Source organism: Pseudomonas sp. NY15374, from assembly GCF_048068255.1.
GTDB classification, from domain to species: Bacteria; Pseudomonadota; Gammaproteobacteria; order Pseudomonadales; family Pseudomonadaceae; genus Aquipseudomonas; species Aquipseudomonas machongensis.
Genome location: NZ_JBLUPZ010000002.1, coordinates 287,847 through 744,428 on the forward strand (window position 1 = coordinate 287,847; position 456,582 = coordinate 744,428).

At 62.7% G+C, this 456,582-nt stretch carries 418 protein-coding genes, 13 tRNA genes, 8 pseudogenes and 1 riboswitch (2 of these 440 running past the window's edge); of the genes and pseudogenes, 172 read left to right on the plus strand and 267 right to left on the minus strand.

What is annotated here, in order from left to right; genetic code table 11:
• From ACNFHO_RS05600 to flgB, 6 genes are all read right to left on the minus strand, one after another.
• Positions 1–549 carry the 5' portion of a flagellar basal body rod protein FlgF gene (locus ACNFHO_RS05600; RefSeq protein ID WP_054891901.1) on the minus strand. The gene continues 192 nt to the left of window position 1, outside the view, so 549 of the gene's 741 nt are visible here — the first part of the coding sequence; its start codon is at positions 547–549; the stop codon falls past the left edge of the window.
• A 209-nt stretch (positions 550–758) separates the two neighbouring features.
• Entirely contained in the window at positions 759–941 is a 183-nt protein-coding gene (locus tag ACNFHO_RS05605; protein WP_125929308.1) for a hypothetical protein, read from the minus strand.
• Between the two features lie 72 nt (positions 942–1,013).
• Positions 1,014–2,372: a flagellar hook protein FlgE gene (gene flgE, locus ACNFHO_RS05610; protein WP_063545696.1), complete on the minus strand. Its 1,359-nt coding sequence runs from the start codon at positions 2,370–2,372 to the stop codon at positions 1,014–1,016.
• A gap of 30 nt (positions 2,373–2,402) precedes the next feature.
• Positions 2,403–3,089: a flagellar hook assembly protein FlgD gene (gene flgD, locus ACNFHO_RS05615; protein ID WP_063545697.1), complete on the minus strand. Its 687-nt coding sequence runs from the start codon at positions 3,087–3,089 to the stop codon at positions 2,403–2,405.
• A 16-nt stretch (positions 3,090–3,105) separates the two neighbouring features.
• A complete protein-coding gene (gene flgC / locus ACNFHO_RS05620; RefSeq protein ID WP_054891905.1) occupies positions 3,106–3,549 on the minus strand; it encodes a flagellar basal body rod protein FlgC in 444 nt (147 codons plus the stop codon).
• Positions 3,550–3,551: 2 nt separating this feature from the next.
• On the minus strand, positions 3,552–3,959 hold the full coding sequence (gene flgB, locus ACNFHO_RS05625; protein WP_054891906.1) for a flagellar basal body rod protein FlgB: 408 nt from the start codon (positions 3,957–3,959) through the stop codon (positions 3,552–3,554).
• Positions 3,960–4,300: 341 nt separating this feature from the next.
• Between flgB and ACNFHO_RS05630 the strand changes: the two genes are divergently transcribed.
• Complete coding sequence (locus ACNFHO_RS05630; RefSeq protein ID WP_416765574.1) at positions 4,301–6,910, plus strand: autotransporter outer membrane beta-barrel domain-containing protein; 2,610 nt, start codon at positions 4,301–4,303, stop codon at positions 6,908–6,910.
• A gap of 115 nt (positions 6,911–7,025) precedes the next feature.
• Here the strand turns inward: ACNFHO_RS05630 and cheR are convergent, their stop codons facing one another.
• The gene (gene cheR, locus ACNFHO_RS05635; protein WP_054891907.1) at positions 7,026–7,853 is read right to left on the minus strand and encodes a protein-glutamate O-methyltransferase CheR; all 828 of its coding nucleotides are present in this window, start codon (positions 7,851–7,853) and stop codon (positions 7,026–7,028) included.
• A gap of 49 nt (positions 7,854–7,902) precedes the next feature.
• A complete protein-coding gene (locus tag ACNFHO_RS05640) occupies positions 7,903–8,832 on the minus strand; it encodes a chemotaxis protein CheV (protein WP_054891908.1) in 930 nt (309 codons plus the stop codon).
• 67 nt (positions 8,833–8,899) lie between these two features.
• Between ACNFHO_RS05640 and flgA the strand changes: the two genes are divergently transcribed.
• From flgA to ACNFHO_RS05660, 4 genes are all read left to right on the plus strand, one after another.
• Positions 8,900–9,652 carry a flagellar basal body P-ring formation chaperone FlgA gene (flgA, locus tag ACNFHO_RS05645; RefSeq protein ID WP_063545700.1) on the plus strand — a complete coding sequence of 251 codons (753 nt, stop codon included), beginning with the start codon at positions 8,900–8,902 and terminating at the stop codon, positions 9,650–9,652.
• A 199-nt stretch (positions 9,653–9,851) separates the two neighbouring features.
• Entirely contained in the window at positions 9,852–10,166 is a 315-nt protein-coding gene (gene flgM / locus ACNFHO_RS05650; protein WP_054891910.1) for a flagellar biosynthesis anti-sigma factor FlgM, read from the plus strand.
• Between the two features lie 46 nt (positions 10,167–10,212).
• Positions 10,213–10,680, plus strand: coding sequence for a flagella synthesis protein FlgN (locus ACNFHO_RS05655; protein WP_054891911.1), 468 nt, complete (start codon positions 10,213–10,215; stop codon positions 10,678–10,680).
• Positions 10,681–10,761: 81 nt separating this feature from the next.
• Positions 10,762–11,505, plus strand: a complete 744-nt coding sequence (locus ACNFHO_RS05660; protein WP_063545701.1) for a flagellar brake protein — start codon at positions 10,762–10,764, stop codon at positions 11,503–11,505.
• Positions 11,506–11,593: 88 nt separating this feature from the next.
• Here ACNFHO_RS05660 and ACNFHO_RS05665 read toward each other — a convergent pair whose 3' ends face one another.
• The 3 genes from ACNFHO_RS05665 to bkdR all read right to left on the minus strand — a co-directional run bounded on the left by ACNFHO_RS05665 (position 11,594) and on the right by bkdR (position 15,013).
• Positions 11,594–12,934 (minus strand): MFS transporter, encoded by a 1,341-nt coding sequence (locus ACNFHO_RS05665; RefSeq protein ID WP_063545702.1) that lies wholly within the window; start codon positions 12,932–12,934, stop codon positions 11,594–11,596.
• Between the two features lie 126 nt (positions 12,935–13,060).
• Positions 13,061–14,302: a glutamine synthetase family protein gene (locus ACNFHO_RS05670; protein WP_416765878.1), complete on the minus strand. Its 1,242-nt coding sequence runs from the start codon at positions 14,300–14,302 to the stop codon at positions 13,061–13,063.
• Between the two features lie 225 nt (positions 14,303–14,527).
• Entirely contained in the window at positions 14,528–15,013 is a 486-nt protein-coding gene (gene bkdR / locus ACNFHO_RS05675) for a Bkd operon transcriptional regulator BkdR (RefSeq protein WP_054891915.1), read from the minus strand.
• Positions 15,014–15,210: 197 nt separating this feature from the next.
• Here bkdR and ACNFHO_RS05680 point away from each other — a divergent pair, with 197 nt between their 5' ends.
• From ACNFHO_RS05680 to ACNFHO_RS05700, 5 genes are all read left to right on the plus strand, one after another.
• Positions 15,211–16,443 (plus strand): 3-methyl-2-oxobutanoate dehydrogenase (2-methylpropanoyl-transferring) subunit alpha, encoded by a 1,233-nt coding sequence (locus ACNFHO_RS05680; RefSeq protein WP_063545704.1) that lies wholly within the window; start codon positions 15,211–15,213, stop codon positions 16,441–16,443.
• A 1-nt stretch (position 16,444) separates the two neighbouring features.
• On the plus strand, positions 16,445–17,503 hold the full coding sequence (locus ACNFHO_RS05685; protein WP_054891917.1) for an alpha-ketoacid dehydrogenase subunit beta: 1,059 nt from the start codon (positions 16,445–16,447) through the stop codon (positions 17,501–17,503).
• Positions 17,504–18,778: a dihydrolipoamide acetyltransferase family protein gene (locus tag ACNFHO_RS05690; protein ID WP_416765579.1), complete on the plus strand. Its 1,275-nt coding sequence runs from the start codon at positions 17,504–17,506 to the stop codon at positions 18,776–18,778.
• 2 nt (positions 18,779–18,780) lie between these two features.
• Complete coding sequence (lpdA, locus tag ACNFHO_RS05695) at positions 18,781–20,160, plus strand: dihydrolipoyl dehydrogenase (protein ID WP_063545706.1); 1,380 nt, start codon at positions 18,781–18,783, stop codon at positions 20,158–20,160.
• Positions 20,161–20,391: 231 nt separating this feature from the next.
• Entirely contained in the window at positions 20,392–20,955 is a 564-nt protein-coding gene (locus ACNFHO_RS05700) for a hypothetical protein (protein ID WP_416765581.1), read from the plus strand.
• 132 nt (positions 20,956–21,087) lie between these two features.
• Here ACNFHO_RS05700 and ACNFHO_RS05705 read toward each other — a convergent pair.
• Positions 21,088–21,159, minus strand: a tRNA-Arg gene (locus tag ACNFHO_RS05705).
• A 628-nt stretch (positions 21,160–21,787) separates the two neighbouring features.
• Here ACNFHO_RS05705 and ACNFHO_RS05710 point away from each other — a divergent pair.
• Positions 21,788–22,114, plus strand: a complete 327-nt coding sequence (locus ACNFHO_RS05710; protein WP_029613963.1) for an Arc family DNA-binding protein — start codon at positions 21,788–21,790, stop codon at positions 22,112–22,114.
• Between the two features lie 62 nt (positions 22,115–22,176).
• Here ACNFHO_RS05710 and mgtE read toward each other — a convergent pair whose 3' ends face one another.
• The 8 genes from mgtE to alaS all read right to left on the minus strand — a co-directional run bounded on the left by mgtE (position 22,177) and on the right by alaS (position 28,950).
• Complete coding sequence (mgtE, locus tag ACNFHO_RS05715) at positions 22,177–23,619, minus strand: magnesium transporter (protein WP_054891920.1); 1,443 nt, start codon at positions 23,617–23,619, stop codon at positions 22,177–22,179.
• 364 nt (positions 23,620–23,983) lie between these two features.
• Positions 23,984–24,060 (minus strand) — tRNA-Arg (locus ACNFHO_RS05720).
• A gap of 87 nt (positions 24,061–24,147) precedes the next feature.
• Positions 24,148–24,224: transfer RNA gene (locus tag ACNFHO_RS05725), tRNA-Arg, on the minus strand.
• Between the two features lie 72 nt (positions 24,225–24,296).
• A tRNA-Arg gene (locus ACNFHO_RS05730) sits at positions 24,297–24,373 on the minus strand.
• A 107-nt stretch (positions 24,374–24,480) separates the two neighbouring features.
• Positions 24,481–24,571, minus strand: a tRNA-Ser gene (locus tag ACNFHO_RS05735).
• Positions 24,572–24,643: 72 nt separating this feature from the next.
• A complete protein-coding gene (gene csrA, locus ACNFHO_RS05740; RefSeq protein ID WP_043209419.1) occupies positions 24,644–24,832 on the minus strand; it encodes a carbon storage regulator CsrA in 189 nt (62 codons plus the stop codon).
• 173 nt (positions 24,833–25,005) lie between these two features.
• On the minus strand, positions 25,006–26,241 hold the full coding sequence (locus ACNFHO_RS05745; RefSeq protein WP_054891921.1) for an aspartate kinase: 1,236 nt from the start codon (positions 26,239–26,241) through the stop codon (positions 25,006–25,008).
• Positions 26,242–26,325: 84 nt separating this feature from the next.
• Positions 26,326–28,950 (minus strand): alanine--tRNA ligase, encoded by a 2,625-nt coding sequence (alaS, locus tag ACNFHO_RS05750; RefSeq protein ID WP_414154057.1) that lies wholly within the window; start codon positions 28,948–28,950, stop codon positions 26,326–26,328.
• A 354-nt stretch (positions 28,951–29,304) separates the two neighbouring features.
• Here alaS and ACNFHO_RS05755 point away from each other — a divergent pair, with 354 nt between their 5' ends.
• Positions 29,305–30,498, plus strand: a complete 1,194-nt coding sequence (locus ACNFHO_RS05755; RefSeq protein WP_416765583.1) for a M91 family zinc metallopeptidase — start codon at positions 29,305–29,307, stop codon at positions 30,496–30,498.
• A 4-nt stretch (positions 30,499–30,502) separates the two neighbouring features.
• On the opposite strand, the gene astE is transcribed toward ACNFHO_RS05755, so the two are convergent.
• From astE to acs, 13 genes are all read right to left on the minus strand, one after another.
• Entirely contained in the window at positions 30,503–31,510 is a 1,008-nt protein-coding gene (gene astE / locus ACNFHO_RS05760) for a succinylglutamate desuccinylase (RefSeq protein WP_151925561.1), read from the minus strand.
• 11 nt (positions 31,511–31,521) lie between these two features.
• On the minus strand, positions 31,522–31,812 hold the full coding sequence (locus tag ACNFHO_RS05765) for a hypothetical protein (RefSeq protein WP_054891925.1): 291 nt from the start codon (positions 31,810–31,812) through the stop codon (positions 31,522–31,524).
• 15 nt (positions 31,813–31,827) lie between these two features.
• Positions 31,828–33,177: an N-succinylarginine dihydrolase gene (gene astB / locus ACNFHO_RS05770; RefSeq protein ID WP_151925560.1), complete on the minus strand. Its 1,350-nt coding sequence runs from the start codon at positions 33,175–33,177 to the stop codon at positions 31,828–31,830.
• A 22-nt stretch (positions 33,178–33,199) separates the two neighbouring features.
• On the minus strand, positions 33,200–34,666 hold the full coding sequence (gene astD / locus ACNFHO_RS05775; RefSeq protein ID WP_416765880.1) for a succinylglutamate-semialdehyde dehydrogenase: 1,467 nt from the start codon (positions 34,664–34,666) through the stop codon (positions 33,200–33,202).
• Positions 34,663–35,691 (minus strand): arginine N-succinyltransferase, encoded by a 1,029-nt coding sequence (gene astA / locus ACNFHO_RS05780; RefSeq protein ID WP_054891928.1) that lies wholly within the window; start codon positions 35,689–35,691, stop codon positions 34,663–34,665. The genes astD and astA overlap by 4 nt, the downstream gene beginning before the upstream one ends.
• Positions 35,692–35,753: 62 nt before the next feature.
• Entirely contained in the window at positions 35,754–36,773 is a 1,020-nt protein-coding gene (gene aruF, locus ACNFHO_RS05785) for an arginine/ornithine succinyltransferase subunit alpha (RefSeq protein ID WP_063545713.1), read from the minus strand.
• A 146-nt stretch (positions 36,774–36,919) separates the two neighbouring features.
• Positions 36,920–38,140, minus strand: a complete 1,221-nt coding sequence (locus ACNFHO_RS05790; protein ID WP_416765586.1) for an acetylornithine transaminase — start codon at positions 38,138–38,140, stop codon at positions 36,920–36,922.
• A 338-nt stretch (positions 38,141–38,478) separates the two neighbouring features.
• Positions 38,479–39,459, minus strand: coding sequence for a transcriptional regulator ArgR (gene argR, locus ACNFHO_RS05795; RefSeq protein ID WP_416765588.1), 981 nt, complete (start codon positions 39,457–39,459; stop codon positions 38,479–38,481).
• Between the two features lie 91 nt (positions 39,460–39,550).
• On the minus strand, positions 39,551–40,315 hold the full coding sequence (locus ACNFHO_RS05800; protein WP_054891932.1) for an ABC transporter ATP-binding protein: 765 nt from the start codon (positions 40,313–40,315) through the stop codon (positions 39,551–39,553).
• A 22-nt stretch (positions 40,316–40,337) separates the two neighbouring features.
• Positions 40,338–41,036: an ABC transporter permease gene (locus tag ACNFHO_RS05805; RefSeq protein WP_416765590.1), complete on the minus strand. Its 699-nt coding sequence runs from the start codon at positions 41,034–41,036 to the stop codon at positions 40,338–40,340.
• Positions 41,033–41,722, minus strand: a complete 690-nt coding sequence (locus tag ACNFHO_RS05810; RefSeq protein WP_054891934.1) for an ABC transporter permease — start codon at positions 41,720–41,722, stop codon at positions 41,033–41,035. Before ACNFHO_RS05810 ends, ACNFHO_RS05805 begins: the two co-directional genes overlap by 4 nt.
• Positions 41,723–41,814: 92 nt before the next feature.
• The gene (locus ACNFHO_RS05815; protein WP_416765592.1) at positions 41,815–42,600 is read right to left on the minus strand and encodes an ABC transporter substrate-binding protein; all 786 of its coding nucleotides are present in this window, start codon (positions 42,598–42,600) and stop codon (positions 41,815–41,817) included.
• A gap of 507 nt (positions 42,601–43,107) precedes the next feature.
• Entirely contained in the window at positions 43,108–45,069 is a 1,962-nt protein-coding gene (gene acs, locus ACNFHO_RS05820) for an acetate--CoA ligase (protein WP_416765593.1), read from the minus strand.
• 415 nt (positions 45,070–45,484) lie between these two features.
• Here acs and ACNFHO_RS05825 point away from each other — a divergent pair, with 415 nt between their 5' ends.
• Positions 45,485–45,742, plus strand: a complete 258-nt coding sequence (locus ACNFHO_RS05825; protein ID WP_054891937.1) for a DUF2790 domain-containing protein — start codon at positions 45,485–45,487, stop codon at positions 45,740–45,742.
• 117 nt (positions 45,743–45,859) lie between these two features.
• On the opposite strand, the gene ACNFHO_RS05830 is transcribed toward ACNFHO_RS05825, so the two are convergent.
• Positions 45,860–47,419, minus strand: a complete 1,560-nt coding sequence (locus ACNFHO_RS05830; RefSeq protein WP_416765595.1) for a sigma-54-dependent transcriptional regulator — start codon at positions 47,417–47,419, stop codon at positions 45,860–45,862.
• 254 nt (positions 47,420–47,673) lie between these two features.
• Here ACNFHO_RS05830 and phhA point away from each other — a divergent pair, with 254 nt between their 5' ends.
• The 4 genes from phhA (at position 47,674) to ACNFHO_RS05850 (ending at position 50,562) form a co-directional block, all read left to right on the plus strand.
• Positions 47,674–48,459 (plus strand): phenylalanine 4-monooxygenase, encoded by a 786-nt coding sequence (gene phhA, locus ACNFHO_RS05835; RefSeq protein WP_112898883.1) that lies wholly within the window; start codon positions 47,674–47,676, stop codon positions 48,457–48,459.
• A gap of 39 nt (positions 48,460–48,498) precedes the next feature.
• Positions 48,499–48,855, plus strand: coding sequence for a 4a-hydroxytetrahydrobiopterin dehydratase (locus ACNFHO_RS05840; protein WP_186666497.1), 357 nt, complete (start codon positions 48,499–48,501; stop codon positions 48,853–48,855).
• Between the two features lie 292 nt (positions 48,856–49,147).
• Positions 49,148–49,276: a hypothetical protein gene (locus ACNFHO_RS05845; RefSeq protein ID WP_256216352.1), complete on the plus strand. Its 129-nt coding sequence runs from the start codon at positions 49,148–49,150 to the stop codon at positions 49,274–49,276.
• A gap of 92 nt (positions 49,277–49,368) precedes the next feature.
• Positions 49,369–50,562, plus strand: a complete 1,194-nt coding sequence (locus tag ACNFHO_RS05850; RefSeq protein WP_416765597.1) for an MFS transporter — start codon at positions 49,369–49,371, stop codon at positions 50,560–50,562.
• 48 nt (positions 50,563–50,610) lie between these two features.
• Here ACNFHO_RS05850 and ACNFHO_RS05855 read toward each other — a convergent pair whose 3' ends face one another.
• Positions 50,611–53,631 (minus strand): FAD-binding and (Fe-S)-binding domain-containing protein, encoded by a 3,021-nt coding sequence (locus tag ACNFHO_RS05855; RefSeq protein ID WP_416765599.1) that lies wholly within the window; start codon positions 53,629–53,631, stop codon positions 50,611–50,613.
• Positions 53,632–53,804: 173 nt separating this feature from the next.
• Between ACNFHO_RS05855 and ACNFHO_RS05860 the strand changes: the two genes are divergently transcribed.
• The gene (locus tag ACNFHO_RS05860; protein WP_054891943.1) at positions 53,805–54,689 is read left to right on the plus strand and encodes a LysR substrate-binding domain-containing protein; all 885 of its coding nucleotides are present in this window, start codon (positions 53,805–53,807) and stop codon (positions 54,687–54,689) included.
• Positions 54,690–54,803: 114 nt separating this feature from the next.
• On the opposite strand, the gene ACNFHO_RS05865 is transcribed toward ACNFHO_RS05860, so the two are convergent.
• The 6 genes from ACNFHO_RS05865 to ACNFHO_RS05890 all read right to left on the minus strand — a co-directional run bounded on the left by ACNFHO_RS05865 (position 54,804) and on the right by ACNFHO_RS05890 (position 61,216).
• Positions 54,804–56,225, minus strand: coding sequence for an amino acid permease (locus tag ACNFHO_RS05865; RefSeq protein WP_054891944.1), 1,422 nt, complete (start codon positions 56,223–56,225; stop codon positions 54,804–54,806).
• Positions 56,226–56,873: 648 nt separating this feature from the next.
• Complete coding sequence (gene rluB / locus ACNFHO_RS05870) at positions 56,874–57,956, minus strand: 23S rRNA pseudouridine(2605) synthase RluB (RefSeq protein WP_416765602.1); 1,083 nt, start codon at positions 57,954–57,956, stop codon at positions 56,874–56,876.
• 149 nt (positions 57,957–58,105) lie between these two features.
• Positions 58,106–58,873: an SMC-Scp complex subunit ScpB gene (gene scpB / locus ACNFHO_RS05875; RefSeq protein ID WP_063545720.1), complete on the minus strand. Its 768-nt coding sequence runs from the start codon at positions 58,871–58,873 to the stop codon at positions 58,106–58,108.
• Between the two features lie 15 nt (positions 58,874–58,888).
• Positions 58,889–59,587, minus strand: coding sequence for a segregation and condensation protein A (locus tag ACNFHO_RS05880; protein WP_162714451.1), 699 nt, complete (start codon positions 59,585–59,587; stop codon positions 58,889–58,891).
• A gap of 125 nt (positions 59,588–59,712) precedes the next feature.
• Complete coding sequence (locus tag ACNFHO_RS05885) at positions 59,713–60,342, minus strand: L-threonylcarbamoyladenylate synthase (protein WP_081255296.1); 630 nt, start codon at positions 60,340–60,342, stop codon at positions 59,713–59,715.
• Between the two features lie 13 nt (positions 60,343–60,355).
• Complete coding sequence (locus ACNFHO_RS05890) at positions 60,356–61,216, minus strand: PHP domain-containing protein (protein WP_054891949.1); 861 nt, start codon at positions 61,214–61,216, stop codon at positions 60,356–60,358.
• A 67-nt stretch (positions 61,217–61,283) separates the two neighbouring features.
• Between ACNFHO_RS05890 and ACNFHO_RS05895 the strand changes: the two genes are divergently transcribed.
• The 4 genes from ACNFHO_RS05895 (at position 61,284) to ACNFHO_RS05910 (ending at position 63,388) form a co-directional block, all read left to right on the plus strand.
• On the plus strand, positions 61,284–61,880 hold the full coding sequence (locus ACNFHO_RS05895; protein WP_112898890.1) for a septation protein A: 597 nt from the start codon (positions 61,284–61,286) through the stop codon (positions 61,878–61,880).
• Between the two features lies 1 nt (position 61,881).
• Positions 61,882–62,181 carry a YciI family protein gene (locus ACNFHO_RS05900; protein WP_050706755.1) on the plus strand — a complete coding sequence of 100 codons (300 nt, stop codon included), beginning with the start codon at positions 61,882–61,884 and terminating at the stop codon, positions 62,179–62,181.
• Between the two features lie 132 nt (positions 62,182–62,313).
• Positions 62,314–62,703 (plus strand): hypothetical protein, encoded by a 390-nt coding sequence (locus ACNFHO_RS05905; RefSeq protein ID WP_054891951.1) that lies wholly within the window; start codon positions 62,314–62,316, stop codon positions 62,701–62,703.
• A 7-nt stretch (positions 62,704–62,710) separates the two neighbouring features.
• Positions 62,711–63,388: a response regulator transcription factor gene (locus ACNFHO_RS05910; protein ID WP_054891952.1), complete on the plus strand. Its 678-nt coding sequence runs from the start codon at positions 62,711–62,713 to the stop codon at positions 63,386–63,388.
• 35 nt (positions 63,389–63,423) lie between these two features.
• Here the strand turns inward: ACNFHO_RS05910 and ACNFHO_RS05915 are convergent, their stop codons facing one another.
• Positions 63,424–63,639: a DUF1127 domain-containing protein gene (locus ACNFHO_RS05915; protein WP_151925549.1), complete on the minus strand. Its 216-nt coding sequence runs from the start codon at positions 63,637–63,639 to the stop codon at positions 63,424–63,426.
• 96 nt (positions 63,640–63,735) lie between these two features.
• On the opposite strand from ACNFHO_RS05915, the gene ACNFHO_RS05920 reads away from it, so the two are divergent.
• A complete protein-coding gene (locus ACNFHO_RS05920) occupies positions 63,736–64,587 on the plus strand; it encodes a LysR substrate-binding domain-containing protein (RefSeq protein ID WP_416765606.1) in 852 nt (283 codons plus the stop codon).
• A 6-nt stretch (positions 64,588–64,593) separates the two neighbouring features.
• Here the strand turns inward: ACNFHO_RS05920 and ACNFHO_RS05925 are convergent, their stop codons facing one another.
• Entirely contained in the window at positions 64,594–65,343 is a 750-nt protein-coding gene (locus ACNFHO_RS05925) for a sulfite exporter TauE/SafE family protein (RefSeq protein WP_414155821.1), read from the minus strand.
• A gap of 116 nt (positions 65,344–65,459) precedes the next feature.
• Here ACNFHO_RS05925 and ACNFHO_RS05930 point away from each other — a divergent pair, with 116 nt between their 5' ends.
• The 3 genes from ACNFHO_RS05930 to ACNFHO_RS05940 all read left to right on the plus strand — a co-directional run bounded on the left by ACNFHO_RS05930 (position 65,460) and on the right by ACNFHO_RS05940 (position 67,482).
• Positions 65,460–66,413 carry a LysR family transcriptional regulator gene (locus ACNFHO_RS05930; protein WP_416765607.1) on the plus strand — a complete coding sequence of 318 codons (954 nt, stop codon included), beginning with the start codon at positions 65,460–65,462 and terminating at the stop codon, positions 66,411–66,413.
• Between the two features lie 57 nt (positions 66,414–66,470).
• Entirely contained in the window at positions 66,471–66,926 is a 456-nt protein-coding gene (locus tag ACNFHO_RS05935) for a MarR family winged helix-turn-helix transcriptional regulator (RefSeq protein WP_054891956.1), read from the plus strand.
• A 127-nt stretch (positions 66,927–67,053) separates the two neighbouring features.
• Positions 67,054–67,482, plus strand: a complete 429-nt coding sequence (locus ACNFHO_RS05940) for an organic hydroperoxide resistance protein (protein WP_063545725.1) — start codon at positions 67,054–67,056, stop codon at positions 67,480–67,482.
• A 61-nt stretch (positions 67,483–67,543) separates the two neighbouring features.
• On the opposite strand, the gene efp is transcribed toward ACNFHO_RS05940, so the two are convergent.
• Together efp and earP are read right to left on the minus strand one after the other, a co-directional pair.
• Positions 67,544–68,113 carry an elongation factor P gene (efp, locus tag ACNFHO_RS05945; protein WP_028691737.1) on the minus strand — a complete coding sequence of 190 codons (570 nt, stop codon included), beginning with the start codon at positions 68,111–68,113 and terminating at the stop codon, positions 67,544–67,546.
• 48 nt (positions 68,114–68,161) lie between these two features.
• Entirely contained in the window at positions 68,162–69,292 is a 1,131-nt protein-coding gene (gene earP, locus ACNFHO_RS05950; RefSeq protein ID WP_416765609.1) for an elongation factor P maturation arginine rhamnosyltransferase EarP, read from the minus strand.
• 143 nt (positions 69,293–69,435) lie between these two features.
• Between earP and ACNFHO_RS05955 the strand changes: the two genes are divergently transcribed.
• On the plus strand, positions 69,436–69,822 hold the full coding sequence (locus tag ACNFHO_RS05955; protein WP_054891959.1) for a hypothetical protein: 387 nt from the start codon (positions 69,436–69,438) through the stop codon (positions 69,820–69,822).
• A 2-nt stretch (positions 69,823–69,824) separates the two neighbouring features.
• Complete coding sequence (locus ACNFHO_RS05960) at positions 69,825–70,307, plus strand: GreA/GreB family elongation factor (protein ID WP_063545727.1); 483 nt, start codon at positions 69,825–69,827, stop codon at positions 70,305–70,307.
• Between the two features lie 9 nt (positions 70,308–70,316).
• Here the strand turns inward: ACNFHO_RS05960 and ACNFHO_RS05965 are convergent, their stop codons facing one another.
• Entirely contained in the window at positions 70,317–71,249 is a 933-nt protein-coding gene (locus ACNFHO_RS05965; RefSeq protein WP_416765611.1) for a LysR family transcriptional regulator, read from the minus strand.
• A 121-nt stretch (positions 71,250–71,370) separates the two neighbouring features.
• Here ACNFHO_RS05965 and ACNFHO_RS05970 point away from each other — a divergent pair, with 121 nt between their 5' ends.
• The gene (locus tag ACNFHO_RS05970; protein WP_054891962.1) at positions 71,371–72,120 is read left to right on the plus strand and encodes a 3-oxoacyl-ACP reductase family protein; all 750 of its coding nucleotides are present in this window, start codon (positions 71,371–71,373) and stop codon (positions 72,118–72,120) included.
• Between the two features lie 34 nt (positions 72,121–72,154).
• Here ACNFHO_RS05970 and ACNFHO_RS05975 read toward each other — a convergent pair whose 3' ends face one another.
• The 5 genes from ACNFHO_RS05975 to ACNFHO_RS05995 form a co-directional block, all read right to left on the minus strand.
• Positions 72,155–73,501: a TolC family outer membrane protein gene (locus tag ACNFHO_RS05975; RefSeq protein ID WP_416765613.1), complete on the minus strand. Its 1,347-nt coding sequence runs from the start codon at positions 73,499–73,501 to the stop codon at positions 72,155–72,157.
• Positions 73,502–73,511: 10 nt separating this feature from the next.
• Complete coding sequence (locus ACNFHO_RS05980) at positions 73,512–74,804, minus strand: HlyD family type I secretion periplasmic adaptor subunit (RefSeq protein WP_112898898.1); 1,293 nt, start codon at positions 74,802–74,804, stop codon at positions 73,512–73,514.
• Complete coding sequence (locus ACNFHO_RS05985; protein WP_416765616.1) at positions 74,801–76,522, minus strand: type I secretion system permease/ATPase; 1,722 nt, start codon at positions 76,520–76,522, stop codon at positions 74,801–74,803. Before ACNFHO_RS05985 ends, ACNFHO_RS05980 begins: the two co-directional genes overlap by 4 nt.
• A gap of 37 nt (positions 76,523–76,559) precedes the next feature.
• The gene (locus tag ACNFHO_RS05990; protein WP_416765618.1) at positions 76,560–76,871 is read right to left on the minus strand and encodes an AprI/Inh family metalloprotease inhibitor; all 312 of its coding nucleotides are present in this window, start codon (positions 76,869–76,871) and stop codon (positions 76,560–76,562) included.
• 136 nt (positions 76,872–77,007) lie between these two features.
• A complete protein-coding gene (locus ACNFHO_RS05995; RefSeq protein WP_063545734.1) occupies positions 77,008–78,465 on the minus strand; it encodes a serralysin family metalloprotease in 1,458 nt (485 codons plus the stop codon).
• Between the two features lie 440 nt (positions 78,466–78,905).
• On the opposite strand from ACNFHO_RS05995, the gene ACNFHO_RS06000 reads away from it, so the two are divergent.
• A complete protein-coding gene (locus ACNFHO_RS06000; protein WP_054891968.1) occupies positions 78,906–79,280 on the plus strand; it encodes a hypothetical protein in 375 nt (124 codons plus the stop codon).
• Between the two features lie 218 nt (positions 79,281–79,498).
• Positions 79,499–81,631, plus strand: coding sequence for a TonB-dependent siderophore receptor (locus ACNFHO_RS06005; protein ID WP_416765619.1), 2,133 nt, complete (start codon positions 79,499–79,501; stop codon positions 81,629–81,631).
• A 119-nt stretch (positions 81,632–81,750) separates the two neighbouring features.
• Here the strand turns inward: ACNFHO_RS06005 and ACNFHO_RS06010 are convergent.
• A tRNA-Ser gene (locus tag ACNFHO_RS06010) sits at positions 81,751–81,840 on the minus strand.
• A gap of 289 nt (positions 81,841–82,129) precedes the next feature.
• Here ACNFHO_RS06010 and ACNFHO_RS06015 point away from each other — a divergent pair.
• The 3 genes from ACNFHO_RS06015 (at position 82,130) to ACNFHO_RS06025 (ending at position 84,711) form a co-directional block, all read left to right on the plus strand.
• Positions 82,130–82,819: a crotonase/enoyl-CoA hydratase family protein gene (locus ACNFHO_RS06015; protein ID WP_054891971.1), complete on the plus strand. Its 690-nt coding sequence runs from the start codon at positions 82,130–82,132 to the stop codon at positions 82,817–82,819.
• A gap of 130 nt (positions 82,820–82,949) precedes the next feature.
• Positions 82,950–83,669 (plus strand): lysophospholipid acyltransferase family protein, encoded by a 720-nt coding sequence (locus tag ACNFHO_RS06020; protein WP_112898901.1) that lies wholly within the window; start codon positions 82,950–82,952, stop codon positions 83,667–83,669.
• Between the two features lie 70 nt (positions 83,670–83,739).
• A complete protein-coding gene (locus ACNFHO_RS06025; protein ID WP_054891973.1) occupies positions 83,740–84,711 on the plus strand; it encodes a magnesium and cobalt transport protein CorA in 972 nt (323 codons plus the stop codon).
• A gap of 74 nt (positions 84,712–84,785) precedes the next feature.
• Here ACNFHO_RS06025 and ACNFHO_RS06030 read toward each other — a convergent pair whose 3' ends face one another.
• Complete coding sequence (locus ACNFHO_RS06030; RefSeq protein ID WP_416765621.1) at positions 84,786–85,520, minus strand: amidotransferase; 735 nt, start codon at positions 85,518–85,520, stop codon at positions 84,786–84,788.
• Between the two features lie 526 nt (positions 85,521–86,046).
• Between ACNFHO_RS06030 and ACNFHO_RS06035 the strand changes: the two genes are divergently transcribed.
• Complete coding sequence (locus ACNFHO_RS06035; RefSeq protein ID WP_416765622.1) at positions 86,047–86,847, plus strand: c-type cytochrome; 801 nt, start codon at positions 86,047–86,049, stop codon at positions 86,845–86,847.
• A gap of 37 nt (positions 86,848–86,884) precedes the next feature.
• Here the strand turns inward: ACNFHO_RS06035 and ACNFHO_RS06040 are convergent, their stop codons facing one another.
• The 4 genes from ACNFHO_RS06040 to ACNFHO_RS06055 all read right to left on the minus strand — a co-directional run bounded on the left by ACNFHO_RS06040 (position 86,885) and on the right by ACNFHO_RS06055 (position 90,237).
• On the minus strand, positions 86,885–87,217 hold the full coding sequence (locus ACNFHO_RS06040; RefSeq protein ID WP_416765624.1) for a ribonuclease E inhibitor RraB: 333 nt from the start codon (positions 87,215–87,217) through the stop codon (positions 86,885–86,887).
• Between the two features lie 183 nt (positions 87,218–87,400).
• Entirely contained in the window at positions 87,401–87,637 is a 237-nt protein-coding gene (locus tag ACNFHO_RS06045; protein ID WP_416765625.1) for a hypothetical protein, read from the minus strand.
• Positions 87,638–87,814: 177 nt separating this feature from the next.
• Positions 87,815–89,893 carry an LTA synthase family protein gene (locus ACNFHO_RS06050; protein ID WP_054891978.1) on the minus strand — a complete coding sequence of 693 codons (2,079 nt, stop codon included), beginning with the start codon at positions 89,891–89,893 and terminating at the stop codon, positions 87,815–87,817.
• A 152-nt stretch (positions 89,894–90,045) separates the two neighbouring features.
• Positions 90,046–90,237: a PLDc N-terminal domain-containing protein gene (locus ACNFHO_RS06055; protein WP_054891979.1), complete on the minus strand. Its 192-nt coding sequence runs from the start codon at positions 90,235–90,237 to the stop codon at positions 90,046–90,048.
• A gap of 128 nt (positions 90,238–90,365) precedes the next feature.
• Between ACNFHO_RS06055 and ACNFHO_RS06060 the strand changes: the two genes are divergently transcribed.
• Entirely contained in the window at positions 90,366–91,304 is a 939-nt protein-coding gene (locus ACNFHO_RS06060; RefSeq protein ID WP_063545741.1) for a ZIP family metal transporter, read from the plus strand.
• A gap of 57 nt (positions 91,305–91,361) precedes the next feature.
• On the opposite strand, the gene ACNFHO_RS06065 is transcribed toward ACNFHO_RS06060, so the two are convergent.
• Complete coding sequence (locus ACNFHO_RS06065) at positions 91,362–91,892, minus strand: hypothetical protein (protein WP_414154073.1); 531 nt, start codon at positions 91,890–91,892, stop codon at positions 91,362–91,364.
• A gap of 55 nt (positions 91,893–91,947) precedes the next feature.
• Complete coding sequence (locus tag ACNFHO_RS06070; RefSeq protein WP_054891982.1) at positions 91,948–92,469, minus strand: ankyrin repeat domain-containing protein; 522 nt, start codon at positions 92,467–92,469, stop codon at positions 91,948–91,950.
• Between the two features lie 268 nt (positions 92,470–92,737).
• On the opposite strand from ACNFHO_RS06070, the gene ACNFHO_RS06075 reads away from it, so the two are divergent.
• Positions 92,738–93,010: a DUF3509 domain-containing protein gene (locus ACNFHO_RS06075; RefSeq protein ID WP_054891983.1), complete on the plus strand. Its 273-nt coding sequence runs from the start codon at positions 92,738–92,740 to the stop codon at positions 93,008–93,010.
• A gap of 75 nt (positions 93,011–93,085) precedes the next feature.
• Here ACNFHO_RS06075 and ACNFHO_RS06080 read toward each other — a convergent pair whose 3' ends face one another.
• The 3 genes from ACNFHO_RS06080 to aroC form a co-directional block, all read right to left on the minus strand.
• Entirely contained in the window at positions 93,086–93,616 is a 531-nt protein-coding gene (locus ACNFHO_RS06080) for an oxidase (protein WP_414154074.1), read from the minus strand.
• Positions 93,616–94,770 carry an MFS transporter gene (locus ACNFHO_RS06085; RefSeq protein WP_414154075.1) on the minus strand — a complete coding sequence of 385 codons (1,155 nt, stop codon included), beginning with the start codon at positions 94,768–94,770 and terminating at the stop codon, positions 93,616–93,618. The genes ACNFHO_RS06080 and ACNFHO_RS06085 overlap by 1 nt, the downstream gene beginning before the upstream one ends.
• Positions 94,771–94,843: 73 nt before the next feature.
• Positions 94,844–95,935, minus strand: coding sequence for a chorismate synthase (gene aroC, locus ACNFHO_RS06090; protein ID WP_065862115.1), 1,092 nt, complete (start codon positions 95,933–95,935; stop codon positions 94,844–94,846).
• A 122-nt stretch (positions 95,936–96,057) separates the two neighbouring features.
• On the opposite strand from aroC, the gene ACNFHO_RS06095 reads away from it, so the two are divergent.
• Both ACNFHO_RS06095 and ACNFHO_RS06100 read left to right on the plus strand, forming a co-directional pair.
• Complete coding sequence (locus ACNFHO_RS06095) at positions 96,058–97,029, plus strand: alpha/beta hydrolase (protein ID WP_232233641.1); 972 nt, start codon at positions 96,058–96,060, stop codon at positions 97,027–97,029.
• A gap of 140 nt (positions 97,030–97,169) precedes the next feature.
• On the plus strand, positions 97,170–97,952 hold the full coding sequence (locus ACNFHO_RS06100) for a hypothetical protein (RefSeq protein WP_054891987.1): 783 nt from the start codon (positions 97,170–97,172) through the stop codon (positions 97,950–97,952).
• A gap of 37 nt (positions 97,953–97,989) precedes the next feature.
• Here the strand turns inward: ACNFHO_RS06100 and prmB are convergent, their stop codons facing one another.
• Entirely contained in the window at positions 97,990–98,898 is a 909-nt protein-coding gene (gene prmB, locus ACNFHO_RS06105) for a 50S ribosomal protein L3 N(5)-glutamine methyltransferase (protein ID WP_372822299.1), read from the minus strand.
• A gap of 176 nt (positions 98,899–99,074) precedes the next feature.
• On the opposite strand from prmB, the gene ACNFHO_RS06110 reads away from it, so the two are divergent.
• The 5 genes from ACNFHO_RS06110 to ACNFHO_RS06130 all read left to right on the plus strand — a co-directional run bounded on the left by ACNFHO_RS06110 (position 99,075) and on the right by ACNFHO_RS06130 (position 101,760).
• Entirely contained in the window at positions 99,075–99,665 is a 591-nt protein-coding gene (locus tag ACNFHO_RS06110) for a cysteine hydrolase family protein (protein WP_063545746.1), read from the plus strand.
• 80 nt (positions 99,666–99,745) lie between these two features.
• On the plus strand, positions 99,746–100,066 hold the full coding sequence (locus ACNFHO_RS06115) for a hypothetical protein (protein WP_054891990.1): 321 nt from the start codon (positions 99,746–99,748) through the stop codon (positions 100,064–100,066).
• A gap of 70 nt (positions 100,067–100,136) precedes the next feature.
• On the plus strand, positions 100,137–100,697 hold the full coding sequence (locus tag ACNFHO_RS06120) for a Smr/MutS family protein (protein WP_054891991.1): 561 nt from the start codon (positions 100,137–100,139) through the stop codon (positions 100,695–100,697).
• Positions 100,698–100,766: 69 nt separating this feature from the next.
• The gene (gene folE / locus ACNFHO_RS06125; protein WP_054891992.1) at positions 100,767–101,312 is read left to right on the plus strand and encodes a GTP cyclohydrolase I FolE; all 546 of its coding nucleotides are present in this window, start codon (positions 100,767–100,769) and stop codon (positions 101,310–101,312) included.
• A 76-nt stretch (positions 101,313–101,388) separates the two neighbouring features.
• Positions 101,389–101,760, plus strand: coding sequence for a glutaredoxin family protein (locus tag ACNFHO_RS06130; protein ID WP_063545747.1), 372 nt, complete (start codon positions 101,389–101,391; stop codon positions 101,758–101,760).
• A 40-nt stretch (positions 101,761–101,800) separates the two neighbouring features.
• Here ACNFHO_RS06130 and ACNFHO_RS06135 read toward each other — a convergent pair whose 3' ends face one another.
• Positions 101,801–102,403 carry a glutathione S-transferase family protein gene (locus ACNFHO_RS06135; protein WP_054891994.1) on the minus strand — a complete coding sequence of 201 codons (603 nt, stop codon included), beginning with the start codon at positions 102,401–102,403 and terminating at the stop codon, positions 101,801–101,803.
• 142 nt (positions 102,404–102,545) lie between these two features.
• On the opposite strand from ACNFHO_RS06135, the gene ACNFHO_RS06140 reads away from it, so the two are divergent.
• Positions 102,546–103,736, plus strand: a complete 1,191-nt coding sequence (locus ACNFHO_RS06140; protein WP_063545749.1) for a benzoate/H(+) symporter BenE family transporter — start codon at positions 102,546–102,548, stop codon at positions 103,734–103,736.
• A gap of 133 nt (positions 103,737–103,869) precedes the next feature.
• Here ACNFHO_RS06140 and ACNFHO_RS06145 read toward each other — a convergent pair whose 3' ends face one another.
• The 3 genes and pseudogenes from ACNFHO_RS06145 to ACNFHO_RS06155 all read right to left on the minus strand — a co-directional run bounded on the left by ACNFHO_RS06145 (position 103,870) and on the right by ACNFHO_RS06155 (position 107,327).
• Positions 103,870–104,745 (minus strand): methyl-accepting chemotaxis protein, encoded by an 876-nt coding sequence (locus tag ACNFHO_RS06145; protein WP_371264443.1) that lies wholly within the window; start codon positions 104,743–104,745, stop codon positions 103,870–103,872.
• A pseudogene (locus ACNFHO_RS06150) lies at positions 104,734–105,813 on the minus strand (HAMP domain-containing protein); the annotation flags it as partial. The pseudogene ACNFHO_RS06150 and the gene ACNFHO_RS06145, both read right to left, overlap by 12 nt.
• Before the next feature lie 116 nt (positions 105,814–105,929).
• Positions 105,930–107,327: a PLP-dependent aminotransferase family protein gene (locus tag ACNFHO_RS06155; protein WP_416765633.1), complete on the minus strand. Its 1,398-nt coding sequence runs from the start codon at positions 107,325–107,327 to the stop codon at positions 105,930–105,932.
• A gap of 121 nt (positions 107,328–107,448) precedes the next feature.
• On the opposite strand from ACNFHO_RS06155, the gene ACNFHO_RS06160 reads away from it, so the two are divergent.
• Positions 107,449–108,624 (plus strand): MFS transporter, encoded by a 1,176-nt coding sequence (locus tag ACNFHO_RS06160; RefSeq protein WP_065862123.1) that lies wholly within the window; start codon positions 107,449–107,451, stop codon positions 108,622–108,624.
• On the opposite strand, the gene ACNFHO_RS06165 is transcribed toward ACNFHO_RS06160, so the two are convergent.
• Entirely contained in the window at positions 108,575–109,336 is a 762-nt protein-coding gene (locus tag ACNFHO_RS06165; RefSeq protein ID WP_063545753.1) for an SDR family oxidoreductase, read from the minus strand. The two genes, ACNFHO_RS06160 and ACNFHO_RS06165, sit on opposite strands and share 50 nt — an antisense overlap.
• 229 nt (positions 109,337–109,565) lie before the next feature.
• On the opposite strand from ACNFHO_RS06165, the gene ACNFHO_RS06170 reads away from it, so the two are divergent.
• Complete coding sequence (locus ACNFHO_RS06170; RefSeq protein ID WP_063545754.1) at positions 109,566–110,567, plus strand: NADP-dependent oxidoreductase; 1,002 nt, start codon at positions 109,566–109,568, stop codon at positions 110,565–110,567.
• A 75-nt stretch (positions 110,568–110,642) separates the two neighbouring features.
• Here the strand turns inward: ACNFHO_RS06170 and pyrF are convergent, their stop codons facing one another.
• On the minus strand, positions 110,643–111,344 hold the full coding sequence (gene pyrF, locus ACNFHO_RS06175) for an orotidine-5'-phosphate decarboxylase (protein ID WP_416765635.1): 702 nt from the start codon (positions 111,342–111,344) through the stop codon (positions 110,643–110,645).
• A 169-nt stretch (positions 111,345–111,513) separates the two neighbouring features.
• Here pyrF and ACNFHO_RS06180 point away from each other — a divergent pair, with 169 nt between their 5' ends.
• Positions 111,514–111,681, plus strand: a complete 168-nt coding sequence (locus ACNFHO_RS06180) for a DUF2897 family protein (protein WP_416765636.1) — start codon at positions 111,514–111,516, stop codon at positions 111,679–111,681.
• A gap of 50 nt (positions 111,682–111,731) precedes the next feature.
• Here the strand turns inward: ACNFHO_RS06180 and ACNFHO_RS06185 are convergent, their stop codons facing one another.
• The 15 genes and pseudogenes from ACNFHO_RS06185 to ACNFHO_RS06255 form a co-directional block, all read right to left on the minus strand.
• Complete coding sequence (locus tag ACNFHO_RS06185; protein ID WP_416765638.1) at positions 111,732–112,061, minus strand: ComEA family DNA-binding protein; 330 nt, start codon at positions 112,059–112,061, stop codon at positions 111,732–111,734.
• 185 nt (positions 112,062–112,246) lie between these two features.
• Positions 112,247–112,498: pseudogene (locus tag ACNFHO_RS06190) on the minus strand (glucose-1-phosphate thymidylyltransferase); the annotation flags it as partial.
• 179 nt (positions 112,499–112,677) lie between these two features.
• Positions 112,678–114,675: a polysaccharide biosynthesis protein gene (locus tag ACNFHO_RS06195; protein ID WP_416765639.1), complete on the minus strand. Its 1,998-nt coding sequence runs from the start codon at positions 114,673–114,675 to the stop codon at positions 112,678–112,680.
• Between the two features lie 51 nt (positions 114,676–114,726).
• Complete coding sequence (locus ACNFHO_RS06200; RefSeq protein WP_416765641.1) at positions 114,727–115,746, minus strand: MraY family glycosyltransferase; 1,020 nt, start codon at positions 115,744–115,746, stop codon at positions 114,727–114,729.
• Entirely contained in the window at positions 115,743–116,708 is a 966-nt protein-coding gene (locus ACNFHO_RS06205; RefSeq protein WP_416765884.1) for a UDP-glucose 4-epimerase family protein, read from the minus strand. Before ACNFHO_RS06205 ends, ACNFHO_RS06200 begins: the two co-directional genes overlap by 4 nt.
• 9 nt (positions 116,709–116,717) lie before the next feature.
• Complete coding sequence (gene wecB / locus ACNFHO_RS06210; protein ID WP_416765643.1) at positions 116,718–117,845, minus strand: non-hydrolyzing UDP-N-acetylglucosamine 2-epimerase; 1,128 nt, start codon at positions 117,843–117,845, stop codon at positions 116,718–116,720.
• Positions 117,838–118,848: a polysaccharide biosynthesis protein gene (locus ACNFHO_RS06215; protein ID WP_186719051.1), complete on the minus strand. Its 1,011-nt coding sequence runs from the start codon at positions 118,846–118,848 to the stop codon at positions 117,838–117,840. Before ACNFHO_RS06215 ends, wecB begins: the two co-directional genes overlap by 8 nt.
• Positions 118,849–118,938: 90 nt before the next feature.
• A complete protein-coding gene (locus ACNFHO_RS06220) occupies positions 118,939–119,796 on the minus strand; it encodes a dTDP-4-dehydrorhamnose reductase family protein (RefSeq protein WP_416765645.1) in 858 nt (285 codons plus the stop codon).
• A 2-nt stretch (positions 119,797–119,798) separates the two neighbouring features.
• The gene (locus tag ACNFHO_RS06225; protein ID WP_416765646.1) at positions 119,799–121,052 is read right to left on the minus strand and encodes a glycosyltransferase family 4 protein; all 1,254 of its coding nucleotides are present in this window, start codon (positions 121,050–121,052) and stop codon (positions 119,799–119,801) included.
• Positions 121,042–122,160, minus strand: a complete 1,119-nt coding sequence (locus ACNFHO_RS06230) for a glycosyltransferase family 4 protein (protein ID WP_416765885.1) — start codon at positions 122,158–122,160, stop codon at positions 121,042–121,044. The genes ACNFHO_RS06225 and ACNFHO_RS06230 overlap by 11 nt, the downstream gene beginning before the upstream one ends.
• A 5-nt stretch (positions 122,161–122,165) precedes the next feature.
• Entirely contained in the window at positions 122,166–124,136 is a 1,971-nt protein-coding gene (asnB, locus tag ACNFHO_RS06235) for an asparagine synthase (glutamine-hydrolyzing) (RefSeq protein WP_416765647.1), read from the minus strand.
• A gap of 309 nt (positions 124,137–124,445) precedes the next feature.
• Positions 124,446–125,474: an NAD-dependent epimerase/dehydratase family protein gene (locus ACNFHO_RS06240; RefSeq protein ID WP_416765887.1), complete on the minus strand. Its 1,029-nt coding sequence runs from the start codon at positions 125,472–125,474 to the stop codon at positions 124,446–124,448.
• Between the two features lie 56 nt (positions 125,475–125,530).
• A complete protein-coding gene (gene tviB / locus ACNFHO_RS06245; protein ID WP_416765649.1) occupies positions 125,531–126,808 on the minus strand; it encodes a Vi polysaccharide biosynthesis UDP-N-acetylglucosamine C-6 dehydrogenase TviB in 1,278 nt (425 codons plus the stop codon).
• 338 nt (positions 126,809–127,146) lie between these two features.
• Positions 127,147–128,331 carry a hypothetical protein gene (locus ACNFHO_RS06250; protein WP_416765650.1) on the minus strand — a complete coding sequence of 395 codons (1,185 nt, stop codon included), beginning with the start codon at positions 128,329–128,331 and terminating at the stop codon, positions 127,147–127,149.
• Positions 128,332–128,460: 129 nt separating this feature from the next.
• Positions 128,461–129,687, minus strand: coding sequence for a hypothetical protein (locus ACNFHO_RS06255; RefSeq protein WP_416765651.1), 1,227 nt, complete (start codon positions 129,685–129,687; stop codon positions 128,461–128,463).
• A 558-nt stretch (positions 129,688–130,245) separates the two neighbouring features.
• Between ACNFHO_RS06255 and ACNFHO_RS06260 the strand changes: the two genes are divergently transcribed.
• A complete protein-coding gene (locus tag ACNFHO_RS06260) occupies positions 130,246–131,040 on the plus strand; it encodes a hypothetical protein (protein WP_416765653.1) in 795 nt (264 codons plus the stop codon).
• Between the two features lie 100 nt (positions 131,041–131,140).
• On the opposite strand, the gene ACNFHO_RS06265 is transcribed toward ACNFHO_RS06260, so the two are convergent.
• From ACNFHO_RS06265 to mtnA, 12 genes and pseudogenes are all read right to left on the minus strand, one after another.
• The gene (locus ACNFHO_RS06265) at positions 131,141–132,160 is read right to left on the minus strand and encodes a Wzz/FepE/Etk N-terminal domain-containing protein (protein ID WP_416765655.1); all 1,020 of its coding nucleotides are present in this window, start codon (positions 132,158–132,160) and stop codon (positions 131,141–131,143) included.
• Positions 132,161–132,728: 568 nt separating this feature from the next.
• Complete coding sequence (locus tag ACNFHO_RS06270; protein ID WP_416765657.1) at positions 132,729–133,781, minus strand: Wzz/FepE/Etk N-terminal domain-containing protein; 1,053 nt, start codon at positions 133,779–133,781, stop codon at positions 132,729–132,731.
• A gap of 169 nt (positions 133,782–133,950) precedes the next feature.
• Positions 133,951–134,568 (minus strand): annotated as a pseudogene (locus ACNFHO_RS06275) (MBL fold metallo-hydrolase); the annotation flags it as partial.
• Positions 134,569–134,671: 103 nt separating this feature from the next.
• Positions 134,672–134,935, minus strand: a complete 264-nt coding sequence (locus ACNFHO_RS06280) for a lipopolysaccharide assembly protein LapA domain-containing protein (protein ID WP_416765658.1) — start codon at positions 134,933–134,935, stop codon at positions 134,672–134,674.
• A gap of 19 nt (positions 134,936–134,954) precedes the next feature.
• On the minus strand, positions 134,955–135,251 hold the full coding sequence (gene ihfB / locus ACNFHO_RS06285; RefSeq protein WP_186719038.1) for an integration host factor subunit beta: 297 nt from the start codon (positions 135,249–135,251) through the stop codon (positions 134,955–134,957).
• Between the two features lie 240 nt (positions 135,252–135,491).
• Entirely contained in the window at positions 135,492–137,171 is a 1,680-nt protein-coding gene (gene rpsA / locus ACNFHO_RS06290) for a 30S ribosomal protein S1 (protein WP_054893880.1), read from the minus strand.
• Between the two features lie 124 nt (positions 137,172–137,295).
• The gene (gene cmk / locus ACNFHO_RS06295) at positions 137,296–137,982 is read right to left on the minus strand and encodes a (d)CMP kinase (protein ID WP_054893879.1); all 687 of its coding nucleotides are present in this window, start codon (positions 137,980–137,982) and stop codon (positions 137,296–137,298) included.
• Complete coding sequence (locus ACNFHO_RS06300) at positions 137,979–140,216, minus strand: bifunctional prephenate dehydrogenase/3-phosphoshikimate 1-carboxyvinyltransferase (RefSeq protein ID WP_416765660.1); 2,238 nt, start codon at positions 140,214–140,216, stop codon at positions 137,979–137,981. Before ACNFHO_RS06300 ends, cmk begins: the two co-directional genes overlap by 4 nt.
• Positions 140,217–140,389: 173 nt before the next feature.
• A complete protein-coding gene (gene pheA / locus ACNFHO_RS06305) occupies positions 140,390–141,484 on the minus strand; it encodes a prephenate dehydratase (protein WP_054893877.1) in 1,095 nt (364 codons plus the stop codon).
• Positions 141,484–142,569 carry a 3-phosphoserine/phosphohydroxythreonine transaminase gene (serC, locus tag ACNFHO_RS06310; RefSeq protein WP_416765662.1) on the minus strand — a complete coding sequence of 362 codons (1,086 nt, stop codon included), beginning with the start codon at positions 142,567–142,569 and terminating at the stop codon, positions 141,484–141,486. The genes pheA and serC overlap by 1 nt, the downstream gene beginning before the upstream one ends.
• Positions 142,570–142,699: 130 nt before the next feature.
• Positions 142,700–145,471, minus strand: a complete 2,772-nt coding sequence (gene gyrA / locus ACNFHO_RS06315; protein WP_125931658.1) for a DNA gyrase subunit A — start codon at positions 145,469–145,471, stop codon at positions 142,700–142,702.
• Between the two features lie 258 nt (positions 145,472–145,729).
• Positions 145,730–146,806, minus strand: a complete 1,077-nt coding sequence (gene mtnA / locus ACNFHO_RS06320; protein WP_416765663.1) for an S-methyl-5-thioribose-1-phosphate isomerase — start codon at positions 146,804–146,806, stop codon at positions 145,730–145,732.
• A 109-nt stretch (positions 146,807–146,915) separates the two neighbouring features.
• Between mtnA and ACNFHO_RS06325 the strand changes: the two genes are divergently transcribed.
• The 4 genes from ACNFHO_RS06325 to ACNFHO_RS06340 all read left to right on the plus strand — a co-directional run bounded on the left by ACNFHO_RS06325 (position 146,916) and on the right by ACNFHO_RS06340 (position 150,467).
• The gene (locus ACNFHO_RS06325; protein WP_063545780.1) at positions 146,916–148,241 is read left to right on the plus strand and encodes a TRZ/ATZ family hydrolase; all 1,326 of its coding nucleotides are present in this window, start codon (positions 146,916–146,918) and stop codon (positions 148,239–148,241) included.
• Between the two features lie 64 nt (positions 148,242–148,305).
• Entirely contained in the window at positions 148,306–149,004 is a 699-nt protein-coding gene (ubiG, locus tag ACNFHO_RS06330; RefSeq protein ID WP_416765665.1) for a bifunctional 2-polyprenyl-6-hydroxyphenol methylase/3-demethylubiquinol 3-O-methyltransferase UbiG, read from the plus strand.
• A gap of 2 nt (positions 149,005–149,006) precedes the next feature.
• Positions 149,007–149,678: an N-acetylmuramic acid 6-phosphate phosphatase MupP gene (gene mupP / locus ACNFHO_RS06335; RefSeq protein WP_054893872.1), complete on the plus strand. Its 672-nt coding sequence runs from the start codon at positions 149,007–149,009 to the stop codon at positions 149,676–149,678.
• A gap of 48 nt (positions 149,679–149,726) precedes the next feature.
• Complete coding sequence (locus ACNFHO_RS06340) at positions 149,727–150,467, plus strand: YciK family oxidoreductase (RefSeq protein WP_054893871.1); 741 nt, start codon at positions 149,727–149,729, stop codon at positions 150,465–150,467.
• A 56-nt stretch (positions 150,468–150,523) separates the two neighbouring features.
• On the opposite strand, the gene ACNFHO_RS06345 is transcribed toward ACNFHO_RS06340, so the two are convergent.
• The 7 genes from ACNFHO_RS06345 to ACNFHO_RS06375 form a co-directional block, all read right to left on the minus strand.
• Positions 150,524–151,321 (minus strand): TenA family transcriptional regulator, encoded by a 798-nt coding sequence (locus ACNFHO_RS06345; RefSeq protein ID WP_112898931.1) that lies wholly within the window; start codon positions 151,319–151,321, stop codon positions 150,524–150,526.
• Positions 151,322–151,366: 45 nt separating this feature from the next.
• Positions 151,367–153,823: an EAL domain-containing protein gene (locus ACNFHO_RS06350; protein ID WP_416765667.1), complete on the minus strand. Its 2,457-nt coding sequence runs from the start codon at positions 153,821–153,823 to the stop codon at positions 151,367–151,369.
• A 122-nt stretch (positions 153,824–153,945) separates the two neighbouring features.
• Complete coding sequence (locus ACNFHO_RS06355) at positions 153,946–155,778, minus strand: ABC transporter ATP-binding protein (RefSeq protein ID WP_054893869.1); 1,833 nt, start codon at positions 155,776–155,778, stop codon at positions 153,946–153,948.
• Positions 155,771–156,403 (minus strand): DsbA family protein, encoded by a 633-nt coding sequence (locus ACNFHO_RS06360; protein ID WP_414154099.1) that lies wholly within the window; start codon positions 156,401–156,403, stop codon positions 155,771–155,773. The genes ACNFHO_RS06355 and ACNFHO_RS06360 overlap by 8 nt, the downstream gene beginning before the upstream one ends.
• 3 nt (positions 156,404–156,406) lie before the next feature.
• Positions 156,407–157,339, minus strand: a complete 933-nt coding sequence (locus tag ACNFHO_RS06365) for a rhodanese-related sulfurtransferase (RefSeq protein ID WP_054893867.1) — start codon at positions 157,337–157,339, stop codon at positions 156,407–156,409.
• 117 nt (positions 157,340–157,456) lie between these two features.
• Positions 157,457–157,753 carry a BolA family protein gene (locus tag ACNFHO_RS06370; protein ID WP_054893866.1) on the minus strand — a complete coding sequence of 99 codons (297 nt, stop codon included), beginning with the start codon at positions 157,751–157,753 and terminating at the stop codon, positions 157,457–157,459.
• Between the two features lie 10 nt (positions 157,754–157,763).
• Entirely contained in the window at positions 157,764–158,288 is a 525-nt protein-coding gene (locus ACNFHO_RS06375) for a DUF2059 domain-containing protein (protein WP_054893865.1), read from the minus strand.
• Positions 158,289–158,445: 157 nt separating this feature from the next.
• Here ACNFHO_RS06375 and ACNFHO_RS06380 point away from each other — a divergent pair, with 157 nt between their 5' ends.
• Positions 158,446–159,840, plus strand: coding sequence for a class II fumarate hydratase (locus ACNFHO_RS06380; protein WP_065862149.1), 1,395 nt, complete (start codon positions 158,446–158,448; stop codon positions 159,838–159,840).
• A gap of 55 nt (positions 159,841–159,895) precedes the next feature.
• Here ACNFHO_RS06380 and ACNFHO_RS06385 read toward each other — a convergent pair whose 3' ends face one another.
• Positions 159,896–160,861, minus strand: coding sequence for a DMT family transporter (locus ACNFHO_RS06385; RefSeq protein WP_416765672.1), 966 nt, complete (start codon positions 160,859–160,861; stop codon positions 159,896–159,898).
• A 137-nt stretch (positions 160,862–160,998) separates the two neighbouring features.
• On the minus strand, positions 160,999–162,492 hold the full coding sequence (gene pap / locus ACNFHO_RS06390) for a polyphosphate:AMP phosphotransferase (protein ID WP_054893862.1): 1,494 nt from the start codon (positions 162,490–162,492) through the stop codon (positions 160,999–161,001).
• A 132-nt stretch (positions 162,493–162,624) separates the two neighbouring features.
• Here pap and mnmC point away from each other — a divergent pair, with 132 nt between their 5' ends.
• The 5 genes from mnmC (at position 162,625) to ACNFHO_RS06415 (ending at position 169,875) form a co-directional block, all read left to right on the plus strand.
• The gene (gene mnmC / locus ACNFHO_RS06395; protein WP_416765675.1) at positions 162,625–164,610 is read left to right on the plus strand and encodes a bifunctional tRNA (5-methylaminomethyl-2-thiouridine)(34)-methyltransferase MnmD/FAD-dependent 5-carboxymethylaminomethyl-2-thiouridine(34) oxidoreductase MnmC; all 1,986 of its coding nucleotides are present in this window, start codon (positions 162,625–162,627) and stop codon (positions 164,608–164,610) included.
• 123 nt (positions 164,611–164,733) lie between these two features.
• Entirely contained in the window at positions 164,734–166,521 is a 1,788-nt protein-coding gene (locus ACNFHO_RS06400) for an N-acetylglutaminylglutamine amidotransferase (protein WP_054893860.1), read from the plus strand.
• 3 nt (positions 166,522–166,524) lie between these two features.
• Positions 166,525–168,267 carry an N-acetylglutaminylglutamine synthetase gene (gene ngg, locus ACNFHO_RS06405; RefSeq protein WP_054893859.1) on the plus strand — a complete coding sequence of 581 codons (1,743 nt, stop codon included), beginning with the start codon at positions 166,525–166,527 and terminating at the stop codon, positions 168,265–168,267.
• Between the two features lie 83 nt (positions 168,268–168,350).
• Complete coding sequence (locus ACNFHO_RS06410) at positions 168,351–169,535, plus strand: osmoprotectant NAGGN system M42 family peptidase (protein WP_063545789.1); 1,185 nt, start codon at positions 168,351–168,353, stop codon at positions 169,533–169,535.
• Positions 169,536–169,647: 112 nt separating this feature from the next.
• On the plus strand, positions 169,648–169,875 hold the full coding sequence (locus ACNFHO_RS06415; RefSeq protein WP_054893888.1) for a YheU family protein: 228 nt from the start codon (positions 169,648–169,650) through the stop codon (positions 169,873–169,875).
• Here the strand turns inward: ACNFHO_RS06415 and csrA (ACNFHO_RS06420) are convergent.
• Positions 169,872–170,060 (minus strand): carbon storage regulator CsrA, encoded by a 189-nt coding sequence (gene csrA / locus ACNFHO_RS06420; RefSeq protein ID WP_063545790.1) that lies wholly within the window; start codon positions 170,058–170,060, stop codon positions 169,872–169,874. The two genes, ACNFHO_RS06415 and csrA (ACNFHO_RS06420), sit on opposite strands and share 4 nt — an antisense overlap.
• A 132-nt stretch (positions 170,061–170,192) precedes the next feature.
• Positions 170,193–171,005, minus strand: coding sequence for an SDR family oxidoreductase (locus ACNFHO_RS06425; RefSeq protein WP_054893856.1), 813 nt, complete (start codon positions 171,003–171,005; stop codon positions 170,193–170,195).
• A gap of 233 nt (positions 171,006–171,238) precedes the next feature.
• Here ACNFHO_RS06425 and ACNFHO_RS06430 point away from each other — a divergent pair, with 233 nt between their 5' ends.
• Positions 171,239–171,391 (plus strand): DUF3309 family protein, encoded by a 153-nt coding sequence (locus ACNFHO_RS06430; protein ID WP_065862157.1) that lies wholly within the window; start codon positions 171,239–171,241, stop codon positions 171,389–171,391.
• Between the two features lie 102 nt (positions 171,392–171,493).
• Here the strand turns inward: ACNFHO_RS06430 and ACNFHO_RS06435 are convergent.
• The 9 genes and pseudogenes from ACNFHO_RS06435 to ACNFHO_RS06475 all read right to left on the minus strand — a co-directional run.
• A pseudogene (locus ACNFHO_RS06435) lies at positions 171,494–174,577 on the minus strand (transporter substrate-binding domain-containing protein); the annotation flags it as partial.
• A gap of 30 nt (positions 174,578–174,607) precedes the next feature.
• Positions 174,608–175,234 carry a response regulator gene (locus ACNFHO_RS06440; RefSeq protein ID WP_416765678.1) on the minus strand — a complete coding sequence of 209 codons (627 nt, stop codon included), beginning with the start codon at positions 175,232–175,234 and terminating at the stop codon, positions 174,608–174,610.
• 29 nt (positions 175,235–175,263) lie between these two features.
• Positions 175,264–176,469 carry a hypothetical protein gene (locus tag ACNFHO_RS06445; RefSeq protein WP_416765680.1) on the minus strand — a complete coding sequence of 402 codons (1,206 nt, stop codon included), beginning with the start codon at positions 176,467–176,469 and terminating at the stop codon, positions 175,264–175,266.
• The gene (locus ACNFHO_RS06450) at positions 176,466–177,197 is read right to left on the minus strand and encodes a molecular chaperone (RefSeq protein WP_054893852.1); all 732 of its coding nucleotides are present in this window, start codon (positions 177,195–177,197) and stop codon (positions 176,466–176,468) included. The genes ACNFHO_RS06445 and ACNFHO_RS06450 overlap by 4 nt, the downstream gene beginning before the upstream one ends.
• 128 nt (positions 177,198–177,325) lie before the next feature.
• Entirely contained in the window at positions 177,326–179,827 is a 2,502-nt protein-coding gene (locus ACNFHO_RS06455) for a TcfC E-set like domain-containing protein (protein ID WP_416765681.1), read from the minus strand.
• A gap of 87 nt (positions 179,828–179,914) precedes the next feature.
• The gene (locus tag ACNFHO_RS06460; protein ID WP_063545794.1) at positions 179,915–180,394 is read right to left on the minus strand and encodes a CS1 type fimbrial major subunit; all 480 of its coding nucleotides are present in this window, start codon (positions 180,392–180,394) and stop codon (positions 179,915–179,917) included.
• Between the two features lie 193 nt (positions 180,395–180,587).
• Complete coding sequence (locus ACNFHO_RS06465; RefSeq protein ID WP_063545795.1) at positions 180,588–182,252, minus strand: cation acetate symporter; 1,665 nt, start codon at positions 182,250–182,252, stop codon at positions 180,588–180,590.
• Positions 182,249–182,560 carry a DUF485 domain-containing protein gene (locus tag ACNFHO_RS06470; RefSeq protein ID WP_063545796.1) on the minus strand — a complete coding sequence of 104 codons (312 nt, stop codon included), beginning with the start codon at positions 182,558–182,560 and terminating at the stop codon, positions 182,249–182,251. The genes ACNFHO_RS06465 and ACNFHO_RS06470 overlap by 4 nt, the downstream gene beginning before the upstream one ends.
• Positions 182,561–182,891: 331 nt before the next feature.
• The gene (locus ACNFHO_RS06475; protein WP_416765684.1) at positions 182,892–183,752 is read right to left on the minus strand and encodes a glycine betaine ABC transporter substrate-binding protein; all 861 of its coding nucleotides are present in this window, start codon (positions 183,750–183,752) and stop codon (positions 182,892–182,894) included.
• 209 nt (positions 183,753–183,961) lie between these two features.
• On the opposite strand from ACNFHO_RS06475, the gene ACNFHO_RS06480 reads away from it, so the two are divergent.
• Entirely contained in the window at positions 183,962–185,518 is a 1,557-nt protein-coding gene (locus ACNFHO_RS06480) for a beta (1-6) glucans synthase (RefSeq protein WP_416765686.1), read from the plus strand.
• 57 nt (positions 185,519–185,575) lie between these two features.
• On the opposite strand, the gene ACNFHO_RS06485 is transcribed toward ACNFHO_RS06480, so the two are convergent.
• Positions 185,576–185,938, minus strand: coding sequence for a hypothetical protein (locus tag ACNFHO_RS06485; RefSeq protein WP_416765687.1), 363 nt, complete (start codon positions 185,936–185,938; stop codon positions 185,576–185,578).
• 224 nt (positions 185,939–186,162) lie between these two features.
• Between ACNFHO_RS06485 and ACNFHO_RS06490 the strand changes: the two genes are divergently transcribed.
• Together ACNFHO_RS06490 and ACNFHO_RS06495 are read left to right on the plus strand one after the other, a co-directional pair.
• Entirely contained in the window at positions 186,163–187,461 is a 1,299-nt protein-coding gene (locus tag ACNFHO_RS06490) for a hypothetical protein (RefSeq protein WP_063545800.1), read from the plus strand.
• The gene (locus tag ACNFHO_RS06495; protein ID WP_054893844.1) at positions 187,454–188,269 is read left to right on the plus strand and encodes a VacJ family lipoprotein; all 816 of its coding nucleotides are present in this window, start codon (positions 187,454–187,456) and stop codon (positions 188,267–188,269) included. The genes ACNFHO_RS06490 and ACNFHO_RS06495 overlap by 8 nt, the downstream gene beginning before the upstream one ends.
• Before the next feature lie 67 nt (positions 188,270–188,336).
• Here the strand turns inward: ACNFHO_RS06495 and ACNFHO_RS06500 are convergent, their stop codons facing one another.
• Both ACNFHO_RS06500 and ACNFHO_RS06505 read right to left on the minus strand, forming a co-directional pair.
• Positions 188,337–189,491, minus strand: a complete 1,155-nt coding sequence (locus ACNFHO_RS06500) for a patatin-like phospholipase family protein (RefSeq protein ID WP_112898942.1) — start codon at positions 189,489–189,491, stop codon at positions 188,337–188,339.
• An 89-nt stretch (positions 189,492–189,580) separates the two neighbouring features.
• Positions 189,581–190,516, minus strand: coding sequence for a lipid A biosynthesis lauroyl acyltransferase (locus ACNFHO_RS06505; RefSeq protein ID WP_063545802.1), 936 nt, complete (start codon positions 190,514–190,516; stop codon positions 189,581–189,583).
• A gap of 111 nt (positions 190,517–190,627) precedes the next feature.
• Between ACNFHO_RS06505 and minC the strand changes: the two genes are divergently transcribed.
• From minC to ACNFHO_RS06540, 7 genes are all read left to right on the plus strand, one after another.
• On the plus strand, positions 190,628–191,386 hold the full coding sequence (minC, locus tag ACNFHO_RS06510; RefSeq protein WP_063545803.1) for a septum site-determining protein MinC: 759 nt from the start codon (positions 190,628–190,630) through the stop codon (positions 191,384–191,386).
• Positions 191,387–191,481: 95 nt separating this feature from the next.
• Complete coding sequence (minD, locus tag ACNFHO_RS06515) at positions 191,482–192,294, plus strand: septum site-determining protein MinD (RefSeq protein ID WP_054893840.1); 813 nt, start codon at positions 191,482–191,484, stop codon at positions 192,292–192,294.
• A 3-nt stretch (positions 192,295–192,297) separates the two neighbouring features.
• Positions 192,298–192,552: a cell division topological specificity factor MinE gene (gene minE / locus ACNFHO_RS06520; RefSeq protein WP_003252572.1), complete on the plus strand. Its 255-nt coding sequence runs from the start codon at positions 192,298–192,300 to the stop codon at positions 192,550–192,552.
• A 145-nt stretch (positions 192,553–192,697) separates the two neighbouring features.
• Complete coding sequence (locus ACNFHO_RS06525; protein WP_112898943.1) at positions 192,698–193,333, plus strand: RluA family pseudouridine synthase; 636 nt, start codon at positions 192,698–192,700, stop codon at positions 193,331–193,333.
• 151 nt (positions 193,334–193,484) lie between these two features.
• Positions 193,485–194,774 (plus strand): M18 family aminopeptidase, encoded by a 1,290-nt coding sequence (locus tag ACNFHO_RS06530; RefSeq protein ID WP_054895571.1) that lies wholly within the window; start codon positions 193,485–193,487, stop codon positions 194,772–194,774.
• Positions 194,775–194,913: 139 nt separating this feature from the next.
• Positions 194,914–195,078 (plus strand): hypothetical protein, encoded by a 165-nt coding sequence (locus tag ACNFHO_RS06535; RefSeq protein WP_172964816.1) that lies wholly within the window; start codon positions 194,914–194,916, stop codon positions 195,076–195,078.
• 48 nt (positions 195,079–195,126) lie between these two features.
• On the plus strand, positions 195,127–197,280 hold the full coding sequence (locus ACNFHO_RS06540; protein WP_416765691.1) for a mechanosensitive ion channel family protein: 2,154 nt from the start codon (positions 195,127–195,129) through the stop codon (positions 197,278–197,280).
• A gap of 30 nt (positions 197,281–197,310) precedes the next feature.
• Here ACNFHO_RS06540 and ACNFHO_RS06545 read toward each other — a convergent pair whose 3' ends face one another.
• Positions 197,311–198,024 carry a UTRA domain-containing protein gene (locus tag ACNFHO_RS06545; protein WP_065862169.1) on the minus strand — a complete coding sequence of 238 codons (714 nt, stop codon included), beginning with the start codon at positions 198,022–198,024 and terminating at the stop codon, positions 197,311–197,313.
• 346 nt (positions 198,025–198,370) lie between these two features.
• On the opposite strand from ACNFHO_RS06545, the gene ACNFHO_RS06550 reads away from it, so the two are divergent.
• The 6 genes from ACNFHO_RS06550 (at position 198,371) to ACNFHO_RS06575 (ending at position 203,673) form a co-directional block, all read left to right on the plus strand.
• Positions 198,371–199,435 (plus strand): ABC transporter substrate-binding protein, encoded by a 1,065-nt coding sequence (locus ACNFHO_RS06550; RefSeq protein ID WP_416765693.1) that lies wholly within the window; start codon positions 198,371–198,373, stop codon positions 199,433–199,435.
• Positions 199,436–199,590: 155 nt separating this feature from the next.
• The gene (locus tag ACNFHO_RS06555; RefSeq protein WP_125931639.1) at positions 199,591–200,397 is read left to right on the plus strand and encodes an alkaline phosphatase family protein; all 807 of its coding nucleotides are present in this window, start codon (positions 199,591–199,593) and stop codon (positions 200,395–200,397) included.
• Complete coding sequence (locus ACNFHO_RS06560; RefSeq protein ID WP_416765695.1) at positions 200,394–201,233, plus strand: ABC transporter permease; 840 nt, start codon at positions 200,394–200,396, stop codon at positions 201,231–201,233. The genes ACNFHO_RS06555 and ACNFHO_RS06560 overlap by 4 nt, the downstream gene beginning before the upstream one ends.
• Entirely contained in the window at positions 201,223–202,017 is a 795-nt protein-coding gene (locus tag ACNFHO_RS06565) for an ABC transporter permease (RefSeq protein ID WP_054895577.1), read from the plus strand. Before ACNFHO_RS06560 ends, ACNFHO_RS06565 begins: the two co-directional genes overlap by 11 nt.
• A complete protein-coding gene (locus ACNFHO_RS06570; protein WP_063545808.1) occupies positions 202,017–203,006 on the plus strand; it encodes an ABC transporter ATP-binding protein in 990 nt (329 codons plus the stop codon). The genes ACNFHO_RS06565 and ACNFHO_RS06570 overlap by 1 nt, the downstream gene beginning before the upstream one ends.
• A 13-nt stretch (positions 203,007–203,019) precedes the next feature.
• A complete protein-coding gene (locus ACNFHO_RS06575; RefSeq protein ID WP_112898948.1) occupies positions 203,020–203,673 on the plus strand; it encodes an HAD family hydrolase in 654 nt (217 codons plus the stop codon).
• Between the two features lie 51 nt (positions 203,674–203,724).
• Here ACNFHO_RS06575 and ACNFHO_RS06580 read toward each other — a convergent pair whose 3' ends face one another.
• A complete protein-coding gene (locus tag ACNFHO_RS06580) occupies positions 203,725–204,687 on the minus strand; it encodes an NAD(P)H-quinone oxidoreductase (RefSeq protein WP_063545810.1) in 963 nt (320 codons plus the stop codon).
• Positions 204,688–204,828: 141 nt separating this feature from the next.
• Between ACNFHO_RS06580 and ACNFHO_RS06585 the strand changes: the two genes are divergently transcribed.
• On the plus strand, positions 204,829–206,910 hold the full coding sequence (locus tag ACNFHO_RS06585) for a carboxy terminal-processing peptidase (protein ID WP_172964815.1): 2,082 nt from the start codon (positions 204,829–204,831) through the stop codon (positions 206,908–206,910).
• Positions 206,911–207,030: 120 nt separating this feature from the next.
• Positions 207,031–208,785 (plus strand): bifunctional diguanylate cyclase/phosphodiesterase, encoded by a 1,755-nt coding sequence (locus tag ACNFHO_RS06590; protein ID WP_416765698.1) that lies wholly within the window; start codon positions 207,031–207,033, stop codon positions 208,783–208,785.
• Positions 208,786–208,787: 2 nt separating this feature from the next.
• Here the strand turns inward: ACNFHO_RS06590 and ACNFHO_RS06595 are convergent, their stop codons facing one another.
• The 4 genes from ACNFHO_RS06595 to ACNFHO_RS06610 all read right to left on the minus strand — a co-directional run bounded on the left by ACNFHO_RS06595 (position 208,788) and on the right by ACNFHO_RS06610 (position 211,077).
• Positions 208,788–209,165 carry a hypothetical protein gene (locus ACNFHO_RS06595; protein WP_054890902.1) on the minus strand — a complete coding sequence of 126 codons (378 nt, stop codon included), beginning with the start codon at positions 209,163–209,165 and terminating at the stop codon, positions 208,788–208,790.
• Positions 209,162–209,521 (minus strand): helix-turn-helix domain-containing protein, encoded by a 360-nt coding sequence (locus ACNFHO_RS06600; protein ID WP_063545812.1) that lies wholly within the window; start codon positions 209,519–209,521, stop codon positions 209,162–209,164. Before ACNFHO_RS06600 ends, ACNFHO_RS06595 begins: the two co-directional genes overlap by 4 nt.
• A gap of 89 nt (positions 209,522–209,610) precedes the next feature.
• Entirely contained in the window at positions 209,611–210,051 is a 441-nt protein-coding gene (locus ACNFHO_RS06605) for a YkvA family protein (RefSeq protein WP_063545813.1), read from the minus strand.
• 291 nt (positions 210,052–210,342) lie between these two features.
• Positions 210,343–211,077, minus strand: coding sequence for an FKBP-type peptidyl-prolyl cis-trans isomerase (locus ACNFHO_RS06610; protein ID WP_054890905.1), 735 nt, complete (start codon positions 211,075–211,077; stop codon positions 210,343–210,345).
• Between the two features lie 271 nt (positions 211,078–211,348).
• Here ACNFHO_RS06610 and ACNFHO_RS06615 point away from each other — a divergent pair, with 271 nt between their 5' ends.
• Entirely contained in the window at positions 211,349–212,704 is a 1,356-nt protein-coding gene (locus tag ACNFHO_RS06615; RefSeq protein WP_416765701.1) for a hypothetical protein, read from the plus strand.
• A 32-nt stretch (positions 212,705–212,736) separates the two neighbouring features.
• Here ACNFHO_RS06615 and pcaQ read toward each other — a convergent pair whose 3' ends face one another.
• Entirely contained in the window at positions 212,737–213,669 is a 933-nt protein-coding gene (gene pcaQ / locus ACNFHO_RS06620) for a pca operon transcription factor PcaQ (protein WP_063546857.1), read from the minus strand.
• A gap of 150 nt (positions 213,670–213,819) precedes the next feature.
• On the opposite strand from pcaQ, the gene ACNFHO_RS06625 reads away from it, so the two are divergent.
• The 5 genes from ACNFHO_RS06625 to ACNFHO_RS06645 all read left to right on the plus strand — a co-directional run bounded on the left by ACNFHO_RS06625 (position 213,820) and on the right by ACNFHO_RS06645 (position 220,281).
• Positions 213,820–214,245: a DcrB-related protein gene (locus ACNFHO_RS06625; protein ID WP_416765703.1), complete on the plus strand. Its 426-nt coding sequence runs from the start codon at positions 213,820–213,822 to the stop codon at positions 214,243–214,245.
• A 28-nt stretch (positions 214,246–214,273) separates the two neighbouring features.
• The gene (locus ACNFHO_RS06630; RefSeq protein ID WP_416765704.1) at positions 214,274–218,893 is read left to right on the plus strand and encodes an RHS repeat-associated core domain-containing protein; all 4,620 of its coding nucleotides are present in this window, start codon (positions 214,274–214,276) and stop codon (positions 218,891–218,893) included.
• 19 nt (positions 218,894–218,912) lie between these two features.
• Positions 218,913–219,350, plus strand: coding sequence for a hypothetical protein (locus tag ACNFHO_RS06635; RefSeq protein WP_416765705.1), 438 nt, complete (start codon positions 218,913–218,915; stop codon positions 219,348–219,350).
• A gap of 6 nt (positions 219,351–219,356) precedes the next feature.
• Positions 219,357–219,626 carry a hypothetical protein gene (locus ACNFHO_RS06640; protein ID WP_414154115.1) on the plus strand — a complete coding sequence of 90 codons (270 nt, stop codon included), beginning with the start codon at positions 219,357–219,359 and terminating at the stop codon, positions 219,624–219,626.
• Between the two features lie 157 nt (positions 219,627–219,783).
• Positions 219,784–220,281, plus strand: a complete 498-nt coding sequence (locus ACNFHO_RS06645; RefSeq protein WP_054890910.1) for an Imm42 family immunity protein — start codon at positions 219,784–219,786, stop codon at positions 220,279–220,281.
• A gap of 561 nt (positions 220,282–220,842) precedes the next feature.
• Here the strand turns inward: ACNFHO_RS06645 and nirD are convergent.
• The 3 genes from nirD to ACNFHO_RS06660 all read right to left on the minus strand — a co-directional run bounded on the left by nirD (position 220,843) and on the right by ACNFHO_RS06660 (position 228,106).
• On the minus strand, positions 220,843–221,205 hold the full coding sequence (gene nirD, locus ACNFHO_RS06650) for a nitrite reductase small subunit NirD (protein ID WP_416765708.1): 363 nt from the start codon (positions 221,203–221,205) through the stop codon (positions 220,843–220,845).
• Positions 221,205–223,757, minus strand: a complete 2,553-nt coding sequence (nirB, locus tag ACNFHO_RS06655; protein ID WP_416765710.1) for a nitrite reductase large subunit NirB — start codon at positions 223,755–223,757, stop codon at positions 221,205–221,207. Before nirB ends, nirD begins: the two co-directional genes overlap by 1 nt.
• 320 nt (positions 223,758–224,077) lie before the next feature.
• A complete protein-coding gene (locus tag ACNFHO_RS06660) occupies positions 224,078–228,106 on the minus strand; it encodes a molybdopterin-dependent oxidoreductase (protein WP_416765711.1) in 4,029 nt (1,342 codons plus the stop codon).
• Between the two features lie 335 nt (positions 228,107–228,441).
• Here ACNFHO_RS06660 and ACNFHO_RS06665 point away from each other — a divergent pair, with 335 nt between their 5' ends.
• The 4 genes from ACNFHO_RS06665 to ACNFHO_RS06680 all read left to right on the plus strand — a co-directional run bounded on the left by ACNFHO_RS06665 (position 228,442) and on the right by ACNFHO_RS06680 (position 232,855).
• Positions 228,442–228,645, plus strand: a complete 204-nt coding sequence (locus ACNFHO_RS06665; RefSeq protein WP_054890915.1) for a ParD-like family protein — start codon at positions 228,442–228,444, stop codon at positions 228,643–228,645.
• Entirely contained in the window at positions 228,642–229,418 is a 777-nt protein-coding gene (gene map / locus ACNFHO_RS06670; RefSeq protein ID WP_186667095.1) for a type I methionyl aminopeptidase, read from the plus strand. The genes ACNFHO_RS06665 and map (ACNFHO_RS06670) overlap by 4 nt, the downstream gene beginning before the upstream one ends.
• Before the next feature lie 69 nt (positions 229,419–229,487).
• On the plus strand, positions 229,488–230,180 hold the full coding sequence (locus tag ACNFHO_RS06675) for a DUF1266 domain-containing protein (RefSeq protein ID WP_063545825.1): 693 nt from the start codon (positions 229,488–229,490) through the stop codon (positions 230,178–230,180).
• Positions 230,177–232,855, plus strand: coding sequence for a DUF805 domain-containing protein (locus ACNFHO_RS06680; protein ID WP_416765713.1), 2,679 nt, complete (start codon positions 230,177–230,179; stop codon positions 232,853–232,855). The genes ACNFHO_RS06675 and ACNFHO_RS06680 overlap by 4 nt, the downstream gene beginning before the upstream one ends.
• On the opposite strand, the gene ACNFHO_RS06685 is transcribed toward ACNFHO_RS06680, so the two are convergent.
• Complete coding sequence (locus tag ACNFHO_RS06685; protein ID WP_063545827.1) at positions 232,856–234,562, minus strand: molecular chaperone HscC; 1,707 nt, start codon at positions 234,560–234,562, stop codon at positions 232,856–232,858.
• A 267-nt stretch (positions 234,563–234,829) separates the two neighbouring features.
• Between ACNFHO_RS06685 and ACNFHO_RS06690 the strand changes: the two genes are divergently transcribed.
• Positions 234,830–235,210 carry a hypothetical protein gene (locus ACNFHO_RS06690; protein ID WP_112898960.1) on the plus strand — a complete coding sequence of 127 codons (381 nt, stop codon included), beginning with the start codon at positions 234,830–234,832 and terminating at the stop codon, positions 235,208–235,210.
• Between the two features lie 132 nt (positions 235,211–235,342).
• On the opposite strand, the gene ACNFHO_RS06695 is transcribed toward ACNFHO_RS06690, so the two are convergent.
• A tRNA-Asp gene (locus ACNFHO_RS06695) sits at positions 235,343–235,419 on the minus strand.
• A 13-nt stretch (positions 235,420–235,432) separates the two neighbouring features.
• A tRNA-Val gene (locus ACNFHO_RS06700) sits at positions 235,433–235,508 on the minus strand.
• A 185-nt stretch (positions 235,509–235,693) separates the two neighbouring features.
• Here ACNFHO_RS06700 and rdgC point away from each other — a divergent pair.
• The 3 genes from rdgC to sugE all read left to right on the plus strand — a co-directional run bounded on the left by rdgC (position 235,694) and on the right by sugE (position 238,205).
• Entirely contained in the window at positions 235,694–236,614 is a 921-nt protein-coding gene (rdgC, locus tag ACNFHO_RS06705) for a recombination-associated protein RdgC (protein WP_112898961.1), read from the plus strand.
• 108 nt (positions 236,615–236,722) lie between these two features.
• Complete coding sequence (locus ACNFHO_RS06710) at positions 236,723–237,688, plus strand: bile acid:sodium symporter family protein (RefSeq protein WP_063545828.1); 966 nt, start codon at positions 236,723–236,725, stop codon at positions 237,686–237,688.
• Positions 237,689–237,887: 199 nt separating this feature from the next.
• Entirely contained in the window at positions 237,888–238,205 is a 318-nt protein-coding gene (sugE, locus tag ACNFHO_RS06715; RefSeq protein ID WP_063545829.1) for a quaternary ammonium compound efflux SMR transporter SugE, read from the plus strand.
• A gap of 15 nt (positions 238,206–238,220) precedes the next feature.
• On the opposite strand, the gene ACNFHO_RS06720 is transcribed toward sugE, so the two are convergent.
• Positions 238,221–240,095, minus strand: a complete 1,875-nt coding sequence (locus ACNFHO_RS06720; protein ID WP_112898963.1) for an MFS transporter — start codon at positions 240,093–240,095, stop codon at positions 238,221–238,223.
• A gap of 268 nt (positions 240,096–240,363) precedes the next feature.
• Between ACNFHO_RS06720 and ACNFHO_RS06725 the strand changes: the two are divergent.
• Both ACNFHO_RS06725 and ACNFHO_RS06730 read left to right on the plus strand, forming a co-directional pair.
• Positions 240,364–241,428: pseudogene (locus tag ACNFHO_RS06725) on the plus strand (methyl-accepting chemotaxis protein); the annotation flags it as partial.
• Positions 241,420–242,283: a methyl-accepting chemotaxis protein gene (locus ACNFHO_RS06730; RefSeq protein ID WP_371926213.1), complete on the plus strand. Its 864-nt coding sequence runs from the start codon at positions 241,420–241,422 to the stop codon at positions 242,281–242,283. The pseudogene ACNFHO_RS06725 and the gene ACNFHO_RS06730, both read left to right, overlap by 9 nt.
• A gap of 191 nt (positions 242,284–242,474) precedes the next feature.
• On the opposite strand, the gene ACNFHO_RS06735 is transcribed toward ACNFHO_RS06730, so the two are convergent.
• From ACNFHO_RS06735 to ACNFHO_RS06750, 4 genes are all read right to left on the minus strand, one after another.
• Positions 242,475–243,317: an amidohydrolase family protein gene (locus tag ACNFHO_RS06735; RefSeq protein WP_416765716.1), complete on the minus strand. Its 843-nt coding sequence runs from the start codon at positions 243,315–243,317 to the stop codon at positions 242,475–242,477.
• Between the two features lie 16 nt (positions 243,318–243,333).
• Positions 243,334–244,608: an MFS transporter gene (locus ACNFHO_RS06740; protein WP_065862196.1), complete on the minus strand. Its 1,275-nt coding sequence runs from the start codon at positions 244,606–244,608 to the stop codon at positions 243,334–243,336.
• 128 nt (positions 244,609–244,736) lie between these two features.
• Complete coding sequence (locus ACNFHO_RS06745; RefSeq protein WP_416765719.1) at positions 244,737–245,468, minus strand: GntR family transcriptional regulator; 732 nt, start codon at positions 245,466–245,468, stop codon at positions 244,737–244,739.
• 209 nt (positions 245,469–245,677) lie between these two features.
• A complete protein-coding gene (locus ACNFHO_RS06750) occupies positions 245,678–246,817 on the minus strand; it encodes a TDT family transporter (protein WP_323454590.1) in 1,140 nt (379 codons plus the stop codon).
• A gap of 163 nt (positions 246,818–246,980) precedes the next feature.
• Here ACNFHO_RS06750 and ACNFHO_RS06755 point away from each other — a divergent pair, with 163 nt between their 5' ends.
• Both ACNFHO_RS06755 and ACNFHO_RS06760 read left to right on the plus strand, forming a co-directional pair.
• On the plus strand, positions 246,981–248,165 hold the full coding sequence (locus tag ACNFHO_RS06755) for an MFS transporter (protein WP_416765891.1): 1,185 nt from the start codon (positions 246,981–246,983) through the stop codon (positions 248,163–248,165).
• A gap of 112 nt (positions 248,166–248,277) precedes the next feature.
• The gene (locus tag ACNFHO_RS06760) at positions 248,278–251,754 is read left to right on the plus strand and encodes a NahK/ErcS family hybrid sensor histidine kinase/response regulator (RefSeq protein ID WP_416765721.1); all 3,477 of its coding nucleotides are present in this window, start codon (positions 248,278–248,280) and stop codon (positions 251,752–251,754) included.
• Here the strand turns inward: ACNFHO_RS06760 and rmuC are convergent.
• Positions 251,726–253,099, minus strand: a complete 1,374-nt coding sequence (rmuC, locus tag ACNFHO_RS06765) for a DNA recombination protein RmuC (RefSeq protein WP_416765892.1) — start codon at positions 253,097–253,099, stop codon at positions 251,726–251,728. The genes ACNFHO_RS06760 and rmuC overlap by 29 nt on opposite strands.
• Before the next feature lie 168 nt (positions 253,100–253,267).
• Entirely contained in the window at positions 253,268–253,690 is a 423-nt protein-coding gene (locus ACNFHO_RS06770; protein WP_054890932.1) for a tetratricopeptide repeat protein, read from the minus strand.
• A gap of 955 nt (positions 253,691–254,645) precedes the next feature.
• Between ACNFHO_RS06770 and ACNFHO_RS06775 the strand changes: the two genes are divergently transcribed.
• The 3 genes from ACNFHO_RS06775 to ACNFHO_RS06785 all read left to right on the plus strand — a co-directional run bounded on the left by ACNFHO_RS06775 (position 254,646) and on the right by ACNFHO_RS06785 (position 257,006).
• Positions 254,646–254,870 carry a hypothetical protein gene (locus ACNFHO_RS06775; RefSeq protein WP_054890933.1) on the plus strand — a complete coding sequence of 75 codons (225 nt, stop codon included), beginning with the start codon at positions 254,646–254,648 and terminating at the stop codon, positions 254,868–254,870.
• A 246-nt stretch (positions 254,871–255,116) separates the two neighbouring features.
• Positions 255,117–255,599 (plus strand): hypothetical protein, encoded by a 483-nt coding sequence (locus ACNFHO_RS06780; protein WP_063545838.1) that lies wholly within the window; start codon positions 255,117–255,119, stop codon positions 255,597–255,599.
• Positions 255,600–255,743: 144 nt separating this feature from the next.
• The gene (locus tag ACNFHO_RS06785; RefSeq protein ID WP_065862202.1) at positions 255,744–257,006 is read left to right on the plus strand and encodes an OmpP1/FadL family transporter; all 1,263 of its coding nucleotides are present in this window, start codon (positions 255,744–255,746) and stop codon (positions 257,004–257,006) included.
• A 43-nt stretch (positions 257,007–257,049) separates the two neighbouring features.
• Here ACNFHO_RS06785 and ACNFHO_RS06790 read toward each other — a convergent pair whose 3' ends face one another.
• On the minus strand, positions 257,050–257,979 hold the full coding sequence (locus ACNFHO_RS06790) for a LysR family transcriptional regulator (RefSeq protein ID WP_054890936.1): 930 nt from the start codon (positions 257,977–257,979) through the stop codon (positions 257,050–257,052).
• A 118-nt stretch (positions 257,980–258,097) separates the two neighbouring features.
• Between ACNFHO_RS06790 and ACNFHO_RS06795 the strand changes: the two genes are divergently transcribed.
• Positions 258,098–258,355, plus strand: a complete 258-nt coding sequence (locus tag ACNFHO_RS06795) for a DUF2798 domain-containing protein (protein ID WP_063545840.1) — start codon at positions 258,098–258,100, stop codon at positions 258,353–258,355.
• Positions 258,356–258,379: 24 nt separating this feature from the next.
• Here the strand turns inward: ACNFHO_RS06795 and ACNFHO_RS06800 are convergent, their stop codons facing one another.
• From ACNFHO_RS06800 to cobO, 15 genes are all read right to left on the minus strand, one after another.
• Positions 258,380–258,931, minus strand: coding sequence for a glutathione peroxidase (locus tag ACNFHO_RS06800; RefSeq protein ID WP_063545841.1), 552 nt, complete (start codon positions 258,929–258,931; stop codon positions 258,380–258,382).
• A 41-nt stretch (positions 258,932–258,972) separates the two neighbouring features.
• Positions 258,973–259,095, minus strand: a complete 123-nt coding sequence (locus tag ACNFHO_RS06805; protein ID WP_256673900.1) for a hypothetical protein — start codon at positions 259,093–259,095, stop codon at positions 258,973–258,975.
• Positions 259,092–260,294: an MFS transporter gene (locus tag ACNFHO_RS06810; RefSeq protein WP_151926334.1), complete on the minus strand. Its 1,203-nt coding sequence runs from the start codon at positions 260,292–260,294 to the stop codon at positions 259,092–259,094. The genes ACNFHO_RS06805 and ACNFHO_RS06810 overlap by 4 nt, the downstream gene beginning before the upstream one ends.
• Positions 260,295–260,357: 63 nt before the next feature.
• Positions 260,358–260,762, minus strand: a complete 405-nt coding sequence (locus tag ACNFHO_RS06815) for a MarR family winged helix-turn-helix transcriptional regulator (RefSeq protein ID WP_063545843.1) — start codon at positions 260,760–260,762, stop codon at positions 260,358–260,360.
• A 53-nt stretch (positions 260,763–260,815) separates the two neighbouring features.
• On the minus strand, positions 260,816–261,994 hold the full coding sequence (locus tag ACNFHO_RS06820) for a glycoside hydrolase family 5 protein (protein WP_416765724.1): 1,179 nt from the start codon (positions 261,992–261,994) through the stop codon (positions 260,816–260,818).
• Positions 261,995–262,100: 106 nt separating this feature from the next.
• Positions 262,101–262,835: an adenosylcobinamide-GDP ribazoletransferase gene (locus ACNFHO_RS06825; RefSeq protein WP_416765725.1), complete on the minus strand. Its 735-nt coding sequence runs from the start codon at positions 262,833–262,835 to the stop codon at positions 262,101–262,103.
• On the minus strand, positions 262,835–263,404 hold the full coding sequence (gene cobC / locus ACNFHO_RS06830) for an alpha-ribazole phosphatase family protein (protein ID WP_416765726.1): 570 nt from the start codon (positions 263,402–263,404) through the stop codon (positions 262,835–262,837). Before cobC ends, ACNFHO_RS06825 begins: the two co-directional genes overlap by 1 nt.
• Positions 263,401–264,456: a nicotinate-nucleotide--dimethylbenzimidazole phosphoribosyltransferase gene (cobT, locus tag ACNFHO_RS06835; protein ID WP_416765728.1), complete on the minus strand. Its 1,056-nt coding sequence runs from the start codon at positions 264,454–264,456 to the stop codon at positions 263,401–263,403. The genes cobC and cobT overlap by 4 nt, the downstream gene beginning before the upstream one ends.
• Entirely contained in the window at positions 264,453–264,974 is a 522-nt protein-coding gene (gene cobU / locus ACNFHO_RS06840) for a bifunctional adenosylcobinamide kinase/adenosylcobinamide-phosphate guanylyltransferase (protein ID WP_112898975.1), read from the minus strand. The genes cobT and cobU overlap by 4 nt, the downstream gene beginning before the upstream one ends.
• Before the next feature lies 1 nt (position 264,975).
• The gene (locus ACNFHO_RS06845) at positions 264,976–266,430 is read right to left on the minus strand and encodes a cobyric acid synthase (protein ID WP_414154129.1); all 1,455 of its coding nucleotides are present in this window, start codon (positions 266,428–266,430) and stop codon (positions 264,976–264,978) included.
• Positions 266,427–267,419: a threonine-phosphate decarboxylase CobD gene (gene cobD, locus ACNFHO_RS06850; protein ID WP_416765730.1), complete on the minus strand. Its 993-nt coding sequence runs from the start codon at positions 267,417–267,419 to the stop codon at positions 266,427–266,429. Before cobD ends, ACNFHO_RS06845 begins: the two co-directional genes overlap by 4 nt.
• The gene (gene cbiB, locus ACNFHO_RS06855) at positions 267,412–268,320 is read right to left on the minus strand and encodes an adenosylcobinamide-phosphate synthase CbiB (RefSeq protein WP_416765732.1); all 909 of its coding nucleotides are present in this window, start codon (positions 268,318–268,320) and stop codon (positions 267,412–267,414) included. Before cbiB ends, cobD begins: the two co-directional genes overlap by 8 nt.
• Entirely contained in the window at positions 268,317–268,967 is a 651-nt protein-coding gene (bluB, locus tag ACNFHO_RS06860) for a 5,6-dimethylbenzimidazole synthase (protein WP_416765733.1), read from the minus strand. Before bluB ends, cbiB begins: the two co-directional genes overlap by 4 nt.
• Positions 268,964–270,262 carry a cobyrinate a,c-diamide synthase gene (locus tag ACNFHO_RS06865; protein WP_416765735.1) on the minus strand — a complete coding sequence of 433 codons (1,299 nt, stop codon included), beginning with the start codon at positions 270,260–270,262 and terminating at the stop codon, positions 268,964–268,966. Before ACNFHO_RS06865 ends, bluB begins: the two co-directional genes overlap by 4 nt.
• Complete coding sequence (gene cobO, locus ACNFHO_RS06870; protein WP_054890949.1) at positions 270,259–270,870, minus strand: cob(I)yrinic acid a,c-diamide adenosyltransferase; 612 nt, start codon at positions 270,868–270,870, stop codon at positions 270,259–270,261. Before cobO ends, ACNFHO_RS06865 begins: the two co-directional genes overlap by 4 nt.
• A gap of 144 nt (positions 270,871–271,014) precedes the next feature.
• A riboswitch (cobalamin riboswitch) is annotated at positions 271,015–271,235 on the minus strand.
• Positions 271,236–271,371: 136 nt separating this feature from the next.
• On the opposite strand from cobO, the gene ACNFHO_RS06875 reads away from it, so the two are divergent.
• Positions 271,372–271,950, plus strand: a complete 579-nt coding sequence (locus ACNFHO_RS06875) for a hypothetical protein (RefSeq protein ID WP_416765738.1) — start codon at positions 271,372–271,374, stop codon at positions 271,948–271,950.
• A gap of 35 nt (positions 271,951–271,985) precedes the next feature.
• Here the strand turns inward: ACNFHO_RS06875 and ACNFHO_RS06880 are convergent, their stop codons facing one another.
• The 3 genes from ACNFHO_RS06880 to hda form a co-directional block, all read right to left on the minus strand.
• Positions 271,986–272,522, minus strand: coding sequence for a C40 family peptidase (locus ACNFHO_RS06880; RefSeq protein WP_063545853.1), 537 nt, complete (start codon positions 272,520–272,522; stop codon positions 271,986–271,988).
• Positions 272,523–272,657: 135 nt separating this feature from the next.
• Positions 272,658–273,299: a C40 family peptidase gene (locus tag ACNFHO_RS06885; RefSeq protein WP_054890952.1), complete on the minus strand. Its 642-nt coding sequence runs from the start codon at positions 273,297–273,299 to the stop codon at positions 272,658–272,660.
• A 125-nt stretch (positions 273,300–273,424) separates the two neighbouring features.
• Entirely contained in the window at positions 273,425–274,129 is a 705-nt protein-coding gene (hda, locus tag ACNFHO_RS06890) for a DnaA regulatory inactivator Hda (protein ID WP_054890953.1), read from the minus strand.
• Positions 274,130–274,451: 322 nt separating this feature from the next.
• On the opposite strand from hda, the gene choX reads away from it, so the two are divergent.
• From choX to ACNFHO_RS06905, 3 genes are all read left to right on the plus strand, one after another.
• Positions 274,452–275,387: a choline ABC transporter substrate-binding protein gene (choX, locus tag ACNFHO_RS06895; protein WP_416765741.1), complete on the plus strand. Its 936-nt coding sequence runs from the start codon at positions 274,452–274,454 to the stop codon at positions 275,385–275,387.
• Positions 275,387–276,307: an alpha/beta hydrolase gene (locus ACNFHO_RS06900; protein WP_414154133.1), complete on the plus strand. Its 921-nt coding sequence runs from the start codon at positions 275,387–275,389 to the stop codon at positions 276,305–276,307. Before choX ends, ACNFHO_RS06900 begins: the two co-directional genes overlap by 1 nt.
• 157 nt (positions 276,308–276,464) lie before the next feature.
• The gene (locus tag ACNFHO_RS06905) at positions 276,465–277,757 is read left to right on the plus strand and encodes an MFS transporter (RefSeq protein ID WP_063545855.1); all 1,293 of its coding nucleotides are present in this window, start codon (positions 276,465–276,467) and stop codon (positions 277,755–277,757) included.
• A gap of 495 nt (positions 277,758–278,252) precedes the next feature.
• Here the strand turns inward: ACNFHO_RS06905 and ACNFHO_RS06910 are convergent.
• The 5 genes from ACNFHO_RS06910 to dapA all read right to left on the minus strand — a co-directional run bounded on the left by ACNFHO_RS06910 (position 278,253) and on the right by dapA (position 281,953).
• Positions 278,253–278,342: transfer RNA gene (locus tag ACNFHO_RS06910), tRNA-Ser, on the minus strand.
• Positions 278,343–278,433: 91 nt separating this feature from the next.
• Positions 278,434–279,144 carry a phosphoribosylaminoimidazolesuccinocarboxamide synthase gene (gene purC / locus ACNFHO_RS06915; protein WP_063545856.1) on the minus strand — a complete coding sequence of 237 codons (711 nt, stop codon included), beginning with the start codon at positions 279,142–279,144 and terminating at the stop codon, positions 278,434–278,436.
• A 29-nt stretch (positions 279,145–279,173) separates the two neighbouring features.
• Positions 279,174–279,932 (minus strand): MBL fold metallo-hydrolase, encoded by a 759-nt coding sequence (locus ACNFHO_RS06920; RefSeq protein WP_063545857.1) that lies wholly within the window; start codon positions 279,930–279,932, stop codon positions 279,174–279,176.
• Complete coding sequence (gene bamC, locus ACNFHO_RS06925) at positions 279,933–281,048, minus strand: outer membrane protein assembly factor BamC (RefSeq protein ID WP_414154135.1); 1,116 nt, start codon at positions 281,046–281,048, stop codon at positions 279,933–279,935.
• Between the two features lie 17 nt (positions 281,049–281,065).
• Positions 281,066–281,953: a 4-hydroxy-tetrahydrodipicolinate synthase gene (gene dapA / locus ACNFHO_RS06930; RefSeq protein WP_054890966.1), complete on the minus strand. Its 888-nt coding sequence runs from the start codon at positions 281,951–281,953 to the stop codon at positions 281,066–281,068.
• Between the two features lie 260 nt (positions 281,954–282,213).
• On the opposite strand from dapA, the gene ACNFHO_RS06935 reads away from it, so the two are divergent.
• Both ACNFHO_RS06935 and ACNFHO_RS06940 read left to right on the plus strand, forming a co-directional pair.
• Entirely contained in the window at positions 282,214–282,771 is a 558-nt protein-coding gene (locus ACNFHO_RS06935; RefSeq protein WP_054890967.1) for a glycine cleavage system protein R, read from the plus strand.
• A 9-nt stretch (positions 282,772–282,780) separates the two neighbouring features.
• A complete protein-coding gene (locus tag ACNFHO_RS06940) occupies positions 282,781–283,254 on the plus strand; it encodes a peroxiredoxin (RefSeq protein ID WP_416765745.1) in 474 nt (157 codons plus the stop codon).
• Positions 283,255–283,323: 69 nt separating this feature from the next.
• On the opposite strand, the gene ACNFHO_RS06945 is transcribed toward ACNFHO_RS06940, so the two are convergent.
• Positions 283,324–284,394 carry an AI-2E family transporter gene (locus tag ACNFHO_RS06945; protein ID WP_054890969.1) on the minus strand — a complete coding sequence of 357 codons (1,071 nt, stop codon included), beginning with the start codon at positions 284,392–284,394 and terminating at the stop codon, positions 283,324–283,326.
• A 23-nt stretch (positions 284,395–284,417) separates the two neighbouring features.
• Positions 284,418–284,657: a sulfurtransferase TusA family protein gene (locus ACNFHO_RS06950; RefSeq protein WP_054890970.1), complete on the minus strand. Its 240-nt coding sequence runs from the start codon at positions 284,655–284,657 to the stop codon at positions 284,418–284,420.
• A gap of 119 nt (positions 284,658–284,776) precedes the next feature.
• Here ACNFHO_RS06950 and ACNFHO_RS06955 point away from each other — a divergent pair, with 119 nt between their 5' ends.
• Positions 284,777–286,210 (plus strand): M48 family metalloprotease, encoded by a 1,434-nt coding sequence (locus tag ACNFHO_RS06955; protein WP_065862227.1) that lies wholly within the window; start codon positions 284,777–284,779, stop codon positions 286,208–286,210.
• 94 nt (positions 286,211–286,304) lie between these two features.
• Here ACNFHO_RS06955 and nadA read toward each other — a convergent pair whose 3' ends face one another.
• Complete coding sequence (nadA, locus tag ACNFHO_RS06960) at positions 286,305–287,363, minus strand: quinolinate synthase NadA (protein ID WP_054890972.1); 1,059 nt, start codon at positions 287,361–287,363, stop codon at positions 286,305–286,307.
• Between the two features lie 261 nt (positions 287,364–287,624).
• Entirely contained in the window at positions 287,625–289,133 is a 1,509-nt protein-coding gene (locus ACNFHO_RS06965) for a YdgA family protein (RefSeq protein ID WP_063545862.1), read from the minus strand.
• A gap of 593 nt (positions 289,134–289,726) precedes the next feature.
• Between ACNFHO_RS06965 and ACNFHO_RS06970 the strand changes: the two genes are divergently transcribed.
• From ACNFHO_RS06970 to ACNFHO_RS06980, 3 genes and pseudogenes are all read left to right on the plus strand, one after another.
• On the plus strand, positions 289,727–291,079 hold the full coding sequence (locus tag ACNFHO_RS06970; RefSeq protein WP_416765749.1) for an APC family permease: 1,353 nt from the start codon (positions 289,727–289,729) through the stop codon (positions 291,077–291,079).
• A 284-nt stretch (positions 291,080–291,363) separates the two neighbouring features.
• Positions 291,364–292,413 (plus strand): annotated as a pseudogene (locus ACNFHO_RS06975) (HAMP domain-containing protein); the annotation flags it as partial.
• A 345-nt stretch (positions 292,414–292,758) separates the two neighbouring features.
• Positions 292,759–293,271 (plus strand): annotated as a pseudogene (locus ACNFHO_RS06980) (methyl-accepting chemotaxis protein); the annotation flags it as partial.
• 18 nt (positions 293,272–293,289) lie between these two features.
• Here ACNFHO_RS06980 and ACNFHO_RS06985 read toward each other — a convergent pair.
• A complete protein-coding gene (locus tag ACNFHO_RS06985) occupies positions 293,290–294,114 on the minus strand; it encodes an IclR family transcriptional regulator (protein ID WP_411383095.1) in 825 nt (274 codons plus the stop codon).
• 237 nt (positions 294,115–294,351) lie between these two features.
• Between ACNFHO_RS06985 and ACNFHO_RS06990 the strand changes: the two genes are divergently transcribed.
• From ACNFHO_RS06990 to ACNFHO_RS07020, 7 genes are read left to right on the plus strand one after another with little or no spacing between them, the layout of a single operon-like run.
• The gene (locus ACNFHO_RS06990; protein ID WP_112898989.1) at positions 294,352–295,377 is read left to right on the plus strand and encodes an ABC transporter ATP-binding protein; all 1,026 of its coding nucleotides are present in this window, start codon (positions 294,352–294,354) and stop codon (positions 295,375–295,377) included.
• Entirely contained in the window at positions 295,374–296,264 is an 891-nt protein-coding gene (locus ACNFHO_RS06995; RefSeq protein WP_416765752.1) for an ABC transporter permease, read from the plus strand. Before ACNFHO_RS06990 ends, ACNFHO_RS06995 begins: the two co-directional genes overlap by 4 nt.
• Before the next feature lie 3 nt (positions 296,265–296,267).
• Positions 296,268–297,062, plus strand: coding sequence for an ABC transporter permease (locus ACNFHO_RS07000; protein ID WP_054890980.1), 795 nt, complete (start codon positions 296,268–296,270; stop codon positions 297,060–297,062).
• 1 nt (position 297,063) lies between these two features.
• Complete coding sequence (locus ACNFHO_RS07005) at positions 297,064–297,354, plus strand: (2Fe-2S)-binding protein (RefSeq protein ID WP_416765754.1); 291 nt, start codon at positions 297,064–297,066, stop codon at positions 297,352–297,354.
• Entirely contained in the window at positions 297,351–298,706 is a 1,356-nt protein-coding gene (locus ACNFHO_RS07010) for an FAD-dependent oxidoreductase (RefSeq protein ID WP_416765756.1), read from the plus strand. Before ACNFHO_RS07005 ends, ACNFHO_RS07010 begins: the two co-directional genes overlap by 4 nt.
• On the plus strand, positions 298,703–299,839 hold the full coding sequence (locus ACNFHO_RS07015; protein WP_414154140.1) for an NAD(P)/FAD-dependent oxidoreductase: 1,137 nt from the start codon (positions 298,703–298,705) through the stop codon (positions 299,837–299,839). The genes ACNFHO_RS07010 and ACNFHO_RS07015 overlap by 4 nt, the downstream gene beginning before the upstream one ends.
• A gap of 16 nt (positions 299,840–299,855) precedes the next feature.
• Complete coding sequence (locus tag ACNFHO_RS07020) at positions 299,856–300,911, plus strand: ABC transporter substrate-binding protein (protein ID WP_416765758.1); 1,056 nt, start codon at positions 299,856–299,858, stop codon at positions 300,909–300,911.
• Positions 300,912–300,915: 4 nt separating this feature from the next.
• On the opposite strand, the gene ACNFHO_RS07025 is transcribed toward ACNFHO_RS07020, so the two are convergent.
• From ACNFHO_RS07025 to ACNFHO_RS07125, 21 genes are all read right to left on the minus strand, one after another.
• A complete protein-coding gene (locus ACNFHO_RS07025) occupies positions 300,916–301,485 on the minus strand; it encodes a CatB-related O-acetyltransferase (protein ID WP_054890988.1) in 570 nt (189 codons plus the stop codon).
• A 76-nt stretch (positions 301,486–301,561) separates the two neighbouring features.
• Positions 301,562–302,440: a glycosyltransferase family 2 protein gene (locus ACNFHO_RS07030; RefSeq protein ID WP_416765759.1), complete on the minus strand. Its 879-nt coding sequence runs from the start codon at positions 302,438–302,440 to the stop codon at positions 301,562–301,564.
• A 110-nt stretch (positions 302,441–302,550) separates the two neighbouring features.
• A complete protein-coding gene (locus ACNFHO_RS07035; RefSeq protein WP_112898995.1) occupies positions 302,551–303,762 on the minus strand; it encodes an N-acetylmuramoyl-L-alanine amidase in 1,212 nt (403 codons plus the stop codon).
• 215 nt (positions 303,763–303,977) lie between these two features.
• Positions 303,978–304,053: transfer RNA gene (locus ACNFHO_RS07040), tRNA-Lys, on the minus strand.
• Positions 304,054–304,113: 60 nt separating this feature from the next.
• The gene (queC, locus tag ACNFHO_RS07045; protein WP_054890991.1) at positions 304,114–304,788 is read right to left on the minus strand and encodes a 7-cyano-7-deazaguanine synthase QueC; all 675 of its coding nucleotides are present in this window, start codon (positions 304,786–304,788) and stop codon (positions 304,114–304,116) included.
• A 16-nt stretch (positions 304,789–304,804) separates the two neighbouring features.
• Positions 304,805–305,452, minus strand: a complete 648-nt coding sequence (gene queE / locus ACNFHO_RS07050) for a 7-carboxy-7-deazaguanine synthase QueE (RefSeq protein ID WP_372822229.1) — start codon at positions 305,450–305,452, stop codon at positions 304,805–304,807.
• A 160-nt stretch (positions 305,453–305,612) separates the two neighbouring features.
• Positions 305,613–306,419, minus strand: coding sequence for a tol-pal system protein YbgF (gene ybgF, locus ACNFHO_RS07055; protein ID WP_063545875.1), 807 nt, complete (start codon positions 306,417–306,419; stop codon positions 305,613–305,615).
• 6 nt (positions 306,420–306,425) lie between these two features.
• On the minus strand, positions 306,426–306,923 hold the full coding sequence (pal, locus tag ACNFHO_RS07060; RefSeq protein WP_023381906.1) for a peptidoglycan-associated lipoprotein Pal: 498 nt from the start codon (positions 306,921–306,923) through the stop codon (positions 306,426–306,428).
• A 53-nt stretch (positions 306,924–306,976) separates the two neighbouring features.
• Positions 306,977–308,248, minus strand: coding sequence for a Tol-Pal system beta propeller repeat protein TolB (gene tolB / locus ACNFHO_RS07065; protein WP_054890993.1), 1,272 nt, complete (start codon positions 308,246–308,248; stop codon positions 306,977–306,979).
• A 26-nt stretch (positions 308,249–308,274) separates the two neighbouring features.
• Complete coding sequence (gene tolA, locus ACNFHO_RS07070; RefSeq protein ID WP_054890994.1) at positions 308,275–309,342, minus strand: cell envelope integrity protein TolA; 1,068 nt, start codon at positions 309,340–309,342, stop codon at positions 308,275–308,277.
• Positions 309,342–309,794: a protein TolR gene (tolR, locus tag ACNFHO_RS07075; protein WP_054890995.1), complete on the minus strand. Its 453-nt coding sequence runs from the start codon at positions 309,792–309,794 to the stop codon at positions 309,342–309,344. Before tolR ends, tolA begins: the two co-directional genes overlap by 1 nt.
• 14 nt (positions 309,795–309,808) lie before the next feature.
• Positions 309,809–310,504, minus strand: a complete 696-nt coding sequence (gene tolQ / locus ACNFHO_RS07080) for a protein TolQ (protein WP_054890996.1) — start codon at positions 310,502–310,504, stop codon at positions 309,809–309,811.
• A gap of 2 nt (positions 310,505–310,506) precedes the next feature.
• The gene (gene ybgC, locus ACNFHO_RS07085; RefSeq protein WP_054890997.1) at positions 310,507–310,959 is read right to left on the minus strand and encodes a tol-pal system-associated acyl-CoA thioesterase; all 453 of its coding nucleotides are present in this window, start codon (positions 310,957–310,959) and stop codon (positions 310,507–310,509) included.
• A 125-nt stretch (positions 310,960–311,084) separates the two neighbouring features.
• Complete coding sequence (gene ruvB, locus ACNFHO_RS07090) at positions 311,085–312,131, minus strand: Holliday junction branch migration DNA helicase RuvB (protein ID WP_054890998.1); 1,047 nt, start codon at positions 312,129–312,131, stop codon at positions 311,085–311,087.
• Entirely contained in the window at positions 312,128–312,745 is a 618-nt protein-coding gene (gene ruvA / locus ACNFHO_RS07095; protein ID WP_054890999.1) for a Holliday junction branch migration protein RuvA, read from the minus strand. The genes ruvB and ruvA overlap by 4 nt, the downstream gene beginning before the upstream one ends.
• 109 nt (positions 312,746–312,854) lie before the next feature.
• Entirely contained in the window at positions 312,855–313,379 is a 525-nt protein-coding gene (gene ruvC / locus ACNFHO_RS07100) for a crossover junction endodeoxyribonuclease RuvC (protein ID WP_054891000.1), read from the minus strand.
• Positions 313,380–313,443: 64 nt separating this feature from the next.
• The gene (locus ACNFHO_RS07105) at positions 313,444–314,190 is read right to left on the minus strand and encodes a YebC/PmpR family DNA-binding transcriptional regulator (protein WP_054891001.1); all 747 of its coding nucleotides are present in this window, start codon (positions 314,188–314,190) and stop codon (positions 313,444–313,446) included.
• A gap of 109 nt (positions 314,191–314,299) precedes the next feature.
• Positions 314,300–316,075: an aspartate--tRNA ligase gene (aspS, locus tag ACNFHO_RS07110; protein WP_054891002.1), complete on the minus strand. Its 1,776-nt coding sequence runs from the start codon at positions 316,073–316,075 to the stop codon at positions 314,300–314,302.
• A gap of 94 nt (positions 316,076–316,169) precedes the next feature.
• Positions 316,170–316,388 (minus strand): FmdB family zinc ribbon protein, encoded by a 219-nt coding sequence (locus tag ACNFHO_RS07115; protein ID WP_063545878.1) that lies wholly within the window; start codon positions 316,386–316,388, stop codon positions 316,170–316,172.
• 92 nt (positions 316,389–316,480) lie between these two features.
• Positions 316,481–316,798 carry a ribbon-helix-helix domain-containing protein gene (locus ACNFHO_RS07120; protein ID WP_054891004.1) on the minus strand — a complete coding sequence of 106 codons (318 nt, stop codon included), beginning with the start codon at positions 316,796–316,798 and terminating at the stop codon, positions 316,481–316,483.
• A 179-nt stretch (positions 316,799–316,977) separates the two neighbouring features.
• Positions 316,978–317,451 (minus strand): Dps family protein, encoded by a 474-nt coding sequence (locus ACNFHO_RS07125; protein ID WP_023381917.1) that lies wholly within the window; start codon positions 317,449–317,451, stop codon positions 316,978–316,980.
• 281 nt (positions 317,452–317,732) lie between these two features.
• Between ACNFHO_RS07125 and ACNFHO_RS07130 the strand changes: the two genes are divergently transcribed.
• Positions 317,733–318,326 carry a cold shock domain-containing protein gene (locus ACNFHO_RS07130; protein ID WP_151925075.1) on the plus strand — a complete coding sequence of 198 codons (594 nt, stop codon included), beginning with the start codon at positions 317,733–317,735 and terminating at the stop codon, positions 318,324–318,326.
• 18 nt (positions 318,327–318,344) lie between these two features.
• On the opposite strand, the gene ACNFHO_RS07135 is transcribed toward ACNFHO_RS07130, so the two are convergent.
• Positions 318,345–318,551, minus strand: a complete 207-nt coding sequence (locus ACNFHO_RS07135; RefSeq protein WP_416765766.1) for a SlyX family protein — start codon at positions 318,549–318,551, stop codon at positions 318,345–318,347.
• 3 nt (positions 318,552–318,554) lie between these two features.
• The gene (locus ACNFHO_RS07140; RefSeq protein ID WP_063545879.1) at positions 318,555–318,974 is read right to left on the minus strand and encodes an HIT family protein; all 420 of its coding nucleotides are present in this window, start codon (positions 318,972–318,974) and stop codon (positions 318,555–318,557) included.
• A gap of 745 nt (positions 318,975–319,719) precedes the next feature.
• Between ACNFHO_RS07140 and ACNFHO_RS07145 the strand changes: the two genes are divergently transcribed.
• The 3 genes from ACNFHO_RS07145 to ACNFHO_RS07155 all read left to right on the plus strand — a co-directional run bounded on the left by ACNFHO_RS07145 (position 319,720) and on the right by ACNFHO_RS07155 (position 323,870).
• Complete coding sequence (locus tag ACNFHO_RS07145; protein ID WP_063545880.1) at positions 319,720–321,021, plus strand: OprD family porin; 1,302 nt, start codon at positions 319,720–319,722, stop codon at positions 321,019–321,021.
• A 159-nt stretch (positions 321,022–321,180) separates the two neighbouring features.
• The gene (locus tag ACNFHO_RS07150) at positions 321,181–322,896 is read left to right on the plus strand and encodes a proline--tRNA ligase (protein ID WP_063545881.1); all 1,716 of its coding nucleotides are present in this window, start codon (positions 321,181–321,183) and stop codon (positions 322,894–322,896) included.
• A gap of 20 nt (positions 322,897–322,916) precedes the next feature.
• Entirely contained in the window at positions 322,917–323,870 is a 954-nt protein-coding gene (locus ACNFHO_RS07155) for a hypothetical protein (protein WP_112898999.1), read from the plus strand.
• Between the two features lie 30 nt (positions 323,871–323,900).
• Here the strand turns inward: ACNFHO_RS07155 and dinB are convergent, their stop codons facing one another.
• Positions 323,901–324,959, minus strand: a complete 1,059-nt coding sequence (gene dinB, locus ACNFHO_RS07160) for a DNA polymerase IV (protein WP_416765894.1) — start codon at positions 324,957–324,959, stop codon at positions 323,901–323,903.
• Positions 324,960–325,204: 245 nt separating this feature from the next.
• Between dinB and ACNFHO_RS07165 the strand changes: the two genes are divergently transcribed.
• The 4 genes from ACNFHO_RS07165 (at position 325,205) to ACNFHO_RS07180 (ending at position 329,649) form a co-directional block, all read left to right on the plus strand.
• Positions 325,205–325,281, plus strand: a tRNA-Met gene (locus ACNFHO_RS07165).
• A 118-nt stretch (positions 325,282–325,399) separates the two neighbouring features.
• Positions 325,400–325,476: transfer RNA gene (locus ACNFHO_RS07170), tRNA-Met, on the plus strand.
• 238 nt (positions 325,477–325,714) lie between these two features.
• Positions 325,715–328,357, plus strand: a complete 2,643-nt coding sequence (mprF, locus tag ACNFHO_RS07175; protein ID WP_414154147.1) for a bifunctional lysylphosphatidylglycerol flippase/synthetase MprF — start codon at positions 325,715–325,717, stop codon at positions 328,355–328,357.
• Positions 328,357–329,649 (plus strand): virulence factor family protein, encoded by a 1,293-nt coding sequence (locus ACNFHO_RS07180; RefSeq protein WP_054891013.1) that lies wholly within the window; start codon positions 328,357–328,359, stop codon positions 329,647–329,649. Before mprF ends, ACNFHO_RS07180 begins: the two co-directional genes overlap by 1 nt.
• A 37-nt stretch (positions 329,650–329,686) precedes the next feature.
• Here ACNFHO_RS07180 and ACNFHO_RS07185 read toward each other — a convergent pair whose 3' ends face one another.
• Entirely contained in the window at positions 329,687–331,585 is a 1,899-nt protein-coding gene (locus ACNFHO_RS07185; RefSeq protein WP_054891014.1) for a potassium transporter Kup, read from the minus strand.
• Positions 331,586–331,853: 268 nt separating this feature from the next.
• Here ACNFHO_RS07185 and rimO point away from each other — a divergent pair, with 268 nt between their 5' ends.
• From rimO to tsaA, 5 genes are all read left to right on the plus strand, one after another.
• Positions 331,854–333,185, plus strand: a complete 1,332-nt coding sequence (rimO, locus tag ACNFHO_RS07190) for a 30S ribosomal protein S12 methylthiotransferase RimO (protein WP_054891015.1) — start codon at positions 331,854–331,856, stop codon at positions 333,183–333,185.
• A 185-nt stretch (positions 333,186–333,370) separates the two neighbouring features.
• Complete coding sequence (locus ACNFHO_RS07195; protein ID WP_416765769.1) at positions 333,371–333,754, plus strand: GNAT family N-acetyltransferase; 384 nt, start codon at positions 333,371–333,373, stop codon at positions 333,752–333,754.
• A 111-nt stretch (positions 333,755–333,865) separates the two neighbouring features.
• The gene (locus ACNFHO_RS07200) at positions 333,866–334,576 is read left to right on the plus strand and encodes an rRNA pseudouridine synthase (RefSeq protein WP_054891017.1); all 711 of its coding nucleotides are present in this window, start codon (positions 333,866–333,868) and stop codon (positions 334,574–334,576) included.
• Positions 334,577–334,625: 49 nt separating this feature from the next.
• Positions 334,626–335,087, plus strand: coding sequence for a DUF1456 family protein (locus tag ACNFHO_RS07205; protein ID WP_054891018.1), 462 nt, complete (start codon positions 334,626–334,628; stop codon positions 335,085–335,087).
• Between the two features lie 7 nt (positions 335,088–335,094).
• Positions 335,095–335,790 carry a tRNA (N6-threonylcarbamoyladenosine(37)-N6)-methyltransferase TrmO gene (tsaA, locus tag ACNFHO_RS07210; protein WP_416765772.1) on the plus strand — a complete coding sequence of 232 codons (696 nt, stop codon included), beginning with the start codon at positions 335,095–335,097 and terminating at the stop codon, positions 335,788–335,790.
• A 66-nt stretch (positions 335,791–335,856) separates the two neighbouring features.
• On the opposite strand, the gene fpr is transcribed toward tsaA, so the two are convergent.
• The gene (fpr, locus tag ACNFHO_RS07215) at positions 335,857–336,636 is read right to left on the minus strand and encodes a ferredoxin-NADP reductase (RefSeq protein ID WP_054891020.1); all 780 of its coding nucleotides are present in this window, start codon (positions 336,634–336,636) and stop codon (positions 335,857–335,859) included.
• A gap of 121 nt (positions 336,637–336,757) precedes the next feature.
• On the opposite strand from fpr, the gene finR reads away from it, so the two are divergent.
• Positions 336,758–337,684: a LysR family transcriptional regulator FinR gene (finR, locus tag ACNFHO_RS07220; RefSeq protein ID WP_054891021.1), complete on the plus strand. Its 927-nt coding sequence runs from the start codon at positions 336,758–336,760 to the stop codon at positions 337,682–337,684.
• A 3-nt stretch (positions 337,685–337,687) separates the two neighbouring features.
• Here the strand turns inward: finR and ACNFHO_RS07225 are convergent, their stop codons facing one another.
• From ACNFHO_RS07225 to ACNFHO_RS07235, 3 genes are all read right to left on the minus strand, one after another.
• Positions 337,688–338,053, minus strand: a complete 366-nt coding sequence (locus ACNFHO_RS07225; protein WP_054891022.1) for a diacylglycerol kinase — start codon at positions 338,051–338,053, stop codon at positions 337,688–337,690.
• Between the two features lie 72 nt (positions 338,054–338,125).
• On the minus strand, positions 338,126–338,776 hold the full coding sequence (gene erdR, locus ACNFHO_RS07230) for a response regulator transcription factor ErdR (protein WP_054891023.1): 651 nt from the start codon (positions 338,774–338,776) through the stop codon (positions 338,126–338,128).
• A 256-nt stretch (positions 338,777–339,032) separates the two neighbouring features.
• A complete protein-coding gene (locus ACNFHO_RS07235; RefSeq protein ID WP_065862255.1) occupies positions 339,033–339,743 on the minus strand; it encodes a tRNA-uridine aminocarboxypropyltransferase in 711 nt (236 codons plus the stop codon).
• A 222-nt stretch (positions 339,744–339,965) separates the two neighbouring features.
• Between ACNFHO_RS07235 and ACNFHO_RS07240 the strand changes: the two genes are divergently transcribed.
• Positions 339,966–340,388 (plus strand): quorum-sensing-regulated virulence factor family protein, encoded by a 423-nt coding sequence (locus ACNFHO_RS07240; protein WP_054891025.1) that lies wholly within the window; start codon positions 339,966–339,968, stop codon positions 340,386–340,388.
• 1 nt (position 340,389) lies between these two features.
• Here ACNFHO_RS07240 and ACNFHO_RS07245 read toward each other — a convergent pair whose 3' ends face one another.
• Positions 340,390–340,593, minus strand: a complete 204-nt coding sequence (locus tag ACNFHO_RS07245) for a hypothetical protein (RefSeq protein WP_054891026.1) — start codon at positions 340,591–340,593, stop codon at positions 340,390–340,392.
• Between the two features lie 356 nt (positions 340,594–340,949).
• On the opposite strand from ACNFHO_RS07245, the gene ACNFHO_RS07250 reads away from it, so the two are divergent.
• Entirely contained in the window at positions 340,950–342,068 is a 1,119-nt protein-coding gene (locus tag ACNFHO_RS07250) for an LOG family protein (protein WP_054891027.1), read from the plus strand.
• 60 nt (positions 342,069–342,128) lie between these two features.
• Here the strand turns inward: ACNFHO_RS07250 and recX are convergent, their stop codons facing one another.
• The 24 genes and pseudogenes from recX to ACNFHO_RS07370 form a co-directional block, all read right to left on the minus strand.
• Positions 342,129–342,599, minus strand: coding sequence for a recombination regulator RecX (gene recX / locus ACNFHO_RS07255; RefSeq protein WP_414154149.1), 471 nt, complete (start codon positions 342,597–342,599; stop codon positions 342,129–342,131).
• A gap of 19 nt (positions 342,600–342,618) precedes the next feature.
• Positions 342,619–343,686, minus strand: coding sequence for a recombinase RecA (recA, locus tag ACNFHO_RS07260; RefSeq protein WP_054891029.1), 1,068 nt, complete (start codon positions 343,684–343,686; stop codon positions 342,619–342,621).
• A gap of 104 nt (positions 343,687–343,790) precedes the next feature.
• Positions 343,791–344,273: a CinA family protein gene (locus ACNFHO_RS07265; RefSeq protein ID WP_416765777.1), complete on the minus strand. Its 483-nt coding sequence runs from the start codon at positions 344,271–344,273 to the stop codon at positions 343,791–343,793.
• 59 nt (positions 344,274–344,332) lie between these two features.
• A complete protein-coding gene (locus ACNFHO_RS07270; RefSeq protein WP_416765779.1) occupies positions 344,333–344,833 on the minus strand; it encodes a lysis system i-spanin subunit Rz in 501 nt (166 codons plus the stop codon).
• Positions 344,827–345,375: a glycoside hydrolase family 19 protein gene (locus tag ACNFHO_RS07275; protein ID WP_063545893.1), complete on the minus strand. Its 549-nt coding sequence runs from the start codon at positions 345,373–345,375 to the stop codon at positions 344,827–344,829. The genes ACNFHO_RS07270 and ACNFHO_RS07275 overlap by 7 nt, the downstream gene beginning before the upstream one ends.
• Before the next feature lie 69 nt (positions 345,376–345,444).
• Entirely contained in the window at positions 345,445–345,801 is a 357-nt protein-coding gene (locus ACNFHO_RS07280) for a hypothetical protein (RefSeq protein ID WP_063545894.1), read from the minus strand.
• A 52-nt stretch (positions 345,802–345,853) separates the two neighbouring features.
• Positions 345,854–345,997 (minus strand): annotated as a pseudogene (locus tag ACNFHO_RS07285) (zinc finger domain-containing protein); the annotation flags it as partial.
• Positions 345,998–346,027: 30 nt separating this feature from the next.
• Positions 346,028–347,062: a phage late control D family protein gene (locus tag ACNFHO_RS07290; RefSeq protein ID WP_416765781.1), complete on the minus strand. Its 1,035-nt coding sequence runs from the start codon at positions 347,060–347,062 to the stop codon at positions 346,028–346,030.
• 40 nt (positions 347,063–347,102) lie between these two features.
• The gene (locus tag ACNFHO_RS07295) at positions 347,103–347,309 is read right to left on the minus strand and encodes a tail protein X (RefSeq protein WP_063545897.1); all 207 of its coding nucleotides are present in this window, start codon (positions 347,307–347,309) and stop codon (positions 347,103–347,105) included.
• Positions 347,284–348,129, minus strand: a complete 846-nt coding sequence (locus ACNFHO_RS07300) for a phage tail protein (RefSeq protein WP_416765783.1) — start codon at positions 348,127–348,129, stop codon at positions 347,284–347,286. Before ACNFHO_RS07300 ends, ACNFHO_RS07295 begins: the two co-directional genes overlap by 26 nt.
• 15 nt (positions 348,130–348,144) lie before the next feature.
• Positions 348,145–350,175, minus strand: coding sequence for a hypothetical protein (locus ACNFHO_RS07305; protein WP_416765785.1), 2,031 nt, complete (start codon positions 350,173–350,175; stop codon positions 348,145–348,147).
• 124 nt (positions 350,176–350,299) lie between these two features.
• Positions 350,300–350,602 (minus strand): phage tail assembly protein, encoded by a 303-nt coding sequence (locus ACNFHO_RS07310; RefSeq protein WP_063545900.1) that lies wholly within the window; start codon positions 350,600–350,602, stop codon positions 350,300–350,302.
• An 11-nt stretch (positions 350,603–350,613) separates the two neighbouring features.
• Entirely contained in the window at positions 350,614–351,123 is a 510-nt protein-coding gene (locus tag ACNFHO_RS07315; RefSeq protein ID WP_054891039.1) for a phage major tail tube protein, read from the minus strand.
• Between the two features lie 13 nt (positions 351,124–351,136).
• Positions 351,137–352,303, minus strand: coding sequence for a phage tail sheath family protein (locus ACNFHO_RS07320; protein ID WP_125931562.1), 1,167 nt, complete (start codon positions 352,301–352,303; stop codon positions 351,137–351,139).
• A 106-nt stretch (positions 352,304–352,409) separates the two neighbouring features.
• Entirely contained in the window at positions 352,410–353,006 is a 597-nt protein-coding gene (locus ACNFHO_RS07325) for a hypothetical protein (RefSeq protein WP_416765788.1), read from the minus strand.
• A 39-nt stretch (positions 353,007–353,045) separates the two neighbouring features.
• Complete coding sequence (locus tag ACNFHO_RS07330) at positions 353,046–354,782, minus strand: phage tail protein (RefSeq protein ID WP_416765789.1); 1,737 nt, start codon at positions 354,780–354,782, stop codon at positions 353,046–353,048.
• The gene (locus tag ACNFHO_RS07335; protein ID WP_416765791.1) at positions 354,775–355,383 is read right to left on the minus strand and encodes a phage tail protein I; all 609 of its coding nucleotides are present in this window, start codon (positions 355,381–355,383) and stop codon (positions 354,775–354,777) included. The genes ACNFHO_RS07330 and ACNFHO_RS07335 overlap by 8 nt, the downstream gene beginning before the upstream one ends.
• 1 nt (position 355,384) lies before the next feature.
• Positions 355,385–356,266 (minus strand): baseplate assembly protein, encoded by an 882-nt coding sequence (locus ACNFHO_RS07340; RefSeq protein WP_065862268.1) that lies wholly within the window; start codon positions 356,264–356,266, stop codon positions 355,385–355,387.
• Complete coding sequence (locus ACNFHO_RS07345) at positions 356,263–356,589, minus strand: GPW/gp25 family protein (protein WP_063545905.1); 327 nt, start codon at positions 356,587–356,589, stop codon at positions 356,263–356,265. Before ACNFHO_RS07345 ends, ACNFHO_RS07340 begins: the two co-directional genes overlap by 4 nt.
• An 87-nt stretch (positions 356,590–356,676) precedes the next feature.
• Positions 356,677–357,237 carry a phage baseplate assembly protein V gene (locus ACNFHO_RS07350; protein ID WP_112899014.1) on the minus strand — a complete coding sequence of 187 codons (561 nt, stop codon included), beginning with the start codon at positions 357,235–357,237 and terminating at the stop codon, positions 356,677–356,679.
• A complete protein-coding gene (locus ACNFHO_RS07355) occupies positions 357,234–357,731 on the minus strand; it encodes a hypothetical protein (protein ID WP_416765793.1) in 498 nt (165 codons plus the stop codon). Before ACNFHO_RS07355 ends, ACNFHO_RS07350 begins: the two co-directional genes overlap by 4 nt.
• An 11-nt stretch (positions 357,732–357,742) precedes the next feature.
• A complete protein-coding gene (locus ACNFHO_RS07360; RefSeq protein WP_054891048.1) occupies positions 357,743–358,066 on the minus strand; it encodes a phage holin family protein in 324 nt (107 codons plus the stop codon).
• Positions 358,067–358,605: 539 nt separating this feature from the next.
• Positions 358,606–359,340, minus strand: a complete 735-nt coding sequence (locus tag ACNFHO_RS07365) for a LexA family transcriptional regulator (protein WP_416765795.1) — start codon at positions 359,338–359,340, stop codon at positions 358,606–358,608.
• Between the two features lie 64 nt (positions 359,341–359,404).
• A complete protein-coding gene (locus tag ACNFHO_RS07370) occupies positions 359,405–359,845 on the minus strand; it encodes a hypothetical protein (RefSeq protein WP_153773116.1) in 441 nt (146 codons plus the stop codon).
• Positions 359,846–359,992: 147 nt separating this feature from the next.
• Between ACNFHO_RS07370 and mutS the strand changes: the two genes are divergently transcribed.
• Both mutS and fdxA read left to right on the plus strand, forming a co-directional pair.
• Positions 359,993–362,563: a DNA mismatch repair protein MutS gene (mutS, locus tag ACNFHO_RS07375; RefSeq protein ID WP_054891050.1), complete on the plus strand. Its 2,571-nt coding sequence runs from the start codon at positions 359,993–359,995 to the stop codon at positions 362,561–362,563.
• A gap of 136 nt (positions 362,564–362,699) precedes the next feature.
• Entirely contained in the window at positions 362,700–363,023 is a 324-nt protein-coding gene (fdxA, locus tag ACNFHO_RS07380; RefSeq protein WP_054891051.1) for a ferredoxin FdxA, read from the plus strand.
• A 502-nt stretch (positions 363,024–363,525) separates the two neighbouring features.
• Here fdxA and rpoS read toward each other — a convergent pair.
• The 8 genes from rpoS to ACNFHO_RS07420 all read right to left on the minus strand — a co-directional run bounded on the left by rpoS (position 363,526) and on the right by ACNFHO_RS07420 (position 370,685).
• Positions 363,526–364,533, minus strand: a complete 1,008-nt coding sequence (gene rpoS / locus ACNFHO_RS07385; protein WP_054891052.1) for an RNA polymerase sigma factor RpoS — start codon at positions 364,531–364,533, stop codon at positions 363,526–363,528.
• Positions 364,534–364,642: 109 nt separating this feature from the next.
• Entirely contained in the window at positions 364,643–365,503 is an 861-nt protein-coding gene (locus tag ACNFHO_RS07390) for a peptidoglycan DD-metalloendopeptidase family protein (protein ID WP_414154159.1), read from the minus strand.
• A 188-nt stretch (positions 365,504–365,691) separates the two neighbouring features.
• A complete protein-coding gene (locus ACNFHO_RS07395; RefSeq protein ID WP_162714454.1) occupies positions 365,692–366,330 on the minus strand; it encodes a protein-L-isoaspartate(D-aspartate) O-methyltransferase in 639 nt (212 codons plus the stop codon).
• Between the two features lie 41 nt (positions 366,331–366,371).
• Positions 366,372–367,121: a 5'/3'-nucleotidase SurE gene (gene surE / locus ACNFHO_RS07400; RefSeq protein WP_054891055.1), complete on the minus strand. Its 750-nt coding sequence runs from the start codon at positions 367,119–367,121 to the stop codon at positions 366,372–366,374.
• A complete protein-coding gene (gene truD, locus ACNFHO_RS07405; protein WP_416765799.1) occupies positions 367,109–368,167 on the minus strand; it encodes a tRNA pseudouridine(13) synthase TruD in 1,059 nt (352 codons plus the stop codon). The genes surE and truD overlap by 13 nt, the downstream gene beginning before the upstream one ends.
• On the minus strand, positions 368,164–368,637 hold the full coding sequence (gene ispF / locus ACNFHO_RS07410; RefSeq protein ID WP_054891057.1) for a 2-C-methyl-D-erythritol 2,4-cyclodiphosphate synthase: 474 nt from the start codon (positions 368,635–368,637) through the stop codon (positions 368,164–368,166). Before ispF ends, truD begins: the two co-directional genes overlap by 4 nt.
• Before the next feature lie 72 nt (positions 368,638–368,709).
• Positions 368,710–369,564, minus strand: coding sequence for an S-formylglutathione hydrolase (fghA, locus tag ACNFHO_RS07415; protein WP_416765801.1), 855 nt, complete (start codon positions 369,562–369,564; stop codon positions 368,710–368,712).
• 8 nt (positions 369,565–369,572) lie between these two features.
• On the minus strand, positions 369,573–370,685 hold the full coding sequence (locus ACNFHO_RS07420) for an S-(hydroxymethyl)glutathione dehydrogenase/class III alcohol dehydrogenase (protein WP_009686067.1): 1,113 nt from the start codon (positions 370,683–370,685) through the stop codon (positions 369,573–369,575).
• Between the two features lie 106 nt (positions 370,686–370,791).
• Between ACNFHO_RS07420 and ACNFHO_RS07425 the strand changes: the two genes are divergently transcribed.
• Complete coding sequence (locus tag ACNFHO_RS07425; protein WP_054891059.1) at positions 370,792–371,688, plus strand: LysR substrate-binding domain-containing protein; 897 nt, start codon at positions 370,792–370,794, stop codon at positions 371,686–371,688.
• 24 nt (positions 371,689–371,712) lie between these two features.
• Here ACNFHO_RS07425 and ispD read toward each other — a convergent pair whose 3' ends face one another.
• The 23 genes from ispD to rpsB all read right to left on the minus strand — a co-directional run bounded on the left by ispD (position 371,713) and on the right by rpsB (position 397,662).
• Positions 371,713–372,420 (minus strand): 2-C-methyl-D-erythritol 4-phosphate cytidylyltransferase, encoded by a 708-nt coding sequence (gene ispD, locus ACNFHO_RS07430; protein ID WP_054891060.1) that lies wholly within the window; start codon positions 372,418–372,420, stop codon positions 371,713–371,715.
• Positions 372,417–372,698, minus strand: a complete 282-nt coding sequence (gene ftsB / locus ACNFHO_RS07435; RefSeq protein ID WP_054891061.1) for a cell division protein FtsB — start codon at positions 372,696–372,698, stop codon at positions 372,417–372,419. The genes ispD and ftsB overlap by 4 nt, the downstream gene beginning before the upstream one ends.
• A 156-nt stretch (positions 372,699–372,854) precedes the next feature.
• Positions 372,855–374,144, minus strand: a complete 1,290-nt coding sequence (gene eno / locus ACNFHO_RS07440; protein WP_054891062.1) for a phosphopyruvate hydratase — start codon at positions 374,142–374,144, stop codon at positions 372,855–372,857.
• A gap of 153 nt (positions 374,145–374,297) precedes the next feature.
• A complete protein-coding gene (gene kdsA / locus ACNFHO_RS07445; protein WP_054891063.1) occupies positions 374,298–375,143 on the minus strand; it encodes a 3-deoxy-8-phosphooctulonate synthase in 846 nt (281 codons plus the stop codon).
• A gap of 3 nt (positions 375,144–375,146) precedes the next feature.
• The gene (locus tag ACNFHO_RS07450) at positions 375,147–376,775 is read right to left on the minus strand and encodes a CTP synthase (protein WP_054891064.1); all 1,629 of its coding nucleotides are present in this window, start codon (positions 376,773–376,775) and stop codon (positions 375,147–375,149) included.
• Positions 376,776–377,044: 269 nt separating this feature from the next.
• Complete coding sequence (tilS, locus tag ACNFHO_RS07455) at positions 377,045–378,340, minus strand: tRNA lysidine(34) synthetase TilS (RefSeq protein WP_416765806.1); 1,296 nt, start codon at positions 378,338–378,340, stop codon at positions 377,045–377,047.
• A gap of 105 nt (positions 378,341–378,445) precedes the next feature.
• On the minus strand, positions 378,446–379,393 hold the full coding sequence (accA, locus tag ACNFHO_RS07460) for an acetyl-CoA carboxylase carboxyl transferase subunit alpha (protein WP_054891066.1): 948 nt from the start codon (positions 379,391–379,393) through the stop codon (positions 378,446–378,448).
• Between the two features lie 105 nt (positions 379,394–379,498).
• Entirely contained in the window at positions 379,499–383,023 is a 3,525-nt protein-coding gene (dnaE, locus tag ACNFHO_RS07465) for a DNA polymerase III subunit alpha (RefSeq protein ID WP_065862280.1), read from the minus strand.
• Between the two features lie 90 nt (positions 383,024–383,113).
• Positions 383,114–383,737 carry a ribonuclease HII gene (gene rnhB / locus ACNFHO_RS07470; RefSeq protein WP_416765809.1) on the minus strand — a complete coding sequence of 208 codons (624 nt, stop codon included), beginning with the start codon at positions 383,735–383,737 and terminating at the stop codon, positions 383,114–383,116.
• A 1-nt stretch (position 383,738) separates the two neighbouring features.
• Positions 383,739–384,866, minus strand: coding sequence for a lipid-A-disaccharide synthase (gene lpxB / locus ACNFHO_RS07475; RefSeq protein WP_054891069.1), 1,128 nt, complete (start codon positions 384,864–384,866; stop codon positions 383,739–383,741).
• A 1-nt stretch (position 384,867) separates the two neighbouring features.
• Complete coding sequence (gene lpxA / locus ACNFHO_RS07480; protein WP_054891070.1) at positions 384,868–385,644, minus strand: acyl-ACP--UDP-N-acetylglucosamine O-acyltransferase; 777 nt, start codon at positions 385,642–385,644, stop codon at positions 384,868–384,870.
• Positions 385,641–386,081, minus strand: a complete 441-nt coding sequence (gene fabZ, locus ACNFHO_RS07485) for a 3-hydroxyacyl-ACP dehydratase FabZ (RefSeq protein WP_054891071.1) — start codon at positions 386,079–386,081, stop codon at positions 385,641–385,643. The genes lpxA and fabZ overlap by 4 nt, the downstream gene beginning before the upstream one ends.
• Positions 386,082–386,194: 113 nt before the next feature.
• The gene (lpxD, locus tag ACNFHO_RS07490; protein WP_323452797.1) at positions 386,195–387,250 is read right to left on the minus strand and encodes a UDP-3-O-(3-hydroxymyristoyl)glucosamine N-acyltransferase; all 1,056 of its coding nucleotides are present in this window, start codon (positions 387,248–387,250) and stop codon (positions 386,195–386,197) included.
• A 1-nt stretch (position 387,251) separates the two neighbouring features.
• Positions 387,252–387,755, minus strand: coding sequence for an OmpH family outer membrane protein (locus ACNFHO_RS07495; protein WP_054891073.1), 504 nt, complete (start codon positions 387,753–387,755; stop codon positions 387,252–387,254).
• A 44-nt stretch (positions 387,756–387,799) separates the two neighbouring features.
• The gene (gene bamA, locus ACNFHO_RS07500; RefSeq protein ID WP_054891074.1) at positions 387,800–390,148 is read right to left on the minus strand and encodes an outer membrane protein assembly factor BamA; all 2,349 of its coding nucleotides are present in this window, start codon (positions 390,146–390,148) and stop codon (positions 387,800–387,802) included.
• A gap of 76 nt (positions 390,149–390,224) precedes the next feature.
• Positions 390,225–391,577, minus strand: coding sequence for an RIP metalloprotease RseP (gene rseP, locus ACNFHO_RS07505; RefSeq protein ID WP_416765811.1), 1,353 nt, complete (start codon positions 391,575–391,577; stop codon positions 390,225–390,227).
• A gap of 46 nt (positions 391,578–391,623) precedes the next feature.
• The gene (gene ispC / locus ACNFHO_RS07510) at positions 391,624–392,814 is read right to left on the minus strand and encodes a 1-deoxy-D-xylulose-5-phosphate reductoisomerase (protein ID WP_416765812.1); all 1,191 of its coding nucleotides are present in this window, start codon (positions 392,812–392,814) and stop codon (positions 391,624–391,626) included.
• Positions 392,811–393,626 (minus strand): phosphatidate cytidylyltransferase, encoded by an 816-nt coding sequence (locus tag ACNFHO_RS07515; protein ID WP_054891077.1) that lies wholly within the window; start codon positions 393,624–393,626, stop codon positions 392,811–392,813. Before ACNFHO_RS07515 ends, ispC begins: the two co-directional genes overlap by 4 nt.
• Positions 393,626–394,381: a polyprenyl diphosphate synthase gene (gene uppS / locus ACNFHO_RS07520; protein WP_054891078.1), complete on the minus strand. Its 756-nt coding sequence runs from the start codon at positions 394,379–394,381 to the stop codon at positions 393,626–393,628. The genes ACNFHO_RS07515 and uppS overlap by 1 nt, the downstream gene beginning before the upstream one ends.
• Positions 394,382–394,396: 15 nt before the next feature.
• Positions 394,397–394,954, minus strand: coding sequence for a ribosome recycling factor (gene frr, locus ACNFHO_RS07525; RefSeq protein ID WP_054891079.1), 558 nt, complete (start codon positions 394,952–394,954; stop codon positions 394,397–394,399).
• On the minus strand, positions 394,951–395,694 hold the full coding sequence (gene pyrH / locus ACNFHO_RS07530; protein ID WP_023381972.1) for a UMP kinase: 744 nt from the start codon (positions 395,692–395,694) through the stop codon (positions 394,951–394,953). The genes frr and pyrH overlap by 4 nt, the downstream gene beginning before the upstream one ends.
• Before the next feature lie 180 nt (positions 395,695–395,874).
• Positions 395,875–396,738 carry a translation elongation factor Ts gene (tsf, locus tag ACNFHO_RS07535; RefSeq protein ID WP_063545921.1) on the minus strand — a complete coding sequence of 288 codons (864 nt, stop codon included), beginning with the start codon at positions 396,736–396,738 and terminating at the stop codon, positions 395,875–395,877.
• 186 nt (positions 396,739–396,924) lie between these two features.
• A complete protein-coding gene (gene rpsB, locus ACNFHO_RS07540; RefSeq protein WP_054891081.1) occupies positions 396,925–397,662 on the minus strand; it encodes a 30S ribosomal protein S2 in 738 nt (245 codons plus the stop codon).
• Positions 397,663–398,006: 344 nt separating this feature from the next.
• Between rpsB and map (ACNFHO_RS07545) the strand changes: the two genes are divergently transcribed.
• The 4 genes from map (ACNFHO_RS07545) to ACNFHO_RS07560 all read left to right on the plus strand — a co-directional run bounded on the left by map (ACNFHO_RS07545) (position 398,007) and on the right by ACNFHO_RS07560 (position 403,770).
• Positions 398,007–398,789 (plus strand): type I methionyl aminopeptidase, encoded by a 783-nt coding sequence (gene map / locus ACNFHO_RS07545; protein WP_054891082.1) that lies wholly within the window; start codon positions 398,007–398,009, stop codon positions 398,787–398,789.
• Between the two features lie 22 nt (positions 398,790–398,811).
• Positions 398,812–401,511, plus strand: a complete 2,700-nt coding sequence (locus ACNFHO_RS07550; RefSeq protein ID WP_416765815.1) for a [protein-PII] uridylyltransferase — start codon at positions 398,812–398,814, stop codon at positions 401,509–401,511.
• A 21-nt stretch (positions 401,512–401,532) separates the two neighbouring features.
• Complete coding sequence (gene dapC / locus ACNFHO_RS07555) at positions 401,533–402,729, plus strand: succinyldiaminopimelate transaminase (protein ID WP_416765817.1); 1,197 nt, start codon at positions 401,533–401,535, stop codon at positions 402,727–402,729.
• A gap of 303 nt (positions 402,730–403,032) precedes the next feature.
• Positions 403,033–403,770 carry a M12 family metallopeptidase gene (locus ACNFHO_RS07560; protein ID WP_112899026.1) on the plus strand — a complete coding sequence of 246 codons (738 nt, stop codon included), beginning with the start codon at positions 403,033–403,035 and terminating at the stop codon, positions 403,768–403,770.
• Between the two features lie 2 nt (positions 403,771–403,772).
• Here the strand turns inward: ACNFHO_RS07560 and ACNFHO_RS07565 are convergent, their stop codons facing one another.
• A complete protein-coding gene (locus ACNFHO_RS07565; protein WP_054891085.1) occupies positions 403,773–405,419 on the minus strand; it encodes a Na+/H+ antiporter in 1,647 nt (548 codons plus the stop codon).
• 281 nt (positions 405,420–405,700) lie between these two features.
• Here ACNFHO_RS07565 and ACNFHO_RS07570 point away from each other — a divergent pair, with 281 nt between their 5' ends.
• The 4 genes from ACNFHO_RS07570 (at position 405,701) to ACNFHO_RS07585 (ending at position 408,853) form a co-directional block, all read left to right on the plus strand.
• Positions 405,701–406,048, plus strand: a complete 348-nt coding sequence (locus ACNFHO_RS07570) for an ArsC family reductase (protein ID WP_054891086.1) — start codon at positions 405,701–405,703, stop codon at positions 406,046–406,048.
• Between the two features lie 36 nt (positions 406,049–406,084).
• The gene (gene dapD, locus ACNFHO_RS07575) at positions 406,085–407,119 is read left to right on the plus strand and encodes a 2,3,4,5-tetrahydropyridine-2,6-dicarboxylate N-succinyltransferase (RefSeq protein WP_054891087.1); all 1,035 of its coding nucleotides are present in this window, start codon (positions 406,085–406,087) and stop codon (positions 407,117–407,119) included.
• A 121-nt stretch (positions 407,120–407,240) separates the two neighbouring features.
• Complete coding sequence (locus tag ACNFHO_RS07580) at positions 407,241–408,446, plus strand: cysteine desulfurase (protein ID WP_416765820.1); 1,206 nt, start codon at positions 407,241–407,243, stop codon at positions 408,444–408,446.
• Positions 408,443–408,853, plus strand: a complete 411-nt coding sequence (locus ACNFHO_RS07585; protein ID WP_416765822.1) for a SufE family protein — start codon at positions 408,443–408,445, stop codon at positions 408,851–408,853. The genes ACNFHO_RS07580 and ACNFHO_RS07585 overlap by 4 nt, the downstream gene beginning before the upstream one ends.
• Positions 408,854–408,916: 63 nt before the next feature.
• Here the strand turns inward: ACNFHO_RS07585 and tcdA are convergent, their stop codons facing one another.
• A complete protein-coding gene (tcdA, locus tag ACNFHO_RS07590; protein WP_065862293.1) occupies positions 408,917–409,726 on the minus strand; it encodes a tRNA cyclic N6-threonylcarbamoyladenosine(37) synthase TcdA in 810 nt (269 codons plus the stop codon).
• Between the two features lie 217 nt (positions 409,727–409,943).
• Here tcdA and ACNFHO_RS07595 point away from each other — a divergent pair, with 217 nt between their 5' ends.
• The 4 genes from ACNFHO_RS07595 (at position 409,944) to ACNFHO_RS07610 (ending at position 415,096) form a co-directional block, all read left to right on the plus strand.
• Complete coding sequence (locus ACNFHO_RS07595) at positions 409,944–412,535, plus strand: glycosyltransferase (RefSeq protein WP_054894464.1); 2,592 nt, start codon at positions 409,944–409,946, stop codon at positions 412,533–412,535.
• Between the two features lie 200 nt (positions 412,536–412,735).
• Positions 412,736–413,887 carry a succinyl-diaminopimelate desuccinylase gene (dapE, locus tag ACNFHO_RS07600; RefSeq protein WP_063545927.1) on the plus strand — a complete coding sequence of 384 codons (1,152 nt, stop codon included), beginning with the start codon at positions 412,736–412,738 and terminating at the stop codon, positions 413,885–413,887.
• A complete protein-coding gene (locus ACNFHO_RS07605; RefSeq protein WP_416765825.1) occupies positions 413,887–414,699 on the plus strand; it encodes a putative RNA methyltransferase in 813 nt (270 codons plus the stop codon). Before dapE ends, ACNFHO_RS07605 begins: the two co-directional genes overlap by 1 nt.
• A gap of 19 nt (positions 414,700–414,718) precedes the next feature.
• Positions 414,719–415,096, plus strand: a complete 378-nt coding sequence (locus ACNFHO_RS07610; protein WP_054894467.1) for a hypothetical protein — start codon at positions 414,719–414,721, stop codon at positions 415,094–415,096.
• 64 nt (positions 415,097–415,160) lie between these two features.
• Here ACNFHO_RS07610 and ACNFHO_RS07615 read toward each other — a convergent pair whose 3' ends face one another.
• Entirely contained in the window at positions 415,161–415,370 is a 210-nt protein-coding gene (locus ACNFHO_RS07615) for a cold-shock protein (RefSeq protein WP_029614930.1), read from the minus strand.
• Between the two features lie 231 nt (positions 415,371–415,601).
• Here ACNFHO_RS07615 and plsB point away from each other — a divergent pair, with 231 nt between their 5' ends.
• The 7 genes from plsB (at position 415,602) to nadS (ending at position 423,230) form a co-directional block, all read left to right on the plus strand.
• Positions 415,602–418,088, plus strand: coding sequence for a glycerol-3-phosphate 1-O-acyltransferase PlsB (plsB, locus tag ACNFHO_RS07620; RefSeq protein WP_416765827.1), 2,487 nt, complete (start codon positions 415,602–415,604; stop codon positions 418,086–418,088).
• 194 nt (positions 418,089–418,282) lie between these two features.
• Positions 418,283–418,681, plus strand: a complete 399-nt coding sequence (locus ACNFHO_RS07625) for a YbaY family lipoprotein (RefSeq protein ID WP_054894469.1) — start codon at positions 418,283–418,285, stop codon at positions 418,679–418,681.
• 33 nt (positions 418,682–418,714) lie between these two features.
• A complete protein-coding gene (locus ACNFHO_RS07630; RefSeq protein ID WP_054894470.1) occupies positions 418,715–419,401 on the plus strand; it encodes a DUF4197 domain-containing protein in 687 nt (228 codons plus the stop codon).
• A 452-nt stretch (positions 419,402–419,853) separates the two neighbouring features.
• The gene (locus ACNFHO_RS07635; RefSeq protein WP_054894471.1) at positions 419,854–420,735 is read left to right on the plus strand and encodes an alpha/beta fold hydrolase; all 882 of its coding nucleotides are present in this window, start codon (positions 419,854–419,856) and stop codon (positions 420,733–420,735) included.
• Positions 420,736–420,846: 111 nt separating this feature from the next.
• A tRNA-Gly gene (locus ACNFHO_RS07640) sits at positions 420,847–420,920 on the plus strand.
• A gap of 203 nt (positions 420,921–421,123) precedes the next feature.
• Positions 421,124–422,824 carry a SulP family inorganic anion transporter gene (locus ACNFHO_RS07645; RefSeq protein ID WP_416765829.1) on the plus strand — a complete coding sequence of 567 codons (1,701 nt, stop codon included), beginning with the start codon at positions 421,124–421,126 and terminating at the stop codon, positions 422,822–422,824.
• A 118-nt stretch (positions 422,825–422,942) separates the two neighbouring features.
• A complete protein-coding gene (gene nadS, locus ACNFHO_RS07650) occupies positions 422,943–423,230 on the plus strand; it encodes a NadS family protein (protein WP_063545932.1) in 288 nt (95 codons plus the stop codon).
• Positions 423,231–423,496: 266 nt separating this feature from the next.
• Here nadS and ACNFHO_RS07655 read toward each other — a convergent pair whose 3' ends face one another.
• Entirely contained in the window at positions 423,497–424,567 is a 1,071-nt protein-coding gene (locus tag ACNFHO_RS07655) for a glycerophosphodiester phosphodiesterase family protein (protein WP_063545933.1), read from the minus strand.
• 128 nt (positions 424,568–424,695) lie between these two features.
• Here ACNFHO_RS07655 and ACNFHO_RS07660 point away from each other — a divergent pair, with 128 nt between their 5' ends.
• From ACNFHO_RS07660 to ACNFHO_RS07675, 4 genes are all read left to right on the plus strand, one after another.
• Positions 424,696–425,715 (plus strand): DUF4917 family protein, encoded by a 1,020-nt coding sequence (locus tag ACNFHO_RS07660; protein WP_063545934.1) that lies wholly within the window; start codon positions 424,696–424,698, stop codon positions 425,713–425,715.
• Positions 425,716–425,802: 87 nt separating this feature from the next.
• Positions 425,803–426,330 carry an RNA polymerase sigma factor gene (locus tag ACNFHO_RS07665; protein ID WP_063545935.1) on the plus strand — a complete coding sequence of 176 codons (528 nt, stop codon included), beginning with the start codon at positions 425,803–425,805 and terminating at the stop codon, positions 426,328–426,330.
• The gene (locus tag ACNFHO_RS07670) at positions 426,327–427,280 is read left to right on the plus strand and encodes a FecR family protein (RefSeq protein WP_112899035.1); all 954 of its coding nucleotides are present in this window, start codon (positions 426,327–426,329) and stop codon (positions 427,278–427,280) included. The genes ACNFHO_RS07665 and ACNFHO_RS07670 overlap by 4 nt, the downstream gene beginning before the upstream one ends.
• A gap of 115 nt (positions 427,281–427,395) precedes the next feature.
• Positions 427,396–429,948, plus strand: coding sequence for a TonB-dependent receptor (locus tag ACNFHO_RS07675; RefSeq protein WP_054894477.1), 2,553 nt, complete (start codon positions 427,396–427,398; stop codon positions 429,946–429,948).
• A 107-nt stretch (positions 429,949–430,055) separates the two neighbouring features.
• On the opposite strand, the gene ACNFHO_RS07680 is transcribed toward ACNFHO_RS07675, so the two are convergent.
• Both ACNFHO_RS07680 and ACNFHO_RS07685 read right to left on the minus strand, forming a co-directional pair.
• Positions 430,056–431,264 (minus strand): class I SAM-dependent methyltransferase, encoded by a 1,209-nt coding sequence (locus ACNFHO_RS07680; protein ID WP_416765833.1) that lies wholly within the window; start codon positions 431,262–431,264, stop codon positions 430,056–430,058.
• Between the two features lie 103 nt (positions 431,265–431,367).
• Entirely contained in the window at positions 431,368–431,985 is a 618-nt protein-coding gene (locus ACNFHO_RS07685; RefSeq protein WP_065862311.1) for a TPM domain-containing protein, read from the minus strand.
• Positions 431,986–432,186: 201 nt separating this feature from the next.
• Here ACNFHO_RS07685 and bglX point away from each other — a divergent pair, with 201 nt between their 5' ends.
• The 4 genes from bglX to ACNFHO_RS07705 all read left to right on the plus strand — a co-directional run bounded on the left by bglX (position 432,187) and on the right by ACNFHO_RS07705 (position 439,282).
• Positions 432,187–434,478: a beta-glucosidase BglX gene (gene bglX, locus ACNFHO_RS07690; RefSeq protein WP_416765835.1), complete on the plus strand. Its 2,292-nt coding sequence runs from the start codon at positions 432,187–432,189 to the stop codon at positions 434,476–434,478.
• A gap of 116 nt (positions 434,479–434,594) precedes the next feature.
• On the plus strand, positions 434,595–436,352 hold the full coding sequence (locus tag ACNFHO_RS07695) for an ATP-binding protein (RefSeq protein WP_054894481.1): 1,758 nt from the start codon (positions 434,595–434,597) through the stop codon (positions 436,350–436,352).
• Positions 436,346–437,683 carry a sigma-54-dependent transcriptional regulator gene (locus ACNFHO_RS07700; RefSeq protein WP_416765837.1) on the plus strand — a complete coding sequence of 446 codons (1,338 nt, stop codon included), beginning with the start codon at positions 436,346–436,348 and terminating at the stop codon, positions 437,681–437,683. Before ACNFHO_RS07695 ends, ACNFHO_RS07700 begins: the two co-directional genes overlap by 7 nt.
• 279 nt (positions 437,684–437,962) lie before the next feature.
• Positions 437,963–439,282, plus strand: coding sequence for an MFS transporter (locus ACNFHO_RS07705; protein WP_065862315.1), 1,320 nt, complete (start codon positions 437,963–437,965; stop codon positions 439,280–439,282).
• A gap of 117 nt (positions 439,283–439,399) precedes the next feature.
• Here the strand turns inward: ACNFHO_RS07705 and ACNFHO_RS07710 are convergent, their stop codons facing one another.
• Entirely contained in the window at positions 439,400–440,152 is a 753-nt protein-coding gene (locus tag ACNFHO_RS07710; RefSeq protein WP_054894484.1) for a hypothetical protein, read from the minus strand.
• A gap of 355 nt (positions 440,153–440,507) precedes the next feature.
• Between ACNFHO_RS07710 and ACNFHO_RS07715 the strand changes: the two genes are divergently transcribed.
• The gene (locus tag ACNFHO_RS07715; protein WP_063545943.1) at positions 440,508–440,951 is read left to right on the plus strand and encodes a hypothetical protein; all 444 of its coding nucleotides are present in this window, start codon (positions 440,508–440,510) and stop codon (positions 440,949–440,951) included.
• A gap of 118 nt (positions 440,952–441,069) precedes the next feature.
• Positions 441,070–441,675 (plus strand): flavin reductase family protein, encoded by a 606-nt coding sequence (locus ACNFHO_RS07720; protein WP_112899042.1) that lies wholly within the window; start codon positions 441,070–441,072, stop codon positions 441,673–441,675.
• On the opposite strand, the gene ACNFHO_RS07725 is transcribed toward ACNFHO_RS07720, so the two are convergent.
• Together ACNFHO_RS07725 and ACNFHO_RS07730 are read right to left on the minus strand one after the other, a co-directional pair.
• Positions 441,676–441,909 carry a hypothetical protein gene (locus ACNFHO_RS07725; RefSeq protein ID WP_416765841.1) on the minus strand — a complete coding sequence of 78 codons (234 nt, stop codon included), beginning with the start codon at positions 441,907–441,909 and terminating at the stop codon, positions 441,676–441,678. It lies immediately after the preceding gene.
• A 110-nt stretch (positions 441,910–442,019) separates the two neighbouring features.
• Complete coding sequence (locus ACNFHO_RS07730) at positions 442,020–442,313, minus strand: putative quinol monooxygenase (protein WP_054894488.1); 294 nt, start codon at positions 442,311–442,313, stop codon at positions 442,020–442,022.
• Positions 442,314–442,515: 202 nt separating this feature from the next.
• On the opposite strand from ACNFHO_RS07730, the gene ACNFHO_RS07735 reads away from it, so the two are divergent.
• Complete coding sequence (locus ACNFHO_RS07735) at positions 442,516–443,439, plus strand: AraC family transcriptional regulator (RefSeq protein WP_063545947.1); 924 nt, start codon at positions 442,516–442,518, stop codon at positions 443,437–443,439.
• A 21-nt stretch (positions 443,440–443,460) separates the two neighbouring features.
• On the opposite strand, the gene ACNFHO_RS07740 is transcribed toward ACNFHO_RS07735, so the two are convergent.
• Complete coding sequence (locus ACNFHO_RS07740) at positions 443,461–445,095, minus strand: 5-guanidino-2-oxopentanoate decarboxylase (RefSeq protein WP_416765842.1); 1,635 nt, start codon at positions 445,093–445,095, stop codon at positions 443,461–443,463.
• A gap of 112 nt (positions 445,096–445,207) precedes the next feature.
• Between ACNFHO_RS07740 and ACNFHO_RS07745 the strand changes: the two genes are divergently transcribed.
• Positions 445,208–446,083 carry a LysR substrate-binding domain-containing protein gene (locus ACNFHO_RS07745; RefSeq protein WP_416765844.1) on the plus strand — a complete coding sequence of 292 codons (876 nt, stop codon included), beginning with the start codon at positions 445,208–445,210 and terminating at the stop codon, positions 446,081–446,083.
• Positions 446,084–446,150: 67 nt separating this feature from the next.
• Here ACNFHO_RS07745 and ACNFHO_RS07750 read toward each other — a convergent pair whose 3' ends face one another.
• Both ACNFHO_RS07750 and ACNFHO_RS07755 read right to left on the minus strand, forming a co-directional pair.
• On the minus strand, positions 446,151–446,765 hold the full coding sequence (locus ACNFHO_RS07750) for an NAD(P)-dependent oxidoreductase (protein ID WP_153773149.1): 615 nt from the start codon (positions 446,763–446,765) through the stop codon (positions 446,151–446,153).
• Between the two features lie 29 nt (positions 446,766–446,794).
• Positions 446,795–447,670, minus strand: coding sequence for an MBL fold metallo-hydrolase (locus ACNFHO_RS07755; RefSeq protein ID WP_416765846.1), 876 nt, complete (start codon positions 447,668–447,670; stop codon positions 446,795–446,797).
• Positions 447,671–447,774: 104 nt separating this feature from the next.
• On the opposite strand from ACNFHO_RS07755, the gene ACNFHO_RS07760 reads away from it, so the two are divergent.
• Together ACNFHO_RS07760 and ACNFHO_RS07765 are read left to right on the plus strand one after the other, a co-directional pair.
• A complete protein-coding gene (locus ACNFHO_RS07760; RefSeq protein WP_372822142.1) occupies positions 447,775–448,683 on the plus strand; it encodes a LysR family transcriptional regulator in 909 nt (302 codons plus the stop codon).
• 126 nt (positions 448,684–448,809) lie between these two features.
• The gene (locus tag ACNFHO_RS07765; RefSeq protein ID WP_172964814.1) at positions 448,810–448,983 is read left to right on the plus strand and encodes a hypothetical protein; all 174 of its coding nucleotides are present in this window, start codon (positions 448,810–448,812) and stop codon (positions 448,981–448,983) included.
• 18 nt (positions 448,984–449,001) lie between these two features.
• Here ACNFHO_RS07765 and ACNFHO_RS07770 read toward each other — a convergent pair whose 3' ends face one another.
• Entirely contained in the window at positions 449,002–449,871 is an 870-nt protein-coding gene (locus ACNFHO_RS07770) for an isocitrate lyase/PEP mutase family protein (protein ID WP_416765849.1), read from the minus strand.
• A gap of 377 nt (positions 449,872–450,248) precedes the next feature.
• Here ACNFHO_RS07770 and ACNFHO_RS07775 point away from each other — a divergent pair, with 377 nt between their 5' ends.
• Positions 450,249–451,700, plus strand: a complete 1,452-nt coding sequence (locus tag ACNFHO_RS07775) for an MDR family MFS transporter (protein ID WP_416765850.1) — start codon at positions 450,249–450,251, stop codon at positions 451,698–451,700.
• A gap of 82 nt (positions 451,701–451,782) precedes the next feature.
• Here ACNFHO_RS07775 and ACNFHO_RS07780 read toward each other — a convergent pair whose 3' ends face one another.
• Positions 451,783–452,415 (minus strand): TetR family transcriptional regulator, encoded by a 633-nt coding sequence (locus ACNFHO_RS07780; protein WP_063545954.1) that lies wholly within the window; start codon positions 452,413–452,415, stop codon positions 451,783–451,785.
• A 254-nt stretch (positions 452,416–452,669) separates the two neighbouring features.
• Here ACNFHO_RS07780 and ACNFHO_RS07785 point away from each other — a divergent pair, with 254 nt between their 5' ends.
• On the plus strand, positions 452,670–453,824 hold the full coding sequence (locus tag ACNFHO_RS07785) for an efflux RND transporter periplasmic adaptor subunit (RefSeq protein WP_054894498.1): 1,155 nt from the start codon (positions 452,670–452,672) through the stop codon (positions 453,822–453,824).
• 3 nt (positions 453,825–453,827) lie between these two features.
• Positions 453,828–456,582 carry the 5' portion of a multidrug efflux RND transporter permease subunit TtgB gene (gene ttgB / locus ACNFHO_RS07790; protein WP_054894499.1) on the plus strand. The gene runs 398 nt beyond the window's last position, so the window shows 2,755 of its 3,153 coding nt (coding positions 1–2,755); the start codon lies at positions 453,828–453,830; its stop codon lies beyond the right edge, outside the window.

A 456,582-nucleotide genomic window follows, 5' to 3' on the forward strand; every position in this document is an offset into this window, starting at 1 on the left:
GTTGGTGTGGATCAGGCCGTCGAGGCCTTTGCTGATGCTCTTGATGTCGGGGTTGACCAGCTTGATCCGATCGACCTCGGCCATGACGCGCGGGTCTTCGCCCATGGCGCGGATGCTGATGGTGCCATCGTCACCGACCTCGACCTTCTGCTCGGGCGGAATGGCGATCGGGCCACCGTTGCCGATCACCGGCATGCCATTGCCGGCGCGCAACACGCCGAGGGCGTCAATGTTCAGGCTGCCGGTGCGCACGTAGGCTTCGCTGCCATCCGGGGCCTGCACGGCGATGAAGCCATTGCCACTGACCGCCACGTCCAGCTCGCGACCGGTCTCGATCATCGGGCCTGCGGTAAAGTCGGTGGCAGGCCGCTCGCTCATGGCGAAGGCACGCGCCGGAAAGCTGTCGCCGAACACCGGCATCGAGCGCGCCTGCTCCAGGTCACGCTGAAAACCGGTGGTGGAAACGTTCGCCAGGTTGTTGGCGTGGGCCTTCTGTGCCACCGCATTCTGGGCGGCACCGGTCATGGCCACGTAAAGCATCTTGTCCACAGTCATCCTCCGCTGCACTGGCGATCGATTGCCGCTCACCGTTGCTGTGCAGGCTGTAAAGCAAGTTCCGAACCAACTTTCTTCAAGGCAAGAAAAAGCCCGTGAATACGGGCCTTTAGCGGTTTTCGTCGAGGGTGCAACGTCGGTTATCCGGCGCTGCTTTGCCGCTGGCGGCAAGGGGGTGCCAAAGTTCAGCAATAGCAGTGTTGCTAGTCGCGACACCCGCCATTGCTGTATGGCCCGGCAAAGCGCTTCCAGCCCTCCCCCGGCGACCACTGCGAACACACCAGTCGCCCATCCACCTGACTTTCCCAACGCCACCACGGCGCGGTTCCGGCCTGAGCCTGGAGCAGACACAGCGCCGCAAGCAGCGCGACAGCCAGCTTTTTCATGATCCCTCCTGCAAAAACGACGAACCCCTTCACGGGAAAGGGGTTCGTCCAGACACGCTCAGCCAGCGACCATCAGGTCATCTGGATGATGGTCTGCATGATGGTGCTTTCGGTGGAGATGGTCTTGGCGTTGGCCTGGTAGTTGCTCTGCGCCTTGATCAGCTCGACCAGCTCCTGGGTCAGGTTGACGTTGGACGCCTCCAGGGAGTTGGACTCGACCGAACCGAGGGTGCCGGTCTTCGGCGCATCGATGCCCGGAATACCCGAGGAGAAGGTTTCCTTCCAACGAGTACCGCCAATCTGCTGCAGGCCCTGGTCGTTGGCGAAGCTGGCAATCGCAACCTGGCCGATGGCGCGGGACTGCTGGTTGCTGAAGCTTGCGAACATCACCCCGGTGGAGTCGATCGACAGGCTCGACAGGATGCCGGTGGCATAGCCGTCCTGGTTCTGCGACATGCGCGCGGTCTCGGTGTTGTACGAGGTGGTGCTGTTCATGGCCAGGCGCATGCCGTCGGCATTGCCATCCGAACCGTTGGCCGCCCAGTTGCCTGCGGCATCCTTCGCGGCCGGGATCCAGCCCTTGAGACTGAAGGTGTTGTTGGTCACGCTCCAGTTGGCCGCCGGCACCGTGGTGTTGTCGGTGGTCATGGCCTTGATGCTGCCGTCGGAGTTGAAGGTCATGGTGCCGGTCAGCGGCGTGGTGCTGCCCGGGTTGAGCGGGTTGCGACCATCGACCAGGGTGTACATGGTCCACTCGTTGGTGCCGGTCTTGCGGTAGAACTGCTCCATGGTGTGCTCGTTACCTTGGCTGTCGTACACCTTGGTCGGGAAGGACTTGGTGTAGGTCGACTGGTCGGCCGGGTCGAACGGCTTGTTCGGCACCATCACCGGCGGGGTCGCGCCGTTGGACACTTCCAGCGGGATGGTGTCGGCGGAGGAGTTCAGGTTGATGCCCTGGTCGATCAAGGTGGTGGCCTTGGGGGCCAGCGCCGAGGTATCGATCTTCAGGTTGGTGAGGATGCCCTTCTGGATCTTGCCGGTGCTGTCGGCGGCATAACCTTGCAGGTTCAAGCCATCGGAGGTGACCACGTTGTTGTCCTTGTCGGTGCGGAAGGCACCGGCACGGGTGTAGGTCAGCGAGCCGTTGTCGGAGAGAACGAAGTAGCCCTGCCCCTGGATACCCATGTCCAGCACGTTGCCGGTGTTGTTCACGTCACCCTGGGTGAACTGCTGCGACACCGCTGCCAGGCGCACACCGTTACCGACCTGGTTCTGGCCCACGCCCAGGCGGTTGGCACCGGCGTAGACGTCGGCGAACTCGGCACGGGACGACTTGAAACCTGTGGTGTTGACGTTGGCGATGTTGTTGCCGGTAACGTCGAGCTGCTTGTTGGCTGCGTAGAGACCGCTAAGGCCGATATTGAAAGACATGCTTTGCTCCTTCTGCCGAACAGGCCGGCCTTAGATTCCGATGGTTTGTACTTTGGAGATGCCGACCTTGCCGATACCTGCCAGGTTGAGCATCATCTCGCCGCCAGTGCCGCCCACGGTGACACTGGTGACGGTGGCTGGCAGCAGCGTGTACATCTCCTGAGCCTTGCCATCGACGGTGGTCGTCGCGGTAAAGGTGTAGTTGCCCGCCGCGACCTTCTCGCCCTTGTCGTTGGTGCCATCCCAGATGAAGTCGGCAGTGCCTTTCTTCTGTTCGCCCAACTGGATGGTCTTGACGACATTGCCATCCTTGTCCTTGATCGTGACCTTGCCGCTCTCGATGTTCTGCGGCACCACGACCTGACCATTGAAGCTCTTGGTCGGATCGACCAACGCCTTGTCGTTCTGCACGATCACCGAGCGACCGACCAGCGACGACGCCTGCAGCGCCTGGGACGAACCCAGCGAACCGGTAATGGCATTGACCGACTCGTTGAGGGTCTGGATACCCTCCAGGCTGCTGAACTGCGCCAGCTGGGCAACGAACTCACCGTTGTCCTGCGGGTCGAGCGGGTTCTGGTGCTGCATCTGGGTGACCAGCAACTGCAGGAAGGCATCCTTGCCGAGCGCGTTCTTGTCGGTCGGCTCGCTGGTTGGCTTCTTGGTGCCGTTGCTAACACCAGAATTGGCGAGCACATCATTGATATTGACTGCCATGCGTTGCGCTCCTCAATCACTGACCCAGGGTCAGCACCTTCTGCATCATGGTCTTGGCGGTGTTCATCAGTTCGGCGTTGGTCTGGAACGCACGGCTGGCGGAGATCATGTCAGCCATTTCCTCGACCACATTGACGTTCGGGTAGTAGACGTAGCCGTCCTTGTTCGCCGCCGGGTGATTGGGCTCGTAGCGGGCTTCCAGATTGCTCTGGTCCTCGATGATCCCCTTGACCTGCACACCCTGGCCGGCCTGGCCCTGGTCGTCGAACAGCGACTGGCCGGCACCGTTCTGGGCCTGCTCGAAGGTGGTGGCGAACACGGGGTGGCGCGCGCGGTAGGTCTGATCGATGCTCGAGGAGACGGTCTCGGCGTTGGCGATGTTCGAGGCGACGGTGTTAAGGCGCGTGTTCTGCGCGCTCATGCCGCTACCGGCGATGTTGAAGACACTGGCAAGGGACATGGTCACTCTCCACGCAGGGCCGATACCAGCCCTTTGAATTTACTGTTGAGCAAGGTGAAGCTGGCCTGGAAGTCGATCGCGTTCTGCGCATAGTTCGACTGTTCGATCTGGGCATCGACGGTGTTCTGATCGATCGACGGCTGCATCGGCGTGCGGTACTTGAGGCTGTCGTCGGCCATGGCCAGGCCTTCGGCCTCGATGTGATGGCCGTTGGTGCGGGTCAGCGAGATACGCCCGTTGCTTTGTTTGTCTGCCTCGGCGGCAAGCACCGAGGAGAAATCCATGTCACGCGACTTGTAGTTGGGCGTGTCGGCGTTGGCGATGTTGTTGGCCAGCACCTCGGCGCGCTGGGCGCGGAAGCCCAGTGCCTTTTCATGGATGCCGAGGGCCTTGTCGAAGCTGATGCTCATGTCGGGGAACCTTCGAAGGTTGACCAGCGTTGCGTTGGCCAAGCTATAGCAAGGCCTGTGCCAACAGGCGCAACCCCAGTAATACCGGGCATCGGCTGTATCAGTGAGCAGCGGCAATGCCAGAAAAGCGGCAAAGTGCTTCCGCTTGGTGGCGGGTGAGCGGCAATTGCAGAGCGGCAAAAGCGGCAATCCAAAAAATTGACGTCAACAGACCAGTGTTATTTTGCCATCACTGCGAGTAGCATTCGCGACCGCGCAGAAATGTGGCATGAGGCCACTAGTTACGGTTTCAGGCACAGCATGGATGCGCACTGTCCCCATTGCCTTCCAAGGAAGAAACCGTGTCCCCGCTGACCTATCGCAAGACCCTGCTGGCCCTGGCAATTGCCGCCTGCGCCCTGCCTGCCCACGGCCAGACCGTCCAGCTTACCGATGCCGGCTTCACCTCAAGCCACCAGAGCTACGCGAACGGGCTCGAGTTCGGCGGCAGCTTCACCAATATTTCCCGCAGTGCGATCGTGCTTGACGACGCCACCGTACAGGGCGGCTTGACCTTCAACAGCCCGGTCAACGACAACGACCGCACCACCGTGGACATGGTCAATCGCAGCGATGCCCTCACCCTGCGCAACAGCCAGGTGACCGGCGACCTGGTGAACCAGGCCTTCGTCAGGAGCACCAGCCTCGATGGCAATGCGCTGAAAATCAGCAATACCACGCTCGATGGCAACCTGATCAACCAGGGCACGCTCCAGGCCGGCACCGGCATCGGCATCATCAACCGACGAGAGGCCTACGGCATCAACCTGGCAAGCGCCACCGGTCAATCGACGCTGATCAAGGGCGACGTGGTCAATGCCCAGAATGCCAAGGTTCGCGCCTATGGCTACAACGCGATCACTCTCAACCTCGCCGGTGCCACCGTGCAGGGCAAGATCATCAACCGCGGCGCCATCGAAAGCAGCGGCCCCAATGCCATCAGCGTCAACGCCACTTCGCGCGGCGGCGCCACCGGCATGCCAACCCGCCTGGACAGCATCGAAAACCACGGCAATATCGTCGCCAGCGACACCAATAGCCAGGCCATCGCGCTCGACGGTGCAACCCTGACCACCAGCCTCGGGCGACACATCGACAACCGTGGCTCGATCTACGCCCTGAGCGGCACCGGCATTCGCATCGGCGATGTCGCGTTCGACGCCCCCGGCCAGCAACCCTGGTACCGTGACCACGGCGACCTGAACATCTTCAACAGCGGCATCATCATGGCCCAGGTGGCCATCGACGCCAGCCACAGCAATCGGCCGGTCGAACTCATCCTGCGCGAGGGCAGCCAGATCACCGGCATGCTGGACGGGCTGAGCAACATCGAGGTCGAAGGTGACAGCGAGTTCCAGGCCCACTACCTGCCCCACAGCACCCCGGACATCCGCCTCAAGCCCGATGGCTGGATCGAAGTCGGCAACCTGAGCGACGACACCCGTGCAACCTTGTCACTGACCGCGGCCCGCACCGTGATCGACGGCAACCTGTCGATCGCCGGCAACTCCGCGCTGGGCCTGGAGCTGTCCAGCGAAACCGACCCGAGCGTGGCGGTACTCAAGGTCAGCGGCACCAGCAAGTTCGAACAAGGCTCGCGCATCGCCCTGCACGCCGACGAAGAGGACTTCCAGCCGTCCGGATCGCGCTACCTGCTGGTCGAGGCCGGCCAGGTACAGCTGGTGGACATCGCCGGCCACGACATTGACCCCAACGGCATCCAGGTCACCAGCACCTCGGCACTGCTGCGCGTGCAGAGCAGCGCGGTGGAAGACAACAAGATCTACGCGCAAGTCACGACCAAGCCGGTTGACGAGATCACCGAAATCGTCAAGGAAGGCGGCGGCAACGGCAATGCCCAGGGCGCGATCGGTAACGCCATCAACAACGGCCTCCTGGCTCAACTGCCCAAAGGCGACCCACTGCTGGCCTACGCCGCCACCGCCGACCAGGCCCAGGTCGCGAGACTGGCCCGCCAGCTGACCCCGGAAGTCAACGGCGGCGCCCGCCAGGCGGCCACCGGAAGCCAGCGCATGATCGGCAACGCCATCAGCAGCCGTGCCAGCAGCCTGCGTGGCGCCTCTTCGGGCGAAGGCTTCAGCCAGGCCGGCGTGTGGATTCAATCGCTGTACAGCGACGCCACCCAGAACAACCGTGACGGCGTGGCCGGTTACAACGCCTACAGTCGCGGCATTGCCGTCGGTGCCGATGGCAAGCTCAACGACCAGCTCACCCTGGGCCTGGCGTACAGCTTCCTGGGCACCGACGTCAACGGCAGCAGTGGCAACAAGACCTCGGTAGAGAGTCATGCCTTCACCCTGTACAGCGCCTACACCCTGGGCAACTACTTCGTCGACGCCAGCCTGACCTACGGCCTGGGCGACAACGAAGGCAAGCGCGAGATCGCTGATACCCGAGCCAAGGCCGATTACGACAGCAACCAGCTGGCCGTGAACCTGGTCGGTGGTTACACCTGGCACATCAACCCGCAACTGCTGGTCGAGCCACGCGTGGCCGCGCGCTACAGCCGTGTCGATATCGATGGCTACCGCGAGAAAGGCTCGTCCGCCGCGCTCAAGGTCGAAGATGAACGCTACGAAGCGCTCGAACTCGGCGCAGGTGTACGGGTAGCGGGCAGCTATGCCATTGGCGTCGGGACCCTGGAGCCGCAGTTGAAGCTGATGGGCTACCACGACTTCGCCGCCGACCAGACCAACAGCACCTCGACCTTCCTGCTTGGCAACACGCCATTCGTGACCCGCGGCGCGAGTGCCGTGCGCAACAGCTACGAGGCGGGCATTGGAGCAGACTACAAGCTGGGTGCGGTGACCCTTGGGGTCAATTACGACTACGTGGGCAAGTCGGGCTTCAATGCCGACGTGTTCTCGGCGAAGGTGCGGTACGACTTCTGATCGCAACCTCCAACGATCCTGACCTTGCCGCCTGAAGACAAAAGCAGAGGCAAGGTCTTGTGTTCGCAGTCCCGAAAACGAAAAGGCCGGTATCTCTCGATACCGGCCTTTTCATTCACTTGGCCTGATAGATGATCCCCGGACTGCACTGAACCATCTGGTAATGATCCGGCAAGCCATTGAGCGCCTCCGAAGCCCCCAGGAACAGATACCCCCCTGGCTTGAGCGTCGCGTGGATACGCATGAGGATGTCTTTCTTCACCTGCGCGGAGAAGTAGATCAACACATTGCGGCAGAACACGATGTCGAACTTGCCCAGCGCCGCATAGCTGTCGAGCAGGTTGAAGGAGCGGAACTCCACCCGACTGCGAATCGCCGGCTTCACCGCCCAGCGCCCCGGCCCTTTCGGGTCGAAGTAGCGCTGCAGGCGCTCCTGCGACAAGCCACGGGCAATCGCCAGGCTATCGTACTCACCGGTCTTGCAGTTATTGAGCATGGCGCCGGATAGATCAGTGGCGACGATCTGCGCCCCCATCTTCAACTGGCCCAGGTTGCTGCGCTCGAACTCATCGATGGCCATCGAGATCGAATACGGCTCCTGCCCCGACGAGCAGGCCGCCGACCACATGCGCAGGCGCTGACCGGGGTTGCTGCGGATGAACTCGGGAATCACCTTGTTCTTCAGCACTTCGAACGGATAGGTGTCGCGAAACCACAGGGTCTCGTTGGTGGTCATGGCGTCGACCACCTGCTCGCGCAGGCCGCTGCGGGGCTGGGTCTGGATGCGCTGCACCAGCTCACCCAAGCTCTTGATGCCCTGTTGCTCCATCAGCTTGTTGAGACGGCTGGACACCAGATACTGCTTATTTTCGCCCAGCAGGATGCCACAGGCTTTCTCCAGGAATACCCGGAACTGTTCGAAATCCAAATTACCCGTAGACAATGCTGCCGCCTCTTTTCAATCACTTGCGCCGGGGCTCGCCCCGGCCGTTTCAATGCGTTGCCTTGATTCGATCGACTACGCGCTGGGCCAGGTCGTCCGGCTTGAACTTTGCCAGGAAGTCGTCAGCGCCAACCTTCTTGACCATCGCCTGGTTGAACACGCCCGATAGCGAAGTATGCAGGACGATGTGCAATTTTTGCATGCGCGGATCGTTACGAATCTCGGCGGTGAGGGTATAGCCGTCCATTTCCGGCATTTCAATGTCGGAGATCATCATCAGGAACTCGTCTTCCGGCCGCTTGCCCTCATCCACCAGCTTGCGCAGGTAGTCCAGCGCCTGGCGGCCGTCGTTGAGCGCCACCACCTCCACGCCCACGGTCTGCAGGCAACGGCTGACCTGCTTGCGCGCCACCGACGAATCATCGACGGTCAGCACCCGCAGCAACACGGCCTTGTCCTGCACCTCGGCATCGACCACGCCGGCGGAGACCGACTCCGAGGACGGCGCCACTTCCGCAAGCACCTTCTCGACATCGACGATCTCGACCATGCGGTTGTCTACCCGAGTGACCGCCGTCAGGTAGTGATCACGCCCGGTACCCTTGGGTGGCGGGTGGATCTCTTCCCAGTTCATGTTGACGATGCGCTCGACCGAGTGCACCAGGAAACCCTGGGTCTTGGTGTTGTACTCGGTAATGATCACGAAACTGTTACGGGTCTCTTCTTTCAGGCCCGGCAGCCCCGTCGCCATCGACAGGTCGAGGATGGGGATGGTCGCCCCACGAATGTTCGCCACACCGCGCACCACCGGATGGGACTTGGGCAACAGTGTCAGCTCCGGGCACTGCAGCACTTCCCGGACCTTGAACACGTTGATGCCGTAGAGTTGATCGCCATTGAGACGGAACAACAGCAGCTCGAGGCGATTCTGTCCAACCAGTTGCGTGCGCTGGTTGACCGAATCCATAACGCCAGCCATGCCAGACTCCTTCTATTTTTCTGCTCGCTTGCCAACAAGTCGGCACGGGCTTTGCTTTTTTGAGCGTATGTATACGAAAACGACATTTTTCCGACGACTGACGCGCCTGCTGGCCATCCCCCTGGCCATTGCATGCCTGCTCGCATCCGGCGCCCGCACGCTGGCGGATTCGTTTACCTTGCCTGAACAGCTTATCGGTGTCACCCAAGGGTTTCTTGAATTCACCGTCGAAGACTACATGACGCGCACCCAGACCGTGGGGCGTTATGACATCCAGGTCAACAATCTTGACCCACGCCTGCGCATGCCGGTGTGCAGCCAGCAACTGGACGCCTCGCTGGAAAGCCCGGCACAGCCGCTTGGGCGAGTGACGGTGCGGGTACGTTGCGACGGTACTTCGCCCTGGACAGTGTTCGTGCCGGCACAGGTCAAGCTGTTTCGCGACGTGGTGGTCATGACCCGCCCGCTCAAGCGCGAAAGCGTGATCGGTGAAGGTGACGTAGCCCTGCGCGAGCGTGACGTCAGCACCCTGGGCCAGGGCTTTCTGAGCGAACTCGACCAGGCCGTGGGCATGAAACTGCTGCGCCCGACCGTCCTTGACCAGGTCCTGACGCTGCAGCAACTGGAACAGGCGGATGTGATTCGCAAGGGCGACCACGTGGTGATCACCGCCCGCAGTGGCGGCCTGAGCGTACGCATGCCAGGCGAAGCCTTGAGCAAAGGCGGCCTGACCGAACAGATCCGCGTGCGTAATCTCAACTCCCAGCGCGTGGTCAAGGCCACGGTTGTCGGGCCGGGCCAGGTCGAAGTGGCGATGTAGAAAGAAGCCGCCGGCGGATCCTCGCCGACGAAATAATGCAGGGCCCCGGGACTGGCGGCGATGAACCGCTTTTCCTAAACTGTGTCAGAAATCGGGATACGCGGGTTTGCTGACGGACGGCAGAACATTTGTGCCTAAAGTTTGTTTCGAGTTAGCCGAAACAAAGGCAAGCGTCCTATTTACCCAGAGGTTTCTGATCATGGTCATCGACTTCAGTCGTTTGAATAACTCTCCGTCCATAACGGGCGGCGTTCGCGGCAATGCCGCATCGGGCAACACCGAAAAAACCGGTGCTGCCAGCGATGCAGGCAAGCCTGCCAGCGTCAGCGGAGAAGCGGTACACCTCAGTCAAGAGGCCCAGCAGTTGCAGAAGATCAGCGACAAGCTGCGCGATCAACCCGCAGTCGACAGCGCCCGTGTGGCCCAGTTGAAGCAGGCGATCGCAGACGGCAGCTACCAGGTCGATGCCGGCCGGGTCGCCAGCAAACTGCTTGATTTCGAAGCGCAGCGCTAACCTTACGGTGCGCTGACTTCCAGGACGCCAGAGCCAAGAGCCAGCCATGCACGACACCACACTGCTGCAACTGATCGAAGACGACATCGCGCCGACCCAGGAACTGCTCGACCTGCTCCAGAAGGAAACGGTCGCCCTGCACGGTCGGGACATGCAGGTGCTGGAGACCATCCTCGCCCGCAAGCAATCGCTGATCGTCTTGCTCGAGCAGCAGGGCATGCGGCGCAATCACCTGCTCAACGGGCTCGGCCTCAGCGCCGACCGGGCAGGTGTGCAGGCCGTCGCTGCACAATCGCCCAACGGCGAGATCATCCTGCAGCAACTCGATGTGCTGACCCAGTTGATGGACACCTGCCAGAAGGTCAACGAGACCAACGGCCGGGTCATCCAGGTGCAACAGCACGCCACGGCCAACCAGATCAGAATCCTCAACGGCGGCGACTCTCCGTCGCTGTACGACAGCCGTGGCACCACCTCCCCCATGGACAAGCCCCGGGCGATCAGCCAGGTGTGATTATTCCTATTCAAGGCACGGAACATACTGGCAAAATGCCGTTACTTGCGTGTGTCGTTTTTGCCTGGAGATTGATTACCCGTGTTCAATGAGTCCGATGCTCCTCAGCCACCAAAAGTGCTGACCACTCCTCTGGAGATTTCGGCGAACCTGCGCCAGCTGATGGACAGCCATGATCCACTGATCATCAGCTTCCATGAGCGCAGCCAGCGCTTCCAGAGTTACGTGGTACAGGTGGACCGGGACGCCAACGTTCTGGCACTGGACGAAATGATCCCGCGTGATGGTGAGAAATTCATCGAGAACGGCGAACCCTTCCGTGTCGAAGGTTTCCACGATGGCGTACGCATTGCCTGGGAGTGCAACACTCCGCTGACCATCGGCGAAGTCGATGGCCACCGCTGCTACCGCGGCCCGCTCCCCACCGAAATGACCTACCACCAGCGCCGCAATGCCTTCCGCGCAGCGCTGAAACTGTCGCAACTGGTCGACATCATCCTCGACGGCACCCACCTCAAGGGCAACGGCGCGCTGCGCGGCAAGCTGCTCGACGTGTCCGCCACCGGCTGCAAGCTGCGCTTCGACGGCAATGTCGAAGACCGCCTGCAACTCGGCCAGGTGTACGAGCGCTTCAAGGCAGCCAACCCCTTGGGCCTGACCGACGTCATGGTGGAATTGCGCCACCTGCACTTCGAAGAGCGGATCAACACCACCTTCGCCGGCGTGCGCTTCCACAACCTGAATGGGCAAAGCCAGCGCAAGATCGAGAGCTTCGTGTATCAGTTGCAGCGCGAAGCAAGGCGGTTCGACAAGGACGACTACTGATCGTCTGGCTCAAATGAAAAACGCCACCGATCGGTGGCGTTTTCGTTCTGGTCCGTGGGGCTCCGCGACAGGGCCGGCACAGCCTGCGTCAAACCGACTTGTCTGCCTCGGCCTGCGGCGCCTTGGCAGCTGTGTCCTTCTCTTCCTCGGCCTCGGTATCCTCCGCCGCCACCGGCGCCTGCATCACGTCCTGCACGGTCTGCTCGTCGACCCGCGGGTCGAGCGCAGCCGACAGAGGCGAACCTGCCGCCGGCATAGCCACGTGGCCCAGCGGTGCATCCTGCACCTGGTGCAGCCCGGTGACCGCCTTCGGCCGAATACGCCACACCAGCACCAGGGCAAAGAAGGTGAAGAAGGCATAGAGCATCTGTGCGCCCAACGCCTTCATCAGAACGCCCGCCACCAGCGGACCGATGCTCGCACCCACGCCATAGGTGACCAGCAGCATCGCCGTCAGCGATACCCGTCGCTCGCTTTCCACGTGGTCATTGGAGAACGCCACGGCCAATGGGTAGAGGCAGAATTGCAGCAACGAAACGATGAAGCCTGCCGCGAACAGCAACTCCAGCGGCACACTGGGCAACAGCGCCAGCGGCAGCGAAACCACCGCCAGGCCGATCGATACACTGCGGATCAGCACTGCCCGATCGTAACGATCCGACAGCCAGCCCAGAGGCCATTGCACGAGAAGCCCGGCAAAAATACAGCAACCCATGAACAGACCGACCTGCTCGGTGCTCAGCCCCTGGCGCGCCGCATACAGAGGGGCCAGACCATAGAAGGAACCGACGATCAGGCCCGCGCCAAGCACAGTACTCAACGACTGCGGTACCCGCTTGATGAAGAACTTCGGCTCCATCGGCGCCGGCCGCAGCGGCGCCGGGTGAATGCGCCGGGTCATCGCCACCGGCACCAGGCACAGGGCGAAGCACATGGCGACCAGCATCAGCAGCTCAGGCCCCAGTGCCGGATGCACCACCAGGATCAACTGACCCAGTACCAACCCGAGGTAGGACGCGATCATGTAGCCGCTGAATACCGCACCGCGCTGCTTGGCGTCGGCCTGTTCGTTGAGCCAGCTCTCGATGACCATGTACTGGCACATCATGCCCAGGCCCACGATCATTCGCAGGCCGATCCAGGCGGGCACGAAGTTGGTCATCCCATGTCCGAGCACCGCCGCGCCGACGATGCCGGCACAGGTGGCATACGCACGAATGTGCCCGACCCGGGCGATCAATCGGTGACCGACCTTGCCGCCCACTGCCAGGCCGAAATAGTTGGCCGCCATCAGCGCACCGACCCACAGACTGTCGACATGGTCGGCAGCCAGGCGCAACGCCAGGTAGGTACTCAACAGGCCTGAGCCGATCAGCATCATCAGGGCGGCGAAGTACAACGAGCGAAATGACTTCCAGATCTGGCGCATGCGTCCCCGCGGGCTCCTTGGGCAGGTGTGGTGCTGCTGGCAAGCATAAGGGCAATTTCCCGGACGCGGGCCCCTGGCAATGAAAAAAAGCCAGGAGCGGCGCGCCGGGCAAAGCTTCTGTCGCGATCAGGCCTGCGCGGCCAGCACCCTACGCTCCCACGGCGTGATCTCATCGAAGAAATCCGTCAATTCCAGGGTCTTGGTGGCGACGTAGCCTTCGATGAACTCCTCGCCAAACAGTTCCCGCGCCAACGTGCTGCGACGCAGGCGCTCGATCCCCGCGTGCAGCGTGCACGGCAGGCTCAGGTGCTCGGGCACCACGAACTCGCCCTGGATCGCCGGCGTGGGCTGCAGCTTGCGCTCGATACCCTGCAGCCCGGCCGCCAGACTTGCCGCGATCGCCAGGTAAGGGTTGGTGTCGGCGCCAGGCAGGCGGTTTTCCACACGTCGCGCCACCGGCGAACTGGCCGGGATGCGCAGGCCGGCAGCGCGATTATCCTCTGACCAGCAAGCATTGTTCGGCGATGCGTACGGGTGGCACAGACGCTGGTAGGAGTTGACGTTGGGCGCGAACAGGGCGGTGAAGTCGGCCATGCACGCCTGCAAGCCGCCGATGAAGTGATGGAAGGTGTCGGTTGCCCTGCCCTGTTCGTCACTGAACACGTTACGGCCGGTGCCGATCTCCACCAGGCTCTGGTGGATGTGCATCGAACTGCCAGGGGTATGCGCCAGCGGCTTGGCCATGCAGACCACGGTCAAACCGTGCTTGAGCGCAACCTCCTTGAGCAGGTGCTTGAACAGGAAGGTCTGGTCGGCCAGCAACAGCGGATCACCGTGCAACAGGTTGATCTCGAACTGACTGACGCCCATCTCGTGCATGAAGGTGTCACGTGGCAGGCCCAGTGCTGCCATGCACCGGTAGACCTCACTGAAGAACGGGCGCAGGCCATTGTTGGAGCTGACGCTGAAGGCCGAATGGCCCAGCTCGCGACGCCCGTCCCTGCCCAGCGGTGGCTGGAACGGCTGGCCCGGATCGCTGTTCGGGGCGAACACGAAGAACTCCAGTTCGGTGGCCACCACCGGCGCAAGCCCCAGCGCCGCATAACGGGCGATCACCGCCTTGAGCAGGCCACGGGTCGAAAGCCCCGAGGGCGTACCATCGAGCTCGACCGCATCGCAGATGGCCAGTGCCCGAGGGCTGTCGCTCCAAGGCAGGACATGGGTTTGCCCAGGGTCGGCGACCAGCGCCAGGTCGCCATCATCGCTGCCGTAGAACCTCGCCGGCGGGTAGCCGCCCATGATGCATTGCAGCAGCACGCCACGCGCCATCTGCAGGCGCCGACCTTCGAGGAAGCCCTCGGCGGTCATCACCTTGCCGCGCGGGACGCCATTGAGGTCGGGGGTGACGCATTCGATTTCGTCGATGCCGGTCAGGCGCTCGGTCGTCATGACGCTGGTCCTTGTTGTTGTAGGCATGCCGCGAACGGCGACAGCCACAACATAGGCCGGGGGTGTTTAAAATATCAAGCACCCTGTAGAGCGGTGGCGACGCTATCGCTGCGACTTGCCCCGCGACAGGGCCTGCACTGACTACTACTCGCGCAAGGTCATGCCATTGGCCGGCAACGGCAACGCCGTCTTGTAGCGCACCTGCTTGAGCGCAAAGCTGGAGCGGATGTTGGCCACCCCCGGCAGCCGCGTCAGGTAATCGAGAAACCGCTCCAGCGCCTGGATGCTCGGCAACAGCACACGCAGCAGGTAATCCGGATCGCCTGTCATCAGGTAGCACTCCATCACCTCGGGTCGCTCGGCGATCTCCTCCTCGAAGCGATGCAATGACTGCTCCACCTGCTTCTCCAGGCTGACATGAATGAACACGTTGACATCCAGGCCCAGCACTTCGGGCGACAGCAAGGTCACTTGCTGGCGGATGACCCCCAGTTCCTCCATCGCCTTGACCCGGTTGAAACAGGGAGTCGGCGAGAGGTTCACCGAGCGCGCAAGCTCTGCGTTGGTGATTCGGGCGTTCTCCTGGAGGCTGTTGAGAATGCCGATATCTGTGCGATCGAGTTTACGCATGAGGAAAATTCACCTGATTCTTGTGTTTATTCAGAATGTTTATCTGCGCCACGCGATAAAGGCAATGAACTTGAGAGAAAAATTCTTCGGCCCAGCCTCTAAGATGTAAATGACGCTGACCTACCAGTCACAAGCCGGTAGGCAGCGGCGGCCGCTTCAGAGCTCACAAAAACAACATTCGAGCGAGCGTAAAAAGCATGAACGAGTACGCCCCCCTGCGTTTGCATGTGCCCGAGCCCACAGGCCGGCCAGGCTGCCAGACCGATTTCTCCTACCTGCGTCTGAACGATGCCGGTCAAGTCCGTAAACCACCTATCGACGTAGAGCCCGCCGACACTGCGGACCTCTCCTACAGCCTTGTGCGTGTGCTCGACGAGCACGGCAATGCTGTCGGCCCCTGGGCCGAAGGCATCGACCCGCAGGTGCTGCGTCAGGGCATGCGCGCCATGCTCAAGACGCGCATCTTCGACAGCCGCATGGTGGTCGCCCAGCGCCAGAAGAAGATGTCCTTCTACATGCAGAGCCTGGGCGAGGAAGCCATTGGCAGCGGTCAGGCATTGGCCCTGAACCGCACCGACATGTGCTTCCCCACCTATCGCCAGCAGAGCATCCTGATGGCCCGCGACGTGTCGCTGGTGGAAATGATCTGCCAGCTGCTGTCCAACACCCGCGACCCGCTCAAGGGCCGCCAATTGCCGATCATGTACTCGGTGCGCGAGGCGGGCTTCTTCACCATCAGTGGCAACCTGGCGACCCAGTTCGTGCAGGCGGTCGGCTGGGCCATGGCGTCGGCGATCAAGGGTGACACCAAGATCGCCTCGGCCTGGATCGGTGACGGCGCCACAGCCGAATCCGACTTCCACACCGCCCTGACCTTCGCCCACGTCTACCGCGCCCCGGTGATCCTCAACGTGGTCAACAACCAGTGGGCGATCTCCACCTTCCAGGCCATCGCCGGTGGCGAGTCGACCACCTTCGCCGGCCGCGGCGTGGGCTGCGGCATCGCCTCGCTGCGGGTCGACGGCAACGACTTCATCGCCGTGTACGCCGCCTCGCGCTGGGCCGCCGAACGTGCCCGCCGTGGCCTGGGCCCGACGCTGATCGAATGGGTCACCTACCGCGCCGGCCCGCACTCCACCTCGGATGATCCATCCAAATACCGCCCTGCCGACGACTGGAGCCACTTCCCGCTGGGCGATCCGATCCTGCGCCTCAAGCAGCACCTGATCAAGGCCGGCCACTGGTCCGAAGAAGAGCACCAGGCCGTCAGTGCCGAGCTCGAAGCCGAGGTGATCAAGGCACAGAAGGACGCCGAACAGTTCGGCACCCTCGCCAATGGCCATATCCCCAGCGCCGCCTCGATGTTCGAGGACGTGTACAAGGAAATGCCCGATCACCTGCGCCGGCAACGCCAGGAACTGGGGGTTTGAAATGAACGATCACAACAACAGCATCAACCCGGAAACCGCCATGGCCACCACTACCATGACCATGATCCAGGCCCTGCGCTCAGCCATGGATGTCATGCTCGAGCGCGACGACGACGTGGTGGTCTACGGCCAGGACGTCGGCTATTTCGGCGGCGTGTTCCGCTGCACCGAAGGCCTGCAGACCAAGTACGGCAAGTCGCGGGTATTCGATGCACCGATCTCCGAGAGCGGCATCGTCGGCACCGCCGTGGGCATGGGCGCCTATGGCCTGCGCCCGGTGGTGGAAATCCAGTTCGCCGACTACTTCTACCCCGCCTCCGACCAGATCGTCTCGGAGATGGCTCGCCTGCGCTATCGTTCGGCCGGCGAATTCATCTCGCCGCTGACCCTGCGCATGCCCTGCGGCGGCGGCATCTACGGCGGCCAGACCCACAGCCAGAGCCCCGAAGCGATGTTCACCCAGGTCTGCGGCCTGCGTACGGTGATGCCATCCAACCCCTATGACGCCAAGGGCCTGCTGATCGCCTCGATCGAGTGCGACGACCCGGTGATCTTCCTCGAGCCCAAGCGCTTGTACAACGGCCCGTTCGACGGGCACCACGACCGCCCGGTAACCCCCTGGTCGAAGCACCCGCACAGTGCCGTGCCGGACGGCTACTACAAGGTGCCGCTGGACAAGGCGGCGATCACCCGCCCCGGCAACGATGTCACCGTGCTGACCTACGGCACCACGGTCTACGTGGCCCAAGTGGCCGCCGAGGAGAGCGGCGTCGACGCCGAAGTCATCGACCTGCGCAGCCTCTGGCCGCTGGACCTGGAAACCATCGTCGCCTCGGTGAAGAAGACCGGGCGTTGCGTGGTGGTCCACGAAGCCACCCGTACCTGCGGGTTTGGCGCCGAGCTGGTTTCGCTGGTCCAGGAGCATTGCTTCCATCACCTCGAAGCGCCGATCGAGCGCGTCACCGGCTGGGACACCCCCTACCCCCACGCACAGGAATGGGCCTACTTCCCTGGTCCTTCGCGGGTAGGTGCGGCATTGAAACGGGTCATGGAGGTCTGAATGGGCACGCACGTCATCAAGATGCCGGATATCGGTGAAGGCATCGCGCAGGTCGAGCTAGTGGAATGGTTCGTCAAGGTCGGCGATGTGATCGCAGAAGACCAGGTGGTGGCCGATGTCATGACCGACAAGGCCACGGTAGAAATTCCTTCGCCGGTCAGCGGCAAGGTCTTGGCCCTGGGTGGCCAGCCCGGTGAGGTCATGGCGGTCGGCAGCGAGCTGATCCGTATCGAAGTCGAAGGCAGCGGCAACCACATCGACGCACCGCAGGCCAAGCCGGCCGAGGCGCACGCCGCGCCAGCGCCAGTGCCAGCCCAGACGAAGGTCGAGCCGCAGCCCGAAAACCGTCCGCAACCAGCGACGAGCCACGCCGCCGCGCCGATCGTTCCGCGCGAGGCGCATGAGAAACCGTTGGCTTCACCTGCCGTGCGCAAGCGCGCCCTGGATGCCGGCATCGAGCTGCGTTACGTGCACGGCAGCGGCCCGGCCGGGCGCATCCTGCACGAAGACCTCGACGCCTTCATCAGCAAGCCGCAGACCGCCCTCGGCCAGGCGCCAGCTGGCTACGGCAAGCGCACCGACAGCGAGCAGGTGCCGGTGATCGGCCTGCGCCGCAAGATCGCCCAGCGCATGCAGGATGCCAAGCGCCGCGTCGCGCACTTCAGCTATGTCGAGGAAATCGACGTCACCCAGCTCGAAGCCCTGCGCCAGCAGCTCAACGCCAAGCATGGCGAAAGCCGTGGCAAGCTCACGCTGCTGCCCTTCCTGGTGCGCGCCATGGTCGTCGCCCTGCGCGATTTCCCGCAGATCAACGCCACCTACGACGACGAGGCCCAGATCATCACCCGCCACGGCGCCGTACACGTGGGTATCGCCACCCAAGGTGACAACGGCCTCATGGTGCCAGTACTGCGTCACGCCGAAGCCGGCAGCCTGTGGAGCAACGCCAGCGAGATCGCCCGCGTCGCCAATGCCGCGCGCAACAACAAGGCCAGTCGGGAAGAGCTGTCCGGCTCGACCATCACCCTGACCAGCCTCGGTGCCCTGGGCGGTATCGTCAGCACGCCGGTGGTCAACACTCCCGAAGTGGCGATCGTCGGCGTCAACCGCATGGTCGAGCGCCCCGTGGTGATCGATGGCCAGATCGTGGTGCGCAAGATGATGAACCTGTCCAGCTCGTTCGACCATCGCGTGGTCGACGGGATGGACGCCGCCCTGTTCATCCAGGCCGTGCGCGGCCTGCTGGAACAGCCCGCCTGCCTGTTCGTGGAGTGAGCATGCAACAGATCCTCGATACCACCCTGCTGATTATCGGCGGGGGACCCGGCGGCTACGTGGCCGCCATCCGCGCCGGGCAACTGGGCATTCCCACCGTGCTGGTCGAAGGGCAGGCACTGGGCGGCACTTGCCTGAACATCGGCTGCATTCCGTCCAAGGCGCTGATCCACGTGGCCGAGCAGTTCCACCAGACCAGCCGGTATGCTGACAGCTCGGCACTGGGCATCAGCGTCTCGGCACCGCAGCTGGACATTGCGCGCAGCGTCGAATGGAAGGACGGCATCGTCGACCGCCTCACCAGCGGTGTGGCGGCCTTGCTGAAGAAACATGGGGTGAAGGTGCTCCATGGCTGGGCGAAGATCCTCGACGGCAAGAACGTCGAGGTCGACGGCCAGCGCATCCAGTGCGAACACCTGTTGCTGGCGACCGGCTCGAGTAGTGTCGAGCTGCCGATGCTGCCGCTGGGCGGGCCGGTGATTTCCTCTACCGAGGCCCTGGCACCGAAAAGCCTGCCGCAGCACCTGGTGGTGGTCGGCGGCGGCTATATCGGCCTGGAGCTGGGCATCGCCTACCGCAAGCTCGGTGCTCGTGTGAGCGTGGTAGAAGCGCGTGATCGCATCCTGCCCACCTACGACGCCGAGCTGACCGCACCGGTGGCTGAGTCGCTGAAAAAACTTGGCATCGCACTGCACTTGGGACACAGCGTCGAAGGCTATGAACATGGCTGTCTGTCGGCACGCGACGGTGCAGGCCAACAGCTGCGCCTGGAAGCCGATCAGGTACTGGTCGCCGTTGGCCGTCGACCACGCACTCAGGGCTTTGGCCTGGAGAGCCTGGCGCTGAAGATGAACGGTACGGCGATCGCCATCGACGAGCGCTGCCAGACCAGCATGCGCAACGTCTGGGCGATCGGCGACGTGGCCGGCGAACCGATGCTCGCACACCGAGCGATGGCCCAGGGCGAGATGGTCGCCGAACTTATCGCCGGCAAGACCCGCCGCTTCGAGCCCACCGCGATTGCTGCGGTGTGCTTCACCGACCCGGAAGTGGTGGTGGCTGGCAAGACGCCTGAGCAGGCCAGCGCCGAAGGCCTGGACTGCATCGTTGCGCAGTTCCCCTTCGCGGCCAACGGGCGAGCCATGAGCCTTGAGTCGAAAAGCGGGTTCGTGCGCGTGGTTGCACGTCGCGACAACCATCTGATCCTCGGTTGGCAAGCCGTCGGGGTGGCGGTTTCCGAACTGTCCACAGCCTTCGCCCAATCGTTGGAAATGGGCGCGCGGCTGGAAGACGTGGCCGGCACCATCCATGCCCACCCGACCTTGGGCGAGGCCGTGCAGGAAGCGGCATTGCGAGCTTTGGGGCATGCCTTGCATATCTGATCAGCACTGAAGCGGCGTTGGCCGTTTTGACCCGCAGCGCCTTGGGGTGCTGCGGGTCTTTTTTTGCAACAGCGGCTGTTGCCGATACCGGCAATGCGCTTCCTTCGATGGGCAATCCGCTGCCCAGGTGGTACCTGTTGCTCGGCTACACCCCCCGCCACGCTTGGCTTGAGCCAAATGGCACAGGTTTTGCCCCTTGCACAACGCGATTACCATCCAAGGAGGAAACACATGATGATCAGCCTCAACGGGCTGGGCTGGCAGACTGCATTGCAGCAGCCAAGCCGGGTCAACCATGACGCTGTGCAGGCCGATTTCATGCCGCAGCGTCAGGCAATGACCACCAGCAACACAGCAGCGCAGCAGAACAATCAAGGCAGTACCTCGCAGCAGAATGCCGAAGACGCTCGTCAGGAAGCTTTCGCCAAGCTCAAGGTGGCCCTGCAGAACCCTGACATTGGCGCACGCCAGCAGGCCAGTTCGTCGAAACCTGCAGCCAGCAATGCGCTGCAGGAGTTCCGCGACTACATGTCCAAGTCGCCAGCGGAAAAGATCAAGGAGAAGATCCTGCAGGAGCTCGGCATGACCGAGGAGGACTACAACGCCTTGCCTCCCGAGAAGAAACAGAAGATCGACGAGCAGATCGCCCAACGCATGAAGGAAGACGTCGAACTCAAGACCCAGGCCAAGCTGCAACAACAGGCTGAACGCGCAGCAGCCAGCACGGCCGACATGGCCCAGGGGAGTGAGACCAGCAAGCAGCAGGAAGACAAGGAAAAGGCGCAGTCCGTCTGAGTGGCTTGACCGCGATGGCCGGTGCAACGCTGGCCATCACGGCAGGCTGCTGCGCAGGCAAAAACGCCTGCAGCCGAATCACCGGATAGCAGTGGTAAGCGAGAGGGAGGGAAAGGCGAGAAAGGAAGGATGTGTCCCCTGCTGGAATCGAACCAGCATCTAGCCCTTAGGAGGGGCTTGTTCTATCCGTTGAACTAAGGGGACATCACGGCGCGCATTCTACGCAAATTCAGTGGGTTGGAGAAGCCACCCGACGCGGCGCAGGCTGTCGGCGGCGAGCATGGTAACCAGCGCTCGACCGTTTGTCATGCCCAATGCTGGCATTTCCACGTAGTCCCTTTCCGCGATTTCTCACCGTCTCCAAGCTGCGAGGCGATTCAATTGCATATTAATGGCATCGCCAGGGAATTTTTTGCGCAGGCACGGTCAAAACGTCAACGTCGGGCGCTTCGGCCTGATGGGGAACGCTTGCGTCATGTTGCATAGCCACTATGCTCATGGATAGGGAAATCTTGCGGGTTTGATGATTTTCCCCAGGTCTTGTCGAACTTTACAAGATTTTGACAGCAAAGGCCTGACAACAGGGCGAGACGGGAAAGAGTAAAACTTTTCAAACCAGTACTCATTTCTGATAATTGGTACTGGCATAAAGCCTTTACCCGGATCACTATTTGTCACAGAATTGACGCCAAGGAAACGGCGACCATGAGGCAAGATGAGCATCCAAAATCACATCACGGTTGAACATTTTGTCGTCGCGACGGTCGAACCCACTACCGTGCGGCCAATTTGAGAACCGCTTCCCCTGAACCAGAACAACCGGTCAATTTATATGCGCCCAATGAAACAGGCTATCTACTCCAGCCGCACTGCTGACAAGTTCGTCGTCCGCCTGCCTGACGGGATGCGTGAGCGCATTGCCGAGGTAGCGCGCAACCATCACCGCAGCATGAACTCCGAGATCATCGCCCGCCTGGAGCAAAGTCTCATCCAGGAAGGTGCACTGGGCGACGAGCTGAGCATGCGCCTGGACAGCCCTGAGCTGTCCCTGCACGAACGCGAATTGCTGCAACGCTTCCGTCAACTGACCCATCGCCAGCAGAATGCGCTGGTCGCCCTCATCGCTCACGATGTGGAAATGGCTGCCGACGCTTCCTGAGGCTTCCAACGCCCACGAAAAAAGCCAGCGCAAGCTGGCTTTTTTCGTTTGAGCTGAATCCGTCAGAGCAGGAACAGTGTCGCCAGGCCAAGGAAGATGAAGAAGCCGCCGCTGTCGGTTACGGCAGTGATCATCACGCTCGAACCCATCGCCGGGTCGCGCCCCAGGCGCACCAGTGTCATGGGGATCAATACCCCCATCAACGCCGCCAGCAGCAGGTTCAGGGTCATGGCCGCAGTCATCACCACACCCAGCGACCAACTGCCATAGAGCAGGAACGCCACTACCCCGATCACCCCGCCCCAGATCAGGCCGTTGATCAGCGATACCGCCAGCTCCTTGCGCATCAGACGACGGGTGTTGCCCGGCGATACCTGGTCCAGCGCCATGGCGCGCACGATCATGGTGATGGTCTGGTTACCCGAGTTACCACCGATACCGGCGACGATAGGCATCAGCGCCGCAAGCGCTACCAGCTTTTCGATCGACCCTTCGAACAGTCCGATCACCCGCGAGGCGACGAAGGCGGTGATCAGGTTGATCGCCAGCCACGCCCAACGGTTGCGCAGCGAACGCCAGACCGAGGCGAAGATATCTTCTTCCTCGCGCAGGCCGGCCATGTTGAGCACTTCGCTTTCGCTCTCTTCACGAATCAGGTCAACCATCTCGTCGATGGTCAGACGGCCGATGAGGCGATTGCTCTTGTCGACCACCGGTGCAGAAACCAGGTCATAACGTTCGAATGCTTGCGCAGCATCGTAGGCATCTTCCTCGGGCGTGAAGCTGACAGGGTCAGTCGCCATGACCTCCGCCACCTTCTTGTCCGGGTCGTTGACCAGCAGACGCTTGATCGGCAGCACACCCTTCAGAATGCCGTCGTAATCGACCACGAACAGCTTGTCGGTGTGCCCCGGCAGCTCCTTGAGCCGACGCAGGTAACGCAGTACCACTTCCAGGCTGACGTCTTCGCGGATGGTGACCATCTCGAAGTCCATCAGCGCACCGACCTGCTCCTCGTCGTAGCTCAGGGCCGAACGCACGCGCTCACGCTGCTGGGCATCGAGGCTTTCCATCAGCTCATGGACAACGTCACGCGGCAGCTCAGGCGCCAGGTCAGCCAGTTCGTCTGCGTCCATTTCCTTGGCCGCAGCCAGCAGCTCGTGATCGTCCATGTCGGCGATCAACGTCTGACGTACGGCGTCGGAAACTTCGAGAAGGATGTCGCCGTCACGATCCGAGCGCACCAGCTGCCAGACCGTCAGACGATCTTCCAGGGGCAAGGCTTCGAGGATATAGGCGATGTCGGCGGGGTGCAGATCATCGAGCTTGCGTTGCAGCTCGACCAGGTTCTGGCGGTGGACGAGGTTTTCCACCAGGTCGTTGTGCTGACCCTCCTGACGATGAGTCAGGTCCTCAACGACGCGCTGGCGCTGCAGTAGCTCGATCACCTGGGCGAGGCGATCCTGCAGGCTCTCTTGGACTTTCTTTACTTCGACTTCGGTCATAGGCGAACTCCACTCCCAGCAGCGGAGCACGCCGGGAGAATCAATCGGTCAGATCTGGCTTGATAAAGCGGATTAAGGGGTAACTACTGGGTAAGTCCATGGTGGTATTCCACAAGCCCCGGCGGGGCTGACGGGCGCAATCATACACTGCTCAAGCTGTCTGATCGCTTAAATTTTTGGCTGGAACAATCGTTTGCGCGATAAAGCTGTGACAACGCTCGAAGCCAACAGCGCGACGGCGGACAACAGCGAAAAAGCACATCGACGTGCAGCAGGGGTTTATACGGAGTCTAGCCGCGTTGCACTGACAGATTCGTGAACGGCAGAAAAGAAAAAGCCCGCTACAGGAGCGGGCTTTTTGGTGTGGCGGACTCAGGAGGATTCGAACCTCCGACCGCTCGGTTCGTAGCCGAGTACTCTATCCAGCTGAGCTATGAGTCCGTGGTGGTAGTTTTAGACCAGATTACCACTGGTTTTTGAAGCTTCTCTTCTTGAAGATTTCTCGACAAGCAAAGCCACTTCAGAAAGTGGCGGACTCAGGAGGATTCGAACCTCCGACCGCTCGGTTCGTAGCCGAGTACTCTATCCAGCTGAGCTATGAGTCCGTCGATGGTACTTTTAGACCAGATTACCACTGGTGAAATGATGCGTCTTCCAAAGAAAACCGCCTCATTGTATGGCGGACTCAGGAGGATTCGAACCTCCGACCGCTCGGTTCGTAGCCGAGTACTCTATCCAGCTGAGCTATGAGTCCGTGTCTTGCCGCGCATTATAGTTCGCTAAACCGTTTTGCCAAGTACTTTTTCGTTTAATTTCAACGACTTAAGCATTTTGACCAGTTACAGCGCCCTACACGAAGAATGGCGGTGAAGGGGGGATTCGAACCCCCGATACCCTTATGAGGTATACTCCCTTAGCAGGGGAGCGCCTTCGGCCACTCGGCCACCTCACCGCAACACGGGGCGTATATTAACCAGACCCCTCCCCGTTTGCAAACCCTTTTTTGAAAAAAACTTCAAAAAAATTAAAGGGTTGGTTCTTCGTCCTTCTCTTTCTTGATCCGCAGGTAGATTTCCTCGCGGTGAACAGCCACTTCCTTAGGGGCACTCACACCGATTCGTACCTGGTTGCCTTTGACACCCAGGACCGTCACGGTGATTTCACCGTCACCAATGATCAGGCTCTCGGCGCACCGACGAGTCAGAATCAACATAGCTTTCTCCTCACGCAGTTCATTCAGGGACAACAGTCTGTTGGAAACAGAGGGCGGGTCGGGACGAAGGCCCAGCCCTCCTTATCGGCTGTCAGGCAGGAAAGGACAGTAACCCGCATGACAGCCAGAAACGCGAAGGGCGCGGCCAAAGCCGCGCCCCCCGGGGCAATGCGTCACTCGCTCTGTCGGGCAGGCGCATCGAGCTCGAACGCGGTGTGCAGCGCGCGTACGGCCAGCTCCAGGTACTTCTCTTCGATCACCACCGACACCTTGATCTCGGAAGTGGAGATCATCTGGATGTTGATGCTCTCCTTGGCCAGGGCCTCGAACATACGGCTGGCCACGCCCGCGTGGGAGCGCATGCCGACGCCAACGATCGACACCTTGGCGATCTTGGTATCGCCGATCACTTCACGCGCACCGATTTCACGGGCGGTGTTCTCCAGCACGCTCAGAGCCTTTTCGTACTCGTTGCGGTGCACGGTGAAGGTGAAGTCGGTGGTGTTATCGTGCGAGACGTTCTGCACGATCATGTCGACTTCGATGTTCGCGGCGCTGATCGGGCCGAGGATCTTGAAAGCAACGCCCGGGGTGTCCGGCACGCCACGAATGGTCAGCTTGGCCTCATCACGGTTGAAGGCGATACCGGAAATGATCGGCTGTTCCATGGATTCCTCTTCATCGATGGTAATGAGGGTACCCGGACCCTCCTTGAAGCTGTGCAGCACGCGCAGCGGAACGTTGTATTTGCCGGCGAACTCCACCGAACGGATCTGCAGCACCTTGGAACCGAGGCTGGCCATTTCCAGCATCTCTTCAAAGGTGATCTTCTCCAGGCGACGGGCCTGCGGTACCACACGTGGATCGGTGGTATAGACGCCATCGACATCGGTGTAGATCTGACATTCGTCGGCCCCCAGCGCTGCCGCCAGGGCAACACCGGTCGTGTCGGAACCACCACGCCCGAGGGTGGTGATGTTGCCGTGCTCGTCGACGCCCTGGAAACCTGCGACCACGACCACGGTGCCAGCCTTGAGGTCGGCGCGGATCTTCTGGTCATCGATCTGCAGGATGCGCGCCTTGTTGTGCGCGCTGTCGGTCAGGATGCGCACCTGGTTGCCGGTGTAGGACACCGCCGGCACGCCACGCTTGATCAGCGCCATGGCCAGCAGCGCAATGGTCACCTGCTCGCCGGTCGAGACGATCACATCCAGTTCACGCGGAACCAGCTGATCGGACACCTGCTTGGCCAGGTCGATCAAGCGGTTGGTTTCCCCGCTCATGGCCGACAGCACAACCACCAGGTCATCGCCTGCCTCGCGGTGTTTCTTGACCTTGTCGGCCACCTGCTCGATCCGCTCGATAGAGCCAACGGAGGTGCCGCCAAATTTCTGTACGATCAACGCCATTTCAAAGTGCCTCAGCCCACGAAGGGCACCCAGTAAACAATCCTTCCTGACGCGCCCCGCAACCAGACTGCGGGGCGCGTCATCTCAAAGCCCCTGCTCGGCGAACGGCACGGCCAGTGCCAGGGCCTGATCCAGCGCAGCGACGTCGACGCCACCACCCTGGGCCATGTCCGGACGACCACCGCCCTTTCCGCCCACCGCCGCAGCGGCCTGCTTCATCAGGTCGCCAGCCTTGAGTTGGCTGGAGAGGTCTTTGGTCACGCCGGCCACCAGCACGACCTTGCCCTCATGCTCGCTGCCCAGCAGGATCACTGCATGGCCGAGCTTGTTCTTCAGCTGATCGACGAGCGCCAGCAGCGCCTTGCCATCCTGCCCATCCAGGCGAGCGGCAAGCACCTTGGCACCCTTGACCTCAACGGCCGCACTGGAGAGATCGTCCCCTGCGGCGCTGGCGGCCTTGGCCTGCAGCTGCTCGAGCTGCTTCTCCAGCTGACGGTTGCGCTCGAGCACAGCCGACAGCTTGTCGATCAGGTTGTCGCGGTTACCCTTGACCAGTTGCGCCGCCTCCTTGACCTGCTCTTCGGCAGCGTTCAGGTAGGCCAGCGCCGCAGCACCGGTGATCGCCTCGATACGACGCACACCGGAGGCTACGCCACCTTCACTGATAATCTTGAACAGGCTGATATCGCCGGTGCGCTTGGCGTGGATGCCGCCGCACAGCTCTACCGAGAAATCACCGCCCATGCTCAGTACGCGCACGGTGTCGCCGTATTTCTCACCGAACAGCGCCATGGCGCCTTTGCGCTTGGCGGTCTCGATATCGGTCTCGATGGTTTCGACCGCGGAGTTCTTGCGCACTTCGCGGTTTACGATGTCTTCGAGTGCCTTGATCTGCGCAGGCGTCACCGCCTCGAAGTGGCTGAAGTCGAAGCGCAGGCGCTGGCTGTCGACCAGCGAGCCCTTCTGCTGGACGTGCTCGCCCAGCACTTCACGCAGAGCAGCGTGCAGCAGGTGAGTCGCTGAGTGGTTCAGCGAGGTGGCGTGCTGCACATCGGCATCCACGCGGGCCTCGACCGGGGCGCCAATCAGCAGCGCGCCGCTGGCCACCACGCCGTGGTGCAGGAAGGCGCCACCGGTCTTGGTGGTGTCGCGCACATCGAAGCGCGCACCGCCAGCCTGCAGGTAGCCACTGTCACCGACCTGGCCGCCGGATTCGGCGTAGAACGGCGTGCGATCCAGGACGACCACGCCCTCCTCGCCTTCGCCCAACTGGTCGACCGACTGGCCATCCTTGTACAGGGCGATGATCTTGCCTTGACCTTCGGTGCTGCTGTATCCGAGGAAATCGGTGGCGGTATCGACCTTGACCAGGCTGTTGTAGTCCATGCCGAAGGCGCTGGCCGAGCGGGCGCGCTCGCGCTGGGCGTCCATCTCGCGCTCGAAGCCGGCTTCGTCGATGGTCAGCTCACGCTCGCGGGCGATGTCGGCGGTCAGGTCCATGGGGAAGCCATAGGTGTCGTACAGCTTGAACACCACGTCGCCCGGCACGACCGTGCCCTGCAACTGCGCCAGGTCCTGTTCGAGGATGCGCAGGCCCTGCTCGAGAGTCTTGGCGAACTGCTCTTCTTCGGTCTTGAGCACGCGCTCGATGTGCGCCTGCTGGCTCTTGAGCTCGGGGAAGGCTTCACCCATCTCGCTGACCAGTGCGGCCACGACCTTGTGGAAGAAGCTGCCCTTGGCGCCAAGTTTGTTGCCATGGCGGCAGGCGCGACGAATGATGCGGCGCAGCACATAGCCACGGCCCTCGTTGGAAGGCAGCACGCCGTCGGCGATCAGGAAGCCGCAGGAACGGATGTGGTCGGCGACCACTTTCAGCGACGACTGCGCTTCGTTGCGGCAACCGATGGCCTGGGCTGCGGCATCGAGCAGACTCTGGAACAGGTCGATCTCGTAGTTCGAGTGCACGTGCTGCATCACCGCACTGATGCGCTCAAGGCCCATGCCGGTGTCCACCGACGGGGCGGGCAACGGGTGCAGGACACCGTCAGCAGTGCGGTTGAACTGCATGAAGACGTTGTTCCAGATCTCGATGTAGCGGTCGCCGTCTTCTTCCGGCGAGCCGGGTGGGCCACCCCAGATGTCGGCGCCGTGGTCGTAGAAGATCTCGGTGCACGGACCGCAAGGGCCGGTATCACCCATGGTCCAGAAGTTGTCGGAAGCGTACGGGGCGCCTTTGTTGTCACCGATGCGCACCATGCGCTCGGCCGGCACGCCGACTTCCTTGGTCCAGATGTCGTAGGCTTCGTCGTCGCTGGCGTAGACAGTGACCCAGAGTTTCTCCTTGGGCAGGTTCAGCCACTTGTCGGAGGTCAGGAAGGTCCAGGCGAAGGTGATCGCGTCACGCTTGAAATAGTCACCGAAGCTGAAGTTACCCAGCATCTCGAAGAAAGTGTGGTGACGCGCGGTGTAGCCGACGTTTTCCAGGTCGTTGTGCTTGCCACCGGCGCGCACGCACTTCTGGCTGCTGACAGCGCGCGTGTAGGCGCGCTTCTCGGCGCCCAGGAAGCAGTCCTTGAACTGGTTCATGCCTGCGTTGGTGAACAGCAGGGTTGGGTCGTTGTTCGGGATCAGCGAACTGGAGGCGACTCGGGTATGTCCCTGCTCTTCGAAGAAGCGAAGGAAGGCTTCACGGATTTCTGCGCTTTTCATAGGTTCTTCCACGGAAACGGCGGCCGTTTTGGCTAACGCGTCGGATCGACGAAACGACGGCAAAGGGCCGCATTATATCGGTCCTGCAATCGAGGTGCAGTGTGTTTATGCGATGGAAACCGGCAAACGGACAGTTTTTCCGCTGCAAACAGGTAAAAACGACATGAGCGGATGCTAAATCGGAGCTTTCGTCACTGACAAGCCAATTACCGCCCAGGGGAAAGGAAAAGGGAATAGGCGGCAAATTAAATCCCTGTCATCCGCCTCATACTTACGATTCAGGCGGTATAGGAGTACCACTGGAACCACCAAGCGAACGCCAGAATGCAGCCTCCCCTACGAAAGGAGACGCCCATGGCGCCCGAAGACCTCATGATCCACACCCCTTCCGGCCTTGTGCTGAGACAACAACTACCCTACAGAAGCGGCCCACTGGCGATCAGTCGCCATGACCACACGCTGCTGATCGAAGCACTGGCCCCAGACACCGAACTGTCGGTTCATCCAAGCCCCGAAGGCATCGTGCTGCGCATCGAAGCTACCCGCTACACGCTGGCCCTGGCAAAAACAGAGATGCTGCATATTCGTACTGGCGCCGGCGATGACAACGTATTCGTCGAGTCCACCCTCGACAGCCGCATCGTGATCGAGACCGGCGAGGGCAACGACAGAATCCGGATCGAGGGCCAATTGCCTCCTGGTGGCCAGCCCCTGAATGCCGGCTCGGTGATCATTGACGCCGGGGCCGGCGATGACCACGTCGTGGTAGAAGGGGTTCGGCAAGCAGAAATCGATGGCGGCAAGGGCAACGACGCCCTGCACAGCGCCGCTGGCCACAGCACGTTGTATGCCGGCGCTGGCGACGACGTCGTCAGGGTCAATGCGGGCAATGCGACCATCGAGGCCTTTGCCGGCAACAATCGCCTGTCCACAGGGCCACTGGACGATCGACGCTACGGCAACGCCAGCAGCATTCTCGTCGAGGACGGTTTCAGCGCACCACTGCTCTACGAGGCACACGATGCGGAGCTACCAGCGCAATACCTCGACACCTTCGATATCCAGGGTGATCCCGCGTACACCGACAAAGTCAGGCGCCAGTTGGTGATGCTGCGGGCCAGCCCGAGTGCCTCGGGGCTTCTGGAGCAGTTGGTGGCGCACAAGGTGAAGGTCGCCATCAAGTCGATCCCGGAACTGGACAATGCTTATGCTGGATTTGATCCCGCCCAAGGCGATCCGACAATCCGAAACGGCATGCGAGGCGATCGCATCCTGAACTGCAAAATCGGCTATAACCCGCTGGCCCACAGGCGTGACGCACCATCACTGGTGATGCTCTACCACGAGCTCTGTCACGTCTGGAACTTTGCGACCGGAAGCGTGAACGACAACTCCGAGCGCTTGGCTGTCGGGCTCGAAAACCCAGGCTCCCTGTTCGATTTCGACGACGATCCAAGCACGCCCGATACCGACACCAATCCTGCGCCGTTCAACGAAAATGCCTTGCGACACGAACTGGGCCTACCACCCAGGCTGACTTACCCTTGAACCCCTACTCCAGGCGCTGCCCGGAATCCGGCACGATCAGAATCCCTGCCCGCAAGCCATTCCTGACCTTGGGGTTGGGGAAAATGATACGTGCCCCTTCCTCTTCCACGACCCAGCGTGTTTCGGCCAGGTCCTCGGCCAGCAGATAGCCCTTGCTCAGCTCGGAAAAATTCTCGATATCCGCCGGCAAGTGCAAGTGGAAACTGTCGCTGTGCTTGATGATTTCCCGGGCGACGCTGAACAGCTTCAGGCCATCGAGCGAGGCATCGGTCTCAGGCTCGGTATGCTCGATGATCTGAACAAGCCGCTCCTCGAGCTTGTCGAGATTGACCTGCTCGTTCTGCCCGAAAGGACGGGCCTTGCCCAGCTCCAGGGTGAAGGCTTCGGCGTCGAGTTGTTCGTAGGTGAAAGCACTGAAGGTGATCGACGACTTGCTCTGCAGCAGCACCGCCTCCATGCCGGCGGCCGCCAGGCGCGCCAGTTCGCGGCGTGAATGCTTGCGGCCTTCCTTGAACGGGTACAGCGCGAACTGCTCGATCTTCGAACCACGAATGGCCGTGTGCAGGTCGTAATGCAGGCGAGTACGCTCGGGCTTGCTGAAGAACACCCGGGCAAACTGCTCGAGCTCCGCGGCGCGCAGCGCCTCGAAACCACTGGAAAGCTCGTGACGACCGTTGAACAGGCGATTGATGTCCTGCTCGATGAAGCGCTCGCCCTTGCGAATCGCCGCAGGGTTGCCGAACAGGAACAACACCCTGGCACGCGGCTTGATCTGGCCGTTGGCCACACCATGCAGCAGCCGCTCCAGCAACTCGATCGGCGCGGTCTCGTTGCCGTGGATGCCGGCCGACAACAACAGGTCGAGCCCACAATCTTCGCTCTCGGCCGGACGCACCTCCAGCGCGCCCTCCCCCAACCAGCGCAAACGCACGCCCTTGGGGGTCACTTGGGTCTTCTCGGCCGGTTCGTGATCGGTCAGGGTCAGCTCAAGCAGTTTGCCGAGGGCGAGCATAGGGCATTTCCTTAGTGGTGGTGACCGCAATCCGGACCGTGCACGTGATCGTCGTCTTCACCGACCTCGGCAGGCTCCATCTCCAGCTGCAGGCTGACCAGGTTGGTGGCCATCGGGCGCAGCAGCAGGTTGGCGTACTCGGTATCGTCTTCCTCGACATCGACACCGATCAGCAGTTGACCGCGGCCATCCTGCTGGATCCACACCTCCTTGCCTTGCCAGACCACCGCAAAGCGGGTGCAGGAGGTTTCCAGCTGGGTGCCGTCTTCATCTTCCAGGATCAGGCGCAGGGCGTCGGACATTGCAAATTCTCTCTATCAAGGTTGGCGTTGGAACGGATAGACCGAACCCAACTTCAGGATCTGGGTCAACTCATCCAGTGCCGTACGGCATTCGTCCAGCAACTGCGGGTCGGCAAGATCAGCTTCGCCCAGACGGTCGCGGTAGTGCTTGTCGACCCACTGCACCAGGGTGTCGTACAGCGGGGCGGTCATGATAACGCCTTGGTTGACCGCCGCCAGTTCCGTTTCCTTCAGGGCCACGCGCAAGCGCAGGCAGGCCGGGCCACCGCCGTTCTGCATGCTCTGCTTGAGGTCGAACACCTTGACCTCCTTCACCACACCCTGCTGGCCGGTCAGCTGACTCAGGTAACTCCACACGCGCTCGTTGTTGCGGCATTCTTCAGGTACCACCAGCAGCATGGAACCGTCGTCACGCGACAGCAACTGGCTGTTGAACAGGTAGGACCGCACCGCGTCCTCCACCGTCACTGCCGAACGCGGCACGCGGATGGCCTGGAAGTTGCCGCCCTTTGCAGCCAGTTTAGCCTGCAGCTGGCCAAGCACCGTGTCGGTCTCGAGGAAGGCGTCCTCGTGGTAGAACAGCACCTCGCCGTTACCCACCGAAATCACGTCGTTATGGAACACCCCCTGGTCGATCACCGCCGGGTTCTGTTGAGCGTAGACCACACCTTCCTCGCCAAGGCCATGCAACCGCGCCACGGCCTGGGAGGCCTCGAGGGTCTGGCGCGCCGGATACTTCTGTGGCGCCGGGTAGCGCGCGTCGAAGGCGCTGCGACCATAGACGAAGAACTCCACGCCCGACTCGCCGTACGCACGGCAGAAGCGCGTGTGATTGGCCGCACCCTCGTCGCCGAACTGGGCCACTGCCGGCAATGCCGCGTGATGGGCGAAATGCTGCTCGTCAGCGAACATCGCCGCCAGCACGCGACTGGTGGTCGGGTGTTCGATGCTGCGGTGGTATTTGCAGTTGAGGTTGGCTGCAGTGAAATGCACCCGCCCATCCGCCGTGTCGGCGCTGGGGCTGACGGTGGCGGCGTTGGCCACCCACATGCTCGAGGCCGAGCAACTGGCGACGAGCAGCGGCATGGCCTCCTTGGCGGCGCGGCGGATCACCTCGGCGTCGCTGCCGGTGAAGCCCAGGCGGCGCAGGGCAGCCACATCCGGTCGCTCCTGCGGGGCCAGCACACCTTGCTTGAAGCCCATGTCCATCAGGGCTTTCATTTTTGCCAGGCCCTGGCGTGCCGCTTCTCGCGGGTTGGAGCACTGCTGGCTGTTGCTCTGCGAGGCCACGTTGCCGTACGAGAGGCCGCCGTAGTTGTGGGTTGGCCCCACCAGGCCATCAAAATTCACTTCATAGGATTTCATCGGCTAGCTCCGAGACCTGTTGTTATAGGGTGACGCCCGGCGTCAGGGTCGCCGGCAGGGCAAGGCTGGCGGTCTCCAGCGAGGCCACGGGGTAGGCGCAGTAGTCCGCCGCATAATAGGCACTGGCCCGGTGATTGCCACTGGCCCCCACGCCACCGAACGGTGCGCTGCTGGCGGCGCCGGTGAGTTGCTTGTTCCAGTTGACGATGCCGGCGCGACTGCGCAGCCAGAAGTACTGGTAACGAGCGCGCGAGTCGGACAGCAACCCGGCTGCCAGGCCGTACTGGGTGTTGTTGGCCTCATCGATCGCCGCATCAAAGTCGCTGTAGCGAATCACCTGCAGCAGTGGGCCGAAGAACTCTTCGTCGGGCCGGTCGGCAACTGCCGAAACATCGAGGATGCCTGGCGTCAACAAGGCAGCGCCGGCCTTTGGCTGGGTCATTTCCAGCAGCGCCTGCGCGCCCTTGGCCAGCAGTTCGGACTGCGCCGCCAGCAAGGCACCGGCAGCCTGCAGTGAAATCACCGAGCCCATGAATGGCGCCGGTTGCTGGTCGAAGGCACCGACGCTGATGCTGCGACTGACCTCGACCAGGCGCGCAAGCAGCGTGTCACCCCAGGCGCCGTGCGGCACCAGAAGACGGCGGGCACAGGTGCAACGCTGCCCGGCCGAAATGAACGCCGACTGGATGATGGTGTAGACCGCAGCATCCAGATCCTTGACCTCATCGACCACCAGCGGATTGTTGCCGCCCATTTCCAGCGCCAGGATCTTGTCCGGGCGACCGGCGAACTGCTGGTGCAGCAGGTTGCCGGTGCGACTGGAACCAGTGAAGAACAGACCATCTATGCCCGGGTTGGCCGCCAGAGCGACACCGGTTTCACGGGCGCCCTGCACCAGGTTGAGCACACCGCTCGGCAACCCGGCGGCGATCCAGCACTTGACCGTCAGCTCGGCGACCTTGGGGGTCAGCTCGCTGGGCTTGAACACGACACAGTTGCCAGCCAGCAGCGCCGGCACGATATGGCCGTTAGGCAAGTGACCAGGGAAGTTATAGGGGCCGAACACCGCCACCACGCCATGCGGCTTGTGGCGCAACACGGCGGTCGCGTCGGCCAGCGGGCCGCTCTTCTCGCCGGTACGCTCGCGGTAGCTCTGCACCGAGATCGCTACCTTGTTGACCATGCTGGTGACTTCGGTGGCCGACTCCCACAAGGGCTTGCCGGTTTCCTCACCGATGCAGCGGGCCAGTTCGTCGGCGTTGGCCTTGAGCTGGTCGGCGAAGCCTTCGAGCACGGCGATGCGCGCCTCCAGGCTCAGTTGCGCCCAGGCTGGAAAGGCATTGCGCGCCGCCTGCACCGCAGCTTCGACCTGAGCAGGCGCCGCGCCCTGCCCTTGCCAGACCACGGCCTGGCTGACCGGGTCGAGCGATTGCAGGGCGTCACCCTGGCCGGCCTGCCAGTTTCCGGCGATGTAATGCGTGGTCATTATTGGGTCTCCCGGGGTGCAGTCAGCGGCACGGCGCGAACGTTATCGCCAACGCCCAGGCGCAGGCGCTTGGCGGTCTGCGGATCGACGACCAATGTCCCGGCCGCCAGACGCGCGGGCGCTGCGGTGATACGGCAGTCTTCGCGCTTGCGGTTGTGGATGATGTAAGGCGTGGCGTCGTCACCCGGCGTACCGACCGCCAGCACCAGGGTTTCACTCTCGCGCACGGCTCGGATCTTCGCGGTCTCGCATTCGATTGCCGGGCCGGCATCGAAGATGTCGACGTAGCCTTGATAGTTGAAACCTTCGCGCTTGAGCATCGCCAGCGCAGGCTCGGTGTCGGTGTGCACGCGCCCGATGACGCTGCGCGCAGCCTCCGACAGGAAACAGGTGTACAGCGGGAACTTGGGCATCAGCTCGGCGATGAACGACTTGTTGCCCACGCCGGTGAGGTAGTCGGCCTGGCTGAATTCCATCTTGAAGAAGTGGCGGCCCAGGCTTTCCCAGAACGGCGAACGACCGGCAGCGTCGGACATGCCACGCATCTCGGCGATGATCTTCTTGCCAAACAGGTCAGGGAATTCGGCGATGAACAGCATGCGCGACTTCGACAGCAGGTGCCCATTGCGCCCGCTGCGGTAGTCACTGCGCAGGAACAGCGAGCACAGCTCGGAGTTGCCGGTCAGGTCGTTGGCCAGGAACAGGGTCGGGATCTCGCGGTAGATGTTCAGTTCCTGCGAGGCGCTGACCGTCAGGCCGACCCGATAGTTGTACCAAGGCTCGCGCAGACCGACGGCGCCGGCGATGGCGCTGATGCCGACCACCAGGCCTTCGTCGTTCTCTAGCACGAACAGGTAGTCGGTGTCGCCGCGCTCGGCTTCGCCACTGAAGCTCTTCTCGGCCCAGCCGACACGGCGGGCCAATCGCTCCTCGTTGGCAGGAAGCGTGGTCAGCCCGGTGGTACCGGTGCTGCGGGCCAATTCGATCAGCGCGGGTAAATCGCTGCTGCGTACAGGACGAACGATCATGCTATCTCCTTGTGCGGCGGCCTTTGCCTGCCGCGAATCGCGCTTGCCAGCTTCGCGCAGGCTCAGGCGGCAACCAGACGGACGTTGCCACCTTCACCGACGCCCAGGGCGTCGGCAGCTTCATTGCTCAGTGCCACCGGCTTGCCCGGCACCCAGTCCAGCTCAAGCAGCACGGCGCGGTAGTCCTGCAACTGGCCGTTGCACACCAGGTACGGGCGCCCGCCCTTGACTGGCGTGTCGTCAATCCTGACCGGCACCACGCGGCTCTGGGCAATCGAGCGGATCGCCGAGGTGCGTGCATGCAAGGTCGGGCCACCGTCGAAGATGTCGATGTAGTGCTCGGTCTCGAAACCCTCGCGCATCAGGATGTCGAAGGTGATCTGAGCGCGCGGGTGCACCTGGCCCATGGCTTCCTGGGCTTCGTCGTGCAGCAACGGCACGTAGATCGGATAGTGCGGCATCAGTTCGGCGAGGAAGGTCCGGCTCTTCAGCCCGCACAGGCGCTCGGCGTCGGCGTAGTTGAGGTCGAAGAAGTTGCGCCCGATGGCGTCCCAGAACGGTGACTCGCCCTGATCGTCGCTGTAGCCGACGATCTCGGTCACCACCGAGTCGGCAAAACGCTCGGGATGCGAGGCCATGAACAGCAGGCGACCGCGCGAATTGAGCTCGGCGAAGCCGCTGTTCACCAGCTCGGGCAATACGTAGAAGCTGGTCAGCAGGCTGTTGCCGGTCAGGTCGTGGCACAGCGACAGAACGTGGATCTTGTTGTGGATCTTCAGCTCGCGCGAAGCGTGCACGAAGGTTTCGTTGCGAAAGCTGTAGAACGGCTCGGAATAGCCGGCCGAGGCGACGATGGCCGAACAGCCGGCGAGCTTGCCGGAGGTGCTGTCTTCAAGCACGAAGAAATAGCTCTCTTCTCCGTTGAAGCTCACCTCGGCAGCGAAGGAGGTTTCCGAGGCGGCGATCTTGTCGCCCAGGCGGCCCGCGTCATCGGGCAGCGAGGTGACACCAATGGGGCTGTCGGCAGCCATGCGCTGCACTTCATTCAGATCCGCCATTTGCGCGGGGCGCATCACCAGCATGGTGTCACTCCTTTGGAATACGGGCCGACCCGGTCGGCACGGAAGAACGGCGGGCACACCCTTGCTTGCACAAGCAGGCACCCGCACTGGAATTCAGGTATCGCCGGCGCAGTACGATCCGCCCCGGCGATGGGACCGCAGGGCGATCAGCCCTGGGTCAGCTTGGCCACAGCGCGCTCGAAGCGGCTCAGGCCCTCGTCGATGTCAGCGTCCTCGACCACCAGGCTCGGCGCGAAGCGCACGACGTCAGGACCGGCCTGCAGCACCATCACGCCTTCTTTCTCGGCGGCATTGAGGATGTCCTTGGCCTTGCCTTTCCAAGCCTCGCTCAGCACACAGCCGATCAGCAGGCCAACGCCACGCACCTGGGTGAACAGGCCAGTGTCCTGGCCGATCTTCTCCAGACGGGTCTTGAAACGCGCGTGCTTGGTCTTGATGCCGGCCAGCGTCTCGGGGGTGTTGACCACGTCCAGCACCGCACAGGCGACGGCGCAACCCAGCGGGTTACCGCCATAGGTGGTGCCGTGGGTGCCAACGGCCAGGTGCTTGGCCAGCTCGGTGGTGGTCAGCATGGCACCGATCGGGAAGCCACCGCCCAGGCTCTTGGCGCTGGTCAGGATATCCGGGGTCACGCCGTAGTGCTGGTAGGCGTACAGCGATCCGGTACGGCCGACGCCAGTCTGCACTTCATCGAAGATCAGCAGGGCGTTGTGCTCGTCACACAGTTTGCGCGCACCTTCCAGGTAGGCCTTGTCGGCCGGCACCACCCCACTCTCGCCCTGGATCGGCTCGATCACTACGGCGCAGGTCTTGTCGGAGATCTGTGCCTTCAGCGCTTCCAGGTCGTTGTACGGGACATGGCTGATGCCGGTGATCTTGGGTCCGAAACCGTCGGAGTACTTGGGCTGGCCACCGACGCTGACAGTGAACAGGGTGCGACCGTGGAAGCTGTTCACGGTGGCGATGATCTCGTGCTTTTCCGGGCCGAAGCGGTCATGCCCGACACGACGGGCCAGCTTGAAGGCGGCCTCGTTGGCTTCGGCGCCGGAGTTGCAGAAGAAAGCACGGTCGGCAAAGGTGGCATCCACCAGCTTGTTCGCCAGGCGCAGGGCCGGCTCGTTGGTGAAGACGTTGGACACGTGCCACAGGGTGTTGGCCTGTTCGGTCAGCGCCTTGACCAGTGCTGGGTGGCAATGACCCAGGGCGTTCACCGCAATGCCGCCGGCGAAGTCGATGAGTTCGCGGCCCGACTGGTCCCAGACGCGGGATCCCTCGCCTCGAACAGGAATGAAGGCCGCCGGGGAGTAGTTGGGAACCATGACCTGGTCGAAATCGGCACGCTGCACCGGGGCTTGCTCAACGGACATCTGAGTCTCCTGAAGAGGAACGCTGGCCTGAAAGTGGCGAGCGATGGGGGGATTGTAAGGACTGATCGGCGCCTGTCCTTGCTGCCAGGCGACAACTTGTTACAGCGCCAACCCCTGTTTTACCTGGGTTTTCGGCAATGCGACAAACACTGTCGCAATCGCGCAGTGTAACGGGCTGACGGGGTGGCGGGGAGAGGGTTGGGCAAATTGGGAGAACGGGTGTTCACAGGAGAGGGAGACGCCCGCGGCGGCCCTGTCGCGGGGCAAGCCCGCTCCCACAGCCACCCCGGCGAACTCAGAATCAGTGGGGCAGCTATGGGAGCGGACTTGCCCCACCCTCACCCACGCTCGACCGGCGCCGAACTCAACTCGAACGGGCTGCTGCTGCGCCGCTGATTGCGGTCTTCCCGCGGCGTGGCGCCGAAGAAATTGCGGTAGGCGCTGGAGAAATGCGGCCCGGATGAGAACCCGCACGACAAGCCGATCTGGATGATCGACTTGCTGGTCTGCATCAGCATCTGCCGCGCCTTGTTCAGGCGCAGCTCCAGATAGTACTGGCTGGGCACGCGATTGAGGTACTGCTTGAAGATCCGCTCCAACTGCCGGCGCGAGACACAGACATGCTGGGCGATCTCGTCGGTGGTCAGCGGCTCCTCGATGTTGGCCTCCATCAACAGCACGGCCTGGGTCAGCTTGGGGTGGCTGGAGCCCAGACGATTCTGCAACGGGATACGCTGACGCTCCCCGCCTTCACGAATGCGCTCGACCACCAGTTCCTCGGACACCGCGCCGGCCAACTCTGCCCCGTGATCACGGGCCAGCACCGCCAGCAGCAGGTCGGTCACCGCCATGCCACCACAGGCAGTCAGGCGGTCGCGATCCCAGTCGAACAGATGACTGGTGGCGATAACCTTGGGGAAACGCTCTGCAAAGTCGTCCTGCCAGCGCCAGTGCACCGCCGCCCGGTAACCGTCGAGCAGACCCAGCAAGGCCAACGGGTACACGCCCGCCGACAACCCACCAATCATGCAGCCACTGCGGGCCAGGTGCTTGAGCGCCGCCGACAGCGCCGAACCCACCGCCAGCGGCGGCTCGTCAGCGAGCACCAGAAGCTTCTGGAAGCCCTCCAGCCGACCGTTCCAGGGCTCACCCGGCAGGCGCCAGGCGCCCGCTTCGGCAGGCTCGGCCTGCAGGTACGCCAGCTCGTAGACCACATCAGGATGCACCCGCTGCGCCACCTGCAGCACTTCCTCGGCCAGGGCCAGGGTCAGCGGCTTGGTGCCGGGCCAGATAAGAAATCCGATTCGCTGGGTGGTCATAGGCTAGGTCCGAAACCTGAAGTCGAGTGAGGCACGGGTCATGCCGCGCTCGCTGCGCAGCATGCCCTATTCTGGTGCGGGAATGCAGCTTTTACTTCAGGCTGCCCGAGAGGAACTGCTTGAGACGCTCGGATTGCGGATTGACCAGCACCTCACGCGGATTACCCCGCTCCTCGACCAACCCCTTGTGCAGGAACACCAGCTGGTTGGACACCTCGCGGGCAAAGCCCATTTCATGCGTGACCACCACCATGGTGCGGCCTTCCTGGGCCAACGACTGCATGACCTTCAGCACATCGCCCACCAGCTCAGGATCGAGCGCCGAAGTCGGCTCGTCGAACAGCATCACCTCAGGCTCCATGGCCAGGGCGCGAGCGATCGCCACGCGCTGCTGCTCACCGCCGGACATGTGCCCGGGGAAAGCATCCTTGCGATGCGCCACACCTACCTTGGCCAGGTAGTGCTCGGCCTTTTCCAGCGCCTCCTTCTTGTTCATGCCCAGCACATGCACCGGCGCCTCGATGATGTTCTCGAGTGCAGTCATGTGCGCCCACAGGTTGAAATGCTGGAACACCATCGACAGGCGCGAACGCATGCGCTGCAGCTGCTTGGGGTCGGCAGCCTTGAGCGCGCCGTCCTTGCCGGCGACCAGCTTGAGCTCCTCGTTGTTGAGGAGGATCTTGCCGGCATGCGGCTGCTCAAGCAGGTTGATGCAGCGCAAGAAGGTGGATTTGCCCGAACCGCTCGAGCCGATGATGCTGATCACATCGCCTGCCTTGGCTTCGAGCGAGACGCCCTTGAGCACCTCGTGGCTGCCGTAGCGCTTGTGCAGGTCTTGGACTTGGAGTTTGTACATGCTGTCGATTCTCACAGAGCGGTCAGTGCTTGCGCGGCGCCAGGTAGCTGAGCCAGCGACGTTCGGCCATCTTGAACAGGCGCACGAGGATGAAGGTCAGGCACAGGTAGAACACGCCCGCCGTGATGTAGGCCTCGAAAGGCAGGTAGTACTGGGCATTGACCGTGCGCGCAGCACCGGTGATGTCGATCAGGGTGACGATCGACGCCAGGCTGGTGGTCTGCAGCATCATGATCACTTCGTTGCTGTACTGCGGCAGCGCCCGGCGCATGGCCGAAGGCAGCAGGATGCGGCGGTACATCTTGAAGCGCGACATGCCCATGGCCTTGGCTGCCTCGATCTCGCCATGAGGCGTGGCCCTGAGGCTGCCGGCGATGATTTCGGCGGTGTAGGCGCAGGTGTTGATGGCGAACGCCAGGCAGGCGCAGAAGGTGGCACTCGACAGCCACGGCCAGAAGATGCTCTCGCGCACCGCCTCGAACTGGGCCAGGCCGTAGTAGATCAGGAACAGTTGCACCAGCATCGGCGTGCCGCGGATCACGTAGGTGTAGAGCCACGCGATCAGGTTCACCAGCGGCTGCTTCGACACCCGCATCAACCCCAGCGGAATGGCCGCCAGCAGGCCGAAGAACAGCGACAGCGCCAGCAGCTTGAGGGTGGTCAGCAAACCACCGATGTACAGCGGCATGGCCTCCCAGATGACGTTGTAGTCGAAGATCATAGTTCAGCCGCCTTTACGCCCACCGAGTAGCGCTTCTCGAGATACTTCAACGCCAGCAGCGAAACGCTGGTCAGCACCAGGTACAGCGCCGCCACCGCCAGGAAGAAAGTGAAGGGTTCGCGGGTGGCATCCGCCGCCTGCTTGGCCTTGAACATCATGTCCTGCAGACCGACCACGGAAATCAGCGCAGTGGCCTTGGTCAGCACCAGCCAGTTGTTGGTGAAGCCGGGAATGGCCAGGCGGATCATCTGCGGCACCATGATGCGGAAGAATACCTGGCGACTGCTCATGCCATAGGCCGCGCCCGCTTCGGCCTGCCCCTTGGGAATGCCGAGGAAGGCGCCGCGGAAGGTTTCCGACAGGTAGGCACCAAAGATGAAGCCCAGCGTGCCGATACCGGCGATCATCGGGTTCAGGTCGATGTAGTCATCGTAGCCGACCAGTGGCGCGACCCGATTGATGATGTCCTGACCGCCATAGAAGATCAGCAGGATGAGCACCAGGTCCGGAATGCCACGGATCACCGTGGAGTACAGGTCGCCCAGCCAGGCCAGCCAGCGCACCGGCGACAGCCGCAAGGCCACGCCGATCAGGCCCAGAACGATGGCCAGGGCCATCGACGACAGGGCGAGCTGCAACGTCAGCCACGCCCCCTCGAGGATGACTGCCCCGTAGCCTTTCAACATGATTGGGATTCCTCAGGACTTGGGAATGAAAAAATGGTGCAAACCTCAGAGATTCTGCTGTTTGCACCATTGCACAGGTGAAACTCGACGATTTAGTTCGACTCTGGGCCGTAGATGTCGAAGTTGAAGTATTTCTTCTCGATCTCTTTGTACTTGCCGTTGGCGCGGATGGCGTCGATGGCAGCGTTGATGCGATCGGCGTTGGCCTTGTCGCCCTTGCGCACGGCAATGCCGACGCCGTCACCGAAGTACTTCACGTCGGTGAACGACGGACCGACGAAGGCGAAGCCCTTGCCGGCGTCGGTTTTCAGGAAGCCATCTTCGAGCAGAGTGGCATCGGCCACGGTGCCATCGAGGCGACCGGCGGCGACATCCAGGTAGATTTCGTTCTGGGTGCCGTAAGGCACGACGGTGGCGCCCTTAGGTGCCAGCACTTCCTTGGCGAAGCGATCGTGGATAGAGCCGCGCTGTACACCGATCTTCTTGCCCTTGAGTTCGTCGAGGCTGTCGTTGACGGTGGAGCCCTCCTTCATCACCAGACGGGCTGGAGTCAGGTAGTAGCGCTTGGTGAAGTCGACGGACTTCTTGCGATCATCGGTGATCGACATCGACGACAGGATGGCGTCGATCTTGCGCACTTTCAGCGCCGGGATCAGGCCATCGAACTCCTGCTCGACCCAGGTGCACTTGGCTTTCATCTCTTCGCACAGTGCGTTGCCGATGTCGTAGTCGAAACCGGCGATGCTGCCATCAGGCTGCTTGAAGGCGAAGGGTGGGTAGGCGGCTTCGATACCGATCTTCAACGGCTTCTCGTCGGCCTGCGAGACCAGGGAAAACACAGACAGCGCCAGGGCGCCAAGCAGTGCAAGCTTCTTCATCAGGTAACTCCATCGGTACGGGGCAATACCAGGCAGGGACACGATTGCCGGATATGCGAATGAGTACAACGCGAGCCGCGCAGGGTTCGACCAAGGTCGCAGACCACGAGCGAGTGAGTGGCATTTTAACGACAGCCCGGTAGTCGATATTTCTTCAAAGCGACAACTACGTACAGAAGCGCCTGAAGCTGCGGGCGGCGATATTGACAGCTCTTGCGAAACATGCAAGCGCAAAAGGAAAACAACCTTTAGACGAAGCAATAAGCGGGCCTATTATTGGCAAAGCCTTGTAATCCGGCAAGTGCAGGGTGCAAGGCTGCAAAAAACGGCTACAGGATCGCACCCTGAAGGCACAGAACTGTTTCCCTTGGCCCCGTTTGAGTGCAATCACGGTGACAGCAGCGGGTTACCGATGAATGTCGGGTAACAGAATGCAAAAACCCCGCCGTTTACCGGCGGGGTCTGGTTGCAAGGCGCGGGGCAAGGCAGCCTACCCCCAAAGCATCATCACGCGGTCGCCAGGTTCATGGCCTTGTGCGTGTCGATCAGGTGCTGCACCACACCCGGGTCGGCGAGCGTGGAGATATCGCCCAGCGCATCGTACTCACCCGTGGCGATCTTGCGCAGGATACGCCGCATGATCTTGCCCGAGCGAGTCTTGGGCAGGCCTGGCGCCCACTGGATGACATCCGGCGAGGCAATCGGGCCGATCTCCTTGCGCACCCAGTTCTTCAGCTCCTGGCGCAGTTGCTCACTGGACTCCTCGCCGGCATTGAGGGTGACGTAGACATAGATGCCCTGCCCCTTGATGTCGTGCGGCACACCTACCACCGCGGCCTCGGCGACCTTGGAGTGGGCGACCATCGCGCTTTCGATCTCGGCAGTCCCCATGCGGTGCCCCGAAACGTTGAGCACATCGTCCACCCGACCGGTGATCCAGTAGTAGCCATCTTCGTCGCGGCGCGCACCGTCTCCGGTGAAATACATGCCACGGAAGGTCTTGAAGTAGGTGTCGACGAAGCGGTCGTGATCGCCATACAGCGAGCGCGACTGGCCCGGCCACGAATCGAGGATCACCAGGTTGCCCTGGGCCGCACCCTCGATCAGGTTACCCAGGTTGTCCACCAGTGCCGGTACCACGCCGAAGAACGGACGGGTTGCCGAGCCCGGCTTGAGGCCGGTGGCGCCCGGCAGCGGGCTGATCAGGATGCCGCCGGTCTCGGTCTGCCACCAGGTGTCGACGATCGGGCAGCGCTCCTTGCCGACGGTCTTGTAGTACCAGTTCCAGGCCTCGGGGTTGATCGGCTCACCCACCGAACCGAGCAGGCGCAGGCTTGAGCCATCGGCACCGGCGACCGCCGCCTGACCTTCGGCCATCATCGCGCGGATGGCGGTTGGCGCGGTGTAGAGAATGTTGACCTTGTGCTTGTCGACGATTTTGGACACGCGGGTGATGTCCGGGTAGTTCGGCACACCCTCGAACAGCAGGGTGGTCGCGCCATTGGCCAGCGGGCCATAGACGATATAGCTGTGACCGGTGACCCAGCCCACGTCGGCGGTGCACCAGTAGACCTCGCCCTGACGGTAGTCGAACACGCGCTCGTGGGTGAGCGCGGCATAGACCAGATAGCCGCCCGTGGTGTGCAGCACGCCCTTGGGCTTGCCGGTGGAGCCGGAGGTATAGAGGATGAACAGCGCTTCTTCAGCGCCCATCTCTTTGGGGGCGCAATGGCTGGAGGCGACCTTCATCAGGTCTTCGTACCAGATGTCGCGATGCTGGTGCCAGGCGATGTCACCACCGGTGCGCTTGCACACGATGATCTTCTGCACACTGTTGGTTTCAGGGTTGGTCAGCGCCAGGTCGACGTTGGCCTTGAGCGGCGTGCGGCGGCCGCCACGCAGGCCTTCGTCGGCGGTGATGACGACCTTGGACTTGCAGTCGATGATGCGCCCGGCCAGCGCTTCAGGAGAGAAGCCGCCGAATACCACGGAGTGGATGGCACCGATGCGGGCACAGGCCAGCATCGCCACCACGGCTTCCGGGATCATCGGCATGTAGATGGTGACCACATCGCCACGGTGCACGTCCTGGCCACGCAGGGCGTTGGCGAACTTGCAGACCTGCTCGTGCAGCTCGCGATAGGTGATGTTGCGGTGTTCGGAAGGGTCATCGCCTTCCCAGATGATCGCCAGTTGGTCGCCGCGCTCTTCGAGGTGACGATCCAGGCAGTTGTAGGAAACGTTGAGAGTGCCGTCGGCGAACCATTTGATATCGACATGGTGGTCGTCGAACGAGGTCTGCTTGACCTTGGTGAAGGGCTTGATCCAGTCCAGGCGCTGGGCCTGCTCGCGCCAGAAACCGTCCGGGTTGATCACCGATTGCTGGTACATGGCCTTGTAGGTGGCCTCGTCGGTCAGGGTGTTTGCCGCAACCTCGGGACGAACGGGATACAGTGGAGCCGCACTCATCTGTGTTACCTCGGTGTAATAGTTGTTTTTGTATGAGACGGTTTTAACTGTACCAGAGCGACCATGACCATTCGACGTTGGTAGTAACGAACAGCATGCGCCGCGGCGAAATTTCATCAAGGCGCTCTAGCCCGCGGAGCCCCAGGCCATCACTGAAGAATTCGGTACGTTCGTACCCGTGATTGTTACCGATTCTGTCAAAAGCCCGAAAAACTTTATCAAAACCAGATCTTTTTCAATTCGAAGCACACTCCTAGAATTCATCTCGCCAGCAACGGCAAGGCGATTAACTTCTTGTAACAGCCCCCACGAAGGCACGTTAATCCCACTCTAATTCAACAGTAAAACTCTGGATGTACTCGCGGCGCCACAAGTGCCGCGTGCCCCCTCACGACCTTAGACAGGTAAATTGAAAATGAAAGCTTTACTGGTATTGGTACTTGGCAGTGTTTGCAGCGCGGCAATGGCCGACGATGTTGCAACGAACGCCGAGCAGATTCCGGTTGAACAGTACAGTTACTCGCAACACCTGGACATCGCCAAGGTGCTGTCCATGAGCGAAGTCCCGAATGTCTGCGAAGTGGTGCCGGCGCGCATGACCTACGAAGACTCCAAGGGCCAGAAGCACATTCTCGAATACCGCGTGATGGGCAACGGTTGCTCCAACGGCTAACGCCACGGCCCGCTCCCTTCGTCCGCTCTCGACATCTCCGTGGGAGCGGGCTTCTGTAGGAGCGGGCTTGCCCGCGAACACAACACCGCCAATTAAATCTTCATTACTTGAAACTCTTCAATCCACCGACTTGCCCAAGGCGTACTCACGCAACTTGTTGGCAATCGTGGTATGGGAAACACCCAGCCTCTTCCCCAGCGCCCGACTACTTGGAAACTCCGTCATCAAACTTTCCAACACCGCTTTTTCAAAGCGCCCGACGATCTGCGCAAGTTCCCCTTCCAGCGAAAATTCACCCAAGGGTTGTCGTGCACCATAATCCGGCAAACGAATATGTTCGCCCTTGACCACACCGCCCTCACATAACGACACGGCCTGGAACAATACGTTTTCCAGTTGCCGGACATTGCCCGGCCAGTGATATTGACTCAACTTGTCCATCGCCGCCGGCGCCAGGCGTGGCAATGCACAACCGATCTGCCGACTGGCCTGGTCGAGGAAGTGCTGCGCCAGCCCCTCCAGCCCATCCATGCACTCACGCAGTGGCGGAATGTGCAACGACAGCACGTTGAGCCGGTGATAGAGGTCCTGGCGGAACTCGCCCCGCGCGCACAGCTCCGACAGGTCGACCTGGGTGGCGCAGATCACCCGCACATCGAGATAGACCTCCTCGTCGCTGCCGACCCGGCGAAAGCAGCCGTCCTGCAGAAAGCGCAGCAGCTTGACCTGCAGGCGCGGGCTCATCTCCCCTACCCCATCCAGAAACAGCGTGCCGCCCGCGGTCAACTCCAGCAGCCCGAGCTTGCCCTCGGCCCGTGCGCCCTCGAACGCACCCGGGCCGTAGCCGAACAGCTCGGTCTCGGCCATTGACTCCGGCAACCCCGCGCAGTTGAGCGCCATCAGCGGTGCCTGGCCACGCGGGCTGGCCAGGTGACAGGCACGGGCCAGCAATTCCTTGCCGGTGCCGGTTTCGCCCTCGATCAGCAACGGCGCATCCAGCGGCGCCATGCGCCGCGCCTCGCGCACGACCGAGGCCATCACCCGTGAACTCTGGAAGATGCTGTCGAAACCACGCAGCTCCTGCTTGCGCACGTTGTAGATACGCTCGCCGATGCGATCGGCGCGATGCAGGGTCAGCACCGCGCCGGCCAGGGCTTCGCTGTCGTCATGTTCGGACTGTAAGGGCGCGATATCGGCGAGAAACACATCACCCTTGACCTTGATGCGCAACCCGTTGATCCGCGACTGGTTGGCCCGCACCAGTTCCGGAAGGTCGAAATCCTCGACATAGCGCGCCAGCGGCAACCCCGGCACCTCGTCGACCCGTACCCCGAGCAACTGCGCCGCGGCACGGTTGGCTGCAACGATGCTGCCTCCCATGTCGACCGACAGCACCGGAAACTCCAGCGCCCCTAGCAACGCATTGAGCTCCATGTGCCGCCGCTCGCTGGGCATCAAGCCGACGCGCTTGACCCCGAATACCCCGGCGATGGCTTCGAATTTTGGACGCAAGGCCTGGAACTGCAGGTTGATCAGGTTCGGGCAATGCAAATAGATGGCGTTGCCGTGATCGCCGCCGACCTCGCCACGCAACACGTTGATACCGTACTCCACCAACAGGTTGAGGATGTCGCGCAGGATGCCGATGCGGTTCTGGCAGTGGACTTTGATACGCATGAAAGGCCCCGAGGCAACCGACTTTATTCATCGGCGCGCAGAAAATTCGTAAAGATAAGCTGACAAAAATACCTTAACTGCCAGCCTGATACCCTTGATTTTTCGGGGCAACCCTCTATTTGTAAAATTATCGTTACAGAAACACCCCATTCCTTCCTTGTCACCCCGCAGATCGACCCGTGCAAAACCGCCTGCGTAAGGCTATTCCTAGGGCAAGTCCCACATAACAAGAAAGCCCTCACCAGGAGAGCTCCATGAAACAGACGCAATACGTGGCCCGCGAGCCCGATGCGCAGGGTTTTATCGACTACCCGCAGCAAGAGCATGCGGTGTGGAACACCCTGATCACCCGCCAGTTGAAAGTGATCGAGGGCCGCGCATGCCAGGAGTACCTGGACGGCATCGACCAGCTCAAGCTGCCCCATGACCGCATTCCGCAACTGGGCGAAGTCAACAAGGTGCTGGGCGCCACCACAGGCTGGCAGGTCGCTCGCGTGCCGGCGCTGATCCCCTTCCAGACCTTCTTCGAACTGCTGGCCAGCAAGCGCTTCCCGGTCGCCACCTTCATCCGCACCCCGGAAGAACTGGACTACCTGCAGGAACCGGACATCTTCCACGAGATCTTCGGCCACTGCCCGCTGCTGACCAACCCTTGGTTCGCCGAATTCACCCATACCTATGGCAAGCTCGGCCTGGCGGCGACCAAGGAACAACGGGTGTACCTGGCGCGCCTGTACTGGATGACCATCGAGTTCGGCCTCATGGAAACCGCCCAGGGCCGCAAGATCTATGGCGGCGGTATCCTCTCCTCGCCCAAGGAGACGGTCTACAGTCTGTCCAGCGAACCTGAACACCAAGCCTTCGATCCGATCGAAGCCATGCGTACGCCCTACCGTATCGATATCCTGCAGCCGGTGTACTTCGTCCTGCCGAACATGAAGCGCCTGTTCGATCTGGCCCACGAGGACATCATGGGCATGGTCCAGCACGCCATGCAGTTGGGCCTGCACGCCCCGAAATTCCCACCCAAGGCGGCCTGAGCCGTCTTGCCGACAACAACTCGAAAGCGGAAAACCTCCATGAATGCCTTGAACCAAGCCCACTGCGAAGCCTGCCGTGCTGACGCGCCGAAGGTCAGCGACGAAGAGCTGGCCGAACTGATTCGCGAGATCCCGGACTGGAGCGTGGAAGTGCGCGACGGCCACATGGAACTGGAGCGTGTGTTCCTGTTCAAGAACTTCAAGCACGCCCTGGCCTTCACCAACGCCGTCGGCGAAATCGCCGAAGCCGAAGGGCATCACCCCGGCCTGCTCACCGAGTGGGGCAAAGTCACCGTGACCTGGTGGAGCCACTCGATCAAAGGGCTGCACCGCAACGACTTCATCATGTGTGCACGCACCGACAAGGTCGCTGAGACGGCTGAAGGGCGTAAATAACGCCAGCTGGATCGCGTCGTTCTCTTCGCGGCGGCTCCACGCTCCAACAAGCCCGCACCTACAGGAATAGTGACCTACCTGCAGGTGCGAGCTTATCAGGGCGCTGGACCGCCGCGAATGCATTCACAGCAAAACCGAGGCGCACACCGTCCGCTATTCGCCCGCAAAACCGACAAGCGAGAGGGAAAAATCTCAAACTGTCATCCAGACTGCTGTATCCTGCCCCAGCTTTTCAAAAGCTTCCAACGCGCCAAGCGCTGCCCTTTCACTCACACTTGCGAGGAACGACGAGATGCATGAAATCCCGAATCTTCCCTTCCCAAGCCTGAACCCCGAAGAGCAAACCGTCACCGCCCACGCCGCCGAGCCGGCACCTGCTTCGCAGGACAGTGACGATCAATCCAGCGCCGATCAGGAATAACCGCGCATCCCCACCGACCGTGTGAAAACGGCTGACCTGCGGGTCATCCCCGTCATCACGTTTTCACACAGTCCAGAACCTTGAAGGCCCCCATGCCCGATTCACCGCGTCCTCTTGCGGTTACCCTGCAAGTCGTCTCCATCGTTCTCTTCACCTTCATCGGCTACCTGAACATCGGCATTCCCCTCGCCGTGCTGCCCGGCTATGTGCACAACGACCTGGGTTTCAGTGCCGTACTCGCGGGCCTGGTGATCAGCGTCCAGTACCTGGCAACCCTGCTCAGCCGCCCGACCGCCAGCCGTATCATCGACAACCTCGGCAGCAAGAAGGCGGTGATGTGGGGCCTGTTCGGCTGCGGCCTGAGCGGGGTGTTCATGCTGGCCTGCAGCTTCCTCACCCACTTGCCCTGGCTGAGCCTCACTTGCCTGCTCATCGGTCGTCTGGTGCTGGGCAGCGCGGAGAGCCTCGTGGGCTCGGGCTCGATCGGCTGGGGCATCGGCCGCGTCGGCGCCGAACATACCGCCAAGGTCATCTCCTGGAACGGCATCGCCAGTTATGGCGCGCTGGCCGTCGGCGCGCCGCTAGGGGTGCTGATGGTCAAGGGCCTGGGGCTGTGGAGCATGGGCGTGAGCGTCATCCTGCTGGGCATTCTGGGCCTGGCACTGGCCTGGCCCAAGCAGGCAGCACCAGTGGTGGCAGGCAAACGCCTGCCCTTCCTGCAGGTGCTGGGCAAGGTATTCCCGCATGGTTCGGGGCTGGCGCTGGGGTCGATCGGTTTCGGCACCATCGCGACCTTCATCACCCTCTACTACGCCAGCCGCAACTGGCCGAACGCTGCGCTGACCCTGAGCCTGTTCGGCGCCAGCTTCATCTGTGCACGCCTGCTGTTCGGCAATCTGATCAACCGCATCGGCGGCTTTCGCGTGGCCATCGCCTGCCTGTCGGTGGAAACCCTGGGGCTGCTGATGCTATGGCTGGCACCCAACGCCGAGCTGGCCCTGGTCGGCGCCGCGCTGAGCGGATTCGGCTTCTCGCTGGTCTTCCCGGCACTGGGGGTGGAAGCCGTGAACCAGGTTTCGGCAGCCAACCGCGGGGCTGCGGTCGGGGCGTATTCGCTGTTCATCGATCTGTCGCTGGGGATCACCGGGCCGCTGGTCGGTGCGGTGGCCTCAGGCTTCGGCTTCAGGTCGATCTTTCTGTTCGCCGCAGGTGCGGCGGTTTGCGGGCTGGTGCTGAGCCTGTATCTGTACCGCCAGGCACGGCTGGGGCGAGAGCTGCACGGCTGAAGGCTGCGCTGGCCTCTTCGCGGGCACCCCCGCGAAGAGGCCGTGAGATCAGTGCACCAGGTACTGCAACACCACCTCCAACGGATGGCGAAGCTGTTTCTCGGCCATGCGCTTGACCTGGCTACGGCACGAATAGCCCGTCGCTAACGCCTCGCCTTCCTTGTCCAGCTTGGTCGCCCACGACTGCTCGAAGATAGTCTTCGAAGCCTGCTGATTACGCGCCTCGTGCCCGTAGGTGCCCGACATCCCGCAGCAACCGGTGGCCTCGGTGGCAAGCTTGAGCCCCATCCGCGCAAACACCTGCTCCCACTGCCGGGTGCTGGCCGGGACGTTGGTCTTCTCCGTGCAATGCGCCATCAGGCGGAAGCTGCCGCCCTTCCCTGCAGCCTGTTCGGGCAACGCATCCATCAGCCACTCCTGCGGCAACAGCACTGCCGGACAACCCTCCAGGCCATCGACCTTCTGGTATTCCTGGCGATAGACCAGGGTCATCGCCGGATCCAGACCCACCAACTGCACACCGCAATCAGCCAGGGCCTTGAGCTGCCGGCCATTGCGAATCGCCGCCTTGGCGAAGGCGCCGAGGAAGCCCTGCACATGCAGCGGCTTGCCGTTGGCGCTGTAGGGCGCCAGGAACACCTTGTAGCCCAGCCGGTGGGCCAGTTCGATGAACGAAGCCAGCAGCGGCGTCTCGAAGTACCGCGTGAAAGCGTCCTGCACCAGCACGATGCTGCGTTCGCGCTGGGCCGGGGTCAGCTCGCGCAGCGCCGGCACACTGGCCACTCCCACGCGGCAGCGGGTCAGGGTGGACTGGAAGTTGAAGCGGCTGATCAATGGGCTGTCGACCATGCCGACCTTGTCGGCCAGCAGGCGGCTGACCCACTTCGACCCCATCACCGCGTTATACAAGCCCGGCGCATGGGCCAGGTACGGAATGGTGAACTCCAGCGAGCCGATCAGATAGTCACGCAGCGGGCGCTGGTAGCGACCGTGGTAGAGCTCGAGGAAACGTGAACGGAAGTCCGGTACGTTGACCTTGATCGGGCACTGCCCCGCGCACGACTTGCACGCCAGGCAGCCGGCCATGGCGTCGTACACCTCGTGGGAAAAGTCCTCCTGGCCCTGACGCTGGGCCCGCAGGTTGCCCAGGCGCTTGGGCAGGCCCTTGATCCACGACGCCTTGCGCTGGGCCGAGGCCAGCACATCGATATTGGCCTCGCCCTGCAGGCGCAGCCATTCACGGATCAGCGAGGCGCGCCCTTTGGGTGAATGGCGACGCTCACGGGTGGCCTTCCACGACGGGCACATGGCGTCGTTGGGGTCATAGTTGTAGCAGGCGCCGTTGCCGTTGCAGTGCACGGCGCTGCCGAAGCTCTGCCACACGCGCTCGTCGATGTTACGGTCCAGGTCGCCACGCAGGGTGACACCATCGACCGGCGTCAGGCCCTCGGCGCTGTCGGGTGGCGTGCAGATCTTGCCCGGGTTGAGCTGGTTGTAAGGGTCGAATGCGCCTTTGAGCCGCTGCAGGGCCGGGTACAGTTCACCGAAGTATTCCGGCACGTATTCCGAGCGCAGCCCCTTGCCATGCTCGCCCCAGAGCAAGCCGCCATAACGCTTGGTCAGCGCCGCCACCGCATCGGAGATCGGCTTGACCAACGCGGCCTGGGCCGGGTCTTTCATGTCCAGCGCAGGACGCACGTGCAGCACCCCGGCATCGACGTGACCGAACATGCCATAGGCCAGGCCATGGCCATCGAGCAGCGCACGGAATTCGGCGATGTAGTCGGCCAACTGCTCCGGCGGTACCGCGGTATCTTCCACGAACGGCTGCGGCCGCACCTCGCCCTCGACGTTGCCGAGCAGCCCCACCGAACGCTTGCGCATGGTGTAGACACGCGTCACTGCCTCGGCGCCCTCGGCGAGGGTGTGGCCCAACCGCTCGACGCTGGTATCGCTGCGCAGGTGTTCGACGAAGGCCTCGACGCGGGCATTGACCTCGTCCGGCTCGTCGCCGCAGAACTCGACCAGGTTGATACCCAAGGTCGGGCGCTCGGCGTCGGCAGGGAAGTATTCGGCGACGCTGTGCCAGACGATATCCTTCATCGCCAGCATCAGTACCTTGGAATCGACGGTCTCGATCGACAGCGGCTTGTGCGCCATCAGCGCATTGGCGTCGCGCAGGGCGTCCATGAAGCTGGTGTAGCGCACGTTGACCAGCACCGCGTATTTCGGGATCGGCAGCACGTTGAGCTTGGCCTCGACCACATAGCCCAGCGAGCCTTCGGCGCCGCACAGCACGCTATTGAGGTTGAACAGGCCCTGCTCGTCGCGCAGATGCGCCAGGTCGTAACCGGTCAGGCAACGGTTGAGCTTGGGGAAGGTGGTCTCGATCAGCTCGCCTTGGGTCTGCTGGATCTCACGCGCCGTGCGATAGACCTCGCCGACCCGGCCAGATGCGGCGCAGGCCTGCTCCAGCGCAGCGTCGTCGATCGGCAGGCTGTGCAGTCGCTCGCCCCCGAGCAGCACGCTGTGCAGCTCGAGCACGTGGTCACGGGTCTTGCCGTAGGTGCAACTGCCCTGGCCACTGGCATCGGTGTTGATCATGCCGCCGACCGTGGCGCGGTTGGAGGTCGACAGCTCAGGGGCGAAGAACAGCCCGTGCGGTTTGAGCGCAGCGTTGAGCTGATCCTTCACCACACCAGCCTGCACCCGTACCCAACGCTCCTGGGTGTTGATTTCAAGGATGGTGTTCATGTGCCGCGACAGGTCGACGACGATGCCGTCGGTCAGCGACTGGCCGTTGGTCCCCGTACCGCCGCCGCGCGGGGTCAGCTTGATCTGCCGAAAACGCGGCTCGGCCATCAGCGTGGCGACGCGCGCCACGTCGTCGGCATCGAGCGGGAAGACGGCCGCCTGGGGCAGGCGCTGATAGATCGAGTTGTCGGTGGCCAGCACCGTACGGGTGCCGTAGTCGGCGCTGATCTGGCCGCGGAAGCCGCTGGCACCGAGGGCTTCGAGGAATTCGGGGTAGCCGGCGGCAGGCGCACGGACGGGCAACTGGGCGATCATCGAAGGATGGCCTCTTGTATGGGCAGGTTCACGGTCTGGCATCACCGGCAGGCGACGCTCTGTTGCTCATCCGGCATGAATAACTCCGGGCCGGATGACGGATAGGCCAATGTTCCTGTACTTTCCAGCCGAGGGCAAACGGATAATCCTGCCGCTATCGATGAGTTTCATGAATGAATTACCGCCACCTGACCCCATCGATGTCCTTGCTGCTGGCCTTCGAGGCCGCTGCCCGGCATGAAAGCTATACCCGCGCGGCCGTCGAGCTGTCGCTGACCCAGAGCGCAGTCAGCCGCCAGGTCCAGGCGCTGGAGCAGCAACTGGGCCTGACCTTGTTCCGCCGCGAAGGGCGCCAGGTGCAATTGACCGATGTCGGGCGCCTGTATCAGCGCGAGTTGAGCGAAGCCCTTGGGCGTATTCGCAGTGCCACGCTGCAGGCACTCGCCTACCAGTCCGGGGTCGGTACCCTGCGCCTGGCGACACTGCCCACCTTCGGTTCGAAATGGCTGCTGCCGCGCCTGAATGCGTTCTACAGCGCGCATCCCGGGATGCTGGTGCACATTCATTCACGCATCGAGGCGATCAACTTCGACACCAGCGAGATCGATGCCGCCATCGGTGTGGCCAGCCACGACCTGCCCGGCCTGATCTGCCACCGGTTGCATGCCGAGGAACTGGTGGTGATCCTGCCGCCGCAGGCGGCGGGCGCTGCGCAGACATGGACGCCAGCGCGCATCAGCGAAGAGTTGCTGCTCAATGTCGCCAACAATCCGCATGCCTGGGGCGAATGGTTTTCCCATCATGAACTGGCGCATCGCGCCATGCGCCTGGGGCCGAGCTTCGAGCTGACATCGCACCTGATCCAGGCGGTACGCGCCGGGATCGGCATCGGCCTGGTGCCAAGGATTCTGGTGGCCGAAGAACTGGCCAAGGGCGAGCTGTTCAGCCCGGGCGAGGCGTTTGCAAGCCAGCGCAGCTACTACCTGATCTATCCGCCGCGCAACGAGGCGCTGCCCTCGCTCAGGGCGTTTCGCGGGTGGTTGTTGGAGCAGATTTAGCGGTTGCCTGGTTGGGCGCTTTCGCGGGCAAGCCCGCTCCCACAGGGCCCGATCAGACAACAAAAAACCCGGCACCAGCCCCTGGCACCGGGTTTCCCGAATCAAGCTACCGGCTTACTTGGCCACGCTACCCGCCGCAGTACCGGCCTGCGCCATGCGCTTGCTCTTGATCACATAGAACACATACATCACCACCAGCCACACCGGGATCGCATAGACCGAAATCTGGATCCCTGGAATCTGCAGCATGATGCCCAGGATCAGCACCACGAAGGCCAGGCACAGGTAGTTGCCGTACGGGTACCACAGCGCCTTGAACAGCGGTTTCTGGCCGGTACGGTCAAGGTGCTGGCGGAACTTCAGGTGCGAGTAACTGATCATCGCCCAGTTGATCACCAGCGCCGCGACCACCAGCGACATCAGCAACTCCAGGGCATGCTGCGGCATGAAGTAGTTGAGCAGCACGGCAATCAGGGTGAACGCTGCCGACGCCAGGATCGCCCGAACCGGCACGCCACGACGGTCGATCTTCGCCAGGCCCGCCGGCGCATCGCCCTGCTCGGCCATGCCGTAAAGCATGCGCGCATTGCAGTAGGTGCCGCTGTTGTACACCGACAGTGCCGCGGTCAGTACCACGAAGTTCAGCAGATGCGCCGCCACGTCACTGCCCAGCAGCGAGAACACCTGGACGAACGGGCTGCTGCCGTAGCTGCCGCCGGAAGCATCGATGCTGGCCACCAGGCTGTCCCACGGGGTCAGCGACAGCAGCACCACCAGGGCACCGATATAGAAGATCAGGATGCGGTAGATGACCTGGTTGATCGCCTTCGGAATCACGGTCTTGGGCTTGTCGGCTTCGGCCGCGGTGAAACCGAGCATTTCCAGGCCACCGAAGGAGAACATGATGATCGCCAGCGCCATCACCAACCCGCTCACGCCATTGGGGAAGAAGCCACCATGGCTCCACAGGTTGGTCACCGAGGCGTCCGGGCCGCCGCTGCCGCTGGTGAGCAGATACGCGCCCAAGGCGATCATGCCGACGATGGCGGCCACCTTGATGATCGCGAACCAGAACTCGGCCTCGCCGAACACCTTGACGTTCATCAGGTTGATCGCGTTGATCAGCAGGAAGAAGCCCGCCGCAGTGACCCACGTCGGGATCTCCGGCCACCAGTAGTGGACGTACTTGCCGACCGCGGAGAGCTCCGACATACCCACCAGGATGTACAGCACCCAGCAGTTCCAGCCCGACAGGAAGCCCGCGAAGCCGCCCCAGTACTTGTGAGCGAAATGGCTGAAGGAGCCGGCCACAGGCTCTTCGACGATCATCTCGCCGAGCTGGCGCATGATCATGAAGGCGATGAAGCCACAGATGGCGTAGCCAAGGATCATCGAGGGGCCGGCGGATTTCATCACCCCGGCCGAACCGAGGAACAGGCCGGTACCAATGGCGCCGCCCAGGGCGATCAGCTGGATATGGCGGTTTTTCAAGCCACGCTTGAGTTCGCCTGACGACTGCGAATTGTGTCCACTCATGAACGAAGTCACCTGCTTGTTTTTATCTGTGACGGAATCGGACCCGCCGCGCTCGTGGCACAGCGGAATGAGGCAAGGTGGTTACCTTGGGTTCCCGGACCCTGGCGCCGCGCCTGGCACGGAGCCTGAGGCGGATCAGCCGGGAGTCGGCGAGAATGCGTGGTACGCGAGGGGGTCACAGGTAAAACGCGGCGCATTGTATACCCCTGCGAGCGCGCAGGCATCAACGCGTTGCGTCGTTTCCTCGGGAAAAAACGCAGCGGTCCTGTGGCAAGGGCCATCAATGGCGTAGTGATCGGCGTACATGGCGCCTCCATTTGTTGTTGTGTAGGCCCGACTGCAGTGGTGGGCTGATGCACATGGCAATGCCCGTCATATCAGCGCGAGGCGGGGCTTTGGGCAATAGTAAGAATGGCCGGCGCAAGGCTCTACAGCGCGGCATGCGGCAAGATCTGTTTACAGCAAATTGCAAAGCAGGAAACCGAACGGCAATTGCGGCAAACTTCGTATAAATTTCGTTACAAGGTGGTTCAAAAACTTTCCAACGTGACGAAAAATCCTTCTTGTTCAGCGGTTTGAGGGCTCGCAGTTTTCGACCAGGCACAAAAAAGCCAGCCCGAAGGCTGGCCCTTTCACTGCAGGATGCGATCACCCACGCGGCTTGCCACGACCACGGCCAACCGGCTTGTCGCCTTCGGCACGCGCAGGACGCTTGCGCATCTCGCTAGGGCGTTCGGCAACGGTGCTGCCACGGCCACCCTTGCGCGGTGCTTCCTCACGAGCCGGACGCGCCGGACGCTCGCTGGCCGCGCGCGGCTGACGCTCGCCGGCATCCTTGGCTGGGCGCAAGTCACGTACGCGCTCGCCACGACCCATGGGGCGCGTGGACTTGCGCTGCAAGCGCTCGAGCTTGTCCTTGGCCTTGAGGTTGAGGGTCGGCAGCGCCACCGGATGCAGGCCGACTTCGGCGGCCAGGATGTCGATCTCGCCCTGGCTCATTTCACGCCAGCGACCCATCGGCAGGTCGGAGTTGAGGAACACCGGGCCGAAGCGCACACGCTTCAGGCGGCTGACCACCATGCCCTGGGACTCCCACAGGCGACGCACCTCCCGGTTGCGGCCTTCCATCACCACACAGTGGTACCAGTGGTTGAAGCCTTCACCACCCGGCGCCTTCTGGATATCGGTGAACTTGGCCGGGCCGTCCTCGAGCATCACGCCCGCTTTGAGGCGTTCGATCATCTCGTCGTCGACCTCGCCACGGACACGCACCGCGTACTCGCGGTCCATCTCGTAGGAAGGGTGCATCAAGCGGTTGGCCAATTCACCGTCGGTGGTGAACAGCAGCAAGCCAGTGGTATTGATGTCGAGACGACCGATGTTGATCCAGCGGCCCTCTTTCGGGCGCGGCAGGCGGTCGAACACGGTCGGACGGCCTTCAGGGTCGTCACGGGTGCAGATCTCGCCATCGGGCTTGTTGTACATGATGACGCGGCGGGTCGCCTCGGCGGCTTCCTCACGCTTGATCAGCTTGCCGTCGACAGCGATGGCATCGTGCAGGTCGACGCGCTGGCCGAGGGTAGCCTCGACGCCATTGACCTTGATGCGGCCTTGGCTGATCCAGGCTTCGACGTCACGGCGCGAACCGACACCGATACGTGCCAGCACTTTCTGCAGCTTTTCGCCGGACGGTGGGGTGATCTGGGTTTCTTGCAGGTCTTTGTCACTCATCTGGGCACCTCCCGGTGTACGGTGTAGTGAAAGCGGTTTGGCGGCGGATGCGCCAAGGGGCGCGTATTGTACGCGGTTCATGCAGCTGGCGCATCGGGATGAGAAAGTTTTTCTGCCCGGCGGTTAGCCCGTGAAAGGGTCAGCGCAGATCAGGACTTGTCCTCATCCTCGACCACATCCTCTTCCTCGCGTAAGTCATCGAAGTCGATCTTGAGCCCTTCTTCCATGGCATCCAGCTCCACCAGCAAGCTGCGGAAGCTGGTCTCCTCCTTCGGCTCACCCTCGTCTTCAGGCCCATCCTCGCCCAGGCTGGCATCGGCCAACGCCTGCAGGTGCGCGGGCACCGGCGCATCGTCCAGGTCGTCGAGCACAGGTTCTGGCTCCATCTCGCGCAACTCGGCCAGGGGCGGCAACTCATCGAGGCTCTTGAGATTGAAATGATCGAGAAACGCCTTGGTGGTGGCGAACATGGCCGGGCGGCCAGGCACTTCGCGGTAGCCGACGATGCGGATCCACTCGCGTTCCATCAGGGTCTTGATGATGTTGCTGTTGACTGCCACCCCACGCACATCTTCGATCTCGCCACGGGTGATCGGCTGACGGTAGGCAATCAAGGCCATGGTCTCGAGCAGCGCCCGGGAATAGCGCTGCGGGCGCTCCTCCCACAGGCGACCGACCCAGGGTGCGAAGTCCTCACGAATCTGCAGACGGTAGCCGCTGGCCACTTCCTTGAGTTCGAAGGCGCGACCATTGCACGACTTGCCGAGCACCTCCAGGGCCTTCTTGAACACGGCCGGCGCCGGTCGCTCTGCCTCCTCGAACAATTCGAAGAGACGCTCCAGGGACTGTGGCTTGCCTGAGGCCAGCAAAAAGGCCTCGATCAGCGACGCAAGGTCGCGGGGTTCGTTCAGGTTCATCGGCGCTCTTTACTGTCACTCGGCCCGGGCACGGACATGGATCGGGGTGAAAGGCTCATTCTGCACCAGTTCGATCAGCGATTCCTTCACCAGCTCGAGAATCGCCATGAAGGTGACCACCACGCCAAGCTTGCCCTCCTCGACGCTGAACAGCTCGATGAAGGGTACGAAGCCTCCGCCCTTCAGACGCTCGAGCACCTCGCTCATGCGCTCGCGGGTCGACAAGGTCTCACGGGTGATCTGGTGGCTTTCGAACAAGTCGTTGCGGCGCATGACTTCGGCCATCGACAGCAGGATTTCTTCCAGCGCGACGTCGGGCAGCAATTTGCGCACCTTGGCCTGCGGCGCCTCCAGTTGTGGCACCAGCACCTCGCGCCCGATCCGCGGCAGCTCGTCGATACCCTCGGCGGCCGCCTTGAAGCGTTCATACTCCTGCAGGCGGCGGATCAGCTCGGCGCGCGGATCGCCCTCTTCTTCCTCGATTTCACTGGAGCGCGGCAGCAGCATGCGCGACTTGATCTCGGCCAGCATGGCAGCCATCACCAGGTATTCGGCAGCCAGCTCCAGGCGCACCGACTTCATCAGCTCGACGTAGCCCATGTATTGCCGGGTGATCTCGGCCACGGGGATGTCGAGAATATCGATGTTCTGCTTGCGGATCAGGTACAGCAGCAGGTCCAGCGGGCCCTCGAAGGCTTCGAGGAAGACTTCCAGGGCGTCCGGCGGGATGTACAGGTCGACCGGCATTTCGGTCAGGGCTTCGCCATAGACCAGCGCCAGTTGCAGTTGCTGCGGTACCTCGCCTTCGACCGGCGGCGCTTCGGGGGCCTGCACCTGGTTCACGCGTTGACCAGGAAGGGTGTGGGATCGCCGCAGCCTTCGCGGATCAGCTGTGGCTCGTCACCGGACAGGTCGATGATGGTGGACGCCTTCAGATCGCCGAAGCCGCCGTCGATGACCAGATCGACGTGGTGCTCCAGGCGTTCGCGGATTTCGTAGGGATCGGTCATCGGCTCATCGTCGCCGGGCAGGATCAGGCTGACGCTCATCAACGGCTCGCCCAGTTCCGCGAGCAGCGCCAGGGTGATGCCATGGTCCGGCACGCGCAGGCCGATGGTACGGCGTTTTTCATGCAGCAACAGGCGCGGCACCTCGCGGGTCCCGTTGAGAATGAAGGTGTAAGGGCCGGGTATATGGGCCTTGAGCAGGCGGAAGGTGCCGGTATCGACCTTGGCATACAACCCCAGCTGCGACATGTCGCAGCACATCAAGGTGAAATTGTGCGTTTTATTCAGGCCGCGCAGGCGCCGGACCCGCTCGATCGCCGCCTTGTCGCCGATCTGACAACCCAGGGCGTATGCCGAGTCGGTCGGATACACCACCACCCCGCCCTTGCGGATGATCTCCACGGCCTGCTTGATCAGGCGCGCTTGCGGGTTCTCCGCATGAATCTGGAAGAATTGACTCACGTAATCGTCCTGTTCATACCGCCATAGGCTGTTCATGGCTGAATCGGCGCCACAGAGGTGGCAGGTCCTCGGGCAATGGCCGGTAGGCACCGATCTCGCCCCAGGTGCCGGGGCCGTGGAAGTCACTGCCAGCGCTTGCCAGCAGGCCGAACTCACGGGTAAGGATGGACATCGTGCCCACTTGCTCGGGCGGCATCATGCCATTGACCACTTCAAGCGCCTGCCCTCCCGCTTGAATATAGTCGGCGATCAGGCGTCTGCGCTTGCTACGCGTCAGTTCATAGTGCATGGGATGGGCCAGGCTCACCCAAGCGTTGGACTGGCGAAGGGTCGCGACAGTTTCCTCGAGTGTCGGCCAATGCAACTTGACGTCACCCAGCTTGCCGGCGCCCAGCCATTTGCGGAACGCCTCGCCGCGGTCCTTGACATGCCCCGCACGCACCAGGAATTCGGCAAAATGCGGGCGCGCCGGCGCGTTGCCGCTGTCGCCCAGCTCCTGCTGCACGGCGCGCGCGCCCTCGAGCGCATCGGGCATGCCCTTGCCCGCCAGGCGCCTGGCGATGTCTTCGGCGCGCAGCCAGCGACCACGGTGCAATTGCTCGATGGCCTCCAACAGTGGCGGCGCATCGAGGGGAAAGTTGTAACCCAGCACATGGATGGTCGCACCGCCCCAGGTGCAGGAAAGCTCCACCCCGCTGACCCATTGCATGCCCAGGTCAAGACACGCCTGGCGCGCCTCGGGGAGCCCTTCGAGGGTATCGTGATCGGTCAGCGCCAGCGTGCGCACCCCGTGCTCGTGGGCGCGGGCGACCAGTGCCGTGGGCGACAGGGCGCCGTCGGAGGCCGTGCTGTGACAGTGCAGATCAACATTCATGGAGGAGCGCTTTCGCCGGAATCGATGTTTGTTATTATGCCGTCACATCCCGCTTCTGGCTGCCATTGTGAAACAATTCATCGATTTCATCCCGCTGCTGCTGTTCTTCATCGTCTACAAGCTGGACCCGCGCCCGGTCGAATTTGCCGGACAAAGCTTCGAGTTCGGCGGCATCTACAGTGCCACGGCGATGCTCATCATCAGCTCCGTGGTGGTCTACGGCGCGCTGTTCCTGCGCCATCGCAAGCTCGAAAAGGGCCAGTTGCTGACGCTGGTGGCCTGCCTTGTGTTCGGCGGCCTCACCCTGGCCTTCCACAGCGAAACCTTCCTCAAGTGGAAAGCGCCGGTGGTCAACTGGTTGTTCGCGCTGGCCTTCGCCGGCAGCCACTTCATCGGCGATCGGGTATTGATCAAACGCATCATGGGCCATGCCCTGACACTCCCGGAAACAATCTGGACCCGCCTGAACCTGGCCTGGATCCTGTTCTTCCTGGTCTGCGGCGCAGCCAACCTGTTCGTCGCCTTCACGTTCCAGGAGTTCTGGGTCGACTTCAAGGTCTTCGGCAGCCTGGGCATGACCGTGATCTTCCTGGTGGCCCAGGGCGTGTACCTGTCGCGCCACCTGCACGACACCGACCCTTCCACCCCTAAGCCCAAGGATTGACATGCTCTACGCCATCATCGCCAGCGACGTCGAAAACTCCCTGGAAAAACGCCTGGCTGCACGCCCTGCGCACATCGAGCGCCTGCAGCAGCTCAAGGCCGAAGGCCGTGTAGTCCTGGCCGGCCCGCATCCGGCCATCGACAGCAACGATCCCGGCGCTGCCGGCTTCAGCGGTAGCCTGATCGTCGCCGAATTCGACTCCCTTGCCGCCGCACAGGCCTGGGCCGACGCCGACCCGTACATCGCAGCAGGCGTATACGAGAAGGTGGTGGTCAAACCGTTCAAGCAAGTGCTGCCCTGAGCCTGATAGGGCCTGTTCGCGGGCAAGCCTTCACGACGACTTGCACGCGAACAGGCCCAGGCAATCCCCGGATTCATCTATTGCGACCCACTGCCGACAACCTTCTGAATCGAACAAGAATCAGGAGTACCGATGCGCCAAGGTCCGATGTCCCTGCTGCTTTTCTGCCTGTTGCTGCTCTCCCCCCTCGCCCTCGCCGAACAGCCTCTGTCGCTGGAAGCCGGTGCGCGCATCACCGAGCTGCAGCAACGTCTGGAGGAAAGCGAGAAACAGCGCGCTGCACTGAGCAAACAGCTGCAAAATGCCGACAGCGCCCGGGAAAGCACCCAACTCGAACGCCTGCGCCAGGACAACCAGCGCCTGCAGGCTACGGTGGAAAAACTGCAGACCACCAGCCCCCTACGCCTGCTTACCGACCAGCAGCAATGGTTCCTGATCGGATCGGTCGTTGCACTGTTGTCGGCAGTCTGCGGTATCTTAGCCAGCGGCGGACACAGAAGACGCCGACAATGGTTGAATTGAGTGAGTCATGAGCGAGCTGTTACTGATTGATGATGACCAGGAGTTGTGCGAGCTGCTCGGTAGCTGGCTGACTCAGGAGGGCTTTGCGGTCCGCGCCTGCCACGACGGCGAGAGCGCGCGCCAGGCCCTGGCCGCCCACGCCCCGGCGGCGGTGGTGCTGGATGTGATGCTGCCCGATGGCAGCGGCCTGGAGCTGCTCAAGCAACTGCGCAGCGACCACGCCGAACTGCCGGTATTGATGCTGTCGGCCCGTGGCGAACCCCTGGACCGTATCCTGGGCCTGGAGCTGGGTGCCGACGATTACCTGGCCAAACCCTGCGACCCGCGTGAGCTGACCGCTCGCTTGCGTGCCGTGCTGCGCCGCAGTCATCCGGCGGCGCCCAGCACCCAGATCGAGATCGGCGACCTGGCCTTCAGCCCCGTGCGCGGGGTAGTCAGCATCGATCAGCGCGAGATGAGCCTGACACTCTCCGAGAGCCGCATCCTCGAAGCCCTGCTGCGCCAACCCGGCGAGCCATTGGACAAGCAGGAACTGGCGCAGATCGGCCTGGGCCGCAAACTGACGCTCTATGACCGCAGCCTGGACATGCACGTCAGCAACCTGCGCAAGAAGATCGGCCCCCACGCCGATGGCCGTCCACGCATCGTCGCCCTGCGCAGCCGCGGCTACTACTACAGCCTGTAAACGCTGCGGGGCGGCCATGCCCCGCAGCGACGCCTTCACTTGCGCAATGGATCGTCCCAGAACGGACGCTCCACCTCCTGCAGGGTATCTGCCCGACTCAACCCCAGATCGTGCAGCGCATCGTCGCTGAGGCTGGCCAATTGCCGGCGCTGGCGGTACAGCTGCTGCCAGCGCAGCAGTCGCTCAAGCGCCTGCGCAAGCAGTTGGCCCAAGGAGAAGGGAGTGTGGGTAAAACCGACATGACCTTTCATCGTGAAGCCCTCCGTGTGAGTGGCTTCAGTCTCGCGCCAGGCTTAGGATCAATCCAACGAATGTTTCTTATGTCTTGCATCTGGAGAATTGATGCAATGTCCACCTACCAGAGCCTCGACGCCGAGGTCTTGCGCACCTTCGTTGCGATCGCCGAACAAGGCGGTTTCACCCGTGCCGGGGAGGTCGTCAACCGTACCCAGTCGGCCGTGAGCATGCAGATGAAACGCCTGGAGGAAGACATCCTCCAGCGCCAGTTGTTCGAGCGCGACGGACGCCAGGTGCGCCTGACCGCCGAGGGCCAGGTGCTGCTCGGTTATGCCCGGCGCATCCTCAAGCTGCACGGCGAGGTGTTCAACACCTTGCGCATGCCACACATGGTCGGCTTAGTGCGCATCGGTACACCGGACGACTACGCCATGCGCTTTCTGCCGGCGATACTCACCAGCTTCGCCAGCAGCTATCCACTGATCCAGGTAGAGGTGCATTGCGAGCCATCGAAGCAATTGATGCTGCGCCAGGACCTTGACCTGACGATCATCACCCGCGAGCCAGGTGCCGAGGTGGGCCAACTGCTGCGCCAGGAACGCCTGGTATGGGCCGCTGCCAAGGGCTTCTGCCCCCACGAACAGCGCCCGATACCCCTGGCGATGTTCAACACCGACTGTTTCTGCCGCTCCTGGGCCTGCAACGCCCTCGAACATCAGGGGATCGATTACCGCATCGCCTACACAAGTCCGAGCCTGGCGGCGATCTTTGCCATCGTCGGCGCGGGTTTGGCGGTTACGGCCCAGTTGCAGAGCCTGATCGGCGACTCGCTGTGCATTCTCGGCGAAGACCAGGGCCTGCCGCAGTTGCCGATGGCCAATGTGATGCTGGTGCGCAATGCGCAAAGCCATTCGCCGATCACCGACTGCATGGCCGACTATGTGATCGACGGTTTCAGGTAAAGGTTGTCAGAGCTCCAGGCCCAGCATCACCGCACAGACGATCAGAAACACGCAGAACAGCGTACGCAGCACTTTCTCGGGCAGCGCATGGGCCAGCTTCACGCCCCAGCTGATGCTGAGCAATCCGCCTACCGCCAGCGGAATACCGACATGCCAGTCAACGCTGCCATGAACGCCATAGGTGAGCAGCGTCACCATGGTGCTCGGCGCCGCAAGCGCCAGCGACAGGCCCTGAGCCACCACCTGGGTGGTGCCGAACACGCTGGTCAGGATCGGCGTGGCCACTACCGCGCCACCAACGCCGAACAACCCGCCCATGCTACCGGCGAAACAGCCCAGCACACCCAGCCACGGCCAGGGATAACGCAGCTGGCTGCTCGGCGGGCTGGCTTTCATGAACATGCGTGCCACGTTCCACACCGCCAGCGCCACCAGGAATGCGACGAAGCCCAGGCGCATGGAGTGTGCATCGAGCCCTACCGCCCAGATCGAGCCCAGCCAGGCAAAGATGAAGCTGCATAGCGAAAGCGGCACGGCATGGCGCAGCTCGATGCGGTTGCGCTGATGATAGCGCCACAGCGCCAGCAGCACGTTGGGCACCACCATCACCAACGCCGTCCCCTGGGACAGCTGCTGGTCGAGACCGAACAGCACTCCCAGTGCAGGAATCGCAATCAACCCGCCGCCGATCCCGAACAGGCCGCCCATGGTGCCCAGCGCCGCGCCCAAAACGATGTACATCAACCACTCGATCATCAGTGCCTCATTCGACTGCATTCTCAATCCAGGCATGCTACCCAGTGGAGGCTGGCAGGGAAACGCACAGCAGCGCACAATGGCTTTGCGTTTTACGCACAAGCATGGGAAGGGTCATGAGTCCAGATATCCTCACCGAACAACTGAGTCTGTTTCTCGATGTACTCGAAACCGGCAGCTTCTCGGCGGCCGCGCGCCGTCACCCCTTGACGCCTTCGGCAGTCGCCCGACGCATCGACAACCTGGAAAACGCCGTGGGCAGCCGCCTGTTCGTGCGCAGCACCCATGCCGTGCGCCCGACTCCGGCAGGCAATGCCTTCGCCGAGCGCGCCCGGCGCATCATAGAGGAACTGCGCCTGGCACGGGCCGAAGCGGTATCCCTGAGCAATGCCCCGGAAGGCCTGATCCGCATGGATGCCCCTGCAGCCTTCGGCCGCCGCCACCTGGCGCCAGCGATCGCGGACTTCCTGGTGGCTTACCCCGGGCTCGATGTGCAACTGCGCCTGATCGACAGCTTCGTCGACATGCACGGCAGCCACCTGGGCGAGGTCGACCTGGTGCTGCGTGCAGGCCCTCTGGCCGACACACGTCTGGTCGCCACGCCGCTGGCCTACATGGTGCGCATCGCCTGCGCCAGCCCGGCCTACCTGGCCGCCAGAGGGGTGCCCACCTGCCCAAGCGAACTGCCGCAGCACGACGGCCTGGACTGGGATGGCCTGGCACCACCGTTCGCCTGGCGCTTCGCCGTCGACGGCCAGGTGCGCCTGTACCGCCCGGCACGCCTGCGCATGACCGCCAACAACGCCGAAACCCTGCTGTTCGGCGCCCTCGCCGGCCTCGGCATCGCCCATCTCCCCACCTGGCTGGTCAGCGAATACCTGCTGCGCGGTGAACTGCTGCCGCTGTTCTGCGAAAACGGCCTGCCCGAACCGGAAACCACCGGTATCTATGCACTACGACTCGAACATGAAACGAACTCTCGCAGCCGCTTGCTGCTCGAATTCCTCAAGAGCCGCTTCAGTCCTGTCCCTCCCTGGGACCTGGCGCTACGCAGTGGACTGCGTGGTTGATGAGCGCGCTAACGATCAGCGTGCTAGATTCTTAACTGAACTCATTCAAGGACCTGCATGAACGCCGACATCAAAGCCCCCTGCGACGAGCTGCTGCTGGACAATCAGGTGTGCTTCGCCCTGCACTCCACCTCGTTGCTGATGACCAAGGTCTACAAACCCTTGTTGCAGGCCCTGGGCCTCACCTATCCGCAATACCTGGCCATGCTCGTGCTGTGGGAGCAGGACGGCCTGACCGTAGGCGAAATCAGCCAGCGCCTGTTGACCGACCCCGGTTCGCTCACCCCGCTGCTCAAGCGCCTGGAAAGCGAAGGCCTGCTCAAGCGCACCCGCAGCCGCGAGGATGAGCGCGTGGTGCTGGTGCAACTGACCGACAAGGGCCGTGATTTGCGCGACGAGGCCAGCAAGGTGCCGCACTGCATCCTGGAAGCCTCCGGGCGCACGGTGGAACGCTTGCAGAAGCTGCAGGCCGAACTGCTCGACCTGCGCAACAGCCTGCAAAAAAGCCTCTGAGGACTATGCTGTGAAAGCCTGTCGGACGAATGGTCGAAAATTTATCTTGCGCACTAAATGATTGTGCGCTAATTTAAACCCATACCCACCCAGCGCCAAGGCGCACAGCACACAAGCGAGGCTCAAGATGCAAAAGGTCACTCCCCTGTACATCGCAGAAGCCACCTCCACTGGTGGTCGCGACGGCAAATCCCGCTCCAGCGACGGCAAGCTCGAAGTCAAGCTGAGCACCCCTAAAGAACTGGGCGGTGCTGGCGGTGAAGGCACCAACCCCGAGCAGATGTTCGCTGCCGGCTACTCGGCCTGCTTCATCGGCGCACTGAAGTTCGTCGCCGGCCAGGAGAAGAAAGCCCTGCCTGCCGACGCCTCGATCACCGCCAAGGTCGGTATCGGCCAGATCCCCGGTGGTTTCGGCCTGGACATCGACCTGCACATCAACCTGCCGGGCCTGGCCCAGGCAGATGCCGAAGCCCTGGTGGAGAAGGCGCACAAAGTCTGCCCATACTCCAACGCCACCCGCGGCAATGTCGATGTGCGCCTGCACGTGACGGTCTGAGTAAACGCCAGACACAAAAAAACCCGGCCAAGGCCGGGTTTTTTTGTGGGTCGCAAGAAGATTACTTCTTGGAACGGCCCTTGAAGCTGTTGTCGCGAGTGTCGATGTCGATCCACTCGTCGATCTGGATGAAGTCAGCTACCGAAATCTCGGTACCGTTCTTCAGCTTGGCAGGCTTCATGACCTTGCCCGAGGTATCGCCGCGAGCAGCGTTCTCGGTGTAGACAACCTGACGGCTGATGGTGGTCGGCAGCTCAACCGATACCAGGCGGCCTTCGAAGAAGACGGCTTCGCAGACATCTTCCATGCCTTCTTCGATGTACGGGAGAACGGCGTCGATGTCTTCGGCGTTCAGCTCGTACATGGTGTAGTCGGTGGTGTCCATGAAGGTGTACGAGTCACCGCTGATGAACGACAGGGTCGCTTCTTTGCGATCCAGGATCACGTCGTCCAGCTTGTCGTCCGCACCGTAGACGGTTTCGGTCTTGTAGCCGGTCAGCAGGTTCTTCAGCTTGGTCTTCATGATCGCGCTGTTACGGCCCGACTTGGTGAATTCCGCTTTCTGGACCAGCCACGGGTCGTTGTCGATCCGCAGTACGGTACCGGGTTTCAGCTCTTTACCAGTTTTCATTACGAAGTATCCGAATCTGGATGGATTTATAAAAATCGAGGCCGCATATCATATCCAATTTCGATAAAACTGTACCAGCGCTGTGGCAAGGTCCGGCCGAGTGGCCTGTTCCAGGCACCATTGCCGGGCATGCATCTGCAGTTGCGGCCAGTGTTTCAGCACCCCGCGCCAGGCCTCGCCCATGTCACGATCCATGTTCCAGGCACGCCACAACGCCACCAGTGCATCTGCGGCATCGTCCGACAGCCCCTGTCGATAGATCTTGAGAAAAGCCTCGAGCTTTTCCCAGTGAGCGTTCTCCTCTTGCACGTAGATGTGCCACAGCAGAGGGCGCCCGGCCCACTGGGCACGCACGAAGGAATCCTCGCCGCGCACGGCATTGAAGTCGCAACACCAGAGGATACGGTCATAGTCGTCCTGGCTGACGAATGGCAGCACCTGCAAGGTCAGCGCCCCGCGCTGGCGCAACTCGCCCACGGCCGGTTGTTCACCCAGCCACGCATGCAGGTCGGACAGGATTCGACCTTCGGGGACCAGCAGGTGGGTGGGCTGATCGTCTGCCGCCAGGGCTTCCAGCCAATGGCCCAACTGCGCGTTCTCGTAGGCGAACAACGACATCAGTCGCGCCTCGGGCGCAGGTTTCACGCCGAGGCCGGCAAGGAATGCCTTGCGCGCGGCAGCATCCTGCTCGAACGCAGCACGCTTGCCCAGCAGTTCGCCTTCACGCAGCAAGCCGCCGGTATTGGCGGTGAAGCCCGGGAAGAAAAACACTTTGCGCAGGCCATTGGGTTGGGGCGACGGTAGCCCATGACACCCCTCGACCCAGTCTTCGGCGCTCAGGTATTCGAGGTTCAGCCACAACGCTGGTGTCGAGCGCTCGGCCAGGGCTTCGACATAGGCCGCCGGTAGTTGGCAACCGAAGGCACCGATGACCACCTCGGCGGTTTCGCATGCGGGCCAATCGACCGGCCAATGGCATACCTCGACCCCTTGCTGATATTGCCGCGCGGCCTGTGGATCAGCCTCCGGGCACAGGCGTGCGAACGCGTGCAGGTCGTCCACCCAAAGGCGCACGGTCAACGCATGCTCATCGGCGAGCTGGCGCGCCAGGCGCCAGGTGACGCCAATATCGCCGTAGTTGTCGACGACTGTGCAGAAAATGTCCCAGGTGGCTTTCACGACCACTCCCCTCGCAGCGCAGAAAACCATGGATTGTGCGGATAAAACGGCACCGACAAAAGCGCTACCCGCACCCGGCAACAAAACAAATCGCACAGCCATGCGACAATGGCCCCTCGATCGACCCCTGCCAGGAGGCCACGATGCCCCGTCGCCGCGAACTGAAGATCACCCTGAACCCTTTGCAGTTGATTGTCTGCGTGGCCTTCGGCCTGTGGCTCGGCGCCGTCGCCATCGCTTTAAGCCTGTGGCTGGCCTGGCAGTTGTGGCCACAGCAGGTCGAGCCACTGGCCCAGGCAGTGGCTCCGGCACGCAGCGCCCCCGCCCCAGTTGCCCCGCCGCAACCGGCCGACGCGCAGCAGGCAATGTTCGAGCGCTACAAGGAGATCCTGAACACGCAGCAAGCTCAACAGGCCATCGAGGCCAACCCGCGCAACCTGAACAACCCCAAATGCCAGTTCTGGCTACAGCAGAACCGCAATGCACCGACCGACAAGAGCCAGGCCAACGTGCTGGAGTTCTGTCGCTGACCATGGACAAGCCAACCCTGCTCGCACGCATCATCGACACCCTAGAGCACGACATGGAGGTGCTGCGCCGCGCCGCCCAGACCGCCTACGAAACCGCCACCGCCGAAGAGAACATCGCCGAGAACAAGTACGACACCCTGGGGCTCGAGGCCTCCTACCTCGCCACCGGCCAGGCGCGCCGTACCGCCGAAATCCGCCAGGCGCTGCTGAGCTACCAGCAGTTGCTGCTGCGCGACTACGATCCGGCGCGCGGCATCCAGCTGAGCAACCGGGTAACGCTTGAAGATGAGCAAGGTCGCCAGCAGTTGCTGTTTCTCGGCCCCGAGGGCGCCGGACTGAAAATCGGCGAAGGTGCTGGGCTGGTGACCGTGATCACCCCGCGCTCGCCGCTGGGCAAGCAGTTGATCGGCAAGAAACTCGATGACGAAGTAAGCCTGGTGCTCGCCGGGGTGGCGCAGGTGCAGTACGTAGTCGAAGTCGACTGACGGCAGAATTCAGGCGCCTGCCATCGCATCGAACTGCTTCGCCAACCCCCGCGCCTCGAAACACGCCAGCAGATAGTCGATGAACGCGCGGGTCTTGCCCGGCAGCAGCTTGCGCTCAGCGTAGTAGACGCTGACGCTGCCATCGTCCACATACCAGTCCGGCAACACCCGGCACAGGCGTTTGCTGGCCAAGTACGGCACGGCGAACGGCATGCTCACCAAGGCAACGCCCAGCCCTTGCTCCGCCGCAGCACAGGCTGCATCCGAGTCGCTCATGGTCATCGCCTGGCGCAGGTGCAGCGGGCGCTGCTCCTGGTTGCGGCTGGTCAGCGGCCAGGAGCGCACTCGCCCGGTCTGCGGGGAACGGATCAGGATGCCGTCGTGCTGGGGTAGTTGTTCCGGCATCTGGATCGGCGCGTGCCGCTGCAGGTACTCAGGCGCCGCTACCAAGACTCGGTGTGCAGGCGCCAGCTTGCGCGCAACGACACCCGGCGGAAGGTCGAAGCCGCCGCCAATCGCCGCATCGAACCCTTGGCCGATGAGGTCGACCTGGCGGTTGTCGAAATGCCAGTCCGGGGTGATCGCCGGGTATCGGCGCAGGAACTCTCCCAGCAACGGCAGCACGTACAAACGCCCGAACACGATGCCCATGCTGACCCGCAGCACCCCGGCCGGTTGACCTTCGCTACTGGCCAGGTTGGCCACAGCGTACTGGATGCTGCGAAAACTCTCGCTCACCTCACCCAGAAAGCGTTGCCCGGCCTCGGTCAGGGTCAGTTTGCGCGTACTGCGCTGGAACAGGCGCACACCCAGGCGAGATTCCAACTGGGCGACGTTCTTGCCCACCGCCGCAGGTGTGATGGACAGACGCCGGGCGGCCTCGGCGAAGCTGCCGACCTCGGCACTGGTGATGAAGCACTCAAGGCTGCTGAAGGATTCCATAAACGATTCCCAACCAGAAGTTCACTCTGATGATAGTGATTGCGATCTTATCAGCAGGTAATCACCCGTCGATACTGACCCCATCCAAGGCACACCGCCTTGCTCGCTTCAGGAGAGCAGCATGTCCCACGTATCGAACCTCGAAGGCAAAGTCGCCCTGGTCCAGGGTGGTTCCCGCGGCATCGGCGCCGCCATCGTCCGGCGCCTGGCCCGCGAAGGCGCACAGGTCGCCTTTACCTATGTCAGCTCCGCTGCCCCCGCGCAGGCCCTGGCTGACGCCATCAACGCCGAGGGTGGTCGCGCCCTGGCCCTGCGCGCCGACAGCGCTGATGCCAGCGCGGTACAGCAAGCGGTGCACGACACCGTCAAAGCCTTCGGCCGCCTCGACATCCTGGTCAACAACGCCGGCGTATTGGCCGTGGCGCCAGTGACCGAATTCGACCTCGGCGACTTCGACCGCATGCTGGCGATCAACGTGCGCAGCGTGTTCGTGGCGAGCCAGGCCGCAGCCCGACACATGGGCCAGGGTGGCCGGATCATCAACATCGGCAGCACCAACGCCGAACGCATGCCGTTCGCAGGCGGCGCGCCCTACGCCATGAGCAAGTCGGCGTTGGTCGGCCTGACCCGCGGCATGGCCCGTGACCTCGGCCCTCAGGGCATCACCGTCAACAATGTGCAGCCTGGCCCGGTGGACACCGACATGAACCCGGCCAGCGGCGAGTTCGCCGACAGCCTGATCCCGTTGATGGCGATCGGACGCTACGGGCATGCCGATGAAATCGCCAGCTTCGTCGCCTACTTGGCAGGGCCTGAGGCTGGCTACATCACCGGCGCCAGCCTGCTGGCCGATGGCGGTTTCGCCGCCTGAGCCCTTGCGACAGGGAGCGGCCCTCTGGCCGCCCCTATCCGCCAGTCGCCACGAAGGCTTCGTCTACCCGCGCCAACTGCGCTTCGCTCAAGGTCCCTGCCTGGTAATGCAGCTTGATCCAGGCCAGCAGGTAGTCGTAGCGCGCCCGCGCCAGGTCACGCCGGGTGGTCGCCAGTTGCTGTTCGGCATTGAGCACATCCAGACTCACCCGCTCGCCGCCCTGCACGCTCTTGCGCGTCGACACCACCAGCGCCTCGGCCGCCTGCAGCGCCCGCTCATAGGCACGCAAGCGACTGGCGCCGGACTCGCAGGCGTTGTATTGCTTGCGCAGCTCGATAAGCGTGTTGCGGGTATTGCCATCCAGTTCGTACTCGGCCTGCTCCAGATGCCGGCTGGCCTGGCGCGTCGAAGCGCTGACGCCACCACCGGCAAACAGCGGCACGCTGATCTCGATACCCACGGTGTTGGTGTCGTAGCGCTGGTTGTAGGTGTTACCACTGTCCGACTCCTGGCGCCGCGAAGTGGCGAAGGCGCTGACCTTGGGCAGGTGCCCGGCGCGATTACGCTCGACTTCGTAGCGCGCCACTTCCAGCGCATGGCGCTGCGAGCCAAGTTGCGGGTTGCTGGCCAGCGCCAGCGATTGCCAGGCCTCATAGCTCGTCGGCGTAACCTGCGGGAAGGCGAAGCCACTGCGCAGCGGCGCCAGCTCATCGATGCGCACAGCCGGCTCGCCGATCAGCGCACCGAGCTCGCGCAATGCGGCATCCTCGTCGTTACGTGCCTGGATTTCCTCGGCATCAGCCAACTCGAAACGTGCCTGGGCCTCAAGGATGTCGGTGCGCGTCCCCTCGCCGGCCTGGAACAGACGCTGGTTCTGCTGGAATTGCTGGCGGTAAGCCTGCTTGCTGGCCACGCTGATAGCTATCTGGTCCCGGGCATACAGGGCCTGGGTGTAGCTGGTCATCACCCGCACCAGCAACTGTTGGCTCTGGTCGCGGAAGCTCTCGTCGGCAAACAGCGCCTGGGCCACCCCCTTGCGGTAGGCGGCATAGGCTTCATAGTCGAACAGCGGTTGCTGGAGGATGAAAGTCGAGCCATAGCTGTCATAGCGCCTGTCTTCGCTCGAACGACGCGAATCACCGAGGTAGCTGGCTTTCGAATCGTTGCGGCCCTTGTTGTAGCTGTAGGAAAGGTTGGGCAGCAGGCCTGCACGGCCGATGGCGCGATACTCCTGGCCTGCCTCGCGGGCCTTGAAGGCGGCGAGGTAGGTTGGATCGCGGCGCAAGGCCTGTTCGTAGACCTGAAACGGCCCCATGCCGGCCTGGGCCAGTGTCGGCAGCAGCACGCAGGCCGCCAGCAGACCGGTTGCAGATGATTTCATCGCAACGTCCTTATTGTTCGGTCAAGGCGCTGCCTGCACGGTCGAGCAGGGGCTTGAACAGGTAGTTGAGCAGCGAGCGCTCGCCAGTGCGCACGAACAGTTCGGCGGGCATGCCCGGACGGATCGACAAGCCCTGCAAACGCGCCAGCGCCTCTTCGCTGACGGTGCTGCGCAGCACGTAGTACGGCTGGCCGCTGCGCTCGTCGAGCAACTGGTCGGCCGATATCAGCGCCACCTCGCCGGTGACCCGTGGCGTGCTGTTCTGGTTGAAGGCCGTGAACAGGATATCGACCGGCAACTGCGGCGCGACCTTGTCCACCAGATTCACCGGCAAGCGCCCCTCCACCTCCAGCGCTGTGCCTTGCGGCACGATCTCCAGCAACGTGTCGCCTGCCCGCACCACCGCACCCTCGGTGTGGACGCCCAGGTTGACGGCGATGCCGTCGGCGGGTGCGAGGATCTCGCTGTGACGCAACTCGAAGCGTGCCGAGTTGAGCTGCTGCTCCAGCGTCGCGGCCTTGACCTGGGCCTCGGCCAGTTGGGTGCGCACCTCTTTCTGGTATTCCTCGCGGCGCTGCTGCAGGTTGAGCCGGGCCTCGACGATGCCTTGCTCCAGGCGCGCGCTGTCGCCCGCGTTCTGCGCCAGGTCACGTTGCACCTGGGACAACTGCCGCTGGTATTCGAGCACCCGATTGCGCGGGATGTAGCCCTCGCCGGCCAGCGGGCGCAGATTGTCCAACTGCTCGCGCAGGGAGTCAGCCTGGGCCTGCAGGTCGCCCCGTGCCCGGCGCATGCCGGCCAGTTGGGCCTGGGAGCCTTCGATGCTGGCCGACACCGCGCCCTGTTCACGGGCCAGGGCCTGGCGACGGCTATCGAACAGCTGGCGCTGACCTTCAACAACCAGGCCGAGTTGCGCATCGGACTCATCCATCAGCTCCGCAGGAAACTGCACCTGCCCCACGTTGTCCCGTTCACCGCGCCAACGCGCAAGGCTGGCCTGGGTCATGCGGTACTGGGCCTGCAGCGCCTCGACATCTGCTTGTACCTGGGTACGATCGAGGCGGAACAGCGGCTCACCCTGGCGCACCACCTGCCCTTCGCTGACCAGAATCCGGCTGACCACCCCGGCAGCCATCGACTGCACTGCCTTGCGCTTGCCCGACACCACCACGGTGCCCTGCACCGCCACGCCCTGATCCAGCGGCGCGAGGCTGGCCCAGGCCATGAATCCGCCAAACCCCAGCAGGGTCAGCAGCCAGCCAAGGCGCACGTAGAAGCGTGCATCGCTCGTCACGCGGCTCATGCACCACCTCCGGCTTGCAGCGGCCGCTGTGCGGTGCCCTGGCCCAGCGCCTGGAGAATATCCCGCGCAGGGCCAAACGCCTGCACGCGCCCGTCGTTCATCACCAGCAACTTGTCAGCCTGGGCCAGCGCCGCGCTGCGATGGGTCACCAACACCACCGTGCGCCCCAGAGCCTTCAACTGGACGATGGCATTGGCCAACGCCGCCTCGCCAAGGCTGTCGAGGTTGGAGTTGGGTTCGTCGAGCACGATCAGACAGGGGCTGCCATAGAGCGCGCGCGCCAGGGCAATGCGTTGCTTCTGGCCGCCAGAGAGGTCGCCACCGCCCTCGCCCAGGCGCGTGTCATACCCCTGCGGCAAGCGCAGGATCAATTCATGCACCCCCGCCAGACGCGCAGCCTCCACCACCTTATGGCCGTCGAGCTCGCCGAATCGGGCGATATTCTCGGCAATGCTGCCACGCAGCAGCTCGATACTTTGCGGCAGATAGCCGATATGCGGACCGAGCGCATCGCGGTCCCACTGGGAAAGCTCGGCGCCATCCAGGCGCACATGGCCCGCCAGCGGTTGCCAGACACCCACCAGCAACCTGGCCAGGGTCGACTTGCCGGAGCCCGAAGCCCCCAGCACCCCCAGCACCTCACCGGGCGCCAGGGCGAAACTGACATGCTGCACCGTGGCGACCCTGCGCCCCGGTGGCCCGCCGCTGACCTGCTCGATGGACAGCTGCCCGTCAGGCGCTGGCAGCGACATTGGCACTGGCGGTTCAGGATGTTCCTGCAGCAAGGTTTCCAGGCGCTTGTAGGCCAAGTGGGCACCGCTCCAGTGCTTCCACACCGCAATGAGCTGGTCGATCGGCGCCAACACCCGGCCCATGAGAATGGAGCCGGCGATCATCATGCCCGGCGTCATCTGGCCCTCGATCACCAGCAGCGCGCCCAGCCCCAGCACCAGCGACTGCAAACACAGGCGCAGGGACTTGCTGGTGGCAGTGATCACTGCCGACGTGTCGCTGGCCCGGTTCTGCAACTCGAGAAAGCGCCCGTGCAAGGCGAACCAGCGCTGGCGCAGCGCGCCGAGCATGCCCATGGCCTGGATGCTTTCGGCGTTGAGCAGTTGGCTGCCGGCCAGGCTGCTCGACTGCTGCTGCAGGCTGCTCGCTTCGGCCAGCGGGCGCTGGGTCAGGCGCTCGTTGAGCATGGCCAGCAGTACCAACAGCAAGGCTCCGGCACTGGCGAGCACACCCAGCCAGACGTTGAACAGGAAAATCACCGCCAGGTACACCGGAAACCAGGGGGCATCGAAGAAGGCGAACAACGCAGGGCCGGTGACGAACTGGCGCACCTGGGTCATGTCGTTCAAGGCCTGGCCAGCGGCGCCATCACCCTGGCGCAAGTTACGTTCGAACGCGGCGCGATAGATGTTCAGGTTGAAGCGCTGTTCCAGTCGATGGCCGACGCGAATCACAATGAAACTGCGCACCGCTTCCAGCACGCCCATATATGCGAAGAAACCCACCACCATCAGCGTCAACATCCACAGGGTGGTTTCATTCTGCGAAGTCAGTACACGGTCGTACACTTGCAGCATATAAATCGACGGCACGAGCATGAGAATATTGATCAACGCAGTAAAACAACCGACGCTGATCAACGTCGATTTGAATTCGCCAAGTGCCGCCCACAAAAGTGCGCCGGGCCTGTTGCTCGGAAGTTTCATGTTTCGCCCTTATTGCCGTTATAACTTGGCCGGGTAATTAATTGTCCACACGCTCCAGCACCACTGCACTGCCGGCGGCTGAAGTCCAGGTGTAGCGACCGGCGCCCTGTCGGCTGAAATGCACCACCGTGCTGCCGTCGCCGCCCACCAGTGCCAGGGTGTCGGGTGTCACCAGCCAACTGCCCGGACGAACCCCGAGCAAGCGCTCGGCGCAGGCCAGGTCGCCGTCAAGCGCGCCCTCGCTGGCCGACAGGCGCAGGGTGCAGGCACTGGCCTGCTGCTGCTGCGGATAAAGCGTCCAGCGCCCGGCCAGTTGCGCGGCGTTGGGGAGTAGCAGGCTGCTCGCCATACCTACCTCGGTCATAGACATCAAGGGAATCGCGCCCAGCGCGATCATTCGTTTGATTGCTCGCATCCATCAACCTCGTGTGGTCCATGTGGCAGGGAGCGACCCGCGCAGCGCTACGCGAGCCGCTCCCGGCCCGTCAGACCACGATATCCGTGGCGACGGCCTGACCTACGGTGGTCACCAGGAAGTCAGCCAGGCTATTGCCGGTGAAGTCGATGGACAGGCTGCCCAGGTTGGTCGCCTGGTCGTAGCTGAGAACGGCCTCGCCGGCATGTCCGGTGAAGGCACTGACGAACTCTAGCGGTAGCTTGCCCTGGGAAAACGCCGAGATGGCTGACAGATCAATCTTGTCCTGACCGCTGACAAAATCCATGATCCGGTCCGGTGCCTTGGCCGTCGAATCGCTGATGGCCCCATAGACGAAGGTGTCCGCACCGCTTCCCCCCCAGAGGGTGTCAGCCCCGCCACCGCCGTAGATGATGTCGTTGCCGGCACCACCCTTGAGCACGTTGGCCACCGCGTTGCCGATCAACAGGTCGTTGCCCGAACCGCCGATGGCGTTCTCCACGGTCACGCCCTTGGCGATCGAGACGTTCCCGATCATGCCACCAACATCGGAGAACGAAGCCTCGTTGAGGTTGATCTTCTGGTTCTGGGTGAACCCGGAGAAGTCCAGGGTATCGTTGCCGCCGCCATCCCACACGCTGAACACCACCTTCGACGAAGCCGAGGTGGCCGAGTAGAAATCGCGATCAGCCGTGGAGTTGAAGCCGTACACGGTGTCGCCCGAACGCGTGGCGTAGTTGGCGCCGTAGAGTTTCTGGATCGCCGCGATGTCGTCCATCAGCGGGGCCGACGCGTAGTACTGCCCGCCGCCCTTGACGAAGTTCTGCGCGGTGTTGCTTTCGCTCCAGTAGCTCATGACGCTGTAGCCGCGGGTGTCCTGTGCATACGAAGCGTCACGGTAGCTCGGGTTGCCCTCGCCGGCGTTGTAGTCACCGGGGTGGGACAGGCCGAGCACGTGGCCGATCTCGTGGGTCAGGGTCTGGCGACCGTAGTTGCCAGTGTCGGGATTGATGTTCACCTGATAACCGCTATTGATCAGGTACCACGACTCACCTTTGTGCGAACCCCATCCGTCGAACGGCAGGTAGGCGAACGCCGCGCCACCGTTGCTGGCGCTGAAGTTGCCGAAGGTCATGTGACCGTCGCCGCCCGAAGCTGCCTCGGTGAAGCTCAGCTTGGCCACGTCGGCCCAGGACTCCATGGCCAGCTTGGCCTGGGCTTTCTGCTGGTTGTTGAACTGGCTGAAGCTGCCCAGGCCACGGCTGGCGAAGTCCGCCGGCGCTTTGGTCAGGAAGGTGTAGGTGAGGCTGATGGTGCCGTCCTTGTTCAGGTCCTTCCAGGACGCCCCGTCGCGCAGCAGCTGGGTGGCGGCCTGATCGACGGTGAACGAAGGTTTGCCATTGATGTTCGCACCACCGCGATCGTACTGGTGGGCGAAGCTGTTGATCAGCCCGAAGGCCGAACTCGGCCCGTTCGGTTGCAACACCGAGGCAGCAGAAACAACAGCATTTGCTTTGACTTTCGACATGCAGACACTTCCTTGTTTGCGGAAAAGTTGATGTTCGACAGGAACGCTCAAACTTTCGGCGAGAGCATCCTGTCACTCGCCCTTGTGAGGCGCAAAAAAACTGACACATTTGGAAACTTTCTGTCCAGTGTTTTTTGACGCCAATCTTCCGAACGGAGAAATAAGCGGTGCGCCGCTGTTATTTGCGCAAACTGTTATGCATCAGATGTATTGAGGAGTACCCGTAATCCAGATAATGACTGACCGGTTTATTATTCAAGGCCGGGAAGTTTTATTATGAAAAAGCGACGTCCTGCTGATGATTCAAGACCGTTGTTCGTTAATGGCGTCTGGCCTCGCGACAACCGGTCGCACGACCCTCCGTCGCCTGCTCGTTGACTTGCCGAGGGGTGCGGCGCTCAGTAGGTGCTGGTTACAGCCCCTCCTGACAGGACGACACAATGACAAGACTCACGGTGCAATCCGGCGATTTCTTGCAAGGTGAAGGCGAGTATCGCAACGGATCGCTCACACTCAAGACCCCACGCAGCCAGGCCGGTGAGCGTATCTCTCTGGCCCGTATCAAGGACCTCCGGCTCGCCAGCCTGGAATCGAACCGCAACCTGGGCGCCACCCTCGGCTGGGGTGTAGCCGGCGCCCTGGTGGCCGGGCCGGTCGGCATGCTCGCCGGATTGTGGCTTGGCGGCAAAGAGGAGGAAGCCACCTTTCTCGCCACGTTCAAGGATGGCCGCAAGCTGCTGGCCATTACCGATGGCAAGACCTGGTCGAAGATCGACGACACCTGGCGCCAGCGTCAGCGCTCGGGCGCCAGGTAAAACCATCGGGGTCGAGTTCGTCTGCATGATCGAGGTGTTCTTTTCGCGGGCACCCCACTGAACCCAAGAGCAGTGTGATACCCGTGGGAGCGGGCTTGCCCGCGAAAAGAACACCGCACAGCCCCTGACACCCCTGCTACCATTGCGCCCCCTTTGCCAACCGCCCCACCGACTGCCGCCGGAGCATACCGGCGCATCCGCCTTCCAAGGAGCCTTGCATGACCCCGCTTCGCCCCCGCCTGCCCTTTGGCCTGCTTGGCCTGGGCCTTGCGCTGCATGCCGGTCAGGGTCTGGCCGATGAACGCGTGACCCTCGCCCCCTTGCAGGTCACCGAACGCAGCGGCGATGACGGCTATCAACCACGTGAAGCCCAGGTCGGCGGCTGGCATGCCGCACCGCTGCTCGACACCCCGGCCTCGGTCAGCGTGTTCAGTCGCCAACTGCTCGATGATCGCCAGGTACGCCTGCTCAGCGAGGTGCTGCAAAGCGATGCCTCGGTCGGCGAAAGCTACGCGCCGATCGGCTACTACGAGAACTTCAACGTGCGCGGCTTCGAACTGAATGCCGCCAGCAGCTATCGGATCAATGGCCAGACCATCGCCGGCGAGCAGAACGTGGCGCTGGAGAACAAACAACAGGTCGAATTGCTCAAGGGTTTGTCGGGCCTGCAGAGCGGCGTGTCCGAACCCGGCGGGCTGGTCAACTATGTGACCAAGCGCGCCGAGGATGTGCGCAGTGTCACCGTCTCGACCAACGAGCAGGGCGAACGCTACCTGGCCACCGACCTCGGCGGCTGGTTCGGCAGCGAGAAACAGTTCGGCCTGCGCGCCAACCTCGCCCATGAAGACATCCGTTCCTACGTCGACCATGCCGACGGCAAGCGCGACTTCGCCTCGCTGGCATTCGACTGGCAGATCAACCCCGACGCCACCCTGCAACTCGATGCCGAGTATCAGCACCGCGAACAGCGCTCGGTGCCCGGCTACCAGTTGCTGGGCGGCACCCAGGTGCCCCACGGCATCGACCCGGACGACCGCCTGGCCTACCAGCATTGGGCCAAGCCTGTGACGAACGACTCGTTGAACCTGGGCGGACGCTTCGAGTACCGCTTCAACGAAGCCTGGACCGGCACGCTCAGCGCTTCGCGCAGCAAGGTGGTGATTGACGACTACAGTGCGTTCGCCTGGGGCTCCGGCGACGACGCGTCCTTCTCCGGCAACGGCGACTACGGCATCTACGACTTCCGCAGCCCCGACGACACCCGGCGCACCGACGAACTCCAGGCCACCCTCGAAGGCCGTTTCCAAGCCTTGGGCCTGCAGCATGAACTGACTGTCGGCAGCAGCGCCCAGCGTCGGACCCTTGATCAGCGTCCGTATTACAACGAGTGGCTCGGCAGCGGAAACATCTACACCGGCGCGCCCGCTCTGGCGCCGTCCGAAAAACCGGTCGGACATAGCGAACGCCGCCTGGACAGCCGCCAGTACGGCCTGTTCGTCAGCGACCGCATCAGCTTCAACGAGCAATGGCAGACCGTACTCGGCGCGCGCGAAGTGCGCCTGGACGAAAAGACCTGGGACGAAACCGGTGCTGCTGGCCGCCATACCCGCCAGTACCAGTTGCTGCCCAACGCCGCCCTGATCTACAAACCGCAAGCGGACACCACGCTGTACGCCAGCTGGTCCAAAGGCCTGTCGGCGGGCGGCACCGCGCCTTGGTTCGCCAGCAACGCTGCCGAGATCCTCGCCCCGACCCTGTCGCGCCAATTGGAAGTGGGTATCAAGCGCGATTGGAAAGGCATGAGCCTGAGCGCAGCGCTGTTCCAGATCCGCCAGGCCTACCAGTACGCCCGACCACAGGACGGTACGGACCCAATCTATGTGCAGCAAGGCCAGCAGAAGAACACCGGCCTGGAGCTCGGCGCCAGCGGCTGGGTGACATCCAGCCTGCAGTTGCACGCCAGCGCCGCCGCGATCCGCGCCCGGGTGAAGAACAGCGGCACCGACGCCTACGAGGGCCACCAGGCGATCAACGTGCCTCGCCTGCGCGCGGCGCTGCAAGCCGAATACAACCTTCCGGTGCCGGGCCTGGCACTGCTCGGCGGTGCACGCTACAGCGCCAGCAAGTACGCGAGCCAGGCAGGCAACGTCGAGGTCGGCGGCTACACGGTATTCGATATCGGCAGCCGCTACCGCACCCGCATCGGTGACTATGACACCGTGCTGCGCCTGACGGTAGACAACATTTTCGACAAGCGCTACTGGCGCGATGTGGGGGATTACCTGGGCGACAACTATCTGTTCCAGGGCGCGCCGCGCACGGCAAGACTGTCGGCGTCGGTCAGTTTCTGAATATATCGCTTCCCCGCGGACACCGGCTTGGTCGGTGTTCGCGGGCGAGCACGCCAAGCCGGATTTCACGCAAACAAAAAACCCCTGAACCTTTCGATTCAGGGGTTTCTTGTGGAATGTGGCGGTGAAGAAGGGATTTGAACCCTTGATACGATTTCTCGTATACACACTTTCCAGGCGTGCTCCTTCGACCACTCGGACACTTCACCGGATCTCTTCAAGCCATTCAGCCTGTCGAGGCGCGCTAATTTAGTAGAAGACCTTTCCTTTGGCAAGCATTTTTTTCAGAATTTTCATGCGCTTAAGCCTCGCCCCGGAAAAGCCTGGCCAGCCAGGGCGATGCTGCCAATCTGGCCTGCGCTTTTTCCGCATTCCTGACACCGGCCCCGACGCCACACGGCGCAAGCGCCCCAGGCTGACCGGCCAGTCAGCCTTGGCGCTTTACCTGGCCTGCGCTGCTGGGTAACGTCATCGCCACGCCACCCAAAGGACTCTGTCATGAGCGAGCTGATTACCTACCACGCCGAAGACGGCATCGCCACCCTGACCCTGAACAACGGCAAGGTCAACGCGATCTCGCCGGACGTCATCACCGCCTTCAACGCAGCACTGGACCGTGCCGAGGAAGAACGTGCCGTGGTGATCATCACCGGCCAGCCAGGCATTCTTTCCGGCGGCTACGATCTCAAGGTGATGACCGCCGGCCCCAAAGAGGCGATCGACCTGGTCACCGCCGGCTCCACCCTGGCCCGCCGCCTGCTCTCGCACCCCTTCCCGGTGATCGTCGCCTGCCCCGGCAATGCCGTGGCCAAGGGCGCGTTCCTGCTGCTGTCGGCCGACTACCGTATCGGTGTCGAAGGTCCGTACAAGATCTGCCTGAACGAGGTCCAGATCGGCATGACCATGCACCATGCCGGGATCGAGCTGGCTCGCGACCGCCTGACCCGCTCGACCTTCCAGCGCTCGGTGAACAATGCCGAGGTCTTCGACCCGCACGGGGCAGTGGTGGCCGGGTTCCTCGACAAGGTGGTACCCGCCGAGCAACTCCAGGAAACGGCGCTGAGCGCGGCGCGGGAACTGAAGAAACTGAACATGCTGGCGCACAAGAACACCAAGCGCAAAGTGCGCAAGGCGCTGCTGGAGACGCTCGACAAGGCGATCGAGGCCGACAAGGGCCACATGGGCTGAAACCAGGCTTGCTGGAGCTGCCGCGTGCCGCTCCAGCAAAGCCAGGACGCGACCGGTCTCTGCTCGCCGGTTTGCCCTGACCAGTGCACGGTCGTACACTGCGCCGCGACTGTCTGGTGTGAGCCGTATCATGCTCTATATGCTTCGCATGCTCCTTCTGGCGCTGCACTTCCTGCTGGTCGGCGCCGTCGGCCTGGTCATCGGCCTGTGCCGCCCCTTCAACCCCGACAACAGCCGCCTGTTCGCCCGCCTCTACAGCGTGCCAGCAGCCTGGCTCATGCGCATCCGGGTCAAGGCTGAAGTCGGCCCCTTGTGGGACCAGCCGCCCGGCTGCGTGATCGTCGCCAATCATCAATCCAACTACGACCTGTTCATTCTCGGCCAGGTGGTTCCACGGCGTACGGTCGCCATCGGCAAGAAGAGCCTGGGCTGGATTCCGTTATTCGGCCAATTGTTCTGGCTCGGCGGCAACATACTGGTGGACCGCAAGAATGCCTACCAGGCGCGCAAGGCGATGCGACTGACCACGCGGATCCTGCGCGACGACACCTCGATCTGGATCTTCCCCGAAGGCACACGCAACCCGACTGAACACCTGCTGGCGTTCAAGAAAGGCGCGTTCCACATGGCGGTCGAGGCCGGCGTGCCGATCGTGCCGGTATGCGTCAGCCGCTACGCCAAGCGCCTGAGCCTCAACAGTTGGCGACAGCGCACGGTGATCGTCCGCTCCTTGCCACCGATCGCCACCCATGGCCTGGGGCAGCAGGACGTGCCGGCGCTGATGGAGCAATGCCGCCTGCAGATGCAGCAGTGCATCGATCGCATGGAGCGGGAGTTGCCGCAGGCCTGAGCCGCCAGCTTGCTCTACGCCGCAGCACGGCCCAAGCTGTCGGGGTGTCCAACCGAAGAAGCAGGCAACCATGGGTCGAGTCGTCGCAGCGGCGGTGTACAGCGCCGGGAGAAAGGTCACCAACATCAGCCTCGACGAAGGCAGTGAATGGGCACGCAAGCCTGGGCACTTCGTCTGGATAGGCCTGGAGGAGCCCAACGCCCAGGAGCTGGCCAACCTGCAGCGCCAGTTCGGCCTGCACGAACTGGCCATCGAGGACGCGCTGGAGAAGCACAGCCGCCCCAAGCTCGAAACCTTCGGCGACGCGCTGTTTATCGTCACCTATTCGCCGGTGCGCCATGAGGGCAAGCTGGAGTTCATCGAGACCCACATCTTTGCCGGCAACGGCTACATCATCACCTGCCGCAACGGCCATTCGAAATCCTACGCCCTGGTACGTCAGCGCTGCGAAGCGCGGCCGCTGCTGCTCGAGCATGGCGAGGACTTCGTGCTCTACGCCCTGCTCGACTTCGTCACCGAAAACTACCAGCCCGTCAGCGAGGCGATCCATGGCGAGATCGAGGAGCTGGAGCAAAGCGTGCTCAGCGGCTCGCTGCAGGAGCAGGACATCCGCCGCCTGCACAGCTTGCGTCGCGACATCCTGCGCCTGCGCCGCTACGTGGCGCCGATGGTGGAGATCGGCGAAGAGCTGCAGCGCCTGAGCTTTCCGTTCATCGACAAGAACATGCGCCCGTACTTTCGCGACGTGCAGATCCACGTCACGCGGCAGATGGAGGACCTTGTCGGCATACGCGACATCGCCAGCCAGACCATCGAGATCGGCATGCTGCTGGAGTCGTCACGCCAGAGCATCGTGCAGCGCAAGTTCGCTGCGTGGGCGGCGATACTCGCCTTCCCCACGGCCATTGCCGGGATCTACGGAATGAACTTCCAGAACATGCCGGAGCTGGGCTGGCACTACGGGTACTTTGCGGTGCTGGGCGTGATCGGGGCGGGATGTGCGGGGCTGTATGCGAGCTTCAAGCGCTCGGGATGGTTGTAACGGGCTAGCTAGCGAGTCGTTCTTTTCGCGGCGGCGCCATACAAGCCCGCGAAAAGAACGCCGCAGTGGCAGGCTCAGGCCGCGCTCTGCTTGCCCTTGCGCGGTTGCTGGACGAACCGCAGCATCCACTCGCCCACCAGATCGCCCTGGTGCTCGGCGGCCAGGCTCGCCACGGCCTTGTGATACACCTCATCCCCCAGAACGTCCTGGCGCGCATCGAGCAGCGCATGGGAATAGTCGTGGACAAACTCCGGATGCCCCTGGAAGCACAGCACCTGGTCACCCACGTGATAGGCCGCATTCGGGCAGAAATCGCTGGAGGCGATCAGGGTTGCGCCTTCAGGCAACGCGGTCACCTGGTCCTGATGGCTGATCAGCAGGGTCAGTTCGGTCACCTCAGGGTCCATCCATGGCGCGTGGGCCGCCAGGCTGTAGCGGTGGATACCCAGCCCCCAGCCGCGATCGGCGCGCTCAGCCTTGCCGCCCAGCACCAGCGCCAGCACCTGGTGACCAAAACAAACCCCCAGCAGCTTCTCGCCCCGCTCATAAAGCTTGAGCAGGTAGGCCTTGAGGGTCTGGATCCAGGGATCGGTACCGAACGAGTCGGCCTTGCTGCCGGTCACAAGGTAGGCATCGAAAGTTTCACCTTCGGGCGGATACTCGCCGTTCATCACGTTGAAGACGCGAAACTCGGCGGCGATCGGCTGACGCGAGAACAGCTGCTCGAACATCCTTCCGTAGCCCCGATACTGCGCGGTCAACTCCGGTCGCAGGACATCGGTTTCAAGGATGCAGATGCGTAACGACATAGGGATAGTCCTGAACGACATGTGATGGAATCTGATGTAGAGACTGACGCGAAAGACACGTACAAGCAAGAGGTGTGCACTGACGAACGGTCACCTGGCAGGCCCTGCCCGTACAGCATCCTCGATGTGTCTAGTCAGAGCATGCCAGCTGAATGGCCATTGGCCTCATAACGTTCGGAAATGCCTGTTAACACGCTTAGAACAAAGGGTTCTCAAACAAGGCCGGTGTTCGCCCTACTGTTGGGGTAGACATTCACGCAAGAGGCACGCAAGGCCTGCGTTTCATACGCCACAGTGATCGACCCGACGCAAGACAAGGAAGCCAAAGGCTATTCAGGAATAACAACAAGAAGGCGGTCCGCCATGTTCAGACAATCGAAAGTACGCCAAGCCGGACTCATACTCTTCGCCACCACGTTGCTGCTGATCCTGCCGAACCTGGCACGCTTGTTCGGCTGAAGGCAGCGGTGGCATTCGCACGCTGCGCAAGGGTAATCTGCCGACCTGTCCGGGTTGGAGATCGCTCATGCGCCATTGCCTGAGTTTGCTGTTGCTGTTGGTCAGCCTGCCACTGGCGGCTGCGCAATTGACACTGGAGCTGGGCAACGGTCAACGCCAATGGCAGTCCGAGCAATTGCTCGAGCACCCGCAGGCGCGTGCGATCGACATCCCCCAGGACGTGGCCTACAAGCGCCCCATGCATTACCGTGCGGTGCCGCTGGCGACCCTGCTCGAAGGGGTGAAGCCCGGCGATCACCTGCAAGCGGTGGCACTGGATGGCTTTGCCGCGGAGATGCCCGCTGCGCCGCTGCTGCAGGAAGGCCCGGCACGGGCGTGGTTGGCCGTGGAAGATCCGCGCCAGCCATGGCCAGCGCTGGCCGAGGACAAGCCCGGCGCCGGCCCGTTCTACCTGGTCTGGACCGACCCGCAGGCAAGCGGCATACGCCCCGAACAATGGCCCTACCAGATCGCCAGCATCCGTCGCCTGGCGCCGGTCGCCGAGCGCTTTCCTGCCCTGCTGCCTGCGCCCGAGCTTCCCGCGCAAGACCCGGTACGCCAGGGTTTTGCATTGTTCCAGCAGAACTGCCTGGCCTGTCATCGCCTCAATGGCGCGGGGGATGCCCAGTTCGGGCCGGACCTGAACCTGCCGCACAACCCCACCGAGTACTTCCAGCCGGGTTACCTGCGCCTGTACATTCGCGACCCGCAGAGCCTCAGGCAGTGGCCGCAGGCACGCATGCCGGGGTTCTCGAAGGATGTGTTGAGCGAGCAGGAGCTCGATGCGCTGATCGCCTACCTCGGGCACATGGCCAAGCGGCGACCTTGAGAAGAATGCGCGGGGCCGCAGCGCAGCCCCGAACGCGTCAGGCGATGAGTCTTTCCTGTTTGACGCCCCAACCCTCGACCTCGCCTCCCAGCGGTGAAATCACCGCCTCGAAGGCCTCCTCGAAAGCCCCGATCCCTCGGTAGGTGGCGTACATGACCTTGCTCAGTTCCAGGTGCCAGGCGCCGTCATCGCGCTCGTGTACCTGGGCATTGATCGACTCTCCGCGGAATTGCCCCGCGGCCCGGCGTGCCCCGACTTCGTCTGGAAAAATGGCATAGAACTCGATGGGATGGATCTGGGTGAAATCGAAACCACCCGCTTTCATCTGGCGAAGCACGCTGCTGCTGATGTCTTCGTTCTGGCTGCTCATGAAACGTCCTCCTGAAAAACCCAAGGGATAGACTTTCCGTGCACTACGCACCTGCCAGCAGCCCGCAAGGGGCCTGGCAGTTCGAGCTGATGCAAGACGCGAATGAAAACGGCGTAGACCCGCAGAAGACCGACGCCTCTGTCCAGCGTAGTGCGGATGACGGCACCTTGCCAGGTGCCCCGTTCAGGGCGCTTCGTGGATGGTGGTGATGATCACGCCGTTCTGCTCCCTGAGCCACAGCGCGGTAGGGGAAGGTTTTCGGTCCTGGAAATCGTTGAGGTCCAGTTCATCCATGAGCGGAAACAGCTTGGAGCGGATGGCCCGCGCCGCATCCTCTTCACTGGGCAGATGCTCGCTTTTGAGCAGCAGGTACTGCGTTACACCTTTCTGATCAGCAAAGATGACTTCCCACTCTTTCATTGATCGACCCTCTTGGAAGCACAACGGTGAGCGATATCCGTACTTAGCTGACCATACACAAAGGCTGATGTTCAGAGTGGCTGAGGGATGGAGATGAAGATTTCTTCAGCAAGCGTTGAGAGATGCCGCATATGAAAAAGCCCGCCATCATCGGCGGGCTTTTCATACAGGCAAGCGTTACTCAGGCTTGCCGTGAACCACGCCGGCGGTGTTGTCCAGCAGGCTCTTGGTCGCGGTCTGGATATAGGCCTCGAGCTTCTTGAGCATCTCAGGCTGATCCGGGCTCTCGATCAACTCGGCCTTGAACTCACGCCCCAGCTGGTAGCGATACATCCGTGGCGTCATGTCCTTGGACTCGATGAGGATGTGATCACCCTGCACCAGGCCAACGATCTGCTCGCTGCCCGATGGCTTGATCATGCCCACACCCTGGTCACCGGCAGGCAGGTTCAGCAGATCACGGCCCCAGCACTGGTGACGGGTGTCGCCACCCAGGCGGCCCATGATGGTCGGCACGATATCGACCTGGGTGCCGACGGTGTGGTTGACCGCACCGAACTTGTCCTGGATACCCGGTGCGATAAGCAGCAGCGGCACATTGAAACGCCCCAGATCCAGCTCGGTCACCTGCTGGTGGTTGCCAAAACCATGGTCGCCGACGATTACGAACAGGGTCTCCTTGAAGTAGGGCTCCTTGCGCGCCTTCTCGAAGAACTGGCCCAACGCCCAGTCGGAGTAACGCATCGCGGTCAGGTGCTCGTCCAGGCGGCCCTGCCCTGTGACCTTCTCCACCGGCAGGTCCTTGGGCAAGGCGTAGGGGGTGTGGTTGGAGAGTGTCTGCAGCAAGGCGTAGAACGGTTTCTTGCCGTAGTTGTGGGCCAGCTCCTGGTTGGCACGGTCGAACATGTCCTGGTCCGAAACGCCCCAGGTCGGGTCGGAGAACACCGGATTGACGAAGTCGTTGCGGCCGATGAAGGTGGTCATGCCCTGGTTGCCGAAGAACCCGGACTGGTTGTCCCAGGCGAAGTCGCCGTTGTAGACGTAGACATCGTCGTAGTCACGGGCGCTGAGCAGCGCCGGCAGGCCCGAGAGCTTGTGCCCGCCCTCGGGCGTCTGCATCAGGTACTCGAAGCCCGGCAGGTTGGGGAAGCACGCCATGGTGGCGAACATGCCCTGGTGAGTGTGGGTGCCGTTGGAGAAGAAGCGATCGAACAACAGCCCTTCCTTGGCCAGCTTGTCGAAGTACGGGGTGATGTTGTTCGGACTGCCCAGGGCGCCCACCGAGTGACCGGCGAAGCTCTCCATGAGGATCACCACCACGTTCTTGATCGGCAGGGTGTTGCCGGCCGGCGGCACGAAGTCGCGGCGGATGGCCGCCTGGTCGGCATCGACCAGCGTGTCGTTGGGGGTCAGCAGCAGATCACGCACGCTTTGTTGGGCGACTCCGGTTTCCAGTACCGGCTTCCAGATATTGGCGCGGTCTTCGCCGAAACGGCTCTTGGCAGCGTCGATCAGCGTCAAGGTGCCGTTCAGGCCCAGCTGGTTGACGAAGTTGGAGTCGGTGGTGAAGGCGTCACCCCAGCGCATGGGTGGGCCCTGGCGCAGGGTGCCACGGGCGGCGACCACTGCCACCAGCAGGATGACCATGAACACCGCCAGGCGGCCGTACCAGGGTGCGACACGGCGCTGAGCGGCGATATGGCCGCTGCCCTGGCCACCGCGAGTCAGGCGGTCGATGCCCTTGAACAGCAGGCTCAGCAGCCAGGTGCCGAACAGCCACGCCAGCAGGTAGCGAACCACCGGGAAACCGTACCAGAGCATGCTCATGACGGTCTTGGGGTCTTCCTGGATGTACTGGAAGACCAGGCCGTTCAGGCGCTGGTGAAATTCACGGTAGAAATCCAGTTCCATCAGGCCAAGGAACATCACGATGCTGGAGCTGACAGTCAACCAGAAACGGAAAAAGCCGCGCCGCGCCATGGCCCAGGGGCTGTTAAGGGCCAGCAGTAGGGGGATGCTCAGGTACACCACCACCCGCAGGTCGAAGCGCAGGCCGTTGAGGAAGCCTTCGGCCACCGTGGAGTACGGGGTGTCGCCGATCATGTCGCTGTTGTAGATCAGCAGCGCCAGGCGCACCAGGCTGAGCATCAGCATGATCAGCAAGCCGCTGAGCAAGGTGTAGGCGAGGTGCGATTTGAGGGTCGGCGAGAACGGTGCCGACGCGGCCCGTTGCTTCAAGGCATCCGTGTTAGCCATGAATGGGAAGATCCTAGGATTTCGGGGTTGGAAAAGGCGCTGGACGCAGCCTCGCAGTCCTGTGCCGGACAATCGCCGGCAAGGGCCCATACATTAAATGTGCGGCGCGGAGTTTGGTTAATGCCGTGTGAAAATTTTGTCACGATGAACGGTCAGAGGCGCACGTTGCCCCGCGGACCGGCAATTGCCCAGATGATCAGGCCCAGCACCGGCAACAGCAGGATGAGCAGAATCCACAGGATCTTGATCCCTGTCTCGCTGCCGCTTTTCAGCACGTTGATGATCGCCCAGATATCCAGGGCCAGAATGACCAGCCCGACCAGGCTGTTGAAGGTAGAACCCATGCTGCAACTCCTGCGTGAACGTTCCTGTGGCTGAGCATAGCCTGCTATCGGCGCGATAGAAGGGAATCCTTGGCCGGGCTCGCAGGTCACTGGATAGACTGCTGTCATCCATCGCTTCCGAGGTTCCCATGCCACCCGCCCACAGCCACAGCGCCGACACCCCTTCTCTCATCGATGCCTGGCGCCAGCAAGCGCTGAGTACCCCCTGGCTCAGTGCGGGCCTTGGGCTGAGCCTGCTGGCGATCGTACTCCTGCTGCTGGCCAGCCTGTGGAATGCCGTCAACGGCGATCACTCACAGAACCTGCACCTGGCGGCGCTGGGCGGGCTATCGGGCTTTGGCGCCACGGCCTTGGGCGCGGTGCTGGCCGTTGTGCTGCGCGATGTCAGTGCTCGCAGCCAGGATGTGATGCTGGGTTTTGCTGCCGGCATGATGCTCGCCGCCAGTTCGTTCTCGCTGATCCTGCCGGGTCTGGATGCGGCACGGGAAATCACCGGCAACGGCCCCGCCGCTGCGGGCGTCGTCGTGCTGGGTATGGGCCTGGGGGTGTTGCTGATGCTCGGCCTGGACCGATTCACCCCACACGAGCACGAGAGCACAGGCCCTTGTGGGCCCGACGCCGAACGAATCAGCCGGGTGTGGCTGTTCGTGCTCGCCATTACCCTGCACAACCTGCCCGAGGGCATGGCCATCGGCGTGAGTTTCACCAACGGTGACATGAGCATCGGCCTGCCGCTGACCAGCGCCATCGCAATCCAGGACATTCCCGAAGGCCTGGCCGTGGCCATGGCCCTGCGCGCCACAGGATTGTCGAATTTCAAGGCCGCGCTGGTGGCGATCGGCTCTGGCCTGATGGAGCCGCTGGGGGCAGTGATCGGCCTGGGCATCTCTACTGGCTTCGCCCTCGCCTACCCGATCAGCATGGGCCTGGCAGCGGGCGCGATGATCTTCGTGGTGTCGCACGAGGTGATTCCGGAAACTCACCGCAACGGCCACCAGACCTCGGCAACACTGGGCCTGATGGGCGGCTTTGCGGTGATGATGTTCCTCGATACCGCGCTGGGCTGATCTGCAGGAGCTCCGTGGGGGCGGCATTCGCCGCCCCTGCAACACACAATCGCCGCGTCAGACGTGCACCGCGACCTTCAAGGCCTCCAACGCCGGTTCCACCTTGATGCCCAACTCGGCGCCCAGCTCCAGCACGCGCGCCAGGTCCTGCTGACCGACCATCACCATCTGCAGCTCGTCATCGAGCAACTGGCTGAAGTCCAGCAGCACATAGCCGCCCGCTTCCTTGTTCAGTGCACCCATCTGCACCTGGATGCGATTGAGCGCGGTCAGCGGCTCGGTACGTGCCAACTGTTTGGGCTTGAGGGTGAAGGGCACGCTCTTGTCGAACGAATCGCTGATCGCCTGGAACAGGTCCTGGTAGCTGTCGGCCTGGAACACCACGGTGTCCGGCAGACTGCCGAGCACCACCCATTCGCCCAGCGGGATCGGGAAACTGTCGTCGTAGTTGATGTCGGGATTGGCCGCAAGAAAAGCGGCAGGGTCGGCGTAGGCCTGGGCGGCCTCGTCGGCGATACGCTCGATGTCCGCCTCGCGCAGGCAACCGGCGCCGATGAGGCTGATGAATTCGAGCAACTGGTTTTTCATGGGGGGCCCTGCTTGGCGAATGGCGAAAAAGGCGCCAAGGATACCCCCCGAGGTGTCAGCCGACCAGCGCCTGCAGGCGAGCGGCTGCTTCGCTGGCACCCATGGTCTGCGCCGCGACCAGCGCGGTAGCGCCACGCGCATCCTGGCGGGTCGGGTCGGCGCCCTGGGCCAGGAGATAGTCGAGGATTTCGCTGCGGTTGAACATCGCTGCCAGCATCAATGCCGTGCGGCCATCGACGGCTGCCGCGTCCACCGGCACACCGTGCTCGATGAACAGCCGGATCATCGCCAGGTCGCCCTTGAAGGCAGCACCAGCAATCGGTAATTGGCCATTGTCGTTGGCGATCAAGGGGTCCGCGCCATGGGCCAGCAGCACCTTCACCGCCTCATGATGACCGTGATAGCTCGCCAGCATCAGCAAGGTGTCGCCCTTGTGATTGCGCAGGTTAGCCGGCAAGCCACCGTCAAGCAGGCGCTCGAGCATGGCGGCATCGCCTCGGCGGGCGCGCTCGAATACTTCTTCAGCGAAGGCGGCGGATTCTTCTTCGGTCATCGCGGTGGGCTGTTGGTCGGACATCTGGAACCTCCTGGCAAGTGTGTTGGCCCAATTTTGTGTCAGGCCATCGCCGGGCAGCAAAGGTTCAGATTCTATGGGACCGAGAGGCAGGCTCTATGACCTTGCAAAATGCACTGTGCAAAATGCACGACCATGCACAATGCACGGCAATCAATTCCAAAAAACAACCTAACTTATTGTTTTTAAAGGAAATTATTTTATCTAAAAGCCTGGCACGGTCACTGCAACCATCAACTCACGTCTGCCAACCTACACGTCAGGAGTTGATATGGACCTCATCCAGGAAAAATTCGTTTCGGTCTTCCCAGCCTATCAGGTCGACACCAAGTCCCGTCCGGACGGCGGCATCCTGCTGACCCTGCGCGCCGCCGACGGCACCGTGACTCGTCGTGTGCTTTCCTATGCGCAACTGCACAGCGCCGAGCAACTGTCCTGGGCCATCAGTGCCATTCGCCGCGACCTGGCCGAGCAAGCCAGCGAACTGCCTGTTATCTCCATGCTGCAAAGCCAGCAACGTTTCGCCCTGCCGACCTATCGTTGACAGTGCCGCCCGTTTCGCGGGGCAATCCTCCTTCCACGAAGGGATTCTGTGGGAAGAGGATTGCCCCGCGATCTATTACAGCTCGCTCATCCCTGCAAACTGTCGTGCCTGCTCGTCGCCGGTCATGCGGATGCCCTGCTCGTTGCCAAACAAGCGCAAGGCCAGGCAAAACGGTGTATCACCCAGATCGATCCAGCGTCGAGTCTGCGCAGGCACTACCAGCACATCGCCTTTCTCGCACAGTAGCGCAAATACCTGCTCACCCAGACGCAGGCTGACTTGGCCTCGCCCGCTCACCATCGCGAATACCTCGACGGCGTCATGCACGTGCTCATCACGCAGGTCGACCTCGGTCGGCTGATCGCCGTCTCGGTTCAGCAGCATCAGGGTCTGGCAACCGTGCGTGGTCATCAGCATGTCGATCAGGCCACCGGCCTCTTCGCGCACCTGGGCCTCGGCGCTGCATGGGCGAATGCGCAGGCCGTGGTCGTGCCGTGCAAATTGCACGCCCTGCTCGGCCAGGGTGGCGGCAATGTCTTCATGGTGGGTCAGCACCTTGTTCGCCAGCTGCGGGCTGCTGGAATGAAAAACGCTGAGAATGCTCATCAGGGGCTGTTCCTGGTCTGTTGCGAACGAAGGGCAATGATAACGGCTGCAGCCAGCGCTGCGACGCTGGCCATACCAAAGGTGAACTGCGGGCCGAGCAGTTTCCAGCTGTAGCCCGAATAAAGCGCACCCAGCGCGCCACCGGTGCCGGACAGCGCCGCATACAGCGCCTGGCCCTGCCCCTGCTGGCGAGCGCCAAAGCTGGACTGGACGAAGGCGATGGAGGCCGCGTGGAAGCAGCCGAAGGTGGCTGCGTGCAGCAACTGGGCAAGGATCAGCACCGCCGGCATATCGGCAAGGCTGCCCAGCAGCAGCCAGCGCAACGAGGCCAGCAAGAAACTCGCCAGCAACACGCTGCGCACCGGGAAGCGCGCAAAGATCCGACTCATCAGCATGAACATCAGCACCTCGGCGACCACCCCGAGCGCCCACAGCAGGCCAATGGCGCCGCGGCTGTAGCCCAGGTGTTCCAGGTGCAAGGTGAGGAAGGTGTAGTACGGGCCGTGGCTGAGCTGCATCAGCGCCACGCAGATATAGAACGCCAACACGCCCGGAGCCGCCAGTTGCTTGAGAAAGCCCTCTGCCTCGCGCCGTTCGGCGTGCTCGACCGGTTGGGCATTGGGCACCCACAGGCTGGCGATGACGATGCCAGCCATGATGCTGACCATCGCCAGCGGGTAGATGTCCAGGCTCAACCATTCGAACAACCGCCCCAACCCGACCACGGTGAGGATGAAACCGATCGAGCCCCATAGCCGGACCTGGCTGTAGCGCGAGGTCTGTCCATGCAGATGCGCCAGAGTGATCACTTCGAACTGCGGCAGCACCGCATGCCAGAAGAACGCGTGCAGGGCCATGACCAGCGCCAGCCAGGCGTAGCTCTTGGCAAAGAAGATCAGGGAAAAGGTCGCCAGCGTACACAGGGCCCCCAGGCGCACGATCAGCAGGCGCCGACCGCTGCGGTCACCCAGCCAGCCCCACAGGTTGGGGGCGATGCAGCGCATGAGCATGGGGATCGCCACCAACTCGCCGATGCGTGCCGGGGAAAAGCCGAGGTGGTCGAAGTACAGGGCCAGGAAGGGTGCGGTAGCACCGAGCAAGGCGAAGTAGCAGAGGTAGAAGCTGGACAGACGCCAGTAAGGGATGGGCTGCATGGATCGGCCTTGTGGGGACCTGTACCGGCCTCTTCGCGGGCAATGCTCCGCGAAGAGGCCGGGCCTGGCTAGATCAGAGCTGGCCCAGCACCGGGGTGTTGACCTTCACCGCGGCATTCTGCGCACGGTGGCGCAGCAGGTGGTCCATCAGCACGATGGCCATCATCGCCTCGGCGATCGGTGTGGCACGAATGCCTACGCACGGGTCATGGCGCCCCTTGGTGATGACGTCGACCGGGTCCCCATTGACGTCGATCGAGCGGCCCGGCACGGTGATGCTCGAGGTTGGCTTGAGTGCCAGGTGGGCAACGATCGGCTGACCCGACGAAATACCCCCGAGAATGCCGCCGGCGTTATTGCTGAGGAAGCCTTCTGGCGTGAGCTCGTCGCGGTGCTCGCTGCCGCGCTGGGCGATGCTGGCGAACCCGGCACCGATCTCCACGCCCTTGACCGCGTTGATGCTCATCAGCGCGTGGGCCAGTTCGGCGTCGAGGCGGTCGAAGATCGGCTCGCCCAGGCCCGGCATCACGCCCTCGGCGACCACGGTGATCTTCGCGCCGACCGAATCCTGGTCACGGCGCAGTTGATCCATGTAGGCCTCAAGCTCAGGGACTTTGTCCGGGTCGGGGCTGAAGAAGGCATTCTGCTCGACGCTGTCCCAGGTCTTGAAGGGGATTTCGATCGGGCCCAACTGGCTCATGTAGCCGCGCACGCGAATGCCCTGGGTGGCCAGGAACTTCTTGGCGATGGCACCAGCCGCCACGCGCATGGCGGTTTCACGGGCCGAGCTGCGGCCACCACCGCGGTAATCACGGATGCCGTACTTGTGGTGGTAGGTGTAGTCGGCGTGGGCCGGGCGGAACAGGTCCTTGATCGCCGAGTAGTCCTTGGACTTCTGGTCGGTGTTGCGGATCAACAGGCCAATCGAGCAACCGGTGGTACGACCTTCGAACACCCCGGAGAGGATTTCGACTTCGTCGGCTTCCTGACGCTGGGTGGTGTGCCGACTGGTACCGGGCTTGCGACGATCCAGGTCGTGCTGCAGGTCGGCCAGCGAAATTTCCAGGCCCGGCGGGCAGCCGTCGACGATGGCGACCAGCGCGGGGCCATGGCTTTCGCCTGCGGTGGTGACGGTGAACAGCTTGCCGTAGGTATTGCCGGACATGGACGCTCCGCGAAAATCAGCCTGAACTTGAAAGAGGCCGCCAGTATACGGAAAGCCGCAGCTTTGCGAAAAAAATCGCGAGAACCTTCGTTCGCACCCCAGGTCAAATCGAACATCTCCCCATGCAGTATCCGAAGATGCGCATCGTCGCCCTGCTCCTGCTGTTGTTCACAAGCCTGGCCCAGGCCGCCGCCCCTACCGTGCTCAAGCATCCCATCGACCTCGACACCGGCCATGGCGTGCTGCACGGCAGCCTGCTCTTGCCGCTGCAGGACACACCGCCGCCGGTGGCGCTGATCATCGCCGGCTCCGGGCCCACCGACCGCGACGGCAACAACCCGGCATCCGGGCGCATCGACAACCTAAAACGCCTGGCCCAACTGCTCGCCAACGAGCACATCGCCAGCGTGCGCTACGACAAGCGCGGGGTCGCCGCCAGCCAGCCGGCGGCGCCCGACGAACGCGACCTGAGCGTCGAAGGTTATGTCGCCGATGTCGTGGCCTGGGCGCACAAGCTGCAAGCCGATCCACGCTTCGGTCCGGTGATCCTGATCGGCCACAGCGAAGGCGCTCTGATCGCCAGCCTCGCCGCCAATCAAGCCGGCGCCAGCGCGGTGATCACACTCGCCGGCAGCGGCCGCCCCATTGCCGATGTGCTGCGTGAACAACTGGCCCAGCGCCTGTCGCCGGCGCAACTGGCCCGCGGCAACAGCCTGCTCGACCGCCTGCAGGCCGGCCAGACCAGCCTGGATGTGCCCACGCCCTTGCGCGAGGTGTTTCGACCGACGGTGCAGCCCTACCTGATCTCACTGTTCCGCCAGGACCCGGCCAGGGCCTTCTCGCGTTTGCAGGTACCGGCACTAATCGTCCAGGGCCGCAACGACGTGCAGGTCGAGGTCGACGACGCCGAGCGCCTGAAAGCCGCCAAACCGGACGCCGAGCTGGTGCTGATCGATGGCATGAACCATATGCTGCGCATCAGCCCGCGAGCGATGAGCGAGCAGCGCGACAGTTACAGCAATCCTGACCTGCCCCTGGCCCACGAGCTGGGCGAGCGGATCGTCGCCTTCATCCACCGCTTGCAGTCCGCCTGACACTTTTACCCCTCAGGTCTTGCCCGGTGCTGCCGATAATGCATGGCAAGAGGCGGTGATGCCAAAGAGCCTTATCGTGCAGCAAGCGTTGCGCGCACAGGCATGGCATCACCCGGCCCGTGCACTTGAGGATTGCCCTGATGACCGATGCACCCGCCGCCGAGGCGATCGAAGAACAACCACCGGAAAGCGCGCCGCTGCCCTGGGCGGACCTGGCCGCCGAGCACTTTCAGCTGCTGCGCCTGGCGCCGCTGCCCACCGACCGCAACAGCGGCGCGCGACCGCTGCGTTTCGTGCAGTTCGGCTATGCCGAGCGCCACGACAAGGCCAACAGCCTGCTGCGCATGGAAATCCTGCTGCCAGGCCAGAAGGTACGCAAGGAGCAGAACCGCCTTGACGTGCGGGTCGACCATGAACAGCGTGTCGTGCGCATCGGTGACGACGCCGGCCTGCAACTGGAGCCACTCAACCGCGGCCTTGGCCGCTACGTGCTGGCCCAGGCCGTGCAATGGCTGCAGCGCAAATGGTCGCACTACCAGGTCGAGGGCATGGCCCTGCCCAGCAAGGATGCCCTCAACGAAGACTCGCGCCTGCGTCGCGACCACGTGCTGCGCAGCGTAGGGCTGGAGGTGGAGTATGCCGACGGCCAGATGCTCAAGGCTCGAACCGTCGAAACGGCGGTCGGCCAGCTCAAGAGCGCCTGGAGCAACGAGAAGGTGCAGCGCGTCGACATGCTCGAAGCGGCGACCATGCTGCAACAGGCAGAGCAGAAACTGCAGGAGAAGGAAGCGCAACTGCGCGAGCGCGACGAGCGTGTGGCCAAGTACCGCCGCGAGGACAGCGGCCTGCGCTTCACCATCACCTGCCTGGTCGCCTTTGCGGTGTTCCAGGCCGGCCTGCTGATCTGGATTGCCACTCGCTGACGCCCGATCGCGGGGGGCATGCCCCGCGACCGAAGCCTCATACCCGCGAAGCAAACAGCTCCTGGTGGTCTCGGCATTGCTGCGCCGTCAGCATGAACACGCCGTGGCCACCGCGCTCGAAGTCCAGCCAGGCGAAGTCCACCTCCGGGTAGAGGGCTTCGACATGGACCTGGCTGTTGCCCACCTCGACAATCAACAAGCCCTTCTCGGTCAGGTGATCAGCTGCCTCGGCAAGCATGCGTCGCACCAGGTCCAGACCGTCGTTGCCGCAGGCCAGACCCAGCTCGGGCTCGTGGTGGTACTCGGTGGGCATGTCGGCGAAATCCTCGGCGTCGACATAGGGCGGATTGGACAGGATCAGGTCGAAACGCTGGCCCGGCAGCCCGGCAAAACCATCGCCCTGCACGGTATATACACGCTGGTCGAGGCCGTGGCGCTCGATATTCTGATTGGCCACTTCGAGCGCGTCGAAGGACAGGTCGGCCAGTACCACTTCGGCCTCCTGGAACACATCGGCGGCAACGATTCCGATGCAGCCGGAGCCGGTGCACAGGTCGAGGATCCGCGCCGGCTCGCTGGCCAGCCACGGCTCGAAGCGCTTCTCGATCAGTTCGCCGATCGGGGAACGTGGTATCAGTACCCGCTCGTCGACGATGAACGACATCCCGCAGAACCACGCCTCGCCCAGCAGGTAGGCGGTCGGTACCCGCTCCTCGATACGTCGCTTGAGCAAGTGCTGCAGACGCACCCGTTCGTCATCCTCCAACTGGCAGTCCAGGTAGCTGTCGGCCACCTCCCAGGGCAAATGCACGGCACCGAGCACCAAGAGGCGGGCCTCGTCCCAGGCGTTGTCGGCGCCATGACCGAAGAACAGCTCGTGCTCATGGAAGCGGCTGACCGCCCAGCGGATGTGGTCGCGCAGGGTGCGCAGGCGGGATGTGATCACGGAGTACTCCTTTTCAGACTGTGCGAAAGTCTAACAGCCCCCCGGCTGAAATGTTCCACCGGTTCCCGTTCGGATAGCCACAGGCCAGTAACCATGCCGTCTGCGTTGTCAACCATTCACATTGGCGCCGAGGCAAGGGAGAATAGAGGGATAAAAGCCCTTCCAAGGAGCCCTTGATGTCCGTTCCAACCACGATGTTCCGCCTCACCGGCCGCGATTACCCGCCGGCCAGGCTGAGCCAAGCCAGCCTGATCGTCATCGACGCGCAAAAGGAGTACCTGAGCGGTCCACTGGCGCTGTCGGGCATGGACGAGGCCGTGGCGAACATTGCCAAGTTGCTCGAGGCTGCCCGCAAGGCCGGCCGCCCGATCATCCATGTCCGCCACCTCGGCACCGTCGGTGGCCGCTTCGACCCGCAGGGGCCGGCCGGCGAATTCATTCCGGGCCTCGAGCCGCAAGGCGACGAAATCGTCATCGAGAAGCGCATGCCCAACGCTTTCAAGAACACCAAGCTGCACGAGACGCTGCAGCAGCTCGGCCACCTGGACCTGATCGTCTGCGGTTTCATGAGCCACTCCAGCGTCAGCACCACGGTGCGCCGTGCCAAGGACTATGGTTATCGCTGCACCCTGGTGGAAGACGCCTCGGCCACCCGTGACCTGGCGTTCAAGGATACGGTCATTCCGGCCGCGCAGATCCACCAGTGCGAGATGGCCGTGATGGCCGACAACTTTGCCTGTGTCGCCCCGACCGCCAGCCTGATCTGACCGTACAACCGCCCGGCAGCCGGGCGGAACCCGACGGGCGAGCACAGGTCTGATTCCGGATACCTACAGAGGAACACGGAATGAAGCTCAAAGGCAGTTTCGATGCCAAGCGCCTGCGCCCGCGCGAGCCGGGCAACTGGGGCGCGCGCCTGGCTGCCGGCCTGTCCGCCCTGCTCGCCACCCTGGGCATCCTCCTGGCCATGGCCGGTTTCGCCGGACTGCTGGGCAACTACCAGGCCCTGGCCGAACTCAATGCCAACCGCCCCTTGTCGGCCATCCTCACGGTGATCGGGTTGCTGATGCTGTACCTGGGGGTGCGCTTCTGGCGGCGCAGCCGCATTCGCCTGCGCCGAGGGCGGGAGCTGAACCTGTCGCCGCACTTGATGAAAAAGCATGATTGAGCGTTGACCAGCGCGCTGCTGACGACGCAGGGCCGTTCGCGTAGAATACGCCGCCCACGTGGAGGCACACATGCAAGACGACGACTTTTCCCTCTTCCGCAGCGAGGTGCGTGGCGTCAAGCCCATCGCACACGACCGCGCCGAAGTCGGCAAGCCCAAGGCCGACCGCAAGCAGCTGGCCGGCCTGCGCCAGGCCGCTACCGTGCGCAGCGACCAGCCGCTGGTGGTCGATGGCATGTCGGACCAGTTCGTCATCGACGTTGGTGCCGAAGACGAACTGATGTGGCGCCGCGACGGCGTGCAGGAAAGCCAGATTCGCAAGCTCAAGCTCGGCCAGATCGCCTTCGAGGGCAGCCTCGACCTGCACGGCATGACCGTTGAACGCGCGCGCGAAACGCTCTGGGACTTCATTGCCGAAGCCACCAAGCTGGAAGTGCGCTGCGTGCGGGTCACCCATGGCAAGGCTGCGCGCATCGACGGCAAGCGCCCGATGATCAAGAGCCACGTCAACACCTGGCTGCGCCAGCACCCGCAGGTGCTCGGTTTCGTCTCTTGCCAGGCCCGTCATGGCGGCACCGGCGCCTTGTACGTGATGCTCAAGCGGACCATGCTCGACGGTCGCGACGAATGACATCACGCTTGCAGCGCCGCGTTTGCCGCCGTAACCTTCGTTTTTGCGTTTTTTCCCACAGGTAGATCCATGTCCCTGGAACAGAACTACACCGAGATCCTCAGCCAGATCGGCGAGGACGTCTCCCGTGAGGGCCTGCTCGACACGCCCAAGCGGGCCGCAAAGGCCATGAAGTACCTTTGCCGCGGTTATGAACAAACCCTGGAAGAAGTCACCAACGGTGCGCTGTTCACTTCGGACAACAGCGAGATGGTGCTGGTCCGGGACATCGAGCTCTATTCGATGTGCGAACACCACATGCTGCCGTTCATCGGCAAGGCCCATGTGGCCTACCTGCCCAAGGGCAAGGTGCTGGGGCTGTCCAAGGTGGCACGGATCGTCGACATGTACGCACGTCGCCTGCAGATCCAGGAAAACCTCAGCCGCCAGATCGCCGAGGCCGTGGAGAAGGTTACCGGCGCCGCAGGCGTTGCGGTGGTCATCGAAGCCAAGCACATGTGCATGATGATGCGCGGCGTCGAGAAACAGAACTCGAGCATGATCACTTCGGTGATGCTTGGCGAGTTCCGCGAGAACGCCGCCACCCGCAGTGAATTCCTCAGTCTGATCAAGTGATCGGACTCTGCGCGAAGCCGACCCCTCGGGGTCGGCTTTTTATTTTCCGTTGTGCACCACAGATCAGGAGTTGCCCATGATCGTCAAAGCCCTGCGAGTCGGCCTCGGCCAACTCATCGTGTTCGGCGACTGGATCAGCCGCCCGGCCAAGCGCAAGCGCGACGCCGCCGCCCAGGCCCAGGTCGAGCAGCAGGCCAAGGGGCTGGCGCTGTACCAGTTCCATGCCTGCCCGTTCTGCGTCAAGACCCGCCGCGCCCTCCACCGCCTCAACGTGCCGGTGGCACTGCGCGATGCGAAGAACGACCCGCAACACCGCCAGGCACTGCAGGAAGGCGGCGGCCGGGTAAAGGTGCCGTGCCTGCGTATCGAAGAGGACGGCAAGGTGACCTGGATGTATGAGTCCAAGGACATCATTGGCTATCTGGAAAAGCGCTTCGGGTCGGTCTGAGCCTGGCGCAGTCACAAGGACTGCGCCGCTGCCAAGCCGATCAATCCACCATCGGCACATGCCGCGGATGGCTGGCAACCCGCTCAAGCCAGGCCCTCACCGCCGGATACTCGGCCAGGTCGAAGCCACCCTGCTGCGCCACGTGGGTGTAGGCATACAACGCCACATCGGCGATCGAGTACTGCTCGCCCACCAGGTACGGCGTCATCTGCAACTGGCGCTCCATCACCTTGAGGGCCTTGTAGCCGCCCTTGTGCAACTTGCGGTACTCCTCGAGGCGCTCATCCGGCAATCCCAGGTAGAACTGGATAAAACGCGCCACGGCAATGTAAGGCTCGTGGCTGTACTGCTCGAAGAACTGCCATTGCAGCACCTGGGTGCGCAAGCGCGGCTCGGTCGGCAGGAACTCGCTGCCGTCGGCGAGGAAGTTGAGGATCGCGTTGGACTCCCACAGGCAGGTACCGTCTTCGAGCTCCAGCACCGGCACCTTGCCATTGGGGTTTCTGGCCAGGAACTCGGGGGTCTCGGTCTCGCCTTTGAGAATGTCGACCGAGTGCCACTCATAGGGGCGCCCCAGAAGATTCAGCATCAACTTGATCTTGTAGCAGTTGCCCGACTGGTAATCCCCATAAACCTTGTACATCGCCCCTCCCCTCCTGTGCAGTTGCAGGTCAGCGCCCAATAGTTGGGGACTGTACGGCTAAATGCAATGACTGCTGTATGGCAAGCTTCCGATTCGCCCGCGTTAGTCTGAAAAAACTGCTTACATGAACAAGGAATGCCCCATGACCGACGCCACTTCCACGCGTCTGCGCCCACTGGCGGACAGCGCCCCATCGGCGGTGGTCGCCGGTTTCATCGCCATGCTGACCGGCTACACCAGTTCCCTGGTGCTGATGTTCCAGGCTGGCCAGGCCGCCGGGTTGACCACCGCGCAGATTTCCTCGTGGATATGGGCCCTGTCGATCGGCATGGCGGTGTGCAGCATCGGCCTGTCGCTGCGCTATCGCACCCCGATCACCGTGGCCTGGTCGACGCCGGGCGCAGCGTTGCTGATCACCAGCCTTGGCGGTGTCAGCTATGGCGAAGCCATCGGCGCGTACATTACCTGCGCCGTGCTGGTGCTGGTCTGCGGCTTGACCGGCAGTTTCGAGCGCCTGGTGCGGCGTATTCCGGCGTCGCTGGCGTCGGCCTTGCTGGCAGGGATCCTGTTCAAGATCGGCAGCGAAATCTTCGTCGCCGCCCAGCATCGCACCCTGCTGGTACTGGGCATGTTCTTCAGCTACCTGCTGGTCAAGCGCCTGTCGCCGCGCTATTGCGTGCTGGCCGCGCTGGTGGTCGGCACGACGCTGTCCGGCATCCTGGGGCTGCTGGACTTCAGCCACTTCAACCTGGAGGTGGCAAAACCGGTCTGGACCACGCCGAGCTTCTCGTTGGCAGCGACCATCAGCATCGGCATCCCGCTGTTCGTGGTGGCGATGACTTCGCAGAACATGCCCGGAGTTGCCGTGCTGCGCGCCGACGGCTACCAGGTGCCGGCCTCACCGCTGATCTCGGCGACCGGCTTCGCCTCGCTGCTGCTGGCCCCCTTCGGTTCGCACGGGGTCAACCTGGCGGCCATCAGCGCGGCGATCTGCACCGGCCCGCACGCCCATGAAGACCCGGCCAAGCGCTATACCGCGGCGGTCTGGTGCGGAATCTTCTATGGTATCGCCGGGGTGTTCGGCGCGACCTTGGCGGCGCTGTTCGCGGCGCTACCAAAGGAATTGGTGTTGTCGATCGCGGCGCTGGCGCTGTTCGGCTCAATCATGAACGGGTTGACCGTAGCGATGAGCGAGGCGCGGGAGCGTGAGGCGGCGCTGATCACCTTCATGGTGACGGCCTCGGGGCTGACGCTGTTTTCGATCGGTTCTGCGTTTTGGGGGATCGTGGCGGGGGTGATTACCTTGCTGATATTGAGTCCGCGCAAGGGGTAAAGGTTATTGGTTGCCTGTACCGACCTCTTCGCGGGCAAGCCCGCTCCTACATAGGTCCAGCAATATTGAAGGCTGCGCCGTACCTGTGGGAGCGGCGGTTCGCCGCTGCGACTTGCCCGCGAAGAGGCCAGCCTCATCCCAAGCGGAAATGCCCCACCATCCCCTTCAACTCATCCCCCAACTGCGCCAGCTCCACACTCGACCGCGCATTGTCCTGCATCGCCAGCGCCGCCTGATCCGCACTACCGCGAATCTGCGTGACGCTGCGGCTGATCTCCTCGGCCACCGAGCTTTGCTGCTCCGCTGCGGCAGCGATCTGCTGGTTCATCTGCTGGATCAGCGACACGGCCGAGGCGATGCTACCCAGGGCGCTTTCGGTGTGCAGCGCATCAGCCACGGCCATGCGCACCAGCTCGGTACTGCCACGAATCTGCGCCACCGATTGCTGGGCGTTGCCGCGCAGGCTGGCTACCAGGCGCTCGATCTCCTCCGTCGACTGCCGGGTACGCCGTGCCAAGGCCCGCACTTCGTCGGCCACCACGGCAAAACCACGGCCCTGCTCACCAGCGCGCGCGGCCTCGATCGCCGCGTTGAGCGCCAGCAGGTTGGTCTGCTCGGCGACGCTCTTGATCACTTCCAGTACATCGCCGATGGTGTGGATCTCGGCACTCAGGCTGTCGATACCGGCACTGGCAGTTTCCGCAGCCTCGGCCAACTGTTCGATGCGCTGCATGCTCTGGCGGACCACCTGCTGGCCGGACTCGACCTTGTCATCGGCATCCTGCGCCGCTTGTGCTGCCTCCTCGGCGTTGCGCGCCACATCGTGCACGGTCGCAGTCATCTGCTGCATCGCGGTGGCGACCTGTTCGGTCTCCTCCTTCTGGCTGCCCACCTCGCGGTTGGTCTGCTCGGTCACCGCCGACAGCGCCTGGGCATTGCCGGCCAGTTGTTCGATACCCTGCTGCAATCCGCTGACGATACCTGACAGCCCCGCCGCCATCTGCTGCATGGCCAGGGTGAGTTGCCCTACCTCATCGCGACCTGCCACTTGCGCCTCGACCACCAGATCGCCAGCCGCGATGCGCTGGGCACTGGCGATCACCCGTTTGAGCGGCCCGACCACGGCGCGCGTGATCAACCAGGCGGCAACGATGCCCACCAGCAACGCCAGGGCCGTGGCGATGGCGATGGCCAGCGCGTTGTGCAGCAGCTCCTGGCGCATGGCTTCCTGCTGCGCCGCATAGGCCTGGTCAACCCGGCTGGTGACCTGTTCGGCGCTGGCCTGCAACTGGGTCTTGGTGCCCTGCTCCTTGGCCAGTTCATCAGTGTATTCGTTGAGTTTGTCGGAGAAGGTGGCGATATGCCCGGCCACTTCCCCCAATACGCTCTGGTAACCGGAATCGGTGACGGCGGTCTTGAGCTGATCGACCAGATTCGCCGCATCGACGGTCTGCGCGATGCGCCCGGCGGACACCGCCTCTTCGCCCTTGCGCCCCTGCTCCAGACGTACCCGCGCCTCGTCCATCGCCTGCAGCATCAGGCGCGAGACCTGGGCCACCTGCGCGGCCTGATCGAGAAACTCGCTGCCCTGCTGGCCCTGGGACTGCTTGAGGGTGTAGGCGCCATCGTCCGCCAGCCCGGCCTGCAGCACATCGAGGTTGTTGGCGACGCTGGACACCGACCAGCCAGCCGTATCCAGCGCCAGCTCCTTGGCCTGCACGGCCTCGACGAAGGCATCGAAGGCCTGGCCATAGGCATTGAGGTCTGCCTCGCTCGCCGCCAGCGTCGGCAGGCTGCGCACGCGCTCGACCAGCGTCTGCAAACCCGCGCGCAGGGCCTCGGCCTCCTTGATGTCAGAACGCAGGGCGAAGGCTTGCTCATGCTGGCGTAGACGCAGCAGGTCGGTATTGACCTCGCCCATCTGCCGCAGCCCGTCGAAGCGCTGGCCGATATTGTTCAGGGCGTACACACCGATGGCCGCCACCGCCAGGGTCAACAGCAGCACCAGGGCGAAGCCCAGGCCGAGTTTACGTGCCATGCCCAGATTGGACAGACTACCGCGCTTGGTCGCCCCCATCGCCGCTCCCCCTTGCCCATTCAGGTGTTCCCGAATACCAAGAGTGACAACCGTGCCGGCCAGCTCACAAGGGCTTGACGTCAGAATGGTGTCAAATAGCTATGACCCTGTCGTTTTCAGCTATCTGCAGGTCGCCCTGCATGTGCGAAGAAGGCCTGGGCACGGATGTCCTGCCCATACGCGACATTGATGCGTAGCCAGTCGCTGTCGGCTCCCTGGTGATCGAAAGCGCTGCCTGGGGTAAGCAACACCGAATGCTCCAGCGCCAGGTGATCGAGCCAGGCGAAATCCCGGCCCGGCACCCGCGCCCAGACGAACATGCCGCCATAGGGCTCGCAGAACACCTCCCAACCAAAGGCCTCCAACTGGCCCAGCAACTTGGCCATGTGCTGGGCCAGGCGCAGCCGCAAGCGCTGCACGCTCTTGCGATAGCTGCCGTTGGCGAGCATCTGCCCTACCACTTGCTCGACGAAGCGTGAAGTCCCGATGCCGGTCACCATCTTCAACTGCGCCAGCTGGCCGATCAGCTCGGCGTCGGCGGCGATGTAGCCGACCCGCAGGGCACTGCTCAGGGTTTTGGAAAAGCTGCCCAGGTAGATCACCCGCTGTTCGCTGTCCAGCGTCGCCAGTCGCGTGGCCGGGCCATCCTGGAAGTCTGCGTAGATGTCATCCTCGATGATCCGCACATCATGCTCACGCGCCAGCTCCAGCAAGCGGTAGGCGGTCTTGGGGCTGAGACTGGTGCCGGTCGGGTTCTGGTAAAGGCTGTTGACGAACAGGCAACGCGGGCGGTGCTCGACCAGCAGTTGCTCGAGCGCCTGGACATCAGGGCCTGCAGGGGTGCGCGGCAACGGCAGCATGCGCACCTGATGCTGGCGCAGCAGGGTGAACAGGTTGTAGTAGCCGGGGCTTTCGACCACCACCGTATCGCCGGGCTTGAGCAGCGTCCGCACCAGCAAGTCAAGGCCATGGCTGCCGCCTTGGGTGGTGAGAATGCGTTCAGCAGCGGTGGGGATATCCAGCTGCGACAGGCGCTTGTGCAACTGCTGGCGCAGGCTGGCCAACCCCAGCGGCGAGCAATAGCGGAACAGGTCCTCGGGGTCGCCACGGCTGACCAGACGTATTGCCTGTGCCAGGGCATCACGGGCGTGCCAGGCGGTGGGCAGCCAGCCACAACCGAGCTTGAGCAGGGTCTCGTGACCATCCCCGAACTGCCTCCAGCTGCCATCGATGGCATCGCCCCAGGCCATGGCATCCTCCTGGGCCAGCCCGGGCTTGCGCTCGGCGACGAAGAAGCCGGTGCCGTGGCGCGCCTCCAGCCAGCCGATGGCCACCAGACGGTCGTACGCATCGATCACACACGATTGGCTGACTTCAAGGGTGCTGGCCAAGGTGCGAATCGACGGCAGCCGCGCACCGGGTCGCAGACGCTGTTGCTCGATCCAGGCTTGCAACTGGTCGGTCAGTTGCTGGACCAGAGGGATGGGACTGAGGCGATTCAGGGAAATGTGCATGGCAAAGTGTTTGCTGATTTTTGGGGAACAGTTAACCACAAATGCCGGGGATGTGTGTCTTGTTGGCGCAGGGAGATGAATTCAATGTGCTTTCACCCACCCCTTCCTAGATGGATACCCCATGCCCGCCCGCCTGGCATTTGCCCTGTGCCTGATCACCCTCGCCGTGAACCTGCAGGCCCCGCTCTACACCACGTACGCCGACCTGTCCGGATACGGCGCCGCCGCTACCGCCCTGGCGTTTTCCAGCTATGTGCTGGGTGTGCTTCCCGTGCTGCTGGCCTTCGGCGGCTTGGCGGACCGGGTCGGCCGCCGCCCATTGATCATGGCCGCACTGCTACTGTCGATGCTGGCCACAACCCTCGTCCTGCTCGCACCCGGCCTCGAAACCCTCGCCCTGACCCGCCTGCTGATGGGCATCGGTACGGCCTTGGCGACCACCACCGCGACCGCCTACATGGGAGAACTGCTGGGCGGCGCCGACAGTACCCGGGCTGCCAATTGGGTAACCGCCAGCACCTCGCTGGGCTTCGGACTGGGCGCGGCACTGACCAGTCTGTTCCTGTTGCGTGGCCCGAGCCTGAGCCCGGGTAGCTTCTATCTGCAACTGCTGCTGGCCGCCGTCGCCCTGTTGCTGGTGTGGCGCCTGCCTGACCGTCGTCCGACACAACGCAGCGCCATGCTGCGCCTGCCCTGCTATCCGCCCGGCAGCCTGCCGTACGGCCTGGCGATCCTGCTGGCCTGGGCCTGCACCGGGCTGGTCATCGCGCTGCTGCCAGGTGTACTGCGCCAGCACGGGCTGAGCGAGTGGTCGGGCTTCTCCACCTTCTGCGTAATCAGTTGCGGCGTGCTGTTCCAGCCGCTGGCTCGGCGCCTGGCAAGCGTGCGCGCCACTCTGCTCGGCCTGACGATCCTGCCGCTGAGCTATGCCCTGTTGGCCTGGGGTGCGGAAAACGGCAGGTTGGCAGCGGTACTGGCAGGTGCCGTGGCTGCCAGCAGCGCCTGTTATGGCTTCATCTACCTTGGCGGGCTGGCGGCGGTAAACACCCTCGCCGGCAACGAGAAGACCCGCGCCAGCGCCGGCTTCTTCCTGCTCGCTTACCTGGGTTTCAGCCTGCCGGTGATCTTCACCGGGCTGCTCAGTGATCGCCTCGGCTCGCGCATGGCGCTGGTGTTGTTCGGCGCAGCCCTGCTGCTGGGCTGCGTCGCGGTGGTGGTGGCGTTGCTGGTCTCGGCACGCGTCTCGATCAGATGGCCGTGGCACCGCCATCCACGGTCAGGCTATGGCCGGTGGTGAACTTCGCCCCATCGCTGCACAGATAAAGCACTGCGCTGGCGATCTCCTCGACCTTGCCGATGCGCCCGACCGGGTGCATCGCTGCGGCGAACTCGGCCTTGCGCGGATCGGCCTCGTAGGCGCGACGGAACATGTCGGTGTCGATCACTGCGGGGCACACCGCGTTGACCCGAATCCCTTTCTTCGCATACTCGATGGCCGCCGACTTGGTCAGGCCGATCACCGCGTGCTTGGACGCAGCATAGATGCTCATCTTGGGGGCGGCGCCCAGCCCGGCCACCGACGCTGTGTTGACGATCGCACCGCCGCCCTGGGCCAGCAGCAACGGCAACTGGTATTTCATGCACAACCAAACGCCCTTGACGTTGACGCCCATGATCGCGTCGAACTCGGCCTCGCTACCCTCGGCCAGACGCCCCTTCTCGATCTCGATTCCGGCGTTGTTGTACGCGTAGTCCAGGCGACCATAGACGTCGATGATCTTCTCGTGCAGCTGGCGCACATCGCTGTCGCGGGTCACGTCGCAGGCCACGAACAGCGCGTCACCACCGGCTTCGCGAATCAGTGCGACGGTTGCCTCGCCACCGGCCACGTCGAGGTCAGCCACCACCACCTTAAGCCCCTCGGCGGCAAATGCCTGGGCCGTGGCTCGGCCGATACCTGCCGCGCCGCCGGTGACCAGGGCGACCTGGCCGGAAAAAGTCATGCTCATCACAGGCTCCTGCTTCACAGAGATCGAGTAGAGACTGAGTCTAGTCAGAGCACCACCCGGCTGGGCAGCATCATCAGAAGCACGGTTGGACTACCATCGTTTGCAGTGATTGTGCGCTGCCAGCCAGATCATCGAGGTGGATTACCGGGCATTCGCCAACCCGGTCAACCTTGCCTGGCAAGGCTCGACGGTCTATCAACAGGCTTTGCCATCTACAGGGAGAGATACCATGACCCAGACCAACCGCCGCTTCCTGCTCGCCAAACGCCCCGTCGGTGCCGTGCGCCGCGAAGATTTCGACTACCAGCAGGGCCCCGCCGCAGAACCCACCGACGGCCAGATCCAAGTGCGCAACCTCTACCTGTCGCTGGACCCGGCAATGCGCGGCTGGATGAACGAAGGCAAGTCCTACATCCCGCCGGTGGGCCTGGGTGAGGTGATGCGCGCGCTGGGCGTCGGCGAAGTCGTCGCCTCCAAACATCCGGACTACAAGCCCGGCGACCATGTCAGCGGCGCGCTTGGCGTACAGGACTACTTCACCGGCACGCCCCAGGGCCTGCACAAGATCGACCCGCGCTTGGCACCCCTGCCCCGCTATCTGTCTGCGCTGGGCATGACCGGCATGACCGCCTACTTCGCCCTGCTTGACGTCGGCCAGCCCAAGGCCGGCGAGACCGTAGTCATTTCCGGCGCTGCCGGCGCGGTCGGCAGCATCGCCGGGCAGATCGCCAAGCTCAAGGGCTGCCACGTCGTGGGGATCGCCGGCGGCACGCAAAAGTGCCAGTACCTCAAGGATGAACTGGGCTTTGACGGTGTCATCGACTACAAGGCCGAAGACGTGCTCGCCGGCCTCAAGCGCGAATGCCCCAAGGGCGTGGATGTGTATTTCGACAACGTCGGTGGCGACATTCTCGACGCCGTGTTGAGCCGCCTGAATTTCAAGGCCCGCGTGGTGATCTGCGGCGCCATCAGTCAGTACAACAACAAGGAGGCGGTGAAAGGGCCAGCCAACTACCTGTCGCTGCTGGTGAACCGCGCGCGCATGGAAGGCTTCGTGGTGATGGACCACGTCAAGGAGTACGGCAAGGCTGCGCAGGAAATGGCTGGCTGGTTGGCCAGTGGCGAGGTCAAGAGCAAGGAGGATGTGGTCGAAGGCCTGGAGACCTTCCCGGAAACGCTGCTCAAGCTGTTCAGCGGGGAGAACTTCGGCAAGCTGGTGCTGAAGGTCTAAAACGGATACAGCTGACCGCTCCGTGCGGGAGCGGCCTTGTACCGCGATGGGCTGCATGGCAGCCCCTGGATCGAATCAACCGCGAATCTCGGCCACAACCGACGCCAGCGCCAGTGCCGGATCCGCCGCTTGGCTGATCGGACGGCCGATTACCAGGTAGTCGGAGCCAGCATCCAGCGCCTGGCGCGGCGTAAGGATACGGCGCTGGTCATCCTGGGCGCTGCCCGCCGGCCGAATGCCCGGAGTCACCAATTGCAGCGCCGGATGCGCAGCTTTCAGTGCCGGCGCTTCCAGCGCCGAGCACACCAGGCCATCCATACCGGCCTTCTGCGCCAGCGCCGCCAGACGCAACACCTGCTCCTGTGGATCGATATCCAGGCCGATACCTGCCAGGTCCTCACGCTCCATGCTGGTCAGCACGGTGACACCGATTAGCAGCGGCTGCGGCCCGCTGCGCTTGGCCAACTCTTCACGGCAGGCCGACATCATGCGCAGGCCGCCGGAGCAATGCACGTTGACCATCCACACGCCCATCTCGGCAGCAGCTTTGACCGCCATCGCCGTGGTGTTGGGGATGTCATGGAATTTCAGATCGAGGAACACCTCGAAGCCCTTCGCGCAGAGGGTCTCGACGATGCCCGAGGCGCTGCTGGTGAACAGCTCCTTGCCGACCTTGACCCGGCACAGCGCCGGATCGAGCCGGTCAGCCAGCTTCAGAGCGGCCTCACGGGTAGGGAAATCGAGGGCGACGATCAGGGGCGTCTGGCAGGCGGACATGGTCAGGTCTCTTGGCAAGTCGTAAACGGCGCGCATTGTAAACGAAGTGGCCGGGGGTTTGGGGGCCGTGGGACATCAGAATTGGCCCGGCTGGGCTGCACTCCTATAATTGAACCAATAGGGTGGCCAATCGCTCGAAAATCGTACAAGTACCTACTGGAGAACGACAATGCCTTGGTATGCCTGGCTGATATTGATCATAGCCCTTGGCTCCATCGTCGGCGGGTTGATGATGCTGCGGGATACGGCGAAGAAGTTGCCGTTGACGGATGAGCAGTTGCGCAAGGTGCATGAGCGCAATGCCGAGGCTGATGCCAAGGACGTTAAAGACCGTTGATGGACGACGAACAAAAGCCGGGACAGACACGCTGCCCCGGCCAATAGGGCTTACTCGACCATCAGCTTGCCCCGATTACGCTCCAGCAAGGCACTGCCGATCCCTTTGATCTCCAGCAGTTCGTCCACGGAAGCGAAGGGACCATTCGCCTCACGGTACGCTACGATCGCCTCGGCCTTGGCCTTGCCGATCCCGTTCAACTCCTTCTGCAGAGTCACTGCATCGGCCGTATTCAGGTTCAGATACGCGATGGAGCCCTGCACCTGACTCGCCAACGGTACTGGCTCCTTTGGAGCGCTTGTGATGGCCGGCGCAGCACTGACGGAAAACGAGAAGCCCGCGAACAGCGGCAGCAGATAATTGAGTACGGTATTACGCATGTGGTCACTCCTGTGAATGGCGTTTTTGCGCAGCGGTTTCCTCGGCTGCCACGTCAAATTAGCGGTTCACAGGTCACCCGCCCAGCCCGATTCCCCAGGAAATGGTAACCGGATTAGACGTCACAGCATGTTGCACGCCTGCTGGGTAAAACATCCCACAACAGGCGTGCAGATAACCTTCAAGCTCAGAAGATCGTGTCGCGCAGAACCCGTTGCAGGTACTGCCCATAGCCATTCTTGGTAAACGGTGCCGCCAACTTTGCCAGTTGTTCGGAGCCGGTCCAGCACTGACGGCTGGCAACCTTCTCCGGGCACGCGACCTTGAGCCCCTGGCGGCGCTCGATAGTTGCAATGTAGCCACTGGCCTCAAGCAGAGAATCGTAGGTACCGGTATCCAGCCAGGCATAGCCGCGCTCCACCACCTCCACCGAAAGCTGCTCGCAATCAGAGGCCTGCCACGCAGTAGACCCGCGTCCACAATCGGCCTAGCGCAACATCACTATTCAATTGTCAATGTCGACAAAACAACAACCGCTCCGCACAACGCCTGCGGGCAGGTCGACGGGCCGGAAGAGACGCAATGCCGGAGCGATCACCAGCACCAGCCTTGAGAGCATCAAGGCTCTAGTCGGCGCTGCTGGTAAATCCAGTCGACGATTTCACCTTCAGGTGCATAGCCGATTACCGTTTCGCGCAGCAGCTGGCGCACACGCACGAAATCGTCGCCAGCCGCAGCATCAAGCAATTGGTCCAAGGCTGTTTTGAGCGAGTCCCATGGAATGAAATCCTCGTTTGCACTCATGATCATAGGATGCCGTGTAGCGATCACATTGTCGCCGATCAGCAATTCCTCATAAAGCTTCTCGCCAGGACGCAACCCGGTAAACTCAATGGCAATATCACCGGTGGGGTTACGTTCGGAGCGAACACTGAAGCCGGAGAGATGAATCATCTTTTCGGCCAGTTCGACAATCCGTACTGGCTCGCCCATGTCGAGAACGAATACATCCCCGCCCTTACCCATCGAACCGGCCTGAATCACTAACTGCGCCGCTTCAGGAATGGTCATGAAATAACGGGTAATCTTTGGGTGTGTAACGGTCAGCGGTCCTCCCGCTTTTATCTGTTTGTGGAACAACGGGATCACCGAACCCGATGAACCGAGAACATTTCCAAAGCGAACCATGGTGAAGCGGGTCTTGTTGACCTGCGAAACATTGCTGGCATCACCGAACAGCACAGGTGCCAGCTCCCGGCTAAGGGCCTGCAAGGTCATCTCGGCAAGACGCTTGGTGCTACCCATCACGTTGGTAGGCCGTACTGCTTTGTCCGTGGAGATCAGCACGAAGTTTGCTACTCCGGCCTGCAAGGCAGCTTGGGCGGTATGCAGCGTACCGATCACATTGTTCAACAAACCTTCTGCGATATTGTGTTCGACCATCGGCACATGCTTGTAGGCGGCAGCATGATAGACGGTATCGACACGCCAGGTTTTCATGATATCGAGCATCTGCGTCTGATTACGCACAGAGCCGAGAATTGAAATCAGGCGAATAGGTAACGACTCGCGAGCTACGCGCTGCTCCAGTTCCGAAAGTATGCTGTAGAGGTTGAACTCGCTGTGGTCGAAAAGCAGCAGCGTCTTGGGCAGCTGACCAAGAATCTGCCGGCACAGCTCCGAACCGATTGATCCACCTGCGCCGGTAACCAGAACAACCTGATCGACAATACAGTGTTCCAGCAGATCATTTTGTGCTGGCACCGCGTCGCGCCCTAACAAATCAGCGATATCGACTTCCTGGATATCATCAACCTTGACCTTGCCACTGGCGAGGTCCATGAAGCCCGGCACACTCCGCACATGCAGCGGGAAATTTTCGAGGAAGTTGAGTATTTCGCGGCGGCGGGTACGTGTCGACGAGGGGATGGCCAAGAGAATCTCTTGAGCCCCGGTCACATCGATCATGCGCTGCAGCCTCTCCGGGTGGTACACCTGGAGCCCGGCAATGACCCTGTCGGTGATACTGGCATCATCATCGATAAAGGCAACCGGACGCATGGCCTTGTCCATGCGCAGCGCCGCGACCAGCTGATTACCGGCCGCGCCTGCACCGTAGACAGCCACTTTTGGCAAACCATCGTCACGGCTGGCGAATGGAACATGCTGAACCGCGGCAGTAAACCAGTCGCCCAGGAAATACTGACGCATTCCCAGGCGCAACCCGCCAACCATGATCAGGCTCAACCACCAATAGTTGAAGGTGATCGAACGCGGCACGACGTTCTGGTGATTGCCCGCCCAATAGATGATGAACCCAAGGATCAACGCGGACAGCGTGACGGCCTTGATGATTGCGATCAATGCATCATTGCCGAAGTAGCGCATGACAGCACGGTACAGGCCAAAACGGATGAACAGCGGTATCGATACAACTGGCGCACAGATGAATAGCCAAGTGTGGTCGATGAGTGGGTTAGCCATCTCATCCAGACCGAGACGGACCGCAAATGCAAGCCACAAGGCAACCCATATCAACACTATATCGGTCATGACTTGCAGCAGCCGCTTGTGGCGACGTGGCAAACCCAGCAGTTTCGTACGCACCTTATCCATAACTCCTCTAGGCATCCTCATGTACCTGATGGCACATCGCCTAATTAATCTCTAACGCCGATCTTCCAGATCACCTGCACGGTAACGCACTGCCAGGACAATCAAAGGAAGATAAGCGATCACCACTCCAAGCACCCCGTCCAGGCCAAGCTGCATGACACATAAAGCCACGGGCAGCAACCAGCACACATTGAGCGCGACGACCGCCAGGGTTACCGGTAAATGCCGGCCATACTGGCGAGATGCAAACTGATAAGCGTGGCTGCGGTGGGCCTCGTAGACCTTGTCACCGCGCAGCAGCCGCCTTACCAGGGTGTATGTGGCATCTACGATAAACACACCCAGCAGGATCAGCCAGCACCAGAACATCTGTGGCACAACCCAGGCCGCTTGCAGCGACAAGCCTCCCAGGACTATCCCGATAAAGCCACTGCCCGCATCCCCCATGAAGATCTTTGCCGGTGGGAAATTCCAGCATAGGAAGCCCGCCACCGCAGCAGCCAGAAGCAGAGGCAACAGGGCCGTTGTATTGAAACCGGCAAGCCAGTAAAGAAGAGCGGCCCCGAGGCATGCAGTAATGGCTTCAACACTGGCGATGCCATCAATACCATCCATGAAGTTGTAAAGGTTGAGCAACCAGACCAGGTACACAGTTGCCAGCAAGCCTCCCAACCAACCCAGGTCCACTGTCCACCCGAAAATCGACAATGGAGGCAACCCGCCAATCCACGCCAGCATCCAGATTGCAGCTACAAAGTGCCCCAGCAGGCGCCACCTTGCGGCAATGTGCCCGTGATCGTCCATGAAACCGATGATGGCAATCAATGCCCCACCACCAACGAGCGCTGTCAGCATCCTGATCTGTTCGTCGCCTGACAACATCAACGCAATGACTGCCAACAGGAAAGTCAGAACGATGGCGACACCGCCGCCTCGAGGCGTTGGCACGGTATGAGAGCTGCGCGCATTGGGAACATCCATGACACTGCGCGCCAGCGCGTAACGACGCAACGCTGCCGTCATCAGCAATGACATGATCAGCGCCACTGGAAGACACCACAAAAGCATCATTTCTTGTTGTTTTCCTGATAGTACTTGGCAGCAGACCGCAGCGCGGCATCGACTGAAACCGGTGGTTGCCAACCAAGCAACTCCCGTGTCTTGCCGATATCGACCTGCAACGACCCACACAGGCGTTGCGACAAGGCGCCCTTGCCCAGCGATCTTGCCCCTGTGACGAGCACCCAGGCGGGAACCGGCAGCAGACGCGCCGACCTGCCCAGCGCCTTAGCCATACGACGCAGCAGCGCCGTCGTCGACAGATCTTCACCATCACTGACCAGGAATGTCTGATTGGAGGCGGCCACATGTGTCATGCACGTGTGCACCAGGTCCACGAGATTATCCAGTGCAACCAGGCTGCGACGGTTGTCGATGGCACCGAATGGCAAGGGCACGCCTTTGTCCAACCAACGCATCATGGCAAGGAAGTTGGCTTTGACACCGGGGCCGTACACCAATACCGGGCGTATGATCACTACCTCCAGATCGCTCTGCGCGGCGAGCTCACGCAGGCCCTGCTCAGCCTCCATTTTCGACACGCCATAGGGATCGGCAGGGGCAGGTACATCGTCCGCCCGATAAGGACGCCCAAGTTCCGTGCCCTCTCCATTGACCTTGATTGAGCTGACGAACACGAAACGCCTCACCCCCGCTGCAAGAGCTTGCCTAGCCAGGTTGAGCGTGCCTTCGACGTTGACCTTGCGAAAAGCTGCCAGGGGATCGGATTCGGTATCGTTCATCACGTGCACCCGGGCGGCGGAGTGAATGACCACATCCACCTCCGCCAATGCCTCCTGCCAACCATCGTTGACGGTGAAGTCAGCACAGTTCACGACACGGGCCGTGGGCGGCAGGCTGGCGGTCTTGTCTCGTGCCGCACAGATCAATGCGCAGCCTTCGCTCACCAGGCGTTGCGCAATCGCAGAGCCGACAAAGCCGGTTGCGCCGGTGAGGAAGACACTCCTTGTCACGCCGCCCATTCAGTGTTTCCGCCACACGGTGCGATTGATGTAATCGGTATAACTCAACACCACACGCACGACCTGCTGCGATACCGGCCCCCCCTCATAATCGGCAACGACTGGAATAAGGCGACGTTCACCCTGATGCTGGCTGGTGATCACCTTGATCGCAGCAAGTACTGACTCCGCTTTCAGACCACTCATGATCAGAGTGCCCTCGTCCATGCCCTCGGGACGCTCATGCGCGTTGCGCAATGTCACCGCAGGCAGGTTCAGCAACGACGCTTCTTCGGTGATGGTGCCACTGTCAGACAGCACACAGAAAGCAGACATCTGCAGGCTGATGTAATCGAGCAAGCCAAAGGGCTTCACGAAACGGATCAGCGGATCGTCCAGGCTTTCGCCCAAGCTTTCTAGGCGCTTGCGAGTCCGTGGATGAGTCGACACGATCACCGGATAGCCGTACTCGCTCACCAGCGCACGCAACGTCGTCAACAAGTCACGCAGGTTTTCCGGACTGTCGACGTTCTCTTCGCGGTGGGTGCTGACGATGAAAAACTTGCCCGCTTCCAGGCCGCTGCGCTCCAGTACATCAGAACGCTTGATCTTCGGCATGTAGTGATCGAGCACCTCATGCATGTGCGAGCCGGTCTTGATGATGGTTTCCGGGCGGATCCCTTCTGCAATCAGGTACCGCCGCGCGTGCTCGGTCAGCACCATGTTGATGTCCGACAGGTGATCGAGCACCTTGCGGTTCAACTCTTCAGGCACGCGCTGATCGAAGCAGCGGTTGCCCGCTTCCATATGGAATACAGGAATCTTACGACGCTTGGCCGCGATGACCGAGAGGCACGTGTTGGTATCCCCATAAAGCAGCAGCGCGTCCGGCTTCTCCAGTTCAAACACCAGGTCGGCCTTGGCGATGACCTCAGCAATGGTTTGTGCCGCGGTTTCGCCAGCAGCGCCCAGGAAATGATCGGGCTTACGAATTTCCAGGTCGTCGAAGAACACTTGGTTCAATTCGTAATCGTAGTTCTGTCCAGAATGGACCAGCACATGATGGACCTGTCGATCGAGCTCGGCGATGACCCGGCTCATCTTGATGAGTTCTGGGCGGGTGCCGACCAGCGTCATGACTTTAAGCATTCAGTTGCTCCTTGATGTAGTCGAGTTTCATGAGCAACTGCTTCACGCCTTCGACATCCAGGCGCTCGGTGTTGTGCGAGGTATAGTCGTCCAGCTCGGAGATCTTCTCCTCCCCTTCGACAAAATACTTCTTGTAGTTGAGGTCACGGTTATCCGCAGGCACGCGATAGTAGCGCCCCATGTCTTCTGCCTTGGCCATCTCTTCACGCGAGACCAGCGACTCGTAGAGCTTTTCACCGTGACGGGTACCGATAACCCGAAGTTTGCTGTCGGGAGCGAAGAGTTCGATGAGCGCCTGGGCCAGTACACCCACGGTCGATGCCGGGGCTTTCTGTACGAAAAGATCTCCCTGCTGGCCATGTTCGAAGGCGTGCAGTACCAGATCCACGGAGTCTTCCAGCGACATCAGGAAGCGCGTCATGTTGGGATCGGTCAGGGTCAGCGGCTCACCGGAGCGCATTTGATCGATGAACAGCGGAATCACCGAGCCACGCGAAGCCATGACATTGCCGTAACGGGTGGCGCAGACTACCGTGCCGCCGACCGGAATCATGCGCGATTTGGCAACCATCAATTTTTCCGACATGGCCTTGGAGATACCCATGGCATTGATTGGGTATACGGCCTTGTCGGTCGACAGTACCACCACACGCTGAACACCGCTGGCAATGGCAGCGTTAAGTACGTTTTCCGTGCCCTGCACGTTGGTGCGAACCGCCTCCATCGGGTAGAACTCGCAGGACGGAACCTGCTTCAAAGCCGCCGCGTGGAAAATGTAATCAACGCCGACCATGGCATGCCTGAGGCTATCGTAGTCACGAACGTCGCCAATATAGAACTTGAGCTTTTCATTGGCGAACGCGATGCGCATGTCCTCCTGCTTTTTCTCATCGCGGCTGAAAATACGAATCTCTCGTACATTGGTATCGAGGAAACGCTTCAGCACGGCATTGCCGAACGAGCCAGTACCGCCAGTGATCATCAAGACTTTATTATCAAACATGTTCGAATTTTCCAATTAACGTGAGCCATGCCGCTTGGGGAGATAGTCGACGGGCACAGCAGCATCCAAGCAAATTACGCAGGACAGCGACTATCGTCCTGCCCACATGATTCGAATCAGCTCAGGCCATGGCGGAGCTTCGTAACCCGTTGCCTCACGGAAACGACCACTCTCCAGCGATCGATCGATGACCAGCTTGTCATCCGGCACGATGGTGATGTCCTTGCCATACTGCGCCGCCACGATCTGCAGCAAGTCAAGCTTCGAAATCGGTTGCGCCGCAACATGGTACAAACCACTCAGGGCTGGCCGGGGCAAGACGTAATCTTTCATGACGCGGGCCAGTTCGACCGTCGGCAGCCCGGAGAAAATGGCTTTGGAGAAGCCTCTTACCTCGCCCTCCTGGGACAGAAACCAGTCAACCAGTGATTGGCTCGAGCTCAACTCATGACCAATGATCGAGGTCCGCAACGTGATTGCATGCGGCGCATCATGAAGCTCGCCAATGTACTTGGACTTGCCGTACAGATCTTCTGCGTCAGAGGTGTCACTCTCCAGATAGTGCCCTTGCCGCCCGGAGAAGACACAATCGGTACTGACCTGAATGAGCCGCGCATTGGCAAGCGCGCACAGGCGTGAAAGCTGGTGTGGCAACAAGGAATTGATGGGTAAGGCGGTGAGAGGGTCTTTGGCGTCGGCCAATTGCTTGATCAGACCGACACAATTGATGACGACTTCGGGACGCACGCGTTCGAACACGGCGATCAAGGCCTGGGCATCGAGCACGTCGACACCGGTGATCAAGCGGTCAAGGCTAGCCTGCGAGAAGCTTTTCAGAGCCGAAGCACTGCGCAGCGTGCCCCATACCTCGTGGTTATCGTCGTTGTCGAAAACCTTGAATACCGCGTTGCCCAGCATACCGGTAACGCCAAGAACCAAAACCCGCATAATTACTCCTGTTCACCGGACATCTTAAGCATTTTTACCAGAGACTCAACTTGATGACGCATATCGAAATGAGCGTCGAAATAGGCCCTGCCGTCACGTCCCATTTTTTCACGCTCGTCCTCACCGATTGAACGCATTCTTCGAATGGTTTGCGCCAATGGCTCGGCCTGCTCGGCCGGCGTGCTCATGCCAGCCCCTGCGTCCACCACCACCCTCGCCCCTTCCCCATCCAAGCAGGCAATGATTGGTCGACCAGCCGCCAGGTAAGCCTGTACCTTGCTGGGAATCGTCTGGGTGAAGATTTCATCGGCGTTCAGGGTAACAAGCAACGCTCCCGCGCGCTCGAAAACCTGAGGCATTGTATCCATCGGGAAACGGCCAGGCAGAATCAGGTTATCCAGCCCATGAAGGGCCTTCTGCTCCTTTAGCCAACCGAGTCTGCTACCGCTTCCCACCATGACCAGGCGAATCTGAGGCTCATCACTGAGCATGATGGCTGCATCCACGACCGTATCCAGAGCCTGAGCAGTGCCGAGATTGCCAGCGAATACGACGCAGAAATGCTCGTCTAGCGTCCGTATCAACTCTTCAGGCACTTGTGCTGTAGGCGCGACCTCGGTGGCATCGATGCTGTTGGGGTACCACACGATCTTGTCACGTCGTGCGTAACGCGCTACCGGATCAAAAAAGGCCTTGGACTGCACGAATAGCTTGTCACAGAAGGCGTAGATGCCTTTGACGAAACAACCAGCCACTTTCAGCGCCAGCGGGCTCTTGATGTAGCCAGTTGCCGCCAAGCTTTCTGGCCACAGGTCCTGCACCCAGACCGTTAATTGCGCACGCTTGATGCACTTCAAGGCAATGGCCGGAATAACCTGCGTCAATGGAGAAGGGGCAAAGACGAAAATCGCGTCGAACCTGCGCTTGCGCAAGAGGAACGGAAACGCAAACAAACCAATGAAGGCAAATGACAGGTAATTCAGCACAAGCTTCCTGGCACCGCCCTCGCCTCTGGCGTAGAGAGGCACACGAAACACATCCACTTTCTCAAGATAGCGTTCGTGCTGAACGCCCCAGAACCGGTAGCCGGGGAAAAAACGGCCCTCTGGATAATTGGGCTTTCCGGTGGCGACCACCACCTCGTGACCCTGCTCGTGAAGCAGCCTCACGACATCATTGATGATGAATGACTCGGGCCAGAAGTACTGACTGAGCACCAATACCTTCAACGGCTGGCCATGGGAATTATTTTGCATGTGCCACCAATTGAAAAATTTCCGCCCAGGTCGAGGCTGCCGTCTTGGACCAGTTGAAATTCTGGCATTGCAATGCAGCCGCATCGGCAAGGCGTTGGGCGTAATCTGAATCCGACAATACGGTGACCATCGCCCGATTGATGTCATCGGCATCGAAAGGCGAAAAATAGGCAGCCGCTTGCGCACCGAACTCCGGCATCGGCATCACGTCGGAAGACAGCACTGGCCGTCCGGCACCCAACGCTTCCAGCATGATGTTCGGGCAGTTTTCACACGAAGAAGCAAACAATGCCAGTTCGGCATGGTGGTAGTAGGCTGGAAGCTCTGCATAGGGCACTGCTCCCAAGATGATGACACGCTCGCCTAGCCCCAGGTTATTGATCAGTTCGTGCACCCGCTCTGCACCGGGCATGTCGGACTCGCCAATCAAGGCCAGATGCACCCGATCACGATATTTGGCGGGGAGTTTTGCATAGGCACTCACGACTTCGTAATGGTGCTTGTACACGTCGAAACGAGACACGTACAACATGTAAGACTCGATTGGCAAGCGCCCGGGACGAGGCAACTGCTTGTCGAAGGTTCTGAACTCCTCGCCAATGCCATGAGGAATGGTCACAGCGTTCGGAACAGTCGCGAGATTCTCGATCACGCCACGCGCAAAATCGGAAATGAAGATCGTGAGGTCTGCACCCGACATGCTACGAAGCATAGTGTGGTACAAAAGCCAGCTGCGAATGCGCTGCAAGCCGAATGGAAGATAACCGAGCACGCGTTTATCGAAAGGGATCATGTTGCGGAACATGGTCACCACTTTGCAACCCACCGGTGCCCGGGTGGCGACCACGCCACCCGGGCAGAACAGGACATCGGCCTTCACTTTGCGCAGATAGGACGGCAGCAGTAACTTTTCCCAAGCGGTACGCACCAACGGATTGTTCAGCGAATAGCTGGGCGCATAGCGACTGATGGCCGGGTGCTCTGGCAGCTTGAGATCGGCCGGGGCCAGCACGATGATGCGAAGATTATCGTGCTGCGGAATATGCTTGAGCAAGTTTACCAGATAGGTCTGCCCGCCACCCAACCTGGCAGAAAAGGCATTGATCACGATCTTCAATTGAATACTTCCTTACCAACGTCAGCCGCCTTGAATTGCTGAGGCAGCTGTATTTCCCTGAGCCAAGCCTGGAACATCAGAACATTCCAGATGTTCACGCTTCGATCGAATTTACCCAAAAGATGCTCAGTCCACATCCTGCTGACTTTATCGGTGTCCAAATAACCCTCACTGGCCAGCCGCGAAGGGTCCAGCAAGTCCTCTGCCCACGACCGAAGTGGCCCACGCAGCCAATCCCCAAGCGGGATGGAAAAGCCCGCCTTGGGCCGTTCGATCAACTGCCTGGGCACATAGCGATCCAGCACCTTCCGTAACGACCACTTTCCGACATTCTCACGCACAAGGAAATGTTCAGGAAGTGAGAATGCCAACTCGGCAACACGGTGATCGAGCAGCGGCGCTCTGGACTCCAGGCTTGAATACATCGTAGCCCGATCCACCTTCACGAGCAGATCATCCGGCAAATACTGATTGACGTCCCAGCGCCTCATGGCGGCAATGCTGCCATTGTCATAGGCAGGAAAACTGTCGAATCCTCCACAGGATCCGCCAATGACCAGATTGTCTTCGGGCTGCCAATGAGACATCAGACGGATATACATCTCTCCCAGGCTGCGAGCCTTCATCAACTGCCCCATACGGTTGACTCGACGCCCGTTGATCGAGCGCTGATAACGCGCTGGTAACATACCCGTGACCTTGTCCCAATCCGACGCCGATGGCATCGCGAGTAGCGAACCAGCGGCGCGGCGCAACGGCATAGGAATTTTGCTGACCTTGTTCCATAGCCCGGCAGTGATCGGATAGCGAGGATACCCGGCGAAAAGCTCATCTCCACCATCGCCAGTCAATGCTACCGTCACATGCTCACGGGTCAGCTTGGACACCAACGTCGTCGGGATCTGGGAGGAGTCAGCGAACGGCTCATCGTATATCTTGGGCAGCAACGGAATCAGAGCCGCGGCGTCCAGCGCCTTGACGTACATCTCCGTGTGGTCGGTACCCAGATGCTCAGCGACGTCGCGAGCATACGGCGCCTCATTGAACGCTTCTTCCTCGAAACCAATGGTGAACGTGCGAACCCGGCTGGAGCTCTGGGCTTGCATCAATGACACCACAAGGCTTGAGTCGACGCCGCCCGACAGAAACGCACCGACAGGGACATCAGAGAAAGACTGCAACTTCACTGCTGCGGCGACTCGGTCATGAACCTCATTCAGTACCTCATCATCGCTAGCCTGCTCAAATACTCTTCGTGTCTCCTGGGCCACAGCGGCGTCAAGCTGCCAGTAGGCACGTGGCTCATTAGCCACACCTTGAGCTGAAACTTCAAGCATGTGCCCGGGCTGCAGCTTGTAAAGTCCTTGATAGATCGAGTGAGGCGCCGGAATGTAGCCAAAGCGCATATATTCGGCGAGCACATTGCGATCAATCTCGAGGTGCTGGGAACACTGGGCTCTTATCGCCTTCAATTCGGAAGCGAAATAGAATTCGTTATGGATGCGCCCATAGTAAAGCGGCTTTTCACCAATCCTGTCCCTGGCCAGGGTCAGCACCTGATTCTGCTTATCCCATACTGCGATGGCGAACATGCCAACCGCTCGACCAAGCGAAGACTCGATGCCCCACAACTCGAATGCTGCAAGCAAAACCTCGGTGTCCGAGTGGCCACGCCAGTCGACATGACTGCCTGCGGACTCGATATCCTTGCGCAAGTCGGCGAAGTTGTAGATTTCACCATTGAAAATGATGACGTATCGCCCACTGACGGAATGCATGGGTTGGTGACCATGCGCGGACAGGTCGACAATCGCCAATCTCCGATGGCCAAGCGCCAGGCCGGTCGATGCATCCGTCCATGTACCTTGGTCATCCGGCCCGCGATGAAAAAGTGGCGCCAGCATGTGCTCCACACGCTCGACCAAGTTGCCTGTGCTTGGCGTTATCAACCCCGCGAAACCACACATGATGTCTACGACCTCTCAGAACCCGACTGCAGTGCGCCGCTCTACAGCACCCGCAGCCTGCATTTAGTACCAGCGCCGCGCATCCGGGCGTTGGTGGCCTTGAATGAGCACCACGCCCGAATTCATTTCGCGGCTCGTGTGGAATGTCGCCGAACGGCGATCTGACCAGAAAGAACAGGAGAAAAAACCGAATCGAAGCTCGACACGTCCTTTCGATGAGTCTTCCAAACCTGTCTCACGCTGAGGGATCGTCATGCAGCTGAAGCCGAGCAGTGCCCAAAGCAGTGAGCCCCTGCCAACGACGACCTATCAATCTCTGAAATATGAAACATACCAGGGCATAGCCTTGGCGATACCTTCATCGATATTGAATAGCGGAAGGTACCCCAACAGGGCCCGCGCCTTTGCAATATCAGCCTGTGAATGACGTACATCGCCCACTCGAAAATCCCGGTAAACAGGCTCTTTGTGGTAAATCACGCCGTTGCCAGCCAAGTGCTTCTTGATGGCATTGAATAGCTGATTCAAGTCTGTTCGACCGCTCACGGCAACGTTGTAGATCTGGTTGCGGGCCCTTTCGTCTTCCGCCACTGCAGCCAGCAGATTGGCCTGAATCACGTTCTCGATAAAACAGAAATCACGACTGGTCTGCCCGTCGCCGTTAACGAACACATCATCGCCACTGATCATCGCCGCCGTCCATTTTGGAATGACCGCAGCGTATGCCCCATCCGGATCCTGTCGCTTGCCGAAGACATTGAAATAGCGCAGGCCGATGGTGGTAAACCCGTAGGTTCGCGCGAAAACCTCGGCATACAACTCATTCACATACTTGGTTACGGCGTAAGGAGATAGCGGCTTGCCAATCACATCCTCTACTTTCGGCAGCCCCGGGTGGTCACCATACGTAGAGCTGCTCGCGGCATAGGTGAAGCTCTTGACGCCTGCATCACGCGCGGCCACCAACATATTGAGGAAACCATCAATGTTTGCCATGTTGGTGGTGATCGGGTCAGCGATCGAACGCGGCACTGAACCCAATGCAGCCTGATGCAAGACGAAGTCGACCCCCGCACAGGCCGCGTGGCAGTCGTCCAGCTTGCGGATATCGCCTTGGATGAAAGTAAAGCGGGCCCATTGCGCCGGGGAAACCTCAGTTTTGACTTCATCCAGATTGCGCTGATGTCCGGTAGCGAAGTTATCAAGCCCCACCACCTGCTGATCCAGCTTCAGCAGTGCTTCAAGCAAATTAGAGCCGATAAACCCCGCAACACCCGTAACGAGCCATTTTTTAGGCTCTTGCTGGAGCTTATTCATTGCAACTTCGTAGTTATTCATCATTTCCGCCATGCAAGTAGGTTTCCTGACAATCATCTGCAGCGCCATAGCGCACTTCATAGACGCAGATCGGAGGCCTCTGCGGCAAGGAGGTACTTGAGATCGTAAAGGACGTGTTCCGGCTTTCCGAAAGCCCGAATCTGCTCGTCGCCCATCGCCTTGAACTGATCGTGCGCAACAGCCAGGATGATACCGTCATAGGCACCATTCTCAGGGGAAACCACCGGGGTAATACCGTACTCGTGCTCAGCCTCCGCTACGCTCACCCAAGGGTCGTAGATATCAGCGACAATGTTGTAATCAGCCAACTCCTTGACGATATCGACAACCTTGGTGTTACGCAGGTCGGGGCAGTTTTCCTTGAAGGTGAGTCCCATGATCAGTACCCGGGAGCCATCCACGTGAATCCGGCGCTTGAGCATGGCTTTGACCAGCTGAGACACTACGTAAGCGCCCATCGCGTCGTTCAACCGACGGCCAGCCAAAATGATTTCGGGATGATAGCCGATGCTCTGAGCTTTATGAGTGAGGTAATAGGGATCCACACCGATACAGTGGCCGCCCACAAGGCCTGGACGGAACGGCAGAAAATTCCACTTGGTGCCTGCGGCTTGCAGCACGGCCTCAGTGTCGATACCCATTTTGTTGAAGATCAAGGCGAGCTCATTGATCAGTGCAATATTCAAATCACGCTGAGTGTTCTCGATAACCTTTGCGGCTTCGGCCACCTTGATCGTGCTCGCCTTATGGGTTCCGGCGAGAATGATTTCCTGATACAAAGCGTCGACTACGTCCGCCGCCTCTGGCGTCGAGCCGGCGGTCACTTTCTTGATGGTTGTTACTCGATGCTCTTTATCTCCGGGATTGATACGCTCCGGGCTGTAGCCCGCAAAGAAGTCGACATTGAACGTTAAGCCAGAATACTGCTCGAGTACCGGAACACAATCTTCTTCGGTTGCCCCTGGGTAAACGGTCGACTCATAGATAACGATATCATCCGGCTTCAGTACTTCGCCAATCAGCTTCGAGGCCTTGATCAGCGGCGTCAGATCAGGACGCTTGTACTCATCGATTGGCGTCGGCACTGTTACGATGTAGACGTTACAAGATTCGAGATCTGCGGCATTTGCAGTATACGAAAGATACTCAGCACTTTTGAGCTCTGCGTCATCAACTTCCAAGGTGGCATCATGCCCTGCCCTCAGCGCCTCAATACGGGAAAGATTGATATCAAACCCCACAACGCTCCGGCGTTTGCCGAACTCAACAGCCAAGGGGAGACCGACATAACCCAGACCGATCACAGCGAGCTTGATATTTTTCAGTTCGAGCATTTTTATTTCCAGAAGTTAATCACGTACACTCATCTTTGGTACGAACCAGAAAAAGCACTCAATCCATCGAGATCCACTACTGAAAGCTCTACCTTCACCGCTTGGAAAACCGACGGATTCACAGTTTCAAGGCTCCTGACCGCTGACAGAATACATCGTACAGGCTATCGCACCGAATTTTTCATCTGTTTCAGCGCCTAACCCTACACAGAATCTGAACGCCCCGCTACCGACACCTTCTGGCGCACCGCCACAGACATCTGCAGGCTCAGCATGGCATACCATACACCCTTCGAAACGAGCCGCGACTTCTGGCACTGTCAGCGCTGAGCCAGAGATCACACGCAACCCTCATTCCTCTGCCCGTTTGCAGCGACCTGACGAGCGGCCGCCCTGAGTACGCGGCCCAAGAACCTTCCCCCATTGAAAAGCATCACCAGCAAGACAAAAAACATCAGCATGTTCAAGACATACATCGCGCCATACCAAAGCCAATGCATGATCGACGCACTCAGAAGCATGTAAAGCAGATACCGAAAATAGGATCGTCCTTCACTGTGTCGATCAACCAGCAGCAAGAGCGTCATGCTAAATAGCGCATCCAGTAACACGCCCATCAAACCAAAGTTCTCGAAACCGACACCTGCCGCATGCATCCCGCCCAGCCCGTAGATATAGTACCAGTCTGCCGGGTTATCCAAGGTAATGGGTTTGATTGCGCCAAAGAAGCTATAGATGGGAGAGGGCGCCATCGAAACAACCATATCGAAATATGTTTTACCATACCTCAGATGATCGCCATACCAATGATTGGAAAGCTGATCAACCATGGGCAAAACAATAGCATTCCAAGAGTTGTAGAGCAGGTACTGGGCAATATTCTCCTCAGTCAACGGCACATCCATCCTCACCATTGAGATATACACACCGCTCATGAGAACGCCAACCGCCAATACACCAATCAGCATCAGCGCCTTAAGCGAAATATATCGGCTCCAGTAAAAAATACTCCCCAGCATCATACCGACGAACAGCACGACAAAGTCGCGATCGCCTGTCCGGGTATTAGCATATGCATAGCCGATTGCCAGCCCCCATGAAACCAGCAACAACCCAACGCGAGCACGGAGTAACGCATAGGCAAAAAATACCAGGATAGAGCAAACTGCAAATGACTCGATCCCCGTGAACACAGCGAATACCTGCTCAGGCATCAATGTCCGCGCAACGATATAAAGAATCGATACCCCACAGAAAAACCAAGCCAGGTAGCGCACCGACTCGACGCTGACAGCACGCTCTTCGTATACCTTCAGATTAACGCGCTCGGTCAAGTTGACAAAAAACAACGCCACCAGCGAGCCCACCAACCCTATTCCCCAGACGAGCGTGAAACGAAAAATGATTGTGGCATTGACATCAAACGTGTAATTACCAATAGGCCACAAGACGATCTGCTCTGCCCACATCCCCCTCATGAGAGCCAAAAAAGGAACCGAGTAGCATAAGAGATAAAGCGACACCAGGTAGCGCTTGAGAGACACACAGTAGAGCAGTGCCCCCAACCACATTAGCAAACATGCAAAAATCCCAACTTCTATCACTACCCACCTCCAGCCCTTATCCCGGCATTAACGCAAAACGCCTACAAATCATCCCTGGCCAACTGCGACATCTGTACGAGAAGCCCATCGCCATCCCAGCACCAGAAGCTGCGCGATCAGAGCCAATGCAAACGCGCTGAACTGCTGATTTGCCGTCATCTCTCCCTGCACCGCATACGCGCACACGACTGAAAAATAGGCAAGTGCGTAAACCAGCCCCGCTAGCATTACAAATCGGCTTTGATTCGCGCTGTGCATCACTTGCACCAATTGCGTCACCACCAGCCCAAGCCCACCCGCAATCAACGCGTAGGGCAGGAGATCTCCACGGGCGCAAACATGCTCGCCCAACAAGCACAACCAAACACCCTGTGCGACATAGAGACCCAGAGGCAGTACTACAGCCACTATTGCTCCTGCGGCCAGATAGCTGGATGACTTGCCCATACCCTTGCGCATGAGCTGTACAATCAGGTAGGGGCTTAGCGAGGCAGGCACCACCGTTACCAGCACATAAAACAAGAAGAAGAGGTTGAAGTATCCCACCTCCTCCATCGACACGGCTGCCTTGCCAAAGATAATCATGCAAATGACATGCACGGGCGCACCAAACAACATTCCGCCCCAGATTGCAAAAATACCTGATTTCTGCAAGAACGCTTTGAGCGATACCACAGTCACGGGATGGCAGGCTTCAGCACGATGCGCCCGCAATATAGCCCATGCACCGTAAGCCGGCGCAAATAGCGGCATCATCGATAATACCGACAGCACCGTGACCGGCGAAGCGCCCGCCAGCGCAACAGCACCCACCAGCACGAAACCAACGCCCCCCTGAGCCAATTGAACGAGCGGCCATCGCCTGACTCCGCCCAACGAAAACATCAGACCGGTCAGCGCAACGTTGAACACAGTGGATGACGCAAAGAGAAATGCCCACCAAGGCATCGCTGACCACTCGAAAGATGCTTGCGCCCCCTGGTAAGGAAACAGCCATGCGGCAGTAATCCCCAACAATCCAGCACTCACTGCCATCAGCAAAACAATGCTCAACAACAGGCATTGATTACCTGACACCCTTTGAGCAATACCATACCTGGAAAGCGCGATTGCGGCCCCTTCCCCAACCACGGAAGCAATCCCTGTAATGACTACATAATAATAGGAAAAGACACCATAATCAGAAACCCCCAATAACTTTGCCAATAAGAACAGCAAGGCAAACGTCATGAGTTTATTAACCAGAAGAGCCGCTGCGTTAAACGCATTACTCATAACTAACCTCGCCCCCAGAAAACCAGGGACTCCGACCAGATTTCAATAGTGCACAGGCATCTCCGCGATGCCTGACTGTATTTCGACATCGAACTACTCCTCAAGCCCCTGCACTTTGACAGCTTCCCAGCGGCGAGCTGCCCTGGCCATCGACCGCCCCTTCAGCAAAGGAAAGGCCAATGATACGAAAGAGCAGCTAACGCGACAACCAATTGCCGCCTGAAGACATGGCCGCGCAGAGGGCACTCATGATCGAACGGCCTACACCCGAAAAGCCACTAGGCATTCGGAAACCTTCATAGCGAAAAACCACACACCAAGCAAAAATACTCAAAAATGCATAGAAAACCTGCCCTGTGTCGCCTATCTGCCTACAAATGTAGATTACAGAACCCATCGAACAATGCGACTGGCGACACATATGGAATTGATTTTTCAAAAAAATTCCCTTGCCCACCGAAAGACAGCTGACAGCAGAAAGTACACCCGATACCATAACGCCCTCTCAAGCGGCGCCATGATTTCGCAAGCAATAGCAATCTTCAACACGGACGGTCAATGAAAGTACTATCAGCGTTAGTTTTTTTGCAGTGTCTGTTACTCCCCGCGGAATGCAAGGCAGATCTAGCCAGCATCCTGATCAAATCCTACGCCAACTCGCTGAACTTGCCGATAACAGATGCAGTAAGAGAATACATCCACAAGAACTCCGACCACGGCGAAGGCACATGGAACCAAGCCCACGGCAACGATCATATTTACGTGATGGATCAACTGTACCGTATTGCCTCTGGCGATACGACAGCGACTCGCCCGGAACTTCTATGCGGTAATCGCGCGACAGTCATGCAGGCACTGCTACAGAATCTCGGAATACGCTCCAGAACAATCTATTTATTTTCCCGCTATTCCGGCTCCTTGATGGGTCATGTCTTCATCGAAGTCATGAACCCCGAAACCGGCGCTTGGGAAGTCCAGGACCCGGACTACAATGTCGCCTATGAAAACGCCAGCGGACACCGCCTGAGCGTTTCCGAAATGATTGCAGCACCCGAATTCACCAACATTTACCCTGTCAATGCCAACGCAAAAGGCTGGACAGAGACCGGCGCTGATCGCCTGATGATCGGCCAGTTTTTCAACCTGGCGCACAGCCCGACGGAGGGTATGCTCTACTATAATCAACAGGCCCTAGACACCGGCCTGGTAGCCGCCACCGAAAGCTATATCCGTAGCAATTACGGGACCGTCAATTATACTCCCGCGCTGGTGGGTCAGTTTTTGATACGCCCATTGATTGATCTGAAGAACGGGGTTTACACCACTCAAACCTCAGACACTGTGCCGCTCTGAACGTAGCGATCATGAAACCTCATGCGCTACCCCTAGCTTGGTTGGTAGCGCAAGGTTTCGGCCCCACGAATTGCCCGCCCGCTCCCGCAGAAGTGCGTGCTTATCGCTTTCTGGCGAGCAAAGCCAACGCCACCAACACACCCAGCGCCAACCCAGCGAGGATACCGAAGACGATTATCATCGCTTTCCGCGGGTTGAGTGGAGTGTCTGGAGATTCCGCCAACCCATCCTGCCAGAACACATCGAAGGCCTGTGGCAACACCTCGAGCCCACGGTAGAACTTCAAAGACTCTTGTTTGGCGCGTAAACCGGCAATGAATGGGTCATCAGAACCACGGTCACGAAGGTTGCTCAACTCCGCTTCCAGCGCCTTGGCGCCACGCATGTACATCAATGAGCCCTCCATTTCACTGGAGAGGTTATTTGAAATGATGGGGGGATTCTCTAAATTCACGGAGCGCGCAACACGCAATGCCTCAGTCAACTGAGCGATTCTATCCTTACGCTGCAACTGAACGGTTTCTCGCTGAGCTGCAATTTCACGCTCAAGACTGTCAGCCTTCGCTTGCGCCTCTCCATGGGCGCCCTTGAGAATTTCCTGCTTTGCGCGATCAACGGCCATCCCCGCATAGCGTGTGACCCACTCGACAGCCTGAACAGGATCCGAAAGCTGGCTAAGCACATAGAACCGGTTGGTGCTTCCCGACACCGGCACTACTTTCAGTATCTGATTAAAACGTCGATACAAGGTATCTACCGAACTCGGCGACACCCCCGACGTTACCATGGGCAGGTAGTACTCTCGAAAGAAATCACGGCGCAACGACTCTGAATGAAGGTGTCTCAAGTAAACAGAGTAGACATCAGTTGGCTCAACGAGCGACAAGCCACTCACGCCACCACGACCATAGTTAAGTGCAGAAACATCATTCCTGCTGGGGGGATCACTATAAAGCCTGGCTTCGTATATTGGAGTGGCAAAGTAAGCATAGGCTGCCGCTAACGCAGTAACTACCAACGTAACCAGTATAATTACCAGCCTCTGCCCCCACAATTTCTTTAACAGCTCGAAAATATCGACCTCATCATCTTTATTCGAGCGCTCTGACTGACTGCGCATTTTATTATTCCATTCTCCAAATAAAAACTCGATACAAATTATTTTCACTCAAGCAACTTTTGCCATGCCCGCCCACCACGCAGACCACTCCAACCCAGCCCCACGCTGATCGCCACATCCGTGCGAGCTCGCCAGGCATGCGCTGGCGCAGACACGACCTGAGCGAAGGCCAGCCCTGAGATTGGTTGACAGAATAGCACGCGAGGTATTGCCACCCGCCCAATAAACGCTTGCAGGTAGCGCAGCAGCTCACAGGGCAAGATACAGCAATGAGATATCAACATCGGCTGAGAAAGCACTAGAATTTTCGTAGTGCCACAGCATCACGCCTGTCGAATTTGCAAGATTAATCAACGCACGAGAAGCACCGGAAAATCGGGTTCTTGAGCCGAAAAGAGTATAATCATGGCACCAACTCTGCAAAGGCTCCCCGCCTCGCAGGCAGCTTGTCATGAGATAGGAACACTTGGTCATGACCGATACAACATCCTTGTCCAAAAATGACGATGAGGACGGCATTGTGACAGCTGCCCACCCAAGAAGCCAGTCACCTGGCCGCCCCACCTGATCATAGGCGCGCGCGAAGTTTTCGCTGCCCGACGACCATGTGCGCCATCGCGATCACGACACCCAGGGCAGCTCCGGCGACCAGACCAAGCACAAAGAGCCATACCTTTTTCGGCTTCACTGGCAAGTCGGGCAATTCGGCCACCCCATCCTGTCGATAAACCCGCAGCCCATCGACATTTATTTCGAGTGAGCGGTAGAACTCCACAATCTTTTGCCGAGGCCGCAAGTTTCGTATAAAGGGCTCATCCGACGCGCGCTTGGTCAAGTTATCGATCTCAGCCTCAAGCGCCTCTGTTCCGCGCATATACATCAAGGAGCCGTCCATCGCACCTGACACCTCTTTCGACAGGCTGCTGGAGATGACCGGCGGCTTCCGCAGGCCTACCGAGCGCGCCACCCGCAGCGCCTCTTTCAACTGAACTATTCGATCCTCACGCTCCATCCTCGCACCCTCGAGATCAGAAACAATCCCACTCTCGAGATTGCGCGCCTTTACCAAGGCGTCCGCCTTGACGTCTTGCAACACCTGGTGTTGCGCAAGACGCCCCGCCATCTCAGCGTATTGAACGACCCATTCAGCAGCCAAGCGGGGATCAGATGAATCCATGGCAACTGCGTAACGAGAAGGGTCATCATTCGAAGCTAGCGCAATCGAAAGCGTCTTCTGGAAATTCTCGTAGCGCTCATCCTGCGATCCCGAACGCGCCCCCCCCTTCATGCCCGCAAGGTATACATTCTCGAAAAACCTCCTACGCAAGGACTCAGACTGAAGGTTACGCAGATAAACATCATAAACCTCTTTCACCGCCAAGGCATTCAGCCCCGTCTTGCCTCCTCGCCCATAATTAAGTGGCGCAATATCATTCTGCGTCGGAGGCTGCACAAAAACTTTCGCCACGTACAGCGGGGTTGCTAGTTGCCCGTAGATAAACGCCGCGCCTGAAACAATAAGTGTGGTTACGATGACTATGAGCTTGCGCTTCCAAACACCATCAAGCCAATCAACTTTGGTGCCCTGGCTATTTACTACATATTCACTTCGATCGTGCATTTATTCTGTTTTCCTCGGGTCTGACCGAATCCCTCTACCTCAGGTTTAATGCCACTGCGAAAATCTGCAGGCTCTAGATTAAAGCGTAGCTGGCGTTTTGCGATCGCGTCTGGGGACTACTCAAAAAAATCAGTCGGAAGTAGAGAGGTAAATCACCAATTTAGTTCCCCGCCTTTAAAATCAGGATATCGGCGCGCTCAGGTGGTTGCACAGGGCGCAACAATGGATTGCACGGGGTGCCCAGGTCACCTGAAAAAACAATGCGTGAACTTGTCTCGTCACCCGGGCAGCGCACATCACACTCCACATAGGCAGCCCCCAACAGATGGCCAGCGCGCTGCAAACGAATGGCGCAAACTACCCCCTCCCGCCCGACAACTGTATGCCATTGCTCGAACGGCACCGCCACGATCAGTCGCTGCAAAAGCGCCAGGTAGCGATCAATCTGGTCAGGATCAGCACTGATACCCAGCTTGTAGGCATCTTCGAGCAACAGCGGCAGTAGGCGGGCAGAAGGCTCACTACAGATGATGGGACCGCGAAATCCCGCAGCTAGGAGCGCAGGGATACGCCCGACATGATCCAGATGAACGTGAGTGATGATGAGCACCTGGATGCCGGTAATGTCGAAGCCGATGGGTGTAGGTTCCCCACCAAGCGGAGCGTCGCGCCCCTGTTCGAGCCCACAGTCGACCAAAAGACTGGTGAGCGGATCGAGGTGAAGCTGGTGGCAGGAACCGGTTACGCTGCGGGCGTCACCATGGTGAGAAAGGGACGGAAATTTCATACGACTGCGCGCTCAAGCTGGACTGAAAATGAAGCCGCTATTACTTCATTTCCAGCACCAGACGCACAGGTGAACACTTCCTGATGAAGCATAGGAATTCGCCTCAATTAACGCTCATTGTCGCCTGCCGCGCCGATGCACGAATCTTGCGCTTGCTGCGCTGCACACCGTAGGCGCCCAGCAATGGACCTACCGCCAACCCCAACACCAGTGCCGCGATCACCGGCACGGCCACAGGCACCGCCGGCGCCGACCAGCCAAACAGCACCAGCGCTACGGCCTGTTGGTTCTCTAGCACGAAGAACAACACAACAGCCGCCAACAGCAGCACGAACAACGCCCCCAGCGCGCGCTTGAAGTTACGCATCAGATTGCTCCTTCATCGCTCAAGGATGTTCGTGTTCTTCTTCATTAACCCGGTCGCGCAGCTCTTTACCCGGCTTGAAATGCGGAACGAATTTGCCCTCAAGACTCACCGACTGCCCAGTCTTAGGATTACGCCCAACCCGAGGCGCACGATAATGCAGAGAAAAGCTGCCAAAGCCACGGATCTCGATGCGATCCCCGGTCGCCAGGCATTGGGACATCTGTTCAAGCATGGTCTTGATGGCCAACTCTACATCCTTGGACGAGAGCAACCCCTGATGGGTGACAATACGTTCGATCAGCTCCGACTTCGTCATATTTTTCCCTTCGTTATCAAGCAGCTAGATCATTGCTTAACCAGTTTGTAGCACGCTTGGAGGGATTTGAACAGGGTGCATCTTGACTTGATAAAAAAATTCAAGATCTGCACATGACACTGACCCTAGGCCAACACCGACAGGAACGCCGCAGCGGTAAGGCTCTGTGGAAGGGAGAGAAATCAAAGGCATAAAAAAGGGCGACCCGAGGGTCGCCCTTTTTTACCGATCAAACAGAACTCAGTTCTGCTTGGCCATTGCTTCGCGCAGCAGCGCAGCCATGGTGGTGTCGGCAGCAGCTTCCGGAGCAGTGTTTTTCAGGCTCTGGATAGCTTCGCGCTCTTCAGCGTCGTCCTTCGACTTGATGGACAGGCTGATGACGCGGGACTTGCGGTCAACGCTGATGATCTTGGCTTCGATCTCTTCGCCTTCCTTCAGGACGTTACGCGCGTCTTCAACGCGGTCACGGCTGATTTCGGAAGCTTTCAGAGTAGCTTCGATGTCGTCGGCCAGAGTGACGATGGCGCCCTTGGCGTCAACTTCCTTCACGATGCCCTTGACGATTGCACCCTTGTCGTTGACAGCAACGAAGTTGGAGAACGGATCGTCTTCCAGCTGCTTGATGCCCAGGGAGATGCGCTCGCGCTCTGGATCAACCGACAGGATGACGGTTTCCAGCTCGTCGCCCTTCTTGAAACGACGTACGGCTTCTTCGCCGGTTTCGTTCCAGGAAATGTCGGACAGGTGAACCAGACCATCGATGCCGCCGTCCAGGCCGATGAAGATACCGAAGTCGGTGATCGACTTGATGGTACCGGTGATCTTGTCACCCTTGTTGAACTGGCCGGAGAAGTCTTCCCATGGGTTGGATTTGCACTGCTTGATACCCAGGGAGATACGACGACGCTCTTCGTCGATGTCCAGAACCATGACTTCCACTTCGTCGCCAACCTGAACGACTTTCGACGGGTGGATGTTCTTGTTGGTCCAGTCCATTTCGGAAACGTGTACCAGGCCTTCGACACCCTCTTCCAGCTCGGCGAAGCAGCCGTAGTCGGTCAGGTTGGTGACGCGAGCGGTAACACGAGTACCTTCTGGGTAGCGGGAAGTGATAGCAACCCACGGATCTTCGCCCATCTGCTTCAGACCCAGCGAAACGCGGTTGCGCTCACGGTCGAACTTCAGAACGCGAACGTCGACTTCGTCACCAACGTTGACGATTTCCGACGGGTGCTTGATGCGCTTCCAGGCCATGTCGGTGATGTGCAGCAGGCCGTCGATACCGCCCAGGTCCACGAAGGCGCCGTAGTCGGTGAGGTTCTTGACGATACCTTTGACCTGTTGGCCTTCCTGCAGGGTTTCCAGCAGGGCTTCGCGCTCGGCGCTGTTCTCGGCTTCCAGCACGCTGCGACGGGAAACGACAACGTTGTTGCGCTTCTGGTCCAGCTTGATGACCTTGAATTCCAGCTCTTTGCCTTCCAGGTGGGTGGTGTCGCGCACTGGGCGGACATCAACCAGGGAGCCCGGCAGGAACGCACGGATGCCGTTAACGTCGACAGTGAAGCCGCCCTTAACCTTACCGTTGATAACGCCCTTGACCACTTCTTCGGCAGCGAAAGCAGCTTCCAGAACAATCCAGCACTCGGCGCGCTTGGCTTTTTCACGGGACAGCTTGGTTTCGCCAAAGCCGTCTTCGACCGCGTCCAGCGCAACGTGAACTTCGTCACCGACCTTGATGGTCAGCTCGCCAGCTTCGTTGTAGAACTGCTCGAGCGGGATGACGCCCTCGGACTTCAGACCAGCGTGAACGGTAACCCAGTCGCCGTCGATGTCGACAACGATACCGGTGATGATTGCGCCCGGCTGAAGATTGAGGGTTTTCAGGCTTTCTTCAAAGAGTTCTGCAAAGCTTTCGCTCATTTTAATTCCTGTAAATTCGGGCGAGACAGACGCCCATCGCCACATTCCAGACAATGTGGGTTTCGTTTAAGTAAAGGAAAGCGGGCAGGACGTTGACTGGTGCCCCTGCCTGCTTTCCTGGCGATCAGAGCAGGTCGCGCAATGCGAGCTCGCTTCTGATCCGTTGCAGCACCTGCTCGATGGACAACTCGGTAGAGTCCAGCTGGATTGCATCGGCCGCCGGCTTGAGCGGGGCCACTGCGCGCTGGGTGTCGCGCTCATCGCGCGCACGAATCTCATCTAGCAGACTCGACAGACTAACATCTTCGCCTTTGCCCTTCAACTGCAGGTAACGGCGGCGGGCGCGTTCCTCGGCACTGGCAGTGAGAAACACCTTCAGTGGCGCATCGGGAAACACCACGGTGCCCATGTCACGACCGTCGGCGATCAAACCCGGCGCCTCGCGGAAGGCGCGCTGGCGCTGCAGCAGCGCCTCGCGCACCGCTGGCAGAGAAGCGACCATCGAGGCGCCCGCCCCTACCGTTTCGGTACGGATGACATTGCTGACATCCTCGCCCTCGAGAATGATCTGCTGCAGCTTGCCCGGCTCGGCAGCGATGAACTGCACGTCCAGGTGGGCGGCAAGCGCCTTGAGCAACTCTTCGTTGGTCAGGTCGACGCCATGGTTCGAGGCGTTGAACGCCAGCAGGCGATACAACGCTCCGGAATCCAGCAGCCGCCAGCCAAGCTCGCGTGCCAGTAGGCCAGCGACCGTGCCCTTGCCCGAGCCGCTTGGCCCGTCGATGGTGATGACCGGCGCCTGCGAATTCACGACTTGCCCTCTTGCGCCACACGAATGCCGACTTCGGCGCAAAGCGCCAGGAAGTTGGGGAAGGAAGTGGCGACGTTGGCGCAGTCGTGAATGCGAATCGGCGCACTGGCACGCAGCGAGGCGATGCTGAAGGCCATGGAGATACGGTGATCACCGTGACCATGGACTTCACCGCCACCGATCTGGCCGCCATCGATGATGATGCCGTCCGGGGTCGGCTCGCACTTCACGCCCAGGGCGATCAGGCCATCAGCCATGACCTGGATACGGTCCGACTCCTTGACTCGCAGCTCCTCGGCGCCGCGCAGCACGGTACGCCCCTCGGCGCAGGCCGCAGCGACAAAGAGCACCGGGAATTCGTCGATGGCCAGCGGCACCAGCTCTTCCGGAATCTCGATACCCTTGAGTTTCGCGCCACGCACGCGCAGGTCGGCGACAGGCTCGCCACCGACTTCACGCTGGTTCTCCAGGGTGATGTCGCCACCCATCAGGCGCAGGATGTCGATCACGCCGGTGCGGGTCGGGTTGATGCCGACGTGCTCAAGCACCAGCTCCGAACCTTCGGCGATGGACGCTGCGACCAGGAAGAAGGCCGAAGACGAGATATCGGCTGGCACTTCGATCCGAGTGGCAGTCAGCTTGCCGCCGGACTGCAGCGAGGCGACAGGGCCATTGCTCTGCACGCTGTAGCCGAAGCCGCGCAGCATGCGCTCGGTGTGATCACGGGTCGGTGCCGGCTCGGTGACAGTGGTAGTGCCTTCGGCGTACAGGCCAGCCAGCAGCAGGCAGGACTTAACCTGGGCACTGGCCATCGGCAGGGTGTAGTTCAGCGCCTTGAGCTTCTGGCCACCGCGAATGGTCAGCGGTGGGCGCCCCTCGGGACCGGTCTCGACCACGGCGCCCATCTCGCGCAACGGATTGGCCACGCGATTCATCGGGCGCTTGGACAGCGAGGCGTCGCCGGTCATGGTCACGTCGAACGGCTGCGCGGCCAACAGGCCCGAAAGCAGGCGCATCGAAGTGCCGGAGTTACCCAGGTAGATCGGACCAGGTGGCGGCTTCAGGCCGTGCAGGCCGACACCATGAATGGTGACGCGGCCGTGGTGAGGCCCCTCGATAACCACACCCATGTCGCGGAAGGCTTGCAAGGTCGCCAGGGCGTCTTCGCCCTCGAGGAAGCCTTCGACTTCAGTGGTGCCCTCGGCCAGCGAGCCGAGCATGATCGAGCGGTGAGAAATCGATTTGTCGCCCGGTACGCGAATCCGTCCGGACACGCGGCCACCAGGTTGGGCCAGGAAGATCAGGTCGTTGGCGTTCATAGCGTCCACATAGGCCCGGCGGGCCAGGATTTTACTGAAATGCTCGCGGGCGACCCGAGCACGGGTGAACACACCCAGCAACTGGTGCCCGTCCCCTGCATCGACCGCGTCGCGCAAGGCGTCGAGATCGCTGCGAAATGTATCCAGCGTGCGCAGGACAGCGTCGCGATTGGCGAGGAAGATGTCATGCCACATGATCGGGTCGCTGCCGGCGATTCTCGTGAAATCGCGGAACCCTCCCGCAGCGTACCGGAAGATGTCGAGGTTTTCATTGCGTTTGGCCAGCGAATCCACCAGGCCGAACGCCAGCAGGTGCGGAAGGTGGCTGGTGGCCGCCAGGACTTCGTCATGGCGCTCGACTGGCATGTGCTCGACATCGGCCTCCAGCGCGCGCCACAGGCGATCGACCAGGGCCAGGGCTGCCGGGTCGGTTTCGACGAGCGGCGTGAGGATCACCTTGTGACGACGGAACAGTGCAGCATTGGAAGCCTCCACACCGCTCTGCTCGGACCCTGCGATCGGATGGCCGGGCACGAAACGCGCCAGGCGCTCGCCGAACACGGCACGCGCGGCACGCACCACATTGCCCTTGGCGCTGCCGACATCGGTGATCACCGCAGCCCCCAGGTCGAGCGGTGCCAGGCGGGCCAGCAGCTTTTCCATGGCCAGGATCGGTACCGCCAGCTGGATCACGTCGGCACCGACACAGGCGACGGCAAGATCCTCTTCGCAGCGGTCGACCACGCCGAGGGCGACAGCCTGCTTGCGCGACTGAGCATCCAGGTCGACACCGACCACTTCGCGGCACAGGCCGCTTTCACGCAGGCCTTTGGCGAAGGAACCACCGATCAGACCCAGGCCGACGACGACCAGGCGATTGATGAGCGGTGCGGGTTTGTTTACAGCATTAACCACGAGTGCGAACCCTGTTCAGAACAGCAACATGTGCCAAATTACAGCCTACAGATGGGCAGGACGAACCCGCACTATAGGTCCGACGCCACTCTCCCGGGCAACGTGAAGCCTGCGGGAGCGGGCTGGTCCCGCGATGGAGCGCAAAGCCCTTCCAGCCACGAGCAACAATAAATTCAGAGCACCGCCTTCGGATAAGACCCCAGCACCTTCAACGCCACGGCCTCCTGGCTGATCTTCTCCAGCACCGCCTTGATCAACGGATCGCGGTGGTGCCCAACGAAGTCGATGAAGAATACGTAGGTCCACTTGCCGCTGCGCGACGGGCGGGTCTCGATGCGGGTCAGGTCGATGCCGTTATCGTGGAATGGCACCAGCAGTTCATGCAGCGCCCCTGGCTTGTTGCTCATCGAAACGATGATCGAGGTCTTGTCGTCGCCGGTTGGCGGCACTTCCTGGTTACCGATCATCAGGAAGCGCGTGGAGTTGTCCGGACGGTCTTCGATCTTCTCGGCCAGACGGGTCAAACCATACAGATTGGCTGCCATGTCACCGGCGATCGCCGCCGAATTCCACTCGCCCTTGACCCGTTTGGCCGCCTCGGCATTGCTCGAGACCGCCACGCGTTCGACGTTCGGGTAGTGCGCGTCCAGCCATTTGCGGCACTGGGCCAGCGACTGGGCGTGCGAGTAGATACGGGTGATGCTGTCGGTCTTGGTGTTCTCGCCCACCAGCAGGTGGTGGTGGATACGTAGCTCGACCTCGCCACAGATCACCATGTCGTGCTCTAGAAAGCTGTCGAGCGTGTGACTGACCGCGCCTTCGGTGGAGTTTTCCACCGGCACCACGCCGAAGTTGACCGCGCCGGCCGCCACTTCGCGGAACACTTCATCGATGGCCGCCATCGGACGGCTGATCACCGCATGACCGAAATGCTTCATGGCTGCAGCCTGGGTGAAGGTGCCCTCGGGGCCGAGGTAGGCAATCTTCAACGGCTCTTCCAGGGCCAGGCACGACGACATGATTTCGCGGAACAGGCGCGCCATCTCCTCGTTACCCAACGGCCCCTTGTTGCGCTCCATGACGCGCTTGAGCACTGCAGCCTCACGCTCGGGACGGTAGAACACCGGCTTCTCGCCTTCGGCGAGCGAAGCGGTCTTGACCCGCGCCACCTCTTCGGCGCAGCGGGCACGATCGCTGATCAGCTCGAGGATTTTCTCGTCGAGGCTGTCAATGCGAACGCGCAGGGCCTTGAGTTCCTGTTCGGACATCAGCCGTGCTCCTTCTCGAATTCGGCCATGTAGGCCACCAGAGCTTCCACCGCATCCAGCCCCAGCGCGTTGTAGATCGAGGCACGCATGCCACCGACCGAACGATGGCCCTTGAGATTGAGCAGGCCGCGGGCGTCGGCACCGGCGAGGAATGCCTTGTCCAGGCGCTCGTCGGCGAGACGGAACGGCACGTTCATCCAAGAGCGAGCGTTATGGCTGATCGGGTTGGTGTAGAACTCGCTGGCGTCGATAAAGCCGTAGAGGCGTTCTTTCTTGGAGCGGTTGCGCTGCTCCATGGCCTCGACGCCGCCCTGCTCCTTGAGCCACTCGAACACCAGGCCCGACAGGTACCAGGAGTAGGTAGCCGGGGTGTTGTACATCGAACCATTATCGGCCGAGATCTTGTAGTCGAGCATGGTCGGGCACGTGCTGCGCGCGCGACCGAGCAGGTCTTCGCGCACGATGACCACCACCAGGCCGCTCGGGCCAATGTTCTTTTGCGCACCGGCGTAGATCAGGCCGTACCGCGACACGTCGATCGGGCGCGAGAGGATGTCGGACGACATGTCGACCACCAGCGGAACATCACCGGTTTCAGGCACCCAGTCGAACTGCAGACCGCCGATAGTTTCGTTGGAGGCGTAGTGAACGTATGCAGCCCCTGGAGTCAGCTTCCACTCGTTCTGACCAGGAATGGCCAGGTAATCGTAGGGCTTGGCACTGGCGGCAATGTTGATATTGCCGAAACGGCGCCCTTCCTCGATGGCCTTCTTCGACCAGATACCGGTTTCGATGTAGTCGGCGGTGGCGTTTTCCGGCAGCAGGTTCAGCGGGATCTCGGCGAACTGCTGGCTGGCACCGCCCTGCAGGAACAGCACCTTGTAGTTCGAGGGAATGGTCAGCAGATCACGCAGGTCTTGCTCGGCCTTTTCAGCGATCGCCACGTAGTCATCGCTGCGGTGGCTCATTTCCATCACTGACAAGCCCTTGCCGCGCCAGTCCAGCATTTCGGCCTGAGCACGCTGCAGCACAGCGTCGGGAAGCGCGGCAGGGCCTGCGCAGAAGTTAAAGGCTCGTTTGCTCACATCCACTCTCGCTCTAATAGAACAAAATCTAACCAGCTGACTCAACAGGGGCCCTGTGGGAGCGGGCGTTGCCTGCTGTAATCAGTCAAACGGGGCGACCTTGGTCGCCCCGTTCGGGTAGTGCACTGGCTTAGTCCTGCGGCGCCTCTTCGGTGCCTGCGGCGTCTTCGCCAGCCGTGTCCAGCGCGTCGTTGTCGACGCCCTCCTCGTCCGCCTCGACGATGTCGTCGAGCTCGTCTTCGGACGGTTCCTGGATACGCTCCAGCCCCACCAGCGTCTCGTCGCTGGCCAGCTTGATCAGCGTCACACCCTGGGTGTTACGGCTCAGACTGGAGACCTCGCCAACCCGTGTACGCACCAGCGTACCCTGATCGGAAATCAGCATGATCTCCTCGCCTTCCTGAACCTGGATGGCACCGATCAGCAAACCGTTGCGCCCCTTGGTGCCCATGGCGATCACACCTTGCCCACCACGACCGCGACGCGGGAACTTGGACAGCGGAGTACGCTTGCCGAAGCCACGCTCGGAGGCGGTAAGGATCTGTGCGCCGGACTCGGGGATCAGCATGGAAATCACTTCCTGCCCCTTGCCCAGCCTCATGCCACGCACACCGCGCGCAGTGCGGCCCATCTCGCGAACCACGCTCTCGGCGAAGCGAATCACCTTGCCGGCGTTGGAGAACATCATGACTTCTTTCGCGCCATCGGTGATGGCAGCAGCGATCAGGGTGTCACCTTCCTTCAGCTTGAGCGCGATCAGGCCGTTGGAGCGTGGGCGAGCGAACTGCACCAGCGGGGTCTTCTTGACGGTGCCGGAAGCGGTCGCCATGAAGATGTAGGCGCCGGTAGGCTCGGCGACCAACTCCGGCGTATCGCCGTCTTCTTCGTCGATCTCTTCCGGCTCGATCACTTCGCCTTCGAGCACCGCGTCTTCCGCCTCGTCGATCTCTTCGTCGAGGTCGGCGCTCTGCTGCAGGGCTTCGAGATCGATCTGCAGCATCGCGGTGATGCGCTCGCCGTCTTCCAGCGGCAGCAGGTTGACCATCGGGCGCCCACGCGCGGCGCGGGAGGCTTCAGGGATGTCGTAGGTCTTGAGCCAGTACACCTTGCCCTTGCTGGAGAACAGCAGCAGCGTGGCGTGGCTGTTGGCGACCAGCAGGTGTTCGATGTAGTCCTCGTCCTTCACGCCGGTGGCCGACTTGCCCTTGCCGCCACGGCGCTGGGCTTGGTAAGCGGACAACGGCTGGGTCTTGGCATAGCCACCATGGGAGATGGTCACCACACGCTCTTCTTCGGGGATCATGTCGCCGTAGTTGAGGTCGTGACGGGCATCGAGGATCTGGGTACGACGGGCATCGCCGTACTCGGCGCGGATCGCTTCGAGCTCTTCGCGGATCACTTCCATCAGGCGCTGGGCACTGTTGAGGATGCGGATCAGCTCGCCGATCTGCTCGAGGATCTCCTGGTACTCGGCCAGCAGCTTCTCGTGCTCCAGGCCGGTCAGGCGGTGCAGACGCAGGTCGAGGATGGCCTGGGCCTGCTCAGGCGACAGCCAGTACTTGCCATCACGCAGGCCATACTGCTCCGGCAGGTCTTCCGGACGGCAGGAGTCGGCGCCGGCGCGCTCGACCATGACCTGCACGGCGCTGGACTCCCACGGCGTGCCGATCAGGGCTTCCTTGGCTTCCGACGGCGTCGGCGAGGCCTTGATCAGGGCGATGACCGGATCGATGTTGGACAGCGCGACGGCCTGACCTTCGAGGATGTGCCCACGCTCGCGCGCCTTGCGCAATTCGAACACGGTGCGACGGGTGACCACTTCGCGGCGGTGACGAACGAAGGCCTCGAGCAGGTCTTTCAGGTTCAGCAACCGAGGACGACCGTCGATCAGCGCGACGACGTTGATACCGAACACGCTCTGCAGTTGGGTCTGCTGATAGAGGTTGTTGAGCACCACCTCCGGCACCTCGCCGCGACGCAGCTCGATGACGATGCGCATGCCGTCCTTGTCGGACTCGTCGCGCAGCTCGGTGATGCCTTCGATCTTCTTCTCTTTGACCAGCTCGGCGATCTTTTCGATCAGACGCGCCTTGTTCAGTTGGTACGGCAGCTCGGTGACGACGATCTGCTGACGGCCACCGACCTTGTCGATGTCTTCGATCTCGGAACGGGCACGCATGTAGATGCGGCCACGACCGGTGCGATAGGCCTCGATGATGCCCTGGCGACCGTTGATGATGCCGGCAGTCGGGAAGTCCGGGCCTGGGATGAACTGCATCAGCTCATCGACGGTGACCTCGGGGTTGTCGATCAGCGCCAGGCAGCCATCGATGACCTCGCCCAGGTTGTGCGGCGGAATGTTGGTCGCCATGCCCACGGCAATACCGCTGGAGCCGTTGACCAGCAAATTGGGGATCTTGGTCGGCATGACAGCCGGGATCTGCTCGGTGCCGTCGTAGTTGGGCACCCAGTCGACCGTTTCCTTGTGCAGGTCGGCCAGCAGCTCGTGAGCCAGCTTGGTCATGCGCACTTCGGTGTATCGCATGGCCGCAGCGTTGTCGCCGTCCACCGAACCGAAGTTGCCCTGGCCATCGACCAGCAGATAGCGCAGCGAGAACGGCTGCGCCATGCGCACGATGGTGTCGTACACAGCAGTATCGCCGTGCGGGTGGTATTTACCGATGACGTCACCGACCACACGGGCGGACTTCTTGTACGGCTTGTTCCAGTCGTTGCCCAGCTCGCTCATCGCGTACAGGACGCGGCGATGCACAGGCTTCAAGCCGTCACGCGCATCGGGCAGCGCTCGCCCGACAATCACGCTCATCGCGTAGTCGAGGTAGGACTGTCTCAGTTCGTCTTCGATATTGACCGGGAGGATTTCTTTGGCCAGTTCGCCCATGAGAAGCCTGATTCCTTTTTCTGGTGAAACTTCGCCATATCCATCGGTGGACGAACGAAGCTCGTCGCCGCAGCGTTCGACAGTGCGACGACATACGACAAATCAATGAGTTGTGCCCAGGATCTGCGCAATGAAGGCCGCGGAAAAGAGCGGCCTTGGAAACTGTCGGATGGTATCACAAAGGGTTGGCGGGTGGGAGATGGGGCAGGATGCCACTGAAGCGGAAAGTCCCGACCGCCATCCTCCTCGCGAAAACACTCAATGCAAGCGCTTGCGACACATCAACTGGGCGATTTTTGCAGCGTCCGGACGCTCGACAATACCCTTTTCGGTCACGATCACGTCGATCAGATCCGCAGGGGTCACATCGAAAACAGTGTTGAACACCTCGACATCCGCAGCAACCCGCTTCCCGGCCACTTCCAGCAACTCGTCTGCCTCGCGCTCTTCGAGAGGGATGTCATCACCGCTGGCGAGGTTGAGGTCAATGCTGGTACTCGACGCCACCACCATGAAACGTACGCCGTGGTGCATGGCAGAGACCGCCAGCTGGTATGTGCCGATCTTGCTCGCCATGTCGCCATTGGCCGCGATGCAATCGGCACCGACCACAACCCAGGTGATGCCCTTGGTCTTCATCAGGTGCGCCAGCGCCGAGTCTGCACACAACGTGACCGGTATCCCCTCATGGGACAGTTCCCAGGCCGTCAGGCGCGATCCGTGCAACCATGGGCGGGTTTCTGCGGCATAGACGTGCTCGACCATGCCCTCCAGATAGGCAGCGTGGATCACCCCCAACGCAGTGCCGAAACCACCGCTGGCCAAAGCTCCGGCATTGCCGTAGGTCAGCAAGGTCTGCTCGCTGCCCTGGTGGCGACGGATCTGCTCGATACCGCTCTGCGCCATGGTCAGGTTGGCTTCGCGATCGCTGTCGTGGATCGCCACAGCTTCAGCCTCCATGGCTGCGAGCACGTCCTCGTCGGGGCGCAACCGCTGCAGGCGCTCGCGCATGCGGTTGAGTGCCCAGAACAGGTTGGCAGCAGTCGGGCGCGCCTCGGCCAGTTCGAGGAAGTCCTCTTCCAGCGCCTGCTCCCAGTCATCGTCCTCGGCCAGGCGTTGACGCAGCGCAAGCACCAGCCCATAGGCAGCACTGATGCCTATGGCAGCCGCACCCCGCACCGCCATGCCACGGATCGCCTGGACCACGGCTGCCACATCGGCGCAGGTCAGCCAGTGCTCGCGGGTCGGCAGCAGACGCTGGTCGAGCAGATGCAGGGTGCCATCACGCCACTGGATGCTGGTCACCTTCTCCGCCGCCAAAAGTCGCTCGCGCATCGCCTCTCCCCGCAATTCACTGATCAAAAGCGGACGATTATAGCGAGCCTCGGGCGCAGGCGCTCGGGTATACTGCGCGTTCCATTTAACGGAACCCGGTAGCCTGCCTATGCTTTCAGCCTCTTCGCCGCTCGACCTGCTGCTCGCACCCCGCTGGCTGGTGCCCGTGGAGCCGGCCGGCGTGGCGCTCGAAGGGCACGCCCTGGGCATTCGGGACGGGCTGATTGCCTGGATCGGCCCCCGCGAGCGGGCACCACAGGCACGCGAGGTGCGCGAACTGCCCGACTGCGTGCTCACCCCGGGGCTGGTCAACGCCCACGGGCACGCCGCCATGACCCTGTTCCGCGGCTTGGCCGACGACCTGCCGCTGATGACCTGGCTGCAGGAGCACATCTGGCCGGCCGAGGGGCGCTGGGTCGACGAAGCCTTCGTGCGCGACGGCACCGACCTGGCAATCGCCGAGCAGCTCAAGGGTGGCATCACCTGCTTTGCCGACATGTACTTTTTCCCCCGCGAAGCCTGTGACCGCGTGCACCGCAGCGGCATCCGCGCCCAGGTGGCCGTGCCATTGCTGGACTTCCCCATCCCCGGTGCGCGCACCACCGACGAGGCCCTGCACCTGGCCATCGAGCTGTTCGGCGACCTGCGCCATCACCCACGCATCAGTATCGCCCTCGGCCCCCATGCCCCGTATACAGTCAATGACGAGAATCTGGAGAAGATCCGGGTCATCGCCGACCAGCTCGACGCGCCGCTGCACATGCACATCCACGAGACCGCCGGCGAGGTCGAGCGGGCCGTGGCCGAGCACGGCGAACGCCCGCTGGCACGCCTGGCGCGCCTCGGCCTGCTGGGTCCGCGCCTGCAAGCCGTGCACATGACCCAGATCAGCGACGACGACCTTGCCCTGTTGGTAGAAAGCAACACCAGCGTGGTGCACTGCCCGGAATCCAACCTCAAGCTGGCCAGCGGCTTCTGTCCGGTCGAACGCTTGTGGCAGGCCGGGGTCAACGTCGCCGTGGGCACCGACGGCGCCGCCAGCAACAACGACCTCGACCTGCTTGGCGAAACCCGGACCGCAGCATTGCTGGCCAAGGCCGTCGCAGGTTCGGCCACGGCCCTGGACGCCCACCGCGCCCTGCGCATGGCCACGCTCAACGGCGCCCGCGCCCTGGGGCTGGAGGCCAGCATCGGCTCGCTGGAGGTGGGCAAGGCTGCGGACATCACCGCCTTCGACCTCTCGGGCCTTGCCCAGCAACCGGTGCATGACCCGGTTTCGCAACTGATCTACGCCACCGGCCGCGACTGCGTGCGCCACGTCTGGGTCGCGGGCCACCACCTGCTCGACGACAGGCGCCTGACCCAGATGGACGAAGCCGCACTGATCGACACCGCCCGCACCTGGGGAGCGCGCATTCGCGCTGGCAAAGAATGACCGGCCGGCAGCTGCGGCTGCCGCCTGAGACACCTTTTATCGAAGTTTTCAGAGGATCTGTTCAATGAGCAACGTCGACCGCGCCGAAATCGCCAAGTTCGAGGCCCTGGCTCACCGCTGGTGGGACCGCGAGAGCGAGTTCAAACCCCTGCACGAGATCAACCCGCTGCGGGTCAACTGGATCGACGAGCGCGCCAGCCTCGCCGGCAAGAAGGTACTGGACGTCGGCTGCGGCGGCGGCATCCTCAGCGAGGCAATGGCCCAGCGCGGCGCCACCGTGACCGGTATCGACATGGGCGAAGCACCACTGGCCGTGGCGCGCCTGCACCAGCTGGAATCGGGGGTCGAGGTCGAGTACCGGCAAACCACCGCCGAAGCGCTCGCAGAAGAGCTGCCTGGCCAGTTCGACGTGGTCACCTGCCTGGAAATGCTCGAACACGTACCCGACCCCTCCTCGGTGATCCGCGCCTGCCATCGCCTGGTCAAGCCCGGCGGCCAGGTGTTCTTCTCCACCATCAACCGCAACCCCAAAGCCTACCTGCTGGCGATCATCGGCGCCGAGTACATCCTCAAGATGCTGCCGCGCGGCACCCATGACTTCAAGAAATTCATCCGGCCATCGGAGCTCGGCGCCTGGAGCCGTGTTGCCGGCCTCGAAGTGAAGGACATCATCGGCCTCACCTACAATCCGCTGACCAAGCACTACAAGTTGGCCAGCGACGTCGATGTCAACTACATGATCCAGACCCTGCGCGAGGAATGAGCATGCGCCTGCGAGCAGTACTCTTCGACATGGACGGTACCCTGCTGGACACCGCGCCAGACTTCATCGCCATCTGCCAGGCCATGCTCGCCGAACGCGGGCTGCCGGCCGTGGACGACGAGTTGATCCGCGGCGTGATCTCCGGCGGCGCCCGGGCCATGGTCGCCACCACTTTCGCCATGAGCCCTGACGCCGAAGGCTTCGAAGCGCTGCGCCTGGAGTTTCTCGAGCGCTACCAGCGCGACTGCGCGGTGCACAGCAAGCTGTTCGAGGGCATGGCCGAACTGCTGGACGACATCGAAAAAGGCAACCTGCTGTGGGGCGTGGTCACCAACAAGCCGGTACGCTTCGCCGAGCCGATCATGCAGCAGCTTGGCCTGGCCGAGCGCTCGGCGCTGCTGATCTGCCCCGATCACGTGAAGAACAGCAAGCCCGACCCCGAGCCGCTGATCCTCGCCTGCAAGACGCTTGACCTGGATCCAGCCAGCGTACTGTTCGTCGGCGACGATCTGCGTGATATCGAATCCGGCCGCGATGCCGGCACCCGCACCGCAGCCGTGCGCTACGGCTATATTCATCCAGAGGACAACCCCAACAACTGGGGTGCCGACGTGGTGGTGGACCACCCGCTGGACCTGCGCAAGGTGATCGACAGTGCGTTGTGCGGCTGCTGAGCTGTAAGGGCTGGCAGCACACACAGGGATAAAAACAGGGAATTCTCAATGTTCGACTACATCGCCCGCCCCGACCTGCTCAAGGGTCGGGTCATTCTTGTCACCGGCGCTGGCCGCGGCATCGGCGCTGCCGCCGCCAAGGCCTACGCAGCACTGGGGGCCACCGTGCTGCTGCTGGGCAAGACCGAGGCCAACCTCAACGAGGTCTACGACCAGATAGAGGCCGCCGGCCACCCACAACCCGTGGTGATCCCGTTCAACCTGGAAACCGCCCTGCCCCATCAATACGACGAACTGGCGGTGATGGTCGAAGAACAGTTCGGGCGCCTCGACGGCCTGCTCAACAACGCGTCGATCATCGGCCCGCGTACGCCGCTGGAGCAGTTGTCGGGCGACAACTTCATGCGCGTGATGCACATCAACGTCAACGCGACCTTCATGCTGACCAGCACATTGCTGCCGCTGCTCAAGTTGTCCGAGGACGCGTCGGTGGTGTTCACCTCGTCGAGCGTGGGGCGCAAGGGCCGGGCCTACTGGGGCGCCTATGGCGTGTCGAAGTTCGCCACCGAAGGCCTGATGCAGACCCTGGCCGACGAACTGGAAGGCGTGGCGCCGGTGCGCGCCAACAGCATCAACCCGGGTGCCACGCGCACGGCGATGCGGGCGCTGGCCTATCCCAGCGAGAACCCGCAGGACAATCCGTTGCCCGAAGACATCATGCCGGTGTACCTGTACCTGATGGGCCCTGACAGCAGCGGCGTGAACGGACAAGCGTTCAACGCCCAATAAACGCCAGCAACTGCACCGGCCTCATCTCGGCAAGCGCGCGATGAGGCCGGACCTGATCAGCCCGCCGCCAACACCGGCTTGCTGAAGGTCTGACGCTGCACAGGCTCCATTGCCAGGCAACGCTCCAGGAACAGGTACATGCAGTCGTAGCTCTTGCAGATTGCCTTGCGCAGTTGCGCCTGCAATTCCTCGGAAGGGTTCTCGCCCACCAGCGTGCAGATGATCTCCAGCGCCTCCCATGGGTGAGCATCATCGTACTCGGCGTGCAGATCCAGCCACCTCATGGCCGCCTTGGACTCCTTGTCACCTCGCTGGATGAAGGCCTGCGCATAGTCCGTGTCGGGATACACCTTCGCCGACCACTCGCCCGTCGCCCCTTCGATCGCATAGTTGGTCGCGGCCATCGCAATGGCCAAAGACTCGGTCGCACAGACGCGCCAGCACCAATCGTTCAAGCCGTTCAGCTCAGGCGGAACATCCTGGGCCTGCAAGTCTTTCAAGGTAATGTCGTGCGCCTTGCACCACTTGACCCAATGGTCGGCATGATTGAGTTCGACCCGGATATTGCGTATCAACCAACGCCGCGCCATATCCTCGCCCTGGCTTCGGCCATAGCGGGTCTTGGTGAGGTTGTGGGCCATGTACAGCGAGAACTGTTCGACCACCGGCCAACCACCGATCAAGTACTGGCGGATGGTCTTCTTGCTCAGTTTGCCGTCGCTCAGGCGCTGGTAGACCTCATGCTCGACCACCTTGCGCTTGCTCTCGGCGCAATCATCGATCATTTTCTGCGCCCAGTCGGGATAGCTCTTGGCGTCCATCAATGGACCGATCCGAACGAATGCGTCAATCACTGTCAGCTCCTTGATTCCCTGTGATTTCCCGGACGGCTATTGGTGTCAGCGGAAGGTCCCTGGCGCCCGGTGCAACAGGGGCCTTACTGCAATCCGTTGTCGCTGGAGGCTGCCACAGGTGAACACCTGCGGCCGCTCGATCAGATAACCCTGCGCGAAATCCACGCCGATCTCCTGCAGCGCCTGCTCGATCAACGGCGTTTCGACGAACTCGGCGATGGTGCGCTTACCCATGACATGGCCGATATGGTTGATCACCTCCACCATAGCCCTGTTAATGGGATCGTCCAGCATATCTTTGACGAAACTTCCGTCGATCTTCAGGAAGTCTACGGGTAAATGCTTCAAATAGGCGAATGACGACATCCCGGCGCAGAAATCGTCGAGGGAAAACTTGCAGCCCAAGCCTTTCAATTCGTTGATGAAGCGAATAGCACTTCCCAAATTGGCGATTGCGCTGGTCTCGGTTATTTCGAAACAAATCATGTGCGGAGGAATCTGGTACTCGGCGAACGATCGCTGCAAGTACTCCAGGAACTTGTCGTCCCCAATGCTGCTACCGGACAGATTGATCGCGCACATCGCCAGCGGCCGGCTGCAACCTTCATCCAGCGTCTGACGGATCACCTGAAACACATTGCGCACCACCCAGCGATCGAGTGCGGTCATCAGGCCATAGCGTTCGGCAGCAGGGATGAAGCTGTCAGGCAGAACGGTCCGGCCGCTCTCGTCATGCAGGCGCAGGAGAATCTCTATGTGCCCGGCGCCCATGTCGGGCTTGAGCGGGGCGATTTCCTGGGCATACAAGCAGAAGCGGTTTTCCTCGAGCGCGACATGCAGGCGCTGGATCCAGGCCATCTCGCCAAAGCGCATCGACAACTCGCTGTCGTCGGCATGGTAGACCTGCACACGGTTGCGCCCCTTCTCCTTGGCCATGTAGCAAGCCATGTCGGCTGCCCGCAGCGAAGCCTCAAGGGTGCCAGGCGACTGGGCAATGTGTACCAGGCCAATACTGACGGTGGTGACGAAGGGTCGTCCCTTCCAGACGAAATGCAGGCTCTGCACGGTCTGGCGCAAGTGCTCTGCAATCCGCTCGGCCTGGTCGGGCGGGCAGTTTTCCAGCAACACGCCGAATTCGTCACCGCCCAGCCGGGCCAGGGTGTCACCTTCGCGCAGGCCTGCCTGCAGCACGGCGCAGATATGGCGCAGCAACTCATCACCCGCAGCGTGTCCGCAGGTATCGTTGACCAGCTTGAACTGATCAAGGTCGAGAAACATCAGCGAATGGCGCCCCGACTGACGGGCCAGGGTGTTGAGCGCCTGCTCCAGGCGATACTCGAACTCGCGGCGGTTGGCCAGGCCCGTCAGGGCATCGTGAGTCGCCTGCCAGGACAGGTTGGCGATGTACTGCCGCTCCTGCGTCATGTCATGCAAGGCCAGCACGATACCGCTGATCTGGCCGTCGGTGTGGATCGGCGATCCAACCAGGTTGACCGACACCGTACTGCCATCCAGGCGCTGGATCAGCCGGGCATGCTCGGCGCCGCCCTTGAGGCTGCCGCTGAGTACCTGCTCGACCAGGGTCAGGCTGTCCCGCTCGGCATTCTCATCGAGCAGACTGAACAGCGCCGCCAGCGGCAAACCCTGGGCCTGGGAAGCCTGCCAATGGGTCAACTGCTCCGCGGCAGGGTTCATGTAGACGATGCACCCCTCGACATCGGTGGTGATCACCGCATCGCCGATCGACTCAAGGGTGGTCTGTGCCCGCTCACGCTCCACCTGCAAAGCGCTGGCAAACGCCTGGCGCTGGGACAGCAACCGTGCAGAACGGCGCCAGGCCAGGGCGATGAGAATCAACGCCGTGAGCAGGTTGGTGACCATCAACACCCGGAGCAGCACCCGCGAGCCTTCACCCAGTGCATCGCTGAATGCCTTGGCAGCCGGCGTCACGCCCTCGTTGATCGAAACGATACGCGCTTTCCAGTCCGCCACCTCGCGTTCAGTGGCCACCCCCTGGACGAAGGCCTCGCGCATTTGCTGGGCCAGGCCGTCCAGTTGCCGCAGGTAGTCGTCGCCGGTGTTCCAGTAGCCGATGGCATTCTGCATGTAACTGATCTGGCGAAAATTGCGGTAGAACCAGATGATCCGGTTGACGTCGTCCGGATGGTTACCACCCTGCAAGATCCCGCGCCGCGCCGCCTCCAGGTCCGGGACAGGCTGATCGAGAGCCACCCGTAGCTCACGGTCGCCCTGGGGTATGGCAATGGCCTGGCGATAACGCTGGAAGATGCGTTCGTCCTGGCTTTCGGCATACAGATTGAGGTAATAGATGGCGTCTTTCTGTGCCTTGGACCACAGGCTTTCGCCGGCCACGTACGCGCGCATGGCCGAAAGCGAATAAAGACTGAGGCTGCCCAACAGCACCTGGAAAACCACCACTGCGACGAAGGGCCAGATGATTCCCAGCAACCTTGGCGCCTCGAGAGTCCGATTTCCCTTCATGTAGTCCCTGTCTCAGAGCGGATATGGCACGAATCGACCCAGACAAGCACAGCGTAGGCCATTTGCCATAACTGCGCGGAGCTTTTTGTCGCAGCCACTGCACCTATTGATGCACCACCCGATCAGGACTGTTGCAGGTGCCCATACAGCTTGGCGTACAACCCGCCTTCGGCGATGAGCTGCTGGTGGCCGCCGTCTTCGGCCACATGACCGCCGTCGAATACCAGAACCCGATCAGCCTGTTTCACCGCTGACAGGCGATGGGCAATGATCAGGGTGGTGCGGCCGCTGAGGAAGCGCGCCAGGGCCTGATGGAGGTTGTATTCGGTGGCCGCATCAAGGGCCGAGGTGGCCTCGTCGAGAATCACCACCTTCGGCTCGGCCAGTACCATGCGGGCAATCGCCAGGCGTTGACGCTGGCCCCCGGACAGGCGCACACCAGAGCGCCCCACCACACTGTCCAATCCCTGCGGCAGCGCGGCGATGGTGGCATCGAGCTGGGCAATGCGCAGCGCCTGCCAACAGGCGTCGTCACTGCACTCGCGGCCCATGGTCAGGTTGGCGCGCACACTGTCGTTGAACAACGATGGATGCTGCAGCACCACCGCGACATGTTCGCGCAGGGTCTCCAGGCCGATCTCCTGAAGGCTGGCACCGCCAAAGCGAATGGTCCCGGCCTGGGCGCTGTACAACCCCAGCAGCAGCTGAACCAGCGTGCTCTTGCCGCCGCCGCTGGCACCGACGATAGCCACCTTTTCGCCCGGAGCGATGGACAGGTCCAGGTGATCGAGCACCGGCTCATCGGCATAGGCGAAGCGCAGGTCGCGCACCTCGATACCCACCGTCGCGTGCCCAGCGAACGGATCACAGGCGGCCGGATACTGCGGTTCGTCCTCTCGCGACAGCAACTCGTTGAGCCGGCTCAGCGCACCACCGGCCGCGTAATAGGCGTACTGCAGGTTGAGCAACTGCTCCACCGGGCCGATCATGAACCACAGGTAACTGAACACAGCCAGCATCTGCCCGATCGACAGGTCGGAGAACAACACCGTGAGCATCGCCGCAGCGCGGAAAATGTCGATGCCGAACTGGAACAGCAGACCGCTGGCCCGACCACTGGCGTCGCTCTTCCACTGCGAGGCCACCGCATAGTCACGCACTTCCCGGGCACGTACTCCAAGGCGCCCGAGGAAATAGCCCTGGCGGTTGCTTGCGCGGATTTCCTGGATGGCGTCGAGGGTCTCGCTCAGCGCCTGGGTAAAACGTCCGGTACTGTCGTTCTCGAGCTTCTTCAGGTGCTTGACCCGCTTGCCCAACTGCACGGTGAAATAGATCACCAACGGGTTGAACAGCAGGATCAGCAGCGCGAGCTTCCAGTGCATCCAGATAAGGATCGCCGCAGTCCCGGTAAGCGTCAGCATGGCCACCAGGAAGCGGCTGAGGGTTTCACCGACGAACTTGTCCAGGGTATCCAGGTCGGTGACCAGATGCGTAGTGACCGTGCCACTGCCCAGGCTTTCATACTCCTTGAGCGAGATCCGCTTGAGCCGCTCGATCAGGCGGATTCGCAAGCGGTACACGATATCCTTGGCGAGCCCGGCGAACTGCCTGGCCTGGATCACACCGAAGGCCAGCGAGGCCAGGCGCAGGCTGAGGGTCGCAACCAGCATCAAGCCGATATAACCGGCTGCCACCTGCCACTGGCTAGGCAGGAACTGGTTCATCCATTTCAAGGCAGCGTCGCCATGGCCCAGCAGCACTTCATCGACCAGCAAGGGCAGCAGCAAGGGAATCGGCACGCTGCAGAGGGCGGCAAGCACGGCAACCAGGTTGGCAGTCCACAAGGCCTTCTTGTGGTGCAGCGCCAGGCGGCGGATTTCCGCCCAGCTCAGACGATCGTGCGCAACGGGGGGCTTCCCCGGGACAGGGTCGCTAGACCCTGGCAGATCAAGCACAGGCAGCCTGCTGCAGCCAGCGGCCCAGCAACGGCTGCAGGCGATCGAGCGGCTGATAGCCGTTGGTCAGCAAGGCCAGTTGACCATTGCGCTCGGCCAGCAGGGTCGGGAAGCCGGCGATACCCAGGTCCTGAACCCAGGCAAAGTCGGCTGTCGTGGTCGTGCGGGTCTCGACGCTTGCGAACGCTGCAGAAAACCGTTCGCGGTCGAAGCCTGCCTGCTCGGCCAGGTCCACCAGTTGCGGAGCACGGGTGACATCCAGGCCCTGTTCGTAGAACGCGCCCTGGATCAGCTTGAGCAGCGCCCAACCGCGCTCGGCATCGAGCTCACGCGCCGTGACCAAGGCGCGGCAGGCCGGCTCGGTGTCATAGACGAACCCGTCAGGCATGGCGCCCTCGAAGCGAAACGCTTGACCGGTGGACTCGGCGACCGCCTGCCAATGCTCGAGGATGTACTTGCGCGTCGAGCTATCCAACGCGCTGCTACCGCTGCGCAGGCCACCCACCACCAGCCGCGTCGGCACGCCGGCATCCCGCGCCTGGGCGATCAACGCCTCGGCCACGGGAGCGAAGCCCCAGCACCAGGAACACATTGGGTCCATCACATAGAGCAGGCGTGCAGTCATGCATCAGGCCTCGGCTTTGTAGTTGTAACCGATCGGGTGCGGCAAGTTGCGCGCCTTGGCCAGCTCGATCTGCTTCTGGCGGTCGATGGCGCTGCGCCGGGTCTTCTCGCTCAGGGTGTCCCAGCAATGCGGGCAGCTCACCCCGGGCGAATAATGCTCGGACGCACGGTCATCCGCATTGATCGGATGGCGGCAGGCATGGCACTGGTCGTACTCGCCCTCGGACAGGTCGTGACGCACCGTGACGCGGTTGTCGAAGACGAAGCAGTCGCCGTCCCAGAGGCTTTCTTCCTGAGGCACTTCCTCGAAGTATTTCAGGACCCCTCCCTTAAGATGATAGACCTCCTCGAAGCCTTCACCGAGCATGTAGCTGGACGCTTTTTCACAGCGAATGCCGCCAGTGCAGAACATCGCGACCTTCTTGTGTCTGCTCGGGTCGAAGTTGGCCTTGATGTAGTCGGGAAACTCGCGGAAGGTCTCGGTCTTCGGATCGATGGCGCCCTTGAAGGTGCCGATGGCCACTTCATAGTCATTGCGGGTGTCGATCAGCAGCACTTCGGGGTCGCTGATCAACGCGTTCCAGTCCTTGGGTTCGACATAGGTGCCGACCTGCTTGTTGGGGTCGACGCCCGGCACGCCGAGGGTGACGATCTCTTTCTTGAGCTTGACCTTGGTGCGGTAGAACGGCTGCTCGTCGCAGTACGACTCTTTATGGTCGACATCCGCCAGGCGCGGGTCGTTGCGCAGCCAGGCCAGCAGGCCGTCGATACCTTCACGGGTACCGGAGACCGTGCCATTGATACCCTCGAGCGCCAGCAGCAAAGTGCCTTTGACGTCGTTGTCCTGCAGGGTTTTCAACAATGGCTCGCGCAGGTCGAGGTAGTCTTCGAGGGTGACGAACTTATAGAGCGCCGCCACGACGATCGGTTGGGACATGAATCTGTATCTCCAGGTGGTTGCCCTCGTAAGGGGCGGACCGGGTTTGACAAAAAACACGGGGGCCGCAAAGCGGCCCCCGGATGAAGCGGATTCTACCAGAACGACGGACAGGTTTCAGTGCCCGCCGCCGGCACACACCGGCGAGGCCGGCGCCGCCCCTACCTGCGCCCATTCTTCGGGCGTGTAGGTGTGGATGGCCAGGGCATGAATCTCGCCCATCAGCTCGCCCATGGTGGCGTAGACCTTCTGGTGACGCTTGACGCTGTTCAGGCCGGCGAACTGTTCGCTGACCAGCACCGCCTTGTAGTGCGTCTCCTGCCCACGACTGTGCATGTGGCTTTCATTCAGCACCTGCAGGTGCTGATCGCCAAGCGCTGCCAGTTGCTGCTCGATGCGTTGTTGCATGCTCATCGATTCAGGCTCACTTCTTCGCCGGAGCGGCGGCCTTGCCAGCGTTCGGGTCAAGCTCCTTGGTCATGTCGTCCAGCAGCTTGTTCACCACCGGCACTGCAGGCTCCAGGCTCTGCTGGGTCAGCTGGGCCGACTGCTGGGTGACCTTGGGCATTTCGCGCAGGACTTTCTTGCCCAGCGGCGACTCGTAGAACTTGACCAGGTCGTTGAGCTCCTGCTCGGTGAAGGTCGCGGTGTACAGGTTGACCATCTGCGGCTTGAGCTTCTTCCAGCCAATGGCATTGTCCAGGGCGGCGTTGGCCTTGGCCTGGTAGCTGTCGAGCACGGATTTCTTCGCGGCCGGGGCCTTGGTCTGCTCGAAGCGCTGGGCGAACATCTGCTGGACCTGCATGTACACCGGGGTGCCCAGCTTGTCGGCATTGGCCAGGGTCAGGAACTTCTCGGCGGCGGCGTTGTGGCTGGCAGTTGCGGCGAGGACCTGGCCGCTGGCACAGGCCAGGGCGACGGCGGCAAAGAGGACACGGAGGCGGGTCATTGCAATTCCTTCATGAGAGGGTGAGGCGGATACCTCAGAGTAGAGCATTCTGCGCCGCGATGGGCACTGTGCTCAAGTGGGAAGACGAGCGATTGACCGCCCGGGTGGATCAGGGCCTAAACTGCGACTTCTGACTGAACAAAGGAGTGAGCGCAGCATGAGCCGTATCGAGACAGACAGCCTGGGCCCGGTCGAAGTTCCAGAGGACGCCTACTGGGGTGCGCAAACCCAGCGCTCGCTGATCAACTTCGCCATCGGCAAGGAGCGCATGCCCCTGGCTGTCCTCCACGCCCTGGCGCTGGTCAAGAAAGCCGCGGCACGAGTCAACGACCGTAACGGCGACCTGCCAGCCGACATTGCCCGACTGATCGAACAAGCCGCCGACGAAGTGCTCGACGGCGAACACGACGATCAGTTCCCGCTGGTGGTCTGGCAGACCGGCAGTGGCACCCAGAGCAACATGAACGTCAACGAAGTGATTGCCGGGCGCGCCAACGAACTGGCTGGCAAGGGCCGTGGCGGCAAGGTGCCGGTCCACCCGAACGATCACGTCAACCGCTCGCAGAGCTCCAACGACTGCTTCCCTACCGCCATGAGCATCGCGGCCGCCCAGGCCGTGCACAACAAGCTGCTGCCGGCCATCGCCGAGCTGTCGTCGGGCCTGGCAGAACTGTCGGCGCGTCACTCGAATCTGGTCAAGACTGGCCGCACGCACATGATGGACGCCACGCCCATCACCTTCGGCCAGGAAATCTCGGCCTTCGTTGCCCAGCTTGACTACGCCCAGCGGGCAATTCGCGCCACCCTTCCGGCAGTTTGTGAACTGGCCCAGGGCGGCACGGCCGTCGGCACCGGTCTCAACGCCCCACACGGCTTTGCCGAAGCCATTGCCGCTGAGCTCGCTGCGCTGTCCGGCCTGCCCTTCGTCACCGCACCGAACAAGTTCGCCGCCCTCGCCGGCCATGAGCCGCTGACCAGCCTGGCTGGCGCGCTCAAGACCCTGGCAGTGGCCCTGATGAAGATCGCCAACGACCTGCGCCTGCTGGGTTCCGGCCCGCGTGCCGGACTTGCCGAGGTACGCCTGCCGGCCAACGAACCAGGCAGCTCTATCATGCCGGGCAAGGTCAATCCGACCCAATGCGAAGCCCTGTCGATGCTGGCCTGCCAGGTACTGGGCAACGATGCGGCGATCGGCTTCGCGGCCAGCCAGGGGCACTTGCAGTTGAATGTGTTCAAGCCGGTGATAATCCACAACCTGCTGCAGTCGATCGAACTGTTGGCCGATGGCTGCCGCAACTTCCAGGAGCACTGCGTGGCCGGCATCGAGCCGGACGCCGAACAGATGGCCGCCCACCTGGAGCGCGGGCTGATGCTGGTGACGGCGCTGAACCCGCACATCGGCTACGACAAGGCTGCGGAGATCGCCAAGAAGGCCTACAGCGAGGGCAAGACCCTGCGCGAGGCAGCGCTGGAGCTCAAGTACCTGACCAACGAGCAGTTCGACCAGTGGGTGCGCCCGGAAAACATGCTGGCACCGGGGGCCAAGGGCTGATCCTGAGACGATAGGGGCCTCTTCGCGGGCTTGCCCGCGAAGAGGCCCCCGCCGATCATCTGTGTACCTCTGCCACCCTGGCCCGCCGCGCCCGCCACCCCGCCACCAGCGAAGGCCCCAGCGCCACCAGTGCCGACCCTGCCACCACCGTCACCGCCCCGGCATAGCCCAGCGCATTGATCTGTTCGGCATGCACGTACTCAGGCCACACCCAGGCCGAAAGCGCCACCGCAATAAAGGTGACCAGCGGCGTCAGTGCCAAGGTCGCACTCACCCGCGATGCTTCCCAATGCGCCAAAGCCTCGGCAAATGCGCCATAGGCGACCAGGGTGTTCAGGCAGCACGCCAGCAGCAACCAGCCTTGTACAGCCGTCAGTTGCAGCGCCTCCAGCGGATGCACCCAGGGCGTCAGCAGCGCCGCGCAGCACAGGTAGATCACCATCATCACCTGCTGCGAATGCCAGACCGTCAGCAACTGCTTCTGGCTCAGGGCATAGAATACCCAGATGCTGGTGGCCAGGATGATCGTCAGTACACCGGTGGTATAGGTCCCAAGTGATGTCAGCAGCTCGTCCAGGCGCTGGTTGAAGAACAGCCCGAAACCGGCCAGCAGCACCAGCAACCCGATACCCTGGCCCAAGCTGAAACGCTCTTTGAACACAAACACACTGGCCACCAGCAACAGCACCGGCCCCAGTTGCACCACCAACTGTGCAGTACCAGGGCTGAGCAGTTTGAGACCGACCAGATACAGCACGTAGTTACCCATCAGCCCACACACGGCCACCGCTACCAGGCCCAAGCCCTTGCGCCCTAGCCGCTGGACTGGCGGCAGGCGCCGGTTGGCGGCCAGCCAGGCGAACAACAGGCCGCCGGAGACCAGCAGCCGATACCAGGTGACCGTGATCGGATCCATCACCTGCAGCACCTGCTTGAGCTTGATCGGCAGAATGCCCCACAGTAGCGCGGTCAGCAGCGCCAGGAACAGGCCATGGACCCAGCGTCCGGAAGAAATGTGCATAGCGTCCTCGATCAATGCCCTGAGTGGGGTGATTGAAGTCTAAGGGCTGCAAAGATGGGGCTGGCAGAAAGTGGCGGGAAAAGAATTCATCAGGTCATTCCCGCGGGGCATGGCTGCCCCGCGGCGGACGGGATGCGTCACTTCTTGTGCCTGGCGAACGCCGCTTCCAGTGCATCGTTGATGGTACGCAGCACCTTGACCCGCGCCCAGCGCTTGTCGTTGGCCTCCACCAGCGTCCAAGGGGCTATCTCGGAGCTGGTACGATCGACCATGTCACCCACCGCCTCGGCGTAAACATCCCACTTGTCGCGGTTGCGCCAGTCTTCCTCGGTGATCTTGTAGCGCTTGAACGGGATCTCTTCACGTTCCTCGAAGCGCTGCAACTGTGTCTCTTGGTCGATTGCCAGCCAGAACTTCACGACCACGATGCCCGAGTTGCTCAACTGTTCCTCGAAATCATTGATCTCGCCATAAGCGCGCATCCAGTCGGCCGGGGTGCAGAATCCTTCGACCCGCTCCACCAGCACCCTGCCGTACCAGGAGCGGTCGAAGATGGTGAACTTGCCGCGCGCCGGTACATGCCGCCAGAACCGCCAGAGGTAGGGCTGGGCTCGCTCCTCTTCGGTGGGCGCAGCGATCGGCACGATGCGGTACTGGCGTGGGTCCAGCGCGGCGGCCACGCGACGAATCGCCCCACCCTTGCCCGCAGCATCGTTGCCTTCGAACACCGCGACAAGGGCGTGCTCGCGCATGCGCTTGTGCCGCAACAGCCCGGCCAGGCGCGCCTGCTCGGCGACCAGCTGCTTCTGGTAGTCGTGCTTGTCGAGGCGCCGGGTGAGATCCAGCGCGCCGAGCAAGCTCAACTGATCGATACTGCGCCCCAATGGCGCGACATTGCCCTGGTGCTTGCCCTTCGGCGCATTGGCCAGCGCCGCGTTCAGGCTTTCGAGCAGAATGCGCCCGGCCGCCAGCGCACGGTAGTGCGGATCGACACCCTCGATCACATGCCAGGGCGCGTAGTCGCGGCTGGTGCGCCGCAGAACCCGCTCACCGAAACGTACGAAGCGGTCGTAGGTCTCGGACTGCTGCCAGTCCAGCGGACTGATGCGCCAACTGTGCAGCGGATCGTCGCGCAGCACCTTGAGCCGGGTCTTCATCTGTTTCTTGGAGAGGTGGAACCAGAACTTGATGATCAGTGCACCTTCGTCGCAAAGCATCTGCTCCAGGCGCTCGGCGCCGGTAATGGCCTGATCGAGCACCGCATCCTTGAAGCGACCATGCACCCGCCCCTGCAACATCTGGCTGTACCAGTTGCCGAAGAACACGCCCATTCGCCCTTTTGGCGGTAGTGCACGCCAGTATCGCCAGGCGGGTGGGCGCGCCAGTTCTTCGTCGGTCTGCTGGTCGAAGGTGAGCACATCGATCATCCGCGGGTCCATCCACTCGTTGAGCAGCTTGACCGTTTCGCCCTTGCCAGCACCCTCGACACCGTTGATCAGTACGATGACCGGAAAACGCGCCTGCTGCTTGAGCTCGAACTGGGCCTCCAGCAACGCCTCGCGCAGGGCCGGCAATTCGGCCTCGTAGGTTTCCTTGTCAATGCTGTGACCGATTTCCGCGGATTCGAACATGGCTCACTCCTTCGATGGATAAGCAAGAGTAGCGGATTGCACGCCAGTCTTGCGCCCTCTTCACCACGGCGGATACAGCGTCGGCGACGCAGATGGCATAAAATCTTCGCTTCACTGCCAGCCGAACCGACCATGCCTGATACCCCACTCCCCCAGCACGCCCAGATCGACTGGGACGACCAGGGCCGCCCCCACTCGCGGCAATACGACGACGTCTATTTCTCGAAGAACGAGGGCGTGCACGAAACGGTATACGTCTTCCTCGAGCGCAACCACCTGGCCCGGCGCTTCGCCGAGCTTGCGCCGCACGCCTGTCTGGTGATCGGCGAGACCGGTTTTGGTACCGGCATGAACTTCTTCTGTGCCTGGCAACTGTTCGCAGAAAAAGCCCACCCCGAGGCGCGGCTGCATTTCGTCAGTGTCGAGAAGTACCCACTGAGTCGCGCCGACCTGGCCCGCGCGGCAGCGCTGTGGCCGGAGCTTTCGCCCTTCAGCGACCCCTTGCTGGCGCAGTATGTGGCCGTGCACCCAGGCTTCCAGCAGTTCAGCTTCGAGCAGGGCCGGGTCACCCTCACCCTGCTGGTCGGTGACGTGCTGGAACAGTTGCCCCAGCTCGACGCGCCCATCGACGCCTGGTTTCTGGATGGTTTCGCCCCGGCGAAGAACCCGGACATGTGGACCCCGGAACTGTTCGCGCAACTGGCACGGCTGTCACGCCCCGGCACCACGCTGGGGACCTTCACCACCACAGGTTGGGTGCGCCGCGGCCTGGCAGCCGCCGGTTTTGCGATCAAGAAAGTGCCGGGGCTGGGCAAGAAGTGGGAAGTGATGGGGGGAGAGTTCGTCGGCTGGCCTGAAGACCTGCCGACGCCGCCACAACCAGCCCCCTGGTATGCACGCCCTGCACCCGTGGACGGCCCCCGTCGCGCGCTGGTCATCGGCGCCGGGCTGGCCGGTTGCGCCAGCGCCGCCAGCCTGGCTGCACGCGGTTGGCAGGTCGAAGTGCTGGAACGCCACGACGCCCCGGCCCGAGAGGCCTCCGGCAACCCCCAGGGCGTGCTGTACCTGAAGCTGTCGGCACACGGCACCGCCTTGTCGCAGATGATCCTCGCCGGGTTCGGCTACACCCGCCGTTGGCTCGAACGCCTGCAGCGTGGCCGCGACTGGGACGACTGCGGCGTGCTGCAACTGGCCTTCGACACCAAGGAAACCGAACGCCAGGCCAAACTTGCCGGCGCCTTCGACAGCAGCCTGCTGCAGTGCCTGGATCGCGAGCAGGCCGAGGCGATCGCCGGGGTCGCCCTGGCCAGCGGTGGGCTGTTCTACCCCGAGGGCGGCTGGGTGCACCCGCCCGCACTGTGCCACGCGCAACTGCAACACCCGCGCATTCGCCTGCTCAACCATCACCAGGTGATCGAACTGCGCCGCGTCGACGGTCTGTGGCAAGCCTGGGACGGCGAACGGTTGCTGGCCAGTGCGCCGCTGGTGGTGCTGGCCGGTGCCGCTGAGATACGCAACTTCGAGGCATGCGTCGAGCTGCCGCTCAAGCGTATCCGCGGACAGATCACCCGCCTGCCGCTGACCGAGCGCAGCCAGGCGCTGGGCACCGTGGTCTGCGCCGACGGCTACGTCGCCCCGGCGCGCGATGGCGAGCACACCCTCGGCGCCAGTTTTGACTTCCATAGCCTCGACCTCGCCCCCACTGCCGGCGAGCACGCAAGCAATCTGGGTCTGCTGGAAGCGATTTCTGCCGACCTGGCGCAGCGGCTCGACACGGCCGCACTGGATCCGGAACAGTTGCAGGGGCGCGCAGCGTTTCGCTGCACAAGCCCGGATTACCTGCCGATTGTCGGGCCGCTGGCCGATCCTGCTGCGTTCAGCACGACCTATTCAATGCTGGCCAAGGATGCCCGACAGGTTCCGGCGATCGCCTGCCCCTGGCTGGAAGGCTTGTACGTCAACAGCGGCCACGGCTCACGCGGCCTGATTACCGCGCCTTTGAGCGGCGAGCTGATTGCCGCCTGGGCCAGTGGCGAACCACTGCCGGTACCTCGGGCCGTGGCCGAGGCCTGTCATCCAAACCGCTTCACGCTGCGCAAGCTGATTCGCGGCAAATGAAACAGCACCCACCCATCCCATATAACAGATTGATCTAAAACTCCCGCAAATCCCCTGGGTCAGTTCCTTAAGGTGCCCCATGTGGGGGCACTCTTTCCCCAACGGCAAAACCGGTAAGGACTTATGTGCGGATTAGCAGGAGAGTTGCGTTTCACCCCCATCGACCAAGCCCCCCGCCCGGCGGATCTCGCCGCGGTGGAGCGCATCACCCATCATCTGGCGCCACGTGGCCCTGATGCCTGGGGCTTCCACAGCCAGGGGCCGATCGCCCTCGGCCATCGGCGTCTGAAGATCATGGACCTGTCCGACGGCTCGGCGCAGCCGATGGTCGACAACACCCTCGGCCTGTCCCTGGCGTTCAACGGCGCCATCTACAACTTCCCGGAGCTGCGCCAGGAACTGCAGGACCTGGGCTATAACTTCTGGTCAGACGGCGACACCGAAGTGCTGCTCAAGGGCTACCACGCCTGGGGCGCCGCGCTGCTGCCCAAGCTCAACGGCATGTTCGCCCTGGCCATCTGGGAGCGCGACAACCAGCGCCTGTTCCTGGCCCGCGACCGCCTCGGCGTCAAGCCGCTGTACCTGTCGCGCAACGGCGAGCGCCTGCGCTTCGCCTCGACCCTGCCAGCGCTGCTCAAAGGCGGCGACATCGATCCGATGATCGACCCGGTGGCGCTCAATCACTACCTCAACTTCCACGCCGTGGTGCCAGCACCGCGCACGATGCTGGCCAACGTGCAGAAGCTCGAGCCCGGGACCTGGATGCGCATCGACCGCCACGGCGAAGTCGAGCGCCAGACCTGGTGGCAACTGCATTACGGCCCAACCCCGGACGAGCAGGACCTCGACCTCGAAGGCTGGACCACCCGTGTGCTCGATGCCACCCGCGATGCCGTGGCGATCCGCCAGCGCGCGGCAGTGGATGTCGGCGTGCTGCTGTCAGGTGGTGTCGACTCCAGCCTGCTGGTCGGCCTGCTGCGCGAAGTCGGCGTGGACGACCTGTCGACCTTCTCCATCGGTTTCGAGGATGCCGGCGGCGAACGTGGCGACGAGTTCCAGTACTCGGACCTGATCGCCAAGCACTACGGCACCCGCCACCACCAGCTGCGCATCGCCGAACACGAGATCATCGATCAGTTGCCGGCCGCCTTCCGCGCCATGAGCGAGCCGATGGTCAGCCATGACTGCATCGCCTTCTACCTGCTTTCGCGTGAAGTCGCCAAGCACTGCAAGGGCGTGCAGAGCGGCCAGGGCGCCGACGAGTTGTTCGCCGGCTATCACTGGTACCCGCAGGTGAATGGTGCCGAGGATGCCTTCGCTGCCTATCGCGAGGCGTTCTTCGACCGTAGCCACGACGAATACCGCGACACCGTGCAGGCCCCCTGGTTGCTGGACAACGATGCCGCCGGCGATTTCGTTCGCGAGCACTTCGCCCGTCCCGGTGCAACCCATGCGGTGGACAAGGCCCTGCGCCTGGACAGCACGGTGATGCTGGTCGACGACCCGGTCAAGCGTGTCGACAACATGACCATGGCCTGGGGGCTGGAGGCACGTACGCCGTTCCTCGACTATCGCCTGGTCGAACTTTCTGCCCGTATCCCGGCCCGCTTCAAGCTGCCCGACGGCGGCAAGCAGGTGCTCAAGCAGGCGGCGCGACGGGTCATTCCCCATGAAGTCATCGACCGCAAGAAGGGCTACTTCCCCGTACCCGGCCTCAAGCACCTGGAGGGCGCGACCCTTGGCTGGGTACGCGAACTGCTGACCGACCCGAGCCAGGACCGTGGCCTGTTCAACCCGGCCATGCTCGATCGCCTGCTGAGCAACCCCCACGGCCAGCTCACCCCACTGCGCGGCTCCAAGCTGTGGCAACTGGCGGCCCTGAACCTGTGGCTCAGCGAACAAGGAATCTGACCGATGAAAGCCCATAGTGCCTATGGCCAGCGCCTGTTGCGCGGCCAGGCGCCCTCCTACGAACGCCTGCAGGCACGCCTGGCCGGTGACGGCAGCGACCCCCACGACCAGCCGCGTGCCGTGCACTGCGGCTGGGGACGGTTGCTGATCGGCCACACCTACCCTGACCCTGCACAACTTGCCGAGGCCATGCTCGACGAACAGCCCGGCGAACGTGACATCGCCCTGTACGTGGCGGCCCCCCAGCAGTTGCTGGCCCAGGCGCCGCAACAGTTGTTTCTCGACCCCTCCGACACCCTGCGCCTGTGGTTCACCGACTACCGCCCGGCCCAGCGCGTATTCCGCGGGTTTCGCATCCGCCGCGCCCAGGCCGAAGGCGACTGGCAGGCGATCAACACGCTGTATCAGGCGCGCGGCATGATGCCGGTCAATCCCGAGCTACTCACCCCGCGCCACCTGGGTGGCCCGGTGTACTGGATTGCCGAGGACGAGGACACCGGCGCTGTGATCGGCAGCGTCATGGGCCTGAACCACAGCAAGGCTTTCGACGACCCTGAACACGGCAGCAGCCTGTGGTGCCTGGCCGTCTCCCCGCAGTGCAGCCGTCCGGGTGTCGGCGAAGTGCTGGTGCGCCATCTGGTCGAGCACTTCATGAGCCGCGGCCTGGCCTACCTCGACCTGTCGGTGATGCACGACAACCGCCAGGCCAAGCGGCTTTACCAGAAGCTGGGCTTTCGCAACCTGCCCACCTTCGCCGTCAAGCGCAGGAATGGCATCAACCAGGAACTGTTCCTCGGCCCTGGCCCTGAAGCCGGGCTCAATCCCTACGCGCGGATCATCGTCAACGAAGCCCTGCGCCGTGGTATCGAAGTCCAGGTAGACGACGCCAGCGCCGGGCTGTTCACCCTGAGCCTGGGCGGTCGCAGGATTCGCTGTCGCGAATCACTGAGTGACTTGACCAGCGCCGTGACCATGACCCTGTGCCAGGACAAGCGCCTGACCCGCAAGGTGCTGCACGATGCCGGCCTGCAGGTGCCTGCCCAGCAATTGGCCGGCAACGCCGACGACAACCTGGCTTTTCTCGAAGAGCATGGCGCCGTGGTGGTCAAGCCCGTGGATGGCGAGCAGGGCCAGGGCGTCGCGGTCAACCTCACCGAATACGACGAGATCAGCCAGGCTGTGGAGCACGCCCGGCGTTTCGACAGCCGCGTGCTGCTGGAGAGCTTCCACGCCGGTTTCGACCTGCGCATCCTGGTGATCGGCTTCGAGGTGGTGGCCGCCGCCATTCGCCATCCGGCCGAGGTGATCGGCGACGGCAAGCACACCATAAAGGCGCTGATCGAGGCCCAGAGCCGCCGTCGCCAGGCCGCAACTGGGGGTGAAAGCCGCATCCCGATGGATGAGGAAACCGAGCGCACCCTGCGCGCCTCCGGGCTGGGTTTTGAAGACGTATTGCCGGCAGGCCAGCGCCTGGCGGTGCGGCGCACGGCGAACCTGCACACTGGCGGCACCCTGGAAGATGTCACCGAACAGTTGCACCCGGTGCTCGCCGATGCGGCGGTGAGGGCTGCACGGGCACTGGAAATTCCGGTGGTCGGCCTGGACCTGATGGTGCGCGATGCGCAGCAGCCGGACTACGTGATCATCGAAGCCAACGAGCGGGCCGGGCTGGCCAACCATGAACCGCAGCCGACTGCGGAGCGGTTCGTGGATCTGCTGTTCCCGCATAGCCAGCCCCTGGCCTGAATCGCTGCTGGCCTTTTCGCGGGCAAGCCCTTGTGGAATGGGCTTGCCCGCGAAAAAGCCAGCAAAGACCCCAAGGAGTACCCATGTCCGAACGACTCCCCGAACCCGACCTGGACTACCTCAAGCGCGTCCTCCTGGAGATGCTCGCCATCCCCAGTCCCACCGGCTTCACCGATACCATCGTGCGCTACGTAGCCGAGCGCCTGGACGAACTGGGCATCCCCTTCGAGCTGACCCGCCGTGGCACCATCCGCGCCACGCTCAAGGGCCGTCAGAGTTCGCCCGATCGCGCCGTCTCGGCACACCTGGACACCATCGGCGCCAGCGTGCGGCAGTTGCAGGACAACGGCCGCCTGGCACTGTCGGCAGTAGGTCACTGGTCCAGCCGCTTCGCCGAAGGCAGCCGGGTCAGCGTGTTCACCGACACCGGCGTGTTTCGCGGCAGCGTGCTGCCGTTGATGGCCAGCGGGCACGCGTTCAACACGGCCATCGACCAGATGCCGATCAGCTGGGAACACGTTGAGGTGCGCCTGGACGCCTACTGCGCTACCCGCGCCGATTGCGAGGCGCTGGGCATCGGCATCGGCGACTTCGTCGCCTTCGACCCGCTACCGGAATTCACCGACAGCGGCCATATCAGCGCCCGTCACCTGGACGACAAAGCCGGCGTGGCGGCATTGCTCGCAGCCCTCAAGGCTGTGGTGGAAAGTGGCCGCCAACCGCTGATCGACTGCCATCCGCTGTTCACCATCACCGAGGAAACCGGCTCCGGGGCCGCAGGCGCGCTGCCTTGGGATGTCAGCGAGTTCGTCGGCATCGACATCGCCCCTGTGGCGCCGGGGCAGGCGTCCAGCGAGCATGCGGTAAGCGTGGCGATGCAGGACTCGTCAGGCCCGTACGACTACCACCTGTCCCGCCATCTGCTCAAGCTCGCGAGCGACCAGGAGTTGCCGGTACGCCGCGACCTGTTCCGCTACTACTTCAGCGACGCCCACTCGGCGGTCACGGCCGGGCACGATATCCGCACTGCGCTGGTGGCGTTCGGTTGCGACGCCACTCACGGTTACGAGCGCACCCACATCGACAGCCTGGCTGCACTGAGCCGCCTGTTGTCGGCGTACCTGCTCAGCCCACCCGTGTTCGCCAGCGACTCGCAACCGGCCAATGCTTCTCTGGAGCGCTTCAGTCATCAACTGGAGCATGATGCGCAAATGGAGAGCGATACCCGGGTGCCAGCGGTGGATAGCCTGGTGGGCAACAAGAGCTGAACCTGGCGGCGGCGTCTACGCGGGTGAACCCGCTCAGACGTCGCCGACGATTAACGTCCCTGCCCCACTTTCAAGTAGCATGCAGCCCAACCTGCCCAACCCGATAGCCATCATGCTGATCCCCTACGACCAACTCGAAGCCGACACCCTCACCCGCCTGATCGAAGACTTCGTCACCCGCGACGGCACCGACAACGGCGACGACACCCCGCTGGAAACCCGCGTGCTGCGCGTGCGCCAGGCCTTGGCCAAAGGCCAGGCATTCATCCTCTTCGACCTGGAAAGCCAGCAGTGCCAGTTACTGGCCAAGCATGATGTGCCACGGGAGTTGCTGGATTAAGACGAGGAGCTGCGCTCCAGTTCCTGCTCCTTGATACGCTTGTAAATCTCCGAGCGGTGCACCACCACCTCACGCGGTGCACTGATCCCGAAGCGCACCACCCCCCCTTCGACGGCCATCACTTTGATACGGATGTTCTCGCCAATGGTGACGACCTCGCCGACATCACGTCCGATTACCAACATGCTCCGATCCTCCAGACCCAGGGAAAATCCGAGCCTGCTATGGGCATTCGGCCTATTCAATCATTCAGCTGTGAAATAGACCCCACCTACCCAGATCGGTAAAAAGCCCTACAGACGGCACCTGCAGAACAGCTATTGCCCTGGCCGCGCCTTGGCCCGCATCTTTACCGCCATACTGGCCATCTCGTCATAGAGCACCTGCGGGGCTTGGCACTTCAGACGCCAGGCATCGCGTCCGGCCTCGTGCGGCAGAATCAGGAATTCGCCCGCCGCGACCTGAGCGTGGATGTAGTCGGCAATCTGTGCGGCAGTGATGGGCGAGCCTTCCAGCAGCTTGCCGACCTGCGCCTTCATCGTCGGATTCGGCCCGCGGAAAGAGTCGAGCAGGTTGGTCTGGAAGAACGAGGGGCACACCACATGCACCCCCACCTCGAGCTGGCGCAACTCCACCAGCAGGCTTTCCGAAAGCGCCAGCACACCGGCCTTGGCGACGTTGTAGTTGCTCATCCCCGGCCCTTGCATCAGCGCCGCCATCGAAGCGATGTTGATGATGCGCCCCTTGCTGCGCTCGAGCAGTGGCAAAAACGCCTTGCAGCCCTTGACCACGCCCATCAGGTTGACTGCGATCTGCCAGTCCCAGTCTTCAAGCGACAGCTCGGCGAAGAACCCGCCCGAGGCGACGCCCGCGTTGTTGACGATCACATCGATGCCGCCGAATTGTTCTTCGCAGGCTTGGGCCAAGGCGGTGAGCTGGCTGTAATCACGCACGTCGCAACGCTGCACGAAACCATCGCCGCCTGCTGCACGTACCTGCTCCAGGGTTTCGCGCAGGCCAGCATCGTTGACATCTGCCAGCGCCAGGCGCCAACCCTCCCGAGCCCAGCGCAGGGCGATCTCGCGGCCCAGGCCGGATCCTGCGCCTGTGATCATGATGCGGTTTTGCATGGTGACGGGCCTTGTGCCGACTGAATTGCAACCGAGTCTAATCAACGTCGGACAGCCAGGCAGGATTCATCAGGATAGTGAATGCAAGCCCATGACCGTTCAGTCAGTGCCGAGCTCGTCGACCTGCAAGGGGCAGACACACAAATGGAATCTTTCAGGTCCGGCAACAGTCCGAATTTACAAGAGGCCAGCAGTTCCAGGCCCTTGACCCCAACCACGCAAGGATTTCGCCCATGACCACGATCCTCATCATCATCCTGATCCTGCTGCTGATCGGTGGCTTACCGGTCTTCCCCCATTCGCGCAGCTGGGGTTATGGCCCGTCCGGCATCGTCGGTGCCGTACTGGTGGTGCTGCTGGTGCTGTTGTTGCTCGGGATGATATGACGCCATCGCCATGCCGCCAGTGGCGGCATGGCGCTTGAGCTGGCGATCCAGTTGCTGCATCGCCGCGCGCAAGGCGCGCACGTCTGCGCTCAATTGCTTCGGTGCGGGTGACGGCTCGGTGCAGGTACGTTCGAGACGTTCGCACAATTCCACCAGAGTACTGGCGCGCACGATGCGCGCAGCGCCCTTGACCCGATGGGCCAGTTGCGCAAGTGCCTGCGGCTGGCTTTTTAACGCCTGCAAGCACTTGAGATCACTACGATTGCTGCTGCGCAGATCGGACAGCAAGGCATTGAGCGCAGCTTGGTCCTTGCCCACCAGGCGCATCAGATGGCCCATGTCCAGAATCGATTGCCCGCATGCGTTCGCCTGTGAGGGTGGACGACACGCCGTCAGTACCCGCTCCAGGTCTTGCAGCCCCAGCGGTTTGAACAGGCAACTGTCCATGCCCGCAGCCCGGCAGCGGTTTCGCTCATCGGCCAGGGCGCTGGCCGTGAGCCCGATCACCCGACAGCGCGGACGCTCGCTGCGCCGCTCATGTTCGCGGATTGCCCGCGCCAGTGCGTGCCCACCGAGGCGTGGCATGTTGCAATCGCTGATCACTACATCGAAATGCTCCTTGAGCCACAAGCGCAGGGCCTGCGTGCCGTCTTCGGCGACGCGGGCCTGATGGCCGAGGTAATCGAGCTGTTGGGCCAGCAACAGGCGGTTGGCCGGATAGTCATCGACCACCAGCACCCGCAATCTGGCGAAGTGCGTCATGGGCGTGGGCACGGCGGGCTCCTCACGGGCTTCCTGCGCGGTCAGCAAAGGCAGCTCAAGGTGAATGCACACCCGTGTTCCCTGCCCCAGCACACTGTCCAGCCTCAGGTGCCCGCCCATCATCTGGCACAGGCTGCGGCTGATGGCCAGACCCAGCCCGGCGCTGTGCCGTGGCGATTGTCGTTGGTTGCTGGCCTGGCGAAACAGTTGGCCAAGGGCGGCAAGCTCATCGGCGGCAATGCCGATCCCGGTGTCCTCCACGGCAAGCTCGACCGACAGCCTGGCCCCCTGCGCACGCGCCTGCAAATCAACCCGGACATGGCCATCGCCGGTGAACTTGATCGCATTGCTCAGAACGTTGGAGAGGATCTGCTTGAAGCGCAGAGGATCGAGCATGACCTCGCACGCCTGTGCACCGCACATGTCCAGTTCCAACACCAGGCCCTTGGCCCGCGCCTGCGCTTCGAACAACTGAACCACGCTGGCCACCTGCTCACCCAGCACGACCCGCTGCGGCGCCAGTTGCAAACGCCCGGCTTCGATCCGGCTGACATCGAGAATGTCACCGATCAGCTCGAGCAGGCCGCGCGCGGCATCGGTGGCCACTTCGATGGCCATGCGGTCGAGGACACCTTGGCCCGCCTTGCGCTGGGCCAGTTCGAGCATGCCCAGCAGCGCGTGTAGCGGAGTGCGGATTTCATGGCTCATGGTGGTGAGAAAGCCAGTCTTGGCCTGGTTCGCCGCCTCCGCCTCGCGGCGCGCCCGTGCCGCCTCTCGCTGCAGACGGCGCAGGTAACGAATCCACGCCAGCGCCAGCAACAGCAGGCCCAAGGCTGCCGCGAAGCCCCCCAGGATCTTGCCACGATAGCGTGACCAGACCCCATCCCCCACGATCAGTGGATTGCGCCAGCGGCGCACCAGGGCATCGGTTTCCTGCGGGGCAAGGCTGAGCAGGGCCTTGTTCAGGATGCCCTGCAACGCCTGCTCGCCGCGCGCCGTGGCCAGCGCAAAGTGAGCAGGCGGCAAGGAGACGCTGGCCGCGATCTTCACGCGCCCCGGATACCAACGGGCGATCATCGGCCGCGCATCGTCGTAGGTCAGCACCGCCGCGCTCACCTGACCGCGTGCGACCGCGTGCAGTGCCTCGAGTGCCCCGCCATAGGCCTGCAAGCGGATACGCGGGTAGCGCTGGGCCAGAAGGTCCGGCACGGCACTGCCCAGGATCACACCCAGTCGGTGCCCCTCCAGCCCGACCAGGCTCGCAGGGCCGGAGGCGTCTTCACGCGTGACCAGCACCCGTGCCGCGCTCAGGTAAGCCCGACTGAAACTCAGCTCGCGGGCCCGCTGCGGGCTGTAGGGCAAACCGGCAATCACCTGCGCACGCCCCTGACGCACCCACTCGATCATCTGCTCGATAGTGCCTGAGGCTTGCACCTCGAAACGCAACCCGGTGCGCTGGCTGATCAATTGCAGGATGTCCAGGCTCAGCCCCTGCAGCCCCGCCTTGGCATCGCGATAGCTCAGAGGTAGCCACTGTTCGTCCAGCACCACCTTGACCACAGGATTGTCACTGATCCAGCGCTGCTCGGAGGTGCTCAACTGCAAGGCAGCAGGATCGTAGGCCGCCATCGCCAACGGGCTCCAGCGTCGGCGGATCTGCTCATGCTGGGGCTCGCCAATGCTGGCGAGGGCTTCATCGACCAAGGTCGCCAGCGGCCCGGTCGAATCGAGCATGGCGAAACCGATCGCCTGTGAATCCAGGTCGGCACGACCGACCGCCTCGACCCCGAACAGCTGACTGCGCCCCAGCAGGTAGCGTCCTTTGTGCTCATCCCCGATATACACATCGGCCTGGCCCAGTACCAGCGCGGCCATGGCACTGAACGGCGAGGCATGCCACTGGATCTGCGCCAGCGGGTAACCTGCCAGAACCTGTTCCAGTGAGCGATAGCCTTCGACCATGGCCAAGCGCATACCGGGCTCATGCCCTGGTCCCGGTGCGCCGGCCGATCGGGCCGCCATCAGCATGGGCCGGTCCTCGGCATAGGGATGCGATAAGCGCAAGCCGGCATCCTGGGCCTGGCGTGCGGTCACCGAGCCGACCAGGTCGATGCGTGCATCACGCAACGCCGCAAAGGCCTCGTCCTGCGTGGCAAAGACCTGCACCTCGACCTGCATGCGCAACCGTGCCGCCACCAGGCTGGCATAGTCGGCAGTGATACCCTCATAGGTCTGGCCGGTGCCCAGCAGGTCGAAAGGGGGATCGTGTCGTTCGACGATACCCAGGCGCAACCGGCTTCGCTCCCACAACCAGCGCAGAGCGTCTTGCGTCGGTTCGATGGCCGGCCCCTCCGGAACAACCGCTGAATGCAACTGGGTGGCAGTTGCTTGCGGCGGGGCGATCAGGCACAACAGCAGCGCCATCGACAGGGCTCGGCCCAGCACTGGACAGCTCTAGATCAAAAGGTTGCGGCGAGCGAAATCCGCGAGATCGATGAGCGAACGGACCCGAAGCTTTTCCAGCAGACGGCTCTTGTAGGTGCTGATGGTCTTGTTGCTCAGCAACATCGCATCGCCGATTGCCTTGTTGCTCAAGCCTCTCGCCAAGTGCTGCAGAACCATCAATTCACGGTCGGTGAGGCTGGCGATGCACTGCGCCTCGCTGGCCTTGAGATCCTGCCGGTGCACCGAGCTGAGCGCCACCTGCGGAAAGTAGGTGTAACCGGAAAGCACGGCGCGCACCGCCTTGTTCAGTTCACCAAGATCATCGGTCTTGGACACATAGCCGGCGGCGCCGGCCTGCATGCAACGCAGCGAATAGGCCTCGGCCAGTTGCGAGGTAAGGATCAGCGACTTGGCCGGGTGCTCCAGGCTACGCATCCGGGCGATCACCTCCAGGCCATCCAGGCCAGGCATGGTGATGTCCAGGATCACCAGATCCACCGGGTCCTGGCGCATCAACCGCAGCGCATCGATACCATTGTCCGCCTGCCCGACGACCTCCAGCCGCTCCTGGCGCAACAGCATGCACACGGTCGAGCGGATGAAAGGATGGTCGTCGACCACCAGTACCCTGCTCATGCTCGTTCCTCGCTCGTCATGTCCATGGACTACAACTCGGCATCGAAAACGACGGTAACCAGGCCACTGTAGGTACTTCCGGCATTGGCCAGCATGCCGCGTACCTGATCGGATTCGATGGCGAAGTGCAACTGCCCGGGGCGATTCGCCACCGGCTGAACCGACTCGAACTGCAATGCCATGGCGCGCCCGGTGGGCAGCGGCAGTCGCTGCACCGCGCCGCCCCCATGCTGGATCCCGCCAGGCAGACTGAGCGCCACTTCCAGGTCGGCCTGATGGCTGGCGGCATCCCGAATCGCGCACCCGGTACCACTGTCGTGCTGACACAGCTTGTAGACCTTGAACGGGCCGGTCGACCACACCCGGAAAGGCAAGTCGCGGTAAAGCCGCTGTGGAACCCGACCGCCTCCCAACCATGCCTGCCAGCCACCTCGTGGTTCGAGCACGGCGCGCTCGGACCCTGGGGGAAACTCGAACAGGAAGGCATGCTGCACATCCAATTCGAAATTGACGGTCAGGGTATCGCCGCTAAGCCCTGACACTCCATTACCGAAGTCGAAGTCCATGCCCGGACCGATGCGGTAGGTGGTGGAGCCTCGATAGATACCAGAACGCAAACGGTAAGGCGGTGGCAGGTCGAGCTGGAAGGCGACGCTGGTTTCCTGCACGTCGAGGTTCTGGCTGAAGCCCGCTGCAGCGTAACCACCATCGGCAGTGCAGGCTCCCGGGGAGGTCGGATTGCCGATGCGCCAGAGGTAGGAGATAAGAGCGGGACGAAATTGCGATACAGTGCCGAGACTGCTGCAACCGCCCTCCACGCTTGCCTGGTAAAGCGTATGTCGATTGATATTCGCGCCGAGCACGCGTTGGCTGAGCGCCGTCCACTCGAACACCATACGCCGCGAATCGAGCCCGTCATCAGAACGCACCTCGATCTCGCGTCGAGCAGGAACCTTGACGAAGAAGGTATCGCGCACATCCGAAGCTGTACGGATCGTGGTCTTGGTATAGGTGATAGGCAGGGTCACGGTCATCTGGTCACGGCAGCTCGAACCCCAGCTCTGGCAAAGCCCGCCAGGCGGCGTAGTATTCTCGAACCGTCCCGATCCGCCGCCATGGTATTTCGCAGTCAAGGTCACCTCCAGGGCAGGGGCCACCGGTGCGACCATCAGCATGAACCATAGCCAGGCGCGACCGATATGCGCAAGGCGACCACGTCCTGCGAGGCGGCTCATCCTTCCACCACGACATCGCGGCGTTCGGCACCTTCATGCAGGTCGAAGCGATGTTCCTTTTCCACATGACCACTGAATTGTCGGCTACGCCCCGGCAACAAGTGATGCTTGGTGGCCGCATCACAGGTCTGCGCCGCCACGTGGCACTGACGAAAACGGTCCAGGACTACACTGGCGTTGCCAGCGTTGGTCACTTCCAACTGACCACCCTGACGGCGAATCCGGGTATCGAAACGCGCCTGCTGCGGGCGCACGAACAACAACGAACCGTAACCGGCCAGCAAGTTGACGCCAGCCTGCAAGTGCTCACGGTAGCTGCGTGCCTCTTTTTCATCGACGGCAAAGCCATCGCCGCGCTCAGGCAGCACCGGGACGAAGCGCAGGCGGAAATAGCGCTCCTGATCTCGTGGCCCTCGGTACAGAAGGCGCACAGCCTGCATGCCACCAGCGGGCACGATCAGCCGGGCAGGACTGGCGATCAGCCCTCGCTGTTCCAGCGCCAGACCATCGGTCGCGACCTCACGAGCACTGCCGTCTGCGTCATACACCAGCTCCACCACGCTGATCCTGACGAAGGCCGTGGTGTCGCCACCATTGCGTACCCGTTTGAGCAAGGTGCTGCGATCACCTTCAAGGTAGTCGTAAAGACCACCGATGTTCAGTTCCGGGGCCGCGTGTAATGACAGCGGCATCGTCAGCAGCAGGGCCATCAGGCCGCGGATATCCATGCGATAAATCTCCATGCAATCAATGTGATATTAGGGGGGCGTGGGGCGCGTGGCCATGCACCGATGCGAGCGATACTTCCCAAAAGGCGATGAGAAAACTCCTACAAAAAGCAGGAGCAATGCACTCCTCAACCACTGCGGGCATCCGTGGCAGGGCCCCCTTCGCCCGCCAGCTCACCGGGCCTGCACTGCTGGTCACCGGCCAACAGCACATCGCCCTCGCGCACCAGTCTCGAGGGGTCAAGCGCCAGCAAGCAGACCGCTGCTCCCTTGAGGCGGACCTCGAGCGTCGGGGTCGACTCGCTCATTTCAACGGCGAAGAAACCGTCGACTTCAGTGACGCTGCGGCTGGCGTGATTGATCACCTGCACGCCCCGCAGGGGCTGGCCCTTGTCGTCGAACAAACGTCCCAGCACCGTGACCGTGCGCATCACCCGCAACTGGCGATAGGCGATGCCGCCTCGGTTCAGGTGGTAATCCAGGCTGGCGGGCTGGATCAACGCAGCGGTGGGGTCGATCCCCTCGAAGTCGAACTGCACGCTGCCGGGCTTGTAGGCCGCAACCGGGATCACGTTGCGACCGGGGCGCAGGACGGCGGTGCTGCCATTGGGGTCTTCGGCGTGCAGTTTCAGGTCGGGCAGGTCACTGTCGACGTCGACAATCAGACCCGCCTGATGCGGCAGGTACTGGCCGCTCAGTGCGACCTTGCCGCCCCCAAGCGCAAGCAGGCTCTCCAGGTTAACCCCACCGCTGAACTCACCGTTGTAGGAAGATTGCTGGACGTAGGCATCGCCATGCATCACCTCGTTTTCGAACTGGGTATCGCCGCCAAGCCCCACGCCATAGCGGTCGGCACTCACCGTTGCACCGACACTGCGCAGCGGCCCGAGCTCGAGGTCTTGCTGATAGGTCAGCGAGGTGTTGATGTCGCGCCCGCCATCACGAGAGGTGCGGGTACCGACAGTCGCCGACACCCGCCGCCCCTTGCCGCCTCCCAGGCTCATGCTCAGCGCCAGGTTGACCCCGCGGCTGCGTGACTCACCCGTGGCCAACGTGCCGGGGCGGTCGAACACCGACAGCCGCCAGTTGGCATCGGAGCCGAACAGCCGCCCGTAATACGACCACCCCAGATCCAGCCCCACCCCCTCGCTGGCACCGCTGCTGTGCGACACCCGCAGGTTGGCAGTGTGCCGCGGGTCCAGGCGCTGACTCAGCGACACCGAGGTCTGCCGGGTCGCCTGCGCCGCATGAGGGCGCTGGGTGGTCGTCTGGGGGGTGAGCCAGGAACGGCTGTGGCTGGCCACCAGGGAGGTGGTCTCGAGATTGCCCACGGCCTGCAGGTCGTAGCCGTTGCCATAGCCCCGGGCCTGATAGAGGTTGCCATACAGCTTGAAGCGCTCGTGCACATCCCAGTCCAACGAAGTGCCGAACTGCTGCTGCTCATCGATCTGCTGCACGGAAACCCCCACCACTGCGCGTGGATGCAGGAGGTAGTTGGCAAGGATGCCGCCACTGAGGCTGTCGTCATGCTCACGTGACCAGTTGCTCAGCACACTGCTCTGGCGCCCCAGGTAGACGTTGTAGCGCCAACGCCCGCCGCGGCTGCTCCAGTTGCTGGGTTTGTAGATGAATGCCTGGTCGCGCGAGGTGACTTGGCCATCCTCGACCAGACGCACCTCGACTTCGTAGATGCCACCGGGCAGCACCCGGGTGTCCAGGGTCTGCAAGCCAGGCTGCACAGGCTGGCTGTTGATCAGCACACCGTTGCGGTAGATCTCGACGATCGCCGGTCGGTCGGGGGTGACGTAGATCGGGGTGGTGCTGGGCATGCCGGTGTCCAGGGCCAACCCGTCGCTGCTGCCGAACATCAGCCCCAGTGTAGTGTCGGGGCTGGCCCCGTTCAGCCGTGGCTGGCGCGTCAGGCCCTGGGCACTGGGGGTGAAGTAGCCGAGCCGATAGAAGTGATATTCGACCAGGCGTTCGGCATACAGCTGCTCGACGTGATAACGGGTCGAGGCATCGGCCTCGCTGCCACGGTCGAGTTGGCCATCGGCCAGGGCGGTCCAGTGGCCGATGCTGCCCTGGCCCTGCAGTGCAAAGCGCCCAGTGCCGCCGCGCCCATCACCGACCAGGTTGAGCTGGTTGCGCAGCAACAGGCCCGTGCTTCCTTGCTCTGGCGGCCGGTGAAAACGAGGTACCTGCCCGGCGCTTTCGGCCTGGAGGGTGAGCAACGATAACTGTGAGTTGACCAGGCTGTAGTGCACGGCCTGAAGCCCGTCGGGACAATCCTGAAGACAATCTCCGAGCGGTCGCGGTCGAGCCAGACGCTCCTGCCAGCGCTGGCGCAGGCTTTCGGGCTCGCGGCTCTCGTCGGTTTCGGTGAACTCGAGCAGTTGCACCTGCTCGTCACGCCCCAGGACCACCATGGCATCGCCCAGGTAGCGGCCGTCCAGGTCCACCCGCACCGCCAGCGGCACATCGAAGAAATGCCCCTCGAATTCACGCGGCAAACCCTCGACCCGCCCCAGGGTTGCAGAGGCAGCAAGGCCGATCCGGGGCATCAGGGCGATGCAGGCGCCCACGAGCAGGCAATGGCGGAGCGCGGCGGGGATAGGTTGAAAGATTGGCATAGGCATCATGGCAGGCAATGCCCGCCCCGCCCTGACAAGCATCAGACAGGAGCAGCAACGGGCAATGGAAAGCAGGGAGTGGGCGAATCAGGGGGTGGCGGTTTCGAACATCATGCTCACCAGCCCCTGGTAGCTGCCGGGCACATAGCCGCCGGCTGGCGCGGCTTGAGCCGCGATCTCGAAACCGACCACCGCACCCGGCGCTGCCTGCGCCGCGGTGATGACTTCGGTGGAGGTGGTGCTGAGTGTGGTGCCGGCCACCGACACATCCAGGCCGATGCTGTTCACGCCGTCGCTGACCGCCGCCGGCGACACCAGGTAAGCGGTGATCGGGCCGACGGTGCTCTTGACCTGCAACTGCTTGCGGATCGGCTGCAGTTCGCTGCGGAACGAGTTCCAGGACAGTTCTTGCGGATCGTTCATCCAGTTGCCGCCCACCGGCTCGACGAAGAAGGCATCGGTAGGCACCTGTGCAGTGACCTGGACCTGCTTTTCGATAGGATCGACGGCATATGCCGATGCGACGGTGAACAGTGCGAGGGGCAGGGCCACGAACAGACGTTTCATGAGGAAATCTCCTTGAAGTGATGAGGCGGAATAACGCTTGACTGCGTCACCTGGCCCATTATTCGCGGAGTAATCGACGCATTAACTCAGACCCTTCCCAGCGAGCTTGGGAAATTTCCCAGGGATAGAGAAATGCCATCAGTCAGAAACGACGACGCCCCGGCAAGCGGGGCGTCGTACTCGGCATCAACGATCAGTGGGAAACCGCACCACTGGCGCCCAGGCCGGTCTGCGAGCGAACGAACTGCGGGTAGAACAGTGCACGCTCGTCATCGGCAGCCTTGGACTTGTCGGTGACCGAGAAGAACCAGATACCCGCGAAGGCGATGATCATGGAGAACAGCGCCGGGTACTCGTACGGGTAGATGGCTTTTTCATGACCGAGGATCTGCACCCAGATGGTCGGGCCGAGAATCATCAGGCCAACCGCGCTGACCAGGCCCATCCAGCCGCCAATCATGGCGCCACGGGTGGTCAGCTTCTTCCAGTACATCGAGAGCAGCAGTACCGGGAAGTTGCAGCTTGCGGCGATGGAGAAGGCCAGGCCAACCATGAAGGCGATGTTCTGCTTCTCGAACAGGATACCCAGGCCGATCGCCAGGACGCCCAGGGCGACGGTGGTGATTTTCGACACGCGGATCTCGTCCTTGTCGTTGGCCTTGCCCTTGCGCCATACGCTGGCGTACAGGTCGTGGGACACCGCCGAAGCGCCTGCCAGGGTCAGGCCGGCAACCACAGCCAGGATGGTGGCGAAGGCCACCGCCGAGATGAAGCCGAGGAAGATGCTGCCACCCACGGCGTCGGCCAGGTGCACCGCCGCCATGTTGTTACCGCCCAGCAGGGCGCCGGCGGCGTCCTTGAAGTCCGGGTTGGTGCTGACCAGCAGGATCGCGCCGAAGCCGATGATGAAGGTCAGGATGTAGAAGTAGCCGATGAAGCCGGTGGCATACAACACGCTCTTGCGCGCTTCCTTGGCATCGCTGACGGTGAAGAAGCGCATCAGGATGTGCGGCAGGCCTGCGGTGCCAAACATCAGCGCCAGGCCCAGCGAGAAGGCCGAGATCGGATCCTTGACCAGGCCGCCCGGGCTCATGATCGCCTCGCCCTTGGCATGCACCTTGATCGCTTCGGAGAACAGGGTGTTGAAGTCGAAGCCCACATGCTTCATCACCATCAGCGCCATGAAGCTGGCACCGGAGAGCAGCAGCACGGCTTTGATGATCTGCACCCAGGTCGTGGCCAGCATGCCACCGAACAGCACGTACAGGCACATCAGGATGCCGACCAGGATCACCGCGACGTGGTAGTCCAGGCCGAACAGCAGCTCGATCAGCTTGCCCGCGCCGACCATCTGCGCGATCAGGTAGAAGGCCACCACCACCAGCGAGCCCGAGGCCGACAGGGTGCGGATCTCTTTCTGCCCGAGGCGATAGGAAGCAACGTCGGCGAAGGTGTACTTGCCCAGGTTGCGAAGGCGCTCGGCGATCAGGAAGAGGATGATCGGCCAGCCGACCAGGAAGCCGATCGAGTAGATCAGGCCGTCGTAGCCGGAGGTGAACACCAGCGCGGAAATACCCAGGAAGGAAGCAGCCGACATGTAGTCACCGGCGATCGCCAGACCGTTCTGGAAGCCGGTGATGCGCCCACCTGCGGCGTAGTAGTCCGAAGCCGACTTGTTGCGTTTCGAGGCCCAGTAGGTAATCCCCAGGGTGAAGCAGACGAAGGCCAGGAACATGATGATCGCCGACATGTTCAACGGCTGTTTCTGCACCGCGCCGCTGATTGCATCGGCAGCCCACACGGCGGGTGCGAAGGCACCGCAGGCCAGTACGGCCAAGGTTTTGGCGTGACGAATCATTGCTGCGCCTCCTTCAGGATCGCCTTGTTCAGCTCATCGAACTCGCCGTTGGCACGCCGCACATAGATGGCGGTGAGGACGAATGCCGAGAGGATCAGGCCGACGCCCAGAGGAATGCCCCAGGTGATGGAAGAGCCGGGGCTGAGTTTGGCGCCGAGAATCTGCGGGCCATAGGCGATGAGCAGGATGAAAGCGCAGTAGAGGCCGAGCATGATCGCCGACAGGAGCCAGGCGAAACGTTCGCGTTTGGTGACCAGCTCCTTGAAGCGCGGACTTTCTTGTATCGATCGGTAGATGCTGTCGTTCATTGTTTTTGTCCTAGCAGCAACACAGTAAGGGGAGAACCCGCCTTAACTTTATGCTGCCGGTGGACGCCAACCAGACGACCTTAGTCTTAGATGCAACAGTCTTTTACCATTCGGGTAACAAAGTCAGGGCCAATGCGCACTTTGTAGGAGCGGGTTTACCCGCGAAAAGTACCCACTGGCCCTAGGCTCTGTATGAAAAACCTTGATACTCGGTGATTCTGCGTTGAAAACAGCCTCGGAATGCTCATTTACAACCTGTAAACTCCGCTTCCTCGGCTGTTTTCGCCTTGCCTGACCTTCGTCTAAAGGCTTTTCATAAAGACCCTGTCGGTTATTTACCCGTCCACTCCTTGACCCGATCAGGATGCTTGGCCACCCAGTCCTTGGCCGCCGCTTCAGGCTTGGCCCCTTCCTGGATTGCCAGCATCACTTCGCCGATCTCGTCCTTGGACTGCCACTGGAACTTCTTGAGGAACTCGGCCACTTCCGGCGCCTTGGTCGCCAGTTCCTTGCTGCCGATGCTGTTGACGGTTTCCGCCGCACCATAAACGCCCTTGGGATCTTCGAGGAACTTGAGTTTCCATTTGGCGAACATCCAGTGCGGCACCCAGCCGGTGACCGCGATCGACTGCTGCTTGGCATACGAACGCCCAAGTTCCGCCGTCATCGCCGCGCCGGAGCTTGCCGTCAGCTTGTAGCCGGTGAGGTCGTAGTCCTTGATCGCCTGCTCGGTCTTGAGCATGACTCCGGAGCCTGCATCGATGCCGACGATCTTCTGCTTGAAGCTGGTGTCGGTCTTGAGGTCGGCGATGCTGTTGGCCTTGACGTACTCCGGCACGATCAGGCCGATCTTGGCATCCTTGAAGTTGGGGCCGAAGTCGACCACGTTATCCTTGTTCTTGCTCCAGTATTCGCCATGGGTCACCGGCAGCCAGGCTGAAAGCATGGCGTCGAGCTTGCCGGTGGCGACACCCTGCCACATGATGCCGGTGGCCACCGCTTGCAGCTTCACGTCGTAGCCGAGTTTCTGCTTGATCACTTCGGCAGCCACGTTGGTGGTGGCGACGCTGTCGGCCCACCCGTCCACGTAACCGATGCTTACTTCCTTGGCCATGGCCTGTGCAGCACCCATGGCCAACACCAGGGCGCCGGTCACGCCCAGGAAACGTCGCATTCTTGTAGTAGTCGCCATCAAAGCATCCCCTCGTCAGGTCTTGGAGATTGCATCATCAACCTGCAACACAGCGCGACCTGCTCCGTCAGCGACCTTTACCCAACGATAAGCGACAGCACTTCGCCATTAGCGTCATCCACGCGCGCAGTTCTGCGCGATCCTTGCATGCCAAACTGTTGGCGCCGGGCTACTATCAGCGACTCTCAACCGATGACCCGCGCCAGACGATGGACCGCTCGATGCCCAGCACGCCCCGCACCACCCTCCTCTACCTGATCACCTGCCTGTTCGCCCTGCTCGGTCTCGGTGCACTCTGGTATGGCCTGGGCAAGCCGGTGCACCTGCCCGATGCGGCGAGCCCGACGCATAAATTGCAGTGCGCCTCCTACACCCCCTTCGACAAGGACCAGTCGCCCTTCGACCAGCCATTTCGCCTGCGCCCTGCGCGCATGGACGCCGACCTGGCATTGCTGGCAGAGCGCTTCCAGTGCATCCGCACCTATTCGATGACGGGGCTTGAGGCGATTCCGGCGCTGGCGCGCAAGCACGGGCTGAAGGTGATGCTCGGCGCCTGGGTCAATGCCAACCCGGTAGACACCGACAAGGAGGTGGCGCTGCTGATCGAGGCGGCCAACGCCAACCCGGACGTGGTCAGCGCAGTGATCGTCGGCAACGAGGCGCTGCTGCGCAAGGAAGTCACCGGCCAACGCCTGGCCGAACTGATCACTCGGGTGAAAGCCCAGGTGCAGGTCCCGGTGACCTACGCCGACGTCTGGGAGTTCTGGCTCCAGCACCCGGAAGTGGCGCCAGCGGTGGACTTCCTGACCATCCACCTGCTGCCCTACTGGGAGGACGATCCACGCGGCATCGAGGACGCCCTGGCGCATGTCGCCGAGGTACGTCAGGTGTTCGGCAACCGCTTCGCCCCCAAGGACGTCATGATCGGCGAAACCGGCTGGCCCAGCGAAGGCCGCCAGCGCGAGACCGCAGAGCCAAGCCGGGTCAACGAGGCACGCTTCATTCGGAGCTTCGTCGCGATGGCCGAGGCCAACGGCTGGCACTACAACCTGATCGAGGCCTTCGACCAGCCCTGGAAACGCGCCAGCGAAGGCGCAGTGGGTGGCTACTGGGGGCTGTACGACGCTGATCGGCAGGACAAAGGCGTGCTCGAAGGGCCCGTCAGCAACCTGCCACTGTGGCCACAGTGGTGGCTGGCCAGCGCGTTGCTGGTGCTGGCGACCCTGGGCCTGGCCGGGCGCCCGGCGCACGCCCGCGCGGCGTTGCTGTTACCGCTGCTGGCGGCAGTCGGCGCGGGCAGTCTGGGGCTGTGGGGCGAGCTGATGCGCACCAACGCGCGCTTTGTCGCTGAATGGCTGTGGGCGGCAGCGCTGGCGGGCCTGAACTTGCTGGTACTGGCCCATGCCGCGCTGGCCCTGGCCCGACGCGAAGGCTGGCGTGAGCGGTTGTTCGCCTGGCTGCAGGCGCGAGCGGGATGGTGGCTGCTGGCAGCGGGATTCGCAGCGGCGGTGAGCATGCTGGCAATGGTCTTCGATCCGCGCTATCGCAGCTTCCCCAGTGCCGCGCTGCTGCTGCCGGCGCTGGTGTACCTGCTGCGACCGGTGGCCGCGCGCAGGGCCGAAGTGGCGCTGCTGGCATTCATCATCGGCGCGGGGATTGCGCCGCAGCTGTATCAGGAAGGGCTGCACAATTATCAGGCCTGGCGCTGGGCAGCGGTCAGTGCACTGATGGTGGCTGCCCTTTGGCGCAGTTTGCGCAAGGCTTGAAACGGCGGTGTTCTTTTCGCGGGCAAGCCTGCGAAAAGAACACCGGTAAAAAACCTGCTAGCTGGGAACCCTGACCAACCGCAACCCCGCCAGAACCACCGCAAAAACCCCCAGGCTCGCCGTGTACAGCACCAGCGCCGGCACCCCTGCCACCAGCGCCAGCACCGCCCCCCACCAGCCAAGCCGTCCCGGCAGCACCTGGCACAGCAAGGCCAGCCCCAACGCCACCCAGCCGATCACCTGGAAGTGAATCCACAACCCCAGCAGCGACCGCGCCTGGCACTGCCAGTGTTCGCCAGGCACCGCGCACAGGCCTACCCACTGCCCGTCTTCCATCAGGCCGAAACGCACGCCATAACTGGCCGCCAGCCACACCGGCAGAAACAGCAGCAACGCAACGACAGGCCACCAACGACTCATGCACAGCTCCAGAAAATGTAACCGGCGCTCAGGATAATCCCCCAGGCCTGCCGCGCAAGGCAAAATGGCGCGGTTCGGCTAATGTCGAGGAAAGCGGTCATTGCCGCAGCGGCCAACTTCACGGCAACATCCGCCACAATAAAGGACAGCGCGCCAGGCAACTTTGCCAGGGGCACGATGGTCCTAGCTCCACATTGCCTTGCCGTTCTCCCGGGGGACTCTCCATGCTTCGACCGTTGCGCCTCGTCGCCCTGCTGTGCGGCCTGTTTCTGGCTGCGGCCGCCTCTGCGCGGGACATCGACCCCGCCACCTACGGCTATCCCTTGACCAATCCGTTCGAGGCGACCATTGCCACCACGCCGCCGGACCAGCGCCCGACGCTGCCCAGCGACGACGATATCGACCAGTCCGACTACAGCCTGAACCTGCGCCCAGAGCGCGAATTCACCCTGCCGGACAACTTCTGGCCGGTGAAAAAACTCCGCTACCGCCTGGCACGCCAGGACCACGAAGCGCCATTGGTGTTCATCATCGCCGGCACCGGCGCGCCCTACAGCAGCACCATTGCCGAATACCTGAAAAAACTGTTCTACCAGGCGGGCTACCACGTGGTGCAGCTGTCTTCGCCCACCAGCTGGGACTTCATGAGCGCGGCCTCACGCTTCGCCACGCCCGGCGTGAGCCGCGAGGATGCCGAAGACCTGTACCGGGTCATGCAAGCCGTACGCGCCCAGCATCCGCGCCTGCCGGTCAGCGAGTTCTACCTCACCGGCTACAGCCTCGGCGCCCTGGACGCGGCGTTCGTCAGCCATCTGGACGAAACCCGGCGCAGCTTCAACTTCAAGCGCGTGCTGCTGCTCAACCCGCCCGTGAACCTGTACACCTCGATCAACAACCTCGACAAACTGGTGCAGACCCAGGTCAAGGGCATCGACCGCAGCACCACGTTCTACGAACTGATGCTGGAAAAACTCACGCGCTACTTCCAGGACAAGGGCTACATCGACCTCAATGACGCCCTGCTCTACGACTTCCAGAACTCACGCGAGCATTTGTCCAACGAGCAGATGGCCATGCTGATCGGCACCTCGTTCCGTTTCTCGGCAGCCGACATCGCCTTCACCTCCGACCTGATCAATCGCCGCGGCCTGATCATTCCGCCGAAGTTTCCGATCACCGAGGGCAGCAGCCTCACGCCGTTCTTCAAACGGGCCCTGCAATGCGACTTCGACTGCTACCTGACCGAGCAGGTGATCCCCATGTGGCGTGCGCGCACCGACGGCAACAGCCTGCTGCAACTGATCGACCAGGTCAGCCTGTACGCCCTCAAGGACTACCTCGCCGACAGCCCGAAGATCGCCGTGATGCACAATGCCGACGACGTGATCCTCGGCCCCGGCGACATCGGTTTCCTGCGCAAGGTGTTCGGCGACCGGCTGACCCTTTATCCACACGGCGGCCATTGCGGCAACCTCAACTACCGCGTCAATGCCGACGCCATGCTGGAGTTCTTCCGTGGCTGACAGACTCATACTTGCCCTCGCCCTGCTCGTCAGTACCAGCGCCCTGGCAGCAGAAACCGCACCGCGTACCAGCGTGGTCGAAGCCGATGTGATCGACACGCCTACCGTGGAATCGGACGGTTTCCTCGACCCGCTGCGCGAGCTGAAATTCAACCCCGGCCTCGACCAGCGCGAGTTCGAACGCTCCACCCTGGCCGCGTTGAACGTCTACGACCCGCTGGAATCGATGAACCGGCGCATCTACCACTTCAACTATCGCTTCGACCAATGGGTGTTCCTGCCGGCGGTCGATGGCTACCGCTACATAACCCCGCACTTCGTGCGCACCGGGGTGAGCAACTTCTTCAACAACCTGGGGGATGTGCCCAACCTGTTCAACAGTGTGTTGCAGCTCAAGGTCAAACGCTCGGCGGAGATCACTGCGCGCCTGATGTTCAACACCCTCATCGGCGTGGGTGGCCTGTGGGACCCGGCGACCAAGATGGGGTTGCCACGCCAGAGCGAGGATTTCGGCCAGACCCTGGGCTTCTACGGCGTTCCGGAAGGCCCGTATATCATGCTGCCGATCCTCGGTCCCTCGAACCTGCGCGACACCACGGGCCTGGTGGTGGACTACGTCGGCGAGCGCGAAGCGAATTTCCTCAACGTCGCCGAGGTCAGTACCGACCATCCGGAGATCTTCCTGCTGCGGGCGATCGACCGGCGCTACACCACCAATTTCCGCTATGGCCAGACCAACTCGCCGTTCGAGTACGAGAAAGTGCGCTACGTCTATACCCAGGCGCGCAAGTTGCAGATTTCCGAGTGAGTGCGGCGGGGCCGCCATGCGGCCCTATCGCGGGGCAAGCCGAGGCGCCGCGATAGGGTCGGCAGCCTCAACCCACCAACCCCAGAAACTGCTGCAACTCCCGGCGCTTGGCCAGGGCATCGCTGCGCCCCAGTTCGATCAGTTCGCTGCAGTAGCTCGCCTCGAACAACAGGTAGCTGAGTACACCGGCCCCGCTGGTCCTGGTCGCTCCGGGCCCGCGCAGGAACAGGCGCAACGCAGCCGGCAACTCGCGCCGATGACGTGCCGCGATCTCGTCCAGCGGCTGGCTGGGCGCCACCACCAGTACTTCGATCGGCGCCAGGCCCAGGCGCCGGGCGTCCAGATGTGCAGGCATCAGATGACTCAGGTGATTCAGGCGTTGCAACAACTCGATATCGTCTTCGAGGCTGTCGATGAAGGTACTGTTGAGCATGTGCCCACCGATCTGCGCCAGGCTCGGCTGCTGCCCACTGAACACCCGTGCACGCTGCACTGGCGGCGCAGGGCGCTGCGGGTTACCGCTGACCCCCACCACCAGTACGCGACTGGCCCCCAGGTGCAGCGCCGGGCTGATCGGCGCAGACTGGCGCACCGCGCCGTCACCGAAGTACTCGTCGCCCAGGCGCACCGGAGCGAACAGCAACGGGATAGCCGAACTGGCCAGCAGGTGCTCGACGCTCAGGGCAGTGGGTACGCCGATACGCCGGTGCCGCAGCCAGGGTTCGATCGCTTCGCCGCCTTGATAGAACGTCACCGCCTGGCCGGACTCGTAACCAAAGGCGGTTACGGCCACCGCGCGCAGTTGCTCGCTGGCCAGGGCATGGTGGATGCCATCCAGGTCCAGATGCGCCTTGAGCAGCGCCCGCAGCGGGCTGCTGTCCAGCAGCGCCACCGGCATCTGCCGGCCCAGCCCCAGCAGGCTGTGGCTGACGAAACGGCTGGCCTGACGCATGACCCCGGGCCAGTCGCTGCGCAGCACAAGGTGGCTGCGAAAGTTCTGCCAGAAGCGGGTCAGGCGCTGCACCGACTCGCCAAAGCGAGTGGCGCCGCTGGCCAGGGTCACGGCATTGATGGCCCCGGCAGAGGTGCCGACGATGACCGGGAAGGGATTGGGCGCGCCGGCGGGCAACAGTTCGGCGATACCGGCGAGCACGCCGACCTGGTAGGCAGCACGGGCTCCGCCGCCGGAGAGGATCAGGCCAGTAGTCGGGGGTGGGGCCATCGGTTCCTTCCTGGTTTGTCGGTTTTGTCAGGATCGGGCCCTTCGCGGGCAAGTCGGCGCGCGAAAGGGCCTGCAGCCACTACCCCGGATCAGCGCTTCTTCTTGTCATACAGCCGCGGCGCCCCTTCGGGCCGCGACTTGAAGCGCCGGTGCGCCCACAGGTACTGCTCGGGGCACTCGCGCAGCACACTTTCGACCCACTGGTTGATGCGCAGGCAGTCGGCCTCCTCGCTCTCCCCGGGGAAATCCTCGAGCGGCGCATGCACCACCAGACGATAGCCGCTGCCATCTTCCAGGCGTTTCTGAGTGAACGGAATCACCCGCGCCTTGCCCAGTCGGGCGAACTTGGTCGTTGCAGTCACCGTGGCGGCGGGGATGCCGAACAACGGCACGAACAGGCTCTGCTTGGTGCCGTAGTCCTGGTCCGGCGCGTACCAGATCGCCCGCCCGCCGCGCAGCAGCTTGAGCATGCCGCGTACGTCCTCGCGCTCCACTGCCAGGGAGTCGAGGTTGTGCCGCTCGCGACCGCGTCGCTGGATGAAGTCGAACACCGGATTGCCGTGCTCGCGGTACATGCCATCGATGGTGTGCTCCTGGCCGAGCAGGGCCGCGCCGATCTCCAGCGTGGTGAAATGCACCGCCATGAGGATGGCGCCCTGCCCGTCACGCTGGGCTGCCTGCAGGTGCTCCAGACCTTCGATGTGTGCCAGGCGGGCAAGCCTGGCTTTGGGCCACCACCAGCTCATGGCCATCTCGAAGAAGGCGATGCCGGTGGAGGCGAAGTTTGCCTTCAGCAGGCGCTGCCGTTCGTCGCCGGACAGTGCCGGGAAACACAGCTCCAGATTGCGCGCGGCAATGCGCCGACGCTCGCCGGCCAGGCGATACATCACGGCGCCCAGGACGCTGCCGAGCCACAGCAAGGCCCGGTAAGGCAACTGCACCACCAGCCACAGCAGTCCCAGGCCGAGCCACAGGCCCCAGAAACGTGGATGGAGGAAGTAGGGACGAAAACGCGGACGATCCATTGAAGCTTCCGGTAAGACAAAGGCCTGGCATTCTACAACCTTTGGCCGCAGGTTGCGGCCAATCGGTCTTATCGTTATAAGTCAGGGCACTTTTTTCGCAACAAGCCGTCTATGCAGACCATGAGCCTCAACCAGACACCCGACTCCGCCACCGTGTTCCAGCTCAAGGGCAGCATGCTCGCCATCACTGTGCTGGAACTGGCGCGCAACGACCTCGAAGCCCTCGACCGCCAATTGGCGGCGAAAGTAGCGCAGGCCCCCAATTTCTTCAGCAACACACCGCTGGTGCTGGCCCTGGACAAACTGCCGCCGGACGAAGGCGCCATCGACCTGCCCGGGCTGATGCGCATCTGCCGTCACCATGGCCTGCGCACCCTGGCGATCCGCGCCAGCCGGATCGAGGACATCGCCGCAGCGATTGCCATCGACCTGCCGGTCCTGCCGCCCTCCGGCGCCCGCGAACGGCCGCTGGAACCTGAGCCTGAAGTGAAGAAAGTCGAGCCCGCTCCGGCGCCCGCTGTGGCCGCCGAACCCGAGGTTCGCCCGACCCGCATCATCACCAGCCCTGTACGTGGCGGCCAGCAGATCTATGCTCAGGGCGGCGACTTGATCGTGACCGCCTCGGTGAGCCCGGGTGCGGAACTTCTCGCCGATGGCAATATCCATGTGTACGGCGCCATGCGTGGCCGCGCACTGGCTGGTATCAAGGGCAACACCCGAGCCAGGATCTTCTGTCAGCAGATGACGGCCGAAATGGTCTCCATCGCCGGTCAGTACAAGGTCTGCGAAGACCTGCGCCGCGACCCGCTGTGGGGTTCGGGCGTGCAGGTGAGCCTGGTCGGCGACGTGTTGAACATCACCCGTCTTTAACGGATACTGCCGCCATTTTAAGAGCAACTTTTCCACCGTTGCCTTTTTTGCATTTGCTGGGACTTCGGGTCCCGTTTATTTAGGGGTGAAACACCTTGGCCAAGATTCTCGTGGTTACTTCCGGCAAGGGGGGGGTGGGCAAGACCACCACCAGCGCCGCCATCGGTACCGGCCTCGCATTGCGCGGCCACAAGACTGTGATCGTCGACTTCGACGTCGGCCTGCGTAACCTCGACCTGATCATGGGCTGCGAACGCCGCGTGGTGTACGACTTCGTCAACGTGGTCAACGGCGAAGCCAACCTGCAGCAGGCCCTGATCAAGGACAAGCGCCTTGAAAACCTGTTCGTGCTGGCCGCCAGCCAGACCCGCGACAAGGACGCCCTGACGCAAGAAGGCGTTGAAAAGGTCCTGATGGAGCTCAAGGAGCAGTTCGACTACGTCATCTGCGACTCCCCGGCTGGTATCGAGAAAGGCGCGCACCTGGCGATGTACTTCGCCGACGAAGCCATCGTCGTGACCAACCCGGAAGTCTCCTCGGTACGTGACTCCGACCGCATGCTGGGCATTCTGTCGAGCAAATCGCGCCGCTCCGAGAACGGCGAAGAGCCGATCAAGGAACACCTGCTGATCACCCGCTACCACCCCGAGCGCGTGGAAAAGGGCGAAATGCTCAGCATCGCCGACGTCGAAGAGATCCTCGCGATCAAGCTCAAGGGCGTGATTCCCGAGTCGCAAGCGGTCCTCAAGGCATCCAACCAGGGTATCCCGGTCATCCTCGACGACCAGAGCGACGCCGGCCAGGCCTACAGCGATACCGTCGACCGCCTGCTGGGTAAAGAGAAGCCTCTGCGCTTCATCGAAGTGCCGAAGCAAGGATTCTTCGCGCGCCTGTTTGGAGGCAAATAAACCATGAACCTTTTTGACTTCTTTCGTGGCAGACAGAAACAGACCAGTGCGTCGGTAGCGAAAGAGCGTCTACAGATCATCGTGGCGCATGAGCGCGGCCAGCGCAGCGAACCGGACTACCTGCCGGCGCTGCAGAAAGAACTGCTCGAAGTGATCCGCAAGTATGTGAACATCGGCAACGATGACGTGCATATCGAGTTGGAAAACCAGGGCAGCTGCTCGATTCTGGAACTGAACATCACCTTGCCGGATCGCTGATAGAATCCCCTGTCACACCGCGATCCCCTGTGGGAGCGGGCTTGCCCGCGAAAAGGCCGGTACTGGCGCCATCACCCTGGCACTTGTACCGGCCTTCTTCGCGGGCAAGCCCGCTCCCACAGTGCTTTACAGAGAACCGTTGAACATGCCGCTGTCGAACATCCAGATCCTCTTCGAAGACGCCGCCATCCTGGTGATCAACAAACCGACCCTGCTGCTGTCGGTGCCAGGCCGTGCCGAGGACAACAAGGACTGCCTGATCACCCGCCTGCAGGAAAACGGCTACCCCGACGCGCTGATCGTCCATCGCCTGGACTGGGAAACCTCCGGGATCATTCTCCTGGCCCGCGATGCCGACAGTCACCGCGAGCTGTCGCGCCAGTTCCACGACCGCGAGACGGAGAAAGCCTATACCGCACTGTGCTGGGGCCAGCCGACGCTCGACAGTGGCAGTATCGACTTGCCGCTGCGCTACGACCCGCCCACCAAGCCACGCCATGTGGTCGACCATGAGCAGGGCAAGCATGCCCTGACCTTCTGGCGCGTACTGGAACGCAGTGGCGATCATTGCAGGGTTGAACTGACGCCCATCACCGGACGCTCGCACCAGTTGCGCGTACACATGCTGTCGATCGGGCACCCGCTGCTGGGCGACCGGCTGTATGCCAACCCCGAGGCATTGGCGGCCCATGAACGGCTGTGCCTGCATGCATCGATGCTGAGCTTTACTCACCCGGTGTCTGGGCAGCGGTTGAAGTTCGAGTGCCCGGCGCCGTTCTAGATTTTTGTGGCTGCACCGGCCCTTTCGCGGGTAAACCCGCTCCCACAGGGGTCACCACCAACCCTGTAGGAGCGGGTTTACCCGCGAAAGGGTCGACACAATTTGTCGAGCAAGTACGCTAAACTCGCGCCACTGCTGTCTGGAGTGAGCTATGCGCGAAGCACTGAATACCGGCCTGATCGATTTCCTCAAGGCCTCCCCGACGCCCTTCCACGCCACCGCCAGCCTGGCCAAGCGCCTCGAAGCCGCCGGTTACCAGCGTCTGGACGAGCGTGACAGCTGGGCCACCGTGCCCGGCGGGCGCTACTACGTCACCCGTAACGACTCTTCGATCATCGCCATTCGCCTGGGCAAGCATTCGCCCTTGATTGGCGGCATCCGTATGGTCGGCGCACACACCGACAGCCCGTGCCTGCGGGTCAAGCCACAGCCCGAACTGCAGCGCCAGGGTTTCCTGCAACTGGGCGTCGAAGTCTATGGCGGTGCCCTGCTCGCCCCTTGGTTCGACCGCGACCTGTCGCTGGCCGGACGCGTCACCTTCCGCCGCGATGGCAAGGTCGAAAGCCAACTGGTCGACTTCAAGCTGCCGATCGCCATCATTCCCAACCTGGCCATCCACCTCAACCGTACCGCCAACGAGGGCTGGCCGATCAACCCGCAGAACGAGCTGCCGCCTATCCTGGCCCAGGTCGCCGGCGACGAGCGTGTCGACTTCCGAGCCCTGCTCACCGAGCAACTGGCCCGCGAGCACGGCCTGATCGCCGACGTGGTGCTGGACTATGAGCTGAGTTTCTACGACACCCAGAGCGCTGCGGTCATCGGCCTGCATGGCGACTTCATCGCCGGTGCGCGCCTGGACAACCTGCTGTCGTGCTATGCCGGGCTGCAGGCGCTACTGGCCGCCGAGAGCGACGAAACCTGCGTGCTGGTATGCACCGATCACGAAGAGGTCGGCTCCTGCTCGGCGTGCGGCGCCGACGGACCGATGCTCGAGCAGACCCTGCAACGTCTGCTGCCCGATGGCGACGAATACGTGCGCACCATCCAGCGCTCGTTGCTGGTGTCGGCCGACAACGCCCACGGCGTGCACCCCAACTACGCCGACAAGCATGACGGCAATCATGGGCCCAAGCTCAACTCCGGCCCGGTGATCAAGGTCAACAACAACCAGCGCTACGCCACCAACAGCGAAACCGCCGGCTATTTCCGCCACCTGTGCATGGCCGAGGAAGTGCCTGTACAAAGCTTCGTGGTGCGCAGCGACATGGGCTGCGGCTCGACTATCGGCCCGATCACCGCCAGCCACCTGGGCGTGCGTACCGTCGACATCGGCCTGCCGACCTTCGCCATGCACTCGATCCGCGAGCTGTGCGGCAGCCAGGACCTGGCGCACCTGGTGAAGGTGCTTACGGCGTTCTATCGCAGTCGCGAACTGCCTTGATATCAGGTAGGCCTTTTCGCGGGTAAGCCCGCTCCTACAGGTGCATCACCGTTCCTGCAAGAGCGGGCTTACCCGCGAATTCCCGCCCCTCAACGCGCTATGCTTCAAGCATGCCCCCGACAACAGAAGGACTCTGTTCATGTCACCCTTCCTCTCCCTGTTCGTGCCGGTGTTCCTTTTCCTGATGCTGCTGACCATCGGTTTCAGCCTGCGCGAGCGCAATGCCGGCGTGCTGATGATGTGGATCGGCACCCTCGGCATCTTTGGCATCATGTGCTGGAAGATCCTCGAGAAACTCGCCTGAGAAATCCTCTACACTCCGGCAATCGATCGACCTGAGGTAGATTTTCCGGTGCCCGCCTTTCTCCGTTGCCTGACCCTGCTGCTCTTCCTGTTCATCGCTCCGGTGCAAGCCGCTGGCCTGCCCGGCTTGCTGGGTAGCAGCACGCCTGCCCAACCCCAGGCCACCGAGCCGCTGGACAAGTCCCTGGACGAAGTGATCAAGAGCCTCGAAAACGACCAGCAACGGACCAAGTTGCTGGCCGACCTGAAGAAACTGCGCGATGCCAGCAAACAGTCGCAACCCACGGTGGAACAGGGCGTACTGGGGCTGATCGGCAACGCCATGCACGACCTGGAAAAGCAGTTCAGCGGCGATGCCAGCCCCTTCGTGCGTTGGTCGCAGGAAATCGACCAGGCCCAGAACGAGCTGGCAGCATTGGTCGTTCCGGTGCACCAGTGGCCAGCGATCCTGTTCGGCTTCGCTGCGGTCATTGCCGTGTGGAGCCTGTTGGCCTACGCCTTCAACTGGATCGGCCATCGGGTACGGATCCGCTTCGGGCTGACCGAGGAACTGCCCCAACACCCACGGACCTGGGACCTGGTGCGATTCGCCCTGCGCAAGCTCGGGCCCTGGCTGGTGGCGTTGGTATTCACCGTGTACCTGAGCTTCGCCCTGCCACCGTCGCTGGGCAAATCCCTGGCCATGGTCCTGGCCTATGCGCTGGTGGTCGGCACCTGTTTTTCGGCGATCTGCGTGATCGCCTTCTCTCTGCTCGACGGCCCGCATCGCCACCGTGCCCTGCATATCCTGCGACACCAGGCGTTTCGTCCGTTATGGCTGATCGGCAGCTTCGCCGCCTTCGGTGAAGCGATGAGCGATCCACGCCTGACCACTGCGCTGGGCACACACCTGGCCCATGCAATAGCGACCGTGACCAACGTGCTGGCGGCCCTGTGCACCGGCCTGTTCATCCTGCGTTTCAGGCGGCCGATTGCGCACCTGATCCGCAATCAGCCCCTGTCGCGGCGCCTGACCCGGCGCACACTCAGCGACACCATCGAGCTGCTTGGCAGTTTCTGGTTCGTCCCGGCCTTGATCCTTGTGGCGATCTCGCTGTTCGCCACCTTCGTCTCTGCCGGCGACACCAGCACCGCCCTGCGTCAGTCACTGATGTGCACCGTGCTGGTGGTGGTGTGCATGGTGCTCAACGGCCTGGTGCGCCGCCACGCCGCCAAACCTCGGCGCGCCAACAAACGTCAGGCGGTGTATACCGAACGCCTGAAGAACTTTGGCTACGCCTTGGTCCACCTGTGCATCTGGCTGCTGTTCATCGAGTTGGGCCTGCGCGTGTGGGGGCTTTCGATGATCGGTTTTGCCGAGGGCGAAGGCCATGATGTCAGCGTGCGCCTGCTGGGCCTGGCAGGCACCCTGATCGCCGCCTGGCTGGTGTGGATCCTGGCCGACACCGCCGTGCACCACGCACTGGTGCGTTCGCGCCGAGGCCTGGCCAACGCCCGTGCGCAGACCATGATGCCGCTGATCCGCAACGTACTGTTCGTGGCGATCTTCATCATCGCGGTGATCGTCGCCCTGGCCAACATGGGCATGAACGTCACACCGCTGCTGGCCGGTGCCGGTGTCATCGGCCTGGCCATCGGCTTCGGTGCGCAATCGCTGGTGGCCGATCTGATCACCGGGTTGTTCATCATCATCGAGGACAGCCTGGCCATCGACGACTATGTCGACGTCGGCGGCCACCTGGGCACGGTCGAGGGCCTGACCATTCGCACCGTGCGCCTGCGCGACATCGACGGCATCGTGCACACCATCCCGTTCAGCGAGATCAAGAGCATTAAGAACTACTCGCGTGAATTCGGCTATGCGATCTTCCGAATCGCCATCCCGCACAACATGAGCATCGACAAGGCGATCAGCCTGATTCGCGAAGTGGGGCAGAAGCTGCGCAATGATCCGCTGATGCGCCGCAACATCTGGTCGCCGCTGGAACTGCAGGGAGTCGAGAGTTTCGAGTCGGGCTCGGCGATCCTGCGGGCACGCTTCAAGACCGCGCCGATCAAGCAGTGGGAGGTGTCACGGGCCTTCAACCTGGCGTTGAAGCGCCAGCTCGACGAAGCCGGGCTGGACCTGGCTACGCCGCGGTTGTCGGTGCAGGTGGTGACGGCTGGGGGTGGGGTGATGGCTGAGTCTGGCGCCACTAGCTAGGCCCCTTTAACTGGCACGTTGCGAACGGCCCTACCCCGCCTGCGCCTGGATACGAATCGCATCGTGCCGCCAATACTCCAGGTCGCAGTCGATCAGGTGCCCATGCTGGTCACTGTTGACCCGGGTGATGTGCAACCCCGGACTACCCGCCGACACCCTAAGCGCCATGGCCGCCGCCACCGGCAACGCAGTCGGCAGGATCTCGAAACACACCTGCCCGTAGCGGATGCCATATTCGCGGGCATAGATCTCGGTCAGCGACTGTGCCAGGTCCAGCGCCAGGATCCCCGGGAAGTAGCGTGGATTGAGGTAGTGCTCGGCATACAACACGCCGCGCCCATCGATGCGCCGCAAACGGCAGATCTGCACCACGCTCGACAACGCCGGTAGCCGCAGGCGCGCACAGATCGCCGCCGACGCCGGCAGCAAGCGCGCCGCCAGCAGCTCCGTGCTCGGCACCCGTCCCTGGTCGCGCACCATCGCATGGAAGTGGCTGCGCTCGATCAGGTCGTAGGTCAGGCGTTCGGGGGCGACGAACCAGCCGCGCCGCTCTTCGCGGTAGATCAAGCCCTGGGCCTCGAGCTGCACCAGTGCCTCACGCAAGGTGATCCGGGTAGTGTCGAATACCTCGCTCAGCTTGCGCTCGGCCGGCAGCTTGCCGCCCGGCATCAGCAGGCCATGTTCGATCTGTTCCTGCAGCGCATGGCAGATGGCTGTTACCGCCCGCGGTGGGGTCGATTGCATCAAAGGTTACCTATCTGGACTAGTCCAGTCCCATAACAGGGCAACTGGAGAATAGAGCAAGCCTAGGCACAGCTGATGAAGATCCTGTGACAAAGCCCTTGCACCGCGATTGCCAGAATCGGGCCAAGCCCCGCGAATAAAGGGCCGGGTTCTGGTCTACGCTTTGTTTTCAGGACTCTAGCCCCCCCTTTGGCGGGCCCGTCCTACATCAAACTGTCATGCAACAGGCCTACCTTGGCTCAAGGTTTGCTGACCTAGACCAAAGGTTCTCGGCAAGGTCTGCACCGCAGCATTCACAACAGCGCTCATAACAACGATTGCAAGGCACCCACCAAAGGAGCTTCGGATGAAAAAGTTCTTCATGGCGTCACTGCTGGGCTCGGCCATCGCCCTGTGCACCACGGCCATGGCCGCCGATACCGACCTCAAGGCCCTGGAAGACGCCGCCCGCAAGGAAGGCACGGTGAACAGCGTGGGCATGCCGGATGCCTGGGCAAACTGGAAAGGCACCTGGGATGACCTGTCCAGGAAGTACGGCCTCAAGCACAGCGACACCGACATGAGCTCGGCCCAGGAGATCGCCAAGTTCGACGCTGAAAAAGACAACGCCAGTGCCGACATCGGTGACGTCGGCGCCGCCTTCGGCCCGATCGCCGTGACCAAGGGCGTGACCCAGCCGTACAAGCCGAGCACTTGGGACCAAGTGCCGGAGTGGGCCAAGGACAAGGACGGTCACTGGGCGCTGGCCTATACCGGCACCATCGCCTTCATCATCAACAAGGACCTGGTCAAGGAAGACGAACGCCCGAAAACCTGGCACGACCTGGAAAAAGGCAAGTACAAGGTCGCCATCGGTGACGTCGGCACCGCAGCTCAAGCCGCCAACGGCGTGCTGGCCGCCGCCATCGCCTACAAGGGCGACGAAAGCAATATCGAGCCGGGCTTGCAGCTGTTCACCAAACTGGCCCAGCAGAAGCGCCTGTCGCTGGCCAACCCGACCATCCAGACCCTCGAGAAAGGTGAAGTGGAAGTCGGCGTGGTCTGGGACTTCAACGGCCTGAGCTACCGCGAACAGATCGATCCGAAGCGTTTCGAAGTGCTGATCCCGTCCGACGGTTCGGTGATTTCCGGCTACACCACCATCATCAACAAGTACGCCAAGCACCCGAACGCCGCCAAGCTTGCCCGCGAATACATCTTCAGCGACGCCGGCCAGACCAACCTGGCCATCGGTCACGCCCGCCCGATCCGCGCCGAGCACCTGAAGCTGCCCGCCGATGTCCAGGCCAAGCTGCTGCCCAACGAGCAGTACCAGGCCGCCCAGCCGATCAAGAACGCCGACGCCTGGGAAAAGACCTCCAAGGCCCTGCCGCAGAAGTGGCAGGAGCAGGTGATCATCGAGATGGAGTGACGGCGGGGTTTTCCAGCGCCTGACACGGCCCTTACGCGGGTAAGCCCGCTCCCACAGGTGCAGCACAAGCTTCCGGGCCTGCGCGATACCTGTGGGAGCGGGTTTACCCGCGAAAAGGACGACGCGGTACCGACCCATTCCTCTGCGGAGCCAACATGCAACACAACGTCATCCTGGTCCTGCTCGACGGCCTCAACCACCAGGTCGCACACCACGCCATGGGCCATCTGCATGCCTACGTCGAGGCCGACCGCGCCGCACTGTACCGCGTGGAATGCGAACTGCCGTCACTGTCACGCCCGCTGTACGAGTGCATCCTCACCGGCGTCGCGCCGATCGACAGCGGTATCGTGCACAACAACGTCAATCGCCTGTCCAATCAGCGCAGCGTCTTCCACTACGCCCGCGAAGCCGGGCTGGGCACTGCAGCTGCGGCCTATCACTGGATGAGCGAACTGTACAACCGCTCGCCCTTCGATCCGATCCGCGACCGCCATACCCACGCGCCCAAGCTGCCGATCCAGCACGGGCTGTTCTACTACGCCGATCACTACCCCGATTCGCACCTGCTGGCCGACGCCGAGTACCTGCGCCGCCGTCATGCCCCGAACTTCCTGCTGGTGCACCCGATGAACATCGACGATGCCGGCCACCGCCACGGCCTGGACAGCAGCCAGTACCGAAACGCCGCACGCAGCGCCGACATCCTGCTGGCCGACTACCTGCCACTGTGGCTCGAAGAGGGCTATCAGGTACTGGTCACCGCCGACCACGGCATGAACAACGACCGCTCGCACAATGGCCTGCTGGCCGAGGAGCGCGAGGTGCCGCTGTTCGTCTTCGGCGACGCCTTCAGCCTCGACCCCGCCGCCAAGCCCCTGCAGACCGAGCTGTGCGGCACGATCTGCGAACTGCTCGGCGCGGCCCACGATAAACCGGTCTGCCGGGAGTTGCTCAAGTGAATTCCAGCCACCGCGGCCGCCACCTGGCCCTGCTCTGCCTGCTGCCCTTCGCCATCTTCTTCATCATCTTCCAGATCGCCCCGCTGGTCTGGGTCGCCATCGCCAGCCTGCAAAGTGAAAGTGGCTGGGGCCTGGACAACTTCAGCAAGATCTTCGCCTCGAAGTTCTATCTGCAGGCCATCGAACGCAGCCTCGAGATCAGCTTCTGGTCGAGCCTGTTCGGCATCGTCATCGCCACCCTCGGCGCCTATTCGCTGCGCCAGGTCGATTCGCGCCTGCGCGACTTCGTCAGCGCCTTCGCCAACATGACCAGCAACTTCGCCGGCGTGCCACTGGCCTTCGCCTTCATCATCCTGCTGGGCTTCAACGGCGCACTGACCCTGGCGCTCAAGGAGATCGGCCTGCTCGGCGACTTCAGCATCTACTCCAAGACCGGCCTGATCATCGTCTACACCTACTTCCAGATTCCGCTGGGCGTGCTGCTGCTCTACCCGGCCTTCGACGCCCTGCGCGAGGACTGGCGCGAATCCGCCGCGTTGCTCGGTGCCAGCCACTGGCAGTTCTGGCGGCACATCGGCCTGCCGGTGCTGACGCCGGCACTGCTGGGCACCTTCGTCATCCTGCTGGCCAACGCCCTGGGCGCCTACGCCACCGTCTATGCCCTGACCACCGGCAACTTCAACGTGCTGCCAATCCGTATCGCCGCCCTGGTGGCCGGCGACATCACCCTCGACCCGAACCTGGGCAGCGCGCTGGCCATGGTGCTGGTGGGGCTGATGACCCTGGTGACGGTGATCCATCAATGGCTGCTGAAAAGGAGCTACCATGCGCGCTGAATCACACAAGGGCGGCTGGTACCACCGCGCCGTGGTGTACCTGCTGTTCCTGATCCTGCTGTTGCCCCTGGCCGGCACCCTGCTCTACTCGCTGGCTACCAGCTGGTCGGCGAGCCTGCTGCCCAGCGGCCTGACCCTCAAGTGGTACGTGCAACTGTGGAGCGAGCCGCGATTTCTCGCCGCCTTCGGCCAGTCGTTGATCGTCTGCGTGGGAGCGTTGGTACTGTCGGTGGTGCTGATCCTGCCGCTGCTGTTCGTGGTGCATTACCACTTCCCCAAGCTCGACGCGCTGATGAACATTCTCATCCTGCTGCCCTTCGCGGTGCCGCCGGTGGTGTCTTCGGTGGGGCTGCTGCAGTTGTACGGCAGCGGGCCGATGGCCATGGTCGGGACGCCGTGGATCCTGATCGGCTGCTATTTCACCATCGCTCTGCCCTTCATGTACCGGGCGATCACCAACAACCTGCAGGCGATCAATCTGCGCGACCTGATGGACGCCGCGCAACTACTCGGCGCCAGCACCTGGCAAGCCGCCCTTCTGGTGGTGCTGCCCAATCTGCGCAAGGGCCTGATGGTGGCGTTGCTGCTGTCGTTTTCCTTCCTGTTCGGCGAATTCGTGTTCGCCAACCTGCTGGTCGGCACCCGCTACGAAACCCTGCAGGTCTACCTGAACAACATGCGCAACAGCAGCGGCCACTTCAACAGCGCGCTGGTGATCTCCTATTTCGCCTTCGTGCTGGTACTGACCTGGGTCGCCAACCGCCTGAACAAGGATAAATCCTGATGAGCTTCGTCAGTGTCCAGAAACTGCAAAAGAGCTACGCCGGCAGCCCGGTCTTCGAGAACATCGACTGCAACATCGAACGCGGCGAGTTCGTCACCCTGCTCGGCCCGTCGGGGTGCGGCAAGTCCACCCTGCTGCGCTGCATCGCCGGCCTGACACCTGTCGACAGCGGCCGCATCCTGCTCGACGGCCAGGACATCGTGCCACTCAGCCCGCAGAAGCGCGGGATCGGCATGGTGTTCCAGAGCTATGCGCTGTTCCCCAACATGACCGTTGAACAGAACGTCGCCTTTGGCCTGCGCATGCAGAAGGTCAAGGCCGAGGAGAGCCAGGCGCGTGTGCACGAGGCATTGGAGCTGGTGGAGCTGGGCAGTTTTGCCGGACGCTATCCGCACCAGCTGTCGGGCGGTCAGTGCCAGCGCGTGGCGCTGGCCCGTTCGCTGGTCACCCGCCCGCGCCTGCTGCTGCTCGACGAGCCGCTGTCGGCGCTGGATGCGCGTATCCGTAAACACCTGCGCGAGCAAATCCGCGCGATCCAGCGCGAGCTGGGGCTGACCACTATCTTCGTCACTCACGACCAGGAAGAGGCGCTGACCATGTCGGACCGCATCGTCCTGATGAACCAGGGGCGCATCGTCCAGAGCGGCGACGCCGAAACCCTCTACACCGCACCTGTCGACCTGTTCGCCGCCGGTTTCATCGGCAACTACAACCTGCTCGACGCCGACAGCGCCAGCCGCCTGCTGCAGCGCCCGGTCAGCGCACGCCTGGCGATCCGTCCCGAGTCCATCAGCCTGGGCCTGGACGGTGAACTGGACGGCCAGATCCGCAGTCACAGCCTGCTCGGCAACGTGATCCGCTACCGTGTCGAGTCGCGCGGCGTGGAGGTGGTGGTGGACGTGCTCAATCGCTCGTCTGCCGATCTGTATGCCGACGGGCAGCGCGTGTCGCTGTCGATCGACCCCACCGCGCTGCGGGAAGTGGCTTAAGGAGATTCAAGCAATGGCACTGGCGATTTTCGATCTGGACGAAACCCTGATCCACGGTGACTGCGCGTCGCTGTGGAGCGAACAGATGGCCCGGCTGGGCTGGGTGGACGGCAAGGAATTCCTGCGTCGCGACCATGAACTGATGGAGGCGTACGGCAAGGGTCACCTGCAGATGGAGGACTACATGGCGTTCAGCCTGGAGCCCATCGCCGGGCGCACGCTGGAGGAGGTCGAGCATCTGGTCGAGCCCTGGGTGGAGGATGTGATCGAGCCGATCATCTATGGCGATGCCTGTCGCTGCATCGCCGAACACCGCAACAAGGGCGATCGCATCCTGATCATCTCCGCCTCCGGCACGCATCTTGTCGGACCGATCGCCGCACGCCTGGGCGTCGACGAATACCTGGCCATCGAGTTGGAGGCGATCAACGGCGTGTACACCGGCAAGACCCACGGCGTGCTGACCTACCGCGAGGGCAAGATCACTCGCTTGCTGGAATGGCTGGATCAGGAGCAGGAGAACCTGGAGGGCGCGAGCTTCTATTCCGACTCACGGAACGACCTGCCGCTGTTACTGAAGGTCGACCATCCGTATGCGGTGAATCCAGACCCGGTGCTGCGCGAGCATGCCCAGACCAATGGCTGGCCTGTGTTGAGCTGGTCCTGAGATCCATTGCCCCTGTTCCGGCCTCTTCACCCGTGAAGAGGCCGGGTCTGCTTACGCCAGGTCAGGGTCGATCACCATCACCAGCTTGCCCGATACCTGGTTGCTCTCAAGCTCCGCATACGCCGCCTGGGCGAACTCCACCGGATAGGTATCGACCAACTGTGGCGACAACCGCCCTTCGGCGAACAGCGGCCACACCTGCTGCTGCAGGTCGCGCAGCAACTCGGCCTTGAAGCCATCGTCACGATTGCGCAGGGTGGAACCTGTGATCTCCAGGCGCTTGCCCAGCACCAGCGCCAGGTCCACTTCGAACTTGCGCCCGCCCATCAGGCCGATGATCACCCAGCGGCCGTCGCGGGCCAGCAGCTCCAGGTTGAGCGGGCCATAGCTCGCGCCTACCGGGTCGAGGATCACATCGAACGGCCCGAACCCCTTGAGCGCGTCGAGGTTCTCGTTACGCACCACACCTCCTGCGGCACCCAGTGCCTTGCAGTAGTCCAGGCGCTCCTGGGAGCCGACGCTGACCCATACCGGGCAACCAAACGCCTTGCCCAACTGGATGGCCGCAGAGCCCACACCACTGGCACCGGCGTGCACCAGTACCTTCTCACCCGCCTTGGCCGCCCCGAGCTGGAAGATGTTCAGCCAGGCCGTGGCGTACACCTCAGGCAGCGCGGCCGCTTCGTGCAGGCTCAGGCCCTCGGGCACCGGCAGCACATGGCGGGCATCCACGATCACTTCTTCGGCCATGGCGCCACTGGCCAGCAGCGCACAGACCCGATCGCCCACGCGCCAATCTGCCCCCGCACCCACCTCCTCGATCACCCCGGCGCACTCCAGCCCCATGTAAGGGCTTGCGCCGGGTGGCGGCGGGTACAAACCCTTCATCTGCAACAGGTCGGCGCGGTTCAACCCGGCCGCAGCCACTCGAATGCGTACCTGCCCCGCGTCGCAAACCGGACGTTCGGCTTCGACCCAGGCTACATGTCCGTCAACGCCTTGCAATGCCTTCACAGTGCCTCCATAGTTGAGTCATGACTGAGCCCGGGATCGCCATGTCCCGGGTTTTTTGCAGTATTCAGCCGGTTTCATGGAACCGGCGTACGGAAAAGACGGCCTACTATGCGTGATCAATTGCCCCCACGTCGAATCAGCATGAAGCATTTCCTCCCCAGCACCGCCCTCGCCCTCATGGTCGGCCTCGGCAGCCTCACGCTCGGTGGCAATGCGGCCGCCGCCAACAAATGGGACAGCCTGCAGCCGGACCGCGACGAGATCGTCGCCAGCCTCAACGTGGTAGAGCTGCTCAAGCGCCATCACTACAGCAAGCCTCCGTTGGACGATGCCCGCTCGGTCATCATCTATGACAGCTACATCAAACTGCTCGATCCATCACGCAGCTATTTCATGGCCAGTGACATCGCCGAATTCGACAAGTGGAAGACGCAGTTCGACGACTTCCTCAAGAGCGGCAACCTCGACCCTGGCTTCACCATCTACAAGCGCTACCTGGACCGCGTGAAATCGCGCCTGGACTTCGCCCTGGCCGAACTGAACAAGGGCGTCGACAAGATCGACTTCACCGTCAAGGAAGACCTGCTGGTCGACCGTAAGGACGCTCCGTGGCTGAAGAACGAGGCCGAGCTCGACGACCTGTGGCGCAAGCGCGTCAAAGATGAAGTGCTGCGCCAGAAACTGGCCGGCAAGGATCCCAAGCAGATCCAGGAAACGCTCACCAAGCGCTACAAGAACCAGTTGGCGCGGCTGGACCAGACCCGTGCCGAAGACATCTTCCAGGCCTACATCAACACCTTCGCCCAGTCCTACGATCCGCACACCAACTACCTGTCGCCAGACAACGCCGAAAACTTCGACATCAACATGAGCCTGTCGCTCGAAGGCATCGGCGCGGTGCTGCAGAGCGACAACGACCAGGTCAAGATCGTGCGCCTGGTACCGGCCGGCCCTGCGGCCAAGACCAAGCAGGTCGCCCCTGCCGACAAGATCATCGGTGTTGCCCAGGGCAACAAGGAAATGGTCGACGTGGTCGGCTGGCGCCTGGACGAAGTGGTCAAGCTGATCCGTGGCCCGAAAGGCTCGGTGGTGCGTCTTGAAATCATCCCCGCGAGCAACGCACCGAACGACCAGACTACCAAGATCGTTTCGATCACCCGCGAGGCGGTCAAGCTCGAGGAGCAGGCGGCGAAGAAATCGGTGCTCAAGCTCAAGCAGGACGGTCGTGACTACAAGCTCGGCATCATCGAGATCCCGGCCTTCTACCTCGACTTCAAGGCCTACCGTGCTGGCGATCCGGACTACAAGAGCACCACGCGCGACGTGAAGAAACTGCTCACCGAACTGCAGAAGGAGAAGGTCGACGGCGTGGTCATCGACCTGCGCAACAACGGCGGCGGCTCGCTGCAGGAAGCCACCGAACTGACCAGCCTGTTCATCGAGAAAGGCCCGACCGTGCTGGTACGCAACAGCGACGGCCGCGTCGACGTACTCGAGGACGAGAACCCCGGCGCCTTCTACAAGGGCCCGCTGGCACTGCTGGTCAACCGCCTCTCGGCCTCGGCTTCGGAGATCTTCGCCGGCGCCATGCAGGACTACCACCGCGCGCTCATCATCGGTGGCCAGACCTTCGGCAAGGGCACCGTGCAGACCATCCAGCCACTGAACCATGGCGAGCTGAAGCTCACCCTGGCCAAGTTCTACCGAGTCTCCGGCCAGAGCACCCAGCACCAGGGCGTACTGCCGGACATCGACTACCCGTCGATCATCGACACCAAGGAAATCGGCGAGAGCGCCCTGCCCGAAGCCATGCCATGGGACACCATCCGCCCGGTGGTCAAACCGGCAGCCGATCCGTTCAAGCCATTCCTGGCCCAGCTCAAGGCGCAGCATGAAGCCCGTAGCGTCAAGGATGCCGAGTTCACCTACATCCGCGACCGCCTGGCGCTGACCCAGCGCCTGATGAACGAGAAGACCGTCAGCCTCAACGAGCAGGATCGCCGTACCCGCCACGACGAAATCGAGGCCAAGCAACTGGCGCTGGAGAACACCCGACGCAAGGCCAAGGGCGAAGAGCCGCTCAAGGAACTGAAGAAGGTCGACGAAGACGCCCTGCCCGAGGAGAAGGACGACGCCAAGCCAGAAGATGATGCGTACCTAGCCGAAACCGGTCGCATCCTGCTCGACTACCTGCGCCTGAGCTCGCAGGTGGCTAAGAAATAAGCGACTCGATAAGGTGATGGCAGATTAATGTGACCTGTCATCAAACAGTCATCGCACTGTCGTGAAATAGAAGGGCCGGACGCCAAAACGTCCGGCCTTTTCATTTTCAGGAAGCAGTCCATGACCGTCACCGAACAGCTCAGTGCCTTGAGCGCCATCCTGGCTCAACGCAGCATTCACAGCCTGTTCCAACCGATCATCTGCCTTTCCGAGCGACGCATCCTCGGCTATGAGGCGCTCAGCCGCGGACCGTCCAACAGCCCTCTGCATTCACCCCTGAACCTGTTCGCCATCGCCCGCCAGGCGGGGCGCCTGAGCGAGCTGGAAGTGCTGTGCCGGGAGAACGCATGCCGACGCTTCAGCGAGCAGGGGCTCGAAGGCAAGCTGTTCCTCAATGTCTCGCCCGAGTCGCTGCTGGAGCCGCACTATCCTTCCGGGCGTACCCTGAAAATGCTCGAGCAGGTCGGTCTGCAACCCAGCCGTGTGGTGATCGAGCTGACCGAGCAAACCCCCACCGACGACTTCCAATTGCTGTCCAACGCCTTGCATCACTATCGGGACATGGGCTTTTCCATCGCACTGGACGACCTGGGTGCCGGTTACTCGAGCTTGCGCCTGTGGTCGGAGCTGCGTCCGAACTACGTGAAGATCGACCGACACTTCATCGACGGCATCCATCAGGATCCGCTCAAACGCGAATTCGTTGGTTCCATCCTGCAGATCGCCCGCGCCTCGAAGGCCCAGGTGATTGCCGAGGGCATCGAGCTGGGCGAGGAGCTGACCGTACTGGCCGACATGGGCGTCGACCTGTTGCAAGGCTACCTGCTCGGCCGCCCTCAGGAATTCCCCCCGCGCGAGGGCCTGAATCTGCTGCCCCCGGCGCACGGCAGTGCACTGATGATCAACGAGGAAGGAAGCGACCTCGCCGCACTGCTGATCGAGCAGCCTGCGGTCGCGCTGGACACCCCGACCCAGCAGGTGCTGGAAGCGTTTCGCCGCCAGGCCAATCTCAACTCCCTGGCCGTGCTCGATGCCCAGGGCCACCCCTGCGGTATCGTCCATCGGCATTCGTTGTCCGACGTTCTGCTCCAGCCGTTCGGCACCGACCTGTTCGCCCGCAAGCCGATCAGCCGACTGATGAACGAAGACTTCCTCGCAGTCGAGCGCAGCCAGTCGCTGCAGCAGGTCAGCCGCCTGCTCACAAGCCGCGCACGGCAGCGCATCGAGGAAGATTTCATCATCACCCACGGTGGTCGCTACCAGGGCCTGGGTCGAGTGATCGATGTGCTCAAGTTGATCACCGAGCAGAAGATCCAGCAGGCCCGCTACGCCAACCCGTTGACCCTGCTGCCAGGCAACGTTCCAATCCGCCAGTGCCTGACCCGCCTGCTGGAGCAACAGCGTGCAGCGGCGGTGTGCTACGTCGACATCGACAGCTTCAAGCCCTTCAACGATATCTATGGCTATGCCCGCGGCGACGAGGTGTTGTTGTGCCTGGCCCAGTGTCTGAACGACAGCGTCGATCCGCGCCGCGACTTCGTCGGGCATATCGGCGGTGATGATTTCATGCTGGTCTTGGGGTCGGTCGATTGGCGCGAGCGCCTGCACCAGCTGATCGATGATTTTCTACGCGAATGTCGACGTTTCTATCGCAGCGAGCACCTGGAGGCCGGTTGCTTCATCGCCCACAACCGCCAAGGGCAGCGGGAGACCTTCCCGTTGCTGTCGCTGTCGATCGGCGTGGTTTTGCTGCGACCGGAATGCTGTGCCAGTCTGGATGCGGCGCAGTTGGCCGATCTCGCTTCGCAGGCAAAGCGCCAGGCCAAGGATACAGCCGGGCCCAGTCTGAGCCTGATCGATACCGGGGTGCTGTAGCCCTACCCTGCCGTCACTTCTTCGGGGTAAGCGAACTCGAACACCCGCACCACTTCGGATGCATGCCACGACGCCGCCTCCATGCCATCGACCGGCCCGGAAAACCGCCCGAGGCGCTCGACACACTCGAAGAAGCCGGTACGCGGCAGGCGGCTGGCCCCCTGGCTGATCACCAGCGAACTGCGCAGCGGCTGCTCGGCGCGCGCGTCGAGCAGCGCCAGGTACTCCAGGGCGGCGGTCAGGGTTTGCATGGCGGGGGTGGGCAGCTCCAGGCGCTCGAGCAGCGCCCTGTAGGTGAGCAGGTGGCGTTGACGGCGGGCCAGGTCGAGCTCGTCCAGCAGGCGCTGCCATTGCTGACGACTGATCCTGACCTGGCTCATGATGGCTCGCTCCAGCCGGCGATTCCCAGGTGCCACGCCAGGCTACGCTGGATCGCCGCATCAGGCACACGCTCGCCCGACTCGATCATGGCCAGGTACGAGGGGCTGATGCCGACGCTGCGGGCCAGTTGCTCGGGGGCCAGGCCCTTGGCCTGACGCAACTGCGCCAGCTCACCCAGGGCGGGCAAGCTGGCGCTTTGCTCGATGACTTCGCCACGGCCTTCAGTGACTGCAGCCTGAGGTTCGTCGCTATTGGCTGGCGCCTGCCCGGCTGCCGCGAGCAGCGCCTGGTACTGGGCCCAGGGAACAACTGCATACTCGGGCTGACCGTCCCGACTGATGACCTGAATACCCATACAACCCCCTCACTGCATGTAATCCGTCGGCATAATGCTTATGCCAATTATATGACCAAGTGCAGGAGTCTGTGCAGGTCAGGCCAAAATCAAGGGTGAGGACGTTCCAAGCGCAACGCTTCCGGGCTGTCCGGCAGACGCTCGACCACCCGCAGGCGCTCGGGTGATTGGCTGTCGCGCCAGGCCTTGAAGCGCGCCAGCTCGTCGCCGACGGTCTTCAGCACCCACCCCAGCACGGCGATGTCATCGAGAAAGCCGACACCGACGATCCAGTCCGGAATGGCATCCAGGGGGCTGACGAAATACAGCAGGCCAGCGACAATGGTCACCAGCGCCTTGGGGCTTACAGCACGGTACTCGCCACGCCACCAGGCCAGACACAGGCCTTGCATCAGGCGCAGGTCGTCACGCAACTGGCCCAGCTTGGGGCCCTTGCGGGCCACGGCGAACAGCAGCGCCGGCAGGCGGCCACGGCTGAGCAGGCGCTCGGCCAGCGGCAGGAAACGGGCAAAATTCCAGGGTGCGCTCATGGTGTCTCCAGCATCAGCCAGGAAGGTTATCCACATTTATTGTGGATAACCTTGTGAACAGGGCAGCGTTTTCAGGCGCTGGGCGCCCACGGGGCAAGGGTCCCGCTCAGATCGGGCGTTTTTTACACAACCGTTTCAGACAGGCAAACGATTTGCGTCAGGCGTGCGGTTGGGTACGCTTCAAGGTACCTCATGCTCAGACAGTGAGACACCCGCGGCGTTCGCGTCAAGCGTGCGGCCCAAATGAAAACGCCCCGTCGAAACGGGGCGTCAGGTATCGCAGTTGCCAGATTACTTGGCCGGCGCTTCGGCAGGCTCGGCGTCCAGCTTGCTCGGGTCCTTGATGGCCAGCAGCTCGAGGTCGAAGACCAGTACCGAGTTCGCCGGGATCAGCGGGCTCGGGCTCTGGGCGCCGTAAGCCAGCTCGGCCGGGATGTACAGTTTGTATTTCTCGCCGACGTGCATCAGTTGCAGGCCTTCGACCCAACCTGGGATCACGCCGCTGACCGGCAGGTCGATCGGGTTGCCGCGCTCGATGGAGCTGTCGAAGACCTTGCCATCGATCAGCTTGCCTTCGTAGTGGACGGTAACCACATCGGTCGGTTTGGGCTGCGGGCCGTCGGCCTTCTTCACGACTTCATACTGCAGACCCGAGGCGGTAGTGACCACGCCCGGCTTCTTGGCGTTGTCCTCAAGGAACTTCTTGCCCTTGGCGGCCGCTTCCTCGCTGGCCTTGGCCAGACGCTCCTCGGCGCGTTTCTGCAGGGCGGTGAAGGCTTCAACCAGCTCTTCGTCCTTCAGACGGGCTTCTTTCTTGCCGACCGCATCCTCGATACCCAGGGCCACCGCTTTGGAGTCCAGGTCATCCATGCCTTCTTGCGCCAGGCTCTTGCCCATGTTGAGGCCGATACCGTAGGAGGCCTTCTGTGCTGGGGTCTTCAGCTCGACGCTGCTGGTCTGAGCGTCGCAGCCAGCCAGGACCAGGCCTACCAGGGCAACCGCAGCCGCCAAACGATGCTGTTTCATGCTATTTCCTTGTTCATGCGCCATGAGGGCAATCAGGGTAAAGCCGCGAGCTTATCAGGCGGCCATGACCAATGGCTACCGGCATAGGAGCGGGTTTGTGGCAGGAAGTTCCTGTATGAACGAAGGTTCATCGTTGTCACCCTTTGTCACCGAGCAATCCCTGCGCGAGTGACTGTGCACGAGCGCAGTACCTGACAACTCTGCCAGTTGTGCCAATACCCACAGGTAATTAAGTTTGAGGTGCACATAATCCTCGCAAAGGACCACCGTGATGAAACAGAAACCCGAGGTCGATAACCATGTAGATCCAACAGCTCCTCAGCGCGATCCTGCGTCACCCCCGCCAATCGGAGTGGAGCATGATCAAGCTGAAGAGCAAAAGATTCCTTTCGATCTTGGTTACGGCACCAACGGCTACGCCTATTTCACCAGCAAAGAACGCCCTTCGGTAGGCGAGCCCGAACTTATTCTTGCCAGCCGCCACGATGAAAACCGCTTCTATGTGGCGGCTTGGCAAGAAAGCCGAGGCACTCATACCTTAATTGTATTCATCACCTGCCTTGATCGTTATGGTAAGGAAGTTTCGAGCTTCGGCGATCGCGGAAAGTTTCATTTCGACACAGAAACTGCCAGATACAACTTTGTAACAGCCGTGGCCGAGGACACCACGGGTAACCTCTTGGTGGCAGCAAGTACTCGGAATGATGCTCAATATCTATGGAAGCTGACCCCCGCGGGGAAACCCGATGAGTCGTTCGGGCAAGGCAAAGGCTACGTCAATGTTACAGACATGCTGGGCTATAGGTTTGGTATGACACACCTAGTCTCCTTTGAAACGAACTGGTTCATTATCACCGCGAGCCCCAGTACCGATCAGTATGGTATTTTGGCATTGGATGAGAAAGGTGAAAGAATCACGTCGTTCGGGGTTGCTGGTCACCAGCTGCTCCAGGCTGTGATACCCGAGAAGTACTCATATTTTTATGGCACGGGAATGGCTGTGATTTCCGCGCCCGGCAACCAGAAGCGCCTCGTCTTCTCGGCTGTTGCACACTCAAACGGTATAGCCCATTGCCTGACCTGCGCATTGACCAAGGACGGTGAACTCGATACCTCGTTTGGTGAAAACGGGATTCATACATCTGACCCGGACATCACTCCAAACGGAATGAGCGTTACACAATCGCCCGAGTCGATTTTGCTATATGGGTATCGTTGGAACGCGTCAGTTGGCGCGGCAAATCCAATCGTTTATAGGCTTACGCCTGACGGCAAGCCCGATAAAACATTCAACCATGGCAATATCGTGATTTTTGAAAAACTCGGTGGTTGGAATGCCATGATTCAGTATAAAAAAATGATCGTAGGATTTGGCGGTTTCTATACTCGCTCTCTGGCGGTGCGGTATAACTATGACGGTACACTCGACAAATCCTTCATGCCCCCGGACGGCCATGGGCAACTTGGTGATATCTACCCATCTGACGGGTTCTTTGTAAACTCAGGGTCCATGTCCATCGCCATCGACAGCGGCAAGCAACGGATGTTGTTCTGCGGTAACGACGAGCAACACCAAAATGGCTATAACATCCCTTGCGTGATCGCCATTTCCCTCAAACCAGAGTAATCCTGACCCGTTCAAACCTTGGAAGTGGCAGGTCAGGGAAACGCTCCCTCGCGAAACTGACCGGCCACTTCACGCAACACTGCACATACCCACTCCCCGCTCGCATCGGGCGTCAATGCAGTATTTCGACAGATCCCCACCGAGCCTCCAGGCTCGCGAACACCGAGGTCCAGCTCGACCAGTTCACCGCGGCGCAGATCGATCAGCACTGCATCGCGCGGCGCCACCCAGACCGCGTCGCTGCCCAGCAGATAACGCCGGCTCAAGGCCAGGGACAGGGTCTCCAGGCGCTGAGCCGGCATGGCAATGCCACACTGCACGAACAGGCTGTCGGCGTGCTGGCGGATGGTGGTGCCTGCTGGCGGCAGCACCAGGGCATGGTCGCCGATCCTGGCCCGCTCCAGTGGCTGGCGTGCCAGCAATGGATGGCCAGGACGCACCACCAGGCTCATGGATTCGCTGTACAAATGCTCGAACGACAAGCCCTGGATCTGCGGGCTGTCGGTCATCCGCCCGACCACCAGCTCCAGCTCACCCAGGCGCAGTTGCCCCAGCAACTGTGCACTGACCCCGGTGACCACGCTGATCACCAATGCTTCATGACGTTGATGCAGGCGGCACAGCACCTCCGGCATCAACAGCCCCTCGACGGTGGACAGCACCCCTATGCGCACCTGCGACGGCGTCCTGGCCTCGCCGCGCACCGTGCTGACGCCTTCGCGCAGGGCCTGGACGCTGGGCCCGGCGTAACGCATGAAGCGGGTACCCGCCGAGGTCAGCTCGACGCCTTGCCGGGTGCGCTCGAACAGGCGCGTCTCGAGCAAGTCCTCAAGCTCCTTGAGCGTCTTGGAAATGGCCGGCTGGCTGATCGCCAGGACATCGGCCGCCCTGGCCAGACTGCCCTGACGGGCGATCTCCAGAAAGCACAGCAAATGGCGGTACTTGATGCGGGTATCGAGGTTCATGCACGGCAGTGTAACGGTGTGCATGAGAGCTGCAAGTCGTCTATGAATACCCTTTCCTACAACGACTCGATCCCATTCTGACAATGCGCAGCTTGCCCTCAAGGCGCTTGGCTTTGTAGGGTGCAGCTTTCCTCGGCAAGGAGCCAACCGATGTCGCTTTACCAAACCCAGGACCTATCACTAGACCTGGGGGCAGAGCTGCCGCAGGACAGCAGCATGAACATGCTGACGTTCCCCGAGCGCGGCACCACCTTGGTGATCGCCCGCAGCCCGCTCCCCGCAGACCAGTCCTTCGACATCGTCTACCGCCAGCAGCTCGAACAACTGCGCAGTCGCCTCGATGCACACATCACCGAGCCTCAAGCCACGACTTGCGGCATGGCGCAAGCCATCCAGGGCCTGGAAGTCGGCCTGCAGTTCCAGCGTGGCGAAATTCGCTCGCACCAGCGTCAACTGGCCTATCCCCATGTGCAGGCACAGCGTCTTATGGTGCTGAGCTATAGCAAGGAGACACCGCTGACGGAAAACGACCTCATGCACTGGCAAGCCATCAAGACGAGCCTGCAGACACGCTGACACCCCTCCAGCAAGGAAGCCCGGATTCATGGCGCAGGACCTCCACGCCGCCCGCAAGGACGACCTGATACTGCACCCACCGTTGATGGCCGAGCTCACCAGCGCGCTGACCGAGGCGGTGGTCTATGCGGCCGCCACGGCCGCAGTGGGTGCGGCCTTGGGCGCCGCCGTCGCCGCCACCATCGGCACCGGCGGTGCGGCGGCTGCACTGGTGCCGGTGGCCGCCGGCCTGCTGGTAGGCGCGGCCAGTTCGCTGCCCGGCGGCGGCGACAAGAGCATCGGCGAACACATTTCCGACTTCAGTGACTGGGTCGGCAACTCGTTGTTCCCGCCCGAGCCCTATGGCGCCATCCTGACCGGCTCCGCCAACGTCCATATCAATGGCGTGCCCGCTGCCCGTGCTGCCGGCATCAGCCTGGGCGTCGAGGCTTCGCCCGACACCCCCGAGCCCCCCTCCATCCTGGAGAACGTAGGTGCCTACGCCATGTTGGGCGCCTCGATGATGCTCCCGATCATCGGCATGGCCCAGGACATCGCCAGCATCTTCAACCCGCCGATCACTACACCCGCCGATCCCGGCACCCAGGAGAGGGGCGAGGATACCATCACCTGCAGCAAGCACCCGGCCAAGAACTTCCTCGCCCAGGGTTCGGACAAGGTCTTCATCAACGGCCAGCCCGCAGTTCGGGTCGGCGACAAGACCACCTGCGACGGCCCTGTGGGCATGACCTTCTCACCCAATGTGCGCATCGGCGGCGGCACCCTGACGGTGCGCGACATTCGCGATGGCAAGAGCGCACTGGCGAAGATCATCGGCATCGTCGCCGGCATGCTCCTCTCGCGCCGGGGTGGCAAGGCCCGCTCACGACCGGGCAAGGCACCCAAGCCAAAGTCGATGATTCCCAAGTGCAAGGGCCATCCGGTGATCGTCTCCAGCGGTGCCAAGCTGCTCGACGGCCCTGACGACCTGGATTTCGCCCTCCCCGGCCTGCTGCCGATCGAGTGGGCCCGGCGCTACGACAGCAACGACACGCGCGGCGATGGTGTGTTCGGCCTCGGCTGGAGCCTGCCTTATGAAGTGCGCATGAAGCGTATCCCCCACCCTGAAGGGGGCGAGCTGTGGATCTATGTCGACGAGGAAGGCACGCGTATCGAACTGGGGCGCCTGCAGCCAGGCAGCGCGCTGGTCAGCAGCCTCGACGGCCTGGCGTTCTTCCATCAGGATGCCGGCATCACCGTGGTCGAGGACATCTACAGCGGCCAGTACCAGGTGCTGCGCACCGACCCGCACGACCCGAGTCGTTCACGCCTGGTGCAACTGGGGGATCGCAACCTCAACCGCCTTGACCTGCTCTACGACAACGACGGCCGCCTGCAGTACCTGGTCGACACCTTTGGCCGCACGGTGGTCGAACTGCTCTACGACAGCGTGCATGCTCGCCGCGTCGGCCAGGTGCAACGTCTGTTCCTGCGCGATGGCAACGACTTTGTGGTCGAACGCCGTGAAACCCTCGCCACCTACACTTACACCCCTGCCGGTCAACTGAGCGAAGTACACGAGCCGGGCGGCCAGGTGCTGCGACGCTTCAGCTATACCCCTGAAGGCCTGATGGCCAGTCACACCCTGGCCAGCGGTGCGACCTTCCATTACCAGTGGCAGCGCTTCGCCGCCGTCCCTCGTCCGACACCGAACCTGCCGCCGCTGCTCGAGCCGCAGCCAGACCATGAGTGGCGGGTGATCCGTCACTGGAGCGAAGACGGCGAGGACTACCACTTCCACTACGACCTGGCGCAGGGTCATACCGAGGTCACCGACAGCCTAGGTCGCAAGGAACATTTCGAGTGGGGCCCGTTGCACGAGGTATTGGTGTACGTAGATGCACTGGGCCAGCGCTGGCAGGAAGAGGTCGTCCATGGCCAGTTGCTGGCGAGCATCGACCCGCAAGGCGCCGAGTGGCGATACCACTACGATGCACTCGGGCGCCTGATCGAAAGCCATGACCCACTTGGACGTTGCGAGCGCACCACCTACACAGAGCACTGGGCGCTGCCCACGCACATCAGCGATGGCGCAGGCCGCACCTATCGCAACGCCTACGACACCCGCGGCAATCTGATCAGTACCACCGACCCACTGGGGCGCACCACGCGCTACCGTCACGATCGACAAGGCCGGGTGGAACAGGTCATCGATGCACAGGGCAAGACCCGCCAGCTGGAATGGAACGCCCGAGGGCAACTGATTCGCTACAGCGACTGCTCCAACCGCACCACCCTCTGGCGCTATGACGAGCGCGGTCACCTGAGCGAAGTCTTCAACGGCCGCAACAACCGCACCCGCTATCGTTTCGACGCCCGTGGCCACCTGCTGGAAAGCACCCGCGCAGACGGGCGCGTCGACCGCTACCAGGTAAACCTGTCGGGGCAGTTGACCCAGCACATCGACCCTGGGCAGCAGCTCACCCGATGGCACTACGACGAGCGTGGGCGTCTCAGCCAACGCTCCGACGCCATGGGGCTCACCCTTCGCTTCGCCTGGGATGCGCACGACCGCCTGCAGCGTCTGCAAAACGAAAACGGCGAGCACTACGCCTTCCACTGGGATGCCCTGGACCGCCTGGCCGCCCAGCACAACCTCGATGGCGGCGGTCACAGCTATCGCTACGATGCAGCGGGCAATGTCATCGAGGCGAAGCTGCACCCGGCACGCGACGCCGAGCCGACGTTCCCCGGCAGCCCGCCGGAACCCGAAGCGTCGATACAGTCGCAATACTTCGAGTACGACGACGCCGGGCGCCTGTTGCGCAAGCGCACCGACGACGGCGTCACCGACTACGAATATGACCTCGCCGACAACCTGCTCGCGATCACCTTCACCAACCTGCAGGGAGAGCCAAAACGGCTCGCCTTCAGTCATGACGCCCTCGGGCAACTGCTGAGTGAAACCGGTGAAGCGGGCCGGCTTGCCTACGAACATGACGAACTGGGCAACCTGCAGACCCTGACCCTGCCTGATGGCCGACGCCTCAACCATCTGTACTACGGCAGCGGCCACTTGCATCAGCTCAACCTCGACGGCCGTGTGATCTGCGATTTCGAGCGCGACGAGCTGCATGCCGAAGTCCTGCGCACACAAGGCCGAATCCAGACCCGGACCCGCTACGACAGCACCGGGCGCCTGCTGGAAAAAGCCCTGCATGTACAGGGCGCAGGCCCCGGCAGCCTGGCCCTGCTGAGCAAGCAGTATCGTTATGACGACAGTGACAACCTGATCGGCGAGGACTTCATCCAGTGTCAGCGAGCCCGCGACGGCGAGCCGACCATGCACGCCCAGATCATCGGTCGCCTGTTCGGCACCGACGCCAGCGGCAACGTCCAGCGCGGCCAGGTTCGCTACGACTATGGCCCGACCGAACGCATCCATGGCGCCAGCCGCACACTGCCTCATCGCAATGGCCAACAGGTCGAGCACTACGGCTACGACAAGGCCGGCAACCTGCTCGACGGTTACCCGATCAAGGGCTACATACGGCACAACCGCCTAAAGGTCTACCAGGACAAGCGCTACCGCTACGACCGCTTCGGCCGCCTCAGCGAAAAACGGACTGGCGCGCACCTGATCCAGCGCTTCGAATACGACGCCGAGCACCGCCTGGTACGCGTACACCAGCAGCGCGGGCCGGTGCACGAGCGGGTGGAATTCGACTACGACCCGCTCGGCCGCAGAACCGCCAAGCGCCTGTACCGTAACGATCACCCTACCCCCGCCAGCCAGACGCTGTTCCTCTGGCAGGGTCTGCGCCTGTTGCAGGAAATCCAGGACGACAAACCCAGCCTGTACGTCTACGCCGACAGCGACAGCTACGAACCCCTCGCCCGCCTCGATGGCGCCCCCGGTACCGAACTGCTGCACTACTTCCACACCAACCTCGCCGGGCTGCCCGAGCAGCTCACCGATGAAAACGGCGCGACCATGTGGCAAGGTGAATTCGAGACCTGGGGCAAGTGTCGGGAAGAATGGCACCATGCCGGACAGAACCGTCAGCAGAACCTGAGGTTCCAGGGGCAGTACCTGGACCGGGAGACGGGGCTGCACTACAACACGTTCAGGTTCTATGATCCAGAGGTGGGGCGGTTTACGCAGCAGGATCCGATTGGGTTGATCGGCGGGGTGAACCTATATCAATACGGGGCGAATACCGCATCGTGCATTGACCCACTGGGACTGAGCGGATTCGACCCATTCGAGCATGGTGAACTCACGGATTTCCCGAAAGATCTGCATTTTGGCCAGAACAGGGCTGCGCCCCAGTTCAGCTCCATTGGTGCCCAGGTCCCTGAAATTGCAGGTAGACCTGTTCTTGACGTAGCGGATGATCTAAGAACTAATAAACTGTCTCCCGACAAGCTGCTGATCGCCTATACGAAAGATCCCGTCAGCGGCAAGTATGTAACACTCAACAACCGTGGGCTCGCTGCGCTCGTAAGCGCAAACAAATATCCAAAATATGCGATATTCGTTCCCTACCAGCATGCTCCTCCTCACCTCACAAAGGACTTCAAAAATAAACCGCCCTCGAAGTCGATTGATCTGACCCGCAACAAAGATGGGTCAGGACTCGTGACGCGCGTATCACCTTGTCCATGAACAGCACGAGATCATCGGTATGATAAAACTTCTCCCCCAGAACGTTGACTTTCTAATCAACACCACTCAACTCAACGCAAGCTACGACGAAATAGGTGTTGCATCGATTCAGGTTGAGGCTCAGCGACTCGAACACATCGAAAAGAATACCTACGCCATGGCGACGCTTGTTTTCGAACGCGTCGCTGAACTGCGCTGTGTAACACTCAATTTTTTCGAGCACCAGTATCAGAACTACGAAATCCTGGGCAATCAAGATGATGAAGTAAAAACTTGGCGTGAGACCGGACTTCATCCTGACCCAAAATTCTATGAAGTCGTCGAATCAGCGCTGTTGGCAGAAAAGAATTCGCTCTATGACCCCGCCAACTTTCTTTCATTGAAGCATTACATCGTCGCGGGGTACGACAGCTACGTCGAGATCATCGCCGGCAGCTATCAATACGCTCTTGAGTAATTTTCCATGCAGAAAGACATCGCAGCGGAAGCTGATTTGTCAGAGATAAGTGCATGGCGTATGCACGAATCTCTGATTTCGCAGTATAAAGACATGAGTGCTCTAGCAAAAATCTCAGACACCGATACTGAGATGATTGCCAAACTCAGTGCGAGCCACCTGATAAGACAGGCCGAGCCCAATAGCTTATCACTTTCAAACCTCACGCCCGCACATTTGAACCTGAGCAGGCACCTGCAGGAATATTTAATCTCTTGGGCATACGAAGAAGAATAACTTGACGAATGCGATTTCATCATATCGCTGCGCGACGATGAGCACGCCATCGAAATGCACATCGTCAGGTCGGCTCTGCCATCAAAAGGTATTTGAATCGTGGCGATGGTTCGCACTCTGCTCTGTCCACTCATCGATGCGAAGAAAGGCCGGCAGCATGAGCTACTATAACGCGGGCAACATGGAGTTGTTTTCAGTCTGTTGCTCGACTTGCGCGCCAAACTTCAAGTCGGGGTGGATGGCCGTGAACCTATCTTTAGACAATCATCTCATTGGTGCAACTGAAGAGATCACGCAGATCGATACCTTTCTGAACATGATCAATGTCAAATTCGATAATTATGATCTCGATTACGCTGACTCCCTAAGAAATCTGGACAAATCAGCTGTGATTTCCCAGATCGAGCAAGGGTACGAGCACTCTCAAAACTGGATTGATTCCAGCAAAATTGGTGCGCTGTTCCTGTCGCTGAACCTGACGCCCTGCCTTGATGGCGATGTCGTGGTTCTGCTCATGCTTGAAACAACGGACCGGGTCATTTGGAGAGCTCATGACGATGACGTGGTGCGAGAAATTTTCCTACCTCCTGGATACGTAAAAAACACACTGAACGATGTGATAAATTTTTTCAGCCCGCCCAAAAACCATGATTAGTTCTTTCGAAACCACATTGCTCGAGGTGCTCGGGCTCGTCGCAGATTTCGATCCAGAGTATGCACAATGGAGTTGCAAGCTCGGCACAGGGCCCCTCCGATTGGAGTTGGTCTACTCACTGGACGGTACTGTTTCGACATCGCTGTATCTTGACGATAGGCTTCTGGCGTTCAATTACGCCAGCGGGCTGCATTGCCTTTCGATTGACGAGGACGAGATCTCATGCGACATCATGTCCGGATCACTTAGGCGAACACTCACCATCAATATAAATTCGCTAAGCGTGAGGTGGCAGGACTTATGATTCAGAACACCCGTTGAAACCAACGCTCCCGCGAGTGCCCCTCAAGCCAAATGTGCGCGCAGCGGTAGTTGAAAGCCGTGGAGCCACGTTTATCCGAGGACCTGCAAAAGTGAGCCAGACCCGAGGTCTACGCGGTACCTGTGGGAGCGGGTTTACCCGCGAAGCAAACACCGCGGTAGATGGCACCGGCTTTGCCGGTGTTCGCGGGCAAGCCCGCTCCCACAGGTACTGCACAGACAGGGCAGGAGCCATACCTGCTAGAAACAGCGAATCTCGACCTGCCCCCCTTCCATCCGCACCGGCCACACCCGCAACCGCTGCCCCGCATCCTCCAGGCAACGCCCATCACGCAAGCTGAAATGCTGCTTGTACAACGGCGCCGCCACCACCAGCTCGCCTTGCAGGCTGCCGATCAATCCCCGCCCGATAACATTGGCCCCTGAACGCGGGTCGCGGTTGTCCACGGCATACAGTGTCTGCTCCTGCCCGGGCAGGTAGAACAGCGCGACCTGCTCACCCTCGAGCCAGACCACCACCCCCGAGTCGGCAATCAGATCATCGACCCGGCACACCGACTGCCAGATATCCTGAGGTGCAACGACAGTATTGGACAGGTTCATCAAACGAGCTCCTCGACAGTAGGGATCAACTCCAGCGGCGTAGCCGGTCGACGCTGTTCGCGCTCACGCACGAAATGCACATCCGGGTCAGGCCGCTGGTCGTTGACGAAGGTGCGGAAGCGCTTGAGCTTCTCCGGGTCTTTCAAGGCGTTGGCCCATTCGCATTCGTAGCGGTCGACCACATGCTGCATCTGCGCTTCCAGCTCGTCGGCAAGGCCCAAGCTATCGTCAAGGATCACCGCCTTGAGATAGTCCAGCCCGCCGTCCAAGCCTTCGCGCCACACCGAGGTGCGCTGCAGTTTGTCGGCGGTGCGGATGTAGAACATCAGCACGCGGTCGATCAGGCGGATCAGGGTGTCGTCGTCCAGATCGGTGGCGAACAGTTCGGCATGGCGCGGGCGCATGCCACCGTTGCCACAAACGTACAGGTTCCAACCCTTGTCGGTGGCGATCACACCGATATCCTTGCTCTGCGCCTCGGCGCATTCACGGGTGCAGCCGGACACCGCGAACTTGAGCTTGTGCGGCGAACGCAGGCCCTTGTAGCGGTCTTCGATGCGCAGGGCCATGGCGACGCTGTCCTGCACGCCGTAGCGGCACCAGGTGCTGCCCACGCACGATTTCACCGTGCGGGTCGACTTGCCGTAGGCATGGCCGGTCTCGAAGCCCGCCTCGATCAGCTCGCCCCAGATCAGCGGCAATTCGTGCAACTGCGCGCCGAACAGGTCTATGCGCTGGCCGCCGGTGATCTTGGTATAGAGATCGTATTTCTTCGCTACCTGGCCGATCACGATCAGCTTGTCGGGGGTGATTTCACCACCCGGGATGCGCGGCACCACCGAGTAGGTGCCGTTCTTCTGCATATTGGCCATGAAGGTGTCGTTGGTGTCCTGCAGCGGTACCAGCGAAGGGTCCATGATCGGCTGGTTCCAGCACGAGGCGAGGATCGAGCCCACGGTCGGCTTGCAGATGTCGCAACCGACATGCCCCTTGCCGTGGCGCTCAAGCAGCTCGTTGAAGGTACGAATTCCCTCGACCCGCACCAGCGCATACAGCTCCTGGCGGGTGTAGGCAAAGTGCTCGCACAGGCTCTTGTCGACGGTCACACCGCGCGCGGTCAGTTCGTGCTCGAACACCTGCTTGAGCAGCCCCGCACAACCGCCGCAGCCGCTGGCCGCCTTGGTGCAGCCCTTGACCGCCGCCAGGTCCGCGCAGCCACTGTCGATGGCCGCGCAGATCGCACCCTTGCTGACGTTGTGGCACGAGCAGATGGTCGCGCTGTCGGGCAGGGCATCGGCGCCCAGAGTCGGCGCGCCGCCGCTCTGCGGCAGGATCAGCGCCGCCGGATCCTGCGGCAGGGCGATGCCGTTCTGTACGTACTGCAGCAGGGTGTCGTAATAGCTGTTGTCGCCGACCAGTACCGCGCCGATCACCCGCTTGCCGCTGGCGTCGACCACCAGGCGGCGGTAGCTGGCGTTGGCCTCGTCGATATAGCGGTAGCTGCGCGCGCCTGGGGTGGCGCCGTGGGCGTCGCCGATGGAGCCGACATCGACCCCCAGCAGCTTGAGCTTGGTCGACATGTCGGCACCGGTGAACTCGGCACTGGCCTCGCCGACCAGCAGCGCAGCAAGGTTGCGCGCCATGCTGTAGCCCGGAGCAACCAGGCCGAACACGCTGCCGTTCCACGACGCGCACTCGCCGATGGCGAAGATCCGTGGATCGCTGGAACGGCAGTTGCCGTCGATGACCACACCGCCGCGCGGCGCGATCTCCAGCTCGCAGGCACGCCCCAGGGCGTCACGCGGACGGATGCCGGCAGAGAACACGATCAGGTCGGTTTCCAGGTACTCGCCACCATCGAAATTCATGCGGTGGCGATACTCTTCGCCCGGATCGATCGACTGGGTGGCGCGAGACAGATGCACACCGACCCCCAACGCTTCGATCTGCGCACGCAAGGCCGCGCCCCCTTCATGATCAAGCTGCACCGGCATCAGCCGTGGCGCGAACTCCACGACATGAGCCTCCAGCCCCAGCGACTTGAGCGCATTGGCCGCCTCAAGGCCCAGCAACCCGCCACCGACCACCACGCCACGCCGCGCCCCGGCAGCCGAGGCGCGGATGTCGTCAAGATCGTCGAGGGTGCGGTAGACCAGGCAGGCGGTACCGGTGGAGCCTTCGATCGGCGGTACGAACGGGTAGGAGCCGGTGGCGAGGATCAGTCGGTCGTAACCGTAGCGGCCCTGGGCAGTGACCACTTCGCCCAGCGTGCGGTCGATCTCCAGTACCGCTTCGTGCAAGTGCAGGTGCACGCCGTGCTGACCGTAGAATTCGGGCTCGCACATCGCCAGTGCCTCGGCGCTGCTGCCGGCGAAGTATTCCGACAGGTGCACACGGTCGTAGGCGCGCTGGCGCTCCTCGCCGAACACGCGCAGCTCGAAGCGCGCCAGGGCGCCGCGCTCGATCAGTTGCTCGACCAGGTGATGACCGACCATGCCGTTGCCGACAATGACCAGTCGCTCTCGTTGTCCGCCGTTCGCTGTTACCTTCATAGCCGATCCTCGATCACGGTGTGCGGGGCTTGCCCGACGCAAAGACAAAAAAAGGCGCCTGGAGCCGAAGCTCCAGGCGCCTTTGCCTGTACTCATCAGTGTGAGGCCCCTGTTGATCGCCGTTGATCAGTGGGGCTGTGTTGTAAATCGTTAAAAGCAGGGAGCGTGCCAAGGTGCAATCGGTGCTGGCGCTATCGCGGGACAAGCCCGCGCCAACAGGGGATGCAACGTTGCGCGACCTGCAGGAGCGGGCCTGCCGCGCGACAGCGCCGCACGCTGCACCGCCTCAAGCCGGTGCACCGCTCCCCATCCCGGTGCACTCAATACACATCGCGTCGATAGCGCTTGCTTTTGCTCAACCTCTCGACATAAACCGCCGCCGCCTCGGCGCTCATCCGCCCGTGCTCGGCCACGACCTGGCGCAGCGCGGCATCGACATCCTTGGCCATGCGCTGGGCATCGCCGCAGATGTAGAAGTACGCCCCCGCCTCCAGCCACTGCCACAGCTCGGCTCCCTGTTCGAGCATGCGCTGCTGCACGTACAGCTTCTCGGCCTGGTCACGCGAGAACGCCGTGCTCAGGCGCAGATGACCGCTGGCCTCCCAGGCCTGCAACTGCTCGCGGTAATAGAAATCGAAGGCAGCATGCTGCTCACCGAAGAACAGCCAGTTGCCGCCGCTCGCACCGCGGGCTTCGCGTTCTTCGAGAAAGGCACGAAACGGCGCGATACCGGTGCCAGGGCCAACCATGATGAGCGGCGTGGCATCGTCGTCCGGCAGTCGGAAATGCCGCGCGACCTGCGGGAAGATCGCCACCTCCAGCGCTTCGGCGCGGTCGGCGAGAAAGCTTGAGCTCACGCCCTTTCGCTGGCCATAGCGCACGGTTGAAACGGTTAGGTGCACCTGCTGTGGATGGGCCTTGGGGCTGGAGCTGATCGAGTACATGCGTGGCTGCAAGGGCTTGAGCAGGGTCAGCCAGTGCTCCAGTGACAGTTGCGGCGCGAATGCAGCGAGCACATCGGCCAACTGCCGCCCCCACAGCCAGTCCGTGAGTTCGGCCTTGTGCTCGGGCATCAGCAACCGACGCAGCTCTCCGGCCTGCGGCGCCTGGCTGAAGGCTGCAAGCTGTTGCGAAGTGACCCGGGCGATCTCCAGGTGCCGCTCCATCGCCTCGGCCAACGGCATCGCCGGCAAGTCGGGCAGTTGCACGCACGTCTGGCCATCGAGCCCCATCAGCTCGAGCAGCTCCTGGACCAGCGCCGGGCAGTTGCGCGGCCAGACACCCAGCGCGTCACCTGCCTCGTAGACCAGCCCGGTGCCTTGCAGGTCGAACACCACCTGGCGCGTTTCCTTGGTCGCTCCGGGCGCATTGAGCACACGGTTCTCGATGATGGGAGCCAGGCAGGGTTGCTGCCTGCCGAACACTGGCGCCGGCTTGGCTGTGACCTGCGCAGCGGCCGTCGGCTCCAGCAGCGGCAACAACGCCTGCAGCCATGTGACGAACGATGGATCGAAATCCGGTTCGCAATCGACCCGATCGAGCAGACGTCGGCCGCCCAGCTCAGCCAGACGCTGGTCGAGCTTGCGGCCAAAGCCGCAGAACTGGTCGTAGCTGGAATCACCCAGCGCCAGTACCGCGAAGGGCAGTGCCGCACACTGTGCCCCCTCCTCGCCCTGCAACGCCTGCCAGAACGCCGAAGCGCAGTCAGGCGCATCGCCGTCACCAAAGGTGCTGGTGATCAGCAGCACGCTGGCGGCGCCACGCAACTGGCTGGGGCTGACGGCATCCATGCAGCTCAGCTCGACGGCCAGGCCCGCTTCGCGCAGATGCGCCGCACAGCGCTCGGCCAGCGCCTCGCCATTGCCGGTCTGCGAGGCCCACAGCACCCGATGCCTGGCAACCTCGGCCATGGCGACCGGCGCCACCACCGGCTGGGCGAACAGGCCGGCGATCAAGCCATCGACGAACAAACGACTGGCGGGTGCGAGCGGCGCACCGGGCGGCAGGCTGGGCACCCCCGCTGTGCGCGCCTGCCCAAGGCCGAGCAGAAAGCCCTGCAGGTAACGACGCTCCTCGTCCGCCAGGACGGGGGCCGGCAGGCTGTCCAGGCCCAGCAGGCGAGACAGGGTGTCGGTGGGCATGGGGGCAGACTCCGTAGGGATCGCGCTGGGCAGCTCGAGTGCCTCGATGCGTTCGCCTGCAACCCGCTCCAGGGTCACGGCGCAATGTTTGAAGGCCGGTTGCAGGGAGGTTGGATCGACGGCATCGCAGGTCACGGCGTTGATCGCCAGTTGCTCGCCATACAGGTCGTTCCAGTGAAAAGGGGCAAAGCAGTTGCCGACCAGCACCCGCTCGCTGATGCGTGCCGGCAGCACGGCCTGGCCGCGGCGCGAGCGGATCGCCACCTGGTCCTTGTCGGCGATGCCCAGGCGTCGGGCGTCCTCGGGATTGATCTCGACGAAGGGGCCGGGCTCGAGCTTGTTCAGGCTCGGCACCTTGCCGGTCTTGGTCAGGGTGTGCCACTGGTGCTGCACGCGGCCGGTGTTGAGCACCAGCGGAAAGTCGGCATCCGGCAGCTCGGCCGGCGCCAGCCAGGGCCGGGCAAAGAACCGCGCCTTGCCATTGGGGGTAGGAAAGGCCAGCGCGGGCCGCTCGCCTTGAGCGTCGTGCAGCAGCGCCTGGCTGCTGCCGTCATTGAGGTAGCGCAGCGGGCTGCGGTCGTCCACGCGCCCGGGCGCACTTGGCCACTGTCGCGGTTTGTCGCGTAGCTCGGCATAGCCGATGCCTCGCAGGTCATAGCCGGTGGCGGGGTTCCAGAAACGGCGGATCTCGTCGTACACCGCTTCGGCATCGGCATAGCTGAACGCCTCGGCATAGCCCATGGCACAGGCGATGCGGGCGATGATGCGCCAATCCTCAAGGCTTTCGCCGGGCGCTGCGACCGCACGCGGCATCAGGGTGAGGTTGCGCTCGCTGTTGATCATCACACCCTCGCCCTCGGCCCACAACGCGGCCGGCAGCAGGATATCGGCATGGCGGTTGGTCTCGGTGTCGAGGAAGGCGTCCTGGGCGATCACCAACTGCGCCTCGTGCAGGCCGTCGATCACCTGCTGGCGGTTGGCGACACTGGCCACCGGGTTGCTGCAGATGATCCAGCAGGCCTTCACTTGCCCGGCCTTCATCTGCTCGAACAGCGCCACCGTGCCTTCACCGCCTTCACTGCGCAGCGCGCCCGGCGCCAGGCCCCACTGCTGCTCGACGAACGCACGGTCGCCCGCCACCTGCGCCGAACGCTGGCCCGGCAGGCCCGGGCCCATGTAGCCCATCTCACGGCCGCCCATGGCGTTGGGCTGGCCGGTCAGCGAGAACGGTCCGCTGCCAGGTCGGCAAATCGCGCCGGTAGCCAGGTGCAGGTTGCACAGCGCGTTGCTGTGCCAGGTGCCATGGATGCTCTGGTTGAGGCCCATGGTCCAGCAGCTCATCCACTCCGACGCCCCGCCGATCCAGGCAGCCGCCTGACGGATATCGGCCTCGGCAAGGCCGGTCAGGGCCGCGACCCGTTCGGGGGTGTAGTCGGCGAGAAACGCAGGCATCTCGTCCCAGCCCTCGGTGTGGCGGGCGATGAAGTCGATGTCTGTATGGCCGTTCTCGTGCAACAGGTAGAGCAAGCCGTTGAGCAGAGCCAGATCGCTGCCCGGGCGCACTTGCAGGAACAGGTCGGCCTTGTCGGCGGTGGCACTGCGACGCGGGTCGACGACGATCAGCCGAGCCCCGGCCTTCACTCGGTCGAGCAGGCGCAGGAACAGGATCGGATGACAGTCGGCCATGTTGGCGCCAATGACGAAGAACACCTCGGCACGCTCGAAATCCTGGTAGCTGCCCGGCGGGCCGTCGGCGCCCAGCGACTGCTTATAGCCGCTGCCGGCACTGGCCATGCACAACCGCGAGTTGGATTCGATATGGCGGGTGCGGATAAAGCCCTTGGCCAGCTTGTTGGCCAGGTATTGAGCCTCCAGCGACATCTGCCCGGACACATAGAGCGCCACGGCATCCGGCCCGTGCTCGTCGATGATCGCGCGCAGGCGCGCGGCCGACTGCGCAATGGCGTCGTCCATGCCGGTGCGCACCGGCTGCTGGCTGCGCTGCTGGCGCACGAAGGCGTGCTCCATGCGTCCGGCAGCGGACAGTGGCAGGTGTGCGGTGAGGCCTTTGGTGCACAGGCGTCCGAAGTTGCTCGGATGCTGTTTGTCACCGCTGATCTTGACCACCTGGCCCTCGGCCACGGTCATGACAATGCCGCACCCGACCCCGCAATACGGGCAAACGCTGCGCACCTCGCTGCTGCTCATGGGTGGTCTCCCTGAAAACGCAAAAGGCGCCGGCTACCCGGCCTGCAGGGCAAGCGGGGTAACACGGCGCCTTTGTCGTGAAGATGTAGGGCCCCTCGGCGTTGAGGGGTCCGGATGCTGCTGAATCAGCAATTTGCGGGCCAGTTGCGCAATGGCGGTGGCCTTGGCGCGGGCAACCCGCACCCGCAGGCCTGCGCAGCCCACAGGGCGGGTCGCCCCGCGAAAACATCGACGCGATATCCGCCCCGTCTTGATACCCCCGCGCACCAGAAGATGACACGACGCCCAACCGACTATATGATCCGTATACGTTTCATATACCAGGGAGACTCCCCATGGGCATCGTCAAGATCTGCGACGACCTCCACGAAGACCTGCGCATCGCCAGCGCCGCGATGTCGCGCTCGATCAACGCCCAGGCCGAACACTGGATCCGCATCGGCATGCTCGCCGAACTGCACCCCCAGGCCACCTACCAGGAACTGCTGCGTCAACTGCTGCGCCAGGAACAAGCGAATCTCAAGGAGCTGCTGCAATGAGCGAGGTGATACTCAAGAACCCCGAGCAACTGGCATTGATGCGCAGAGCCGGGCAGTTGCTGGCACAGGTGTTCGCCGACCTCGACGGTTTCATCCGCGCCGGGGTGACCACGATGCAGATCAACGACCGCGCCGAAGCCTTCATCGTCGAGACGCTCAAGGCGCGCCCGGCGAGCAAGGGCCAGTACGGCTTCCCCTATTCGCTGAACACCTCGGTGGACCAGGTCGTCTGCCACGGCATGCCCAAGGTTGACGAGGTGCTGCAGGAAGGCTCGATCATCAACGTCGACATCACCCTGGAACAGGGCGGCTATATCGCCGACTCGTCGAAGATGTACCGCATCGGCGCAATCAGCGAGGAGGCCCGGCGCCTGGTCGACACCACCTACGAGGCGCTGTGGAAAGGCATCGAACAGGTGCGCCCCGGCGCCACCCTGGGCGATATCGGCCATGCCATCCAGCAGTTCGCCGAGGCGGCGGGCTACAGCGTGGTACGCGAGTACTGCGGCCACGGCATCGGCCGGCAGATGCACGAAGCGCCGCAGGTGCTGCACTACGGCCAGCGCGGCATGGGCCTGAAACTCAAGCCCGGGATGGTGTTCACCATCGAGCCGATGATCAACCAGGGCGCCCGCGGCACGCGCACGCTGAAAGATGGCTGGACGGTGATCACCCGCGATGGCGGGCTGTCGGCGCAGTGGGAGCACACGGTCGCGGTGACCGAGCAGGGCTATGAAGTGCTGACGCTGCGAGCGGAAGAAGGCCGGCGTTGAGGCCTGCGTAGACGGCCCCCTTGCTGCCTCTCTACAATCGCGCCACACCCCTCGCCCCGGACACTCTTCATGGACGAATCCGCACAGCATTGGCTGCATGCCCTCTCCGCCCCGATGGCCGCACTCAACGGTGCCAGCTACACCGCCGCCGAATACTTCGAAGGCGAAGACCAGACCGACCTGGAAAGCGGCTGGGGCATCAGCACCCGTGCTCAGTTGCTCGACGTGCTCGGCATGGCCGACAACGGTCACGCCAGCGAGATGAGCAACGCCTACTGGCAGTTCCAGCGCTGCCTGCCAAGCCAGTGGCAGGCACTGCTCGCTACGCTGACACCACGTGACCAGGTCAAGTACAACTACGCCGCCCGCACCTTTCCCGACTGCGGCCCGGGCGGAACCCGCGCCTGGGACATCGGACGCATGAGCTTTCTGCTGCGCGCCGGGGTGAAAAAGGGCCATATCAGCCGCGACGAAAGCCTCTACCTGCACTATCGCCTGGCCTTGCGCGCTCGCCATTACTACAACCGCTGGGACAGCTACATCGCCGGGTACCTGTTCGGCAAGGCGCTGTGGAATGTCTCCGACAGCAGCGACGAAACGTTCGCCGCCAACCTGGAGCGTCAGGGCAACGAACACTGGAATCGCTGCATTGCCCTGAACCTGAGGATCGGCGCCAACGCGCTGCTCGCCGACCTGCCCTGGGAGTTGCCGTTGCCTGAGCCGGAACGCCCGGCATCACTGGAAGAGGACTGCTGGTCATGAGTTGCTGGATTCGCCTGGGCATCGAGCCGACCCAGGACCTCGACACCATCCGCCAGGCCTACCGCGGCCGCCTGCCGACGCACCATCCGGAAACCGACCCCGAAGGCTTCCAGGCCCTGCGCGCCGCGTACGAGGAAGCACAGCGCCTGGCCCGCGAACACGCCGAAACCGGCGCGGCACCCAAGCAGCAAGCAGCCGACGGACAGAGCGAAGCGTCCACCAGCGAAGCCTTCGAGGCGTTCCATGCACTGCTCGAAGACTCCACACGCCGTTACGAACCCCAAGCCTGGCAGGACTACATCGCCCAGCTCGACGAACTGCCCCTGGAGCAACTGGAAGACCTCAGCTGGCGACTGCTGCACAACCTGCGCAACTGCGGACCGATCTCGTACCAGTGCGCACGCCTGCTGGCCCAGCGCATGGGCTGGGCCGAGCAGTTGCTGCGCCTGGCGCCGGAAGATGCCCAGGAGATAGAGTCCTTCCTGCAACGCATAGAAGAACCCGATCCCTTCGACACCCGCCTGATGCGCAGTTGGTCGCCCGCCGCGCAACTGGAAACCCTTTGGTACTTCCGCAGCCTCGGCTACTACCATCAGGAGCGCCCGCTGTTCGAGTACGCACAGTTCGCCGGGTGCCACACCTGCGTGGCGTTCCCCGACGACGAGCATCTGGTTCAGCGTCTGACCGAACAGTTCAGCCAGGTGGGCATCGGCAGCCTCACCCTGCATGCACGCCTGCAGCTCCAGCACCAGCAGGCGCCGGACGATGTCGACCTGCTGTTCTTGCTGGCCCGCCAGGCCGACGCCCTGGGCGCCGAGCAGCAAGCCCTGGACTGCTGGCTACGGCTGTGGCGCGAACACCGCCACCCGCAGGCCGAACGCTGGCTGCTCGACCTCTGCGCGCGCTACCAGCCGCAACGCCTGCCACTGCTGATCCAGGCCCTCGACCAGCAGAGCACGCCCGACACCTGGCCCGCCGACCTGGCCGATCCGGCACAGGTCTTGGGCAGCCCGGCACAGTCGCCGCAGACACTGGCGCGCTGGTCCGAAGCCTCGCGCCTGGGCCTTGAGGGCATCGCCGCCACCTACATCGACTGGCGCCTGGACGGCGACGACGAACTGCCGCTGCTCGCCTGGCTGCTGCCCAACCAGGACGATCGCGAATTGCACCGCCGCTACTGGCAGGCCTGGGCCCTGCAACGCGGTGAAGCCGGCTTGTTGCGCACCATTGTCGATGAGCGCCTGGGCAACGACCCGCTCGATGCCTTGATCCTCGAAGGCTTCCAGCGCCAGGCGGCGCAGCAACTGCATTGGCTCGAACACTCACCGGTGGCGCGTGCACTGGTGGAGTATTGCGCACGTGACGAGGGGCCGGTGGAACTGCCAGAGGCGCTCAAGTCCGACGCACTGCACCCGGCCTGCCGCGAGTGGCTGCGGCGCATGCGGGTTTATTCGCCACGAGCGCTGGGCGAGCTGAACGAGCATTTCGACATGCGCCGCATGTTCACCGTGCCATTCGGCCTGGTGCTGATGGAAGAACTGGCACTGAACGGCGTCGAGCTGCCGCCGATGGTCGAGGGCGAAGCGCTGTGGAACTGGCATCGCCAACAGTTGTTCATGCTGGCCACGGCACATCAGCCGCAACGCTGGCTGGACCTGGCGCCACCGCAACTGGCCGCCCAGCTCACCTACCCGAGCGACCATCCGTTCGCCCCCCTGCACAAGGTGCTGATCGCCCGTCAGGCTCAGTTCAACGAACACAATGCCCTGCTCGGCTGGATGGACGACCGCGACCCGCTGCAGGCCCTGGTCGCCAGTCGCCTGCACACACTGGGTTACGTGTTCGGCAGCACTCGCCTGCCCAGCGCGGTACGTCTGCTCGAATGCCTGGAAGAAGACGTCGGTACCCTCGACGGCCACCCACTGGGCTACATGCTGCTATGCGCAGTGCTGTACCACGACCCAGAGCTCGATGCTCAACAGCGCGCCCGCTTGCGCGATCGCCTCGAGGCGATGAACAACGACAGCCCCTGGTTCGCCCCGCTGCGCGATGGCCTGATCGCCGGCAAGGTCAAACGTCCGCCGCGCCAAGCGGTAGAGCAGGAAGAGAAGGTCGACGGCAAGCTGCTCAACGAGATCCTCGATGCCTTCAATCACCTGGTCAAATCCGCATCCCCGCCAGGCACGCGCAGCCTGATGCGCCTGCAAAAAGCCAAGGATGACCCGGACCAGGACACCGGCCTGCGCTGCGCCAGCATGGCGATACTGGCTCGCGCCGAACGCTTGCTGATGGCCCGTGTCAGCCAGACGCCGGTACCCTCCTGGGCATTCTGGCGCCTGGACAGCCGCCTCAATCGCAGCGACCTGATCGCCCACGTGATCGTGATGCTGCTGGCGGGCACGGTGCTGACCACCGCGACCAAGAGCCCGATGCTCTGGACCCTTGTCGTGTTGCTGCTGTTGACATCCTTCCTGCGGCGCTTGCGCGACTTGGGCCAGGGCGTCTGGGCACTGGTGGGGTTGCTGGCCGTCAGCCGCCTGCTGCCATTCGCACTGCTGCTTCTGGTGGGGCTACCCGGCGACAAGCTCGCCAACCGCTATGGCCCTTCACCGGACGACCCCGACCAGTTGCAACTGGGCCTGCAAGTGGCCCTGCGGCGCCTGAACCATCCCTGATCAGTAGCGCAGCTCGTCCAGCGCCTGGCTCAACTGCTGGCGCTGGCGGCTGATCTCGGTGGCCTGCTGGCCAGCGAGCACGGCATTGAAGGCGTCCAGCCAACTGCCGATGAGGTCGCGCTCATCGCCCAGGCTCTGCATCCAGGCGCGCTCCAGGCGGGCCAGCAGGGTGCGGTTGGGCAAGGCGTCGCGCGGGTGGATCTTCAATCTCGCCAGACGCTCGTGGCTGGCCTGGCGGGCGTCACTGTCCAGCCCGGTCGGGCTGCGGTCGATGCTGTGGCTGTGCTTGTGCCCGGTTTCGAGGAACGTCACGTCCACTTCGAGCAGGCCATTGATGTCGTAGCTGAAGCGCACATCCAGCGACTGCACCTGGCCGGTCGGCTGCAACGGAATCTCGAAACTGTCGACCAGAATGTTGTCGCGCACCCAGGGCCGCTCCCCCTGGTACACGGCGATGCGCACCACTTTCTGCTCGGGATGGCTGCTGTAGAAGCGCTGCACACGCGAGGTGGGGATCACCGTGTTGCGCTCGATGATTGGGGTAAAGGCCCCGGACACGTCCTCGCCACGGGACGAGGCGACCCCTAGGGTGTAAGGACAGACATCGGTCAGGATCAACTCGTCGATCGCCGAATCCCGCGCCTTGCAGGCTGCCTGGCTGGCGGCGCCAAGAGCGACGATGGTGTCCGGATCGAGGTGGCGGTACGGCAGGCGGCCGAACAGCTTGGCCACCAGTTGCTGGATCTGCGGCATGCGCGTGGCCCCACCGACCAGCACCAGGCTGTCCAGTTCGCGCGGGCTCAGGCGCGCATCACGCAGGGCCTGCTCGATGGGGGTCCGTACCCGTGCCAGCAACGGCGCCCAGATCGACTGCAGCCGGGCCTGGTCGAGCACCCATTCGCGGGCCTGGCCATCGCCGCTCCAGTGCAGGGTGCGACTGCCCTCGCCCACCTCGCGTTTCAGCTGCTCGATCGCATCATGCAGGCTCGACAGCGCCTGGGGCTCCAGGGTTTCGGCACTGAGGTTCCAGTCACGCAGGCAGGCATTGAGCAAGGCCTCGGTGAAGTCCTCGCCCCCCAGATAGTTGTCACCGGTTGAGGCATGCACCTCGATCAGCGGCAAGGCGTATTCCAGCACAGTGACATCGAAGGTCCCGCCGCCCAGGTCGAACACCAGGGTGCGCTCGAACTTCTGCTCGTGCAGCCCGTAGGCCATGGCGGCCGCGGTCGGCTCGTTGATCAGGCGCTGCACCTTCAGCCCCGCCAGCTCCGCAGCGAAGACCGTGCGCTTGCGCTGTTCGTCGCTGAAATAGGCCGGCACCGAAATCACCGCTTCACTGACCGGGCACCCCAGATACGCCTCGGCATCCTGCTTCAACGCACCCAGCACCAGAGCCGAGAGTTCTTCCGGGGTGAAGCGGTGCTCGCCGAGCTCGAAGCGCTTGTCACTGCCCATGAAGCGCTTGAAGGCCGCAGCGGTGCGATGGGGGTGGGTGGTCAGGCGGGCGCGGGCGGCGCTGCCCACCAGGATGCTGCCGTCGTCGTCGACGCTGACCACCGACGGCGTCAGCACCTCGCCCACGGCGTTGGCGATCAGCTGCGCCTTGCCGTCCTGCCAGACTGCGATAAGGCTGTTGGTGGTCCCCAGGTCGATACCCAGCAGTGGGGTCGACGGCGTGGGCGTTGGAGAGGTGCTGGCATCCTGCATTGTCGGTCTCTGCTTGCAAGGTAGAGCCGGCGCGCGGCCTGCTGGCTGCATCCGGCGTGTAGGGGGATTCTGACGCAATGAGCCAGCGAGTTGAAGGCGTAGATGCGAACCCGGCGTGCCTGCTGACCCAGGGCGGCACCAGGGACGGAAAAAATATTCATCGAACACGGGAATAGAAGCCGACACCGGGGCGTTGTCCCTGCATGGCCGATGCATAAGGCCATCATTCCCCCGAACGGATTCGGATAACCGCCAGAGGTATCTCTCATGTTGAAGAAAAGCGCACTCGTTCTTTCATTGGCTCTGACCTGCGTGTCTGGCCTGGCCTTGGCTGATGCCCCCACGAAGGTCGGCGACAGCGCCCTGGGCAAGGTCCTGGTCGACAGCAAAGGCCTGACCCTCTACACCTTCACCAAGGACAGCGCTGGCAAGTCGGCGTGCAACGGTCAATGTGCGCAGAATTGGCCGCCGCTGGCCGCCGGCCCCTACGCAAAGGCCGCCGATGGCTACAGCGTGATTACCCGCGACGATGGCAGCAAGCAGTGGGCTTACAAAGACCAGCCGCTGTACGGCTGGGTCAAGGACCAGAAGCCGGGCGATACCACCGGCGAAGGCGTCGGCCAGGTCTGGCACGTGGCCAAACCCTGAAGCTGAAACACCACGGGGGCTGTCGATGGACAGCCCCCGTGGTGTTTGTGCAAGACAGAAACAAAAAAAGCGACCCTAAGGTCGCTTTCTTTGTGGCTTCCGGGTGTTCAGTGGGCCCTGGAAGCTGGAATATGGCGCAGCGGACGGGACTCGAACCCGCGACCCCCGGCGTGACAGGCCGGTATTCTAACCGACTGAACTACCGCTGCGCTATACATCGAGTGGTGGGTGATGACGGGATCGAACCGCCGACCCTCTGCTTGTAAGGCAGATGCTCTCCCGGCTGAGCTAATCACCCTTCGTCTCGGTGTGGCGCGCATTCTACGGAGGAGCCTGTACCCTGGCAAGCACTTTTTTCAAATTTTTTATCTGATCTTTCAAAGACCTATGAATAAGTCACTGCTGGCCCTCTGACAGGGTTGGCCTGCAACCACTGCTCGGAGAATAATGCCCGCCTTATGCATTAAGGAGAGATTCCCCCTCATGTGGTTCAAGAACCTGCTGACCTACCGCCTGACCCAGGATGTCCCGTTCGAGCCTGAAGCGCTGGAGACCGCCCTGGCCAGCAAGCCGGCCCGCCCCTGCGCCAGCCAGGAGCTGACCACCTACGGCTTCGTCGCTCCGTTCGGCAAGGGCGAAGACGCTCCCCTGGTACACGTCAGCGGTGAATTCCTGTTGATTGCCGCACGCAAGGAAGAACGCATCCTGCCCAGCAGCGTGGTCAACGATGCGGTCAAGGAGAGGGTCGAGGAGATCGAGACCGAGCAGATGCGCAAGGTCTACAAGAAGGAACGCGACCAGATCAAGGACGAGATCATCCAGGCCTTCCTGCCGCGTGCTTTCATCCGCCGCTCGATGATCTTCGCTGCCATCGCCCCGCGCCAGGGCCTGATCCTGGTCAACTCGGCCAGCGCCAAGCGCGCCGAAGACCTGCTCTCCACGCTACGTGAAGTCATGGGTTCGCTGCCGGTGCGTCCGGCCACCGTGAAGATCGCCCCGACCGCGACCATGACCGACTGGGTCAAGTCGCAGCAGCCTGCCGAAGGCTTCTATCCACTGGATGAATGCGAGCTGCGCGACACCGCCGAAGACGGTGGCATCGTGCGCTGCAAGCGCCAGGACCTGGCCAGCGAGGAAATCCAGTTGCACCTGAGCACCGGCAAGCTGGTCACGCAACTGGCCCTGGCCTGGCAAGACAAACTGTCGTTCGTGCTCGACGACAAGATGGTGATCAAGCGCCTGAAGTTCGAGGAACTGCTGCAGGAGCAAGCCGAGCAGGATGGTGGCGACGAAGCCGCGCAACAGTTCGACGCCAGCTTCCTGTTGATGATGATGACCCTCAACGAATTCCTGCCGGTGCTGTTCGAAGCCCTGGGTGGGGAAGAGATTCCGCAGGGGGTCTGATTCAGGTTGAAAGGCCGGTGCTGGGTGGTTGTGTTGTCGCCAGCACCGACTTGTCCCGCGAAAGGGCCAGTGAATTTCACAAAGCTATAAATAGAAAAGGAATCCCCCATGCGCGCCCTCGCCGCCTTCAGCCGTTTCGTCGGCAACACCTTCGCCCTCTGGGTCTTGGTGTTCGCCTGCCTGGCCTTCCTGCAACCACAATGGTTCATCGCACTGAAGGTAGCCATCGTGCCACTGCTGGGGCTGGTGATGTTCGGCATGGGCCTTACGCTCAAGCTCGACGACTTCGCCGCCCTCGCCCGTCAACCCTGGCGCGTGGCGCTGGGAGTGGTGGCGCATTTCGTGATCATGCCGGGCGTTGCCTGGCTGCTGTGCCAACTGTTTCACCTGCCACCGGAAATCGCCGTGGGCGTGATCCTGGTCGGCTGCTGCCCGAGCGGCACCGCCTCGAACGTGATGGTCTGGCTGTCGAAGGGCGATCTGGCACTGGCCGTGGCCATCGCCGCAGTGACCACCCTGCTCGCGCCCTTGCTGACCCCGGCGCTGATCTGGTTCCTGGCCTCGGCCTGGCTGCCGGTCTCGTTCATGGACATGTTCTGGTCGATCCTGCAGTTGGTGATGCTGCCGATCGTGCTCGGCGTGCTGGCGCAGAAGCTGCTCGGTGCGCGGGTGCAACTGGCGGTGCAGGTGCTGCCACTGGTGTCGGTGGTGAGCATCGTGATGATCGTCTGCGCGGTGGTCGCGGCCAGCCAGGCGAAGATCGCCGAGTCCGGCCTGCTGATCATGGCGGTGGTGATCCTGCACAACAGCTTCGGCTTCCTGCTGGGCTATCTGACCGGCAAGCTGTGCAAGCTGCCCCTGGCCCAGCGCAAGTCGCTGGCGCTGGAGGTGGGGATGCAGAACTCAGGCTTGGGCGCGGCCCTGGCAGCGGCGCATTTCTCACCGCTGGCGGCGGTGCCCAGCGCGCTGTTCAGCGTCTGGCACAACATCTCCGGGGCCTTGCTCTCGACCTGGTTCAGGCGCATGGAAGAGCCCCGCGGTGCCGGGGAGGAACAGGCGCAGGTCGGGCACTGAGCGGGCGGGCCTCTTCGCGGGCAAGCCCGCTCCCAAACGCAAGACAGCTAGCGGGCTTGCCCGCGAAGAGGCCCGGACAGGCGCCACTTGCTTGTCACCCGGCAGATGTGCAATATAGTGCGCACTGTGAGGACGACCTCACGACGCAAGGCGTGACCAATCCGGGGACGGCCCCATCTTTCAACGATGGAGAATCATCATGTCCTGGATCATCCTGTTCTTCGCCGGCCTGTTCGAAGTCGGCTGGGCTATCGGCCTCAAATACACCGATGGCTTCACTCGCCCACTCCCCACTGCACTGACCGTCGCCGCCATGGCCGTGAGCCTGGGCCTGCTGGGCCTGGCCATGAAGGAATTGCCGCTGGGCACTGCCTACGCCATCTGGACCGGCGTCGGCGCAGTCGGCACGGTAATCGCCGGCATCATCCTGTTCGGCGAATCCATGGCATTGGTGCGCCTGATCAGCGTTGCGCTGATCGTCGCCGGCCTGATCGGCCTGAAGGTAAGCGCCAGCTGACCTTCCACCCTCCCCTCAACGCAAGTCGCCGCGCAAGGCACTGACCTCCTCGCGCAGCGCTTCAGGCTGGGCCGCCTCCACCGGAATGGCGGCACCCGCCACCAGGGTCACCCGCGACCACAATCGACGCAGGAAGCCCTTGGCCGGATCACGGCTGAAGAAACTCCCCCACAACCCCTGCAAGGCCAGCGGAATCACCGGCACCGGCGTCTCCTGGAGAATCCGGCTGACGCCCCCCTTGAACACATCGATCTCACCATCGGCGGTCAGCTTGCCTTCCGGGAAGATGCACACCACCTCACCGGCCTGCAGGTACTCGGCAATGCGCGCAAAGGCCCGCTCGTACGTCGCCTCGTCCTCGCTGCGCCCGGCAATCGGAATGGCCCCGGCAGTGCGGAACACGAAGTTGAGCACCGGCAGGTTGTAGATCTTGTAGTACATGACGAAACGGATCGGGCGACGGATCGCACCGCCGATCAGCAGCGCATCGACGAACGACACATGGTTGCACACCAACAGCGCCGCCCCCTCGTCAGGGATACGATCGAGATCGCGATGCTCGACGCGGTACATCGAATGGCTGAGCAACCAGATCAAGAAGCGCATGGTGAACTCAGGAACAATGCGGAAGATGTAGGCGTTGACCGCAATGTTGAGCAGCGACACCACCAGGAACAGCTGCGGAATGCTGAGGTCGGCCAGGCTCAAGAGGACGATGGTGACGATCGCCGAGACCACCATGAACAGCGCATTGAGGATGTTGTTCGCGGCGATCACCCGGGCGCGCTGGTCTTCAGGCGTACGCGCCTGGATCAGGGCATAGAGCGGCACGATGTAGAAACCGCCGAACACACCAAGCCCGACGATCGAGACCATGATCCACCAGGCCTGGCTCATGCCCAACAGGCTCAGCCAATCGTGCGGCGCAGCAGCGGCCGGCACGTCACCCGAATGCCACCACCAGAGCAGACCGAACAGGGTCAGGCCGAAAGAGCCGAACGGCACAAGGCCGATCTCCACCTTGCGCCCACTCAGGCGTTCGCACAGCAGCGAACCGACGGCAATGCCCACCGAGAACAGCGTCAGCACCAGCGTGACCACGGTCTCGTCACCGTGCAGCCAGTCCTTGGCATAGGCCGGGATCTGCGTGAGGTAGATCGCCCCGACGAACCAGAACCACGAGTTGCCGACGATCGAGCGCGACACCGCCGGGGTTTGCCCCAGGCCCAGGCGCAAGGTGGCCCAGGACTGCTTGAAAATATTCCAATCCAGCTTCATCTGCGGCGCCACCGCCGCCGCCCGCGGGATCCAGCGGCTGGCCAGGTAGCCGAGCACCGCAGTGCCGACGATGCCACCGGCCACCACCGTGGCGTAGTTGCCCGAGGACATCATCACCCCGGCACCGATGGTGCCGGCCAGGATCGCCAGGAAGGTGCCCATTTCCACCAGCCCGTTGCCGCCGACCAGTTCGTCTTCGCGCAAGGCCTGGGGCAGGATCGAGTACTTCACCGGCCCGAACAGCGCCGAATGAGTGCCCATGGCAAACAATGTCAGCAGCATCAGCTCCAGGTGATCACTGAGAAAGCCCACCGCGCCGATCAACATGATCACCACTTCAGCCAGCTTGATCGCACGGATCAACGCATCCTTGGCGAACTTCTCGCCAAACTGCCCGGCCAGCGCCGAGAACAGGAAGAACGGCAGGATGAACAGCAGCGCGCAGAGGTTGACCCAGATCGACCGGTCGCCCTCCAGGCTGAGCTTGTAGAGGATCGCCAGGATCAGCGACTGCTTGAACAGGTTGTCGTTGAAGGCACCCAGCGACTGGGTGATGAAGAACGGCAGGAAGCGCCGCTTGCCGAGCAAGGTGAATTGCGAGGAATGACTCATCGTCCTTGTTCCTGAGAGGGCGTTGTCAATTGGAGGTCCGCTCATCGCGAGAAGCCACAAATCTGCACGCGATTGCCCACCCCTGGCAACAGGCCTGCGAAGCGCATCACGCCAACGAACCAATTAATGGCTATATGCCATTATTTTTTCTGCAACCCCTTTTCAGAATGTTGCAAGGCTGCCGATAATTCATATAGATGACTACATCCGATAACAGGATCAGCCTTCGGCTCTCCTCCAACGCACAAGAAAAGGAGCACAGCAGCAGATGTTCACCTGGTTCGGCGATCTGAAGATCGCACACAAACTCGGCCTCGGTTTTGGCCTGGTCCTCGTGCTGACCCTGGCCCAGTCGCTGATCGGCTGGGACGCCCTGGGCAGCCTGGTGCGGCGCAGCGAAGTGGTCAGCGACGTCTCCGCACTCAACGATGCCCTGGGCGATCTGCGCGAGGCGCGCTTGCGCCACGCCATGTCCAATGGTGACGAAGAACAAGGCAAGGCGTTGCAGCAGGCACTGGCGGCCTTCCAGGCCCCCCTGGCGAAACTCCACGGCATCCTGCGCAACGCGACCAACCTGCAGACCCTCGACAAGGCCGAGCAGGCCCTGCAGGCCTACGCCCGCAACCAGGAACAGAGCCTGCAGTCTTACCGCACCATGCGCGCGGCGCAAAAGGAGATGGGTGGGCTTGCCACCCAGTCGTTCGCCACGATCGACAGCATCCGCAAGCAGGTCCGCGCGTTGCCCGATGCCGAACAGCGCTACGTGCGCAGCGAAGCGATCAATCAGATCCGCGAGAACCTGATCCTGCTGCGCTACCAGGTGCGTGGCTACACCGGCAACACCAACACCGACACCGAGCAGGCGATGAATGCACAGATCACCACCACGGTGAACGACCTGCCAGCCCTGACCGCGGTATTCAATGGCCAGTTCGCCGAGCAATTCCGCCAACTGAACGAACAGGTGCGCGCCTATGCCGTCGCCGTCGAGGCCTTCCGCGGCGAAACCCGCAAACTGATGGACTACCGCGCCAACATGGGCAATGACGTCGCGACCCTCACCACCCTGATCGGCCAATTGCTCGACAGCCAGGCAGTGGCCGTGGTCAATGACAGTCAGTTCGCCAAGACGCTGCAGTTCGCCACCACCGCCCTTGCCCTGCTGCTCGGTGCCCTGCTGGCGATACTGATCGCCCGGCAGATCAGCCAGCCGCTGCAACGGGTGCTGCGCGCCATGGAGCAGGTGGCCGACGGCAACCTGGGCGAACAACCCAGCAGCAATCGCCGCGATGAACTCGGCCAGTTGCAGAACAGCCTGCATGGCATGACTGCCAAGCTGCGCCAGCTGATCGGCGGCGTGCGCGACGGCATCTCGCAGATTGCCAGTGCCACCGAAGAGCTCTCGGCGATCACCGCGCAAACCAGCGCCGGCGCCAGCAGCCAGCGCCAGGAGACCGACCAGGTCGCCACTGCGATGCAGGAAATGGCCGCCACCGTGCAGGAAGTCGCGCGCAATGCCGGCGAAGCCTCGGTGGCCGCCAGCGCCACCGATCTCGAGGCTCGCGAAGGCGACAGTGTGGTCACCCGCGCCGTGACCCAGATCGGCCGCCTGGCCAGTCAGGTCGACGCCACCAATGAGGCGATGGACGCCCTGCGCAACGAAAGCCAACGCATCGGCAAGGTGATGGACGTGATCAAGGCCGTGGCCGAGCAGACCAACCTGCTGGCGCTCAACGCCGCCATCGAGGCCGCCCGCGCTGGCGAGGCCGGTCGTGGTTTTGCCGTGGTCGCCGACGAGGTACGCAGCCTGGCCCAGCGCACCCAGGCCTCGACCGAAGAAATCGAATCGGCGATCAGCAGCCTGGAGCAAGGCACGCGCTCGGTCAGCGACCTGATGGAAGAAAGCCAGAGCCTGACCGAAAGCAGCGTGGCACTGGTACGCGAAGCCGGCGTTGCGCTGGAGGGCATCACTCAGCGGGTGTCGGGCATCCAGTTGATGAACCAGCAGATCGCCGCCGCCTCCGAGCAGCAGAGCGCCGTGGCCGAGGAGATCAGCCGCAGCGTGGTGACGGTGAGGGACATTTCCGAGCAGACCGCCGAGGCCAGTGAGCAGACCTCGGTGTCCAGCGTCGAACTGGCACGTCTGGGTGGGCAATTGCAGCAGATGATCAGCCGGTTCCAACTCTGACAGCCCGAGCTCCCCTTGTAGGAGCGGGCTTGCCCGCGAAAAACATACTTGCAGGAGCACTGTCCTGCTCAAAATCGAAAGACCAGCCCAATCCCTGTAGGAGCGGGCTGGTCCCGCGAACACCGGCGTAGCCGGTGCCATGCATCACGGTATGCCTTTCACGGGCAAGTCGGAGCGACGAACCTCCGCTCCTACGCGAACCCGAACAACCCCCGCGCCGTGTCCACCAACAGCGCCCGACGCAACGACGCCGAGCAGCCCAGGGCATCGAACTGCTCGACCACCGCGGTAAAGCTCATCACCGATTCATGCTGGGTATGCGGCCAGTCGCTGCCCCACATCAACCGGTCCGCGCCATAGTGCGCCTCCAGGGCGCACAGGGCCTGGCGGGCGAAATCCAGGTTCTGCCCAGGCGCGCCGCCCAATCGATAGATCCCCGATACCTTCACCCACACCGTGCCCTGCCCGCCGAGGGTCAGCAGCTCGGCAAATCCCGGCTGCCCCAACCCCAGGCGCGCATCCGGCCTGCCGAAGTGATCAATCACGATATCCACACCATAGGGCTGCAAGGCACGCACCAGTGCCGGTATATCGGCCACCTGTCGATGCAGTTCGACATGCCAGCCCAGATCGCCGATCAGCTCCAGCAGTGGCCGCCAACCGGCGTCGCGCAGATCAGGCAGGGCCTGCCCCATCAGATTCAGACGCACCCCGCGTACACCGAGGCGCGCCATCTGCTCAAGGGTGTCGCGCGCAACGCCAGGCTCGAGCATCACCACGCCGCGCAATTGCCTGGGCGCGGTTTGCAACGCCGCCAGCAGGTAGCTGTTGTCGGTGCCGAGAAAGCTCGGCTGCACCAATACGCCATGGCTGAAACCGTGCCCGGCCAGCTGGGCCAGGTAGTCGCCCAGCGGCGCATCGTAGGTGGGTGCGTAACGGCGCTCCGCTGCCAGGTTCAGCCCACGGCTGAACACGTGGGCGTGGCTGTCGATCGCGGTGAACGGGGATACAGGGGTTTGCGGCATGATGCTCATTCGGGAAGATTGAAGGTTACTTGGCGACCGCACCCGCAACCTGCGGCGAGACCGGGGCCTCGAGGTTGCGACCACGGGTTTCCGGCAGACACAGTGCGGCGATCACCGCCACGCCGTAAGCGATGCCGGCATCGATGCCGATGGCGGCCCCCAGCGACATGGATTCGCTCATGTGACCGACCAGGAACGGGAACACGGCCGACAGCACCCGGCCGAAGTTGTAGCAGAAGCCCACCCCGGCACCGCGCACATCAGCCGGGTACAGCTCGTTGAAGAACGCCCCCAGGCTCGCGGGAATGCCGGCGGCGAAGAAGCCCAGCGGGAAGCCGAGGAACAGCATCTGCGTATTGCTCAGCGGGAAGAACACATAAGCCTGTACCGTCAGCACGCAGCACAGGGCGAACAACAGGATGTTCTTGCGCCGGCCAATGCGATCGATGAGCAGGCCACTGACCACGCAACCACACCAGAAGGCGAAGATGATCACCGCCAGGTAGCCGCCGGAGTTGAGCACCGAGAGGTTGCGCTCGGTCTTGAGGAAGGTCGGCAGCCAGGTCATCACCGCGTGGTAACCACCATGGGCACCCAAACCCAGCAGTCCGCCCAGCAGGGTCACGCGCAGCAGTTCAGGACGGAAGATGCCGGCCATGGACTTGGTGAAGCTGACGGGAATGGCCTTTTCCTTCTGCAGGCGCTGGAAGCTGTCCGGCTCGGGTACGTTGCGCCGCACCCAGATGATCAGCAGCGACGGCAGCAGGCCGACGAAGAACATCACCCGCCAGGCGAACTCCTGCGGCACCAGCGAATAGATCAGCGCAAACAGGCCCACCGCCAGGCCCCAGCCCACGGCCCAGGCGCTCTGCACCGTACCCATGACCTTGCCGCGGTATTTCGGGTTGATGGTCTCGGCCATCAGCACCGCGCCTGCGGCCCACTCGCCACCAATGCCGAAGCCCTGCATGGCCTTGACGAACAGCAGCGGGTAGAAGCCGGTGACGAAGGCCGACAGGAAGGTGAAGAAGGAGAACCAGAGGATCATCCATTGCAGGGTACGCACCCGGCCGTAACGGTCGGACAACGTACCGCCAAGCCAGCCACCGATCGCGGAGGTGACCAGCGTCAGGCCACTGATCAGCCCAGCATCGCCCTTGGTCAGGGAAAACGCGGCGATCAGCGCCGGGATGGCCAGGCCGAACATCTGCACTTCAAGGGCGTCGAGCGACCAGCCACCAAAGCAGGCCCAGAACGTCTTGCGTTCGCGCGAGGTGATTTCGCGATACCAACTGAACATGATTTCTTATCCTTCTATGTCGTGTGTGCGAGGTCAGGGGCAGCCGGACGCACGCCGGCCAGGCAGGCAGAACCACGGCACCGTGCTGGCACGGCGCCGGAAGTCACAACGGGGCGTGAAACGCCCGGTCAGCGAATATCGATGCGGTAGCGGAAGTGCTCGGCATGGCCGCGCGAACGGCGCCATTCCAACGGTTTGCCGGCGTAGTCACGGGCCAGACGCTCGATCACCACCACCGGGCTGCCCTCCGGCATCTGCAGCAGGCGCGCGTGAACGGCATCGACCGACTCGGCCGTGAGGGTCTCCTCGGCATAGGCCACCACCTGACCGCACAGCTCTTCGTAGATCGGGTAGAGCAGCGGGCCCTTGCGGTCCAGCTCGACCTCAAGCAGTGGCTGGAACGTCTGCCGTGGCAGCCAGATTTCCTCTGCCAACACCGGCTGGGCACCGAGCAGACGCAGGCGCACGATGTGAATGACGTCGGCTTCCGGCGCCAAGCCCAGGGCACTGGCAACCGCCGAGGGCGCCGGGACTGGCTCGATGGACAGGATGCGGCTCTCGGGCACGGCACGTTCGCCGTTGGCCGACTCGAAGCGAAAGAAGCGGAACAGCGAGGATTGAAACTGCGGCCGACGAATGAAGGTGCCGCGGCCTTGCTGGCGCTCCAGCACGCCCTCGGTCACCAGCACATCGACGGCCTTGCGTACGGTGCCGACCGACATGTCGAACTCGCTGGCCAGGGCCGCTTCGGTGGGAATGGCCTCACCGGGGCGCCAGCGGTTGTTGGCGATCTGCTCGACCATATGGTCGCGCAGCTGTTGGTAGCGGGGCAGACGCGCATCACCGGGCAGTGTGTTCATGGGGCCTGTCTCTCGTCTTGTTATATAAACATATATATGAATTTTTCCGAGAGTATTCCTGCTGCCCTGAACGCTGTCAATCCTCCGCCTATCGGCTTGAAAGCCACGGTGGCTTCTTCGCGGGTAAACCGCTCCCACAGGTACGCAGCGTTCTCAAGCACTGCCAGGTAACCGGGGGGGCGCGACCACCCACTAAAAGGTCAGCACATTCAACGATTTGCGATACAGGGCGAGGTGAACAGCTCACCACGCCAAGCGCCTTTGAGTGTGCGGCTCGCCACCACCAGCCAGAGCAGCGCCAGCATCACCACCAGCACCTGCCCGAACACCGTGAAGAAACCCAGGCCCAGCCAGGCCGCCAGCTTCAAGGTGGCGAGGCTGTAAACCCCCAGCGGGAAGGTGAAACCCCACCAGCCCAGATTGAACGGCATGCCCTGGCGCATGTAGCGCAGGGTGATCAGTACCGCGGTCAGCAGCCACCACAGGCCGGCTCCCCACAACACCATCCCGGCCACCAGCCCCAACCCGCGTGCCACTTCACCCAGGTTCCCCAGGCCATTGGCCGCGAACACCGCCGGTGCATCGCCGCCCAGCAGCAGCATGCCCAGCGCCCCGGTGCCGATCGGGCCCAGCGCCAGCCAGCTGGATGCGGCCATGTTGGCCGGCGGCAGCTTGTGCAGCGCCATGCGCAGCATCAGGATGGTCAGGATGCTGAACGCCACCGGCAGCGACACCGCCCACAGTACGTAGCTGGTCACCACCACCAGGAACTGCGCATGGACATCCGCCAGGTGCGGCGCCAGCAGACCACCACTGGCCGCCGCCACCTCGGCCGCTACCACCGGCAGCAACCACACTGCAGTCATCTGGTCGATGCTGTGCTCCTGGCGGGTGAACATCAGATAAGGGATTGCCACGCCACACAGCAGTGCCAGCGCCACGTCAACCCACCAAAGCGCCTCGACCCAAGGCACCACGCCGTCGCCCCAGCGCTCGAGGCCAAACACCAGCGCGCCATTGAGGATGGTCGCCAGGCCCATGGGGATGGTGCCGAAGAACATCGAGACCGTGGAGTGGGCGAAGATCCGCCGTGCCTCGTCGAAGAACAGCAGCCAGCGCGCGCCGTACAGGACGCAGAACAAGATGAACAGGCCGACGGTCAGCCACCACAACCCCTCTGCCGCGCCGTGCAGAGCCGGAATCTCCAACTGTCGCAAGGCCAGGGCCAGAACGCCGGTGCCCATGGTCGCGGCAAACCAGTTCGGGGTGAACTGACGGATCACTTCCAGCGGGCGGGCCAACTGGTGGAAGGGCCGCAAGGACGCAGCGCGGGTCTGTGGGCAGGTCATGGCAAAGATTCCTCGTGTAAGGTGGAATCATCTTATGCCCGCAAAGAATATCCATATAACGGTTATTTTCTCTATCTGTTATCTATTTTGCAGATATAGCGCAAGCCAGAGCCGGTGGCTTATGCTTGCTGCCTGCGACAACTCCAACAACAAGGACGTGGCAATGCTCGCCGCACTCAAACGCTACCCTTCCGCTGTCCGCCTGCTGCTGCTCACCACCTTCGTGCTGACCCTGGCGCGCGCGATCACCCTGCCCTATCTGGTCGTCTATCTGTCGGACAGCTTCCAGATGTCGGTCAGCCATATCGGCCTGCTGATCGGCGGGGCACTGATCGTCGCCTCGTTGCTGAGCCTGTATGGCGGACATCTGGTCGACACGCTGCGCAACCATACGGTGATCATCGTCGCAACCCTGGTGTTCACGCTGTCGTTCGCCGTCGCCATGTTGAGCCCCTCGGTGGCGCTGTTCTTCCTGTGCCTGGTGCTGATCAACCTCGCCCTGGCGGTGGTCGACATCGCCAGCAAGGCCGGATTCTGCGCCCTGCTGCCGGTGGAGGAGCGCGCCGAGGTGTTCGCCATCAAGTACACCCTCAGCAACATCGGCTATGCCGTCGGCCCGCTGCTGGGGGTGGCGCTGATCGAGCTCGATGGCCATCTGCCGTTCCTGGTCTCGGCGCTGATCGGCCTGCTCATGTGCCTGGTCTACCAGCGTCTGGGCGATCGGCAGTTACGCCCCAGCGAGCCGCAACTGCCCGGCGCCGGCTTCATGCAAGTGGCTATCGGGCTGGCGCGTGACCGGCGCCTGGTGTGCTTCACCCTGGGCGGAGCCCTCAGTGCAGTGGTGTTCGGCCAGTTCACCGCCTACCTGTCGCAATACCTGGTGGTGACGGCCCACGCCAGCGAAGCGGCGCGGTTGGTCGGGGTGCTGGTGACGACCAACGCCGTGACGGTGATCGCCCTGCAATACCTGATCGGCAGACGCATCAGCCGTCAGTACCTGATGCCCTGGCTGATGGCCGGGATGGCGCTGTTCATCGCCGGGCTGCTGGGCTTCTCGCTGGCAGGCTCGGTGCTGGGCTGGTGCCTGGCAATGCTGGTGTTCACCCTCGGCGAGATCATCGTGATCCCGGCGGAGTACATGTTCATCGACCTGATCGCGCCGGAGCATCTTCGCGGCGTCTACTATGGCGCGCAGAACCTTTCCAACCTCGGCGCGGCACTGGGGCCGGTACTGGTTGGGTTTGCCCTGGGGTATGTAGTGCCGGTGGCGGTGTTCTACCTGCTGGTGCTGTCGGTGGTGCTGGCGGCATTGTTCTATTACCTGGGGACGCGAGGGGCGAAGATCTAGAGCCCCCCTGCGACCACCTGCCACTGCGACCATCGTCTGCGCTGACGAACCCGCGCACGCGTGCCAGACTGATTGATCGGGACCGCGTTTTCATTTTTGCTCCGGAGTTTGCATGTCGTTGTCCAGCGGGCTGATCGCCGTGGTCGCCCTGGCCTATATGGCCATCATGTTCGCCATCGCCTTCTACGGCGACCGTCGCAGCACGCCGTTGCCGCCGCGCCTGCGCGCCTGGGTGTACAGCCTGTCGCTGGCGGTGTACTGCACCAGCTGGACCTTCTTCGGCGCCGTCGGCCAGGCGGCCGAGCAGCTCTGGGCGTTCCTGCCGATCTACCTGGGCCCGGTGCTGCTGCTGATCTTCGCACCCTGGGTGCTGCAGAAGATGGTGCTGATCAGCAAGCAGCAGAACATCACCTCGATCGCCGACTTCATTGCCGCCCGCTACGGCAAGTCGCAAACGCTCGCGGTGGTGGTTGCACTGATCTGTCTGGTCGGCGTGCTGCCTTACATCGCCCTGCAGCTCAAGGGCATCGTGCTCGGCGTCAACTTGCTGATCGGGGCCACTCCCGACGCTACCGGCACCCGGGTGCAGGACACGGCGCTGGTGGTGTCGCTGGTGCTGGCGCTGTTCGCCATCGTCTTCGGCACGCGCAGCCTGGATGTCACCGAGCACCATCGCGGCATGGTGCTGGCGATCGCCTTCGAGTCCCTGATCAAGCTGCTGGCGTTTCTTGCCGTGGGCGCCTTCGTGGTGTTCAACCTGTATGACGGCTTCGACGACCTGTTCAGCCAGGCGCGCCAGTCGATCCACCTGGAAAGCTATTGGCAGGAGACGATCAACTGGCCATCGATGGTGGTGCAGACCGCCGTGGCGATGATGGCGATCATCTGCCTGCCGCGGCAGTTCCACGTCACCGTGGTCGAGAACATCGAGCCTCAGGACATGCGCCTGGCCCGCTGGGTGTTCCCGCTGTACCTGGTGCTGGCGGCACTGTTCGTGGTGCCGATCGCCCTGGCCGGGCAGATGCTGCTGCCGGGCACGGTGATTTCCGACTCCTTCGTCATCAGCCTGCCGCTGGCCGAAGCCCACCCGAGCCTGGCCCTGCTGGCTTTCATCGGCGGCGCTTCGGCCGCTACCGGCATGGTGATCGTCGAGGCGGTGGCGCTGTCGACCATGGTGTCCAACGACATGCTGCTGCCCTGGCTGCTGCGACGCACCAACGCCGAGCGCCCGTTCGAGGCGTTCCGTCACTGGATGCTCTCGGTGCGCCGGGTGACCATCGTGGTCATCCTGCTGCTGGCCTACGTCAGCTATCGCCTGCTCGGTTCCACCGCCAGCCTTGCGACCATCGGCCAGATCGCCTTCGCCGCAGTCACCCAGCTGACCCCGGCGATGCTCGGCGCCCTGTACTGGAAGCAGGCCAACCGCCGCGGCGTGTTCGCCGGCCTCGCTGCGGGCATCTTCCTGTGGTTCTACACCCTGGTGCTGCCGATCGCCGCCCATAGCCTGGGCTGGTCACTGCAGTTGTTCCCCGGCCTTGCCTGGCTGCACGGCAACCCGTTGGACCTGCCGATCACCCCGCTGACACAAGGGGTGGTGCTGTCGCTGGCGGGCAACTTCATGCTCTTTGCCTGGGTCTCGATTCTGTCGCGCACCCGGGTTTCCGAGCACTGGCAGGCCGGGCGCTTCATCGGCCAGCAAACCAGCGCCCGCCCCAGCAGCCGCCCCCTGCTGGCCGTGCAGATCGACGATCTGCTCAACCTTGCCGCGCGTTTCGTCGGCGAGGAACGCGCGCGGCAGAGCTTCATCCGCTTCGCCTACCGCCAGGGCAAGGGCTTCAACCCCAACCAGAACGCCGACGGCGACTGGATCGAACACACCGAGCGTCTGCTCGCTGGCGTGCTCGGCACCTCCTCCACCCGTGCGGTGGTCAAGGCCGCCATCGAAGGCCGCGACATGCAGCTCGAAGACGTGGTGCGCATCGCCGACGAAGCCAGCGAGGTGCTGCAGTTCAACCGCGCCCTGCTGCAAGGCGCCATCGAGAACATCAACCAGGGCATCAGTGTGGTCGACCAGAACCTGCATCTGGTGGCCTGGAACCGTCGATATCTCGAACTGTTCAATTACCCCGACGGGCTGATCAGTGTCGGCCGACCGATCGCCGACATCATCCGCTACAACGCCGAGCGCGGCCTGTGCGGCCCGGGCGAGGCGCAGGTGCACGTGGCGAGGCGCCTCCACTGGATGCGCCAGGGCCGGGCGCACACCTCGGAACGGTTGTTCCCCAACGGGCGGGTGATCGAACTGATCGGCAACCCCATGCCCGGCGGTGGCTTCGTCATGAGCTTTACCGACATCACCCCGTTCCGCGAAGCCGAACAGGCGCTCAAGGACGCCAACGAGGGCCTGGAGCAGCGCGTGGCCGAACGCACCCACGAGCTGTCGCAACTGAACCAGGCGTTGTCGGAAGCCAAGAGCCATGCCGAGGCGGTCAGCCAGTCCAAGACCCGCTTCCTCGCTGCCGTCAGCCACGACCTGATGCAACCGCTGAATGCCGCGCGGCTGTTCTCCGCCGCCCTGTCGCAACAGGCCGAGGGCCTGAGTGAAGAGGCCCAGCAACTGGTGCAGCACATGGACAGCTCGCTGCGCTCGGCAGAGGAATTGATCAGCGACCTGCTGGACATCTCGCGCCTGGAGAACGGCAAGGTCACCCCCGACATCAAACCCTTCGCGCTCAACGAACTGTTCGACACCCTGGGCGCCGAGTTCAAGGTACTGGCGGCCGAGAAAGGCCTGGAATTCCGCCTGCGCGGCAGCCGGCTGCAAGTCGCCAGCGACATGAAACTGTTGCGCCGGGTGCTGCAGAACTTCCTCACCAACGCCCTGCGTTACGGCAAGAGCCCGATCCTGCTGGGCGCTCGACGCGAAGGCGAGCACCTTTGGCTGGAAGTCTGGGATCGCGGTCCGGGCATTGCCGACGACAAACTGCAGGTGATCTTCCAGGAGTTCAAACGCCTGGACAGCCATCAGACCCGCGCCGAAAAAGGCCTGGGCCTGGGCCTGGCAATCGCCGATGGCCTGTGCCGGGTGCTCGGGCATCGCCTGGAAGTGCGCTCATGGCCAGGCAAGGGCAGCGTGTTCCGAGTCAGCGTGCCGATCGCCAGGCATCCGGTGGCAGCGCCCGCAGCGCCCGTGGAACCGGGCGGACAACCGCTCGCTGGGCTGCAGGTGCTGTGCGTGGACAACGAAGACAGCATCCTGATCGGCATGAACAGCCTGCTCGGGCGCTGGGGCTGCCAGGTCTGGACCGCACGCAACCAGGCCGAGTGCGAGGCGCTGCTATTGAAGGGCATGCGCCCGCACCTGGCGCTGGTGGACTACCACCTGGACGACGGCGAAACCGGTACTGGCCTGATGGCCTGGCTACGCACGCGTCTGGGCGAACCCGTTCCAGGCGTGGTGATCAGTGCCGACGGGCGCAACGAAACCATCGCCCAGGTGCATGCTGCAGGGCTGGACTACCTGGCCAAGCCGGTCAAGCCCGCCGCCCTGCGTGCGTTGCTCAATCGGCATCTGAGCCTGGTTCAGTAAGCGTCGCATCGGCCAGCGCCTCATCCGACAGCGCCCGCTCCAGCAGGTCGGCCGGCAAGCTCTTGCTGGCGCGCGCGCCCAGCAGCTTGAGCTGCTCGCTGCGGCTGATCAGGTTGCCGCGCCCTTCGCACAGTTTGTTGCGCGCTGCGGCGTAGGCCTTGTCGACCTGCTGCAGGCGCGCACCGAGCTCGTCCAGGTCCTGGATGAACAGCACGAACTTGTCGTACAGCCAACCCGCACGCTCGGCGATCTCGCGGGCGTTCTGGCCCTGACGCTCCTGCTTCCACAGGCTGTCGATGACCCTCAGGGTCGCGAGCAAGGTGGTGGGGCTGACAATGACGATCTGTCGGTCGAAGGCTTCCTGGAACAGGCCCGGCTCCGCTTGCAGCGCTGCCGAGAAGGCCGCTTCGATGGGTACGAACAGCAATACGAAATCCAGGCTGTGCAAGCCATCCAGCCGGCTGTAATCCTTGCTGGAGAGGCCTTTGACGTGACTGCGCAAGGACTGCACGTGCTGTTTGAGCGCCGCCTCGTCATTGCCGGAGACGAACTGTTGGTAGGCGGTGAGGCTGACCTTGGCATCGACCACCACGTGCTTGTCCCCCGGCAGCATGATCAGCACATCGGGCTGGAAACGCTCGCCATCGGCGCTCTTCAGGCTGACCTGGGTCTGATACTCGCGGCCTTTCTCAAGGCCCGCATGCTCCAGTACCCGTTCGAGAATCAGCTCGCCCCAGTTGCCCTGGGTCTTCTGGCCCTTGAGCGCCTGAGTGAGATTGGTGGCCTCATCAGACAGGCGCAGGTTGAGTTGCTGCAGGCGCTCAAGCTCCTTGCCCAGCGAGAAGCGCTCGCGGGCCTCCTGCTGGTAGCTCTCTTCGACACGCTTTTCGAAGGCCTGGATGCGCTCCTTGAGCGGATCGAGCAATTGTCCCAGGTGCTGTTGACTGGTCTGGGCGAAGCGCTGCTCGCGCTCGTCGAAAATCTTGGTGGCCATCTCGGCGAACTGGGCACGTAGCGTATCGCGGGCTTCCTGCAAGTCGTCCAGGCGCTGGGCGTGGCTTTCCTGCTGCTCGCGCAGTTCGGCGTCCAGCCGCGCAGCCTGAGCCTCCAGGCGACGCAGTTCGGCTTCGCGGGTCGCGCGCTCCAGGTTCCAGGCATGGGCGGCATCGCGCGCGTTGTCGCGCTCGATCTGCAACAGTTCCAGCTCGCGATTCTGCGCAGCAAGCGTCGCCTGTTTGTGGCTGTTGGCTTCGCTGAGGTCGCTGATCTCGTCGCGGCAGGCTTCGAGCTGCGCCTGCAGGCCAGCCTGGGCCAACTGCGCGGCACTCAGGCGTTCCTGCATCAGGCCGGTTTCGGTTTGGCGGACGGCGAGCCGACGCTGGACCTGCAACACCCACCCCAGGCACGGCACCGCGGCAGCCACGATGCCCAATAGAATACTGGCCAGGTCCACTGCCATGCTTGCTCCGGTCAACGCTTAGATTGTGCGCAGCTTACAGGTTTTTTGCCGGTGCTATTGCACCGAAGGCAGCAGGCCAAGCAGCCGCCGCGCCTCCTGCGAACCCTGTCCCGCCGCCAGCTCCAGCCAGTACCGCGCTTGCTCGGGATCCTGCGCCTGGCACAACCGGCCATATTCGAGCTGAGCCCGACTGTCACCGGCGCGGGCGGCCTGGCGCAGCAGCTCATGGCCGATACGCCGATCCCGCGCAGTGCCACAGTCACGGCAGAGCATCTGCCCCAGGCGACTCTGCGCTACCACCACGCCCTGCCGGGCGGGTTGCTTGAGCATGCGCCCGGCGAGGTGCTTGACGCTGCGCTTGTCAGCCAGGCGCGGGTTGTCGAGCAGCCACAGGGCCACTTTCAGGGAAAAGCGCTTGGGAGAAACCAACGGCGCAATGGCGGGGGAACCGGCGGGGGATTTACCACGAAACTTCATGACAACAGCGATGGTGATTCGAGAGGCGCGCCACTCTACTCGATTTTTTTGACAAAGGCCCGGGGCAACGTTGGGGCGTCGGAAAAAAATATTTCATGGTTCTTTTCTTGACGTTTTCACCCCAGAGAAGGGCGGTAAGTATTTTCCATGGCTAGGTGTCGGACCCTTCCGAAAACAGCTGGCACGCCCGTCCTAGAGCAAGCCCTAGGGACAATCCACAGAACCTGTGGATAACTCGGTGGACAACCCCCCCTTGGCGCCCGCAAACCCCTGTGGAATGGGGCTTACAGTCAAACTGACGATTTTTTCACCAGCCTAAATAAGTGTTTTTTTTCATTGACTTAAGGGCTCAGTCAAGTCATTGGCGGCGCCCGGCGAAGACGTTGCAGAACAGTTACAAGTCATGCTCCAAGTGTGCACAAGTGCGCCAACAAAGTGCGCGGGCTTGCACCACGGCGGGAAAACAGCGCCGTTTCGCCGCAATTCACTTCTTCACAGATGACCTGCAAACAGAGATAATGATCGGCTTCGCTGAAGAAAAATCAAAAAACGCTTGCCATGCCGCAAACCTTCCAGTAGTGTGGCCGCCGTTAGTACCAAGCTGAACGTCAATTCTGGCCGCAACGTCCTTGCGAATGGCCACCCTCCCCGGGTAGCACCGCTGAAACCAGGACCGGCCCACTCGATGATTCCCTCGACGGCAACAGCCGCTCCAGCACGAATCACCTAATGACAAATTGATCGGGTCTTCACCCAGTGGCCTCGAACCTGGTCCGTGGGATGCTGCCCGCCTTCCGAAGTACCTACCAGTCAGCCCGGCGCCTTACTTGTGCTTGCGCTACCTCTGGCTGCTCTGTTCCGGTCAGGTTTTTCGCCTCCCTTAATAAAGGCGTCACCGGAACGTTTCTATTGTGCACGGATCGAATCCCGTGTCTTGAGCAGGAAATCTAAAAAAATGACTAATCACCATCAGATCCAGCGCGCCTTCGGCACGCTTTCTCAGGCCTTCGCCCCACTGAAGTGCCTCATCGTTGCCCCTCGCAAGGGCAGCTTCAGCTTCACCCTGGTCGACGAACACGGCGTGGCCTGCCACACCGAGCGCCTGTATCCAGAGCAATACACCCACGCAGAGCCGCTGCAGGCGGTGATCGATCGCACCCGCCAGTCGTTGGTCGCATGAATGAATGGGTGAGGATTCACCCCATGAATGACCGCCCTTGATTGCTGCCCGAAACGCTCTTTGCTTAATTGCCACAAGGCATATGGCAGAGACGCTGCGGCAGCAATCGATTTAAAAACAGCCCTTTACACCATGATTATCACACTACACTTCAACTCGAGCGGTGCGAGCCGCTTCCGGCGGGCCTGATCATCCATTAGCTGCCAAGCTCCAGCGCCCGTCGGCCCCTGACAGTTCGAGGGCATCATGGGTATCGCTGCGAACGAGTTGAATCAATATGTGATCCGCCCCACGCTGATCTACCTGGATCGCCATAGCGCGAGCGCCGAAGCCTTGCTGCTGGGCGTCGCAGCTAGCCAGTCCAGCCTTGGAGCAGCCCTGCATGACCGTCGCGGTCACGGCTTGTACAGGATCGGCGAGACGCGCCATCAAACGCTCTGGGACGATTACCTGGCCCGCGATCCCGAGCTGGCGAGCCTGATACGCGGGCTTGCCAGTCAGCATGCCTTCCTTGGCGGCCCGCACTTGGAACTGACCGTCAACCTGCGCTATGCCACTGCCATCGCATGGATGCTCATCGAAGAGCAAGCCACTCCCCTACCCGCCCCCGACGATCTTCTAGGGCTCGCACGAATCTGGCGACAGACATTCCACCCCCAGGGACGCCTGCGCGACTTCACGCAGGCCTGGCATTGCTGGGTAAATCCGATAATGTCCCAGGCATCTTAAGAACCGCCCTACAAGCAAACCGGAAAAAAGGGAATTTTGGTCGGATTGTCCTACAAAACCGCTCTATCTCCGCCGATACAGGCTATGGCGTAGTGCGTGATTTGTTGGTAGCTTTTCGCCCGGAGATCCCAAGGAGTTCTAATAATGAAAACAGTCATGCTCAAAACCTCTCTCGGCGTCGCTATCGCGCTCGCTTCCAGCCAACTGTTCGCCAGCGGCTTCGCCCTCAACGAACAGAGCGTCAGTGGCATGGGGACAGGTTTTGCGGGTCGTTCTTCCTCTGCCGACGATGCCAGCACCATTTACGGAAACCCTGCCGGCATGTCGCGCCTCAAGCGCGAACAGATCACCGTAGGCGGCGCAGCCGTCATCGCCAAGACCGACATTTCCGGCCGCGGCAGCAACCTGGGCGGGAAAATGGACGGTGACATGGTGCCGTTCGTAGGCGTGCCCATGGGCTACTATGTCAAGCCAATCGACGATCACTGGAGCCTGGGCTTCGGCGTCTACGTGCCCTTCGGCCTGGTCACCGACTACGGCAGCAACCACGCGGCACGCTACTGGGGCAAGAAGAGCCACGTCGAAGTGGTCACCTTCCAGCCGACCGTCAGCTACGCCTTCAACGACAAGGTGTCGATCGGTTTCGGCCCGACCATCAACCGCATCGAGGGCGAGCTGGGTTCGAGCACCATCAACCCGCGCTCCCCTGGCCGCAACGATGGCGAAGTGAAGATCAAGGGTGATGACACCGCCGTTGGCTACAACATCGGTATCCTGGTCCAGGCCACCGACCGCACCCGCCTCGGCCTGACCTACCACTCGATGGTCGACTACAAGCTCGAAGGCAAGACCAAGATCAACAACGCGTTGATCGGCCCGTTCAGCGGCAGCAAATTCGACGCCGACCTGAAGATCAAGACGCCCGAGTCGGTGGACTTCTCGGTCACCCACGAACTCGACGACCAGTGGACCCTGTACGCAGGCAGCACCTGGACCCGTTGGAGCCGTTTGAAGGACATCACCGTCACCAACGACGTCCCTGCACCGCTGGCCGGCCAGTTCGGCACCATCAGCGAAGAGCAGAACTGGCACGACACCTGGGCTCACGCCATCGGTGCCTCGTACAAGGTGAACAAGGAGTGGACCCTGCGCACCGGCTTCACCGTCGACCAGTCGCCAACCAACAACCACGACCGCTCTCCGCGCATCCCTACTGGCGATCGCAAGATCTTCAGCCTGGGTGCCGGCTATAGCCCGACCGACGACGTGACCATCGACGTGGCCTACTCCTACCTGTGGGAAGAGGACACCAAGGTGAACCTGGCCAGCGCCACCAAAGGCACCTACCAGGCCAAGTACGAGAACAGCGCTCACGGCATCGGAGCGTCGCTCACCTACCGCTTCTGAGTGGGTTCAGGCTGCATGAAAAACCGCCTTCGTGGCGGTTTTTTCATGCCTGCACGCGCCAATGCTCGCCAAGGCTCGCCTGCAGGTACTCCATGAATACCCGCACTTTGGTGGTCATGGCAAAGCGATCGGCCACGCACAGGAACACATCCATCGGTTCGGTCTGCGCATAGGCCTCGCCAGGTTGGGCAGAGTCGAACAACGGCACCAACTGACCGCTGTCCAGGTGCGGACGCACAAGGAACTCGGCCAGGCGCGTCACCCCACCATCGTTGAGCGCCATTTCCGCAAGGGCCTCGATGTCGTCGCTGATCAACACATTGTCGAACTCCGCCTCGAAGCGCATGCCATCACGCACGAAGCCCCAGCGCAGCAGGCGACCATCGACCGGATAACGCAACACCAGGCAGCGATGATCACGCAGCGCCTCGGGCGTGGTCGGTCGGCCAGCCCTGGCCAGATATCCCGGCGAGGCGCAACAGATGAACGGAATCCGGGCGATATGTCGCGCCAGCAGATGATCTTCCAGCTGCGGCGTGATACGCAGACTGACATCGACATCTTCGCGGGCATGACTGACCCGGCGATCACTCGCAACCATTTCTATCGAAAGCAGCGGATAACGTGCACTGAAGGCAGGAATCAGGGGCGCCAGGATGCGGCGCCCGAATGCCGATGAGGCGGCAATGCACAAGCGCCCCTGCGGCTCGGTATCGGGAGTGGTGACCTCCTGTTCGGCCAGGATCAGGTCACGTTCTACATGCTTGACCCGGCTGTAATACTGGCTGCCAGCAGGCGTGAGCGCCATGCTGCGCGTGCTGCGCGACAGCAGGCGGACCTGCAGGTGCGCCTCCAGGCGCGCCAGGTTCTGGCTGACCGCTGCCGCACTCAGGCCCAGTGTGCGCGCAGCACCGGCAATGCTGCCGGCCTCGACGACCTTGATGAAACTGCGGATGGCATTGAGCAGATCCATGGCTGGGCTCTTGGGATTCGTAAGAATCTCTTTATAAAGAACTCAACCCGGCTGGTCTACAGCGCACAACTGACCATTGTTAACCTGGGCTTCTCATGTCCAACCGAGAGGCGCCCTCATGACCCCTTTGCCCCAGCCACGCCGTCGCAAGCTCCGCGCCAGTGCCACACCCTATGTCTTCGCGTTCTACATGTCGGCGATCATGGCGATGCTGATGTGCTTCGTGATCACCGCTGCCACGACCGGCATCGACCAGGACTACTTGCGCAAAGTGCTCCAGGCCTACCAACTGGCGATGCCGGTGGCGTTCGTCTGCGTGCTGATGGTACGGCCCGTGGTGATGCGCCTGGTGGCCATCACCGTGCACCCGCACTGATCGCCCGCATGAGACAGCACGGCATCAGGGCTGCGAAGCAATGGCCTTCTCGATGGCCGCCCGGAACGCCGGATCATCCGGCTTGGTCAGGCTGGAGAAATTGCCGATCACTTCGCCTCGCCGGTTCACCACATACTTGTAGAAATTCCACTTGGGTGCGCTGCTCTGCTGTGCCAGTTCGACGAACAGCGGAATCGCATCCTTGCCACGCACCGGCTGAGTCTTGGTCATGGTGAAGGTGACACCGTAGTTGGCGTAGCAGACCTTGGCGGTCTTCTCGCTATCGGCATCTTCCTGCTTGAAGTCGTTGGAGGGCACGCCGAGCATTTCCAGCCCCTGCTCGTGATACTCCTTGTAGGCAGCCTCCAGCCCCTCGAACTGCGGCGCGAAGCCGCAGTAGCTGGCGGTATTGATCACCACCAGCGGCTTGCCAGCGTAGCGCTGGCACAGATCGACCTGGCCCTTGCCGCGTAGCTCCGGCAGGCTGCCTTGCAGCAGCGCCGGACAACCGGCGGCCCAACTGGAGGAAGTGGCCGCCAAAGCGAGCAAGGGTACTGCGAGCCAACGCGTAAGCATGTTCCCAATCTCCTACAAGACAATTCCTTGCAGGGTAGCGCTTAACAAACGCCCATGCCCAGCTGCATCAATGCCAATCCGCCCTGATGCCAGCCCCACCAGGCGAGCGCCAGCACCAGCAGCGCACCCGCCACCAGCAGCCCGCGCAGCCAGGAGCGGTTCATGCCGCCTTGGCCTGCAGACGCGCAACCGGGCGTTCGCGCACCGGCCAATTGAGGGCCGCCGCCAGCAGGCTGAGCAGAATGGAGATCTGCCAGACCAGGTCATAGCTGCCCGTGCGGTCATAGACCACCCCGCCCAGCCAGCCACCGAGGAAGGCGCCAAGCTGGTGGAACAGGAACACGATGCCCCCCAGCATCGACAGGTTACGCACCCCGAACAGGGTCGCCACCGTGCCGTTGGTCAGCGGCACCGTCGACAACCACAACAGGCCCATGGCGATGCCGAACAGGTAGGCGCTGAATTCGGTCACCGGTGCCCACAGGAACAGCACGATCACCACCGCCCGCAGCAGATACAGGCTGGTCAGCAGACGCGGCTTGGACATGCGCCCGCCCAGCCAGCCGGCGGTGTAGGTGCCGACAATGTTGAACAACCCGACCAGTGCCAGCACCGTGGTACCGATGGTCGCCGGCAAGTGCTGGTCGACCAGATAGGCCGGCAGGTGCACACCGATGAACACCACCTGGAAGCCACAGACGAAAAAGCCCAGGGCCAGCAACCAGAAACCGGAGTGCGAGCACGCCTCGCGCAGTGCCTGGCCCAGCGTCTGCTCGCCGCCTTGACTGGGTAGCGGCCGATCACGCAGCAGCCCGACGAAAGGCACGATCAGCGCCACCATCAAACCCAACACCAGCAACGCTGCCGACCAGCCCAGCCACTGGATCAGCCCAAGCGTACCCGGCAGCATGGCGAACTGGCCGAACGATCCCGCCGCGCTGGCAATACCCATGGCCATGCTGCGTTTCTCCGGCGGCACCGCACGGCCAACCACACCGAGGATTACCGAGAACGAGGTACCGGACAGCCCGATGCCGATCAGCAAGCCAGCACTCAGCGACAACGACCAGATCGAATCGGCCATGCCCATCAGTACCAGGCCGGCAGCGTAGAGAATGCCGCCAATGATCACCACCCGCGCCGCGCCCAGGCGATCGGCCAGCGCGCCGGCGAACGGCTGGGCCAAGCCCCAGATCAGGTTCTGCAGGGCAATGGCGAAGGCGAAGACTTCACGCCCCCAGCCAAAATCGGCGCTCATGGGGGCCAGGAACAGGCCAAAGCCATGTCGCACACCCAGCGACAGCGCCAGGATCAGCGCCGCCCCGAGCAGCACCCAGCCACTGGTTCGCCAAACAGAAGTCATTGTTGTTGTCTCCTAGCCATCGCAAGGTTTGTGCGGGTATATACCCGCTTTATAGGGCACATCTCAGGCCAAACGCTCCAACAAGCGAACCAGTTCATCACGCTGCCTCTCGCCCAGATGCTCGACCAACTGTAGCTGAGCCTGCTCCCAGGCAGGATACGCGGCAGCCAGGCAGGCCTTGCCTGCCTCGGTCAGGCACACCAGGCGATTGCGCAGGTCACTGCCTTCGCCAAGCGTCACCAGCCCGTCAGCTTCCAACACACGCAGGTTGCGGCCCAGGGTACTGCGATCCAGGCCCATGGCCTCAGCCAGGCTGGTAATACTCGGCTGGTCGAGCCGCTGCAGATGACGCAACAAGGAAAACTGCGCGACATTGATCCCGAAATCCGCCAAGGCTTCGTCGTAATGTCGGCTCACCCCACGGGCGGCACGACGTAGATGGGTGCAGATGCATTCACTGGTCAACATAAATGCGTGTATATACCCGCACCTTGGATGTTGCAAGAAGTTTCTGCGCCTGCTCAGGGCTGCAAGCGACGACGGATTGGCTCGAATGCCTCGCTGGCATGACGTACCAGCGGATCGGGCGCTCCTTCATCGATGGCTTTCCAGTAGCGCCATGGCACCTTATCGGTACCCAGCTCATAGTCCATGCCATCCCAGCTGTCCTCGCGAAAACTGTAGAAAGCCCAGTGCAGGCGCTCACGCACGAGCACTTCCAGAACGTCCTCCAGGTAGCGATGACAGCCCGGCAGGCGGCGCATGCAGCCGAACTCGCCGACCACCAGGCGTGAACGCGGGACTCGCATGGCTTCAGCCCATTGCAGCGGAAGTTGCAGATACTGTGCTACCCGCGCCGCATCCCAGTGCTCGTCACGCCCCGCGAAAGGCACGCTGCCCGGGTATTCGAACGGCCGCTTGCGCGCCAGGTTCGGCGCACTGGTGGCAGCGTAGGGTTCGTACATATGCACGCTGTACAGGACACGCGCATCTGCCAGCGGCCTTGGCCAATAGCCGAAAGCATCGGCCGCCGCATACCAGCCGGCATCGACCATCACAGGGGTCTTGTCGTCCACTTCCCGGATCGCTGCCAGCAGTCTGGCCGACAGTGCCGGCAGATCACGCGGCCCGTCCTGCTGTCGCGCATACCAGGCCTTCATCTGGTCTTGCGAGGCATGCTCCGGTAGACCACCCTGCTTTTCCGGGGCGGGCTCATTGACCAGGTTATAGGCTGCGACCGCGGGATGATCCTTCAGCGCCTCTGCCAGATCGCGCCAGAAAGTAGCGGATTGCTGCCAGTAACGCTTGTCCTGCCACAGCCGGTCGTCGAACTGGCCATGGTTGTTCTGCGACCAGCGCATGCCAGGCAGCGAGAGCGGTGCAATGACCACCTTGAGCCCGGCCTGCTGCGCGTGATCCAGCACCTGTTTCAACTCAGCGAGGTCGGCGGCGACAAGCCCGCCGTAGTGGTCGGCGTCTCCCAGAAGGAAGTCCCTGCCGGCAGGCCTCCACTTGTCGTAGGAAAGCCGCACCCAGGTGGCACCGTAGGCTTTCAGGGCATCGAAGTAGGCCTGATCCGGCGGCAGGCGATTGAAGCTGTTACCGCCATGGCGGGGGGTGTTCCAGAAGTCGATCAGGTCGGCTGCCAGTGCCGGCAGCGGTGCCAGCGCCAGCAGGCCGGCGAATATCCAGTGACGCATCGGGGCGACTCCTGACAGGGCGAAGGGATAGCGAGCGTATCCCCGTCACCAACAAGACGTTTCGCCAATGAGTGAAGGATATTTCTGGATCGATCGTCCGCGATCATCAACCCAGCAGCGCCAACCCCAGCACCACGCCCAGTTCCAGCAACTCCAGCAGTGCACCCGCAGTGTCACCGGTGGTCCCGCCCAATCGGCGGCACATCTGCCGCCGCAAGAACGCAAAGACCAGCACTGCCACCAGCAGTAGCCACAGCGCCAGCCAGCCACCCAGCACCAGACAGGCCAGCGCACTGCCCAGCAATACCCAGCCCGCCGCACGCCTGGGCAGGTGTTCGGCCAGCGCCGAGCCCAGCCCCCCGGCACGCACATAAGGCGTACAGAGGAACAAACCGAGCATCGCAGCCCGCCCGACCACTGGTGCCAGAACCAGCCAGGCACCCGCGCCACGCTCGACCAGCACCCACAGGGCACAGAACTTCAGCAGCAGCACCAGCACCAGGGTGACCACGGCAATCGGGCCACTCCGTGGGTCTTTCATGATCTGCAAGGTGCGCTCGCGATCGCCGAAGCCACCCAGCCACGCGTCGGCGCTGTCGGCCAGACCATCCAGGTGCAGGGCGCCGCTGAGCAGCACCCACAAGGCCAGCAGCAATGCAGCCTGCAACGGTGCCGCAACGCCCTGCAGCAGCGCGCTGGCAGCCCACAACAGCAGGCCGAACAGCAACCCGACAGCCGGGTAGAACAGCAGCGAACGGCCCATCTGCCGTGGCTCCGGCATGCCCGGCAGGCTTACCGGCAGGCTGCTGAGAAACTGCAGGGCAATCCAGAACGGCAGCATCAAACCACCTCGCGCAACTGGCCGTCGGCGTGCAGTGCCAGACGCACCAACGCAGCGTGCCGCACCTCGACCTGCAGCAACTGCTCGCGCGGCAATCCACGGGCGCGGGCCAGCAACAGGCGCATGACACCGCCGTGGGTCACCAGCAGCACGCGCTTGCCGGAGTGTTGCCGGGCCAGAGTTTCGACCGCTGTCAGCACACGCTCGGCGAAATCGGCCACCGGCTCGCCCGCAGGCGGCGTGAAGGCGTAGGGGTCGGCCCAGAAACACCCCAACGCGTCCGCTTCGGTCTGCATGATCTGCGCCGCGCTGCGTCCTTCCCACTCGCCAAAGTGCAGCTCGCGCACACCCGCTTCAAGTTGCACCGGCAGTTGGAGACTTGCGCCCAGTTCGTCGGCGAAACGTGCGCAACGCTGCAACGGCGAACTGACCAGCACATCCCAAGGCCCACCCACCGCGACAGCCGCGCGCATCTGCGCCCAGCCTTGCGCGGTCAGGGCGTCGTCCAGGCTGCCGCGCAAGCCGCCGCCCAGTTCGGTCTCACCATGACGCAGCAGATCGAGGATCATGCCGGACGATCCGTCACCGCCGCTTCGGCGAAGGTCGCCATCTGCCCGTGCAGGGCGCAGGCCAGGCGCATCAGCGGCACCGCCAGCGCAGCACCACTGCCCTCGCCCAGGCGCAACCCGAGGGCCAGCAACGGTTCTGCCTGCAGCGCCTCGAGCAAGGCACGATGTCCAGGCTCAGCGCCCTGGTGGGCGAACAGCAGCCACTGGCGACACTGCGGATTGAGGCGCACGGCAACCAAGGCCGCGACGCTGCAGATGAAGCCGTCGACCAGCACCGCGACCCCACTCTGCGCGCAGGCCAGGTAAGCACCCACCAACGCGGCGATCTCGAAACCACCGACGCAGGCTAATGCCCGCAGCGGGTCACCGTCCTGCAGGCCATGCAGTGCCAAGGCTCGCTCGATCACCTCGGCCTTGTGCCGCACCCCAGCACTGTCGAGCCCAGTACCCGGGCCGCTCAGGGCATCGGCCGGGCACCCCAGCAATGCGCTGGCCAGGGCTGCCGCTGCCGTAGTGTTGCCAATCCCCATCTCGCCACCGATGAACAGCTGTGCGCCCTGGCCTGCGGCGCGCAAGGCACTGTCGCGCCCGGCCGCGAGCGCGGCGCGCAGTTGCGCGTCGGTCATCGCCGGCTGGCGGGCGAAGTTGGCAGTGCCGGCGCCAAGGCGCAGGTGATGCACGCCCGGCAATTGCAGTTCCGGGTCGATGGTCCCCAGGTCGACCACGTCCAGCGTCGCCTCCAGTTGACGCGCCAACACGCTGATCGCCGCCCCACCGCCGACGAAATTGCGCAACATCTGGCCAGTCACAGCCTGGGGATAGGCGGAGATACCCTCCTCCACCACGCCATGGTCACCGGCAAACAAGCCGATCGCCACGCGCTCGAGGGTCGGACGCTCGCGGCCTTGCAGGCCGGCCAGGGTAATCGCCAGCGCTTCCAGTTGGCCCAGCGATCCGGCGGGTTTGGTCAGTTGCTGCTGACGGGTGCGCGCCTGCTCCATGGCATCGTTGTCGAGGGGGTGGCAGGCATCGAGCCACCAGGAGGTGTTCATAGAGCAGGTCCTTTGAGCATGAGAGGAAGGCCGGCAACCGTGAGCACCACGCGCTCACAGCGTTCGGCCACGGCCTGGTGCAGCCAGCCGGCCAGGTCGACGTAACGGCGGGTCAGCTCGCCCATGGGCACCACGCCCAGGCCGGTTTCGTTGCTGACCAGGATCAGCGTGCCGGGCAGGCTGGCCAGGCAGTCGAGCAGCGCGTCACGCTCCTCGACCAGGCGCTGCGGGTCATCGAGCATCAGCAGATTGGTCAGCCACAGGGTCAGGCAATCCACCAGCAGGCAGCGCCCTTGGTCTGCTTCGGCGCGCAGCACGCGGGCCAGGGCCAGAGGCTCTTCGATCAGCCCCCAGTCAGAAGGCCGGCGCTCGCGGTGCAGGCGCACGCGTTCATTCATCTCGCCGTCCAGCGGCTCGCTGGTGGCGATATAGGTGACCGGCAAACCACTGGCCACGGCCAGTTGCTCGGCCAGGCGGCTCTTGCCCGAGCGGGCACCACCGAGGATCAGGTTGCGCATCTCAGGCTACTCCACACAAGGCGCGCAACCGCGCGGTGTCCAGGTGCTGCTCGATGAGGTCGGCCAGGCGTTCGATATCGCGTTCGCGCAGCGCCTCGTAATCGACCACCTCGACGTCATCCAGCCCGGCCCAGCGCAGCAGCGCGGCGCACGACTGGCTACCCTCGAACAAACCGTGCAGGTAGGTGGCGAGGATCTGCCCGTCAGCGCTGATCGCGCCATCGGCACGCCCATCTGCGAGCATCACCGCAGGCTGCTCCAGCGCAGGCCCCTGGGTGACGCCTGCATGAATTTCGTAGCCCGACACCGGTGCCTGCTCGAGGCTCAGCACGCCTTCGACATTGCGCAGCTGCTTTTCGGCTTCCAGCACGGTGGCGTAGTCGAACAGGCCCAGCCCAGCGCTCGAACCCGCCGGCCCTTCCAGCCCCAGCGGGTCGTGCACCTGGCGCCCCAGCATCTGCAGCCCGCCGCAGATGCCGATGAGCTTGCCGCCGTAACGCAGGTGACGGGCAATGGCGCTGTCCCAACCGCGCTCGCGCAACTGCGCCAGGTCACCGCGCACGCTCTTGGAGCCGGGCAGGATGATCAGGTCGGCAGGCGGAATCGGCTGGCCGGGGCCAATGAACTGCAAGTCCACCTGCGGGTGCAGGCGCAGCGGGTCGAAGTCGGTGTGGTTGCTGATGCGCGGCAATACCGGAACGATCACCTTGAGCACGCGATCGCCCTTGAACGACTGGCGCCGGTCGATGCCGTCCTCGGCCTCCAGGTGCAGGTCGGTAACGTAGGGCAACACGCCCAGCACCGGTTTGCCGGTACGCTGCTCGAGCCAGTCCAGGCCCGGTTGCAGCAAGGCGATGTCACCGCGAAAACGGTTGATGACAAACCCCTTCACCCGCGCCTGCTCACTGGGCGACAGCAGTTCGAGGGTGCCGACCAGGTGGGCGAACACGCCGCCACGGTTGATGTCGGCAACCAGGATCACCGGGCAGTCCACCGCCTCGGCAAAGCCCATGTTGGCGATATCGCCGGCCCGCAGGTTGATCTCGGCAGGCGAGCCTGCGCCTTCGACCATCACCACCGGGTAGGCAGCGCTCAGGCGCTGGTGCGAGGCCAGGACCGCCTGCATGGCGATGGCCTTGTAGTCGTGATAGGCGACGGCGTTCATGCTGGTCACCGCGCGGCCATGGACGATGACCTGGGCGCCGGTGTCGCTGTTGGGCTTGAGCAGTACCGGGTTCATGTCGGTATGCGGCGCCAGCCGGCAGGCCTGGGCCTGCACCGCCTGGGCGCGGCCAATCTCGCCACCGTCGGCGGTCACCGCGCTGTTGAGCGCCATGTTCTGCGGCTTGAACGGCACCACGCCGACACCCTGGCGCAACAGCCAACGGCACAGGGCGGTGACCAGCGTGCTCTTGCCGGCATCGGAGGTGGTGCCTTGCACCATGAGGGTGGTCATGCCGATTCCTTCTGGTAGTCCTGCAGCGCCTGGCGCAGGCGCTGTTCATCCGCCGCACTGGCAGGCAAGCCAAGACGCACGGCGGCAGGCGCCTCGAACAGGCGCACGAGAATGCCGCGGCGGGCGAGAAAGTCGTGAAGCTGGGCGGCGCGTGGATCGCGCAAGTACTGGAACAGGTCGCAGCCGCCAGTGGCGGGCAAGCCAGACTCGGCCAGCAGTGCTGCAAGGCGTGCACTGGCTTCGGCGCAGCGCACGATCTGCGCCCGCTGCGCCTGGCCATCGGCAAGGCACGACTGGCCGATGATCCGGGTCGGGCCGCTGACCGTCCACGGTCCCAGCATCTCGGCCAGGCGCTGCAGCAGTGGCGCCTCGGCCATGGCGAAGCCCAGGCGCACACCGGCCAAGCCAAAGAACTTGCCGAACGAACGCAGCACGATCAATCCGCCACGCCCGCTCTGATCGGTGATGCTGTGTGCCGGGGTGTTGTCCATGAACGCCTCGTCCACCACCAGCCAGCCGCCGCGTCGAGCCAGGCGTGCGTGCCAGTCGAGCAGGCGCTCGCGCGGCACGCAGCGCCCCGTGGGGTTGTTCGGGTTGACCAGCAGCAGCACATCGAGGCGGTCCAGGGCCGCTTCAACCTGGTCGTCATCGAGCTCGACAAGCTCATGCCCGGCGCGCTGCCAGGCGTGCGGATGCTCGGCATAGCACGGCGACAACACGCCGACTCGTCCGCGCGCGCGCAAGTGCGGCAAGGCCTGGATTGCTGCCTGAGAGCCCGCCACCGCGAGCAGTTCATCGACACCGTAGTAGGCGCGCGCGGCCTGCTCCAGGCCATCCTCGACCTCAGGCAGGCGCGCCCAGGCCTCCAGCGGAATCGATGGAATGGAGAAGGACCAGGGGGCGATACCGCTGGACAGGTCGAGCCAGTCTTCGCGTGCGATACCGTACTGGTGCACAGCGCGCAGCAGGCGGCCACCATGTTCAAGCATAGAGCCAGGCCCCCGTGCAGATCACCAGCAGCCACAGCCATACGCCGCGCTGCACCAGGCTCCAGCCGCGCTCGATGGCATCAGCGTCGGCCACCGGCCCCTCGCCCAGGCGCGCCCGTTCGTGCAGCTCACCGTGGTACACCGCCGGGCCTCCCAGTTCCACGCCGAGGGCACCGGCCCCTGCGGCCATCACCGGGCCTGCGTTGGGGCTGTCCCACAGCGGCGCCTGGTTGCGCCAGCAGCTGAGCGCCAGGCGAGTCTTGCCCAGCAATGCGTAGGTCAAGGCCACCAGCCTGGCCGGCAGGTAGTTGAGTACATCGTCGATACGCGCTGCGGCCCAGCCGAAGCGCTCGAAACGTTCGTTGCGATAACCCCACATGGCATCCAGGGTATTGCTCAGGCGGTACAGCACCACGCCCGGCGCACCGGCCACGACGAACCAGAACAGCGCGGCGAATACCGCATCGCTGCCATTCTCCAGCACCGACTCGGTCGCGGCGCGGGCCACGGCAGACTCGTCGAGCTCGCGGGTCTCGCGGCTGACCAGATAGCCCACCCGCCGCCGTGCTTCATCCAGATCCCCTTGGCGCAGGGCCTGCGCCACGGGCAATACATGCTCGCCCAGGCTGCGCATGCCCAACGCGCAATACAGCGCCAGGGCATCCACCAGCCAACCGATGTAGGGCAGCCACGACAGGATCAGCGCCAGCAGGGTCAGGGGCACCACGGCCAGGAACCAGGCGCTGACCCCATGGCTGCGCCAGCCGCGGCCACCGGCATTCAAGCGTCGCTCCAGACGCCCGGCGAAATTGCCGAATGCCACCAGCGGATGACGCCGCTGCGGCTCGCCCAGCAGCGCATCCAGCGCCACACCAGCAACAGTCAGCAAGGCGATGCTCATGCCTGCTCTCCCCATTGGTTCTCGTAGAGCATCTCGCTCAGCGGCCGTTCACGCGCCCAGTCTTCCAGCACCAGCATGGGCGCCTCGTAGAATTTCGCCACCGGCCCCAGGCACAACACTGCCACAGGCTTGGCCCCGGCCGGCATGCCCAGCAGCTCGCCCAGCGCCTGCGGGTCGAACAGCGACACCCAGCCCATCCCCAGGCCTTCGGCGCGTGCGGCCAGCCAGAGGTTCTGGATCGCGCAGGCCATCGACGCCAAATCCATTTCCGGCAGGGTACGGCGGCCAAAGATGTGCGGCTCGCGCTTGTCCATCAAGGCGGCAACCAGCACCTCGGCGCACTCGCCGATGCCTTCGACCTTGAGCTGCATGAAGGCGTCGGAGCGCTCGCCGAGGGCCTCGGCGGTGCGAATCCGCTCCTCCTCCACCAGCGCCTGGATGCGCAGGCTCAGATCGCGCTGGCTGATACGAATGAAGCGCCAGGGCTGCATCAGTCCGACGCTGGGCGCCTGGTGCGCGGCGGCCAGCAGCCTGGCGAGCAGCTCAGGCGCCACATCGCCGCCGATGAAGTGGCGCATGTCGCGACGCTCACCGATCGCTCGGTAGACCGCAGCGCGCTCGGCCTCACTGAAAGCGTGTTCGTTCATGGTCGCAACAGCGCCGCCGCCGCTTCGGGGTTGGAAGGGAAATAGAAGTGCACGTAGGACGCCGTCAAGCGCCCCAGACGATAGACCGCCTCGTTGCCACGTCCGCCATTGGGGCTCAGGCCACGGGCGATGGGCGCAAGCTCGGTGGTGGTCAGCGAGTGGTGGTAGGTATGGCCACGCAGGGTGCCTTCAGGCAATTCGACGGCCTGCAGCGCCAACGCGGCGAGGCGCTTCTGCATCACGGCCTCGCCGGGCAACAGGCCCAGCAGCTCGGCACGTTCGCCCGCAACGTCGGTCAAGGCCTCAAGCAGGTAGAGCATGCCGCCGCATTCGGCCAACAAGGGTTTGCCTTCGTCATGGTGGCCGCGGATCGCCTCGCGCATCGGCGCGTTGGCCGCCAGGGCGTGGTGATGCAGTTCGGGGTAGCCGCCGGGCAAATACAGGCTGTCGACTGCAGGCAGGTGCCGGTCGTGCAAGGGCGAGAAGAACACGAGCTCCGCGCCCTGATCGCGCAGCAGGTCGAGGTTGGCGCCATAGAGGAAGGCGAACGCCTCGTCGCGGGCTACACCGATGCGCACACCGGCAAGGCTTGCGGTCAAGGGGGCGGCGTGTGGTTCGACAAAGGCCACCGGCGGCGGCAAGGCAGCATCGCAGCTGGCGCCCAAGGCCTCGGCGGCAGCGTCCAGACGTGCATCCAGATCGTTCAGCTCACTGGCCTGGACCAGGCCGAGGTGACGGCTGGGCAACTCGATGCCGCGCTCGCGAGACAACCCGCCATACCAGCGCAAACCTTCGGTCAGGCTACCTTCGAGCAGTTGCGCATGGCGCAGGCTGCCGACCCGGTTGGCCAGCACGCCAGCGAATGGCAGGTCAGGCTGGTAGCGCGCCAGGCCCAGGGCCAGGGCCCCGAAGGTCTGGGCCATGGCCGTGCCATCGATCACCGCCAGCACCGGCACGCCGAAATGCCGCGCCAGGTCAGCGCTCGACGGCGTACCGTCGAACAGCCCCATGACACCTTCGATGAGGATCAGGTCGGCGTCGGCGGCAGCGTCCCACAACAGACGGCGGCTCTCCTGTTCGCCAATCATCCACATGTCCAACTGGTACACCGGCGCGCCGCTGGCGCGCTCCAGGATCATCGGGTCGAGAAAATCCGGCCCGCACTTGAACACCCGCACCTTGCGCCCGAGGTTGCGGTGCAGGCGCGCCAAGGCGGCGGTGACGGTGGTCTTGCCCTGGCCGGAGGCTGGTGCGGCAATCAGCACCGCCGGGCAATGACGGGTGGCTCGACTCACAGTTCAACGCCCTTCTGTGCGCGGATACCGGCCTGGAAGGCGTGCTTGAGCATGCCCATCTCGGTCACGGTGTCGGCCAGCTCGATCATTTCCGGCTTGGCCCCGCGGCCAGTGACGATCACGTGTTGCATCGGAGGACGCGCCTGGATGTCCGAGAGCACCTGGTCCAGGTCGAGGTAGCCGTGCTTGAGGGCGATATTCAGCTCATCGAGCACTACAAACTGCACCGACGGGTCCTGCAGCAACTGGCGCGAGACGGCCCAGGCCGCCTCTGCTGCGGCGATGTCGCGCTGGCGATCCTGGGTTTCCCAAGTGAAGCCCTCGCCCATCACGTGGTAGCGCACTTCGTTGGGAAAGCGGCGGAAGAACAGCTCCTCGCCGGTGCTGTTACGGCCCTTGATGAACTGCACCACCCCGCACTGCATGCCATGCCCCAGCGCACGGGCAAGCATGCCAAAGGCCGAGCTGCTCTTGCCCTTGCCATTGCCAGTGAGCACCAGCAGCAGGCCGCACTCATTCGGGGAATTGGCGATACGTTCGTCGATGATCGCTTTTTTGCGCTGCATGCGTGCCAGGTGGCGTTCGTCGCGCTCGATGGATTCGCTCATCAGGGGTTCTCCGCAGGCTGTCGACGCGCCGGTCGGGCACTCGCGGGCGGGCACCAGGCAACGACAGATAAACAAGGCAGGCAGGCGAAGGGAGCGCGCAAAGGCCGTGGCGATACCACGGGGCAGCGCGCATCACCCTCCGTGATGCCGTTGACAGTGACAGGCCGGTCTCCGGGCTCGTGAGCCGGGCCTTGGCCCGAAACCGCGCGCCTTCCCGGGTGCGGACACCCAGTGGCCTTGCGCGGCCTTGACTCACCTACCGTTGCGGGGGCAGCGCCGGATTCGCGCCCTGCTGGCGCCCACCGGCTTCCCAGTTTCACCCTGCCGGAGCTGATCCGCAGAGCACCTGAAACACGCCGCGAAGGTTAGAGGGTTGCACAGGGAGCGTCAATTAAACGCGGACGATGAACGGTTGACCTGGATGCTTGTCTCACTATTGAAGCAGTGATATCACATAGCCATCACCGGCTGTACGCGACCATAATAAAAGGAGAGCGCGGCATGCAAGGCTTGATCATCAACAACCCGCACCTGGAATTCCTGCGCCCGGCCCTGGAGCGCTGGATCGACTGCATCGACCGCTTCAACCAGATCCATGGTGACGGCGATGCGCCCTATTGGCACGGTGCCCAGGCCAATGCCGGTATCCTCGCCGCCGCTGCCTGGCAGGCCGAGCTGGTGGCGTTGCAGCACTATCAGAGCAAGAAGCAGCGTGACGAAGGCGAGCGCGAAGGGCGCTGCGACCTGTCGATTGCCGGCGCCGAACAATCCATTCATCTGCACACTGAGCAGCGCTGGCCGAAGATCGCCCGCCTGGACCTGGCGGGCGCCTTGCAGGAGGCGGCGGCGTTGGCGCGGCTGGCAGCCTACCCCAGCCAGCTCAAGGCCGGGGCGCTGTTTGTCAGCCCGTGGAAGGCGGGGCAGCATGCAAGCCCCGAGGAACTACAGGATATGGTCGATGACTTGAACAAGCACACGGCCTGCGCGATTGCCTGGTACTTCCCGTATGCGTACCGCAAGCTGCATAACGAGTCAGGGCAATACCACCCGGGTGTGGCGTTGTTGCTCAAGCAGGCTTGAATGTACGCCGGGGCTGCTGCGCAGCCCCGGCAATCTCAGGGATTCTGCGCCAGATGCCCTGGCGCCAACACCCGCTTGGCCTGCAAATAGGCCTTGGACCAGTAGCTGTTCGACAGGTAGTCCAAGCGCACCGTACCGCCGGTGGACGGCGCATGCACGAAGCGCCCCTCCCCCACGTAGATCCCGGCATGGCTCACCTGCGAGCCACCGCCGGTGGCGAAGAACACCAAGTCACCGGATTGCAGCGAATTGATGTCCACGGTCGGTGCACGCATGACGATCATCTCGCGCGTCGAGCGTGGCAGGTTGATGTTCGCCGCGTCGCGGTACACATAACCGATCAGCCCACTGCAATCGAAACCCGAATCCGGCGTGTTGCCGCCCCAGCGGTACGGGGTGCCGACCAGGCCGATGGCACGGATCAACACATCGTCCGCCACAGGCGACGAGGAAGGTTGGTCGATGAAGGTGATCTGCGGCTTGGCCACAGGTGCCGGTGCCGGAGCACGGCTGGAACAGGCGGCAAGCAGTGCCACCAGGGAAAGGAATGCGAAGCGCGTCATCATCGCCATGGGTCAGAACCTGTCTGAGACCAATCGGCCGCAGCCGAAAAAAGAGTTAAGGATTTAGATTAGACGCTATTCGTAAATGCGCACGGCGGCTAGCTTTTCAGCTACGCCGCCGTGCGAGGATACAGCATTTTGATATCAGTTGCGCGACAGGGTGGTGGTCGGCGCCATGGCCAAGGCACGCTTGGCTTCGATGAAGGTCTTGCTCCAGTAACGGTCACCGAGGTTGTCGATGCGCACACCACCGCTGCGGCGGCTGCTGGAGTGGATGAACTGGTTGTCACCCAGGTAGATGCCGGCATGGCTGACACGGCCACGGCCATTGGTGCTGAAGAACAGCAGGTCACCCGGCTTGAGCTTGTTGCGTGCGACCTTGGGGGCGTCGACGTTGATCATCTCGCGGGTCGAGCGCGGCAGGTTCATGCCGGCCTCTTCGCGGAACAGGTAGCCGATGAAGCCGCTGCAATCGAAGCCGGACTGCTCGGAAGTACCGCCGAAACGATAACGGGTGCCGATCAGCGACATGCCACGCTCCAGAATGCTGTCTGCAAGGACGGGCAACTGGTAGGGCTTGCTATTGCTGGAGAAGGCTTGAAGGTCTTCATCGGTGGCGAGGTCTTCTTCGTCGAATACCGACGAATGCGAAGCCTTGGCCTTGACCGCGGTTTGCGCGGTGACCGATGGGTGATCCTGGGGCTGGGAAATCGGGCCTTGGGCCGCGCAGCCAAAAAGCAGGGTCACGAGTGCGAGTGGCACGAGGGGTGCGAAGCGCTTGAGCATGGGCACGACCGTGTCTGTAATCCTTTAGAAGGGGGAAACTATGCCTTCTATCGGACCTATTTGCAAATTTTATCGAAAAAAATGTGACTTTTGCGTTTTGCCGCTCTGGCCCGGTGTTTTCAGGGTTACCAGCCGAGGGTTTCCTTGAGGAAGGGAATGGTCAACTTGCGCTGGGCTTGCAGCGAGGCCTGGTCGAGGCGTTCGAGCAGATCGAACAGTGCACTCATGCTGCGCGTTCCACGCGTGAGAATGAAGTGCCCGACCTCATCGGTCAGATGCAGGCCACGGCGCGAGGCGCGCAATTGCAAGGCACGCAGCTTGTCTTCGTCGGACAGGCCACGCATCTGGAAAATCAGTGCCAGGGTGAGCCGTGACTTGAGGTCGGCGAGCTTGATCGGCAGCTCGCGCGGCGAACTCGAGGCCGCCAGCAGCAGGCGCCTGCCGCTGTCACGCAGGCGATTGAACAAATGGAACATCGCCTCTTCCCAGTCGGCCTTCCCGGCAATCACGTGCAGGTCGTCGATGCACACCAGCTCGTACTGCTCCAGATGGTCGAGCAACTCCACGCCTCGGTCGAGCAACTGCGCCAACGGCAGGTAGACGGCAGGTTCGCCCAGTTGCTGGAAACGGTGGGTGGCAGCCTGCAGCAGGTGGGTGCGCCCTGCGCCCTGCTTGCCCCACAGATAGATGAGGCTCTCGGTCCAGCCCGCGTCGGCTTCGCACAGCCGCTCGACGTAGCCCAATGCCGCAGCATTGGCGCCCGGATAGTAGTTGATGAAGGTGGCGTCATCGCGCAGGCGCACACCCAGGGGCAACTGGATTGGTTTCATGCTGGCTGGCGGTCGCGAGGACCAAAGGGGGCCTTTGGTGAAGAGTGCGCAAAGTCTATACCCGCAGCGCGGGCGGCACAATCGGGGAAGGGAATAGCGCAAGTAAAATCAACAGGTTGCGTGATTTTTGAGCAATCAGAGCATCACCTCGGCCAAGCGCCCCGCCCATTAGCGTGCCAGACTCGAAGTCGCCTGGGTGCAAAAGCAGGTCGCCTGGGTGCGATTTTTCCACTCGCCCGGCTCATAACCTGAACGGCAGCCACCGCCGCGTGGGGCGTCATGACATAACAACGATAATCACCGTCTCGTGAGGGGAAAAGTCATGCAGCGATCGATCAAGGCGGCCACCTGCGCCGCACTCCTGGGTATCAGCGCAGCCAGCTGGGGCGCAGAACCCGCCGCTTGCCAGAACGTGCGCATGGGCTCGGTGAACTGGACCGACGTCGTCGCCAGCAGCGCCGTCGCCGAAGCCCTGCTCGACAGCCTGGGCTACAAGGTCAAGCAGACCAGCGCCTCGCAGCAGATCATCCTGGCCGGCATGGCGGAAAAACGCCTCGATGTGTTTCTCGGTTACTGGCAGCCGACCATGCAATCGGTGGCCAAGCCCTTCCTGGACAAACAGCAGATCGACGTGATCAGCCCCGCCACCCTCGCCGATGCGCAGTCCACCTATGCCGTGCCCGCCTACGCCTACGACGCGGGCCTGAAGACCTTCGCCGACATCGCCAGGTTTCGCGACAAGCTCAAGAACCAGCTGTACCTGATCGAACCCGGCAGTGGCATGAACCGCATCACCGCACAGATGATCGCCGAAGACAAATTCGGCCTGAAGGGTTTCAAGGGCATCGAGTCCAGCGAGGCCGGCATGCTGACGGCGGTCAAGCGTGCCGTGCAGAAGAACGAGTGGGTGGTGTTCGCCGGCTGGAAGCCGCATCCGATGAACCTGCAGATCGACATGCGCTACCTCTCCGGCAGCGAAGACGCCTTCGGCCCCAACGAAGGCTCGGCCACCGTCTCGATCATGACCGCAGCCGGTTACCAGCAACAATGCGGCAACGTCGCCAAGCTGCTGCACAACCTGCGCTTTACCAGCGAAGGTGTCAGCCAGGTCATGGAGCCGATCCTCGACCGCAAAGCGCCGCTCGATGCCGCTCGAGACTGGCTCAAGGCGCACCCCGAGCAGGTCTCGGCCTGGCTCGAGGGCGTGACCACATTCGACGGCAAGCCCGCCAATGCGGCATTGGTCGCGCAACAGTAATGCAGCGCTACCCTCTCTCGGCCGACATGCAGGCCTTCATCGAGCGGACCCGCGCCTTCGGCGTGGCCGATCCTGCACTGGCAGCCCAGCGCGCGGCCTATTCGCGCATGGCCGCAGCCTTCACCCCGCCATGCCCGGAAGGCGTGCAGGTGCGAGATTTGAATATGCCGGGACTGGTGCCGTTGCGCGTGTTCCAACCGGCACAAGCAGCACCGGCCGGAGGGTGGCCAGCGCTGCTATTTATGCATGGTGGTGGCTGGATGCTCGGTGGGCTCGACTCACACGCGTTCTTCTGCGCCGAACTGACGGCGTGCTTGGGAGTGGCGGTGGTCGCGGTGGATTACCGACTCGCGCCGGAACACCCCTTCCCCGCCGCCCTGCACGACAGCCTCGCCGTCTGGCGCGCCCTGCGCGATGGCGCGCTGGATGTACCGGTTGACCCCACACGACTGGTAGCCATCGGCGACAGCGCCGGGGGCAATCTCGCCGCCGCTCTGTGCCTGGCACTGCGTGAAGCGGATGAGCCGCAGCCGCGCATGCAGGCGCTGATCTATCCAGCGCTGGGTGACGAGGACAGCGTGTCGCGACGCGAATGTGCCGATGCACCGCTGTTGTCTGTCGACGACATGCGCGCCTGCCTGAACGTCTATCTGCCCTCTACCACTCACAGCCCGCTGGCGCTGCCATTGCTCGCCCGCGACCTCACAAGGCTGGCGCCCGCTTTCATTGCCGTGGCCGAATTCGACCCACTGCGCGATGACGGCCTGCGCTATGCACAACGGTTGAGAGACGACGGAGTGGCGGTCGATGACTTCCCAGGCCATGGACTGGTCCATGGCTGCCTGCGGGCCAGGGGGTTGCCGGAGGTGGAGGCACTGTACGAGGCGCTGTTTGCAGCGCTCAGGAACAGCCTCGATTGAGCCCCTTTTACCGAGCCCGCACGACCTGCAAGCGCGGGCTAGTCCCGCGAGGGAAGCGCCTACCTAATGAAAGTTTCATGTTTTGACCCATGCTCTTTCTGCAAGAATCTTTAGTTACAACCTCTTACAAAGATTCGCTGAATAGCTGGAGCACGTGATGAATCCCCCCCTCCCTGCCAAAGCACCGTCCAAAGCCGGAAGAGTCTTCCGGGTGACCTCCGGCAATTTTCTCGAACAGTTCGACTTCTTCCTGTTCGGTTTCTACGCCACCCAGATCGCTGCCGCGTTCTTCCCTGCCAGCAACGAATTCGCCTCATTGATGATGACCTTCGCCGTATTCGGCGCAGGCTTCCTGATGCGCCCGCTGGGGGCGATCATCCTCGGCGCCTACATCGATGACGTCGGCAGACGCAAAGGCCTGATCGTGACCTTGGCGATCATGGCCAGCGGTACCTTGCTGATCGTGTTCGTACCCGGCTATGCCAGCATCGGCCTGTGGGCGCCGGCCCTGGTGTTGCTCGGCAGGCTGCTGCAAGGGTTCTCGGCCGGTGCCGAGCTCGGTGGCGTTTCTGTTTACCTGGCAGAGATGGCCACGCCCGGGCGCAAAGGCTTCTACGCCAGCTGGCAATCGGCCAGCCAGCAGGTCTCCATCATGGTTGCCGCTGCCCTGGGCTATGGCCTGAATCAGTGGTTGTCCGCCGAGGAGTTGTCCCAGTGGGGATGGCGGATTCCCTTTGCCGTGGGCTGCCTGATCGTCCCGTGCATCTTCCTGCTGCGCCGCAACTTGCAGGAGACCGAAGAGTTCGCCAAACGCGAGCACCGCCCGACCATGAGCCAGGTGTTCAAGACACTGTGCGCCAACGCATCGGTGGTGATCCTGGGCATGCTGATGGTGGCCATGACCACCACCGCCTTCTACATGATCACCGTGTACGCCCCGACCTTTGGCAAAACCGTACTGCAGCTCGATACCAGTGACGCATTGATGGTGACCTTGCTGGTCGCCGTGTCCAACTTCCTGTGGCTGCCGATCGGCGGCACGTTGAGCGATCGCCTGGGACGCAAACCGCTGCTGGCGGCGATGTCCCTGCTGACCGTGCTCACGGCATATCCTGCGCTGTCGTACCTGGCCCAGGCCCCCAGCTTTGCTCACATGCTGGAGGTGCTGCTGTGGTTCTCGTGCCTCTATGGCGTGTACAACGGCGCACTGATCCCGGCCCTGACCGAAATCATGCCCACCGAAGTGCGTGTTGCCGGATTCTCCCTGGCTTATAGCCTCGCCACCGCGGTGTTCGGCGGCTTCACCCCGGCGGTGTCCACCTGGGCGATCCATGCCACGTCAGACAAGGCCGCCCCGGCTTACTGGCTGATGTTCGCAGCGCTGTGTGCGTTCACTGCAACGCTCGTGCTGTATCGCCGCCGGCCTGCACGCAGCACGGCTGTTGCCTGAGGGTGTGACGGGTTCTTACGAGTGCTGTGCAGAGCGCTGGAAAGTAACTCCGCATAACTGAAAAAGCGCGCCCGAGAATCTCGGGCGCGCTTTCGGCTTAGTCCTGGTTCATTCTAACTGTAGGAGCGGGTTGGTCCCGCGATGGGGGCGCCGCCGTCGGCAAAGATCCATAGCGATCTACTGGCATCCTGGTCAAAGCCATCCTGACCAGGCCTCTGGCCGCAGCCAGCTCCTGACCCATAACACAAGGCAATCATCGGTCTGCAATGCTCAAGGCAACACCCAGATCCTGAGCAACCTGTTTCAAAAGGAATTCGAGTTTCAGTTATCGAAGTGGCCTATCAAAGCCGGTCGTTGAATTGGCAACGACCCGGCGCGACTATAGGCCGAAGCGCTGATATCTGCCGCAAACTCTCGAGAGCCTCGAGCCTACCTATCGTCGAATTTTGCCCATAAAAAAGCCCCGCTGATTTTCATCAGCGGGGCTTTTAGGTATGGCGGAGAGATAGGGATTTGAACCCTAGGTACTGTTGCCAGTACAACGGATTTCGAATCCGTCCCGTTCGACCACTCCGGCATCTCTCCAGTGGCGCGCATCATACCAGCGTTTTCGTTTCTGGCAAACCTTTTTCGAAAAAAATTCGCGTGGTATCAGGCGCTTGCGTGAGCGTGCGGGTTACAGCGGCACGCCCAGGCGCTTGGCGACTTCTTCGTAGGCTTCGATGACATCGCCCAGACCCTGGCGGAAGCGGTCCTTGTCCATCTTCTTGCGGGTTTCCTTGTCCCACAGGCGGCAGCCGTCAGGGCTGAACTCGTCGCCCAGGACGATCTGACCGTGGAATACGCCGAACTCCAGCTTGAAGTCGACCAGCAGCAGGCCAGCGTCATCGAACAGCTTGCTCAGCACTTCGTTGACCTTCAGCGACAGCTTCTTCATCTCGACCAACTGCTCGGCGGTGCCCCAGCCGAACGCGACAACGTGGGATTCGTTGATGAAGGGGTCGCCCTTCTCGTCGTTCTTCAGGAACAGCTCGAAGGTCGAAGGGGTCAGCTGGATGCCTTCCTCGACGCCCAGGCGCTTGACCAGGCTGCCGGCCGCGTAGTTACGCACGACGCACTCGACCGGGATCATGTCCAGCTTCTTGACCAGGCACTCGTTGTCGCCCAGCAGCTTGTCGAACTGGGTCGGCACGCCGGCCTCTTCGAGCTTCTGCATGATGAAGGCGTTGAACTTGTTGTTGACCATGCCCTTGCGGTCCAGCTGCTCGATGCGCTTGCCGTCGAACGCCGAGGTGTCGTTACGGAACAGCAGGATCAAGCGGTCGGCGTCGTCGGTCTTGTAAACCGATTTGGCCTTGCCGCGGTAGAGTTCGTCGCGTTTTTCCATGATGGGCTCCGCTTGCTTGAGTGGTTGGGCTAGGCGATTTCGCGCCAGTCGAGCCCGTGTTCCTGATTCGCCACCTGGAGCCAGTCCGGATCGCACCCCAAGGTGTCGACGAAGCACTGACGGGCCAGTTGTGGCAGGTTGTTCTTGCTGCTGAGGTGGGCCAGCACCAGGTGTTGCAGGTGCTTCCAGCCCAGCTCGGCCACCAGGTTGGCAGCCTGGTGGTTGTTCAGATGTCCTTGGCTGCCGCCAACCCGCTGCTTGAGAAAGTACGGGTAGTGCCCGCGTGCGAGCAGGTCACGGCAGTGATTGGCCTCGATCAGCAACGCGTCGAGGCCCTGGTAACGCTCCAGCAGGTACGTATCGTAGCTGCCCAGGTCTGTGAGCATGCCGAAACGCCGGCGCCCGTCACTGATCACGTATTGCAGGGGTTCGAACGCATCGTGCTCGACCCGCGCGGCACTGACCTGCAGGCTGCCGATGTCCAGTACGTCCCCACAACCGAGAAAACCGGCGACCTCCACCGGCTTGCGCATGCCGCGCAAGGTCCCTTGGCTGAGGTAGACCGGTACATTGTAGCGCCGCGACAGCAACCCGACGCCATGCACGTGGTCGGCATGTTCGTGGGTCACCAGCACGGCGCTCAGTTGTGCTGGCGACACCCCGAGCAGCGCCAGGCGCCGCTCGGTCTCGCGCAGGGAGAACCCGCAATCGACCAGGACGAAGGTATCGTCACTGGCGATCAGCGTGCCATTTCCTTGGCTACCGCTTCCCAGTACCGCGAAGCGCACTTAGCCCAGACGGTCCTGGATCGCGCTCAGCACGCGGCGGGCCACATCGGCCGGGGCCACGGTGTTGATGTTCTTCTCCACGGTAACCTGGACCGACTCGCCCACCTTGCTCAAGCGAACCTGGTAGCGCTCGGCACGTGCCTCACGCTCTTCCTTGCTCGGCGCGCTGCCGAACAGGCGGCTGAAGAAGCCCGGCTCGTTCTGCTTGTCCTCGGGTTTCTCCGACAGGTTGATGTAGTACAGGCCCAGGCTGCGGTTGATGTCCTCGACACGCCATTCGCCCTGCTCCAGGGCGCGGCCTACACCAGACCAGGCGCGGTCCAGGTCCGAGCCCAGGAACAGCACCGGGTTGCCGCTGCCGTCTTCGCTCAGGCTGACCTGGCTTGGGGCATCGAAATCGCGTGCCGCCAGCAGCGACACCGAACCGCCCTTCTCGGCGCTGCGGTTCATGCTGGCGAGCAGCTCGTCGACCAGCAGCGCATCGACGCCGGTGTTGGTCGAAGTGCTCGGGAAATCAGGCTCGGCAGTGCTGCCGGCCGGGCGCTCGACACTGACCACGTACACCTCGGAGGTATTGCGCTGCACGCCAGGCTCCATGCGCACACGGACGCGCACTTCGCTGTCCGGGCTGCTAGAGGTGCTGGCCAGACGCTGGCCGAGCGAGGCGGACAATTCGTCGAAACGCTGCCAGGTGGTGTTGAATTCACCGGTCTGCGGACGCTCTTGCGCGATGCGGAAACCATTGTCTTCAAAGTACTGGCGCGCGACCGGCCAGACTTCGGCCGGCGAGCGCTGGGCCAGCACCCAACGGTTGGCACCGCTGCGCTGCAGGGTGAAATCGCTGACGTCGGCGCTGGCCGACAGCGGCTGCGGACGCGGCACTTCGAACTCGCCAGTGGCGTTGTCGTCGGCCACGTTGCGCGGGATCGGCAGCAGCGGATCCAGACGCTTGACGTTGGCGGCGTCCGGCGGCAGTTGCATCGGCGCAGTCGGGTGCGCCTGCAGGTAATCGCTGCCGCGGTCGCGGAAATAGCCATCCTCGCCCCACAGCCAGCCGCACCCGCTGGTGCTGGAGATGATCAGGGCGAGCGCGGAAAGACCAGCCAGTCGCTTCATGCGGTGTACTTCCTCGATTAAACCAGTACGCCGGACTGGCGCAAGGCAGTACGGACTTTTTCGTGACAGCCTTCGCTCAGCCAGGTCAGCGGCAGGCGAATGCCCTTGTGCATCAGGCCCATTTCCACCAGCGCCCACTTCACAGGGATCGGGTTGGCTTCGCAGAACAGGTCTTTGTGCAGCGGCATGAGTTTTTCGTTGATCGCGCGGGCCTTCTCGGCATTGCCCTCAAGGGCGGCCTCGCACAGATCGGCCATTTCGCGCGGGGCGACGTTGGCAGTGACGGAAATGTTGCCCTTGCCGCCCATCAGGATCAGCTCGACGGCCGTCGGGTCGTCGCCGGACATGACGATGAAGTCGCTGTCGACGCCCTCGATGATGGCCTTGGCACGGGCCAGGTCGCCGGTGGCTTCCTTGATGCCGATGATGTTCTTGACCTTCGACAGGCGGATCACGGTCTCGGCCTGCATGTCGCACGAGGTGCGGCCGGGCACGTTATAGAGGATCTGCGGGATGTCGACGGCTTCGGCGATGTGCTTGAAGTGCTGGTACAGGCCTTCTTGCGTCGGCTTGTTGTAGTACGGCACCACCAGCAGGCAGGCGTCGGCGCCGGCGTTCTTGGCGTTCTGCGTCAGGTGCACGGCTTCGGCGGTGGAGTTGGCGCCGGTGCCGGCGATCACCGGGATGCGGCGGGCGCTGCGCTTGACGCGCTCGACCACGTGCTTGATCACCAGGATGTGCTCTTCGACGTCAAGCGTGGCGGATTCGCCAGTGGTGCCGACCGCTACGATCGCGTGGGTGCCCTTTTCCAGGTGGAAGTCGACCAGTTTATCGAGGCTGTCCCAATCCAGACGCCCTTGTGCATCCATGGGTGTGACCAATGCCACCATACTGCCCGCGATCATGAAACTGCTCCTGCCGGAAAAAGAGAGCGGTAATGGTACTGGCGCCATCGACCTTGCACAAGCGAAGCTGGCGGGCGGAGCATTCCCCTCGGCCTCGCTTTTCGCTACCCTTGATTCTTTGATCGGCGCAGTGCGGCCCGCCGGGCCGTCGACAGTGCTCCACGCCTGTACTTCGTCACCCTCCAAAGGGCTGCGAATGCGGGTGACAGGGAGGCCAGCTCTCGTCCTTCGCCGACCGCTCATCGCTTTAGGAATGCTGCATGTCCACCGCCCCCCGCGAACAATTCCTCGTCATCAGTGCCCTGGGCCCCAATCCCATGGAGCTTGCCAACGTCCTCAGCCGCGCGGCCTTCGAAAACCGCTGCGCGGTGGTCACCTCGCGCCTGTCGCGCCACGGCGAAACCAGCGCCCTGGTACTGCAGGTCGGTGGCAGCTGGGATGCCCTGGCCCGTCTTGAGACCACCCTGCCCGGCCTTGGCAAGAAGCACGGCCTGACCCTCGATGTGGTGCGCAGCGCCGAGCAGGAGGTTCGCCCACAGGCCCTGCCCTACGTGGCCTACGTCAGCGCCGCCTATCGCCCGGACATCATCAACGAGCTGTGCCAGTTCTTCCTCGACCACCGCGTCGAGCTCGACGGGATGACCTGCGACACCTACCTCGCCCCGCAGACTGGCAGCAGCATGCTCAACGCCCAGTTCACCGTGATCCTGCCGGCCGGCACCCAGATCAGCTGGCTGCGCGACCAGTTCCTGGATTTCGCCGACGCCCTGAACCTGGACGCCCTGATCGAACCCTGGCGCCCACAGAACCCTGTCTAAGGAGCTCCCATGGCCGTTGCCATCAACCAACCCGTTGCCGACTTCCAGGCCCAGGCCACCAGCGGCCAGACCATCAGCCTGTCCGCGCTCAAGGGCCAGCAGGTGGTGCTGTACTTCTACCCGAAGGACAGCACGCCGGGCTGCACCACCCAGGGCCAGGGTTTCCGTGACCAGCACGAAGCCTTCAAGGCTGCCAACACCGTGGTGCTGGGCGTCTCGCGTGACGGCATCAAGTCGCACGAAAACTTCAAGGCCAAGCAGGGCTTCACCTTCGAGCTGATCAGCGACAAGGACGAGGCGCTGTGCCAGCTGTTCGACGTGATCAAGCTGAAGAAGCTGTATGGCAAGGAATACCTGGGCGTGGACCGCAGCACCTTCCTGATCGACAAGGGCGGTGTGCTGCGCCAGGAATGGCGCGGGGTGAAGGTGCCCGGGCATGTGGATGCGGTGCTGGCGGCAGCGCAGGCCCTGAACAAGGCCTGATATCGCCTTGGATTGCTTCGTGGGCAAGTTCGGCGTTCCGACTTGCCCGCGAGGAAGAACGCTACGCCCCTACAGCAGTGGCGCCACCGTAGGCTCCTGCCTCGGCCAGGCATCGAGCACCGCCTTGAACAGCGTCGCCAGGGGAATGGCGAAGAAGATCCCCCAGAACCCCCACAGCCCACCGAACAGCAGCACCGCGCAGATGATTGCCACCGGGTGCAGGCTTACCGCCTCCGAGAACAGCAGCGGCACCAACACGTTGCCATCCAGCGCCTGGATTATCGCGTACACCGCCATCAGATAGATGAACTGATCACCCCAGCCCCACTGGAACAGCGCGATCAGGGTCACAGGCACGGTCACCACCACCGCCCCCACGTAGGGCACCACCACCGACAACCCCACCAGCAGCGCCAGCAGGGCCGCGTAGTTGAGCCCCAGGCTGATGAAAGCGATATAGGTGGCGATCCCGCAGATCAGGATCTCGATGCCCTTGCCGCGGATGTAGTTGGCGATCTGCCGATTCATCTCGTCGCCCACGCGGGTCAGCAACCTGCGCTCACGCGGCAGGTAGCCGCTGACCCAACGGGCGATCATCTCGCGGTCCTTCAGGAAGAAGAACACCAGGATCGGCACCAGCACCAGATAGATCATCGCGTTGACCAGCAGCGGCAGGCTGGAGAGCGAGAACGTCAGCGCCCACTGGCCGAACTTGCCGATTTCACCGCGCACCGACTCGATGGCGCGCAGCACCTGCTCGTCCGAAACCAGGTGCGGATAGCGCTCGGGCAGCAACAACAACAGCGATTGCCATTTGCCAAGCATGCCCGGCAACTCATTGAACAGGGTGATCAACTGGTGCCACAGCAGCGGCACCAGCACCACCAGGAACACTCCGAGCGCCCCCATGAAGAGGGCGAACACCAGCCACACCGCCATGCGCGTCGGCACCTTGAAGCGCTCCAGAGCGTTGACCAGCCCCTGCATGAGGAACGCCAGGACCATGCCCGCCAGCACCGGCGCGAGCATGCCACCGAGCGTGAGTACCACGGTGAAGCCCAGGAACAGCAGGACCGCCAACACCACCGCTTCCTCATCGGAAAAGTAGCGCTGCATCCAGTCGCGAAGCACTTTGAACATTGACGATCCTTGGGAAAAAAGACTCAGGCCTTGCGCAGCCAATAGGTGTAGATCCCTGACTCGGCCGTTTCGCGAAGCAGCGTATGACCGGCAAGCTGGGCAAAAGTGCGAAAGTCACGCTGCGAGCCGGCATCGGTGGCCACCACCTTGAGGACCGCGCCGCTGGCCAGGCGATTGAGCTCCATTTTCGCCTTGAGCAGCGGCAGTGGGCAGTTCAGCCCGCTGGCGTCGAGCTCAGCATCGCAGGTCGGGGTATCGATCATCGGGGGTCTCCATGGCGGGCGCAACAAGGTGTTGCAGACGATGTCGGTAGGATACCGCCACTGGTCGCCAAGGTGCGAGCGGGCTACAGTAAGGGTTTTTGATCGACGCGAGCTTCTGCATGAATCTACTGCGCCCCACCCTGCTGACGCTGGCCTGCCTGATGGCCCTTCCTGGCCACGCCGACGACCTGCCGTCGCTGGGGGATGCCAGCTCTGCGATCGTCTCGCCGAAACAGGAGCACGACCTGGGCCGTGCCTGGCTGAGCCTGCTGCGCGGCCAGGTCAACCAGCTCAACGACCCGCAGCTCAAGGACTACGTCGAGACCAGCGTGTACAAACTGGCCGAGACCAGCCAGTTGCAGGACCGACGCCTGGAATTCATCCTGATCGACAGCCGCGAACTCAACGCCTTCGCCGCGCCCGGCGGCATCGTCGGGGTCAACGGCGGCCTGTTCCTCAACGCCCAGACCGAAGGCGAGTACGCCTCGGTGCTGGCCCACGAACTGGCGCACTTGTCGCAGCGCCACTTCGCTCGCGGTGTCGAGGCCCAGCAGCGTATGCAGCTGCCGATGATGGCGGCGCTGCTGGCCGGTATCGTACTGGCCGCCGGCGGGGGTGGCGATGCCGGGATCGGCGTGATCGCCGGCACCCAGGCCGCGGCCCTGCAGGAGCAACGACGCTTCTCGCGGCAGAACGAGCAGGAGGCCGACCGCATCGGCATCCTCAACCTGGAAAAGGCCGGCTACGACCCGCGCAACATGCCGAGCATGTTCGAGCGCCTGGCCCGCCAGTATCGCTATGACGCCAAGCCACCGGAATTCCTGCTGACCCACCCGGTCACCGAATCGCGTATCGCCGACACCCGCAACCGCGCAGAACAGGCGCCCAAGGGCGGTGTCGAGGACAGCCTGCGCTACCAACTGATCCGTGCCCGTGTTGCCCTCACCTACGAAGGCACACCTGGCCTTGCCGCCAAGCGTTTCCGTGCCCAGCTCGACGAAAACCCCAACATTGACGCAGCCCGCTACGGCCTGGCCCTGGCGCAGATCAAGGGTGGCCAGTTGAACGAGGCACGGGAAAACCTCAAGCCGCTGCTGGCCAAGGCGCCCAACGACATCACCTACAACCTGGCGCAGATCGACCTGGACATCACCAACAACCGCCTGGCCGATGCCCAGCAGCGAGTCACCCGCATGCAGGGGCTGTATCCGGGCAACTACCCGCTCAAGCAGGTGAGCGCCGACCTGCTGGTCAAGCAGAGCAAGCCGGCCGAGGCGGAAAAGGTGCTGGACGACCTGGTGAAAAACCGGCCAGACGATCCGGATGTCTGGTATGAGGTGGCCGAGGTGCGCGGCCTGTCGGGCAACACGATTGGCCTGCACCGGGCACGGGCGGAGTACTTCACGCTGGTGGGTGATTTCGACCAGGCGATCCAGCAGTTGGACTACGCCAAACGCCGGGCGGGAAGCAACTTCCCACTGGCGTCGCAGATCGACCAGCGCCAGCGGGAGATCATGGAACAGCAGCGGATGGTCAAGGACATGATGCGCTGATATGGACAGGGGCCGCTGCGCGCCCCAATCGCGGGACGAGCCCGCTCCCACAGCGAGCGAGGGCATCACTCACTGAGGGAGCGGCAGTCTGGCGTCAGGCGTTACCGGAGAGCTTGAGACGCGCCGCCTGGGTAAAGTCCAGCATCCGGTTCAGTGGCTTGATCGCACGCGGAATCAGCGCCGGCTCGACGAAGATTTCATTGCTGCCCTTGCGCAGGCAATCCAGCGTGCGCTCCAGCGTGTTCATCGCCATCCACGGGCAGTGCGCGCAACTGCGGCAGGCGGCGCCATTGCCGGCGGTCGGCGCTTCGACGAATACCTTGTCCGGACACAGCTGCTGCATCTTGTAGAAGATGCCGCGGTCGGTGGCGACGATGAAGGTCTTGTTGGGCAGCGTCTGCGCAGCCTTGATCAGCTGGCTGGTCGAACCCACGGCATCGGCCAGGTCGATCACCGACTCCGGCGACTCCGGGTGCACCAGGATCGCGGCATCCGGATACAGCGCCTTCATGTCGGCCAACTGGCGCGACTTGAATTCTTCGTGAACGATGCAGGCACCATCCCACAGCAACATGTCGGCGCCGGTTTTCTTCTGGATGTAACGGCCCAGGTGCTGGTCCGGGCCCCAGATGATGGTCTCGCCGTTATCCATCAGGGTCTCGACGATCTCCAACGCGCAGCTGGAGGTCACCACCCAGTCGGCACGCGCCTTTACCGCTGCCGAGGTGTTGGCGTAAACCACCACGGTACGCTCCGGGTGCTGGTCGCAGAATGCCGAGAACTCCTCTACCGGGCAGCCCAGGTCAAGGGAGCAGGTAGCTTCCAGGGTCGGCATCAGGATGCGCTTTTCCGGGGTAAGGATCTTCGCGGTCTCGCCCATGAAACGCACACCGGCGACCACCACGGTGTCAGCCGGATGGTTCTTGCCGAAGCGGGCCATTTCGAGGGAGTCGGAAACGCAACCACCGGTCTCCTCGGCCAGGGCCTGGATCACCGGATCGCAGTAGAAGTGGGCAACCAGAACCGCGTTCTGTGCCTTGAGCTCGGCAGCGATGGCCGCACGGTAATCGGCCTCCTGCGCGGGCGTCAGCGGATGGGGCTGCTTGGCGTCAAGGTGGGCTTGAACCAGGAGACGTTCGGAAATCTGGGTCATGATCGCTGGACCTGCGTGCGCGTCAGTCGAGTGTACCACCCGGCCCTGGCAGATCGGCTAACGGTGCCGGATGGCCGGCAGTGGCGGGCCATCGCGGCCCATCTGCGGGCGCGGATTATTATCGGACGGCGAAGGCTACAGGCAATCGGGGGAATGCAAAAGGGTTTTTGAAAGGGATGAGGCATTCACGGAGGAACCCGTCCCCACAGGTGCATTGACACTGCAGGAACGGGCTTACCCGCGAAGCCCTCTCGGGAATCGTCAGCCCTGCGGCGACAAGGCTGCCAGGTGCATGCTCATCAACATGGCAAACTCTTCGACAGTCATCTTCTTGCCGTTGAAGTCGACCATCCCATCGGCATAGTTCAGCTTCGACACGATATCGCTGCCCTCTTCCAGCGCCATCCCACTCTGCAGCGCCATCACGCCGAACATGTTGCCTGCCTGACCGGCTTGCTGGGCAATGGCCTGAGGATCATTCTGGCCATCGAGCAACGCTTGCAACGTCACCAGATCCACGACCATTGGCTTGGACACCGACAGTTTGCCCTGCAGGCGCGTGATCAGCTGCTTGGCAAATTGGTCCGGCGGCAGGTCGAAGGAGGTCGGATTGGCGAAGTCCAGCGACAGGTTGAAGTGGCTCTGGCCATTGGCCGTCTTGAACGACAGGTCTTCCACCGCCAGTTGTGGCTTGTCGGCCAGCAATTTCTGCAGGTCGCCCTGGACCTTGGCGGTCTCCTCCGGACTCATGTTCAGCGACGGCACCGCCTCGCCACGGGCAGCGGCCTCCTGCAGCTCGGGCGCCTTGGTCTGGTACCACTCCAGCAGTGCCTGAGTGGCCGGCATGTTCACCGACTTCATGCTCAGCACCATCTGCCCGCTGCCCACTGCGCGACCGGCGTAGGTGATGTCGGACACCTTGTACTCCAGGCGCCCACCCAGCTTGTCCTGGCCCTCGGCGCTGTACAGGCTGTTCTGCTCCAGCCCCTTGAGCACTAGCACATCCTGCTTCGGTCCGAGCGTGGCTTGCAGATCGGCCAGCAGCAGGTTCAGGTGGCCGACATAGATCATGTCGTGGCCGGTACTGGTCAGCTCGCCACCGATCTTGAAGCCGTTGAACTGCAACTTGACCGGTGGATGATCATCACCGACCAGGGTCATGTCCAGGCGCTCGGCATTGCCGTGGATTTCCACCGCCTTGCCTTCACGATCCCCTTTGAGCACCAGTTGCATGCCCGCGAAGTCGAGGACATTGCCATCACCTTCGTCCAGCTTCACCGGCGCCAGCCGGATGTCGCTCTCGACGCCACCGCCATAGCCCAGGCTGACCTGGCCAACCACCGGCGACTTGTCGCCTGCAGCGGCAAACCACGATGCGGTGCCGTCATCCTTCTGCAACTGGCTGTTGCTGACCGCCATCACCGGCAGCAGCTTGAGCGCCTTGACCCGCGACCAAGGGAAAGGGCCATGCTCGATATGGTCGATCACACCGACCTCGAAGCTCACCGGCTCACCCTCGCCGAGGCGCAGGTCGTTGGCCTTGAGCCGGTACTGCGCGTCGCTGGTGAACAGGTGCTGGTCAAGCGAGACCAACTCGATGGTCATGGTGCCACCCGTACCGACCAGCGCCTTCTGCAACTCCGCGTTGCCGCGGGCGATGGACTGCTCCAGTTCCGTCGGCAGCTGTTTGCCGGTGTACCAGGCGCCGGCAGTGGTGACGACGGCGATGGCGACGGCCAGGCCGGAAAGGATGCCTACTGATTTCTTCATGAATAGAACCGATTGCTGTCCATAGGGCTGATGGTGGCGCGAAGCACGCGACCGGGGGTGCCAAGCGTAGCACTGTCGCTTGCCGGCCGCGGTGTTCGCCCGGGAGATTTTCCTGCACTTGCGACGCGTCCTACAACTGCCGACGGGTGGCAACTGCACGGAGCACATCTTTCCTCACTGATCAAACCGCCACAAGAGGCATGACCCACGACAAGGATCGTAAAATTTTACGAACACCAAAATCTGCTTTTTACTGTGAAAATCATATAACAAGGTTAAAGAGTGGATAAAAAGCCGATAAAAACCTGTAAACTTATCACTCTGTCATGTTTAACTTGACACCCAACCGTCCAATCGTCTTTTATTTTCCCCACCTTGCTCCGCGCCCTATACACCAAAAAAAGACCGCGCCGCCATCATGCCTGTCCGCCCCTGCCCCCAGGCGCCGCCGTTTCGCCGGCCTCGCCCATACTGACTCCCGCGCCACGCGCGAACCTTCGCTCCGCTATAAAAGGTGAACAACATGGAGCTCATCCGCCCGACCTTGCCGTGCCCGTCGCCCGCCTCGTCCCGTCATCGCCGGGAGTGCCAGCATGCAGCCTGAGCACCCTGCCAGCCGTCACGAGCAGTTTCGCAAGTCCCTGCGCCTTTGGCAGGTAGTGATCATCGGCCTGGCGTACATCGCGCCAATGACCGTCTTCGACACCTTCGGCATCGTCTCCGGCATCACCGCCGGTCACGTGCCCAGCGCCTACATCCTGGCCCTGCTGGGCATCCTGTTCACCGCCGTGAGCTACGGCACGCTGGTACGGCGTTTCCCGGAGTCGGGATCGGCCTACACCTACACGCAACGTGCGATCAACCCGCACGTGGGTTTCCTGGTCGGCTGGTCGTCGCTGCTCGACTACCTGTTGCTGCCGATGGTCAACGCCCTGTTGGCCAAGCTGTACCTGTCGGCGATGTTCCCCGAGGTCCCGGCATGGGTGTGGGTGGTGGCATTCGTCACCCTGATCAGCCTGGTCAATATGCGCAGCATCAACCTGGTGGCCAACTTCAATACCCTGTTCGTGGCGGTGCAGATCGCGATCATGGCCGTGTTCGTCTACCTTTGCGTGCGCGGCCTGCACCAGGGCGAAGGGCTGGGAACGGCCTGGACGTTGATGCCGTTCGCCGATGAACAGACGCAGTTCAGTGCACTGGTCGCCGGCGCAACCATCCTGTGCTTCTCGTTTCTGGGCTTCGACGCCGTCACCTGCCTGTCAGAAGAAACCCGCGACCCGGCGCGCACCATCCCGCGCGCGATCTTTCTGATCGCCCTGATCGGTGGCGTGGTGTTCATCACCATGTCGTTCTTCATCCAGGCGTACTTCCCGACCATGGACCGCTTCCAGGATCATGAAGCCGCCCTGCCGGAAATCGCCCTGTACGTCGGTGGCAAGCTGTTCCAGTCGGTGTTCATCGCCTGCACGGTGATCAACACCATCGCCTCGGGCCTGGCGTCCCAGGCCAGCGTGTCCCGCCTGCTGTTCGTGATGGGCCGCGACAAGGTGATCCCGGCCCGCCTGTTCGCCCGTCTGCACCCGCGCTATCGCACACCGGTGCTGAACATCGTGGTGGTGGGTGTGGTCGCCCTGTCGGCGATCTTCTTCGACCTGGTGACCGCCACCTCGGTGATCAACTTCGGCGCACTGATGGCCTTCAGCTTCGTCAACCTGTCGGTCATCAACCATTGCTATGTTCGCGAGCGGCGCAACAAGGGCCTGACCAACAACCTCAAGTATCTGGTGCTGCCGACGATAGGCTTTTGCATCATCGCCGTACTGTGGATCGACCTGGACGAGCATTCGCTGGCGTTCGGCGGCGCCTGGGCCTTGTGCGGCGTGCTGTACCTGGCCTGGCTGACCAAGGCGTTCCGTGTCGCCCCGCCAAGCTACGTGGCCGAATGAACCACCCTGCCGACAACGCCCGCGCCTGAACGCGGGCGTTGTCTTGATCGAGAAGGAAACGCTCCATGTCGCTGCGCCGTCTCTCCATCCAGTGGAAAATCACCCTGCTTGCCGGCCTGTGTCTGCTGGCGGTGGTCGCCTTGCTTGTCGCCACTTCGCTGATCCAGTCCCGGCGCAGCGCCGAACAGGTGTTCACTGCCAACACCGAGTTGCTCGACCAGAGCGCGCGGCTGCGCCTGCAGGCCCACGCCGAGACCCAGTCGCTGCGCATCCAGCGCTATTTCATGGATGCCTATCAATACGGCAACGGTTTCGCCCGCCTGGTGCAGGTGCTCAGGGCACGCGGCGGTGACCAATTGCGCAGCGACCTGGTCAAGGAAGCCGGTGCCGCGCTGGCAGGCAACCCCGACCTGATCGGCCTCTACCTGGTATTTCAACCGGACGCTCTGGAGCATCAGGACGCACGTTTCAGCGGCCAGGCCGAGTTGGGCAGCAACGAGCAAGGGCGCTTCTCGCTGTACTGGTCACGCGAAGACTCCGGCGAGGTCGCCTCCGAAGCGATGCCCGAATCGATGCTGGCCGACACCCGCGTTGGCGCCAACGGCTCAGCCTACAACCGCTGGCTGACCTGCCCGCTGGAAACTGCCAAGGCCTGTGTGCTCGACCCGTACTTCGACGAAGTCAACGGCCGTCAGGTATTGATGACGAGCATCGCGCTGCCACTGCTGGAAAACGGCAAGGTGATCGGCGTGCTCGGCCTGGACATTGGCCTGGACAACCTGCAGCAACTGAGCCTGGCCGGGCGCCAGGAGCTGTTCGAAGGCCAGGGCCAGGTCAGCATCGTCAGCCCTGTCGGCCTGTTGGCCGGACACAGCCAGGACGCCAGCCAGTTGAGCAAGCCCCTGGAGCAGGCGCTGGGTGAGGCGGTACGCGAACTGCTGGCACCGATGCGTGCCGGCCAGCCGGTCGAGCGCCAGGAAGGCGGGATGCTGCGCGTTGCCCACCCGTTCGCACCGATCCCCGACGCCGCGCCATGGCAGGTGCTGCTGGAAGTGCCGGAAGCGGTGCTGCGCGCCCCTGCCGTGGCGGTCAACCAGCGCCTGGACGCACACAATCAGCAGGCAAACCTCAGCAGCCTGCTGATCGGCCTGGTCGCCGCCGTGTTCGGCCTGCTGCTGGTGTGGCTGACCGCGCGCGGCGTGACGCGGCCGATCCTTGCCGTGGCCGAACGCTTGCGCGATATCGCCAGCGGCGAGGGCGACCTGACCCGTCGCCTGGACTACGCCCGCGACGACGAACTGGGCCAACTGACAGGCTGGTTCAACCGCTTCCTCGACAAGCTCCAGCCGGTGATCGCCCAGGTCAAGGCGTCGCTGCACGAAGCACGCGGCACGGCTGACCAGTCGGCCGCCATCGCCAGCCAGACCAGTGCCGGCATGCAGTTGCAACATCGCGAGATCGAGCAGGTGGCCACCGCCGCCAACGAGATGAGCGCCACGGCGCAGGATGTCGCCCACAACGCCTCGCAGGCCGCCGAAGCCGCGCGCGGCGCCGACCAGGCCAGCCAGGAGGGCCTGCAACTGATCGCCAGCACTCGCCAGACCATCGCCAACCTGGCCGCGGGCATGGATGCGGCCATGGACGAAGCCCGTTCACTGGCCGGACGCAGTGAGCAGATCGGCTCTGTACTGGAGGTGATCCGTGCGATTGCCGAGCAGACCAACCTGCTGGCGCTCAATGCCGCCATCGAGGCTGCACGTGCGGGCGAAGCCGGGCGCGGGTTTGCCGTGGTCGCCGACGAAGTGCGCAACCTGGCCCAGCGCACCCAGGTATCGGTGGAGGAGATCCGCGTGGTGATCGAAGGCTTGCAGCAAGGCACGCGCGACGTGGTCGATGCCATGCAGGCCGGCCAACGCCAGGCCCAGGACAATGCCCAGCGCATGGACCAGGCGCTCCCGGCTTTGCAACGGATCGGCGAGGCGGTGGCGGTGATCAGCGACATGAACCTGCAGATCGCCTCGGCGGCCGAGGAACAGAGCGCGGTGGCCGAAGAGGTGAACCGCAACGTGGCGGGTATTCGCGATGTGACCGAGTCGTTGTCAGGGCAGGCCGAAGAGTCGGCGCGGATCAGCCAGGCGCTCAACCGGCTGGCCAATCAACAGCAGGCGCTGATGGAACAGTTCAGGACCTGATCGGCGCTACTGCGGTGTTCACTCCCCAAACACTCGCGAAGGATGCCGCAGGGTCGGGTCGAACGGATTGATCCTTGGCCCGATCGCCGTGGTTTCGCGCTTGAGCAATTCGACCACCATCGGCAGGCGCTCCGGCCCCAGCCGGTCGCTGATGGTCGCCACGCTCAACGCCGCCACGGCATGGCCATTGCCATCGAGGATCGGCACCGCCAGCCCGGCCATGCCTGGCAACACGCCGGTGTTGCGCGCGGCATACCCCTGGCGCCGCACGTTCTCCACCTCCGCGCGCAGGAACACCTCGTCGTACAGGTGGAAATCCCGTAGCCGCGGCAGGTTGTTGCGAATCACCGCCTCGCGCTCCTCCTCCGGCAGGAACGCCAGGATCGCCAGGCTCCCCTGCCCCACGCCCAACGCCACACGCCCACCGATATCGCCGGTGAAGGTACGGATCGGATACGGCCCTTCGCTGCGATCCAGGCACACCGCATCGAAGCCGCTGCGCGCCAGCAGAAACAGCGAGTCACCCAGCGACGCCGACAGGCGCAGCAAGCTGGGTCGCACCAGATCGCGCAGATTACCGCTGTTGCCTGCCCGCGCCGCCAGGGCAAAGAACGCCAGGCTCAGGCGATAACGCTTGCTGCGCGCCTCCTGCTCGACCATGCCTTCATCCACCAGGCTGCGCACCAGCCGGTGCACGGTCGGCTGGGACAGGCCCACCTGCTCGGCCAGCTCGATCACCCGCATGCCCTCCACCGGCGCCTCGCCCAACACCCTCAACACCGCGAACAAACGCGAGACCACACTGACCCCTGGTTCTTCCTGATTTCGCTTATCGGAATTCAACTTGCGCTTTTCCTCATCAGAATTTCATTGAACGAATAAAACTGAAAATAGTGCTCGACTCAGTGAAATTCGCCATTGAGGCCATCCTAGGCTTGCGCCTACTCTGCGTCCACCGGGACAAATCGAACAACACACCGGTGGCCTCGTGAGTATTCATCGGTCCTCGATTTGCCTCCTTGCATCTGCCCCAACAACAAGCGTGCCCGACACGCGACAAAAGACAGGTGGAACGCAGTCATGGCCTTTCTGCAACTGGACAATCTTTGCAAACGCTACGGCGCAATCGACGCCGTGGTCGCCACCAACCTCGCCATCGAACAAGGCGAGTTCGTCTCCTTGCTCGGGCCTTCAGGCTGCGGCAAGACCACCACCCTGCAGATGATCGCCGGCTTCGTCGACGTCAGCAGCGGCCGCATCCTGCTCGACGGGCGCGACATCACCCACGCCAAGCCCAGCAGCCGTGGCCTGGGCGTGGTATTCCAGAGCTACGCCCTGTTCCCGCACATGACCGTGGCCGACAACGTCGCCTTCGGCCTGCGCATGCGCAAGCAGCCCGAAACCGAGATTCGCCGCAAGGTGACCGAGGTACTGGCACTGGTGCGCCTGGAGCGGCACGCCGAACGCTACCCACGCGAGCTGTCCGGTGGCCAGCGCCAGCGTGTGGCCCTGGCCCGGGCGCTGGTGATCGAGCCACCGGTGCTGCTGCTCGACGAGCCGCTGTCGAACCTCGACGCCAACCTGCGCGAGGAGATGCAGTTCGAGATCCGCAGGATCCAGAGCGAAGTCGGCATCACCACACTGATGGTCACTCATGACCAGGCCGAAGCCCTGTCGATCAGCGATCGCGTGGTGGTGATGCAGGCCGGACGTGTCACCCAGGTCGACGAGCCATATCGCCTCTACGAACACCCGCGCACCCGCTTCATCTCCGACTTCGTCGGCAAGGCCAACCTGTTGCCCGGCGAGCTGGACGGCGCAGGCCTGCCGCAGGTGCACCACTGCCGCGACGCCAGCCTGACCCTGAGCCTGCGCCCGGAAAAGATCGACCTGCTCGACAACGGCGTCGGTCGCCTGCAAGGCCGCATCCTGACCCGCTACTTCCTTGGCAGCCAATGGCTGTACCGCATCGGTACGCCGCTGGGCGAGCTGACCGTGGTGCGGCGCAACGATGGCAGCGCTCCGCTCGGCGAAGGTGTCGATGTCGGCCTGGACTGGCAGCCCGAGCTGCTGCGGGTGCTCGCCGCCGACGAGGTGAGCGCATGAACAGCGCCGTGCCTGCCCCCGCCGCCTGCGCCAGGCAACACCGTGACCTGCGCGGCTATTGGCTGTCGGCACCAGCGCTGGCACTGTTCGCCGCACTGCTGATCGTGCCGCTGCTGCTGACCCTGGTGCTGTCGTTCAATGTGTTCGACTACGAAGTCGGCATCCGTGCCGACCACTGGACCTTCGAGCACTACCTGGCGCTGCTCGGCGACAGCTATTTCCTCGAAATCTTCTGGCGCACCTTCTGGATCAGCGCCCTGGTGACCCTGCTGTGCGTGGTGATCGGTGTACCCGAGGCCTACATCCTCAGCCGCATGGGCAGCCCGTGGCGCTCGATCTTCCTGGTGGTGATCCTCACTCCGCTGCTGATTTCGGTGGTGGTGCGCGCCTTCGGCTGGAGCCTGTTGCTGGGCGCCGACGGGCTGATCAACCACGCCATCCAGGCCCTGGGTGGCGCGCCGATGAAGCTGTTGTACACCCCGTTCGCGGTGATCGTCGCGCTCGTCCACGTGATGCTGCCGTTCATGATCATCCCGGTCTGGACCAGCCTGCAGAAGCTCGACCCGGCCGCCGAACAGGCCGCGCTGTCACTTGGGGCAAGCCAGGCCAAGGTCATGCGCCTGGTGGTACTGCCGCAGGTGATGCCAGGGGTGCTGTCCGGCACGTTGATCGTCTTCGGCCTGGCCGCCAGCTCCTTCGCCATCCCCGGCCTGCTCGGCGGGCGGCGGCTGAAGATGGTCGCCACGCTGGTCTACGACCAGTACCTGGCCGACCTGAACTGGCCCATGGGCGCGGCCATCGCCATCGCCCTGCTGCTGGTCAACCTGCTGATCATGCTGTCGTGGAACCGCATGATCGAACGCCGCTACAAGAAATCGCTGGGGTAACTCATGTCCAAGAACGGTCCTCTGGCCCTGACCTTCCACAGCCTGGTGGTGGTCTTCATGCTCGCACCGCTGGTGGTGGTGTGCCTGGTGGCATTCACTCCGGAAAACACCTTGAGCCTGCCCACGGCGGGGTTCTCGCTGCGCTGGTTCGAAGCGGTGTTCGAGCGCGCCGACTTCCTCGAAGCCTTCAACAACAGCCTGCAACTGGCGTTTCTTGCCGCCAGCCTGGCGACGCTGATCGCGGTGCCGGCAGGGCTTGCGATCACGCGCCTGCAGTTCCCGGGGCGCGACTTTCTCAATGTGCTGTTCCTGTCGCCGATCATCATTCCGCACCTGGTGCTGGGGGTGGCGCTACTGCGCCTGTTCGCCCTGCTCGGGGTCAACGGCAGCTTCACCTGGCTGGTGCTGGCGCACACGGTGGTGATCACTCCGTACGTGCTGCGCCTGGTGATCGCCGCCGCCATCGGCGTCGACCGCAGCGCCGAGCAGGCCGCCGAATCGCTGGGTGCAAGCCGCTTTACGCTGTTTCGCAAGATCACCCTGCCGATGATCCTGCCCGGTATCGCCGGCGGCTGGCTGCTGGCGTTCATCAACAGCTTCGATGAGGTGACCCTGTCGATCTTCGTCACCTCCCCGGCCACCCAGACCCTGCCGGTGAAGATGTACGTCTACGCCACCGAGTCCATCGATCCGATGATGGCTGCGGTGTCGGCCCTGGTGATCGCCCTGACGGCGGTGACCATGATTCTGCTCGACCGGGTCTATGGCCTGGATCGGGTCCTGGTAGGGAAGCACTGACATGGCCTTGTTCAAACGCCTCGCCGAGCGCCAGCGCCCGGTGCTGCAATTCACCCTCGACGGCGAGCCGGCCAGTGGCTTGCTCGGCGACACCCTGCTGACCGCCGTACTGACCAGTGGAACGCACCTGCGCGGCAGCGACTTCAGCGCCGAGCCGCGCGCCGGGTTCTGCCTGATGGGCGCCTGCCAGGACTGCTGGGTACGGCTGGGCGATGGCCGCCGCGTACGCGCCTGCGCCACCGCGCTGGAAGCCGGGCAGCAGGTGCTGCGCGAACCGGGGCGCCGGTCATGAATGCCGTGGTGATCGTCGGTGCCGGCCCCGCCGGGATCCGCGCCGCGCAGACGCTGGTGGAGCACGGTATACGTCCAGTCCTGATCGACGAAGCCAGCCAGGGCGGCGGGCAGATCTATCGCCGCCAACCGGCCAACTTCACGCGACCGGCGCGCCAGCTCTACGGCTTCGAGGCTCGCAAGGCCAGCGCGCTGCACCAGGCCCTCGACCAGCTCGCCGGGCACATCGACTATCGCCCCGGCACCCTGGTGTGGAACGCCGAACACGGCGCCCTGGACACCCTGCGCGACGGCCATGCCGCGCACCTGCCTTACCAGCGCCTGATCATCGCCGCCGGCGCCACCGACCGGGTGCTGCCGGTGCCGGGCTGGACGCTACCCGGGGTCTACACCCTGGGAGCTGCGCAGATCGCGCTCAAGCATCAGGGCTGCGCCATTGGCGAGCGCGTGCTGTTTTGCGGCAGCGGGCCATTGCTTTACCTGGTGGCCTATCAGTACGCCAAGGCCGGCGCCAAGGTCCTCGGCGTGCTCGACAGCGCGCCCTTCAGCGCCCAGTGCCGCGCCCTGCCTGAACTGCTGGAGCAACCGGCAACCCTGGGCAAGGGCCTGTACTACCGCGCCTGGCTCAGCGCCCATGGCGTGCCGGTGCACCACGGCGCGACGCTGGAACGCATCGAAGGCGGGCAACAGGTGCAACGAGCGATATGGCGCAAGGGCGACCAGCTTCATGACACCGAATGCGATGCGCTGGCCTTCGCCCATGCGCTGCGCAGCGAAACGCAGCTGGCCGACCTGCTCGGCTGTGCATTCGACTGGGATACGCTCAACCGCGCCTGGTTGCCGCGCCGCGACGAGGCCGGGCGCAGCAGCCAGCATGATGTCTACCTGGCCGGCGATGGCGCCGGGATCATGGGCGCCGATGCCGCCGAAATGGCCGGCGAACGCGCCGCCCTGGCGCTGCTGCAGGACCTCGGCCAAAGCGTCGATCTCCAGCGCTGCCGCACCCTGGAAAAACGCCTGACACGCATTGGCCGCTTCCGTGAAGGGCTGGAAGCCGCCTTCCCCTTCCCCGAGCGCTGGGCCGAACAGGCAGCGGATGATCTGGTGGTGTGCCGCTGTGAAGAGATCAGCGTCGGCGAGCTGCGCGCCGTGGTCGGCGAAGGCCATTGGGAGATCAACCGGGTCAAGGCTCACTGCCGGGTCGGCATGGGCCGCTGCCAGGGCCGCATGTGCGGCGCGGCAGCTGCGGAAATCATCGCCAGTTGCAGCGGCAAGGCTCTGCACGAGGTCGGCCGCCTGCGCGCCCAGGCACCGATCAAACCCCTGCCCTTCGGCGTGGAGCATGACGCATGAGCCCGTGGATCGACTCGGAGGTGATCGTCATGGGGGCCGGTATCGTCGGCGCCTCGGCGGCGCTTGCCCTGGCCCGGCGTGGCCGTTCGCTGACCTTGCTGGAACGTGGCTTCTGCGGCGCCCAGTCCAGCGGTGTCAACTACGGCGGCGTGCGCCGCCAGGGGCGCAGCCTGGCACAATTGCCATTGTCGCAGCGGGCGCACCAGATCTGGGGCGAACTGCCTGCGCTGATCGGCATCGATGGCGAGTACCTGCGCTCCGGACACCTGAAACTGGCGCGCAGCGAAGCCGACTTCGTCGCGCTGCAAGCCTATGAAGCGGCCAGCCGCGACCATGGCCTGGACCTGCAACTGCTCGACCGCAGCACCTTGCGCGCCCGCTACCCCTGGGTCGGCGAGATCGCCGTCGGCGCCTCGTACTGCGCCGACGATGGCCACGCCAACCCGCGTCTGGTCTCCCCCGCATTCGCCCGCGCCGCCCGCCAGAAAGGTGCACGGGTCATCGAGCAGGCCGGCGACAGCCGTGTCGAGCACGATGGCCAGCGCTTCATCCTGCACACCCAGAGCGGCTTGCGCCTGCGCGCGCCGTGGCTGCTCAATTGTGCCGGTGCCTGGGCCGCCGACCTGGCGGCGCAGTTCGGCGAGCCGGTACCGATGGAGTCTGGTCACCCGGCGATGCTGGTCACCGAACCCTTGCCCTGGGTGATGAATGCCAGCACCGGTGTCGAGGGCGGCGGCATCTATGCCCGCCAGGTCGCCCGCGGCAATTGCGTGCTCGGCGGCGGGCGTGGCTTCGCACTGGACGCCTACCGCGCTCGCCCAGGGCAATCAGCGGTGCTGGCGATCCTGCGCAACGCCGTCGAACTCTACCCCTTTCTGGCCGGTGCCCAGGCGATCCGCACCTGGAGCGGCACCGAGGGCTACCTGCCCGACCACGAGCCGGTGATCGGCGCCAGCACCACCCAACCCGGTCTGCTGCATGGCTTCGGCTTTGCCGGAGCGGGCTTCCAGATCGGCCCGGCAGTCGGCGAGGCGCTGGCCGAGCTGGTCTGCGACGGCGCCAGCGGCCAGCCGATCGAGGCATTTTCCATCCGTCGTTTCCAGGTCCGTCACGACCTGGCCTGTAACCACTAAGAGGAAGGTCGCTTTCATGAAGCACGTCAAACGTATTCTCGGCACCGGCTTGTCCTGCCTGTCACTGGCTATGCTCGCCGCCAGCCCCACGCTGCAGGCCGCCACCCCGACCCTGTACCTGGGCATGAACGGCGGCACCATGGAGCGTACCTACGCCGACAAGGTGCTGCCGGCCTTCGAGCAGGCGAACAACGTCAAGGTAGTGATCGTGCCCGGCACCTCGGCCGACCACCTGGCCAAGGTCCAGGCCAACAGCAAGAAGCCGCAGATGCATGTGGTGATGCTCGACGACGGCATCATGTACCGGGCCATCTCGATGGGGCTGTGCAGCAAGCTGCAGCCCAGCGAGGCCTTGTCGCAGATTCCGCAGAAGGCACGTATCAAGGAAGAAGCCGTAGCTGTCAGTCTCGGGGTCACGGGGCTGGCCTACAACACTCGGCTGTTCGAGAAGAACGGCTGGGCAGTACCTACCTCGTGGGGCGACCTGCAAGACCCGCGCTTCAAGGACAAGCTGGTGTTCCAGTCACTGGCCTCCTCGACCTTCGGCCTGCATGGCTTCCTGATGTACAACCGTTTGCAGGGCGGAGACGAAAGTAACGTCGAACCGGGTTTCAAGGCCTGGCCCAAGCAAGTCGGGCCAAACGTGCTGGAGTACATCGCCAGCTCGGCGAAGATCTCCGAGATGGTGCAGACCGACGAAGCCGCGCTGTTCCCGCTGACGCCCACCCAGGTCACCACCCTGCAGGCCAAGGGCATCCCGGTGGCCTACGCCCAGCCCAAGGAAGGAGCGGTGGTGCTGAATTTCGCCGAATGCGTGGTAGCCAACAACGACCAGCCGGAGCTGGCGCAGAAGCTCGCCGCCTACCTGCTGACGCCTGCGGCCCAGGCCCCGGCGCTGGAGGAAGGCGACCAGATTCCGTCCAACCCCACGACCCCGACCACCGAGCGCACGCGCGGCCAGGTCGAGGCGATGCAGCAGTATCAGCAGAGCGCCGTGGTGGTGAACTGGGACGAGGTCAACCAGCAGCGACCGCAGTGGAACGCGCGCTGGAGTCGGTCAATCGAGCGATAGGGCCTCAGCGGCCCTGACGGGCTCTGGCGTAGCCGAGGAAGGCGTCCAGGTCAGCGCTGCTGAGCATGCGCGCCACCTGCTTGACCTCTTCCATCGGCCAGTCCCACCAGGCCGCCTCCAGCAAGGCTTCGCGCACCGGCTCGTCGAAGCGCCAGCGGATGAACTTGCACGGGTTGCCGCCGACCACGGCAAATGGCGGTACATCGCGGGTGACCATCGCCCCGGCGGCAACGATGGCGCCATGACCGATGGTGACTCCGGAAAGGATCACCGCGTTGGTGCAGATCCAGCAGTCGCTGCCGATCACCACGTCGCCCTTGCTGGGGGCGTAATCCTTGATGTCTTCCAGGCCGTCGATCATTGCCGGAAAGGGATAGGTAGTCAGCCAGTCGGTTCGATGCTCGCCTCCCAACAGCACCTGAACACCTGCGGCGATGGAGGTGTAATTACCGATGCGCAGGACGGCATCATCACCAAAATCGGTGACCTCGGGGATACCATAACTGCCCACGCCGACCGTGCTGCGCGGATAGCGCAGGCGGATCTTCTCCGCTGCACGCTCAAGCTTGTCCATCGCCCGCAGACGCTTGCGTTCGCGGCGCTCGGCCAGGTTCCTGAAGAATTTCACGGCAGGCGCTCCTCGATCGGCATCAACGGTGGAACATCAGGCGCTTGATGCGCTTGAGGGTGGTCTTGTTGTAGTGGCGCAGGGGAATGCTGCGCAGCAGATCCCAGGCATAGGCCTTGTCGGCAACCACGGCGTACTTGAGCGCCTTGTGCAACAGCACCGAGCGCCCACGGGCATAACCCGAATACTGCTGGTAGGGGGCGATGGCCTTGAGATCAGCCTCCAGCAACACCTTGAACTTGCGCGACAGGTTGTTGGGGTGGCGGCGGTAGCGGGTGACGCACACCGGCAGTTCGTGGACCTCGTAACCCTGGGCGGCAATGCGCAAGGTCATCTGGAAATCCTGGACCTTGATGGCCGGATCGTAGAAATCAGCCGCGCGCATCGCCTCCATCCGGTACAGCGAGCCTGGCGCACCGACGACGACGGCGTCACGCAGGATCTCGGCAAAATCGAAGGTCTTGATTTCGGTGCGATGCTGCACCTTGGTGTCGCGGCCTTCGGTGTCCATGTAGACGATCAACGCACCGACACAACCGACCTTCGGGTGGGCGTCCAGATAGGCGGCGCGGACACTCAGGGAGTTCGGCAGCATGATGTCGTCGAGATCGGGGGTCGAGACGTAGACCCCACGAGCATGCTGCAGACCGGTATTGAGCGCGCCGCTGACCCCTTGGTTGGCCTGGGTCAGCAGGGTGAAATCGTAGGTCGACTGCAACGCGCGCAGCATCTCCACGCTTCGGTCGCTGGAGCCGTCGTCGACGATGATGACTTCGAAGTTCGGGTAGTCCTGGGCAAAGATGCTCGCCAGGGCCGCCTCCAGGTACTTCTCGGCGTTGTAGCAGGGGGCGACGACCGAGATCAACGGTGCCTCAGTGATGGAAGTACATCCTTGCGTCATCGTACTGGCAAGCCTCTGTGCGCGATCCGTGAGCGGGTCGCAGGGTTCAGCCCTGGACCGTAAAGGCGCACAGTATACGCAAGCCCGATGCGTTCTCGTAGCGGCCCGCTTCAGCCTTGGGCGCCAGGCTCGGCCAGGCGGTACGCGGCGAGCGCGGCCAGGTAGCTGCCATCGGGGGCACGCCGGCGGAAGTGCTTGTCGAGCCCGGCGAAAATCGCCTCGGCGACCTTGCGCTGATGCCGTGGATCCTGCAGCCGCTGGCAATCCCGGGCATTGGACATGAAGCCAGTTTCCACCAGGATCGAAGGCACGCTGGGCGACTTGAGCACCGCGAAACCGGCCTGCTCCACCCGGGCCTGGTGCAGACCAGCCACGCCTTCGAGCTGGCCCAGCACCGAATGCCCCAGGTCCAGGCTGGTGGAGATGGTCGCGTTCATCGACATGTCCAGCAGCACGCCAGCCACCACCGGATCCTTGGGCGGCTTTTTCAACACGCTGGACACCCCGACGAAATCGGCATCGTTCTCACGTTGTGCCATCCAGCGCGCCACTGTCGAGGTGGCACCATGCTCGGACAGGGCGAACACCGAGGCACCGGATGCGGTGCGCCTCGGCGCCGCGTCGGCATGCACGGAAATGAACAGGTCGGCGTTCAGCCGCTGGGCCATTTCGGCACGTTTGCGCAGCGGGATGAATACGTCCTGATTGCGCACCAGGCGAGCCTTGAAGCCCTTCTGCGCATCGATGCGGCGCGCCAGCAGGCGGGCGATGGCCAGTGCGACGAGCTTTTCCTGCTCGCCGCCACTGCCGACGGCACCTGGATCCTTGCCGCCGTGACCGGCGTCGATGACGATCAACAGGTCACGCCCCTGCGGCGGCGCCCTATTCCCGACAGCCTTGCCCGTCGGCACTGCGGCCGCAACTGGCAATCCGCCAAGACGCAGGGCCAACTGCCGACCGCGGGCGAGCGTCTGCAGCTCGCCGGAAATCCCCGGTGAGCGCAGATCAAGCACAATGCGCAAGCCGCCGTCTGCAGTCGCTGCACTGCGAATTGCCTTGATTGGCGTGCCCTTGAGGGCCAGCCCATCAAGCGAAGTCGCCAGCCCCGCGCCTTGCAGGTCAAGAACCAGCCGCGGCGGCGCTTCGAGGGTGAAAGTGCGGGCGGGTATCGGGCCACTGAGGTCCAGCAGCAGGGTCGTGCCCTCTGCCGCCTGGCGCAATACTGCACCGCGAACCTGCTCGGCGGTATTTGCCAGCACCAGGCGGCTGACAGGCAAGGTACAGCCGGCAAACAGCAGCTGCAGGAAGGTGCGTCTGTCCATGGCGGAGGGGCACTCGTGTCGACAAAAAGCTGATCAAATTTAAGGTTATAACATAACATTTTAAAGTCATTTGCAAGGCTTGCTTGTTGTCACGCTCCCCCGATCTGCACACGCTGGTTGAACCCGGCATGAACCACGGAGACGCAAACGAAAAAGCCCGCCATAAGGCGGGCTTTTCGTACAGTGGTCTCAATACATGCGAACCGCTGTGAATATGGTGGGTCGTGTAGGATTCGAACCTACGACCAATTGGTTAAAAGCCAACTGCTCTACCAACTGAGCTAACGACCCGTTGGATGGCGCGTATATTACTGATTTCTCAGAGGAAATCAACACTCCATCGAAAATTTCTCAAAAATAGCGTGTCGGATCGGCCACACCTGCGGCCTTGAAGCCTTCCGCCCGCAGGCGGCAGCTGTCGCACTTGCCGCAGGCGCGGCCATCATCATCTGCCTGATAGCAGGAAACCGTCAGACTGTAGTCCACCCCACGGGCAATACCGGCCTCGACGATTTGCGCCTTGCTCAGGTTCTGCAGTGGCGCCTGGATGCGGAACCCCTGCCCTTCCACACCCGCCTTGGTAGCCAGGTTGGCCATGCGCTCGAAGGCCTCGACGAACTCCGGGCGACAATCGGGGTAACCCGAATAATCAACAGCGTTGACGCCAATGAAGATGTCACGAGCTTGCAGCACTTCCGCCCAACCCAGCGCCAACGACAGGAATACGGTGTTGCGCGCCGGTACATAAGTGACCGGAATACCCTCGGTAGGTGCTTCAGGCACATCGATGCTGCTGTCGGTGAGGGCCGAACCGCCAATACCATCAAGGTTCAAGCCAATGACCTTGTGCTCGACCACGCCCAGATCGCGAGCCACCCGCGCAGCGGCGTTGAGCTCGGCGCGGTGGCGCTGGCCGTAATCGAAGCTCATGGTGTAGCAACTGTAGCCCTCGGCCTTGGCCATGGCGACCACAGTGGCCGAGTCCAGGCCGCCAGACAGCAGGATTACCGCACGTTTTTCAGTCATGTCATCACTCTCTTGATCAGCGGCCCGGTTCGTCGTTCCACAGCAACTTGTGCAGTTGCAGTTGGAAACGCACGGGCAGGTTGTCGGCGACGATCCAGTCGGCCAGGTCGCTGGCGCTCACCTGATGGTGGCTGGGCGAGAACAGGACCTCACCTGCCCGTCCTTCGAGGTTGTACTGGATCAGCTTGGACACTGCCCAGTCGTAGTCCTCGCGGGAGCAGATGACGAACTTGACCTGATCATTGCTCGTCAGGTGTTCGATGTTCTCGTAGCGGTTACGGTGAACCTCTTCCGAACCGGGGGTCTTGAGGTCGACCACGCGACTGACGCGCGTGTCTACCCGCGAGATGTCGAGCGCGCCGCTGGTCTCCAGCGAAACCTCATAGCCCGCATCGCACAGGCGCTCAAGCAAAGGCAATGCGTTGGGCTGGGCCAACGGTTCGCCCCCAGTGACGCAGACATAGCGCGGACGAAAGCCCGCGACCTGCTCGAGAATGTCGTCGAGGGTACGCAGTGTGCCGCCACTGAATGCGTAGGCACTGTCGCAGTACTGGCAGCGCAGCGGGCAGCCGGTCAAACGCACGAACACGGTGGGCAAGCCAGCCGTTCGCGTTTCACCCTGCAACGAGTAAAAGACTTCGGTGATACGTAATGTGTCTTGCATGGTCGCCACGGGCGTGACAGCTATACAGGCTGACCGCCTCCGTCAGGCACTGCTGCAGACTCGACATAGCGTTATCCGCAACAGCGTGTTTACGAAAAAAGGGCAGAGATTCTAACGAAAAAACCCGCGCCAGGCGCGGGTTTCTTTCAAGCGGTGCAGTTCAGAGCTTCTGCAGGTCACGCTGGGCCAGTTGCGCGGCGGAGGTGCCAGGGTACTGGGTGATGACTTGCTGCAGGATGCCCTTGACCTTGTCGGTATGGCCCATGCGACGTTCGACATCGGCCAACTTGTACAGCGAGTCAGGCACCTTGCTGTGCTTGGGGTACAACTGGCTGACCTTGGCGAAGGCCTGGCCGGCGCCTTGCAGGTCGCCTTTGGCGAGGTTGACCTCACCCAGCCAGTACTGCGCGTTGCCGGCGTACTGGCTGTTGGGATACTTGCGCAGGAAGGCGCTGAAGGCCTGACTGGCCTTGTCGAAGTCCTTCTGCTTGATCAGATCGAAAGCAGCATCGTAGAACAGCTTTTCTTTCGCCGGATCGGCCGGCTCGCCATTGGCAGCCGGTTGCTGCGCAGCGCTTGCGCCGGCAGCGGCACCTGCGGCGTCGGATGCGCCACCGGTGGAGGAATTATCGGGTGTAGCGGCTGGTGCGGCACCACTGTTGATGCGGCGGTCCAGATCCTGGTATCGCTCCAGGTTTTCCTGCTTCATGCGCGACACATCGTTCTGCAGCTCTTCGATGATGCCTTGCTGACGGGAAATCTGGTCCTGCATCTGTTGCAGTTGCAGGAACAGCTGACCCTGTGCAGAAGCAGGGGCCGAAGCCCCTGCCCCGGCATAGGCGCCGCTCGTGCCATAACCCGAAGGCGGATAACTGCCTCCGTTGTCATCAACTACAGGAACCGCAGCCCACGCAGAAAGCGGCAGGCTGAGGGCGAGGACGGTTACAACACGACGGCACATACGCATAAGAACTTACTTACGCAGTTCTACGCGACGGTTCTGAGCCCAGGACTGCTCGTCGTTGCCGGTAGCAACTGGACGCTCTTCGCCGTAGGAAACCAGTTCCAGCTGAGCAGGGGAAACGCCCTGCAGAACCAGGTAGCGCTGAACGGCCTTGGCACGACGCTCGCCCAGAGCCATGTTGTACTCGCGGGTACCGCGCTCGTCGGTGTTACCTTCCAGAACAACGCGGTTGCCGTTGGCTTTCAGGTCCTTGGCGTGAACGTCCAGGGCGCGCATGGCTTCTGGCTTCAGATCCGAGCTGTCGTATTCGAAGTAGAAGGTGGTGATTGCGCGCAGGGCGGCTTCTTCGCTCAGGGAACCGTCGACAGCGCCGGTGTTTGCACCATAGCCAGCGTTCGGGTCAACAGCGCCTTCGCCAGCGTTGTCACCGCCCTTGGAGGAGCAACCTACAGCTACGGCCATGGCCAGAGCCAGCGCAGCGAATTTACCAAACTTCAGCATTTCCATCGTGAAACTCCTAATGAAACCCCAGTGTGTTAAGCAAAATTGTTACGCCGCAATCAGTTCAGGTAGGGGGACCAGGACGGTTCTCTGACTTCGCCTTGAGCGGTAGGAAGTGGGAGCCTCACACGGCCGTTAAGCGACACGAGCATCAAGACTCCCCGGCCCTGCTGGCGGGTGGCGTAGATTAGCATGGTGCCGTTAGGCGCAACAGTGGGAGACTCATCAAGACTCGTTTCAGAAAGAATCTTTACACTTCCCCGTTGCAAGTCCTGGGCAGCCACCTTGAAGTTGGTGAAACCTTCCTGGCGATGGATCATTACCAGGGTCTTTTCATCCGCCGACAGTTTCGGGTTGGCGTTGTAGTTGCCAACGAAAGTGACACGCTCGGCGCCACCGCCACCCACCGACGTCTTGTAGATCTGTGGCTTGCCACCACGGTCGGAGGTGAAGTACAGCGTGTTGCCATCCTTGCCCCAGAACGGCTCGGTATTGATACCAGGGCCTGCCGTGACACGGCTGATCTGACGCGAACCCATGTTCATCACATAGATGTCCGGGTTGCCGTCCTTGGACAGCACGAACGCCAGGCGATTGCCATCGGGCGACCAGGCCGGTGCACCGTTGAGGCCTTCGAAGTTGGTGATCTGCTCGCGGCGACCGGTATCGATGTGCTGGACGAAGATACGTGGACGCTTCTGCTCGAACGAAACATAGGCGATACGCTTGCCATCAGGCGCAAAACGCGGCGACAGGATGGGCTCGCGCGACTGCAGCAGCGTCACTGCACGGGCACCGTCGTAGTCGGAACGCTGCAAGGTGTAGCGGGTGTTGTTGGTCGAGAAACGCTCGGCGGTCACGTACAGCATGCGAGTGGAGAACGCACCCTTGATACCGGTGAGCTTCTCGAACGACTGGTCAGCGATGTAGTGCGCCATGTCGCGCAGTTGATCGACGCCACCACCGACACTGCCGGTCAGCACCTGTTGCTCGGTCGCAACGTTGAACAGCGCGTAGCTGATCTGCAGGCGACCACCGGACGGCACGATGCTACCGACCATCACGTACTGGGCACCCAGCGCTTTCCAGTCACGGAAGATGACTTCGCTGGCCTGGGTTGGCTGGCTGATCATGTTCTGCCGCGGGATGGGCGCGTAGTAGCCGGAGTTGCGCAGATCGTTGCCGATAATGTCGGCCATGTCTTCCGGCAGCACGCTGCCACCCTGCAGACCGAACGGCACTACCGCGATGGGCGTGGCCCGGTCGCTGCCGCTGGTGACCAGGATGTTCTTTTCCTCTGCCACGGCCATGCCTGCCACGCAGCAGAGCATGACCAGCAGTCCTCTCAGACGTTTAATCACAACGCTAGATCCTCAGGTGTAAATGTCATCTTGAACGAACGATACGGATTGAACTCGTTCGGCTTCAAGCCCTGCATTTCAGTCAACCGGCCAATGTTCTTCACCGCGGCCACGGCCGAGCTGTCGAACGGACCGTCGCCACTGGACTTGGCCACGCTCACATTGGTGATCGTGCCGTCCGGCAGCATGTTGATCTGCAGGACTACCGTCATGCCTTTGCGCGCGGATGGCGGACGCGCCCAACCTTCGGCCGCACGCATGCGGATGAGGTCGTCGAAATCACCCGCCACCTGGTCGCCTTGCTCGTCGGCCAGTGCCTGCTGACGCTCGGTGGTGTCGGACAGCAACTCGGCCAGGGCCTGAGCCTTCTTGTCTTCAGCCGCCTTGCGGGCTGCATCCTGTGCCTTTTTCTTCTGTGCATCCGCAGCGGCCTTCTTCTTGGCCTCTTCGGCTGCCTTCTTCTTCGCTTCCTCGGCCGCCGCTGCTTTCTTCTTGGCGTCCTCGGCTGCTTTTTTCTTGGCGTCTTCGGCGGCTTTCTTCTTCGCCTCTTCGGCCGCAGCTTTCTTCGCTTCTTCCTCGGCCTGTTTCTTGGCCTCGTCTTCTGCCTTCTTCTTGGCGATATCAGCCTGCTGCTTCTTCGCTTCCTCGGCCTTCTTCTGCTCGGCGGCCTTTTTCGCCTCGGCAGCCTTGGCAGCGTCCTCGGCTTTCTTGGCTTCGGCGGCCTCGCGAGCTTCCTCGGCCTTTTGAGCGGCGTCGGCTTTCTTTTGTTCCGCGGCCTTCACAGCTTCCTGCTCGACCTTCTTCTGCTCCATCTGCTCGACTTCAGTCTGGCGTGAAGCCGTTTTCTTGGCTTCCCCGGCAATCTTCTGATTGGTCTGGGTGGTCGCCTGGCTCTTTGACTTGAGCTGATAGAGCGTAGCCTGGACGATCGGCTTGGACGGCGGCAGTTCAGGCGTCATGGCGAAGCTGACGAACAGCAGGCCGAACACCAGCACATGCAGGCCAATGGCCCAGACGCTGGGCCAGAAGTAGCTTTCCGAGGCGGATGGCTCTCGCTGTTGCATCAGGGCGCCTCGGTAATCAGGCCAACGTTACCGACACCGGCTTTCTGCAACCCGCCCATGGCGCCCATGACCGCGCCATAGTCGACGGCCTTGTCACCCCGGATGAACACCTGGGTCTGTTTGCCCTGGTCGCGGCCGGCAGCGATGATCTTGGTCACCGCGTTGGTCATTTCCGGCAGGGTCATCGCCTTGTCCATCTGTTTGTCGGTATCGACTTCGCTACCGAGGTTCCAGTAGTAGGTTTTGTCGGCCTTGATCGAGATGGTGAGGATCTGGACGTTGTTGTCCTGCGGCAAGGCTTCGCTGGAAACCTTGGGCAGGTCGACCTTCACGCCCTGGTTGAGCATGGGTGCGGTCACCATGAAGATGACCAGCAGCACCAGCATCACGTCGATGTAGGGCACCACGTTCATCTCGGCGACCGGCTTGCGTTTGTGGCGAACTCGGGCCATGGATGTCTACCTGATCACTCTTCGCTGGTGTGTACTTTGCGGTGCAGGATCGCCTGGAACTCATCGGCGAACGTGTAGTAGCGACCGATCAGTGTTTCGCTGCGTGCAGCGAAGCGGTTGTAGGCGATGACTGCCGGGATCGCGGCGAACAGGCCGATCGCGGTGGCGATCAGTGCCTCGGCAATGCCGGGTGCCACGGTGGCAAGGGTGGCCTGCTGGGCGCTGGCCAGGCCGCGGAAGGAGTTCATGATGCCCCATACGGTACCGAACAGGCCGATGTACGGGCTGGTGGAACCGACGGTGGCCAGGAACGGCAGGCTCTGCTCGAGCTTCTCTTCCTCGCGGGAGATGGCTACACGCATGGCGCGTCCCACGCCTTCCATGACCGCATCAGGATCGACGCCCGGCTGCTGGCGCAGGCGCGAAAATTCCTTGAAGCCGGCGCGGAAGACCTGCTCGACACCCGAGTCCGGATCAGGGTTGCTGCCGGCCTGACGATACAGTTTGGACAGGTCGATGCCCGACCAGAAACGCTCTTCGAAAGCGTCCAGTGCACGACGACCGGCGCGCAGCATGGTGCTGCGCTGGAAGATCATGATCCAAGAGGTCACCGAGGCTGCCACGAGAGTCAGCATTACCAGCTGAACCACCACACTGGCATTGGCGACCAGGCTCCACATGGAGGTATGGTCGACGACGTTTGCTTCCACGCTTATTCTCCTGCGTTCGATTGAGTACCCGTGCCGTCCGCCATGAAAGCGTCGCGCAGTTCAGGGGGAATGGCCCGGGGTTTGAAAGTGTCGGCGCGCACGGCGGCCACCAGGAACTGCCCTTCGCAAAGCAGCGTTTCATCCGCTTCTCGCCAGACCTGCTGCACGAAGCGCAGGCTGGCGCGATTCAATTCAAGTACTTGTGCGGTTACCCGCAACGCATCGTCCAACCGTGCCGGCGCGTGGTAGCGTGCCTCGCTGGAGTGGACGACGAACAATAGATTCTGTTCCGCCAGCTCGGACTGGGAGAACCCCAGGTGCCGCAACCTTTCGGTGCGTGCACGCTCCATGAATTTCAGGTAGTTGACGTAGTACACCACCCCGCCTGCGTCAGTATCCTCGTAATAGACGCGACAACGGTGAGCGAACGGGTCCTGCCGATTTTGCGCGCGCATACTCTAGTGCTTACTCCTCAGCTTGCCAATCCGCCCCGGCAACTGTTTTTTCAGGGGAAATGTCGTATTGCCAGCGCTGTCGCAAAGTGCCAGCGCTAGGACCACGAAAACCCCGATTCGATCTGTCACTCATCGTCAGGATCAGAAAATTCTCCGCCCTCGGCAAAGCGCCCCGGAATGTTCAGGCCGAAATGCAGGTAGGCGTGCCGGGTGACCACACGACCACGCGGCGTACGCATGATGTAGCCCTGCTGGATCAGGTACGGTTCGAGGACATCCTCGATGGTGTGCCGCTCTTCGCTGATCGCAGCCGCCAGGTTGTCCACGCCTACCGGTCCGCCATCGAACTTCTCGATCATGGTCAGCAGCAGACGCCGGTCGGAATGGTCGAAACCGCGCTCGTCGACGTCCAGAAGGTTCAATGCCTTGTCGGCGATTTCCTTGGTGATCTGGCCCTTCGCACGCACCTCGGCGTAGTCACGCACGCGGCGGAGCAGGCGGTTGGCGATCCGTGGCGTACCGCGGGCGCGACGGGCGATCTCGAAAGCGCCCTTGTCTTCGATGGCAAGCCCCAGAATGTTCGCCGACCGGCTGACGATGGTCGCCAGGTCCTGGTTGCTGTAGAACTCCAGGCGCTGGACGATCCCGAAACGATCACGCAGTGGGTTGGTGAGCATGCCGGCCCGGGTGGTCGCACCGACCAGGGTGAACGGCGGCAGGTCGAGCTTGATCGAACGTGCGGCAGGCCCCTCACCGATCATGATGTCGAGCTGGAAGTCCTCCATCGCCGGGTAGAGTACTTCCTCGACCACAGGCGACAGGCGGTGGATTTCATCGATGAACAACACGTCGTGCGGTTCGAGGTTGGTCAGCATTGCCGCCAGATCACCCGGGCGCTCGAGGATCGGGCCGGAAGTGCTCTTGACCGAAACCCCCATCTCGTGGGCGATGATATTGGCAAGGGTGGTCTTGCCCAGACCGGGCGGACCGAAGATCAAGGTGTGATCGAGGGACTCGTTGCGGCCGCGGGCGGCCTGGATGAACAGGCCCATCTGCTCGCGCACCACCGGCTGGCCGATGTACTCGTCCAGGCTCAACGGACGAATGGCACGGTCCTGGACCTCTTCGCGGTCGCGCCCGCTGGCGGCGATCAGGCGGTCGGCTTCGATCACTTGACGATCATCCCTTTGAGGCTATGGCGAATCAGTTCCTCGCTGGTCATGCTCGCCTTGTCCTTGATCGCCGACACCGCCTTGCTGGCTTCCTGAGGTTTGTAGCCCAGCGAGATCAGGGCGCTGACTGCATCGGCTTCGGCGCTGGAGGTGCTGGCCACCGGCAGTGGCCCATCGGACACCAGGGTGAACATCGCAGGCGAGGTTTCCCAGGCCTTGAAACGATCCTTGAGCTCGACCAGCAGGCGTTCGGCGGTCTTCTTGCCGACACCGGGTACGCGCACCAGAGCCGACGCATCCTGGGCCTGCACGCAGCGCACCAGCTCATCGACCTCGAGACCCGACATCAACGCCAAAGCCAACTTCGGGCCGACGCCATTGAGACGGATCAGCTCGCGGAACAGCTCGCGCTCGCGCTTCTCGAAGAAGCCATAGAGCAGGTGGGCGTCTTCGCGCACAACCAGATGAGTATGCAGCGTCACCGCTTCGCCGACCTTGGGCAGGCGGTACAGCGTCGTCATCGGCACCTCCAGCTCATAGCCCAGGCCATTGACATCGATAATCAGGTGCGGCGGTTGTTTTTCCGCCAGGGTGCCACGCAAACGTCCAATCACGTTCCGATCCTTTCTCTCGGGCGTCTGGTCGGAGACCGGACAACCCTATCAGCAAATGCGGCGGGTGAGCGTGTCACCCGGACAAAATATGTATCAGGGCATGAAGCTGTTACAGACGCAAGCGCCCACCGCGCCGGCGTGCGGTGGCCAGGCCGTGGGGCACCAGGCTGGAGCGTGTATGGGCGTGGCACAGGGCGATGGCCAAGGCGTCGGAGGCGTCGATCTGCGGCTTCTGCGTCAGCTTGAGCAGGTGCATGACCATCAGCATGACCTGATCCTTGTTCGCCCCGCCCGTACCGGCCACCGACTGCTTGACCTGGCTGGCGGTGTATTCGGCGATCTCCAGGCCCGCCTCGGCGGCAGCGACGATGGCTGCACCGCGGGCCTGGCCAAGCTTGAGCGCCGAGTCGGCATTGCGCGCCATGAACACCCGCTCGATGCCCATGGTGACGGGGCCATGCAGGCGAATCACCTCGCTGACGCCGCGAAACACGATCTGCAGTCGCTCATGCAACTCGCCACCACCGGTGCGGATGCAACCGGAGGCCACGTACTCGCACCCCCGAGGCGTGTGGCGTACCACACCATAACCGGTGATTCGCGAACCGGGGTCGATACCAAGAATCAGCGTCATAAAGCCTGCGGTTCTTTACACATTTCACTGACCCGCGAAGAGGCCCCGAAGACCAAGGAAAACCTTAGCCGAGTTTTTCCATGATCTCGTCGGAGATCTGCGCATTGGAGTAGACGTTCTGCACGTCGTCCAGGTCCTCGAGCATATCGATCAGCTTGAGCACCTTCTCCGCGCCGTCCTGATCCAGCTCAGCGCTGGTGGTCGGCTGCATGACGATTTCCGCGTCGGCAGCCTTGAAGCCTGCCTCTTCCAGCGCGTTACGCACGGCGTAGAAGCTGTTGAAAGACGTGAAGACGTCGAAGGAGCCATCGTCATTGCCGACCACATCATCGGCATCGGCTTCCATGGCCGCCTCGATCAGCGCATCTTCCTCGACGCCCGGTGCAAAGCTGATCTGCCCCTTGCGCTCGAACAGATAAGCCACCGAGCCATCGGTACCGAGGTTGCCGCCACACTTGGTGAAGGCATGACGCACGGCTGCTGCAGTGCGGTTGCGGTTGTCGGTCATGGCCTCGACCATGATCGCCACGCCACCGGGGCCGTAACCCTCGTAGCTGAGCTCTTCGACGTTGTCGCTTTCGTTGGTGCCAGCCCCACGCGCCACCGCACGATCGATGATGTCGCGGCTCATGTTGGCACCCAGCGCCTTGTCCAGCGCCAACCGCAGCCGGGGATTGGAGGCCGGATCACCACCACCCTGCTTGGCAGCGACGGTCAGTTCGCGGATCCACTTGGTGAAGATCTTGCCTCTCTTGGCATCCTGGCGTTCTTTGCGGTGCTTGATATTCGCCCACTTGGAATGACCGGCCATAACGACTCCAAATCCTTGAAACAGAAACAGGTTCCGCCCCGAAGGGCGGAACGCGGAAAATCCTGCGCGCAAACGCGAAGCGCCCCGACTTCGGGGCGCCTGCGGTCGGTTACTCGACCTTGGTCTGCTCACGCAGACGGATGTGCAGCTCGCGCAGAGCCTTGGCATCGACCAGGCCCGGAGCCTGAGTCATGACGCACGCAGCGCTCTGGGTTTTCGGGAACGCGATCACTTCGCGGATCGACTGGGCGCCGGTCATCAGCATGACCAGACGATCCAGGCCGAAGGCCAGACCACCATGTGGCGGGGCGCCGAACTTCAGGGCGTCGAGCAGGAAGCCGAATTTCTCTTCCTGTTCCGCCGCCTCGATACCCAGCAGACGGAAGACTGCCTGCTGCATCTCTTTACGGTGGATACGGATGGAACCGCCACCCAGCTCGGTGCCGTTGAGCACCATGTCGTAGGCACGCGACAAGGCGGTGGCCGGGTTGGCCTCCAGCTCTTCAGGGGTGCACTTGGGTGCGGTGAACGGGTGGTGCAGCGCGGTGAAGCTGCCGTCTTCGTTCTCTTCGAACATCGGGAAGTCGACGACCCACATCGGTGCCCACTCGCAGGTGAGCAGGTTGAAGTCGTGACCCAGCTTGATACGCAGCGCGCCCAGGGCCTCGCTGACGACCTTGAACTTGTCGGCCCCGAAGAACACGATGTCGCCATCGACCGCGCCGACGCGATCGAGGATCACGTTGAGGTTGGCCTCAGGGATGTTCTTGACGATCGGCGACTGCAGGCCTTCGACGCCTTTGGCGCGCTCGTTGACCTTGATGTACGCCAGGCCCTTGGCACCGTAGATGCCGACGAACTTGGTGTACTCGTCGATCTTGCTGCGCGGCATGGCAGCGCCGCCCGGCAGGCGCAGGGCAGTGACACGGCACTTCGGATCGTTGGCAGGACCTGCAAAGACCTTGAAGTCGACGTCCTTGAGCTGATCGGCAACATCGACCAGTTCCAGCGGGATGCGCAGGTCCGGCTTGTCGGAGCCATAACGACGCATGGCTTCTTCGAAGGTCATGTGCGGGAAGTCGCCGAACTCGAGGTCGAGCACTTCCTTGAACAGCTTGCGGATCATGCTCTCGGTGAGGCCCATGATCTCGGACTCGTCGAGGAAGCTGGTCTCGATGTCGATCTGGGTGAATTCCGGCTGGCGGTCGGCACGCAGGTCTTCATCGCGGAAGCACTTGGCAATCTGGTAGTAGCGGTCGAAGCCGGCCACCATCAGCAGTTGCTTGAACAGCTGGGGCGACTGCGGCAGAGCGAAGAAGCTGCCAGCATGGGTGCGGCTGGGCACCAGGTAGTCGCGCGCGCCTTCCGGAGTGGCACGGGTCAGGATCGGCGTTTCGACGTCGAGGAAGCCGTTCTCGTCGAGGAAGCGGCGAATGCTGCTGGTGATGCGCGAACGCAGGCGCAGCTTGTCGGCCATTTCCGGGCGACGCAGGTCGATGAAACGATAGCGCAGGCGGGTTTCTTCGCCGACGTCGGAGTATTCGTTCAACGGGAATGGCGGGGTCTCGGCTTCGTTGAGCACGTTCAGCTGGTAGCCAAGGATCTCGATGGCGCCGGAGGCCATGTTCGCGTTCACCGCACCGTCCGGGCGCTTGCGCACCTTGCCGGTGATCTGCACCACGTATTCGCTGCGCACGCGGTCGGCGGCGGCGAAGGTTTCGGCGCGATCCGGATCGAACACGACCTGGGCCATGCCTTCGCGGTCACGGATGTCGAGGAAGATCACCCCGCCGTGGTCGCGACGCCGATGGACCCAGCCGCAAAGGGTGACTTCCTGGCCGTCCAGGCTCTCGTTCAGTTGGCCGCAATAATGGCTGCGCATCATGATCGTGGTTTCGCTTCTCGTGATTCGTGTATTCGGTGGAGGTCTTGTCCGCCCTGAGGGCTAATAGTGCAAGACCCTGTCGCTGCAATTCAACTCAGTCGGCCTTGTCGCCGGCCAGGTTCTTCTTCGCCCCGGTCTTGAAGTCGGTCTCGTACCAGCCATTGCCACTCAGGCGAAAGCCGGGTACCGACAGCAGTTTCTTCAGGGCCGGCGCCTGGCATGCCGGACAATCGGTCAATGGCGCGGCGCTGATTTTCTGCAACACCTCCATGCGGTGGTCGCAGGAAGCACATTGATAGTCATAAAGGGGCATGGAGGTCTCTCGTCAACCACAACGCTGGCTGCCGGGGCAGCAAAAAGCGGGATTATATATGGTTAAGGAGTGCTGTGCAGCCCGCCCGGCGATCAGTGTGTACTCGGCGGATCAAGTAACCAGGCCACACAGATGACGCGAATCAGCCCACTGAAATTACGCACACCACCCTGTCGCAGGTGCACCTCTCGATCGACGTAGGACAGCACAGCGCTCACCGAACAGCGATTGGCCTCGGCGATACGCTCCAGAATACGCCAGTAGACCGCCTCGAGCCGAAGGCACGTGGCAAAACCATTGAGCCTTACAGACCGCGAGACCGGTACGACCTGCAACATGTCGAAATCCCCCCTGAACGGATCCTGACAATCCCTGCCTGGCCAACCGCCGTGCCTGCTTGCTTGCGCCATGGTTCTGCTCCTTGATTGCGATCACTTCATACCCCGCACAACAAGGTCGAGGGTGCTTCAATGAAGCGCCGTTCCGGCGTCGCAGAGCAGCAGCAAGGGTTTCCCCATAATGAAAAAGCCCGGTATCGCAAGGCGACACCGGGCTTGATGGACCAGCCTGGCCATAGGCCGGCGCATCATTATTTGCCGTCGAGCAGCACTCGCAGCATCCAGGCGGTCTTTTCGTGCACCTGCATGCGCTGGGTGAGCAGGTCGGCCGTCGGCTCGTCACTGACCTTGTCCACCACCGGGAAGATGCTGCGCGCCGTGCGCACCACCGCCTCTTGCCCCTGGACCAGCTGGCGGATCATTTCATCGGCAGCGGGCACCCCCTCTTCCTCCTTGATCGAGGAATGGCGCGCATAGAATGCATAGGAACCCGGCGCCGGGAATCCCAGCGCTCGAATGCGTTCGGCGATCGAGTCGACTGCCAGGGCCAGTTCGTTGTACTGCTCTTCGAACATCAGGTGCAGGGTTCGGAACGACGGACCGGTAACGTTCCAGTGGAAGTTGTGGGTTTTCAGATACAGCACATAGGTGTCCGACAGCAGGCGGGACAACCCTTCGACGATGGACTTGCGATCTTCTTCGCTGATACCGATATCGATTGCCATGAATCTCCCCTTTCCATAAGGCTTGACGATCAAGCGGGCGAAAACACTGTACCAAGACTTGCAGACGGCTGCATGTGACACAAGACAACACATCGCCTGACCACCCCTGCGGTTTGAGAACCCCCTGGCTTTGCTGTTAAATAGGCAGGGTGCCACCCGTGCGGACTGTTAATGCCGGGTGCATAGGCTGAACAGTCACGTGATCGCGCTCCATACCTCATGCGCACCGTGCTGCCAGCTCTTCCTGTGATCGGCCTTATCCAAATATGTGAGCCAACCCAATGTTCAAGATCGTCCATCTGGTGACGGGCGTTGCGGCTTTGCTGCTGTCGTTCATACCCAGCCTCAAAACCGACGCCACACCCTTCCTGCAACAACCCGAAGCGGTTTACCTGGTACTCCTGGGCCTGCTCAACCTGGTCCTGGCACCGGTTGTACCGCTTTACTACCGCGGCGCCCGCCAGCAACTGCAACACTTGGCCAGCGCACTCCTGGTGCTGGCGGTGATCCTGCAAACCATCACCGTCCTTGCCCGCCCCGAGCTCGGCAGCTTGTCGGCGCTGCTCTGCGCGGCACTGGCAGCCGCCCTGCACCTGGCCGCCGGCTTCGCCCGCAGCGGGCGCAAGTCACGCGCCAGCCAGGCGGGCCCGCAAGATGCCAGCAAGCGCGATACCGGCACCGTGAAGTGGTTCAATACCTCGAAAGGCTTCGGATTCATCTCCCGCGACTCCGGCGATGACATCTTCGTGCACTTTCGCGCCATCCGCGGCGAAGGCCATCGCGTCCTGGTCGAAGGCCAGCGCGTGGAGTTCTCGGTAATGCATCGCGACAAAGGCCTGCAAGCCGAAGACGTGGTCGCGGTTTCACGCCGCTGACCACCCGCCTCCATCACCTCAATAATGAGGCGGTGGAGGCTCCTCCCCTCCGGCCTCGTACTGGCCGACCATCTCCTCATGACGCTTGATCAGTTCGGCGATCTGCAACTGCAGACGCTCGATCAGTCGGTTCTGCCCGGCCACTTCGTCGCTGAGCGCCTGAAGGATGTCATCCTGAAACGCCTGGCGCATCTCCAGCTCGACGATTCTCGCTTCCAGTGACATGGCTCAGGCCTCCTCGAAACCTTCAAGCGCCAACCCACGCAGGCGCTGGCGGATTGCATCGACCTGCGCGGGCGCGTAGTCGAGCGCAGGCACCTTGCCCCACACCGGCGCGGGCCACGCCGCATCGCCGCGATGACGCACCACAACGTGCATGTGCAACTGACTGACGACATTACCCAGCGTGGCGACATTCATCTTGTCAGCCAGGAATTCGCCCTTGAGCGCCTCGGCGAGCAAAGTGGTTTCCTTCCACAGTTGTTGCTGGTCGGCCAGATCCAGCTGGAACAGCTCGCTGACATCAGCACGGCGCGGCACCAGGATGAACCAGGGGTAGTTGGCATCCTTGCTCAGCAAAAGACGGGACAACGGGAAATCCCCCAGCACCAGGGAATCCTGCTGCAGACGCGAATCCAGGACAAACACGGCAAACCTCCATCGAATGACACGACCCGACTCGAACGCGGGTGGAGCGCAAGGATACCTTGCTTGCAGAGCCCACGACACGACCCACTCACTTGTCCGCCCCCGACCGAGACGTACGCGCCACAAGCGGTAACACTGCGCTACTTTTCGCACCAAAATGAAGCAACGAAAAATACACCTGTCATACCCGCCTGGTACAAACTACTCAGCATCAACAGTCAGCGGTAACACCTTGACTTTCAAGCCAGCTTTATTTTGCAAACGATAATCAACATCGCGTTATACCCTCAAAGCACCTGAACCCAGTGTTTCCGGAGGTTTCAGGACGCTTTGCGGGCATTTGTGAAAAATTCATCAACACTGATCGTTTTTGTGCACGCTTGTTGCATTCTTTTTACGCTAAGTCGGCACGGCACCTGCATTAGCCGGTGAACGCGACAAATAACAACAGCGACAAGGGATTCACCAGGGAGCTTCGAGTACACAGCCATTCTTTACGGAATCGTGACGGACTTCGAAGCAGCGCTGGGGTGTACGGCCCGCCTGTAGCGGGACGTGATTTGCGACATGGAAATAGCCAAAAGCGACACGACCGTAAACTTACCGAAAGGTTCCGTTTTTCATGTCGCCAAGTACAGTCAGCGTGATATACATTTTCGCCGACATAAAAAGAAAGAGCTGCCCCATATAACTAAAACACTTGGGCGCAGCGGTACTCTTCCTAAAACCAAAGGAGCAAATCACGATGCGCGTGATGAAGTGGAGCATGATCGCCCTGGCTGTTGCAGCGGGGACTTCTGGACTGGCAATGGCGTCGTCGCAGGATGACTCCAAAGGCTTCGTTGACGACAGCAAGCTCAACGTGAAGCTGCGTAACCTGTATTTCAGCCGTGACTTCCGCAACAACCCAAGCGACGAACAGAGCCGTCGCGCCGAGTGGGGCCAAGGCTTCATCGGCACCTTCGAATCCGGCTTCACCCAGGGCACCGTTGGTGTCGGTGTCGACGCTATCGGCCTGCTGGGCATCAAGCTCGACGGCGGTCGTGGCACCACCAACACCGGCCTGTTCCCTGTCGACTCCGAAGGTCGCCCGGAAGATTCCTATTCGAAGGGCTACGGTGCCGTCAAAGCACGCATCTCGAACACCGTCCTCAAGTTCGGCGGCCAGTTCACCTCGCTGCCAGTCTTCGCCACTGACGATAGCCGCCTGCTGCCGGAAGCCGCCGAAGGCTTCCTGCTGACCAGCAAGGAGATCGAAGGCCTGGAGCTGAACGCCGGTCACTTCACCCGCCTGGACGCACAAGCCCAGAGCTACAAGGACAGCATCGGCGGTCGTAACAACCTCGGCATCAAGAACCCGGGTCTGACCGAAGCGAACGTCTTCGGTGGCACCTATGCCGTGACCGACGGCCTGAGCACCAGCCTCTACTACTCCAAAGTCGAAGACTACTGGCGTAAATACTACGCCAACGTCAACTGGGCACTGCCGCTGTCCGACAAACAAGGCCTGGTGTTCGACTTCAACATCTATGACACCAAGAGCGATGGCGAAGGCAAGGTACGCGCCTTCGATGGCGACAAACTGGATAACCGTGCATTCAGCCTGTCCGGCGCCTACAACGTTGGTGCTCACACCTTCACCCTGGCCTACCAGAAGGTCACCGGTGACGGCGACTACGCCTATGGCGTAGACGGCGGCGGCACCATCTTCCTCGCCAACTCCATCGCCCGCTCCGACTTCAACGCCGAAGGCGAGAAGTCCTGGCAGGCTCGCTACGACCTGAACTTCGCCGAGTACGGCATTCCAGGCCTGACCTTCATGACCCGCTACGCCCGTGGTACCGGTGCTCACGTCGAAGGCACCACCAACGGCAAGGAATGGGAACGCGACATCGACGTCAAGTACGTCCTGCAGGAAGGTCCGGCCAAGGACCTGAGCTTCCGTGTCCGCCAGGCCACTTACCGCTCCGCCGATGGCGTCTACTACGGTTCCGCATCGATCGACGAACTGCGTCTGATCGTCGAGTACCCGCTGAGCATCCTGTAAGCCCCGGCTTGCAATGCCCCGCACCTTAAGAAGCCCGGCATCTGCCGGGCTTTTTCTTGGCTGACAAGCCGAGCGCCCTGGGGCATCCTGTACGCTTTCGTCTCGCCCCCGTACAATGCGGGGTCATTTCAAACATTCAGGCAATCGACACGGCTTCCCATGCGCACCAGTCAATATTTGCTCGCCACCCAGAAAGAAACCCCGGCAGACGCCGTTGTCATCAGCCACCAGCTGATGCTGCGCGCCGGCATGATCCGCAAGCTGGCCTCCGGCCTGTACACCTGGCTGCCGATGGGCCTGCGGGTCATGCGCAAGGTCGAGAACGTGGTGCGCGAAGAAATGAACGCCGCCGGTGCCCTTGAAGTGCTGATGCCAAGCATCCAGCCCGCAGAGTTGTGGCAGGAATCCGGGCGCTGGGAGCAATACGGCCCCGAGCTGCTGCGCCTGAAAGACCGCCATGACCGTGACTTCTGCGTCGGCCCGACTCACGAAGAAGTAATCACCGACCTGGCACGCAACGAGCTGTCCAGCTATAAACAGCTGCCGCTGAACATGTACCAGATCCAGACCAAGTTCCGTGACGAGATCCGTCCGCGCTTCGGCCTGATGCGCGGCCGCGAGTTCATCATGAAGGATGCCTACTCCTTCCATGCCGACCAGGCTTCCCTTCAGGAAACCTACGACCGCATGCACCAGGCGTACTCCAACATCTTTACCCGCCTGGGCCTGGACTTCCGTCCGGTGCAGGCCGACACCGGCTCTATCGGTGGCAGCTACTCCCACGAATTCCACGTCCTGGCCTCTTCCGGCGAAGACGACGTGATCTTCAGCGACACCTCCGACTACGCCGCCAACATCGAGAAGGCCGAAGCGATTCCACGGGAAACCGTGCGCCCAGCGCCGACCGAAGAACTGCGCCTGGTCGACACGCCAAACGCCAAGACCATCGCCGAACTGGTCGAGAACCACGGCCTGGCGATCGAGAAGACCGTCAAGACCCTGATCGTGCGTGGCGCCGAGGAAGGCAAGCTGGTCGCCCTGATCGTACGTGGCGACCACGAGCTGAACGAAATCAAGGCTACCAAGCTGGAACAGGTTGCCGACCCGCTGGTCATGGCCAGCGACGCCGAGCTGCGCGCAGCCATCGGTGCCGGAGCCGGCTCGCTCGGCCCACTGAACCTGCCGCTGGAATGCATCATCGACCGTTCGGTCGCCCTGATGAGCGACTTCGGCATCGGCGCCAACATCGACGACAAGCACTACTTCGGCGTGAACTGGGAGCGTGACCTGCCAGTGCCACAGGTCGCGGACCTGCGTAACGTCGTCGCCGGTGATCCGAGCCCCGACGGCCAGGGCACGCTGGTCATCAAGCGCGGTATCGAAGTGGGCCACATCTTCCAGCTCGGCACCAAGTACAGCGAGGCGCTCAAGTGCCAGGTACTGGGCGAGAACGGCAAGCCAGTGGTGCTGTCGATGGGTTGCTACGGTATCGGCGTGTCCCGCGTAGTCGCCGCCGCCATCGAGCAGAACCATGACGACAAGGGCATCATCTGGAACGATGCCCTGGCGCCCTTCCAGATCGCCCTCGTGCCATTGCGCTACGAGACCGATGCCGTGCGCGAGGCAACCGACAAGCTCTACGCCGAGCTGACTGCCGCAGGCTACGAAGTGCTGCTGGACGACCGTGACAAGAAGACCAGCCCCGGCATCAAGTTCGCCGACATGGAACTGATCGGCATCCCGCACCGCATCGTCGTCAGCGATCGCGGTCTGGCCGACGGCAACCTGGAGTACAAGCACCGCACCGAACAGGATGCCCAGCCTCTGCCACTCAACGAAGTGCTGACCTTCCTGCAGGCCCGCATCCGCCGCTGACTACCAATGCACGAGTGAACATGTCCAAGCGAAGTACCTTTACCCTGGGGGGCGCCGCGCTCTGCGGCGCCCTGTTCCTCAGCGGCTGCGCCAACCAGATGTCCCAGCGCAGCGAGCATGAGGAACGTGTCGAGCGCAAGTTGCTCGAGCACAGTCTGCAGATCGACGTCGGCGAGCCCAAGGTGATGGAGCTTCCGCAACGGCGTGTTCGCATCAATGAACAGCGACGCTTCGAGGTCACCGAGTTCGAAGTCACGCGGCGCTATGACCGCTACACGCCCTACCAGCCCTGGCGGGAGATCTACGAGATCCCACTGGGTGCGGTGGCGGTGGTCGCGGGCATAGGCGCCAACGTGGTCAACGTGATCACCTTCGACAGCCTGCCGCAGAGCATGACCCACGACTGGCTGAGCTACGGCCTGGCCGGGCTCAACCCGTTCATGAACGTACAGTCCAACGGTCGCGCACAGCAGAACCTCGCAGGCATCAGCGAAATCCAGAAGGACAAGCGCGAGGAGTTCACCAGCCTGCCGTGGAACGAGCGCCTGGTCGAGGTCAAGGCTGGCAAGATGACCCACGAGCTGACCACCGACAAGCATGGTGTGCTACGCCTGAACCTGCTCGACAGCCCATTCTCGGAGCAGAACCTCAACCATATCGGCACCCTGCACCTGGCGGCGATCGATGAAGACAACGGCATCCGCGGCGACGCCAGCCTGTTGGTCAGCGGTACGCTGCGCAACAAGCTGCTGGAGGCCCATGAGCTGATCTTCGACGACCTCGAGGACGACGACGTTGGCCAGTGGGTACACCGGGTCAAACGTCTCTCGGAACTGGGCCTGGAAGAGGAAGCCAGCGAACTGGAACAGAGCCTGATCGAGCTGACACGCAACGATCCGGAGCTGCAGCAGGAATTCCTCAAGACGCTGACCAAGGAAACCGGCCGATTGGTCGCCGACCCTGGAGAGCAGTAAAAAGAACGGGGCGCCATGCGCCCCTTTCTTTTATTGAGCAGGAAACAGCTCCAACTGCTCATGCGCACCGCGCAGATCCCGTAACCTTACTCCCACCCCCAGCAACCTCACCGGCTTGTCACCCCGAGCGAAGGCCTGGCTGAGCAATTGCCGATAGCTCTCAAGGTCCCGCCCTGCCCCCGCCTGTTCCAGGGTGGTCTGGCTGAAATCATGGAACTTGACCTTGACGAAAGGCTTGTCTGGTTTGTAGCTGCTGTCCATCCGCGCAATCCGCCCGTTCAGGCTGTCGAGCAGATCCGGGATTTTTTCCAGGCAACTGGCCAAGTCAGGGAGGTCGTTGTCGTAGGTGTTTTCGACGCTGACCGACTGGCGCCGGCTGTCGTTCTGTACGACCCGTTCGTCGATGCCATGGGCAAGCCCCCACAGCCGCTCACCGAAACTGCCGAACTCGCGCACCAGGCTCAGGCGCGACCATTCGCGCAATGACTGACAGGTGTCGATACCAAGTCTTGAAAGCTTGTCTGCAGTCACCTTGCCCACCCCGTGCAGGCGCGCCACCGGCAGTGCGGCAACGAACTCATCGACCTGATCGGGCCTGATCACGAACAAACCATTGGGTTTGCGCCAATCGCTGGCGATCTTGGCCAGGAACTTGTTCGGTGCAACGCCAGCGGACACCGTGATATGCAAGGTCTGGGAAACGCGCCGACGGATGTCCTCGGCAATCCGCGTGGCACTGCCGGAAAACCACTGGCTGTCGCTGACATCCAGATACGCCTCATCCAGCGACAGGGGCTCGATCAGATCGGTGTAGTCACGAAATATCGCATGGATTTCCCGCGAGGCCTCACGGTAGGCCTCGAAACGCGGCCTGACGATCAGCAGGTCCGGGCACAACTTCATGGCATGCCCCGACGACATCGCCGAACGCACGCCATAGGCCCTTGCCTCGTAGTTACAGGTGGCGATCACCCCACGCTGCCCCGGCTGACCGCCCACAGCCATGGGCCGACCCGCCAGGCGGGGGTCGTCACGCATCTCGATGGCGGCGTAGAAACAGTCACAATCGATGTGGATGATCTTGCGCAGGGACATGACTGACCGTCAGTACTGTAAATTCATACAGATATTACAGCACGCGCCTCGGCATTCGTCAGCCCCACCCGACGCGGGCAAGGATGATCGGTATGACTGTCCCCTCGCAAAACCCGCTACAACCCGCGTCATGGCTCAGCTCCTGGCCTGTGCAACAGGCTAAGGGATTGAACAAAAAAGGGTTTTTTGAAAAATAGCTTGACTCACGGAAGGATTTCCGTAGAATTCGATTCCACAGGCGCGGGATGGAGCAGCCTGGTAGCTCGTCGGGCTCATAACCCGAAGGTCGTCGGTTCAAATCCGGCTCCCGCAACCAGATTCAAGAAGGCCACTGTTAATACAGTGGCCTTTTTCTTTGCCTCGAAGTATATCCACGCTCAACACGCATTAAGGTTTGACAGTCCGTCGATAATCCGTAGAATGCGCACCTCTGACGCGGGATGGAGCAGCCTGGTAGCTCGTCGGGCTCATAACCCGAAGGTCGTCGGTTCAAATCCGGCTCCCGCAACCACATTCGTCAGAACAGGCCCCGCCTATCCTTGGATAGCGCGGGGCTTGTTGCGTTTGCCCTTTAAAACATCCTGTCGTACGCGCTTTGCCCTTTGTCTGGCACCTCAATGAACTAACTTTAACTAACCTGAAACGGATAAACCTACTCCACCCGGAGTACTATCTGGACACGTTTTCCAAAGGGACTTTCACTTGGCCGCACGTCTCCTCCTCCTCGCGCTCGCCGCACGAGGTATTTCATGACCTCCCGCTCTCCAGACTCCCAGGCCCCGATCACCGCAGCCCTGCCTGCGGCAGCACAGCGTCTGCCGTGGCTCGAACGCCTCAGCAAATACCGCCAGCCCATTGGCCTGGCGATAACCCTGCTGTTGTTCGCCATGGCGCTGATCGCCTGCCGGCACCTGCTGAGCGAGCTGGACATCTATGCCTTGCATGACGCCATGCTCAGCGTGCCCAAGCAGGCGCTGCTCGGTGCTTTCCTGGCCACGGTGGCAGGTTTCGTGACCCTGCTGGGATACGAGTGGTCCGCGGCCCGCTATGCAGGTGTCAAGCTTCCACCCCGCACGCTTGTGCTGGGTGGTTTCAGTGCGTTCGCCATCGGCAATGCCATCGGGCTGTCGATGCTTTCCGGTGGTTCGGTGCGCTATCGCCTTTATGCGCGCAAGGGGCTGGGGGCTGCAGAAGTCGCGCGGATGACCGTGTTCGCCAGCCTCTCGCTGGGCTGCGCACTGCCTCCGCTGGCAGCAGTGGCCACCTTGAGCGACCTCACCGCGGCCTCCACCGCATTGCGCATGTCCCCGACACTGCTGGGTAGCATCGCCGTTGCGGTATTGCTGGCCTGCGCCGTCCTGGCCATGGGGCTCTATCGCCGCCGCGCCGCCGAGCAACCTCTGGCCGACAATCTGCTGGTGCAGGTCGGACGTCGCACCCTGCGCCTGCCCGGTGCAAGCCTGACCGCCCTGCAACTGCTCATCACCGCACTGGACGTCGCAGCCGCCGCCACGGTGCTCTACCTGCTGTTGCCCGAAGCCCCGCCATTCGGCGCTTTCGTACTGGTCTACCTGCTGGCCCTCGCCGCTGGCGTACTCAGCCACGTGCCCGGCGGCGTCGGCGTGTTCGAAGCGATCCTGCTCGCCGCCTTCGCCAACGAGCTGGGCGCGGCGCCCCTGGCCGCGGCACTGCTGCTGTATCGCCTGATCTACGTGGTGCTGCCGTTGCTGGTGGCCTGCGTTCTGCTGCTGGTAAACGAGGCCCGCCGCCTGCTGTTCGCCCAACAGGCGATCAAGGCTGCATCCGGGCTCGCCGCTCCTGTGCTGGCGATCCTGGTGTTTCTGTCCGGCGTGGTGCTGTTGTTCTCCGGCGTTACCCCAGAGATCGATAGCCGCCTGGAGCACATGGGCTTTCTCATCCCGCATCGACTGATCGACGCCTCGCACTTCGGCGCAAGCCTGATCGGCGTCCTCTGCCTGTTGCTGGCCCAGGGCCTGCGTCGCCGCCTGTCGGCGGCCTGGCTGTTGACCACGGTGTTGCTGCTGACCGGCGCACTGCTGTCGCTGCTCAAGGGCTTCGACTGGGAAGAGGCGTCGATGATGATCTTCACCACCGCCCTGCTCGCCCTGTTCCGGCGCTCGTTCTATCGCCCCAGCCGCCTGCTGGAGCTGCCGTTCTCGCCGATCTACCTGGTAGCCAGCGCTTGCGTGGTCGGTGCCTCGGTATGGCTGCTGCTGTTCGCCTATCAAGACGTCCCCTACAGCCACAAACTGTGGTGGCAATTCACCCTCGACGCCGATGCTCCGCGCGGCCTGCGCGCTGCGCTGGGCAGTGCAGTACTGCTGGTGATCGTCGCCCTGACCTGGCTGCTGCGCACCGCGCGCCCGGTGATTCACCTGCCGAGCGAAGACGAACTGCAGCGCGCCAACCGCATTCTGCTGGCGTCCGATCAGCCCGACGGTGGCCTGGCCCTGACCGGTGACAAGGCGCTGCTGTTCCACCCCAACGACAACGCCTTCCTCATGTATGCCCGTCGCGGCCGCAGCCTGGTTGCCTTGTACGACCCGATCGGCCCGGCTCAGGAGCGTGCCGAGATGATCTGGCAGTTCCGCGACCTTTGCGACCTGCACCACGCCCGCCCGGTGTTCTACCAGGTGCGCGCGGAAAACCTGCCGTTCTACATGGACATCGGCCTGACCGCGATCAAGCTTGGTGAAGAGGCGCGGGTCGACCTGCGCCGCTTCGACCTCGAAGCCAAGGGCAAGGAGATGAAGGACCTGCGCTACACCTGGAACCGTGGCGGCCGCGACGGCCTGACCCTGGAAGTCCACGAACCCGGGCATGCGCCCCTGCAGGAGCTCAGGGAAATCTCCGACGCCTGGCTGGCTGGCAAGAACGTGCGCGAAAAAGGCTTCTCGCTAGGCCGCTTCAGCCCGGAGTACCTGCAACATTTCCGAATTGCACTGATCCGCTTCCAGGGCCGTCCGGTGGCCTTCGCCAACCTGCTGGAAACCCACAGCAACGAGTTGGCCAGCCTGGACCTGATGCGCGCGCACCCCGAGGCACCGAAGCTGACCATGGAATTCATGATGCTGGGCCTCATCCTGCATTACAAAAGCCACGACTACGCCCGCTTCAGCCTGGGCATGGTCCCGCTTTCCGGCCTGCAACCGCGTCGCGGCGCACCGCTGACCCAACGCTTGGGTTCGATGGTGTTCCAGCGCGGCGAGCAGCTCTACAACTTCCAGGGCCTGCGGCGCTTCAAGGACAAGTTCCAGCCGGACTGGGAACCCCGTTACATGGCTGTGCCAGCCGGGCTGGACCCCCTGGTTGCACTGGCTGATACCGCCGCCCTGATTGCTGGCGGCCTGACTGGATTGGTGAAACGCTGATGACCCGACGTTACTGGTTGTACCTGCTGATCCCCCTGCTGCTCGCCGTGCTGGCTGGCGGTGGGGCCTTCTGGCTGTGGACCCGCCCTGCCCCCGAAGCCCGTATCGAGCACCTCACCCTGGACGATGGCAGTAACCTGACTCGGGTCACGCCCGGCGTGCGCGCCAAGACCCTGGTCGCGGTTGGCGTACCCCATGACCAGGCACTGACCGACAAGCAACTGCTGGATCTCAGCCAGGCCGGTGAAGCGCAACTGGTGCAGGTGATCCTGCCGACCGGCGACTGCAGCAAGCAGCAAGTGGCATTGGACCAGGCCATGGGCAAGCTCTCCGGCAAGCCGACCCTGGTTGCCGGCATCGGGCCAGGCGCCTCGCAGGCTTGGCGCTGGCTGGCCGGGCAGAACGACGACAAGGCCCGAGCCATCTCGGTCGACTTCAACCTCGAACAACCAGACTGCAAGCTAGAGCTGCCCAAAACCGCTGCCCACGGTCACTGGAACGTGGCCTGGAACGATAACCCCGACGACGCCAGCGCCGCCTTCGTGCGCGACCAGGCCAACGCCGAGACCAGCATCAGCGACTATGACATTCACCTGCCGCAGGTCCTCAAGGCCCAGCTGACCCAGGCCCTGGTGGGGCGCGATGGCAACGCCCTGGCCATTCCCGTGGTGGAAGTGCCGGCCGGCCAGACCACCGATACCGTCACCCTGTTCCTCTCCGGTGACGGCGGCTGGCGCGACCTGGACCGCGACGTGGCCGGCGAGATGGCCAAGCTCGGCTACCCGGTGGTCGGCATCGACACCCTGCGCTACTACTGGCAGCACAAGACGCCAGAACAGAGCGCTGCCGATCTGTCGGAGCTGATGCAGCACTATCGGCAGAAATGGGGTACCAAGCGCTTCGTGCTGACCGGCTATTCGTTCGGTGCCGATGTACTGCCGGCGATCTACAATCGCCTGCCGGAGGCCGACCAGAAGCGCATCGACGCGGTGATCCTGCTGGCCTTCGCCCGCAGTGGCAGCTTCGAGATCGAAGTGGAGGGCTGGCTGGGCAAGGAAGGCCAGGAGGCCCCGACCGGGCCGGAGATGGCCAAGCTGCCCGCCGCCAAGGTGGTGTGCATCTATGGTGTGGAAGAAACCGACGAGAGCGGCTGCACCGACAAGACGGCCGTGGGCGAGCGCATGAAGCTGCCAGGCGGTCATCACTTCGACGAGAACTACCCGGCGCTGGCCAAGCGCCTGATCGGCGAGATCGAGACCCGCCAGGGCAAGTCGAACGTCGCCGAGCAGTGAAACAACAAGGGCCGCATCGCGGCCCTTGTTGTTTCAATCAGATCTCGACCTGGGTTCCCAGCTCGATCACCCGGTTCAGCGGCAGGTTGAAGAAGCGCAAGTTGCCGTTGGCGTTCTTCAGCAGGAACGCGAACAGGTTCCCGCGCCAGCGCGACATGCCTTCCAGGCGCGAGGCGATCACCGTCTCGCGGCTGAGGAAGTAGGTGGTGCGCATGGGGCTGAAATCCAGCTCTTCCAGATGGCACAGGCGCAGTGCCGCCGGTACGTCCGGTTCATCCATGAAGCCAAAGTGCAGCAATACGCGGAAGAACCCGTCGCCATAGGCCTCGACTTCGAAGCGCTCCGACTCCGGTACCCGCGGCCGATCCTCGCTGACCACCGTCAACAGTACGACCTGGCTGTGCAGCACCTGGTTGTGCAGCATGTTGTGCAACAACGCATGGGGCACCGCATCGGCACGCGCCGTGAGGAACACCGCCGTCCCCTCGACGCGATGCGGTGGCTGCACACGAATGCTGCTGATGAATACCGGCAACGGCAGGCCACCCTCATCGATACGCTCGACGAGAATCTGCTTGCCACGCTTCCAGGTGCTCATCAGCACGAACAGCACGATCCCCGCCAGTACCGGGAAAGCACCACCCTGCACGATCTTCGGCACGTTGGCGGCGAAGAACAGCCCATCCACCAACAGGAACCCCACCAGCAGCGGCACTGCCAGCACCGGTGGCCATTTCCACAGCAGCAGCATCACCGCAGAAACCAGGATAGTCGTCATGAGCATGGTGCCGGTCACCGCGACCCCGTAGGCCGCAGCCAGGGCGCCGGAAGACTCGAAGCCGATCACCAGCAGCACCACGCCGACCATCAGGGTCCAGTTCACGGCGCCAATGTAGATCTGCCCCTGCTCGTCACTGGAGGTGTGCTGGATCTGCATGCGCGGCACGTAGCCCAGCTGAATGGCCTGGCGGGTCAGGGAGAAGGCGCCGGAAATCACCGCCTGGGAGGCAATCACCGTGGCCATGGTCGCCAGCCCGACCAGCGGCAGCAGCGCCCAGCTTGGCGCCAGCAGGTAGAAGGGGTTGCGCGCCGCCTCGGGGTTTTGCAGCAGCATCGCGCCCTGGCCGAAGTAGTTGAGCACCAGCGCTGGCAGCACCAGGGCAAACCAGGCACGGGCGATCGGCTTGCGCCCGAAGTGGCCCATGTCGGCGTACAGCGCCTCGGCACCGGTCAGCGCCAGCACCACCGCACCGAGAATCGCCACGCCCATCCCTGGATGGACGATGAAGAAGTTCAACGCCCACCCGGGATTGAACGCCTTGAGCACTTCCGGGCTTTGCTGGATGCCATGCACGCCGAGCGCAGCCAGCACGAGGAACCAGGCAACCATGATCGGCCCAAAGGCCTTGCCGATCTTCTCGGTACCATGCTTCTGCACCAGGAACAGTGCCACCAGCACCACCAGCGAGATCGGCACCACCCAGTGGTCGATGCCGTCGAACGCCAGCCCCATGCCCTCGACCGCCGACAACACCGAGACTGCCGGGGTGATCATGCTGTCGCCATAGAACAGCGAGGCACCGACCAGCCCGCAGCCGACCATCAGCATGCGCAGCCGCGGATGCGCGGCCGTGGCACGCCGCGCCAGTGCGGTGAGCGCCATGGTGCCGCCCTCGCCCTGGTTGTCGGCACGCAGGATGAACATCACGTACTTGAACGACACGACCCACAGCAGCGACCAGAGAATCAGCGACAGGATGCCCAGCACCCCATCGTGGTCGACCTGTACGCCATAACCGCCGGTAAAGACTTCCTTGAGGGTATACAACGGGCTGGTACCGATATCGCCATAGACCACCCCAACAGCTGCCACCAGCAGGCCCAAAGGGCGTGCCGCCCCATGCCCGCCCTCGGCGTGACTGCTTGCCTGAACCATCGACCACTCCCGCAGACGGCCCCTCGGGGCCGGTAGTATTCGCACCGGACGGCATGCTTGCAGCGCCCGGACCGCTGTCGTCATCCGGCTATCATTGTTACCCGGACACAACGGCGCGAAGCATAGCGCAGCGCTCGTCGCTTTTCTGCTGGTCAAGCGACCTTGCGCTCGCTAGAATTGCGCACTTTTTGATCAGAGGCGCCAAAAACGCCCGCCCGGATCGCGCCGCCACTGGCAGGCGCGACCTGTTTCAATACCGAGGTTAGTCATGTCCACCACTCCCGCCACGCCGAAGGTCGGCTTTGTCTCCCTGGGCTGCCCCAAGGCCCTGGTCGACTCCGAGCGCATCCTCACCCAACTGCGCATGGAAGGCTATGAAGTCGTTCCGACCTACGAAGATGCCGACGTGGTGGTGGTCAACACCTGCGGCTTCATCGACAGCGCCAAGGCCGAGTCGCTGGAAGTGATCGGCGAAGCGATCAAGGAAAACGGCAAGGTCATCGTCACCGGCTGCATGGGTGTCGAGGAAGGCACCATTCGCGACGTGCACCCCAGCGTGCTGTCGGTCACCGGCCCACAGCAGTACGAGCAGGTGGTCAACGCCGTGCACGAGGTGGTGCCACCGCGCCAGGACCACAACCCGCTGATCGACCTGGTGCCGCCGCAGGGGGTCAAGCTGACCCCGCGCCACTACGCCTACCTGAAGATTTCCGAAGGCTGTAACCACAGCTGCAGCTTCTGCATCATCCCGTCGATGCGTGGCAAGCTGGTCAGCCGCCCGGTCGGCGAAGTGCTGAGCGAGGCCGAGCGCCTGGTGAAGGCTGGCGTCAAGGAGATCCTGGTGATTTCCCAGGACACCAGCGCCTATGGCGTCGACGTCAAGTACAAGACCGACTTCTGGAACGGTCGCCCGGTCAAGACCCGCATGCTCGAGCTGTGCGAAGCGCTGAGCAGCCTGGGTGCCTGGGTGCGCCTGCACTATGTCTACCCCTACCCCAACGTCGATGACGTGATCCCGCTGATGGCCGCCGGCAAGATCCTGCCGTACCTGGACATCCCGTTCCAGCACGCCAGCCCCAAGGTGCTCAAGGCCATGAAACGCCCGGCCTTCGAGGACCGTACCCTGGCGCGCATCAAGAACTGGCGCGAGCAGTGCCCGGAACTGGTGATCCGCTCGACCTTCATCGTCGGCTTCCCCGGTGAGACCGAAGAGGACTTCCAATACCTGCTCGACTGGCTGACCGAAGCCCAGCTCGACCGCGTCGGCTGCTTCCAGTATTCGCCGGTCGAAGGCGCCCCAGCCAACGACCTGGGCCTGGAAGAAGTCCCGGATGAGATCAAGCAGGATCGCTGGGACCGCTTCATGGCCCACCAGCAGGCGATCAGCACTGCACGCCTGCAACTGCGTATCGGCAAGGAGATCGAGGTACTGATCGACGAGGTCGAGGAACAGGGCTCGGTAGGTCGCAGCTTCTTCGACGCCCCGGAAATCGACGGTAGCGTGTTCATCGACGGTGACCACGGCTTCAAGCCGGGCGACAAGGTCCGTTGCCGTATTGTCGATGCCGACGAATACGACATGTGGGCCGAGCCCATCTGATCGTCACGCCCTTTCGCGCATAACACCGCGAAAGGGCCTGCCAGACAGAAAAAATCCGCACACCGGTGCTGCAGCATCTATGTTTTCCTCACTACCCGAGGAATACAGAATGTCCTTGCACCTGACGCTACATACCCCCCCACTACAGCGACTACCCCGAGCTGGTCCGTATCTGGGAAGCGTCGGTGCGCGCCACTCATGATTTTCTCCCCGACGCCTACATCGTGCTGCTGCGCGACCATGTACTGCGCCGCTATCTGGACGCCGTGATGCTGGTCTGCTGCCGGGACACTCGACGCAGGATCCTCGGCTTTACCGGCGTCGCCAACGGCCGTGTCGACATGCTCTTCGTCGCCCCTGAGCACCGCGGCCAAGGCGTTGGCAAGCGCCTGCTGCATCACGCCATTTCCGAGCTCAATGCCGATCGCCTGGACGTCAACGAACAGAACCCCCAGGCGCTGGGCTTTTACCTGCATGAGGGCTTCGAGATAGCGGGCCGCTCGGAAACCGATGGCTTGGGTCAGCCGTATCCACTGCTGCATATGCGACTGATCCGCACACCGGGCTAGCAACTGCGCCGCAACCGCTGTGCAAATGGCCGAAATGGCACAGATTCCCAGCCGCAGCACGGCTCGGACGGGTACAATGGACACCTTTCCCTGCCCTGCGAATGTCTGCTCATGTCCGAACCCGTCCGCCTGTCCAAACGCCTCATCGAACAGCTCGGCTGCTCCCGCCGCGAGGCCGAACTGTACATCGAGGGCGGCTGGGTCACGGTCGATGGAGTCGTGGTCGAGCAACCGCAGTTCAAGGTTGAAACTCAGCGTGTCGAACTGCTCCCGGGTGCCCGTGCCGAAACACTGGAGCCGGTTACCCTGCTGCTCAACCAGCCCAAGGGCCAGGACAGTGAAGCTGCCCGCGCCAGCATGAACATGGCAAGCCTCAGCGAAGCCCACCGCGAAGGCGTGCGCCCCCTGCACGGGCACTTCGCCAGATTGACTTGCCTCGCCCCGCTCGAACGCGGCGCCAGCGGCCTGCAGGTATTCACCCAGGACTGGCGGGTGACCCGCAAGATCGACGCCGACCTGCGTCGCCTGGAGCAGGAATACATCATCGAGGTACGCGGTGAAACCACACCGCAGGCGCTCGAGCGCCTGGCCCGTGGTGCCACGCGCAATGACCGGGAACTGCCGCGGGCCAAGGCCAGCTGGCAGAACGAAACCCACCTGCGCCTGGTGTTGAAAAACCCGCAGCCTGGGCAGATTTCCGAACTGTGCGCCTACCTTCGCCTGGAAATGCTCGGTATGCGTCGCATTCGCCTGGGTGGTGTGTCGATGGGCAAGCTGCCCCTGGGCCAGTGGCGCTACCTGGCCGCCAGCGAACGTTTCTAAGCGATACCGCCGCGCCGCCAGGTGCGGCCCTGAAAAGGATTCGAGTCACATGAACCACAACGATGTCCTGCGCAGCCTGCGCTACATGCTCAAGGTGAACGACGCCAAGATGGCCGAAATCATCGCCCTGTCCGGCCTTGAAGTGAACCCGGTGGTGCTTGCCGGCTACATCAAGAAGGAAGACGAAGCCGGCTACGTGCGCTGCCCGGAACGCGTCATGGCCCATTTTCTCGATGGCCTGGTGATCCACCGCCGTGGCAAGGACGACAGCCGTGCGCCCCAGCCCGTCGAGCTGCCGGTGACCAACAACACCGTGCTGAAGAAACTGCGGGTGGCGTTCGAGCTGAAGGAAGATGACCTGCACGCGATTCTCAAGTCGGTCAATTTCGCGGTGTCCAAGCCCGAACTCAGCGCGCTGTTTCGCAAGGTCGGGCATGACAACTACCGGCCCTGCCAGGACCAGTTGCTGCGCAACTTCCTCAAGGGCCTGACCCTTCGCGTACGTGGCTGAGCCGATCATGCAGCACAGCGTCACACCGGTGGGCATCGTCCGTTCCTGCTTCAAGGAGAAGTTCGCCATCCCCCGCCAGCCGCGCCTGGCGCCTGCCGCACGTGGCGTGCTGGAGCTGCTGCCGCCGTTCGACCAGGGTGACGCGGTACAGGGCCTGGAGCAGGTCAGCCACGTGTGGCTGCTGTTCCTGTTCCATCAAGCACTGGAAGAAAAGCCCCGGCTGAAGGTGCGCCCACCGCGCCTGGGCGGCAACAAGAGCATGGGCGTGTTCGCCACGCGCGCCACCCATCGCCCCAATGGTATTGGTCAGTCGGTGGTGCGCCTCGAGGGCATGGAGCCGGGGCGTCTGCTCTTGTCCGGCATCGACCTGCTGGACGGTACGCCAGTGCTGGATATCAAACCCTACGTGCCCTACGCCGACAGCATCGACAATGCCGTCAACCAGATGGCCAGCGATGCGCCACTGCCGATCAACGTGCAGTGGAGCGATAGTGCCCTGCACCAGGCCCACGAGCATGCTCTGCGCCTGGCAGAACCACTGGTGGAGCTCATCGAGCAGTGCCTGGCCCAGGACCCGCGCCCGGCCTACCAGGTGCCGCCTGCGGAACGCGTCTACGGGGTAAAGTTCTGGGATGTGCAGGTGCGCTGGCATTATCCCCAGCCGGAAGTGATCCGGGTGCTGGAGGTTGCACGCGAAGCCTGAACTCACATTCTCCAGGCATAAAAAAACGCAGACCCTGGTCTGCGTTTTTTTATGCCGCAATTCGCCTTACTTCTCGACGAATGCACGCTCGATCAGGTAATCACCTGGCTCGCGCATACGCGCCGAGATCTTCAGGCCGAAGCTGTCGAGCACTTCGCTGGTCTCGTCGAGCATGCTCGGGCTGCCGCAGATCATCGCACGGTCGTCCTGCGGGTTGATCGGAGGCAGGCCGATGTCGCTGAACAGCTTGCCGCTGCGCATCAGGTCGGTCAGACGGCCCTGGTTCTCGAACGGCTCGCGGGTCACGGTCGGGTAGTAGATCAGCTTCTCACGCACCGCTTCACCGAAGAATTCATTCTGTGGCAGGTGCTCGGTGATGAACTCGCGGTAGGCGACTTCGTTCACGTAGCGCACGCCATGCACCAGGATGACCTTTTCGAAACGCTCGTAGGTTTCCGGGTCCTGGATCACGCTCATGAACGGTGCCAGGCCGGTGCCGGTGCTCAGCAGGTACAGGTGCTTGCCCGGGTTCAGGTCGTCCAGCACCAGGGTGCCGGTCGGTTTCTTGCTGATGATGATCTCGTCGCCTTCCTTCAGGTGTTGCAGCTGGGAGGTCAGCGGACCGTCCGGCACCTTGATGCTGAAGAACTCCAGATGCTCTTCCCAGTTCGGCGAAGCGATCGAATAGGCACGCATGAGCGGACGGCCGCTTTCCTGCTGCAGGCCGATCATCACGAACTGACCGTTCTCGAAGCGCAGGCCCGGGTCGCGGGTGCACTTGAAGCTGAACAGAGTGTCGTTCCAGTGATGCACACTGAGGACACGTTCGTGGTTCATGTTGCTCATCTAGTGGGGCTCCTGAAGAAAAACGCGGCGCGCGCAAGACGCGCAGTTGCGCGATAGTTTAGGGGCAGCGAGAATATCTGTTAACTGAATTATCAAGATATGACTTATCGGTTATATAGATATGCGATTCACTCTCCGCCAGCTTCAAGTCTTCGTCGCCGTCGCCCAGCATCAAAGCGTATCGCGAGCGGCCAATGTACTGGCCCTGTCGCAGTCGGCGGCCAGTACCTCCATCACCGAACTGGAGCGCCAGTCCAGCTGCCAGCTGTTCGATCGCGCCGGCAAGCGCCTGAGCCTCAACGCCCTGGGCCATCAGTTGCTGCCCCAAGCAGTAGCCCTGCTCGACCAGGCCAAGGAAATCGAAGACCTGCTCAACGGCAAGTCCGGCTTCGGCTCGCTCGCCGTCGGCGCCACCCTGACCATCGGCAACTACCTGGCAACGCTGCTGATCGGCAGCTTCATGCAGGTGCACCCGGAAAGCCAGGTCAAGCTGCACGTGCAGAATACTGCGCACATTGTGCAACAGGTGGCCCACTACGAAATTGACCTGGGTCTTATCGAGGGTGACTGCAACCACCCTGACCTGGAGGTGCAACCCTGGGTCGAGGACGAACTGGTGGTGTTCTGCGCCCCGCAACATCCGCTGGCCAAGGTCGGCCGCGCCAATATCGAGGCCTTGTCCCAGGAGGCGTGGATCTTGCGCGAACAAGGCTCAGGCACCCGCCTGACCTTTGACCAGGCCATGCGCCACCACCGCGCCAACCTGAACATCCGCCTGGAGCTCGAACATACGGAAGCGATCAAGCGCGCCGTGGAGTCGGGTCTGGGGATTGGCTGCATCTCGCGCCTCGCGCTGCGCGACGCTTTCAGGCGCGGCAGCCTGGTGGCAGTGGAAACCCCGGAGCTGGATCTGCTGCGCCAGTTCTACTTCATCTGGCACAAGCAGAAGTACCAGACCTCGGCCATGCGTGAGTTTCTCGAGCTGTGCCGCAGCTTCACTGCGGGGGTGCAGCGCAGCGACGAGATCGTGCTGCCGACCATCGCCTGAGCGTCAGCCGAGCAGGATTACGCCCCAGACCAGCGCCACCATGCTCATTGCCACCAATTGCGCAGCACTGCCCATGTCCTTGGCGTTCTTCGACAAGGGGTGACGGTCCAGCGAAATGCGGTCGATGGCAGCCTCGACCGCCGAGTTGAGCAGCTCGACGATCAGCCCCAGCAGACACACGGCGATCAGGATCGCACGCTCGCCGCGACTGACCGGCAACCAGAAGGCAGTCGGGATCAGCAGCACATTGAGCAGCACCAGTTGGCGGAAGGCAGCCTCGCCCTTGAAGGCGGCGCGCAGGCCGTCCAGCGAATAGCCGGCGGCATTGAAGATGCGTTTCAGGCCGGTCTGGCCCTTGAATGGCGACATGTGAGTCAATTCACCTGAAAAAGACCTGCAGGCTAGTCCAGCCTGGGTCAAAAAAGCGTGAAGCCGGAAGGCTCAGTTGGCTGAAACCGATTCAAGTTGTTGCAGCAGCAAGGCGGCCTGGGTCCGGGTACGCACGCCCAGCTTGCGGAAGATCGCGGTGACGTGGGCCTTGATAGTCGCCTCCGAAACGCTCAGCTCGTAGGCGATCTGCTTGTTCAACAAACCTTCGCAGACCATGGTCAGCACCCGGAACTGCTGCGGCGTCAGGCTTGCGAGCCCTTCGCTGGCGGCTTTGGCCTCGGCCGACACATCAACCTTTTCGAACGCCTGCGGCGGCCACCACACTTCGCCGTCGAGCACCTTGCGCACGGCGTCCTGGATGGTTTCCAGCGGGCTGGACTTCGGAATGAAACCGCTGGCCCCGAACTCACGGGACTTGACCACCACGGCCGCCTCTTCCTGCGCCGACACCATCACCACCGGAATCTGCGGGTATTGCCCACGGAGCAGGACCAGCCCGGAGAAGCCATAGGCACCTGGCATGTTCAAGTCGAGCAGGACCAGGTCCCAGTCGGATTTCTCGGTCAGGCGGGTTTCCAGTTCGGCGATGCTTGCCACCTCCACCAGACGTACGTCCTGCCCGAGGCCGAGGGTCACGGCCTGGCGCAAGGCGCTACGGAACAGCGGATGGTCATCGGCAATCAGGATTTCATATGTAGCCATCGATCCAGGGGTCCTGTTCTGTGCCAGGCGCTGTGGGGTATGGGGCCTGTGCCTGGCGGGCAACTCAAGGCGCGGGCGGCGGCGCCGCCAGCGGCAAGGACACGATGCAGACCAGGGGTAGCGGCTGCGTCGTGGCCGAATCGGCGCCAAGGATGCCGAGCACCGTCCGGGTGGTCAAGCCAATTGCCCGGCGGCCTCGCCCACCCTGGCGACCTGCTCGACAGTATGAACCAATCCGGCTAGCTTGCCCCTTGGACTATAGGAAGGTATGCAAGCGTTGATGCGGCTCATCCTGGTCGTCCAGTGCCAGGTGCCGCTTGCCGCTCAAGTAGTGCAGGCTGAACACGTCAAGGTAGGCATCCAGCGCCTGGGAGGCACGGTTGTCGCCGGCCAGGTCCAGACACATGGCCGCCACTTCCGCGGTGCAGAAATGATCGTCACGCTTGGAGCGGCGCAGGCGGTAGCGCGACATCTGCTCGGCCTCCAGGCTCAGCACCGGGAAGCGGTCCAGGTACGGGCTCTTGCGAAACATCTTGCGCGCTTCGGTCCAGGTGGCGTCGAGCAGGATGAACAGCGGCCGCTTGCCAGGCTCGCACACCACTTCGTTGACCACCCGCTCCTGTGCGACGAACTCACCAGGGAAGACGATATAGGGCTGCCACTGGGGTTGTTCGAGCAGCGCCAGCAAGCGCGCATCGACATCCGTGCGCTGCCAGCCGAAGGCCCAGGTGTCTTCGATCAGGTCGGCGATCAGCCAGCCGGTGTTGGTCGGCTTCAATGGCTCGGTGTCGTGCATCACCAGACACATGCCGGCCTGGGCGTCGACCCGAGGCTTCCAGGCGCACAGGCAATGGCTGGCGATAACCCGGCAGTCCGGGCAGCGATCGGCTCGCGAACCGCGGGCGACGAAGGGTTTATTGCTGCGCGCCAGACGCTCGGCGCGCAGACGCGCTACCGCATGGCTCATGGCTGCAAGCCTGGCGACGGGAATAGGATTGACACTGCGACAACTCGGCGGGAAACAAAGGTGCCAGTCTACCAGAGCGGGCGCAGGTTTGCCGTGCAGGCCACTGCCAGGCTCCCTTATAATCGAGCCTTTGGCGGCGGCTGCGCCCGGAGCGCGACCTGTTCATGGAACGCCGCTTGCCGGCGCGGGTCAAAGCGCCAGTCACCGAACCAGGAGAGATTCATGCTGCGTCTTATCGTCCCGACCCTGAGCCTGATGCTCGCCCTGCCGCTTGCCGCCAACGCAGCGTCCAAGCAGGACTACGAGTTGAACCAGATGCTGCAGAAGGTTGCCAAGGAGAGCAGCGTCGGCACGCCACGCGCCGTCAACGAAGACATCCTCGATCAGGGCTACACCGTCGAGAAGGGCAAGGCGTTGGTCAACCACCTGAGCGTGCGTGAAGAACATGCCCAGCGCATGCTGGAAAACCCGGCGCTGGTGCGCAGCCAGCTTGGCGACAGCGTCTGCCGCAACACCGGCTACCGCCAACTGATGACCAAGGGCGCGGTGATGGTCTACCGCTTCACCGTCTACAAGACCAACCAGCCGGTCATGGACCAGGCGTTCGATGCTGCCAGTTGCACCGCTGGCAATAAGAAAAAGTGATTCAGGCGACCTGATCGTCGCTGGCGCGCCGCTGTTCTTCATCGGCGCGCAGATCCGCCAGCAGGGCCTGAAGGTAACGTGATTGCCTGTCGGCGCCTTGCAACCTGCGCAGGCACTCGCCCTCCAGGCTCAAGTGGTGGTCCTTGGCCGCACGCCTGAGCAGTTCATACAACTGCAGGTCCACCTCGATGACCAACCGATGCATGCTTCTTCCTCCCTGCATCGCCCTCTGCCCTCAGTTAAACAAAGCTCGGCAAGGATTGGATCCGATCAGACGAACGGTGACCTTCAGCGAACCGGCACGATCGCGCGCCAGCGTCTAGATTGAAAGCGAACGACAGGCATTTTTCGGCAAGCACAGGAGATTGCCGACGCCACGACGTTGCCGGATCCGCAACGAAAACAGACAAGATGGATACATGCCACTGCATCACGGCCTTGAAGGCCTACTGCAATGCTCGGGATGCACACTCGAGCCACAGCAGCCAGCGACACACGCAGTGTCGTGGCCGGTACTCACCATCGACCGGTCAGAGGTTTTGCTGCAGAAGGAGACGTTGAATGCCTTACCTACCGAATGAACTGCTGTCCAAGCACTTCAGCGACCAGGGAATCGACCTGGGCAGGATTGACGAACAACTGCAACTGGTGGCACCGAACAGCCCCAACCTGCCCCTCTACCGCGACATGATGTTGACCGTGCTGCGCATGGCCAGCGACGACGCCAACCGCTGGAACGCCAAGATCACCTTGCAGGCCCTGCGCGAACTGGATCACGCCTTCCGTACTCTCGAGCGCTACAAGGGCCGACGCAAAGTCACGGTGTTCGGCTCGGCGCGCACACCCCAGGAACACCCGATGTATGCCCTGGCCCGGGAACTGGGCGCCACGCTGGCACGCTCCGAGCTGATGGTCATCACCGGTGCCGGTGGCGGCATCATGGCCGCTGCCCACGAAGGCGCCGGTGCCGAGAACAGCCTGGGCTTCAATATCACACTGCCTTTCGAGCAACATGCCAATGCCACGGTGGACGGCACCGATAAGCTGCTGCCCTTCCACTTCTTCTTTATCCGCAAGCTGTTCTTCGTCAAGGAAGCCGACGGACTGGTCCTTTGCCCGGGTGGCTTCGGCACGCTCGATGAAGCGCTGGAAGTGCTGACCCTGATCCAGACCGGCAAAAGCCCACTGGTACCGGTGGTGCTGCTGGACTCGCCTGGCGGCAGCTTCTGGCAGGATGCCCTGAACTTCATCAGCCGTCAGTTGGAAGAGAACCGCTATATCTTGCCCAGCGACCTGAAGCTGGTACGCCTGGTACACAGCGCCGACGAGGCCGTTGAAGAGATCAAGCAGTTCTATAGCAACTACCACTCGAGCCGCTGGCTGAAGAACCAGTTCGTGATCCGCATGCTGCACCCCTTGAGCGAGGCTGCGCTATGCGATATTCAGGAGGGTTTTGCCGACCTGCGCCTGAGCGGCAAGTATCATCAACAGCCCGACAGTAGCGCAGAACATGAAGTCGGCGACTTCAATCACCTGACCCGCCTGACCTTCGCCTTCAACGGCCGCGATCAGGGGCGCCTGCGTGAATTGGTGGACTTCATCAACCTGCCGGAAAACTGGGCAAAACCTCAGCCCATGCACACGACCCAGCATGCGCGAGAAGCGCTGAAAGTCAGTTGAACGAAAAACGGCCAGTACGGCTGACCTGGCAGATATCTGCCTGGTCAGCCGTACTGGCCGTCAATCATCGAGGTCGCGCCCGCTGAGCAGCCGACCGATCATGTCCATGGAAAAACCACGGTAGGCGAGAAAGCGCGTTTGCTGCGCGCGACTGCGGGGATCCTGAGGACGTTGCCCGCCGAACTTGCGCTGCCAGACGTCCCGTAGGCGGGCCGACCAGTCCACACCGCTCTCGCGCAGTGCCTGATCGATATCGCCACGGTTCAGCCCTCGCTGACTCAGGTCCTCACGAATACGTGCGGGGCCATAGCCGGAGTTGGAGCGATAGGAAATGAAGCTTTCCAGGTAGCGCGCCTCGCTGAGCAGCCCTTCCTCGGCAAGCCGATCGAGCGCAGGCTCGATCAGCTCATCGGTGGCACCGCGCTGACGCAACTTGCGCGTCAGCTCGACACGACCGTGCTCGCGGCGTGCAAGCAGGTCCATGGCTGTCCGCCGAACGGCGACGGGAGTGTCGAGTACGACGGACGACATGCGCGATCAACCAGCGATATCAATAACCGGCTTCAGCATCAGCCATATCGTCGGCATCAGCTTCAGCGGCGGCGGCCTTGCCAGCAGCGGCGACAGCGCCGGAGGTCAGCAGCTTCTCACGAATCTGCTTCTCGATTTCCGAACCGATGGCCGGGTTCTCTTGCAAGTACTTGGCGGCGTTGGCCTTGCCTTGGCCGATCTTGTTGCCTTGATAGCTGTACCAGGCGCCGGACTTCTCGACCAGGCCTTGAGAGACGCCCAAGTCGATGATCTCGCCGTTACGGTAGATACCCTTGCCGTAGAGAATCTGGAACTCGGCCTGACGGAAAGGTGGCGAAACCTTGTTCTTGACGATCTTGACGCGGGTTTCACTGCCCACCACTTCGTCGCCTTCCTTCACAGCGCCAGTACGACGGATGTCCAGACGGACCGAGGCGTAGAACTTCAGGGCGTTACCGCCGGTGGTGGTTTCCGGGCTACCAAACATCACGCCAATTTTCATACGGATCTGGTTGATGAAGATGACCAGGCAGTTGGCGTTCTTGATGTTACCGGTGATCTTGCGCAGTGCCTGGGACATCAGACGGGCCTGCAGGCCGACGTGCATGTCGCCCATTTCGCCTTCGATTTCAGCCTTGGGTACCAGGGCCGCCACGGAGTCGACGATGATCACGTCGACAGCGTTGGAACGCACCAGCATATCGGTGATTTCCAGGGCCTGTTCGCCAGTGTCTGGCTGCGAGACCAGCAGGTCATCGACGTTGACGCCGAGCTTGCCAGCGTACTCAGGGTCGAGGGCATGCTCGGCGTCGACGAAGGCGCAGGTGGCGCCGTTCTTCTGGGCCTCGGCGATGACCGACAGGGTCAGCGTGGTCTTGCCCGAGGATTCCGGGCCGTAGATCTCGACGATACGGCCCTTCGGCAGACCGCCGATGCCGAGGGCGATGTCCAGGCCCAGCGAGCCGGTGGAGATGGCCGGGATGGCCTGGCGTTCGTGATCGCCCATGCGCATGACTGCGCCCTTGCCGAATTGGCGTTCGATCTGACCCAGGGCCGCAGCCAAGGCGCGCTTCTTGTTGTCGTCCATTGAAATCCTCACGTGTTCGACTTGGCCCTGATGGCCGGAATACCTGTATAAGTAGCCAGTATTATTCCACAGGGATTCGTTTCCGCAAACCCCCGTCGAGCGATTTACTCGGCACCAAGCTGTAACAAGCCGTCTAACGCAGCGATCACCGTCTGTCGGCGCACCGCCTCGCGATCGCCCTCGAAGTGGCGACGCTCGCTGATCACGCGGGCTCCATCGCCCCACGCCAGCCACACGGTGCCTACCGGTTTGGCCGGCGAGCCGCCATCCGGCCCGGCGACACCGCTGACCGCTACGGCAAAACGCGCGCCGCTGGCGGCCTGGGCACCACAGACCATGGCCTCGACCACCTCCTGGCTGACGGCGCCAACCTGGGTGAACAGCGCCTCTGGGACGCCAAGCTGGCGGGTCTTCTGGGCGTTGGAATAGGTGACGTAACCCGCCTCGAACCAGGCCGAACTGCCGGGAATACGGGTGATCGCCTCGGCGATGCCACCACCGGTGCAGGACTCGGCGGTGGTCACCTGCGCATTGAAGCGGCGCAGGTGTTCGCCCAGGCGGGTAGAAAGTACGGTGATCGGGTCCATGGCAGGCTCCTTGCGTGACTGCGCACTACCCTACCACCCTCATCCCCCCAGGCAAGGATTCACGGCGCCAGCGCGCGGATGTAGGCCTGACAGGCGCGCAGGGCGATCAGCCCCCGGTCGCCGTCGTCGGTGATGGCGATAATTCGTCGAGCATGCGCCGGGTCAAGTCGGGCGCGTACGGCGCCATGATCCACGCCGCTGGCGCCGGTGGCGGCAGGCATTGTGGAGCAGGTGGCGTCGCGCTCGACCAGGACCGACAGGCGCAGATCGGCAGTAGCAAGGCGATCACGCAGCCGAGCCTGATTGTGTTGCGCATCGGTAAGCTCCTGGAAATGAATCGACTCGCTGTCGTGCAGGCGTCGCTCGAGCGCCTGGCGCTGCTCGCGCTCACTACGCAGCTGTTCGTTGAGCACCTCGGCCTGCGCCACCCGCTGGCGCGCCTGCAACTCGTCCGACTCGGCGAGCAGACGCTCGTAGCGCCAGGCCTGAACCTGCCAGGCCAACGCGGCGGACAACAGTACCGAGGCAACGTACGCAGCAAACTGCAGGCGGCTCAGCACAATACCTCCCGAGCCCTGGCCCAGAGCTTGAGGCGCTCATCCAGGCCATTGAGCCCACCATTGATATGTCGGGTGATGCGGTTGAACTCACCACGATCGGCCAGGGCATTGAGCCCGCGCGACTGCCAGAACCAGGCCGCCGACTCGCAGGCCCAGCGCGGCTGCTCGAGTAGCTGGGGTTGCGCCAGCAACCGCTCATCACCGAACAGCGCACGGCTGCAAGCCTGGTAGTTGTTGCGTCCGGTGACCTGGATCAGGCCGCGACCGCAATACAGCTGGCCATCACCGTCGGCCTCGGGCGTGTTGCCCAGGCGCAGGGCCAGTGGGCCGGTGTCGTAGCGTGAAAGATAGCGATCGCTGCCCAGTTCCTTCACATAGCGTAACTGGCCGGACTCATGACCGACCTGGGCGAGGAAGGCGGCGATGCGCTTGGGGTGATCGATCTCCCAGCGGGCCATGGCTTCGTTGAGAGGCGTGAGAAACGCGCTGGCACGCTGGCCAGCCAGAGGGTAAATCTGAATGAGTTGCCGCTCGGTGAGCATGCAGCACCTCCTTGGCGCAAGAAAAAAGCCCAGGCAATGCCTGGGCTCGGGAACATCGACGCGTTGCTATCAGATGCCCAGCGATGCCATCTCCAACGGCGAGCGATAGGTCGCTGCGGCCTGGGCGATGCAGGCACGGGCCTGCAGGTTGGCGTCCTTGAGATTCTGGATCTCATCGGCGATCCGCTTGGCGCCCTTGACCAGCCACATCCGCGAATACACCGCGGCCGCGACGCCACCCACGACGATGACCAATGCCGAGAAGAAATCGGCCAATCGTTGCGAGCAGATGCTGATCTGCTCGACCGTGATGCGCACCACTTCCACCACCTCCTCGTTGTAGTCGAGGTTAGCGGCCACGCTGGCCCCCCAGATGCTGGTGACCAGTGCCTTGCAGTCCTGAATTTCCTGTGCGGTAAGCGACATGATTACATTCTCCATTGCTATCAGTTTGTTCGGCGGACGATTCCGCCAGGTGATCGCTCGCAGGCGATGGCTCGAAGCGCGTGGCTTTCACATGATTCAGCGTGCGGCACCGGCCGCACTTGATCTGGAGCTCGGAAGCGGGGGTGATGCGGGCCAGCAGCTTCCTGCACTGGCCGCAGCGAAACTCGACGAACATGGGCACGTCCTCTGCTGAGTGGGTAGACCGTCACGCCTTGAGTGAAGCGACCTTGCCCGGCGCGCTGCCCTTGTTCCCAGCCTTGCCCGCCTTGCCACCGTTGCACTGCACGGTGGTGCGCCAGCCAGAGCCGGTGAACACCTGCTCGACCGAGTCGATCAGGTACTGGCCGTCGAGCCCGTCGACAAAACCACTGACCTCTATGCTGCGCTCGACGAACAGGTCGGTGCGCCCAGGCATGTCCAGGCGCACGCTGGCAGACTCGCGATTGAAGCTGGCCAGGCGTGCGCGGGCAGCCTGTTCGGCGGCGGCGCGATTGGGGTACAGGTGGCGGTCGGTATGAACAGGACGCTGGCTGCCCGAGCTTTCGGCGTTGCTCAGTTCGACCACCTTGAGCTCGCCGCTGGCACTGTCCTGGTGACGGGTGCGCACGGCCTTGCGAGTGGCCTTGTCGTCCAGGCGAAATTGCCATTGGCTGACGTCGCTGCGCCGCAGCGTTACCAACCCCAGCGTCTTGCCGCTGGCGCTCTGCCCGCCCTGGCGCGGCAGCACCAGCAGCTGGCCGTTGGCGAGCTTGGCGGTGCAGTCGTACTGGCGGGCCAGACGGGTGATGAAGTTGAAGTCCGACTCGCTGTACTGGTCGATACGCGGCACGTTCAGGGTGACCGGGCAGATCGCCTGCCAGCCGTTGCGCGCACCGATCTCGGCGATGATGCGTTGCAGCGGAACATTCTCCCAGCTGCCGCTGCGGATGGTTCTGCCACTGCCGCACAGGTCGCTGGCCTTGCCGCGGATCACCAGGGTGTCCGGCGGCCCGGACAGCTCGACCTCATCGACGGTGAAGCGCCCCAGCAGCGTCAGCGGCTGCCCGGCGTAGCCCAGGTGCACCTCCAGCACCGCGCCGCGAGGCGGCAGGGCCAGGGCACCGTCGCGGGCATCGATGCGCAGCTCGAACGTATCCGACTCCATGCCGGGTTTGTCGGTGGAGCGCAGCAGTAGCAGGCGGTCGTTGATCAGGGCGGTGATGTCCTTGCCATCGGCCTTGATGCTGAAGACAGGTTGCATGACTCATGCCTCCGTTGTCGGTGTGGATATGGGCCTGCGCTCAGTCCCATAGCTGCACGCTGCTGACCGTGGCAGTGGGCAGGTCCGGTAGCAGGATCATCACGCCGGCGCGCAGGGGCTGGTCTTCGTCGGCCAGCCCCTGATTGGCCTCCAGCACGGCTTCGACCGTGCGGTTGAGGTGGCCGTAATAGTGTTGACAGAGGGTGTCGAGCAGATCGCCGTCAGACGTTTTGCAGGTCTTCGCCATAGCGGGTGAACTCCAGTGAAAAACCCTGTTTGCGTGGAATGCCCCCGGCCAGCAGGTTGCTCTGGTCTTCGTCGATGCTGGTCAGGCACCAGGTGCCGAGCACCTCGCCGTACCCTGTGGTCAGGCTCAGGGGCAGCAACTGGCGACCGATGCTACGCAGGGTCTGCAGTTGGCCCAGACCACCCTTGAAGGAGGGAAAGATCGCACCACGGATGCTGATCGTCTCCTCCCCCTGGCCGACGGCCTGCTGCGCGCTGTCGCGGCTCAGGCGTTCCTGGGCGGCCCAGCGAAAGCGGGTCTGGCGACGCAACTGGTCGAACGCGGCGGTATCGAGGTTGAAGTAGTACGGCGTGGCATTGGCCTTCAGCGGTTGCAGCACCAGCAGGTGCGGGAATGGCTTGATCGCTTCGGCGGTCGGCGTTGTCAGCGGTGCGAAGCCGAAGGTGACGAGCACCCCGCTTGCCACCGCGCGGGCATCGCCCACCACCTTGCGGATCGCCGCGCCAGCCTTGCCCAGGTGTTCGGAGAACGCATCGACACGCTCCTGCACCTTGCGCACCTCGTCGACGCTCTTGTCGTAGCGGGCAATCACTTTGTTGACACGCCCTTGTGCCGAGTCGATGGCACGCAGGGTACGTTGCAGGCGCTTGCCGATGGCCGGACCGATCCAAGGCAATGCTTCGAGTTCAGCCGCGGCTTCCTTGACGTGGTCCACGGCCTGGTTCATCGGGTCGAGCATGGCGCCGGCACGCCGACGCCCCTCCTCGCCCGCCTTGACCAGTGCATGCAGTGCGGCCTGCAACTGCTCCAGGTAGGTCATGAATGTCCCTCCGGTTCAAAATTGTCGTAGAGGGTCTGCCAGACGCGCTTCATCAGCTCTTTGCCGTTCTTCCAGTACCCGGCGCACAGCCAGTTCCAGGTCGGTGGCGAGTTGGTCGTGTGCAACAGCGGCGCCTTGCAGCGTGATGGGGATGTTGGTGGTGAAGTTGAAGGGCTGGCCTGCCCCGCCGGTAATGACCGGTTGGGCCGGGGCTTGCGGCGGAGCATCTGGCAGGACGCTGGCTTGCGGCGGCACCGACAACTGCGCGGCTGGTACCTGCACCTCTACTGCGGGCTTGTCCATTAGAGCTGAACGTCCAGACGCTGAGGCCTGCACCGTTACCTTCGACGCCCCCAGTACAGCAGCCGGCCTTGACGGCTTCTGAGGCGATCGAGGGAGCTCGACCTTTACGGCAGCGGGCGCAACGCTGGCGCCATGACTTTCGAATCTGGGAGAAGGCACGATACCGGGGACCAACGAAAGACCAGGAATCGCCGGAGGCCATGCACGAGGCTCAGCGATGGCGCCTGCAACCCGTTGCTTGGCCACCACACTTGCTGCCCTCCCTTCATTCACAGGAGGCCTCAACAGATCTCTGACGAGAGCCTTGTCCATGCCGGTAATGTCAGCAGTCGAACCCGGCTTCGGCATAGTCAACATCGAAGGCCGCCGTTGCGATGAACCGCTTGCGGCGGTTGCAAACTGCGCCATAAGTCCCGGCAGTCGAAGAGGAGACGGCGGTCCCGACGTCCTGGCGCGCTCCGGGTTCTGCTCCTGTGCAGTACCGCTTACCTTGGCCGACAACCCGCGCCGTACCGGCTGTGCTGTGGAGGCAGGCTCCGGGTACTGGGTGGCCAAATATTTGCCTAACGCCGACCCAACCTGATCGCCCACAAAGTTGCCAACCGACATCCCTATCGTGGTACCGATCGGACCCAGCAACGATCCGGCGGCACCCAGGGCGCCGCCAAGGATCAGGCCCCCTGCCGCGCCGCCATAACCGCTCCACCTTTCTTCACGGGTTTGCGCCGTGCCATAGGTATAGGCCGCCTTTGCACCAGCCTCGATGAACATCGAAGCAAGGGGTATTTTCAATGCCTTGAGGTTCTCTGCGACGCCCTTGGCGGTCCCAGCAACAGCACCTGGGTTGGTGTAACGCCGCTTGAGTACTTCCCAGCTGGCATAACCCCCGCCCACCACCGCAGCAGTCGTAAGCGCGTCCTTGACTGAGCCAGACAGCGTCGAATAAGGATCCGCGTCAGGTTTCGACTGAGTCGATACCGGCGTTGATGGCGGTTTGTCCTTGGCTGTCTCCGATGCAGGGTTCGTGACCCGCTCGCCAGCCCAGGCGCCCAGCTTGTCGCCGGCCATACCGAAGGCAACGCCGCCCACCTCCGAAACCATCGTGCCCCAGCGCGGCACCGCCGCTCCCAAGGCCTTGCCGCCTAATGTGCCGACTGCCGACCCAACCGCACTGAGATAGCCCACTGCCTGCTCCTTCGCCGTGGTGGCCGTGGAAGCGGCGTGGAAGAGCTTCAACCCCAAATCCAACTTGGTTGCAGAGGCAGCCTCCTTGGCCGCAGCCCCTGCTCGACTACGGGCAGTGGCTCGGCTCGGCGTGGGATCAGCAGAGGCTGACGAAACTGCTTCGCCCTCCCCCGACACCACCCCTTGTCGGGCTTCAGGTGCATCAGCGTTGATCCGGGGAGTTGAATCTGCGCGCGGCCGAGGCTGGGGGTACGCATGTACGATCTGAGCGGGCAACTCGAACGGGGGTGAGTTGGATGCGCGCCATCCCTGTTCAGCCAAGGGTAACGGCTGGTGCTCCAGTGCCGGACTGAGTCCTTGCCAGTTCGACAGCTGTGGCACGGCCGATGGATACGGGCCTGGTCGCCAGATATCCAGCGGTGATGAAAACGATTGCAGCGCCTTGCCGTAAGGCGCCCAATGATCGGTAAACCTGGCGCGATAGTCATCGAGCGCGCCAGGGAAAGCCGAGCCAGATGCGACGGCTTCCCCCAGGGCAATCCCTGATTTGTTCGCCATCCGTTAATCCTCTCAATCCGAAAGCCACCAGACCATGTCGCTGAACGACATGGTCATGATTTCGCTCGCGGAAAAGTTCAGCTCCTTGGCCAGCCGCCTTGCGGCGGCCTTCTGCCGGGTCGGGTCAAACCTCGTCGTCCTGCACCAGGCGAAAATACCCGGCCTGCAGGCGGCCGTAGTCCTTCAGGGTGAGGCCTTCGAGGTCCTTGATGCCAACTTCGGCCAGCGAGGCGAACAAGTTCAGCTCGCGCTGCTCGTCGTCGCTGGCGCCGCCGGCCTGGGCGTTGCGCATGTCACGCACCGTCGGGGCCCGCAACGTCAGGCTGTCGACCTGAATGCCATTGGCCTCGCTCGGACGCGACAAACGCACCGTGACGCGGTCGGCTGCAAGGTTCAGCCACTGGGGCTGGCGGTTTTCCTGAGCCATGAACACCTCCTTTACAGGCCCAGCGCAGTACGCTGCGCCGCCAGTTGGTCGACACCGTCGATCACCCGCTTCATGCCCAGGGCATCGATCTCGTAGACCAGGCGACCATCAACCTCCAGCTTGTAGTAGCTGAGTGCGACGCTGTGCTTGATCTCGGCCTTGTCGCCGGATTTCCAGTCGCCCATGTCGACTTCCTTGAGCGAGCCACGCAGAGTGACGATGACCGGATTGATCTGGCCCTTGAGGCCCTTGAAGGCGCCGCGGAACGTGCCGTTGAAGGCCGTGCCATCGGCCAGGCCGAAGAACTTCAGCGACTCGCGGCGCACGCCGGTGGTGGTGAAGGCCGCTTCCTGCTTCTCCATGCCCAGGTCCATCTCGACGGGCATGTCCATGCCACCGGGACGGTGTTCTTCCATTTTCAGGGTCAGTTTGGGCAGGGTCAGGCTGGGTACATCGCCCTGGAAGCTCACACCGTCGACGAACAGGTTCAGGTTGGCCAGGGTTTCGGGAATCATTGCCATGTAGATGCGCTCCTTAAGCGGCGGAATCGAGGACTTCGGTCAGCCACTGGTTGGTGACTTCGACGCGGAAATTGGGGTTTTCGGCAGGCGGTACGTCGGTGAAGCGGATGTTCCAGTACACCTTGCCCTGCTCCAGTTGGCTGGCGGTGTTCAACTCCGGATCGGCGAAGACCTCGAAGTTGATGATCGCGCCCTGGTTCTTCAGGTCGCGCATGAAGGCCTGCAAGCCCTCGGTGACGTCCTTGACGTAGGTGGCGGTGATGGAGCGGTCGACGGCCCACTTGTGGCCGTAGAGGATCGCGTCCATGACGATGTCCATGGTCCGCACGCGGGTGACGAAGGCCCACTTCGGATCGCTGGACAGGGTGCGGTTGCCCCACAGTCGGAAGCCGTCATCGCGGATGATGGTGGCGATGTTGGCGTTGTTCAGCAGGTTGGCGCGGCAGCTGTCGTCGCCATCGAGGAACTCCACCGGGCGGCTGGTGCCGGTGATGCCGACGAACTCCTTGTTCGACGGCGAGGCCCAGAAACCGTACTCGCGGTCAGTGAAGGCGAACAGGCCGGCGACCCAGGCCGAACCTGGCGCATCGACGGTGGCCTCGGCGATGGTGTCGAAGTAGCGCACGCCCGGATCGACCAGGAAGGCACGCTTGGCGCCGAAGTTCTTGGCGTAGGCGAGCGCGGCTTCGTCAGTGGTGCCAGGGCCGTCGATGATGGCGATGCCGCGCAGCTTGTCGGCCAGTGCCACCAGTGCGGTCCCGACCGCCTGGGTGGCGCTGTGCTTGGGCGCGACCAGCAGGCGCGGCTGGGCGTTGAAACGGCTCTTGCCGTCGAGCAGTGCCTGCAGGCCGGTGCGCTTGCCGTCTGCCAACACGTTGCCGATGATCGCTGCGGTCTGCTCGGCCGCCTCTTCGAGCTTGGCCACGCCGCAAGCGACGATGACCGCCTTGGCGCGGCTGTAGATGGCGCGGCAGGCCTTGGTGATCGCCGCATCGGCGCCGAAGGCGGCCACGGCTTCACGCTCGCTGGTGATGAGGACGAGGTCGTTGGCCTTGGCCGTGACACCGGCACCTTCGGTGAAGGTGTCGACCAGGCCGATGATCGACGACGACGGCAGTGCGATGTTGCGGGCGCCGGTGTCTACGTTGGTTACGGTGACGCCGTGGAAGAATCCACTCATGTAGGTTGTCTCCGAGTCGGATATAAAAAGGCCCTGCGGGGAATGCAGGGCCTGCGGGGTATTGGGAAATGCTCTTTGACTCTGTCAAAGCATGGACTGGCGGGTTTTAGGACGGCTGCCCCGCGCCCTGATGCGGATTAGGCAAGCCTTCGAGAGATTCAAGCAGCAAAGTTGTCGCCTGGACTCGCTCAATTATTTCTTGATAAAGCGCTTGTCTAGCTTCACCTTCCAAGTTGAATAGTTCATGTTTGCGTAATCTGAAACTGGCCAAGGCTTCGAGAGTGGATTCACGTTGTTGCGCCTTATCGAGGATCAGATTGGTCGCTGCCTCAAGACTCAGCCCCGTAGTGGCGGCATAATATTTAATCCAGCCCCCTGGCTCACCGCTGTAACCTGCTTTACGATAAGCCACTGCAGCTTTTTCACGGGCTGCATATTCGGGTTCGAACCTAACCCATCTGGCATAAACGTCAGCGACCCGGTCATCGATACGTCTGGACAGTTCTTTACTGCTTGGCCAAGAATCTGCGGCATCAAAGAGGCGCGGGGGATGCAAGGAAAAGTCTATAAGTTTTCCCTCGCTTTGCCCCGCCAACAAGCACTCGTGGAGATCATCGGATATTGCTTGAGCATCAGGTGGGAGCGTCGACGACACCTCGTCACTGTAAAACGCTCTTGCCTGGCTACTTGCGTAAATGGTCATTTCAGCTCCCTAGAGAATGTTCAAACTTTCTGCACGTGTTCAATAGCCCAGCGCGCGCCAATGCATAGAACGGGAATTGTTCAGGTAGTTATCATTGAAGACCTGGCCTTCGAAGCCAGTAGGAGTAGGGTGACCGTGACTGACTTCTTGGCGTGATAAGCGATAAGAAGGATCGCGGTCGTAATCGTCTATCGCCACTCCGACGGTGACGACCAGGCTCAAGCAGGCAGTTGAAAAGGCGACCGGGAACACCGTATCGATGGATATACTAGAGGCACCCACCAAGGAATAACGAAAGCCCCATTGCTCGATGAGTCCATTAGGTAGGCGATAGTAACCCGTTGTACCTAAGTACTTGGCCCAAGGCTGGCGAAGGTGCTCGACTCCGGTACCTAACATCATCCACTTACCCGTGCCGATGTAAGTCAAATCCACATAGGTATCGGGTGGAAGCATTCGAGGTAGCTTCGACGATGAGGTCGCCATACTTTCCTGTAATTCATCCGCTCCCTGAGGTGTGACCGATAGTGCTTGCCAGCCCCAGTTGTGTACGCGGATCGTGCTGCCGGGAGTGGCTGAGATGAGTGCGGAGTTAGGTACCGTATATGCTTGAATACCACTACCCCAGAAATGTACCACCCCTCCCACATGAGCGATGGTACCTGCAACGACGGACGTGCCGTTGTAAACCGAGACGCCATTGAATTGCTGACCTCGAGAATGCACGAAGTCTGTGCTCGCCAGCGTTGTATTGGCGGTGAAACGCGGCTGCGTCGGTGCAACGGGATTTCCAGTAAACATCGGGCTGATCAAAGGAGCCTTGAGCGTCAACGCGGTGTCCATCTGGGCAGCAGTGTAAACATCGGTCAGACCATAACCTGCCACAGTGCTAGGGTTCGTCGCCGCCACCACACGCCCATACTTGTCGACTGTTACACTGCGATAGGTCCCAACAGCAACGCCGCTGCGTCCAAAGGCCATTTCGTAGTCCTGGGCGCTGATACCCAAGCTGATAGGCCCGTCGCTCACCAGTTGCCAGGCACTGTCACCATTGACCGTCCCCTTCTCCACCAGCACCAGTAGGCCCGGCGTGATCTTGGCGTCGGTGTTGGCATCGCTGCAACGTGCCCAAGCACCGCCGGCCGCCAAGTACAGGCCGTTGTCCTTGGCAGCCGTCTGGTTCTTGACCAACACCCGGGCCCCGGTGACCAGCGCCACGCCATCGACGGTCTGCAACCCGCTCAAGGCGATGGGTGCAGTAGTCGCTACCAGCACCGAATGCTTGAAATCCTGCCTGGCCAACTCCTCGCTGACCCACTCTCGGGTAGCCAGCACTACCGCAGGGTCGATCTTCAACTGCACATTGCTCGCGCTGCTGACGATCAGGTTCATCCGCACGACCTGAGTACGGCCCGAGCCCTGGCTGAGCAGCGGCTTGTAGGTAGGTGCGCAGTTAGCCACAGCGACCATGTCGCCGTCGGCGTCGTACAGCGCGATCTCACGGATCCAGCGCCCGCCCACGTCGGCAGGGATCACCTGCTCGGCGACGATCACCGCGCTATTCTTGTCGTCCACCTTGAGCTGGTTCAACGGCGCGCGGCGCCATTCGTTGATCAGGCTGGTCTGGGTGGCATTGGGGGTCGGGTCGGTGCCGTTGGCATCGCCCACGCCCATCTGGGTGATTTTCCACGGAATGCCCAAGGCATCCGCATTGGCCTGCTTCGCCGCGCCCACATTGGTGAGGATGGCGTAGAACTGAGAAGTCTGGTCAACCATGTGCAATGTCCAAGGTATCGATTGTGTGTTCTCGGCCGCCGCGCCCAATGACGCCTTCAACGTCGATGTCTCGCGGTGCCGGTGGATAGATGTCGAGCTCGTCGCCATCCTGGAGCGCGCAGCCGAGATGGAAGGCGCCGTTGCTTTCCAGGCTGATCACCATGCCGGTCATGTGCCGACTGACGGGACGGGCGTCGTCGATCAGGGCCGACAGTTCGTTGTAGGTCTGCTCGCTGATGCCCGAGTTCTCGACGCCGATCTTCAGCGCGAAAGTCCCCGGCACCCCGGCAGGCTGGGCCTGCCACCACTCCTGCACCTCGATGAGGTAACCGAACGGCTCGACCACCCGCCTGAGGGCGCCGAGGGTGCCCTTGTGGGCATGGACGAAGAATGTCGAGCGGATCACCGAACGCTTGACGGTGTCGCTCCAGCTGTCGTCCCAGCGATCCACCGACCAGGCCCAGGCCAGCTGGTAGAGCAGGTGCGCTGGGCAGGTGTCGGGGTTGTAGAGCTGGCGCAGGGTGACCTTGAGGTCTTCGTCGCCAGCCGTTTCGATGGCCCGCTCCAGCGGGGTGCGGTTGAGCGGCAGAAGGCTTCGCATGTCAGCCTCCGCGCTTGAGGTCGAAGCCTGTGCACCAGGCAGCCTGGGCCTTGCTCGGGCGGATGTCGGTCCAGTCGATCAACTCGACCCGGCTGACGCCGTCGATGTGCAACTGGGCGTCGATGCCAGAGCGGGCGACCTCGACACCCAGGCGGCGCCGCGGGTTGATCCAGGCCTGCAGACGACGCCGGCACTCGCTGAGGATGGCCTCGTACTCGGGGCCGTTGTCGGCCATGTGCAGCACGGCGTCGATCCGGTATGGCAGCACCTGGGCGCTGCGCACATTGACCCGGTCGGCAACCGGGCGGATGTCCTCGTCGTTGAGATAGGCGTTGACTTCGTCGAGCAGCGCCTGGGGCGCGACACCGTCGTCATCGATGCTCAGTACCGTGACATCGACCACCGCCGGCGACGGGCTTTCGGCGGTCGCGTCGGCGACCCGTCCCGAGGCGTTGCGGGCGTGGAGGATGTAACTGTTGCGCGGGCCGGCGGTGGTCAGGCCTTCATAGACCAGTTGCACACGTTCGCGCAGGGCGTCGTCGGACTCGAGAATCGCCTCGGTGGGCGGAACGGTGGTGGGGTCGGCGGCCTGGATCACCAGGCGCTGCAACGAAACGTTGGCCGCCAGTTGGTCAAGGTCGCGGCCCTGGGCATAGGCGAGCAGCAAAGCCTTCGCAGCATCATTGATGCGTGCCCGGTTGAGCAGTTTTCGGTAGGCGCCGACTTCGAGCAGCTTGGTGACCGGATCGCTTTCCAGCTGTGCCGTCCAGCCATCGCCCATATGTGCACGAAAGGTTTCAAGGTCGGCCTCGTACAGCGCCTCGAAATCAAGGTCTTCGAGCAGTTGCGGGGCGGGCAGTTTTGACAGGTCTACCTGGCTCATACGCTCACCTCCACCAGGGCGTCGTCGCCCAGGTAACGACCGCTCAGGGCCAGGCTGACCTGGCCGTCGAGCACGGCCACGACCTTCACTCGCTCCAGTTGCAGGCGTGGCTCCCAGCGCCCAAGGGCGCGGGCGACCTCGGCCTGGACCGCGCTCTTCCAGCCTTCGTTGACCGGCAGGTCGACATAGCGGCGCAGTTGGCTGCCGTAGTCCGGGCGCATGCGGCGACTGCCCAGAGGGGTGGTGAGAATGTCCTCGATGGACTGGCGCAGGTGAGCGATCCCGGCCAGTGGCAAGCCGGTGCGACGGTCCAGGCCGATCATGGCGCGCCTCCCGGAAAAGCCCGGGCGCGTTGATGGGTATCCATTGCGTTCTCCTGGCATGAAAAAGCCCGCGATGGCGGGCTGGGTTCAGTGTTTGTGGTTGGGCGTGTTGCCGGCGGTATCGATGATCCGCCCACCGCCGTTGATGTCGCCGCTGACAGTCAGCGGGCCGTTGACCGTGACCTTGCCGGTCAGGGTGATGCTTGAGGCCTCGAGGGTGATCGCGCCGTCACTGACCACCAGGGTGCTGGCACCGACCTTGATGCGTGCGTTGCCGCTGGGCAGTTCGATGTCATAACGCCGGGCCTGCCAGTCGTAGGTCAGCGAACCGCCGTCATCGAAGCGCCAGACCTCGGCGTGCTCGCGGTTGTCTGGCGGGAAGCCGGCATTGCCATACAGCCCGGCAAAAAAAGTACCTTGCGCCGGTTCGCCACTGGGGCTGAGCAACACGCCCTGCTCACCCAGACTTGGCGCCCGCCAGTGCCGAGCCTTGCCCGCCGCCTGGGCATGCCAACGCACCCAGGCGCTGGTCCAGCCTCCACCATCGGACACCCGGACCCGGGCAGCGGCCAAATCCACCGCCACCACGCGGCAGGGAATCACCAGGGTGGCGAGCATGCGGTCATGCGTGGCGCTGACGTAGCTCATGCCAGGTCCTCCGGGGCGATGTACTGGCTTTCATTGCCGGGCCCCGTTTCTGGACTGAAGCCCAGCCGGAGGCTGCCCGGCGGCTGGTCGGGCCAGTGCCATTGCAGTTCGCCCAGCAGCACCGGCTGGTCCCAGCGCACGCGCCAACCAGCACCGGCGAAGAACGCCCGTACATTGCGGCTCGGCTCGACGAAGTCGAGCCCCCATAGCTGCTGGCGCAACAGGTCCATCAGTTGCGCGGCCAGCACACTGCCCTGCAGGCGTGCCTCGGGGTTGGCGGCATCGGGGGTGATGTCCGCCTCGAAGGTGGTGACCAGCACCGAGCGTCCATCCCTGGGCGCAGCATCGGCAGTCATGCGCACGATGCCATGGCGCAACGCAGGTAATGCCGGGGCATTTCCTACTTCCGTATAGGCATCGACCGATGCCAGCTCCGGAATCGCCTCTCGAATCGTTGCGGTCAAGGCCGCATGCAAGGTGGCCAGTTCGCTCATGTGCCGCACTCCTATCGTTCGTCCTTCAAACCAAGGCGCCTGGCTGCCCAGCGTTCGTAGAGGCCGATGGCCACATCGGCCCCAGCCATCGCGGTCAGGCACCCGAAGGCGCTGGCGCTCCAGATCGACATGCCACTGGCATACAGCAGCATCACCGTCGACACCCCGCAGACCATGCAAGCCCCCGAGCGCAGCGCCAGCCGCCGCAGCAGCGACCAGCCTCGGGCACCGGCCTTGTCGGCCCGCCACATCTCGCCGGAAAGCCCTCCCAGCAATGCCAGGACGATCACCAGCCAGAGCGGCATCTCCAGCAACGCCTGTTGCTCGTTCGTCACTGTCCTGTCTCCTGTGTCATGGCCACCGGCGAGTGCCGGTGGATCCCTTGCCGTATAACGCGGCATTCCAAAAGGCCCGTCCGTGCAGGCCCTTCAGTAATGCGTTGTCGAACCGCCGGTCACATCTGGTGACACCGACCGTTCCGCTTCAAATTGGTGACTCCGACCGCGGCCACCTGCCCGCCGGATAACTGATCGTGGTGCTTTACGCTGCACACCCGGGCCAGTTGCCAACCCTCTGAACAGTCAAGGCCTGTTCATCGCTGCCTGTGTAACAACCGGTTGCTGTCCGGCTTGAGATACAGGCTATGCACTGATGCATATGCAGTCAATGCATTTTTGAAAAAATTTATGCATGAGGAGTTGCTTAAATGCATGAAGGCCTTGTCGGGTATGGCTTGTAGGGCTTTTCAGAGAGCCTAAAAATTTTGTAGGCCGGGTAGGGTTTGTGGCGACGGGGATGAAAGGCGGGAGGCGGGGATATTTCGTATGCATGAAAAAACCCGCCGAAGCGGGTTTTTATACAGCGGATTTGCGGGTCAGCGTGCGTACATGCCCCACCAGAAGACATGCCCGAGCAGGCTGATCTGCTCTTCCTGCATCTGCTGGAAACTGTAGTCTTCGTCGGGATGTTCATCGCGGTTGAAGCTGCGCAGGCGTATGCCGGTGGGCAGGCGATAGACCTGCTTCACCCGCAGTTGGCCATTGTGGTTGATGGCGTAGAGATCGCCATCGATGATGTCGCCAATGGCACATTTGCCGGTGTTGACGCCGACCGTCGCACCATCGCGTAGCACCGGCAGCATGCTGTTGCCGCGCACCGTGACGCACTTGGCCTGGTCGAACTGCACACCATTGTGGCGCAGGCTGCGCTTGCCGAAACGCAGGCGCGCGCGCTCGCTTTCCTCGATGACGAATCTTCCTGATCCTGCTGCCAATTCGACCTCTCGAAGAAATGGAACGGACACCTCGTCATCCTCGACGGGGGTTTCATCGTCCCACAGGCTGATGTCGCTCAGGTCCACATGACCATGCATGGGCTGCGCCTCGCGGAACTCACCCAGCTCTATGCGGCCACGCAACTGATCGGTGCTCACGCCGAAGTAATCGGCGATCCTGGAGACATGCTTGTCTGACGGATCGACAATTTTCTCGCTGAGGATCCGAGACAGGGTGGATTGCGGTACGCCCGTGCGCCGGTGCAGCTCCGTCGGGGACAGGCCGTGGCGATCGAGCAGTTCTCTGAGTACAGTGGCTACGTTGCGCTTTTGCATAAAATGCATATTGCTGCAGATCGATGGGAAATGCAAATGCATACAGCGCGCCCTGAACACGCGATCATTCTGGGATCCCCGTCACCGCATGCACCGCCCGCATCGCGCAGGGCGGACGCGCGCCCTGGGGTTCGATCTGCTCGCACTTGCGCAGCAACGGCAATGCGTCGCTGAACTTGATTGCAGCGACAGTCTCGGCATGCTGCTGAGACAGGAAACAGTGCTCGAAGCGATAGGCCGCATACACATCGGCCTGCACCGGCTCATTGTCATAGACTTCGCTTACGATCTCGCGCAGCAACTGGCGGGTCGGCTCGTCCAGCTTGGCCGGTATCCCCTGCAGCAACTGCTCCCGCGGTGTCCCGTCAGCCCGTGCCTGGACGACATGCCGCGAAGCCTCTATCGACGCCTGCATACCCTGCGGGAAAGGGCACTGTGCAGCCGCCATGACCGGCAACGGCAGGCTCAAGCCTGCGACCATCAGATAAAACGCCACCCTTGGCATGGAATTCCTCGTGCTGTATTCGGGCCTGTCCGGAAAATCGACAAATCATAGCGGTGCCCTGCCCTTTGTGTCCTGCAGCAGGCGAAAAAAGCCTGTACCATTGCGGGTTTCGAAATTGCCACCAGACCACCTGTTTCAAGGCCCTGAATGTCTGATCTCTCCGCACACACGCCAATGATGCAACAGTACTGGAAGTTGAAGAACCAGCATCCAGACCAGCTGATGTTCTACCGCATGGGCGACTTCTACGAAATCTTCTACGAAGATGCGAAGAAAGCCGCGAAACTGCTGGACATCACCCTGACCGCACGCGGTCAGTCGGCGGGCCAGTCGATCCCCATGTGCGGGATTCCGTTCCACTCGCTGGAAGGCTACCTGGCCAAGCTGGTCAAGCTCGGCGAATCGGTGGTGATATGCGAGCAGATCGGCGACCCGGCCACCAGCAAGGGCCCGGTTGAGCGCCAGGTAGTGCGTATCATCACGCCGGGTACGGTCAGCGACGAGGCGCTGCTCGACGAGCGCCGCGACAACCTGATCGCCGCCCTGCTGGGTGACGAACGCCTGTTTGGCCTCGCGGTACTGGACATCACCAGCGGCAGCTTCACCGTGCAGGAGATCAAGGGCTGGGAAAACCTGCTCGCCGAACTCGAGCGTATCAACCCGGTGGAGCTGCTGATTCCCGACGACTGGCCCCAGGGCCTGCCGGCAGAGAAGCGCCCGGGAGCGCGGCGTCGGGCTCCGTGGGACTTCGACCGTGACTCGGCGCGCAAGAGTCTGTGCCAGCAGTTCGCGACCCAGGACCTCAAGGGCTTCGGCTGCGACAAGCTGACCCTGGCCATCGGCGCCGCCGGCTGCCTGCTGACCTACGCCAAGGAAACCCAGCGCACCAGCCTGCCGCACCTGCGCAGCCTGCGCCATGAGCGCATGGATGACACGGTGATTCTCGACGGCGCCAGCCGCCGCAACCTCGAGCTGGACATCAACCTGGCAGGTGGCCGCGACAACACGCTGCAGTCGGTCATCGACCGCTGCCAGACAGCGATGGCCAGCCGCCTGCTGAGCCGCTGGCTGAACCGCCCGCTGCGCGACCTGAAAGTCCTGCAGGCACGCCAGGATTCGATTCGCTGCTTCCTCGACGGCTACCGTTTCGAGAAGCTGCAGCCGCAACTCAAGGAAATCGGTGATATCGAGCGGATTCTCGCCCGTATCGGCCTGCGCAACGCCCGCCCACGTGATCTGGCACGCCTGCGCGATGCGCTTGGCGCCCTGCCCGAACTGCAGAACGCCATGGCCGAGCTCGAAGCCCCCCACCTGGCCCGCCTGGCGGCGATCACCGGCACCTACCCGGAGCTGGCCAGCCTGCTGGAGCGGGCAATCATCGACAACCCGCCTGCGGTGATCCGCGACGGCGGCGTGCTCAAGACCGGCTACGACAGCGAACTCGACGAACTGCTGGCCATGAGCGAGAACGCCGGTCAGTTCCTGATCGACCTCGAAGCCCGTGAGAAAGCCCGCACCGGGCTTGCCAATCTCAAGGTCGGCTACAACCGTGTGCATGGCTATTTCATCGAGCTGCCCACCAAACAAGCCGAACAAGCGCCGGGCGACTATATCCGCCGCCAGACGCTCAAGGGCGCCGAGCGCTTCATCACGCCTGAACTCAAGGCGTTCGAAGACAAGGCGTTGTCGGCCAAGAGCCGCGCCCTGGCCCGCGAGAAGATGCTCTACGATGCACTGCTCGAGACCTTGATCAGCCACCTCGCGCCGTTGCAGGACAGCGCTGCGGCGCTGGCCGAGCTGGACGTGCTGAGCAACCTCGCCGAGCGCGCACTGACCCTGGACCTGAACTGCCCGAGCTTCGTCGACGAGCCGTGCCTGCGCATCGAGCAAGGGCGTCATCCAGTGGTCGAGCAGGTACTGACCACGCCGTTCGTGGCCAACGACCTGGGCCTGGACAACAACACCCGCATGCTGATCATCACCGGTCCGAACATGGGCGGTAAATCCACCTATATGCGCCAGACCGCATTGATCGTGCTGATGGCGCATATCGGCAGCTTCGTGCCGGCAGCGCGCTGCGAACTGTCGCTGGTGGACCGCATCTTCACCCGCATCGGGTCCAGCGACGACCTGGCCGGCGGCCGCTCGACCTTCATGGTAGAGATGAGCGAGACCGCCAACATCCTGCACAATGCCACCGACCGTAGCCTGGTACTGATGGACGAGGTCGGCCGCGGAACCAGTACTTTCGACGGCCTGTCGCTGGCCTGGGCCGCTGCCGAACGTCTGGCGCAGTTGCGCGCCTACACCCTGTTCGCCACCCACTACTTCGAACTGACCGTACTGCCGGACAGCGAGCCGCTGGTGGCCAACGTGCACCTGAACGCCACCGAGCACAACGAGCGTATCGTGTTCCTGCACCATGTGCTGCCAGGCCCCGCCAGCCAGAGCTATGGCCTGGCAGTGGCGCAACTGGCGGGCGTGCCGTCGCAAGTCATCCTGCGCGCTCGTGAACACCTGGGCCGCCTGGAAACTGCCAGCCTGCCCCACGAGGCGCCGGTGACCAAAGCCAAGGGCGAACCGCACGTGCCGCACCAGAGCGACCTGTTCGCCAGCCTGCCCCACCCGGTCATCGAGAAGCTGGGCAAGCTGGCACTGGACGACATGACGCCTCGCCAAGCTATCGAAATGCTATATCAACTGAAAAACCTGTTATAACGGCCAGCCGCGCAAGCTGGTAGAATCCGCCGCGGTTTGCCGGAGCTGCAGGTTATTAGCCTGGCCTGCAGCCAACGTGAACCGCGCTGCCCTGGAAGGAAGGGCACGCTGCCGTCGCCTGAGGAGAAAATTAGAAATGACCTTCGTCGTCACCGACAACTGCATCAAATGCAAGTACACCGACTGCGTGGAAGTCTGTCCGGTGGACTGCTTCTACGAAGGCCCGAATTTCCTGGTCATTCACCCGGACGAGTGCATCGACTGTGCGCTGTGCGAGCCCGAGTGCCCGGCACAGGCCATTTTCTCGGAGGACGAAGTGCCTGCGGGGATGGAGAACTTCCTCGAGCTCAACGCCGAGCTGGCTGAGATATGGCCGAACATCACCGAGCGTAAGGATCCCCTGCCGGATGCTGAAGAATGGGATGGCAAGCCAGGCAAGATCGCTGATCTGGAGCGCTGATCGCTGCAGTGACAAAAAAAGGCCCGCAAGGGCCTTTTTTGTGCCTGGCATTCGAGCTCATGCAAGCCCGAGCGAGGAGAAATCGCAGGCAAAAAAAGGGGCGGTTTGACCCGCCCACATTTTTTCCGTAGTCCCTGCTTGTCCCATTCATCATCCTGATGAATCGCATCCTGCGATGTCCTTGGCAATCATCCTTGAAAGCCTGTGCCAGTCCGTCGGCACACTTCAGATACTAGCGATTTCCCCAGCGCGAGCAACCCGCGCACCTCACAAGATGCTACAACTGACACATTTGCAAATATCAAAAAAATCCATGATTTTCAGAGAGTTAAGAAAATATCGTTGCTGAAAAAGGCAATTGTTTACTCTTGGTGGTAGCGAAGGCTTACACCACGAGTAAGCGATCTCTTACACGCCAAGCAACAGCGCTAGCAGGTTGAACAATTTCCCAGGCAAAAAAATGCCCCGAGGTCATCGGGGCATTCTGTTTGCGCGCAGCAGCTTATTGGAACAGCGACTCGCTGGACAGGCCGTTCTTTTCCAGGATCTCACGCAGACGCTTGAGCCCCTCCACCTGGATCTGCCGTACACGCTCACGGGTGAGGCCAATCTCCAGGCCAACATCCTCGAGCGTACTGCTCTCATGTCCACGCAGGCCGAAGCGGCGAATCACCACCTCCCGCTGCTTGTCGGTCAGCTCGCCCAACCATTGGTCGATGCTCTGCGACAGGTCGTCATCCTGCAGCAATTCACACGGATCGGTGGGGCGGTCATCAGTAAGGGTGTCGAGCAGCGTCTTGTCCGAATCCGGGCCCAAGGACACGTCGACCGAGGAGACACGCTCGTTGAGCCCAAGCATGCGCTTGACCTCAGCCACTGGTTTCTCCAGCAGCCCGGCAATTTCTTCAGGGGACGGCTCATGGTCGAGCTTCTGGGTGAGCTCGCGCGCAGCGCGCAGGTAGACGTTGAGCTCCTTGACCACGTGTATCGGCAGGCGAATGGTGCGGGTCTGGTTCATGATCGCCCGTTCGATGGTCTGGCGGATCCACCAGGTCGCGTAGGTCGAGAAACGGAAGCCGCGCTCCGGATCGAACTTCTCCACGGCGCGGATCAACCCCAGGTTGCCCTCCTCGATCAAGTCGAGCAGCGACAGGCCACGATTGACGTAGCGGCGGGCAATCTTAACGACCAAACGCAGGTTGCTTTCGATCATGCGTTTGCGGCCGGCCGGGTCGCCCTTCTGCGACAGGCGCGCGAAGTGCACTTCCTCTTCCGGGGAGAGCAATGGCGAGAAACCGATTTCGTTGAGGTACAGCTGCGTGGCGTCGAGCGCACGGCTGTAATCGATGTACTTGTGCTGCTTGAGCGATGAGCCCGTTTTGGCCCTGGTCCGAACCGAAGGTACAGCAGGTTCGTCTGACACCACATCCGTTTCCAAAACGATACCTGTCTCCATCAGGAGGAGGTCATCGTCGATGTCAAACTCCGGCACTTCTTTGCTGAGAGCCATTGTTATAGTCCTTTGCTGAGTTCGAACCTCAGACTCTAGCGGCGCCTGATTCCCTGGCAGCGCTAAAGCCTGTCCCCTTTACGTCTTCAGGAACAGGCTGGTGCAACAATCAACGGCGTGGCAGGAACTGGAGTGGGTCGACGGGTTTGCCCTGGCGGCGAATCTCGAAATGCAGCTTCACCCGATCAGTGCCCGTAGACCCCATTTCTGCGATCGTCTGCCCTGCCTTGACCTGCTGCCCCTCCCGAACCATGAGCCTGCGGTTGTGGCCGTAGGCACTGACGTAGGTATCATTGTGCTTGATGATGATGAGTTCGCCGTAGCCCCGCAAGCCACTCCCGGCGTAAACCACCGCACCATCAGATGCAGCAAAAACAGGCTGTCCCAAATCTCCGGCGATATCAATGCCTTTATTCAAACTACCGTTTGAAGCGAATTTTCCAATCAGCACGCCGTTCGCCGGCCAAGTCCAGCCCCCCACCGCACGCTCTGCGGCCGGCACCTGGGTGACGGTCGGAGCGGCTGTGGCAGGGGAAGCTGTTGCCGGCTTGTCGCTATTTGTTACTGGCGGGGTCTGAGTACCAACCGGACGGCGAATGACCGTGGTCCTGCTCGACGACGAGGGACCGGACGATACGACGGTGGTGGAGCCTCCAGCGCCGCTGCTGAAACGAATCGGCTGGCCAGGACGGATGGTGTAGGGCGCCGAGATGCCATTGCGCGCGGCCAGCTCCTTGTAGTCCCAGCCGTAGCGGAAGGCGATAGAGAACAGGGTATCGCCGGGTTTGACCACATACTGCCCCGAGGTCACGGTCGGACGCTTGGGTGCCGCGTTGTTGCGATCGACCACCCGAGCGCCACTGGAGCCGGTGCTGGAGCATCCCGCCAGCAAGGTTCCCATGGCCAGCGCAATCACCAGAAGCTTGAAACCCGACCGATCCTTGCGCTGCCGAATGATTGTGTGACCCACCCGCGCTCCCCTCATGGTGCCGAAATCTGGATATGACGATATGCAATATTGTTTCAATTATAACCGAGCCCGACCCGCTTGGGTGGCCCGTACGGGCGCTGTCATTCTGGCGGGGTTTGCCTCACCCCGCCAGATAGACAAGCCCGCGGCGCAAGGATTCGTTACAACCGCAGATATTCCGTCGGCCGTCAGGCCAGTGGCCCGTTAAGCAGCGGCACGAAGCGTACGGCGCCCAGCACCCGGCGCGAGAAGCCCTGCTCCTCACGAACGATCAGCAACAGTTGCTGTGCTTCGCCCGCCGCCCCTACCGGAATCACCATGCGTCCGCCGGGTGCCAACTGATCGAGCAAGGCCTGGGGGACTTCCGGCGCCACCGCGGTGACGATGATGGCGTTGTAAGGCGCCAGCGCCGGCCAGCCTTCGCAACCGTCGCCCCAACGAAACACCACGTTACGCAGGTTGAGCTCGACCAGACGCTCCTTGGCACGATCCTGCAGCACCTTGATCCGCTCGACCGAAAACACACGCTCGACCAGCTGCGCCAGGATGGCCGTCTGGTAACCAGAACCGGTGCCGATCTCCAGCACCTTGTCCAGCGGGCCGGCCTCCAGCAGCAGTTCGCTCATGTGCGCAACCATGAATGGCTGGGAAATCGTCTGGTTATGGCCGATCGGCAGCGCAGTATCTTCATACGCCCGATGCGCCAAGGCTTCATCGACGAACAGGTGGCGAGGGGTGCGGCGAATGGTCTCGAGCACCTTGGTGTTCGACACGCCCTCTTCATACAAGCGTTGGATCAGGCGCTCCCGGGTACGCTGGGAGGTCATGCCAATGCCGCCACGGCGCTGCAGATCATCCTGTTCGCGCATCAAAGCAGCCCCTCCAGCCAGCCATCGAGGCGCTCGAAGGCATCGTTGAAGGTGCGATCCAGTTGCAGCGGCGTGATCGATACATAGCCTTGCATCACTGCATGGAAGTCAGTGCCCGGGCCGCCGTCCTCGGCATCACCGGCCACGGCGATCCAGTACCCTTCCTTGCCACGCGGATTGACGACCTTGGTCGGTGCGGCCGCACGTGCCCGATGCCCCAGACGGGTGAGGCGTATACCGCGGATATGCTCCAGCGGCAGGTTGGGGATGTTGACGTTGAGCACGGTGCGCGCCGGCAGCTCCAGACGCGACTGCGCCTCGACCAGGCGCCGGGCGATATGGGCGGCGGTGGGCAGGTTGTCCGGCAGGCGCGACAGCAACGAGAACGCCAGCGAAGTGCCGCCGAGAAAGCGGCCCTCCAATGCAGCGGCGACCGTGCCGGAGTACAGCACGTCGTCGCCCAAGTTGGCGCCCAGGTTGATACCGGAGACGACCATGTCTGGCGTTTCCGGCAACAGGCCATTGAGCCCCAGGTGCACGCAATCTGTAGGCGTGCCGTTGAGGCTGATGAAACCGTTGGCCAACACCTGTGGGTGCAGTGGCCGGTCGAGCGTCAGCGAACTGCTGGCGCCGCTTTTGTCTTGATCCGGGGCGATCACCACGCACTCGGCGTAGTCCTGCAGCGCACCGTGAAGCGCAGCGAGGCCGGGGGCGGTAACACCGTCGTCGTTGGAAATCAGAATACGCATGGGCTTTCCGTCTGCCCTGCCGGCACCAGATCCACAAGTTCGCGCACCACCACGGTGGCGAAGCATCCGGCCGGAAGGACGAATTCCAGTTGCAGGATATCAGGCTCGGGATAATGCCACGTCAGCCGCCCAATAGGGAGCCGCAGGATGCGCCGTTCGTGATCCAGTCCTGCCCTGCCCAGCCATTTGCAGAGTGCCGGATGGCGCTCACCGACTGCCGTTTCCAGCGCCGCGGTCCCGCCCGCGCTTGACGGAAGACCCGCGCCCCACAGGGGTCCGGTGGGATGAAGGTCGAGAATTGCCAGCCGAGGATCGGAGCATTCCTGCTCGCCAGCCGGAAAAAAGCTACGGCTATCCGTGAAGGCCAGAAGATCGCCAACCTGCGCCTGGTTCCAGCTTCCGTCCTCCACTCGCGCCGCCAGAACCTGATTGAACAGGTAGCTGCGTCCCGCAGACAGCAGCCGCGAACGCACATTGCGCTGCTCCGGCAGCGCCTCTCGAGACGCCCAGTCGAGTGCATCGTGGACATTTCCGCCGGCATGACCGAAGCGCTGGGTACCGAAATAGTTCGGTACGCCTTGCACCTTGAGCTGTTCCAGACGTGCATCCAGCGCCTGGTGATCGGCGCTCAGTGCCGTCAGTCGCAGGGTGAAACCATTGGCCGAGTGCGCGCCGCGCTGGAGTTTGCGCTGGTGACGCACCTGTTTGAGCACGCGCAGGCTGTCGTCTTCGGCACGGGACAGGTCAGGATCGGCCTTGCCCGGCAGATGCAGACTGAACCACTGCCGGGTCAACGCCTGACGGTCCTTCAGGCCGGCATAACTGATGGCACGAACCGGCACACCGGCCGCGCGCGCCAGGCGTCGGGCCGCTTCCTCGGTGTTCAGGTCGCGCTTCTCGACCCACAGCCACAGGTGCTCGCCTTGACCGGACAGTGGGATGTCGAGCACTTCATCGACCTGAAAATCATCGGCGACCGCCTTGAGCACGGCGCGGCCAAGGGCCTCGCCGCTGGCGCGCGGGCCCAGCAGTTCCAGTTCGGTCATGCTGGCAGCAACAGGGCGACCGCATGCACGGCGATGCCCTCCTCACGGCCAGTGAAGCCGAGCTTTTCCTCGGTGGTCGCCTTGACGTTGACCTGGTCGAGCTCGACCTGCAGGTCCTCGGCGATGAAGCGGCGCATGGTGTCGATGTGCGGCGCCATCTTCGGCGCCTGGGCGACGATGGTGGCGTCGACGTTGCCCACCTTCCAGCCCTTGGCCTGCACGACGGCCACCACATGACGCAGCAGCACGCGGCTGTCAGCACCCTTGAACTGTGGGTCGGTGTCAGGAAAATGCTTGCCGATGTCACCCAGCGCTGCAGCGCCAAGCAAGGCATCGCTCAGGGCGTGCAGCAGCACATCACCATCGGAATGGGCCAGCAGGCCGTATTTGTGGGGAATACGCACCCCGCCCAAGGTAATGAAATCACCGTCAGCAAAACGGTGCACATCGTAGCCGTGGCCAATACGCATAGAAAAACGCCCTGATTGAGTCAGGGCGTGATTCTACCTGCTTTGGCCGCTATTGGGGCCGCTGCTGCATCACTACACCCGCCCCAGTGCGACGGCGTGATGACGCAGGTGCTCATCGATGAAGCTGGCGATGAAGTAGTAGCTATGGTCATACCCCGGCTGCAGCCTCAGGGTCAGTTCATGCCCCACTTTACGCGCCGCCTGCTCCAACGCTGCTGGCTTGAGCTGGTTGTCGAGGAAGTCATCGCGATCGCCCTGGTCGACCAGCAACGGCGGACACTGGCCAGCCGGGGTTTCGGCCAGCAGCACGCTGGCATCCCATTCACGCCAGCGCGCGCGGTCTTCACCCAGGTAGCGCGAGAAGGCTTTTTCGCCCCACGGGCAATCCATCGGGTTGCTGATCGGCGAGAACGCCGACACTGATCGGTAGCGCCCCGGGTTGCGCAGGGCGCAGACCAGCGCCCCATGCCCGCCCATCGAATGACCACTGATACTGCGCTGATCGGACGCAGGGAAATGCGCCTCGATCAACGCCGGCAGCTCCTGGACCACGTAATCATGCATGCGGTAATGCTGGGCCCAGGGCTGCTGGGTGGCATTGAGGTAGAAGCCGGCGCCGAGCCCGAAATCCCAGGCCCCCTCCGGATCGCCGGGCACCTGCTCGCCACGCGGGCTGGTGTCGGGCGCAACGATTATCAGGCCTAGCTCGGCGGCCAGGCGCTGGGCGCCGGCCTTCTGCATGAAATTTTCGTCGGTGCAGGTAAGGCCACTGAGCCAGTACAGCACCGGCAGTTTCTCGCCCTGCTCGGCCTGCGGTGGCAGGTAGACGGCGAACACCATGTCGCAGCCCAGCACCTTGGAGTGATGCTTGTAGCGCTTGTGCCAGCCGCCGAAGCTCTTCTGGCAGGAGATGTTGTCCAGGCTCATGGCTGACCTCAGAAGTGGATCACGCTGCGGATGCTTTTGCCTTCATGCATCAGGTCGAAGGCCTTGTTGATGTCCTCCAGACCCATGGTGTGGGTGATGAAGGTGTCCAGCGGAATCTCGCCCTTCTCGGACATTTCCACGTAACTTGGCAACTCGCTGCGGCCACGCACGCCGCCGAATGCCGAACCACGCCATACCCGGCCGGTAACCAACTGGAATGGACGGGTGGCGATTTCCTGGCCCGCGCCGGCCACACCGATGATAACCGACTCGCCCCAGCCCTTGTGGCAGCACTCGAGCGCCGCACGCATCAGTTGGACATTGCCGATGCATTCGAAGGAGAAGTCCACGCCGCCGTCGGTGAGGTCGACGATCACTTCCTGGATCGGACGATCGTAGTCCTTCGGATTGATGCAGTCGGTGGCACCCAGCTGGCGGGCGATCTCGAACTTGGCCGGGTTGATGTCGATGGCGATGATGCGCGAGGCCTTGGCCTTCACCGCACCGATCACCGCCGACAGACCAATGCCGCCCAGGCCGAAAATGGCCACGGTGTCACCCGGCTTGACCTTGGCGGTGTTGAGTACCGCACCGATACCGGTGGTCACGCCGCAACCGAGCAGGCAGACCTTCTCCAGCGGCGCTTCCTTCTGGATCTTGGCCACGGAGATCTCCGGCAGAACGGTGTACTCGGAGAAGGTCGAGGTGCCCATGTAGTGGAACAGCTGCTGCCCTTTGTAGCTGAAGCGGGTGGTGCCATCAGGCATCAGGCCCTTGCCCTGGGTGGCGCGGATGGCCTGGCACAGGTTGGTCTTGCCCGACAGGCAGAATTTGCATTTGCCACATTCCGGGGTGTACAGCGGGATCACGTGGTCACCAACGGCCAGCGACGTGACACCCTCACCCACCGCTTCGACGATTGCCCCGCCCTCGTGGCCGAGGATCGACGGGAAGATACCTTCCGGATCCGCGCCGGAGAGTGTGTAGGCATCGGTATGGCAGACACCGCTGGCGACCACGCGCAGCAGTACCTCGCCCGCCTTGGGCATGGCCACGTCCACTTCGACGATTTCCAGGGGTTTCTTGGCCTCGAAGGCAACAGCGGCGCGGGACTTGATCATGAAGGGCTCCAAGCTAGGTATCGGTTCAGGTCATCAGTGTAATTCATGCTCTTTTGATGAATAATCCGAGCAAATGCAAAACATTATTGCCACGCAGGGATAATCAATGAGCAGTCGCTGGGAAGGAATCGACGAGTTCGTCGCGGTCGCCGAGTCGGGCCAGTTCACCGCGGCCGCCGAACGACTGGGGGTTTCTTCATCGCATATCAGCCGACAGATCGCTCGCCTGGAAGAACGCCTGCAAACCCGCCTGCTGTACCGCAGCACCCGGCGCGTGACCCTGAGTGAGGCCGGGCAGACCTTTCTGCAACACTGCCAGCGTTTGCAGGATGGCCGCGAAGAAGCGCTGCGCGCGATGGGGGACCTGGCCAGCGAACCCAAAGGTCTGCTGCGCATGACCTGCGCGGTGGCCTACGGCGAGCGTTTCATCGTGCCACTGGTGACTCGTTTCATGGCGCTGTATCCCCAGTTGCGCGTCGAGGTGGAGCTGAGCAACCGCACCCTGGACCTGCTGCACGAGGGCATGGACCTGGCTATTCGCCTGGGACGCCTACAGGATTCACGCCTGGTGGCCACGCGCCTCGCACCGCGGCGCATGTACCTGTGTGCATCGCCAGCGTATCTGGAGCGTTACGGCCGACCGCACAGCCTGTCGGAACTGGCGCGGCACAATTGCCTGGTGGGCAGTTCGGATCTGTGGGTGCTGCAGCAGGATGGCCGTGAAATCAGCCAACGGGTCCAAGGCAACTGGCGCTGCAACAGCGGCCAGGCAGTACTCGACGCGGCGCTGCAAGGAATGGGGTTGTGTCAGTTACCGGATTACTACGTGCTCGAGCATCTGCATGCCGGGGCACTGGTGTCACTGCTGGAGGCGCACCAGCCACCGAACACCGCGGTGTGGGCGCTGTATCCGCAACAGCGGCACCTGTCACCCAAGGTACGGCGGTTGGTCGACTATCTGAAGGACGGGTTGGCAGGATTGCCGGAGTATCAGCCAGGCTGAAGCGTTGCATCTCTTCTGACGGTCTCAGCGCCGCCCAGCCCAGCGCTGACGCAACCACTCCAAGTCTTCCGGCCGGGTCACCTTGATGTTGTCACTACGCCCTTCGATCAGCCGCGGCGCATGCCCGGCCCATTCGATGGCGGAGGATTCATCGGTCACCGCCACATCCGCCACCAGGCACTCGGCCAGTGCACGGTGCAGCATGCCAAGCCGGAACATCTGCGGCGTGTAGGCCTGCCATACGGTGGTGCGGTCCACCGTGGCGCTGACCCGGCCAGTCGCGTCGGCACGCTTGAGGGTGTCGCGCGCAGGCACCGCCAGCAGCCCGCCCACCGGATCATCGGCCAGCTCCGACAGCAGCTTGTCCAGGTCACTGCGCGCCAGGTTCGGCCGCGCAGCATCGTGCACCAGCACCCAGTCATCGTCGGCCGCCCCTTGGGCGTGCAGCAGCAACAGGGCGTTCAATACCGAATCGGCACGCTCACGCCCACCCGCTGCACACTGGATGCGAGGATCATTCGCACAGCGCAAACCAGGCCAGTAAGGATCTTCTTCGGCAACGCTGACCACCACCCCCTTGAGCGTGGGATGGTCGAGAAAACAGTCGAGGCTATGCTCGAGGATGGTCTGCCGGCCCAGTTGCAGATACTGCTTGGGGCGGTCGGCAGCCATGCGGGCACCAATGCCCGCGGCAGGAATCACGGCCCAGAAGGCCGGCAGTTCATGGATCATTTCTGTGGCAACTGGTAGAGGGTTTCGCCCTCCTTGACCATCCCCAGTTCATGACGAGCCCGTTCTTCCACGGTCTCCATACCTTTCTTCAACTCCAGCACTTCAGCGTCGAGCACGCGATTGCGTTCCAGCAGCCGTTCGTTTTCGGCATGCTGGTCAGCGATCTGCTGTTGCAGCTCGGCCACTTGCGCCAGGCTGCCATTACCGACCCAGAGGCGGTATTGCAGGCCTCCGAGCAACAACAGCAGGACGAGGAACAACCAATAGGGACTGCGCATGAAGATATCCAGGGTAAAAGGCCGCCGCAGCGAGCTTCCGATAGCACGAAGCCTGGCCGAGGCCAGGCTTCGTCGACAGAAACCCGTTTGAAGGCACTGAACGCTCAGTGAAAACGCTCAGACAGCCCCGGCTGCTGCCTTTTTACCATCTCTTGCTCAGCCGCGAAACTCGGCACGGCCACGGTAGACGGCCTTGGCGCCCAGTTGCTCTTCGATACGCAGCAATTGGTTGTACTTCGAGACGCGGTCGGAGCGGCACAGCGAACCGGTCTTGATCTGGCCTGCAGCAGTACCGACAGCCAGGTCGGCGATGGTCGAGTCTTCGGTTTCACCGGAACGGTGCGAGATCACCGCGGTGTAGCCAGCGGCCTTGGCCATCTGGATGGCTTCCAGGGTTTCGGTCAGCGAGCCGATCTGGTTGAACTTGATCAGGATCGAGTTACCGATGCCCTTCTCGATGCCTTCTTTCAGGATCTTGGTGTTGGTCACGAACAGGTCGTCGCCGACCAATTGCACCTTGGCACCGATCTTGTCGGTCAGGATCTTCCAGCCAGCCCAGTCGGACTCGTCCAGGCCGTCTTCGATCGAGATGATCGGGAAGCGCTCGGTCAGGCCTTTCAGGTAGTCGGCGAAACCTTCGGCGTCGAACGACTTGCCTTCACCAGACAGGTTGTACTTGCCGTCTTCGTAGAACTCGGAAGCGGCGCAGTCCAGGGCCAGGGTGACGTCGGTGCCCAGCTTGTAGCCGGCCTTCTCGACTGCTTCGGCGATGGCCGCCAGGGCGTCTTCGTTGGAGGCCAGGTTCGGGGCAAAGCCACCTTCGTCACCCACGGCAGTGTTCAGGCCACGGGCCTTGAGGACAGCCTTGAGGTGGTGGAAGATTTCGGTGCCCATGCGCAGGCCGTCGGAGAAGGTCTTGGCGCCGACCGGCTGAACCATGAACTCCTGGATGTCGACGTTGTTGTCGGCGTGCTCGCCGCCGTTGATGATGTTCATCATCGGCACCGGCATCGAGTACTGGCCAGGGGTGCCGTTGAGGTTGGCGATGTGTGCGTACAGCGGCAGGTCCTGGTCCTGTGCAGCAGCCTTGGCAGCGGCCAGGGACACGGCGAGGATGGCGTTGGCGCCCAGCTTGGCCTTGTTCTCGGTACCGTCCAGTTCGATCATGGCGCGGTCGAGTGCTTTCTGGTCGGAAGGATCCTTGCCCAGCAGCAGGTCACGGATCGGACCGTTGATGTTGCCGACAGCCTTCAGCACGCCCTTGCCCAGGTAACGGCTCTTGTCGCCATCACGCAGCTCCAGCGCTTCGCGCGAGCCAGTGGAAGCACCAGACGGCGCGCAAGCGCTGCCGATGATGCCGTTGTCGAGCAGCACATCGGCTTCCACGGTGGGGTTGCCACGCGAATCGAGAACTTCACGACCTTTGATGTCGACGATCTTTGCCATTGTTGTAAGCACTCCAGAATTGACGAAAACAACGCAGCTTTGGGAATTCTTGCCGTTCACCAGGCGACATGGCACGGGCAGGCCTGGCGAAGGGAGCCCCTGACCGGCAGGCCAGGGGGTGGAACGGGCGGTACTTTACCCGAGAAACGAGCTTTACGCGGTCTCTACCGTCGGAAAACTTTTCACCAGGTCGTCCAGTTGCTTGAGCTGCGCCAGGAATGGCTCCAGCTTGTCCAGGCGCAGGGCGCATGGGCCATCGCACTTGGCGTTGTCCGGATCCGGGTGAGCTTCGAGGAACAGGCCGGCCAGGCCCTGGCTCATGCCCGCCTTGGCCAGGTCGGTGACCTGGGCACGGCGACCGCCGGCGGAGTCGGCACGACCACCCGGCGTCTGCAGCGAGTGGGTGACATCGAAGAACACCGGGTACTCGAACTGCTTCATGATGCCGAAGCCGAGCATGTCGACCACCAGGTTGTTGTAGCCGAAGCTCGAACCGCGCTCGCAGAGGATGAGCTGGTCGTTACCGGCCTCGACGCACTTGGCGAGGATGTGCTTCATCTCGTGCGGGGCGAGGAACTGGGCCTTCTTGATGTTGATCACCGCGCCGGTCTTGGCCATGGCCACTACCAGGTCGGTCTGGCGCGAGAGAAACGCCGGCAGCTGGATGATGTCGCAGACCTTGGCCACCGGTTCGCACTGGTAGGGTTCGTGCACATCGGTGATCACCGGCACGTTGAAGGTGCGCTTGATCTCCTCGAAGATCTTCAGCCCCTCTTCCATGCCCGGACCACGGTACGAGGCCACCGACGAACGGTTGGCCTTGTCGAAGCTGGCCTTGAACACGTACGGGATGCCGAGCTTTTCGGTCACCCGCACGTACTCTTCGCAGACCTTCAGGGCCAGATCACGGGACTCCAGGACGTTCATGCCGCCGAACAGGACGAACGGCTTGTCGTTGGCGATCTCGATGTTACCGACGCGAATGATCTTCTGGGTCATGGATCAGGCCTTGTTCTTCTGTGCCAGGGCTGCCTTGACGAAGCCGCTGAACAGCGGGTGACCGTCACGAGGCGTGGAGGTGAACTCCGGGTGGAACTGGCAGGCGACGAACCATGGGTGATCCTTCGACTCGACCACTTCGACCAGCGCGCCATCTTCGGAACGACCGGAAACCACCAGGCCGGCGTCGATAAGTTGAGGCAGCAGGTTGTTGTTCACTTCGTAGCGGTGACGGTGACGCTCGGTGATCACGTCGCTGCCATAGCAGTCGTGGACCTTGGAACCGGCGATCAGCTGGCAATCCTGCGCGCCCAGGCGCATGGTGCCACCCAGGTCGGAGGCTTCGGTACGGGTTTCGACGGCGCCGGTGGCATCGGCCCACTCGGTGATCAGGCCGACGACCGGGTGCGCGCCGTTGCGATCGAACTCGGTGGAGTTGGCGTCTTTCCAGCCCACCACGTTACGGGCGAACTCGATGACCGCGACCTGCATGCCCAGGCAGATGCCCAGGTACGGAACCTTGTTCTCACGGGCGAACTGCACGGCCTTGATCTTGCCTTCCACGCCACGCAGACCGAAGCCGCCCGGCACCAGGATGGCGTCGGCGCCTTCGAGCAGGCCGGTGCCCTGGTTCTCGATGTCTTCGGAATCGATGTAGCGCAGGTTGACCTTGGTGCGGTTGGTGATGCCGGCGTGGCTCATCGCTTCGATCAGCGACTTGTACGCATCCAGCAGCTCCATGTACTTGCCGACCATGGCGATGGTGACTTCATGCTCGGGATTGAGCTTGGCGTCGACGACCTTGTCCCACTCGGACAGGTCGGCGCCATTGCACTGCAGGCCGAAACGCTCGACGACGAAGTCGTCCAGGCCCTGTGCGTGCAGCACGCCCGGAATCTTGTAGATGGTGTCGACGTCTTCCAGCGAAATCACCGCACGCTCTTCGACGTTGGTGAACAGGGCGATCTTGCGGCGCGAAGAGGCATCGACCGGGTGGTCGGAGCGGCAGATCAGCACGTCAGGCTGCAGGCCGATGGAGCGCAGCTCCTTGACCGAGTGCTGAGTAGGCTTGGTCTTGGTTTCGCCGGCGGTGGCGATGTACGGCACCAGCGTCAGGTGCATCAGCATGGCGCGCTTGGAGCCCACTTCGACACGCAACTGACGGATGGCTTCGAGGAATGGCTGCGACTCGATGTCGCCCACGGTGCCGCCGATCTCGACCAGGGCCACGTCGGCATCGCCGGCGCCCTTGATGATGCGACGCTTGATTTCGTCGGTGATGTGCGGGATGACCTGGATGGTCGCACCCAGGTAGTCACCACGGCGTTCCTTGCGCAGCACGTGCTCGTAGATACGGCCGGTGGTGAAGTTGTTGTTCTGGGTCATCGTGGTGCGGATGAACCGCTCGTAGTGGCCCAGGTCGAGGTCGGTCTCGGCACCGTCGTGGGTGACGAACACTTCACCGTGCTGGAACGGGCTCATGGTACCCGGATCGACGTTGATGTACGGGTCCAGCTTGAGCATGGTGACCTTGAGCCCCCGCGCTTCCAGGATGGCCGCCAGGGAAGCCGAGGCAATGCCTTTCCCCAATGAAGAAACAACACCGCCCGTGACGAATATGTAGCGCGTCATGAAAAACCCTAGAAGTCTGCGTTAAGGCGGCCAGCGCCGCCGGAGAAAGCGAAGGAAGGCCGAAGCCCCCGATCACCTGCGTCAATCACAGTGCATCTCGAACAACTGCCGCGTCTGTACAGACCGGGGGTATCCCCAGTGTGGAGCTCGCTCGTCATTTTAAGAATCAGCCCAGCAAAAAACTGCTTGGTAATCGGCAACTCCTGTGTTTTCGCGGAACCCACAGAAGCTGTATCAAGAAGGGAGGGTAGTCTACCGGAATGTACCCTTCAGCTCAAACCTTGCACGTTCGTCGGCGGCTGCCACTGCAGTTGCCAGTCGGTCTGCCCCTGCTCCGGCAGGTTGGCCACCGCCAGCAGGCGCTCGCCCTGCCAAAGCAGTGGCAGGCGATGACGCACGAAGTGCGGCACGCGGTGCTCGTTGAGCAGGCGCTTCAGGTCGCGGTGACCGCGCCCTGGAATATCGAGGACCTCGCCGCCCTGGCGATAGGTGACATGCAGGCCAGACCCAGGAATGGCACCCACCAGCTGCAAGCTGCCATTGCCGGGTAACGAGAGCGGCTGGCTCGGATCCGGCCAAGCCACCCCGCCCTGCGGCGCTTGCAGCCAATCGCCGCTCAACCACCACAGCCGTCCATGGCTGCGCTGCAGCTCGCCATCGGTCAGGCGCCAGAGCGGCTGGGCATCGGCTGCCGCATCACGCAGGTTGTCCCAGCCGGCCCAATGGCGGCTATCGGGCAGACGTGTACGACTGCTCAGCCAGTACTGCAAGGCGTTACGCTGGCGCGCTGGCGAGAGCGCCGCCAGCACTGCCATGTCCAGCGAGTCCAGGCATTGCCAAGGCGCCACTGCTCCGGCACTTGCGGCATCGATGTCGGAGGCGGCGAGTTCGTCCAGCAGCGCCAGGGCCTCGCCCAGGTGCGCGGAACTGCGTGCCAGGCTCTGGCTCGCTTGCGGCCAGCGCTGGCGTAGCAGCGGGAACACTTCGGCGCGCAGGAAATTGCGGGCGAAGCGGCTATCGGTGTTGGACGGGTCTTCGATCCATCTCAGCCCCGATGCCTGGGCATATCGCTGCAACTGATCCCGCGCCAGATCAAGCAACGGCCTGACCAACTGCCCCTGCCCCAGCGGACGGGAAGCAGGCATCGCCGCCAGGCCGCGCAGACCGGCACCACGCAACAGGCGAAACAGCAGCGTCTCTGCCTGGTCTTCGCGGTGCTGGCCGGTGAACAGTACCTCGCCAGGCCCCAGAAGCGCTGTGAACGCGTCGTATCGCGCGGTGCGGGCGGCTTGCTCGAGACTGGCGACAGGCTCGACCTGGACATGGATCACGCGCAGTTCGACACCCAGCGCATCACAGACCTGCTGACAATGTGCAGGCCAAGCGTCAGCAGCCGCTTGCAGACCGTGATGAATATGTACGGCACGCAATGGCGGTGCTTCATGATCGCGAGCGTAGTCGACGAGCAGGTTTAGAAGGACGGTGGAGTCGAGGCCGCCGGAGAAGGCGACGTGCCAGGCGGGGGCGTTGAGCCAGGGAGAGAGGGATTGGGTGAGGTCGTGCATGGTTGCCTCACTGAGGACCGCATCGCGGGGCAAGCCCGCTCCCACAGAAAACGCACGAGTGGGAGACGGCTTGCCTGCGAATGGGGCGCCAGGCGCCCCTGCCAATCAGAGACCGTAGCTCATCAGGCGATCGTAGCGACGCTTGAGCAGGGTATCGTTGTCGAGCTTGCCCAGCATGTCGAGCTGCTCGAGCAGGTCGGCACGGATGCTGGCGGACATCTTGGCCGGATCGCGGTGAGCGCCGCCCAGTGGCTCGCCGATCACCTTGTCGACGATGTTCAGGCTCTTCAAGCGCTCAGCGGTGATGCCCATTGCTTCGGCAGCGTCCGGCGCCTTGTCGGAGGTCTTCCACAGGATCGAGGCGCAACCTTCCGGCGAAATCACCGAGTAGGTGGAGTATTGCAGCATGTTCAGTTGGTCGCACACGCCGATAGCCAGTGCGCCGCCCGAACCACCTTCACCGATCACGGTGGCGATGATCGGGGTTTTCAGGCGCGCCATGACGCGCAGGTTCCAGGCGATGGCCTCGCTCTGGTTACGCTCTTCGGCGTCGATACCCGGATAGGCACCTGGGGTGTCGATGAAGGTCAGGATCGGCATCTTGAAGCGCTCGGCCATCTCCATCAGGCGGCAGGCCTTGCGGTAGCCTTCAGGACGCGGCATGCCGAAGTTACGGCGGACCTTCTCACGCACTTCGCGGCCCTTCTGGTGACCGATGACCATCACCGGCTTGCCGTCCAGGCGCGCGGTACCGCCAACGATCGCGGCGTCGTCGGAGAAGTGACGGTCGCCGTGCAGCTCTTCGAACTCGGTGAAGATGTGGTCGATGTAGTCCAGGGTGTACGGACGACGCGGGTGGCGTGCCAGGCGGGCAATCTGCCAGCTGGTCAGGTTGCCGAAGATGCTTTCGGTCAGGGTGCTGCTCTTGTCTTGCAGACGGGCAATTTCATCGCTGATGTTCAGCGAGTTGTCGTTACCGACCAGGCGCAGCTCTTCGATCTTGGCTTGCAGGTCGGCAATCGGCTGTTCGAAATCGAGAAAATTCGGGTTCATAGGCATCCGTCTTGGGTCTACGGCCAGGCGGCCGGCCGGTTGATCCGTTTGGCGCCATACCTTACGGGATCTGGCGCATTCAGGTCGAGATTAAAATTCGTCGTTTCAACGGTATTGCAGGAAGACGTTCTCACGTCCGAACTGGTCACGCAGCGCCTGAATCAGGCCATCGGCGGGGTCGATCGACCACTCGTCGCCGAACTGCAGCATGGCCTTGGCATCGCTGCCGGTGTACTCGAGCGTGATCGGGCAACCGCCGCGATGACGGGTGATCAGCTCGCCCAGCCAGGCCAGGCGATCGCCCTTGAGCGCTTCGTGGGCGATCTTCAGGCGCAGGCTTTCGGCCAGTTTGGTGCGGGCATCCTCCATGGTCATCACCTGCTTGACGCGCAGGCGCAGGCCGCCGGAGAAGTCGTCGTTGCTGACCTCGCCTTCGACCACCACCATGGCGTCGGTCTGCAGCAGCGCCTGGGCCGCCATGAAGGCATCGGCGAACAACGAAGCCTCGATGCGACCGGAGCGGTCGTCGAGGGTGACGAAGCCCATCTTGTCACCCTTCTTGTTCTTCATCACCCGCAGGGCAATGATCATCCCCGCGATGGTCTGGGTCTCGCGCGAAGGCTTGAGGTCGACGATGCGCTGGCGAGCGAAACGGCGGATCTCGGTTTCGTACTCATCGATCGGATGACCGGTGAGATACAACCCGAGGGTGTCCTTTTCGCCTTTCAGCCGCTCCTTGAGCGTGAGCTCGCGGACCTTTCGGTGGTTGGCATAGACATCGGAGTCTTCCTCGACGAACAGCCCACCGAACAGGTCGATATGCCCGCTGTCAGCGGTGCGGGCGGTCTGCTCGGCCGACTTGATCGCCTCCTCGAGCGCCGACAGCAGCACCGCGCGGTTGCGGTCGATGTTGGCCTGATAGGCCTTGATCTCGTCATGGAAGTGCGGGCCCAGGCGATCGAGCGCACCGCTGCGGATCAGCGCATCGAGGGTACGCTTGTTGATGCGCTTGAGGTCGACGCGCTCGCAGAAGTCGAACAGGTCCTTGAACGGTCCACCTTCGGCGCGTGCCTCGACGATCGCCTCCACCGGGCCTTCACCCACCCCCTTGATCGCACCCAGGCCGTAGACGATACGACCGTCGTTGTTGACGGTGAACTTGAAGTCGGAGAAGTTCACGTCCGGCGCGTCGAGGCGCAACTTCATGCTGCGCACTTCCTCGACCAGCACCACCACCTTGTCGGTGTTGTGCATATCCGCCGACAACACCGCAGCCATGAACGGCGCCGGGTAGTGGGTCTTGAGCCAGGCGGTCTGGTACGAGACCAGGCCATAGGCCGCGGAGTGAGACTTGTTGAAGCCGTAACCTGCGAATTTCTCTACCAGATCAAAGATGTTACCGGCCAGGTCCGCGTCGATGTTGTTGGCCACGCAGCCTTCGATGAAACCGCCGCGTTGCTTGGCCATTTCCTCGGGCTTCTTCTTGCCCATCGCCCGGCGCAGCATGTCGGCGCCACCCAGGGTGTAGCCGGCCATCACCTGGGCGATCTGCATCACCTGTTCCTGGTACAGGATGATGCCGTAGGTGGGGGCCAGTACCGGCTTGAGGCCTTCGTACTGGTAATCGGAGTGCGGGTAGGCCAGCTCAGCGCGGCCGTGCTTGCGATTGATGAAGTCATCCACCATGCCCGACTGCAGCGGGCCGGGACGGAACAAGGCCACCAGTGCGATGAGGTCTTCCAGGCAGTCAGGCTTGAGCTTCTTGATCAGCTCTTTCATGCCGCGCGATTCAAGCTGGAACACCGCCGTGGTCTCGGCCTTCTGCAACAGCTCGTAGGTCTTGCGGTCGTCCAGCGGGATGAAGTCGATGTTGACGTCGGGCAGGTTTTTCTTTTTCTGCTCGCGGTTGATGATCTCCATCGCCCACTTGATGATCGTGAGTGTCCGCAGGCCGAGGAAGTCGAACTTCACCAGGCCCGCAGCCTCGACGTCGTCCTTGTCGAACTGGGTCACCAGGCCGCCGCCCTCTTCGTCACAGGCGATCGGCGAGAAATCGGTGAGTTTGGTCGGCGCGATCACCACGCCACCGGCGTGCTTGCCGGTACCGCGAGTGACCCCCTCGAGCTTGAGGGCCATGTCCCAGATCTCGCGAGCGTCTTCGTCGCCCTTGAGGAAGTCGCGCAGGATCTCTTCCTGCTCGTAGGCCTTCTCCAGGGTCATGCCCACTTCGAACGGGATCATCTTCGACAGGCGATCGGCCAGGCCGTAGGACTTGCCCTGCACACGCGCCACGTCACGCACCACGGCCTTCGCGGCCATGGTGCCGAAGGTGATGATCTGGCTCACCGCATTGCGCCCGTAGGCCTCGGCCACGTAGTCGATCACCCGGTCGCGACCATCCATGCAGAAGTCGACGTCGAAGTCGGGCATGGAAATACGTTCAGGGTTGAGGAAGCGCTCGAACAGCAGGTCGTAGGCCAGCGGGTCGAGGTCGGTGATCTTCAGTACGTAAGCCACCAGCGAGCCAGCACCCGAACCCCGCCCCGGGCCCACCGGCACGTCGTTGTTCTTGGCCCACTTGATGAAGTCCATAACGATCAGGAAGTAACCGGGGAAGCCCATCTGGATGATGATATCCAGCTCGAACTTCAGGCGGTCCAGGTAGACCTGGCGCTTCTCTTCGTAATTGGGGGTGGTCTCTTTCGGCCAGAGCACGGCCAGACGCTCTTCCAGGCCCTCGTAGGAGACGTGGCGCAGGTAGTCGTCGATGCCCATGCCGTTGGGCGTCGGGAAGTCGGGAAGGAAGTACTTGCCCAACTGCACCGTGATGTTGCAGCGCTTGGCGATCTCGACGGTGTTGGCGATGGCGTCCGGCAGGTCGCTGAACAGCTCGGCCATCTCCTCGGCCGACTTGAGGTATTGCTGGTCGCTGTAGGCGCGTGGGCGCCGCGGGTCGTCCAGGGTCCAGCCCTCGCCGATGCAGACGCGGGTCTCGTGGGCATCGAAGTCGGACTGTTTGATGAAGCGCACATCGTTGGTCGCCACCAACGGCGCGCCGACCTTGTCGGCGAGCGCAACGGCAGCATGCAGGTATTCTTCGTCGCCCGCCCGGTTGGTGCGCTGCACTTCCACATAGAAGCGCTCCGGCAGCATCTGCATCCAGTCGCGCAACAGGGCCTCGGCCTCGTCGGTACGACCGGAGAGCAGTGCCATGCCGATATCGCCCTCACGCGCGGCGGACAGGCCGATCAAGCCCTCGCTGGCGGGCGCGATCCATTCGCGCTGGATGATCACCAGGCCGTTGCGCTGGCCGTCGGTCCAGCCCTTGGAGATCAGCTCGGTCAGGTTGCGATAGCCTTGGGGATTCATCGCCAGGAAGCAGATACGCGACAGCGGTGCCTCCGGATCGGCACCGGCCAGCCACAGGTCGGCGCCGCAGATCGGTTTGATCCCTGCGCCCATGGCGGTCTTGTAGAACTTCACCAGCGAGCACATGTTGCTCTGGTCGGTGATCGCCACCGCCGGCATGTTCATTCCAGCCAGGGCCTTGGCCAGCGGCTTGATCCGCACCAGGCCGTCGACCAGGGAGAACTCGGAGTGCACGCGAAGGTGAACGAAGGAGACCGACATTGAAGATCCTGTGGCAATGCTGAACGACAAGGGCGGGATTGTAGCGTAATTAGCCAGAATGTTTTGGGGCCGCATAGCGGCCCCGGCAGATCAGATCAGCGTGCTGGAAAGCCCTTCACGGACCTCCCACGCAGCCCTCACTGGTGCGAACGAACGCCGATGGATGGGCGTAGGCCCCAGTCGCGCCAGGGCTTCGAGGTGCAAAGGTGTCGGGTAGCCCTTGTGCCCGCCGATGCCGTAGCCCGGATAGATCAGCTCGAAGGCGCTCATCTCACGGTCACGCGTGACCTTCGCCAGGATCGACGCGGCAGCGATGGCCGGCACCTGGGAGTCGCCCTTGACCACCGGCGCTGCTGGTACCGACAGGTTCGGGCAGCGGTTGCCATCAATCAACGCCAGTTTCGGCGTAACGCTCAACCCTTCCACCGCGCGCTGCATGGCCAGCATGGTGGCCTGCAGGATATTCAGCTGGTCGATCTCGAGGACCGTGGCACGAGCGACACAGAAGGCCAGGGCCTTTTCGCAGATTTCGTCGAACAGCAGCTCGCGACGCGCCTCGGTAAGCTTCTTCGAGTCGTTCAGACCCAGGATCGGCCGCTGCGGATCAAGGATCACCGCTGCAGTGACCACGTCACCGCACAGTGGGCCACGCCCGACTTCGTCGACACCCGCGACCAGGTCTTCGACCAGGTTGAAATCCAGTCCCATCTGCATGTCATCGATCCTTCAACAATGCCAGCACCGCGTCGGCAGCCTGGTTCGAGGCGTCGCGGCGCAGGGTGCGGTGAATCTGATCGAAGCTATCGGTCTGCTCGCTACCGTCTGCCACCAAGGGAGCCAGCGTGGTTGCCAGCGCTTCGGGCGTTGCGGCGTCCTGCAGCAACTCGGGGACCAGCAAACGCCGGGCCAGCAGGTTTGGCAGCGACACGTAGGGGCTCTTGACCATGCGCTTGAGAATCCAGAAGGTCAGCGGCGCAAGACGATAGGCGACAACCATCGGGCGCTTGTACAACAAGGCTTCGAGGGTTGCAGTGCCTGAAGCGATCAGCACCGCGTCACAGGCGGCCAGTGCCTGGTGCGACTGACCGTCGAGCAGGGTCAACGGCAGTTCGCGCCCCTGCAGCATCTGCTCGAGCTGCGCACGACGCGCCGGACTGGCACAAGGCGAAACGAAACGCACACCGGGTACCAGCGCCTGCAAGCGCTTGGCAGTATCGAGGAACAACTCGCCAAGGCGCCCCACTTCGCCGCCGCGACTGCCCGGCATCAAGGCTACCAGCGGGCCGTCGCCCAATCCCAGCGAAGCACGTGCCCCAGCACGATCGGCCTCCAGCGGGATAGTGTCAGCCAACGGGTGGCCGACGAAGCGGACCGGTACACCCTTTTCTTCGTAGAATTTCGCTTCGAAGGGCAACAGCGTCAGCATCAGGTCGCAGCCTTCGCGGATCTTCAGCACCCGCTTCTGCCGCCAGGCCCAGACCGACGGGCTGACGTAATGCACGGTCTTGATCCCGGCCTGACGCAACTTCAACTCGATGTTGAGGGTGAAATCCGGGGCGTCGATGCCGATGAACACGTCGGGCTTCTCGGCGATCAGTGTCTGGATCAGGTCCTTGCGCCGCTTGAGCAATTCACGCAGGCGCCCAAGCACCTCGACCAGCCCCATCACCGCCAGGCGCTCCATGGGGAAGTACGACTGCATGCCCTCGGCTTCCATCAACGGACCACCGACGCCAATGAAGCGAACATCGGGATGGCGCGCCTTGAGCGCGCGCATCAGGCCGGAACCGAGGATATCGCCGCTGGCCTCACCGGCGACCAGCGCTACGCAAAGCGACGCCATGTCAGCGGGTGATGCCGCGGGCAGAATTGAGGATCGACTGGCGGAACAGTTCGACCTCCGGGTGCTGCCCGGCCAGTTCGTCCAGTTCCTTGATCGCCTCTTCCACGGTCAACCCCTGGCGATAGACGATCTTGTAGGCACGGCGCAAGTCATGAATGACCTCATCGCTGAAACCGCGACGGCGCATACCTTCAAAGTTCATGCTGCGCGCCTCGGCCGGACTGCCGAACACCGTGACGAACGCCGGAACATCCTTGCCGATCGCCGTGCCCATGCCAGAGAACGCGTGAGCGCCGATATGGCAGTACTGGTGCACCAGGGTATAGCCGGACAGGATCGCCCAGTCGCCCACATGCACATGACCGGCCAGCGCAGTATTGTTGACCAGGATGCAATGATTGCCGATCACGCTGTCATGACCGATATGGGCATAGGCCATGATCAGGTTGTGATCGCCAAGCGTGGTTTCCGAACGGTCCTGCACAGTGCCGCGGTGAATGGTGACACCTTCGCGGATCACGTTGTGATCGCCGATCACCAGGCGCGTCGGCTCACCCTTGTACTTGAGGTCAGGTGTGTCTTCGCCGATGGAACTGAACTGATAAATGCGGTTGTGCCTGCCAATCCGGGTAGGCCCCTTGAGCACTACATGCGGACCGATGACGGTGCCCTCCCCGATTTCGACATCGGGGCCTACGATCGACCAAGGGCCGACCTCGACGCCGTCAGCCAGCCTGGCCGACGGATCGATGATCGCCCGCGGATCAATCGAACTCATAGGGAGCGTTCCGCGCAGGTGATCTCGGCCGAGCAGACGGCCTTGCCGTCGACCAGAGCACGGCACTCGAACTTCCAGATCATGCTCTTGCGGCTGAGGAACTTGGCCTCCAGCACAAGCTGGTCACCCGGCAGCACTGGCTGGCGGAAACGCAGCTTGTCGGAGCCGACGAAGTAGTAAAGAGTGCCATCGGCAGGCTTCGCATCGAGCATCTTGAAGCCGAGAATCCCGGCCGCCTGGGCCATCGCCTCGATGATCAGCACGCCCGGCATGATAGGGTGCGCCGGGAAATGGCCATTGAAGAACGGCTCGTTGATGCTGACATTCTTGTAGGCACGAATGCTCTGGGCCTCGAAGTCCAGCTCCGTGACCCGGTCCACCAGCAGGAACGGGTAACGGTGAGGCAGGTATTCGCGAATCTCGTTGATGTCCATCATTTCGGGGGGAAGCCTGTAATAAGAATAGGGAGCGCAGGTGCTGACCACACGCTCCTTTTGCAGTCCAAAGAGGAGCCAGCTAGCGACTGTTCACTCTTGCTCAGGAAATGGTATCAGCCTTCTGATGCCGGCTGGCCACCTGAGGTCACGGTCTCGACGCGTTTTTCCAGTTGCTGCAGACGCTTGGACATCTCGTCGAGCTGACGTATACGTGCTGCGCTCTTGCGCCAATCGGCCAACGGCTGCATGGCAGTACCGGAAGAATAGCCGCCCGGCTCGGTGATCGAGCGGGTGACCATGGTCATGCCGGAGACGAATACGTTGTCGCAAACATCAATATGACCGACCATGCCGACGCCACCCGCGATCATGCAGTGCTTGCCGATGCGCGTGCTGCCGGAAATCCCGACGCAAGCCGCCATCGCGGTATGGTCGCCGATCTGCACGTTGTGGGCGATCTGAATCTGGTTGTCGAGCTTGACGCCATTGCCGATGCGCGTGTCCGAGAGCGCGCCTCGGTCCACAGCCGTGTTGACACCGATTTCCACATCGTCACCGAGCGTCACGCCGCCGATCTGGGCAATCTTCTGCCACACACCTTTCTCGTTGGCGAAACCGAAGCCTTCACCACCGATCACCGCACCCGACTGAATGACGACACGCTTGCCGATCGTGACATCGTGGTACAGCGTCACACGCGGGGCAAGCCAGCCACCTTCGCCGATGATGCAGCGGGCACCGACAAAGCAATGCGCGCCAACGGTCACGTTCGCACCGATGCGCGCACCGCTTTCGATGACCGCGAACGGCCCGATGCTGGCGCTGGCATCCACCTGCGCATCGTCGGCTACCACGGCGCTGGGATGAACTCCCGCCACAGCCTTGGGCTTTGGATCGAACAGGTGAGAAATACGGGCGTAGGCCAGGTAGGGATCAGGGACGATCAGCGCATTGCCGGTGAAGCCTTCGGCATCCTCGGCCTTGATCAGTACCGCTGCCGCCTGGCTGTCATCCAGGAATTTGCGGTATTGACGATTGGCGAGGAAGCTCAGCTGCCCCGGACCGGCTTCCTGCAAGGTGGCCAGTCCGGTGATTTCAAGCGACTCGGGGCCACTGAGCGTGGCCCCGAGGGTCTCGGCCAACTGACCGAGCGTCATGGTTACGGTCATATCAACGCGCTTGGTTCATGCGCTCGATGACCTGGCGGGTGATGTCATACTGAGGCTTGACATCGATTACCGCACCACGCTCGAGCACCAGGTCGAAACCACCTTTCTTGATGACTTCCTCGACGGCACCGTCGAGCTTGGGCTTGAGCTGCTTGAGCATATCGCGGTCAGCAACAGCCTTCGCTTCGTTCAGTTCCTTGGACTGGAACTGGAAGTCACGGGCTTTTTGCTTGAACTCGAGCTCCAGGCGCTCACGCTCCTGCTGCTGCATCTTGTCGCCACCCTTGATCAGTCGATCCTGGATGCCCTTGGCGCTGCTTTCCAGAGTCTTCAGCTGGTTCAGTTGAGGACCGAACTTCTTCTCGGCATCGACAGCGTACTTCTTGGCGGCGTCGGATTCGAGCAGCGCCATCTGGTAGTTCAGAACGGCAATCTTCATTTCGGCGAAAGCCGGGGTGGCGACCAGCGCCGCGGCCACTACGGCCAGTTGAGTCAACTTACGCACGATGCACTCCTGGATAAACCGTTGTCGTTAAGCAAGGGCCAAGCTTAGAAAGTCTGGCCCAGAGAGAATTGGAACACCTGGGTGTCGGCGTCGTCCGGCTTCTTGATCGGCATCGCCAGGCTGAAGCTCAACGGGCCCAGCGCGGTAATCCAGGTCACGCCCAGGCCGACGGAGCTGGCCATGTCGGAGAAACCGACCTTCGCGCAGTCAGGCTTGGAGCCGCAATTGGTGTCGAACACGTTACCCACATCCCAGAAGACCGAGGTACGCAGCGAACGCTGGTCCTTGACGAACGGCAGCGGGAACAACAGCTCGACACCGCCCTGTACGAGGACGTTACCACCGAACGGCAGCGGGTCCTGGTCCGGGTCACGAATGGTACCTGGATTGGTACCCTGGCTCGGCGTACTGCGCGGACCCAGGCTGCTGTCCTTGAAGCCGCGGACAGAGTTGAAGCCACCCGCATAATAGTTCTCGTAGAACGGCAGGCCCGAGGTGCCGCCGAAACCATCACCATAGCCCAGCTCAGTGTGCAGGCGAAGGGTGTAGTCGTTGCTCAGTGGCTTGAACAGCTGGCCGCGGTAGTCGAGCTTGTAGAACGACAGGTCACTGCCCGGTACGGTGGTTTCCAGGGTCAGGCTTTGCGAGTGACCACGGGTCGCCAGCACGCCCTTGTTCAGGGTCGATTCGGACCAGCCGATCGACGCCTTGAAGTTCAGGAAGTTGTCGCCTTCCTGGTCGAGGAACTTGAAGATCTCGTCGACGGTGTAGCGACCGGTCTTGATCTTGTCCTGCTGTACCGTCAGGCCGTAGGTCAGGCGCGAGGTCTCGCTGATCGGGTAGCCCAGGCTGACGCCGGCACCGAGGCTGTCTACCGCATAGCTCGCCACGTCGACGTCGAGGTCGTCGTAGTTGGTGCTGCGGTAGAAGGCGTTGTAGCCCAGGCTCACGCCGTCGGCAGTGAAGTAGGGGTCAACGAAGCCAAAGTTGTAGCGGGTCTGGTATTCGCTTCGGGTCAGGCCGATGGACACCTTGTTACCAGTACCCAGGAAGTTGCTCTGGCTGATCGAACCACCCAGGATCAGGCCCGCGCTCTGGGCGAAGCCGACGCTGGCGGTGATCGAACCGGAAGCCTGCTCCTCGACCGCATAGTTGACGTCGACCTGGTCGTCGGTGCCTGGCACCGGCGGGGTCTCGACGTTGACCTCCTTGAAGAAGCCCAGGCGCTCGAGGCGGGTCTTGGACTGGTCGATGAGATAAGTGGATGCCCACCCACCTTCCATCTGACGCATCTCGCGACGCAGCACCTCGTCTTCGGTCTTGGTGTTGCCGCGATAGTTGATGCGGTTGACGTAGGCACGCTTGCCCGGATCGACGACGAACATGATGTCGACGGTGTGATCCTGGTCGTTCGGTTGCGGCACGCCGTTGACGTTGGCGAAGGTATAGCCTTCGTTACCCAGTCGACGGGTGATCAGGTCGGAGGTGGTAGTCATCACCTTGCGCGAGAAGACCTGGCCAGGTTGTACCAGCAGCAGCGACTTGACCTGGTCTTCCGGCACTTTCAGGTCACCGGAAAGCTTCACGTCACGGACGGTGTACTTCTCGCCTTCGTTGACGTTGACGGTGATGTAGACGTGCTTCTTGTCCGGGGTGATCGATACCTGGGTGGACGCGATGTCCATGTTGATGTAGCCGCGGTCCAGGTAGTAGGAACGCAGGCGCTCCAGGTCACCGGAGAGCTTTTCACGGGCGTACTTGTCGTCGTTCTTGAAGAACGACAGCCAGTTGGTGGTTTTCAGTTCGAAGAGCTGGGAGAGGTCTTCGTCGCTGAACACGGTGTTGCCCACCACGTTGATGTGCTGGATCGCCGCGACGGTGCCTTCGTTGATCTTGATCTTCAGGCCGACACGGTTGCGTGGCTGCGGCACAACCTCGGCATCGACCTCGGCCGAATAGCGGCCCTGGGCCACGTACTGGCGCTGCAGTTCGTTACGCACGCCCTCGAGCGTGGCACGCTGGAAGATCTCGCCCTCGGCCAGGCCGGACTGCTTCAGGCCTTTCATCAGGTCTTCGGTACTGATCGCCTTGTTGCCCTCGATCTCGATGCTCGACACCGATGGGCGCTCGACCACGTTGATGATCAGGACATTGCCGTCGCGATCCAGCTGGATGTCCTGGAAGAAACCGGTCTTGAACAGCGAGCGAGTCGACTCCACCAGGCGGCGGTCATCGACCTGGTCGCCTACGTTCAACGGCAACGCGCCGAACACGCTGCCGGCGGAAACCCGCTGCAGGCCGTTGACACGAATATCGGAGATGGTGAAGGACTCGGCGTGAACTTCAGCGATCATCAGTGCGGAGAGGACCGCAGTTAGCAGCAGACGTTTCATGAAGTCCTTTTATTCCAACTGGCAATAAACAACCCGCCACCGCAGCACGGCGGCAGGTTCGCAATAGAGCGAAGCGTTAAAGTCGACCCAGATCGTTGATCAGGGCGAGCAACATCACCCCAATGACCAAACTGATACCGATCTGGACCCCCCAACCTTGCACCCGATCAGAGAGCGGACGACCGCGCGCCCACTCGATCAGGTAGAACAGCAAATGCCCCCCATCCAGTACCGGGATGGGCAGCAGGTTCAGAACCCCCAGGCTTATGCTCAGGTAGGCCAGGAAATTCAGGAAATCCCCAACGCCCGACTGGGCTGAAGCGCCCGCCACTTTAGCAATGGTTATCGGTCCGCTCAAGTTTTTTACCGAGAGCTCCCCGAACAGCATTTTCTTCAGCGATTCAAGGGTCAGGACGCTCATGTTCCAAGTACGCGAGAGCCCCTCACCGACCGCTTCCAGCGGCCCATAGCTGACCTCTCGAAGCATGTTCGCAGGCCACTCGGCGCCTTTCACCCCAGCGCCCAGATAGCCTCCGGAGGCCTGCCCTTCCCCTTTGCGGGCCAGCGTCACAGGCAGCTCCAGCTGTGCGCCATCACGCTCGATACGCAACTGCACCCTCGCGTCGGGGCGTGCCCTGACGGCGTCTACCACCTGCTGCCAGTCGCCCAGTGCAACGCCATCGAGCGCCAGGAGTTTATCGCCGCTCTTCAGCCCGGCTGCAGCGGCCGGTCCCTTGGGGTCGATTTCGGCGAGCACCGGGCTCACCGCCGGCCGCCAGGGACGCAGCCCCAGGGACTGGATCGGGTCGGGCTCATCGGCGCCCTTGAGCCATTGGTTCAGGCGGATCTCATGCTGGCGCTCCAGCGTGCCGCCATCATCGCGCACACCTACCCGCAGGCTGCCGCTCTCGCCGAGGCGGCGCACCAGCTGCAGATTGACCGCAGACCAGCCACTGGTCGGCTTGCCATCGATAGAAACAATTTCCTGGCCTGCCACAAGGCCCGCAGATGCCGCCAGGCTGCCAGACTCGACCGCACCGATGACCGGACGCACCTGCTGACTGCCAAGCATGGCGACCACCCAAAAGAACAGGATGGCGAGGAGGAAGTTGGCAATGGGGCCTGCGGCAACGATAGCAATACGCTGCCCAACCGATTTGCGATTGAAGGATTGATCGACAAGCGCCGGCGGCACATCGCCTTCGCGCTCGTCGAGCATCTTGACGTAGCCGCCCAGCGGAATCGCCGCGACGACGAACTCGGTGCCATGGCGATCGTGCCAGCGCACCAGCGGCGTGCCGAACCCCACAGAGAAGCGCAGGACTTTCACCCCGCACTTGCGTGCCACCCAGAAGTGGCCGAATTCGTGAAACGTGACCAATACACCCAGAGCCACCAGGGTGCCGATAATCATGTAGAGCGCAGTCATATCCATCTCCGAATGACGTTCAGCCAGGCCTGGGGCCGATGGGAAATCAGCGGCCGTGGCGCCTCAACCACTCCCGGGACAGCTCCCGGGCCCGCTGGTCGGCGGCGAACACCGCATCCAGCGAAGGCAACGGCACTACCGGCTCCTGCTCGAGCACCTGTTCGATCATACCCGCGATTTCCGGGAAGCGGATACGCCGCTGGAGAAATGCCTCGACCGCCACCTCGTTGGCGGCATTGAGCACCGTCGGCGCGCTATTGCCCGCTTCAGCAGCTTCTCGCGCCAGGCGCAGGCAGGGGAACCGCTGCTCGTCGGGCGCCTGGAAATCCAGACGGGCGACCGCGAACAGGTCCAGCGGCGCAACCCCGGAATCGATCCGCTCAGGCCATGCCAGGGCATTGGCGATCGGCGTGCGCATGTCCGGGTTGCCCAACTGCGCCAACACCGAACCATCCACATAGTCGACCAGCGAATGGATCACGCTTTGTGGATGCACCACCACCTCGACCTTGGCTGGCGCAGCATCAAACAGCCAGCAGGCCTCGATCAGCTCGAGCCCTTTGTTCATCATGCTTGCCGAGTCGACCGAAATCTTGCGCCCCATCGACCAGTTCGGATGAGCGCAGGCCTGCTCCGGCGTGACATCCATCAGCGCCTTCGCCGAGGTTTCACGGAAGGGCCCACCAGACGCCGTCAGCAGGATACGACGCACCCCCACTTGCGCCAGGCCGCGAGCATAGTCGCCGGGCAAGCACTGGAAGATGGCATTGTGCTCGCTGTCGATCGGCAGCAGCACTGCACCACTGGTGCGCACTGCCTCCATGAACAGCGCGCCGGACATCACCAGCGCCTCCTTGTTGGCCAGCAGCACCTTCTTGCCGGCCTGCACCGCCGCCAAGGTCGGACGCAGACCGGCAGCGCCGACGATGGCAGCCATCACGGTGTCCACTTCGCTGGCAGAGGCAACCTGGCAGAGCCCTGCTTCACCTTCCAGCACCTCGGTGGTGCTGCCCGCCGCCGCCAGCCCTTCACGCAGGCGGGCGACCGAATCGACGTCCGGCACCACCGCATACGCCGGCCGATGACGCAGGCACAGGGCCAGCAATTCATCCAGACGCGAATAGCCGCTCAGGGCAAACACCTGGTAGCGCTCGGGGTGGCGGGCGATCACATCCAGCGTGCTCAGGCCGATCGACCCGGTCGCACCGAGCACGGTAATCCGCTGGGGATGGCTCACATCACACCCCATTCGGCCGCCCAGAGCAGCACGGCGAACATCGGGATCGCCGCGGTCAGGCTGTCGATGCGATCAAGCACGCCGCCGTGGCCGGGCAGCAGGTTACTGCTGTCCTTGATGCCTTCACGACGCTTGAACATGCTTTCGGTCAGGTCGCCAACCACCGACGACATGACCACGATCACCGCGCCGACCAGGCCAAGCAGCAACTGCCCCAGCCCCCAGTCGCGCACGAGCCCGACCACCAAGGTGATCAACAGGCTCACGGCCATGCCGCCATACACGCCCTCCCAGCTCTTGCCGGGGCTGACGTGCGGCGCCAGCTTGCGCTTGCCAAAGGCACGGCCAGAGAAATATGCACCGATGTCGGCAGCCCAGACCAGTACCATCACCGCCAGGATCAAGCCATTGCCCAACGGCCAGTGCTTGAGCAGCAACAAACCTTGCCAGGCGGGCAACAACACCAGCAGACCGATCAGCAGACGGCAAGCGGCACTGCTCCACAACTCAGCGCTGCGTGGGTAGGTGAGCACCAGCCAGGTGGCCAATCCCCACCAGATCACCGACGCCCCCAGCACCCAGGGTGCAAGGTCCGGCATGAGGTAGAGCACCATCAGCGCTCCAGCGACCACGGCGGCATAGGCGATGCGCAATGGCTGGGCCATCAACCCGGCCAGACGCGCCCACTCCCAGGCACCAAGGGTCACCACGAAACCGATGAACAGGGCGAAATCCGCTCCGTTGAGCAGGAAGAAACCGCCCAGCGCGATCGGCAACAGGATCAGCGCAGTAATGATGCGTTGTTTAAGCATTAAGCACGAGCTCCAGCCTCGACCTGCTCGCTGGTCTTACCGAAGCGGCGCTGGCGCGAAGCGAAATCGGCCAGTGCACTACGCATGGCCTCGTGTTTGAAGTCCGGCCAGTACAGGTCGGAGAAATACAACTCGGCGTAGGCCAACTGCCACAACAGGAAGTTGCTGATGCGGTGTTCGCCACCGGTGCGGATGCACAGGTCGGGCAACGGCAGGTCACCCGTGGCAAGGCAGGTCTGCAGCAGACCGGGCGTGATGTCGTCCGGGCGCAGATGGCCAGCCTGGACTTCGCGCGCCAGGCGCTGGGCGGCCTGGGCGATATCCCACTGACCGCCATAGTTGGCAGCGATCTGCAGGATGAAGCGATCGTTGCCGGCAGTCAGCGCCTCGGCCTCTCGCATCGCCGCCTGCAGCTCCGGATGGAAGCGCGAGCGGTCACCGATGATGCGCAGGCAGATGTTGTTGTCGTTCAGGCGCTTGGCCTCGCGGCGCAAGGCCGAGAAGAACAGCTCCATCAACGCACCCACCTCATCGGCCGGACGCTGCCAGTTCTCGCTGGAGAAGGCGAAGAGCGTGAGCACTTCGACCTTGGCCTCGGCGCAGACTTCGATCACCGCACGCACCGCATCGACGCCGGCCTTGTGCCCGGCAACGCCAGGCAGCAGGCGCTTTTTCGCCCAGCGGTTGTTGCCGTCCATGATGATAGCGACGTGACGCGGCACCGACGAGGGTGCCGCCTGCTTGGTCTTTTCCATGAAAAAGTCCTGGCCTCAGACGGCCATCAGGTCCTTTTCCTTGGCTTTGAACGCAGCATCGACTTCCGCCACGAACTTGTCGGTCAGCTTCTGGATCTCGTCAGCTGCACGACGCTCTTCGTCTTCGCTGATTTCCTTGTCCTTGGTCAGCTTCTTCAGATCAGCCAATGCATCGCGACGCACGTTGCGCACGGCAACCTTGGCGTCCTCGGCAACGCCGCTGGCCTGCTTGGTGTAGCCCTTGCGGGTTTCCTCGGTCAGGGCCGGCATCGGCACGCGAATGGTGGTACCAGCGCTCGATGGGTTCAGGCCCAGGTCGGAGGTCAGGATGGCCTTCTCGATCGCGGCGCTGAGGTTCTTGTCGTGGGCGACGATCTTCAGGGTACGAGCGTCCTCGACGGTGATCGCGGCCACCTGGTTCAGCGGCATCTCGCTACCCCAGGCCGGGACTTTGACGCCGTCCAGGATGCTTGGGTGGGCGCGACCGGTGCGGATCGCTGCCAGGTTGCGGGCCAACGCCTCGAGGGACTTGCCCATGCGCTCCTGCGCGTCTTTCTTGATGTCGTTGATCATGCTTCGCCTTCCTCGATCAAAGTACCTTCAGCGCCACCCACCACGATGTTCAGCAGGGCGCCAGGCTTGTTCATGTTGAATACCCGCAATGGCATCTTGTGGTCGCGGCACAGGCAGATTGCGGTCAGGTCCATGACACCGAGCTTGCGATCCAGCACCTCGTCGTAGGTGAGGTGGTCGAACTTCTCGGCATGCGGATCCTTGAATGGGTCGGCAGTGTACACACCATCGACCTTGGTCGCCTTCAGCACCACGTCGGCATCGATTTCGATGGCACGCAGGCAGGCTGCGGAGTCGGTGGTGAAGAACGGATTGCCGGTACCGGCGGAGAAAATTACCACATCCCCGGAGTTGAGGTGGCGAATAGCTTTGCGACGATCGTAATGATCGGTGACGCCAACCATGGAGATGGCGGACATGACCAGTGCCGGGATGTTCGAGCGCTCCAGCGCATCGCGCATGGCCAGTGCGTTCATCACGGTGGCCAGCATACCCATGTGGTCGCCCGTGACGCGGTCCATGCCGGCTGCACTGAGCGCGGCGCCGCGGAACAGGTTACCACCACCGATCACCAGGCCGACCTGGACACCGATACCAACCAGCTGGCCGACTTCCAGGGCCATGCGGTCCAGCACCTTCGGGTCGATCCCGAAGTCTTCCGAGCCCATCAGGGCCTCGCCGCTAAGTTTGAGCAAAATGCGTTTATAGCGAGGTTGGCGACCACTCACCTGCTGAGCCATTGCGAGTCTCTCCTGCGGCGTACTTTTAGAAAATTCCGTGCGGGCTGTGTGCAGCCTGCTAACTGTAGCGTGGCACTGCTTCAGTGCCAGCGCACAGGGCCAGATAAACCCTTGTGCGCTTTGACAAAGAGGCTGCGCGCGTGAGCGGGCAGCCTCTTTGGGGCGACAGACGAGTCCGTCTTACTGCTTGGCGGCAGCGACCTGGGCGGCAACTTCGGCAGCGAAGTCGTCAACAGGTTTCTCGATGCCTTCGCCGACTTTGAAGTAGGTGAAGGAAACGATTTCAGCACCGGCTTTCTTGGCCAGATCGCCGACCTTGACTTCCGGGTTCATGACGAAGGCCTGCTCTTTCAGCGAGGCTTCTGCCTTGAACTTGGTGATACGGCCGTTGATCATGTTCTCAACGATGTTTTCCGGCTTGCCAGCGATCTTGTCGGCGTTCAGTTGCAGGAAGACACCCTTCTCGCGCTCGATGGCCTCGGCGGAGATTTCCGACGAATCCAGGAACTCAGGGTTCGAGGCTGCAACGTGCATGGCGATGTTCTTGGCCAGCTCTACGTCACCGCCTTTCAGAACGACGGCAGCGCCGATCTTGTTGCCGTGCAGGTAGGCACCGACCACGTCGCCTTCGACACGAGCCAGACGACGAATGTTGACGTTCTCGCCGCACTTGGCGACCAGAGCTTCACGAGCAGCTTCACGCGAAGCGATCAGCGGAGCGGCATCGGTCAGCTTCTGGGCGAAGGCTTCTTCCAGGCTTTCGGCGACGAAGTTCTTGAAGTCGTCTTGCAGGGCCAGGAAGTCGGTCTGCGAGTTCACTTCCAGCAGAACGGCGACCTTACCGTCGGTCTTGACGGCGATAGCGCCTTCAGCGGCAACGTTGCCAGCCTTCTTGGCGGCCTTGATGGCGCCCGAGGCACGCATGTCGTCAATGGCTTTCTCGATGTCGCCGCCGGCCTTTTCCAGGGCCTTTTTGCAATCCATCATGCCTTCGCCGGTACGCTCGCGCAGTTCTTTGACCAGCGCTGCAGTAATTGCTGCCATTTCAAAATCCTCTTGGAAAGTTTTTCAACCATTCCACCCGTTCATCACGGGCGTTCAATTCTGGAAATCCACTGTCTTCACACCAGCGTCACACATGATGCGGCGTGCTTGCTGACAAGAGGATTTCAGGTGGCAAAAAGGGGGCCAAGCCCCCTTTTCGCGTGCCAAGTAGACGCCAGGCGTCAATTACTCAGCAGCTGGTGCCGCCGCTTCTTCAGCGTAGACTTCGGTACCGCCGGCAACGTTGTTGCGACCGCGGATGACGGCGTCAGCCATCGAAGTCATGTACAGCTCGATGGCGCGGATTGCGTCGTCGTTGCCTGGGATCACGAAGTCAACGCCTTCCGGGCTGCTGTTGGTATCGACAACGCCGATGACCGGGATGCCCAGCTTGTTGGCTTCGGTGATTGCAATGCGCTCGTGATCAACGTCGATGACGAACAGAGCATCAGGCAGACCGCCCATGTCCTTGATACCACCCAGGCTGCGATCCAGTTTTTCCAGGTCGCGCGAGCGCATCAGGGCTTCTTTCTTGGTCAGCTTGGCGAAGGTGCCATCTTCGGCCTGGGTTTCCAGGTCGCGCAGACGCTTGATCGAAGCACGGATGGTCTTGTAGTTGGTCAGCATGCCGCCCAACCAGCGGTGATCAACGTATGGCGAACCGCAACGAGCAGCTTGCTCGGCGACCAGTTTGCCAGCGGAACGCTTGGTGCCGACGAACAGGATCTTGTTCTTGCCCTGGGCCAGGCGCTCTACGAACGACAGAGCGTCGTTGAACATCGGCAGGGTTTTTTCCAGGTTGATGATGTGGATCTTGTTGCGCGCGCCGAAAATGTACTTGCCCATTTTCGGGTTCCAGTAACGGGTCTGGTGGCCGAAGTGCACACCGGCCTTCAGCATATCGCGCATGTTGACTTGGGACATGATAGTTCCTTGATAAGTCGGGTTGGGCCTCCACGTATCCCAATGACCAACCCATGGATCCGAAGATCCCGGGCACCCAGGCCATCGTGTCGACACGTGTGTGGGTTTGAGCTGACGGGGACCTCCCCGAAAGCGGCGCATTTTATACCACAGACAGAAGACGAACGGAACCCGCAAGGTGCTTCATCCGTCAGTGGCTTTTGCAGCGGTTCGACAATCGCGCCAGAATGCCTCCCATAGACCACCGGATCCGCGGTTTTCTCCCCACAGAACGCCGCCCTGCTCTGTTAGAATCCGGCCTTTCCCGTTTGTTGCGCGCCGCCCGGCGCCGTAGAGAGCCTGTAATGACCGTCACCATCAAGACCGCAGAAGACATCGAGAAGATGCGCATCGCCGGCCGCCTGGCCGCCGAAGTCCTCGAAATGATCGAAGAGCACGTCAAGCCTGGCGTGACCACCGAGGAACTCGACCGCCTGTGCCACGACTACATCGTCAACGTCCAGCAGGCGATCCCGGCACCGCTCAACTACAAGGGCTTCCCCAAGTCGATCTGCACCTCGATCAACCATGTGGTCTGCCACGGCATTCCCAACGAGAAGCCGCTCAAGGATGGCGACACCATCAACATCGACGTGACCGTGATCAAGGATGGCTACCACGGCGACACCAGCCGCATGTTCCATGTCGGCACCGTCGCGCCCTGGGCCGAGCGCCTGTCCAAGGTCACGCAAGAGTGCCTGTACAAGGCGATCGAGCTCATCAAGCCTGGCTGCCGCCTGGGCGACATTGGCGAAGTGATCCAGAAACACGCCGAAAAGAACGGCTTCTCGGTGGTTCGCGAGTTCTGCGGCCATGGCATCGGCAAGGTCTTCCATGAAGAACCCCAGATCCTCCACTACGGCAAGGCCGGCACCGGCATGGAACTGAAAGAAGGCATGACCTTCACCATCGAGCCCATGATCAACCAGGGCAAGGCCGACACCAAGGTGCTGGGCGATGGCTGGACCGCCATCACCAAGGATCGCAAGCTCTCGGCACAGTGGGAACATACGCTGGTGGTCACCGCCACGGGTTATGAAATCTTCACCCTGCGCAAAGACGACACCATTCCCCGTACCTCGGCGTAATTCAACTCAGGAAGGCGACTCGATGCCCCAGGTGGATCCAGAGCTGTTCGACCGTGGCCAGTTCCAGGCGGAACTGGCGCTCAAGGCAAGCCCCATCCCCGCCTTCAAGAAGGCTCTGCGCCAGACAGCAGACGTCTTCGACAGACGCTTTCGCGAGGGTGTCGAGATCCGGAGCTTGATCGAGGACCGCGCCTGGTTCGTCGACAATATCCTGCAGCAGGCCTGGAACCAGTTCGACTGGGGCAATCCGGACGGTATTGCCCTGGTCGCGGTCGGCGGCTATGGCCGCGGCGAGCTGCACCCCTGGTCGGACATCGACCTGCTGATCCTGCTCGACCAGGCGGAACACGAGCAGTATCGCGACGCCATCGAGCGCTTCCTGACACTGCTGTGGGACATCGGCCTGGAGGTCGGTCAGAGCGTGCGCACGGTCGAGGAATGCGCCGAGCAGGCGCGCGCCGACCTGACAGTGATCACCAACCTGATGGAAAGCCGCACCGTCGCCGGCCCCGAAACGCTGCGCGAGCGCATGCTGGAAGTCACCAGCACTGCGCACATGTGGCCGAGCAAGGAGTTCTTCCTGGCCAAGCGCGCCGAGCTCAAGGCACGGCACCACAAGTACAACGACACCGAGTACAACCTGGAGCCCAACGTCAAAGGTTCGCCAGGCGGCCTGCGCGACATCCAGACCGTACTCTGGGTTGCCCGCCGCCAGTACGGCACCCTCAACCTGCACGCACTGGCCGGAGAAGGTTTTCTGCTGGAAAGCGAGAACGACCTGCTGGCCTCCTCGCAGGCCTTCCTCTGGCGCGTGCGCTACGCCTTGCACATGCTTGCCGGACGTGCCGAAGACCGCCTGCTGTTCGATCACCAGCGCAGCATCGCGGCGCTGCTCGGCTACAGCGACGAGAACCCCAAGCGCGCCATCGAGCAGTTCATGCAGCAGTACTACCGGGTGGTGATGAGCATCAGCCAGTTGTGCGACCTGATCATCCAGCACTTCGAGGAAGTGATCCTCGCTGACGACAACGGCAGCACCCAACCGCTGAACACGCGCTTTCGCCTGCATGATGGCTATATAGAAGCGGTCAATCCGAACGTCTTCAAGCGCACCCCGTTCGCCATGCTGGAGATCTTCGTGCTGATGGCCCAGCATCCGGAGATCAAGGGCGTACGCGCCGATACCGTACGCCTTCTGCGCGAACATCGGCACCTGATCGACGACAAGTTCCGCAACGACATCCGCAATACCAGTCTGTTCATCGAGCTGTTCAAGTGCGAGATCGGCATCCACCGCAACCTGCGGCGCATGAACCGCTATGGCATCCTCGGTCGCTACCTGCCGGAATTCGGCCTGATCGTCGGACAGATGCAGCACGACCTGTTCCACATCTATACGGTCGATGCGCACACGCTCAACCTCATCAAGCACCTGCGCAAATTGCAGTACACCCCGGTGTCGGAGAAATTCCCGCTGGCCAGCAAGCTCATGGGACGCCTGCCCAAGCCTGAGCTGATCTACCTCGCCGGCCTCTATCACGATATCGGCAAGGGTCGCCAGGGCGATCACTCCGAGCTCGGCGCGGTGGACGCGCAAGCCTTCTGCGAGCGCCACCAGTTGCCGGCCTGGGACTCGCGCCTGATCGCCTGGCTGGTGCAGAGCCACCTGGCGATGTCCACCACGGCCCAGCGCAAGGACCTCTCCGACCCACAGGTGATCAACGATTTCGCCCTGTTCGTCGGCGACGAAACCCGCCTGGACTACCTCTACGTGCTGACCGTGGCCGACATCAACGCCACCAACCCCAGCCTGTGGAACTCCTGGCGCGCCAGCCTGCTGCGCCAGCTCTACACCGAAACCAAGCGCGCGCTGCGCCGGGGCCTCGAAAACCCGCTGGACCGTGAAGAACAGATCCGCCAGACCCAGAGCGCGGCGCTGGACATTCTCGTGCGCGAAGGCACCGACCCGGACGATGTAGAGCAACTCTGGTCGCAGCTGGGCGACGACTATTTCCTCAAGCACACCGCAGCGGACGTGGCCTGGCACAGCGATGCAATACTTCAGCAGCCGGCCGATGGCGGTCCGCTGGTGCTGATCAAGGAAACCACCCAGCGCGAGTTCGAAGGCGGCACGCAGATCTTCATCTACGCGCCCGACCAGCACGATTTCTTCGCCGTGACCGTGGCGGCGATGTCGCAGCTCAACCTGAACATCCATGACGCCCGCATCATTACCTCCAGCAGCCAGTTCACCCTCGACACCTACATCGTGCTCGACAACGACGGCGGCTCGATCGGTGACAACCCGCAGCGGGTCAAGCAGATACGCGAAGGGCTGACCGAGGCACTGCGCAATCCCGAGGATTACCCGACCATCATCCAGCGACGCGTGCCGCGCCAGCTCAAGCACTTCAACTTCGCGCCGCAGGTGACCATCCTCAACGACGCCCAGCGCCCGGTGACCATCCTCGAGATCACGGCCCCCGACCGGCCCGGCCTGCTGGCGCGCCTGGGACGGATCTTCCTGGAGTTCGACCTGTCGCTGCAGAACGCCAAGATCGCCACCCTCGGCGAGCGCGTGGAAGACGTGTTCTTCATCACCGATGCCGACAACCAGCCGCTCTCCGACCCGCAACTGTGCAGCCGTCTGCAGGAAGCCATCGTCGAACAGTTGCAGGCCGGCCAGTCCAGCGATACCAGCCCCACCCGCGTGACCTTCTGACGATTACGAGACCTTGCGCCGATGAACCATGCCTTGACCCAGCTTCAGCCCTACCCCTTCGAAAAGCTCCGCGCCCTGCTCGGCAGCGTGAAGCCTGCCGCGGACAAACGCGCCATTGCCCTGTCGATCGGTGAGCCGAAGCACGAATCCCCGGCGTTCGTCGCCAAGGCCCTGGCCGACAACCTCGACAAATTGGCGGTCTACCCCAGCACACTCGGCCTGCCGGCCCTGCGCCAGGCCATCGGTCAGTGGTGCGAGCGCCGCTTCGGCGTACCCGCCGGCTGGCTCGATGCCGACCAGCACATCCTGCCGGTCAACGGCACCCGCGAAGCGCTGTTCGCCTTCACTCAAACAGTGGTCAACCGCGCCGATGACGGCCTGGTCGTCAGCCCCAACCCGTTCTACCAGATCTACGAGGGCGCGGCGCTGCTGGCCGGCGCCACCCCGCACTACCTGCCATGCCTGGAAAGCAACGGTTTCAATCCGGACTTCGACGCGGTACCTGCCGAGGTCTGGAAACGTTGCCAGATCCTGTTCCTGTGCTCCCCAGGCAACCCCACTGGCGCGCTGGTGCCGATGGACACCCTGAAAAAACTGATCGCCCTGGCCGACGAGCACGATTTCGTGATCGCCGCCGACGAGTGCTATAGCGAGCTGTACTTCGACGAAGACGCCCCGCCGCCTGGCCTGCTGAGTGCCTGCACCGAACTCGGCCGCAGCGATTTTGCGCGCTGCGTGGTGTTCCACAGCCTGTCCAAGCGCTCCAACCTGCCGGGCCTGCGCTCGGGCTTCGTCGCGGGCGACGCCAAGATCATCAAGCCATTCCTGTTGTACCGCACCTACCACGGTTGCGCCATGCCGGTGCAGACGCAACTGGCCAGCGTGGCCGCCTGGCAGGACGAGGCCCATGTGCGGGCGAACCGCGATCAGTACCGCGCCAAATATGACGCCGTGCTCGAGATCCTGCAGCCAGTGATGGATGTACAGCGCCCGGACGGCAGCTTCTACCTGTGGGCCAAGGTGCCGGGTAGCGACGCCGACTTTACCCGCGACCTGTTCGAGGCCGAGCATGTGACCGTGGTGCCTGGCTCGTACCTGTCGCGTGAAGTGGATGGCGTCAATCCCGGAGCCGGACGCGTGCGCATGGCGCTGGTTGCGCCGCTGGCCGAGTGTATCGAGGCGGCCGAAAGGATTCGCGGGTTTCTCGCAGGGCGCTGAAATGCCCCTCGCCTCGGGGCTGGCGTCGATGTCAGCCCCGAGGCAACTATCTACCGCCCCCTCGCCCCTGCACTGGCACATTGTTCGCTCCCGACCAAGGGGCTGAGCGATATCCTGAGGGCCGCCTGCCAAGGGCTGGAGCATGCAAATCTCGAGTTCGGTCATGGCCTTGACATGATCATGAGCATCAGCACCCGGGGGCGGTGATGCCTGAACGCGCGTCACCACACAGACTTATGTAATGCCGCGTAGCTTGATCCGTCGCAGATCATCCTGAGCTCCAAGCACACCAGGAGCGCTCCTATGCATACACCTTTCCCACCCCGCTGCCGTCACCGCACCGATCAGCAGCTTTCCCATGATCTGGCCGTTACCGAGAACCCCCGCAACAGGGGCCAGAGCAACGGCGGTCGAAACAAGCGCGGACTGATCCAGACCGGCCGACTATGGACACCCGGTCGTATTTTGTGGGTCTCGTTTCTCGGTGCTCCGGACAGAAAGCTCAAGATGTCGATCTTCGAACTGGCTTGCCAGTGGGTGGAACTTTCCGACGCCAACCTGACGCTTGATCTATCAGAGGATGATGACAAACATGCCCAGATCAGGATCCTCACAGGCAAGCATGCAGAGCACAACGAATCAGACATCGGCACCGATGCACTGGCTTATGAAGACGACACCATGGCACTGAATGTCATACCGGGGGATGAAACATTCGAATCCACCGTGTTACACGAGTTCGGCCATGCGCTGGGGTTCGAACATGAACATCTGCACCCCGATGCCAGCATCCCCTGGAACGAGCCGTTGCTAATCGAAGCTCACAAGCGTGCGGCTGGCTGGTCAGAGCAAGACGTCAGGGAGCAATACCTGAACAAACGGCCCGACAGCGGACTGATCAAAACCCAGTACGATCCGCTATCCATAATGCATTACCCGATTGCGGCCTGGATGACCTTGGATAATTCCGAGATAGGCCAGAACACAGAGCTCAGTGCGAAAGACATCGACCTGATGCGCCTGGCCTACCCGCACGACTGACGCTAACGAACCTGCCCCAGGTTCGCCTCGCTCATGTCCAACTCCCCCAGCACCTGGCGCACGACTTCATCCCCCACCAGGTGCTGGCGGTGCAGGCTGTAGAGCTCCAGCCGCTGCGCGCGCAATGCGCGCAGGCGCAGCCGACGCTCCAGAAGATCCATCTGTTCGGCCAATGCACGCGCTTCGGCGCTGTCGTTGTAGCTGTCCAGCTCGTCCCGGTACTCTGCCATCAGGCGCGCCTTCAGCTCGGTCGCCAGCGTCGCCTGGGCGGCATCCTGCGGGGCATTGGCATCGACGACCTCCTCGGCCTCCAAGGCATGGATGGCGGCTTCCGCAGTGCGCCTCCAGGCTTCCTGCACCTCCTGGTGCAGGCGCTCGTCCGGGCTCTTGGTCACCCCGCGCAACAGGATCGGCAGGGCGATGCAGGCACTGATCAGCGACAGCAGGATCACCCCGGCGGCAATGAAGATCAGCAGATCACGCTCCGGGAACGCCTGGCCGGCCCCGATCAGCAAGGGTACCGACATCACACCCGCCAAGGTCACAGCCCCACGCACACCGCCAAGGGTCAACAGCCAGCACGAACGTGCGCTGGGCATCAGCACCAACGCCGACTTACCGCGCCAGCGGCGCACCACGCCGATAGCGCGCCACACGCTCTGTACCCAGACGAACCGCAGCAGCACCAACGCCACGAAGATCGCCACCACATCAAGGCAACGCCAGGCCAGGGTCGGCCACAACGACGTTTCGTGGCTGACAACTGCCTTGATGATGTCGGGTAATTGCAAGCCCAGCAGCAGGAAGATCAGGCCATTGAAGGCGAACTCCAGCAGCGACCAGACGCTGCGGTTGAGCAGGCGCGTGCTGGTCTGGCGCGGCAACAGGTCGAGCCAGCTCTGCATCATCCCGGCCGCCACCGCCGAGAGAATGCCCGAGACACCGAGTCGTTCGGCCAGTACGTAGGCGGCAAACGGCAACAGCAGCATGAACACCACATGCGTCGCCGGATCGTCCCAGCCCCGGGCGATCATCCAGGCACGCAGGCGCCCCACCAACCAGCTGAGGCCCACGCCAACCGCAAGCCCGCCGATGGCTACCAGCACGAACGTCAGGCTGGCATCGGTCAACGAAAATACCCCGGTAATGGCAGCTGCCAACGCGAACTTGAACGTCACCAGGCCCGAAGCATCGTTCATCAGTGCTTCGCCCTGGAGCATATGCATCAAGGGGGTTGGCAGGCGATCCTGGGTAATCGCCGAAACCGCCACCGCATCAGTGGGCGAGAGCACCGCGGCCAGGGCGAACGCTACCGGCAGTGGAATGCTTGGCAGGATCCAGTGAATGAAGTACCCCGCCCCCACCACGGTGAACAGCACCAACCCCACGGCCAAGGCCACCACCGGGCCACGAATGCGCCAGAGCTCACGCTTGGGGATGCGCCAGCCATCGGCGAACAGCAGCGGTGGCAGGAACAGAAACAGGAACAGCTCGGGATCGAGGGCCACATGCAGCCCAAGCGTGGGCCAGGCCAGCAGCGCGCCGGCCGCGATCTGCACCAGCGGCAAGGGCAGCGGCACCATGCGTCCGACCAGCTTGGAAAGGCTCACCAGCATCAGCAGGATAAGAACGGTATAGGCTGACTGCATTGGCAAGACTTCCTGTATGAAAGCAGACACGAAAAAAAGGCCAGACTTCGCCCTTGAAACAATATGTTAGCGGCGGGCGGTGATGATGCACCGCTGAACCATGGTCGAACGCCACCCGGGAATATGTAACACAATGCTACCTGGGAGGTCGTGATACAGATCGATCGCCTAGCCGGACAGCAAGCCGTGGCGCCAGGCCCATCGATACCGCATAATCGCCCCACCCATTCTTCAAGGAGTATCGGGGACGCCAGGTCCGGCCCGGCAGCCCCAGGCATTCAATGGCTTACACTCTCTACGGCATCAAAGCCTGCGACACCATGAAAAAGGCCCGCACCTGGCTTGAAGAACAGGCCATCGGTTACGCGTTCCACGACTACAAGACCCAAGGCATCGACCGTGACAGCCTCGAGCGCTGGTGCGACGAGCACGGCTGGGAAGTCGTGCTGAACCGCGCCGGCACCACCTTCCGCAAGCTCGACGAGGCCAGCAAGGCCGACCTGAACCAGGCAAAGGCCATCGAGCTGATGCTGGCTCAACCGTCGATGATCAAGCGCCCGGTGCTCGATCTGGGTGACCGCACCCTGGTGGGCTTCAAGCCCGACCTGTACGCCGCGGCGCTGGCCTGATTCCGCTCCACACCCTATTTCGCACGAGGTAATTGCATGTCCACCACTCTGTTCAGCCTGGCCTTCGGTGTCGGCACCCAGAACCGCCAGGGCACCTGGCTGGAAGTCTTCTACGCTCAGCCCCTGCTCAACCCGTCCACCGAGCTGGTCGCGGCCGTCGCTCCGATCCTCGGTTACGAAGGCGGCAACCAGGCGATCGCCTTCAGCCCGGCCCAGGCCGCCCAGCTCGCCGACGCGGTCAAGGGCGTGGATGCCACCCAGCACGCATTGCTGACCCGCCTGGCCGAAAGCCACAAGCCGCTGGTCGCCACCCTGCTCGCCGAAGACGGCGCGCTGACCTCGACCCCCGAGGCCTACCTCAAGCTGCACCTGTTGTCGCACCGCCTGGTCAAGCCGCACGGCGTTTCCCTGGCCGGCATCTTCCCGCTGCTGCCGAACGTGGCCTGGACCAACCAGGGTGCCATCGACCTGGCCGAACTGGCCGAGCAGCAACTGGAAGCACGCCTGAAGGGCGAACTGCTGGAAGTGTTCTCGGTGGACAAGTTCCCGAAGATGACCGACTACGTGGTCCCGAGCGGCGTGCGTATCGCCGACACCGCCCGCGTGCGCCTGGGCGCCTATATCGGCGAAGGCACCACCATCATGCACGAAGGCTTCGTCAACTTTAACGCTGGCACCGAAGGCCCGGGCATGATCGAAGGCCGTGTCTCGGCAGGCGTGTTCGTCGGCAAGGGCTCGGACCTGGGCGGTGGTTGCTCGACCATGGGCACCCTGTCCGGTGGCGGCAACATCGTCATCAAGGTTGGCGAAGGCTGCCTGATCGGCGCCAACGCCGGTATCGGTATCCCGCTGGGCGACCGCAACACTGTCGAAGCCGGCCTGTACATCACCGCTGGCACCAAGGTGAACCTGCTCGACGAGCACAATGAGCTGGTCAAGGTGGTCAAGGCCCGTGATCTGGCCGGCCAGACCGACCTGCTGTTCCGTCGCAACTCGCTCAACGGCGCAGTCGAGTGCAAGACCCACAAGTCGGCCATCGAGCTGAACGAGGCGCTGCACGCACACAACTGAGAACCTTGCAGGCCTCTGTAGAAGCGGGCTTGCCCGCGATCAGCGGACTCTCGGCGTCTGAGATGTTAAGATCGGGTCTGGCACCACGCCAGACCCGATTTTCATTCCAGGCCCCGCAATCATGTTCCAGCCCTCCCCCTGGCGTGCCGACTTTCCCGCCATCACCGCCCTGCAACGGCAGCACCAGACCTACCTGGACAGCGCCGCCACAACGCAGAAACCCCAGGCCCTGCTTGATGCCCTGAGCCACTACTACAGCCATGGTGCAGCCAATGTGCACCGCGCCCAGCACCTGCCTGGCGCGCTGGCGACCCAGGCATTCGAGACCAGCCGCGACAAGGTTGCTGCCTGGCTCAACGCCGCTGACGCCCGGCAGATCATCTTCACCCACGGCGCCACCTCGGCGCTCAACCTGCTGGCATACGGGCTGGAGCATGGCTTCGAAGCCGGCGACGAAATCGCCGTCAGCGCGCTGGAGCACCACGCCAACCTGCTGCCCTGGCAACAATTGGCGCGGCGCCGCAATCTGCGCCTGGTAGTGCTGCCGCTGGACGAACATGGCCGGGTCGACCTCGACCAGGCCCTGCAACTGATCGGGCCGCGCACACGCCTGGTGGCGCTGAGCCAACTGTCCAACGTGCTCGGCACCTGGCAGCCATTGCCTGCGCTGCTCGCTCATGCCCGCGCCCAAGGCGCTCTGAGTGTGGTCGATGGCGCCCAGGGCGTGGTTCATGGCCGCCACGACGTGCAGCAACTGGGCTGCGATTTCTACGTATTTTCCAGCCACAAGCTATATGGCCCGGATGGGGTTGGCGCGCTCTATGGCCGCACGGAGGCCCTGGCACGGCTGCGCCACTGGCAGTTCGGTGGCGAGATGGTGCAACTGGCCGACTACCACGAGGCAAGCTTTCGTCCCGCGCCACTGGGCTTCGAGGCGGGCACGCCGCCGATCGCCAGTGTCATCGGCCTGGGCGCGACCCTCGATTACCTCGCGAGCCTCGATCCTGCGGCCGTGGCAGCCCACGAAGCCAGCCTGCACCAGCACCTGGTGCGCGGCCTGGCCGACCGCGAAGGCGTGCGCATGCTCGGCACCCCACAGAGCGCACTGGCCAGTTTCGTCATCGATGGCGTGCACAACGCCGATATCGCCCACCTGCTGACCGAACAAGGGATCGCAGTGCGCGCCGGCCACCATTGCGCGATGCCATTGCTCAAGGGACTGGGGCTGGAAGGCGCGATCCGCGTTTCGCTGGGGCTGTACAACGACAGCGACGACCTGCAGCGCTTCTTCGATGCGCTCGACCAGGGCCTGGAGCTGCTGCGGTGAGCCTGCCTGCCGACGCCCAGCAGGCACTGGACACCTTCACCCAGGCAAAAGGCTGGGAACAGCGCGCACGCCTGTTGATGCAGATAGGCGATCGCCTGGAGCCACTGGACGAGTCTGACAAGACCGACGCCAACCGCGTACATGGCTGCGAAAGCCTGGTCTGGTTGGTGGCTGCCCAGGTCGACGGACGGTGGCGCTTCAGGGCCACCAGCGATGCCCGGCTGCTGCGCGGTCTATTGGCGCTGCTGCTGGTGCGGGTACAGGGGCTGGACAGCGAAGCGTTGGCCGCGTTGGACCTGCGTGCGTGGTTCACACAACTGGGGCTGGAGCGGCAGCTTTCGCCTTCACGCAGCAATGGGCTGCATGCGGTGTTGTTGCGGATGACGGAGTTGGTGTCCAGCCCCTGAGTCGGCGGCACCTGCTTCGCCGGTCCCCCCCCTGCTGCGGCACCCGCGAAGAAGCCCCCGCGCTTATTGCGCCTTCACCCGCTCCGAGGGCCGCCGCGCCCCCGCCACCAGCTTCTCCACCGCCTTGCTCACGGCCACCATGCCGAAGGTCGCGGTGACCATCATCACCGCGCCGAAGCCCCCCGAGCAATCCAGGCGCACGCCTTCCCCCACGAAGCTCTTCTGCAGGCAAACACTGCCATCGCCCTTGGGGTAGCGCAGTTGCTCGCTGGAGAACACACAGGGCACCCCGTAATTACGGCTGACATTGCGCGAGAAGTTGTAGTCCCGGCGCAAGGTGGAACGTACCCGCGACGCCAATGGGTCGTTGAAGGTCTTGTTGAGGTCGCCAATCTGGATCTGGGTCGGATCGATCTGTCCGCCCGCACCACCTGTGGTGACAATCGCAATCTTGCGTCGGCGGCACCAGGCGATCAGCGCAGCCTTGGCCTGCACGCTGTCGATGCAGTCGATCACGCAATCCAGCGACTCGGTGATGTATTCGAGCATGGTGTCACGGGTGACGAAGTCAGCGACCGCATGCACGGTGCAGGCCGGGTTGATCGCACGCAGGCGCTCGGCCATGACCTCGACCTTCGAGCGCCCCACCTGCCCCTCCAGTGCATGGGCCTGGCGATTGGTGTTGCTGACGCAGACATCGTCCAGATCGAACAGGCTGATTTCACCCACGCCGCTGCGCGCCAGGGCTTCCGCCGCCCAGGAACCCACGCCGCCGATGCCGACGACTGCCACGTGGGCCTGACGCAGACGTTGCAGGCCGTCATCGCCGTACAGCCGGGCGACACCGGCAAAGCGTGGATCTTCTGTGCTCATGTTCATACCCCGAAAAAACCGGCGCGCATTATATGCCATGCGGACACGCCGGTGCGGGCTTGTCGACATGAGGGGTGTCTTGGCGCGGCGCGCGTTCATTAGGAAACAGCCTACCAATCCTGCTTTAATGTCTTATCAAACAAGCAGATCTGGACGACAACAGAGCGGGATCCACGACGCGAGCTTCCCGCTCCCTGCCTCGGAAACTGAATCACCTATGTCATCACGCAAATTCGGTCTCAACCTGGTAGTGGTGCTGGCCATTGCCGCGCTGTTCACCGGCTTCTGGGCGCTGATCAACCGCCCGGTGTCGGCCCCTGCCTGGCCAGAACAGATCTCCGGCTTCTCCTACTCACCCTTCCGTCTCGGTGAAAGCCCGCAAAAGGGCCAGTACCCCAGCGAAGACGAGATGCGTCAGGATCTGGAGCAACTCAGCAAGCTCACCGACAGCATCCGTATCTACACCGTCGAAGGCACCCAGGCGGAGATTCCGCACCTGGCCGAGGAGCTGGGCCTGCGTGTGACCCTGGGCATCTGGATCAGTACGGACCTGGAGCGCAACGAGCGCGAGATCGAAAAAGCCATCGGCCTGGCCAACAGCTCGCGCAGCGTGGTGCGAGTGGTGGTGGGCAACGAAGCACTGTTCCGCGAAGAAATCACGCCAGAGGCGCTGATCAAGTACTTGGACCGAGTGCGGGCCGCAGTCAAAGTCCCCGTTACCACCAGTGAGCAATGGCACATCTGGAAAGAGCATCCGGAACTGGCCAAGCACGTCGACCTCATCGCCGCGCACATCCTGCCTTACTGGGAGTTCGTACCGGTGGGCGACTCGATCCAGTTCGTGCTCGACCGCGCCCGCGACCTCAAGCGCCAGTTCCCGCGCAAACCCTTGCTGCTCTCGGAAGTGGGCTGGCCGAGCAATGGCCGCATGCGCGGCGGCGCCGATGCGACCCAGGCCGACCAGGCGATCTACCTGCGCACCCTGGTCAACACCTTGAACCGCCGCGGCTTCAACTACTTCGTGATCGAAGCCTACGACCAACCCTGGAAAGCCAGCGACGAAGGCTCGGTGGGCGCCTACTGGGGCGTGTTCAACGCCGAACGCCAGCAGAAATTCAACTTCGAAGGGCCGGTGGTTGCCATTCCACAATGGCGAGCCCTGGCCGTGGCTTCGGTGGTGCTGGCGATGATCGCCCTGACCGTGCTGCTGATCGACGGCTCGGCCCTGCGCCAACGCGGACGCACCTTCCTGACCTTCATCACCTTCCTCTGCGGGTCGGTACTGGTGTGGATCGCCTACGACTACAGCCAGCAGTACAGCACCTGGTTCAGCCTGACCGTAGGCTTGCTTCTGGCCCTCGGCGCCATCGGCGTGTTCATCGTCTTGCTCACCGAGGCCCACGAGCTGGCCGAGGCCGTATGGATTCACAAACGACGACGCGAGTTCCTGCCGGTGCAGGGCGACGCTGCCTACCGGCCCAAGGTCTCGGTGCACGTGCCGTGTTACAACGAGCCACCGGAGATGGTGAAACAGACCCTCGACGCCCTCGCCGCCCTGGACTATCCAGACTACGAAGTACTGGTGATCGACAACAACACCAAGGACCCGGCCGTGTGGGAGCCGCTCAAGGCCCACTGCGAGAAACTCGGCGAGCGCTTCCGCTTCTTCCACGTGGCACCGTTGGCCGGCTTCAAGGGCGGCGCGCTGAACTACCTGATCCCACACACCGCCAAGGATGCCGAGGTGATCGCGGTGATCGACTCGGACTACTGCGTCGACCGCAACTGGCTCAAGCACATGGTCCCGCACTTCGCCGACCCGAAGATCGCCGTGGTGCAGTCGCCGCAGGACTACCGCGACCAGCACGAGAGCGCCTTCAAGAAACTGTGCTACAGCGAATACAAGGGCTTCTTCCACATCGGCATGGTCACCCGCAACGACCGTGACGCGATCATCCAGCACGGCACCATGACCATGACCCGGCGCAGCGTGCTCGAAGAGCTGGGCTGGGCCGAATGGTGCATCTGCGAGGATGCCGAGCTGGGCCTGCGAGTGTTCGAGAAGGGGCTGTCGGCTGCCTATGCCCACAACAGCTATGGCAAGGGCCTGATGCCCGACACCTTCATCGACTTCAAGAAACAGCGTTTCCGCTGGGCCTATGGAGCGATCCAGATCATCAAGCATCACGCCGGCGCCCTGCTGCGCGGCAGGAACAGCGAGCTGACCCGTGGCCAGCGCTACCACTTCCTGGCTGGCTGGCTGCCATGGATCGCCGATGGCATGAACATTTTCTTCACCGTCGGCGCACTGTTGTGGTCGGCGGCGATGATCATCGTGCCGCATCGGGTCGATCCACCGCTGATGATCTTTGCCATCCCGCCGCTGGCGCTGTTCTTCTTCAAGGTCGGCAAGATCGTCTTCCTCTACCGCCGTGCGGTGGGGGTCAACATGAAGGACGCCTTCGCCGCCGCCCTGGCCGGCCTGGCGTTGTCGCACACCATCGCCAAGGCGGTGCTGTACGGCTTCTTCACCAGCAGCATGCCGTTCTTCCGCACCCCCAAGAACGCCGACAGCCATGGCGTGCTGGTGGCGATCTCCGAGGCGCGCGAAGAACTGTTCATCATGTTGCTGCTGTGGAGCGCCGCGGCCGGGATCTACCTGGTGCAAGGGCTGCCCAGTTCCGACATGCGCTTCTGGGTAGCGATGCTGCTGGTGCAGTCGCTGCCTTACCTGGCGGCATTGGTGATGGCGTTGCTGTCGTCGCTGCCCAAGCCTGGAGAAAAGGCCGCCGAACCGCAGCAGGCCTGATGCAACGTGGGCTGCTTGGCAGCCCATTCGCGGGCAAGCCCGCTCCTGCAGGTACCGTACCGGTGCGGTGGACCGTGCATGGGCTGGCAGGGGCGAACCACCGTTGCGACTTGCTGGCGAATGGGCCGTGAAGCCTGAAATCATTTGATATAAGATAACGCCCCCAAGATTTCCCGCCTTGCCTTGCCCCGGAGTCCCCCATGACGGCCCCAGCCGAGCTCTCGCCCACCCTTCAACTGGCCTGCGACCTGATCCGTCGCCCCTCGGTGACGCCGGTCGATGCCGACTGCCAGACCCAGATGATGAACCGCCTGGGTGCCGTCGGCTTCCAGCTCGAGCCGATGCGCTTCGAGGACGTCGACAACTTCTGGGCCACCCATGGCAACCAGGACGGCCCGGTGTTGTGCTTCGCCGGTCACACCGACGTTGTGCCCACCGGCCCCGTGCAGCAATGGCAGCATGAGCCTTTCGACGCGCTGATCGACGCCGACGGCATGCTCTGCGGCCGCGGTGCTGCCGACATGAAAGGCAGCCTGGCCTCGATGGTGATCGCCAGTGAGCGCTTCGTGAACGATTACCCCAATCACCGCGGCAAGGTGGCCTTCCTCATCACCAGCGACGAGGAAGGTCCGGCGCATCACGGCACCAAGGCCGTGGTCGAGTTGCTCAAGGCCCGCAACGAGCGCCTGGACTGGTGCATCGTGGGCGAGCCGTCGAGCACCACGCTGCTCGGGGACGTGGTCAAGAACGGCCGTCGCGGCTCGCTCGGCGCCAAGCTGACCGTGCGCGGCAAGCAGGGCCACGTGGCCTACCCGCACCTGGCCCGCAACCCGATCCACCTGGCCGCACCGGCCCTGGCAGAACTTGCCGCCGAGCACTGGGACGAGGGCAATGCCTTCTTCCCGCCGACCAGCTTCCAGATCTCCAACCTCAACTCCGGCACCGGCGCCACCAACGTGGTCCCGGGCGACCTGATCGCGCTGTTCAACTTCCGCTTCTCCACCGAGTCGACCGTCGAAGGCCTGCAGCAGCGGGTCGCGACAATCCTCGACAAGCACCAGTTGGACTGGTCGATCGACTGGGCGCTGTCGGGCCTCCCGTTCCTCACCGAACCGGGTGAGCTGCTCGATGCGGTGTCATCGAGCATCAAGGCCGTCACCGGTCGCGACACCCAGCCGTCCACCAGCGGCGGCACCTCCGATGGCCGCTTCATCGCCACCATGGGCACTCAAGTGGTCGAACTGGGTCCGGTCAACGCCACCATCCACCAGGTGGACGAGCGTATCCTGGCCAGCGACCTGGACCTGCTGACCGAAATCTACTACCAAACCCTGGTGCGGTTGCTCGCCTGATGCTTGCCTGCCCCCTCTGCCAGGCGCCCCTGGCGCAGCTCGACAACGGCGTGGCCTGCCCTGCCGGCCACCGCTTCGACCGCGCCCGCCAAGGCTACCTGAACCTGCTGCCAGTACAGCACAAGAACAGCCGCGACCCGGGCGACAATCAAGCGATGGTCGAGGCCCGCCGCGACTTCCTCGACGCCGGTCACTACGCTCCGGTAGCCGCGCGCCTGGCGCAACTGGCCGCCGAGCGCCAGCCTGCAACGTGGCTCGACATCGGCTGCGGCGAGGGCTATTACACCGCGCAGATCGCCCAGGCGCTGCCAACGGCAGACGGCTATGCGCTGGACATCTCCCGCGAGGCAGTCAAGCGGGCCTGCCGCCGCGCGCCGCAGTTGACCTGGATGGTCGCCAGCATGGCTCGAGTGCCGATGGCGGACGCCAGTTGCAACTTCATCGCCAGTGTCTTCAGCCCGCTGGACTGGGCCGAAGCCAAGCGCCTGCTCGCCCCAGGTGGCGGCCTGATGCGGGTCGGACCGACCAGCGGCCACCTGATGGAGCTGCGCCAGATGCTCTACGATGAAGTGCGCCCCTACGCCGACGACAAGCACCTGGCCTTGGTCCCGGACGGCATGCAGCACGCCCACGGCGAGGTGCTCGAGTTCACCCTGACACTGAGCGAAGGCAAGGCCCGCGCGGACCTGCTGGCGATGACCCCGCACGGCTGGCGCGCCAGCGCCGAGAAACGTGCCAGCGTGATCGAGCAGCCTGAGCCGTTCGACGTCACGGTTTCCATGCGTTATGACTATTTCGTGCGCCAAGACTGAGCACACCCGGAGCCCTGAAATGCGCCAACCCGATATCGAGATCTACCTCAAGGACGCCGACGTCGATCACAAGCAGATCGCCGACTGGCTGACCCAGGCCTTGGGCCCATGCAGCGAGTGGAAACAGAAAGGCCAGACCTTCAAGTGCACAGCCGGTAACATTCCGGTCACCTGGTTACCCAAGGCTGTAGGGAAATGGAACAGCCTGTACCTGGAAAGCGATCAGACGCCGTGGGCCGATGACGTCGCTTGCGCCCGCGCCGCCTTCGCTGCGCTCAATGTCGAAGTGCGCTGCGCGCCGGGCAGTTGGGTCGAGGAAGATGGTGAAGAGGATGCCGATCGCTGGATCCGCATCAGCGCCGACGGTGAAGAGGAAATCACCTGGCGCACCAGCTGAAAAAGCTCGCATCAGGCTGCAAGTTCCACGGACAACCTGCAGCTTGAAGCGTGCCGACTACGTGTCAGAGACCGACCACGTCCTCTGCCTGCAGGCCTTTCTGGCCCTGCACCAGGGAGTATTCGACCTGCTGTCCCTCGACCAGGGTACGATGCCCCTCACCGCGGATCGCACGATAGTGGACGAACACATCCGCTCCCCCTTCGCGCTGAATGAAGCCAAAACCCTTGGCATCGTTGAACCACTTCACATTCCCAGTCTCACGAGACGACATCTGAAACACTCCGGATTTTTATTTTGAAGATCGCCTTGCAGGCACAGGGTCTCCTCCCTGTGCCGACACTGCTTGAGGAAATTTCCTGCAAGGTGCGGACCGAGTATATGACAGAGAACAAAAAAATTTGATGACTGGCCCGTGGATGGCCGATTTTTGCTGAACTTATGCAGATACAGCAGCCTAACTTGCTGGTATATCACCTGATACATTTTCCAGGGCAGACACCCCATGACCCGTTCCCCCCTGCGCCGCCTGATCTTCGGCGCCCTGCGTCGCGTGCTCTATCTGTGGGTGCGATCCGAAACCATCAATCAGTCTTCGCTGACGCTCCAGCTCGACCGCAGCCGCCCGGTGTTCTATGCCTTGCCCTCGCCGTCGCTCACTGACCTGGCGGTGGTCGACCGCGAATGCACCAAGGCGGGGCTGCCACGCCCCGTGTTGCCCGTTGCCGTTGGGCCGCTGCACGAACCTGCGGCGTTCTTCTACCTCACCCCAGACCCGGACTGGCTAGGCCGCCAGGACAAACGCGGCGCGCCCCCCACCCTGGAGCGCCTGATCGCGGCCATTGGCGAACATGCCGAAGAGGATGCGCAAATCATTCCGGTCAGCGTGTTCTGGGGGCAGACCCCGGCCAGCGAATCCAGCCCGTGGAAACTGTTGTTCGCCGACAGCTGGGCAGTCACCGGCCGTCTGCGCCGCCTGCTCAGTGTGTTGATCCTCGGCCGCAAGACCCGCGTGCAGTTCTCCGCGCCGATCCACCTGCGTGAACTGGTGCAGCACAACAAGGGCCAGGAGCGTACCGTGCGCATGGCCCAGCGCCTGCTGCGCGTGCATTTTCGCAACCTCAAGACCGCAGTGATCGGGCCGGACATCTCGCACCGACGCAACCTGGTCAAGGGCCTGGTCCATGACCCGCTGGTACGCCAGGCGATCAGCGATGAAGCCGAGCGCGAGAAGATCTCCTACGCCAAGGCCGAGGCCAAGGCGCTGCACTACGGCAACGAGATCGCCTCGGACTACACCTACACCGCGATCCGCTTCCTGGAAGTGGTGCTGAGCTGGTTCTGGAACAAGATCTACGACGGCATCAAGGTCAACCACATCGAACAGGTGCAAGGCATCGCACCGGGCCACGAAGTGATCTACGTGCCGTGCCATCGCAGCCACATCGACTACCTGCTGCTGTCGTACCTGTTGTTCCGCAATGGCCTGACGCCGCCGCACATCGCCGCCGGCATCAACCTCAACATGCCGGTGATCGGCGGCCTGTTGCGCCGCGGTGGTGCGTTCTTCATGCGCCGGACGTTCAAGGGTAACCCGTTGTACACCGCAGTGTTCAACGAGTACCTGCACACCTTGTTCACCAAGGGTTTCCCGGTGGAGTACTTCGTCGAGGGCGGACGCTCGCGGACCGGGCGCATGCTGCAGCCACGCCCGGGCATGCTGGCGATCACCCTGCGCAGCTTCCTGCGTTCCTCGCGCACGCCGATCGTCTTCGTGCCGGTCTATATCGGCTATGAACGCGTACTCGAAGGCCGTACCTACCTGGGAGAGCTGCGTGGTGCGAGCAAGAAGAAAGAGTCGATTTTCGACATCTTCAAGGTCATCGGCGCCCTCAAGCAACGCTTCGGCCAGGTCTATGTCAACTTCGGCGAACCGATCCGCCTGGGCGCGTTCCTGGACCAGCAGCAACCTGGCTGGCGCGAGCAAGACCTTGCCCCGCAGTTCCGCCCGGCCTGGCTCAACGACACCACCACACGCCTGGGCCAGACGGTTGCCCAACACCTGAACGGTGCGGCAGCCATCAACCCGGTCAACCTGGTGGCCCTCGCGCTGCTCTCGACCAGCCGCCTGGCGCTCGACGAGCGCGCCCTGATTCGCGTGCTCGACCTCTACCTGGCCCTGCTGCGCCAGGTGCCCTACTCAAGCCACGTGACCCTGCCCGAAGGCGACGGCAAGGCGCTGATCGAACACGTCAGGGGCATGGAGTTGCTGGCCGAACAGAAGGACGCCCTGGGGCGTATCCTCTACCTGGACGAAGCCAATGCGGTGCTGATGACCTATTACCGCAACAACGTCCTGCACATCTTCGCCCTGCCGGCGCTGCTCGCCAGTTTCTTCCTCAGCAGCTCGCGGATGAGTCGCGAACTGGTGGGGCAATATGTACAGGCGCTTTACCCGTACCTGCAGGCCGAATTGTTCCTGCGCTGGACGCCGGAGCAACTCGACGAGGCCATCGACCAATGGCTGAGCGCACTGGTCGAGCAAGGCCTGCTGCGCTTCGAGAACGGCGTGTACCTGCGTCCGGCGCCCAGCTCGCGCCAGTTCGTGCTGCTCACCCTGTTGGCCCGCGCCATCACCCAGACGCTACAGCGTTTCTACATGGCCACTTCGCTGCTGCTCAACAGTGGCCAGCACAGCCTGAACGCCGAAGAACTGGAAGACCTGTGCGTGATGATGGCCCAGCGCCTGTCGATCCTGCATGGGCTCAATGCCCCGGAGTTCTTCGACAAGACCCTGTTCCGCCACTTCATCCAGACCCTGGTGCGTGAAGGCGTGCTGCTGCCGGATGGCAATGGCAAGCTCGGCTACCACGACAAACTCGCCGAGCTGGCCGAAGGCGTCGCCAAGCGGGTGCTGTCGGCGGAGCTGCGCTTGTCGATCCGGCAGGTGGCGCTGCATAGGGACGACACCGGAGAACAGGCTATCGCCTGATCCAGGGTTGGCCTTTTCGCAGGCAAGCCCACCCCTGCAAGATTTTGTGGGAGCGGGCTTGCCAGCGAAAAGGCCAGCGCGGCAAATGCTCCGGGCATGGCGCCGAGCACCGGACAGATTTCCTTCCCCACCCGCCATTGCGCTAAAGTCCCAGTGGTCGGCCACAAGCCCACGCCAAGGACTGCGGAGATTCCATGAAAAAACTTCTCACGCTGTGCTGCGCCACCCTGCTCACAGCCTGCTCCAGCCATACCCCGTCCCACCAGGCCAGCCTGGAAGGCGAAGTCTTCTACCTGCAGCGCATTGCCCTGCCCCCTGCCGCCACGCTCAGCGTGAGCCTGCAGGATGTCTCGCTGATGGACGCCCCGGCCGTCACCCTGGCCAGCCAGTCAGGCCCGGTAAAAGGCAACGTGCCACTGCCGTTCCAGCTCAGCTACGACCCAGCCAAGGTCCAACCGGGTCATCGCTACGCCGTCAGCGCGCGTATCGAGCTCGATGGCAAGTTGCTGTTCATCAACACCGAACACCACGGCGTCCGACTCGACGGCAGCGACCCGCAACCTGTGCGGATCAAAGTCGATCAGGTGCGCTGATTCCGCTTCATTTCTGCCCATAAGGAAGTCTCCATGATTCGCTCCTCCTTGCGCTTCACTACCCTGTGCGCCGGCTTGCTCCTGTCGGCCAGCGCCCTGGCCCTGTCGCTTGGCGACCTGTCCCAGAGCGACGCCTCCGGCGGCCTCAAGGACGCCCTGACTCAGGGCGCGCAGATTGCCGTCAAGCAGTTGAGCACCCCTGGTGGCTTCAACAACAACCCTGACGTGCGCATCGAACTGCCCGGAAACCTGGGCAAGGCCGCCAAAGCGATGAAGATGTTTGGCAAGGGCGATCAGGTCGATGCCCTGGAAAACAGCATGAACAAGGCTGCCGAGGCTGCCGTGCCACAAGCCCAGGCGATTCTCGTGGATGCGGTGAAAAAGATGACCGTCACCGATGCCAAGGGCATCCTCAGCGGTGGTGAGGATTCGGCCACCCAGTACCTGAACAAGAGCAGCCGCGAGCAGATTCGCGCCAAGTTCCTGCCGATCGTCAAGCAGGCTACCGACAAGGTCGGTCTGGCCCAGCAGTACAACAGCTTCGCCGGCCAGGCCAAGGGGCTGGGCCTGATCAAGGACGACGCCAATATCGAGAACTATGTGACCGAAAAGGCCCTGGATGGGCTGTTCGAAATGATTGCCAAGCAAGAACAGAGTATCCGCCAGAACCCGGCACAGGCCGCGACCAGCCTGGCCAAGAAAGTGTTCGGCGCACTCTGATTCGCCCAACGTCACTGCCTGAACGTGCATCGCGGGCAAACGCCCGCGATGCCACCCCAGCCCACGCCCATGGGCGCCGCCAGAACGACCATCCGGCGGTTTTGTGCAAAAGATCCCCCAGGCGGCACTTGCACGATCCGCGCACGGCTGCTTGAATCCAATTCGTCAGTCTTCATGTGACTCATCGGTCACTCATGGAGTCCAAGACGCCTTTTGCTGGCCACCCAGGGTCGCGATGCCTTGGGGCACGGCAGATCGCCCGCCTACAACAATACCCGTCGACCCGCGCAACCGGGATCGGCACTGGGCCCCCGGTTTCACTTCAAGGCGAATGCCTACCTGTCATATGGAACGTGCACCCTAGGGTTCTGCGCAGCCTTGTCGAGCGATCGATACGACTGAGCAGGCCACTAGATGACGCGAGTGCCCTTTTTGCGCCAGGAGTCGATGACATGAGGCCAGAAATCGCTGTACTTGATATCCAAGGTCAGTACCGGGTTTACACGGAGTTCTATCGCGCGGAAACGGCAGAGAAGACGATCGTCCTGATCAACGGCTCGCTGGCCACCACGGCATCTTTTGCCCAGACGGTGCGCAATCTGTATCCGCAATTCAACGTGGTGCTGTACGACCAGCCCTATGCCGGCAAGTCCAAGCCACACAATCGCCAGGAACGGCTGCTCACGAAAGAGACCGAGGCGCATATCCTGCTGGAGCTGATCGAGCACTTCCGTGCCGATCACGTGATGTCGTTCTCCTGGGGCGGCGCGTGCACCCTGCTGGCACTGGCGCACCAGCCACGCCTGGTGAAGAAGGCGATCGTCAGTTCGTTCTCGCCGGTGATCAACGATCCGATGCGCGACTACCTGGAGCGCGGCTGCCAGTACCTGTCGGCCTGCGATCGCTATCAGGTCGGCAACCTGGTCAACGACACCATCGGCAAACACCTGCCATCGCTGTTCAAGCGCTTCAACTACCGCCACGTAAGTAGCCTGGACAGCCACGAGTACGCACAGATGCACTTTCACATCAACCAGGTGCTGGATCATGATCTGGAGCGGGCATTGAAGGGCGCGCGCAACATCGATATTCCGGTGTTGTTCATCAACGGCGAACGTGACGAGTACACCACCGTCGAGGATGCCCGGCAGTTCAGCCGCCATGTGGGCAAGAGCCAGTTCAGCGTGATTCGCGATGCCGGCCACTTCCTCGACATGGAACACAAGACCGCCTGCGAGGATACCCGCAATGCCATGCTGGGTTTCCTCAAGCCAGCACGCGAGCCGCGCCAACGTTACACCTACGTGCAGGGGCAGCATGCGTTGGCCATCTGAGCGGCCCGGCGACCTGTGGCCGTTACCCGCCGGTTCAGGTCGTCGACAGGCTTTTTTACAACCCTGGGCTTCTCATGAGGCTTGGGTTCTGGTAAAAAGTCGCGCTGCGAAGCGGGTATAGTTTAGTGGCAAAACGAAAGCTTCCCAAGCTTTAGTTGAGGGTTCGATTCCCTCTACCCGCTCCAGATTCCTCGCCTGAAACCCCTGGTTTCAGCGCCCGTAAAAAGAGCCGTCGGCTCTTTTTTCGTTTCTGCATCTTCCATTGATCTGGCCCATGGCCACCCCCTTGCCGATCCGCTTGAATGCGCGGCTGGATTTCGCTTGCAAGCGAGACGGCTTCGGGTGCATATCGCCTACTCTACCCAGAGACATTTCCAAGGGACTGCCCATGTTTCTCTCCCGCTGGTTGCCCGGCCTGGCCAACCTCCTGCAGTACCGTCGCGAGTGGTTCCACGCCGACCTGCAGGCGGGCCTGTCGGTGGCCGCGATCCAGATCCCGATCGCCATCGCCTACGCGCAGATCGTCGGCCTGCCGCCGCAGTACGGCCTGTATGCCTGCGTACTGCCGATGATGGTCTACGCCCTGATCGGCAGCTCGCGGCAATTGATGGTCGGCCCCGATGCCGCCACTTGCGCGATGATCGCCGGGGCTGTGGCGCCCTTGGCAATGGGCGATCCGCAGCGCATCGCCGAATTGTCGGTGATCGTCACGGTACTGGTCGGGGTGATGCTGATCGCGGCAGGCCTGGCCCGCGCCGGGTTCATCGCCAGCTTCTTCTCGCGGCCGATCCTGATCGGCTACCTCAACGGTATCGGCCTGAGCCTGATTGCCGGGCAACTGTCGAAAGTGGTCGGGTTCCGCATCGAGGGCGATGGCTTCGTGCTGAGTCTGATCAATTTCCTCGAGCGCCTGGGTGAGATCCACTGGCTGACCCTGGTCATCGGCCTCGGTGGCCTGGCCCTGCTGATCTGGCTGCCCAGGCGCTATCCGAGGTTGCCTGCGGCACTGGTGACTGTGGCAGTGTTCACCGTGCTCGCAGCCCTGTTCGGTCTCGACCGATTCGGCGTAGCGATCCTGGGCCCAGTGCCTGCGGGCATCCCGGAGCTGGCCTGGCCACAGAGCAACCTGGCCGAAACCAAGAGCCTGCTGCGCGACGCGCTGGGTATCGCCACGGTCAGCTTCTGCAGCGCCATGCTCACCGCGCGCAGTTTCGCCGCGCGGCATGGCTACGCGATCAATGCCAACCACGAGTTCGTCGCCTTGGGTGTGAGCAACCTGGCCGCTGGCATTTCCCAGGGCTTCGCCATCAGCGGCGCGGACTCGCGCACCGCGGTCAACGACATGGTCGGTGGCAAGAGCCAGTTGGTGGGTATCATCGCCGCGCTGGTGATCGCGCTGATCCTGCTGTTCTTCACCGCTCCCATGGCCTGGATCCCCCAGGCCGCCCTGGGCGCCGTGCTGTTGATGGCCGGTTGGGGCCTGATCGACTTGAAGTCCCTGGGCAAGATCCGACGCCTGAGCCGCTTCGAGTTCTGGCTGTGCCTGCTGACCACCATCGGCGTGCTTGGACTGGGCGTGCTGCCGGGCATCGTCTTCGCCGTGACCCTGGCCATCCTGCGTCTGCTCTACACCATCTACCAACCCACCGATGCCGTGCTCGGCTGGGTACCGGGTATCGAAGGCCAGGTCGACGTACGCCAGCACCAGGACGCGCGCACGGTACCTGGCCTGGTGGTGTACCGCTTCGATGACGCGATCCTGTTCTTCAACGCCGACTACTTCAAGATGCGCCTGCTCGAAGCCCTGCAGCGCGAGCCCGAGCCCAAGGCTGTGCTGTTCGATGCCGAGGCCGTGACCAGCATCGACGTCAGCGGCATCGCCGCTCTGCGCGAAGTGCGCGACACCTTGCAAGCGCAAGGCGTGCACTTCGCTATCGCCCGCGCCCGCGGCACCTTCCTGCGCATGCTGGTGCGCTCGGGGATGGCGCGGGAGATGGAAGACAAGCTGCTGTTCGGCTCGGTCCGAGCCGGTATCCGCGCCTATCGGGTGTGGCGTAACAGGGAGCGGCGGGAGCAGGGAGCGGAATGACAGAAGCGGATTACATGAGGATCAGAACTCAGCACGGTGCGTAAATTACTTTCAGTCATTCGCGTGGGCACACCGCACCCGCAACGTGCGAGACACCCGTCCTCCATTGGAGCCCGGTATGAACCGTTTCTTCGACGAATTGATGGAAAGCGTCCAACAGATGGATGAGATCATTCACGGCAAATGCCAAGCTTCGCGCCAGTTCGAGGTGAATGCAGTACAAGTGAAGAGCATTCGCGAGGCAACAGGCCTGTCACAGGCCCGGTTCGCCGAAATGATCGATGTGCAGGTCGCCACTTTGCGTAACTGGGAGCAAGGCCGCAGAGAACCCACAGGCCCGGCAAAAGCCCTGTTACGTGCGATTTACAATGATCCTGATCATGTGCTGAAGGCGCTTTCTCACTGACCCCCATACACGTTCCAAGAGCACTACCCGATGGCGCGCCGCCCTACGCCTGCGCCACGCTCGCCATCCCCTTGCCGATCAGAGTGATCGATCCGCACAGCAAGCAGCCGGGTACTTCACCTGTTCCACCTCATGCACCTTGGCCAGCAAAAAATCGCGCCGTATGAGTGCGGGCTTGTCTCGCGATCACCGGCTAACCCGGTGTCCTCCATCGCGGTTCTTTTCACCGACAAGCCCGCGCCTACAGAGGCTTCATGCTGCTGCGATCAGTAACCCAGCGCCTTCAGCAACTGCGCCTCGGCCGGTACCTGCGCACGCCCATAAAAACGCAGCAGTTCCCCGGCCCGGTTGGTGAAGATGCCATCCACCCCCGCCTTCATCGCCTTGTCGAAGTCCACGCGCTCATCGAGGGTGTAGACATGCACCAGCAAGCCGCGCTCATGGCTGGCCTGGTTCATCCATGGCTTGATCAGGTCGGCATAGCTCTGCTCGCCCAGATTGCTGCGCACCGCCGAAGGCCCCGTACCGATGGCGCCACCGGCCTTGGCCGCATCCAGCCAACGGAGGAATTCCTCACGGTCCTTTGGTTCCTGGCGGGCATAGAACGCGGCCTTGTCCTGTTCAGCGGAATCGGCAAAATCCTTGCCCGACTTTGGCTCGATACTGTCCTTGCCGATCCACAGCAGCAGGATCTTCGGCACCTGTGGCATCTGCTGGTGCAGCAGCGCCAGGCTGTTGCGATCGAACGTCTGCAGGATCACCCGGCCCGGCTTGTCGAGCCAGCCGCGAGCCTCGAGTTTTTCCTTGAGCTGCTTCTCGATGCCCGGAAACTGCTTGGGCACCTTGGTCTCGATGTACAGCCCCGGATGGCGCTCGGGGTTGCCTTCGGCGATATCGATCACTTCGTCCAGCGTCAGGATCTGCAGCTTGCCGAACGATTCACGGGCACGATCCGGATAGGCCTTGTTGAACCAGCTGCCGGCATCGAGCGACTTCAACTCGGCGAGGGTGAAATCGCTGACCGGGCTCTTCGCCCGCTCGGGGAAGCGCTCGGCCACATCGCTGGTACGCGCCAGCACATCGTCATGCACCACCACCAGCACGTTGTCGCGGGTGCGCTGCAGGTCGAGCTCCAGGTAGTCGGCGCCAAGCTCACGGGCCAGCAGGTAGGCCGCTCGCGTCGATTCGGGGGCATCGAAGGAGGCGCCGCGGTGGGCGATCACCGCCGGATGGGGAACATGCTGGGCCTTGGCCAGGGAGGGGCCATCGCTGGCGCCGGCGTTCATCGCGCAAAGGAGCAGGGCCAGGCCCATTGCCGGAAGAGCAGGTATACGCATTCATCGATCCTCTTGAGCTGCGCGCTCAGAAGGGAAGCTGCGCAGCTGATTCCTTGGAGACGCAAGCCTCTCACAGCTTGGATGACATGCTAAAGTCCCCGCGTTCACCCTTGCCCCACGGATGCGCGATGCCCTCTCTCGATTCCCAGCTGGCCAACTGGCCCGATCTCAACGCCCGCCACTCCTGCACCGCCCTGCTGGTGGGCAACGGCGCCAGTCGGGTGCTGTGGAAGCCGTTCGGCTACTTCTCGCTGTTCGAACAGGCGCAGCGCGCGGGACGCAAGAGCGGCCTGGCGATCAGCGACCAGGCGCTGTTCAAGGCCTTGGGCACCGAGCTGTTCGAACCGGTGCTGAGCACCCTGAACACCACGGTACGGGCCAATGCGGCCCTGGCGATCAACTCCACCGCGCCGCTGAACCGCTACTACTCGATCAAGGAAGCGCTGATCCACGCCACCCGGACGGTGCATCCGCCGCACACGCTGTTGTCGAGCGCCACCCTGGCGTCGATCAACGCCGCACTGCGCCAGTACCGCAGCGTCTACACCAGCAACTACGACCTGATCCTGCCCTGGGCCATCGAACATGCGCCACAAGGTTTCGCGCAGCTGTTCGATGACGAAGGCTTCTTCGATGTACGCCGCACCGCCAGCACCGGCACCCGGGTCCTGCACCTGCACGGTGGCATGCACCTGCTCAAGCTGCCCGACGGCAGCACGCGACAGCGCAGCGCTGTCGGCAGCGAACTGCTCGACGGCTTCGCCGTGAACATCCCTGGCGAGGTGCCGCTCTTCGTCAACGAAGACCGCAGCGAGCAGAAACTGCGGGCGATCCGCAACTCGGACTATCTGTCCTGGAGCCTCGCGCAGTTGGCCACCGAACACGACGGTCTGTGCCTGTTCGGCCACCACCTGGACAGCAGCGACGAACACCTGCTGCAAGCCATTCACCAAGCACGCCCCAAGCACTTGAGCATCGCCATCCGGCCACTGAACGAAGCTTCGATCATCAATCAGAAGCAGCACTTTTCCAAGCGCTTCGCCGATCTTGCTGGCGTTTCCCTGCACTTCTTCGACGCCACCAGCCACCCGCTCGGCGCCGCGGAACTGGCACTGCCGGTGCCGTTGGCGCAAGCGCGACGTCACTGACAATTCATCCGCGGCGATCTGGTAAATGTAAATAATTCTCGATAAGATCCGCACCCTTTCCTTCCCAGGCCAGCCCGGAAAGCGTGCATGCAGCGCCTCAAGCCCGACCCAGCCACCCAGGACACCTGCCGCGGCTTCTATGCCGAGATCCTGCATTTCCTGCGCAAGCGCATGGACAATGCCAGTGACGCCGCCGACATGACCCAGGATGTCTTCACCCAATGGCTGGGCTACCGCGACCGGGCCAAGGTCGAGCAACCCCGCGCCTTTCTGTTCCAGGTGGCGCGCAACTTGCTGAGCGATCACTGGCGTCGGCAGAAGGTGCGCCATGCCGTGCTCGACGACCAGGCCCAGGACGAAACAGCGGCCGACAACGACCCGCTTGACCACGCCCAGCACGCGCAACGCCTGGATCAATTGCGTGAAGTGCTCGGCGAACTCTCGCCGCGGCGACGAGAAGCCCTTATGCTGCACCGCTTCGAAGGCCTGACCCAGGCACAGATCGCTGAACGCATGGATATTTCCGTAAGCATGGTCGAGAAGCACATCGCCGCCGCCCTGCTGCAATGCAAGCAACGGCTGGACAGTGACAATGGCAGGGAGCAGCCGCAATGAGCCTTATCGACGACATCGACCAGCGCCCGATCGACGCCCAGGCGGCCAGTTGGTTCACGCGCAACCGCAATACGCCGTCGCGTGAGGAGCGCAAGGCTTTCGCCCTGTGGATCCAGCACCCGGAGCATGCGCGCGCCTATCGGCAGTTCGAACAGCTGTGGGACGACCTGGCGGCGCTCAAGCAGGCCAGCCAGCCTGTCGCCCTGCCGATACGCCAGCCGCCGCGCTGGCGTCCGGCTCTGGCAATGGCTGCGGCGCTGCTGTGCGCGGTGCTGGCCAGCAACCTGGGCAGCACCACTGCACCGATGCATCAGAACCTGGCGGCCAGCAACAGCATGCGCACCCTGCGCCTGCCCGATGGCAGCCAGTTGTTCGTCAACGCCCAGACCCGCCTGCGCCTGGACTTCACCGCCGAACAACGATTGATCAGCCTCGAACACGGCCAGCTGTACATCGAGGTGGCACCCGACAAGGAGCGCCCGCTGTTCGTCGATGCCGGCAGTGCCCGCGTGCGCGTGGTCGGCACCGGCTTCGACCTGCGCCGTGGAGACCGCGAGCTGGCCCTGAGCGTGGCCCACGGCCAGGTCGCCTTCGAGACCTCGGGCGAACATCAGCCTGCGCTGCTGCTCGGTGCCGGACAACGGGTCACCTACGACCCGGCACGCGGCACGCTGGTGCGTCAGGAGCTCGGAGAACAGCCGGTGGCCGATTGGCGCGATGGCCACGTGAGCTTTCGCAACCGTGAGCTGGCGAGCCTGATCGACGAACTGAGCCTGTACCGCCAGCAACCGGTGCTGCTCGCCGATCCGAGCCTGGGCCGCTACAAGGTGTCGGGCAATCTCGATGTGCACGATCCCGATGCACTGCTCACCGCCCTGCCCGCGTTGCTCCCGGTAAAAACCACGCTGCTCGGCGACGGCCGCCTGCGCATCGAACATCGCTCGAAATAAATTTGAGAATTTTTATCATTCGCAGGTGAGGGTTTTTCCCAACACCGCGTCTTCCTCCCCGCCTGCCGCGTGAACGGCGGGCTTTTTTCCGGCCATTTGCCGTTTGGGGGAATCCATGTTGCCTGCGTTGCGTCCGTTGAAAACCTTGCCCACTCGTCCCACCCTGCTCGCCCTGTGCCTGGCCATCAGCCTGGCCGCCGAAGCCGCGCCGCAGCAGTTCGACCTGCCCGCCCAACCGCTGGCGCGCTCGCTGAGCCAACTGGCGCAGCAGGCCAAGGTCCAGCTGCTGTTCGACGAAGCCCTGCTGCACAACGCCCAGGCCCCGGCCCTGCAAGGTGCCTTCGAGGCGCAGGAGGCGATCGCCCGCCTGCTTGCCGGCAGCCGCTTCAGCATGGTGCGCATGGGCAACACCTACGTGGTGCGGCTCAACGAAGAGCAACCGCAGGCCGACAACAGCATCCAGCTCGGCGCCATGAGCATCGTCGGCGACGGTCAACAGATCGGACCGCAGAACGTCGGACGCTCGACCCTCAACCAGGAACAGATCGACCGCTACCAGCCCAGCAACATCCCCAGTGTGCTCGCCACTCTGCCAGGCGTGAACATGGGCGGCTCGGCCAAGCCGGGCGGGCAGACCATCAACATCTGGGGCCTGGGTGACGCCGAAGACGTGCCGATGACCGTCGACGGCGCCACCAAGAGCGGCTTCGAACGCTACCAGCAAGGCACGGTGTTCATCGAGCCGGAGCTGATCAAGCATATCGAGGTAGAAAAAGGCCCGCACTCGGTCAAGACCGGCAATGGCGGTTTCGGCGGCAGCGTCAACATGACCACCAAGGACGCCGGCGACCTGCTCCAGGAAGGGCGCAACAGCGGCGCGATGGTCAAGTACGGCTACGCCAGCAACGACCACCAGCAGGTGTACAGCTCGGCGCTGTTCGGTCGCACCGAGGATGGCCGCTTCGATGGCTTGGCCTACCTGACCAAGCGCGACGGCGGCGACATGAAGCTGGCCAGCAACATCCCCGATCCCCAAGGCCGCTACCCGATCAACCCGACGCGCCTGCCCAACAGCGCCCTGGACCTGGACGGCGCACTGTTCAAGGGCAACGTGCATTTCAACGAAGAGCACAGCCTGGGCTTCTCCTGGTCGCAGTCACAGAGCGAACGCTGGGCGCCGTTCTCGTCCACCGCCTACCCCACGCCGCCCACCGCCGCCGACATCAAGAAGTACGGCTACGAAGCGGCGCTCAAACGCTTCCTGGCCAACCGCACCACCACCGACACCACCTGGTCGACCACCTACACCTACCAGCCGATCGACAACCGCTGGGTCGACCTGGAAGTGAAGTACTCCGACTCCGACACCAAGCAGACCGACGAGCGCCTGGCCACGGCGTTCTTCCAGCCGGCTACCGGCGGGCGCAAGATGGACACCGAGTACCGCGACCGTATGCTCGCCGTGACCAACACCAGCCTGTTCGAGACCGGCGTGCTGGAGCACGCACTGACGGCGGGCGTGCAAGTGCGCCGCCACGACCGCGACACGCAGATGTGGATGCCGGGCGGCATCTACGACACGCCGCGCTACAACTACGGCCACTACCAGCCGTACTTCATGCCCAGCGGCAAGGTGCAGAGCCAGGGCTACTACCTGCAGGACGCCGTCACCCTGGGTGATGTGACCATCACCCCGTCGCTGCGCTACGACCAGGTGACCAACGAGGGCAAGCCCAACGATGCCCCGCTGTACAACAACCCGGCCGCGGGCCACGACTACAGCGACAAGACCTACAGCGGCTGGTCGCCACGTCTGTCGGTGTTCTGGAAGGTCACGCCCAACACCGCCCTGTTCGCCGATTACAGCAAGACCTGGCGGGCGCCGGTGCTGGACGAGCAGTACGAAGTCCAGGGCAGCGGTAGCCGCACCGCCACCAGCCGCAACCTGGACCCGGAGCGCATCACCGCCCTGCGCGTGGGCAGCGTGTTCGACTTCGACAACCTGGTGCTGGCCAACGACAGCGCCCAGGTGCGCACCACACTGTTTCGCAACCACATCGAGGACGAGATCTTCAAGGCCACCGGCATCGGCTGCCCACAGCAACTGGTCACCGGTGGCAGCATTGCCAACACCTGTGGCGGCGGGCTGATGTCGAACTACCGCAACATTGGCGATGTGGTGATCAAGGGCTTCGAGGTCGAGAGCTTCTACGATTCGACCTACCTGTTCGGCTCGGCGTCGTTCTCCTGGATCACCGGCCGTCACCAGGGCGCCTACACCAACCCCTGGGGCCCGGATGTGTGGGCCAAGGATATTCCCGCGCCGAAATGGATCACCACGCTGGGGGTGAAGATTCCGGCCTGGGATGCGCGGATCGGCTGGACCGCGCAGTTCGTGCGCAAGACCGACCGCCTGCCAAGCGACAAATACTACGAGGGGCCGGCCAGCGTACTGGGCGACCGTTACTACGATCAGTTCGCCAACAGCAGCTACCAGATCCACGGCCTGTTCGCCAACTGGAAGCCGCAGCAGGCCTACCTGAAAGGTACCGAGGTCAACCTGACGGTGGACAACCTGTTCAACGAGTCGGCCCGACCAGAGCTGTCGGGGGAGAATGCGCTGATGCAAGGGCGCAATGCCAAGATCAGCGTGACGCGGTTCTTCTGATTGTCGCCAGTCGCGGTGGAGGCGAGTTTGTCGGGGCGCCGAACCACCGCGAACATTGGCGCTGAGCTTTTCGCGGGCAAGCCCGCTCCCACAGGGCCTGGCAGTACTCAGCCGGCAATGAGCCCATCGGCCCGCAACAGGCTCTCCAGGCAATGCTCCTGTATCCCATAGAACGCCTTGAGCTGGGCGATCTTCTCCAGCAGTGCGCTGTTATCCCCAGCCTGTCTGCGCTTGACCGCCAGGATCATCTTGTTCTTGTTGGTGTGCTCCAACGAAATGAACTCGAACACCTTGGTCTCGTAGCCACAGGCTTCCAGGTACAACGCGCGCAGGCTGTCGGTGAGCATCTCGGCCTGCTGGCCCAGGTGCAGCCCGTACTGCAGCATGGGCTGCAACAGCCCTGGGCTGTGCAGTTGCGGACGGATCTGCTTGTGGCAGCACGGTGAGCACATGATGATCGACGCGCCGCAGCGGATCCCGGTATGGATGGCGTAGTCGGTGGCGATATCGCAGGCGTGCAGCGCGATCATCACCTCGATGGCATCGGGCACCACGCTGCGCACATCGCCGCACTGGAACTCCAGGCCAGAATGCTCCAGCCGCGCCGCGGCAGCGTTGCACAGCTCGACCATGTCGGGGCGCAATTCCACGCCGGTCACTTGCGCTTCGCGAGCCAGGGTGTTGCGCAGGTAGTCATGCATGGCGAAGGTCAGGTAGCCCTTGCCCGAACCGAAGTCGGCGACTCGCAGCACCTGGTCGGCAGTCAGCGGCGCACTGCCCAGGGCATGCGCGAAGACCTCGATGAACTTGTTGATCTGCTTCCACTTGCGCGACATCGACGGAATCAGCGCACCTTGAGTGTCGGTCACACCCAGATCGCGCAGAAATGGCCGCGACAGTTCCAGATAGCGTTTCTTCTCACGATCGTGCCCGCCCGCCGCAGCCTCGCGCGGCACCTGGGCGCTGTGACGTTGCAACAGCGGCTTGCCCTTCTTGCTGAACCCCAGTTGCACCTCGCCTTCGGCGGTGAACAGGTGGGCATTGCGAAAGCTCTCCGGCAACAACTCGGCGACAAGGGCCTGGGCCTGATCCCGCGGCAGGTTGCGGGTGATGTCGCGGGTCTGGTGACGGTAGACCAGCGACAGGCAGGGCTGGCCCTTGATCTGCACAGGCTTTGCAATGATCCGTTGCAGGCTCTGGTCGGCACCGACATGGCGCGCCAGCACCAGCTTGGTCAGGGTTTCGCTGTGCAGGGCATCGCCCAGCAAGGTCAGGAACTGGGCGCGGGCGTCCGCAGCGGGGGTGGAGGAAGACATGGGAAGGGGGTGCCTCAAGATGCGCAATGGCCGGCATTCTACAGGTTTGCAGGCTTGAGTGGCTGTGCAGGCCCCATCGTCGGCCCGCACCGCCACACACTGTTCAATCCAGGATCACCAGCTGGTTGGGCAACTGGTTGCGCCGCCGCGTCGGCGGCAGGTGCTGGCTGAGCAACTCGCCGCAGGCATCGATGCATTCGACGAACCCCTGCAAGGTGCGCCCCGCGCAGACCTGCGCGGTAAAACGTGCCACCAGTTCGGCACGTGCTCGTGCGTCCAGATGCTGGGCGATGCCCTCGTCCGCCAGGATGGTCACATAGCGCTCCGCCTCGCTGACGAAGATCAACACCCCGGTAGCCCCCTCGGTGCGTTGCAGGTTTTGCTCACGAAATTGCCGCCGGGCAAGATCGGCGGCACGGCGGTGGCGCAGCACCCGTGGGACCAGCCAGCCGGCCAGGCGCGGGTTACGCAGCAACAGGCTGAAGGCGATGAAGGTCAGTACCTGGGCGACCAGCAGCCCACGCAGCCCTGGCCACCCCAGCAGCACCTGCACCAGTCCGGGGAGCGCCAGCGCCAGCAGCACGGCCCACAGCAACGGCAGGTACGCATAGTCATCGGCGTGGCGCGCCAGCACCGTCACCAGCTCCGCGTCGGTGCGCTGTTCGGCACGAGCGATGGCTTCGGCAACCTGGCGTTGTTCGTATTCATTGAGAAGGGTCATGCCTTCGGTCTCTCGATCGTTCTTATAGTTGTTAGCCCGGCACGCGGTCGCGAGAGTGTATCTCATCGAGCCCCACTTATAAGGCATAATCCGCGGCGACCGCGGGAGGATGGGGGAGCGACCTGTTACACCGCCAGCGGGCCAGACAACAACAGCCGTCCGAAAAATCGGCCGCGAGCGAACCACTCGACAACGGAATTGATGATGAAACTGTCCTTGCTGGGCCTGGCCATGGGCCTTGCCAGTCAGGCGGCCGTGGCCGCCACCTCTGCCCCGCCCCTGGAAGACAAGCGGGCCTTCATCGACCATCTGATCAGCCAGATGACCGTCGACGAGAAGATCGGTCAGTTGCGCCTGATCAGTATCAGCCCGGAAATGCCGCGCGAAAAGATCCGCGAGGAGATCGCCGCCGGTCGCATCGGCGGTACCTTCAACTCGCGCACAGCGCCGGAGAACCGGCCGATGCAGGACGCCGCCATGCGCAGCCGCCTGAAGATTCCGATGTTCTTTGCGTACGACACCATCCATGGTGAGCGTACGATCTTCCCGATAAGCCTGGGCCTGGCAGCGACCTGGGACATGGACGCCATCGCCACGGTCGGCCGCACCTCGGCCATCGAAGCTTCGGCCGATGCCCTGGACATGACCTTCGCGCCGATGGTCGACATCGCCCGCGACCCACGCTGGGGCCGCACCAGCGAGGGCTTCGGCGAAGACACCTACCTCACCTCGAAGATCGGCCAGGTGATGGTCCGCTCGTTCCAGGGCAAGAGCCCGGCCGAGCCCGACAGCATCATGGCCATCGTCAAGCACTTCGCCCTGTACGGCGCAGTGGAAGGCGGGCGCGACTACAACACGGTCGATATGAGCCTGCCGAAAATGTACAACGACTACCTGCCACCCTACCGCGCCAGCCTCGACGCCGGTGCAGGTGGGGTGATGGTGGCGCTGAACTCGATCAACGGCGTACCGGCCACCTCCAATACCTGGCTGATGAACGATCTGCTGCGCAAGGAGTGGGGCTTCAAGGGCGTGACCATCAGCGACCACGGCGCCATCCAGGAGCTGATCCGCCACGGCGTCGCCCGCGACGGCCGCGAGGCGGCGAAGCTGGCGATCAAGGCCGGCATCGACATGAGCATGAACGACACCCTCTACGGCCAGGAGCTGCCGGGGTTGCTCAAGTCCGGTGAGGTGACCCAGGCCGAGCTCGACCAGGCGGTACGCGAAGTGCTGGGCGCCAAGTACGAGATGGGCCTGTTCAAGAACCCCTACGTGCGCATCGGCAAGCCCGAGACCGATCTCAAGGACTACTACGGCGACGACCGCCTGCACCGTGAGGCCGCCCGCGACGTCGCACGGCGCAGCCTGGTGCTGCTGGAGAACAAGAAGCAGGCCCTGCCGCTGAAGAAGGCCGGCACCATCGCCCTGGTCGGCCCACTGGCCGATGCCCCGATCGACATGATGGGCAGTTGGGCTGCCGACGGCCGCCCCGAACATTCGGTGACGGTTCGCGAAGGCCTGCGTCGCGCCACCGAAGGCAAGGCCAAGGTCATCTATGCCAAGGGTTCGAACATCACCGGCGACAAGGCGATCTTCGACTACCTGAACTTCCTCAACTTCGCGGCGCCAGAAATCATCGACGATCCGCGCCCGGCCGCCGTGCTGATCGATGAAGCGGTCAAGGCCGCCAAGCAATCGGACGTGGTAGTGGCGGTGGTGGGTGAGTCGCGCGGCATGTCCCACGAGTCATCCAGCCGCACCACCCTGGAGATTCCGGCGGTACAGCGCGAGCTGATCAAGGCGCTCAAAGCCACCGGCAAACCCCTGGTGCTGGTGCTGATGAACGGCCGGCCGCTGTCGATCGCCTGGGAGCGCGAGCAGGCCGATGCCATCCTCGAAACCTGGTTCAGCGGCACCGAAGGCGGCAACGCCATCGCCGATGTGCTGTTCGGTGACTACAACCCATCCGGCAAGCTGGCCATCACCTTCCCGCGTTCGGTCGGGCAGATCCCGATGTACTACAACCACCTGAGCATCGGTCGCCCGTTCACCCCGGGCAAGCCGGGCAACTACACCTCGCAGTACTTCGAGGAGCCCAATGGCCCGCTGTATCCGTTCGGTTACGGCCTGAGCTACAGCACCTTCGAGCTCTCGGACCTTGCGCTGTCGAAGACCGCGCTCAAGCGCGGTGACAACCTGCAGGCCGAAGTGACGGTGAAGAACACCGGCAAGGTCGATGGCGAAACCGTGGTGCAGCTGTACATCCAGGATGTCAGCGCTTCGATGAGCCGTCCGGTGAAAGAGCTGAAGAACTTCCAGAAGGTGCTGCTCAAGGCGGGTGAGTCCCGAACCTTGACCTTCCGCATCAGCGAGGATGACCTGAAGTTCTACAATGGCCAGTTGCAGCATGTGGCCGAGCCTGGGCAGTTCAACGTCCAGATCGGACTGGACTCGCAGGCCGTGCAGCAGCAGAGCTTCGAGTTGCTGTAGACCGCTGCGGCCACTGTGCGGATAAGCCCGCTCCTGCAGGATTGGATGTGCTCCTGGAGGAGCAGGCTTACCCGCGAAAGGGCCGGTACTTGAAACCGAATGCCCGGACCCGCACCATGCCTTCATCCTTCCGCGCCCTGCGCCTGGCCCTGGTCACCCTGCTGATCTTGATCGGCACTGCCCTCAGCGCCAGTTGGGCGATGCACCACGCCAAGCGCCAGGCGATGCAGACCGACGCACGCCGGGCCAGCGAGCAATTGACCCTCTACGCCAACGGCCTGCATACGCTCATCGAACGCTACCGTGCCCTGCCCGCCGTCCTGGCGCTGGACCCGGAGCTGATCGACGCCCTGCGCGGCCCGGTCGGCGAATCGCTGCAGGATGCGCTGAACCGCAAGCTCGAACGCATCAACGGCGCCGCCAACTCCTCTACCCTCGAACTGCTCGACCGCACCGGTCTCGCCGTGGCAGCCAGCAACTGGCGCCTGCCGACCACGTACGTCGGCTCCAACTATGGCTTTCGCCCCTATTTCAAACAGACCCGCAGCCAGGGCACCGGCAGCTTCTACGCCGTCGGCGTGACCAGCGGCGTGCCGGGCTATTTCCTGTCCAGCGCAGTGAACGACGAGCACGGACGCTTCCTCGGTGCCATGGTGGTCAAGCTCGAATTCCCCGAGCTTGAACGCGAATGGCGCCAGGGCAGCGACATCCTGCTGGTCAGCGATGCGCGCGGGATCATCTTCATCGCCAACCAGAACGGCTGGCGCTATCGCGAGCTGCAGCCCTTGACTGCCGCAGACCGCGCTGAGCTGGCCGAAACCCGTCAGTACGACAAACAGCCCCTGGTCCCTCTGCAGCACCAGTTGCTGACCCGTTTCGACGAACGCAGCACGTTCAGCCGCGTGCAGGGGCCGGACGGTAGCGCCGACTATCTGTGGGAGAGCTTGCCGCTGGCCACCGAAGGCTGGACCCTGCATCTGCTGCGCAAGCCGCAGGTCAGCGAGGATGCCCGCAACGCGGCGTTGTCTGGCGCCGCGGTGTGGTTGAGCCTGGTGTTCGCCGTGCTGTTCGTCAGCCAGCGCCTGCGCATCGCCCGCCTGCGCCAACGCAGCCGCGAAGAGCTGACGCGCCTGGTCGAGGAGCGCACACGCGAGTTGCGCACTGCCCAGGAAGGCCTGGTGCAGTCGGCCAAGTTGGCGGCGCTGGGGCAGATGTCGGCGGCGCTGGCCCATGAGATCAACCAGCCGTTGACCACCCAGCGGATGCAACTGGAAACCCTGCGCCTGCTGCTCGACCATGGCCGCCATGAACAGGCGCGTCAGGCGCTGGAGCCGCTGGAGCAGATGCTCACGCGCATGGCCGCCCTCACCGGCCACCTCAAGACCTTCGCACGCAATAGCCCAGGCGGGCTGCGCGAGCGTCTTGATCTGGCCACCGTGGTCGACCAGGCCCTGCACCTGCTCGACACCCGCATTCGCGGCGAGCAGGTCGAGGTGGCGCTGTACCTGGCGCGTCCTGCGTGGGTGCGCGGCGACGCGATCCGCCTTGAACAGGTGCTGATCAACCTGCTGCACAACGCCCTCGACGCCATGGCCGACAAGCGCTACAAACGTCTGGAGATCCGCATCGAAGCCGAGGACGAACGCTGGCACCTGAGCGTGCTCGACTCCGGTGGCGGCATCAAGGATGCCGACCTGGCCCGCGTCTTCGACCCCTTCTTCACCACCAAGCCGGTGGGCGAAGGCCTGGGCCTGGGCCTGGCGATTTCCTATGGCATCGTTCATGAAGCCGGCGGCCAGTTGCAGGTCGAAAACCTGCCTGGCGGTGCCCGCTTCAGCCTTACCCTGCCCCGCGACCTGGAGCCTGCATGTTGAATTCAGTGATCGTCGTCGACGACGAAGCCAGCATCCGCACCGCGGTGGAGCAATGGCTGAGCCTGTCCGGCTTCAGCGTGCAGTTGTTCGCCCGCGCAGAGGAATGTCTCGCGCAACTGCCACAGCACTTCCCCGGCGTGGTCATCAGCGATGTGCGCATGCCGGGCATGGATGGCCTGCAACTGCTCGAGCACCTGCAGGCGCAAGACCCTGACCTACCGGTGATCCTGCTCACCGGTCACGGCGATGTGCCGATGGCAGTGGAAGCCATGCGCAACGGTGCCTACGACTTCCTGGAAAAACCCTTCACCCCGCAGCACTTGCTGGGCAGCCTGCGCCGCGCCCTGGACAAGCGCCAACTGGTGCTGGAAAACCGCGCGCTGCACCAGCAGGCCGACCTAAAGGAACGGCTGCAAGCGACCCTGCTGGGGATGTCCCAGGGCCTGCAACAGTTGCGTCGGCAGGTGCTGGAACTGGCGGGGTTGCCAGTCAATGTGCTGATCCGCGGCGAAACCGGCAGCGGCAAGGAGCGCGTGGCGCGATGCCTGCACGACTTCGGCCCACGCGCCGACAAACCCTTCGTCGCCCTCAATTGCGCGGCAATCCCCGAAACCCTGTTCGAGGCCGAGCTGTTCGGCCATGAGAGCGGCGCCTTCACCGGCGCCCAGGGCAAACGCATCGGCAAACTGGAATATGCCAACGGCGGCACGGTATTTCTCGACGAGATCGAGAGCATGCCACTGGCCCAGCAGGCCAAGTTGCTGCGGGTGATTCAGGAGCAGAAACTCGAACGCCTGGGTGCCAACCAGAGCATCAGCGTCGACTTGCGCATCATCGCCGCGACCAAACCCGATCTGCTCGACGAGGCTCGCGCCGGGCGATTTCGCGAAGACCTGGCGTACCGCCTGAACGTTGCCGAACTGCGTCTGGCGCCACTGCGCGAGCGGCGCGAGGACATCCCGCTGCTGTTCGAGCATTTCGTCCGTACCGCCGCCGAGCGCCTGGGGCGCAGCAGCACACCGCCGCTTTCAGGCGCGCAACTGGCACAACTGCTGGCCCATGACTGGCCGGGCAATGTGCGCGAGCTGGCCAATGCCGCCGAGCGCCATGCGCTGGGGCTGGGTTCATCGAGCATCGAGGTGGCGCCGGGAGGTCAGTCGCTGAGCGAACAGATGGAGGCGTTCGAGCTGCAATGCCTGCGCGCCGCGCTGCGTCAGCACAAGGGCGAGATCAAAGGGGTCATGGAGACGTTGCAACTGCCGCGGCGGACGCTGAACGAGAAGATGCAGCGCCATGGCCTGATGCGCGAGGATTTTATCGAGCGCGAATGAGCGGAATCTTGCCGATCAAAAGCTGCCAATAGGCGGGTTACCGCTCATATGGCCTATACCCAGCCGGGATAAGCAGTGCGGCTGGTCGCGGGCAAGCCCGCTCCTACGGATACAGTGCAGGCCTTGATCCATCGCGTTTCTGGGGCGCTGGCATGCCCAAGGATGGGGCGGCCGACACCTCATTCGGATCGTTACGCCCTCATTTGGCACAGCTTCTGCAAAACCCTTCTCAAGCCGCGGTCCCGCGCGCCTCACAAAAACAACGAGAAGGTATCCCTGATGGATAACGCCACCACCCTGCCCGCCGGGGCGGCCACTGCGCCCGCCGCGGAAAAAACCACCGCCAGTCGTCTCAAGTCGATCTTCAGCGGTTCGATCGGCAACATGGTCGAATGGTACGACTGGTACGTCTACGCCGCATTCTCGCTGTACTTCGCCAAAGCCTTCTTCCCCGCTGGCGACACCACCGCACAACTGCTCAACACCGCCGCGATCTTCGCAGTGGGCTTCCTGATGCGCCCGATCGGTGGCTGGCTGATGGGGCTGTACGCCGACCGCAAGGGCCGCAAGGCTGCGCTGATGGCTTCGGTACTGCTGATGTGCGCAGGCTCGCTGGTCATCGCCCTGACGCCGGGCTATGAAACCATCGGCGTCGCCGCGCCTATCCTGCTGGTGATCGCACGCCTGATGCAGGGTCTGTCGGTCGGCGGTGAATATGGCACCTCGGCCACCTACCTCAGCGAGATGGCCAGCAAGGAACGCCGTGGCTTCTTCTCCAGTTTCCAGTACGTCACCCTGATTTCCGGCCAGCTCATCGCCCTGGCGGTCCTGATCATCCTGCAGAACGTGCTGACCACCGAAGAGCTGTATGCCTGGGGCTGGCGTGTGCCCTTCGTGATCGGCGCGCTGTGCGCGGTGGTTGCGCTGTACCTGCGCCGTGGCATGGAAGAGACCGCTTCCTTCACCAAGAAGGAGAAGTCCAAGGAAAGCCTGATGCGCACCCTGATGCGCCACCCCAAGGAGCTGATGACCGTCGTCGGCCTGACCATGGGCGGCACCCTGGCCTTCTACACCTACACCACCTACATGCAGAAGTACCTGGTCAACACCGTCGGCATGAGCATCAGCGACTCGACCACCATCTCGGCGGCCACGCTGTTCCTGTTCATGTGCCTGCAGCCGGTGATCGGCGGGCTGTCCGACAAGATCGGCCGGCGCCCGATCCTCATCGCCTTCGGCGTGCTGGGCACCCTGTTCACCGTACCGATCCTCAGCACCCTGCACACCATCCAGAGCTGGTGGGGCGCCTTCTTCCTGATCATGGCGGCGCTGATCATCGTCAGTGGCTACACCTCGATCAACGCCGTGGTGAAGGCCGAGCTGTTCCCCACCGAGATCCGCGCCCTGGGCGTTGGCCTGCCCTACGCACTGACCGTGTCGATCTTCGGCGGCACCGCCGAGTACGTGGCGCTGTGGTTCAAGAGCGCCGGCATGGAAACCGGCTTCTACTGGTACGTCACCGGCTGCATCGCCTGCTCGCTGCTGGTCTACGCGACCATGAAGGACACCAAGCAGCACTCGCGCATCACCACTGATTGATTCTGCGTTCGCTGTAATTGAAAAGGGTCGTTCCGGTGGAACGGCCCTTTTTTGCGGCCGCAAAAAAGCTCTGCTGCGGGCATTTGTACCGTTCGCGTCAGTCCTTTTTTCTGGAGGTCAGGATACTTCCAGCACTTGCTGCGGCTGACGACGCTGGTAGTAGGTGGCCAGTAGCACCAGCGCCAGCAGGATCGCGCCCAACACCATGGAAGAGCCGATCGTGCCAAAGTCCAGACCGCCTTTTTCGTATGGCTTGGTGAGGAAATCGCCCAGGGTTGCACCGAATGGCCGAGTCAGCACGAAGGCTACCCAGAACAACACCACACCAGGGATTCGGGTCCAGTAACGCGCCATAGCCACCAACACGATGGCACTGCCGATCAGCAGGGCGCCACCCGCGAAGCCCAGGCCTGAATCATCTGCGAGGTAGTCGCCCAGTGCGGTGCCCAGGGTGTTGGAGAACAGGATCGCAACCCAGTAGAACAACTCGCCCGCACGACTGCGGATGCGCGTGACATCCAGCGGATTACCACTCAGCCGCCACAGGGCGAAGGTCAACAGCAGGATGCCGATCAGCAGCGCTGAACCTGCGGCGTAACCCAACCCGAGCGTGCGATCCATGAAATCGGACATGGTGGTGCCAGCGGTGCTGGTGGACAGTATCACCAGCCAGTAGAGCACTGGGTGATAGCGGCGGGAATAAAGCTGGGTGAGCAACGTCAGCAAGAACACACTGATCAACAACAGCGAACTCATGGCGTAGCCGATGTCGAGCGTCATCGACAGCAGGTCGCCAGCCGTCTCGCCCAGCGTGGTGGCGCAGATCTTCATGACCCAGAAGGCCAAGGTGATTTGCGGAAGTTTATTCATCGTGTGCCGCTCCGGTTTCTGGAATGCGGCGATGTTGAAGACGAACGTCTGAAAAATCGGTTGGAAAGGAATGAAAAAACCGTTCGGCGTGGAGAGCGACGAAGGGTTGAGTCCTTAACTCGCCATTAATTGAGGTGGAGCAACCTACAAGCGCTGACAGAACGCTTTCGGATATTTGATATGCCGCATGCTGCGGGGTAGAGCCGACAGCTACTTATTTGGACATCTCGCGCGCAAACACATCGATTAAATTGATTATTTTACGTAATTTTTTGCGCTTTTTAATCAAATTAATCGGCGTAGCATGAGATCCATAGCAAGAACAAACCCCCTCGAATCTACTGGAGCAACGACCATGAAAAACCAACTGATCCTGACCCTGGCCCTGTCGGTCTTCGCCGCAGGTGCCTTCGCCGAAGACGGCTTTGACCGCACCAACGCCCACACCTTCGCCGCTGCACAAAGCCAATCGGCCAGCTACGCCGAAGACGGTTTCGACCGCACCGGTGGCCAACGCTTCGCCGAAGACGGCTTCGACCGCACTGGCGGCCAACGCTTCGCCGAAGACGGCTTCGACCGCACTGGCGGCCAACGCTTCGCCGAAGACGGCTTCGACCGTACTGGCGGCCAACGCTTCGCTGAAGATGGCTTCGACCGCACTGGCGGCCAACGCTTCGCCGAAGACGGCTTCGACCGCACTGGTGGTCAACGCTTCGCCGAAGACGGCTTCGACCGTACTGGCGGCCAACGCTTCGCTGAAGATGGCTTCAGCCGCACCAACGCCCACCGCATCAGCTGATCACTGATGCGTGTCACCCAGCCCGGCTTTGGCCGGGCTTGATCATTCCCAGCCAGCTCAAGGCTTGGCACACTAGGCGCCTCGTCCGTCCCAGAGGAAGGGCCAAGGCCCTGCGCAGATGCACTACTACGAACCCGCCAAAGGCCACGGCCTGCCCCACGACCCGTTCAACGCCATCGTCGGCCCCCGGCCCATCGGCTGGATCTCCTCCCATGATCGCGAAGGTCGCCTGAACCTGGCGCCCTACAGCTTCTTCAACGCCTTCAACTACATTCCGCCGATCATCGGTTTCTGCAGCGTCGGGCGCAAAGACAGCCTGAACAACATCGAACAGACCGGCGAGTTCGTCTGGAACCTGGCCACGCGCCCGCTGGCCGAGCAGATGAACCAGAGCTGCGCGGCAGTGGCTGCAGATATCGACGAATTCGAGCTGAGCGGCCTGACACCGGCGCCCTCGAACGTGGTCGGCGTGCCGCGGGTGGGTGAGAGCCCGGTGAACTTCGAGTGCAAGGTGAGCCAGATCATCCAGCTCAAGCGCGCCGATCAGGAGCTGGTGCCCAGCTGGCTGATCCTGGGTGAAGTGGTGGCCGTGCATATCGCCGAACACCTGCTCAAAGAGGGTATCTACGACACTGCTGCCGCCGAGCCGATCCTGCGTGGCGGTGGCCCGGCGGATTACTTCGAGCTGGGCAACCTGTTCAAGATGCGTCGCCCGCAGGCCTGATCACCAGGCCAGCTCGCCCTCTTCACCGACGCCCTGCAGGCGTTCGAGTTCGGCACAGGCCGCCTCGTCAGCGGCCAGTGCCGACTTGAACACCTGGCCCTCCAGGACTTTGTGAAAGCGCGGTGCCCCTCCCACGTGCAGGGCCTTGACCGCGATTGCCGCGTGGTAGCCGCCGCCTTCGACCGGGACCATCGCCGAAACGGCCTCGAAGCCCGGGAATTCTCTACGTGCCATTGCTGTGCTCCAGCTGTTGAACGAGGGGCGGGATTCTACTGCAGCAGGCGTTACGGTAGTGGCCTTTTCATGGGCAAGCTTGCCCGCGAGAAGGTTACCGCGCCCAACCCTCAATCGAAGGTCTGCAGGTCCATGCTCGCCACCACCCGCTCCTGCAGCAGGTCGCCGAAGACCTCGAGCGTCGGCGAAGCGAAGTAACCGCGCATGGCCTGCTGGTCCTGCCAGCTGCCGCTGAGCAGCCAGAGGTCGGCGTCAACCTGGGAGCGCTGGACGGTGAACGCCAGACAGCCTGGGCTGCGCAGCGAAGGCTCGAGCAGGTCGCGCAGGCGCATGCCGAGTTCCGCCGAACGACCGCTGCTGGCACGGATGAAAGCCAAGTGTGTGACCGGTTGATGCAAGGTCATGAACGATCTCCTTGAAGCAGGCGGGACGGAAAAGCCAGGCTGCCAAGATTAGGTCCTCGCCCGCACCCTGCGTTAGGCCATTTCTGTCTGTCGATTGCCTGATCCTGTCGCAATGCAGGATCAGGCAATCGGTCGGCAGCATTTGGCTAGCGCAGGATGTTGCCCAAATCTATGCTGGCCCGGTCCCTGGAGGAATTCGATCATGACCACTGCCCTTGCCGCTCTCGACCCGACCCTGGAAAACCAGCGTCTGGAACTCGCTGACCTGATCCTGAGGCACGCAGGCGATCCCCACGGACCACCGACGGCCATCGAGCAGCTGTACCTGTCGCGCTATGAAGACAACATCCGTTCGAAGCCGGGCCTGGCCCTGCCGGCCCTCTGCGTCATGGCCCAGGGCAGCAAGAGTCTGTTCCTGGGCGATCAGCAGTATGCCTACGACCCGCTGCACTACATGGTGGTGTCGGTGACCATGCCGATCAGCCGGGTGAGGCTCGACGCCAGCCCGGAAAACCCGGTGCTTGGGCTGCGGATCGATCTGGACGCGGCAGAGATCAGCCAGTTGATTGCCGAAAACGGCCCGATGCTGGTGCCCAGCGTGCAGTCCGGGCTTGGGCTGTATGTGGAGAAGACCGATGCGCACCTGCTCGATGCCTTGCTGCGCTTGGTCCGCTTGCTCGATAGCCCGCGCGACATCCCGATGCTGGCCCCGCTGTTTCGCCGCGAAATCCTCTACCGCCTGCTGCGCGGGCCGCAGGGGCATCGCCTGTACGAGATTGCCCTGGCCAACAGCCAGACACACCGCGTGAGCCAGGCGATCACCTGGCTCAACAAGCATTTTCACCTGCCGCTGCGCATCGAGGAGCTGGCCCGGGAAGTGAACCTGAGCACCTCGACCCTGCACCACAGGTTCAAGGCCGTGACGTCCATGAGCCCGTTGCAGTACCAGAAGCAGCTGCGACTGCAGGAAGCCCGGCGCCTGATGCTCAACGATGGGTTGGAGGCCGCGGTGGCGGGGTATCGGGTGGGCTATGAAAGCCCGTCGCAGTTCAGCCGGGAGTACAGCCGGCTGTATGGTGCGCCGCCGATTCGCGACATGGCGCGCCTGCGCTCGAGCGCGGGTTGAATCTGCAAGCCCCCGCGCGCCTCAGCCGGCCACCGCTGCCTGCCACTGTGCCTGGTCCACCTGGATCAGGGTCGGCCCCTTGCGCTCGACCGCCAGCGCCAGCGCGACCTGCAACTGCGCCACATCGCCGACATGTTCGGCCGCAGCCCCCAGCCCCTGCGCCACGGTGATGAAGTCGGGGGTGTGGATGTCCACGCCCACAGGCTCGATGGCGCGATTGACCATGTACTTCTTGATCTCTTCGTAACCCTGGTTATTCCACAGCAGCACGATCAGCGGTACCTGTGCCTCGACTGCACTGGCCAGCTCCGGCAGGGTGAACTGCAGGCCGCCGTCACCGATCAGGCACACCGACGGGGCGCGTTCAGCCACGACTTCGGCGCTGCCAAGCCAGGCGCCCATCGCCGCCGGCAAGGCATAGCCGAGCGTGCCGTAGCCGGTCGAAGCATTGAACCAGCGACGCGGACGCGCAAGGTCAAGGGTGAGGTTGCCGGTGTAGACCGGCTGGGTCGAGTCGCCCACCAGCACGGCGTCGGGCAAGGTTTCCAGTATCGCGGTAAGCAGACGGGTCTGGCTCAGGGTCGGTTGGTCCCAGCCGGCAGCCAGGTCGTTGCGCAGGCGCTCGGCACGGGCAGCGCCCCAGCATTCGTCACGCACCGCAGGCTGCTCGGCCAACGCTGCAACCAGGGCTTCGGCAGCCAGCTTGGCATCGGCGACCAAGGCCAGCTCCGGCAGGTAGTTGCGTACGGTCTGGTCCGGATCGATGTCGATGCGCAGCAGGCTGCCGGGGATCTCGAATCCGCCCTTGAAGGTCACGTCGTAGTCGGTTTCGGCAAGCTCGGTACCAATGGCCAGTACCACGTCGGCCTCGGCAACCAGGGCACGGGTTGCCGGCAGCGATTGGGTCGAGCCGATCTGCAACGGATGAGCACCCGGCAGCAGGCCCTTGGCATTGATGGTCAGGGCCACCGGCGCCTGGAGCTGCTCGGCCAGTTGCGCCAGGGCCTCGCCTGCCGCCAGCGCACCGCCACCGGCGAGGATCAACGGACGCTGGGCCTTGGCCAGCCGCTCGGCCATCTGCGCCACCACCTGCGGCGCGGCGCCTGCACGGCTGGTGCGCACCGGGCGAACTTGCAGCAGGTGGTCGGCTGGCTCGACCAGCACATCCAGCGGAATCTCGATATGCACAGGGCGTGGCCGGGCACCGTCGAACACGGCGAAGGCGCGGGCCAGCACCTGCGGCAGGTCATCGGCACTCATCAGGGTCTGGGAAAACGCGCAAACGCCCGCCACCAGCCCAGACTGGTTCGGCAGCTCATGCAGCTTGCCGCGCCCACCGCCCAGTGCATTGCGCGATTGCACGCTGGAGATCACCAGCATGGGGATCGAGTCGGCATAGGCCTGGCCCATGGCCGTGGTGATGTTGGTCATGCCGGGGCCGGTGATGATGAAGCACACTCCCGGCTTGCCGCGCGTACGCGCGTAGCCATCAGCCATGAAGCCGGCGCCCTGCTCGTGGCGCGGCGTGACATGACGGATCGACGAGCGCGCAAGCCCGCGATAGAGCTCCACGGTATGCACGCCGGGAATCCCGAACACATGGTCTACGCCATAGCCTTCGAGGAGTTTGACCAGTACTTCGCCACAGGTTGCCATCGTCTTTACCCTGATTCTTGTTGAAATCAGTGCTCATGGAAGCAAGCTGCGGCTACCGCGACAATGCAAAAAAACACATACTAGCCATGTCTCCAGATCATGGCTCGCCACGATGAAACGACTCCCTCCCCTCCCCGCCCTGAACACCTTCCTGGTCACCGCCCAGCACTGCAATTTCACCCGAGCCGCCCAGCATCTGCACATCACCCAGGGCGCTGTCAGCCGCCAGATCGCCGGGCTCGAGGAGCAACTTGGCTACCCCTTGTTTCAGCGCCAGGCCCGTGGCCTGAGCCTGACCCGTGAAGGCCAGGACTGGCTGCCGCGGGTGCAGCAAGTGTTCGCCCTGATCGAACAGGGCGTGCGCGAGGTTGGCGCGCGCACCGCCACCTTGCAGCTCAAGGCCCCGACCTGCGTGATGCGTTGGCTACTGCCGAGGCTGATGGAATGGCAGGCACTGCGCCCGGATGTACCGGTGGAACTGACCACGACGGTGCAGCACGGCGTGGACTTTCGTCATGAAGGCTTCGATGCGGCAGTGGTGTATGGCAGCCCGCCCGCGCAGGGCTCGCTGGTGCGCAAGCTGTTCGACGAGCAACTGACACCGGTGTGCGCCCCCTCGTTGCTGCAAGGCGGCATGCCTCTGGAGCGAGTGGAGGACCTGGCGCGGCACATGCTGCTGCACCCCTCGCGCGACGAGCGTGACTGGCGCCTGTGGCTGCAGGCGGCCGGCGCTGCGTTCGAGCCACAGGGCCGACGCCAGCATTTCGAGACACTGGATATGGCGATGGCCATGGCCTCCCAGGGGACTGGGGTGGCCATCGGCGACTGGGCGCTGATCGGCGATGACCTGCGCAGTGGGCGGTTATGCATGCCCTTTGCACTGAAGGTGATGACGGGCAAAGGCTATTACCTGGTCTGCCCGTCGAAAAGCCTGCCGCCGGGGCTGGGCGAGTTGCTGGAGTGGCTGCAGGCACGCGCCAGTCTTTAGCCGCCCTGCGCTCCCGTCAACTCGGTACTGCGCCGCAATTCACCTGCGAAAGGCTGGCAGCGACACCTCAGTAGCCGACAGTGAAGCGCTGGCGCGTATGTGCAGGCTTTTCCAGTTCGTCGATCAAGGCAATGGCGTAGTCGGCGAAGGTGATCCAGCTCTTGCCATCGGCGCCGATCAGCAGGTGATCCTTGCCCAGCGTATAGCGCCCGCTGCGCTCACCCTCGACGAACTCTGCCGAAGGCGAAAGGAAGGTCCAGTCGAGGGTCGGTTCCTGGCGCAAGGTATCGAGAAAGCCCACGCCGGCGCTGGCCTCGGCCTTGTACGCCTCGGGGAAGTCCGGGCTGTCGATCACCCGCTGCCCCGACGGCAGCAGCAGGCTGCCGGCACCACCGACCACCAGCAGTCGCTTGACCCCGGCGCGTTTGACCGGCTCGATGATCGCCTGCGGCGCAAGGGTGGAGAAGTGCGCAGCGCTCAGCACAGCGTCCACGCCTGTGACTGCCGCCTGTAGCGCGGCACTGTCCTGGGCATCCAGCGCCTTGACCGTGACACCTTCACGGCCCTGCAGCGAAGACGGATCGCGTGCGATGGCGACCACGCTGTGGCCACGGCGCAGAGCCTCTTCCAGCAACTGGCTGCCGGCCCGGCCGGTGGCACCGATGATTGCGATCTTGCTCATGGGAAACACTCCATCTGGGTTGTAAGGGGTTACCACTTCATTTCGCCTTTAGCGACCTTGGCCCCGAGCTCCAGGGAACTTTCATCGGCGAGGTTCGGATAACGCTTGCTCATTGCAGCGATCAGCGCCGCCGCATCGCGAGCCTTGGCCGCTTCGCTGTCGAAGGCGCGGATGTAGCCTGCAGTGAAGCGCACGGCATCCAACGAACGGCTGCTCTGCCCCAGGTAGTGGCCTGGGATCACCGTGCGCGGGGCGAGTTTTTCGATGTGTGCAAGCGTTGCCAGCCAGTCGGTATGGGATTGGGCAGACTGGGTGTCAGCCATCCATACGTGAATGTTCTCGGAAACCACCACACCACCGACCACCGCCTTGATCGAGGGAATCCAGACGAAGCTGCGGTCGGGCTGCGGGCCGTCCAGGCCAACGACTTCGAGCGCCTGCCCCTCCAGCTCGAGACGGTTACCGGCCAACACCTGGGGTAGGACCAGTTTCGCGGGCTTGTCGGCGCCCATCTGCGGCCCCCAGTACGCCAGCTTGGCGTCCATGGTCTGGCGGATGTGCGCCACAGTGGCAGCGGAGGCGACCACCTTGGCGTCTGGAAACGCCTGGGTCAGGGTGTCGAGGCCGAAGTAATAGTCCGGATCGCCATGGCTGATGTAGATGGTGGTCAGCCGCTTGCCACTGGCACGCAGGCGCTCAGCCACCTGCTCGGCCTGAGCCTTGCCGAACTGCGCATCCACCAGCACAGCCTCCCGCTCGCCACTGACGATCACCGAACTCACCGGAAACAGTGCGTCATGGCCTGGGTTGTAGACATCCAGGTGCAGCGGATCGGCCGCCATTGCCTGGCCCGTCAGGGCGACACAGGCCAGCATCAGACTGCGCAGTGGAGTGAAAATCGACATGGTGAGGTTCCTGAAAGCGGGACGATGGAACACAGCTTAGTTGCCCGATCCGTCACAAAAAATGCGATGCTTGAACATAGTTTGTTTCTGAAATCGGGCAAATCATGGACCGTCTGAACGCCATGCGCGTGTTCGTCACCGTCGTCGACCTGGGTAGCCAGTCGGCTGCGGCAGATCACCTGGAGCTTTCCAGGCCTGTAGTGTCGCGCTATCTCGCGGAGCTTGAGGAGTGGGTCGGCGCACGCTTGATGCAGCGCACCACGCGCAAGCTGAGCCTGACCGCCGCGGGCCTGGACACCCTGCCACGCTGCCGACAGATGCTGGAACTGGCCTGCGACCTGCAGACAGCGGTGCGTGCGCCTGAAGATGCGCCGCGCGGCGAGTTGCGCATCAGCGTAAGCACCTCGTTCGGTCAGGCGCAGTTGGTGGATGCGGTGGCGGAGTACGTGAAGCGCTATCCGGGGGTGAAGGTGGAGTTGCAGATGCTCGATCGCACGGTCAACCTGGTTGACGAGCGTATCGACCTGGCGATCCGCACCAGCAACGACCTGGACCCGAACCTGATTGCCCGACGCCTGAGCGTCTGCCGTTCGGTGGTCTGCGCCAGCCCCGCCTACTTGCGCGAGTACGGCACGCCGCAGCGAGTCGAGGACCTGACCCAGCACAACTGCCTGACCCACGCCTACTTCGGCCACAGCCTGTGGCATTTCGAAGTGGCCGGTGAACAGGTCGCGGTGCCCGTGCAGGGCAATATCAGCGCCAACGAAGCCCTGACCTTGCAGAAGGCCGCCCTGGCCGGTGCCGGAATCGCCATGCTGCCGACCTACCAGGCCGCCTGCGCAGTGCGTCGCGGCGAGTTGGTGAAACTACTGCCCCTGGCGCGACCGCGGGAGCTGAACCTCAATGCGGTCTACACCTCACGCAAACACATGCCCGCGACCTTGCGCAGCATGCTGGACTTTCTTGCCCAACGCTTCAGCGCAGAACCGGAGTGGGATCGGGAGCTGGATTAGTGCGTGGAGCGGCCTTGCGCCGCTGCGACGCAAATCACACCGATCTCGATGTTCGCTCCAGGCAATTGCTGCGACCTGACCTATGCTTGCAAGTATCACCTGTGGTCACAGCAGGAGGTAGGCAACATGGGCATCAAATCCAGACGCTGCGTGATCGTCCTGGCCCTGGTCGCCGTGGCCGGGCTCTATGGTTCGGCCTGCTGGCGCGTCGAGCTGTTGCGCAGCCAGCCCAGTACCGCAGCCAGTTGCGCACACGAGCACTGCGTCCCGCACACCGCAACGCTGAGCGCCCTCAGGTAGCCCGACAACGCCTGTCGGTCACTCCTCGACGCTCATGTACTCCTTGGCCCAGCGGATGTAATCCTCAGGCTGGGTGTAGGTGTGCGAAAGCTCGGTGGCGCTGAGGTTCTCGGACTTGTTCTGCTGCCCGCGCTGCAAACGCAGGCAGTCGTAGGTGGCCTTGATCGCAGCGAAGTACGCCGCATGGCCATCGACCACGATGCGCACGCCCAGGCGCGCCAGGCGCTCGTCGTCACGCAGGTTCGGGTTGCCGTAGCTGACCAGCATCAGCGGCACGTTCAGGTGCTCGGTGATCTGCTCCAGTTGCTCGAAATCCTTCACCCCGACCATGCAGATACCGTCGGCACCGGCCTTCTGGTAGCTCTGGGTGCGGACGATGATTTCCTCGGTGGTCAGCACGCCGGCGTTGGTCCGGGCAATGATCGACAGCGACGAGTCGACTCGCGCTTCCAGCGCTGCACGGATCTTGCCGACGCCCTCTTCCACCGCGATCAGGTCGGTGGACTTGCGACCGAACTGGGCCGGCAGCAGGGTGTCTTCGATGGTCAGCGCCGCCACGCCGGCGCGCTCCAGCTCGATTACCGTACGCATGACGTTCAGCGCGTTGCCATAACCATGGTCGGCATCGGCGATGAAGGGCAACTGGGCGACGCGGCCAATGCGCGTAGCCTGCTCGACGAATTCGCTCAAGGTGATCAGGGCGAAGTCCGGGGCGGCGAGCACCTGCAGGGAAGCGACCGAGCCGCCGAGGATACCGACTTCAAAGCCCAGGTCTGCGGCAATGCGCGCCGACATCGGGTCGAAGACTGAAGCTGTGTGATAGCACGAACCCGACGCGAGCAGTTCGCGGAAGGCAAAACGCAGATCTTGGTGGGAAGCCTTGGGCATGATCACTCCGCATAAACGTGAAAAGTCGAACTGGCTGACTACCGCCCCTGAACCGGGACCCTCCGCCCTGCCATAGGCATGACATGCAGAGAGTGGAAGAGAAGTGCGGGATTACAGCGATGCGGAAACCTGGGTCACAATGCACCAAATGGGTGCAAACCAGTGTATTTCGGCTGCTATGAACCTGCACGATATCACGCGGCCATGCGCGTTCGTGTGAAAGCGCTTATGCCGATCGTGCATAGGCGATGCAGACAGTACATAGGAAGCTACCTAACTCAGGTTACAATCCCCGTCTCGTTCGCAGCCATTTCACTCGCCACGGGCCGCCGACGAACAGCACAATTTCACTACCTCCGACCACAAGGTGTGACCCCGTGACCGCCGCCCTGCCTCCCGCCGACTTGCGTAGCGTGCTCAGCGCGCTGATGCTGGCGATTCTTCTTGGTGCCCTCGACCAGACCATCGTCGCCGTCTCCATGCCGGCCATTTCGGCCCAGTTCAACGATGTCGGCCTGCTGGCCTGGGTCATCTCCGGTTATATGGTGGCCATGACCGTGGCCGTGCCGATCTACGGCAAGCTGGGCGACCTTTATGGCCGTCGGCGCATGATCCTCACCGGCACCGCACTGTTCACCCTGGCCTCGATCTTCTGCGCCCTGGCACAGAACATGGAACAACTGGTGCTGGCGCGCGTGCTGCAGGGCATCGGCGCGGGCGGCATGGTCTCGGTCAGCCAGGCGATCATCGGCGACTTCGTCCCGCCTCGCGAGCGCGGGCGCTACCAGGGTTATTTCAGCAGCATGTACGCCCTGGCCAGCGTGGCTGGCCCGGTGCTCGGCGGCTGGCTGACCGAATATCTGTCGTGGCGCTGGGTGTTCTGGATCAACCTGCCGCTGGGGCTTTGCGCCTGGTGGGTGATTCGCCGCGCACTGATGGGCATGCCGGTCCAACGCCGGGAAGCACAGGTCGACTATATCGGTGCACTGCTGCTGATCCTGGGCCTGGGCAGTTTGTTGCTGGGCATCACCCTGGTGGGTCAAGGGCATGCCTGGACCGCGGCGCCGGTGCTGGCCCTGTTTGCCTGTGCGGTACTGGGCCTGGTGCTGTTCGTCGCCCACGAACGCCGCTGCCAGGAGCCGCTGTTGCCACTGAAACTGTTTGGCAACAGGGTCGCCGTGCTGTGCTGGTGCGTGATCTTCTTCGCCAGCTTCCAGTCGATCTCGCTGACCATGCTCATGCCGCTGCGCTTCCAGAGCATCACCGGTGCCGGCGCCGACAGTGCCGCGCTGCACCTGCTGCCGTTGGCGATGGGGTTGCCACTGGGCGCCTTCAGCGCAGGCCGCCTGACGACATTCACCGGACGCTACAAGCCGCAGATCCTGGCGGGCGCGCTGCTGATGCCGCTGGCGATCCTCGGCATGGCCCTCACACCGCCGCAGTCAGCCTGGCTGGGCGGGTTGTTCATGCTGTTGACCGGTATCGCCTGCGGGCTGCAGTTCCCGACCTCGCTGGTGGGGACGCAGAGCGCGGTGGACATGAAGGATATCGGTGTGGCCACCAGCACCACCAACCTGTTCCGCTCGTTGGGTGGGGCGATGGGCGTGGCCTGCATGTCCAGCCTGCTGCTGGCGCTGCTGCATCTCGGAGGGCTCGAGGTGCTGGGCAACCCGTTGCTGGGCAGCCTGAAGGGCGGCGAGACGGATCCGGCGACCCAGGCGCATCTGCTGGTGACGTTCCGATACCTGCTGCTGGCCAGTGCCGGCGCGGCAGTGCTGGGGCTGCTGGCGGCACTGGCGTTGCCAGACGGGCAATTACGGGGGCATTGAAAAGGCCAGGGCCGCAAAGCGGCCCTTTTAACCCCGGCTTAATCCTGCCGGGAAAAACTTCATCACAATCCTTAACAAAGTGTCATTTGCGCAGGGCCGGGCTCAAGCGCAGCATATCCAACCCTGTGTCGACCCATTTTTGCGCATCGCGCAACAGGTCGAAGCTGTCCGGGAGCAGCAACCAGCGCCCGATCAGGCCGTCGACATAGGCGAACATGGCAATGGCCGCCCGCTCGACATCCAGGTCGGCGGGCAACTGGCCACGGCGTACCGCATTGGCCAAGGCGCGGGAAATGCCTTCGTGGCATTCGACGATGGCGCCTTGTCGCTGCTGGCGGATTTCACACATCTCATCGGTGAACTCGCACTTGTGATGCAGGATTTCATTGATACGCCGGGTCCTGGCGTCCAGTACCAGCTCGTTGAGCACTTGCAACAGCAGCTTGCCCATGCAGCCGAGCGGATCGAGCTCGTCCTCGCTTTCGCTGGCACGCGCGAGATGGTCATGGGTCTCGTGCAAACTGTCGAGCAGCGCCTGGACCAGCTCGGCCTTGTTACTAAAATGCCAGTAGATCGCACCACGGGTGACGCCCGCGATCTCGGCGATATCGGCCAAGGTGGTTCGCGCAACCCCGCGCTTGTAGAAAGCCTTTTCCGCCGCCTCGATGATCTGGGCGCGGGTTTCCTGGGCTTCCTCTTTGGTTCGACGGACCATGGCAGCTCAACCTCATCTGAGCCCGGCACAAGAATCGCCTGGGCTTTGGGCCGGGTTCGCCTCTGCAGGGCAACTCCCGGATGCATTAATCACGTTTTGCGGTAGTAGCCTGGTACCACCACGCGGTATTTACAAACAACCATGAATGTAAGTATATTCGTTAGTAAGCTACTAATCCACTCGATAGCGATTTTTCTGACAAGACTCTTCCACTATTCTTGAGCTCCCCCTGCTCCTGCGACCCGAGGATCCTCATGCAATTCAAGCCAGCCGTTACCGCCCTGGTTTCCGCCGTCGCCCTTGCAACCCTGCTCAGTGGCTGCAAGAAAGAAGAAGCCGCGCCTGCAGCGCAGGCTCCTCAGGTCGGCGTCGTCACCCTGCAGCCGCAGGCCTTCACCCTGACCTCGGAACTGCCAGGGCGCACCAGCGCCTATCGCGTCGCCGAAGTCCGTCCACAGGTCAATGGCATCATTCTCAAGCGCCTGTTCAAGGAAGGCAGCGACGTCAAGGAAGGGCAGCAGCTCTACCAGATCGATCCCGCCGTCTATGAAGCCAACCTGGGTAATGCCCAGGCCAACCTTCAGGCTACCCGCTCGCTGGCCGAGCGCTACAAGCAACTGATCGACGAGCAGGCCGTCTCCAAACAGGAATATGACGACGCCAATGCCAAACGATTGCAAGCCGAAGCCTCGCTCAAGAGCGCGCAGATCGACCTGCGCTACACCAAGGTGCTGGCGCCGATCAGCGGTCGCATCGGACGCTCGTCGGTCACCGAAGGCGCGCTGGTGAGCAATGGCCAGACCAACGCCATGGCCACCATCCAGCAGCTCGACCCGATCTACGTCGACGTCACTCAGTCCACCGCCGAACTGCTCAAGTTGCGCCGTGATCTGGAAAGCGGCCGGCTGCAGAAGGCTGGCGACAATGCCGCGAAGGTGCAGCTGGTGCTCGAAGACGGCAGCACGTTCGCCGGTGAAGGTCGCCTGGAGTTCTCCGAAGTCTCGGTCGATGAAACCACGGGCTCGGTGACCCTGCGTGCGGTGTTCGCCAACCCGGACCACACCCTCCTGCCGGGCATGTTCGTGCATGCCCGCCTGCAAGCTGGTGTCAATGCCAACGCGATCCTCGCCCCACAGCAAGGTGTGACCCGCGACCTCAAGGGCTCGCCCACGGCACTGGTGGTGAACAAGGATAACAAGGTGGAACTGCGTCAACTCAAGGCCAGCCGCACGCTGGGCAACGAGTGGCTGATCGAGGAAGGCCTCAATCCGGGCGACCGCCTGATCACCGAGGGGCTGCAGTTCGTGCGTCCAGGTGTCGAGGTCAAGGTCAGCGAAGCCACCAACGTCAAGAAGCCGGGCAGCCCTGAACAGGCCAGCGCCGCGAAAGCCGACGCCAAAGCGGAGTAAACCATGTCGAAGTTCTTTATCGATCGCCCGATCTTCGCCTGGGTGATCGCCTTGGTGATCATGCTGGTCGGGGCCCTGTCGATCCTGAAACTGCCGATCAACCAGTACCCCAGCATCGCGCCGCCGGCCATCGCCATCGCCGTGACCTACCCGGGCGCCTCGGCGCAGACCGTGCAGGACACCGTGGTACAGGTCATCGAGCAGCAGCTCAACGGTATCGACAACCTGCGCTACGTGTCTTCGGAAAGTAACTCCGACGGCAGCATGACCATCACCGCTACCTTCGAGCAGGGTACCAACGCCGACACCGCGCAGGTGCAGGTGCAGAACAAGCTCAACCTGGCCACCCCGCTGCTGCCGCAGGAAGTGCAGCAGCAAGGTATCCGTGTCACCAAGGCAGTGAAGAACTTCCTGCTGGTGATCGGCCTGGTGTCCGAAGATGGCAGCATGACCAAGGACGACCTGGCCAACTACATCGTCTCCAACATGCAGGACCCGATCTCGCGGACTGCCGGCGTTGGTGACTTCCAGGTGTTCGGTGCCCAGTACGCCATGCGTATCTGGCTCGATCCGGCCAAGCTCAACAAGTTCCAGTTGACCCCGGTCGATGTGCGTACCGCCGTCACTGCGCAGAACGTGCAGGTTTCTTCCGGCCAGCTCGGTGGCCTGCCAGCGATGCCAGGTACCCAGCTCAACGCCACCATCATCGGCAAGACTCGCCTGCAGACCGCCGAGCAGTTCGAGAAGATCCTGCTCAAGGTCAACAGCGATGGCTCGCAGGTGCGCCTGCGTGACGTCGCCAAGGTTGGTCTGGGCGGTGAGAACTACGCGGTCAGCGCGCAGTTCAACGGCAAGCCGGCTTCGGGCCTGGCGGTCAAGCTGGCAACCGGCGCCAACGCCCTGGATACCGCCAAGGCCTTGCGCAAGACCATCAGCGACCTCGAGCCGTTCTTCCCGCCCGGGGTCAAGGCAGTGTTCCCGTATGACACCACGCCAGTGGTCACCGAATCGATCAGCGGGGTAATCCACACCCTGATCGAAGCCGTGGTCCTGGTGTTCCTGGTGATGTACCTGTTCCTGCAGAACTTCCGCGCCACCATCATCACCACCATGACCGTTCCGGTGGTGTTGCTGGGCACCTTCGGCATCCTTGCCGCCGCAGGCTTCAGCATCAACACCCTGACCATGTTCGCGATGGTCCTGGCCATCGGCCTGCTGGTGGACGATGCCATCGTCGTCGTGGAAAACGTCGAGCGGGTTATGTCCGAAGAAGGGCTGCCCCCCAAGGAAGCGACCAAACGCTCGATGCAGCAGATTCAGGGCGCACTGGTCGGTATCGCCCTGGTGCTTTCGGCGGTACTGCTGCCGATGGCCTTCTTCGGCGGCTCCACCGGCGTGATCTACCGGCAGTTCTCGATCACCATCGTATCGGCCATGGGCCTGTCGGTGCTGGTGGCACTGATCTTCACCCCGGCGCTGTGCGCGACCATGCTCAAGCCGTTGAAGAAGGGTGAGCACCACACGGCCAAGGGCGGCTTCTTCGGCTGGTTCAACCGTAACTTCGACCGCAGCGTAAAGGGCTACGAGCGCAGTGTCGGTACCATCCTGCGCAACAAGATCCCGTTCCTGCTGGCCTATGCGCTGATCGTGGTGGGCATGATCTGGCTGTTCACTCGCATCCCCACCGCGTTCCTGCCTGAAGAAGACCAGGGCGTGCTCTTCGCCCAGGTGCAGACCCCGGCCGGTTCCAGTGCCGAACGCACCCAGGTGGTCGTCGACAAGATGCGCGAATACCTTCTCAAGGACGAAGCCGACACCGTGTCGTCGGTGTTCACCGTGACCGGTTTCAACTTCGCCGGCCGTGGCCAGAGTTCGGGCATGGCGTTCATCATGCTCAAACCTTGGGGCGAGCGTTCGGCCGAGAACAGCGTGTTCAATCTCTCGACCCGCGCCCAGCAGCACTTCTTCAGCTTCCGCGATGCGATGGTGTTCGCCTTCGCACCGCCGGCAGTGCTCGAACTGGGTAACGCCACCGGCTTCGACGTGTTCCTCCAGGACCGTGCCGGCGTCGGCCACGAGAAGCTCATGGAAGCGCGCAACCAGTTCCTGGCCAAGGCCTCGCAGAGCAAGATCCTCTCCGCAGTGCGCCCCAACGGCCTGAACGACGAGCCGCAGTACCAGCTGATCGTCGACGATGAGCGCGCCAGTGCCCTGGGCGTCACCATTGCCGACATCAACAATACCCTGTCGATCGCGCTGGGTGGCAGCTACGTCAACGACTTCATCGATCGTGGCCGGGTCAAGAAGGTGTACATCCAGGGCGACTCCAGTGCCCGCATGAGCCCCGAAGACCTGCAGAAGTGGTACGTGCGCAACGGCCAGGGCGAGATGGTGCCGTTCTCCTCCTTCGCCTCCGGTGAATGGACCTACGGCTCGCCGAAGCTGTCGCGTTACAACGGCGTGGAAGCAGTCGAGATCCTCGGTGCCCCGGCGCCTGGCTACAGTACCGGTGAGGCCATGGCCGAGGTCGAACGCATCGTCGGCGAACTGCCGTCGGGCATCGGCTACTCCTGGACCGGCATGTCCTACGAGGAGAAGCTCTCCGGTTCGCAGATGCCGGCGCTGTTCGCCCTTTCGCTGCTGTTCGTGTTCCTCTGCCTGGCAGCGCTGTACGAAAGCTGGTCGATCCCGATCGCCGTCGTGCTGGTGGTGCCGCTGGGTATCATCGGTGCACTGATCGCCACCAGCATGCGCGGGC

Bases quoted from the DNA above. Each gene is read 5' to 3' on its own strand.
- ACNFHO_RS05800 (WP_054891932.1), bottom strand. From the start codon at position 40,315: ATGTACAAACTCCAAGTCCAAGACCTGCACAAGCGCTACGGCAGCCAC.
- ACNFHO_RS06555 (WP_125931639.1), top strand. From the start codon at position 199,591: ATGCAACACAACGTCATCCTGGTCCTGCTCGACGGCCTCAACCACCAG.
- ACNFHO_RS06095 (WP_232233641.1), top strand. From the start codon at position 96,058: ATGCAGTATCCGAAGATGCGCATCGTCGCCCTGCTCCTGCTGTTGTTC.
- ACNFHO_RS05925 (WP_414155821.1), bottom strand. From the start codon at position 65,343: ATGATCGAGTGGTTGATGTACATCGTTTTGGGCGCGGCGCTGGGCACC.
- flgE (WP_063545696.1), bottom strand. From the start codon at position 2,372: ATGTCTTTCAATATCGGCCTTAGCGGTCTCTACGCAGCCAACAAGCAG.
- ACNFHO_RS06775 (WP_054890933.1), top strand. From the start codon at position 254,646: ATGACTAATCACCATCAGATCCAGCGCGCCTTCGGCACGCTTTCTCAG.
- ACNFHO_RS07020 (WP_416765758.1), top strand. From the start codon at position 299,856: ATGAAGCACGTCAAACGTATTCTCGGCACCGGCTTGTCCTGCCTGTCA.
- ACNFHO_RS07030 (WP_416765759.1), bottom strand. From the start codon at position 302,440: ATGACGCAAGGATGTACTTCCATCACTGAGGCACCGTTGATCTCGGTC.
- ACNFHO_RS05930 (WP_416765607.1), top strand. From the start codon at position 65,460: ATGAGTCCAGATATCCTCACCGAACAACTGAGTCTGTTTCTCGATGTA.
- ACNFHO_RS06045 (WP_416765625.1), bottom strand. From the start codon at position 87,637: ATGAAAGAGTGGGAAGTCATCTTTGCTGATCAGAAAGGTGTAACGCAG.
- ispD (WP_054891060.1), bottom strand. From the start codon at position 372,420: ATGATCCATGAACTGCCGGCCTTCTGGGCCGTGATTCCTGCCGCGGGC.
- ACNFHO_RS06690 (WP_112898960.1), top strand. From the start codon at position 234,830: ATGTTGAAGAAAAGCGCACTCGTTCTTTCATTGGCTCTGACCTGCGTG.
- ACNFHO_RS07420 (WP_009686067.1), bottom strand. From the start codon at position 370,685: ATGATCAAGTCCCGCGCCGCTGTTGCCTTCGAGGCCAAGAAACCCCTG.
- ACNFHO_RS05680 (WP_063545704.1), top strand. From the start codon at position 15,211: ATGAACGAGTACGCCCCCCTGCGTTTGCATGTGCCCGAGCCCACAGGC.
- queC (WP_054890991.1), bottom strand. From the start codon at position 304,788: ATGACTGAAAAACGTGCGGTAATCCTGCTGTCTGGCGGCCTGGACTCG.
- lpdA (WP_063545706.1), top strand. From the start codon at position 18,781: ATGCAACAGATCCTCGATACCACCCTGCTGATTATCGGCGGGGGACCC.
- tilS (WP_416765806.1), bottom strand. From the start codon at position 378,340: ATGCACGACCTCACCCAATCCCTCTCTCCCTGGCTCAACGCCCCCGCC.
- ACNFHO_RS06525 (WP_112898943.1), top strand. From the start codon at position 192,698: ATGCCGCTGTCGAACATCCAGATCCTCTTCGAAGACGCCGCCATCCTG.
- ACNFHO_RS06815 (WP_063545843.1), bottom strand. From the start codon at position 260,762: ATGTTGACCAGTGAATGCATCTGCACCCATCTACGTCGTGCCGCCCGT.
- ACNFHO_RS07745 (WP_416765844.1), top strand. From the start codon at position 445,208: ATGAAACGACTCCCTCCCCTCCCCGCCCTGAACACCTTCCTGGTCACC.
- ACNFHO_RS06885 (WP_054890952.1), bottom strand. From the start codon at position 273,299: ATGCTCAAGCGCTTCGCACCCCTCGTGCCACTCGCACTCGTGACCCTG.
- fabZ (WP_054891071.1), bottom strand. From the start codon at position 386,081: ATGATGGACATCAACGAGATTCGCGAATACCTGCCTCACCGTTACCCG.
- ACNFHO_RS05840 (WP_186666497.1), top strand. From the start codon at position 48,499: ATGAATGCCTTGAACCAAGCCCACTGCGAAGCCTGCCGTGCTGACGCG.
- pap (WP_054893862.1), bottom strand. From the start codon at position 162,492: ATGTTCGAATCCGCGGAAATCGGTCACAGCATTGACAAGGAAACCTAC.
- ACNFHO_RS05755 (WP_416765583.1), top strand. From the start codon at position 29,305: ATGGCGCCCGAAGACCTCATGATCCACACCCCTTCCGGCCTTGTGCTG.
- fghA (WP_416765801.1), bottom strand. From the start codon at position 369,564: ATGAGCCTGGACAACATCTCCTGCCAGAAGAGCTTCGGCGGCTGGCAC.
- ACNFHO_RS06140 (WP_063545749.1), top strand. From the start codon at position 102,546: ATGACCGACGCCACTTCCACGCGTCTGCGCCCACTGGCGGACAGCGCC.
- tolB (WP_054890993.1), bottom strand. From the start codon at position 308,248: ATGCTCTGCTGCGTGGCAGGCATGGCCGTGGCAGAGGAAAAGAACATC.
- minC (WP_063545803.1), top strand. From the start codon at position 190,628: ATGCAGACCATGAGCCTCAACCAGACACCCGACTCCGCCACCGTGTTC.
- dapE (WP_063545927.1), top strand. From the start codon at position 412,736: ATGACGGCCCCAGCCGAGCTCTCGCCCACCCTTCAACTGGCCTGCGAC.
- wecB (WP_416765643.1), bottom strand. From the start codon at position 117,845: ATGCTTAAAGTCATGACGCTGGTCGGCACCCGCCCAGAACTCATCAAG.
- pcaQ (WP_063546857.1), bottom strand. From the start codon at position 213,669: ATGAACCTCGATACCCGCATCAAGTACCGCCATTTGCTGTGCTTTCTG.
- ACNFHO_RS07630 (WP_054894470.1), top strand. From the start codon at position 418,715: ATGATTCGCTCCTCCTTGCGCTTCACTACCCTGTGCGCCGGCTTGCTC.
- dapA (WP_054890966.1), bottom strand. From the start codon at position 281,953: ATGATCGCGGGCAGTATGGTGGCATTGGTCACACCCATGGATGCACAA.
- ACNFHO_RS07450 (WP_054891064.1), bottom strand. From the start codon at position 376,775: ATGACGCGCTACATATTCGTCACGGGCGGTGTTGTTTCTTCATTGGGG.
- map (WP_054891082.1), top strand. From the start codon at position 398,007: ATGACCGTCACCATCAAGACCGCAGAAGACATCGAGAAGATGCGCATC.
- ACNFHO_RS07105 (WP_054891001.1), bottom strand. From the start codon at position 314,190: ATGGCCGGTCATTCCAAGTGGGCGAATATCAAGCACCGCAAAGAACGC.
- ACNFHO_RS07280 (WP_063545894.1), bottom strand. From the start codon at position 345,801: ATGTCGCTTACCGCACAGGAAATTCAGGACTGCAAGGCACTGGTCACC.
- ACNFHO_RS07010 (WP_416765756.1), top strand. From the start codon at position 297,351: ATGAATGCCGTGGTGATCGTCGGTGCCGGCCCCGCCGGGATCCGCGCC.
- rpoS (WP_054891052.1), bottom strand. From the start codon at position 364,533: ATGGCTCTCAGCAAAGAAGTGCCGGAGTTTGACATCGACGATGACCTC.
- ACNFHO_RS06380 (WP_065862149.1), top strand. From the start codon at position 158,446: ATGAGCCGTATCGAGACAGACAGCCTGGGCCCGGTCGAAGTTCCAGAG.
- ACNFHO_RS06710 (WP_063545828.1), top strand. From the start codon at position 236,723: ATGCGCGCCCTCGCCGCCTTCAGCCGTTTCGTCGGCAACACCTTCGCC.
- bkdR (WP_054891915.1), bottom strand. From the start codon at position 15,013: ATGCGTAAACTCGATCGCACAGATATCGGCATTCTCAACAGCCTCCAG.
- ACNFHO_RS07240 (WP_054891025.1), top strand. From the start codon at position 339,966: ATGCTGCGTCTTATCGTCCCGACCCTGAGCCTGATGCTCGCCCTGCCG.
- ACNFHO_RS06145 (WP_371264443.1), bottom strand. From the start codon at position 104,745: ATGCAGCAGATGGCGGCGGGGCTGTCAGGTATCGTCAGCGGATTGCAG.
- ACNFHO_RS06575 (WP_112898948.1), top strand. From the start codon at position 203,020: ATGGCACTGGCGATTTTCGATCTGGACGAAACCCTGATCCACGGTGAC.
- ACNFHO_RS06995 (WP_416765752.1), top strand. From the start codon at position 295,374: ATGAACAGCGCCGTGCCTGCCCCCGCCGCCTGCGCCAGGCAACACCGT.
- ACNFHO_RS06950 (WP_054890970.1), bottom strand. From the start codon at position 284,657: ATGATCGATACCCCGACCTGCGATGCTGAGCTCGACGCCAGCGGGCTG.
- ACNFHO_RS07610 (WP_054894467.1), top strand. From the start codon at position 414,719: ATGCGCCAACCCGATATCGAGATCTACCTCAAGGACGCCGACGTCGAT.
- ACNFHO_RS06040 (WP_416765624.1), bottom strand. From the start codon at position 87,217: ATGAGCAGCCAGAACGAAGACATCAGCAGCAGCGTGCTTCGCCAGATG.
- ACNFHO_RS07625 (WP_054894469.1), top strand. From the start codon at position 418,283: ATGAAAAAACTTCTCACGCTGTGCTGCGCCACCCTGCTCACAGCCTGC.
- ACNFHO_RS05855 (WP_416765599.1), bottom strand. From the start codon at position 53,631: ATGATCGCCCAGTTGCCCGTCCGTGCGCCTGCCGCCGGCTACCCCGAA.
- dnaE (WP_065862280.1), bottom strand. From the start codon at position 383,023: ATGTCGGTCTCCTTCGTTCACCTTCGCGTGCACTCCGAGTTCTCCCTG.
- pal (WP_023381906.1), bottom strand. From the start codon at position 306,923: ATGGAAATGCTGAAGTTTGGTAAATTCGCTGCGCTGGCTCTGGCCATG.
- rdgC (WP_112898961.1), top strand. From the start codon at position 235,694: ATGTGGTTCAAGAACCTGCTGACCTACCGCCTGACCCAGGATGTCCCG.
- ACNFHO_RS06820 (WP_416765724.1), bottom strand. From the start codon at position 261,994: ATGCGTCACTGGATATTCGCCGGCCTGCTGGCGCTGGCACCGCTGCCG.
- ACNFHO_RS07685 (WP_065862311.1), bottom strand. From the start codon at position 431,985: ATGACCCTTCTCAATGAATACGAACAACGCCAGGTTGCCGAAGCCATC.
- plsB (WP_416765827.1), top strand. From the start codon at position 415,602: ATGACCCGTTCCCCCCTGCGCCGCCTGATCTTCGGCGCCCTGCGTCGC.
- ACNFHO_RS06485 (WP_416765687.1), bottom strand. From the start codon at position 185,938: ATGAGTCGTTGGTGGCCTGTCGTTGCGTTGCTGCTGTTTCTGCCGGTG.
- ACNFHO_RS07315 (WP_054891039.1), bottom strand. From the start codon at position 351,123: ATGGCAATGATTCCCGAAACCCTGGCCAACCTGAACCTGTTCGTCGAC.
- ACNFHO_RS07740 (WP_416765842.1), bottom strand. From the start codon at position 445,095: ATGGCAACCTGTGGCGAAGTACTGGTCAAACTCCTCGAAGGCTATGGC.
- ACNFHO_RS06900 (WP_414154133.1), top strand. From the start codon at position 275,387: ATGCAGCGCTACCCTCTCTCGGCCGACATGCAGGCCTTCATCGAGCGG.
- ACNFHO_RS06675 (WP_063545825.1), top strand. From the start codon at position 229,488: ATGGACGAATCCGCACAGCATTGGCTGCATGCCCTCTCCGCCCCGATG.
- nirB (WP_416765710.1), bottom strand. From the start codon at position 223,757: ATGAAGGTAACAGCGAACGGCGGACAACGAGAGCGACTGGTCATTGTC.
- rluB (WP_416765602.1), bottom strand. From the start codon at position 57,956: ATGAGTGACAAAGACCTGCAAGAAACCCAGATCACCCCACCGTCCGGC.
- ACNFHO_RS07275 (WP_063545893.1), bottom strand. From the start codon at position 345,375: ATGCTCACCGAGCGGCAACTCATTCAGATTTACCCTCTGGCTGGCCAG.
- ACNFHO_RS07155 (WP_112898999.1), top strand. From the start codon at position 322,917: ATGTCCAAGCGAAGTACCTTTACCCTGGGGGGCGCCGCGCTCTGCGGC.
- ACNFHO_RS07305 (WP_416765785.1), bottom strand. From the start codon at position 350,175: ATGGCGAACAAATCAGGGATTGCCCTGGGGGAAGCCGTCGCATCTGGC.
- ACNFHO_RS06255 (WP_416765651.1), bottom strand. From the start codon at position 129,687: ATGAGTAATGCGTTTAACGCAGCGGCTCTTCTGGTTAATAAACTCATG.
- rpsB (WP_054891081.1), bottom strand. From the start codon at position 397,662: ATGTCCCAAGTCAACATGCGCGATATGCTGAAGGCCGGTGTGCACTTC.
- ACNFHO_RS06170 (WP_063545754.1), top strand. From the start codon at position 109,566: ATGACCCAGACCAACCGCCGCTTCCTGCTCGCCAAACGCCCCGTCGGT.
- ACNFHO_RS06825 (WP_416765725.1), bottom strand. From the start codon at position 262,835: ATGCTGCCGTTCTGGATTGCCCTGCAGTTTCTCAGCAGCCTGCCGGTA.
- dapD (WP_054891087.1), top strand. From the start codon at position 406,085: ATGTCCACCACTCTGTTCAGCCTGGCCTTCGGTGTCGGCACCCAGAAC.
- ACNFHO_RS05995 (WP_063545734.1), bottom strand. From the start codon at position 78,465: ATGTCGAAAGTCAAAGCAAATGCTGTTGTTTCTGCTGCCTCGGTGTTG.
- phhA (WP_112898883.1), top strand. From the start codon at position 47,674: ATGAAACAGACGCAATACGTGGCCCGCGAGCCCGATGCGCAGGGTTTT.
- ACNFHO_RS06350 (WP_416765667.1), bottom strand. From the start codon at position 153,823: ATGAAGGGAAATCGGACTCTCGAGGCGCCAAGGTTGCTGGGAATCATC.
- aroC (WP_065862115.1), bottom strand. From the start codon at position 95,935: ATGTCCGGCAATACCTACGGCAAGCTGTTCACCGTCACCACCGCAGGC.
- ACNFHO_RS07645 (WP_416765829.1), top strand. From the start codon at position 421,124: ATGTTTCTCTCCCGCTGGTTGCCCGGCCTGGCCAACCTCCTGCAGTAC.
- ACNFHO_RS07300 (WP_416765783.1), bottom strand. From the start codon at position 348,129: ATGACCTACCTGGAGCAGTTGCAGGCCGCACTGCATGCACTGGTCAAG.
- cobT (WP_416765728.1), bottom strand. From the start codon at position 264,456: ATGAACACCTCCTGGTGGCTCGATGCCTGCCACCCCCTCGACAACGAT.
- surE (WP_054891055.1), bottom strand. From the start codon at position 367,121: ATGCGTATTCTGATTTCCAACGACGACGGTGTTACCGCCCCCGGCCTC.
- ACNFHO_RS07200 (WP_054891017.1), top strand. From the start codon at position 333,866: ATGTCCGAACCCGTCCGCCTGTCCAAACGCCTCATCGAACAGCTCGGC.
- ACNFHO_RS07560 (WP_112899026.1), top strand. From the start codon at position 403,033: ATGCATACACCTTTCCCACCCCGCTGCCGTCACCGCACCGATCAGCAG.
- ACNFHO_RS07250 (WP_054891027.1), top strand. From the start codon at position 340,950: ATGCCTTACCTACCGAATGAACTGCTGTCCAAGCACTTCAGCGACCAG.
- ACNFHO_RS07350 (WP_112899014.1), bottom strand. From the start codon at position 357,237: ATGAGCTACGTCAGCGCCACGCATGACCGCATGCTCGCCACCCTGGTG.
- ACNFHO_RS06080 (WP_414154074.1), bottom strand. From the start codon at position 93,616: ATGAGCATTCTCAGCGTTTTTCATTCCAGCAGCCCGCAGCTGGCGAAC.
- ACNFHO_RS06025 (WP_054891973.1), top strand. From the start codon at position 83,740: ATGGGTCGAGTCGTCGCAGCGGCGGTGTACAGCGCCGGGAGAAAGGTC.
- ACNFHO_RS06265 (WP_416765655.1), bottom strand. From the start codon at position 132,160: ATGCGCAGTCAGTCAGAGCGCTCGAATAAAGATGATGAGGTCGATATT.
- ACNFHO_RS06055 (WP_054891979.1), bottom strand. From the start codon at position 90,237: ATGGGTTCTACCTTCAACAGCCTGGTCGGGCTGGTCATTCTGGCCCTG.
- ACNFHO_RS07725 (WP_416765841.1), bottom strand. From the start codon at position 441,909: ATGGCACGTAGAGAATTCCCGGGCTTCGAGGCCGTTTCGGCGATGGTC.
- ACNFHO_RS07135 (WP_416765766.1), bottom strand. From the start codon at position 318,551: ATGTCACTGGAAGCGAGAATCGTCGAGCTGGAGATGCGCCAGGCGTTT.
- ACNFHO_RS05890 (WP_054891949.1), bottom strand. From the start codon at position 61,216: ATGAATGTTGATCTGCACTGTCACAGCACGGCCTCCGACGGCGCCCTG.
- sugE (WP_063545829.1), top strand. From the start codon at position 237,888: ATGTCCTGGATCATCCTGTTCTTCGCCGGCCTGTTCGAAGTCGGCTGG.
- ACNFHO_RS06165 (WP_063545753.1), bottom strand. From the start codon at position 109,336: ATGAGCATGACTTTTTCCGGCCAGGTCGCCCTGGTCACCGGCGGCGCG.
- choX (WP_416765741.1), top strand. From the start codon at position 274,452: ATGCAGCGATCGATCAAGGCGGCCACCTGCGCCGCACTCCTGGGTATC.
- ACNFHO_RS06795 (WP_063545840.1), top strand. From the start codon at position 258,098: ATGACCCCTTTGCCCCAGCCACGCCGTCGCAAGCTCCGCGCCAGTGCC.
- bamC (WP_414154135.1), bottom strand. From the start codon at position 281,048: ATGAAGCGACTGGCTGGTCTTTCCGCGCTCGCCCTGATCATCTCCAGC.
- ACNFHO_RS07245 (WP_054891026.1), bottom strand. From the start codon at position 340,593: ATGCATCGGTTGGTCATCGAGGTGGACCTGCAGTTGTATGAACTGCTC.
- ACNFHO_RS05965 (WP_416765611.1), bottom strand. From the start codon at position 71,249: ATGGAATCCTTCAGCAGCCTTGAGTGCTTCATCACCAGTGCCGAGGTC.
- ACNFHO_RS07615 (WP_029614930.1), bottom strand. From the start codon at position 415,370: ATGTCGTCTCGTGAGACTGGGAATGTGAAGTGGTTCAACGATGCCAAG.
- aspS (WP_054891002.1), bottom strand. From the start codon at position 316,075: ATGATGCGCAGCCATTATTGCGGCCAACTGAACGAGAGCCTGGACGGC.
- ACNFHO_RS07320 (WP_125931562.1), bottom strand. From the start codon at position 352,303: ATGAGTGGATTCTTCCACGGCGTCACCGTAACCAACGTAGACACCGGC.
- ACNFHO_RS07780 (WP_063545954.1), bottom strand. From the start codon at position 452,415: ATGGTCCGTCGAACCAAAGAGGAAGCCCAGGAAACCCGCGCCCAGATC.
- ACNFHO_RS07025 (WP_054890988.1), bottom strand. From the start codon at position 301,485: ATGGACAAGCTTGAGCGTGCAGCGGAGAAGATCCGCCTGCGCTATCCG.
- gyrA (WP_125931658.1), bottom strand. From the start codon at position 145,471: ATGGGCGAACTGGCCAAAGAAATCCTCCCGGTCAATATCGAAGACGAA.
- ACNFHO_RS07295 (WP_063545897.1), bottom strand. From the start codon at position 347,309: ATGGCGAAGACCTGCAAAACGTCTGACGGCGATCTGCTCGACACCCTC.
- astA (WP_054891928.1), bottom strand. From the start codon at position 35,691: ATGATCGTTCGTCCTGTACGCAGCAGCGATTTACCCGCGCTGATCGAA.
- ACNFHO_RS06500 (WP_112898942.1), bottom strand. From the start codon at position 189,491: ATGGCCCCACCCCCGACTACTGGCCTGATCCTCTCCGGCGGCGGAGCC.
- finR (WP_054891021.1), top strand. From the start codon at position 336,758: ATGCGATTCACTCTCCGCCAGCTTCAAGTCTTCGTCGCCGTCGCCCAG.
- ACNFHO_RS07770 (WP_416765849.1), bottom strand. From the start codon at position 449,871: ATGCCCAAGGCTTCCCACCAAGATCTGCGTTTTGCCTTCCGCGAACTG.
- ACNFHO_RS06155 (WP_416765633.1), bottom strand. From the start codon at position 107,327: ATGCACATTTCCCTGAATCGCCTCAGTCCCATCCCTCTGGTCCAGCAA.
- ACNFHO_RS05960 (WP_063545727.1), top strand. From the start codon at position 69,825: ATGGACAAGCCAACCCTGCTCGCACGCATCATCGACACCCTAGAGCAC.
- ACNFHO_RS06325 (WP_063545780.1), top strand. From the start codon at position 146,916: ATGCTTTCAGCCTCTTCGCCGCTCGACCTGCTGCTCGCACCCCGCTGG.
- ACNFHO_RS05850 (WP_416765597.1), top strand. From the start codon at position 49,369: ATGCCCGATTCACCGCGTCCTCTTGCGGTTACCCTGCAAGTCGTCTCC.
- ACNFHO_RS05865 (WP_054891944.1), bottom strand. From the start codon at position 56,225: ATGAGTGGACACAATTCGCAGTCGTCAGGCGAACTCAAGCGTGGCTTG.
- accA (WP_054891066.1), bottom strand. From the start codon at position 379,393: ATGAACCCGAATTTTCTCGATTTCGAACAGCCGATTGCCGACCTGCAA.
- ACNFHO_RS06680 (WP_416765713.1), top strand. From the start codon at position 230,177: ATGAGTTGCTGGATTCGCCTGGGCATCGAGCCGACCCAGGACCTCGAC.
- ACNFHO_RS06945 (WP_054890969.1), bottom strand. From the start codon at position 284,394: ATGTTCAAAGTGCTTCGCGACTGGATGCAGCGCTACTTTTCCGATGAG.
- tsf (WP_063545921.1), bottom strand. From the start codon at position 396,738: ATGGCAGCAATTACTGCAGCGCTGGTCAAAGAACTGCGCGAGCGTACC.
- ACNFHO_RS06035 (WP_416765622.1), top strand. From the start codon at position 86,047: ATGCGCCATTGCCTGAGTTTGCTGTTGCTGTTGGTCAGCCTGCCACTG.
- ACNFHO_RS06685 (WP_063545827.1), bottom strand. From the start codon at position 234,562: ATGCAGGATGCCAGCACCTCTCCAACGCCCACGCCGTCGACCCCACTG.
- ACNFHO_RS07570 (WP_054891086.1), top strand. From the start codon at position 405,701: ATGGCTTACACTCTCTACGGCATCAAAGCCTGCGACACCATGAAAAAG.
- ACNFHO_RS07000 (WP_054890980.1), top strand. From the start codon at position 296,268: ATGTCCAAGAACGGTCCTCTGGCCCTGACCTTCCACAGCCTGGTGGTG.
- ACNFHO_RS06645 (WP_054890910.1), top strand. From the start codon at position 219,784: ATGAGCTACTATAACGCGGGCAACATGGAGTTGTTTTCAGTCTGTTGC.
- ACNFHO_RS06905 (WP_063545855.1), top strand. From the start codon at position 276,465: ATGAATCCCCCCCTCCCTGCCAAAGCACCGTCCAAAGCCGGAAGAGTC.
- ACNFHO_RS06075 (WP_054891983.1), top strand. From the start codon at position 92,738: ATGGACCTCATCCAGGAAAAATTCGTTTCGGTCTTCCCAGCCTATCAG.
- ACNFHO_RS06880 (WP_063545853.1), bottom strand. From the start codon at position 272,522: ATGGCGATGATGACGCGCTTCGCATTCCTTTCCCTGGTGGCACTGCTT.
- ACNFHO_RS07355 (WP_416765793.1), bottom strand. From the start codon at position 357,731: ATGAGCGAACTGGCCACCTTGCATGCGGCCTTGACCGCAACGATTCGA.
- ACNFHO_RS06130 (WP_063545747.1), top strand. From the start codon at position 101,389: ATGATCGTCAAAGCCCTGCGAGTCGGCCTCGGCCAACTCATCGTGTTC.
- mgtE (WP_054891920.1), bottom strand. From the start codon at position 23,619: ATGACCGAAGTCGAAGTAAAGAAAGTCCAAGAGAGCCTGCAGGATCGC.
- recX (WP_414154149.1), bottom strand. From the start codon at position 342,599: ATGTCGTCCGTCGTACTCGACACTCCCGTCGCCGTTCGGCGGACAGCC.
- ACNFHO_RS06195 (WP_416765639.1), bottom strand. From the start codon at position 114,675: ATGGATAAGGTGCGTACGAAACTGCTGGGTTTGCCACGTCGCCACAAG.
- ACNFHO_RS06750 (WP_323454590.1), bottom strand. From the start codon at position 246,817: ATGACCTGCCCACAGACCCGCGCTGCGTCCTTGCGGCCCTTCCACCAG.
- rimO (WP_054891015.1), top strand. From the start codon at position 331,854: ATGTCCACCACTCCCGCCACGCCGAAGGTCGGCTTTGTCTCCCTGGGC.
- ACNFHO_RS06115 (WP_054891990.1), top strand. From the start codon at position 99,746: ATGAAGCTCAAAGGCAGTTTCGATGCCAAGCGCCTGCGCCCGCGCGAG.
- lpxB (WP_054891069.1), bottom strand. From the start codon at position 384,866: ATGGCGTCGCTTTGCGTAGCGCTGGTCGCCGGTGAGGCCAGCGGCGAT.
- ACNFHO_RS06635 (WP_416765705.1), top strand. From the start codon at position 218,913: ATGATAAAACTTCTCCCCCAGAACGTTGACTTTCTAATCAACACCACT.
- ACNFHO_RS06605 (WP_063545813.1), bottom strand. From the start codon at position 210,051: ATGAGCGCACCCTGGAATTTTGCCCGTTTCCTGCCGCTGGCCGAGCGC.
- ACNFHO_RS05605 (WP_125929308.1), bottom strand. From the start codon at position 941: ATGAAAAAGCTGGCTGTCGCGCTGCTTGCGGCGCTGTGTCTGCTCCAG.
- fdxA (WP_054891051.1), top strand. From the start codon at position 362,700: ATGACCTTCGTCGTCACCGACAACTGCATCAAATGCAAGTACACCGAC.
- ACNFHO_RS07655 (WP_063545933.1), bottom strand. From the start codon at position 424,567: ATGCGTATACCTGCTCTTCCGGCAATGGGCCTGGCCCTGCTCCTTTGC.
- cbiB (WP_416765732.1), bottom strand. From the start codon at position 268,320: ATGAGCATCGCCTTGCTGACTGTTGCTGGTGTGGCGCTGGATGCGCTG.
- ACNFHO_RS05955 (WP_054891959.1), top strand. From the start codon at position 69,436: ATGCCCCGTCGCCGCGAACTGAAGATCACCCTGAACCCTTTGCAGTTG.
- ACNFHO_RS06225 (WP_416765646.1), bottom strand. From the start codon at position 121,052: ATGCAAAATAATTCCCATGGCCAGCCGTTGAAGGTATTGGTGCTCAGT.
- ACNFHO_RS07120 (WP_054891004.1), bottom strand. From the start codon at position 316,798: ATGGCGCAAGCAAGCAGGCACGGCGGTTGGCCAGGCAGGGATTGTCAG.
- mtnA (WP_416765663.1), bottom strand. From the start codon at position 146,806: ATGCGCGAGCGACTTTTGGCGGCGGAGAAGGTGACCAGCATCCAGTGG.
- ACNFHO_RS07765 (WP_172964814.1), top strand. From the start codon at position 448,810: ATGGGCATCAAATCCAGACGCTGCGTGATCGTCCTGGCCCTGGTCGCC.
- ACNFHO_RS06375 (WP_054893865.1), bottom strand. From the start codon at position 158,288: ATGACCCGCCTCCGTGTCCTCTTTGCCGCCGTCGCCCTGGCCTGTGCC.
- mupP (WP_054893872.1), top strand. From the start codon at position 149,007: ATGCGCCTGCGAGCAGTACTCTTCGACATGGACGGTACCCTGCTGGAC.
- ACNFHO_RS06425 (WP_054893856.1), bottom strand. From the start codon at position 171,005: ATGCAAAACCGCATCATGATCACAGGCGCAGGATCCGGCCTGGGCCGC.
- ACNFHO_RS05935 (WP_054891956.1), top strand. From the start codon at position 66,471: ATGAACGCCGACATCAAAGCCCCCTGCGACGAGCTGCTGCTGGACAAT.
- ACNFHO_RS07365 (WP_416765795.1), bottom strand. From the start codon at position 359,340: ATGCAAAAGCGCAACGTAGCCACTGTACTCAGAGAACTGCTCGATCGC.
- mutS (WP_054891050.1), top strand. From the start codon at position 359,993: ATGTCTGATCTCTCCGCACACACGCCAATGATGCAACAGTACTGGAAG.
- ybgC (WP_054890997.1), bottom strand. From the start codon at position 310,959: ATGCGCGCGCAAAATCGGCAGGACCCGTTCGCTCACCGTTGTCGCGTC.
- recA (WP_054891029.1), bottom strand. From the start codon at position 343,686: ATGGACGACAACAAGAAGCGCGCCTTGGCTGCGGCCCTGGGTCAGATC.
- erdR (WP_054891023.1), bottom strand. From the start codon at position 338,776: ATGGCTACATATGAAATCCTGATTGCCGATGACCATCCGCTGTTCCGT.
- ACNFHO_RS07750 (WP_153773149.1), bottom strand. From the start codon at position 446,765: ATGAGCAAGATCGCAATCATCGGTGCCACCGGCCGGGCCGGCAGCCAG.
- ACNFHO_RS06365 (WP_054893867.1), bottom strand. From the start codon at position 157,339: ATGTCCCAACCGATCGTCGTGGCGGCGCTCTATAAGTTCGTCACCCTC.
- ybgF (WP_063545875.1), bottom strand. From the start codon at position 306,419: ATGCGTATGTGCCGTCGTGTTGTAACCGTCCTCGCCCTCAGCCTGCCG.
- ACNFHO_RS05905 (WP_054891951.1), top strand. From the start codon at position 62,314: ATGCGCCAAGGTCCGATGTCCCTGCTGCTTTTCTGCCTGTTGCTGCTC.
- purC (WP_063545856.1), bottom strand. From the start codon at position 279,144: ATGGAAAAACGCGACGAACTCTACCGCGGCAAGGCCAAATCGGTTTAC.
- ACNFHO_RS06440 (WP_416765678.1), bottom strand. From the start codon at position 175,234: ATGAGCAGGGTACTGGTGGTCGACGACCATCCTTTCATCCGCTCGACC.
- ACNFHO_RS07580 (WP_416765820.1), top strand. From the start codon at position 407,241: ATGTTCCAGCCCTCCCCCTGGCGTGCCGACTTTCCCGCCATCACCGCC.
- ACNFHO_RS06935 (WP_054890967.1), top strand. From the start codon at position 282,214: ATGTCCACCGCCCCCCGCGAACAATTCCTCGTCATCAGTGCCCTGGGC.
- ACNFHO_RS06185 (WP_416765638.1), bottom strand. From the start codon at position 112,061: ATGCGTAATACCGTACTCAATTATCTGCTGCCGCTGTTCGCGGGCTTC.
- acs (WP_416765593.1), bottom strand. From the start codon at position 45,069: ATGAGTGCGGCTCCACTGTATCCCGTTCGTCCCGAGGTTGCGGCAAAC.
- ispF (WP_054891057.1), bottom strand. From the start codon at position 368,637: ATGCGTATTGGCCACGGCTACGATGTGCACCGTTTTGCTGACGGTGAT.
- ACNFHO_RS07180 (WP_054891013.1), top strand. From the start codon at position 328,357: ATGACCCGACGTTACTGGTTGTACCTGCTGATCCCCCTGCTGCTCGCC.
- ACNFHO_RS07515 (WP_054891077.1), bottom strand. From the start codon at position 393,626: ATGCTTAAACAACGCATCATTACTGCGCTGATCCTGTTGCCGATCGCG.
- ACNFHO_RS06875 (WP_416765738.1), top strand. From the start codon at position 271,372: ATGCAAGGCTTGATCATCAACAACCCGCACCTGGAATTCCTGCGCCCG.
- ACNFHO_RS06110 (WP_063545746.1), top strand. From the start codon at position 99,075: ATGTCCGTTCCAACCACGATGTTCCGCCTCACCGGCCGCGATTACCCG.
- ACNFHO_RS07235 (WP_065862255.1), bottom strand. From the start codon at position 339,743: ATGAGCCATGCGGTAGCGCGTCTGCGCGCCGAGCGTCTGGCGCGCAGC.
- ACNFHO_RS06460 (WP_063545794.1), bottom strand. From the start codon at position 180,394: ATGAAACGTCTGTTCGTGGCCCTGCCCCTCGCACTGTTCACCGTCGCA.
- ACNFHO_RS06660 (WP_416765711.1), bottom strand. From the start codon at position 228,106: ATGAGCAGCAGCGAGGTGCGCAGCGTTTGCCCGTATTGCGGGGTCGGG.
- ACNFHO_RS07225 (WP_054891022.1), bottom strand. From the start codon at position 338,053: ATGTCGCCATTCAAGGGCCAGACCGGCCTGAAACGCATCTTCAATGCC.
- ACNFHO_RS05670 (WP_416765878.1), bottom strand. From the start codon at position 14,302: ATGACCGCCGAGGGCTTCCTCGAAGGTCGGCGCCTGCAGATGGCGCGT.
- efp (WP_028691737.1), bottom strand. From the start codon at position 68,113: ATGAAAACTGGTAAAGAGCTGAAACCCGGTACCGTACTGCGGATCGAC.
- ACNFHO_RS06955 (WP_065862227.1), top strand. From the start codon at position 284,777: ATGAATCTACTGCGCCCCACCCTGCTGACGCTGGCCTGCCTGATGGCC.
- ACNFHO_RS06565 (WP_054895577.1), top strand. From the start codon at position 201,223: ATGCGCGCTGAATCACACAAGGGCGGCTGGTACCACCGCGCCGTGGTG.
- ACNFHO_RS07125 (WP_023381917.1), bottom strand. From the start codon at position 317,451: ATGGCAATCGATATCGGTATCAGCGAAGAAGATCGCAAGTCCATCGTC.
- ACNFHO_RS07345 (WP_063545905.1), bottom strand. From the start codon at position 356,589: ATGATCGGCCTGGACCGTCGCACCGGCTTGCCACTGGCCGGGATCGCT.
- ACNFHO_RS06625 (WP_416765703.1), top strand. From the start codon at position 213,820: ATGTCGCTTTACCAAACCCAGGACCTATCACTAGACCTGGGGGCAGAG.
- kdsA (WP_054891063.1), bottom strand. From the start codon at position 375,143: ATGACCCAGAAGATCATTCGCGTCGGTAACATCGAGATCGCCAACGAC.
- tolA (WP_054890994.1), bottom strand. From the start codon at position 309,342: ATGCAACAGCGAGAGCCATCCGCCTCGGAAAGCTACTTCTGGCCCAGC.
- ACNFHO_RS06780 (WP_063545838.1), top strand. From the start codon at position 255,117: ATGGGTATCGCTGCGAACGAGTTGAATCAATATGTGATCCGCCCCACG.
- ACNFHO_RS07670 (WP_112899035.1), top strand. From the start codon at position 426,327: ATGAGCCTTATCGACGACATCGACCAGCGCCCGATCGACGCCCAGGCG.
- ACNFHO_RS06550 (WP_416765693.1), top strand. From the start codon at position 198,371: ATGAAAAAGTTCTTCATGGCGTCACTGCTGGGCTCGGCCATCGCCCTG.
- bglX (WP_416765835.1), top strand. From the start codon at position 432,187: ATGATGAAACTGTCCTTGCTGGGCCTGGCCATGGGCCTTGCCAGTCAG.
- mnmC (WP_416765675.1), top strand. From the start codon at position 162,625: ATGCCTGATACCCCACTCCCCCAGCACGCCCAGATCGACTGGGACGAC.
- flgA (WP_063545700.1), top strand. From the start codon at position 8,900: ATGTATACGAAAACGACATTTTTCCGACGACTGACGCGCCTGCTGGCC.
- ACNFHO_RS05845 (WP_256216352.1), top strand. From the start codon at position 49,148: ATGCATGAAATCCCGAATCTTCCCTTCCCAAGCCTGAACCCCGAAGAG.
- ACNFHO_RS05900 (WP_050706755.1), top strand. From the start codon at position 61,882: ATGCTCTACGCCATCATCGCCAGCGACGTCGAAAACTCCCTGGAAAAA.
- ACNFHO_RS06990 (WP_112898989.1), top strand. From the start codon at position 294,352: ATGGCCTTTCTGCAACTGGACAATCTTTGCAAACGCTACGGCGCAATC.
- ACNFHO_RS06800 (WP_063545841.1), bottom strand. From the start codon at position 258,931: ATGCTTACGCGTTGGCTCGCAGTACCCTTGCTCGCTTTGGCGGCCACT.
- flgC (WP_054891905.1), bottom strand. From the start codon at position 3,549: ATGTCCCTTGCCAGTGTCTTCAACATCGCCGGTAGCGGCATGAGCGCG.
- ACNFHO_RS05805 (WP_416765590.1), bottom strand. From the start codon at position 41,036: ATGATCTTCGACTACAACGTCATCTGGGAGGCCATGCCGCTGTACATC.
- ACNFHO_RS06735 (WP_416765716.1), bottom strand. From the start codon at position 243,317: ATGAGCATCATGCCGCAAACCCCTGTATCCCCGTTCACCGCGATCGAC.
- cobC (WP_416765726.1), bottom strand. From the start codon at position 263,404: ATGATCCTCGATCTGCTGCGTCATGGTGAGACCGAACTGGGCGGCGGC.
- ACNFHO_RS07700 (WP_416765837.1), top strand. From the start codon at position 436,346: ATGTTGAATTCAGTGATCGTCGTCGACGACGAAGCCAGCATCCGCACC.
- ACNFHO_RS06085 (WP_414154075.1), bottom strand. From the start codon at position 94,770: ATGCAGCCCATCCCTTACTGGCGTCTGTCCAGCTTCTACCTCTGCTAC.
- ACNFHO_RS07150 (WP_063545881.1), top strand. From the start codon at position 321,181: ATGCGCACCAGTCAATATTTGCTCGCCACCCAGAAAGAAACCCCGGCA.
- ACNFHO_RS06740 (WP_065862196.1), bottom strand. From the start codon at position 244,608: ATGTTCAGTTGGTATCGCGAAATCACCTCGCGCGAACGCAAGACGTTC.
- queE (WP_372822229.1), bottom strand. From the start codon at position 305,452: ATGCAAGACACATTACGTATCACCGAAGTCTTTTACTCGTTGCAGGGT.
- ACNFHO_RS05690 (WP_416765579.1), top strand. From the start codon at position 17,504: ATGGGCACGCACGTCATCAAGATGCCGGATATCGGTGAAGGCATCGCG.
- mprF (WP_414154147.1), top strand. From the start codon at position 325,715: ATGACCTCCCGCTCTCCAGACTCCCAGGCCCCGATCACCGCAGCCCTG.
- ACNFHO_RS05685 (WP_054891917.1), top strand. From the start codon at position 16,445: ATGAACGATCACAACAACAGCATCAACCCGGAAACCGCCATGGCCACC.
- pyrH (WP_023381972.1), bottom strand. From the start codon at position 395,694: ATGGCTCAGCAGGTGAGTGGTCGCCAACCTCGCTATAAACGCATTTTG.
- ACNFHO_RS06065 (WP_414154073.1), bottom strand. From the start codon at position 91,892: ATGAAAAACCAGTTGCTCGAATTCATCAGCCTCATCGGCGCCGGTTGC.
- ACNFHO_RS06050 (WP_054891978.1), bottom strand. From the start codon at position 89,893: ATGGCTAACACGGATGCCTTGAAGCAACGGGCCGCGTCGGCACCGTTC.
- ACNFHO_RS06060 (WP_063545741.1), top strand. From the start codon at position 90,366: ATGCCACCCGCCCACAGCCACAGCGCCGACACCCCTTCTCTCATCGAT.
- hda (WP_054890953.1), bottom strand. From the start codon at position 274,129: ATGAAACCAATCCAGTTGCCCCTGGGTGTGCGCCTGCGCGATGACGCC.
- ACNFHO_RS06015 (WP_054891971.1), top strand. From the start codon at position 82,130: ATGAGCGAGCTGATTACCTACCACGCCGAAGACGGCATCGCCACCCTG.
- fpr (WP_054891020.1), bottom strand. From the start codon at position 336,636: ATGAGCAACATGAACCACGAACGTGTCCTCAGTGTGCATCACTGGAAC.
- ACNFHO_RS05975 (WP_416765613.1), bottom strand. From the start codon at position 73,501: ATGAAATCATCTGCAACCGGTCTGCTGGCGGCCTGCGTGCTGCTGCCG.
- ACNFHO_RS07705 (WP_065862315.1), top strand. From the start codon at position 437,963: ATGGATAACGCCACCACCCTGCCCGCCGGGGCGGCCACTGCGCCCGCC.
- ACNFHO_RS06505 (WP_063545802.1), bottom strand. From the start codon at position 190,516: ATGGATCGTCCGCGTTTTCGTCCCTACTTCCTCCATCCACGTTTCTGG.
- ACNFHO_RS05825 (WP_054891937.1), top strand. From the start codon at position 45,485: ATGAAAGCTTTACTGGTATTGGTACTTGGCAGTGTTTGCAGCGCGGCA.
- tolR (WP_054890995.1), bottom strand. From the start codon at position 309,794: ATGGCCCGAGTTCGCCACAAACGCAAGCCGGTCGCCGAGATGAACGTG.
- ACNFHO_RS07035 (WP_112898995.1), bottom strand. From the start codon at position 303,762: ATGGACAGACGCACCTTCCTGCAGCTGCTGTTTGCCGGCTGTACCTTG.
- truD (WP_416765799.1), bottom strand. From the start codon at position 368,167: ATGACCGAACTGGAACTGCTGGGCCCGCGCGCCAGCGGCGAGGCCCTT.
- ACNFHO_RS06100 (WP_054891987.1), top strand. From the start codon at position 97,170: ATGACCGATGCACCCGCCGCCGAGGCGATCGAAGAACAACCACCGGAA.
- ACNFHO_RS07370 (WP_153773116.1), bottom strand. From the start codon at position 359,845: ATGCCAAGGGTGGCGTTTTATCTGATGGTCGCAGGCTTGAGCCTGCCG.
- ACNFHO_RS07760 (WP_372822142.1), top strand. From the start codon at position 447,775: ATGGACCGTCTGAACGCCATGCGCGTGTTCGTCACCGTCGTCGACCTG.
- ACNFHO_RS07680 (WP_416765833.1), bottom strand. From the start codon at position 431,264: ATGTCTTCCTCCACCCCCGCTGCGGACGCCCGCGCCCAGTTCCTGACC.
- csrA (WP_063545790.1), bottom strand. From the start codon at position 170,060: ATGTTGGTAATCGGACGTGATGTCGGCGAGGTCGTCACCATTGGCGAG.
- nirD (WP_416765708.1), bottom strand. From the start codon at position 221,205: ATGAACCTGTCCAATACTGTCGTTGCACCTCAGGATATCTGGCAGTCG.
- ACNFHO_RS06180 (WP_416765636.1), top strand. From the start codon at position 111,514: ATGCCTTGGTATGCCTGGCTGATATTGATCATAGCCCTTGGCTCCATC.
- tviB (WP_416765649.1), bottom strand. From the start codon at position 126,808: ATGCTCGAACTGAAAAATATCAAGCTCGCTGTGATCGGTCTGGGTTAT.
- ACNFHO_RS07005 (WP_416765754.1), top strand. From the start codon at position 297,064: ATGGCCTTGTTCAAACGCCTCGCCGAGCGCCAGCGCCCGGTGCTGCAA.
- aruF (WP_063545713.1), bottom strand. From the start codon at position 36,773: ATGCTGGTGATGCGCCCCGCGCAAATGGCGGATCTGAATGAAGTGCAG.
- astE (WP_151925561.1), bottom strand. From the start codon at position 31,510: ATGCTCGCCCTCGGCAAACTGCTTGAGCTGACCCTGACCGATCACGAA.
- ACNFHO_RS05860 (WP_054891943.1), top strand. From the start codon at position 53,805: ATGAATTACCGCCACCTGACCCCATCGATGTCCTTGCTGCTGGCCTTC.
- flgD (WP_063545697.1), bottom strand. From the start codon at position 3,089: ATGGCAGTCAATATCAATGATGTGCTCGCCAATTCTGGTGTTAGCAAC.
- ACNFHO_RS06475 (WP_416765684.1), bottom strand. From the start codon at position 183,752: ATGGCGACTACTACAAGAATGCGACGTTTCCTGGGCGTGACCGGCGCC.
- ACNFHO_RS06600 (WP_063545812.1), bottom strand. From the start codon at position 209,521: ATGGGTATTCAGGTCATCAGTCGGGACGGTCAGCCCGAGTATGCAGTT.
- bluB (WP_416765733.1), bottom strand. From the start codon at position 268,967: ATGAACGAACACGCTTTCAGTGAGGCCGAGCGCGCTGCGGTCTACCGA.
- ACNFHO_RS06610 (WP_054890905.1), bottom strand. From the start codon at position 211,077: ATGAAACAGCATCGTTTGGCGGCTGCGGTTGCCCTGGTAGGCCTGGTC.
- ACNFHO_RS05655 (WP_054891911.1), top strand. From the start codon at position 10,213: ATGCACGACACCACACTGCTGCAACTGATCGAAGACGACATCGCGCCG.
- ACNFHO_RS07695 (WP_054894481.1), top strand. From the start codon at position 434,595: ATGCCTTCATCCTTCCGCGCCCTGCGCCTGGCCCTGGTCACCCTGCTG.
- uppS (WP_054891078.1), bottom strand. From the start codon at position 394,381: ATGGAAAAGACCAAGCAGGCGGCACCCTCGTCGGTGCCGCGTCACGTC.
- tcdA (WP_065862293.1), bottom strand. From the start codon at position 409,726: ATGAGCACAGAAGATCCACGCTTTGCCGGTGTCGCCCGGCTGTACGGC.
- ihfB (WP_186719038.1), bottom strand. From the start codon at position 135,251: ATGACGAAGTCGGAGCTGATCGAACGTATTGTCACCCATCAGGGGTTG.
- ACNFHO_RS07720 (WP_112899042.1), top strand. From the start codon at position 441,070: ATGCACTACTACGAACCCGCCAAAGGCCACGGCCTGCCCCACGACCCG.
- ACNFHO_RS06810 (WP_151926334.1), bottom strand. From the start codon at position 260,294: ATGACTTCTGTTTGGCGAACCAGTGGCTGGGTGCTGCTCGGGGCGGCG.
- ACNFHO_RS06845 (WP_414154129.1), bottom strand. From the start codon at position 266,430: ATGACCACCCTCATGGTGCAAGGCACCACCTCCGATGCCGGCAAGAGC.
- ACNFHO_RS06790 (WP_054890936.1), bottom strand. From the start codon at position 257,979: ATGGATCTGCTCAATGCCATCCGCAGTTTCATCAAGGTCGTCGAGGCC.
- ACNFHO_RS06445 (WP_416765680.1), bottom strand. From the start codon at position 176,469: ATGAGCCGCCTCGCAGGACGTGGTCGCCTTGCGCATATCGGTCGCGCC.
- ACNFHO_RS07185 (WP_054891014.1), bottom strand. From the start codon at position 331,585: ATGGTTCAGGCAAGCAGTCACGCCGAGGGCGGGCATGGGGCGGCACGC.
- ACNFHO_RS06755 (WP_416765891.1), top strand. From the start codon at position 246,981: ATGCTCGCCGCACTCAAACGCTACCCTTCCGCTGTCCGCCTGCTGCTG.
- ACNFHO_RS07395 (WP_162714454.1), bottom strand. From the start codon at position 366,330: ATGACCTCCCAGCGTACCCGGGAGCGCCTGATCCAACGCTTGTATGAA.
- ACNFHO_RS05910 (WP_054891952.1), top strand. From the start codon at position 62,711: ATGAGCGAGCTGTTACTGATTGATGATGACCAGGAGTTGTGCGAGCTG.
- ACNFHO_RS06360 (WP_414154099.1), bottom strand. From the start codon at position 156,403: ATGACTGCACGCCTGCTCTATGTGATGGACCCAATGTGTTCCTGGTGC.
- ACNFHO_RS05745 (WP_054891921.1), bottom strand. From the start codon at position 26,241: ATGGCGTTGATCGTACAGAAATTTGGCGGCACCTCCGTTGGCTCTATC.
- ACNFHO_RS06455 (WP_416765681.1), bottom strand. From the start codon at position 179,827: ATGCCAATCTTTCAACCTATCCCCGCCGCGCTCCGCCATTGCCTGCTC.
- ACNFHO_RS06280 (WP_416765658.1), bottom strand. From the start codon at position 134,935: ATGCGTAACTTCAAGCGCGCGCTGGGGGCGTTGTTCGTGCTGCTGTTG.
- ACNFHO_RS06570 (WP_063545808.1), top strand. From the start codon at position 202,017: ATGAGCTTCGTCAGTGTCCAGAAACTGCAAAAGAGCTACGCCGGCAGC.
- ubiG (WP_416765665.1), top strand. From the start codon at position 148,306: ATGAGCAACGTCGACCGCGCCGAAATCGCCAAGTTCGAGGCCCTGGCT.
- ACNFHO_RS06590 (WP_416765698.1), top strand. From the start codon at position 207,031: ATGACCGTCACCGAACAGCTCAGTGCCTTGAGCGCCATCCTGGCTCAA.
- ACNFHO_RS06480 (WP_416765686.1), top strand. From the start codon at position 183,962: ATGGACCGCTCGATGCCCAGCACGCCCCGCACCACCCTCCTCTACCTG.
- ACNFHO_RS06200 (WP_416765641.1), bottom strand. From the start codon at position 115,746: ATGATGCTTTTGTGGTGTCTTCCAGTGGCGCTGATCATGTCATTGCTG.
- ACNFHO_RS06415 (WP_054893888.1), top strand. From the start codon at position 169,648: ATGCTGATCCCCTACGACCAACTCGAAGCCGACACCCTCACCCGCCTG.
- ACNFHO_RS06665 (WP_054890915.1), top strand. From the start codon at position 228,442: ATGGGCATCGTCAAGATCTGCGACGACCTCCACGAAGACCTGCGCATC.
- ACNFHO_RS05970 (WP_054891962.1), top strand. From the start codon at position 71,371: ATGTCCCACGTATCGAACCTCGAAGGCAAAGTCGCCCTGGTCCAGGGT.
- csrA (WP_043209419.1), bottom strand. From the start codon at position 24,832: ATGTTGATTCTGACTCGTCGGTGCGCCGAGAGCCTGATCATTGGTGAC.
- ACNFHO_RS07735 (WP_063545947.1), top strand. From the start codon at position 442,516: ATGACCACTGCCCTTGCCGCTCTCGACCCGACCCTGGAAAACCAGCGT.
- ACNFHO_RS05765 (WP_054891925.1), bottom strand. From the start codon at position 31,812: ATGTCCGACGCCCTGCGCCTGATCCTGGAAGATGAAGACGGCACCCAG.
- ACNFHO_RS06465 (WP_063545795.1), bottom strand. From the start codon at position 182,252: ATGATTCGTCACGCCAAAACCTTGGCCGTACTGGCCTGCGGTGCCTTC.
- ACNFHO_RS05790 (WP_416765586.1), bottom strand. From the start codon at position 38,140: ATGTCCGTTGAGCAAGCCCCGGTGCAGCGTGCCGATTTCGACCAGGTC.
- ACNFHO_RS05710 (WP_029613963.1), top strand. From the start codon at position 21,788: ATGCGCCCAATGAAACAGGCTATCTACTCCAGCCGCACTGCTGACAAG.
- ACNFHO_RS05640 (WP_054891908.1), bottom strand. From the start codon at position 8,832: ATGGCTGGCGTTATGGATTCGGTCAACCAGCGCACGCAACTGGTTGGA.
- ACNFHO_RS07730 (WP_054894488.1), bottom strand. From the start codon at position 442,313: ATGACCTTGCATCAACCGGTCACACACTTGGCTTTCATCCGTGCCAGC.
- ACNFHO_RS06545 (WP_065862169.1), bottom strand. From the start codon at position 198,024: ATGCAATCGACCCCACCGCGGGCGGTAACAGCCATCTGCCATGCGCTG.
- ACNFHO_RS06410 (WP_063545789.1), top strand. From the start codon at position 168,351: ATGTCCGAACGACTCCCCGAACCCGACCTGGACTACCTCAAGCGCGTC.
- ACNFHO_RS06005 (WP_416765619.1), top strand. From the start codon at position 79,499: ATGACCCCGCTTCGCCCCCGCCTGCCCTTTGGCCTGCTTGGCCTGGGC.
- ACNFHO_RS07785 (WP_054894498.1), top strand. From the start codon at position 452,670: ATGCAATTCAAGCCAGCCGTTACCGCCCTGGTTTCCGCCGTCGCCCTT.
- astB (WP_151925560.1), bottom strand. From the start codon at position 33,177: ATGAAATCCTATGAAGTGAATTTTGATGGCCTGGTGGGGCCAACCCAC.
- lpxA (WP_054891070.1), bottom strand. From the start codon at position 385,644: ATGAGTTCGATTGATCCGCGGGCGATCATCGATCCGTCGGCCAGGCTG.
- ACNFHO_RS06400 (WP_054893860.1), top strand. From the start codon at position 164,734: ATGTGCGGATTAGCAGGAGAGTTGCGTTTCACCCCCATCGACCAAGCC.
- ACNFHO_RS06370 (WP_054893866.1), bottom strand. From the start codon at position 157,753: ATGAGCATGCAACAACGCATCGAGCAGCAACTGGCAGCGCTTGGCGAT.
- ACNFHO_RS07290 (WP_416765781.1), bottom strand. From the start codon at position 347,062: ATGCAACCTGTCTTCAGCATCAAGGCCGATGGCAAGGACATCACCGCC.
- ACNFHO_RS05980 (WP_112898898.1), bottom strand. From the start codon at position 74,804: ATGAGCCGCGTGACGAGCGATGCACGCTTCTACGTGCGCCTTGGCTGG.
- tsaA (WP_416765772.1), top strand. From the start codon at position 335,095: ATGCAGCACAGCGTCACACCGGTGGGCATCGTCCGTTCCTGCTTCAAG.
- ACNFHO_RS07755 (WP_416765846.1), bottom strand. From the start codon at position 447,670: ATGTCGATTTTCACTCCACTGCGCAGTCTGATGCTGGCCTGTGTCGCC.
- flgM (WP_054891910.1), top strand. From the start codon at position 9,852: ATGGTCATCGACTTCAGTCGTTTGAATAACTCTCCGTCCATAACGGGC.
- ACNFHO_RS06640 (WP_414154115.1), top strand. From the start codon at position 219,357: ATGCAGAAAGACATCGCAGCGGAAGCTGATTTGTCAGAGATAAGTGCA.
- ACNFHO_RS07565 (WP_054891085.1), bottom strand. From the start codon at position 405,419: ATGCAGTCAGCCTATACCGTTCTTATCCTGCTGATGCTGGTGAGCCTT.
- ACNFHO_RS05920 (WP_416765606.1), top strand. From the start codon at position 63,736: ATGTCCACCTACCAGAGCCTCGACGCCGAGGTCTTGCGCACCTTCGTT.
- ACNFHO_RS06470 (WP_063545796.1), bottom strand. From the start codon at position 182,560: ATGAACGACAGCATCTACCGATCGATACAAGAAAGTCCGCGCTTCAAG.
- ACNFHO_RS07425 (WP_054891059.1), top strand. From the start codon at position 370,792: ATGAGCAGTCGCTGGGAAGGAATCGACGAGTTCGTCGCGGTCGCCGAG.
- ACNFHO_RS06970 (WP_416765749.1), top strand. From the start codon at position 289,727: ATGCAGCCTGAGCACCCTGCCAGCCGTCACGAGCAGTTTCGCAAGTCC.
- ruvC (WP_054891000.1), bottom strand. From the start codon at position 313,379: ATGACGCTGATTCTTGGTATCGACCCCGGTTCGCGAATCACCGGTTAT.
- ACNFHO_RS05700 (WP_416765581.1), top strand. From the start codon at position 20,392: ATGATGATCAGCCTCAACGGGCTGGGCTGGCAGACTGCATTGCAGCAG.
- ACNFHO_RS06535 (WP_172964816.1), top strand. From the start codon at position 194,914: ATGTCACCCTTCCTCTCCCTGTTCGTGCCGGTGTTCCTTTTCCTGATG.
- ACNFHO_RS05815 (WP_416765592.1), bottom strand. From the start codon at position 42,600: ATGAAGAAGCTTGCACTGCTTGGCGCCCTGGCGCTGTCTGTGTTTTCC.
- ACNFHO_RS07130 (WP_151925075.1), top strand. From the start codon at position 317,733: ATGTTCAAGATCGTCCATCTGGTGACGGGCGTTGCGGCTTTGCTGCTG.
- ACNFHO_RS07710 (WP_054894484.1), bottom strand. From the start codon at position 440,152: ATGAATAAACTTCCGCAAATCACCTTGGCCTTCTGGGTCATGAAGATC.
- minE (WP_003252572.1), top strand. From the start codon at position 192,298: ATGAACCTTTTTGACTTCTTTCGTGGCAGACAGAAACAGACCAGTGCG.
- pyrF (WP_416765635.1), bottom strand. From the start codon at position 111,344: ATGTCCGCCTGCCAGACGCCCCTGATCGTCGCCCTCGATTTCCCTACC.
- folE (WP_054891992.1), top strand. From the start codon at position 100,767: ATGTCCCTGGAACAGAACTACACCGAGATCCTCAGCCAGATCGGCGAG.
- ACNFHO_RS06240 (WP_416765887.1), bottom strand. From the start codon at position 125,474: ATGAATAACTACGAAGTTGCAATGAATAAGCTCCAGCAAGAGCCTAAA.
- ACNFHO_RS06070 (WP_054891982.1), bottom strand. From the start codon at position 92,469: ATGTCCGACCAACAGCCCACCGCGATGACCGAAGAAGAATCCGCCGCC.
- flgB (WP_054891906.1), bottom strand. From the start codon at position 3,959: ATGAGCATCAGCTTCGACAAGGCCCTCGGCATCCATGAAAAGGCACTG.
- ftsB (WP_054891061.1), bottom strand. From the start codon at position 372,698: ATGCGCAGTCCCTATTGGTTGTTCCTCGTCCTGCTGTTGTTGCTCGGA.
- ACNFHO_RS07330 (WP_416765789.1), bottom strand. From the start codon at position 354,782: ATGGTTGACCAGACTTCTCAGTTCTACGCCATCCTCACCAATGTGGGC.
- frr (WP_054891079.1), bottom strand. From the start codon at position 394,954: ATGATCAACGACATCAAGAAAGACGCGCAGGAGCGCATGGGCAAGTCC.
- ACNFHO_RS06965 (WP_063545862.1), bottom strand. From the start codon at position 289,133: ATGAAGAAATCAGTAGGCATCCTTTCCGGCCTGGCCGTCGCCATCGCC.
- argR (WP_416765588.1), bottom strand. From the start codon at position 39,459: ATGACCACCCAGCGAATCGGATTTCTTATCTGGCCCGGCACCAAGCCG.
- map (WP_186667095.1), top strand. From the start codon at position 228,642: ATGAGCGAGGTGATACTCAAGAACCCCGAGCAACTGGCATTGATGCGC.
- dapC (WP_416765817.1), top strand. From the start codon at position 401,533: ATGAACCATGCCTTGACCCAGCTTCAGCCCTACCCCTTCGAAAAGCTC.
- ACNFHO_RS06020 (WP_112898901.1), top strand. From the start codon at position 82,950: ATGCTCTATATGCTTCGCATGCTCCTTCTGGCGCTGCACTTCCTGCTG.
- ACNFHO_RS05940 (WP_063545725.1), top strand. From the start codon at position 67,054: ATGCAAAAGGTCACTCCCCTGTACATCGCAGAAGCCACCTCCACTGGT.
- ACNFHO_RS06530 (WP_054895571.1), top strand. From the start codon at position 193,485: ATGCGCGAAGCACTGAATACCGGCCTGATCGATTTCCTCAAGGCCTCC.
- rpsA (WP_054893880.1), bottom strand. From the start codon at position 137,171: ATGAGCGAAAGCTTTGCAGAACTCTTTGAAGAAAGCCTGAAAACCCTC.
- ACNFHO_RS06585 (WP_172964815.1), top strand. From the start codon at position 204,829: ATGAAGCATTTCCTCCCCAGCACCGCCCTCGCCCTCATGGTCGGCCTC.
- cobU (WP_112898975.1), bottom strand. From the start codon at position 264,974: ATGCGCAACCTGATCCTCGGTGGTGCCCGCTCGGGCAAGAGCCGCCTG.
- ACNFHO_RS07595 (WP_054894464.1), top strand. From the start codon at position 409,944: ATGTCATCACGCAAATTCGGTCTCAACCTGGTAGTGGTGCTGGCCATT.
- ACNFHO_RS07660 (WP_063545934.1), top strand. From the start codon at position 424,696: ATGCCCTCTCTCGATTCCCAGCTGGCCAACTGGCCCGATCTCAACGCC.
- ACNFHO_RS05985 (WP_416765616.1), bottom strand. From the start codon at position 76,522: ATGAAACTTCCGAGCAACAGGCCCGGCGCACTTTTGTGGGCGGCACTT.
- ACNFHO_RS07550 (WP_416765815.1), top strand. From the start codon at position 398,812: ATGCCCCAGGTGGATCCAGAGCTGTTCGACCGTGGCCAGTTCCAGGCG.
- cobD (WP_416765730.1), bottom strand. From the start codon at position 267,419: ATGCTTGAACATGGTGGCCGCCTGCTGCGCGCTGTGCACCAGTACGGT.
- ACNFHO_RS06785 (WP_065862202.1), top strand. From the start codon at position 255,744: ATGAAAACAGTCATGCTCAAAACCTCTCTCGGCGTCGCTATCGCGCTC.
- ACNFHO_RS06220 (WP_416765645.1), bottom strand. From the start codon at position 119,796: ATGCGGGTTTTGGTTCTTGGCGTTACCGGTATGCTGGGCAACGCGGTA.
- ACNFHO_RS06120 (WP_054891991.1), top strand. From the start codon at position 100,137: ATGCAAGACGACGACTTTTCCCTCTTCCGCAGCGAGGTGCGTGGCGTC.
- nadS (WP_063545932.1), top strand. From the start codon at position 422,943: ATGAACCGTTTCTTCGACGAATTGATGGAAAGCGTCCAACAGATGGAT.
- ACNFHO_RS07340 (WP_065862268.1), bottom strand. From the start codon at position 356,266: ATGAGCCAGGTAGACCTGTCAAAACTGCCCGCCCCGCAACTGCTCGAA.
- ACNFHO_RS06270 (WP_416765657.1), bottom strand. From the start codon at position 133,781: ATGCACGATCGAAGTGAATATGTAGTAAATAGCCAGGGCACCAAAGTT.
- rseP (WP_416765811.1), bottom strand. From the start codon at position 391,577: ATGACTGCGCTCTACATGATTATCGGCACCCTGGTGGCTCTGGGTGTA.
- ACNFHO_RS06615 (WP_416765701.1), top strand. From the start codon at position 211,349: ATGAAACAGAAACCCGAGGTCGATAACCATGTAGATCCAACAGCTCCT.
- ACNFHO_RS06595 (WP_054890902.1), bottom strand. From the start codon at position 209,165: ATGAGCCAGGTCAGGATCAGTCGTCAGCAATGGCAGCGCCTGCTGGAC.
- ACNFHO_RS07635 (WP_054894471.1), top strand. From the start codon at position 419,854: ATGAGGCCAGAAATCGCTGTACTTGATATCCAAGGTCAGTACCGGGTT.
- ACNFHO_RS06260 (WP_416765653.1), top strand. From the start codon at position 130,246: ATGAAAGTACTATCAGCGTTAGTTTTTTTGCAGTGTCTGTTACTCCCC.
- ACNFHO_RS05830 (WP_416765595.1), bottom strand. From the start codon at position 47,419: ATGCGTATCAAAGTCCACTGCCAGAACCGCATCGGCATCCTGCGCGAC.
- ACNFHO_RS05665 (WP_063545702.1), bottom strand. From the start codon at position 12,934: ATGCGCCAGATCTGGAAGTCATTTCGCTCGTTGTACTTCGCCGCCCTG.
- ngg (WP_054893859.1), top strand. From the start codon at position 166,525: ATGAAAGCCCATAGTGCCTATGGCCAGCGCCTGTTGCGCGGCCAGGCG.
- ACNFHO_RS07115 (WP_063545878.1), bottom strand. From the start codon at position 316,388: ATGCCCCTTTATGACTATCAATGTGCTTCCTGCGACCACCGCATGGAG.
- ACNFHO_RS07265 (WP_416765777.1), bottom strand. From the start codon at position 344,273: ATGGACCCGATCACCGTACTTTCTACCCGCCTGGGCGAACACCTGCGC.
- asnB (WP_416765647.1), bottom strand. From the start codon at position 124,136: ATGTGTGGTTTCGCGGGGTTGATAACGCCAAGCACAGGCAACTTGGTC.
- ACNFHO_RS07310 (WP_063545900.1), bottom strand. From the start codon at position 350,602: ATGGCTCAGGAAAACCGCCAGCCCCAGTGGCTGAACCTTGCAGCCGAC.
- lpxD (WP_323452797.1), bottom strand. From the start codon at position 387,250: ATGACCGTAACCATGACGCTCGGTCAGTTGGCCGAGACCCTCGGGGCC.
- ACNFHO_RS06385 (WP_416765672.1), bottom strand. From the start codon at position 160,861: ATGCACATTTCTTCCGGACGCTGGGTCCATGGCCTGTTCCTGGCGCTG.
- ACNFHO_RS07675 (WP_054894477.1), top strand. From the start codon at position 427,396: ATGTTGCCTGCGTTGCGTCCGTTGAAAACCTTGCCCACTCGTCCCACC.
- bamA (WP_054891074.1), bottom strand. From the start codon at position 390,148: ATGAAACGTCTGCTGCTAACTGCGGTCCTCTCCGCACTGATGATCGCT.
- scpB (WP_063545720.1), bottom strand. From the start codon at position 58,873: ATGAACCTGAACGAACCCCGCGACCTTGCGTCGCTGATCGAGGCCTTT.
- ACNFHO_RS07665 (WP_063545935.1), top strand. From the start codon at position 425,803: ATGCAGCGCCTCAAGCCCGACCCAGCCACCCAGGACACCTGCCGCGGC.
- ACNFHO_RS05990 (WP_416765618.1), bottom strand. From the start codon at position 76,871: ATGGCGAGCAGCCTGCTACTCCCCAACGCCGCGCAACTGGCCGGGCGC.
- ACNFHO_RS06760 (WP_416765721.1), top strand. From the start codon at position 248,278: ATGTCGTTGTCCAGCGGGCTGATCGCCGTGGTCGCCCTGGCCTATATG.
- ACNFHO_RS06720 (WP_112898963.1), bottom strand. From the start codon at position 240,095: ATGAGTCATTCCTCGCAATTCACCTTGCTCGGCAAGCGGCGCTTCCTG.
- ACNFHO_RS06770 (WP_054890932.1), bottom strand. From the start codon at position 253,690: ATGAAGTTTCGTGGTAAATCCCCCGCCGGTTCCCCCGCCATTGCGCCG.
- ACNFHO_RS07205 (WP_054891018.1), top strand. From the start codon at position 334,626: ATGAACCACAACGATGTCCTGCGCAGCCTGCGCTACATGCTCAAGGTG.
- ACNFHO_RS07145 (WP_063545880.1), top strand. From the start codon at position 319,720: ATGCGCGTGATGAAGTGGAGCATGATCGCCCTGGCTGTTGCAGCGGGG.
- ACNFHO_RS06490 (WP_063545800.1), top strand. From the start codon at position 186,163: ATGCTTCGACCGTTGCGCCTCGTCGCCCTGCTGTGCGGCCTGTTTCTG.
- ACNFHO_RS07335 (WP_416765791.1), bottom strand. From the start codon at position 355,383: ATGCGAAGCCTTCTGCCGCTCAACCGCACCCCGCTGGAGCGGGCCATC.
- ACNFHO_RS05915 (WP_151925549.1), bottom strand. From the start codon at position 63,639: ATGAAAGGTCATGTCGGTTTTACCCACACTCCCTTCTCCTTGGGCCAA.
- ACNFHO_RS07325 (WP_416765788.1), bottom strand. From the start codon at position 353,006: ATGACCATTTACGCAAGTAGCCAGGCAAGAGCGTTTTACAGTGACGAG.
- ACNFHO_RS06000 (WP_054891968.1), top strand. From the start codon at position 78,906: ATGACAAGACTCACGGTGCAATCCGGCGATTTCTTGCAAGGTGAAGGC.
- ACNFHO_RS06135 (WP_054891994.1), bottom strand. From the start codon at position 102,403: ATGTACAAGGTTTATGGGGATTACCAGTCGGGCAACTGCTACAAGATC.
- ACNFHO_RS06030 (WP_416765621.1), bottom strand. From the start codon at position 85,520: ATGTCGTTACGCATCTGCATCCTTGAAACCGATGTCCTGCGACCGGAG.
- ACNFHO_RS06745 (WP_416765719.1), bottom strand. From the start codon at position 245,468: ATGAACACACTGCCCGGTGATGCGCGTCTGCCCCGCTACCAACAGCTG.
- ACNFHO_RS06630 (WP_416765704.1), top strand. From the start codon at position 214,274: ATGGCGCAGGACCTCCACGCCGCCCGCAAGGACGACCTGATACTGCAC.
- ACNFHO_RS06160 (WP_065862123.1), top strand. From the start codon at position 107,449: ATGCCCGCCCGCCTGGCATTTGCCCTGTGCCTGATCACCCTCGCCGTG.
- ACNFHO_RS06940 (WP_416765745.1), top strand. From the start codon at position 282,781: ATGGCCGTTGCCATCAACCAACCCGTTGCCGACTTCCAGGCCCAGGCC.
- eno (WP_054891062.1), bottom strand. From the start codon at position 374,144: ATGGCAAAGATCGTCGACATCAAAGGTCGTGAAGTTCTCGATTCGCGT.
- ACNFHO_RS06340 (WP_054893871.1), top strand. From the start codon at position 149,727: ATGTTCGACTACATCGCCCGCCCCGACCTGCTCAAGGGTCGGGTCATT.
- rnhB (WP_416765809.1), bottom strand. From the start codon at position 383,737: ATGCAGATGGGACTGGATTTCAACCTGGTCGAAGACCTGGTCGCGGGT.
- pheA (WP_054893877.1), bottom strand. From the start codon at position 141,484: ATGTCCGAACAGGAACTCAAGGCCCTGCGCGTTCGCATTGACAGCCTC.
- ACNFHO_RS06430 (WP_065862157.1), top strand. From the start codon at position 171,239: ATGACCACGATCCTCATCATCATCCTGATCCTGCTGCTGATCGGTGGC.
- nadA (WP_054890972.1), bottom strand. From the start codon at position 287,363: ATGACCCAGATTTCCGAACGTCTCCTGGTTCAAGCCCACCTTGACGCC.
- ACNFHO_RS07015 (WP_414154140.1), top strand. From the start codon at position 298,703: ATGAGCCCGTGGATCGACTCGGAGGTGATCGTCATGGGGGCCGGTATC.
- ACNFHO_RS06730 (WP_371926213.1), top strand. From the start codon at position 241,420: ATGACTGCCAAGCTGCGCCAGCTGATCGGCGGCGTGCGCGACGGCATC.
- ACNFHO_RS06450 (WP_054893852.1), bottom strand. From the start codon at position 177,197: ATGGATATCCGCGGCCTGATGGCCCTGCTGCTGACGATGCCGCTGTCA.
- ACNFHO_RS06805 (WP_256673900.1), bottom strand. From the start codon at position 259,095: ATGAACCGCTCCTGGCTGCGCGGGCTGCTGGTGGCGGGTGCGCTGCTG.
- alaS (WP_414154057.1), bottom strand. From the start codon at position 28,950: ATGAAAAGCGCAGAAATCCGTGAAGCCTTCCTTCGCTTCTTCGAAGAG.
- ACNFHO_RS06215 (WP_186719051.1), bottom strand. From the start codon at position 118,848: ATGTTTGATAATAAAGTCTTGATGATCACTGGCGGTACTGGCTCGTTC.
- ACNFHO_RS05810 (WP_054891934.1), bottom strand. From the start codon at position 41,722: ATGTTGAAAGGCTACGGGGCAGTCATCCTCGAGGGGGCGTGGCTGACG.
- ACNFHO_RS07715 (WP_063545943.1), top strand. From the start codon at position 440,508: ATGAAAAACCAACTGATCCTGACCCTGGCCCTGTCGGTCTTCGCCGCA.
- ACNFHO_RS07605 (WP_416765825.1), top strand. From the start codon at position 413,887: ATGCTTGCCTGCCCCCTCTGCCAGGCGCCCCTGGCGCAGCTCGACAAC.
- cobO (WP_054890949.1), bottom strand. From the start codon at position 270,870: ATGAGCGAATCCATCGAGCGCGACGAACGCCACCTGGCACGCATGCAG.